Annotated in this window: 382 protein-coding genes, 6 tRNA genes, 14 pseudogenes and 3 riboswitches (2 of these 405 cut by a window edge); of the genes and pseudogenes, 264 read left to right on the top strand and 138 right to left on the bottom strand. The window is 72.3% G+C overall.

Annotated elements, in window-relative coordinates; genetic code table 11:
• On the bottom strand, positions 1 to 852 hold the 5' portion of the coding sequence (locus tag DDW44_RS12950) for a helix-turn-helix domain-containing protein (RefSeq protein ID WP_108906519.1). 18 nt of this gene lie to the left of the window's left edge; only the first 852 of its 870 coding nucleotides appear in the window; it begins with the start codon at positions 850 to 852; its stop codon lies beyond the left edge, outside the window.
• Between the two features lie 135 nt (positions 853 to 987).
• Between DDW44_RS12950 and DDW44_RS12945 the strand changes: the two genes are divergently transcribed.
• From DDW44_RS12945 to DDW44_RS12935, 3 genes are all read left to right on the top strand, one after another.
• The gene (locus tag DDW44_RS12945) at positions 988 to 1,488 is read left to right on the top strand and encodes an ATP-binding protein (protein WP_108906518.1); all 501 of its coding nucleotides are present in this window, start codon (positions 988 to 990) and stop codon (positions 1,486 to 1,488) included.
• Positions 1,489 to 1,628: 140 nt separating this feature from the next.
• Positions 1,629 to 1,862 carry a hypothetical protein gene (locus DDW44_RS31655; RefSeq protein WP_146207013.1) on the top strand — a complete coding sequence of 78 codons (234 nt, stop codon included), beginning with the start codon at positions 1,629 to 1,631 and terminating at the stop codon, positions 1,860 to 1,862.
• A gap of 300 nt (positions 1,863 to 2,162) precedes the next feature.
• Entirely contained in the window at positions 2,163 to 2,642 is a 480-nt protein-coding gene (locus tag DDW44_RS12935) for a hypothetical protein (RefSeq protein WP_108906516.1), read from the top strand.
• A gap of 81 nt (positions 2,643 to 2,723) precedes the next feature.
• Here DDW44_RS12935 and DDW44_RS12930 read toward each other — a convergent pair whose 3' ends face one another.
• From DDW44_RS12930 to DDW44_RS12910, 5 genes are all read right to left on the bottom strand, one after another.
• Positions 2,724 to 3,170 carry a hypothetical protein gene (locus DDW44_RS12930; RefSeq protein WP_146207012.1) on the bottom strand — a complete coding sequence of 149 codons (447 nt, stop codon included), beginning with the start codon at positions 3,168 to 3,170 and terminating at the stop codon, positions 2,724 to 2,726.
• Positions 3,171 to 3,307: 137 nt separating this feature from the next.
• Complete coding sequence (locus tag DDW44_RS12925) at positions 3,308 to 3,748, bottom strand: hypothetical protein (protein ID WP_244224020.1); 441 nt, start codon at positions 3,746 to 3,748, stop codon at positions 3,308 to 3,310.
• Positions 3,749 to 3,754: 6 nt separating this feature from the next.
• A complete protein-coding gene (locus DDW44_RS12920; RefSeq protein ID WP_108906514.1) occupies positions 3,755 to 8,494 on the bottom strand; it encodes a putative T7SS-secreted protein in 4,740 nt (1,579 codons plus the stop codon).
• The gene (locus DDW44_RS12915) at positions 8,494 to 9,141 is read right to left on the bottom strand and encodes a hypothetical protein (RefSeq protein WP_108906513.1); all 648 of its coding nucleotides are present in this window, start codon (positions 9,139 to 9,141) and stop codon (positions 8,494 to 8,496) included. Before DDW44_RS12915 ends, DDW44_RS12920 begins: the two co-directional genes overlap by 1 nt.
• A complete protein-coding gene (locus DDW44_RS12910) occupies positions 9,138 to 9,542 on the bottom strand; it encodes an SseB family protein (protein ID WP_240800610.1) in 405 nt (134 codons plus the stop codon). The genes DDW44_RS12915 and DDW44_RS12910 overlap by 4 nt, the downstream gene beginning before the upstream one ends.
• 630 nt (positions 9,543 to 10,172) lie before the next feature.
• On the opposite strand from DDW44_RS12910, the gene DDW44_RS12900 reads away from it, so the two are divergent.
• The 4 genes from DDW44_RS12900 (at position 10,173) to DDW44_RS12885 (ending at position 17,928) form a co-directional block, all read left to right on the top strand.
• Entirely contained in the window at positions 10,173 to 12,782 is a 2,610-nt protein-coding gene (locus DDW44_RS12900) for a bifunctional FO biosynthesis protein CofGH (RefSeq protein ID WP_108906510.1), read from the top strand.
• Between the two features lie 562 nt (positions 12,783 to 13,344).
• Entirely contained in the window at positions 13,345 to 14,460 is a 1,116-nt protein-coding gene (locus tag DDW44_RS12895) for an ADP-ribosylglycohydrolase family protein (protein ID WP_108906509.1), read from the top strand.
• A gap of 646 nt (positions 14,461 to 15,106) precedes the next feature.
• The gene (locus tag DDW44_RS12890) at positions 15,107 to 15,520 is read left to right on the top strand and encodes a hypothetical protein (protein ID WP_167455494.1); all 414 of its coding nucleotides are present in this window, start codon (positions 15,107 to 15,109) and stop codon (positions 15,518 to 15,520) included.
• A 56-nt stretch (positions 15,521 to 15,576) separates the two neighbouring features.
• On the top strand, positions 15,577 to 17,928 hold the full coding sequence (locus tag DDW44_RS12885) for a tetratricopeptide repeat protein (protein WP_244224019.1): 2,352 nt from the start codon (positions 15,577 to 15,579) through the stop codon (positions 17,926 to 17,928).
• Between the two features lie 40 nt (positions 17,929 to 17,968).
• On the opposite strand, the gene DDW44_RS12880 is transcribed toward DDW44_RS12885, so the two are convergent.
• The 3 genes from DDW44_RS12880 to DDW44_RS12870 all read right to left on the bottom strand — a co-directional run bounded on the left by DDW44_RS12880 (position 17,969) and on the right by DDW44_RS12870 (position 20,573).
• Complete coding sequence (locus DDW44_RS12880) at positions 17,969 to 18,169, bottom strand: DUF397 domain-containing protein (RefSeq protein WP_108906506.1); 201 nt, start codon at positions 18,167 to 18,169, stop codon at positions 17,969 to 17,971.
• A 180-nt stretch (positions 18,170 to 18,349) separates the two neighbouring features.
• On the bottom strand, positions 18,350 to 19,207 hold the full coding sequence (locus DDW44_RS12875) for a helix-turn-helix domain-containing protein (protein ID WP_108906505.1): 858 nt from the start codon (positions 19,205 to 19,207) through the stop codon (positions 18,350 to 18,352).
• A gap of 646 nt (positions 19,208 to 19,853) precedes the next feature.
• Entirely contained in the window at positions 19,854 to 20,573 is a 720-nt protein-coding gene (locus tag DDW44_RS12870) for a GOLPH3/VPS74 family protein (protein ID WP_017945636.1), read from the bottom strand.
• Between the two features lie 530 nt (positions 20,574 to 21,103).
• Between DDW44_RS12870 and DDW44_RS12865 the strand changes: the two genes are divergently transcribed.
• The 5 genes from DDW44_RS12865 to DDW44_RS12845 all read left to right on the top strand — a co-directional run bounded on the left by DDW44_RS12865 (position 21,104) and on the right by DDW44_RS12845 (position 29,473).
• On the top strand, positions 21,104 to 23,698 hold the full coding sequence (locus DDW44_RS12865; protein WP_244224018.1) for a D-alanyl-D-alanine carboxypeptidase: 2,595 nt from the start codon (positions 21,104 to 21,106) through the stop codon (positions 23,696 to 23,698).
• A 687-nt stretch (positions 23,699 to 24,385) separates the two neighbouring features.
• The gene (locus DDW44_RS12860; RefSeq protein WP_108908822.1) at positions 24,386 to 26,140 is read left to right on the top strand and encodes a hypothetical protein; all 1,755 of its coding nucleotides are present in this window, start codon (positions 24,386 to 24,388) and stop codon (positions 26,138 to 26,140) included.
• A gap of 180 nt (positions 26,141 to 26,320) precedes the next feature.
• Positions 26,321 to 27,097 carry an adhesin gene (locus tag DDW44_RS12855; RefSeq protein WP_108906503.1) on the top strand — a complete coding sequence of 259 codons (777 nt, stop codon included), beginning with the start codon at positions 26,321 to 26,323 and terminating at the stop codon, positions 27,095 to 27,097.
• 420 nt (positions 27,098 to 27,517) lie between these two features.
• On the top strand, positions 27,518 to 28,792 hold the full coding sequence (locus DDW44_RS12850) for a hypothetical protein (RefSeq protein ID WP_108906502.1): 1,275 nt from the start codon (positions 27,518 to 27,520) through the stop codon (positions 28,790 to 28,792).
• 48 nt (positions 28,793 to 28,840) lie between these two features.
• Entirely contained in the window at positions 28,841 to 29,473 is a 633-nt protein-coding gene (locus DDW44_RS12845) for a MarC family protein (RefSeq protein WP_017945641.1), read from the top strand.
• A gap of 121 nt (positions 29,474 to 29,594) precedes the next feature.
• Here DDW44_RS12845 and DDW44_RS12840 read toward each other — a convergent pair whose 3' ends face one another.
• The 4 genes and pseudogenes from DDW44_RS12840 to DDW44_RS12830 all read right to left on the bottom strand — a co-directional run bounded on the left by DDW44_RS12840 (position 29,595) and on the right by DDW44_RS12830 (position 33,275).
• The gene (locus DDW44_RS12840) at positions 29,595 to 30,557 is read right to left on the bottom strand and encodes an electron transfer flavoprotein subunit alpha/FixB family protein (protein WP_108906501.1); all 963 of its coding nucleotides are present in this window, start codon (positions 30,555 to 30,557) and stop codon (positions 29,595 to 29,597) included.
• A gap of 235 nt (positions 30,558 to 30,792) precedes the next feature.
• A pseudogene (locus tag DDW44_RS12835) lies at positions 30,793 to 31,416 on the bottom strand (electron transfer flavoprotein subunit beta/FixA family protein); the annotation flags it as partial.
• Positions 31,417 to 31,511: 95 nt separating this feature from the next.
• Positions 31,512 to 31,665, bottom strand: a pseudogene (locus tag DDW44_RS33535) (electron transfer flavoprotein subunit beta); the annotation flags it as partial.
• On the bottom strand, positions 31,662 to 33,275 hold the full coding sequence (locus DDW44_RS12830) for a 3-hydroxyacyl-CoA dehydrogenase NAD-binding domain-containing protein (RefSeq protein WP_108906499.1): 1,614 nt from the start codon (positions 33,273 to 33,275) through the stop codon (positions 31,662 to 31,664). The pseudogene DDW44_RS33535 and the gene DDW44_RS12830, both read right to left, overlap by 4 nt.
• Positions 33,276 to 33,690: 415 nt before the next feature.
• On the opposite strand from DDW44_RS12830, the gene DDW44_RS12825 reads away from it, so the two are divergent.
• The 17 genes from DDW44_RS12825 to DDW44_RS12745 all read left to right on the top strand — a co-directional run bounded on the left by DDW44_RS12825 (position 33,691) and on the right by DDW44_RS12745 (position 52,092).
• A complete protein-coding gene (locus DDW44_RS12825) occupies positions 33,691 to 34,638 on the top strand; it encodes a LysR family transcriptional regulator (RefSeq protein WP_108906498.1) in 948 nt (315 codons plus the stop codon).
• Between the two features lie 118 nt (positions 34,639 to 34,756).
• Entirely contained in the window at positions 34,757 to 35,983 is a 1,227-nt protein-coding gene (locus DDW44_RS12820; protein WP_017945646.1) for an acetyl-CoA C-acetyltransferase, read from the top strand.
• A 178-nt stretch (positions 35,984 to 36,161) separates the two neighbouring features.
• Positions 36,162 to 36,626 (top strand): MaoC family dehydratase, encoded by a 465-nt coding sequence (locus DDW44_RS12815; RefSeq protein WP_027732135.1) that lies wholly within the window; start codon positions 36,162 to 36,164, stop codon positions 36,624 to 36,626.
• A 770-nt stretch (positions 36,627 to 37,396) separates the two neighbouring features.
• Complete coding sequence (locus DDW44_RS12810) at positions 37,397 to 39,070, top strand: ABC transporter substrate-binding protein (protein ID WP_108906497.1); 1,674 nt, start codon at positions 37,397 to 37,399, stop codon at positions 39,068 to 39,070.
• Entirely contained in the window at positions 39,067 to 40,002 is a 936-nt protein-coding gene (locus tag DDW44_RS12805; RefSeq protein ID WP_108906496.1) for an ABC transporter permease, read from the top strand. The genes DDW44_RS12810 and DDW44_RS12805 overlap by 4 nt, the downstream gene beginning before the upstream one ends.
• Positions 39,987 to 41,063 carry an ABC transporter permease gene (locus DDW44_RS12800; protein ID WP_244224016.1) on the top strand — a complete coding sequence of 359 codons (1,077 nt, stop codon included), beginning with the start codon at positions 39,987 to 39,989 and terminating at the stop codon, positions 41,061 to 41,063. The genes DDW44_RS12805 and DDW44_RS12800 overlap by 16 nt, the downstream gene beginning before the upstream one ends.
• Positions 41,060 to 42,184 (top strand): ABC transporter ATP-binding protein, encoded by a 1,125-nt coding sequence (locus tag DDW44_RS12795; protein WP_108906495.1) that lies wholly within the window; start codon positions 41,060 to 41,062, stop codon positions 42,182 to 42,184. Before DDW44_RS12800 ends, DDW44_RS12795 begins: the two co-directional genes overlap by 4 nt.
• A complete protein-coding gene (locus DDW44_RS12790; protein ID WP_108906494.1) occupies positions 42,184 to 43,227 on the top strand; it encodes an ATP-binding cassette domain-containing protein in 1,044 nt (347 codons plus the stop codon). The genes DDW44_RS12795 and DDW44_RS12790 overlap by 1 nt, the downstream gene beginning before the upstream one ends.
• Before the next feature lie 88 nt (positions 43,228 to 43,315).
• Positions 43,316 to 44,428, top strand: a complete 1,113-nt coding sequence (locus DDW44_RS12785; protein WP_018889703.1) for an acyl-CoA dehydrogenase family protein — start codon at positions 43,316 to 43,318, stop codon at positions 44,426 to 44,428.
• Positions 44,419 to 45,861 (top strand): CaiB/BaiF CoA transferase family protein, encoded by a 1,443-nt coding sequence (locus tag DDW44_RS12780; RefSeq protein WP_108906493.1) that lies wholly within the window; start codon positions 44,419 to 44,421, stop codon positions 45,859 to 45,861. Before DDW44_RS12785 ends, DDW44_RS12780 begins: the two co-directional genes overlap by 10 nt.
• On the top strand, positions 45,858 to 46,664 hold the full coding sequence (locus tag DDW44_RS12775; protein WP_108906492.1) for an acyl-CoA dehydrogenase family protein: 807 nt from the start codon (positions 45,858 to 45,860) through the stop codon (positions 46,662 to 46,664). Before DDW44_RS12780 ends, DDW44_RS12775 begins: the two co-directional genes overlap by 4 nt.
• On the top strand, positions 46,661 to 47,446 hold the full coding sequence (locus DDW44_RS12770; protein ID WP_108906491.1) for an SDR family oxidoreductase: 786 nt from the start codon (positions 46,661 to 46,663) through the stop codon (positions 47,444 to 47,446). Before DDW44_RS12775 ends, DDW44_RS12770 begins: the two co-directional genes overlap by 4 nt.
• Positions 47,446 to 48,891 (top strand): aldehyde dehydrogenase family protein, encoded by a 1,446-nt coding sequence (locus tag DDW44_RS12765; protein ID WP_108906490.1) that lies wholly within the window; start codon positions 47,446 to 47,448, stop codon positions 48,889 to 48,891. Before DDW44_RS12770 ends, DDW44_RS12765 begins: the two co-directional genes overlap by 1 nt.
• Positions 48,888 to 49,898, top strand: a complete 1,011-nt coding sequence (locus DDW44_RS12760; protein WP_017945659.1) for an NAD(P)/FAD-dependent oxidoreductase — start codon at positions 48,888 to 48,890, stop codon at positions 49,896 to 49,898. Before DDW44_RS12765 ends, DDW44_RS12760 begins: the two co-directional genes overlap by 4 nt.
• Positions 49,895 to 50,212: an indolepyruvate ferredoxin oxidoreductase subunit alpha gene (locus tag DDW44_RS12755; protein WP_018889708.1), complete on the top strand. Its 318-nt coding sequence runs from the start codon at positions 49,895 to 49,897 to the stop codon at positions 50,210 to 50,212. The genes DDW44_RS12760 and DDW44_RS12755 overlap by 4 nt, the downstream gene beginning before the upstream one ends.
• 11 nt (positions 50,213 to 50,223) lie before the next feature.
• Positions 50,224 to 51,336, top strand: a complete 1,113-nt coding sequence (locus tag DDW44_RS12750) for an aromatic ring-hydroxylating oxygenase subunit alpha (RefSeq protein ID WP_017945661.1) — start codon at positions 50,224 to 50,226, stop codon at positions 51,334 to 51,336.
• Between the two features lie 3 nt (positions 51,337 to 51,339).
• Positions 51,340 to 52,092, top strand: coding sequence for an IclR family transcriptional regulator (locus DDW44_RS12745; protein WP_078543741.1), 753 nt, complete (start codon positions 51,340 to 51,342; stop codon positions 52,090 to 52,092).
• A 234-nt stretch (positions 52,093 to 52,326) separates the two neighbouring features.
• Here DDW44_RS12745 and DDW44_RS12740 read toward each other — a convergent pair whose 3' ends face one another.
• Complete coding sequence (locus tag DDW44_RS12740) at positions 52,327 to 52,551, bottom strand: cold-shock protein (RefSeq protein WP_108906489.1); 225 nt, start codon at positions 52,549 to 52,551, stop codon at positions 52,327 to 52,329.
• Positions 52,552 to 52,939: 388 nt separating this feature from the next.
• A riboswitch (cobalamin riboswitch) is annotated at positions 52,940 to 53,121 on the top strand.
• A 44-nt stretch (positions 53,122 to 53,165) separates the two neighbouring features.
• Here DDW44_RS12740 and DDW44_RS12735 point away from each other — a divergent pair.
• The 4 genes from DDW44_RS12735 (at position 53,166) to DDW44_RS12720 (ending at position 56,884) form a co-directional block, all read left to right on the top strand.
• Positions 53,166 to 53,555 (top strand): hypothetical protein, encoded by a 390-nt coding sequence (locus tag DDW44_RS12735; protein WP_017945665.1) that lies wholly within the window; start codon positions 53,166 to 53,168, stop codon positions 53,553 to 53,555.
• Positions 53,556 to 53,817: 262 nt separating this feature from the next.
• Positions 53,818 to 54,810 (top strand): ABC transporter substrate-binding protein, encoded by a 993-nt coding sequence (locus DDW44_RS12730; RefSeq protein ID WP_108906488.1) that lies wholly within the window; start codon positions 53,818 to 53,820, stop codon positions 54,808 to 54,810.
• A 185-nt stretch (positions 54,811 to 54,995) separates the two neighbouring features.
• Positions 54,996 to 56,009 (top strand): FecCD family ABC transporter permease, encoded by a 1,014-nt coding sequence (locus DDW44_RS12725; RefSeq protein WP_026281642.1) that lies wholly within the window; start codon positions 54,996 to 54,998, stop codon positions 56,007 to 56,009.
• A gap of 68 nt (positions 56,010 to 56,077) precedes the next feature.
• Positions 56,078 to 56,884: a heme ABC transporter ATP-binding protein gene (locus DDW44_RS12720; RefSeq protein ID WP_108906487.1), complete on the top strand. Its 807-nt coding sequence runs from the start codon at positions 56,078 to 56,080 to the stop codon at positions 56,882 to 56,884.
• A gap of 264 nt (positions 56,885 to 57,148) precedes the next feature.
• Here DDW44_RS12720 and DDW44_RS12715 read toward each other — a convergent pair whose 3' ends face one another.
• Positions 57,149 to 58,504 (bottom strand): AfsR/SARP family transcriptional regulator, encoded by a 1,356-nt coding sequence (locus DDW44_RS12715; RefSeq protein ID WP_108906486.1) that lies wholly within the window; start codon positions 58,502 to 58,504, stop codon positions 57,149 to 57,151.
• Between the two features lie 292 nt (positions 58,505 to 58,796).
• Between DDW44_RS12715 and DDW44_RS12710 the strand changes: the two genes are divergently transcribed.
• Positions 58,797 to 59,654, top strand: a complete 858-nt coding sequence (locus DDW44_RS12710) for a macro domain-containing protein (protein ID WP_018889718.1) — start codon at positions 58,797 to 58,799, stop codon at positions 59,652 to 59,654.
• A 214-nt stretch (positions 59,655 to 59,868) separates the two neighbouring features.
• Here the strand turns inward: DDW44_RS12710 and DDW44_RS12705 are convergent, their stop codons facing one another.
• From DDW44_RS12705 to DDW44_RS33185, 3 genes are read right to left on the bottom strand one after another with little or no spacing between them, the layout of a single operon-like run.
• Positions 59,869 to 60,561, bottom strand: a complete 693-nt coding sequence (locus DDW44_RS12705) for a TIR domain-containing protein (protein WP_108908821.1) — start codon at positions 60,559 to 60,561, stop codon at positions 59,869 to 59,871.
• Positions 60,562 to 60,584: 23 nt separating this feature from the next.
• Positions 60,585 to 62,174, bottom strand: a complete 1,590-nt coding sequence (locus DDW44_RS12700) for a hypothetical protein (protein ID WP_244224015.1) — start codon at positions 62,172 to 62,174, stop codon at positions 60,585 to 60,587.
• A gap of 54 nt (positions 62,175 to 62,228) precedes the next feature.
• The gene (locus DDW44_RS33185) at positions 62,229 to 62,363 is read right to left on the bottom strand and encodes a hypothetical protein (protein ID WP_279634805.1); all 135 of its coding nucleotides are present in this window, start codon (positions 62,361 to 62,363) and stop codon (positions 62,229 to 62,231) included.
• A 1,063-nt stretch (positions 62,364 to 63,426) separates the two neighbouring features.
• Between DDW44_RS33185 and DDW44_RS12685 the strand changes: the two genes are divergently transcribed.
• A complete protein-coding gene (locus DDW44_RS12685; protein WP_108906483.1) occupies positions 63,427 to 64,233 on the top strand; it encodes a nucleotidyltransferase family protein in 807 nt (268 codons plus the stop codon).
• Positions 64,234 to 64,615: 382 nt separating this feature from the next.
• Here the strand turns inward: DDW44_RS12685 and DDW44_RS32055 are convergent.
• Positions 64,616 to 64,716 (bottom strand) — tRNA-OTHER (locus DDW44_RS32055).
• Positions 64,681 to 65,459, bottom strand: a pseudogene (locus tag DDW44_RS12680) (IS5 family transposase); the annotation flags it as partial. The gene DDW44_RS32055 and the pseudogene DDW44_RS12680, both read right to left, overlap by 36 nt.
• Positions 65,460 to 65,553: 94 nt before the next feature.
• Here DDW44_RS12680 and DDW44_RS12675 point away from each other — a divergent pair.
• The gene (locus DDW44_RS12675) at positions 65,554 to 66,171 is read left to right on the top strand and encodes a hypothetical protein (RefSeq protein WP_018892865.1); all 618 of its coding nucleotides are present in this window, start codon (positions 65,554 to 65,556) and stop codon (positions 66,169 to 66,171) included.
• Positions 66,172 to 66,207: 36 nt separating this feature from the next.
• On the opposite strand, the gene DDW44_RS12670 is transcribed toward DDW44_RS12675, so the two are convergent.
• Positions 66,208 to 67,016, bottom strand: a protein-coding gene (locus DDW44_RS12670; protein ID WP_108906482.1) for an IS5 family transposase whose coding sequence is annotated in 2 segments (ribosomal slippage) — positions 66,208 to 66,666 and positions 66,669 to 67,016 — 807 coding nt in all. Because the reading frame shifts where the segments join, the coding sequence is not laid out codon by codon here.
• Between the two features lie 176 nt (positions 67,017 to 67,192).
• Between DDW44_RS12670 and DDW44_RS32715 the strand changes: the two genes are divergently transcribed.
• Positions 67,193 to 67,420, top strand: coding sequence for a hypothetical protein (locus tag DDW44_RS32715; RefSeq protein WP_244224014.1), 228 nt, complete (start codon positions 67,193 to 67,195; stop codon positions 67,418 to 67,420).
• 252 nt (positions 67,421 to 67,672) lie between these two features.
• Here the strand turns inward: DDW44_RS32715 and DDW44_RS12660 are convergent, their stop codons facing one another.
• Positions 67,673 to 68,095: a DUF6578 domain-containing protein gene (locus DDW44_RS12660; protein WP_108906481.1), complete on the bottom strand. Its 423-nt coding sequence runs from the start codon at positions 68,093 to 68,095 to the stop codon at positions 67,673 to 67,675.
• 50 nt (positions 68,096 to 68,145) lie between these two features.
• On the opposite strand from DDW44_RS12660, the gene DDW44_RS12655 reads away from it, so the two are divergent.
• From DDW44_RS12655 to DDW44_RS32710, 4 genes are all read left to right on the top strand, one after another.
• Positions 68,146 to 68,433, top strand: coding sequence for a hypothetical protein (locus DDW44_RS12655; protein ID WP_206307318.1), 288 nt, complete (start codon positions 68,146 to 68,148; stop codon positions 68,431 to 68,433).
• A 676-nt stretch (positions 68,434 to 69,109) separates the two neighbouring features.
• Complete coding sequence (locus tag DDW44_RS12650; RefSeq protein WP_108906480.1) at positions 69,110 to 69,607, top strand: aminoacyl-tRNA deacylase; 498 nt, start codon at positions 69,110 to 69,112, stop codon at positions 69,605 to 69,607.
• 501 nt (positions 69,608 to 70,108) lie between these two features.
• Positions 70,109 to 70,948, top strand: a complete 840-nt coding sequence (locus DDW44_RS12645) for a transposase (protein ID WP_167455493.1) — start codon at positions 70,109 to 70,111, stop codon at positions 70,946 to 70,948.
• 138 nt (positions 70,949 to 71,086) lie between these two features.
• Complete coding sequence (locus tag DDW44_RS32710; protein ID WP_240800628.1) at positions 71,087 to 71,314, top strand: hypothetical protein; 228 nt, start codon at positions 71,087 to 71,089, stop codon at positions 71,312 to 71,314.
• A gap of 183 nt (positions 71,315 to 71,497) precedes the next feature.
• On the opposite strand, the gene secD (DDW44_RS12635) is transcribed toward DDW44_RS32710, so the two are convergent.
• From secD (DDW44_RS12635) to DDW44_RS12625, 3 genes are all read right to left on the bottom strand, one after another.
• Entirely contained in the window at positions 71,498 to 73,765 is a 2,268-nt protein-coding gene (secD, locus tag DDW44_RS12635) for a protein translocase subunit SecD (protein ID WP_166802820.1), read from the bottom strand.
• 601 nt (positions 73,766 to 74,366) lie between these two features.
• Positions 74,367 to 75,032 carry a response regulator transcription factor gene (locus DDW44_RS12630; protein ID WP_108906477.1) on the bottom strand — a complete coding sequence of 222 codons (666 nt, stop codon included), beginning with the start codon at positions 75,030 to 75,032 and terminating at the stop codon, positions 74,367 to 74,369.
• On the bottom strand, positions 75,029 to 75,979 hold the full coding sequence (locus DDW44_RS12625) for a HAMP domain-containing sensor histidine kinase (protein ID WP_108906476.1): 951 nt from the start codon (positions 75,977 to 75,979) through the stop codon (positions 75,029 to 75,031). Before DDW44_RS12625 ends, DDW44_RS12630 begins: the two co-directional genes overlap by 4 nt.
• Before the next feature lie 358 nt (positions 75,980 to 76,337).
• Here DDW44_RS12625 and DDW44_RS12620 point away from each other — a divergent pair, with 358 nt between their 5' ends.
• From DDW44_RS12620 to DDW44_RS32385, 4 genes and pseudogenes are all read left to right on the top strand, one after another.
• A complete protein-coding gene (locus DDW44_RS12620; protein ID WP_108906475.1) occupies positions 76,338 to 76,664 on the top strand; it encodes a TraR/DksA C4-type zinc finger protein in 327 nt (108 codons plus the stop codon).
• Between the two features lie 50 nt (positions 76,665 to 76,714).
• Positions 76,715 to 77,086, top strand: a complete 372-nt coding sequence (locus DDW44_RS12615; protein WP_170812249.1) for a TraR/DksA family transcriptional regulator — start codon at positions 76,715 to 76,717, stop codon at positions 77,084 to 77,086.
• The gene (locus tag DDW44_RS12610; protein ID WP_108906473.1) at positions 77,083 to 77,907 is read left to right on the top strand and encodes a rod shape-determining protein; all 825 of its coding nucleotides are present in this window, start codon (positions 77,083 to 77,085) and stop codon (positions 77,905 to 77,907) included. Before DDW44_RS12615 ends, DDW44_RS12610 begins: the two co-directional genes overlap by 4 nt.
• 226 nt (positions 77,908 to 78,133) lie before the next feature.
• Positions 78,134 to 78,720: pseudogene (locus tag DDW44_RS32385) on the top strand (tyrosine-type recombinase/integrase); the annotation flags it as partial.
• 66 nt (positions 78,721 to 78,786) lie between these two features.
• On the opposite strand, the gene DDW44_RS12600 reads toward DDW44_RS32385, so the two are convergent.
• Both DDW44_RS12600 and DDW44_RS12595 read right to left on the bottom strand, forming a co-directional pair.
• Positions 78,787 to 78,862: transfer RNA gene (locus tag DDW44_RS12600), tRNA-Arg, on the bottom strand.
• A gap of 449 nt (positions 78,863 to 79,311) precedes the next feature.
• Positions 79,312 to 80,580: a M6 family metalloprotease domain-containing protein gene (locus DDW44_RS12595; RefSeq protein ID WP_108908818.1), complete on the bottom strand. Its 1,269-nt coding sequence runs from the start codon at positions 80,578 to 80,580 to the stop codon at positions 79,312 to 79,314.
• 303 nt (positions 80,581 to 80,883) lie between these two features.
• Here DDW44_RS12595 and DDW44_RS12590 point away from each other — a divergent pair, with 303 nt between their 5' ends.
• Both DDW44_RS12590 and DDW44_RS12580 read left to right on the top strand, forming a co-directional pair.
• On the top strand, positions 80,884 to 81,534 hold the full coding sequence (locus DDW44_RS12590) for a TetR/AcrR family transcriptional regulator (RefSeq protein WP_108906472.1): 651 nt from the start codon (positions 80,884 to 80,886) through the stop codon (positions 81,532 to 81,534).
• Positions 81,535 to 81,949: 415 nt separating this feature from the next.
• Positions 81,950 to 83,587: an MFS transporter gene (locus DDW44_RS12580; protein ID WP_208647958.1), complete on the top strand. Its 1,638-nt coding sequence runs from the start codon at positions 81,950 to 81,952 to the stop codon at positions 83,585 to 83,587.
• Between the two features lie 518 nt (positions 83,588 to 84,105).
• On the opposite strand, the gene DDW44_RS12575 is transcribed toward DDW44_RS12580, so the two are convergent.
• The gene (locus DDW44_RS12575) at positions 84,106 to 84,612 is read right to left on the bottom strand and encodes a MarR family winged helix-turn-helix transcriptional regulator (protein ID WP_108906470.1); all 507 of its coding nucleotides are present in this window, start codon (positions 84,610 to 84,612) and stop codon (positions 84,106 to 84,108) included.
• 159 nt (positions 84,613 to 84,771) lie between these two features.
• Between DDW44_RS12575 and DDW44_RS12570 the strand changes: the two genes are divergently transcribed.
• The gene (locus tag DDW44_RS12570; protein ID WP_108908816.1) at positions 84,772 to 85,527 is read left to right on the top strand and encodes a dioxygenase family protein; all 756 of its coding nucleotides are present in this window, start codon (positions 84,772 to 84,774) and stop codon (positions 85,525 to 85,527) included.
• Positions 85,528 to 85,974: 447 nt separating this feature from the next.
• Positions 85,975 to 86,976 carry a sigma-70 family RNA polymerase sigma factor gene (locus tag DDW44_RS12565; protein ID WP_026281646.1) on the top strand — a complete coding sequence of 334 codons (1,002 nt, stop codon included), beginning with the start codon at positions 85,975 to 85,977 and terminating at the stop codon, positions 86,974 to 86,976.
• A gap of 234 nt (positions 86,977 to 87,210) precedes the next feature.
• On the opposite strand, the gene DDW44_RS12560 is transcribed toward DDW44_RS12565, so the two are convergent.
• Entirely contained in the window at positions 87,211 to 88,173 is a 963-nt protein-coding gene (locus tag DDW44_RS12560; protein WP_108906469.1) for a helix-turn-helix transcriptional regulator, read from the bottom strand.
• Between the two features lie 63 nt (positions 88,174 to 88,236).
• Between DDW44_RS12560 and DDW44_RS12555 the strand changes: the two genes are divergently transcribed.
• The 4 genes from DDW44_RS12555 (at position 88,237) to DDW44_RS12540 (ending at position 94,165) form a co-directional block, all read left to right on the top strand.
• On the top strand, positions 88,237 to 89,922 hold the full coding sequence (locus tag DDW44_RS12555; RefSeq protein WP_108906468.1) for an MFS transporter: 1,686 nt from the start codon (positions 88,237 to 88,239) through the stop codon (positions 89,920 to 89,922).
• Positions 89,923 to 90,120: 198 nt separating this feature from the next.
• The gene (locus tag DDW44_RS12550; protein WP_108906467.1) at positions 90,121 to 90,882 is read left to right on the top strand and encodes a DeoR/GlpR family DNA-binding transcription regulator; all 762 of its coding nucleotides are present in this window, start codon (positions 90,121 to 90,123) and stop codon (positions 90,880 to 90,882) included.
• The gene (pfkB, locus tag DDW44_RS12545; RefSeq protein ID WP_108906466.1) at positions 90,879 to 91,832 is read left to right on the top strand and encodes a 1-phosphofructokinase; all 954 of its coding nucleotides are present in this window, start codon (positions 90,879 to 90,881) and stop codon (positions 91,830 to 91,832) included. The genes DDW44_RS12550 and pfkB overlap by 4 nt, the downstream gene beginning before the upstream one ends.
• Positions 91,829 to 94,165, top strand: coding sequence for a PTS fructose transporter subunit IIABC (locus tag DDW44_RS12540; protein ID WP_108906465.1), 2,337 nt, complete (start codon positions 91,829 to 91,831; stop codon positions 94,163 to 94,165). Before pfkB ends, DDW44_RS12540 begins: the two co-directional genes overlap by 4 nt.
• 225 nt (positions 94,166 to 94,390) lie before the next feature.
• Here the strand turns inward: DDW44_RS12540 and DDW44_RS12535 are convergent, their stop codons facing one another.
• The 3 genes and pseudogenes from DDW44_RS12535 to DDW44_RS12525 all read right to left on the bottom strand — a co-directional run.
• Positions 94,391 to 95,251: a DUF6227 family protein gene (locus tag DDW44_RS12535; protein WP_108906464.1), complete on the bottom strand. Its 861-nt coding sequence runs from the start codon at positions 95,249 to 95,251 to the stop codon at positions 94,391 to 94,393.
• A gap of 162 nt (positions 95,252 to 95,413) precedes the next feature.
• Positions 95,414 to 96,502, bottom strand: coding sequence for a P1 family peptidase (locus DDW44_RS12530; RefSeq protein ID WP_108906463.1), 1,089 nt, complete (start codon positions 96,500 to 96,502; stop codon positions 95,414 to 95,416).
• A gap of 139 nt (positions 96,503 to 96,641) precedes the next feature.
• Positions 96,642 to 97,709 (bottom strand): annotated as a pseudogene (locus DDW44_RS12525) (low temperature requirement protein A); the annotation flags it as partial.
• Between DDW44_RS12525 and DDW44_RS12520 the strand changes: the two are divergent.
• The 9 genes from DDW44_RS12520 to DDW44_RS33650 all read left to right on the top strand — a co-directional run bounded on the left by DDW44_RS12520 (position 97,641) and on the right by DDW44_RS33650 (position 104,331).
• Positions 97,641 to 99,305 (top strand): recombinase family protein, encoded by a 1,665-nt coding sequence (locus DDW44_RS12520; RefSeq protein WP_108906462.1) that lies wholly within the window; start codon positions 97,641 to 97,643, stop codon positions 99,303 to 99,305. The pseudogene DDW44_RS12525 and the gene DDW44_RS12520 overlap by 69 nt on opposite strands.
• A 548-nt stretch (positions 99,306 to 99,853) precedes the next feature.
• Entirely contained in the window at positions 99,854 to 100,015 is a 162-nt protein-coding gene (locus DDW44_RS32045) for a hypothetical protein (protein ID WP_167455491.1), read from the top strand.
• Positions 100,016 to 100,049: 34 nt separating this feature from the next.
• The gene (locus tag DDW44_RS12515; protein ID WP_146207011.1) at positions 100,050 to 101,171 is read left to right on the top strand and encodes an AAA family ATPase; all 1,122 of its coding nucleotides are present in this window, start codon (positions 100,050 to 100,052) and stop codon (positions 101,169 to 101,171) included.
• Between the two features lie 364 nt (positions 101,172 to 101,535).
• Positions 101,536 to 101,754, top strand: a complete 219-nt coding sequence (locus DDW44_RS31645) for a hypothetical protein (protein ID WP_146207010.1) — start codon at positions 101,536 to 101,538, stop codon at positions 101,752 to 101,754.
• Positions 101,741 to 101,968: a hypothetical protein gene (locus DDW44_RS31640; RefSeq protein ID WP_146207009.1), complete on the top strand. Its 228-nt coding sequence runs from the start codon at positions 101,741 to 101,743 to the stop codon at positions 101,966 to 101,968. The genes DDW44_RS31645 and DDW44_RS31640 overlap by 14 nt, the downstream gene beginning before the upstream one ends.
• Positions 101,969 to 102,021: 53 nt before the next feature.
• Positions 102,022 to 102,258: a hypothetical protein gene (locus tag DDW44_RS12510; protein WP_146207008.1), complete on the top strand. Its 237-nt coding sequence runs from the start codon at positions 102,022 to 102,024 to the stop codon at positions 102,256 to 102,258.
• 2 nt (positions 102,259 to 102,260) lie between these two features.
• The gene (locus tag DDW44_RS12505) at positions 102,261 to 102,989 is read left to right on the top strand and encodes a hypothetical protein (RefSeq protein ID WP_108906459.1); all 729 of its coding nucleotides are present in this window, start codon (positions 102,261 to 102,263) and stop codon (positions 102,987 to 102,989) included.
• A gap of 82 nt (positions 102,990 to 103,071) precedes the next feature.
• On the top strand, positions 103,072 to 103,218 hold the full coding sequence (locus DDW44_RS32040; RefSeq protein WP_167455490.1) for a hypothetical protein: 147 nt from the start codon (positions 103,072 to 103,074) through the stop codon (positions 103,216 to 103,218).
• 849 nt (positions 103,219 to 104,067) lie between these two features.
• Positions 104,068 to 104,331 carry a plasmid mobilization protein gene (locus tag DDW44_RS33650; RefSeq protein WP_483027308.1) on the top strand — a complete coding sequence of 88 codons (264 nt, stop codon included), beginning with the start codon at positions 104,068 to 104,070 and terminating at the stop codon, positions 104,329 to 104,331.
• Positions 104,332 to 105,037: 706 nt separating this feature from the next.
• Here the strand turns inward: DDW44_RS33650 and DDW44_RS12500 are convergent.
• Positions 105,038 to 106,144 (bottom strand): helix-turn-helix domain-containing protein, encoded by a 1,107-nt coding sequence (locus DDW44_RS12500; RefSeq protein WP_108906458.1) that lies wholly within the window; start codon positions 106,142 to 106,144, stop codon positions 105,038 to 105,040.
• A gap of 318 nt (positions 106,145 to 106,462) precedes the next feature.
• Here DDW44_RS12500 and DDW44_RS12490 point away from each other — a divergent pair, with 318 nt between their 5' ends.
• Entirely contained in the window at positions 106,463 to 106,687 is a 225-nt protein-coding gene (locus DDW44_RS12490; RefSeq protein ID WP_108906456.1) for a DUF7848 domain-containing protein, read from the top strand.
• 143 nt (positions 106,688 to 106,830) lie between these two features.
• On the opposite strand, the pseudogene DDW44_RS12485 reads toward DDW44_RS12490, so the two are convergent.
• Positions 106,831 to 107,085 (bottom strand): annotated as a pseudogene (locus DDW44_RS12485) (low temperature requirement protein A); the annotation flags it as partial.
• Between the two features lie 308 nt (positions 107,086 to 107,393).
• Here DDW44_RS12485 and DDW44_RS12480 point away from each other — a divergent pair.
• Positions 107,394 to 107,603: a hypothetical protein gene (locus tag DDW44_RS12480; RefSeq protein ID WP_017945690.1), complete on the top strand. Its 210-nt coding sequence runs from the start codon at positions 107,394 to 107,396 to the stop codon at positions 107,601 to 107,603.
• A gap of 142 nt (positions 107,604 to 107,745) precedes the next feature.
• Here the strand turns inward: DDW44_RS12480 and DDW44_RS33340 are convergent, their stop codons facing one another.
• From DDW44_RS33340 to DDW44_RS12440, 7 genes and pseudogenes are all read right to left on the bottom strand, one after another.
• Positions 107,746 to 108,048 (bottom strand): hypothetical protein, encoded by a 303-nt coding sequence (locus DDW44_RS33340; protein WP_108906455.1) that lies wholly within the window; start codon positions 108,046 to 108,048, stop codon positions 107,746 to 107,748.
• A gap of 792 nt (positions 108,049 to 108,840) precedes the next feature.
• A complete protein-coding gene (locus DDW44_RS12470; RefSeq protein WP_026281648.1) occupies positions 108,841 to 109,692 on the bottom strand; it encodes an S-methyl-5'-thioadenosine phosphorylase in 852 nt (283 codons plus the stop codon).
• A 272-nt stretch (positions 109,693 to 109,964) separates the two neighbouring features.
• Positions 109,965 to 110,327: an FmdB family zinc ribbon protein gene (locus DDW44_RS12465; RefSeq protein ID WP_108906454.1), complete on the bottom strand. Its 363-nt coding sequence runs from the start codon at positions 110,325 to 110,327 to the stop codon at positions 109,965 to 109,967.
• A gap of 68 nt (positions 110,328 to 110,395) precedes the next feature.
• On the bottom strand, positions 110,396 to 111,556 hold the full coding sequence (locus DDW44_RS12460; protein ID WP_108906453.1) for an MFS transporter: 1,161 nt from the start codon (positions 111,554 to 111,556) through the stop codon (positions 110,396 to 110,398).
• 823 nt (positions 111,557 to 112,379) lie between these two features.
• Entirely contained in the window at positions 112,380 to 112,679 is a 300-nt protein-coding gene (locus tag DDW44_RS31635) for a hypothetical protein (RefSeq protein ID WP_146207007.1), read from the bottom strand.
• A gap of 50 nt (positions 112,680 to 112,729) precedes the next feature.
• Positions 112,730 to 113,603 (bottom strand): annotated as a pseudogene (locus tag DDW44_RS12445) (IS5 family transposase).
• 44 nt (positions 113,604 to 113,647) lie between these two features.
• The gene (locus DDW44_RS12440) at positions 113,648 to 115,192 is read right to left on the bottom strand and encodes a potassium/proton antiporter (RefSeq protein ID WP_018889747.1); all 1,545 of its coding nucleotides are present in this window, start codon (positions 115,190 to 115,192) and stop codon (positions 113,648 to 113,650) included.
• A gap of 188 nt (positions 115,193 to 115,380) precedes the next feature.
• On the opposite strand from DDW44_RS12440, the gene DDW44_RS12435 reads away from it, so the two are divergent.
• The gene (locus DDW44_RS12435) at positions 115,381 to 118,197 is read left to right on the top strand and encodes a penicillin acylase family protein (protein ID WP_108906451.1); all 2,817 of its coding nucleotides are present in this window, start codon (positions 115,381 to 115,383) and stop codon (positions 118,195 to 118,197) included.
• Here the strand turns inward: DDW44_RS12435 and DDW44_RS12430 are convergent.
• Positions 118,187 to 118,765 (bottom strand): 5-formyltetrahydrofolate cyclo-ligase, encoded by a 579-nt coding sequence (locus DDW44_RS12430; protein WP_240800522.1) that lies wholly within the window; start codon positions 118,763 to 118,765, stop codon positions 118,187 to 118,189. The genes DDW44_RS12435 and DDW44_RS12430 overlap by 11 nt on opposite strands.
• A gap of 121 nt (positions 118,766 to 118,886) precedes the next feature.
• Between DDW44_RS12430 and galU the strand changes: the two genes are divergently transcribed.
• The 7 genes from galU to DDW44_RS12395 all read left to right on the top strand — a co-directional run bounded on the left by galU (position 118,887) and on the right by DDW44_RS12395 (position 124,366).
• Complete coding sequence (gene galU / locus DDW44_RS12425) at positions 118,887 to 119,789, top strand: UTP--glucose-1-phosphate uridylyltransferase GalU (RefSeq protein WP_018889750.1); 903 nt, start codon at positions 118,887 to 118,889, stop codon at positions 119,787 to 119,789.
• A 96-nt stretch (positions 119,790 to 119,885) separates the two neighbouring features.
• Complete coding sequence (gene glp, locus DDW44_RS12420; protein WP_208648041.1) at positions 119,886 to 121,175, top strand: molybdotransferase-like divisome protein Glp; 1,290 nt, start codon at positions 119,886 to 119,888, stop codon at positions 121,173 to 121,175.
• 55 nt (positions 121,176 to 121,230) lie between these two features.
• Positions 121,231 to 121,722 (top strand): cyclic pyranopterin monophosphate synthase MoaC, encoded by a 492-nt coding sequence (gene moaC / locus DDW44_RS12415; protein ID WP_026164927.1) that lies wholly within the window; start codon positions 121,231 to 121,233, stop codon positions 121,720 to 121,722.
• The gene (locus tag DDW44_RS12410) at positions 121,719 to 122,327 is read left to right on the top strand and encodes a MogA/MoaB family molybdenum cofactor biosynthesis protein (RefSeq protein ID WP_108906448.1); all 609 of its coding nucleotides are present in this window, start codon (positions 121,719 to 121,721) and stop codon (positions 122,325 to 122,327) included. Before moaC ends, DDW44_RS12410 begins: the two co-directional genes overlap by 4 nt.
• Before the next feature lie 17 nt (positions 122,328 to 122,344).
• Complete coding sequence (locus tag DDW44_RS12405) at positions 122,345 to 122,950, top strand: GNAT family N-acetyltransferase (RefSeq protein WP_018889753.1); 606 nt, start codon at positions 122,345 to 122,347, stop codon at positions 122,948 to 122,950.
• 142 nt (positions 122,951 to 123,092) lie between these two features.
• Entirely contained in the window at positions 123,093 to 124,160 is a 1,068-nt protein-coding gene (gene sepX, locus DDW44_RS12400) for a divisome protein SepX/GlpR (RefSeq protein WP_108906447.1), read from the top strand.
• Between the two features lie 132 nt (positions 124,161 to 124,292).
• Positions 124,293 to 124,366, top strand: a tRNA-Ala gene (locus DDW44_RS12395).
• 313 nt (positions 124,367 to 124,679) lie between these two features.
• Here DDW44_RS12395 and DDW44_RS32035 read toward each other — a convergent pair.
• Entirely contained in the window at positions 124,680 to 124,913 is a 234-nt protein-coding gene (locus DDW44_RS32035; protein ID WP_166802780.1) for a DUF7683 domain-containing protein, read from the bottom strand.
• A 33-nt stretch (positions 124,914 to 124,946) separates the two neighbouring features.
• On the opposite strand from DDW44_RS32035, the gene DDW44_RS33180 reads away from it, so the two are divergent.
• Positions 124,947 to 125,081 carry a hypothetical protein gene (locus tag DDW44_RS33180; protein WP_279634804.1) on the top strand — a complete coding sequence of 45 codons (135 nt, stop codon included), beginning with the start codon at positions 124,947 to 124,949 and terminating at the stop codon, positions 125,079 to 125,081.
• Between the two features lie 71 nt (positions 125,082 to 125,152).
• Here the strand turns inward: DDW44_RS33180 and DDW44_RS12385 are convergent, their stop codons facing one another.
• On the bottom strand, positions 125,153 to 125,809 hold the full coding sequence (locus DDW44_RS12385) for a Fic family protein (protein WP_244224012.1): 657 nt from the start codon (positions 125,807 to 125,809) through the stop codon (positions 125,153 to 125,155).
• Entirely contained in the window at positions 125,806 to 126,330 is a 525-nt protein-coding gene (locus tag DDW44_RS12380) for a hypothetical protein (RefSeq protein ID WP_244224011.1), read from the bottom strand. The genes DDW44_RS12385 and DDW44_RS12380 overlap by 4 nt, the downstream gene beginning before the upstream one ends.
• A gap of 434 nt (positions 126,331 to 126,764) precedes the next feature.
• Here DDW44_RS12380 and DDW44_RS12370 point away from each other — a divergent pair, with 434 nt between their 5' ends.
• Positions 126,765 to 127,667 carry a hypothetical protein gene (locus tag DDW44_RS12370; RefSeq protein ID WP_244224010.1) on the top strand — a complete coding sequence of 301 codons (903 nt, stop codon included), beginning with the start codon at positions 126,765 to 126,767 and terminating at the stop codon, positions 127,665 to 127,667.
• Positions 127,668 to 127,838: 171 nt separating this feature from the next.
• On the opposite strand, the gene DDW44_RS12365 is transcribed toward DDW44_RS12370, so the two are convergent.
• On the bottom strand, positions 127,839 to 128,264 hold the full coding sequence (locus tag DDW44_RS12365; protein WP_108906446.1) for a BrxA/BrxB family bacilliredoxin: 426 nt from the start codon (positions 128,262 to 128,264) through the stop codon (positions 127,839 to 127,841).
• Between the two features lie 355 nt (positions 128,265 to 128,619).
• Between DDW44_RS12365 and DDW44_RS12360 the strand changes: the two genes are divergently transcribed.
• Positions 128,620 to 129,528, top strand: a complete 909-nt coding sequence (locus tag DDW44_RS12360; RefSeq protein WP_108908812.1) for an aldo/keto reductase — start codon at positions 128,620 to 128,622, stop codon at positions 129,526 to 129,528.
• Between the two features lie 98 nt (positions 129,529 to 129,626).
• On the opposite strand, the gene DDW44_RS12355 is transcribed toward DDW44_RS12360, so the two are convergent.
• Both DDW44_RS12355 and DDW44_RS12350 read right to left on the bottom strand, forming a co-directional pair.
• On the bottom strand, positions 129,627 to 130,598 hold the full coding sequence (locus tag DDW44_RS12355; protein WP_108906445.1) for a trypsin-like serine peptidase: 972 nt from the start codon (positions 130,596 to 130,598) through the stop codon (positions 129,627 to 129,629).
• 309 nt (positions 130,599 to 130,907) lie between these two features.
• On the bottom strand, positions 130,908 to 131,393 hold the full coding sequence (locus tag DDW44_RS12350) for a GNAT family N-acetyltransferase (protein ID WP_017945713.1): 486 nt from the start codon (positions 131,391 to 131,393) through the stop codon (positions 130,908 to 130,910).
• A gap of 51 nt (positions 131,394 to 131,444) precedes the next feature.
• Here DDW44_RS12350 and DDW44_RS12345 point away from each other — a divergent pair, with 51 nt between their 5' ends.
• Positions 131,445 to 132,254, top strand: a complete 810-nt coding sequence (locus tag DDW44_RS12345; protein WP_063830094.1) for an exodeoxyribonuclease III — start codon at positions 131,445 to 131,447, stop codon at positions 132,252 to 132,254.
• 231 nt (positions 132,255 to 132,485) lie between these two features.
• On the opposite strand, the gene DDW44_RS12340 is transcribed toward DDW44_RS12345, so the two are convergent.
• Complete coding sequence (locus tag DDW44_RS12340) at positions 132,486 to 133,103, bottom strand: MerR family transcriptional regulator (protein ID WP_108908811.1); 618 nt, start codon at positions 133,101 to 133,103, stop codon at positions 132,486 to 132,488.
• A gap of 189 nt (positions 133,104 to 133,292) precedes the next feature.
• On the opposite strand from DDW44_RS12340, the gene DDW44_RS12335 reads away from it, so the two are divergent.
• From DDW44_RS12335 to DDW44_RS12320, 4 genes are all read left to right on the top strand, one after another.
• Positions 133,293 to 134,837, top strand: a complete 1,545-nt coding sequence (locus DDW44_RS12335) for a flavin-containing monooxygenase (RefSeq protein WP_027733393.1) — start codon at positions 133,293 to 133,295, stop codon at positions 134,835 to 134,837.
• Positions 134,834 to 136,009 carry an alpha/beta fold hydrolase gene (locus tag DDW44_RS12330; protein ID WP_108906444.1) on the top strand — a complete coding sequence of 392 codons (1,176 nt, stop codon included), beginning with the start codon at positions 134,834 to 134,836 and terminating at the stop codon, positions 136,007 to 136,009. Before DDW44_RS12335 ends, DDW44_RS12330 begins: the two co-directional genes overlap by 4 nt.
• Positions 136,006 to 136,887 (top strand): SDR family oxidoreductase, encoded by an 882-nt coding sequence (locus DDW44_RS12325; RefSeq protein ID WP_017945718.1) that lies wholly within the window; start codon positions 136,006 to 136,008, stop codon positions 136,885 to 136,887. Before DDW44_RS12330 ends, DDW44_RS12325 begins: the two co-directional genes overlap by 4 nt.
• 98 nt (positions 136,888 to 136,985) lie before the next feature.
• Positions 136,986 to 137,225, top strand: a complete 240-nt coding sequence (locus DDW44_RS12320) for a hypothetical protein (RefSeq protein ID WP_108906443.1) — start codon at positions 136,986 to 136,988, stop codon at positions 137,223 to 137,225.
• 126 nt (positions 137,226 to 137,351) lie between these two features.
• Here the strand turns inward: DDW44_RS12320 and DDW44_RS12315 are convergent, their stop codons facing one another.
• Positions 137,352 to 140,876, bottom strand: coding sequence for a S41 family peptidase (locus DDW44_RS12315; RefSeq protein ID WP_108906442.1), 3,525 nt, complete (start codon positions 140,874 to 140,876; stop codon positions 137,352 to 137,354).
• A 161-nt stretch (positions 140,877 to 141,037) separates the two neighbouring features.
• Between DDW44_RS12315 and DDW44_RS12310 the strand changes: the two genes are divergently transcribed.
• Together DDW44_RS12310 and DDW44_RS12305 are read left to right on the top strand one after the other, a co-directional pair.
• Entirely contained in the window at positions 141,038 to 141,625 is a 588-nt protein-coding gene (locus tag DDW44_RS12310; protein WP_017945721.1) for a TetR/AcrR family transcriptional regulator, read from the top strand.
• 229 nt (positions 141,626 to 141,854) lie between these two features.
• Entirely contained in the window at positions 141,855 to 144,020 is a 2,166-nt protein-coding gene (locus DDW44_RS12305) for an MMPL family transporter (RefSeq protein WP_108906441.1), read from the top strand.
• A 307-nt stretch (positions 144,021 to 144,327) separates the two neighbouring features.
• Here DDW44_RS12305 and DDW44_RS12300 read toward each other — a convergent pair whose 3' ends face one another.
• Positions 144,328 to 144,693 carry an SsgA family sporulation/cell division regulator gene (locus DDW44_RS12300; RefSeq protein WP_017945723.1) on the bottom strand — a complete coding sequence of 122 codons (366 nt, stop codon included), beginning with the start codon at positions 144,691 to 144,693 and terminating at the stop codon, positions 144,328 to 144,330.
• A 184-nt stretch (positions 144,694 to 144,877) separates the two neighbouring features.
• Between DDW44_RS12300 and DDW44_RS12295 the strand changes: the two genes are divergently transcribed.
• From DDW44_RS12295 to DDW44_RS12280, 4 genes are all read left to right on the top strand, one after another.
• Positions 144,878 to 145,954: an energy-coupling factor ABC transporter permease gene (locus DDW44_RS12295; RefSeq protein ID WP_108906440.1), complete on the top strand. Its 1,077-nt coding sequence runs from the start codon at positions 144,878 to 144,880 to the stop codon at positions 145,952 to 145,954.
• 14 nt (positions 145,955 to 145,968) lie between these two features.
• A complete protein-coding gene (gene cbiQ, locus DDW44_RS12290) occupies positions 145,969 to 146,730 on the top strand; it encodes a cobalt ECF transporter T component CbiQ (RefSeq protein ID WP_017945725.1) in 762 nt (253 codons plus the stop codon).
• The gene (locus tag DDW44_RS12285) at positions 146,727 to 147,503 is read left to right on the top strand and encodes an energy-coupling factor ABC transporter ATP-binding protein (protein ID WP_017945726.1); all 777 of its coding nucleotides are present in this window, start codon (positions 146,727 to 146,729) and stop codon (positions 147,501 to 147,503) included. The genes cbiQ and DDW44_RS12285 overlap by 4 nt, the downstream gene beginning before the upstream one ends.
• Before the next feature lie 120 nt (positions 147,504 to 147,623).
• On the top strand, positions 147,624 to 148,784 hold the full coding sequence (locus DDW44_RS12280) for a serine hydrolase domain-containing protein (protein ID WP_167455575.1): 1,161 nt from the start codon (positions 147,624 to 147,626) through the stop codon (positions 148,782 to 148,784).
• 138 nt (positions 148,785 to 148,922) lie between these two features.
• Here the strand turns inward: DDW44_RS12280 and DDW44_RS12275 are convergent, their stop codons facing one another.
• Together DDW44_RS12275 and DDW44_RS12270 are read right to left on the bottom strand one after the other, a co-directional pair.
• Positions 148,923 to 149,441 (bottom strand): YbaK/EbsC family protein, encoded by a 519-nt coding sequence (locus DDW44_RS12275; RefSeq protein WP_108906438.1) that lies wholly within the window; start codon positions 149,439 to 149,441, stop codon positions 148,923 to 148,925.
• A 293-nt stretch (positions 149,442 to 149,734) separates the two neighbouring features.
• On the bottom strand, positions 149,735 to 151,363 hold the full coding sequence (locus DDW44_RS12270; RefSeq protein WP_108906437.1) for a penicillin-binding transpeptidase domain-containing protein: 1,629 nt from the start codon (positions 151,361 to 151,363) through the stop codon (positions 149,735 to 149,737).
• A gap of 262 nt (positions 151,364 to 151,625) precedes the next feature.
• Here DDW44_RS12270 and DDW44_RS12265 point away from each other — a divergent pair, with 262 nt between their 5' ends.
• Entirely contained in the window at positions 151,626 to 152,297 is a 672-nt protein-coding gene (locus tag DDW44_RS12265) for a histone deacetylase (protein WP_108906436.1), read from the top strand.
• Between the two features lie 92 nt (positions 152,298 to 152,389).
• Here the strand turns inward: DDW44_RS12265 and DDW44_RS12260 are convergent, their stop codons facing one another.
• Both DDW44_RS12260 and DDW44_RS12255 read right to left on the bottom strand, forming a co-directional pair.
• Positions 152,390 to 152,728: a hypothetical protein gene (locus tag DDW44_RS12260; RefSeq protein WP_108906435.1), complete on the bottom strand. Its 339-nt coding sequence runs from the start codon at positions 152,726 to 152,728 to the stop codon at positions 152,390 to 152,392.
• 45 nt (positions 152,729 to 152,773) lie between these two features.
• The gene (locus DDW44_RS12255) at positions 152,774 to 156,148 is read right to left on the bottom strand and encodes an FG-GAP-like repeat-containing protein (protein ID WP_244224008.1); all 3,375 of its coding nucleotides are present in this window, start codon (positions 156,146 to 156,148) and stop codon (positions 152,774 to 152,776) included.
• A 505-nt stretch (positions 156,149 to 156,653) separates the two neighbouring features.
• Here DDW44_RS12255 and DDW44_RS12250 point away from each other — a divergent pair.
• Complete coding sequence (locus DDW44_RS12250) at positions 156,654 to 164,630, top strand: RHS repeat-associated core domain-containing protein (RefSeq protein WP_146207005.1); 7,977 nt, start codon at positions 156,654 to 156,656, stop codon at positions 164,628 to 164,630.
• 118 nt (positions 164,631 to 164,748) lie between these two features.
• Here DDW44_RS12250 and DDW44_RS12245 read toward each other — a convergent pair whose 3' ends face one another.
• Complete coding sequence (locus DDW44_RS12245; protein WP_108908810.1) at positions 164,749 to 165,201, bottom strand: DUF5959 family protein; 453 nt, start codon at positions 165,199 to 165,201, stop codon at positions 164,749 to 164,751.
• Between the two features lie 712 nt (positions 165,202 to 165,913).
• Between DDW44_RS12245 and DDW44_RS12240 the strand changes: the two are divergent.
• The 4 genes and pseudogenes from DDW44_RS12240 to DDW44_RS12225 form a co-directional block, all read left to right on the top strand.
• Positions 165,914 to 166,441: pseudogene (locus tag DDW44_RS12240) on the top strand (IS110 family transposase); the annotation flags it as partial.
• A 548-nt stretch (positions 166,442 to 166,989) separates the two neighbouring features.
• Positions 166,990 to 167,352, top strand: a complete 363-nt coding sequence (locus DDW44_RS12235) for a hypothetical protein (protein ID WP_108906432.1) — start codon at positions 166,990 to 166,992, stop codon at positions 167,350 to 167,352.
• A gap of 49 nt (positions 167,353 to 167,401) precedes the next feature.
• A complete protein-coding gene (locus DDW44_RS12230) occupies positions 167,402 to 167,707 on the top strand; it encodes a helix-turn-helix domain-containing protein (protein WP_108906431.1) in 306 nt (101 codons plus the stop codon).
• A gap of 45 nt (positions 167,708 to 167,752) precedes the next feature.
• Positions 167,753 to 167,926, top strand: coding sequence for a helix-turn-helix domain-containing protein (locus tag DDW44_RS12225; protein ID WP_108906430.1), 174 nt, complete (start codon positions 167,753 to 167,755; stop codon positions 167,924 to 167,926).
• Positions 167,927 to 167,990: 64 nt separating this feature from the next.
• Here the strand turns inward: DDW44_RS12225 and DDW44_RS32030 are convergent, their stop codons facing one another.
• From DDW44_RS32030 to DDW44_RS12210, 4 genes are all read right to left on the bottom strand, one after another.
• Positions 167,991 to 168,146, bottom strand: a complete 156-nt coding sequence (locus tag DDW44_RS32030; RefSeq protein WP_017945731.1) for a DUF6131 family protein — start codon at positions 168,144 to 168,146, stop codon at positions 167,991 to 167,993.
• Between the two features lie 336 nt (positions 168,147 to 168,482).
• The gene (locus DDW44_RS12220; protein WP_108906429.1) at positions 168,483 to 169,457 is read right to left on the bottom strand and encodes a hypothetical protein; all 975 of its coding nucleotides are present in this window, start codon (positions 169,455 to 169,457) and stop codon (positions 168,483 to 168,485) included.
• Positions 169,458 to 169,461: 4 nt separating this feature from the next.
• Positions 169,462 to 170,007 carry a hypothetical protein gene (locus DDW44_RS12215; RefSeq protein WP_206307278.1) on the bottom strand — a complete coding sequence of 182 codons (546 nt, stop codon included), beginning with the start codon at positions 170,005 to 170,007 and terminating at the stop codon, positions 169,462 to 169,464.
• A 49-nt stretch (positions 170,008 to 170,056) separates the two neighbouring features.
• On the bottom strand, positions 170,057 to 170,599 hold the full coding sequence (locus DDW44_RS12210; protein WP_208647957.1) for a hypothetical protein: 543 nt from the start codon (positions 170,597 to 170,599) through the stop codon (positions 170,057 to 170,059).
• A 145-nt stretch (positions 170,600 to 170,744) separates the two neighbouring features.
• Between DDW44_RS12210 and DDW44_RS12205 the strand changes: the two genes are divergently transcribed.
• Positions 170,745 to 172,799: a S8 family serine peptidase gene (locus tag DDW44_RS12205; protein ID WP_108906426.1), complete on the top strand. Its 2,055-nt coding sequence runs from the start codon at positions 170,745 to 170,747 to the stop codon at positions 172,797 to 172,799.
• A gap of 150 nt (positions 172,800 to 172,949) precedes the next feature.
• On the opposite strand, the gene DDW44_RS12200 is transcribed toward DDW44_RS12205, so the two are convergent.
• Entirely contained in the window at positions 172,950 to 174,713 is a 1,764-nt protein-coding gene (locus DDW44_RS12200) for a dolichyl-phosphate-mannose--protein mannosyltransferase (RefSeq protein ID WP_108906425.1), read from the bottom strand.
• A 74-nt stretch (positions 174,714 to 174,787) separates the two neighbouring features.
• Here DDW44_RS12200 and rsmI point away from each other — a divergent pair, with 74 nt between their 5' ends.
• From rsmI to DDW44_RS12165, 7 genes are all read left to right on the top strand, one after another.
• Positions 174,788 to 175,690, top strand: coding sequence for a 16S rRNA (cytidine(1402)-2'-O)-methyltransferase (gene rsmI / locus DDW44_RS12195; protein ID WP_108906424.1), 903 nt, complete (start codon positions 174,788 to 174,790; stop codon positions 175,688 to 175,690).
• 173 nt (positions 175,691 to 175,863) lie between these two features.
• The gene (locus tag DDW44_RS12190; RefSeq protein WP_108906423.1) at positions 175,864 to 176,466 is read left to right on the top strand and encodes a hypothetical protein; all 603 of its coding nucleotides are present in this window, start codon (positions 175,864 to 175,866) and stop codon (positions 176,464 to 176,466) included.
• Positions 176,467 to 176,613: 147 nt separating this feature from the next.
• Entirely contained in the window at positions 176,614 to 177,543 is a 930-nt protein-coding gene (locus DDW44_RS12185; protein ID WP_108906422.1) for a TatD family hydrolase, read from the top strand.
• Positions 177,544 to 178,048: 505 nt separating this feature from the next.
• Positions 178,049 to 179,413, top strand: a complete 1,365-nt coding sequence (locus tag DDW44_RS12180; protein ID WP_483027307.1) for a ubiquitin-like domain-containing protein — start codon at positions 178,049 to 178,051, stop codon at positions 179,411 to 179,413.
• The gene (gene rsmA / locus DDW44_RS12175; RefSeq protein ID WP_108906420.1) at positions 179,410 to 180,312 is read left to right on the top strand and encodes a 16S rRNA (adenine(1518)-N(6)/adenine(1519)-N(6))-dimethyltransferase RsmA; all 903 of its coding nucleotides are present in this window, start codon (positions 179,410 to 179,412) and stop codon (positions 180,310 to 180,312) included. The genes DDW44_RS12180 and rsmA overlap by 4 nt, the downstream gene beginning before the upstream one ends.
• Positions 180,309 to 181,202 (top strand): 4-(cytidine 5'-diphospho)-2-C-methyl-D-erythritol kinase, encoded by an 894-nt coding sequence (locus DDW44_RS12170; RefSeq protein WP_108906419.1) that lies wholly within the window; start codon positions 180,309 to 180,311, stop codon positions 181,200 to 181,202. Before rsmA ends, DDW44_RS12170 begins: the two co-directional genes overlap by 4 nt.
• Before the next feature lie 173 nt (positions 181,203 to 181,375).
• Entirely contained in the window at positions 181,376 to 182,701 is a 1,326-nt protein-coding gene (locus tag DDW44_RS12165) for an acyltransferase family protein (protein WP_108906418.1), read from the top strand.
• Here DDW44_RS12165 and DDW44_RS12160 read toward each other — a convergent pair.
• From DDW44_RS12160 to DDW44_RS32025, 3 genes are read right to left on the bottom strand one after another with little or no spacing between them, the layout of a single operon-like run.
• The gene (locus tag DDW44_RS12160) at positions 182,669 to 182,914 is read right to left on the bottom strand and encodes a DUF397 domain-containing protein (protein WP_108906417.1); all 246 of its coding nucleotides are present in this window, start codon (positions 182,912 to 182,914) and stop codon (positions 182,669 to 182,671) included. The genes DDW44_RS12165 and DDW44_RS12160 overlap by 33 nt on opposite strands.
• Entirely contained in the window at positions 182,911 to 183,726 is an 816-nt protein-coding gene (locus DDW44_RS12155; protein ID WP_108906416.1) for a helix-turn-helix domain-containing protein, read from the bottom strand. Before DDW44_RS12155 ends, DDW44_RS12160 begins: the two co-directional genes overlap by 4 nt.
• A gap of 49 nt (positions 183,727 to 183,775) precedes the next feature.
• Positions 183,776 to 183,928: a hypothetical protein gene (locus DDW44_RS32025; RefSeq protein ID WP_167455489.1), complete on the bottom strand. Its 153-nt coding sequence runs from the start codon at positions 183,926 to 183,928 to the stop codon at positions 183,776 to 183,778.
• A 95-nt stretch (positions 183,929 to 184,023) separates the two neighbouring features.
• Between DDW44_RS32025 and DDW44_RS12150 the strand changes: the two genes are divergently transcribed.
• From DDW44_RS12150 to DDW44_RS12120, 7 genes and pseudogenes are all read left to right on the top strand, one after another.
• Entirely contained in the window at positions 184,024 to 185,829 is a 1,806-nt protein-coding gene (locus DDW44_RS12150; protein WP_108906415.1) for an ABC-F family ATP-binding cassette domain-containing protein, read from the top strand.
• 431 nt (positions 185,830 to 186,260) lie between these two features.
• Positions 186,261 to 187,904 carry an outer membrane protein assembly factor BamB family protein gene (locus tag DDW44_RS12145; protein ID WP_108906414.1) on the top strand — a complete coding sequence of 548 codons (1,644 nt, stop codon included), beginning with the start codon at positions 186,261 to 186,263 and terminating at the stop codon, positions 187,902 to 187,904.
• Between the two features lie 79 nt (positions 187,905 to 187,983).
• Complete coding sequence (locus DDW44_RS12140; protein WP_240800528.1) at positions 187,984 to 189,879, top strand: outer membrane protein assembly factor BamB family protein; 1,896 nt, start codon at positions 187,984 to 187,986, stop codon at positions 189,877 to 189,879.
• A 241-nt stretch (positions 189,880 to 190,120) separates the two neighbouring features.
• The gene (locus DDW44_RS12135; protein ID WP_017945748.1) at positions 190,121 to 190,822 is read left to right on the top strand and encodes a helix-turn-helix transcriptional regulator; all 702 of its coding nucleotides are present in this window, start codon (positions 190,121 to 190,123) and stop codon (positions 190,820 to 190,822) included.
• A 485-nt stretch (positions 190,823 to 191,307) separates the two neighbouring features.
• Positions 191,308 to 191,609, top strand: a pseudogene (locus DDW44_RS32700) (galactose-1-phosphate uridylyltransferase); the annotation flags it as partial.
• Complete coding sequence (gene galE / locus DDW44_RS12125) at positions 191,606 to 192,571, top strand: UDP-glucose 4-epimerase GalE (protein ID WP_108906412.1); 966 nt, start codon at positions 191,606 to 191,608, stop codon at positions 192,569 to 192,571. The pseudogene DDW44_RS32700 and the gene galE, both read left to right, overlap by 4 nt.
• Before the next feature lie 624 nt (positions 192,572 to 193,195).
• Positions 193,196 to 194,437: an IS110 family RNA-guided transposase gene (locus DDW44_RS12120; RefSeq protein WP_108906411.1), complete on the top strand. Its 1,242-nt coding sequence runs from the start codon at positions 193,196 to 193,198 to the stop codon at positions 194,435 to 194,437.
• A 36-nt stretch (positions 194,438 to 194,473) separates the two neighbouring features.
• On the opposite strand, the gene DDW44_RS12115 is transcribed toward DDW44_RS12120, so the two are convergent.
• Complete coding sequence (locus tag DDW44_RS12115; RefSeq protein WP_017945750.1) at positions 194,474 to 194,920, bottom strand: GNAT family N-acetyltransferase; 447 nt, start codon at positions 194,918 to 194,920, stop codon at positions 194,474 to 194,476.
• Positions 194,921 to 195,169: 249 nt separating this feature from the next.
• On the opposite strand from DDW44_RS12115, the gene DDW44_RS12110 reads away from it, so the two are divergent.
• Positions 195,170 to 195,949 carry a LuxR C-terminal-related transcriptional regulator gene (locus DDW44_RS12110; protein WP_017945751.1) on the top strand — a complete coding sequence of 260 codons (780 nt, stop codon included), beginning with the start codon at positions 195,170 to 195,172 and terminating at the stop codon, positions 195,947 to 195,949.
• Here the strand turns inward: DDW44_RS12110 and DDW44_RS12105 are convergent.
• Positions 195,908 to 196,405: a MarR family winged helix-turn-helix transcriptional regulator gene (locus DDW44_RS12105; RefSeq protein ID WP_108906410.1), complete on the bottom strand. Its 498-nt coding sequence runs from the start codon at positions 196,403 to 196,405 to the stop codon at positions 195,908 to 195,910. The genes DDW44_RS12110 and DDW44_RS12105 overlap by 42 nt on opposite strands.
• Positions 196,406 to 196,536: 131 nt before the next feature.
• On the opposite strand from DDW44_RS12105, the gene DDW44_RS12100 reads away from it, so the two are divergent.
• Together DDW44_RS12100 and DDW44_RS12095 are read left to right on the top strand one after the other, a co-directional pair.
• Positions 196,537 to 197,358 carry a trans-aconitate 2-methyltransferase gene (locus DDW44_RS12100; protein ID WP_018889797.1) on the top strand — a complete coding sequence of 274 codons (822 nt, stop codon included), beginning with the start codon at positions 196,537 to 196,539 and terminating at the stop codon, positions 197,356 to 197,358.
• Positions 197,359 to 197,383: 25 nt separating this feature from the next.
• A complete protein-coding gene (locus DDW44_RS12095; RefSeq protein ID WP_108906409.1) occupies positions 197,384 to 197,746 on the top strand; it encodes a VOC family protein in 363 nt (120 codons plus the stop codon).
• Between the two features lie 307 nt (positions 197,747 to 198,053).
• Here DDW44_RS12095 and DDW44_RS12090 read toward each other — a convergent pair whose 3' ends face one another.
• A complete protein-coding gene (locus DDW44_RS12090; protein WP_018889799.1) occupies positions 198,054 to 198,728 on the bottom strand; it encodes a TetR/AcrR family transcriptional regulator in 675 nt (224 codons plus the stop codon).
• On the bottom strand, positions 198,725 to 199,705 hold the full coding sequence (locus DDW44_RS12085; protein WP_026281655.1) for an acyl-CoA desaturase: 981 nt from the start codon (positions 199,703 to 199,705) through the stop codon (positions 198,725 to 198,727). The genes DDW44_RS12090 and DDW44_RS12085 overlap by 4 nt, the downstream gene beginning before the upstream one ends.
• 218 nt (positions 199,706 to 199,923) lie before the next feature.
• Between DDW44_RS12085 and ppc the strand changes: the two genes are divergently transcribed.
• Entirely contained in the window at positions 199,924 to 202,653 is a 2,730-nt protein-coding gene (gene ppc, locus DDW44_RS12080) for a phosphoenolpyruvate carboxylase (RefSeq protein WP_108906408.1), read from the top strand.
• Positions 202,654 to 202,811: 158 nt separating this feature from the next.
• On the opposite strand, the gene DDW44_RS12075 is transcribed toward ppc, so the two are convergent.
• The 7 genes from DDW44_RS12075 to DDW44_RS12045 form a co-directional block, all read right to left on the bottom strand.
• A complete protein-coding gene (locus DDW44_RS12075) occupies positions 202,812 to 203,282 on the bottom strand; it encodes a hypothetical protein (protein ID WP_108906407.1) in 471 nt (156 codons plus the stop codon).
• Positions 203,283 to 203,347: 65 nt separating this feature from the next.
• Positions 203,348 to 203,947, bottom strand: coding sequence for an aminoacyl-tRNA hydrolase (gene pth, locus DDW44_RS12070; protein WP_018889802.1), 600 nt, complete (start codon positions 203,945 to 203,947; stop codon positions 203,348 to 203,350).
• Between the two features lie 168 nt (positions 203,948 to 204,115).
• Entirely contained in the window at positions 204,116 to 204,727 is a 612-nt protein-coding gene (locus DDW44_RS12065; RefSeq protein WP_017945759.1) for a 50S ribosomal protein L25/general stress protein Ctc, read from the bottom strand.
• A 265-nt stretch (positions 204,728 to 204,992) separates the two neighbouring features.
• Positions 204,993 to 205,967 (bottom strand): ribose-phosphate diphosphokinase, encoded by a 975-nt coding sequence (locus DDW44_RS12060; protein WP_017945760.1) that lies wholly within the window; start codon positions 205,965 to 205,967, stop codon positions 204,993 to 204,995.
• Positions 205,968 to 206,085: 118 nt separating this feature from the next.
• On the bottom strand, positions 206,086 to 207,534 hold the full coding sequence (gene glmU / locus DDW44_RS12055; protein WP_017945761.1) for a bifunctional UDP-N-acetylglucosamine diphosphorylase/glucosamine-1-phosphate N-acetyltransferase GlmU: 1,449 nt from the start codon (positions 207,532 to 207,534) through the stop codon (positions 206,086 to 206,088).
• 114 nt (positions 207,535 to 207,648) lie between these two features.
• A tRNA-Gln gene (locus tag DDW44_RS12050) sits at positions 207,649 to 207,719 on the bottom strand.
• A 6-nt stretch (positions 207,720 to 207,725) separates the two neighbouring features.
• Positions 207,726 to 208,598, bottom strand: a complete 873-nt coding sequence (locus tag DDW44_RS12045; RefSeq protein WP_027733358.1) for a hypothetical protein — start codon at positions 208,596 to 208,598, stop codon at positions 207,726 to 207,728.
• Positions 208,599 to 208,966: 368 nt separating this feature from the next.
• Here DDW44_RS12045 and DDW44_RS12040 point away from each other — a divergent pair, with 368 nt between their 5' ends.
• Positions 208,967 to 210,277, top strand: a complete 1,311-nt coding sequence (locus tag DDW44_RS12040) for a sensor histidine kinase (protein ID WP_108908809.1) — start codon at positions 208,967 to 208,969, stop codon at positions 210,275 to 210,277.
• Positions 210,278 to 210,403: 126 nt separating this feature from the next.
• On the opposite strand, the gene DDW44_RS12035 is transcribed toward DDW44_RS12040, so the two are convergent.
• Positions 210,404 to 210,910 carry an SUKH-3 domain-containing protein gene (locus tag DDW44_RS12035; RefSeq protein WP_017945764.1) on the bottom strand — a complete coding sequence of 169 codons (507 nt, stop codon included), beginning with the start codon at positions 210,908 to 210,910 and terminating at the stop codon, positions 210,404 to 210,406.
• Between the two features lie 10 nt (positions 210,911 to 210,920).
• A complete protein-coding gene (locus DDW44_RS12030) occupies positions 210,921 to 211,442 on the bottom strand; it encodes a YwqJ-related putative deaminase (protein WP_108906406.1) in 522 nt (173 codons plus the stop codon).
• Between the two features lie 228 nt (positions 211,443 to 211,670).
• Between DDW44_RS12030 and DDW44_RS12025 the strand changes: the two genes are divergently transcribed.
• From DDW44_RS12025 to DDW44_RS12010, 4 genes are all read left to right on the top strand, one after another.
• A complete protein-coding gene (locus DDW44_RS12025) occupies positions 211,671 to 212,678 on the top strand; it encodes an SMI1/KNR4 family protein (protein WP_108906405.1) in 1,008 nt (335 codons plus the stop codon).
• Between the two features lie 8 nt (positions 212,679 to 212,686).
• Positions 212,687 to 215,353: an SUKH-4 family immunity protein gene (locus DDW44_RS12020; protein WP_108908808.1), complete on the top strand. Its 2,667-nt coding sequence runs from the start codon at positions 212,687 to 212,689 to the stop codon at positions 215,351 to 215,353.
• 455 nt (positions 215,354 to 215,808) lie between these two features.
• Positions 215,809 to 216,696: a hypothetical protein gene (locus tag DDW44_RS12015; protein WP_108906404.1), complete on the top strand. Its 888-nt coding sequence runs from the start codon at positions 215,809 to 215,811 to the stop codon at positions 216,694 to 216,696.
• Between the two features lie 294 nt (positions 216,697 to 216,990).
• Positions 216,991 to 217,668 (top strand): class I SAM-dependent methyltransferase, encoded by a 678-nt coding sequence (locus DDW44_RS12010; protein WP_108906403.1) that lies wholly within the window; start codon positions 216,991 to 216,993, stop codon positions 217,666 to 217,668.
• Between the two features lie 93 nt (positions 217,669 to 217,761).
• On the opposite strand, the gene DDW44_RS12005 is transcribed toward DDW44_RS12010, so the two are convergent.
• The 3 genes from DDW44_RS12005 to DDW44_RS11995 all read right to left on the bottom strand — a co-directional run bounded on the left by DDW44_RS12005 (position 217,762) and on the right by DDW44_RS11995 (position 221,932).
• A complete protein-coding gene (locus DDW44_RS12005; protein WP_108906402.1) occupies positions 217,762 to 219,372 on the bottom strand; it encodes a sodium/solute symporter in 1,611 nt (536 codons plus the stop codon).
• Positions 219,369 to 219,983 carry a DUF485 domain-containing protein gene (locus DDW44_RS12000; RefSeq protein ID WP_108906401.1) on the bottom strand — a complete coding sequence of 205 codons (615 nt, stop codon included), beginning with the start codon at positions 219,981 to 219,983 and terminating at the stop codon, positions 219,369 to 219,371. Before DDW44_RS12000 ends, DDW44_RS12005 begins: the two co-directional genes overlap by 4 nt.
• 254 nt (positions 219,984 to 220,237) lie before the next feature.
• The gene (locus DDW44_RS11995) at positions 220,238 to 221,932 is read right to left on the bottom strand and encodes an MFS transporter (protein WP_108906400.1); all 1,695 of its coding nucleotides are present in this window, start codon (positions 221,930 to 221,932) and stop codon (positions 220,238 to 220,240) included.
• 354 nt (positions 221,933 to 222,286) lie between these two features.
• On the opposite strand from DDW44_RS11995, the gene DDW44_RS11990 reads away from it, so the two are divergent.
• Both DDW44_RS11990 and DDW44_RS11985 read left to right on the top strand, forming a co-directional pair.
• Positions 222,287 to 223,075 carry an ABC transporter ATP-binding protein gene (locus tag DDW44_RS11990; protein ID WP_108906399.1) on the top strand — a complete coding sequence of 263 codons (789 nt, stop codon included), beginning with the start codon at positions 222,287 to 222,289 and terminating at the stop codon, positions 223,073 to 223,075.
• Positions 223,072 to 225,648 (top strand): ABC transporter permease, encoded by a 2,577-nt coding sequence (locus tag DDW44_RS11985; protein WP_108906398.1) that lies wholly within the window; start codon positions 223,072 to 223,074, stop codon positions 225,646 to 225,648. The genes DDW44_RS11990 and DDW44_RS11985 overlap by 4 nt, the downstream gene beginning before the upstream one ends.
• Positions 225,649 to 226,053: 405 nt before the next feature.
• Here the strand turns inward: DDW44_RS11985 and DDW44_RS11980 are convergent, their stop codons facing one another.
• Positions 226,054 to 226,704 (bottom strand): hypothetical protein, encoded by a 651-nt coding sequence (locus DDW44_RS11980; protein WP_108906397.1) that lies wholly within the window; start codon positions 226,702 to 226,704, stop codon positions 226,054 to 226,056.
• Positions 226,697 to 227,221, bottom strand: coding sequence for a SigE family RNA polymerase sigma factor (locus DDW44_RS11975; protein ID WP_108906396.1), 525 nt, complete (start codon positions 227,219 to 227,221; stop codon positions 226,697 to 226,699). The genes DDW44_RS11980 and DDW44_RS11975 overlap by 8 nt, the downstream gene beginning before the upstream one ends.
• A 203-nt stretch (positions 227,222 to 227,424) precedes the next feature.
• On the opposite strand from DDW44_RS11975, the gene mfd reads away from it, so the two are divergent.
• The 5 genes from mfd to DDW44_RS11945 all read left to right on the top strand — a co-directional run bounded on the left by mfd (position 227,425) and on the right by DDW44_RS11945 (position 235,559).
• The gene (gene mfd, locus DDW44_RS11970; RefSeq protein WP_108906395.1) at positions 227,425 to 230,955 is read left to right on the top strand and encodes a transcription-repair coupling factor; all 3,531 of its coding nucleotides are present in this window, start codon (positions 227,425 to 227,427) and stop codon (positions 230,953 to 230,955) included.
• Positions 230,956 to 231,319: 364 nt separating this feature from the next.
• Positions 231,320 to 233,035 (top strand): hypothetical protein, encoded by a 1,716-nt coding sequence (locus DDW44_RS11965; protein WP_146207004.1) that lies wholly within the window; start codon positions 231,320 to 231,322, stop codon positions 233,033 to 233,035.
• 246 nt (positions 233,036 to 233,281) lie between these two features.
• Positions 233,282 to 233,701, top strand: coding sequence for a GNAT family N-acetyltransferase (locus tag DDW44_RS11955; RefSeq protein ID WP_108906392.1), 420 nt, complete (start codon positions 233,282 to 233,284; stop codon positions 233,699 to 233,701).
• A 122-nt stretch (positions 233,702 to 233,823) separates the two neighbouring features.
• Positions 233,824 to 234,693 (top strand): SCO6745 family protein, encoded by an 870-nt coding sequence (locus tag DDW44_RS11950; protein WP_108906391.1) that lies wholly within the window; start codon positions 233,824 to 233,826, stop codon positions 234,691 to 234,693.
• Positions 234,694 to 234,794: 101 nt separating this feature from the next.
• A complete protein-coding gene (locus tag DDW44_RS11945) occupies positions 234,795 to 235,559 on the top strand; it encodes an HNH endonuclease family protein (protein ID WP_108906390.1) in 765 nt (254 codons plus the stop codon).
• 208 nt (positions 235,560 to 235,767) lie between these two features.
• On the opposite strand, the gene DDW44_RS11940 is transcribed toward DDW44_RS11945, so the two are convergent.
• From DDW44_RS11940 to DDW44_RS11930, 3 genes are all read right to left on the bottom strand, one after another.
• On the bottom strand, positions 235,768 to 236,214 hold the full coding sequence (locus tag DDW44_RS11940) for a lamin tail domain-containing protein (RefSeq protein ID WP_017945780.1): 447 nt from the start codon (positions 236,212 to 236,214) through the stop codon (positions 235,768 to 235,770).
• Between the two features lie 291 nt (positions 236,215 to 236,505).
• Positions 236,506 to 237,273 carry a LolA-like protein gene (locus tag DDW44_RS11935; RefSeq protein ID WP_108906389.1) on the bottom strand — a complete coding sequence of 256 codons (768 nt, stop codon included), beginning with the start codon at positions 237,271 to 237,273 and terminating at the stop codon, positions 236,506 to 236,508.
• 82 nt (positions 237,274 to 237,355) lie between these two features.
• Complete coding sequence (locus DDW44_RS11930; protein WP_108906388.1) at positions 237,356 to 238,165, bottom strand: DUF4190 domain-containing protein; 810 nt, start codon at positions 238,163 to 238,165, stop codon at positions 237,356 to 237,358.
• Between the two features lie 436 nt (positions 238,166 to 238,601).
• Here DDW44_RS11930 and DDW44_RS11925 point away from each other — a divergent pair, with 436 nt between their 5' ends.
• From DDW44_RS11925 to DDW44_RS11915, 3 genes are all read left to right on the top strand, one after another.
• A complete protein-coding gene (locus tag DDW44_RS11925; RefSeq protein WP_244224007.1) occupies positions 238,602 to 240,665 on the top strand; it encodes an N-6 DNA methylase in 2,064 nt (687 codons plus the stop codon).
• A gap of 357 nt (positions 240,666 to 241,022) precedes the next feature.
• Positions 241,023 to 241,724: a hypothetical protein gene (locus DDW44_RS11920; protein ID WP_108906387.1), complete on the top strand. Its 702-nt coding sequence runs from the start codon at positions 241,023 to 241,025 to the stop codon at positions 241,722 to 241,724.
• The gene (locus DDW44_RS11915) at positions 241,721 to 243,259 is read left to right on the top strand and encodes a serine/threonine-protein kinase (protein WP_108906386.1); all 1,539 of its coding nucleotides are present in this window, start codon (positions 241,721 to 241,723) and stop codon (positions 243,257 to 243,259) included. The genes DDW44_RS11920 and DDW44_RS11915 overlap by 4 nt, the downstream gene beginning before the upstream one ends.
• Before the next feature lie 129 nt (positions 243,260 to 243,388).
• Here the strand turns inward: DDW44_RS11915 and DDW44_RS11910 are convergent, their stop codons facing one another.
• Complete coding sequence (locus DDW44_RS11910; protein WP_017945787.1) at positions 243,389 to 244,285, bottom strand: class I SAM-dependent methyltransferase; 897 nt, start codon at positions 244,283 to 244,285, stop codon at positions 243,389 to 243,391.
• Positions 244,286 to 244,550: 265 nt separating this feature from the next.
• Positions 244,551 to 245,207: a DUF4230 domain-containing protein gene (locus DDW44_RS11905; protein ID WP_244224006.1), complete on the bottom strand. Its 657-nt coding sequence runs from the start codon at positions 245,205 to 245,207 to the stop codon at positions 244,551 to 244,553.
• A gap of 235 nt (positions 245,208 to 245,442) precedes the next feature.
• On the opposite strand from DDW44_RS11905, the gene DDW44_RS11900 reads away from it, so the two are divergent.
• Positions 245,443 to 246,096, top strand: a complete 654-nt coding sequence (locus tag DDW44_RS11900; protein WP_027733336.1) for a SurA N-terminal domain-containing protein — start codon at positions 245,443 to 245,445, stop codon at positions 246,094 to 246,096.
• Between the two features lie 152 nt (positions 246,097 to 246,248).
• Positions 246,249 to 247,247 carry a nucleoside triphosphate pyrophosphohydrolase gene (locus DDW44_RS11895; protein WP_108906384.1) on the top strand — a complete coding sequence of 333 codons (999 nt, stop codon included), beginning with the start codon at positions 246,249 to 246,251 and terminating at the stop codon, positions 247,245 to 247,247.
• Between the two features lie 130 nt (positions 247,248 to 247,377).
• On the opposite strand, the gene DDW44_RS11890 is transcribed toward DDW44_RS11895, so the two are convergent.
• Positions 247,378 to 248,007 carry a Uma2 family endonuclease gene (locus DDW44_RS11890; RefSeq protein ID WP_026281664.1) on the bottom strand — a complete coding sequence of 210 codons (630 nt, stop codon included), beginning with the start codon at positions 248,005 to 248,007 and terminating at the stop codon, positions 247,378 to 247,380.
• A gap of 108 nt (positions 248,008 to 248,115) precedes the next feature.
• On the opposite strand from DDW44_RS11890, the gene DDW44_RS11885 reads away from it, so the two are divergent.
• From DDW44_RS11885 to DDW44_RS11845, 9 genes are all read left to right on the top strand, one after another.
• Positions 248,116 to 249,411, top strand: coding sequence for a cytochrome P450 family protein (locus tag DDW44_RS11885; RefSeq protein ID WP_108906383.1), 1,296 nt, complete (start codon positions 248,116 to 248,118; stop codon positions 249,409 to 249,411).
• A gap of 163 nt (positions 249,412 to 249,574) precedes the next feature.
• A complete protein-coding gene (locus DDW44_RS11880) occupies positions 249,575 to 250,531 on the top strand; it encodes a transglycosylase family protein (protein WP_108906382.1) in 957 nt (318 codons plus the stop codon).
• 256 nt (positions 250,532 to 250,787) lie between these two features.
• Positions 250,788 to 250,951, top strand: a riboswitch (cyclic di-AMP (ydaO/yuaA leader).
• 3 nt (positions 250,952 to 250,954) lie between these two features.
• On the top strand, positions 250,955 to 251,614 hold the full coding sequence (locus DDW44_RS11875) for a LysM peptidoglycan-binding domain-containing protein (protein WP_017945793.1): 660 nt from the start codon (positions 250,955 to 250,957) through the stop codon (positions 251,612 to 251,614).
• A 374-nt stretch (positions 251,615 to 251,988) separates the two neighbouring features.
• Positions 251,989 to 253,275 (top strand): phosphopyruvate hydratase, encoded by a 1,287-nt coding sequence (gene eno / locus DDW44_RS11870; RefSeq protein WP_017945794.1) that lies wholly within the window; start codon positions 251,989 to 251,991, stop codon positions 253,273 to 253,275.
• A 144-nt stretch (positions 253,276 to 253,419) separates the two neighbouring features.
• Positions 253,420 to 253,884, top strand: coding sequence for an FtsB family cell division protein (locus tag DDW44_RS11865; RefSeq protein WP_017945795.1), 465 nt, complete (start codon positions 253,420 to 253,422; stop codon positions 253,882 to 253,884).
• Positions 253,885 to 253,979: 95 nt separating this feature from the next.
• On the top strand, positions 253,980 to 254,558 hold the full coding sequence (locus DDW44_RS11860; RefSeq protein ID WP_017945796.1) for a DUF501 domain-containing protein: 579 nt from the start codon (positions 253,980 to 253,982) through the stop codon (positions 254,556 to 254,558).
• Positions 254,555 to 255,496, top strand: a complete 942-nt coding sequence (locus tag DDW44_RS11855; protein ID WP_017945797.1) for a Ppx/GppA phosphatase family protein — start codon at positions 254,555 to 254,557, stop codon at positions 255,494 to 255,496. The genes DDW44_RS11860 and DDW44_RS11855 overlap by 4 nt, the downstream gene beginning before the upstream one ends.
• A 411-nt stretch (positions 255,497 to 255,907) precedes the next feature.
• Entirely contained in the window at positions 255,908 to 257,287 is a 1,380-nt protein-coding gene (locus DDW44_RS11850; protein ID WP_051437127.1) for an NAD(P)/FAD-dependent oxidoreductase, read from the top strand.
• Between the two features lie 202 nt (positions 257,288 to 257,489).
• Positions 257,490 to 258,797, top strand: a complete 1,308-nt coding sequence (locus tag DDW44_RS11845) for an SAM-dependent methyltransferase (RefSeq protein ID WP_108906381.1) — start codon at positions 257,490 to 257,492, stop codon at positions 258,795 to 258,797.
• Positions 258,798 to 259,075: 278 nt separating this feature from the next.
• Here DDW44_RS11845 and DDW44_RS11840 read toward each other — a convergent pair whose 3' ends face one another.
• Positions 259,076 to 261,607, bottom strand: a complete 2,532-nt coding sequence (locus DDW44_RS11840) for an ABC transporter permease (protein WP_108906380.1) — start codon at positions 261,605 to 261,607, stop codon at positions 259,076 to 259,078.
• 52 nt (positions 261,608 to 261,659) lie between these two features.
• Positions 261,660 to 262,430 carry an ABC transporter ATP-binding protein gene (locus DDW44_RS11835; protein WP_108906379.1) on the bottom strand — a complete coding sequence of 257 codons (771 nt, stop codon included), beginning with the start codon at positions 262,428 to 262,430 and terminating at the stop codon, positions 261,660 to 261,662.
• A gap of 425 nt (positions 262,431 to 262,855) precedes the next feature.
• On the opposite strand from DDW44_RS11835, the gene DDW44_RS11830 reads away from it, so the two are divergent.
• Together DDW44_RS11830 and DDW44_RS11825 are read left to right on the top strand one after the other, a co-directional pair.
• A tRNA-Leu gene (locus tag DDW44_RS11830) sits at positions 262,856 to 262,937 on the top strand.
• A gap of 392 nt (positions 262,938 to 263,329) precedes the next feature.
• A complete protein-coding gene (locus DDW44_RS11825) occupies positions 263,330 to 264,217 on the top strand; it encodes a Bax inhibitor-1/YccA family protein (RefSeq protein ID WP_018889837.1) in 888 nt (295 codons plus the stop codon).
• A gap of 96 nt (positions 264,218 to 264,313) precedes the next feature.
• Here DDW44_RS11825 and DDW44_RS11820 read toward each other — a convergent pair whose 3' ends face one another.
• Positions 264,314 to 264,544, bottom strand: coding sequence for a DUF4287 domain-containing protein (locus DDW44_RS11820; RefSeq protein ID WP_026164949.1), 231 nt, complete (start codon positions 264,542 to 264,544; stop codon positions 264,314 to 264,316).
• A 99-nt stretch (positions 264,545 to 264,643) separates the two neighbouring features.
• Here DDW44_RS11820 and DDW44_RS11815 point away from each other — a divergent pair, with 99 nt between their 5' ends.
• Positions 264,644 to 264,967, top strand: coding sequence for a hypothetical protein (locus tag DDW44_RS11815; protein ID WP_167455488.1), 324 nt, complete (start codon positions 264,644 to 264,646; stop codon positions 264,965 to 264,967).
• 180 nt (positions 264,968 to 265,147) lie between these two features.
• Here DDW44_RS11815 and DDW44_RS11805 read toward each other — a convergent pair whose 3' ends face one another.
• The 3 genes from DDW44_RS11805 to DDW44_RS11795 all read right to left on the bottom strand — a co-directional run bounded on the left by DDW44_RS11805 (position 265,148) and on the right by DDW44_RS11795 (position 268,991).
• Positions 265,148 to 266,014, bottom strand: a complete 867-nt coding sequence (locus tag DDW44_RS11805; protein WP_108906377.1) for a hypothetical protein — start codon at positions 266,012 to 266,014, stop codon at positions 265,148 to 265,150.
• Between the two features lie 492 nt (positions 266,015 to 266,506).
• The gene (locus tag DDW44_RS11800; RefSeq protein WP_018889840.1) at positions 266,507 to 267,727 is read right to left on the bottom strand and encodes an acetyl-CoA C-acetyltransferase; all 1,221 of its coding nucleotides are present in this window, start codon (positions 267,725 to 267,727) and stop codon (positions 266,507 to 266,509) included.
• A 256-nt stretch (positions 267,728 to 267,983) separates the two neighbouring features.
• The gene (locus DDW44_RS11795; RefSeq protein WP_017945807.1) at positions 267,984 to 268,991 is read right to left on the bottom strand and encodes an SGNH/GDSL hydrolase family protein; all 1,008 of its coding nucleotides are present in this window, start codon (positions 268,989 to 268,991) and stop codon (positions 267,984 to 267,986) included.
• 143 nt (positions 268,992 to 269,134) lie between these two features.
• Between DDW44_RS11795 and DDW44_RS11790 the strand changes: the two genes are divergently transcribed.
• From DDW44_RS11790 to DDW44_RS11780, 3 genes are all read left to right on the top strand, one after another.
• A complete protein-coding gene (locus DDW44_RS11790; protein ID WP_108906376.1) occupies positions 269,135 to 270,520 on the top strand; it encodes a cystathionine beta-synthase in 1,386 nt (461 codons plus the stop codon).
• Positions 270,521 to 271,219: 699 nt separating this feature from the next.
• Positions 271,220 to 272,059 carry a MurR/RpiR family transcriptional regulator gene (locus DDW44_RS11785; RefSeq protein ID WP_018889841.1) on the top strand — a complete coding sequence of 280 codons (840 nt, stop codon included), beginning with the start codon at positions 271,220 to 271,222 and terminating at the stop codon, positions 272,057 to 272,059.
• A 165-nt stretch (positions 272,060 to 272,224) separates the two neighbouring features.
• Positions 272,225 to 272,758 (top strand): hypothetical protein, encoded by a 534-nt coding sequence (locus DDW44_RS11780; RefSeq protein WP_108906375.1) that lies wholly within the window; start codon positions 272,225 to 272,227, stop codon positions 272,756 to 272,758.
• Positions 272,759 to 272,825: 67 nt separating this feature from the next.
• Here the strand turns inward: DDW44_RS11780 and DDW44_RS11775 are convergent, their stop codons facing one another.
• From DDW44_RS11775 to DDW44_RS11745, 7 genes are all read right to left on the bottom strand, one after another.
• Positions 272,826 to 273,200, bottom strand: a complete 375-nt coding sequence (locus DDW44_RS11775) for a hypothetical protein (RefSeq protein ID WP_018889843.1) — start codon at positions 273,198 to 273,200, stop codon at positions 272,826 to 272,828.
• A 121-nt stretch (positions 273,201 to 273,321) separates the two neighbouring features.
• Positions 273,322 to 273,705: a roadblock/LC7 domain-containing protein gene (locus DDW44_RS11770; RefSeq protein WP_017945812.1), complete on the bottom strand. Its 384-nt coding sequence runs from the start codon at positions 273,703 to 273,705 to the stop codon at positions 273,322 to 273,324.
• 38 nt (positions 273,706 to 273,743) lie between these two features.
• Entirely contained in the window at positions 273,744 to 274,493 is a 750-nt protein-coding gene (locus DDW44_RS11765) for a transcriptional regulator (RefSeq protein ID WP_212765845.1), read from the bottom strand.
• 11 nt (positions 274,494 to 274,504) lie between these two features.
• Positions 274,505 to 274,915 carry a hypothetical protein gene (locus DDW44_RS11760; protein ID WP_026164951.1) on the bottom strand — a complete coding sequence of 137 codons (411 nt, stop codon included), beginning with the start codon at positions 274,913 to 274,915 and terminating at the stop codon, positions 274,505 to 274,507.
• A gap of 214 nt (positions 274,916 to 275,129) precedes the next feature.
• Positions 275,130 to 276,506, bottom strand: coding sequence for an APC family permease (locus DDW44_RS11755; protein ID WP_108906374.1), 1,377 nt, complete (start codon positions 276,504 to 276,506; stop codon positions 275,130 to 275,132).
• Positions 276,507 to 276,853: 347 nt separating this feature from the next.
• A complete protein-coding gene (locus tag DDW44_RS11750) occupies positions 276,854 to 277,321 on the bottom strand; it encodes an SRPBCC family protein (protein ID WP_027733315.1) in 468 nt (155 codons plus the stop codon).
• A 36-nt stretch (positions 277,322 to 277,357) separates the two neighbouring features.
• Complete coding sequence (locus DDW44_RS11745; RefSeq protein WP_167455487.1) at positions 277,358 to 278,785, bottom strand: type III PLP-dependent enzyme domain-containing protein; 1,428 nt, start codon at positions 278,783 to 278,785, stop codon at positions 277,358 to 277,360.
• 310 nt (positions 278,786 to 279,095) lie between these two features.
• Here DDW44_RS11745 and hutU point away from each other — a divergent pair, with 310 nt between their 5' ends.
• The 3 genes from hutU (at position 279,096) to DDW44_RS11730 (ending at position 283,464) form a co-directional block, all read left to right on the top strand.
• Complete coding sequence (hutU, locus tag DDW44_RS11740; protein ID WP_026164953.1) at positions 279,096 to 280,760, top strand: urocanate hydratase; 1,665 nt, start codon at positions 279,096 to 279,098, stop codon at positions 280,758 to 280,760.
• A 71-nt stretch (positions 280,761 to 280,831) separates the two neighbouring features.
• Positions 280,832 to 282,121 carry an allantoate amidohydrolase gene (locus tag DDW44_RS11735; protein WP_108908806.1) on the top strand — a complete coding sequence of 430 codons (1,290 nt, stop codon included), beginning with the start codon at positions 280,832 to 280,834 and terminating at the stop codon, positions 282,119 to 282,121.
• The gene (locus DDW44_RS11730; protein ID WP_017945820.1) at positions 282,112 to 283,464 is read left to right on the top strand and encodes a formimidoylglutamate deiminase; all 1,353 of its coding nucleotides are present in this window, start codon (positions 282,112 to 282,114) and stop codon (positions 283,462 to 283,464) included. The genes DDW44_RS11735 and DDW44_RS11730 overlap by 10 nt, the downstream gene beginning before the upstream one ends.
• A 209-nt stretch (positions 283,465 to 283,673) precedes the next feature.
• On the opposite strand, the gene DDW44_RS11725 is transcribed toward DDW44_RS11730, so the two are convergent.
• Both DDW44_RS11725 and DDW44_RS11720 read right to left on the bottom strand, forming a co-directional pair.
• Positions 283,674 to 284,261, bottom strand: coding sequence for a Uma2 family endonuclease (locus tag DDW44_RS11725; RefSeq protein ID WP_027733311.1), 588 nt, complete (start codon positions 284,259 to 284,261; stop codon positions 283,674 to 283,676).
• Between the two features lie 49 nt (positions 284,262 to 284,310).
• Positions 284,311 to 285,345, bottom strand: a complete 1,035-nt coding sequence (locus DDW44_RS11720; RefSeq protein WP_108906372.1) for a hypothetical protein — start codon at positions 285,343 to 285,345, stop codon at positions 284,311 to 284,313.
• A gap of 566 nt (positions 285,346 to 285,911) precedes the next feature.
• Between DDW44_RS11720 and DDW44_RS11715 the strand changes: the two genes are divergently transcribed.
• From DDW44_RS11715 to DDW44_RS11680, 9 genes and pseudogenes are all read left to right on the top strand, one after another.
• Positions 285,912 to 286,343: a PPOX class F420-dependent oxidoreductase gene (locus tag DDW44_RS11715; RefSeq protein WP_027733309.1), complete on the top strand. Its 432-nt coding sequence runs from the start codon at positions 285,912 to 285,914 to the stop codon at positions 286,341 to 286,343.
• A 168-nt stretch (positions 286,344 to 286,511) separates the two neighbouring features.
• The gene (gene hutI, locus DDW44_RS11710; RefSeq protein ID WP_018889851.1) at positions 286,512 to 287,684 is read left to right on the top strand and encodes an imidazolonepropionase; all 1,173 of its coding nucleotides are present in this window, start codon (positions 286,512 to 286,514) and stop codon (positions 287,682 to 287,684) included.
• Between the two features lie 174 nt (positions 287,685 to 287,858).
• Positions 287,859 to 288,134: pseudogene (locus DDW44_RS11705) on the top strand (transposase); the annotation flags it as partial.
• Positions 288,135 to 288,286: 152 nt separating this feature from the next.
• Positions 288,287 to 288,772 carry a hypothetical protein gene (locus DDW44_RS11700; RefSeq protein WP_167455574.1) on the top strand — a complete coding sequence of 162 codons (486 nt, stop codon included), beginning with the start codon at positions 288,287 to 288,289 and terminating at the stop codon, positions 288,770 to 288,772.
• A 46-nt stretch (positions 288,773 to 288,818) separates the two neighbouring features.
• Entirely contained in the window at positions 288,819 to 290,252 is a 1,434-nt protein-coding gene (locus DDW44_RS11695; RefSeq protein WP_244224004.1) for a hypothetical protein, read from the top strand.
• The gene (locus tag DDW44_RS11690; protein WP_018889854.1) at positions 290,249 to 290,788 is read left to right on the top strand and encodes a hypothetical protein; all 540 of its coding nucleotides are present in this window, start codon (positions 290,249 to 290,251) and stop codon (positions 290,786 to 290,788) included. Before DDW44_RS11695 ends, DDW44_RS11690 begins: the two co-directional genes overlap by 4 nt.
• 44 nt (positions 290,789 to 290,832) lie before the next feature.
• Positions 290,833 to 290,943, top strand: coding sequence for a helix-turn-helix transcriptional regulator (locus DDW44_RS33645; protein WP_483027306.1), 111 nt, complete (start codon positions 290,833 to 290,835; stop codon positions 290,941 to 290,943).
• Positions 290,944 to 291,138: 195 nt separating this feature from the next.
• Complete coding sequence (locus DDW44_RS11685) at positions 291,139 to 292,215, top strand: GNAT family N-acetyltransferase (protein ID WP_018889856.1); 1,077 nt, start codon at positions 291,139 to 291,141, stop codon at positions 292,213 to 292,215.
• Between the two features lie 294 nt (positions 292,216 to 292,509).
• The gene (locus tag DDW44_RS11680; protein WP_244224249.1) at positions 292,510 to 292,887 is read left to right on the top strand and encodes a hypothetical protein; all 378 of its coding nucleotides are present in this window, start codon (positions 292,510 to 292,512) and stop codon (positions 292,885 to 292,887) included.
• Here the strand turns inward: DDW44_RS11680 and DDW44_RS33520 are convergent.
• A pseudogene (locus tag DDW44_RS33520) lies at positions 292,850 to 292,957 on the bottom strand (transcriptional repressor LexA); the annotation flags it as partial. The gene DDW44_RS11680 and the pseudogene DDW44_RS33520 overlap by 38 nt on opposite strands.
• Between DDW44_RS33520 and DDW44_RS11675 the strand changes: the two are divergent.
• Positions 292,936 to 293,115 (top strand): annotated as a pseudogene (locus DDW44_RS11675) (ACT domain-containing protein); the annotation flags it as partial. The pseudogenes DDW44_RS33520 and DDW44_RS11675 sit on opposite strands and share 22 nt — an antisense overlap.
• Here the strand turns inward: DDW44_RS11675 and DDW44_RS11670 are convergent.
• Entirely contained in the window at positions 293,054 to 294,787 is a 1,734-nt protein-coding gene (locus tag DDW44_RS11670; RefSeq protein WP_244224003.1) for a hypothetical protein, read from the bottom strand. The pseudogene DDW44_RS11675 and the gene DDW44_RS11670 sit on opposite strands and share 62 nt — an antisense overlap.
• Before the next feature lie 193 nt (positions 294,788 to 294,980).
• Between DDW44_RS11670 and DDW44_RS11665 the strand changes: the two genes are divergently transcribed.
• Positions 294,981 to 295,052, top strand: a tRNA-Val gene (locus DDW44_RS11665).
• Positions 295,053 to 295,424: 372 nt separating this feature from the next.
• Here the strand turns inward: DDW44_RS11665 and DDW44_RS11660 are convergent.
• A complete protein-coding gene (locus DDW44_RS11660) occupies positions 295,425 to 296,153 on the bottom strand; it encodes a 3'-5' exonuclease (protein ID WP_017945532.1) in 729 nt (242 codons plus the stop codon).
• Between the two features lie 175 nt (positions 296,154 to 296,328).
• Here DDW44_RS11660 and DDW44_RS11655 point away from each other — a divergent pair, with 175 nt between their 5' ends.
• The 3 genes from DDW44_RS11655 to thrS all read left to right on the top strand — a co-directional run bounded on the left by DDW44_RS11655 (position 296,329) and on the right by thrS (position 300,415).
• A complete protein-coding gene (locus tag DDW44_RS11655; protein ID WP_108906369.1) occupies positions 296,329 to 296,892 on the top strand; it encodes a DUF4365 domain-containing protein in 564 nt (187 codons plus the stop codon).
• Positions 296,892 to 298,160 carry a hypothetical protein gene (locus tag DDW44_RS11650; protein WP_108906368.1) on the top strand — a complete coding sequence of 423 codons (1,269 nt, stop codon included), beginning with the start codon at positions 296,892 to 296,894 and terminating at the stop codon, positions 298,158 to 298,160. Before DDW44_RS11655 ends, DDW44_RS11650 begins: the two co-directional genes overlap by 1 nt.
• A gap of 278 nt (positions 298,161 to 298,438) precedes the next feature.
• Positions 298,439 to 300,415 (top strand): threonine--tRNA ligase, encoded by a 1,977-nt coding sequence (gene thrS, locus DDW44_RS11645; RefSeq protein WP_108906367.1) that lies wholly within the window; start codon positions 298,439 to 298,441, stop codon positions 300,413 to 300,415.
• 71 nt (positions 300,416 to 300,486) lie between these two features.
• Here the strand turns inward: thrS and DDW44_RS11640 are convergent, their stop codons facing one another.
• On the bottom strand, positions 300,487 to 301,179 hold the full coding sequence (locus DDW44_RS11640) for a potassium channel family protein (protein ID WP_108906366.1): 693 nt from the start codon (positions 301,177 to 301,179) through the stop codon (positions 300,487 to 300,489).
• Between the two features lie 66 nt (positions 301,180 to 301,245).
• Here DDW44_RS11640 and DDW44_RS11635 point away from each other — a divergent pair, with 66 nt between their 5' ends.
• Complete coding sequence (locus DDW44_RS11635) at positions 301,246 to 301,806, top strand: HIT family protein (RefSeq protein ID WP_017945537.1); 561 nt, start codon at positions 301,246 to 301,248, stop codon at positions 301,804 to 301,806.
• 85 nt (positions 301,807 to 301,891) lie between these two features.
• Here DDW44_RS11635 and DDW44_RS11630 read toward each other — a convergent pair whose 3' ends face one another.
• Both DDW44_RS11630 and DDW44_RS11625 read right to left on the bottom strand, forming a co-directional pair.
• A complete protein-coding gene (locus tag DDW44_RS11630; RefSeq protein ID WP_108908805.1) occupies positions 301,892 to 303,547 on the bottom strand; it encodes a hypothetical protein in 1,656 nt (551 codons plus the stop codon).
• A 271-nt stretch (positions 303,548 to 303,818) separates the two neighbouring features.
• Complete coding sequence (locus DDW44_RS11625; protein WP_026164904.1) at positions 303,819 to 306,026, bottom strand: elongation factor G-like protein EF-G2; 2,208 nt, start codon at positions 306,024 to 306,026, stop codon at positions 303,819 to 303,821.
• Between the two features lie 258 nt (positions 306,027 to 306,284).
• Between DDW44_RS11625 and pgsA the strand changes: the two genes are divergently transcribed.
• The 15 genes from pgsA (at position 306,285) to DDW44_RS11550 (ending at position 322,252) form a co-directional block, all read left to right on the top strand.
• Positions 306,285 to 306,992: a phosphatidylinositol phosphate synthase gene (pgsA, locus tag DDW44_RS11620; RefSeq protein WP_017945540.1), complete on the top strand. Its 708-nt coding sequence runs from the start codon at positions 306,285 to 306,287 to the stop codon at positions 306,990 to 306,992.
• On the top strand, positions 306,989 to 307,912 hold the full coding sequence (locus DDW44_RS11615) for a phosphatidylinositol mannoside acyltransferase (protein ID WP_108906365.1): 924 nt from the start codon (positions 306,989 to 306,991) through the stop codon (positions 307,910 to 307,912). The genes pgsA and DDW44_RS11615 overlap by 4 nt, the downstream gene beginning before the upstream one ends.
• Positions 307,909 to 309,099 carry a glycosyltransferase family 4 protein gene (locus DDW44_RS11610; RefSeq protein WP_108906364.1) on the top strand — a complete coding sequence of 397 codons (1,191 nt, stop codon included), beginning with the start codon at positions 307,909 to 307,911 and terminating at the stop codon, positions 309,097 to 309,099. Before DDW44_RS11615 ends, DDW44_RS11610 begins: the two co-directional genes overlap by 4 nt.
• Before the next feature lie 317 nt (positions 309,100 to 309,416).
• Entirely contained in the window at positions 309,417 to 309,956 is a 540-nt protein-coding gene (locus tag DDW44_RS11605; protein WP_018892620.1) for a LemA family protein, read from the top strand.
• Positions 309,957 to 310,199: 243 nt separating this feature from the next.
• On the top strand, positions 310,200 to 311,126 hold the full coding sequence (pdxS, locus tag DDW44_RS11600) for a pyridoxal 5'-phosphate synthase lyase subunit PdxS (protein ID WP_017945544.1): 927 nt from the start codon (positions 310,200 to 310,202) through the stop codon (positions 311,124 to 311,126).
• 6 nt (positions 311,127 to 311,132) lie between these two features.
• Complete coding sequence (gene pdxT, locus DDW44_RS11595) at positions 311,133 to 311,759, top strand: pyridoxal 5'-phosphate synthase glutaminase subunit PdxT (protein WP_027732930.1); 627 nt, start codon at positions 311,133 to 311,135, stop codon at positions 311,757 to 311,759.
• A gap of 383 nt (positions 311,760 to 312,142) precedes the next feature.
• Positions 312,143 to 312,895 carry a YebC/PmpR family DNA-binding transcriptional regulator gene (locus DDW44_RS11590; RefSeq protein ID WP_018892617.1) on the top strand — a complete coding sequence of 251 codons (753 nt, stop codon included), beginning with the start codon at positions 312,143 to 312,145 and terminating at the stop codon, positions 312,893 to 312,895.
• A 160-nt stretch (positions 312,896 to 313,055) separates the two neighbouring features.
• Positions 313,056 to 313,589 carry a crossover junction endodeoxyribonuclease RuvC gene (gene ruvC, locus DDW44_RS11585; protein WP_017945547.1) on the top strand — a complete coding sequence of 178 codons (534 nt, stop codon included), beginning with the start codon at positions 313,056 to 313,058 and terminating at the stop codon, positions 313,587 to 313,589.
• Positions 313,586 to 314,197 (top strand): Holliday junction branch migration protein RuvA, encoded by a 612-nt coding sequence (gene ruvA, locus DDW44_RS11580; protein WP_018892616.1) that lies wholly within the window; start codon positions 313,586 to 313,588, stop codon positions 314,195 to 314,197. Before ruvC ends, ruvA begins: the two co-directional genes overlap by 4 nt.
• An 85-nt stretch (positions 314,198 to 314,282) precedes the next feature.
• Complete coding sequence (ruvB, locus tag DDW44_RS11575; protein WP_018892615.1) at positions 314,283 to 315,359, top strand: Holliday junction branch migration DNA helicase RuvB; 1,077 nt, start codon at positions 314,283 to 314,285, stop codon at positions 315,357 to 315,359.
• A 164-nt stretch (positions 315,360 to 315,523) separates the two neighbouring features.
• A complete protein-coding gene (gene yajC, locus DDW44_RS11570; RefSeq protein WP_108906363.1) occupies positions 315,524 to 316,012 on the top strand; it encodes a preprotein translocase subunit YajC in 489 nt (162 codons plus the stop codon).
• Between the two features lie 147 nt (positions 316,013 to 316,159).
• Complete coding sequence (secD, locus tag DDW44_RS11565) at positions 316,160 to 317,914, top strand: protein translocase subunit SecD (RefSeq protein WP_206307365.1); 1,755 nt, start codon at positions 316,160 to 316,162, stop codon at positions 317,912 to 317,914.
• A gap of 1 nt (position 317,915) precedes the next feature.
• Positions 317,916 to 319,025 carry a protein translocase subunit SecF gene (gene secF / locus DDW44_RS11560; protein ID WP_108906361.1) on the top strand — a complete coding sequence of 370 codons (1,110 nt, stop codon included), beginning with the start codon at positions 317,916 to 317,918 and terminating at the stop codon, positions 319,023 to 319,025.
• The gene (locus tag DDW44_RS11555) at positions 319,022 to 319,564 is read left to right on the top strand and encodes an adenine phosphoribosyltransferase (RefSeq protein ID WP_017945553.1); all 543 of its coding nucleotides are present in this window, start codon (positions 319,022 to 319,024) and stop codon (positions 319,562 to 319,564) included. Before secF ends, DDW44_RS11555 begins: the two co-directional genes overlap by 4 nt.
• A 201-nt stretch (positions 319,565 to 319,765) precedes the next feature.
• Positions 319,766 to 322,252, top strand: coding sequence for a RelA/SpoT family protein (locus DDW44_RS11550; protein ID WP_108906360.1), 2,487 nt, complete (start codon positions 319,766 to 319,768; stop codon positions 322,250 to 322,252).
• 328 nt (positions 322,253 to 322,580) lie between these two features.
• Here DDW44_RS11550 and DDW44_RS11545 read toward each other — a convergent pair whose 3' ends face one another.
• Positions 322,581 to 323,810, bottom strand: coding sequence for a DUF349 domain-containing protein (locus DDW44_RS11545; RefSeq protein WP_017945555.1), 1,230 nt, complete (start codon positions 323,808 to 323,810; stop codon positions 322,581 to 322,583).
• 175 nt (positions 323,811 to 323,985) lie between these two features.
• The gene (locus DDW44_RS11540; protein ID WP_108906359.1) at positions 323,986 to 324,771 is read right to left on the bottom strand and encodes a peptidylprolyl isomerase; all 786 of its coding nucleotides are present in this window, start codon (positions 324,769 to 324,771) and stop codon (positions 323,986 to 323,988) included.
• Between the two features lie 152 nt (positions 324,772 to 324,923).
• On the opposite strand from DDW44_RS11540, the gene DDW44_RS11535 reads away from it, so the two are divergent.
• From DDW44_RS11535 to DDW44_RS11520, 4 genes are all read left to right on the top strand, one after another.
• The gene (locus tag DDW44_RS11535) at positions 324,924 to 325,655 is read left to right on the top strand and encodes an MBL fold metallo-hydrolase (protein ID WP_026164907.1); all 732 of its coding nucleotides are present in this window, start codon (positions 324,924 to 324,926) and stop codon (positions 325,653 to 325,655) included.
• A gap of 11 nt (positions 325,656 to 325,666) precedes the next feature.
• Positions 325,667 to 326,944 (top strand): histidine--tRNA ligase, encoded by a 1,278-nt coding sequence (hisS, locus tag DDW44_RS11530; RefSeq protein ID WP_027732922.1) that lies wholly within the window; start codon positions 325,667 to 325,669, stop codon positions 326,942 to 326,944.
• Between the two features lie 251 nt (positions 326,945 to 327,195).
• Positions 327,196 to 327,843, top strand: coding sequence for a vitamin K epoxide reductase family protein (locus tag DDW44_RS11525; RefSeq protein ID WP_026164908.1), 648 nt, complete (start codon positions 327,196 to 327,198; stop codon positions 327,841 to 327,843).
• Positions 327,844 to 327,954: 111 nt separating this feature from the next.
• Positions 327,955 to 329,319, top strand: coding sequence for a replication-associated recombination protein A (locus DDW44_RS11520; RefSeq protein ID WP_108906358.1), 1,365 nt, complete (start codon positions 327,955 to 327,957; stop codon positions 329,317 to 329,319).
• A 100-nt stretch (positions 329,320 to 329,419) separates the two neighbouring features.
• Here DDW44_RS11520 and DDW44_RS32695 read toward each other — a convergent pair whose 3' ends face one another.
• Positions 329,420 to 330,055 carry a DUF2470 domain-containing protein gene (locus DDW44_RS32695; protein WP_341867065.1) on the bottom strand — a complete coding sequence of 212 codons (636 nt, stop codon included), beginning with the start codon at positions 330,053 to 330,055 and terminating at the stop codon, positions 329,420 to 329,422.
• A gap of 326 nt (positions 330,056 to 330,381) precedes the next feature.
• On the opposite strand from DDW44_RS32695, the gene rpsD reads away from it, so the two are divergent.
• The 15 genes from rpsD to nusB all read left to right on the top strand — a co-directional run bounded on the left by rpsD (position 330,382) and on the right by nusB (position 344,836).
• Positions 330,382 to 330,993 (top strand): 30S ribosomal protein S4, encoded by a 612-nt coding sequence (gene rpsD, locus DDW44_RS11510; protein ID WP_017945562.1) that lies wholly within the window; start codon positions 330,382 to 330,384, stop codon positions 330,991 to 330,993.
• 254 nt (positions 330,994 to 331,247) lie between these two features.
• The gene (locus DDW44_RS11505; RefSeq protein WP_108906356.1) at positions 331,248 to 331,697 is read left to right on the top strand and encodes a DUF948 domain-containing protein; all 450 of its coding nucleotides are present in this window, start codon (positions 331,248 to 331,250) and stop codon (positions 331,695 to 331,697) included.
• A gap of 6 nt (positions 331,698 to 331,703) precedes the next feature.
• Positions 331,704 to 332,051 (top strand): DUF6167 family protein, encoded by a 348-nt coding sequence (locus DDW44_RS11500; protein ID WP_018892606.1) that lies wholly within the window; start codon positions 331,704 to 331,706, stop codon positions 332,049 to 332,051.
• Positions 332,051 to 334,735: an alanine--tRNA ligase gene (gene alaS / locus DDW44_RS11495; RefSeq protein WP_018892605.1), complete on the top strand. Its 2,685-nt coding sequence runs from the start codon at positions 332,051 to 332,053 to the stop codon at positions 334,733 to 334,735. The genes DDW44_RS11500 and alaS overlap by 1 nt, the downstream gene beginning before the upstream one ends.
• A complete protein-coding gene (ruvX, locus tag DDW44_RS11490) occupies positions 334,735 to 335,199 on the top strand; it encodes a Holliday junction resolvase RuvX (RefSeq protein ID WP_018892604.1) in 465 nt (154 codons plus the stop codon). Before alaS ends, ruvX begins: the two co-directional genes overlap by 1 nt.
• Positions 335,200 to 335,302: 103 nt before the next feature.
• Complete coding sequence (mltG, locus tag DDW44_RS11480) at positions 335,303 to 337,087, top strand: endolytic transglycosylase MltG (RefSeq protein WP_167455486.1); 1,785 nt, start codon at positions 335,303 to 335,305, stop codon at positions 337,085 to 337,087.
• The gene (locus DDW44_RS11475; protein WP_108906354.1) at positions 337,065 to 337,907 is read left to right on the top strand and encodes a shikimate dehydrogenase; all 843 of its coding nucleotides are present in this window, start codon (positions 337,065 to 337,067) and stop codon (positions 337,905 to 337,907) included. The genes mltG and DDW44_RS11475 overlap by 23 nt, the downstream gene beginning before the upstream one ends.
• Before the next feature lie 232 nt (positions 337,908 to 338,139).
• Entirely contained in the window at positions 338,140 to 339,324 is a 1,185-nt protein-coding gene (gene aroC / locus DDW44_RS11470) for a chorismate synthase (RefSeq protein WP_108906353.1), read from the top strand.
• A complete protein-coding gene (locus DDW44_RS11465; RefSeq protein ID WP_018892601.1) occupies positions 339,321 to 339,905 on the top strand; it encodes a shikimate kinase in 585 nt (194 codons plus the stop codon). Before aroC ends, DDW44_RS11465 begins: the two co-directional genes overlap by 4 nt.
• On the top strand, positions 339,902 to 340,996 hold the full coding sequence (gene aroB / locus DDW44_RS11460; RefSeq protein ID WP_018892600.1) for a 3-dehydroquinate synthase: 1,095 nt from the start codon (positions 339,902 to 339,904) through the stop codon (positions 340,994 to 340,996). The genes DDW44_RS11465 and aroB overlap by 4 nt, the downstream gene beginning before the upstream one ends.
• Entirely contained in the window at positions 340,993 to 341,433 is a 441-nt protein-coding gene (gene aroQ, locus DDW44_RS11455) for a type II 3-dehydroquinate dehydratase (RefSeq protein ID WP_017945572.1), read from the top strand. Before aroB ends, aroQ begins: the two co-directional genes overlap by 4 nt.
• Positions 341,434 to 341,567: 134 nt before the next feature.
• On the top strand, positions 341,568 to 342,452 hold the full coding sequence (locus DDW44_RS11450) for an AAA family ATPase (protein WP_108906352.1): 885 nt from the start codon (positions 341,568 to 341,570) through the stop codon (positions 342,450 to 342,452).
• Positions 342,453 to 342,651: 199 nt separating this feature from the next.
• The gene (locus tag DDW44_RS11445; protein WP_108906351.1) at positions 342,652 to 343,767 is read left to right on the top strand and encodes an aminopeptidase P family protein; all 1,116 of its coding nucleotides are present in this window, start codon (positions 342,652 to 342,654) and stop codon (positions 343,765 to 343,767) included.
• A 71-nt stretch (positions 343,768 to 343,838) separates the two neighbouring features.
• Positions 343,839 to 344,405 (top strand): elongation factor P, encoded by a 567-nt coding sequence (gene efp / locus DDW44_RS11440; RefSeq protein WP_018892597.1) that lies wholly within the window; start codon positions 343,839 to 343,841, stop codon positions 344,403 to 344,405.
• Between the two features lie 2 nt (positions 344,406 to 344,407).
• Positions 344,408 to 344,836, top strand: a complete 429-nt coding sequence (gene nusB / locus DDW44_RS11435) for a transcription antitermination factor NusB (RefSeq protein ID WP_018892596.1) — start codon at positions 344,408 to 344,410, stop codon at positions 344,834 to 344,836.
• A gap of 374 nt (positions 344,837 to 345,210) precedes the next feature.
• Here the strand turns inward: nusB and bldD are convergent, their stop codons facing one another.
• A complete protein-coding gene (bldD, locus tag DDW44_RS11430) occupies positions 345,211 to 345,711 on the bottom strand; it encodes a transcriptional regulator BldD (protein ID WP_017945577.1) in 501 nt (166 codons plus the stop codon).
• 221 nt (positions 345,712 to 345,932) lie between these two features.
• On the opposite strand from bldD, the gene pyrR reads away from it, so the two are divergent.
• The 14 genes from pyrR to DDW44_RS11360 all read left to right on the top strand — a co-directional run bounded on the left by pyrR (position 345,933) and on the right by DDW44_RS11360 (position 363,299).
• On the top strand, positions 345,933 to 346,547 hold the full coding sequence (gene pyrR / locus DDW44_RS11425) for a bifunctional pyr operon transcriptional regulator/uracil phosphoribosyltransferase PyrR (RefSeq protein ID WP_018892595.1): 615 nt from the start codon (positions 345,933 to 345,935) through the stop codon (positions 346,545 to 346,547).
• 86 nt (positions 346,548 to 346,633) lie between these two features.
• The gene (locus DDW44_RS11420; protein WP_108906350.1) at positions 346,634 to 347,614 is read left to right on the top strand and encodes an aspartate carbamoyltransferase catalytic subunit; all 981 of its coding nucleotides are present in this window, start codon (positions 346,634 to 346,636) and stop codon (positions 347,612 to 347,614) included.
• A gap of 3 nt (positions 347,615 to 347,617) precedes the next feature.
• Complete coding sequence (locus DDW44_RS11415; RefSeq protein WP_108906349.1) at positions 347,618 to 348,913, top strand: dihydroorotase; 1,296 nt, start codon at positions 347,618 to 347,620, stop codon at positions 348,911 to 348,913.
• Positions 348,910 to 349,491, top strand: coding sequence for a PH-like domain-containing protein (locus DDW44_RS11410; RefSeq protein ID WP_108906348.1), 582 nt, complete (start codon positions 348,910 to 348,912; stop codon positions 349,489 to 349,491). The genes DDW44_RS11415 and DDW44_RS11410 overlap by 4 nt, the downstream gene beginning before the upstream one ends.
• Positions 349,488 to 350,654 (top strand): glutamine-hydrolyzing carbamoyl-phosphate synthase small subunit, encoded by a 1,167-nt coding sequence (gene carA, locus DDW44_RS11405; protein ID WP_017945582.1) that lies wholly within the window; start codon positions 349,488 to 349,490, stop codon positions 350,652 to 350,654. Before DDW44_RS11410 ends, carA begins: the two co-directional genes overlap by 4 nt.
• Positions 350,647 to 353,955: a carbamoyl-phosphate synthase large subunit gene (gene carB / locus DDW44_RS11400; RefSeq protein ID WP_018892591.1), complete on the top strand. Its 3,309-nt coding sequence runs from the start codon at positions 350,647 to 350,649 to the stop codon at positions 353,953 to 353,955. The genes carA and carB overlap by 8 nt, the downstream gene beginning before the upstream one ends.
• Before the next feature lie 83 nt (positions 353,956 to 354,038).
• Positions 354,039 to 355,151: a quinone-dependent dihydroorotate dehydrogenase gene (locus tag DDW44_RS11395; RefSeq protein WP_108906347.1), complete on the top strand. Its 1,113-nt coding sequence runs from the start codon at positions 354,039 to 354,041 to the stop codon at positions 355,149 to 355,151.
• Complete coding sequence (pyrF, locus tag DDW44_RS11390) at positions 355,148 to 355,990, top strand: orotidine-5'-phosphate decarboxylase (protein WP_017945585.1); 843 nt, start codon at positions 355,148 to 355,150, stop codon at positions 355,988 to 355,990. Before DDW44_RS11395 ends, pyrF begins: the two co-directional genes overlap by 4 nt.
• Before the next feature lie 533 nt (positions 355,991 to 356,523).
• A complete protein-coding gene (locus tag DDW44_RS11385; RefSeq protein WP_017945586.1) occupies positions 356,524 to 356,847 on the top strand; it encodes an integration host factor in 324 nt (107 codons plus the stop codon).
• 38 nt (positions 356,848 to 356,885) lie between these two features.
• Positions 356,886 to 357,449 (top strand): guanylate kinase, encoded by a 564-nt coding sequence (gene gmk, locus DDW44_RS11380; RefSeq protein WP_017945587.1) that lies wholly within the window; start codon positions 356,886 to 356,888, stop codon positions 357,447 to 357,449.
• Positions 357,450 to 357,490: 41 nt separating this feature from the next.
• Complete coding sequence (gene rpoZ / locus DDW44_RS11375; RefSeq protein WP_003982715.1) at positions 357,491 to 357,763, top strand: DNA-directed RNA polymerase subunit omega; 273 nt, start codon at positions 357,491 to 357,493, stop codon at positions 357,761 to 357,763.
• 138 nt (positions 357,764 to 357,901) lie between these two features.
• Positions 357,902 to 359,104 carry a bifunctional phosphopantothenoylcysteine decarboxylase/phosphopantothenate--cysteine ligase CoaBC gene (gene coaBC, locus DDW44_RS11370; protein WP_108906346.1) on the top strand — a complete coding sequence of 401 codons (1,203 nt, stop codon included), beginning with the start codon at positions 357,902 to 357,904 and terminating at the stop codon, positions 359,102 to 359,104.
• A 396-nt stretch (positions 359,105 to 359,500) separates the two neighbouring features.
• Complete coding sequence (metK, locus tag DDW44_RS11365) at positions 359,501 to 360,709, top strand: methionine adenosyltransferase (RefSeq protein ID WP_108906345.1); 1,209 nt, start codon at positions 359,501 to 359,503, stop codon at positions 360,707 to 360,709.
• Between the two features lie 424 nt (positions 360,710 to 361,133).
• Positions 361,134 to 363,299, top strand: coding sequence for a primosomal protein N' (locus DDW44_RS11360; protein WP_108906344.1), 2,166 nt, complete (start codon positions 361,134 to 361,136; stop codon positions 363,297 to 363,299).
• A 348-nt stretch (positions 363,300 to 363,647) separates the two neighbouring features.
• On the opposite strand, the gene DDW44_RS11355 is transcribed toward DDW44_RS11360, so the two are convergent.
• Positions 363,648 to 364,172 carry a hypothetical protein gene (locus tag DDW44_RS11355; RefSeq protein WP_017949518.1) on the bottom strand — a complete coding sequence of 175 codons (525 nt, stop codon included), beginning with the start codon at positions 364,170 to 364,172 and terminating at the stop codon, positions 363,648 to 363,650.
• Positions 364,173 to 364,450: 278 nt separating this feature from the next.
• Between DDW44_RS11355 and DDW44_RS11350 the strand changes: the two genes are divergently transcribed.
• From DDW44_RS11350 to DDW44_RS11315, 8 genes are all read left to right on the top strand, one after another.
• Positions 364,451 to 365,452, top strand: coding sequence for a zinc ribbon domain-containing protein (locus DDW44_RS11350; protein ID WP_425275632.1), 1,002 nt, complete (start codon positions 364,451 to 364,453; stop codon positions 365,450 to 365,452).
• On the top strand, positions 365,449 to 366,381 hold the full coding sequence (fmt, locus tag DDW44_RS11345; protein WP_018892456.1) for a methionyl-tRNA formyltransferase: 933 nt from the start codon (positions 365,449 to 365,451) through the stop codon (positions 366,379 to 366,381). Before DDW44_RS11350 ends, fmt begins: the two co-directional genes overlap by 4 nt.
• A gap of 200 nt (positions 366,382 to 366,581) precedes the next feature.
• Positions 366,582 to 368,012 carry an RsmB/NOP family class I SAM-dependent RNA methyltransferase gene (locus DDW44_RS11340; RefSeq protein ID WP_108906343.1) on the top strand — a complete coding sequence of 477 codons (1,431 nt, stop codon included), beginning with the start codon at positions 366,582 to 366,584 and terminating at the stop codon, positions 368,010 to 368,012.
• 375 nt (positions 368,013 to 368,387) lie between these two features.
• The gene (rpe, locus tag DDW44_RS11335; protein WP_017949522.1) at positions 368,388 to 369,071 is read left to right on the top strand and encodes a ribulose-phosphate 3-epimerase; all 684 of its coding nucleotides are present in this window, start codon (positions 368,388 to 368,390) and stop codon (positions 369,069 to 369,071) included.
• 75 nt (positions 369,072 to 369,146) lie between these two features.
• Positions 369,147 to 370,193 (top strand): sugar-binding transcriptional regulator, encoded by a 1,047-nt coding sequence (locus DDW44_RS11330; protein WP_108906342.1) that lies wholly within the window; start codon positions 369,147 to 369,149, stop codon positions 370,191 to 370,193.
• A 395-nt stretch (positions 370,194 to 370,588) separates the two neighbouring features.
• Entirely contained in the window at positions 370,589 to 370,990 is a 402-nt protein-coding gene (locus DDW44_RS11325) for a guanyl-specific ribonuclease (protein WP_108906341.1), read from the top strand.
• Positions 370,987 to 371,349, top strand: coding sequence for a barstar family protein (locus tag DDW44_RS11320; RefSeq protein ID WP_018892453.1), 363 nt, complete (start codon positions 370,987 to 370,989; stop codon positions 371,347 to 371,349). Before DDW44_RS11325 ends, DDW44_RS11320 begins: the two co-directional genes overlap by 4 nt.
• Before the next feature lie 105 nt (positions 371,350 to 371,454).
• Positions 371,455 to 372,897 (top strand): GuaB1 family IMP dehydrogenase-related protein, encoded by a 1,443-nt coding sequence (locus DDW44_RS11315; RefSeq protein ID WP_206307211.1) that lies wholly within the window; start codon positions 371,455 to 371,457, stop codon positions 372,895 to 372,897.
• A 262-nt stretch (positions 372,898 to 373,159) separates the two neighbouring features.
• Here DDW44_RS11315 and DDW44_RS11310 read toward each other — a convergent pair whose 3' ends face one another.
• Positions 373,160 to 374,236, bottom strand: coding sequence for a GDSL-type esterase/lipase family protein (locus tag DDW44_RS11310; protein ID WP_108906339.1), 1,077 nt, complete (start codon positions 374,234 to 374,236; stop codon positions 373,160 to 373,162).
• A gap of 430 nt (positions 374,237 to 374,666) precedes the next feature.
• Between DDW44_RS11310 and DDW44_RS11305 the strand changes: the two genes are divergently transcribed.
• From DDW44_RS11305 to DDW44_RS11275, 7 genes are all read left to right on the top strand, one after another.
• Complete coding sequence (locus DDW44_RS11305) at positions 374,667 to 377,240, top strand: sensor histidine kinase (RefSeq protein ID WP_108906338.1); 2,574 nt, start codon at positions 374,667 to 374,669, stop codon at positions 377,238 to 377,240.
• Positions 377,233 to 377,670: a roadblock/LC7 domain-containing protein gene (locus DDW44_RS11300; RefSeq protein ID WP_017949529.1), complete on the top strand. Its 438-nt coding sequence runs from the start codon at positions 377,233 to 377,235 to the stop codon at positions 377,668 to 377,670. The genes DDW44_RS11305 and DDW44_RS11300 overlap by 8 nt, the downstream gene beginning before the upstream one ends.
• 4 nt (positions 377,671 to 377,674) lie before the next feature.
• Positions 377,675 to 378,043 (top strand): DUF742 domain-containing protein, encoded by a 369-nt coding sequence (locus DDW44_RS11295; RefSeq protein WP_108906337.1) that lies wholly within the window; start codon positions 377,675 to 377,677, stop codon positions 378,041 to 378,043.
• A 253-nt stretch (positions 378,044 to 378,296) separates the two neighbouring features.
• Complete coding sequence (locus DDW44_RS11290; RefSeq protein ID WP_108906336.1) at positions 378,297 to 379,769, top strand: amino acid permease; 1,473 nt, start codon at positions 378,297 to 378,299, stop codon at positions 379,767 to 379,769.
• A 10-nt stretch (positions 379,770 to 379,779) separates the two neighbouring features.
• Entirely contained in the window at positions 379,780 to 380,235 is a 456-nt protein-coding gene (locus DDW44_RS11285) for an Lrp/AsnC family transcriptional regulator (RefSeq protein WP_017949532.1), read from the top strand.
• A gap of 248 nt (positions 380,236 to 380,483) precedes the next feature.
• Positions 380,484 to 381,296 (top strand): carbon-nitrogen hydrolase family protein, encoded by an 813-nt coding sequence (locus tag DDW44_RS11280; RefSeq protein WP_017949533.1) that lies wholly within the window; start codon positions 380,484 to 380,486, stop codon positions 381,294 to 381,296.
• 40 nt (positions 381,297 to 381,336) lie between these two features.
• Positions 381,337 to 383,031 carry a flavin monoamine oxidase family protein gene (locus DDW44_RS11275; protein WP_108906335.1) on the top strand — a complete coding sequence of 565 codons (1,695 nt, stop codon included), beginning with the start codon at positions 381,337 to 381,339 and terminating at the stop codon, positions 383,029 to 383,031.
• Between the two features lie 272 nt (positions 383,032 to 383,303).
• Here DDW44_RS11275 and DDW44_RS11270 read toward each other — a convergent pair whose 3' ends face one another.
• Positions 383,304 to 384,008, bottom strand: coding sequence for a DUF5995 family protein (locus DDW44_RS11270; RefSeq protein ID WP_027734316.1), 705 nt, complete (start codon positions 384,006 to 384,008; stop codon positions 383,304 to 383,306).
• 109 nt (positions 384,009 to 384,117) lie between these two features.
• Here DDW44_RS11270 and DDW44_RS11265 point away from each other — a divergent pair, with 109 nt between their 5' ends.
• Entirely contained in the window at positions 384,118 to 385,329 is a 1,212-nt protein-coding gene (locus tag DDW44_RS11265; RefSeq protein WP_108906334.1) for a glycoside hydrolase family 6 protein, read from the top strand.
• On the opposite strand, the gene DDW44_RS11260 is transcribed toward DDW44_RS11265, so the two are convergent.
• Together DDW44_RS11260 and DDW44_RS11255 are read right to left on the bottom strand one after the other, a co-directional pair.
• Entirely contained in the window at positions 385,308 to 386,714 is a 1,407-nt protein-coding gene (locus tag DDW44_RS11260; protein ID WP_108906333.1) for a uracil-xanthine permease family protein, read from the bottom strand. The two genes, DDW44_RS11265 and DDW44_RS11260, sit on opposite strands and share 22 nt — an antisense overlap.
• Positions 386,715 to 386,852: 138 nt before the next feature.
• A complete protein-coding gene (locus DDW44_RS11255; RefSeq protein WP_108906332.1) occupies positions 386,853 to 388,124 on the bottom strand; it encodes an MFS transporter in 1,272 nt (423 codons plus the stop codon).
• 98 nt (positions 388,125 to 388,222) lie between these two features.
• Here DDW44_RS11255 and DDW44_RS11250 point away from each other — a divergent pair, with 98 nt between their 5' ends.
• From DDW44_RS11250 to DDW44_RS11200, 11 genes are all read left to right on the top strand, one after another.
• Positions 388,223 to 389,389 (top strand): ROK family transcriptional regulator, encoded by a 1,167-nt coding sequence (locus DDW44_RS11250; protein ID WP_108906331.1) that lies wholly within the window; start codon positions 388,223 to 388,225, stop codon positions 389,387 to 389,389.
• Positions 389,390 to 389,578: 189 nt separating this feature from the next.
• A riboswitch (FMN riboswitch) is annotated at positions 389,579 to 389,709 on the top strand.
• Between the two features lie 164 nt (positions 389,710 to 389,873).
• Positions 389,874 to 390,950 (top strand): bifunctional diaminohydroxyphosphoribosylaminopyrimidine deaminase/5-amino-6-(5-phosphoribosylamino)uracil reductase RibD, encoded by a 1,077-nt coding sequence (ribD, locus tag DDW44_RS11245; protein WP_108906330.1) that lies wholly within the window; start codon positions 389,874 to 389,876, stop codon positions 390,948 to 390,950.
• Between the two features lie 2 nt (positions 390,951 to 390,952).
• Complete coding sequence (locus tag DDW44_RS11240) at positions 390,953 to 391,570, top strand: riboflavin synthase (protein ID WP_108906329.1); 618 nt, start codon at positions 390,953 to 390,955, stop codon at positions 391,568 to 391,570.
• Positions 391,567 to 392,211 carry a nicotinamide mononucleotide transporter family protein gene (locus DDW44_RS11235; protein ID WP_206307212.1) on the top strand — a complete coding sequence of 215 codons (645 nt, stop codon included), beginning with the start codon at positions 391,567 to 391,569 and terminating at the stop codon, positions 392,209 to 392,211. The genes DDW44_RS11240 and DDW44_RS11235 overlap by 4 nt, the downstream gene beginning before the upstream one ends.
• Positions 392,208 to 393,551, top strand: a complete 1,344-nt coding sequence (locus tag DDW44_RS11230; RefSeq protein WP_017949543.1) for a bifunctional 3,4-dihydroxy-2-butanone-4-phosphate synthase/GTP cyclohydrolase II — start codon at positions 392,208 to 392,210, stop codon at positions 393,549 to 393,551. Before DDW44_RS11235 ends, DDW44_RS11230 begins: the two co-directional genes overlap by 4 nt.
• Before the next feature lie 62 nt (positions 393,552 to 393,613).
• Complete coding sequence (gene ribH / locus DDW44_RS11225) at positions 393,614 to 394,099, top strand: 6,7-dimethyl-8-ribityllumazine synthase (protein WP_017949544.1); 486 nt, start codon at positions 393,614 to 393,616, stop codon at positions 394,097 to 394,099.
• A 33-nt stretch (positions 394,100 to 394,132) separates the two neighbouring features.
• Positions 394,133 to 394,405 carry a phosphoribosyl-ATP diphosphatase gene (locus DDW44_RS11220; RefSeq protein ID WP_017949545.1) on the top strand — a complete coding sequence of 91 codons (273 nt, stop codon included), beginning with the start codon at positions 394,133 to 394,135 and terminating at the stop codon, positions 394,403 to 394,405.
• Positions 394,406 to 394,497: 92 nt separating this feature from the next.
• Positions 394,498 to 395,346: an ATP phosphoribosyltransferase gene (gene hisG / locus DDW44_RS11215; protein WP_017949546.1), complete on the top strand. Its 849-nt coding sequence runs from the start codon at positions 394,498 to 394,500 to the stop codon at positions 395,344 to 395,346.
• 25 nt (positions 395,347 to 395,371) lie between these two features.
• A complete protein-coding gene (locus DDW44_RS11210) occupies positions 395,372 to 395,824 on the top strand; it encodes a PH domain-containing protein (RefSeq protein ID WP_108906328.1) in 453 nt (150 codons plus the stop codon).
• A gap of 186 nt (positions 395,825 to 396,010) precedes the next feature.
• On the top strand, positions 396,011 to 397,354 hold the full coding sequence (locus DDW44_RS11205) for a hemolysin family protein (RefSeq protein ID WP_108906327.1): 1,344 nt from the start codon (positions 396,011 to 396,013) through the stop codon (positions 397,352 to 397,354).
• Entirely contained in the window at positions 397,351 to 398,505 is a 1,155-nt protein-coding gene (locus DDW44_RS11200) for a hemolysin family protein (protein WP_108906326.1), read from the top strand. The genes DDW44_RS11205 and DDW44_RS11200 overlap by 4 nt, the downstream gene beginning before the upstream one ends.
• A 132-nt stretch (positions 398,506 to 398,637) precedes the next feature.
• Here DDW44_RS11200 and DDW44_RS11195 read toward each other — a convergent pair whose 3' ends face one another.
• A complete protein-coding gene (locus DDW44_RS11195; RefSeq protein ID WP_018892437.1) occupies positions 398,638 to 400,560 on the bottom strand; it encodes an AAA family ATPase in 1,923 nt (640 codons plus the stop codon).
• Positions 400,561 to 400,930: 370 nt separating this feature from the next.
• Positions 400,931 to 401,557 carry a uridine kinase family protein gene (locus DDW44_RS11190; RefSeq protein WP_018892436.1) on the bottom strand — a complete coding sequence of 209 codons (627 nt, stop codon included), beginning with the start codon at positions 401,555 to 401,557 and terminating at the stop codon, positions 400,931 to 400,933.
• Positions 401,558 to 401,730: 173 nt separating this feature from the next.
• Between DDW44_RS11190 and DDW44_RS11185 the strand changes: the two genes are divergently transcribed.
• The 3 genes from DDW44_RS11185 to DDW44_RS11175 all read left to right on the top strand — a co-directional run bounded on the left by DDW44_RS11185 (position 401,731) and on the right by DDW44_RS11175 (position 404,896).
• A complete protein-coding gene (locus DDW44_RS11185) occupies positions 401,731 to 403,089 on the top strand; it encodes a peptidase C39 family protein (protein WP_108906325.1) in 1,359 nt (452 codons plus the stop codon).
• A gap of 158 nt (positions 403,090 to 403,247) precedes the next feature.
• A complete protein-coding gene (locus tag DDW44_RS11180; RefSeq protein ID WP_018892434.1) occupies positions 403,248 to 403,439 on the top strand; it encodes an SCO1431 family membrane protein in 192 nt (63 codons plus the stop codon).
• Between the two features lie 284 nt (positions 403,440 to 403,723).
• A complete protein-coding gene (locus DDW44_RS11175; RefSeq protein WP_017949554.1) occupies positions 403,724 to 404,896 on the top strand; it encodes an acyl-CoA dehydrogenase family protein in 1,173 nt (390 codons plus the stop codon).
• Positions 404,897 to 405,471: 575 nt separating this feature from the next.
• Here the strand turns inward: DDW44_RS11175 and DDW44_RS11165 are convergent.
• On the bottom strand, positions 405,472 to 405,876 hold the full coding sequence (locus tag DDW44_RS11165; RefSeq protein ID WP_017949555.1) for a hypothetical protein: 405 nt from the start codon (positions 405,874 to 405,876) through the stop codon (positions 405,472 to 405,474).
• A gap of 204 nt (positions 405,877 to 406,080) precedes the next feature.
• On the opposite strand from DDW44_RS11165, the gene DDW44_RS11160 reads away from it, so the two are divergent.
• The 4 genes from DDW44_RS11160 to fxsA all read left to right on the top strand — a co-directional run bounded on the left by DDW44_RS11160 (position 406,081) and on the right by fxsA (position 410,228).
• Positions 406,081 to 406,521, top strand: coding sequence for an Lrp/AsnC family transcriptional regulator (locus DDW44_RS11160; RefSeq protein ID WP_017949556.1), 441 nt, complete (start codon positions 406,081 to 406,083; stop codon positions 406,519 to 406,521).
• 9 nt (positions 406,522 to 406,530) lie between these two features.
• Positions 406,531 to 408,153, top strand: coding sequence for an amidohydrolase (locus DDW44_RS11155; protein ID WP_017949557.1), 1,623 nt, complete (start codon positions 406,531 to 406,533; stop codon positions 408,151 to 408,153).
• Positions 408,154 to 408,663: 510 nt separating this feature from the next.
• Positions 408,664 to 409,431, top strand: coding sequence for a polyprenol monophosphomannose synthase (locus DDW44_RS11150; protein ID WP_018892433.1), 768 nt, complete (start codon positions 408,664 to 408,666; stop codon positions 409,429 to 409,431).
• Positions 409,432 to 409,655: 224 nt separating this feature from the next.
• Positions 409,656 to 410,228: an FxsA family membrane protein gene (gene fxsA, locus DDW44_RS11145; protein WP_108906324.1), complete on the top strand. Its 573-nt coding sequence runs from the start codon at positions 409,656 to 409,658 to the stop codon at positions 410,226 to 410,228.
• Positions 410,229 to 410,539: 311 nt separating this feature from the next.
• Here fxsA and DDW44_RS11140 read toward each other — a convergent pair whose 3' ends face one another.
• From DDW44_RS11140 to yczE, 4 genes are all read right to left on the bottom strand, one after another.
• Positions 410,540 to 410,914, bottom strand: coding sequence for an RNA polymerase-binding protein RbpA (locus tag DDW44_RS11140; RefSeq protein ID WP_003959706.1), 375 nt, complete (start codon positions 410,912 to 410,914; stop codon positions 410,540 to 410,542).
• A gap of 268 nt (positions 410,915 to 411,182) precedes the next feature.
• Positions 411,183 to 412,550: an MFS transporter gene (locus DDW44_RS11135; RefSeq protein ID WP_108906323.1), complete on the bottom strand. Its 1,368-nt coding sequence runs from the start codon at positions 412,548 to 412,550 to the stop codon at positions 411,183 to 411,185.
• Positions 412,551 to 412,594: 44 nt separating this feature from the next.
• Positions 412,595 to 413,368, bottom strand: coding sequence for a glycerophosphodiester phosphodiesterase family protein (locus DDW44_RS11130; RefSeq protein ID WP_027734332.1), 774 nt, complete (start codon positions 413,366 to 413,368; stop codon positions 412,595 to 412,597).
• The gene (gene yczE / locus DDW44_RS11125; protein ID WP_199782165.1) at positions 413,365 to 414,069 is read right to left on the bottom strand and encodes a membrane protein YczE; all 705 of its coding nucleotides are present in this window, start codon (positions 414,067 to 414,069) and stop codon (positions 413,365 to 413,367) included. Before yczE ends, DDW44_RS11130 begins: the two co-directional genes overlap by 4 nt.
• A gap of 64 nt (positions 414,070 to 414,133) precedes the next feature.
• Between yczE and DDW44_RS11120 the strand changes: the two genes are divergently transcribed.
• On the top strand, positions 414,134 to 415,633 hold the full coding sequence (locus tag DDW44_RS11120; RefSeq protein ID WP_108906322.1) for an SCO1417 family PLP biosynthesis transcription factor: 1,500 nt from the start codon (positions 414,134 to 414,136) through the stop codon (positions 415,631 to 415,633).
• A 317-nt stretch (positions 415,634 to 415,950) separates the two neighbouring features.
• On the opposite strand, the gene DDW44_RS11115 is transcribed toward DDW44_RS11120, so the two are convergent.
• Both DDW44_RS11115 and DDW44_RS11110 read right to left on the bottom strand, forming a co-directional pair.
• A complete protein-coding gene (locus DDW44_RS11115) occupies positions 415,951 to 417,660 on the bottom strand; it encodes a hypothetical protein (protein WP_108906321.1) in 1,710 nt (569 codons plus the stop codon).
• Positions 417,661 to 417,727: 67 nt separating this feature from the next.
• Positions 417,728 to 417,922: a hypothetical protein gene (locus tag DDW44_RS11110; RefSeq protein ID WP_017949565.1), complete on the bottom strand. Its 195-nt coding sequence runs from the start codon at positions 417,920 to 417,922 to the stop codon at positions 417,728 to 417,730.
• 448 nt (positions 417,923 to 418,370) lie between these two features.
• On the opposite strand from DDW44_RS11110, the gene DDW44_RS11105 reads away from it, so the two are divergent.
• The 6 genes from DDW44_RS11105 (at position 418,371) to DDW44_RS11080 (ending at position 427,792) form a co-directional block, all read left to right on the top strand.
• Positions 418,371 to 418,763, top strand: coding sequence for an ankyrin repeat domain-containing protein (locus tag DDW44_RS11105; RefSeq protein ID WP_017949566.1), 393 nt, complete (start codon positions 418,371 to 418,373; stop codon positions 418,761 to 418,763).
• Between the two features lie 220 nt (positions 418,764 to 418,983).
• Entirely contained in the window at positions 418,984 to 420,402 is a 1,419-nt protein-coding gene (locus tag DDW44_RS11100; protein WP_017949567.1) for a hypothetical protein, read from the top strand.
• 256 nt (positions 420,403 to 420,658) lie between these two features.
• On the top strand, positions 420,659 to 421,774 hold the full coding sequence (locus DDW44_RS11095; RefSeq protein WP_108906320.1) for a glycosyltransferase family 4 protein: 1,116 nt from the start codon (positions 420,659 to 420,661) through the stop codon (positions 421,772 to 421,774).
• Positions 421,771 to 423,015 (top strand): glycosyltransferase, encoded by a 1,245-nt coding sequence (locus tag DDW44_RS11090; RefSeq protein ID WP_108906319.1) that lies wholly within the window; start codon positions 421,771 to 421,773, stop codon positions 423,013 to 423,015. The genes DDW44_RS11095 and DDW44_RS11090 overlap by 4 nt, the downstream gene beginning before the upstream one ends.
• Positions 423,012 to 424,193, top strand: a complete 1,182-nt coding sequence (locus DDW44_RS11085; RefSeq protein ID WP_425275631.1) for an SGNH/GDSL hydrolase family protein — start codon at positions 423,012 to 423,014, stop codon at positions 424,191 to 424,193. Before DDW44_RS11090 ends, DDW44_RS11085 begins: the two co-directional genes overlap by 4 nt.
• Positions 424,190 to 427,792 carry a hydantoinase B/oxoprolinase family protein gene (locus tag DDW44_RS11080; protein ID WP_108906318.1) on the top strand — a complete coding sequence of 1,201 codons (3,603 nt, stop codon included), beginning with the start codon at positions 424,190 to 424,192 and terminating at the stop codon, positions 427,790 to 427,792. The genes DDW44_RS11085 and DDW44_RS11080 overlap by 4 nt, the downstream gene beginning before the upstream one ends.
• A 33-nt stretch (positions 427,793 to 427,825) precedes the next feature.
• On the opposite strand, the gene DDW44_RS11075 is transcribed toward DDW44_RS11080, so the two are convergent.
• Genes DDW44_RS11075 through DDW44_RS11060 form a run of 4 tightly spaced genes read right to left on the bottom strand, consistent with a single transcriptional unit; the run spans position 427,826 to position 431,364 of the window.
• The gene (locus DDW44_RS11075) at positions 427,826 to 428,689 is read right to left on the bottom strand and encodes a 5-oxoprolinase subunit C family protein (RefSeq protein WP_108906317.1); all 864 of its coding nucleotides are present in this window, start codon (positions 428,687 to 428,689) and stop codon (positions 427,826 to 427,828) included.
• Positions 428,686 to 429,312, bottom strand: coding sequence for a 5-oxoprolinase subunit B family protein (locus DDW44_RS11070; RefSeq protein WP_108906316.1), 627 nt, complete (start codon positions 429,310 to 429,312; stop codon positions 428,686 to 428,688). The genes DDW44_RS11075 and DDW44_RS11070 overlap by 4 nt, the downstream gene beginning before the upstream one ends.
• Positions 429,309 to 430,073: a LamB/YcsF family protein gene (locus tag DDW44_RS11065; RefSeq protein WP_018892419.1), complete on the bottom strand. Its 765-nt coding sequence runs from the start codon at positions 430,071 to 430,073 to the stop codon at positions 429,309 to 429,311. Before DDW44_RS11065 ends, DDW44_RS11070 begins: the two co-directional genes overlap by 4 nt.
• 13 nt (positions 430,074 to 430,086) lie before the next feature.
• Entirely contained in the window at positions 430,087 to 431,364 is a 1,278-nt protein-coding gene (locus DDW44_RS11060) for an MFS transporter (RefSeq protein ID WP_017949575.1), read from the bottom strand.
• Positions 431,365 to 431,579: 215 nt separating this feature from the next.
• On the opposite strand from DDW44_RS11060, the gene DDW44_RS11055 reads away from it, so the two are divergent.
• The 4 genes from DDW44_RS11055 (at position 431,580) to DDW44_RS11040 (ending at position 440,277) form a co-directional block, all read left to right on the top strand.
• Positions 431,580 to 432,296, top strand: a complete 717-nt coding sequence (locus DDW44_RS11055) for a GntR family transcriptional regulator (protein WP_108906315.1) — start codon at positions 431,580 to 431,582, stop codon at positions 432,294 to 432,296.
• A 161-nt stretch (positions 432,297 to 432,457) separates the two neighbouring features.
• Positions 432,458 to 433,984, top strand: a complete 1,527-nt coding sequence (locus DDW44_RS11050; RefSeq protein WP_017949577.1) for a hypothetical protein — start codon at positions 432,458 to 432,460, stop codon at positions 433,982 to 433,984.
• 235 nt (positions 433,985 to 434,219) lie between these two features.
• Positions 434,220 to 435,164, top strand: a complete 945-nt coding sequence (locus DDW44_RS11045) for a hypothetical protein (protein ID WP_017949578.1) — start codon at positions 434,220 to 434,222, stop codon at positions 435,162 to 435,164.
• Positions 435,165 to 435,324: 160 nt separating this feature from the next.
• Complete coding sequence (locus DDW44_RS11040; RefSeq protein ID WP_108906314.1) at positions 435,325 to 440,277, top strand: hypothetical protein; 4,953 nt, start codon at positions 435,325 to 435,327, stop codon at positions 440,275 to 440,277.
• A 97-nt stretch (positions 440,278 to 440,374) separates the two neighbouring features.
• On the opposite strand, the gene DDW44_RS11035 is transcribed toward DDW44_RS11040, so the two are convergent.
• The gene (locus DDW44_RS11035; protein WP_108906313.1) at positions 440,375 to 440,788 is read right to left on the bottom strand and encodes a hypothetical protein; all 414 of its coding nucleotides are present in this window, start codon (positions 440,786 to 440,788) and stop codon (positions 440,375 to 440,377) included.
• 456 nt (positions 440,789 to 441,244) lie between these two features.
• Here DDW44_RS11035 and DDW44_RS11030 point away from each other — a divergent pair, with 456 nt between their 5' ends.
• The 6 genes and pseudogenes from DDW44_RS11030 (at position 441,245) to DDW44_RS11005 (ending at position 447,909) form a co-directional block, all read left to right on the top strand.
• Positions 441,245 to 444,112, top strand: a complete 2,868-nt coding sequence (locus DDW44_RS11030) for a nitrate- and nitrite sensing domain-containing protein (RefSeq protein WP_108906312.1) — start codon at positions 441,245 to 441,247, stop codon at positions 444,110 to 444,112.
• Positions 444,109 to 444,543, top strand: coding sequence for a roadblock/LC7 domain-containing protein (locus tag DDW44_RS11025; protein WP_017949582.1), 435 nt, complete (start codon positions 444,109 to 444,111; stop codon positions 444,541 to 444,543). Before DDW44_RS11030 ends, DDW44_RS11025 begins: the two co-directional genes overlap by 4 nt.
• Before the next feature lie 11 nt (positions 444,544 to 444,554).
• On the top strand, positions 444,555 to 444,959 hold the full coding sequence (locus tag DDW44_RS11020; protein WP_017949583.1) for a DUF742 domain-containing protein: 405 nt from the start codon (positions 444,555 to 444,557) through the stop codon (positions 444,957 to 444,959).
• Entirely contained in the window at positions 444,940 to 445,545 is a 606-nt protein-coding gene (locus DDW44_RS11015) for a GTP-binding protein (protein WP_108906311.1), read from the top strand. The genes DDW44_RS11020 and DDW44_RS11015 overlap by 20 nt, the downstream gene beginning before the upstream one ends.
• A gap of 132 nt (positions 445,546 to 445,677) precedes the next feature.
• Positions 445,678 to 446,291 (top strand): annotated as a pseudogene (locus DDW44_RS11010) (IS607 family transposase).
• Positions 446,284 to 447,909, top strand: a pseudogene (locus DDW44_RS11005) (IS200/IS605 family accessory protein TnpB-related protein). The pseudogenes DDW44_RS11010 and DDW44_RS11005 overlap by 8 nt, the downstream one beginning before the upstream one ends.
• Positions 447,910 to 447,944: 35 nt before the next feature.
• Here the strand turns inward: DDW44_RS11005 and glpK are convergent.
• The 4 genes from glpK to DDW44_RS10985 all read right to left on the bottom strand — a co-directional run bounded on the left by glpK (position 447,945) and on the right by DDW44_RS10985 (position 452,172).
• Positions 447,945 to 449,465 (bottom strand): glycerol kinase GlpK, encoded by a 1,521-nt coding sequence (gene glpK, locus DDW44_RS11000; protein ID WP_108906310.1) that lies wholly within the window; start codon positions 449,463 to 449,465, stop codon positions 447,945 to 447,947.
• Positions 449,466 to 449,555: 90 nt separating this feature from the next.
• Positions 449,556 to 450,302, bottom strand: coding sequence for an MIP/aquaporin family protein (locus tag DDW44_RS10995; RefSeq protein ID WP_108906309.1), 747 nt, complete (start codon positions 450,300 to 450,302; stop codon positions 449,556 to 449,558).
• 254 nt (positions 450,303 to 450,556) lie between these two features.
• Positions 450,557 to 451,744, bottom strand: coding sequence for a lipid-transfer protein (locus DDW44_RS10990; protein ID WP_166802714.1), 1,188 nt, complete (start codon positions 451,742 to 451,744; stop codon positions 450,557 to 450,559).
• A complete protein-coding gene (locus DDW44_RS10985; RefSeq protein WP_108906308.1) occupies positions 451,741 to 452,172 on the bottom strand; it encodes a Zn-ribbon domain-containing OB-fold protein in 432 nt (143 codons plus the stop codon). The genes DDW44_RS10990 and DDW44_RS10985 overlap by 4 nt, the downstream gene beginning before the upstream one ends.
• Positions 452,173 to 452,458: 286 nt before the next feature.
• Between DDW44_RS10985 and DDW44_RS10980 the strand changes: the two genes are divergently transcribed.
• Positions 452,459 to 453,421 (top strand): M15 family metallopeptidase, encoded by a 963-nt coding sequence (locus DDW44_RS10980; protein ID WP_108906307.1) that lies wholly within the window; start codon positions 452,459 to 452,461, stop codon positions 453,419 to 453,421.
• Between the two features lie 157 nt (positions 453,422 to 453,578).
• The gene (locus DDW44_RS10975) at positions 453,579 to 454,094 is read left to right on the top strand and encodes an NUDIX domain-containing protein (RefSeq protein WP_167455573.1); all 516 of its coding nucleotides are present in this window, start codon (positions 453,579 to 453,581) and stop codon (positions 454,092 to 454,094) included.
• Here DDW44_RS10975 and DDW44_RS10970 read toward each other — a convergent pair.
• Complete coding sequence (locus DDW44_RS10970) at positions 454,085 to 456,475, bottom strand: glycoside hydrolase family 31 protein (RefSeq protein WP_108906305.1); 2,391 nt, start codon at positions 456,473 to 456,475, stop codon at positions 454,085 to 454,087. The two genes, DDW44_RS10975 and DDW44_RS10970, sit on opposite strands and share 10 nt — an antisense overlap.
• Before the next feature lie 312 nt (positions 456,476 to 456,787).
• On the opposite strand from DDW44_RS10970, the gene DDW44_RS10965 reads away from it, so the two are divergent.
• Together DDW44_RS10965 and DDW44_RS10960 are read left to right on the top strand one after the other, a co-directional pair.
• On the top strand, positions 456,788 to 458,776 hold the full coding sequence (locus tag DDW44_RS10965; protein WP_108906304.1) for an acetoacetate--CoA ligase: 1,989 nt from the start codon (positions 456,788 to 456,790) through the stop codon (positions 458,774 to 458,776).
• Between the two features lie 109 nt (positions 458,777 to 458,885).
• The gene (locus DDW44_RS10960) at positions 458,886 to 459,896 is read left to right on the top strand and encodes a hypothetical protein (protein WP_108906303.1); all 1,011 of its coding nucleotides are present in this window, start codon (positions 458,886 to 458,888) and stop codon (positions 459,894 to 459,896) included.
• 152 nt (positions 459,897 to 460,048) lie between these two features.
• Here DDW44_RS10960 and ptsP read toward each other — a convergent pair whose 3' ends face one another.
• Positions 460,049 to 461,373, bottom strand: the 3' portion of a protein-coding gene (gene ptsP / locus DDW44_RS10955; protein WP_108906302.1) for a phosphoenolpyruvate--protein phosphotransferase. 346 nt of this gene lie beyond the right edge of the window; 1,325 of the gene's 1,671 nt are visible here — the last part of the coding sequence; its start codon lies off the right edge, out of view — the gene reads right to left on this strand; its stop codon occupies positions 460,049 to 460,051.

Below are 461,373 nucleotides of genomic sequence, written 5' to 3'. Positions count from 1 at the left end.
CTTCTTCTCGATCAGGGACAGTGAGTCGCGGGGTGTCAAAGCCTGGGCTCGGATGACTCCATAGCGTTCGGCGAAGACGCGGACCTCCTCATGGTCGGTGATCAGGCGGGAGTGCCCGTAGATCTCCGTGTATGCCACCTGGCGCTGTCCCTTGGGCGTCAGCAGGATGAACGCGCCGCCCACGCTGGGATGTTCCTCGCGATCAGTGGTCATCACCTGGAGTTCGACCGTCCGCAGCCGGCCGATGTGGAGCAACTGCCGCAACTGGTGCGCGTGCACGCCCACCCCACCGATGGGTCGCTGGAGCACGGACTCCTCCACCACGAAGCTGAACGTCGGGGCGGGCCAGCGCTCGAAGATCTGCTGGCGGGCCAGTCGGTCGGCCACACGCTTCTCGATGGTTTGCTCGTCGAGCAGGGGCCGCCGTTGGGTGAAGACGGCCCGCGCGTACTCCTCGGTCTGGAGAAGGCCGGGAACCGCCTGATTGCTGTAGTCGTGCACCGCCAGGGCCTCCGCCTCGGCCTTCGCGTAGTCCCGGAACCAGTCCGGATGCCGCGTCCGAGCCTTCGCCAGCGCCCTCTCCACATCCGGGATCGCCGCCCTCAGCACACCCCGCGCCTCCAGCACCTCGTCCGCGAGCAGCAGGAACGCCGGCTGTGGCGTCCGAACTCCGCGCTCCATGGAGGAGACCAGGGCCTCGCCGCAGTGCGTCGCCGCCCCCAGCTCCCGCTGGCTGAGCCCGGCTGCCTCCCGCAGCACCTTGATCTGCTTGCCGAGTGAGTGGAAGAGCAGCGCCGTCCCGTCCTCCTCGACCGGCCGTTCGGGCCGCTCCTCGCCTCCGGTATCCGCCATACCCCGTACCGCCCTCGCCTGCCGCACTGGTCACGGTCGACGACCCGTACAGCGTCCCGGCCGTACCCGCACGGCTACGCTGCGTCGCGTCGTCACTCCTGGTCAGGGTACTCATGACCGGACACTCTCAGTGACATGAAAGCCGAAACCGCCGCTTCCACGGCCGAGTTCATCCAACGCCTCAGCGCCACCCGCCGAGGCGCCCGCCTCGCCCGGCGCCTGGCCGTGCACCGCCTCGACGGCTGGGGCATCCCTTACGGCAGCGAACTCTCCGACGCCGCCAGTCTGATCGTCGCCGAACTCGCGGCGAACGCGGTCACCCACGGGCGTGTCCCCGGCCGCGACTTCGAGCTGCGCCTGCTGCTCACGGCGACCACCCTCCGCATCGAGGTCTCGGATGCGTGCGCCGAACGACACCCGACCGCCGCCGCGAAACCCCCGTCGGTCGACGCCGAGGCGGGCCGCGGACTTCTTGTCGTTTCCGCGCTCGCCACGGCCTGGGGCTCGGCGGACCGCTCCGTCGGTAAGACGGTCTGGGCCGAGCTGAGCTCGGCTCTGGACGCGGGTGACGCGTCCCCCGGTGTCCGGGGCGAACGTCTGGGCGGACGGTGTGGTGGTGCGCAACTGTCACGCTGATGCAGTCGAAAGCGGACAGGTACTCTTCCGCCCGGTTCGATGCGCGCCTTCGAGGCGCTGACATCCACCCTGTCGGGGATGGGGGCGCGGGGTGGAACCTTGCCGAGTTGGAGGACCACCTTCGAACGGAGGGGAGCAAGGTGTCGATGCTGCAGGATCACCTCGACCTGCGGGCCCTGCGCGAGAAAGTGCAGGCATGCACCCGGGCTGATCTCGAGCCAGTCGCTTTGTTCGTGGGTGCATTGGGCCTTCTGGAGAGCCTCATCAAGAAGGCCATCAAGGGCGGCTCAAAGGCGGCCGACAGTCCGTCTTGCAAGGGATCGGGCGCAGTAGTCGCTGCTCGCCCCGACTTCAACAGCCTCATGTCCGCATGAGGGGAGCGCGTGATGGGGTCAAGAGGATCAAACGGGGCAAAATCACAGGTCCACAAAAGAGAAGCCCAACATGCCGGAATCCATCGGTCGAGGTGGTTTCGAGTGCTGCCGTGAATCGGCTCGTTCGTTCATGGCGGGAGCTGGGCCGCAGGGCTCTGTCATGCTTCCTTCGATCTCGGTAGAGTTTTCCGGATCGATCAGGGGGCGGGGTACTTTGGGTTACATGAACGGTTCAGGAACTATCTCGACCTTCTTCAGCCCGCATATGGATCTAATGCAGTACTTTCGGGAGCAGTTCACATGACCGAGCCTGGCGAGCAGACGCTGAGCGCAGCCTTCACTCGGGTAGCCACTGCGGCAGGCTGGCTGTGGTCGGACGACCCGTGGAGATCGTGTGAGGGGTGGCGCAGCTTAGTCGAGGACTGCCTAGAGGGCTACGAGATGGACTACAGCGAGTACCTGCACGATATCTCTGTCCGGGACCTGCTGGATCTAGCTCTGAACGATGAGGCCACTTGGCACGCAGACGAGTTCGAGGACTTCCTGTCTGCGGTTCGACGCAGCGATGACGTGTTCCGAGAACTGATCGCAAGAGGACCGGTGATTAGGCCCGACGAGCCACGGTGGTGGCGTCGTGCCCTACCACCACACGGCGGTGAGGCGTTCGTCAAGGACGTACAGGAAAGGCTGTCGTCTCCGCTTCCGGCGCACGGTAGGGCGCAAGCCAAAGTGGAAGGTGCTTCCCGCCCCTCGAGGATCGGGAAGGATGGTGTGTGGTAATCAATTCAGGTGGGAAAAATAGAGGGCGTGATGACAAGGCGGTCGTGGGCATCATCAAGGATGCTGAGCCGCGTGCGTGGACTACGTGAGGTCCGAGGCAGTGAATGCGATGTACTCGTACTCCTCCTCGAAGACGACGAGCATCGTCTTCCGATCTGCGGACAGAAGAACGAGATCTCGACCGATTGTACGAAGCAAGGACTCCGCCCAAGTCGGCCTTCTGTAGGAATACTTCAGCCATGGAAAGTGCTGCAATCCGGTCTTGCAGAGCGATTCCTCGCCCAGGCTGCTGCCTCTTTCTATTGACTCAATCCAGTCCCCCAGTTCCATCAGGCTCTCGGTCGTGATCGAGAAATCCGGTTGAGATCCCATTCGCCTGAACCTCGAGAGTGACCTGTCGACCCAGTCGGGAGTTGGGAAGTCATTCACGAACCCTCGGAAAATGTCCATGGGGAGCTCTTGCTCAATTTCTTCTTTTCGTTTCAGTTCCTCCGCGAGGAGTAGTCTTTTCCTCAATTCCTCGTTCACGCTGCGGAATCCTATCGGCCTTTATGGTAGATGTGACGCTTGTTCGCCGACCTGCTGGTATCGTTCTCCTGTTGTATCCGCATTGTTGCCGCCCCTTGGGTTGTCCGGCGTGGAAATGCGGATAGGGGACGTCGGCGTCATTCATCCATCGGAAGCGAGACAATCCAATAGTCATACTCCTCCGCGGTTACGCCGCAAACGTGATGACCGCTATGGGAGCGTGCAATGAATTCGATTCTGTCTTGATCGTCCCTGAGTCGAGAAACGTCCGTCTCGGGGGTCAGCTGGACCTCCACCCAGCCAAGATCGCCGCTGCCAGTTGTCACGACCGTGATGAGGAAGGTTTCATTGTCGGAAAAGATCCCTGCATCGCGCGCCAATTGCCGCCAGTGCGTATTTACATGCTCGGCGGTCCGTTCGCCCCTCAATGGCAACGTCACAGATGGTTCAACCGCGAAATTCGCGATCTTGCGCCAAGCTTCATCAACCGTCACGCCAATGCTGTCCTTGACGAGTCCAATGGGCTTGAGGCGGCTTCCCCGGATCTTGTCCAGTAGAGCCTTCTCTTGAATTTTCACAGCGGATTATCCCCCTTCGAAGAAGAAGTGGTGATCACCTCCGGGCTTGTCGATCGCCCGGTAGCGCTCCATTTTACCGTACCCTTCGGCTGTATTGTCCCAGCCGAAATTCACAAAGTTGCGCGTTTGTTCTTCGGTGGTCTTGCCCTTTGGTCCGCCAGCATGGAAATGCGGCCCAGCCGGATCGTGCGTGTGCTCGACTACTACGCGAGAGCCTTTTTCTGTTTCAAATTGACGGAAGTGGCCCCAGTGGGTTTCGTCTTTGGCGTAAACGTGCCCCGGCATATTTCTCATCCGTATGTCGCCCGTGACGACCCATTGTTCATCAGGAACGGTTCCGTATGGCACGCCGGCGGATTCGAAAGCGGCTCGTTCGGCATCCCCACGACTTTCGAAGGGGTTGGAATGCTCCCCCTTCGGTGGGCACGGCGTGAGCCCCAAAGGGTCGGCCCAGGTGAAGGGGTTGTGAATGTAGCTAGCGGGGTTGGGTGCCGCATTGAGCCCCAAAGGGTCCGCCGACAGGTACCGCGCCGTCTCCGGGTCGTAGTGCCGGTGGAAGTTGTAGTGCAGCCCCGTCTCCGGGTCGAAGTACTGCCCCGGGAAGCGCAGCGGTGTGTATGCCGTGCTCGACGTCGTCCACGCCGTCGTCCCCCACAGCGTGCTCCGTGTGCGCCAGGCGATCTCGCCCGACTCGTCGACGAGTTCGCTCGGGGTGCCCACCAGGTCCGTGACGATGGCGAAGAAGCGCTCGTCGACCGCCTCCTGGGGGAGTCGGGAGGTGCCTGGGTCCTGCGATGTGCCCGCCGGGAGGATGCGTTCGGTCTGGGTGAGCGGGTGGAGGCCGTCGTGGTCCCAGGTCAGGGAGACCGGGTGGGGCAGGTCCGCGGACTCGGTGGTCTGTTCGCAGAGGGTCGCGCCGTCCCAGGTGAAGGTGACCTGTTCGAGCACGGTCTCGCCGTCGCCGGCGAGGCGCTGCTTGGCGATGCGGCGCCCCAGCGCGTCGTAGCGGTAGCGCCACACCGTGCCGTCGGGTGTGGTGACCGAGGTGAGCCGGTCCTCGGCGTCCCATGTGTAGTGCCAGGTGTCCGGCTTGCGTGACAGGCGGGTCTTGCGGCGGAGCACGATGCGGCCCTGGGCGTCGTGCTCGTAGCGGACGCCGCCGGCGCGGGTGATGCGGGTGCCCGTGTAGGCGCGGGGGCCGGTGGCCTCGTGGCCCGGGTGGGTGGCGGGCCAGGACGCGTCGGTCTGGTTGCCCGCCGCGTCGTAGGCGTACCGCTCGGTCCAGTTCGCGGCGTGGACGGCGGTGACGCGGCCTTCGGCGTCCAGGTCGAACGTCCGCGTACCGGAGAGCCGGTCGTCGACGCCGACGAGGTAGCCGTCCACGCGGTAGGTGTAGCCGCGCCGCTGGAGGCTGCCGCCCGCGGCCGTGACGTGCTGCTCCGTGAGCCGGCCCAGTAGGTCGAAGGCGTGGTGGAGCGTGACCGTCCCGCCGATGTGGCGGGCGAGTTCCCGGCCTGCGGGGTCGCGGTCGAAGCCGATGGTCCGTCCGGAGGTGGTCAGCTCGGTGCGGCGGCCGGCCGCGTCGTAGGACCAGGTGCTGACCGCCCCGGTGGGCGTCGTCCTTCCGGTCCGCCTGCCCGCCGCGTCGTGGGAGAACGTCGTCTCGCGGCCGTTGACCGACTCCGTCCGGAGGCGGCCGTACCGGTCGCGCAGCCGCTTCAGTGTCGCGTCCGGGTTCGCCGCCACCGCGAGTTCGTCGAAGACGTCGTACTCGTAGGTGGTGACGGAGCCGTCGGCGTCCTTGCGTACGACCTGGCCGAGCGCGTTGTGTTCGAGCCGCACACGCTGGCCGAGGCCGTTCTCCCGGGACACCAGGCGGCCGGCCGCGTCGTACGCGTAGGTGAGGGTGCGGCCGTCGAAGTCCGTCTCCGATATCGGCAGGCCGGTCGGGTCGTACGCGTAGTCCCAGGTCAGCCCCTGAGGGTTGGTCACCCGGGTGAGTCGCAGATTGCAGTCGTGGGTGAACTCGTACCGCACCCCGTCCGGCCCGGTCCGGGCCGCCAGCAGGTCGAAGTCCGTGTACTCGTAGGTGGTGACGCCGCCCATGGCGTCGGTGTGGCTGGTGCAGTTGCCCTCGCCGTCGTACGTCCAGGACCGCACGCCGCCGTCCGCCTCGACGCGCCGCGCGAGCTTCCCCTCGACCGTCCACTCCAGGCGGGTGACCGCGCCGAGTGGGTCGGTGACGGTGACCGGCCGGCCGAAGGCGTCCCGTTCGCAGCGTGTCGTGGCGCCCAGCGGGTCGGTGATCTCCAGCGGCAGCCCCGCCCGGTCGCAGCGCACGCGCGTGGTGTGTCCGAGTGTGTCGGTGACCGACGTCGGGTGGCCGGCCCGGTCGTAGGTGATGCGCGTGGTGGCACCCGAGGCGTCGGTCGCGGAGGTGTGGTTGCCGCGCTCGTCGTACGTACGGCGCACCACCGTTCCGTCTGCGCCGCGTACCCGCACCGGAAGGCCCAGGCCGTCGTACTCGGCCGACAGCACCCGGCCGTCGGGCCGCCGCACGGTCACCGGGCGCCCGCCCTCGTCGTACGTGGTGGCGGTGGTGTGGCCGAGCGGGTCGGTGGTGGCCAGCAGCCGGTTGAACGGGTCGTACGCGAAGCGGGTGACACCGCCGTTCGCGTCGATCTCGGCGACGACCTGCTGCCGCTCGTTGATCAGGTAGCGCTTGGTGTGGCCGAGGCCGTCGGTCATCGAGGTGGTGCGCAGGCCGCTGTCCGGGTCGGTGCCGTCCCAGGTGAAGCGGGACTCGACATGGCCGTTGGTGCCGGACTGGTACACGCACCGGTCGAGGTCGTCGTAGACGTAGTCGTAGTGGCCACCGTTGGTGTCGGTCCACGACGTCATGCGGCCGAGGCCGTCGTAGCCGAACCGCACCGGCCGGCCGGTGGAGTTGACGACCTCCGTCAGATGCCCGTCCGTGTAGCCGTACCGCAGGATCTCCTGGTCCGAGCCGTCCGGGGCGGCGCCCGCGAGGTGCAGGGCGGTCACCCTGCCGTCCGTGGTGGTGATCTTCAGGTGGTAGCCGCCGTGGTGGACGATCGACGTCGGGGCGCCGGACTCGTCGTGGTCGAAGGCGATCCAGCGGCCGTTGCGGTCGTCGATCCGGGCCAGTAGCGCCAGTTCGTCGGTGTGGTGGGTGAAGTGCCACACCCGGCCGGTGCCGGGGTCGGTGACCGTGTAGCCGTCGCCGGTACGGTCCAGCGGCCAGCGCCTGCCGTGCGTGGGCAGCACCGGGACGCCCGGGGCGGGATGCGGATAGGCGAGCAGACTGCCTTCGTCGCAGGCGAGGACCACGCCCTCGGAGTCGATCTCCAGTCGCTGGTCGACGGTGCTGGACCAGGTCGGCCCGAACCAGCGGCCCGCCCGGTACGACGAGTCGAAGGTGCGCCGGAACATCAGCGGCAGCGAGCCCGGGAGGGCGATGTCCGTCTGCGGCAGCAGCACCCGGCCGTTCGCGACGTCGACCGGGTCGCCGTCGCACCGGGTCTCGCCGCACTGCTTGCCCTTGCCGTCGGGATCCCCGCGCTGCCCGTCGCGGGCCTTGGACGGGGTGTCGGGGGCGGCCTTCGCCCCGGCCCTGAGCCCGCCCCGGACCAGACCGGCGCCCTTGGTGCCGACGATCTCCGGGATGAGCCGCCCGATGAACTCGGACGGATCGCCCTTCGCCGCGTCCCAGGCGTTCTTCAGCGCGCGGTCGGGGTTGGCGGCGGTGGAGACGAGCCCGGCCAGGGTCATGTTGAGACCCTTGTAGTACTCGGCCGGGTGGGTCAGGTTGTACGCGTCGATCGGGTTGACCGAACGGACGAAGTTGATCAGGCCCGCCGTCCCCTTGACGGCACCTCCGGCCAGGTGGGTCACCTCCACGCTCTGGCCGAGGACGTAGTCCGTCAGCTCCAGCCTGGCCTTCCCGAGGCCCGTGGGCTCCTTCGGGGCATGGGCCATGGCCGCCGTGACCGCCGTCTTCGCGGTGTCCGCGGCCTCGTTCCGGTGCCGGCGGGCCTCGTTCAGGACCTCCCGCGCCCGCTCCCGCTTGGCCCTGCCCGGGTCGGTGAACGGGCCGGGCCTCGGCGGCGGGCTGTCGCTGTTCCGGGCGGCGTTGTAGGCGTCGACCCTCTTGTTGTACGCGTCGACCGCCGCCCTGGACTCCGCTTCGCCCTCCTTGTGCAGGGCGATGGCCTCCCGCGCCCTGCCCTGGGCGCCGGTGACCGCCTTCGCGTAGGTCTCCAGGGCCTTGGCGGCGGCCTCGAAGGCGTCGGCGGCGTGCAGCCAGTCGGTCGGCAGCGTCTGGAACTTCGCGCGGAAGGTGTCCGCCGCCTCGCCCTTCCAGTGGGCGGAGTCGAGCCTCTTCATCCCGTCGCCGACGAGATCGAACGCCCGCTGGAAGTCGCGGAGGTTCTTCACCGTCGACGCGATCGCCTCCGGGTTGCCGTGGATGAGCTCCTCGGCCTGCTCGGTCTGCCCGAGCTGCTGCTCGCCCACCTCGGCGCCGAGCGACGAGGCGGTCTCGTCGCCCCAGTCCTCGACGCTGTCCGCCCAGCCGTCCGCACCGACCTTCTCCAGGCCGTCGCCGATCCGGTCGGTCGTCCAGTCGATTCCCTCGCCGACCTTCTCCTTGGCCTTGTCGATGCCGTTGTCGACGAGGTCGATGCCCCGGTCGAGGGCCTTGCCCAGATCGCCCAGGTCCGCCATCAGCCGCGCTCCCCCCAACGCGGCTCCTCGGCCTGCGTGATCGTCTCCTGCGACGGGTCCAGCGTCTCGCGCAGGCGGGCGTCCGCCGCCTCACGCGCCTCCGGGTCGATGAGTCCCTGCCGCTCGAACGCGTCCATCTGCGCGTCCGCCACGTCGTAGCCCGTGTTCCGCCAGGTCTGCCCGACCTCCCGGTGGGCCTCGGAGAACGACTCCGCGCTCCAGTCGGGGTCGTCGGTGGCGGACTGGGTGCTGATCTCGTTCCAGCTCATGCCCTTGACCTCGTCCTCGCCGAGGTGCGGGTTGCCGTTCAGCGAGTTGACGCCGATCTTGATCGAGTCCTTGACGTACTGCTCCTGTTCGGCGAACGAACCCGCCGACAGGCCCACGGCCTGTGCGAACCCGTTGCCCTTCAGCGTCAGCGCCCGGACGCCCCACTCCCACCGGTCGCAGAAGGTGCCGAACGCGTCGGCGAGACCGCCGTGGCCGAGTTCCAGCCCCGACAGGGAGAGGTCCGAGAAGCCGCGCCCCGTGGTCGCCTCGCCGATCATGCCGAGGTCCTTGAGCTCGGCATGGGCGAGGTCGATGCCCTGCGCGATGGCGGCGAGCGCCGCGGGCGGCGCCTTGAGATCAGGACTCTCCGCGCTCATTCCGTCCCCCTCGTCTCCCCGAGATCCACTGCCGCCGTGTCGGGCACGATGCCCCTGACCGGCGGGAACAACATGCCGTCGGCGCTGCCCGCGTCCAGGGCCACTCCGCCCGGTCCGGGCAGCGCGGGCACCATCACGTCCAGCAGACGGGCGCCGAGGACCCTCCGGTACCTCCACTCCCGGCGGGTCTCGCCCCGCGCGGCGGCGAAGCGGGCCAGGGCCTGCTCGTGGGAGAACGCGCAGATCCAGCGGACGCCGTTCCGGTCGGCGGTCCACAGGCTGTCGTGCTCGTCGAACGGCACCAGCACGGCGGTACGCCGGAATTCCCCGAGCAACCGCGCAAACTCCCGGCGGGCCGATTCCGGTCCACCGTCCGCGGGCGCGCCCGCCGCTGCCGGTATGCCCGCCGTGCGCGAATCCGGGGGCTCCGATGGCTCTGGTGTCTCCGATGGCTCTGGTCGCTCCGGTACTCCGGGTGCTCCAGGTATTCGCGCTATTGGGGGTGTGTGCGGTGTTCGGGGTGTCCGCGACGGCACCTGCGTTTCCGGCGCATCGAGCACTTCGATCACTTCGAGCACTTTGGGCACTTTGGGCGGTTGGGTCGTTCGGCGTGATTCGGGCGCGTCGGGGTCGGCGGGTGCGCGGGTCGGCGGTTCGGATGGCGCCCCGCTGGCCGACTCCGCCGGCCGGGTCGAGTCCGCCGGCTTCGCCGACTCGGTCAACTCGGTCAACTCGGCCAATCTCGACGTTCGCTCGGGCTTCGCACCGCTGTCCCCGTTGTCGCTCACCCGGGAATGCTGGCATGGGCTCGTTCCCGATCGCAACGCGTAATTCCCGTACGACTCGCAGTGTTTCGGGCCTTCCGGGAACCTCTGTGCGTGCGGTCGAACCCGCCGAGGGCCAGGTTCGGCCGCGCAGCGCCTCACGGGCCCCGCCGGGGGCGCCTCCCCGGCCCTCGTATCCCGGCCGTTTTCGGCGCATACGCCCGTACCCCCCGTTCCGCTGTCGGACCGCGCTCGTATGCTCGCTGCATGACGGATCACCAGGGCGGAGACCGGGCCGGAGACCAGGCGGGGCGTCCGGCCGCCAACGCCATGCGCCGTGCTCTCAGGCGGGCCCGGGACGGTGTCGCGCTCGACGCCGGCGAGGCCGCCGTGCTGCTGCAGGCGCGCGGCGCGGACCTGGAGGACCTGTGCGCGTCCGCGGCACGGGTGCGGGACGCCGGTCTGGAGGCCGCGGGGCGTCCCGGGGTCATCACGTACTCGAAGAGCGTCTTCATCCCGCTCACGCGACTGTGCCGGGACAAGTGCCACTACTGCACCTTCGCCACCGTGCCCGGCAAGCTCCGCCGGGCCGGCCTGGGGCCGTTCATGTCGCCCGACGAGGTGCTGGACATCGCGCGGCGCGGGGCGGAGCTGGGCTGCAAGGAAGCGCTCATCACCCTCGGCGACAAGCCGGAGGACCGCTGGCCCGAGGCGCGCGAGTGGCTCGAGGCGGAGGGGTACGACGACACCATCGCCTATGTACGGGCCATGGCGATCCGCGTCCTGGAGGAGACCGGGCTGCTGCCCCACCTCAACCCCGGCGTGCTGACCTGGACGGACTTCCAGCGGCTCAAGCCCGTCGCGCCCTCCATGGGCATGATGCTGGAGACCACCGCCACCCGGCTCTGGTCCGAGCCCGGCGGCCCGCACCACGGATCGCCCGACAAGGAGCCGGCGGTGCGGCTGCGGGTGCTGGAGGACGCCGGGCGCAGCTCCGTCCCGTTCACCAGCGGGCTGCTCATCGGGATCGGTGAGACGTACGAGGAGCGCGCGGACTCGCTGTTCGCGCTGCGCCGGGTCTCCCGCGCCTACCACGGCATCCAGGAACTGATCATCCAGAACTTCCGCGCCAAGCCCGACACGGCCATGCGCGGCATGCCGGACGCCGAGCTGGACGACCTGGTCGCCACCATCGCCGTCGCCCGGCACGTCATGGGCCCCTCCGGCTGCCTCCAGGCGCCGCCGAACCTGGTGGACGAGGAGTACGGCCGGCTCATCGCCGCCGGTATCGACGACTGGGGCGGGGTGTCCCCGCTGACACCCGACCACGTCAACCCCGAGCGCCCCTGGCCCCAGATCGACGTGCTCGCCGAGCGGTCGGCGGCCGCCGGCTTCCGGCTGCGGGAGCGGCTCGCCGTGTACCCGGAGTTCGTCCGGCGCGGCGAACCCTGGCTGGACCCCCGGCTGCTGCCGCACGTACGGGCCCTGGCCGATCCCGGCACCGGTCTCGCGGACGAGGAGGCGACGCCCGCGGGCCTGCCCTGGCAGGAGCCGGACGAGGGCTTCACCGCGAGCGGACGGACCGATCTGCACCGCACGATCGACACCGACGGGCGGAGCTCGGACCGCCGCGAGGACTTCGACGAGGTGTACGGGGACTGGGGAGCGCTGCGCGAGGCGGCGGCGCCCGGCATGGTGCCGTCGCGGATCGACACCGACGTGCGGCAGGCCCTGGCCACGGCCGCGGACGACCCGGTGAGGCTCACCGACGGCGAGGCCCTCGCCCTGCTGCACGCCGACGGGCCCGCGCTGGACGCGCTCTGCTCGATCGCCGATGACCTGCGCCGTGACGTCGTGGGCGACGACGTCACGTACATCGTCACCCGCAACATCAACTTCACCAACGTCTGCTACACCGGCTGCCGCTTCTGCGCGTTCGCCCAGCGCCGTACCGACGCCGACGCCTACACCCTGTCGCTGGACCAGGTCGCCGACCGGGCCCAGCAGGCGTGGGACGTCGGTGCCGTGGAGGTGTGCATGCAGGGCGGTATCCATCCCGACCTGCCCGGCACCGCGTACTTCGACATCGCCCGCGCCGTGAAGCAGCGCGTGCCCGGCATGCATGTGCACGCGTTCTCCCCGATGGAGATCGTCAACGGCGCGACGCGCACGGGTCTGTCCATCCGCGAGTGGCTGACCGCCGCCAAGGAGGCGGGGCTGGACTCCATCCCCGGTACGGCCGCGGAGATCCTCGACGACGAGGTCCGTTGGGTGCTGACCAAGGGCAAACTCCCCACCGCCACCTGGATCGAGGTCGTCACCACCGCCCACGAACTGGGCATCCGGTCCTCGTCCACGATGATGTACGGCCATGTGGACCAGCCCCGGCACTGGCTGGGCCACTTCCGCACGCTGTCCCGCATCCAGCGGGAGACGGGCGGTTTCACCGAGTTCGTGACGCTGCCCTTCATCCACACCAACGCGCCCGTCTACCTGGCCGGCATCGCCCGGCCCGGGCCCACGGCCAGGGACAACCGGGCCGTCACGGCGATGGCCCGGCTGCTGCTCCACCCGCACATCCCCAACATCCAGACCAGCTGGGTGAAGCTCGGGACGGACGGAGCCGCGCAGATGCTGCGTTCCGGCGCGAACGACCTCGGCGGCACCCTGATGGAGGAGACCATCTCCCGGATGGCCGGGTCGAGTTACGGCTCGTACCGGTCGATCCGCGATCTGACCGCCATCGCCGAGGCCGCCGGACGCCCGTCCCGGCCCCGTACGACGCTGTACGGCGAGGTTCCGGCGGAGCGGCGACGCACCGCGGCGGACTCCGACGGCCACCTCCCGGAGCTGCTGCCGGTGCTGCCCCAGGGCTGAGCGTCCGTGACGGCGTCCGCGAACGGGCTCGTGACGGTGCCTGCTGAGGGCAGGGACGCGGGGCCGGCTCGTGACGGTGCCCGCGGAAGGCGGGCGAGCAGGGGCGGCCCGTGACGGCGCTTGTCGAGGGCCGCCTCGCGGGACCGGCGCGTGAGGGTGCCTGCGGAGAACGGGCTCGTGACGGCGCCTGTGAAGTGCGGGCGCCCTGACGGTGCCTGCCGGAGAGCGGGCGCGCGACGATGCCCGCGAACGGGTCCGCGGAGACGCCGGGGAAGGAGCTCGCGGGACGCCCGCGAAGGGCCGGCCGGTGCCGTGACGCCTGCGAGGACCGGTGTCGCGATGCCCGGGAGGGGCCGTCACGGCGCCGCCCGCGAAGGGGCCCCAGGGGGTGGAAAGGGTGCCTCGCCTCAGGGCCGTCGGGCCACGCGCGTGGGCCGTGGCCGGACCGGGACCGAGGCCGGCCGCCGCATTCCGCTTCACTGGTCGTCGAGGCCGGATTCCGCCCATGAAGCGATCCGTCACGGTCGATTAAAGTGCTGCGCACGAGAAGGGAGGGAGCCGCGTGACAACCGGAGCCGCAGCCGTCTGGGGACGTGCCGAGCAGCAGGACTTCCGCTCCCGGGTGCGCGGCTGCCTGCTCGGCGGGGCAGTCGGCGACGCCCTCGGCGCCGGGGTGGCAACGCTGTCGCTGGACGACATCCGCGCCGCCCACGGCCCCGACGGGGTCGCCGACCTCGCCCCCGCGTACGGCCGCCGCGGCGCCGTCACCGCAGCCACCCAGCTGACCCTCTTCACGGTCGACGGCCTCATACGCGCCCAGGTCCGTCGCGACACCGGCGCCTGGCACCCGCCGACCGACGTGCACCGCGCCCATCTTCGCTGGGCGGCCACGCAGCGGGACTGGGGCCCCGACGAGCGCCGCAAGGACAACGGCTGGCTCGCCCGCGAGGAATGGCTCTACACCCGCCGCGATCCGGCTCCCGCCTGCCTCACCGGTCTCGCCGACGAGACCCTCGGCACCATCGACAGGCCCAAGAACCCCACCGCCCGGGACGCCGGCGCGCTCGTCCGCTCCGCGCCCTTCGGACTGCTCGTGGGCTGGGAACCCCATCTCGTCTGCCAGCTTGCCGTGGAGTGCGCCGCACAGACCCACGGACACCCCACGGCATATCTCTCGGCCGGTGCGTTCGCGGTGATCGTGCACGGGCTGGCCCGCGGTGAGACCGTCGACGGGTCCGTCCAGCGGGCGCTGTCCCTCCTCACGCCCAGGCCGGGCCACCAGCCCGTGAGCGACGCGCTCAAACAGGCCCTGGGAGCCGTACGCCAGGGCATCCCGAGCCCCACCCGTATCGACGCCCTCGGCGACCCCGAGAACGCGGAGGACGCCCTGGCCGTCGCCGTCTACTGCACCCTGGTCAGCGAGGACGTCCGGCACGGGCTCCGTCTCGCGGTCAACCACGACGGCGCCTCACACACCACCGGCACCCTCTGTGGCGCCCTCCTCGGCGCGCTTCACGGCGAGACGGCTCTCCCGCCCGCCTGGCTGGCGGAACTCGAGGGGCGTTCCACCATTCTCGAACTCGCCGACGACTTCGCCATGGAGATGACCCAGGGGCCCGCGCTCCACGGCCCCGCCGTCTCGGCCCCCGGCTGGCTCCAGCGCTACCCGCGCGGCTGACGGCGGTCGGCTCCTGGCGCCACGGCGCCCCCCGATGGTGCCGGGTCTCGACCCGCGCTGTGCAACTGCTGCGCTGTCCGGGAGAAGTCGGCGTTGGCGCAGTCGGTCACCGCAGGCTGCTGAACCACCACCTATTGGATCACCCAAGGGCTTGCAGGAAGCAACACTCTGATTCACCGCAAGGACCCCAAGGGGGCGTTTCGACGACCACGTTCGCTGGACGGTCGGGACCGGCAAGCGACTCGATCGCGGTGGCCGCGTCCACCACGCCCGCCCTCTTGTCGCCGCGTCCCAGGACGATTAGGTGACCCTCTACCGGGACGGTGCCGAGGGTCGTGCGACTACCCTGCGCTCCACTATCCGTTACGTATGCCTGACCGTGGAGGTGACAGATGCGGAGAGTCCGCAGCGGCGGGCGGAGCCACGGGAATGGCTGCGGTCGCGGGAACTGGCGAAGCGACTCTCGCCGGAGGACGACGCCGCCGCCTCCCCTGCGGCGATGGCGACCATGTTCCGGCCCACGCCTCTGCCACGGGTCGGGGCGATGTGCAGGGCACGCAACCACCTGACAGTGATCGCAGTCCCACCTATTGTGGTCGTTCGGACCTGTTTCTGACAGGCGGACGGTTGGGCAAGGGGGACTTGCGTGGAAGCGGAGATGATGGATCTCGCGCGCACCGCCGGCACTGCAGTGGTGACACTTATGGCCACTGATGCGTGGGAGAGAACTCGGGAGGGAGTCGTCGCGCTGTGGCGGCGGGTCAGCCCCTCGCGCGCAGAGGGCGTGGAGGGGGAACTGGAAGCCGCTCGGGACGATCTCCTGCTCGCGCGGGAGAACGGCGACACGCTGGTCGAGCGGGAACTGTGCGAGGAGTGGGCGGGCCGCCTTCGCCGTCTTCTTCGCGACCGGCCGGACGTTGCGGTGGAGCTTCGCCGGATTCTCGCGGACCTTTACCCGGATGAGCAGGTCCAGACGAGGAGCGTTCAGATGAGGGCCGAAGCGTCAGGGAGCGGACGCGTCTATCAAGCCGGCCGCGACCAGCACATTACAGAGAGGTGACCGAGCCGCCACGCGCGCAGTGCGCGGTAAACGGCCGTGCGTCAGGTCAGGGGCGCGTGTATCAGACGACGGGCGACCAGCACATCACGGAACACCATCACTACTACGGGGCCGGCGAGGCCGAATCGCTTTCGGGCTCGTCAGTACCGCGCAGCATCGTTCACGCCGCTACGGACGGGCTGCGAAATGGGCTGGTCGCACCCGATTCCGTGCGGTTGCCGCTCGTCGGAAGGATGCCGCGCCACCTCCGGGATCGTAAGGCCCTCATGGCAGGACTACTTGAGGCTGCTGGTGGCCACGGAGGGATCCACGTGCTTCACGGGACGGGGGGATGCGGTAAGACTGCAGTCGCACAGGCGCTGTTCCATGCGGTGACAAGTCATCTCGACACTGTCGGTCTCTGGGTCAGCGCATCAGAGCGAGCCACGTTGAGGGCGGGCATGCTGGCCGTGGCCGCAGATCGAGGTGCGCAGGCCGTGGAATTGGCTGCGGCCTACGCGGGCCAGCGTGCGGCAGCAGATCTCGTCTGGCACTACCTGGACAGCTCGCCGCAGAGGTGGGTTCTCGTGTTGGACAACGCGGACGATCCCGCAGTGCTGGAAGAGGGTGGGTGGCTGCGGGCCAGTCGCCAGGGGACCGTCGTCGTCACCACGAGACAGGGTACGTCGCCGGTATGGCAGGGGGCGCGGTTGCACCGGGTAGGCACTCTCCCGGTGGACGACGCCGCACTCATCCTTCGTGATCTCGCACCCGACTCCGGCACATTCGAAGAGGCTCGTTCCATGGCTCAGCGGCTGGACTGCCTACCTTTGGCTCTGACGCTGGCAGGGTCGTTCCTGTCTCGGCAACTCTTGGAGAGCTGGTCCATGAGTGACTACCAACGCCATCTTGAGGACGAGTCCACGGAATTGATTGACCGGGGGGCGGATTCCGAAAGGGATGCGAGGCACTTGGTCGGTAGGACGTGGCAGATCTCTCTCGACAGGCTGGAGAGGGCCGGAGTGCCTGAATCGGTCACGCTCATGCGATTGCTGTCGTGCTTCAGTCCAGACCCGCTGCCCCTGGCGTTACTCCATCCACGGAAACTGGCCGCGACCGATCTGGGTCATGCCGCCCCCTCTCTGCAGGGGCACCGGGTGGAGGTCGCCCTGCGAGGCCTCCTGGACCATTCCCTGATCGCGCTCGTGGACATCGAGCGGGGTGGCGCCGGGGTTAGGTGCGTCAGGGCTCACGGGGTACTGCTGGACAGCATCGCCGCCTCGGTACCGGACGACCAGAGGGTACTCCTCACGACGTCGGCGCTTCGCCTTCTTGCCGAGGAATTCCCCGAGACACTCCGTGAGGCTCGGGTGGCCGGTGGAGTTGGGTGGCTGGCGCCTCACGTGGTGAGTCTGCTCCGTCGGGTTCCTGCTTCGGAGGTTGCCCTGCAAGCGGTCGAGCTGGCCGTTCGATTGGCTGGCCTGACGTTCGAGATGGGCGACTATCACGCGTCATCCTCGATGGCCCGTTCTGCAGCCGAGGTAGGCCAGCGGCAGTTGGGTGTGGACCATCGAGTGACGTTGAGGGCTCGTCATCGGTTGGCCCTTGCGCTGTTCCGGCTGGGTCGATTCGAGGAATCCGAGAGATTGCACCGGAATGTTCTCGAGGCTCGGGTTCGCCTTCTTGGCCTGGAGCACGGTGAAACGCTGGCGAGTTTGCAGGACATTCACGAGCCGCTTGGTCAGTTGGGAAGGCTCGAGGATTGCGTGACGTCGCTTCGGGAGACGGAAGCGATCCGAACGAGGATTCTGGGCCCCGATCACCCTGACACTCTGCATGTGCGTGCCCTTCTGGTCGAGTATCTGGCGCATCCTGAAACGAAGGAAGAGTTCGACGAATTCGCGCCCGCTGCGGTCGCGACGTGTGAGGAGCGCCTGGGGGCGGAATCCTTCACAACGGTGACGGCTCGCCACAATTACGCGTACGGACTCTACGCCTTCGGTCGATGGGAGCAAGCGGAGGCAGCGGCTCGTAAGGCGGTATCAGACCGCGAGCGGATCCACGGTGCGGAGCACTACCTCACCCTTTCGGCGACTGTCCTCCTGAGCTGGATTCTGGAGAAGCGCGGGCGCAGTGATGAGGCCATCATCCTTGCGCGACGCGTCGTCGAAGGGCAGGAGAAAGTGCTTGGTGTTGAGCATCCGTACGTGCTGGCCAATCGGGCAGGCCTCGCTGCCTCTCTCGCCGCGAGCGGCCCTGTCGCGGAGGCGGCCGCCCTGGCTGCCCGGAATCTCCCGCTGTGTGAGCGGGTTCTTGGTCACAGTGATCCTGTGACCATCAGGACTCGCGCCGTTGTGAACGACCTGGGCGGGACCGGGGCAGAAGGCAGCCCCCTCGGCCAGGACGGCGGGCCGGTCGAGAGGGCTTGACTGCAGGTTCTGCAGAGACGTGGTCGGCCAGGGTTGCCAGTCAGCCCTTGCGGCTGATCCCGGTGATGAACGCCGACCACGTCTCCGCGGTGAAGCCCAGCGGCGGGCGGTGGTGCGCCTTCGAATCGCGCACGGCAACCAAGCTCTGGTCTTTCAACTTGATCTCCACGCAGTCGCCGTTGACGGCGGAGTACGAGGACTTGGTCCATTCCGTCAGGGACGCAGCTTGCCGGATGTGCATAGTGACTCCGATGGTTGTGCCAGGTGTGCGGGTGCCTCGAGCCGCTGTCCCCAACGGCCCCGAGATCGAAGCTACGCCGCAGCATCCCCTGGGGTGCGGTGCGTTCACCCATCCGGATGGCATTTTTACTCGAAGTCTATTCAGCCTGAGCTCATGAGTGTACGGTGCCTGCCCTCCCGGTCAGCCTCCGTAGGTCTCCGCTACCTGGTGGATGAATTCCATCGACTGCTCGGCGCTGAGCGCCTTGGCCCGAAGGTGTTCGTACATGACTGTGTAGCTTTGTACGTCATTTGGCTTCTCGAGGTAGAGGTCGCTGGTCACGCCCTCGAGGTAGACGACGCTGGCGTCCATGGCATCCTGGAACTCCAGGATGACGAACTTTCCGTACATGCCAGGATGAGCCCCCACGGAATAGGGCAGGACCTGCAACGTCACATGCGGCTGCATGCTCAGCTCCGCGAGATGCTTGAGTTGGTCTGCCATGATCCGGTCATTGCCGACTACGCGGCGCAGCAGAGCCTCGTCGATGACAGCCCAGAACCGGAGTGGGTTGTCGGGATCCGTGAGGCGGTCCTGTCGCTTGAGCCGGATCTGAATGCGTTTGTCGATCTCGCTCTGAGTGGCTTCGGGCCACATCCCCTCGATGACCGCATGGGCGTAATCGCGTGTCTGGAGCAGGCCCGGCACGATCAGCGATTCGTAGACCCGGAGGCTGGCCGCGTCCGTCTCCAGGCCGATGTAGACGCTGTAGGGGATGTCGCCGAAGGCGTGCCACCAGCCCTGCTGGCGGGAGTCCTTGGCCATCTGCATCAGTGAGTCGACGACGCGGTGGTCCTCGACCTCGTACACTCCGCAGAGGTCGCGCACATCACGCTGGCTGATCGACCGCCGGCCGTTCTCCAGTCGGCTGATCTTCGACTGGGAGACGAGCAGGCGATCCGCCACCTCCTCCGCGGTCATGCCCTTGAGCTCGCGGAGGCGGCGCAGCTCCTGGCCCAAACGGCGGCGCCTGACGGTGGGGTTGACGTTGGACGCCACGGGAACTGCACCTCCGGCTGCGGACTGCTTTAGCGGTCCTGTTGCTGTGCGTATCTACGTCTCAGCAGACTGCCACCAAAGGTGGTGCCCGCGCTGGAAAACGACGACACGCGCGCACAATGCGGGGGACAAAGCCTCCGGCCGCCCGCGGGGCGAAAGAGCGACGTCGACATCTGCGCGGAGATTGCGGTGCATTGCGGTACGTTGCGGTGTATCAGGACCATTTGTCCCGGATTGTACGGCGTTGCGCGGATAGGCCGAGGACTCGCCCGACGACTGGCGAAGCTGGTTCCGGCTCGCCGTCGCCTACCACGGCGCACGCTGAATGCCCATGGGTGGCGGGCGGCTTCGCGGGAACGGGTGCGCGTGAGGTCTCGGGTTGACGGTGCGATCGCACGCCACAGCAAGGGCGCGGGGCAGTCGTATGTACGACTGCCCCGCGCCCTCTGCGGCTCCCGTACCGGGCTCGGGGCGACATCGGCGGCCGGGGATCTCCCGGCCGGCACGCGAGCGAGTGCCCGCGTCCACGGCCGCGGGCACCCCACGCGAATCCGTGTCGGTGCGTGCCCGCGCCTGCTTGTGCCTGTCAGTGCCCGTCCGCGTCAGTGCGCGTCAGCGCGCCAGGCCCGTACCCGTACCTGGCGCCCTAGTGGGCGGCGGCGCGGGCCATGCCGCCCCGGCGGGCCGGCATCTGTACGGCCGGTTGCCTGCCGGGGGCTGCCGACCCACGGCGCGGCTGCGCGGCCACACCGTTCTGAACGTCCATCACGGCGTGGGCCACGAGTCCGCCCATGGGGTCGTGCCTGATGAGATCCCGGAGGCGGGAGCGGGAGGACCGCCCCTCGTTGCCGGGATACAGGTGCTTGCCCAGGCCGACCGCGTGCGCCAGAGCGGCGAGCGCAGCCGTCCTCGGGTCCGGCGGTACGCCGGTGCGGATCGCGCTGTCCAGCCGGGACCTGATCTCCCGGCTGATCGCCGTGTCCGTCGCCTGGTAGCGAGTCGTCGGCAGCACCCCGCACATCTGTCCCGCCACGGCATGGACCATGCCGCACCTTTCCAGATGTGAAAGGTAGGTCTGGCGCAACCCCAGCCGGGGCCCGCCGATCCAGTGGACCGCCCGGACCGGACTGCCGCGCCTGCGCAGCAGCTCCAGTGCGGAGTCCAGGGTCGGATCTCCTGTCGGCCGTGGCATCACCACGGCGATACGATCCCCGTCTGGGGCTATCCGTCCTGCCAGGGCCAGCTCCACTAGCTGTGCTCCGGCCAGGCCGAGGTCGAGCGACTGCGGCTGCGCTGTGGTACCCGTGGCCGGGTCCAGAGCGAGCAGCAGAAGCTCCTCCGGAAGTGTTCTGCGGCTCCTGCCCATCCATGCCTCCCCGCGTGGATGAATGACAGGGTGACGCCTCTCACATTGGTCTGTCGAGAGCGCCTGGGTGCTTCGTACGGGAACCGGCAGGTATGTCGTTCTCGTCTAGCACGGGGCCAAGGGGCTCACACAGGACACTGGCAGAAGGTTCGGACAGTGGTGCGGGTGGTACCAGCGTCACGGCGGGTTCAGGTTTGAGGCACGGAGGAGGCACGGTGGCGGGCGAGTCCCCCGACAAGTCGGAGCAGCAGAAGTCGTCGGGGGAGACGACTCCGGGCGAACGTGATCCGCGGCTTGCCGTGGCCCGTTCGGCGGGGGCGCCCACCCAAGGACGTGCCGACCAGCCCACGGCGGTGTTCAGGACGCTGCCGTCGGAGCCGTCGGAGCCGTCGGATCGGTCGGAGTCGTCTCGGCCGGTGTCCTCGGGCACGGACGGGGACAGGGACAGGGACAGGCGAACGGACAGGGACAGGGACAGGGACAGGGACGGGGGCGGGGACGGCGACACGGACGGGGACGCATCCGGGTCCGTGTCGGGTTCCGGCGCCGAGACGGGCTCCGTCGCCTCCGAGGGCCGGCCCTCCGCCGACGACGACGAGCGTGCGCCGGATGACGGCGACCGCCTCCGCGAAGCCGTGACCGCATGGCTCTCCGGCGCGGACGAGGGAGCACAGGACTCCGCGAACGAGACCGCGGAGGCGGAGGCCGGCGACGGCGGGGCCACCGACGAGGGCACTCCTGAAGTCGCCCGCAGCGCACCCGAGGCGGCCGGCGAGGGCGGCAAGAAGCCCACGGCGCCCGCACCCCGCAGGTCGGTCGACGGCGAACCGTCGGCCGGTTCGGACGCGGACGCCGGCGACCCGAGCGACCCGAGCGACCCGAGCGGCCGGGGAGGCCGGGGCGAGGGCGGAGACGAGAATGGTTCCGGGGACGGCGCCGGGGCCAGGACGCCCCGCTGGGCCGCGTCCCGGACGGCCGAGAGGAACGCCGCCGCAGCCTCGGACGCTGCCGCGGAGGGCCCGGCCGACACCGCCCGCGTCGCCGGGGCTGTCGCATCGGCGGGTGCGGCCAGGGCCGGTGAAGGTGAAGAGGGCGACGACGCCGCGGACCGGCCGCCGGTTGCCCGCAAGGCTCCGCCCCGGCCTGCCGTGGACCAGCCGACCACCGCGCTGAAGGTCCCCCCGACACCCGTGGCACCGAGGCAGTCCGCCGAGCCCTCCACGGCTGCCGCGCGGTCGGGTTCCGAGCGCACGGGTTCCGAGAGTGCGGGATCGGAGCGGGAGGCCGAGCGCACCACGGCGCTCAGGGTCACCGCACCCCCGGGCGGGCCGGTGAAGCCCGAGCGGAAGCCCGCCGCGAAGCCGGTGGCGGAACCCGAGGACCGTCCCGGCCCCGCGGGCGCCACCGGTTCCGCGGGCCCGTCCGGCGGGGCGGGAGCGTCCGGGGCCGCCCCGGCCACCGGGGCGGCGTCCGCGTCCACCTCCAAGGCCGTGCCCGAGCCCGCGTCCGCCCCCGAGCCCCCGTCCGGGTCCGCGTCCGGGTCCGCGTCCGGGGCCAAGGCCGCCTCGGCGCCGACCTCCGAGTCCACCTCCGAGCCTGCTTCCGGCCGCACCTCCGGCGGTGCCCCCGAAGGTGCCTCGGAGTCCGCCGCCGAGCGGACCAGCACGTTCGTGCCGCTGCGGCGCGACGACGTACGGCCCGCCGCCTCCGCCCCGAAGCCCGCCGCCTCCGCCGCGAAGCCGGCCCCGCCCGCCGCGAAGCCGGCCGTGCCCGGCGGGTACGCCGCCCCCTCGCCCTCGTCGCTCACCGAGCCCGAGCGCACGCGGCAGCAGCCCCTGCCGCCCAAGCCGCCGCTCGATCTGCTGGCCGAGCTGACCAACACCCCGCCGCCCCCGCAGACTCCGGTCCGCACTCTTCTGCGGCGGGTCAGGATCTGGACGCCCCTGGTCGTGCTGCTCCTGATCGTCTTCGCAGTCGTACAGACCCTGCGTCCGCTCCCGGAGCCCACGCTCTCGCTGACGGCCGAGCCGGCGTACGCCTTCGAGGGCGCCGCCCCGCAGCTGCCCTGGCCCGCCAAGGGCCAGGCGTACATGGCCGCGTCCGGACTCGGCACGCTCGGTTCCTCCGGCGAGCAGAAGCCCGTGCCGATCGCGAGCGTGACCAAGGCGATGACGGCGTACGTGATCCTCAAGAACCACCCGCTCAAGCCGGGCGAGGCGGGGCCCATGATCGAGATCGACGCCAAGGGGGAGTCGGACGGACAGCTCGACAAGACGGACAACGAGTCGACGCTCAACACCGTCAAGAAGGGCGACAAGATCAGCCTGAGGGACGCCCTGGCGGCGATCATGATTCCGTCCGCAAACAACATCGCACGTCAGCTGGCTCGCTGGGACTCCGGCTCGGAGAAGGCGTTCGTCGAGAAGATGAACGCCGCCGCCGAGGAACTCGGCATGAAGAACACGACGTACACGGACCCGTCCGGGCTTGACGCGACGACGGTCAGCACGGCCGAGGACCAGGTCAAGCTGGGGCTGAAGCTGGTCGAGATCAAGGCCCTGATGGACATCACCAAGCTGCCGGAGTGGACGGACCCGTCGGGCAAGACATGGCGGAACTACAACGAACTGCCGCCCTACAACGGCGCCCTCGGCATCAAGACCGGCAGCACCACCAAGGCGGGCGGCAATCTCCTCTTCGCCGCCCACAAGATGGTCGGTGACACGGACCAGCTGATCGTCGGCGCCGTGCTCGCGCAGTACGACACCCCGATCCTCGGCACCGCGATCAACGCGAGCAAGGAGCTGATGCTCGCGACCCAGGACGCCCTGAAGAACGCGACGATCGTCAAGAAGGGCCAGGTCGTCGGCGTGGTCGAGGACGGCCTGGGTGGTTCGGTCCCGGTCGTGGCCACCAAGGACGTGCGGGCGGTCGGCTGGTCCGGTCTCACGGTGAAGCTGGAACTGACGAACGGTGACAAGGTCCTGCCGCACGAGGCCCCGCCCGGCACGGTCGTCGGTTCGCTGACCGTCGGCGAGGGCGCGAGCCAGGTCGCCGTGCCGGTGGCCCTCCAGCAGGAGCTCGCGGAGCCCGGGTTCGGCGCCAGGCTGACCCGCCTGGGCTGACATCGGGCGGCCGGACGGGGCACGGACCTCCGTGCCCCCGTCCGCCGCACCAGCACCGTGCTAGCGTCCCCGGATCGCGGCGTCCCCGGTACGGGGCAACTCGCGAAGCCGGGACGGCGTCCCCGAGCATGGGAAGCGACCACGGGAGCCGCATTGACCACCGTCGAGCCCACCCGCGCGGACGAGAGCAGCGCCGCGAGGGGGCCACGAGCCGCGAAGGACCCGCGAATAGGGGAGGATTCCGGATCCCCCGAGTCCGTCGCGTGCCCTGCCGCCCCCGGGTGCCCCGTGTCCCCCGGCGCCGTCGTGTCCCTCGCGTCCGCCGCGGTCCCGGTGTCGCGTGAGGCCACTGGGCTCTCGGGGGTACCGGGAACACCGGGGATCCCAGCGCCCCATGGGCCTGCCGATTCCTCCGAGATCCCCTCGGCCCTTGGGTCCGTCGGTTCTTGCGAGGCTCCACCGGTCCGTGGGCCTGCCGGTTCTTGCGAGGCCCCACCGGCCCTTAGGTCCGCCGGTTCTTGCGAGGCTCCATCGGTCCGTGGGCCTGCCGGTTCTTCGGAGGCGTCCGCGCCTCATGGTCCGGTCGGGCCCGAGGCTCCCTCGTCCCGCCGGATTCCCACCGCTCCCGGGTCGACGGTCTCGCGCGCCTCGCGGGTCACCGCCTGGCGGACCACTGCCTCGCGTGTCATCGCCTCGCGGGTCAGTGCCGCACGCTTCGCCGTCCGAAGGTTCGCCGGCGCGTCGGCGCGCCGTCCCGTCCTGGCGGCGACCGCGTTGGCGGCCTTCCTGCACCTCGGGTGGTTCTTCCTCTTCGCCAACAGCGGCGGTGACATCGCCGCGCAGGACGCCTGGGCCGAGTTCGTCGGCCGCCACCCCGACTCCGCGTACAACCTCGCCTGGTACGGCGGCATGCACCCGGTCTCGTACAGCGTGGTGTCCCCGTACCTGATGTCCCTCCTCGGCGTGCGCACGACGATGATGGTCGTCGGGACCCTCTCCACCGCGCTGACCGCGCTGATCCTGACCCGGGTGAGGGCGGTCCGGAACCCGCTGGCCTGCGCACTGGCGGGAGTGTTCGCGTTCTTCTGCAACGCGCTGTCGGGGCGGGTCACGTTCGGCCTGGGCATGGTGTTCGCCATCGGCGCGGTCGCGGCGGTGTTCTGCTGGCCGTACCGCTGGCGGCGGAAACGGTGGGCGAAGGCCGCGGTCGCCGCACCGCTGGCCGGACTCGCGACCGCGTCGAGCCCGGTCGCCGGGCTGTTCCTCGGAGTCGTCGCCGCGGCGCTGTTCCTGAACAAGCGCCGTCCGGGCGCCTACGCACTGGGGATCGCCCCGGTGGCGGTCGTGGTCCTGTCGGCGTGGCTGTTCCCGTTCTCCGGCACGCAGCCCATGTCGCTCGGGTCGACGTCGCTGCCGTTCCTCTTCGGGGTGCTGGTCCTGGTCCTCGTACCGCCGGACTGGCGCACCGTCCGGACCGCCGCCGGGGTGTACTCCGCCGGTACGCTGCTGACCTTCCTGGTGGACTCGCAGATCGGCTCGAACGTCTCGCGGCTCGCGATGCTGTTCGCGGGGGTGGTGCTGCTGGCGGCGCTGCCGTACGCCGTGCCGCGCTCACGCAGGTGGTACGCGGTCGTCCTGGCCTTCGCCGGGCTCAACGCGTGGATCGGCTTCAAGAGCGTCGACGACATCGTGCGCACCGCTCCGGCCGCCTCCTGGACGAGGGAACTCGCGCCACTGGTGAACGAACTGCAGGAGGTCGGCGCCGAGAAGGGCCGCGTGGAGGTCGTCCCGGCGAGCAGCCACCGCGAGGCGTCGGCACTGGCGCCGTACGTCAACCTGGCGCGCGGCTGGAACCGGCAGGCGGACATGGAGCGCAATCCCCTCTTCTACGACGACACGCTCGACGCCGTGAACTACCGCGAGTGGCTCCACCGCTGGGCCGTCCACTACGTGGTGCTGCCGACGGGCGAGCCGGACTCGGGCGCCCGGCAGGAGGCGGAGCTGGTCGAGCGCGGCCAGCCCTATCTGAAGCCGGTGTGGTCGGACGCGAACTGGCGGCTCTTCGCCGTCCGCGAGCCCACACCGCTCGCGGACCCGCCGGCGACGGTGGACCGGGCGGGCGCCGGTGAGCTGCGCATCCATGTGCGTGAGGCGGGCCGGGTACTGATCCGGGTTCCGTACTCGCCGTGGCTGGGACTCGTGGACGACCAGGGCCGGAGCGTGGAGCAGCCGCAGGAGACCCAGGCCTCGAAGCTCCGGGAGGACGACGAGCCGAAGGAGTTCGTCAACGTCGCCGGCTGCCTGATGAAGGCGGAGGAGGACACGGCGGGGGACGAGTGGACCGAGCTCCTCGCCCCGCGCCCGGGTGTCTACCGACTGGCGGCGCCCTATCAGCTTCCGCGCGGTACGCCCTGCCCGGAAGAGCTGACCGGGAGGAGCTGACCGGGAGGAGCTGAACGGGCGTGGTGCGCCGGGCCGGCCGGGGAGCGGGACATGGATCGCGGGGGTTCCGGCCCCGTGACGCACGAGGTTCCTGCATAGTTTGCTGGTATGGCGTGCGAACGGTGCGGCAGTGAAAGGCACACGCCTCTGCCCGGTATGAGTTGTCCCGACTGCGGATACGTGGTCCGGGACGAGCGGCGTTCCGGTCCGTCCTGGGTCGCCCGCGAGACGGTCACCGGCCGCATCTCGCTGCTCTCCCGCTTCCGCAAGGGTCTGCTGGCGGCGGGAACCGTGGTGGTGCTGGGCTGCTTCATCGCCGCCGCGGCACTCCTCACCGGCTCCGACGACGACGCCGGAGACGAAGCCCAGGCCGCCGAGACCGACCCCCCGGGACGCGGCATCCCGACGCGGGTGGGCCCGACGGAGCTGCCCGGCGGCGGGCAGTTCGAGGAGTGGGCGGGACCGGGGTGCACGACCGGCGGGTACCGGGAGGTGGGCCGGTTCGAGAACGGCGACGCCGCCTGGTACACGGTTCGCGAGGGCGGCCGCAGCAACCCCGACTGCGACGGCAGCTTCACCGCCGTGCCCATGTCGGGCAGCGCGGCCAAGGACACGCGCGGCACCGCGATCTGGAGCTGGGAGCTGGACGACGACTACCGGACGTGCGCGCTCGCGGTGTTCGTCCCCGGGACGAACCGCGCCTCGGACGCCGCCGGAGACCCCACGTTCTACCGTGTCCTGGCCGACCCGGACGATGTGCGGTCCGGCTACACGGGCTTCGGTGTCCGACAGACCGTCCACCGTGGCGAGCTGGTGTCCGTCAGGAGCTATCCGGTCAAGGGCGACAAGGTCTTCGCGGTGCAACTCCTCGACCGCGGGCGGGACTGGGGCAGCGCGGAGCGCATCGGGGCGCACCATGCGGCAGCGCAGATGAAGCTGACCTGCGGGGCGGCGTAGAACGGGCGCCACGTGGCCGGTACGGCCGCAGCCCGACCCCTGAGGCCGGGCACCGGGGTGGCTGCCGTGGGCCGGTTCGTCCCGCCGGGGCGGTTGCCGTGGGCCGGTCCGTCCCGCCGGGGCGGTTGCCCTGGGCTGGTCCATCGCACCGCGACGGCTGCCGTGGGCCGGTTCATCGCACCGAACCGGCCGACCGGGGCCAGGTCCGCACCACCCGTACGGCCGTCCGGCCAGGCGCGGGCGCACGGATCGCGCCCCGGACCCCCGATGCGTGTGGGCCATTCGATGCGTTCGGTGCCGCCTTGAACGAGATGCGTGGCCGTCGGGGTTACTGTGGCGGCCGCTGTTGTTGTGATCAACGGGGCGCCCCGCCCGCCTCCGGCTCGCGGGGCGACCCGCCACGACCGGACAGGTGCGCCCATGCGTCTCGCATCCCCCCGCTCCCGCCTCCTCCGGGCCGCCGCAGCGGCGTGCGTGCTGTCGGCGCCGCTCGCTCCGGCCGCCGCCGCGGGAACACCCGCCGACGGAGGCGACCGTCACCGGGCCGGTGAGGTCATCACCGTGACGACCGCCGAGGTCGGCGACCCCGGCAACCCCCCGGTGAGCGTCGTCCCCTTCACCGACGCCGTCTACCCCGACTGCGCCGCCGCCCCCGTGGCCCCGAGCGGGTGTCTCACGGTCGGCGGTGTCGGCTACCCGTACGAGATCGGCAAGCTCGAGGTCACCGTCGCCCAGTGGGTGGCGTTCCTGAACACCGCCGACCCCGACGGACGCGACCGCCGCGGCCTCTACGACGAGAACGAGAGCGGCGAGACGTGGCCCAAGTACGGTCAGATCGAGTTCGCCGAGGACGCCCGCCGGGGCCGCCACTACTCGCTCGCCCACCCGGAGTGGGCCGACAAGCCCTACGGCTTCGCGGACTTCCTCGACGCGGCCCGCTTCGTCAACTCCCTCGTCAACGGACGTGTCCTCGCCAAGGACACCAGCACCGAGGGCGGCTTCACCTACCACTCCTACAAGGTGCGGCTCTCACCGCGGACCGAGCGCGGGATGTACGACCTCGACCGCCCGGACACCACCCGCACCGAGGCCTCCGGCTTCGTCGTACCGAGCCAGAACGAGTGGATCAAGGCGGCCTACTACGACCCGAGCGGCGGCGGAACGTACTCGTACTGGAAGTACCCCACCAACGCCGGGGTCTTCGGCGACGGCGTCGCGACCGCCCCCAGCCCCACCGTCCTCGATCCCACGACCGGCGACGTCACCAACGCGTCGACCCAGCCGCTCGCCTCGTACCACCCCTCCGGTGGCACGGCACCCACCTGGTGCCCGGGCCAGGTGCCGCCGAACGAGTGTGCCACCGTCAACCCGTTCGGTCTGGACCCCGCGACCTACGCCGCCCTCTACCAGGGCAGCCTCAGCACCGGCGGCCAGGCCCTCAGCACCTCCCCGTGGGGGACCCTCGACCAGGGCGGCAACGCGGTCGAGTGGACCGACACCATCACCCCGCCGCCTACCGGCCAGGACTTCGGCCGGGTCTGGCGGCGGCTGCACGGTGGCGTGTCGAACGCGCCGGCCTACCAGCTGTGGCCCTCCGCGGTCGGACTCCAGCCGCAGGACAACTTCTTCTACCGGCACACCTATCCGTGGCTGGGCTTCCGGATCGGCGTCATCGGGGATGTGGCACCGAAGTGACGGGCCCCGCGGTGAGAGGTTGGACCCAGGACAGCGGGAGACGACGGAATGAGCACCCTTGAGCTGACCGTTCAGGCGACCATCGCGATGATCCTGCTGGTCGATCCCTTCATCCGAGGCCTCTTCTTCCGTGTGCTGACCGACAACGAGCCGGAGCGGCGGCGGGAGTACGTCGGCCGCATCATGGTGGTCATCGCGATCACCCTGGGCGGCGCAGCCCTGGTCGGCAGGCCGGTGCTCGACCTGGTCGGCATCGACCTGTCCGCGTTCGGTTTCGCCGGTGGTCTGGTGCTCCTGCTGATGGGGTTCGAGATGCTCTTCGGCGGCGAGCCGACCCGCGCGCAGGGCGGCGCCGCGGCGCACGAGGAGCCGGCGCCGAGATCGGCCGAGGACTCGATCGTGGTGCCCTACGCCATCCCCTTCATGGCCGGCCCCGGAGCCATCACCACGGTCATCGGCATCGCCTCGACGGGGCAGGGCTGGTCGGGCACGGTCGCCGCGCTCATCGCCGTCGCCATCACCGTGGCCCTGATCCCGGTGGGGCACCTGCTCCTGGTCAACCGCATGAGGATGTCGGCGCAGACCATCGCCATCGTCACACGGTTCGGCGGACTGTTCGTCGCCACGATCGGCATTCAGCTCATGCTCAACGCGATCAGGACGTACTTCGGCCTCGGCTGAGCCTCTGGGGCCCTCAGCTGTCGGCCTCGTCTGCTGCCTCGTCCGGGGCTTCCTCCGGAGCGTCGTCCGGGGCCTCGTCCGGGGCTTCGTCCGGGGCTTCGTCCGGGGCCTTGCTCACGGGTCAGCTCCTGCGGGACGCGATCTCCTCGGTGAGCTGGGGGACGACCTGGAAGAGGTCGCCGACGACACCGTAGTCGGCGAGTTCGAAGATGGGTGCCTCGCCGTCCTTGTTGACGGCGACGATGGTCCTGGAGGTCTGCATGCCGGCGCGGTGCTGGATGGCACCGGAGATCCCGGCGGCGATGTAGAGCTGCGGGGAGACGCTCTTGCCGGTCTGGCCGACCTGGCTGGTGTGCGGGTACCAGCCCGCGTCCACGGCGGCGCGGGAGGCGCCGACGGCGGCGCCGAGGGAGTCGGCGAGGGCCTCGATCAGGGCGAAGTTCCCCGCGTCGCCGAGGCCCCGGCCGCCGGAGACCACGATCGCCGCCTCGGTCAGCTCGGGGCGGCCGGTGGACTCGCGCGGAGTCCGGGAGACGATCCGGGTGCCCCTGGACGCCTCGCCGACGGTGACGGCGAGCTGCTCGACGGTCCCCACGGCCGGGGCGGCCTCGGGCGCGGCCGAGTTGGGCTTGACGGTGATGACGGGAACGCCCCGGGTGACGCGGGACCGGGTGGTGAACTCCGCGGCGAACACCGACTGGGTGGCCACCGGGCCGTGCTCCCCGGCCTCCACGTCGACGGCGTCGGTGATGAGGCCGGAGCCGATGCGGACCGCGAGCCGCGCGGCCAGCTCCTTGCCGTCGGCGGAGGACGGCACCAGCACGGCGGCCGGGGAGGCGGTGTCGACGGCGGCCCGCAGCGCGTCGACCCTGGGGACCAGGAAGTGGTCGGCGAACTCGGGCAGATCGGCGGCGAGGACCCGCACCGCGCCGTACTCGGCCAGTACGGGGGCGGCGGTGCCGACTCCGGGGCCGAGGAAGACGGCGACCGGCTCGCCGAGGCGCCGGGCGAGGGTCAGCAGCTCCAGGGTCGGCTTCCGGACGGTGCCGTTCACATGATCGACGTAGACGAGGACTTCAGCCATGGGATTGCTCTCCTGCGGGTGCGGGGCGGTGGATCGGGGCCGGGCCTGCCACAACGGTGGGCCGGGACCCGGGTCCGGGGCGGCGGTTGATCGGGGCCGCGGCGGTGGGCCGAAGCCCGGGACCGGGGCCGGAGCCGGATCGCCGCGGCGGTTGATCGGGCCGGGGCCGCGCGGTGGGCCGGGGCGAGGCGAGGCGGAGCGGAGCGGGGCCGTGGGGGCGGTAACGAGGGACGTCTCAGACGAACTTCTGTCCGGCCAGGAACTCGGCCAGCTTCCTGCCGCCGTCTCCCTCGTCCTCGACGATCGTGCCGGCGGTGCGGACGGGGCGCTCGGTGGCCTCGTCGACCGCCGTCCACGCGCCCCGGAGGCCGACCTCCTCCGCCTCGATGCCCAGATCGGACAGGGTGAGCACGGCCATCGGCTTCTTCTTCGCGGCCATGATGCCCTTGAAGGAGGGGTAGCGGGCCTCGCCGGACAGGTCGGTGACGGAGACGACGGCCGGCAGCGCCGTCTCGAGCAGCTCCGTGGCGGTGTCGCCCTCACGGCGGCCGGTGATCCTGCCGTCCTCGACGCGGACCTCGGAGAGCAGGGTGGCCTGGGGGACGCCCAGACGCTCGGCCAGCATCGCCGGGAGCACCCCCATCCCGCCGTCGGTGGAGGCCATTCCGCACACCACGAGGTCGTAGCCGATGTGCTCGGCGGCCCTGGCCAGCACGAGGGAGGTGCCGAGCGCGTCGGTGCCGTGCAGGTCGTCGTCCTCGATGTGCACCGCCTTGTCCGCTCCCATGGACAGCGCCTTGCGCAGGGCGTCCCGGGCGTCCTCGGGCCCCATGGTGAGTACGGTGATCTCCGTCCCGTCCCCTCCGCCCGTGCCGCCGCCGCCTCCACTCGTGCCGACTCCGGTGCTTCCGGCGCCGCCGGTGCCCCCGGTGCTCCCGGTGTCCCCGGTGTTCTCGGCGATCCGCAGGGCCTGCTCGACGGCGTGCTCGTCGAGTTCGGACAGCAGGCCGTCGACCCCCTCCCGGTCGGTGGTCAGCTCTTCGGTGAAGCCCCGGTCGCCCGTCGCGTCGGGCACGTACTTGACACAGACGACTATCCGCAGACTCATGCCGTGTCTCCTTCGTGTTCGTGTGTGGGTTCGGTGGTTCCGCTGCGCGGAGGTGGCGAGGTGGCGCCGAGCGCCACCGGGTCCGGTCCCGGCTCGGTGAGCGGGAGTCCGAGGTGCACGCGCTCGGTGACCCAGCGGGTGGGCCGGTAGCGGGGGTCGCCCGTGCTGCGGTGGAGCCCCGCCTGGAGGGCGAGCATCCGCGCGGCACCGATCCGGTCGCCCCAGGCCAGGGGCCCGGCCGGGTATCCCAGGCCCGCGGTGACGGCCGTGTCCACCGCCGCGGGGGTCGCGATGGAGCGCTCGGCGATGGCGGCCGCCACCGAGACGATGGACGCGAGCAGCCGCTGGGCCACCGAGCCGGCCGTGTCCCGGACGACCGAGACGGCGCGGTGCCCGTCCGTGCCGTCGGGGCGTGCCGGGGCGGCCCTGGCGAGAACGGCCCGCGCGTCACGGACGGCGGCCGGATCGGTGGCCGGGGTGAAGGCGAGCACCCGGCGGCCGGTGGGCAGCGCCAGCGGGTCGACCCCGAGGGTGCGGGACGCGGGCAGCCCGGCGGCGGCGATCCGCTCCGCCACGGTCGTGCCCCAGGTGGGTACCAGCACCACGGCCCGCCCGGTGAGGTCGCGGCCGCTCTCCAGGGCGGCTCCGTCCTCGCGGAGGGCGCGGCGCAGCGCCTCGGCGTCCGGGCCCCGCCCGGCCACTCGTACGGGGCGTCCGGGGTCTCCGGTGATCGGCGGCTCGGGCGGGGTCGCGTCCGCGTCGGCGGTGTGGTCGTAGAAGCCGCGGCCGGTCTTGCGGCCGTGCAGGCCCGCGGCCACGCGGTTGGGGGTGAGGTAGGACGGCCGGAGCCGGTCCGAGTGCCTGAAGCCCCGCCACACGGTGTCGATGACGGTGTCGGTGACATCGAGTCCGGTGAGGTCCATCAGCTCGAACGGACCCATGCGCAGCCCCAGGACGTCGCGGGCGATGCGGTCGATCCCGGCCGGGTCGGACACGGACTCCTCGAGCAGGGCGAGCGCCTCCGTGACGAGTCCGCGGCCCGCGTGGTTGACGAGGAAGCCGGGGGTGTCGGCGACCACCGCCGCCGAGTGGCCGGTGGCCTGGACGAGTTCGACGAGTGCGGGCGGGATGTCGGGCCGGGTCAGGATCCCGGGCACCACCTCGACGATCCTCATCAGCGGTACCGGGTTGAAGAAGTGCAGACCGACCAGCCGGGTCGGGTCCTTCAGCCCCGCCGCGACACGGGTCACCGGGAGGGACGAGGTGTTGGTCGCGAGGACCGTCCGGGCGGGCAGGACGTCCTCCAGCCGCCGGAACAGCTCCGTCTTGGTGGCGAGGTCCTCGCGTACCGCCTCGATGACGAGTTCGACCTCGTCGCCCGGCGCGAAGGCGTCGTCCAGTGGCAGCAGGCGCTCCGAGGCGGCCCGGGACGCCTCGGGAGTCAGCCGCCCCTTGGCCGCGGACCGGTCGAGCATCCGCCGTACGAAGCCGAGGGCGTCGCCGACCGCCTCCTGCCGGGCGTCGCCGAGCTCCACGGTGTGACCGGCGGTCGCCGCCCACTGGGCGATCCCGCGTCCCATGACGCCGGCGCCGACGATCCTGATGCGCACGTGAGACCTCGTTTCTGCGTCCTGCCCCGTCCTGCCGTCGCGGCCCGCGCGGTGGCGGGGCACGTGGGGTGGGGGGTGTTCCCGGCGGCGGGTGCGGCCGTCCGGTGCCGGCCGATGGTGACCGGTGGCGAGTGGTGGCGAGTGATGGTGCCCGGCGCCGGTCGGTGCGACCGATGGTGACCGGCGATGCCCGGTGCGGGCCGATGGTGACCGGCGATGCCCGGTGCCGGTCGGTGGCGACTGGTGGCGCCCCCTCGGTCCGGTCCGGCGAGCCGCCCGGGGAGGAGGTGGCTCACACCGTGCCAACAGCCATTGAGCACTGTCCAATACCGAATTAGGCTCACATTGATATGCCAAGAGGATCAGTCGCCGGGTTCGGCCCGGGGCCGAACCCGGACAGGGCTGGGGGGACGACATGGAGTTGCGCCATCTGACGGCGTTCCTCGCGGTCGCCGAGGAACTGCACTTCGGCCGCGCCGCCAGACGGCTGCAGATGGCGCAGCCGCCGCTCAGCCAGCAGATCCGCCAGCTGGAGAAGGAGCTGGGGGTCCAGCTCTTCGAGCGCAACACCCGCTCGGTACGGCTCACCAGCGCCGGCCAGGCCTTCCTGCGCCCGGTACGGACCGTGCTGGAGGACGTCGGCATCGCCGTCCGGGTGGCCAGAGCGGCCGGACGGGGCGAGTACGGGCGGGTCACCGTCGGCTTCGCCGGGGCCTCCAGCCATGAGGCCCTGCCCCGGCTGACCAGGGCGGTGAGGGCGGCCCACCCGGGCATCGAACTGGTCCTGGAGGGCCAGACGTACGCCAACGCGGCGCTGACCCGGGTCGTGGAGGGCAAGCTGGACGTGGGCTTCGTGCGGCTGCCGGTGACGCACCCGGGGCTGGAGACCCGAGTGATCTACGAGGAGGAACTCCTCTGCGCCCTGCCGTCGGACCACCGGCTGACGCAGCGCACGCGCATCCCGGTGGAAGCCCTGGCCGAGGAGCCGTTCGTGGGGTTCCCCGCCAACGCGGGCTCCTCCCTGCGCGACCTCATGGCGGCCACCTGCGAGAGAGCCGGGTTCACCCCGCGGATGACGCAGGAGGCGCCCGACTCGCACACCATCCTGGCCCTGGTCGCCGCGGGGGTGGGAGTGACGCTGACGCTCACCTCCTGCCAGCACATCCAGCAGACGGGCCTGGTCTACCGGCCGCTGGCGGGCGATCCGATCAGGCTCCGGGCGGCCCTCGCCTGGCGCAGGGACAACCCCTCCGCCGCGCTGCGTGCCGTACTGGCCGTGGCCGAGACCGCGCTGCCGACGCCCGTGCTGAGCCCCTCAGCGTCCTCAGCGTCCTCCGGGCTCGGCGGGCCCTCCGAGCCCTGAGGGCACTGAGGGCACTGAGACGTATCAGGTCTCAATGCCGTAGCGATTGAGTATTGGACCTTCTCGGCGGGTGGTGCGAGGGTCGGCGGGACACCAACCCGCGGCGAAAGGACAAGGGATGTCCGCCGATCCCGCCCCCATCGTCATCTGCGAACCCCTGCGCACACCGATCGGCCGGTTCGGCGGGGCGCTGGCGTCCCAGCGGCCCGCCGCGCTGGCCGCGCATGTGATCTCGCAGGTCGTGGCCCGCAGCGGAGTCGACCCCGGGCGGATCGACGAGGTGATCCTCGGCCACGCCTACCCGACCTCCGACGCGCCCGCGATCGGGCGGGTCGCCGCCCTCGACGCCGGTCTGCCGGAGTCCGTCACGGGCACCCAGGTCGACCGCCGCTGCGGCTCCGGACTCCAGGCCGTGCTGGACGCGGCCATGCAGATCCGCAGTGGCTTCAGCGAGGTCGTGGTCGCCGGGGGCGTCGAGGTCATGAGCGCCGCCCCGTTCTACACCCACGAGGGGCGCCGGGGCATCACCTCGCCCGGACTGCTGCTGCACGACGCGCTGGCACGCGGGCGGGTCACCGCGGGCGGCGTCCACCACCCCGTGCCCGGCGGCATGGTGGAGACCGCCGAGAACCTGCGGCGCGAGTTCACCATCAGCAGGGCGGACCAGGACGCCCTCGCCCTGAGGTCCCAGCAGCGTGCCGCACGTGCCGCGGCGGCCGGGCTGTTCGACGACGAGATCGTTCCCGTCACCGTGACCGGCCGGAAGGGGGAGAGCGTCGTCGCCGCCGACGAGCATCCGCGCCCGGACACCACGGCGGAGCAACTCGCGGCGCTCCGACCCGTCATGCTGGACTCCGACCCGGAGGCCACGGTCACCGCCGGGAACGCCAGCGGCCAGAACGACGGGGCCGCCGCCTGCCTGGTGACCGACCTGGCGACGGCCGAGCGGCTCGGGCTGACCCCCGTGCTCCGGCTGGTGTCCTTCGCCCGCGCGGGCGTCGCCCCCGCGAGGATGGGCCTCGGCCCCGTGCCGGCCACCCGGACCGCGCTCGAACGGGCCGGCCTGGCGCTGTCCGACATGGATCTCATCGAGCTCAACGAGGCGTTCGCCGCCCAGGTGCTGGCCTGCACACGGGCGCTCGACCTGAGCGACGCCGACCACGAGCGGATCAACGTCAACGGCTCCGGGATCTCGCTCGGGCATCCCCTCGGCGCGACGGGTGCGCGCATCCTCGCCCATCTGGCAGGGGAGATGCACCGGCGACAGGCCCGCTACGGGCTGGAGGCCATGTGCATCGGCGGCGGTCAGGGACTGGCCGCGGTCTTCGAACGGGTGGCCTCCTGACACCGGACCGCCGACGCGATTGTGACCGCGACCGCGACCGCGACCGCGACTGCGGCCGCGCCCGTGACCGCGACCACGACCGCGCCCGTCGGCCTGGCCTCAGGCCCGCCATCACGACAACCACGAAGTGAAGGAGCCCCGTGCACCGTCCGCACCCCACGAGAAGGCGCCCCCAGACATGGCACTGACCGTCCACGGTATGGCGGAGATCGCCCAGCTCGCCGGCCGCGACCTGGGACGCTCCCGATGGCGCGAGGTCACCCAGGAATTGGTGGACGCCTTCGCCGACGTCTCCGGCGACTACCAGTGGATCCACACGGACACCGAGCGTGCCGCCCGCGGTCCGTACGGCCGCACCATCGCCCACGGCTACATGATCCTGAGCTGGGGCGTTCCCCTCTTCTCCGAACTCCTCCGGGTCTCCGGGGTGGGGATGGCGCTCAACTACGGCACGGACCGGGTCCGCTTCCCGGCGCCGGTGCCCGTCGGCAGCCGGGTGCGCCTGCACGCCGAGGTCTCCGGCATACGGCAGGTCAGCCGGGGCGGCATCGCGATGACACGGGCCTTCACCTTCGAACTGGAGGGCTCGGAGAAGCCGGCGTGCGTCGCCCAGTCGCTCACCCACTTCTATCCCGCTACCTGAGCCGGTCCATGTGCTGATGTGAGCCGGGGTCATCCGGTGAGGTGAGCCGGTCCGTCCGGTGATCCGATGCGGACGGGGCCGGTCGCCTCGCGGGCCGCCCGCGCCGGCTGACCGGCGGTTCCGGCCCCGGCCGTACCGGGGAAGCCGCCGGGCCGCCGGAGGCCGGCTCACGCTCCGCCGGGCCGTCGTGGGCGTGCCCATGACCCGGCGCGGCCGGGTGCGCTCACCGACATCCCGCGTGCGCGTATCCGCGTACCCCCACACCCCGCGCCCCCCCACCCCCCGCCCCCTTGCCCTGACAGCCCCGTTGCCCGGGCCCTTCGGGGCCGACGTCATCGCGGGCGCGCCGCGGGCATCCGCCGCGCCCCGCGAGGCCCTCGAACGGAGGCCGCACGCGCGCCCCCACGCGGCCGGAGGCGGAGCCTCCCGTACGTTCCCTCCGGGCCCGTGCCCGCCCGTGCCGTACCCGGCCCGTGCCCTACCCGGCCCGCGGGACCTGCCGGTAACACCGCGCACCGCGCACCGCGCACCGCGCGCCACGCACCGGAGGCGGACCCCCTCCCCCCGGCGTTCCCCGCCGCCCCCCGTGCCGTACCCGCGAGCCCGCCGGTCGTACATCGTCCCGTGACCGAACTGTGGCCGAAGACAGCCGTCCGGAAAAGTGCCGCATGTCTTGTGATTCACCCCCCACCCCTTCTACTGTGCGTCCGCATGGTGATTGTGACTTTCGAATATTGGAAGTATTCGATCCTCAGAGACGAGGAGGTGCCATGAAGGAATCTCTCGGACGCCGCACACTGCTGCACGGCTTCGGGCTGGGAGCAGCGGGACTGATGCTCGCCGCATGCACGGACGCGAAGCGCCCGGAGCGGGCCGCGGCCGTCACTCGGACGTCCACCCCGGGCCGCACGGCCCCGGGGCCCCGCACTCCGGGGCCCGTCGCCACCGGCGGACGGGTCGTCACCGGCTGGAGCGAGGAGGCCCAGTCGTACGACCCGGCCGTCGGCTACGACCTGCACGCCTGGGAGGTGTCGACCAGCGTGCTGTTCACCCCGTTGTTCCAGTTCGACGGCCAGTCGGGAGGCCCGGCACCCAGCGCGGCGGCCTGCCTGCCGCAGGTCTCCGAGGACGGCCGCGTCTACACGATCCACCTCCGGCCGGGCGTGCGGTTCCACCACGGCCGCGCCGTGACGGCCGACGACTACATCGCCACCTGGACCCGGGTGCTGGACCCCGAGCTGGCCTCGTGGGCGGCCAGCTACCTCTTCTCCATCGAAGGCGCCGTCGAGGTCAACGCGGGGAAGCGCAAGTCCGTTTCCGGCCTCAGGCGCATCGACGACCACACCCTGGAGGTGCGGCTGCTCGCCCCGGACATCACGTTCGCCGGTGTGCTGTGCCAGCCCTTCACGGCCGCGCTGCCGATGGAGGAGATACGCAGGCTGGGCAAGGACTTCGGCCGCAGGCCGGTCGGCACCGGGCCTTTCGTGATCACTTCGTACGACCGCCGCCGCCAGCGCGCGGTGTTCCGGCGCAATCCCCACTACCTCTGGAAGGGCACGCCGTTCATCGAGCGGCTGGAGTACCGGTGGGGCATCGCGCAGGCGATGCAGCTGCGCCAGCTGATGAGCGGAGAGCTCGACGTCCTGGGGGAGGGCGCCCCCGTGGCCCTCGGCCCGCAGATCAACTCCCAACCGGATCTGCGCGAACGGTACGTGGTGCCCATCCCGCTGCAGGGCACGTCCTGGATCGGCCTCGACACCGGGCACCGGCACCTGCGCGACCGGCGCGTACGGCAGGCCCTGAACCACGCCACCGACACCGAGGTGCTGGGCAGGCTCACCTACGGCAGCCAGGAGCCCTCGTCGCTGCCCTTCCCCAAGCACCTGCCGGACTTCCCGCGGACCGCCCGCCCGTACCGCAGGGACATCGACAGGGCCAGGAGCCTGCTCGCCGAGGCCGGTGCCACCGACCTGCGGCTGCGGTTCGCCCACGACGGCTCCGCCCCGTGGGAGCGGCTCAGCCAGGTGGTGCAGCAGCAGTGGCGGGAGGCCGGGGTGGAGGTCACCATCGACCCGATGTCCAAGTCCGCCCTGGACCAGGCCATGGCCGGCGGGCAGTGCGACATCTTCCCCCGGCACTGGTACATGATCAACCCCAATGCCCTCGACCTGGCCGGCAACTGCTTCGCCTCGGACGGGTCGAGCAACTACGGCGGTTACGCCAACAAGGCCGTGGACGCCCTGCTGGCCGAGGCGCGCCGCAGCCGGACGCTGACCGACTGCAACAGGCTCCTGGCCCAGGCGGAGCAGCTGCTCTCCGAGGACCCCCCGGGTGTCTTCTTCTCCTCCCTCAACTTCCTCGCCGCCCGCAATCCGCGCGTCCGCAACTACCACATGCGGGGCGAGACGGGGTCCTACTACGACCGTCTGTGGGTGAGCCCATGACCGCTTCCCTCCTGCCGCAGCGTCCCGCGGCAGCCTCCGCCCAGAGTTCCTCCGCCCAGAGTCCCACCGCGCAGTGTCCCCCCGCCCGGCGCCTGAGGCGGGCCCGCGCGGTCGTCGCCGCGGGCCTGGGGGTCCTCGCGGCCCTCGTGGCCCTCGCCCTGGCGGCGCCGCTGTTCGGCGATCCGCTGAACATCGACCGGGACGGCATCAGCGAACTCGGCCTGCCGCGCGGCGCCGGGGAACACGGCTACCTCCTCGGGACCGACGTCCTGGGACGGGATCTGCTGGCCCGGACGGCCTACGGACTGCGCACCACGCTGGAGTTCACCGTGCTGGCGAACGTCTGCTCCGTCGGGCTCGGCACCTTGGTCGGCCTGACGGCGGGGTTCTACCGCGGGGTGACCGAGCAGGTCCTGATGCGGACCGTCGACGTCTTCCTGTCCGTCCCCACCGTCATCTCCGGACTGGCCCTGGCCAGCGTGGTCGGCCGCAGCGTCGGCGGCATCGTCGTCGTGGTCGCCGCCCTCTACTGGGCCTGGACGGCCCGCCTCGTACACGGCGAGACGCTGCGGCTGCGCGGCCGGCCGTTCGTCGAGGCGGCGCTGGTGCACGGCGTACGGCCGCGCACGGTCATGGCCCGCCACATCCTGCCCAACATCCGCACCCTGCTGCTCAACATCGCCGCCCTGAACGGCGCGGCCGTCGTGGTCATCGGCTCCGGCCTCTCCTACCTGGGGGCGGGCGTCGTACCCCCCCACCCCGAGCTCGGAAGCCTGCTCAACGAAGGCGCCCAGGCATTGGAGTTCGCCCCGCGCCTCCTTCTCGTCCCGCTCACCCTGGTCGTGGCCCTGGTGCTGTCCTTCGTCCTCGTCAGCGAGGGCGTGAGCCGCATGGTCCCGGAATCGGAGAGGCGCTCATGGCTGAACATCTGAAGACCGGACACCCCGAGTCCGCGCCGCCGCCCGGGGAGGCATCCGAGGCCGTGTCCCCCAAGGCCGTCCCCCCGGCCACCGCGTCCCCGGCGACGGTGTCCCCCAAGTCAGGGCGCTCCGGAGCGGCCTGGTGGGGGACGGCGCGCCAGGTGGGGCTGCGGCTGCTGCTCGGCGCGGTGACCATCGCGGTCGTCGTCACCGCCACCTTCGCCCTGCTGTACGTCGTGCCCGGCGACCCCGCCCGCGGTATCGCCGGCCCCCGCGCCACGCCCGAGCTGCTGGAGCGCATCCGGGAGCAGCTGCACCTGACCGCGCCCCTGTGGGAGCAGTACTGGGAGTACGTCAAGGGGGTGTTCACCGGTGACCTCGGCGAGTCCTACCAGCGGGGCACCTCCGTCGCCACGCTCATCGGCGACCGGCTCCCCTCGACCCTGCTGCTGTGCGCCGCCGCGCTGTTCGTGGAGATCCTGCTCGGCGCCGCCCTCGGTACCTGGGAGGCGCTGCGCGGACGGCGCCTGCTGCCCGTGCTGATGACCAACATCGCGCTGCTGGCGGTCCCCGCCTTCGCCCTGGGCTACCTGTTCCTGCTGGCCTTCGGGTACGGGCTCGGCATCGCCCCGGTGAGCAACGGGGCGGACGCCGCCCACCTGGTGCTGCCGGCGATCGTGCTGGGGCTGACGGGAGTGCCGTACTACGCGAGCGTGGTGCGCGACGGGATGGCCGCGACGCTGGCCTCCCCCCATGTGCGCACCGCCGTCGCCAAGGGGCTGTCGCGGCCCGCCGTGCTGCGCCGGCACGTGCTGCGCTGCACGCTGTCGCCGGTGCTCACCATGGCCGGCATGGACGTCGCGATCTTCGTGTCCAACGTCGTCTTCGTGGAGACCATCTTCGGCTGGCCCGGCATCGGGCGGCTGCAGGTCACGGCGTTCGCCGACCAGGACCGGCCGGTGCTGATGGGAACGGTGGTCGTCGCGGCGGTCCTCGTCGTCCTCGGCAATCTGCTCGCCGACACGCTGCGCTCGGTCGTCGACCCCCGATCCCGTCAGGAGCTGACGACATGAACCAGCCCGCAGAGACCGGCCCGGCCCCGCTCGTGGACCAGCCCGTGGCGGCCGGTCCGGCCCGGCTCGATGTGAACGAGCCCGCGGGGTCCGGCCCGGCCCGGCTCGGCGTGAACGAGCCCCCGGGGAGCGGCCCGACGCGGCTCGGAGTAGGGGTGCGGGTGGAGAACCTCACCGTCGCCTACGGCGAGCGGACCGCGCTGCACGGCGTCAGCCTCGAAGTCCCCGCGGGCGGCGTCCTCGCCCTGGTGGGCGAGTCCGGCTCGGGCAAGTCCACCCTGGCCCACGCCGCGTCCCGGCTGCTGCCGCCGGGCGCACGCGTCACCGGCGGCTCGGTCCACGTCGGCGACGTCGACATGGCCGCGCTCGGCGGCGCGGAGCTGCGCAGGGCGCGCGGCCGCCGGGTTGCCTATCTGCCGCAGGACGCGCTCGCCGCGCTGAACCCGGTGATGACGGCGGGCCGGCAGATCGCCGAGGTGTTCCGGATCGCCGAGGGCCTCGGCCGCCGGGACGCCCGGGCACGGGCCGTGGAGATGCTGGGCCGCGTCGGCATCCGCGACCCCGAGCGGACCGCCGGCCGCTACCCGCACGAGCTGTCCGGCGGGATGCGGCAGCGTGTGATGATCGCCATCGCCCTGGCGCACCGGCCGCAGTTGCTCATCGCGGACGAACCCACCACCGCGCTCGACGTGACGGTCCAGGCCGAGGTGCTGGCCCTGGTCGCCGAACTGCGGCGGGAGTTCGGCATCACGGTCGTCTGGATCACCCACGACCTGTCGGTCACCGCGGAGATCGCCGACACCGTGGCCGTGCTCTACGGCGGGAGGCTGGTGGAACACGCCTCCGCGGCGGAGCTGTTCGCCGACGCGCGCCACCCCTACACGCGCGCACTCGTCGACACCTACCGCGACGCCTACGCGGGCGCGCCCCACACCCGGTACGTCTCCATCCCCGGCGCCCGATCCGACCGTTCCGGGGGCCCCGGCTGCCCCTTCGAGCCGCGCTGTCCCCAGGCGGCCGACAGGTGCCGCACCGAGGCACCCCCGGTGCGCGCCGCCGCGGGCGACCCGGTGCCCGACGGCTCGCCGTCCCACCTTCTCGCCTGCTGGGAGGCCCACTGATGTCCACTCAGGTCCGTACCCCGATCGTCGAGTTGGACGCCGTCAGCAAACGCTTCGGCACCCATCAGGCACTGCACGAGGTCAGCCTCACCGTCGCGTCCGGCAGCACCGTCGGGGTGGTGGGCGAGTCCGGCAGCGGCAAGAGCACACTGGCCCGGATCGTCGCGGGGCTGGAACGGCCCGACAGCGGCATGGTGCTGGTCGGTGGGAAGCCGCTGCCCCGCCGCGGCCGGAGGCTGCGCGAGGCCCGCCGCGGGATCGGGTTCGTCTTCCAGGACCCCTACGCCTCACTGGACCCGCGCTTCACCGTCGAGCAGATCGTCGGCGAGCCGCTGCGCGCCCACGGCCTGTGGCGTGAGGGCGGCCGGGAGCGGGTCCTCGAGCTGCTGGACGCGGTGGGCATGGGGGGCGTCTCCCCGGACGGCTACCCGGGGGAGTTCTCCGGCGGTCAGCGGCAGCGGCTGTGTGTGGCCCGAGCGCTGGCGGCCCGCCCCGACCTGGTGATCTGCGACGAGCCGACCTCGGCGCTGGACGTGTCGGTGCAGGCCCAGATCCTCAACCTGCTCCAGGACCTGCAGGACTCGCTCCAGGTCAGCTATCTGTTCATCACCCACGACCTCAACGTGGTGCGGCGGATCGCGGACGAGGTCGTCGTCGTCCGGGACGGCCGGGTCAGGGAGCACGGATCGGCCCGCCGGGTCATCGGTGAACCGCGGGACCCGTACACCCGGGCGCTCCTCGACGCCATGCCGGGCCGGGCGCTGCTGGACGCGGGCCGGAGCGGCGGTTCGGCGGCGGACGGGCCCGTTCCGGCGCCCAGCGCCTCCCCGGCGGAGCGGCCGGTGGGGAAGCCCGCGGGGACGCCGACGGGGCGGTCCGCGGGCACGCCCACGGGGACGCCGACGGGGCGGTCCGCGGGCACGCCCACGGGGACGCCCACGGGGCAGTCCGCGGGCACGCCCACGGGGACGCCCACGGGGCAGTCCGCGGGCACGCCCACGGGGCGGTCCGCGGAGAAGTCGACGGGAACTGCCGCGCTCTGAGCCTTGACCCCCGCGAGCCGGGATCCCTAACCTGGTTCCACACAATGAAATAACTTTCATTTAATGGAAGTTATGGAGGAGGATTCCCATGGAAGGGATCGCCGCCCAGGCGCACGCCTTCGCCTCCCGCCTCGCGGGGGAGCTGCAGCACGAGGCCCACAACCGCTTCCAGGGCATGCCGTCCGACGCCGACTCCCGGCGCGCCTACGAGGAGTACGGCCGGGCCGGATTCATCGGCCTGCACTGGTCGGCCGAGTTCGGCGGGCGCGGCCTGCACCCGCTGGACACCGACGCCGTGGAGGAGGCGTTCGGCTACCACTGGCTGCCGCTGTCCAGCTATCTGCTGTCGGTCAAGACCATCGGCAACGCCCTGCGCCGGTTCGCCCCGCCCGCGCTGGCCGAGCGGCTGCTCACCCAGGTCGCCCGGGGCGAACTGCGCTTCTGCCAGGGCTTCTCGGAGCCGGAGGCGGGGTCCGACCTCGCCTCCCTGCGCACCCGGGCCGTCAGGAGGGACGGCAGGTTCGTCGTCTCCGGCCGCAAGATCTGGACCTCCAGCGCCGAGTACGCCGACTGGTGCTACCTCGCGGTGCGCACCGACCCCGACCTCCCCCGCCACAAGGGCGTCTCCGTCCTGGTGTGCCCCATGGACACCCCCGGCATCGAGGTCATCACCCATGACACCCTCGGCGGCGGCACGCTCGGCGAACTCGTCCTCGACGACGTCGAGATACCCGAGGAGAACCTCATCGGCGAGCTCCACGGAGGCTGGCGGGTGCTGATGGGCACCCTCGACTACGAGCGCGTCACCAGCGAGAAGGTCGGCATCGCCCGCCGCGTACTGGACGACCTCGAGCCGTACGCCGAAACCCCCGCCCAGCGCCTGGAACTGCTCCGGCTGCGCGGCCGGACGGACGCCGCCGCCGAAATCGGCTCCCGGGCCACCCTCCTGCTCGCCGACGGCGAGGACGCCAGCGCGGCCTCCTCCATGGCCAAGCTCTCCATCGCCTACCTGCTGCAGGGCATCGCGCACAGCGCGGCGGACCTGCTCGGCCCGCACGTGTTCGTCGAGGACGGACCGGACGCCGTCGCGGACGGCCGTATCGCTGCCTTCCACCGGGCCACGGTCGCCACCACCATCGCCGGCGGCGCCTCCGACATCCAGCGCCGCGTCATCGCCCGCAGGGGGCTGGCATGCGCCTAGCCGAACGCCCCCTCGCAGGCGTCCGCGTCCTCGACTACGCCCAGTACGTGGCCGGCCCCTTCGCCACCATGCTGCTCGGCGACCTCGGCGCCGACGTCGTCAAGGTGGAGCCCCCCACGGGCGACGCCTGGCGCCACTACAACCCGCACGCCCCCGGCGAGAGCACCTGGTTCTACGCGCTCAACCGGGGCAAGCGCTCCGTCACCCTGGACCTGAAGACGGAGGAGGGCCGGGCGGCGTCCGCACGGCTCATCGCCGGAGCGGACGCGGTCGTGCACAACATGCCGCCCGAGCGGGCCGCCCGCTTCGGCCTCGACCGCGAGAGCGTACGCGCCGCCAACCCCCGGGCGGTCTGGAACTGCGTCACCGCCTTCGGCACCGAGGGCCCCGACGCCGGCCGGCTCGGCTACGACATCATCGCCCAGGCGCTGTCCGGACTCCTGATGGCCGACGCCCGCCCCGAGGACGCCGTACCCCGGCGGTCCGGGGGGATCGCCATGGCCGATCTGACCGCCGGGCTGCTCACCTGCATCAGCGTGCTGGCCGGAGTGGCCGGGCGGGAGCGCGGGCGGCAGGCACCGGGAGTGGAGGTCTCCCTCCTCGGCGCCGCCCTGGCGGTCCAGGTCCAGCGCTTCGTCCGGATCGGCGACTCGGGGGAGGCCGCGGACAGCGGCCCGCTGACCGCGGCCGAACTCGACCGCACGGCCCGGACCACCGCGGGCGCCGACCGGCTGGAGCCGTACTACCGCTGCTACCGCACCGCCGACTCCTTCCTCGCGCTCGCCTGCCTCAACACCGCCCAGCGCCGCCGGCTGCTCGGGATCCTGGGACTGGACGACCCCTGGGTCGCCGACCCACAGGCGGCGCCGGCGGACGAGGCCGAACGCGCGGCCCGGGCGGCGCTGGTCGACCGCTTCGCCGCGGTCTTCGCCACCCGGCCGCTGGACCACTGGCTGTCCGTGCTCGCCAAGCACGACATCCCCTCGGGCGACGTACGCCTCCTCGGCCGGCTCTTCGACGACCGCCAGGTGACCGTCAACGGTCTGGTGCAGACCGTGCGGCAGCCCGGGGTCGGCCCGGTGCAGCTGCTCGGCAACGTCTTCAAGATCGACGGAACCGCCGCTCCCGCGGCCCGGCCCGCCCCTCGCCTCGGGGAGCACTCGGCCGAACTCCTCGGCGAACTCCACGGGCAGCCCACCGGCGAACCCACCGACCGTCCCACCGGGGAACCCAGCGGGACGCCGGGGCCGACCGGCACACCGGGGCCGACCGCGTCCCCCGGTACGCCCGCGCCCGCCGCGTCCCCCGGTACGCCCGCGCCCTCCGCGCCCGCCGCGTCCCCCGGTACGCCCGCGACCTCCACCCGCGCCGGGCACTCCCCGGCCCCCGGAGTCCGCCAACTCCGCCACACCGCAGAAAGGAACGGGGCATGACCACCACGCTCACGAAGGAGGCCGACGCCTTCGCCGTCACCCTCCGGCAGGTCATCGCCGACCACCCCGTGCCGGACGTCTGGCGCCCCGGCAGCCCGTCGGACGACCGCACCCCCGCCCTCGACGCCGCCCTGGCCTCCGTCGGCTGGGCCGAACTGCTCGAAGACCCCGACGCCTCCGCCTTCATCGGCCCGGCGGCCGTCGAACTCGGCCGCGGCCTGGCCCCGCTGAGCGAGGTGGACCGGCTCCTCGGCGGGTCCCCGCTGCACCAGGGCCTCGCCCGCTACCCGGGCGAGCGGGTCATCGCACGGACCCCGGAGGGGCCGCGCGAGCACCGGGTGCTCGGCGCCCAGCCGGTCCCCTACGGCGACTGCCTCGCCGTCCACGCCGTGCAGACCGAGCCGACGGGTGCCGCCGTGCACCCCGACGCCGAGTCCGCCTGGCTGCGCGCCCAGACCGGATACCTGGCCGGGCTCGCCAGCGGCGCGCTGGACCTCGCGGTCGACCACGTCAAGCAGCGCGCCGCCTTCGGCACCACCCTGTCCGGCCTGGAGGGCGTCCAGTTCCGCCTCGCCGACGCCGCCACCGCGGTCGAGGGGCTGCGCCGCCTCGTCACCCGCGAGGACTGCGGACCCGCCGCCCTCGCCCACGCGGGCCAGGCCGCGGAGACCGTCGTCGCCCAGTGCCACCAGGTGGTCGGCGCCATCGGATTCACCCTGGAGTTCCCCCTGCACCGCTACTCCCGGCGCGCCCGTGTGCTCGCCGCCTGGAACGACGCCTGGCTCGAAGGAGCACTGACGTGAGTACGTACGTGGTCACCGGCGGAAGCGCCGGCATCGGACTCGCCATCGCCCGCCGCCTCGGCCGGGACGGGCACGAGGTCGTCCTGGCCGCCCGCGACCCCGAGCGCCTCGCGGCCGCGGCCGAGTCGCTGCGCGCCGAGCACACCGTCGTCCGCACGGCCGCACTGGACGTCCGCGACCCCGACGCGGTCACCGCGCTGTTCGAGGAACTGCCCGCGGTCGACGGCCTGGTCAACAACGCGGCAGGCAACTTCGCCTGCCCCACCGTCGACCTGTCGCCCGGCGGCTTCAAGGCCGTGGTGGAGATCTCCCTCTACGGCTGCTTCCACGCCTCCCAGGCCCTGGCCCGCCGGCTGATCAAGGAGGGCAGGCCCGGCGCGATCGTCAACATCGTCGCCACCTACGCCTGGACCGGCGCCCCCGGCGTCGCCCACTCCGCGGCGGCCAAGGGCGGCATGCTGGCCTTCACCAAGTCGGTCGCCCGCGAATGGGGACCGTACGGCATCCGGGTCAACGCCCTCGCCCCCGGCTTCGTGCCGACCGAGTCCGCCACCGCCAACATCCTCTCCGACGACGAGGCCCGGCAGCGGATGCTGGACATGATCCCGCTCGGCCGCTTCGCGGAGGCCGACGAGATAGCCGACGCCACCGCCCACCTGCTGGGTGCCCCGTACACCACCGGCACCGTGCTGACCGTCGACGGAGGCCGCTCCCTCGGCGTGTCCATGCACGCACGCGCGGACACCCCGCGGCCGGCGCAGGCGGGAACGGGGGGCCGGTGATGCGCGACCCACGCCACCCCGCGCTCTACCTCGGCGGCCGGTGGAGCGACCGCGCCGCCCGGCTCCCCGTCGACGACCCGGCCACCGGCGAGGTCATCGGCTCGGTCCCTGCCGCCGGGACCGACGACGTGGACGCGGCGGTCGGCACGGCACGCGCGGCGTTCGATCGCTGGGCCGCCACCGACCCGGCCGAACGCGCCGCGGTACTGGACCGGTTCGCCGACGCGATGACCGCCCGCGAGACGGAACTCGCCCACACCGTCACCGCCGAGATGGGGGCACCCCGCGACTTCTCGCTGCGGGTCCAGGTGCGGCTCGCGGTCGACGTCCTGCGCGCCCAGGCGGCGCTGGCCCGCACCTTCCCCTTCGAGGAGGCGATCCCGGACGGGCCGCCGGCCCGCGTCGTCCGCGAGGCCGCGGGCGTCGTCGCCGCCATCACCCCCTGGAACTACCCCCTCTACCAGATCGCGGCCAAGGTGGGCCCGGCGCTCGCCGCCGGCTGCCCGGTCGTGCTCAAGCCCAGCGGCGTCGCCCCGCTCAACGCCTTCCTGTTCGCCGCCTGCGCCGACGACGCCGGACTGCCCCCGGGGCTGCTCAGCGTGGTCTCCGGCACCGGACGCGTCGTCGGCGAGGCCCTGGCCGCCCACCCGGGCGTCGACATGGTCTCGTTCACCGGGTCGACCGGCGCGGGACAGCACGTCATGCGTACCGCCGCGGGCACCGTCAAGCGGGTGGCCCTGGAACTGGGCGGCAAGTCGGCCGCCGTCGCCCTGCCCGACGCCGACCTCGCGGCGGCGGTCGAGGCCACGGTCGCCGCCGCCTTCGCCAACACCGGGCAGACCTGCACCGCGCTCACCCGGCTCCTCGTCCCCGCGGCCCGCTACGACGAGGCGGTGGCCGCCGCCGTACGGGCGGGCGGGCGGTACACCGTCGGCGACCCCGCACAGCCCGGCACCCACCTGGGCCCCTGCGCCTCGGCCGCCCAGCGCGACACCGTCGCCGACTACATCCGGCTGGGCGTCAAGGAGGGCGCCCGGGTCGTCGTCGGCGGGCCCGAGGCCCCGGACGGCATCCCCGCCGGACTGGCCGGCGGCCACTGGGTCCGGCCGACCGTCCTCGCCGACGCCGAACCCGGGATGCGGGTGGTCCGCGAGGAGATCTTCGGCCCGGTGCTCTGCCTGCTCCGCTACGAGGACGAGGAGACGGCGCTGCGGCTGGCGAACGACTCCGACTTCGGCCTCTCCGGAGCCGTCTGGTCGGCCGACCCGGACCGGGCGACCGCCTTCGCCCGCCGGATGCGCACCGGCCGGGTCGAGATCAACGGCGGCGCCTTCAACCTCAACGCCCCCACCGGCGGCTACAAGCAGTCCGGACTCGGCCGGGAACTGGGCCGCTGGGGGCTGGAGGAGTTCTGCGAGACCAAGACCCTGCAAGGAGTGCGGTGAACGAGCCCCTGACCGTTGATCTGCTGGTCGTCGGAGCCGGACCGGCCGGACTCTTCGCCACCTTCTGCGCCGGGTTCCGCGGCCTGTCCGTCGCCGTCATGGACGCCCTGCCCGAACTCGGCGGCCAGGTCGGCGCGATGTACCCGGAGAAGGCCATCCTCGACATCGCCGGCCTGCCCGCCGTCACCGGCCGCGACCTGGTGGAGGGACTGACCGCACAGGCCATGACCGCCCGCCCGCACCTGCTGCTCGGCCACACCGCGCAGACCCTGGCGTACGAGGACGGCACCCCGGTCGTCACCAGCGACCAGGGGTTGACCGTGCGCGCCGCGGCGGTCCTGGTCACCGGGGGCATCGGCGCCTTCACCCCCCGGCCGCTGCCCGGCTGCACCGGCTACGAGGGCCGCGGGCTGTCGTACTTCGTCACCGACCTCGACGACCTCACCGACCGGGACGTGCTGGTGGTGGGTGGCGGCGACAGCGCCTTCGACTGGGCCCTCGCCGCCGCCGGGCGGGCCCGCTCGGTGACACTCGCCCACCGGCGAGACACCTTCCGCGCGCACCGGGCGACGGTCGACAAGGTCCTCGCCTCCGAGGTGCAGGTGTGCACCCGCACCCAGGTCGCCGCCCTCCACTGCGGCCCGGACGGCCACATCGAGTCCGCCGAGCTCAACGGCCCGGACGGCACCCGGCGGATCAAGGCCCAGCGGGTGGTCGCCGCCCTCGGCTTCACCGCCAACCTCGGACCGCTGGAGTCCTGGGGCATGGCACTCGACGGCCGCCACATCGCCGTCGACAGCCATATGGCGACCAGCCTGCCGCGGGTCTTCGCCGCCGGCGACATCACCGCGTACCCCGGCAAGGTCCGGCTGATCGCCGTCGGCTTCGGCGAGGCCGCCACCGCAGTCAACAACGCGGCGACCGTCCTCGACCCGGGGAGCGACCTCTTCCCCGGCCACTCGACCGACCGCCACGGAACCACCACCCGAGAGGAGGGGGACTCATGACCCATGTGATCACCGACGCGTGCGTCGACGAGAAGGACGCCAGCTGCATGGAGGAGTGCCCGGTCGACTGCATCTACGAAGGGGGCAGCAGGATGTACATCCACCCCGGCGAGTGCATCGACTGCGGCCTGTGCGCCGAGGTCTGCCCCAACGGGGCGGCCGTGGCGCTGCGTCTGCTGGACCCGGCCGCCGCCGCGGTCCACGGACCGGCCAACGACGCCTTCTTCACCCAGGTGCTGCCCGGCCGCCAGGCGCCCCTCGGCTCCCCGGGCGGCGCCTCCCGACTCGGCCCGCTCGACGTCGACCCCAGCTGAGGAGAACCGCGATGACCATCCACCACCCGACGACCATCGACGCGGAGGCCTGCGCCGCCGCCCTGGACCGCGGCGAGACCCTGCCCTGGAGCTGGTACGCCGACCCCGCGATCACCGCCCTGGAGCAGGAGCGGATCTTCCGGTCGAGCTGGCAATACGTCGGCCGCACCGACCAGGTCGCCCAGCCGGGCCAGTTCTTCACCTGCGAGGTGGGCGGCGTCCCCATCGTCGTCACCCGCGACCGGTCCGGCGGGCTCAACGCACTGGTGAACGTCTGTCGGCACCGCGGCGCCCAGGTGGTCCGCGAGGACTGCGGCACCCGCAAGAGCCTGCAGTGCTTCTACCACGCCTGGACGTACGGCCTGGACGGCTCGCTGCGCGGGGTGCCGCGCGGCGACCGCGAGGCGGACTTCGACACCTCGCAGCTGGGGCTGCGCCGAGCGTCGGTGGACACCTGGGGCCCGTTCGTCTTCGTCCACCTCGACCCGGACCCCGCCCCGCTCACCGAGACGCTGGGCGAGCTGCCCGAACTCCTCGCCGCCGGCGGCATCGACCTGGAGCGGATGCGCTTCCACCACCGCGTGTACTACACCATCGAGGCCAACTGGAAGATCGCCGTCGAGAACTACCTGGAGTGCTACCACTGCCCGGTGGCGCACCCGGGACTCGCCGACGTCCTCGACGTCAGCCCCGACGCCTACGAGTTGGAGGTGCGGCCCACCTTCGCCACCCACCACGGCATCGTGCGGGACATCCCCCGGGAGGCCGGCTACCCCGTCCAGGGCCCCGTCGTCGAGGGCCAGTACCACCTCGTCTGGCCGAGCCTGAAGGTCAACGTCAACCCCGGGCAGCCGAACCTCTCCTTCGGCCCGGTGTACCCGGCGGGCCCGGAGCGCACGACCGGATACCTCGACTACTTCTTCGGCGAGGAGGTCGACGAGGCGTGGATCAAGGCTATGCTCGCCTTCGACGACCAGGTGGGGGCCGAGGACACCGATCTGGTGGAGTCCGTACAGCGCGGGGCCTCGTCCGGTGGGGTGGAGCGCGGCCGGCTCCTCCTCGGTTCGGAGCACACCATCTCGGCCTTCCAGCGCTTCGTCCTGGGCCGACTTCGGGAGGACTGAGAGATCAGCGAGTCACGTGATGCGGGATCGCGGACCCTCTCCCGGGGGCTCGCGATTCTGCGGCTCTTCGACGACGAACATCCCGAACTCACCCAGAGCGAGATAGCGGAATCCCTCGACCTGCCCCTGCCCACCGTGCACCGGCTGTGCGCGACCCTCGTCGCCGAGGGCTTCCTGGCCCGCCCCGCGGGCACCCGCAGACTCCGGCTGGGCCCGCAGATCGTCCGGATGGTCGGCCCGCTGATCGAGGGCATGGGCATGTCCGAGGCGGCACGCGCGATCCTGCGCAGACTGGCGGAGCAGACCGGGGAGACCGCGAACCTGGCCACCCTGGTCGGGAACGAGGTCGTCTACCTCGACTCCGCCCCCGGCCGCCATCTGCTCAGCCCGCGGGCCGAGCCGGGGCTGCGGGTGCCCGCGCACTGCACCGCGCTGGGCAAGTGCCTGCTCGCCCAACTGCCGGACGAGGAGGTGCTGAAGCTCGTCGGCAAGGGGCCCTACGAGCGGCTGACGGACGCCACCCACACCACCTGGCCGCAGCTGGGCAAGGCCCTGGGCGAAGTCCGCGAGGACGGCATCTCGCGATCGTTCGAGGAGTACGAGGTGGGGCTGGTGTCCTTCGCGGTGGCCCTGCCCGCGGCACCGGACGGCACCCTGTTCGGCATCAGCGTCTCGCTGCCGACGTCCCGGGCGGGGCAGCAGAGCGAGATCGAGCAGCGACTGCGTGCGGCCACCGCGGTGCTGCGCCGCCGCTGACACCCCGGGCCGGCGGCCGCTGCCCCCGGCCGGCGGCGGGGCTTGCCGGTCGCGGGTCGCTCTGGTCGCGGGTCGCTCCGGTTGCGGGTCGTTGCGGTCGCGGGTCGTTGCGGGTCGTTGCGGTCGCGGTCCGTCGCGGCTGCGGTCCGTTGCGCGCAGGGGGCGTTCCAGTCGCCGTCCATTGCGGCCGGGGCGTGGCGGTCAGATGGCGTTGCGGTCAGGGGGTCGTTGCGGTCACGCGGGCCGGGGCACGATGTTCAGCGCGCGGTAGTCGTACCCGTCCTGTGGGAAACCGGGAGCTTCCCACTGGAGATCCACCAACTGCCCCGGTGACAGCGTGCGGAAGCCCGCCATCTGGATGTGGGAGTAGTGGCCCCAGCACCCGCCGGGAGTCTCGTCGGAATCAAGGACACCCCACCCTTCCTCGTCGCGCCACTCACGGACCGTCGCGATCACCATGGGCGTACCCTACGGGCCCGTCGGCGGGTTGCCGCCCCGGCGGCAGGACGCCGCAGGACCGGCCTGCTTCTCCGGCGGGCTGCCGGCACCCGAACGGCACTGCCGCGGCGGGAACCGGGCGGCATCGTCCCGGTCCCGGACACCGGCGCGTACTGCTTTCTCGACGCCGTTCCACCGAGACGCCCGCCCGAACCGGCCGATGCGTCCCCTGTCTCGTGACCATGGAGGCTCTGTCTCGCGACCACGGAGGCCCTGCCTCGCGCCCGCGGAGGGTCCTCTTGTCCAGGGGGTTGCGCGGGCCGTCGGTGTCGCGCGCATCGCCCGCGAGCGCTGGTCGTGTGCTGCGGATGTTCGTGGCCGGTCCGACGCGGGCGTATGACGGGACGCGTCCTTCTGCGATGATGTCCGCGACAAAGGCGACGGCGGAACGAGGAAGCCGGTGTGAATCCGGCGCGGTCCCGCCACTGTGATCGGCGAGCGGATCCCGAACAGACCACTGCCCGTGCGCGGGTGGGAAGGCCGGGACGAGCACTGACCCGAGAGCCAGGAGACTCACGCGGTCGCCTCCTCGATACGACTGGGGCGGATCTCCCCGGAGAGGAGGGCTCGTCGTGATGCCCATGGAGGCGTCGCGCGACGGTTCGGTGCCGTGCCGGGTCGTGGTGTGCCGGGACTGCTGCTGCGGCAGCCCCAAGGTGTCCGGCGTCGATCACGGTGAGCAGACCGCGCGTCTCGCCGAGGACGCCCCGGTCCGGATCACCGACTGTCTCGACGTGTGCGACCAGGCGAACGTGATCGTGGTGCAGCCGTCGTCCGAGGGACGCGCCGCCGGCGGCCGGCCGGTCTGGTTCGGCCTCGTCAACGACCCCGCCGCGACCGAGGACATCGCCGCCTGGGTACGGGCGGGCGGGCCGGGCGTCGCCGCGCTCACGGACATCCTCGACCTGTACGCCTTCACCCCGCCGCGGCGTGCCCGGGCCACGCCGCTCCGTGACACGGGCTGACCCGGCGGCCCCTCAAGCCCCCCGGTCCCTCCGGCCACCTCGCATGACCGGCTGACTTCCCGTGCGCCTTCCGCGACCCGGCACGCCGTCCCGACTCCCGCCGACCCTCCGCGACCCGACCCGACCTGCCTTCCCCGACCCGACCTGCCTTCCCGAACCCCACGCGCCTTCCCGAACCCGACCCGCTTTCCCGAATCCGGCCGTCCTCCGGAGCACTATCCGGACCGTTCCGGTTCCAACCCGCGGTGAGAGGACCCACCAGATGATGCGCAAGCGCCCGATATTCCTGCTGCCGGCCGTGGCCGCAGCGGCCCTGCTGCTCTCCGGTTGCGGTGGCACCGCCGCCCGCGACGACGCCGCGCGGGCGGAGCCCGCCGCCGAGGGCTTCCCGGTCACGGTGTCCAACTGCGGTGTGAAGACGACCTATCAGCGGCCGCCGCAGCGCGCGGTGTCGCTCAACCAGCACGCGACCGAGGTCATGCTGGCGCTGGGACTGCAGAAGTCGATGGTCGGCACGGCCTACCTCGACGACAAGATCCTCCCCCGGTACCAGGGCGCCTACGACGGGATCAAGGTGCTGGCGAAGGAGTACCCCTCCTTCGAGACGCTGCTGACCGCCGAACCGGACTTCGCCTACGGCGGTTTCGCCAGCACCTTCGACGAGAAGGAGGGCCGCAGCCGCGAAGCCCTGTCCAAGGCCGGGATCAACTCCTACCTCAACATCGAGGAGTGCCCGAGAGGGCCTGTGACGATGGCCACGATGGACCAGGAGATCCGGAACGTGGCCAGGATCTTCGGTGTGCCGGAACGAGCCGATCAGGAGCTGAAGAAGCTCCACGGCACGCTGGACGAGGTCGAGGGCAAGCTCGCCGGAGTCACCCCGGCCAAGATCTTCGTGTACGACAGCGGCGACAAGACCGCCTTCACCGCCGGAGGGGCGGGCGTCGGCAACGAGATGATCAAACAGGCGGGTGGGGTGAACCTCTTCGCCGACCTGGACAAGTCGTTCGGTGACGTGTCGTTCGAGCAGGTGGCCGAGCGCATGCCCGAGGTCGTCGTCATCTACGACTACGGCAACCAGCCCGTCGAGGACAAGAAGAAGTTCCTGCTGGCGAACCCGGCGCTGAAGGACGTACCCGCCATCAAGAACAAGCGGTTCGCGGTACTCCCGCTTTCGTCCACGGTGCTCGGCGTCCGGGTGCCGTCCGGCGTGGAGTCCCTGGCCCGCCAGCTGCACCCGGAACGCTTCAAGTGACCGGCACGACCGGCACAGCCGGCACAGCCGGCACAACCGGCACGACCGGCACGAGCGGCACGACCGGCACGAGCGGCGCGACCGGTACGACCGGCACGACGGTGGCGAAGCACGCGGGCACCGGAGCGGAGACGGGAGTCCGCAGAGCGGTCGGCGAGGAGGCCACACTCCCAGGCCGCAAGCGGATGCCCTACCCCCTCGTTCTCCTGCTGCTGGGCGCGCTGGTGGTGGTCTCGGCCACCTTCGGGATCGCGGCCGGATCCATCGCCGTCCCCGCCGACCAGGTCTGGGGCATCCTGCTGCACCGGGTGCACCCGGCACTGGCCGACCCGTCCTGGACACCGGTCCGCGAGACGATCGTCGTCGACGTGCGGCTGCCCCGGGTGCTGCTGGCCGGCGTCGTCGGCGCGGGCCTCGCGGTGTCCGGAATGGCCCTGCAGGCGCTGGTGCGCAACCCCCTCGCGGACCCGATGCTGCTCGGGGTCTCGTCGGGGGCCTCGGTCGGCGCCGTGCTGGTCGTCGTCTGCAACCTCACCCTGTTCGGGCTGTTCTCCCTGCCGGTGGCGGCGTTCCTCGGCGCTCTCGCCGCCCTGGTCGCCGTCTACTTCCTGGCCCGGTCCGGCGGCCGGATGACCACCGTACGGCTGGTGCTGGCGGGCGTGGCGACGGCCGAAGTGCTGTCCGCGCTGGCCGGCTTCCTGATCGTCACCTCCGACGACCCGCACAAGACCCAGTCGGCGCTGCGCTGGATGCTCGGCGGACTGGCCGGCACCACCTGGACGGTGGTGTGGATCCCCGTCGCCGCCGTCCTTCTCGGCACCGCCGTCCTGCTCGGCGTCACCCGTCCGCTCAACCTCCTGCTCGCGGGGGAGGAGGCCGCCGTCGCGCTCGGCCTGGACGTGCACCGCTTCCGCGCCGCGCTGTTCACACTGGTGGCCCTCATGATCGGCACCATCGTCGCCGTCAGCGGCCAGATCGGATTCGTCGGCCTGATCATGCCGCACGTCGTACGGCTGCTCGTCGGCGCCGACCACCGCCGCGCGCTGCCCGCCGCAGCGCTGCTCGGCGCGGCCTTCCTCATCGCCGCCGACCTCGCCGCACGCACCGTCATGACCCCCGAGGAGATCCCCGTGGGCATCCTCACCGCCCTGGTCGGCGGACCCTTCTTCTTGTGGCTCATGCGACGGAGGACGGCATGACACACACGACAGCAGCCACAGCAGCCACAGCAGCCACAACAGCCACGACAGACGCAGCAGACGCCGCGATGACGGCGACAGCGGCACCCGGCACCCTGGCCGTGCAGGACGTCTCGGTCCTCGTCGAAGGACGGGCACTGGTGGACCAGGCCTCCCTCCACGTGGCCCCCGGCGAGGTGGTAGGGCTCGTCGGCCCCAACGGCGCAGGCAAGTCCACCCTGCTGCGCACGGTCTACCGAGCCCTGCGCCCCACCTCGGGACGGGTGCTCCTCGACGGCCAGGACGTCCGGCGGCTGCCCGGCAAGAGCCTGGCACGCCGACTCGCCGCCGTACTCCAGGAGTCCGCCGCCGACTTCGAGCTCTCGGTGTACGACGTCGTGGCCATGGGCCGCACCCCGCACAAGCGCCCCTTCGACGCGGACGACGCCGACGACCGCGCCGTCATCACCGCCGCCCTGGACCAACTCGACGCCGCCCACCTCGCCCAGGCCCCCTTCACCCGCCTGTCGGGCGGCGAGAAGCAGCGCGTGCTCATCGCCCGCGCACTCGCCCAGCGCGCGGGAACGATGGTGCTGGACGAGCCGACCAACCACCTTGACCTGCGCCACCAACTCGACACCCTGCGCCTGGTCCGCCGGCTCGGCGTGACCGCCGTGGTGGCCCTCCACGACCTCAACCTGGCCGCCGCGTTCTGCGACCGGATCTGCGTGATGGACGACGGCCGCGTGGTGACCACCGGGACACCCGCCGACGTCCTCACCACCGAACTGCTCGCCGACGTCTACCGCGTCGACGCCGAGGTGACCGAGCACCCCCGAACCGGCGTCCCACACATCACCCTGCTGGCCGACGGCGATCCCTTCGGAAAGGGGTGATGCACCAGGCCTCGCCGTCCGATGACGGGCCTGTCGCCGTGCCGCCGCACGCACCGCCGCCGGGAGCACTTCGGAACCGGATCGGAAGCGGTCGACGGGTACCGGCGGAAGCGGCCGGCATGGTCTCGTGAACGGCGGTGAGGCCGGGCGCGGCGGCGCGTGGCCCGGACAGCGTGGATGCCGCGAAGGGGGAGCTGGGAGATGCGGAGCAGCCCGCCGGTCCGGGGGACACGTCCGAGACCACGTCCGGCCTCGCCTTCGCCGTCAGTCCGCCGCGCCATGCCCGAGTACAAGGTCCTGGAAGCGCTGCTCCACCGGGGTCAAATCCGTCCGGGCCAGCTCCTGGGGCCGGATGACGAGCCGGAGTTCGGGGGTCAGGGCGGGGTAGCGACGGCAGGCGTCGATGAACGAGTCCACGATCAGGGCGACCAGCTGGCCCCGGTCCAGATCCGTGACGCGGGCCAGCCCGGAACCGATCAGTGGGACCGCGACCGGCTTGAACAGACCGTGAACCGCCACCGAGGCCCACAGATTCTCCAGACTCAGCCGCAGATCGCGGTCGCTGGACCTGGCCACCAGATCGTTGCCGAGCTGCGAATAGGCGATGGCGAACACCCGGCGGCCGTCGACCGGCAGCACCACGGTGGTGCCCACCGGATAGCGCACCCGCCGGCCCAGCGGCTTGGACCGTGCGCTCTCGGTGCCCACCGCCTTCGTCTTGCGCAGCCCCGCCCGCAGCTTGTCGTCCAGCAGGCGCCGTCGCCCGTCGAACAGCCGGTCGACGAGCTGGCTCTGCACGCTCTCACGGCTGATCACGAGATCCTCTTCGGTCTCGGTGTCGAAGGTGTCGGAGAACCCGACGACCAGGTTGCAGTCGGCCTGATCGAACAAGTCGCCCCGCAACAACACCACATCGGCCCGCTGGCCCGGCAACGGCACCCGGTGCCGCAGCAGTTCCGCCCCGTGCCGGGCGCGGAGCTCCGCGCGGAGGGTGTCGAGGACACGCGCGGCCTCGGCGTCGTCGGGGTGGTCGTAGGCGATCAGTTCGGCGACCGGCAGGGCGAGTTCGGGGCGCCCCAGGTCCGTCTGCACACGGACCAGTTCACGCCGGGCCGTCTCCTGAAGAGCGGTCAGGCGGCGTACGAACGGAGCCGCGAACCCTTCTCCGCTCACCTCGGCCAGCGGCCGGCCGCGCACCAGGGACAGCGCCTCGGCCAGCCGGTGTGCGGCGGTCGCCGGCGGCGCGAGCAGGGCGTCGCTGACGATCGCGGTGAACCGTGCGCTGTCCAGTTCCTCGGGCCGCAGCACCAGACGGTAGGCGGTCTCCGGACCCTGGACGGTGACCTGCTGCTCGGTGCGCAGGATGTTCGTACCGGCGCCGTCCTGGCCGGGTGCCAGGGCACGCCGCAGCTCCAGGACCCGCTTCTGGACCTCGTTGCGGTTGCGCTGGTCCAGATGGCGGGGCTCGTCCGCGAGACCCCATACGTCGCGCCGCAGTTGCCGCACCGGGACCGCGTCGCCTCCGGCGGCCACCAGCCGGACCAGCAGCCGTACGGTCAGCGGTGTCAGCCGGACCGGAACCCCGTCGACCTCGAGCTGAACCGGGCCCAGGACCTTCACTCGGACACGTGCTGCCGCACCGGCCATCCCCGTCGCCCCCCGGTGGTCGTACATCACTCTGCGTCAGGCATTGGTGACCGGAAGATTATCACCAGACCCCGGGGTAACCGTGAGTTCGGGTGATTCCGGGGGTCCGGACCCGATGGGCCCGATAAGATCCCCCGGCTTCTCCCGGCCGGACCCCGACTCACGCCCCGACTCACGCCCCGGCCCGCGTTCCCGGCGGCGGCCGTCCCGCCGCCGCCCCCCTCTCTCAGCGTCTTTCTTGTCGCGGCTGTGGCGGTTGCCGCGGTTGCCGCGCGGCACGCGGCGCGCCCGGCAGGTCTTCGTACGCGACACGATGGTGGCGTTCGGCGGGCTGTCCGCCGTGCTGCAGGTCGTGGGTCCGTTCGTGCCGCACATCGGTTCCGGCGCGGCCGTCGGGCTGTCGGTGGGGGCGTGCCTGGGCTGGGGGCTGCTGCGGGCCCGTCCGGCGGCCCGGGTGCAGCAGGTGTTCCGGCGGCCCGACATGACGGTGGTCGTCGAGGCGGGTGACCTGTTCGACCAGTCGGGCCATCTCGTCGTCGGGTTCTGCGACACCTTCGACACGCTGTCGGCCGACGGCCGGGTCATCCACGGCGACAGCCTGCAGGCGCAACTGCTGGACCGCGGATACGGTGGCGACGTGTCCCGTCTGGACGCGGAGCTGAGCGCGGCGCTCGCCTCGGCCGAGCCCGTCGCGCGCGAGGAGCGTGCCGACAAGCCGCTCGGCAAGCTCGACCGCTACCCGATCGGCACGGTGGCGGTACTGGGCGCCCGGCCGCGGCTGGTGTTCGGCGTGGCCTACAGCCGGATCGGGAACGACTACGTGGCGGCCTCCGGCGTGGAGGACCTGTGGCGGGGCCTCGGCGGGCTGTGGGACGCGCTGCGCGCGCACGCCCAACTGGACCGGGTGGCCATGCCGCTGGCCGGTTCCGGGCTGGCGCGGCTCGGCTACCTCGACCGGGACAGCCTGCTCCGGCTGATCCTGATGTCGTTCGTGGCCCGCTCCCGGGAGAGCGCGATCTGCCGTGAACTGCGTGTGGTGATACGGCCCGAGGAACTGGAGAGCGTCAACATGCGCGAGCTGGCGGCGTTCCTGGACGCTCTGGCGTGGGACCCGGACCGGTAGCGCGGTAGCGCGGGAGCCCGGGGACCGGTAGCCCACCGACCGGACGGGCGGCGCGGGCGCGCGGGTCCCCGGCTGCCGCGGGTGAGCGGTCCTCCGGGCGGTGCGGGCGCGCGGCCCTCCGGCTGTCGCGGGGCCTCGGCCGGGCTGCCGCGGGGCCTCCGCCGGCGCCGCACGAGGGGGCGGAACCCGGCGTCCCGCCCCCTCGCACCGCCCGTCAGGCCAGTCGGCGGTAAGCCGCCAGATTCCTGAAGTACGAGATGTCGCGCCAGTCCGGCCGGGTGTCGTCGAGGTCGCACTCGGCCCCCTTGAGCCGTTCGACGATCTTCGAGACGGCGGCCTCGGAGCCGTCGAAGTGGACCACGTTGCGGCCCGCGAGGTCCGCGGCGGGCCGCACCTGGCCGACCTGCACGATGATCGTCCGCTCCGGGTAGGCCATCAGGGCCATGCCGAGTTCGATCAGCACGTTCTGACGGGGCTGGCCGGTCAGCCTGTTCTCGTAGGGCGGCTCGTTGAAACCCTGCAGGTGCGGATGGAGCATGGCGACGTCGTCGGGGGTGAGCAGCACGAGCGCCGCCTGCGCCTGCGACAGCGCCTTCTCGATGACCTCGCCGAGGAACGGCGCGGTGCCCCCGGTGGCCCGGACCAGCCGCTCCCACTCCAGCGGGCGCAGGTCGAGCCGGCGCAGCAGGCCGAACATCGCCGTGCGGACCTCCTCGTCGCGGCCGTGCACGACGAAGACGCTGCGGCTGCGGCCGTAGTCCGCGCGCGCCTGGGCCGCCTGTGCCGCCTCCTGCTCGGCGGACGGCCGCTGCTGCTGCGGGGCGTTGTGGACGTGGTACCCGAAGCCGCTGTTCGTGCCGCCGAACACGTTCTGGTTGTTGTCACCGAAGGTGTGGCCCTGGCCCATGGTCGATTCCCTGTCCGTCATGATCAACGGCCTCCCGACGGCTGGTAGTTGTAGCCGAAGTTGCTGTTCGTGCCGCCGAAGAAGTTCTGGCTGTTGTCGCCCAGCAGGATGTTGGTCTGCGCGCGGTCGTGCTCGGCGAGGTCCACGTCGTGCTCGTCGAGAAACGCGCGGATGTTCTGGAGCAGACGGCGCTCGACGATCTCCATGTACTTGGTCGCGTCGGAGTGCTGGAAGAAGTGGTGGTAGTTCTCGCTGGTGGCGAGTTCCCTGACGCTCACCAGGGCGCCGCGGTTGAGCCACGGGTTGGCGTAACGGCCCAGACCGAACTCGCTGGTGTCCGCCACCTGCTCCTCCTGCAGCACCGCGGCGATGGCCCTCCTGGCCCGCCTGACCTCCCAGGGCCGGATCCAAGGCACCGCCCACGCGGGCAGGAACCGCACCGGGATCAGCCACAGCGGCCACAGCCACAGCGCTGTGGACCAGCGCACCATGGCCTTGAACATGTCCCACGCCACCCGCACCGCCAGACGCGCGTCGATGGCGTGGGGCAACTGGTCCACGAGGTGGAAGTCCTTGACGAGCGGCCCGAGGACATACGTGTAGAACTCGGTGTGCAGCGTGTTGCCCCTGATGTCGAACCCGACGAAGATCGAGGTCACCAGCTCCTCCTCCCACGATCCGACGCGCACGCACAGGTACTCGCGGGCCGCGTCGTAGTCCTCGCGCCAGTGGATGCCGGGCAGGTCGTCCACATCGGGAAGTTCGGTCCAGTCGGCACCGGTGGTTCGGTCGTTGGTGAGGATCGCGGTGGTGTAGCGGCGCTGCTCGACGGTCAGCCCTTCGATCCGCTCGTCGGGCCGGGCCTCGTCCCGCAGATCGGCGGCCATCCGGGCGGCGACCTGGCTGGTGATGTCGTGCACGGTGAACGGGACGACCTGCCTTCGCTCGACGGTGTCGAGGTCGGGCGGCAGGCCGTTCTCGCTCTTGCGGGCCATGATCCGGGTCTTCGGCGCGCCCAGCAGCAACTGCGCGTTGGACCAGTCGCGCAGCGGCAGGCCCGCGCCGACGAAGGGCCGGTAGCCGCCGTAGAAGACCAGTCCGCTGCTGCCGGTCTGCTCCTGGTCGATCTTGTGGGCGAGTTCGGCGGTCAGCTTGTCGTGCGTGGGGCAGGCCCCGCCGAAGCCGCCGTCCGGACCGCTCTCCCGCAGCCGGGTCATCAGGATCTGCAGGGTGACGATCCGGCGCAGATAGGCCGCCGCCCACGGCACCCAGAGCAGCATGACGACGCCGAGCGGCGTGCTGAACGCCCCGGTGCCCATCAGCAGCAGGATCACGGCCGCCGCGCCGGCCGCGGCCGCCCACTGGGTGCGGTGCAGCCGGCGCGCGGCGAGGGCGTGCGCCAGCACCGATACGGCGTCGTAGCCGAAGGAGGGCGCGACGACCCGGAAACGGCTGTCCAGCAGTTCCCGGATGACGGCCCGCCGGTAGCCGGGATCGAGGTAGGTGCCCGCCGACAGCAGCCGGGTGGCTCTGGTGCGCTTGTACGCGCGGTGCTCCGGCGGCATCTGCGGTGGCGGGCCGGGCGGACGGGGTGAGAGTTCGTCTGTGGCCATGGTGGTTCGCGCTCCGCTCGTGAGGGCGCACCCCTGCGGGTACGCCGGTGGGTGTCAGTCGGCCCGGGTGGCCGTGCCGCTGGTGATCACACCGCCGCGGACGGTGTAGGTGGCGTCGTACGACTGCGTCGTGCCGTCGACCTGGAGGGCGTCGATGGTCAGCCGCACCCTGGTGCCTTCCACGGACACGATGCGGATGGTGTCCCGCCGGGTGGTGGCGTAGCCCGAGACGAAGCGGTCGTAGCTGGACTCGAGGTTGCTGCCGCCGAGGGTCCAGGCGGTCCGGTAGTCGCGGGCGTTGATCGCCTCGAAGTAGGCGGTGACGACCTCGCCCGGCCCACCGGTCGCGCTCGCGGCCGGGGTGCCGGCGGCGGCGTCCGTCGGGTAGGCGAACCCGCCGTCGCCGTACCCGTCGGTCGCGGTCGCCTCGGGGATGCTGTACCGGTCCGGTGTACCGGTGCCGTCGTACGGCCATGCGGGTGCCGTCGTCGACGGCGTGTGGCTCGGCCGGCCGGCCGGCCGGGCTTCCGCCGTCCGTGCCGAAGGTGTCCGAACCGAACAAGCCCGACCCGGACGATCCGGACGGCCCGTAGGGCTCGGACGAGGCGGAGTCGTCGGCTGCGCCGCCCAGCAGGACCACCGTCATGGCGAGCAGCAGGGGCGTGGCGATGACCACAAGCCCCCAGGTACGGGCGGGGCCGCTCGGCGGTATCAGGCCCGGGGCACGGTAGGAGGAGGGCGAGCGGTAGGAGGAGGGGGCCCGGTGAGATGACGGGGCGCGGTGGGTGGACGGTGGGTCGGGACGCCCGGCGTACGGTGTCAGCCCTGGGTCGGTCATGGGGTTCTCCAGAGATCACGGCAGTGCGGCGCGCCCGCCCCGGATGCCCTCTGGCGGTACGTGTGTACGCGATGGGCCCGCCACGACAGCGACGGTGGACAGCGGTGCGCGGAACAGCGGTTGACGTCTCCGATGCGACCAGCGCCGCCGCTTCCGTGCCCAGAACCGACCTGCTTCCGATCCGCTTCCGGCCCGCTCAGCAGCCCTTCGGCCCGGCCGGCCCGGCCTCCGTCCTTCGGCCGCAGAAGCTGTTCGTCATCGGGCGGGTGGCCGCGGTCCGCAGGGCCCGGACGTTTCGCAGGGACCCCCGGCCGGCCGAGTAGACCCGCGGCGGCCGGCACTTGAGTGCGCCGCTCCTCCCTCGCATCGGCTCTGCGGCATGCAGCGGCACGCAGCACCAGGCACAGTGTTCCCGTGGATGAACGAGGGCTGGACCGCGACGGAACGATCGCACGCGAAGGCGCACTGGACCGAGTCCCGGCGGCGTTCGTCCCCGTCGTCGATGCCGCCCGCGCCCATATCGCCGCGACGTTCGGCAGAACGCGCCTGCACAGCGCCTACCTCTACGGCAGCGTCCCCCGTGGCACCGCCATTCCCGGCGTCTCCGACCTCGACCTCCAGCTCGCCCTCCACGACGAGCCCACCGAAGCCGACCGCGCCGACGCCGGAACGATCGAGGCCGCACTCGACCGTGCCTTCCCGCAGATCGACGGCGTGGGGATCCTGCTGGCCGGCACACGGGTTCTGCTGAGCGACATCGAGCGTCACGACGGCGGATTCTTCATCGCCTGCCTCTGCACCCCGCTGCTGGGCCCTGACCTCGCGGAAGAACTGCCCCGCTACCGCCCCACAGCCCTACTCGCGCGCGCGACCAACGGCGACCTCGCCCAGGTGCTCCCACGCTGGCGTACCAAGGCAGCCGAAGCCACCGGGGAGGCCGATCGCCGGACCCTCAGCCGCCTCGTCGGCCGTCGCATCGTCCGCACGGGATTCACTCTGATCATGCCCCGATGGGGCGGCTGGACCAGCGACCTCGACCAGTCCGCCGAGCTCTGCGGCCGCTACTACCCCGAGCGCGCCGAGCAGATGCGTGTCGCCGCGGCCGCTGGCCGTGCACCCTCGCCCGATCCGGGGGTGCTCGGGATGCTCATCCATGACCTCGGCCCCTGGCTCGCAGCCGAATACACCGCCGTGCACGGCGAGAAGGCCCCGCGTCCCTGACGGGCAGTGCAGGACCAGGCCGTTCCCGTCCGCCCCGCCGGTGGTCTCTCTATCGGCCAGCACGGTTCGAAGGCGTGACTGTGCAGTGCGCGTAGCGGCCGTCGACCGCGTCGACGCGTACGGTGCCGCCCTCGCTGCGCTTGTCGCTGTCGGCCCACACCTGGCCGACCCGCACGGCGGGCCGGGTCACGCCGCACCTGCCGGGTAGCCGACTGCCCACAGCTCCAGGGACCGCCACCGCTGCCCCGTCTCGATGTCACTGTCCCGATCCATGCGGCTGATGGCTCGCTGGACCGGGTGGCGGCGTCGTGATGGCACGGCCGCGATCACGCGAAAGGGCCAGTTCGAGGAGATCGCTCCGCTGAACCGGCCCTTCGTGTTGTGCCTCCGGCAGGATTCGAACCTGCGACACCCGCTTTAGACGTCGTCTCAGTTGGTGAGGCGGCGGTGGCAGATGACGGCTGCGGCTATGCCGACGAAGGCAAGGAAGTGGTCGGGCTTGCGTTCGTAGCGGCGATGGAGGCGTCGGCAGCCGGCCAGCCAGGACACGGTCCTTTCGACCACCCATCGGTGTCGGCCGAGCCGCTGTGAGGACTCGATGCCCTTGCGAGCGATGCGGTGGCGGATGCCGCGCTCACGGAGCCAGCGGCGCAGGTGGTCGTAGTCGTAGCCCTTGTCGGCATGGAGCTTGCCGGGCCGTCGGCGGCGCGGGCCGCGACGGGAGCGGATGGGCGGGATGCCGCGCACGAGTGGCTCAAGGCCCTGGCTGTCGTGCATGTTGGCGCCGGAGATGCCGAGCGACAGCGGCAGTCCGTTCCGGTCGGTGATCAGATGGATCTTCGACCCCAACTTGCCACGATCGGTCGGATTCGGTGCGGTCAGTGGCCCCCTTTTGCCGCCCGCAGACTCACCGAGTCGATCGCGCACCGCGACCAGTCCAGCTCTCCACGGGCGCCCAGTTCGTCGAGGACCAGGCGGTGCAGTTTGGCCCAAACGCGGGCTTCGGTCCAGTGCGTGAATCGGCGATGGGCGGTCTGCCAAGACACCCCGAACATGGGTGGGAGCTGCCGCCATGTGCAACCAGAGGTGGCAACGAACAGAATCGCGGCCAGGACTCCGCGATCGTCAGCCCTCCGACGTCCACCGCCTTGCGGACGCACAGGCGCCTCGGGCATCACGCGAAGGAAAAGCTCCCACAACCTGTCTGGCACCAGCTGCCGCACCATCTCCATGCCATGACAACGAGGACCCCGGCCAGCCGTCGACAGGAAAGGTGCTCGATGCTGGCACGAACGATCCCGGCAAGCATCTTCGAGAGGCATGACCGCCATGACCGACTACCTGCAGGCCGTCTTCGCGATGCTGGGCCCCGGAGAGGAACGCTACGCCGCCCCTGCGGCCTGGCTCAGCCTGGAGGAGGAACTCGGCAGGACGATTCCGGGGGACTACAAACAGATCGTCGACGCGTATGCACCAGTGCAGATCAACGGACACCTCACCCTGTCTCACCCTGCGTCAAGCTGGTGGAACCTGGGCGAGGAGATCCGCTCGGCATCAGAAGTCTGGGCTGATAGCAAATGGGATTCCTACATCACTGGGCCGGATGACGATCCTCGCGTCTTCTGCCAACTCCCCCAGCTCAGCTTCGGAACCACCGAAGGTCTCATACCCATCGCCGCCACCGATCAAGGAGCTGCGGTCTTCCTAGCCTCGTCGGTCCACGGGTTCTCCGACGGTGTGGTGGTCCAAGGGGCAGAGGGCGACTGGGTCGGACACCCCATGACCTTCGCCGAGTGGTTGTACCGCTACCTCGTCGGCGAGGAGATGACCGGTTGGGACAGCGCAGCCTTCTACCCCGGCCCCGTGTGGCTGGAGTACCCACCTGCAGGACCAGGCCAGCCCACCCGCGAGGCATACGGCCCAGACCGCGGAATGTGATCCCGCACCAACTGAGACGACCTCTTAGACGTTGTTTCAGTTGGTGAGTCGGCGGTAGCTGATGAGGGCTGCGGCTATGCCGACGAAGGCCAGGAAGTGCTCGGCCTTGCGCTCGTAACGGCGGTGCAGACGTCGGCATCCGGCCAGCCAGGAGACCGTCCTCTCGACGACCCAGCGGTGTCGGCCGAGCCGCGTGGACGACTCGATGCCTTTGCGGGCGATGCGGTGGCGGATGCGACGCTTACGAAGCCATTTCCGCAGGTGGTCGTAGTCGTAGCCCTTGTCGGCGTGGAGCTTGGCCGGACGTCGGCGGCGCGGGCCGCGGCGGGAGCGGATGGGCGGGATCCCGCGCACGAGCGGCTCCAGGCCGAGGCTGTCGTGCATGTTGGCGCCGGAGATGCCCAGCGACAGCGGCACGCCGTTTCGGTCGGTGATCAGGTGTATTTTCGATCCCGGCTTGCCGCGGTCGGTCGGATTCGGTCCGGTCAGTGGCCCCCTTTTGCCGCCCGGACGCTGACGGAGTCGATCGCGCACCGCGACCAATCCAGCTCGCCCCGGGCGCCGAGTTCGTCGAGGATGACGCGGTGCAGCCTGGCCCAGACCCGGTCCCGGCTCCACTGGGTGAAGCGGCGGTAGACGGTGGGCCAGGCCGGCCCGAACACTGGTGGCAGCTGCCGCCAGGTGCAGCCCGAGGTGGCCACGAAGATGATCGCCGCCAGGCACTCGCGGTCACCGGCCCTCCGTTTGCCGCCGCCCTGGGGGCGTATGACCTCTGTCGGCGGCACCACCCGCCGAAACAGCGTCCACAGCTCGTCCGGTACCAACCGCTCCACCAGATCCGTCATGCACGGCTCAACGAGCGATCACGCCATCAGAAACGGCGTCTTAGGAGTTCGCTCGGGCGGTGCGGGGCGGCGGAGGGGCACTGCTGACGGCTGCTGCGGCCGGCCGGGTACGCCTGCCCCGTCCACCGTCGTTGATGTCAGCTGTGGATGTCAGACCGCCCTGACATCCTGCGCCCGTGAGAATGACATGGGCCGACTTCTTGGCACTGATAGCCACCCTGAACGGCGAAGCCACCCACGCGAACTGCCGGCGCCTCGCCCAGGAGCTGAGCCGCCGTCCCGTCTCCTACATCATCGGCTTTGCGGAACGCCACGCCGAGGCGCTCTACCGCCTGAACCAGGAGAAGTTCGGCACGCTCCCGGTGATCGACCTGACAGCCCGAGACGGCAGGCCCTTTCCGTAGTCGTCCGACGGTTTCCGGTACGCCCGGTGCGCGGTGGTCGCCGCCGGCCGAGCTGTCTGGAGAGCGTCTTCTCCGACACGGACAAGTTCGTTCCGCACACCTCCACCGAGCGTGACGGCGAATGGCTGCTGTACGTGCCGGATGAGGCGTACGAGCTGGCCACTGGCAAGGAAGTGGGATCGCACGACCCGCTACTGCTTCGAGAGCTACTCCAACCGGGACGGCCGGCCAGACATGCCGGACTGAGGCGAACTAGCGATTGATCGGGACAGCCGCGTCTTCGGCCTCGTCCGAGGCACGTCGTGCGGTCACCAGGTAGCCCGCGAAGCTCACGTCCGGCCGCGCCTTCGCCCACCCGTCCGCCGTCTCGACCGGGACCAGAACGGTCGTGCCCGGAACGGGGTAGTTCACCTTGTCCGTGGCACCCGGGGGCACTCCGTAGCGGCAGTGCACCTCGACGATCGACACCACTTCCACCGAGGTGGGTGGGTGCTCCTCCCCCTGGCCGTGATGCTCCTCGCGGAAGTCGATCTCATCCGCACGCTCGCTACCGACAATGTCGGCGTACTCCTGCGGACCGACCTTCAGCAGCGTCCACGAGACGACATCCCCTGGTGCGAAGCTGTCTCCACAGCACTGCATCTGCCAGCCATCGACCCAGATCGTCAACGTCATGGCGCCATTGTCTGCTGACCCGAGGCCCGTCGTCATCGACGGTAGACCCGGTGGAGCGGTTCGCCACTGAATTGGCGCCCTTCATCGACAACGGTCTGCTTGCCGTGGACGCGGAGTCTCTGCAGGTGACCGACATGGGCGCCCCCTTCGCCGACAGCATTGCCATCAGCCTGGCAAGCCCCGCTGTGGTCTCTCGCGTCCACGCGTCCAATGCCCTCATCACCGATCTGGAGAACGACCCGGTGGACCGGTACGACTTCTCCCCCATTGCTCGGGAATCCTTTGGAGCCGGGGTGTCTCCTGTGGGCAGACTCCGCGCCACCGAAGAGGCAGGTTGAGGACTATGCCGTGGAGAGGCGTGAGCCGGAGTTCGCCCGACGGTACAGCCGAAGAGAGACCAGCGGGCGGACCAAACGGGAGATCACCTTCGACTCCGGTAGTGTCCGAGGAAGGACCTGGTCCGGCAATCTCCGGGACCAGCCCAGCAAACGATCAACGCACCGGCACGTCGGTGGCACGGCCGTGGCGGGCGGGAACTGACGCGGTTCGGGGAGGCCGGTCGTAGGGACTTCCGCCGGAGAACCGGGGGCTGCTGGCTGAGGCGACCTGACGCGCCCCGGTGACATTGCGCCGGTCGACCGCCGCCCGGCAGCCGCGACGACTGCGAGGCGTTGGCGCGGCCCGGAGCCGAGGAGACCGTCGGCTGCAGGAAGATCCGGAGGAACCCCGAGGTCACCGCTCGAAGGGTGACGGCGTCCCTCGTACGAGGGGTGGAATCCCCATCTGCCCTCCTGCGCACCCGGCTGATGAGCGAGCAGAGCGGACAACAGCCGGAAGCATCCGCGAGTCGACTCGCCGACCTCGAAACTCGGTCCCCGACACCAGGGGCGAGAAAAGCCGAAGACGTCCGACTGATAGCACCGTCGAGGGGGCCCTGTTGGGACCGGAAAGGTCTGTGGGGGTGGGCGCTAGGATTCTGCGGCAACACGACCGCAGCACCGAAAGGGAACCCGGATGGAATCTTTGCCAACTACCCCTCACTCGACAGCTCTGAGGCTGCTCGAGGGAGCCGGAGCCGCCTACATCGTGCATCGGCACGAGCCCATCCGTACGGGTGAGGATATTCTCGCTCACACGGCGTTCACCCAGGAGAATGTCGTCCTTTCCGTCAAGACGCTTGCGTTCAGTTCTGGTTCCGATTCCATCGTGTTGGCATCGATCCCCGGCCCTGGCCGCATCCGGTACGGACAGCTCGCTGCCGCTGTCGGTGTCAGGCGGTCGGACGTCCGCCCCGCTTCCCCGGAGATCCTGCAGCGACTCGGCATGGAGCCCGGAGGGGTGACACCGCTGTGTGCGGATCCGCTGGTGACGGTGGTGTTCGACACCGCCGTCACCACGATGGGCCGGGTGTTGTGCGGGAGTGGGAGTTCGGACCACACTCTGGAAGCGGATTTGTCGGACATCATGAAGGCGGTTCCCCAGCGTGTGGTCGCCGACATCGCGTCACTGTAAGCATGCGCGGGTGACGTGGGATCGTCCTTCGGCCTCGTTCCTAAGGGCTGTCCCGCTATAAGGCCGTGAGCTGGGAGATCGGCTGGCGGTACTGTCGGCCGATGGAGTCTGAGAAGTCGAACGGGCGCCCGCTTCATGGGGGTGGGGCGGCTGCACAGAGTCTTGCGGAACGCACTCTCGCGGAGGTCGTCGGATCGCAGCATGTGTATGGCAGCGATGCCCCTGCGGGGCAGCTGGACGTGTGGCTGATCGATGACCGGGGTGCAGTCGTTCACGTCACAACTGGATCGGACGGGTGTCTGATCGTCGAGGAGTCGGAGTCGCACACCGGCTACGACATGGGCGACTCGGGACGCGTCACTGTGCGGTCGATCGGCAACGAGACACCGTTCGCAGATCACATCCGTCGACAACGGCATCAAGTGGCGGGTGATGCCGTCGGACTTCCCGCCCTGGCCACGGGTGTATGCCTTCTTCGCCCGCTGGCGGGATGCGGGACTTGTGGCCGAGCTGCACGACCGGCTGCGTGAGGCGGTCCGCGATGCCGAGGGCCGTGACCGGGAGCCGAGTGCGGCGGTTATCGACTCGCAGTCGGTGAAGGCGGACGCCACCGTCGCCCTCACCTCGCGGGGCTTCGACGCGGGCGAGAAGGTCAACGGGCGCAAGTGGCATCTACTCACCGACACGCTCGGTCTGCTGCTGGCCGTGCTGGTCACGCCGACGTCGACCACCGACCGGGACGCCGCCCGCTCCCTGCTGCCGGTGGCCAGGGGCCGCTTCGGGCAGCTGGCACGGGTCTGGGCCGACGGCGGAGCGGCCGTCTGGCCGGGCGCCGGTCCGGTGCCTTCAGCCGGCCGGCGTCCCGAGCGGGGTGAACACTCCCGGCCGCGTCTGGAGCGCAAAGCCTCCTTCCACCAGTCGTTTCGCCTTCGACCGAAGTCCCTCGACCTTCGCCGGGACCGCCTGAAGCCCCAGGGCCGCAGCCAGCTTCTGGCACCGCATGCCTTCCCGGCCCGCCTCCGACTCCAGTACGGACACGATCCGCTGGTAGTCCGCAGGCAGGGCCGATGCCGTCATCCCCTCGGTCCGTCGCGGCACCACGGCCCCCGCCACCGCGCTCCCCACCGGCTCCACGACCGCACGCGGAGGCTCGGCCAGCACCTCGGCCACCGTCACACGCGCATCCGCAAGACGCGGAAGCGCGCGTTCCGCCTCGCCGAGTGCGGCCTGCACCCGCTCGGCCTCCTCCCGCAACCGCGCGACCTCTTCCCGGACCTTCTTCTCCCGGGCCTCCAGCAGACCGAGCACCGACGGCACCAGCCACCTCCACAAGCGAGATGAACGGACGAACCACGACCATCCCTCCCGCCGCCAGCCGGAGTTCGTGCCCACCCCCCTCGAACCAAACGATCACGTTCGGAAAGCGGAAGGCGTCTGAAGTCGTACCAACGCACGGGGTGTGCTTCCCGGCGCTGGAGGATGTGCCGGAGCAGGTGGTGGTTCGTCCAGCGGCAGGTGGAGCTACCGGAGGGCGCACAGCCGGTGTTCCGGGCGGAGCTGACGGCGAAGCATCACCCGGGGGTGCGCAAGCGGGTTGGTGTGGCGTACGACCAGCCGGAGGCCCGGTGCATCGCCGAGCAGGCGATCCGCAAGGAGGCCGCAGCGATGAACCAGCCGGCGGACCTGATCAACATCGCGCCTTCCTGAACGAGCAGTCAACCGGTTCGGCGAGTAATCCACGCACGAGTTCGGTATCCGGCCCGATGCGTAGGAGACGAAGCTGAATGTGGATTTCAGGCACCCGCGGGCGGAGAACCTGACCGGTGGGGCTTCGGTCAGGCGGCCTGATCACCTGCCCCGTGAGTTGCCGCAGCGGGCGACCGTTCTCTGTCAGGTTCTGCGCGCTGAGTTGGTGGCGGGATGGGGCACGTGTGTGCGGTTGTGGATCTCGATGGCGAGGGGTGTGGCGGTGAACATGGAGGAGTAGGTGCCGACTGCGAGGCCGATGAGGAGGGCGAGGGCGAAGTCGGTGAGGGAGTCGCCGCCGAGGACGGCCAGCGCGGTGAGGATGAACGCCGCGCCCATGCCCGTGTTGACGGTGCGGGGCAGGGTTTGCAGGAGTGCCTGGTTGCTGATGCGGGCCAGGGGCGTCTTGCGGTCGCGACGGCTGAGGTCTCTGATGCGGTCGAAGACGACGACGGAGTCGTTGACGGAGTAGCCGATGACGGTCAGGAGCGCGGCGAGGAAGACGCCGTCGATGGGCTTGCCGAGCCAGGCGAAGATGCCGACGAGGATCACCACGTCGTGGGCGAGAGCGGCGACCGCGGCGGTTCCGAACACCAGGCGGAAGCGTGCCGCGAGGTAGCCGAGCTGGGCTGCGAGGGCGACGGCGAGGGCGATGAGAGCGCCTTGGCGGAGTTCCTTGCCGAGGCTGGGGCCGATGGCTTCGTCGCGCAGCTTGCTCACGTTCTGTGAGAGATCGCTGACGGTGTCGGTGATCTCGGCTGCCTGGGTGTTGCTCAGCTGGTGGGTGCGTACGGTGAATTGGTTGTCGCCGGAGGTCTGGACGATGGCGCGGGGGAATCCGGCGTCGGCGAGGGCGGTGCGGGCCTGTTCGGGGTCGATGGAGGTGGCGGTGGTGTATTCGATGACGCGGCCGCCGGTGAATTCGATGCCGAAGTCGAGGCCGCGCAGCGCGATGCCGGAGACCGCCACGACGAGCGCGGCGATGGAGGCGGCCAGCCAGCGGCGGGGGTGGCGCAGCGGATTGGGGTTTGTGCGGCTGAGGCGGTCGCGGACGGTGCCGGTGTGGGCGATGCCCGTGAGGCGGGGGCGGCGGCGCACCCAGGGGCGTGCGGCGGCGTAGTCGGCGAGCGCGCGGGTGATGACCAGGGCGCTGAGCATGGAGGCGAGGACGCCGATGCCCAGGGTGATGCCGAAGCCGCGGACGGGTCCGGAGGCGAGGAAGAACAGCAGGCCGGCGGCGATGAGGGTGGTGATGTTGGAGTCGGCGATCGCGCTGAAGGCACTGCGGAACCCGGCGGCCAGGGATGAGCGTGGGGTGGGGCGGTGGCGTGCGGCGTACTCTTCGCGGGCGCGTTCGAAGACGAGCACGTTGGCGTCGACTGCCATGCCGATGGCCAGGACGAATCCGGCAAGACCCGGGAGGGTGAGGGTGGCGCCGAGGGCGGCCAGGGCGGCGTAGGAGATGAGGCCGTAGCAGGCCAGGGCCACGGTGGCCAGGGCACCCATGAGCCGGTAGACGGCGATGATGAACAGGGCGGTTAGTGCGGTGCCGATGGCGGCGGCCCAGGCGCTGGCCGTGATGGCCTCTGCTCCGAGGGTGGGGCCGACGGTGCGCTGTTCGACGGTCTCGACCGGCACGGGCAGGGCGCCGCCGTTGATGAGCAGGGCCAGTTCCTTGGCTTCGTCGGCGCTGAAGGACCCCGTGATCTGCGTCGAGCCGCCGCTGATGCCGGAGCCGCAGCGGACCGACGGGTCGACCTGCGGCGAGGAGATGATCTTGTCGTCGAGGACGATGGCGACCCGGCGGGAAGGGTCTCCCGCCGGGTGGCACGCGGCCTGGCCGGTCAGGCGGGCCCACCCGTCACGGCCGGGGCCTTTGAAGTCGACGGTGACGTGCCAGCCGGAACCGCCCTGCTGGTCGAAGCGGGCTGCGGCTTCCTTGACGTGGTTGCCGGTCAGCGAGGCGGCCTCAAGGCGCAGGAGTTGGCCGGACTCATCAGCCAGGACGTGCTGGCGGGGCCATTTGGGCAGTGGTTTGGGGATGTCGTCGGCGCTGTTTGCGGTGCCGAGTACCTGGTGGAAGGTGAGTTGAGCGGTGCGGCCGAGAACGTCGGCGGCCTTGGTCGGGTCCTGGACGCCGGGCAGTTCGACGACGATCCGGTTGTCGCCGGAGCGGGCGATGGTGGGTTCGGCGACGCCGAGCGCGTCGATGCGGCCGCGCAGCACTTCCACGGTGCGGTCGGTGGCCTCGCCGTCGGGTGCGGCGGTGTCGGGCGGTCGGGTTTCCAGCACGATCTGCGTACCGCCGCGCAGATCAAGCCCAAGTTGGATGGGCACGGTGAGCGCGACGTACAGGGACAGGGCAACGACAGCGAGGGCGAGCAGCCCTCGGATGCGCAGGGAACGGTTCACAGCGGGCCTCCGGCAGGCACACCGCGGCCAGGACGGTGGCAGCGGTCGACGGAACAAGGGGTGAGGGTGTTCAGGTGCCTGGAGGTGGAGGTGGTGCCCGCATCGGGTGACAGTCCGCGAGCTGGGTGGAGGCGGGCGGGCGCAGCGCCGGCAGCGGCGGGGCAGCGGACTGAGGCGGATTGTCGGCTGTGGAGCGGGGGGCGAGGGTGACGGGGGCCGGTGGTGAAGGACGCTCGGCGGGGATGTCGCGAGGGCTTCGGGCCGCGGCGCTGTATGCGGCGGGTTGTCCGTCGTCTGCGTGGGGACCGCTGCTTGCCTGTATTGCCGCAGAGGCGAGCGCGGCACCGTCCGGCACGTGGGGGCCTGTGGCGGCGTGTGTGGGCGGGCTGAGCAGCGCGGTGAGGACGGCAAGCAGGACAGTGATCACCGCTGTGGGGCCGAGCCCACCGGTACGAGGGACGGTGTGCCTGGAGCGTGGCATCCCCGGTCCCCCTCTTCGGTGCGTGTGGGTGTGGCTGGATGGCAGGGGGCAGTGGGCAGTGGGGCCTCAAGGTCCCGGCTGGGGAGTGGGCAGCTGGGACCTTGAGGCGGTCAGGAAGAGTCAGGGTTCGATGAGGCCGGCCCGGATGGCGTAGCGGGTGAGCTCCAGGCGGTCGCGCAGGCCGAGTTTGTGCAAGAGGTTCGCCCGGTGGCGGTGGACGGTCTTGATGCTGATGAAGAGCATTTCGGCGATCTCCTTGGAGGAGTGGCCTTCGGCCACGAGTTTGAGGACTTCTTCCTCGCGGGCGGTGAGCACCTGGTCCGGGGGTTCCTCCCCGTGGCGGACGCGGTCGAGGTAGTTGCGGATGAGGGCGGTGACCGCGCCCGGGTAGAGGAAGGGCTCGTCTCGCATGGCCGCCCGGCACGCGGCGACCAGATCGCGGTCGGCCACGGATTTGAGGACGTATCCGCTGGCGCCGGCCTTCAGCGCCTGGAAGAAGTACTGCTCGTTGTCGTGCATGGTCAGCATCAGCACGCGCAGTCCCGGCTTGAGCGCGATGAGTTCCCGCGCGGCCTGCAGACCGGTCATGCGGGGCATGGCGATATCCAGCACGGCCAGGTCGACGTCGTGGGTGCGGGCCAGGTCGATGGCCTCCGCGCCGTCCCCGGCCTCGGCGACGACCTCGAGGTCCGGCTCCCGGTCGAGGATGAGCCGCACACCACGCCGCACCAGCGCATGATCGTCGGCGAGGAGAATGCGGATCGTAGGCGTCTGGGTCATGGTCATGACTTTCTGGGGACGGGCACGGTCAGCCGGACCTGTGTGCCGGCCTTCGGTCGGGATTCGATGTCCAGCGTGGCTCCGATGAGAAGGGCCCGCTCGCGCATCCCGCGGATCCCCGCGCCCTCCCGCGCGACTCCTGTCCCGCGGCCGTCGTCAGTGACGGCCAGGACCACCGTGCCGTCGGTGTGGTGCAGGCTCACCTCGACGCGGGCGGCTTCGGCGTGGCGGGCCGCGTTGGTCAGGGCCTCCTGGGCGACGCGGTACAGCACCAGCTCCGTCTGCTCATCCAGGGTGGGCAGGTCGGGGTCGAAGCGGCGCAGCACGCGCAGTCCGGCGTGGGTGGCGAATTCGGTGGTCAGCGAGGTCAGGGCGCTGATCAGGCCGAGATCGTCCAGCACGCCCGGACGGAGCCGGCGCACCAGGCGGCGTACCTCGTCCAGGCTCTCCCGGGTGATCTCCTGGGCCTGCCGCAGTTCATCGCGCAGGGGTTCGTCCGCCTCGTCGGCCGCCCGCTCCAGGCCGAGCAGGATCGCGGTCATGCTCTGGCCGACCTCGTCGTGGAGCTCCTGGGCGATGCGGCGCCGTTCGCCTTCCTCCGCGAGCAGGACACGGGCGCTGCTGGTGGCCCGTTCGTGCTCCAGCCTCTCGAGCATGGCGTTGAAGGTGCGGATCAGTTCGGCGATCTCGCCGCGGCCGTGCTCCGGCAGCCGCTGCCCGGGGCGCAGCAGATCCACAGTGGTCATCAGCCTCATGAGCCGGTCCAGCGGCCCCAGCCCGATCCGCAACAGGGCCGCGTTGGCGACCAGCATGACCACCAGGCCGGCCACGAGGATGACCGCCTCGGCCAGTACGACCGGTACGGAGACGGTCACCGGCGCCCACAGCAGCAGCGCGGTGGCAGTACCCAGCACCATCGCGTTAAGAGCGAAGATTCGCCAGAACAGGGACACCGGGATGACGCCTTCCTTGTGTGACACGGTTGTGCCTCTACTGTCGGTCACCACGCACCCCGGGCGTGAGCTGCAGCCACTGGTCTTGACCGGACTGCCCTCCAGGCTGCCCACCCCCAGCTGGGCTGTCGATGGGTCCCAGACCCCATTTCCGGGTCCGTGCCCTGCCCACGACCGGATGGGCTCCGGGAGCCGCCACAGATGGGTATCGCGCCCGATGGGTTTCGCGGGGCGCATCGGCCACGGTGGGCATGACACACCGGCCGTGAGCCCCGGCCGACACGCCGAGGGGCCATGGACGGGACTTGCCGTGTCACGCCCTTGCCGTACGTCACCCCTGTTGAGAGAAGGACGCGCCATGTCGCTCGATACGCCCCGGATCGAAGCTCGTCCCGAGCGTCTGACGGCACACGAGGCCCGTCAGCGCCTCGAGCACGAACGCAACTCCCGGCTGACACAACTGCGGGCGGTCGGTGAGGCCGGACAGGGCGCCGAGGAGGTGATGTCGGCGCAGAAGGACACCATCGAGCGTGTCCTCAGGGAGATCGACGCCGCGTTCACCCGGGTCGAGGACGGCAGCTACGGAATCTGCCTGGGCTGCTCGAAGAGCATCCCGGTCGAGCGCCTGGAGATCCTGCCCTACACCCGGTTCTGCGTCCCCTGCCAGCGCGCCACCACGGTCTGACCGCCGCCCTGCCCAGCCTCTGTCTCCCGCCCTGCCCAAGGGGTGAAGTGATGAACCACCAGATCATCGCCGACCGCAACACGATCCTGTCGATCGAGGACCTCGCCGCGCTCCGCGAGAACCTGCACGAGCAGCGACTGTTCCGCCAGGAGCAGCTGCAGCAGATCGCAGGCGCCGCAACGAATCGCTCTCAGGCGCTGCTCGACCGGCGGGCCGCATCCCAGCTCGAGGTCCGCGTCACACTCGCCGCCTCCGCCCGCATGGTCCTCTCAGACGTGGAGGCAGCCCTCACGCGCATGGACCAGGGCCGCTACGGCTCCTGCCACCTGTGCCGCAAGCCCATCGCCCGCGAGCGCTTGATGATCGTGCCGCAAGCCCGCTACTGCGCCCGCTGTCAGCATGTAAGGGAGGCCGGCCGGTGACCACCACACCCCACCCCCGCGCCGTGGCTGGCCCGAACCGGCCCTGGCCCCTGTACCGACAGTGCTCCGGCATCGCCCTCGACCTCGGCAGCGCCCGCACCCGGGCCTGGATATCCGGCCGGAAGGGCGTCCTCGACGCGCCGACGGTGACCTTCCCCGGTGACGGCGCCGTCTACCCCATCCAGCGCGGCTCGATCGTCGACCCTCCCGGAACTGGCCGTATGCTCGACCGCCTGCTCGGGCACCGTCTGCCCCGCTTCGGCCGCCGCCTGATCGTCCTCACCGCTCCAGCCCTGGGCGGAATCGTCTTTCGGACCCAAGCCCGCATCGCCGTTGAGGTTCTGCGGCCGAGTACCGTGCTGACCATCCCCACCGCGCGAGCCGTGGCCATGGCCACCGACGCCGACCTGACCCGTCCCCTGCTCGTCGTGGACATCGGCGCCCACCTCACCGAGGTCACCCTCCTCACCGACGGCGCAGTGACCGACGCCCGCCACACCGCCCTGGGCACCAGCGATCTGGACCGTCTCACCCCACCCACGCGGATCACCGACACCATCGTCGCGATGGTGACCGCGATGCTCGAACAGGACTCCACTTCCGAGACATTTGACGCCCTGCGGGCAGGAGCACTGCTGGCCGGCGGGGGCGCTCTGCGCCCAGATATCACCTACCGCCTCTCCCGACAGCTGCACGCGCCCGTCAGGCCCGTGCCCGCACCCCACACGGCAGCGGTACGCGGAGCCGCCAGACTCATGGAAGCCGCGCGCACCCACCCCTCGACCACCGGGACCCCCGAACCCGCCGCGCACCCCCACTAGCCCGACGCCCCCGTCCCCCACCGTCAGCCCTGGCACAGACTGCCGCCTCAGACGCGGAAGGAGGGAAACCGTGGACCGGAAGGCCCCCGGCACAGCGGCCCCCAGAAGAACTCCCCCGCGTCCCGCTGTGGCAATGGCGCCGCAACCCACTGCGCCGCCGCTCCGACCTTGCGCAGGCATGGATCGCGCTCTCCTTGCCGCTATGGCCGTCCCTCTCATCGGCGCCGCCCTCTCGCGAACCGACCCGTTGTACGCCGCATTCGTGCTGGCCGTTGCCATGGATCTGAGGCGTGGTGAATTGGTGGGGCTGCGCTGGTCGGATGTGGACCTGGACAACCGCGTGCTGCACGTCCGTCAACAGACTCAGCCCCGCAGGGGAACGCTGTGCGACGACGACCCGAAAAGCCGCCGCAACCGTGTGGTGCCGATGCCCGCGCTGTGCATCGCGCCGCTGCGCTGGCACCGGCTGAGGCAGCGCGACTCGTTCACGCGCTCGGGCGTCGTCTGGTCGGAGACCGGCTACGTCTTCGCCACGCGGAACGGGCGACCGGTGAGCCGCGGAGCGTCTACCGGTCTTTCACACTGGTGGCCGCTGATGCGGGGCTGCGGGTGGTCCGGCTGCACGACGCCCGGCACGGCTGCGCCACGCTCCTGACGGCGGCCGGCGTCGCGCCGCGCGTCATCATGGAGATCCTCGGGCACAGCCAGATCAGCATCACCATGGACGTGTACACACACGTCGTGCACGACACTCAGCGGGAGGCGATCAGCCACATGGATCGCCTGCTCAGGCGACGCCGACCGGCCGCCTGAGAGCGACTGCCGTCAAATGGTGCCGTCAAAACGGCCCGGACCTTGATCGGTCCGGGCCGTTTTGGCTGGTGCCCCCGGCAGGATTCGAACCTGCGACACCCGCTTTAGGAGAGCGGTGCTCTATCCCCTGAGCTACGAAGGCGAAGGTGTGGATCTCCGCGAGATCCGGCGTCTAGCCTAGCGGATCCCGGCGACCGCCCGGCAAGATTCATGTTTCGCCTGCTCAGGATGGGTGCGGGCCCGACTGGGGGAGTGGGGCCGGTGGGGTGGGCGCGGCGAGAGGGGTGAGTGCCCGGCTTTGTCTGGGCTGGCCTTCTCCTGGGTGCGGGCGGCCTTCCATGCCGCGACCACCTGTGACACCCGCTCAGCCAGGCCCCGTCCCGGTCGGGCCTTCGCGCCCATGGCCCCACCCCCTCCGTTTGCACGGGGCCGCCACTCCGCCCGGTTCGCCCGCAAGGGTCCGGACGGGCGGCGGTCGGCAGGCCGCCCGGGACGGTCATCGCCGCAGGCGGGTGGAGGCGGACAGGGGTGGGCCGATACGGGCCGCGGGCGGGTGGAGGCGAGCAGAGGTGGGCGGAACCGGTCACGGGGTCAGGAGCGGGTGATCCGCACCCGGTAGGCCCCGTTCGCGTTCTCCGAGAGGACCGTGATCCGGATCTTGTTCTCCTCGTCGGTGAACGTCTCGCCCGGCCGGTGCGGGGCGTCCGACAGCTCCGCGTGCACATTGGGCCGGCGGGTGCAGCCGCCGCTGTTCTTGTCGCTGTCGGCGACGGTGACGGGGCCCTGTCCCGTGTCCACGTCCGTTTTGACGTAGTAGACGAGGACGCCCGGTTTGCAGACGGCCTCGTCGTTGCCGGCCCGGGTGCGGACCTCGACGGCGTAGCCGGTCTCGGAGTCCAGTGGGACGACGACCAGTTTGCGGCCGCCCTTGAGGGCCAGCGGGGTCAGCTCGTACTCGCTGCTGCCGGTCGCGGCGGCGCACTGGATCTGGTCGTTGTCGAGCCAGCCGAGCTTCCACTTGTGCCAGCCCAGAAGATCGTTGTTGGCGCCCCAGTCCTCGGACATGATGTCCCAGTGGCCGACCGCGCCGCCGCCCTCCGCCGTGTAGAGGTCGGGCAGGCCGAAGACATGGCCGTTCTCGTGGGGGAGCACCCGGTAGCCGGTCTCGGAGTAGGTGCCGGAGCCGTCGTCCTGGCGGCTGTAGACGAAGCTGGTGTTGGCGAGGGGGACGCCGTCCGCGTACGGCGCCTCGTGGTTTCCCGAGAACGTCACCGACAGCACGGTGTCCAGGGCCGACGGCCCGGCATTGGGTGTGACCAGCACGTTGACCAGGTCGTACGAGCTGAAGTCCACCTGGTGGTCGGTGGCGGCCACGATGTCCTGCACGAGCTGGCGGTAGCCCGGTTCGTACGGTGACCCGCGGTCGATCCCGTACGCGCTGAAGGCCATGGGCATCCGCAGCCAGCCGGGGAACGGCGTCTCGGGCCGGTAGACGAGCCGTCCGTACGAACTGGTGGCGAACCACTGCTCGGTCTGCGGGAAGAACTCCGCGTACCGGTCCAGCGCGGAGCCGGCGCCTTCGGCGTCCGGGAAGTCGATCATCAGGTTCAGGGCGCGGATCTCGCCCGTGGAGCGCACGTAGCCGGACGGGGTCGGGACACCCTCGGACATCTGTACGCCGGTCGTGGAGGTGAGGCGGCACGGTTCGAGTGCCGACTCCTCGGCCGTGGCGATGGGGCCCGCCGTGGTGCTCGAGCCGCCGGGGAGCAGCGAGCTCGCCGATGTCAGGGTGGCGAGCGTGATGACGGCGACGGCGCCGAGTGCGCCCGGTCTGCGTATCCGTCGGCGGGTCTGCTGCATGCGGTCGTCCGCCTTCGGCTCGGCGGCAGCCGGCCGGGCCCGGACTGCGCTGGTGCGTTCAGCCTGTTCGGAGGTGTGGCGGGGCGCGCGCCGGGAGGGCCGATCGTGGGACACGCCGGAGACTGGATGTGATTCAGGTCACATGAAGTCATTCGGGTGGGGGGAAATAACCGGGGACCGATTCCCCGTTTGTGATGGGTGTCCACGCGAAACGGGGATCTCGTCCCCGGTTCCCGGTGGGCAGCGGGACCCGTCCGCAGCGGCGGAGCCCGTGTCACCCAGCCGACGAGAGGACGTGGAGCCGTGAGCCCCGCCACCGACACCGAGGCGCGCCGTGCCGCCCGGCCGAGGGCCGACGCCCTGCGCAATCGGGAGCGCATCGTGACCGCGGCCCGCGAGATGTTCGTCGAGTTGGGTCCCGAGGTTCCGCTCGACGAGGTCGCCCGGCGCGCAGGCGTCGGCAATGCGACCCTGTACCGGAACTTCCCGGACCGCTCCTCTCTCGTCCACGAGGTGGTTCTGTCGGTTCTCCGGCGCACGGCCGAGCGCGCGGAGGAGGCGGCCGCGTCGGAGGAGGACCCCTTCGCCGCGCTCAGCCGTTTCACCCACGCGGCCGCGGACGAGCGGGTCGCGGCCCTCTGCCCGCTGCTCAGTGGCGACTTCGACAAGGACCATCCCGACCTGGTCGCCCAGCGCGACCGGCTGGAGGGGGCCGTCAAGGCGCTCGTCGACCGCGCTCACGAGACGGGCCGGTTGCGTGCCGATGTCGCGATGGGGGATCTGATGGTGATGCTCTCCCAGCTCACCCGGCCGCTCCCGGGGGTCGCGTGCCTGGACATCGACCGGTTCACGCACCGCCATCTGCAACTGTTCCTCGACGGGCTCGAAGCGCCTGCGCGCTCCGAACTGCCGGGTTCGGCCGTGACCTTGGAGGACCTGAGGCGCTCACCGTGACATGAACGACCATCTCGTGGCCCGTTGACCGCCTGGCCGTATGACTCCGAGGCCGTGTGACTCGGAGGCCGTGTGACTCGGAGGCCGTGCGGCCTCGGGGCCTCGCGGCCCCGTGTCGCGGCGAGCGGCCGGCCGTGGTGCCGCGAACGCTCCCCTCGTGACCGTCCGGCCTCGTTCGCCTCGGGTCCGGGCGGGCTCGCGTCGGCCGGCCGATGTTCGGGTGTTGCCCGCCGTCACCGCGGACGTGAGGCCGGGCCCCGCAGTTCCCCGTGCGCAAGCGCGGACGACCCCGCCGCTGCTCGCCCACGTCGTCCACTCGCTTTCACCCGCTCGTCAACAGTCCCTGTCCTTGTCCTTTGCTCCGGCATTCCCTTCTGCTCCGTCATTCCCATCGCACACCGAGGTGTCCAACCCCATGTCACAAACGCCCAAGACGCGTCTTTCCAGCGGCTCCAGCGGCTCCAGCGGCTCCGGCGGCTCCGGCGGCTCCGGCGCTTCCGACGTTTCCGGCGGCTCCCGCGTCGACGCACTCGACCGCCCTGCCGGCCCCTCCGGGCCGGATCCGAGCCGCTGGAGAGCCCTGGTCTTCATCGCCCTCGCCCAGCTGATGGTGGTGCTCGACGCGACGATCGTGAACATCGCGCTGCCCTCCGCCCAGCAGGATCTGGGCATCTCCGACGGCAACCGGCAATGGGTCATCACCGCCTACGCCCTGGCATTCGGCGGACTGCTGCTCTTCGGTGGCCGCATAGCCGACCTGTGGGGGCGCAAGCGCGCCTTCGTCGTGGGCCTGGTGGGCTTCGCCGCCGCGTCCGCGCTGGGCGGCGCCGCGACCGGGGAGATGATGCTGCTGGGATCGCGGGCCCTGCAGGGCGCCTTCGGCGCGCTGCTCGCCCCGGCCGCCCTGTCGCTGCTCGCCGTGACGTTCACCGACGCCAAGGAGCGCGCCAAGGCCTTCGGCGTCTACGGCGCGATCGCCGGCGGTGGTGGCGCGGTGGGTCTGATCCTCGGCGGCGTCCTCACCGAGTACCTGGACTGGCGCTGGACGTTCTACGTCAACATCCCCTTCGCCGTGGTCGCCGCCGTGGGCGCCTGGCTCGTGGTCCGCGAGCCGGCCGGGGGACGCAACCGCTCGCCGCTCGACGTCCCCGGTGTCCTGCTGTCCACCCTCGGCCTGGTGGCCCTGGTCTACGGATTCACCCGCGCCGAGTCGCACGGCTGGACCGACGCGACGACCCTCGGCATGTTCGTCGCCTCCGTCGTGCTGCTGGCCGCCTTCGTCACGGTCGAGGCCCGGGTGTCGTCCCCGCTGCTGCCGCTGCGCGTGCTGACCGAACGCAACCGCGGCGGGGTGTATCTCTCGCTGGGGCTCGCCATCATCGCGATGTTCGGACTGTTCCTCTTCCTCACCTACTACCTGCAGATCGTGAAGGGCTACTCGCCCGTGCGGACGGGGTTCGCCTTCCTGCCGATGATCGCGGGCATGATCACCGGCTCCACGCAGATCGGCGCCCGCCTGATGCTCCGGGTGCCGCCCAGGCTGCTCATGGGCCCCGGGTTCCTGGTCGCCGCGGCGGGCATGCTGCTGCTCACGCAGTTGGAGGTCGACTCCTCCTACGCGGGGCTCATCCTCCCGGCGCAGTTGCTGCTCGGCCTCGGTATGGGTACCGCCTTCATGCCGGCGATGTCGCTGTCGACATACGGTGTCGAGGCGCGGGACGCCGGTGTCGCCTCCGCGATGGTGAACACCTCGCAGCAGGTGGGCGGCGCGATCGGCACGGCCCTGCTCAACACCGTCGCGGCCTCCGCGACCACCTCGTACCTCGCCGCCCACGCGGCTGGCGCGACGGGACCCGAGGCGCTGCGGCTTCTCCGGCTGGAGGGGATGGTGCACGGTTACGCGAGTGCCATCTGGTGGGCGGTCGGCATCCTGGCGACCTCGGCGGTCGTCGCCCTCACGCTGATCAACTCCGGGCGCCCCGGCGCCTCGACGGCGTCGTCGTCCGGTTCCGCCGCGGAGGAGGAAGCGAGGGTTCCGGTCATCGCGCACTGATGACGTGCGGGAGGCGCGAGCGGCGACGCCCGGGAAGCGTGTGGGCGATGGGTGGCGAGCGGGCCGTGCTTACGAGCGTGCGGTGAGCAGGGGGCGGACAGCGAGGAGGGGTGTGAGGGGAGCGGATAGCGAGGAGGAGCGCGGGCTGGGGAGGGGCGTGCGGTGAGGGGGGAGCGGGTCCCCGCGGGTGTCGTCACGGCGCCGTCGGGGACCCGCGTACGCCCGGGGACCCGCGGCCTGCGGAGGCTTGAACGTACGCGTGACCAGGGTGGGTTCGGGAGCGCCGGTCACCGGGGAGGAATCCGGGTTCGTCCGCGGGCGGCAGGGCGCGCGATCGTGGACCGTCACGAAGAGGGCCGCGATCGTCGAGCAGGCGGAGGGACCGCGAACGCCGACCAGGACGGACGAACCGCGATCATCGCGGTCACCCGGCAGGAATTCGATCGTCCGCATCGGGGAGGGCCCGGGGCGGCGCGGCCGGAGGGGGCGGGTGCGACCCGCACGGGTGGGCTCCGGAGTCAGCGCAGCCAGGGGAGATCGGCGTCGGTGCCGTCCGGCTGGAGGCCCTCGGCCATGATCCGGGTGATCTCGCCGAGCTGCGACACCTGCTCGGGGCTCAGCCGGTCGAAGAGCGCCTGCCGTACGGCCGAGACATGCCCCGGGGCCGCCTTCCTCAGGACCTCGAAGCCCTGGTCCGTCAGGCAGGCGTTCTGCCCTCGTCTGTCGTTCGGGCAGTCCTCGCGGCGCACCCAGCCGTTCTTCTCCAGCCTCGCGATCGCGTGGGACAGCCGTGACCGGGTGATCTTGGCGTCCTTGGCGAGTTCGGTCATGCGCAGACGGCGGCGCGGGGCCTCGGCGAGCTGGACGAGCAGACCGTAGTAGACGTGCGGCATGCCGGCGTCGCGCTGCAGCTGCCGGTCGAGACTGTCCTCGAGGAGGGTGGTGGCATGCAGGTACGAGCGCCACACGCGCTGCTCCTCGGCGGTGAGCCAGCGAAGTTCGCCCGAGTTCGGTGCCGTCGTCATGCATCTATCGTACGGGCAATTCTTGAAACTTCTATTACCTCGGCGTAGGGTGATCGTGGGTGCTTGAAACTTCACGTTCCTCGCCGTCGCCATAAGGGGCTTGCCGTGAACGCTGCCGACCGGGCCGGTGCCGCCGACTCCGCGACTGCCGCGGGGCGGATGCCCGCCCTCTACCTTTCCCACGGCGCACCGCCCCTGGCCGACGACCCGGTCTGGCCCGGCGAACTCGCCGCCTGGTCGGCGGCACTGCCCAGGCCGGCGGCGATCCTTGTGATCTCCGCCCACTGGGAGGAGGCTCCCCTGGCGATCGGCGCGACGCGGACCGTGCCGCTCGTGTACGACTTCTGGGGCTTCCCCGACCACTACTACCGGGTGCGGTACGAGGCGTCCGGCGCGCCGGAGCTCGCTGATTCCGTACGCAAGCTGCTGCGAGCCCCTGGCAGGCCCGTGCAGGACGTCCCGGACCGCGGCCTCGATCACGGGGCCTACGTCCCGCTGGTGGAGATGTTCCCCGGCGCCGACGTCCCGGTGCTCCAGGTCTCCATGCCGACCCTCGACCCGCGGCGCCTCCTCGACATCGGGCGCAGGCTGGCGCCGCTGCGCGACGAGGGTGTCCTGATCGTCGGCAGCGGGTTCTTCACCCACAACCTGGCGGCACTGCGGCAGGCGGGGGTGCCCGGCTGGTCGTCCGAGTTCGACGACTGGGGGCGGCGTGCGCTGGCCGCCGCGGACGTGGACGCCCTGCTGGACTTCGAGCGCAAGGCGCCGGCCGGCGGACTCGCCCATCCGCGAACGGAGCACTTCGCGCCGCTGTTCGTGACCCTGGGCGCATCGGAGAGTGATCTCTCGCGCGGGCGGAGCGTCATCGACGGGTTCTGGATGGGGCTGGCGAAGCGCTCGGTCCAGTTCGGCTGAACGGCCGGGCCGGTTCGGCCGAGCCACCGGGCCAGTTCGGATGCACGGTCGGGGCGGTTCTGCTGCACGACCGGGGCGGGCGCGGCCGAGGAGCCGGTTCCGCGGAATGCCGGCGGGTGAGGCTGGGTGCCGGCGGGTGCGGGGAGCGCGGGGGCCGGCCGGGCGGCGGAATGCTCCGGGCCTTCTGGGTATACGGAGCAACCAGGAGCTCGGCCCGCGTCGTCCTGACGGGTGGGGACGCGGTGACGGGAGAAGCCTCCGACCTGCGCCGCGATATGCGCGTCAGGGTGCCGGCCGCCCAGGTCTGCCCCCGTGGCGGGGGCAGGGTACTGCAAGATCACAAAAATCTATGCACCCGTGGGAATTCTGTCCGGATTCCAGTCGTTGTTTCCGTCGGATGCAGGGCACCCGGAAGGGTGTCGCGACCTACTCAGCAAGGGAGCACGCATGGCAACCCGTGCCGTCGCCCGTCGTAAGTCCGCCAAGGGGACCGGGGCCGATGGAGCAGACAGCGTTCGTTCCACGAGCGGGGAGATCGCAGACCGCGACCTGGTCGGCATGTACCTCGACGAGATCGCGCGCACGCCGCTGCTGGATGCCGCCAAGGAGGTCGAGCTCTCCCAGACGATCGAGGCAGGCGTCTACGCGCGGCAGATCCTCGACGGTGAGGTGGAGAGCGACGCGGCCGGTGCCACACACGAGGAGCTCGAGGCACTCGTCGCCGCGGGCGAGCACGCCAAGGACATCTTCATCAAGTCGAACCTCCGCCTGGTGGTGGCCGTCGCGCGCCGCTATCCGCGCAGTGGTCTGCCGCTGCTCGACCTTATCCAGGAGGGCAACGCGGGCCTGGTGCGCGCGGTGGAGAAGTTCGACTACACCAAGGGCTTCAAGTTCTCCACTTACGCGACGTGGTGGATCCGCCAGGCCATCACCCGCTCGATAGCCGACCAGTCCCGTACGATCCGGCTGCCTGTCCACCTGGTGGAGGAACTGGGCCGGATCCGGCGGGTGCAGCGCGAGTTCAACCGGGAGCGCGGCCGCGAGCCCGAGCCGGCCGAGGTGGCGGAGGAACTGGGTTCGACTCCGGAGCGGGTGACGGACGTGCTGGACTGGGCCCGCGACCCGGTCTCGCTCAACATGTCGGTGGACGACGAGGGTGAGACGCAGTTCGGCGACCTGCTGGAGGACACCTCCGCGGTGTCACCCGAGCAGTCCGTGCTGACGCTGCTGCGCAGCGAGGAACTCGACGATCTCATCGACCGGCTCGATCACCGCACGGCATCGATCATCCGGATGCGGTACGGCATCGAGGACGGCCGTGAGCGCACGCTGACCGAGGTCGGCAAGGAGCACGGCCTCACGCGTGAGCGCATCCGGCAGATCGAGAAGCACGCGCTGCTCGAGCTGAAGCGGATGGCCCGGGACACGGGCTTCGACGCGGCGGCGTGACGACGGCGGGGCCGCGCCCGCCTCCTGAGCGACCCCGGCACCCTTCCCCCCCTGGTGCCGGGGTCTTTGCCGCCCGCCCGTGCCTCCCCCGTGCCTCCCCCGTGCCTCCCCCGTGCCTCCCCCGTGCCTTCCCCGTGCCTCCGGCGGACCGCCTCTCCGAGTCCGCCGCCCGCCCGACTGCGGTCGCCGGCTCGTCTCCGCTGCCGGCTTGCCTCAGCCGCCCCTCAGCCCCTCTCAGCCGCTCGCCCGGGTGAGGCGCGTGCCCAGCCGTTTCAGATGCTCACGGAGCGCGGGCGGGCCGTGGACTGTGAACTCGCAGTCGACCAGGGCCAACCGCAGCGCGATCCATTCCAGCGAGTCCTGGGAGTTGCCCCGCAGCCGGCAACTGTCCGGCCCCGTCGGCTCCGGTCTGCCGAGGTAGCCCGGGAGCCGCGCGGTGACGCGGTCCGCCGGTGCCGCGAAGGTGATGTCCAGCGCCAGTTCGGGCTGGTTGCGGGCCATCGAAGCGGAGACGAACCCGGCCGCGTCGCCCCCTGCCGGAAGCCCGCGCGGGGTGAAACGGGCGCCGGTGGCGAACGGGTCACGGACGCGGTCGACCCGGAACGTCCGCCAGTCCTCGCGCCCGAGGTCGTACGCCACCAGGTACCACCGCCGGCCGGTCGACACCAGCCGGTGCGGTTCCACCAGCCGCTTCGACTCCGCGCCCTCGCCGGACCGGTAGCCGAAGCGCAACCGCTCCCGCCCGGTCACGCTCCCCGCGAGGGCGGTGAGGGTGTGCGGGTCGACGGTGGCTCCATCACCGCGAGTGAGGGGGATCGTCGCGTTCTGGAGGCTGGACACCCGTCGGCGCAGCCGCGCGGGCAGCACCTGCTCCAGCTTGGCCAGGGCTCGTACGGAAGCCTCGTCCACGCCTTCGATGGCGTGGCCGGCACCCGCTCGCAGTCCCACGGCGATGGCGACGGCCTCCTCGTCGTCGAGGAGCAGCGGCGGCATTGCCGCGCCTGCGACAAGCCGGTACCCGCCCTCCGCGCCCTTCGTCGCCTCCACCGGGTAGCCGAGGTCGCGCAGCCGGCCGATGTCCCGGCGGATCGTGCGCGGGCTGACCCGAAGCCGGTCGGCGAGTTCGCTGCCCGGCCACTCGCGCGGCGTCTGCAGCAGGGACAGCAGATTCAGCAGTCGTGCCGGCGTGTCTGTCATGGGAGTCAGCCTCGCAGGCTTCTAGGACGTGTTCTGTCCTATAGGGGCCCTAGCTTCTCCCGCATGAGCTCCCACGCCGCCGTACCGGATACGGCTCCCGACCACGCCGCCGTACCGGGTACGGCTCCCGACCGTGTACCGGATACGGCTCCCGACCACGCCGCCGCCCCCGACCGGCGCCGCTGGACCGCCCTCGCCATCGTGATGACCGCGGCCTTCATGGACCTGGTGGACGTGACCATCGTCAACATCGCGATCCCGTCGATCGAGCACGACCTCGGAGCGTCGTTTGGTGCGATCCAGTGGATCACCGCCGGCTATGCGCTGGCCTTCGCCGCCGGTCTGATCACGGGTGGCCGCCTCGGTGACATCTACGGCCGCAAGAGGCTCTTCCTGATAGGAATCAGCGGCTTCACGATCGCCTCGGCGCTCTGCGGACTGGCCGCCGGACCCGAGATGCTCGTCGCCGCACGGCTCCTGCAGGGCGCGATGGCCGCGATGATGGTGCCCCAGGTCCTCGCGATCGTCCATGTGACCTTCCCCGCCCACGAACGCGGCAAGGTCTTCGGGATGTTCGGCGCGATCGTCGGGCTCGGCGCGGTCTCCGGTCCGCTGCTCGGCGCCCTGCTCACCCAGTGGAACCTCTTCGGGCTGGAATGGCGGCCCATCTTCCTGATCAACCTGCCGGTCGGCGTCGCGGGGCTCGTCCTCGGCCTGAAGTACATCACCGAGTCCCGGGCCGAGAAGGCACTCCGTCTCGACCTGGTCGGCGTGGCGCTCGTGACCACCGGACTGCTCATGCTGGTCTATCCGCTCACCCGCGGCCGCGAGCTCGGCTGGCCGCTGTGGGGCCATCTGTGCATGGCGGCGAGCCCGCTCGTGTTCGCCGCCTTCGTGGCCTACGAGCGCCACAAGACGCGCAGGGACGGTTCACCGCTGGTGGAGTTGTCGCTGTTCCGGGTGAAGAGCTTCGCCGCCGGAGTCGCCGTGCAGCTGGCCTTCGGTGTGGTCATGGGCATCTTCTTCCTGGTCTGGACGCTGTACATGCAGATCGGCCTCGGCTGGAGCCCGATCGAGGCCGGCCTGACCGGTGTGCCGTTCTCCATAGCGGTCTCGCTGGCCGCAGGGATCTCCGTGCAGAAGCTGGTGCCGCGCTTCGGGCGGAAGGTGCTGCAGGCGGGTGCACTGGCCATGATGTCCGGGCTGCTGCTCTACATCTGGGTGTCCGGCCGGTACGGCACGGGCATCGGGCCCTGGCAGATGGCGGCGCCGTTGGTGATCATGGGGCTGGGGATGGGGCTGATCGTGGCGCCCCTGACGGACGCGGTGCTGTCGGACGTACCGCGCGAGCACGCCGGCTCGGCGTCCGGGCTGATCAACACCACCGTTCAGATGGGCAACGCCCTGGGACTCGGGCTGGTCTCGGTCGTCTTCTTCGCGGTGGTCGACAAGACGCCGCCGACCTCGCAGGACGCGGTGGGCCGGGTCTTCGCGGACGCGTTCCGGAACTCGCTGTGGTGGGTCGTGGGGGTGCTCGCCGTGATCCTCCTGATGATGTTCGCGCTGCCCGCGCGCCCCGGACGGCACATCGAAGCCGCGGGTGCGGGTGCGGCGGACGTGGACACGGGAGCGGGCGGCGACACAGGAGCGAACGAGGGCGAGAAGCCGGACGAGGGCGAGAAGCCGGACGAGGGCGAGGGGAAGGACGCCGGGGCACAGGGCGGGCGGCAGCCGGCGCTGTCGCACTGAGTCGCCTCGAGGCCGATGCAGCGGGCTCCCGCGCGCCCTGCGCGGGGGACCGCGTATCGGCAGGCCGTGCTCCACCGGCCTGCTAGGTCCAAGCCCGGCTGTGCCTGTTTCATGCCCGAGTCTGTTTACCTTGTGGCAATCAGGGCGTATTGTGGCGTTGAAACCACAGGTTCGGGCATGGAATGGAAGTAGACCCACATGTACGCTCCGGAGCGCCAGCAGGAGATCCTCCGTCTCGCCCGCGACGGCGGACGGGTCGAGGTGCTCTCGCTCGCCGATGAGTTCCAGGTCACCGCCGAGACCATCCGGCGCGATCTGAAGGCGCTCGACCGGGCGGGGCTGGTGCGCAGGGTGCACGGCGGGGCCATCCCGGCAGGCCGGCTCGACTTCGAGCCCGACCTCGCGGAGCGCGAGTCCACCGCGGCCGACGAGAAGGACCGGATAGCCCGGGCGGCTCTCGCCGAACTCCCCGCGGACGGCAGCGTCGTCCTCGACGCCGGCTCCACCGTGGCGCGCCTGGCCGCAGCGTTCCCGCTGGAGTGCTCGCTCACCGTCGTCACCCACGCCCTGCCCGCCGCGGCCAGGCTCGCCGACCACCCCGGCATCGACCTCCATCTCGTCGGCGGCCGCGTCCGGCACCGCACCCGCGCAGCCGTCGACGCCTGGGCGCTGCGGGCGTACGGCGAGATCCGGGCCGATGTGGTCTTCCTCGGAACCAACGGCTTCTCCACCGCCGGCGGGCTCACCACGCCCGACCTCGCCGAGGCAGCGGTCAAGCGGGCCCTCGTCGCGGCCGCGCGCCGCGTCGTGCTGCTCGCGGACTCCGCGAAGTACGGCGAGGAGCACTTCGCCCGCTTCGCCGACCTCGCCGACGTCGATGTGCTCATCACGGACAGCGGGCTCAGCCCAGAGGACGCCGCGGCCGTCGAAGCCGCGGGCACGGAAGTGGTACGTACATGATTCTCACCGTCACCCCCAACCCCTCGCTGGACCGGACGTACGAGATTCCCAACCTCGAGCGCGGCACCGTGCTACGGGCCACCGGTGAGCGCATGGACCCCGGCGGCAAGGGTGTGAACGTGTCGCGGGCGGTCGCGGCCGCCGGGCACCGTACCGTCGCCGTCCTGCCGCTCGGCGGCGCCCCCGGTGCGCTCGTGGCGGATCTGCTGGCGGGACAGGGCATCGAGACCGCGCCCGTGCAGATCGCGGGAACGACCCGCTCCAACATCGCGCTCGCGGAGTCCGACGGCACTCTGACGAAGATCAACGCTCCCGGCCCGGAGCTCACGCCGGACGAGTCGCGGGCGCTGCTGTCGGCCGTCGCAGCACACGCCCGCACCGCCGACTGGATCGTCTGCAGCGGCAGTCTGCCGCGCGGTCTGACTCCGTCCTGGTACGCCGAACTCGTCACCCGTGCGCACGAGTCGGGAGCCCGGGTCGCACTGGACACCTCCGGGCCGTTCCTGACCGCCGCGCTCTCCGCCCGGCCCGACGTCGTCAAGCCGAACGCCGTCGAACTCGCCGAGGCCGTCGGCCGTCCGCTGGCATCCGTCGGCGACGCGGTGAAGGCTGCGGAGGAACTGCGCGCCCTCGGCGCGGGCGCGGTGCTGGCCAGCCTCGGAGCCGACGGGCAGCTCCTCGTCTCCGAAGCCGGCACCCTCTACGGAGCCGCATCCGTCGCCGCCGTGCGCAGCGACGTCGGGGCCGGCGACGCGTCCCTGGCCGGGTTCCTGGCCGCGGGCGGCGACGGCGAGGACGCCCTGACCGCCGCCGTCGCACACGGCGCGGCCGCCGTCCAGCTTCCGGGCAGTGTGATGCCCACGCCGTCCGACCTCGATCCCGCCGCGGTCCTGGTGACCGCGGACGTCCCCCTGGACCGCGCAATCACCCAGCAAGGGAGCCCGCGATGAGTGACATGATCACCGCGGACCTGGTCGACCTCGACCTGGCCGCCGCCACGAAGGAAGAGGCGGCTCGTTCGCTCGCCCGGCGCATGGTCGCGCTGGGCCGCGTCACCGACCTCGAGGGCTTCCTGGCCGATGTGGCGGCGCGGGAGGCGCAGATGCCCACGGGGCTGGACGGCGGCATCGGTATCCCGCACTGCCGCAGTGCGCATGTCAGCGAGCCCACCCTGGCGTTCGGGCGGGCCCCCGGCGGCATCGACTTCGGCGCGCCGGACGGCCCGGCGGACCTCGTCTTCCTCATAGCCGCCCCGTCCGGTGCCGACGACGCGCATCTGACCATCCTCTCGGCCCTCGCCCGCCGGTTGACGGACACCGGGTTCACCACCGCTCTCCGCGGTACGGCTTCGGCGACGACCGCGGCCGCGCTGGTCCGCGGAGACGTCGAGCCGTCGGCGGTGCAGGCGACCGGGCCCGCGGATGCGGCGAACGGTGGCCGAGGGGAATCGTCGGGCGGAGAGCCGCCGACGAGCGCGGCACCGGCGGCTCCCGGTGGCGTGGGGGCGGCGATGCCGGCTGGGACGGCCGGACTTGAGCCCGCAGTGTCGGAACCCGCCGTTTCCGCGACGAGCGAGGCCGTGGCGACCGGGGCGGAGACGAGCACCACGGTGAAGAGCAGCCACCAGAAGGGCGGCGACGAGAAGAGCAGGGCTGCGGAGAGCGAACTCGCGAGGGCCGAAGCCGCACAGGCCGAGACCCCGGAGAACGAAGCCGAAGCTCCAAGGGCCGGGACCGCGGAGAACGAAGCTGTGAAGAACGAGGCCGCGGAGGGCGGGGACGGGCCGGGTGCCGGAGAGCCCTCGGCCAGGCCCTTCCGGATCGTCGCCGTCACCTCCTGCCCCACCGGTATCGCGCACACCTATATGGCCGCCGAAGCCATCGAGCGGGCCGGGCAGGAGGCGGGGGTCGAGGTCGCCGTGGAGACGCAGGGATCCGCCGGGTTCACCCGGCTGGACCCGGGCGTCGTCGCCGCGGCCGACGCCGTGATCTTCGCCCATGACATCCCCGTACGGGACAAGGAGCGCTTCGTCGGCAAGCCCGTCGTGGACGTCGGGGTGAAGGCCGGGATCAACCGGGCCGCCGAGCTGATCGCCGAGGCCCGGGACAAGGCCGCCCGGGGCGAGGTGACGGCCGCGGCCCGGCCGACCCCCGTCGAGGGAGCGGGTGAGCCCGGCGAGGGCTACGGAACCAGGCTCCGGAAGTGGCTGATGTCCGGCGTCAGTTACATGATTCCGTTCGTTGCCGCCGGTGGACTGCTCATCGCACTCGGGTTCGCCGTCGGCGGCTACGAGATCACCGGTGCGAAGTCCGTCGCCGAGGTCTTCGTCTGGAGCGACCAGTCCAGCTGGGCCGCGCTCCTCTTCCAGATCGGCGGGCTGGCGTTCAGCTTCCTGATCCCCGTCCTCGCCGGATACATCGCCTACGGTATGGCCGACCGCCCCGGGCTCGTCCCGGGCTTCGTCGGCGGCGCGATCGCCATCACCATCAAGGCCGGTTTCCTCGGCGGCCTGGTCGCCGGACTCCTCGCCGGCGCCGTGGTGCTCGCCATCCAGAAGGTCAGGGTGCCCGCCGTGCTGCGCGGCATCATGCCCGTCGTCGTGATCCCCCTGATCTCCTCGGCGGTCGTCGGCTTCCTGATGTTCCTGGTGATCGGGAAGCCGCTCGCCTCGCTCCAGCAGGCCCTTACCGACTGGCTGAACGGCCTCAGCGGTGCGAACGCGGTCATCCTGGGCGCCGTCCTCGGCCTGATGATGTGCTTCGACCTGGGCGGCCCGCTGAACAAGGTCGCGTACACGTTCGCGGTCGGCGGCCTCGCCAGCCCCACGGAGGGTTCGCTGAAGGTGATGGCGGCCGTGATGGCGGCGGGCATGGTGCCCCCGCTCGCGATGGCACTGGCCACGACGGTACGCGGCCGGCTGTTCAGCAAGGCCGAGCGTGAGAACGGCAAGGCGGCCTGGGTGCTGGGCGCCTCGTTCATCACCGAGGGCGCGATTCCGTTCGCCGCGGCCGATCCGCTGCGGGTGATTCCGTCGGTGATGGCCGGCGGCGCTGTCACCGGCGCCCTGTCGATGGCTTTCGAGTGCACACTGCGGGCGCCGCACGGCGGCATCTTCGTCGTGCCGCTGATCGGCAACGCGTTCCTCTACCTCCTCGCCATCGCGGCCGGCACGGTGATCAGCGCGGCCCTGGTCATCCTGCTGAAGGGGCTGCGGAGGACCTCCGGGGCATCGGCGGCGACCGCGGCCGCGCCCGACGAGCCCAAGGTCGTCGCAGCGGTCTGAGTCCGGACCGGGTGTCCCGGCCTCGGGCCCTGTCCGCCCGAACCGGTGCCGCGGCGAACCCGGCCGGCGCCGCGGAGAACCCGGCGCCGCGGCAGGCGCGTGCCGCCGGTGCAGCCGGACCGCCGCGTCCGACCAACCCGGGATGGTGGCCCGCGCCCGTGTCCACCGGGGATGGTGGCCCGCGCCCGCGTCGCCGTTGCGGGCCGACCGGACGGCCCGGACCGGTCAGCGCACCCGGGCGCGGAGCTCCATGGCCTCGCGGGCGGTGCGCTCGTCCTCGTAGACCTCGCACATATGGCGTCCGTCGGGTGTGGCCGTGTGCTCCACCTCCCACAGACTGAGCTCGGTGCCGTCGAACAGCAGGAACGCGTGCTCGTAGAGCGTGAAGGCGGCGTCCCGCGCGTCGACCGGGCAGTGCCGTCCGAAGGCCTGGCCGATGTGGTGTGCGAACGCCGCCCGCAGCAGCCCGGCCGTCTCCTCGCCCGGCCGGTCCGGGTTCTCGGCCCGGCGCAGCAGCCGCCGGGCGTGGTCCGCGGAGTCGTCGGGGACATACGTGCGGACGGGGGAGACCGGCGGGACTGCCAGCAGCCGGCCCAGCAACTCCAGGTCGGCGTCGAGGTCGTCGCCCAGCCCGGCTTCCGGGCTGTCGAAGCCGGCGTCATCGAGCGCCGCGCCGAACACCGCAGCGAGCCCGCCCACCGGTTCGCCGTCCGTGCGACCCGCCGCGTCCGCGCACCCCGCGCCGTCGGTACCGGCCGGATGCGCTCCGCGTGCCGAACGCAGCCGGGACGCCGCCAGCCGGGCCTCCGCCTCGTCCGTGTACAGCTCGTGCCTCCGGGCGCCGTCGCGACCCGTGTTGTGCACCAGCTCCCACAGGGTGAGGGAGGAGCCGTCGGCCAGCAGGTACGCGTGCCGGTAGGTCGAACGGTGCAGGGCCGCACTGTGGTGTGAGGAGTGCAGCGAGCTGTCATGGGCCAGCGCCGAGTCGAGCCGCTCCACCACGTCGTCGGGAAGGTCGAAGGAATTGAGAGCCCGACCCAGGAGTCGCTCGAGGTGCGTCTCGGTTGTCTCGTACGGATCGTTCAAGGTGGATCTCCCGGATCTCCAGGCCGTCGCCACACGTCACTTGATGACTGCTTAACGTAGTCCCTGGGGCTGACATCGCGTCCCGCGTTCGGGAAAACGAACGGTGCACACGGCGAAGTTCCGCTACACCCGCGCGCCCCCTCAACTCGGTTGCGCCGGGCGTCAGTCCCCGCTCCCGGCAGCCGGCCCGGGGCCTTCCCGCCCCTCGTACCGATCCCCGGACCGATCCCCGTACAACTCGGTGTACGAGGGGAAGTCGCCGCCCCGACCACGCACGCTCCCGGCGGCCAGCACCGCCCGGACGATCGCGCGGGTGACGACGTCCGCCCCGGCCGCGAGCACCGCGTTGAGGGCGAGCGGATGCCCGTCGAGCGGACGAGCACCGGTGGCGAGCGCAAAGACGGTGTCCCCGTCGTTGAGGAGATGGACGGGCCGCACGGCGCGCGCGATTCCGTCGTGCGCGGTGCCGGCGAGCTTGTGTGCCTGGGAACGGGTGAGCCCGGCGTCGGTGGCGACGACGGCGAGGGTGGTGTTCATCGTTGGTGCCCCGTTGCGGTCGGACGCCTCGGCCAGCCGGTCCAGTGCCGCCGCGTGCACGTCGGGCGGCGGTGGCACCGGCGCCGTGCCGAAGAAGTGCCGCCCGTAGAGCACACCGGTGTCCGGGTCGAGCGCGGAGCCCGCCGCATTGGCCACGACCAGCGCGGCGACCGTCGTCCCGTCCCGCAGCACCGTGCTCGCGGTACCCACGCCCCCCTTCACCCCGCCCACCACCGCGCCGGTGCCCGCCCCGACCGAGCCCTCCTCGACCGGCGCGCCGGCCTCCGTGCGCGCGGCCGCCTCAACCGCCGCGTGCCCCGTCGATGCGTCCGGCCTCGCCCGCCAGTCCCCGCCACGGCCGAGGTCGAAGACGCATGCCGCCGGAACGACCGGCACGACCTGCCCGGGTTCCCGGCCCGCCGGCACACCGCGGCCCTGCTGCTCCAGCCACGCCATCACACCTGATGCCGAGTCCAGGCCGAAGGCGCTGCCTCCGGTCAGGACGACCGCATCGATGCGCTGGACAAGATTGCGGGGGTCGAGGGCATCGGTCTCACGGGTGCCTGGGCCACCGCCCCGGACGTCCACCGCGGCCACGACTCCGCCCTCCGGCGCGAGGACGACCGTGGTACCGCTCAGCGCGCCCTCTCCGCTGAGGCGGGCGTGGCCGACCCGGATGCCGCGCACATCGGTCAATGCGTCATTGAGTGACATGACTTCTGCGTATCACGAGGCGGCCGCCGGTGAGCACGGTCTCCTCACCACCGGGTTGTCACGCGGCCGGCACCGGGGTCGCCACGGCCCTGGCACCCGGGTCGTCACGCCCGTGGCATCGCGGCCCGGCCGGGGGCCGTCAGACGGCCGGGGGTCGCGCACCCGGGGCTCGCGCCTCTCCGGCGCCGCGGCTCGCCATGAAGACGCCCAGAGCGACGGTGGCCGCCGTCACCAGCCCCGCCGCGAGAACGGCGAAGCGGCCGGCGAAGGTGCACAGGAGGACCACGGGGACGGCGACCGGCAGGACCAGTTGCTGTGCCGTGGTCGCCTTGAAGTGCCGTGCGTGCAGCAACCACACCGTGCCCAGGTAGATCGCCACGGGCACGGTCACGGCGGCCGAGGCGGTCAGCGTCGGAATCGGCGCCTTGCCGACGGACTGCTCGACCGCCACCTCCAGGCCCGCCCCGATCGCGGCGGCGGAGGCGAAGATCAGGTAGTGGCCGTAGCCCCATGGCAGGGACTCCCGGTTGCTTCTGAGGCGTTGGTGGGCGGGCACGGCGAAGTAGATCCACCAGGCGGAGAAGATGATCAGGATGCCGCCGGCCGTGATGAGCGCCAACTCGGAGAACTCCTCGGCGTCGCTCAGTGCCGACTGGACCGCCACCGTGGTCGCGAACATCGTCTCGCCGAGCACGATGATGGTGAACAGCCCGTACCGCTCTGAGATATGGCGCGGATGCCAGGTGGTCTGGTGGTGACGCTCGGCGATGACCGGCACCAGCAACTCGGCCAATACGAGGACCAGGAACAGCCAGCGCCGTGAGCCCGCGGGCGCGAAGAGCAGGGCGATCCAGCCGAGCTGGCACAGCACCAGGCCGGAGGCATAGACGAGAGCCGTTCTGCGCGCGGGCCCCCTGCCCTCTGACGCGGCCGCTCGCAGCCACTGCGCGGTCAGGGCGATGCGCATGACGACGTAGCCGATGACGGAGATGGTCCAGTCGTTGTCGGCGAACGCCCGGGGAACGCCCGCCGCGTAGATCAGGACCCCGCAGATCTGCAGCATCGTCGCGATCCGGTAGGGCACGTCGTCGCAGTCGTAGGCGGAGGCGAACCAGGTGAAGTTCATCCAGGCCCACCCATGGCTTATCGTTCCAACACTGACTTGACCTGGGAGAACCGCGTGAGAGACGACCTGCCCACCCTGCGCGCGCTGGGCTTCACCGATGATGAGCTGTCCGCGCTAGGACTCTGGGAGCCTGCGACCGGCGACCCGGCCAGCCTCGCTGACGCCTACATCCGCCGAAGCAAGCGCAGCGATGATCTCGCGACCCTGCGCGCCCATGTCCGGGACGTCGTCCGGGCAGCCAAGTCAGACGGCGTAGCCATTCGGCATGTGCACTTTGAGCAGCGCAGCGCGAGCAAGGCCCACGTTCGCCGCGAGCAGTTCGATAACGCCGTATCCGCTGTGCTCGATGGTAAGTCACGGACGCTCTACGTCTGGAAAACGGACCGCCTTTCCCGCCGGGGTATGGGGCAGGTCGGTCTCATGCTGGACGACTTCGAAAAGCGCGGGGCTCGGCTCGTCAGTGTGACGGAGGGGCTCGACTCATCGCGCGGTAGTCGCATGGTGTTCGCCATTCTCAGCGAGCGGGCCCGCGAGGAAGCGCGAGATATCGCCATGCGCACAAAGACCGGCGGGGATGCGCACAAGGCTGAGGGACGCTGGCCCGGCGGAGTCGTGCCGTTCGGTCTGTGCTGCCCCAAGGGAAGCGGAAAGCTGGAGCACGACCCAGCGGAGTACACGATTGCGCGCCGCATCGCTGAGTCGCTACTCGACGGCCAAACGCCAGCGGCTATTGCCAACGAGCTGAACGCCGAACGTGTTCCTACCCGTAGGGGCAAGCAATGGCGTGCTCAGACGGTTATCCACCTTGCTCAGTCCCCGAGCTGGGCAGGGCTCATTCCAGACCGCGAGAGGGCCCGTGACGACTTCGGACAGCCTCTCGACAAGTGGCACCGAGGCGGAGATCCGCTGATGGGCCCGGACGGGCATCCCGTATCCGCCGGGCAGGGTGTTGTCACCTACGCCGAATGGGTCCGTATCGGCGAAGCCATCAGCGGGCGGAGCCGAGCAGCGAGCGGGAGTTCCGTAGGCGACCGGCGGCGGGGTGTCCGGAAAGCGGCGACGATCCTTACCGGCATTCTTCGCTGTCCGCATTGCGGGGGACCCATGGGGAACGGCGGACGGAACTATCGTTGTCTGGCCCGGATCAATCAGGGCGAGACTGTGTGTAAAGGTGCAGCCACCCTGCGAGAGCGGGCCGACGAAGCGATTGCGATCATGTGGATAAACCACATCCTTTCGCTGTCGCCCGACTCACCGACCATTCATGCCATTGCTCGCCGGTGGCTCAGCTACCAGGACCCAGCGCAGGAAGCGCGCAAGCACGCCGTAACGGCCGCCCTGGATAGTGCTGCCTCTCGTGAGCTGCGGCTGCAAAAAGAGTTCTTCATTGGCGGCGGCATGAGCGAGGACGTATTCACCGCGCTGCGTGCTGAGCTGTCCGCGCAAATTGCCGGTCTCAAAGCCGAGTTGGCCGAACTGTCGCAGGGTGCCGACTTGTCGCCGCTGAGTGACCCCGAAGCCGTCATTGATCTGTGGAATGCGGAAGGCATCGACGGCCAGCGGGTGCTACTGCGAGCAGCGATGCGGAGCGTGGCGTTGATGCCGTCAGCAGGGAAGGGCGATCGTACGCCGATCCTGGAGAGGCTGGAGCCTGACTGGTACGACGCTGGCGAGTAGCAGCCGCTAGGCACGCCCCTGAGTCGATCTGAGGTCCCTGTCTGGAGAGATCCGGACAGGGGCCTTTCTCATGCCCGCAGACGGCCGTACAGCGGATGAGTCCTGACGAACTGACGAACTAGGTATCTGATCTAGAACACCTAAAGAAACTCCTAGGGATTGGAGAACTACAACCCACATCGTCAGTTCGTCATCCTCAGTGGTAATCCAGACGCTCTCTTTTAGATAGCAGGTCGAGCTAACCGAACCGCTCTCTTTACTGCGAGGGCAACACGCCCATGCGGCTCTTTCGAAGCTACGCTGATAACCCGGGCATGGTGCGGGCAGCGCAGGCAGAGCACAGCGCGAAAGCGCACACCGGCAGGCCATCAACCATGCGCCGGTAATCAGAACCAGTCCCAGCCCATCGGGGACTCTAAAGATGCGTGGACCCCGAACCAGCCCCCAGGGCCGGTAGTGGTCAGACAAGGCGTGATGGCCTCTTGTCTGACCGCTCCCGGACCCTGGGGGCCTTTTGCGTTTCCAGACCTCATCGAGAGAAGGTCGCCATGCGACTAACCGAGCAGGAGCGCCAGCGCGCCGAGGACGTACTACACCGGAACGTCACCAACTGGCATCCCGCTGGTTCGCTGCTGATTCTTGACCGGCTAGACCGACTGGTTGGGCTGGCCGAAAAGCTACTAGAGCAGCACGGCACCGACATTGAGTGACCACGTTCTAAACCCTGAAGTCACGGCCCTGGTCGTGCGCAGCCTCGCAGCGAACGGAATGGACGTTGCTTCACTGCTCGCCCCTGCTGAGTCCACCGATGACGACCACTGGGCACCGGTCGACCTTGAAGCCGTCCTAAGCGGGATAGACACGTCGCCAGACCCTGCGTTTCTCCGCCGAAATGATGGCGCTGCGCTGCTGTATCCGGGACTGATCCACATGTTCTACGGAGAAAGCGAGTCGGGTAAATCCTGGGTCGCTCTCCACGCTGTAGCCTCGGTCCTGGTCGATGGCGGCAGTGCCGTATATGTGGATCTCGAATCAGACGCTTCCACGGTCGTTGGCCGCCTATTCGCCCTGAACGTCCCTGCCGACGCTCTGCGGGCCCGTTTCACGTACGTGCGGCCGGATACCTCGCCTGACCGTTCACCGGCCTTTCAGCGGCTGCTCAGCACGTCCTACGACCTTGCTGTAATCGACGGCAGTTCAGACGCCTACGCGCTGTTCGGGCTGAACCAGAATGACGCCGTTGATGTGTCGCTGTTCATGCGCAGGTTGCCCCGTCCACTCGCTGAACGTTGCGGCGCTGCCGTGGTGTTGATTGACCACGTGCCCAAGACGACGGCCGGTAGCCGTTTCGCACAGGGCAGTCAGAACAAGCTCAGTGCAGTAACCGGCGCCGCCTACCTGGTCGAGCCCCTGGATGCGCTAGGCGCCGGCAAGCGGGGAGTTCTCGCTGTCCGGGTAACCAAGGATCGGCCGGGAAAGGTTCGGGCCGTTTCGGGGCTGTACAGAAAGTCTGACCGTACGCAGGTTGCTGCGAGCATCGTCATTGACTCATCCGGCGACGGCACGGTGTTTGACGTACTGGCACCGAAGGAGTCCGAGGAGGTTTCTCGTTCCGACGAGTTCGAGAACCTGCAAAACGCGATCATTCGGTACCTAGACGTCTACCCCGGGGCGTCGACTACAGCGATTCGCGACAACGTCAGAGGCTCAGCCGCAAAGGTCGGTTCTGCCCTTACTGCGCTGGCCGAGGTTGGCCGTGTCCGGGTTGAGGCGAAGAAGGGAAAGGGCGGCGGGTTCCGGCACTTTGTCGCTGACCCGGGTGACCCTGCGCTGTCTGACGGCCCCGGCATCTTCGCTGACGAGTAGCCCACAGTTCTTGTCTTTCGGTTCTCGTTCTTCGTTCCCCTTCTAAAGAAGGGGGGAAACGAGAACTAAAACGAACCTCTCTCCAAGAACGAGAGAAGGAGAAGGAGACCCACCATGCCCCATTGGCTCACCACTGCCGAGTACCTAGCTGAGACCCGTCACACGGCCCTAACCGTCGACCTGCCAGACGCAATGGCTTCCGGTGACATTGAGGCCGGCAAGGCCGCTATGCGCACTGCCGCTGATGCGGATTCCTGGTTTGAGGCTGAGGACGTCGTCTCTTACTGGTAGCAGGCACACCAACCAAACACATGGGACCCCGGTAGCCACTCGTTACCGGGGCCCTTCCAATGGAGTAACCACCATGTCTAACCCTCGCTCCCACACTGAGCGCACCAACATCAGCCACGTAATCACCCGCGCTGCCCGTGCGATTCTCGATGCCGACAAGGTCGATTTCGACAACGTCGCTGATCTTGCCTCGCTGGTCGACGCTCATGCGCGACTTATCAGCGCCCGCACCACGGCCTACCGAACGTCTCGCTTCGCCGCTTCCGAGGAGGGACCCAGTGACCAAGGCTGAGTTTCACCGCGCGCTCGCTTTTGTCCTCGTTCCAGAGCCCGGGGCCCATACTCCACTGTCGGATATCCGTTCCGCTGCCCTGGCGCATATGGGCCTGAACTACGGCGTTAGCTATCGAATGATCAAGGATGCCCTCCGGGCCGTAGGCGTGACTTACCACAAACGCGAGAGTGAGGGTTTCTACTTCGTCGAGAACATAGGAATTGCCCGATGAGCGTCCAACGTCTACCCCGAATGATGCCTGAGTCGCCGGACTTAGAACCCGTCATGCGCGAGATATTCCATGAGGTCGCCCGCGCTGAGCCTTTGGGTCTGGAACCAACGGGTCTCATCTGCTGGGTGTTCGCGCAGGCTGCCAGGCGCCGGGGCGTGTATCTGTCCTATGGCGACATAACCCGCTGGGTCGCTGTCAATGGCTTCCCGCGAAAGCACTACCGCAACCCGCGTGGGCATTGGTTCACCGGCATTGCCCTGCGCGACGATTTCAACACTGAGGAGAATTGACCATGTTCGCTGACATCACCGTTTACAACTACCCGCCCGCCGATGCGCTACCCGCCGACGTAGCAGATGCCGTCAAGGCACGTGATACCGCCTACGACGCGCTTATGGACTTCGAAGAGGAGTGGGCGGACCTCCTTACGCACAACTGGCGTGATATCGCTGAGGCCAAGGATATTCGCCTAGCGGTCGACGCTACCCGCGCTGGCAAGGATGCATTTAAGGGTGTGTCCGCCGTTGCTGCTGCCCGCGAAAACCGCCCCCGCGTGGTCGGCATTCATCAAGTCCTCGCCGAAAACCTGCGAAGCGCTGAGACTGCCGCTAGGCGCGCGTTCAAGGGAATTGCCCACACGTTCGAGGCTGATGCTGTGACCGGGCTCCAGAACGCCGCTCAGGCCGCTGAGGATGCCTACCGGGCCTACCTCGCTGCGAGGGACACATTCGGCGGAGCAGCCAACCGTGTTCGCTGGGTCCGCAATTGGCAGAGCGACCACCCGTCCGACTACAGCGAGGATGGCTCAACCCCTGCGCTGGCCAACGGACTTTCCTCGAATGAGCGTGAGCCGATCGCAGAGATCCGGGACGTGCTGCGTTCCTACGATGCGCCGTTCATCGCTGACCCACTTGTGAGCGTGCGCACTCCCAGCGGGCAGGTGATCGAGCTTCGCAAGTCGCAGGCTGCTGCGCTGGTCGGTTCCGTGAACGCTCCCGGCGTCGAGATCATCAGCGCGTAGCGCACACATCCCATTTTTCGTAGGTGGGGGTCCCATCCCGGGCCCCTGCCTGCGTGTCACAGACCGAAAGGAAACCCGCCCGATGACTGACTACCCGCCGCCCGGCATTACGCAGATGGAGTGGGCCGAGATGAGCACCAGCGAAAGAGCGGCAGCGCTGTACAACGGTGAGCCCATCTCGTGGGAAGACGACTGGGATATGAAGTGGCGGCGCTGGCTTAGCGAGTAGCACATCGTAGGTGGTCGGCTCGACATTTCACTGAGGCGACCCCTTACTTCCGCCATGACATCACATTGAGTGACAAGGGGGGAGGGGGTGGACCCCTACTGACCAGGGGACCCCGAACGCGGGGGAGGGCTCTGCCAGGTGCTCTCGGGGGAAAATACGGAGCGTATTCAAAACCCGTTTCCGCAATCATTCTGTAACCAATGGAGGTAACATACCGTGGCCAATATCGAGAACCTACGCAGGGGCCGTTCTATCCCTGGCCAGCGCCGGACAACCCTACCCGCTGAATGCACTCTGCCCGTACCCATGCCGCCCGCCCGCGCGGAATCCTGGTCTGATGACATGCTCTCTCGCTGGTCGTCGCTATGGCGGGGTCCCAGCGCGACGCTATGGGATGACGCCTGTATTGGCATGGTCGCTCTACTGGTCGAGCTTGAATCACTGGGAACGAATGTCAACGCTGCTCAGCTAACTGAGGTTCGCCGCATTTCCGAGACCCTTCTACTGACTCCTGGTTCGCTGTCTGCCGCCGGTTATGCGCTGTCCGGGTGGCCTGTGTGAGTCAGAGTCGACGCAGAGCAGCAGCACGCAAGGCGGATATTCCGCAGGAGCAGAACCCACACGCCGAACGTGTCACTGATCTACGGTCCCGAATCCTTGCCATGAATCACTTCTATGAGGACGAGAACGGTGTGATTCACAATGGCACGCCGCTAAGGCGGGTGGACCAGTGAGGCAAGTTACTGTGAGGCTCGATGACGACCAGGCCGCACGCCTAGAGAGTCTTATGGCGTCCGGTGAGTCGGCGAATGCGATTCTCCGCGCTGCCCTGACTCACTACTACGGCGCATGCAACCAGGCGCGATCACTGCGCGATGCTGGCCACCCCGGCGGAATGATTCAGACACAAGTCGAGATAGGCCCGGAGGGAATCACCCTGGTGCCTCTACCCCCGCTGATCGGAGTCCGAGCATGAAGCGAATCAGAGTCAGAGTCCATGACGACCAGTTCGCCGAGATTCAGCAGGCAGCGCGAGAGGCTGGCCAGACAATCGCTGAGTGGATACGCGAGGCAGCCCGCAGGCGCTCGTCTGCTGCCTCTAAGAGCGCTTAGCGCAACAAGAGCCGCCAGTTCGACCCGCCCCGGGAAACCAGCGACGGCGCTGGCAGGAGCACCCAGCCCAAAGACCCTGATGTGACGCTGCAACATGAGGAACAAATTAGCGTGACGCGGTTCGAGTGGTCGGGGATTCAATTACTCTCTGCCGGACACCTCGGCGTGCCAGCCACGGACGCGTTCGCTAGGATAGCTATGTGAGGCAGTTCTGCCTGAACCCACCATCATCGTTCGGTCATGGAGGGACTATGTCCAGGCTCCTCAAATCCGCCCTTGGCGTGGTTATATCTGCACTACTTGCAGTCGGCGGTAGTGCAGTCACGGCGAGTGCATCGCCCGTTGAAATTGGCGACGCTATTACTCCCACTCAGCAATGCCCTAAAGGGTACAAGTGGATGAAAGGTAAGTGCGTCTATAAGCTCCATGTTCCGAAGAAGAAGCCGCAAAAGGAACCTTCAGCATGGCGCGTTTACTGCGAAGGTTTCTTGAACACTTGGTACACCCTGTCCGATCCCGAGAGGACCCCTGACCTACAAAAGACAGCTGATTTCTGTAAGCGCCACGTAAAATTCTAGGCGCGTGCTTCGAGAAGTCAGCTGCCATGCCCCTTGTAACGGCACAGTGACAGCTGCCGACAACTGAAGTCCCGTTTAGGGCTTGGTAAGCGCTCCAGGTTCTAAACGGGACTTCTGTATTCAGGTGGCTAGGACTGGTCCACCTCTGCCATGAGGAGCCGCAGAGTCAGCGAGTGTTTCTCCGGGGGTAGAGCGTCAAGAGCAGCCCGTGCGTAGGCCGTGCCGCCTTGCTTGTCACCGGAGCGGGCAAGCATTAGCCCTCGGTGCATTTCAAGGTGAGTCGCGAATCTCGGCAGCGAGTCGGGTAGTTCGCGCCGTGCCGCCTCTTGCGCTGTCACTGCCGTTGTCTCGTCCCCAAGTCGTGCGGCCAGTAGCGAAATGAAGACATTCATGCGCCACCAGGGGACGGCATAGTCCGAGTTCTGCTCATGCGATCCGGCGCTGTCGAAGATCCGGCGCCCGTCATCCATCAGCCGGCACGCTGTCTTCAAATCTCCCCGAATCGCTGCTGCGTGAGCCTTACCCATCACGGCATTCAAGAGCCCCAAGGATGGTTTGTCGCTGATGGCCATGGCCTGATCGGCGAACATGTCCGCAACACCGAGCGATGCTCCCTCGTATCCCAGCGCGATAGCCGCTCGACCACGGACCCACACGCGTGCCTGATCGTCGCCGGATTGGTCGGCGGACTCAGCGGCGAGTCGGTACCAATTCACAGCCTTGGCACCATCGGAGCCGGGAAACGTCTTTGCGTAAAGGGTCATGAGTCGCGCAGCCACGGACCATAGCCGGGGCTCTTCGAGTTGCTGCTGTACTACGACCAGTTCGCCGGACACTCTGCGCTGAATGTCGGCAGCGCCAAGGCTCATGTACTCCGTGCCGTAGTTGGCTAGTTTCCCTTCCCAGTCCTCGACGGACGGGCCACCGCGCAGCCTGGCAGCGAATCCGGCGCTGATCAGATCGGAGGCGACCACGGGCGCTATGGCGGTCGCGGCCACATCGGACAGGAACGTACGTCGCTTCACTTCACCCTCTAGAACCGCTAGGGGCACGTCTAGGACGGCCGAGAGACACCGGAGGTAGAAGTTCCCCGGTGCCACCTTGGAACGCTCCCAGCGGCTCACGTACTCCCGGTTGAGCCCCGTCCCGAATGCAGCGTTGATCTCGTCTGCTAGTCGCCCCTGCGACCAGCCTTGTGCCTCGCGTAGATCTTTGATCAGAGCACCGATGGCCATGGGTCCATCTTGCCCCTAGCGCTGCCCCTTGACAGCAACTGGCGGCCGTGTGCTGTGACTTGCCCCTATCGCTGCCCCTAGTGAGCGTCCGTCTCAGGGCCGACGATCAGCGCAAGCGATTCGAGGGGACGGCGAACCGATGGCCACCAATGACACTGACGCGACCCAATGTGAGTACGTGACGTATGCCCCCGCTGGCCAGACGTGCCCTGCGTGCAATCGGCCGATCAACGAATTGGAGCCGTGCCGCCGAGGTGCCGTCGAGAGAGCGTCCGGCGCGCCCGTAGTCGTGTACCGGCACGCTGAGAGGTGCCCGGCATGAGTACCGTTCTTCGGTTCGTTGCGCACACCATTCGGCACGTGCCGGAAGGTGGGGTGATCTTCGAAGCGTTCTGCACAGCACCAGGCTGCGCCGAGCAATCCGGCCCGCAGGATCGGCAGGAGGCAGCGCAGGACTGGTGTCTGGGCCACACCGGCAGGACCGGTCACAACGTCTTCCGCAGAGTCGTGACCGACCATGCACGCGTGACCCGCGCCGAGTAGCCCCGACCCGCTGAGCGACGGCGAGTAGGACAGTTCAGCGAGTCGGACCGGCCCCGTCCGTCTGCCATCCCCCGGGCAGGCTGGCGGGGCCCTTTGTTGCGTTCATCCGTGCTGGTCAGAGATCCGCGCTAACATGTTGCTCCGTTAGGCCATGCGCACCAGATGCCGAAGAAGACGTACAGATACCCGACGACGCCGTCGGCGACGTGGTTCTCCGCGATCGCGTGCACCAACTGCACCCCGGCCTGCCCCACCGCGACGACGAAGCACAGGTCGAAGAAGAGCTCCAGCGGAGTGGCCGAGCGATGTGGCTCGTCCCGGCGCCGGGCGCGCATCTGCCGCAGGGCCCGGAAGCCGGCATGCCCATGGGAGGCGGACGAGGGGGTCGAGGAGGTCATGAACCCAGCACAGCAGAAGGCACCGGATCCGCATCCCGCACGGCATCGTGGCGGGAGTGCCGGATGGACCGGCGTCTTTGAACCGGCCCGCCCGAACACCGCCGTCTCGCCCGACGGCCGGCGGAGCCGGCCTTCGCGGGGGCCGAGCGCATCTCCCCGCCGCCCGTCCGGCCCGTCCGACCCGTTCGACCCTTCCGGCCCGTCCGTCCGAGAGCCGGGTCCTGTCCGCCGGTCGCTCCTGCCGCTCCTCCGGGGAGGCCCGGACCGGGCCACCGAGGCGCCTGTGGGCCCCGGCGTACGCTTGCTCCATGAGCACCGCCCCCACCACCGGACCGCGCGATGCGGAGGAGCCCCGGCAGCAGCCCCTTCCGAAGCCCGGGTTGATCTTCGACGATCCGCTGGACCAGCAGTCCGCGGACGATACGGACCGCGGGTGGGGCGAGCGGCCTCCGGCGAGCGGTGACAGCGCCGCGGACCTCGCCCGCTTCCTCGACGAGAAACCCCCGCACCACCTCTGACGGTGGCCCCGTGCCGGGAGCTGACGGGACGACCGGGGTGGACCGGTGCGGTCCAGGAACGCTTGGGGCGGACCGGCGCGGCTCATGAGTACGCCCGGTGGACCGGTGTGGCTCGGTGGTGATCCGGGCGGACCGGTGCGGCTCAGCACAGGGTCACCGCCAGACGTGAGGTGGCTCCTGCTCCGGCCAGCGCCGTGGCGACGGGGCGCGGCACGGCCAGGACGATCAGCGCGCCGCCGTCCTGGAACCCCTCGGCGGCCCGTGGCACCTCCACCACGCGGGCGCCCGTCACGACGATCCGTGCGTCGGGCCCCGTGCGCGACCGGACGCCGGGGCCCGTACCTGGACCGGAAGCCTCGCCCGACGACGCCCCGGGAGCCGCGATCACATCCACGCGGTCGCCCGGCTCCAGCAAGCGGACCGTCTCGGCGTCCGCGATGCGCACCGGAGCGGAAACGATCTCCGCACGCCGCTCCGAGGCGCTGCCCGCGGAATGGTCCCCCGCCGATGCGCTTCCCGCTGAGACGTCTTCCCGCGAGACACCGCTCGACGGGTCCGCCGGTGCCGAGGCCTGATGTGGCGGGCCCTGGGAGGGCGCAGCGTGCTGCGGCAGCGCGGCCGGGACGCGTGGCGAGTCCGGCCCCGGTTGCACTCGCGGCAACCAGGCCGCCAGCGCGGCGGCGGTGACGGCCAGCCCCGCCGCGAGTGCCCGCCGTCTCCGCCGCAGCACCCTTCTGAACCGCGTCCGCGGCCATCGCCGTCCGTCCGGCAGCAGCAGCGGAGCAAAGGTGGGTACCCCGCACGGCTCCGGCACCGGCGCCGGGGGCAGACCCTGACGCCAGGTCTCCGAAGGGCTGCCGGTGTCTGGGGGCCGAGGAGGCCTCCAGGAGCCCGAGAACCCGGAGGATGCATGTCCAGGGGAAGAGAGAGTGGAGAGCAGCGCCATGGTGGTGACCGCCTGTCCTGTGCGCGGCAACGTGGAGCGGGCGACGTGCGCCCGACGCCCCTCACGATCCCCGTTCTCGCGGCGGCCCGCTCCGGCCTGTGGACGGCTTGAGGACTGTGGAAAAGCTCCTCACTCGCACGGGTGACAGGGGCAGGGAGCGCCCTCGATCAGGCATGGGGGCGACCTCGATCGGGCAGGGCGGGACTGAGATCAAGCAGGGCGGGACCGAGATCAAGCAGGGGCCGGACCCCGATCACACCTCTCTCGTCGTACGGCGCGGCCCGCCCGGCGCTACGGCAGTGTTATGCCGGTCTTCAAGCCGTTCAGCGCGTTCCTGCAGGGGCAGCCGCGTTCCTCGCCCGCCGGCAACCCCGCCACCGCGTCGAACAGCACGTCCCTCAGCCTGTCCACGTTCGCGGCGAAGACCGTCAGTACCTCCTCGTGCGAGACGCCCTCGCCGCTCTCCGCCCCGGCGTCGAGATCCGTCACCAGGTTCATGGACGTGTAGCAGAGCTCAAGCTCACGGGCGAGCGCGGCCTCGGGGTGCCCGGTCATGCCCACCACCGACCAGCCCATGGCGGCATGCCAGCGGGACTCGGCGCGGGTGCCGAAGCGCGGACCCTCGACCACCACGAGAGTTCCGCCGTCGACCGGCTCCCAGTCGCGTCCGCGCGCCGCGGCCAGTGCGGCCGCCCGCCCCGCCGGGCAGTAGGGGTCGGCGAGGGACACATGGACGACGTTCGGCACTTGGCCGTTCGTCAGCGGTTCGCCGTCGAAGTAGGTGTCGGCCCGGGACTTGGTCCGGTCCACCAACTGGTCGGGAACGAGCAGGGTTCCGGGGCCGTACTCCGGCCGCAGGCCGCCGACCGCACACGGCCCGAGCACCTGGCGTACGCCCACCGACCGCAGGGCCCACAGGTTGGCGCGGTAGTTGATGCGGTGTGGCGGGAGGCGGTGGCTGCGGCCGTGCCGGGGGAGGAAGGCGACCTTCCGTCCCGCGATCTCGCCGAAGAACAGGGAATCACTCGGGCTGCCGTACGGCGTGGTGATCTCGGCCTCGGTCACGTTCTCCAGGAAGGAGTAGAACCCCGAGCCGCCGATGACGCCGATCTCCGCGCGCTGCGCGCTCTCTGCGTTGGCCATGGCGGTCACAGTAGCCGCGCTCGAACACGGGCCGGTATCCCGCCCGCAGGCCGCCCGTTACCGCCCGTTACCGCCCGTTACCGCCCGTTACCGCCCGGTATCCCGCCCATGGGCCGCCCGTAACCGTCCGGTGTCCCCTCCGGGACCGCGGGTGCGCCCCAATGTGCGCGCGCCCATGCGGGTACGCGCGAACACGTGACGGCGGGACGGCGGTCATGCGAAAGGTCCCCGCCGCCCGGAGGCTGCGGGGACCCTGCGAGAGTTCCGGGGATTCAGGCGGCCGTCGTACTGCCGGACGCGGCAGACGAGGAGCTGGAGGATCCCGCCGAGGACTTCGAGTCCGACGACCCCGACGCCGCAGGCGACCCGGACGAGGAGGAAGAGGAAGCAGAGGAAGCAGAGGAGGAGGACGCCGAGGACTTCGCCGACGAGGCCGACGGCGTGCTGCCCGAGGAGGAGCCGCGGCTGTCGTTGCGGTAGAAGCCGGAGCCCTTGAAGACGATGCCGACGGCCGAGAACACCTTCTTGAGGCGTCCGTGGCAGCCGGGGCACTCGGTCAGGGCGTCGTCGGTGAACTTCTGCACCGCCTCGAGGCCCTCGCCGCACTCGGTGCACTGGTACTGGTACGTCGGCACGTGTCTTCCTCCTGGCACTCTCACTCGATGAGTGCTAACGATGGTCCATATTGACGCATTCCCTCGTCTCAGTCCACCGCCGCGGGCACTCGGTGACCGACACCACGTGCGACCGTACGGCTGTGCGGGCGCGGAACGAGGCGCGAACGCAGCACCACCAGGGTGACCAGGGCGAGCACGGTGCCGGCCAGCGGTACCAGGAAGCCGGCGGTCGAGCCGTGGGTGTCGGCGAGCCGGCCGGCGACCGTCACCGAGGCCGCCTGGCCGAGCGCCACGGATCCGGTCAGCCAGGTGAAGGCCTCCGTCCGGGCCGACGCCGGCACCAGCGGCTCGACAAGCGTGAAACCGCTGATCAGCGCGGGTGCGATAAACATTCCGACGACCAGTCCCAGCCCGCCGAGCAGTACCGCGGAGTGCGCCGTCCAGAGCAGTGACGCGGCGATTGCCAGGCCCGCGTAGCCCGCCACCATGCGCCGCCGCGGTCCGGACTTCCACGCGATCGCGCCGACGGCGATGCCCGCGAGCATGTTGCCGGCGGCGAAGAGCCCGTAGAGCAGACCGTTCATGCCGGGCTGGCCGATCTCCTGGGTGAACGCGGTGAGCGAGACCTGCATGCCGCCGAAGACGGAACCGATGCCGAGAAAGGCGACGGCGAGGACCCGGACGCCTGGCACCGACAGCGCCGACGCGCGCGTGCCGCGCCCACCGGTCCCGGGGCCGCCGAAGGCCGGCTGCGTGCGGCGCTGTGCGGCGAACAGCAGACCGCCGGCCAGGGTCAGTCCGGCCTCGGCGATCAGTCCGGCGGCCGGGTGGACGCCGGTGCACAGGGCCGTGGCCAGCACCGGTCCGACCACGAAGGTGAACTCGTCGGTAACGGACTCGAACGCCGCGGCCGTCGGCATGAGCCGGGACCCGCCGAGCCGCGCCGCCCAGCGGGCCCGCACCATCGGGCCGACCTGCGGCACCGAGGCACCGGTCGGCACCGCGGCCGCGAAGAGCACCCACAGGGGAGCGCCCGCGAGCGCCAGCGCGGTCAGCGCACCGACGGCAGCGGTGTGCACCAGCACACCGGGGATCAGCACGGCGCGCTGCCCGAAGCGGTCGGCGAGCCGGCCGCTCTGCGGGGCGAACAGCGCCATGGAGACGCCGGTGACGGCGGCGACGGCGCCGGCGTCACCGTACGAACCGGTGGTGTGCTGTACGAGGAGGACGATGCCGATCGTCAGCATCGCGAACGGCTGCCGGGCGGCGAACCCGGGGAGCAGGAACGTCCACGCGCCGGGAGTGCGCAGCAGCTGCCCGTAGCCGGGGCGCCGGGCGCCGGATGATGCGTCCGAGGGTGAGGGGGTACGCGATGCCGAGGAGGTACGCGAGGACGTGCGCCTCGGCGACGATGTGCGCGTCGGCGACGACGCGCCCGTGGACCGGGGCGTATTCGTGGACTGGGACGTACCCGTGGACTGGGACGTACCCGTGGACCGGGTTGCACCTGCGGTCGGCGACGCATCTGCCGAGGAGGCGGACGTGCCGGTGGACCACCGGTTGGCGGACGACGTGCCGAAGGATGAGGCCCTGTCCGAGGACGGCGCCGGGGGATTGCTCGAAGACGTGCCGGTAGACGTGCCAGGAGCGACCGTGGACTCCACGGCCCTTGCCTTTCTGCCGCCTGGTAGCGCTTTCCCGGGGTGCCGGGGTTCGCCGAGAGCTGTCCTCTTGCGCGGAACTGCGGTAGATACCGGGCCCCTCTGCGGGGGATCACTCGGCCGCCATACGGTCGCGCCAGCTCTGCGTCAGGCAGAGTTGGTCGATCAGTGCGCCTTCATGTTACAGGGGTCGCCGGCATGCCGCCTCGGATTGCGTTGAGACGACGTATGGTCACCTGGGATTGGTCGGCGGTACACATCCAGGGCCCGCCGCGGGCCCGCGTCACGCCACGGGGGTCGCCTCGGTCAGCCCGACCGCGTCACACCGCGCGTTCCACCGCGCGTCGCCCCGGTCGCCCCTAGCCAGTCGCCCCGGTCGCCCCTAGGGCCTGTTGTGAAAGTGGCGCCGTCAGTCGCCGTTGAAGACGAGATACCGGTGAGCCTTGCGCTCGACTTGAGCAGTCAGCACAAGGATTTCGTGCACCGCCTCGGCTTCTTCGGCGGCTGAGCCGTTCGCCAAGGCCCGGAGTTCCGGGATGAGGACTCTGAGCTGCGATCGGTTGAACACGGTGTCGTCGCAGGGATCGACGCATCCGAGCATGGGCAGGTTCTGACTCTCCGCCCGTCTGCACAGGTCAGCGATGGATGGATGCACGCACGTGGCTTCGACGGCGCCTGTGAATGTCCGAACCTGAACGCTGATCTGCATGGGGGCACGCTACTGCCCGACAGTTGGTGCCACCGAAGCATTTACGGAGCTCAGAGCCATTCGTTGATGGCTGCGATCAGCACGGTCGCTTCATAGCGGACGGCGAGTTTGTCGTACCGTGTGGCGACGGCCCGGTGGCGCTTGAGCCGGTTGATCCCGCACTCGACCGCGTGCCGCTGCTTGTAGTCGTCCTTGTCAAACGTCGGCGGCCGGCCGCCACGCGATCCACGCTTGAGGCGGTTGCGGACCCGGTCCCCCGGAACCGGGATGGTGGCCTTGATCCCGCGTCTGCGCAGGTAAGAGCGATTGCGGCGGGAGTCGTACGCCTTGTCGGCCCGGACTCGATCCGGGCGCTTGCGTGGCCTGCCGAGACCCAGCCGGGGAACCCGGATGGCTTCCAGGACCGGCTCGAACTGCGGGGAGTCGCCCCGCTGCCCGGCGTGATCACCACGGACAAGGGCTTCTGCCCCTGCTCGACCGCGAGGTGAATCTTGCTGGTCAGTCCGCCGCGGGAGCGTCCGAGGCCGTGGTCGGCCGGCTCGATGAAGATCCCGCCAGGCGGTTCCTTCTGGAGATCCCCCTTTTCGCCGCTCCGGCGGCGTGCTGATGGGCTCGGCAGACGGTGGAGTCGACGTTCACGTCCCAGGTGATCAGACCCTTCGCGTCGGCCTCGGCCTGGAGCTGGGTCAGGATGCGGGCCCAGGTGCCATCCCGCTGCCAGCGTCGGAACAGGTCATAGACCCGGTCCCATGGCCCATAACGCGCGGGCACATCCCGCCAGGGAGCACCGGTCCGGGTCCGCCACCGTATGCCGTCTATCAACTGCCGCCGCGTCCACACCTGCGGCCGACCCGGCTTGATGCCCCGCGGCAGCAGCGGCTCAAGCCGGGCCCACTGGCCGTTCGTCAGATCCCCACGCCTCACAGCAGGTGATCATCAACGAACAAGATCCACTTTCGCAACAGACCCTAGCCACGGGTACCCAGCCAGCCGGCCAGCTTTCCGCCCTGCCCCACCGCCCGCAGCCGTGCCTCGGCCGCGTCCCGTACCGGATCGGTCGCCACCACCAGCAGTTCGTCGCCGCGGCGCAGCACCGTCGTCGGACTGGGGACGAAGCTCTTGCTCTCGCGGACGACGAGCGTGACGGCGGCGCCCGCGGGCAGCCGCAGTTCGCCGACCTCCACGCCGTGCATGCGGGACTTCTCCGGGATCGCGACCGACAGCAGATGGCCGCGCAGCCGTTCCAGCGGTGCCGACTCGATGCCCAGGTCGGCGGCCTCCGAGCCGTTCCCCAGCTTCAGCGCCCTCGCCATCCACGGCAGGGTCGGCCCCTGGATCAGGGTGTAGACGACGACCAGCACGAAGACGATGTTGAAGATCCGTTCGCTGCCCTCGATCCCGGAGACCAGCGGAATGGTCGCCAGAATGATGGGCACGGCGCCGCGCAGACCGGCCCACGACATCAGGGTCTTCTCGCGCCACGGGATGCGGAACGGCAGCAGGCTGATGACGACGGACAGCGGCCGGGCCGCCATCGTCAGCACCAGTCCGATGACCACCGCGGGCCAGAAGTCGCGCACCAGCTCGTGCGGGGTGACGAGCAGTCCGAGCAGGACGAACATCCCGATCTGGGCGATCCAGCCGAGTCCGTCGGCGAATCCGCGGGTGGCCGGCCAGTGGGGCAGCTTCGAGTTCCCGAGCACCATCGCCGCGAGGTAGACGGCGAGGAAGCCGCTGCCGTGGGCGAGGGCGCCGACGGCGTAGGCCGTCACCGCGATGGCCATCACGGCGATCGGGTACAGGCCGGACGCGGGCAGGGCGACGTGGCGCAGCCCGAGCGCGCCGAGCCAGCCGACGGCGAGGCCGATCGCGGCGCCGATCGCCAGCTCCAGCAGAATCGTTCCGATGAGGACGTACCAGGCCTCGACGGGTTCCGTGGTGGACAGCGCGATGACGAGGATGACGACGGGGGCGTCGTTGAAGCCGGACTCCGCCTCGAGGACTCCCGTGGTGCGGGCGGGGAGGGGAACCCTCCGCAGCACCGAGAAGACCGCGGCGGCGTCCGTCGAGGAGACGACCGCTCCGATGATCAGTGCCTGCCGCCATTCCAGCCCGACCAGGTAGTGGGCTCCGGCGGCCGTGACGCCCACGCTCACGGCGATGCCGACGGTCGACAGCATCGCCGCCGCGGGCAGGGCCGGTCTGATCTCCTTCCACTTCGTGCCCAGGCCGCCCTCGGCCAGGATCACCACGAGAGCGGCATAGCCGATCACCTGCGTGAGCCCGGCGTTGTCGAACTCGACGGCGAAGATGCCGTCCTGCCCGATCGCGACTCCGATACCCAGATACAGGAGCAGGCTGGGGAGCCCGCTCCGGGAGGAGATGCGCACCGCCGCGACGGCGATGAGCAGGACGAGCGAGCAGATGAGCAGGAGTGCATTGAGCTGGTGGACAGTCAGCGGCCGATCCTTCCCCTCGTGCGCCCGCCGGATCGTGCCTCCGGCAAGCGACACTTCGTTACCTTACCTAATCTTTAACGCAATCTTGACGCTCCCATGACCGACTCCCCTTGTTAATCGTCAGTAAGTTCGAATGCCGTGGTGGTGATGTCGCGTTACTGATACCGCGTCCGGGCCCGTCGATCGCTGCGCCTATGGTTGCTCCTGCACTCCCAGGACCACCCTGCCCTCGAAGGACAGCGATGCCCTCCAACACAACCGCCTCCTCCGCCGAGAAGCCAGCCAGGAGGAGGGGCCGCCGCGCCCGTCTGATCGTGCTCGCCCTGGCCCTGGCGCTGGTCGCGGGTGTCGGCTGCGGTGCTTACTGGGGCGTCGACACCGTGCGTGCGTCCTTCCCGCAGACCACCGGGACGATCAGGGTGGACGGCCTGTCGGCGCCGGTGGACGTCAAGCGCGACGCGAACGGGATTCCGCAGCTCTACGCGAGCACCGACGAGGACCTGTTCCGTGCCCAGGGCTTCGTGCACGCGCAGGACCGCTTCTGGGAGATGGACGTGCGCCGCCACGTCACCGCGGGCCGGCTGTCCGAGATGTTCGGCGCGGGGCAGGTCGAGACGGACGCCTTCCTGCGCACCCTCGGCTGGCACCGGGTGGCTCAGCAGGAGTTCGACGAGAAGCTGTCGCCCGAGACCAAGAAGTACCTCCGGGCCTACGCCGACGGGGTCAACGCCTACCTGGCGGACCGCGACGGCGCCGACCTCTCGCTCGAGTACGCGGCCCTGGGGCTCATCGGCGACTACCGGCCGGAGGAGTGGACGCCGGTCGACTCGGTCGCCTGGCTGAAGGCGATGGCCTGGGACCTGCGCGGCAACATGCAGGACGAGATCGACCGCTCGCTGATGACCAGCCGGCTGACCGAGCAGCAGATCGAGCAGCTGTACCCGGCGTACCCGTACGACCTGCACCAGCCGGTCGTCACGGCCGGTGCCGTGGACGACGGTACCGGGAAGTGGGACCCGGAGGCGGAACCCTCCTCGGGCTCTTCGGGCTCCTCGGACCCGTCGGGCTCCTCGGGCTCCGGTGCGTCGTCCCAGGACGGCGGGACCGCCGGCAGCGGCGCGGACGCCGGCGCGGGCAGCGGTTCGGGCGCCGGTCAGGGTGCGCAGACGCAGCTCTCCGGCCTCTCCGACGTGCTCGACGGGATCCCGGCCCTGCTCGGCCCGAACGGCAACGGCATCGGATCCAACTCGTGGGTCGTCTCCGGCAGGTACACGACGACCGGCAAGCCCCTGCTGGCGAACGACCCGCACCTCGCGCCGCAGCTGCCGTCGCTGTGGGCCCAGATGGGCCTGCACTGCCGCGCCGTCTCGGACAAGTGCTCCTTCGACGTCGCCGGGTACACCTTCTCCGGCATGCCGGGCGTGGTCATCGGCCACAACCAGGACATCGCCTGGGGCTTCACCAACCTCGGGGCGGACGTCACCGACCTCTACCTGGAGAAGGTCTCCCAGACGGGCTGGACGTCCGGCAGCCGGATCAAGCCGTTCAAGGTCCGCGAGGAGACCATCAGGATCGCCGGCGGCGGCAGCAAGAAGATCACCGTCCGGGAGACCGACCACGGCCCGCTGATCTCCGACCGCAGCTCCGAGCTGGAGCGCGTCGGCGAGCGGGCGCCGGTGACGACCCCGGCCCCCGACCGCGGCAACGGCTTCGGTGTGGCGCTGCGCTGGACCGCGCTGGATCCTGGCAACTCCATGGACGCGGTGTTCAAGCTCAACCGGGCGAAGGACTTCGAGGGCTTCCGCGCCGCGGCGAAGGACTTCGAGGTCCCCTCGCAGAACCTGATCTACGCGGACGCCAAGGGCAACATCGGCTACCAGGCGCCCGGGAAGATCCCGGTCCGCCCCGAGGGCTTCGACGGTTCGATGCCCACCCCGGGCTGGAACCCGACCTCCGGCTGGAAGGGGTACATCCCCTTCGACGAGCTGCCGTACGAGTACAACCCCAAGCGCGGCTACATCGTCACCGCCAACCAGGCCGTCGTGGACGCCGAGAAGTACCCGTACCTGATCACCAAGGACTACGGGTACGGCTCCCGCAGCCAGCGGATACACGACCTGATCGAGTTGAAGATCAAGGACGGCGGGAAGATCTCGACCGACGACATGCGCACCATGCAGACGGACAACCAGAGCGAGATCGCCAAGCTGCTGACACCGCATCTGCTGAAGATCGACGTGTCCGACCCGTATGTGCGGGAGGCGCAGAAGCTGCTGGAGGGCTGGGACTACACCCAGGAGCCGGACTCCGGGGCCGCCGCCTACTTCAACGCCGTCTGGCGCCATGTGCTCAGGCTGGCCTTCGGCAACAAGCTGCCCAAGGAGCTGCGGGTCCGGGGCGAGTGCCTCAACGTCCGCCCGGCCGACAGCACCGGGCCGGTCGACGACCTGAACTCGCTGGTCCGCGAGTGCGGTCAGCGCGACTCGGACTCGGCCCAGCCGGACGGCGGCGACCGCTGGTACGAGGTGGTCCGCGGGCTGATCGACGTCGAGGACAGCGAGTGGTGGCAGGCGCCGAGGACCCGTAAGGACGCGGCCACGACCACCCGTGACGAGTTGTTCGCCCGGGCCATGAAGGATGCCCGCTGGGAGCTGACGGCGAAGCTCGGCAAGGACGTCGGCAGCTGGAGCTGGGGCAGGCTGCACCAGCTGACGCTGAAGAACCAGACGCTCGGCACGTCCGGCCCCGGCGTACTGCGCTGGATGCTCAACCGCGGCCCGTGGAGCCTCGGCGGCGGCGAGGCGGCGGTCAACGCGACCGGCTGGAACGCGGCCGGCGGCTACGACGTGGTCTGGGTCCCGTCGATGCGGATGGTCGTCAACGTGGGCGACTGGGACAAGTCCCGCTGGATCAACCTGACGGGCGCCTCCGGCCACGCCTACAGCAAGCACTACACCGACCAGACCGACAAGTGGGCCAAGGGCGAGCTGCTCGACTGGGCCTACACCGACAAGGCGGTCGAGGCGGCGACGGAGGACACGCTGGCGCTCAGGCCGTAGGCCGGGCCGCGAAGCGGCGGACGCCCTCCGGGGTCACCACGGCGTGTACGGGGTGGTCGTGCGGTTCCTCCGGGACCCGGGCGACCACCTCGTTCGCGTACAGCAGTACGACGAGGGCGGGCCGGGCCCCGGCCGCCTCCAGCCGGGCGAGGACCCGGTCGTACGAGCCGCCGCCCCGGCCGAGCCGCATGCCCCGCTCGTCCACCGCGAGTCCCGGCAGCAGGACCGTGTCCGCCTCCAGCACGGCCTTGTGGCCCAGCAGCCGCCCGGCCGGCTCCGTCAGGCCGCGGCGGGCCGGTACCAGCCGGTCCGGTCCCTCGTACACCGCCCACTCGAGATCGTTGTCGTCCAGCAGCACCGGCAGGAGCACCCGCACGCCCCGCGCGCGCAGCGCGTCGAGCAGCGCGCGCGTGCCGGGTTCGCGCCCCACGGAGACATAGGCGGCCACGGTGCGGGCGGTGGCCAGCTCCGGGAGCTCCAGTGCGTGGCGGGCGAGAACCAGCGAGGCCTCGCGGACGTCTTCAGGGGACAGCAGGCGTCGTGTGTCGAGCAGTTCACGTCGAACCATGCTCTTTCCGGACATCTCGGAGCCCACGGCAACCTCGCAATCCACTGTCAATATGACTGTATGGGGAGAAAGTTAACCGGAGGCTAATCTTCCTCCCATAGTCACCGGATATGGTGCCCGCATGAGCGAGTCGCACCCCAGGATCAGCAAGGCTGTCATCCCCGCCGCAGGCCTCGGCACCCGGTTCCTGCCGGCCACGAAGGCCACTCCCAAGGAGATGCTGCCCGTCGTCGACAAGCCGGCGATCCAGTACGTGGTCGAGGAGGCCGTCGGCGCCGGCCTCTCGGATGTTCTCATGGTCACCGGACGCAACAAGCGCCCCCTCGAGGACCACTTCGACCGCAACTACGAACTGGAGGAGGCGCTGTCCCGCAAGGGCGACGCCGGGCGCCTCGCCAAGGTCCAGGAGTCCAGCGACCTCGCCACCATGCACTATGTGCGCCAGGGCGACCCCAAGGGCCTCGGTCACGCCGTCCTGTGCGCCGCGCCCCACGTCGGCGAGCAGCCCTTCGCCGTGCTCCTCGGCGACGACCTGATCGACCCCCGCGACCCGCTGCTGTCCCGGATGGTCGACGTCCAGGCGCGCGAGGGCGGCAGCGTCGTCGCCCTGATGGAGGTCGAGCCGTCCCAGGTCCACCTGTACGGCTGCGCCGCCGTGCAGGCCACCGGCGAGGACGGCGTCGTCCGGGTCACCGGCCTGGTCGAGAAGCCCGACCCGGCCGAGGCGCCCAGCAACTACGCGATCATCGGCCGCTACGTCCTGGACCCGGCGGTCTTCGAGATACTCCGCAAGACCGAGCCGGGCCGCGGGGGCGAGATCCAGCTCACCGACGCCCTGCAGATGCTCGCCGCCGACGAGAGGATCGGCGGGCCCGTGCACGGCGTCGTCTTCAAGGGACGCCGTTACGACACCGGCGACCGGGGCGACTATCTGCGTGCCATTGTCAGACTCGCGTGCGAACGTGAAGACCTGGGCCCGGACTTCCGAGCCTGGCTTCGCCGTTACGTCACCGAGGAGATGTAGCACGTGAGCAGCACGGCAACACCCGGCACGGGCTCCGGCCCCGCCACCCCGGCCGGGGCCGGCCCGGCCGGGGAAGCCCCCGGCGGCCGGCAGGGCCTGTGGTCGGTGGACGACCATCTGGAGGACGTCCTCGGCGCCATCCACCCGCTGGACCCGATCGACCTGCCGCTGCCCGACGCCCAGGGCTGTGTGCTGGTCGAGGACGTCACGGTCGCCGTGGCACTGCCGCCCTTCGACAACAGCTCGATGGACGGCTACGCGGTCCGGGTCGCCGACGTCGCCGGCGCGAGCGAGGCCTTCCCCTCCGTGCTCACCGTCATCGGGGACGTCGCCGCGGGCGGTGACGCGACACGCACCGTCGGCCCCGGGCAGGCCGCCCGGATCATGACCGGCGCCCCGCTGCCGCCCGGCGCCGAGGCCGTCGTGCCCGTCGAGTGGACCGACGGCGGCACGGGCGGCGGAGCCGCCACGGCCATGCGCCCGGCCGGCGCCGCCCCCGAGGGAGCGACCGGCGAGGTGCGGGTGCACCGGCCCGTGGAGCCCCGCGCCCATGTGCGCGAGCGCGGCAGCGACGTCCGGGCGGGCGACCTCGCCCTGCCCGAGGGCACGGTCCTCGGCCCGCCGCAGATCGGCCTGCTCGCCGCGATCGGCCGCGGCACGGTGCGGGTGCGCCCGCGGCCGCGGGTCGTCGTCCTGTCCACCGGAAGCGAACTCGTCCAGCCCGGAGAGGAATTGGGCGAGGGCAGGATCTACGACTCCAACAGCTTCGCGCTCACCGCCGCCGCCCGCGATGCCGGGGCGATCGCCTACCGGGTCGGCGCGGTCACCGACGACGCCGACGAGCTGCGCGCCACCATCGAGGACCAGCTCATCCGCGCCGATCTGCTCGTCACCACCGGCGGAGTCAGCGTCGGCGCCTACGACGTGGTCAAGGAGGCGCTGTCGTCCGTGGGCGACGAGGACGAGCCGGGCAGCGGGGTCGACTTCCGCAGGCTCGCCATGCAGCCGGGCAAGCCCCAGGGCTTCGGCACCATCGGGCCCGACCACACGCCGCTGCTCGCCCTGCCGGGCAATCCCGTCTCCTCCTATGTGTCGTTCGAGCTGTTCGTCCGTCCGGCGATCCGCACCCTGATGGGCCTGAAGGACGTGCGGCGGCCCCGGGTGCGCGCGGAGCTCCGCACGGACGAGGCGCTGACCTCGCCCGAGGGGAAGCGGCAGTTCCTGCGCGGTGCCTACGATGCGGAGAAGGGAACCGTCACCCCCGTAGGCGGCAGCGGGTCGCACCTGGTCGCGGCCCTCGCCCAGGCGAACGCGCTCATCGTCGTCCCCGAGGGCACGACCACCGTCGAGCCGGGCACGGAGACGGAGGTGGTCCTGCTCGGATGAGCGCGAGGCCGTGGCGGTAGCGTGTCCCACCACACAGTGACCGGGAGCCACAGCCATGAGTGCGCAGCAAGGACTCACACATATCGACGAGGCGGGCGCGGCCCGTATGGTCGACGTCTCGGAGAAGGACGTCACCGCGCGCACCGCACGGGCGAGCGGCCGGGTCCTCGTCTCACCGCGCGTCGTCGAGCTGCTGCGGGGCGAGGGCGTCCCGAAGGGTGACGCCCTCGCCACCGCCCGGATCGCTGGAATCATGGGTGCCAAGCGCACACCGGACCTGATTCCGCTGTGCCACCCGCTGGCGGTCTCCGGGGTGAAGCTGGACCTCTCCGTGGCCGACGACGCCGTCGAGATCCTCGCCACCGTGCGGACGACCGACCGCACGGGAGTCGAGATGGAGGCCCTGACCGCGGTGTCCGTGGCCGCGCTGACGGTCGTCGACATGGTCAAGGCGGTCGACAAGGCCGCCGTGATCACCGACGTCCGGGTCGAGGAGAAGACCGGCGGGAAGTCCGGCGACTGGTCCCGTGAGGAGGCCGGGCGATGACCCCGCGGGCGGGCGAGGTCCACGGCCACGCCCCCGGCGGCCCGCCGGGCTCCGGTCCGCGGGCCGGAGAGCCGGGGCGCCCGCAGCGCCGGGCGCTCGTCGTGACCGCGTCCAACCGGGCCTCGGCGGGCGTGTACGAGGACCGCGGCGGCCCCCTGCTCGCCGAGGGGCTCGCGCAGCTGGGCTTCCAGGTCGACGGCCCCCGTGTGGTCCCCGACGGGGACCCGGTCGAGGCGGCGCTGCGCGACGGCGTGGCAGCGGCGTACGACGTCATCCTCACCACCGGCGGCACCGGGATCTCGCCCACCGACCGCACCCCGGACGCCACCGCCCGGGTCCTCGACTACGAGATCCCCGGCATTCCCGAGGCGATCCGCGCCCACGGTCTCGCCAAGGTGCCCACCGCGGCGCTGTCCCGGGGCCTCGCCGGGGTCGCCGAGCGCACCCTGATCGTCAATCTCCCCGGCTCCTCGGGCGGCGTGCGCGACGGGCTGGCCGTGCTGTCCCGGATGCTGCCGCACGCCGTGGATCAGCTGCACGGCGGCGACCACCCGCGGCCCGCCGAGCCCGCCGGGCCGTCGGGTTCCGCAGGGAGCTCCCGCTGAGCACCCACTCCTGGCCCGTGGTCCTGGCGGACGGAGATGTCACCCTCCGCCCGATAAAGCTGCGTGACCAGCGGGCATGGCGCGAGGTGAACCGGCGCAACAGGGACTGGCTGCGCCCCTGGGAGGCGACCATCCCGCCGCCGGCCCCCGGCGGCCCGGTCGCGCAGCGCCCCACGTACCGGCAGATGGTGCGCCATCTGCGGGCCGAGGCGCACGCCGGGCGGATGCTGCCGTTCGTGGTCGAGTACCGGGGCAGCCTCGTCGGCCAGCTCACCGTCGCGGGTATCACCTGGGGCTCCATGTGCTCGGGCCACGTCGGCTACTGGGTCGACCGCGAGGTCGCCGGCCGCGGGGTGATGCCCACGGCTGTGGCGCTGGCCGTCGACCACTGCTTCCAGAACGTCGGCCTGCACCGCGTGGAAGTCTGCATTCGCCCGGAGAACGGGCCGAGCCGCAGGGTCGTGGAGAAACTCGGATTCCGCGAGGAGGGACTTCGCCCGCGCTATCTCCACATCGACGGCGCCTGGCGTGACCATCTGGTGTTCGCGCTCACGGCGGAGGAGGTCCCCGGAGGACTTCTGCGCCGCTGGCACCATGCGCGAGCGGCCCGACACGAGAAATGAAATAACTGTTCGAATTCTGTCGCCACTCGGTCGCCCGGTGATCTGAAGAATCACAAAAAAAGTCAGTGGGATCAGCCAGATCGTGCGACACACCGTGCCGATTGGCCGATGCCCTCGTGCGAATCCCTCTACGGTGTGATGCGTGAGCAGCAGCGGCCTCATCTACGCAGTCATCGTCGGGGCCTGGGCCGCCTACTTGGTGCCGATGTGGCTCCGCAGGCAGGACGAGCTCAACGAAGCCCGTCCGACCGAACGCTTCAGCACCGCCATCCGGCTGCTGTCCGGACGGGCGGGAATGGAGCGCCGGTACGCCAAGGAGCTGCGCGAACGCACCACCGAGGACGACCCCGCCACCGACACCGACCCGGCATCGGAGACGGAATCCGAGAGAGACTGGCAGAGTTCCGTCGACGTCCGGGAGTTCGCCGCGCCCCCGGCCAGGACCGAGGCGCGGGTGGCCATGCCGCCCGCCCCGGCCCGGGCGCGCAGGGAGCGCGCACACCAGCCGAACGGCGCCGCGGCCTCGGAACGCGCCCGGCGCTCCAAGGTGCTCGCCCGCCGTCGGCGCACCACCGTGCTCCTCTTCCTGGCCTTCACCCTCGGCGCGATCATCGCGGCCGTCGGCGGACTCGGCTTCCTCTGGGCGCCCGCGGTCCCCGCCGTCCTCCTCAGCGTCTACATCGCCTATCTGCGGACCCAGGAGCGGCGCCGCTTCGTGTACGTGATGGATCGGCGCCACGCCGAGGCGGCCGCGCAGCGGCTGCGCGAGACCCGCTCGCGACGCCGCCCGGCCGTCGCCGGGGACCCGGACGAGGCGGCCCCGGCACGGCCCGAGCCCGAGCCGGTACCCGCGGTCTCGCCGCAGGAGGCGGGCCGCCGCGCCCTGGTCGAGCAGACCGACCACGCGGAGTGGGTGGACCAGCAGCGCGACCCGGGTCCCGGGCGCGGCGACAGCTGGGACCCGGTCCCGGTGCCGCTGCCCACCTACGTCACCGCACCGGTCGCCCCGCGCGCCACGAGCGGCATCGACGTCACCGACCCGGAGACCTGGAGCTCGGCCCGCTCCTCCACGGCCGATCCGGCCGCACCCTCCGCCCCGCAGCCTCCGCGCCAGCGCACCACCCCTCCGCGCCGCACCCGCGAACACGGCCGCACGCCGCTCTTCGACCAGTACGCGGACGAGGACCGGCCCCGCGCCGCCAACGAGTAACGAGCAATGGGCAACGAGTGAGACCGCCGGGCCGGGCGGGCATCCGTGCCTTCGGAAGCCTGCCCGGCCCGACCAGCGAGGAACGGATTTCCAAGCACCCCGATCGGGGTGCTAAGGTTTCACCCGTTGCAAGGGCCTGTGGCGCAGTCCGGTAGCGCACCTCGTTCGCATCGAGGGGGTCAGGGGTTCAAATCCCCTCAGGTCCACAACAGGTCAGAGCCCCTGTCGGAGAGATCCGGCAGGGGCTCTTTCGTGCGGTACAGCAGCGAAGTACAGCAACTACTTCCGAACCGGCCCGTCCAGCGGCCGACCGAGCTTCCGCAGAGCCTTGCGCTTGCCTCGGACGGAATGTGTGTGGAAATCTCCAGGCCCACCGCGATCCGGCTGTGCCGGAGAATCCGCATCGCCATGCGGGGGCGTACATCGGGGGCCGCCGGCAGCGAGCCGGGGCACTCGAGCAGGGCCACGCGCGTCACCAGCGACAGCGCCGGGCCCTGGTGAGCCGGGCAACCGCTCGGATCAGTCGGCGGTCGGCTCCAGGTAGTACTCGCAGGTTTCGAGGTCGAAGGTGAGTCCGGTGAGCGGTGCGAGCGTGGCGGCCTGCTCCTCCGTCAACCGGTAGGTGTCACCGAGGTGGTCGGGGTGCGTGATGGGGAATACCTCTGCCAGGGTCCGCTCGCCGAGGTGGGTCACGTCCCACCGGTCATCGGTGAAGTCTCCGTCCCTGCGGTACTGGGCGATCCTGTAGATCACTTCTCCACCTTTCGTGTCGGGAACACCACTTCGGTGCTGGTGCTGGTGCTGGTGCCGGTGCCGTCGCGGTCGGGTTCTCCACGCTGCACCCCGGAACGCCGTGTGGCGTTCGTCGAGAGGCGCGAGACCGGCGATCTCTCCCGGTTGCTCGTCGATCCGGCCGCCTGAGATCAGCACCGTTGGGGTATCCGTCGGGCGCGGCCCCTGCGCGAGCTCGTCGAGCAGGACGTGGCGTTCGTTCACGACTGCCTCCCGTGGGACCGGCGCCGCGCCGCAGCGGTGAGCAGGATTCCGAGCAGCACTGCCAGGTCGGCCGCTCCTTCGGCGTCGTCGGCCCAGCGGGTGGTCTGAAGCGGGTGAACCTGGTCGAGGACGACGCCTTCCCGTGCCAGGACGAACGCCAGCGCCAGGACGGCCGCGCGGCCGTTGGCGTCCTCGAACGGATGGAAGAACAGGGAGTCGAGGTAGATCCGGGCGGCGAGTGAGGGGAGGGGCAGACCCGGTTGAGCGCTCTCGGACAGGCAGCGCTCGAATCGCGCCCGCGTGTCGGGTGCGAGGCCGTAGCGCTCCCGTCCGCTCTTCGCGAAAGCCGGCATCGTGCGGAAACCGGCAAGGCCGTGGCCCAGCACGGTCCGCTGCCACTTCGCCATGAGGGCGAACGTCAGCGGCCTGCCCTGCTCGGCGTCGGCGAAGGCCAGGTCGAGGGCGGTCAGAACGCGCGCGGTGCCCTCGCCGTCCCGTCCGTCTCGCGTTGCCACGAAGAAGTCGCGGAAGCCGTCGCGGGCTGGTGCTTCGGAGGTGAGGCAGGTGCCTCGCCAGGATGGCCAGGAGATCTTCGTCCGGATGCGCAACCAGTCGGCGAGGCTGTCCTTCGGCCGGCCGGGCTCCGGGGTCATTCGATGCCGCCCACGCCTCCGGCGAACCGCGAGCTCACTGCGTCGACCACCGGAACATCAGGTGCGATCCAACTGCCGAACCGGCCGCCGACCGCGTTCCTGACGATGTCCTGGGCCTGGCCCTCGTCAATGCCGTTGCAGGCGAGGAACCATCGGAGGACTTGCTCGCAGTGCCCGTACCAGCCGCTTTCGGCCTGGGTGCGGTCGGCCACGGTGGTGACCAGGCGGGTGCATGCTCGCTCCCAGTACCAGTGGTCCGCCGAAGGTGCCGGGGTGCTCCTCGGCGGGGACAGGTCCGCGAATCGCTCCGCCAGATCCTCCAGCCAGCCACGCCATTCCAGAAGGGAGTCGACAACCAGCGGGGCGGTCGCCTCAGGGGTCGTCACGGAGTCGGATGAACAGCACCACACCTCGACGACGCCTCCGTCGACGTCGCCCTCGCCGACCGACCAGTTCCATCCGCAGGCCCATCGGCCGTACCGGCCCGCCAGGAACTCGGTGACGGGAGCCAGTGAACGCAAGCGATCCTCGCGAGCGGCGTCAGCGTGGGGCAGCAAGGACGCGACAGCGCTCGCCAACTCCTCGGCCGCATCGGCGCCGAGCTCGAACGGATGTCGAGCCGGATCCACGTCTGCCCACGTCAGGGTATGTGCCCACAGTTCACTCACCGTCCCACTCTGCCGTGCGTGGCCGCCCTGGCTCCACCCCTTATCGAGCGGCCGTACCACCAGCGGGAGGCGATCCTCATCGGCTTCTGACCCGTCTGGGCGGGGCTGCTCGGGAACGCCCCGCAGGCGACGGGGCGTTCCCGAGTTCGCTCGGGTTCGGTGCCGCGAAGGCGAAGGCTGCTCAGGAAGGACCCTGTCTCCATGCCGGTGGCGTGTTTGCGAGGATGTCGGTGCTGGCGGCGGTTGCCGGCGGAGCTCCGGACCTGATCACCGATAAGGAACGCATCATGCCCCACCGCATCCGCCCAGTGCCGTTCGACGTGGAGTCGCTGATACCGGAACTCGCCGGTCTCGGGCGGGAGACGACCCTGCTGTATCCGCGAAGTGGAGAACCCGGCGTACACGCCAGCTCCATCGGCGGTCCCCTGCTGTGGCCGGCCGATGAACCGTGGCCGCTGTGTGCCGAGCCAGGGCACTGGAGGCCGCTGAGGACTCCCACCGAGGTGGTCGGACCCGAGCCGGTGGCGATGGTGCCGGTCGTGCAGCTCTATGCACGGGATGTGCCTGAGCTGCCGTTCCCGTGGGCCATGGACGTGCTGCAGGTCGTGTGGTGCCCCTTGATCCACGATGACGAGGTCGGGTCTGCGCTGCCGAAGGTGTACTGGCGCAACGAGCAGACGGTCGCGGCGGGGCGGGTGTTGCCGGAGCCGCCGGTGCCGTACGAGTGCGACGAGGACTTCATGCCCCGGCCCTGCACGGTGACGCCGACACGGGTGGTGGAGTTCCCCCACGGGGACCTTCCGGTAGACCTCGCCCAGGCCTTGAGTCAACGGTTCGATGAGATCGAGGAGGCGCTCGGGTTCTCCTACTACGAGATGGCCACCACCGTCCAGAGCAAGGTCGGAGGCTATCCGGGTTGGCTTCAGGAGCCCGACTGGCCCGACTGCCGCTGCGGCCGGCGCATGGACCACCTTCTCAGCATCACCGCCACGGAGCCGGTCGAAGGGTGCTGGTCGCCGCTCGACGAGCAGGAACCCGGGAGTTCGGACCCCGGCCCGGGTACCACGACCGACCCCACGGTGGTCGACGCCATCGGCCACGGGATGGACATGGGCGACCTCGGCGGCATGTACCTGTTCGTCTGCTCAGCGTGCCCGGACATGCCGTACGCGCACCGCTACGACTGCTGATCGGCCCGTCAACCCGGGAAGCCACCCGTGGGCGGAGGGGAAGCGACCGCCAACGGCTCGGCACACGCATCGGCCGGGTCCGCCTGGGGCAGCCCGCAACGGGGACGCTCCGGAGACGGCTCCGGACCGTTCATACGGAACGTCGAACCGGTCCGCGCGACGGTCGGGCTGTCACTGGCCGAACTCGTTGAAGGCGGCTTCGAGGTCGGCGGCGAGGCTCTGGGCGTCGCGGCCTTCGATGCGGTGGCGGGGGATGAAGTGGACGAGTTCGCCGTCCTTGAAGAGGGCGAAGGAGGGGTGGGACGGGGGGATGTCCGCGAAGTAGGAGCGCAGCTGGGCGGTGGCCTCGATGTCCTGCTCGTCGAAGACGGTGAGCAGCCGGTCGGGACGCTTGGCGTCGCCTGAGAGGGCGAGCCGGGCACCAGGCCGGGCCATGACGGCCGCGCAGCCGGTGACGGAGTTGATGGCCACCAGGGTCATGCCGGTGCGGGCGTCCTTCATGGCACGGTCTACGTCGTCGGCGGACAGCAGCTCGACGAAGCCGATGCTGGTCAGCTCTTCCCGCATGGGCTTGACCAGTAGTGGAGGGTACGGCATGACGAATCCTCACCGAGAACTACGGATGGGTCACTCAGGGTACTGACGCGTGCGTCGCTAGTGCGTCATTTCCGGCATCCCGCCTGGTCGGGGAGTGCACCGCGGCCGGGCCGGACCTCCTGGATCGGGCCTGGCGGAGGGCTCGGCCCGAGGGGCGCCGGCCGGTATCGTCGGCCGGCCGTGGCGCACCGGCCCACCACCCTCCCGAGCGCGGCACCCTCCCGCCACCCGCGCCCGAGCCGTGGCCAGCCGTGGCCAGTAGGGTCGCCGGGTGACGACGAAGACGGACACGGCAGGCGCGACGGAGACGACGGGCAGGGCAGGCACGGCAGGCGATCGGCTGCTGTACGGCTGCATGGGGCTCGGTGGGACGTGGGATACCGCGCCGTACGGCCCCGGGGACATAGCCGCCGCGGAGGCGGCGGTCGAGGCGGCGCTGGAGAACGGCGTCACCAGGTTCGACCACGCCGACATCTACCGGCACGGCAAGGCGGAGGCCGTCTTCGGCGAGGTCCTGGCCCGTGCTCCGGGGTTGCGGGAGCGGATCGTGCTGCAGACCAAGTGCGGTATCCGTCTCGCGGACGGGGAGCGCCCGGGGATCTACGACCTGCGCGGGCGGACCGTCGTGCGGCGGGTCGAGGAGAGTCTGGCGCGGCTGCGTACCGATGTGATCGATGTGCTGCTGCTGCACCGGCCGGACCCGCTGGCCGATCCCGACGACATCGCCGAGGCCCTGAGCTCGCTGCACCGGCAGGGTCTGGTGCGGCGGTTCGGGGTGTCCAACATGGGGGCGGCGCAGATCGCCGCGCTGCGGGCCCGGCTGGACGTGCCGCTCGTCGCGAACCAGCTGGAGATGAGCCTGCAGCGGCGCGACTGGCTTGAGGCCGGGGTGGTCGTGAACACCCCCGCGGCCGCCAAGAACGGCTTCCCCTTCGGCACCCTCGAGTACTGCCGGGACAACGGCATCGAGCTCCAGGCCTGGGGCGCACTGGCGCAGGGCCGGTTCACCGGACGGCAGGAGACGCCGGAGGAGCAGGCCGCGGCGCGGCTGGTCGCCTCCCTCGCCGAGCGGAAGGGCGTGCCGCCGGAGACGGTGCTGCTGTGGTGGCTGCAGCGCCATCCGGCGCGGATCTCCCCGGTGATCGGCACCGCCAGCCCCGAGCGCATCCGCGCCTGCGGGCAGGCCGCGCGGCGGGAGCCGGACCTGGACCACGAGGAGTGGTACGCGCTCTGGCTCGCGGCCCGTGGCGTGCCGCTTCCCTGAGCGGCTCCACCGCGTTCGCGTACTCGCCGCACTCATGTACCCGTCGGGGCCTGGGTGTTCGGCGGCCGGCGGGGGACGGGCCCCGCCGGCGCCTGGGGTCAGGAGGTCTGGGCCCTGTCGTACAGCGCCTTCGCCTCATTGCCGAAGTACGGGCCGAACATCCGGTTCGGCAGGAAGATGTAGCCGAAGCTGTTCACCGAGACCTGCAGGCCCGTGCCCGCCGTCTCGTTGAAGCCGGTGAACCAGGGGCCGCCGCTGGAGCCGCCGGTCATGTTGCAGCCCAGGCTGTGGTCCTGGGTGAACAGCCAGTCCTTGGAGCTGTTTCCGCTGCAGTAGATCAGCTTCGTGCCGTCGTACGGGGACGCGGCCGGGAAACCGAAGGCGTACATCTGCTTGTTGTAGCCGCCGTTGAACTGGATGCCCTGGGCGCCGGTGACCGCGGTCAGCTTCTGGCCGTTCAGCGGGGCGAGCACGGCCGCGCCGATGTCGTGGTTGATGTCCTCGGTCGCCTGCCACTGCGGGGTGGTCAGCGTCTTGGTGGCGCTCCACTGGCCGTACGGGGCCTGGCCGTTGTCGTACGCGGGCACGAAGACGACGTTGGTGTGCCAGCTGCCCTGGTACTTGACGCAGTGTCCGGCCGTCATGACGGTGCTGCCGTTCTGGCTGGTCACGGCGTTCGCCGAACAGGACGAGTTGCGGCCCTGGAAGGTGAAGAAGAGCCGGCCGGAGGTCTTCACGACCGCGCCGCCGCCGGTCCACGGGCCGCCCGCCTGGGGGAAGGCGGTCGGGGCCACGGTCGTCGTCACGGCCCCGGGCTTGGGGGCCTTGAGGGTCTTGAGCGCGTCCGGGCCGAGGTGGAGGTCGAGCGGGGCCGCGGCGCGCATCCGCTCCGCGGTCCAGAAGGCGCGGGCCTTCTGCTGCTCCGCGGCCGTGGCGTGGTGGGCCGCGGCGCTGGGGGCGGGGGAGGGGGCCGGTGCGGCGGCGTGGGCGGTGGTGGTGGCCGTCAGGCCGCCCGTGAGCAGAGCGCCGACTGATAACAGGATCGCTGCGGCTGTGCGATGGCGTCTCACGCATGTCTCCTTCTGCCGGGGCAGGTGGGGGATGAGAACGGTGCGGATCGACGTTCGTGAGGCAGGTTGCCACGCCTGGCCGAACTTGTCAGGAGCGCGTCAGGACTGGAGTGCTCGAGGGGGCTGCCGGGGCCGTTGAGGCAGACGGGACCGCGGAGGTGGGTGGAACCGCGGAGGTGGGTGGAACCGCGGGAGCCGTCAGGGGCGGCGGAGCCGTCGGCGCCGAGGGAGGGCGCCGGCCGGGCGGGACTCTCCCCGCTCGCGGGGTCGAGGGAAGCGTCGGGGCGCCGGGCTCAGCGGGCGCCGGGCTCAGCGCCGGGTGAGCGGCTTGGCGAAGCAGCGGCTGGTCTCGTAGTGGCGGTAGTGGCCGAACTTGGCGCACGGCTCGTAGCCGCTGGAGGTGTACAGCGCGATGGCCTCGGGCTGGGCGGTGCCGGTCTCCAGGACCATGCGGGTGCGGCCGGCCGCGCGGGCGTCCTCCTCCAGTGCCGCCAGCACGCGCCGCGCCAGGCCCAGACCGCGCGCCTCGGGGACGACGTACATCCGCTTCAGTTCGGCGTCGCCGTTCGCGTACCCCTCGGCGTTCTCGTCCTGGGTGCGCCAGCCGCCGGTGGCCACCGGGCGGCCCAGCCCGTCGTAGGCCAGCAGGTAGAGTCCGCGCGGCGGGACGAACATCGAGGGGTCCAGGGGTGTGACATCGCCCTCGTCGCCGTAGCGCGCGGCGTACTCCAGCTGCACCTGGTCGTTGAGTTTGACGGCGTCGGGGTGGTCGAAGCGCATGGGCTGGATGTTCATGCGACATATCGTACATCTATGCACGGTCGGCCTTCCGGCTATTGTTCCGGGGTGCTCACTGTGACCAGCGTGAATGTGAACGGGCTGCGGGCCGCCGCCAGGAAGGGCTTCGTCGAGTGGCTGGCGGGGACCTCCGCCGACGTGGTGTGCCTTCAGGAGGTACGGGCCGAGGCCCACCAGCTCCCCGACGAGGTGCGCAGCCCCGACGGCTGGCACGCGGTGCACGTCCCGGCCGCCGCCAAGGGCCGCGCCGGCGTCTCCGTCCTCACCCGGCGCGAGCCGGACGCGGTGCGCACCGGGTTCGGCAGTGAGGAGTTCGACGGCGCCGGACGCTATGTCGAGGTCGACCTGCCCGCTGTCACGGTCGCCAGCCTCTACCTCCCCTCGGGCGACGTGGGCACCGAGCGCCAGGACGAGAAGTACCGCTTCATGGACGCGTTCCTGCCGTATCTGCGGGATCTGCGGGAACGCGCGGCGGCCGACGGCCGTGACGTGCTGGTGTGCGGTGACTGGAACATCGCCCACCAGGAGGCCGACCTGAGGAACTGGCGCGGCAACAGGAAGAACTCCGGCTTCCTGCCCGAGGAGCGGGAGTGGCTCGGCCGGGTGTACGGCGACGGCGAGACCGGCGCCGGGTACGTGGACGTCGTCCGCGCCATGCACCCCGGGCAGGAGGGCCCGTACTCCTGGTGGTCCTACCGGGGCCGCGCCTTCGACAACGACACGGGGTGGCGCATCGACCTGCTGGTGGCGACCCCGCGCCTCGCGGAGCGGTGCGTGAAGGCGTACGTGGAGCGGGCCGCTAGCCACGCGGAGCGGTGGAGCGACCACGCGCCGGTGACGGCGGTCTTCGAGTCGTAGCCCCGGGCCGGGCCCCAGGCGGCGCGCCGGGCCGCGCGCCGGGCCCGTTCCGGGCCTCCGCGCCTGATGTCCGGGCCGGGCCCGTTCCGGGCCTCCGCGCCTGACGTCCCGGCCGGGCCGCACGCCGGACCTCCGCGCACCGCCACCGTGCAGGGGCCGACCGGCGCGTGGCGGTCGGGCCGGGCCCTGCCGGTCGGTCCGAAGCCTGTCGGCCGGGCCGGGTCCCACCGGTCACGACCCGCGCAGGCGGCGGTCCATCGCCATCGAGAGCTCCGCGTCCACCACGCTCTTCGCCAGCGGGCGCAGCCGCTCCAGGTCCCCCTCGGCCGCGTGGGAGCGCAGCAGTTCGACGAAGAGGGACGCCAGCGCCTCGGCGTGGCCGCGCACCTCGCGGCCCGCCGCGAGGACCGCCGACAGCGGGACGCCCTCCTTCACCAGTGCGGACGAGACGTCGAGCAGCCGGCGGCTGATGTGGACGATCTCGTCTCCGTCGGTCGCCAGATAGCCGAGGTCGAGCGCCGCCGTGAGGTTCTCCGCGGTGGCGTCGCCCTCGAAGTAGTCGGCCAGGTCCTCGGGGGTGAGCCGGGCCGGGGTCTCCTCGGTGGGCTCGCCGAGGCCCAGCACCTCGCCGACGTCGCGGCCGCTGTCGAACGCGGACGCCAGATCGGCGATGCCGCTGAGGGTGTGGCCGCGCTCCAGCAGGGCCGCGATGGTCCGCAGCCGGGCCAGGTGGTGGTCGTCGTACCAGGCGATCCGGCCCTCCCTGCGAGGCGGGGGGATGAGTCCCCGCTCGCGGTAGAAGCGCAGGGTGCGCACCGTGATTCCGGCCTGCTCGGCCAGCTCCTCCATGCGGTACTCGCGGGTCTCGCGGGTCTCGCGATCCGTGCGCAGCTCGTCCGTCACGTCCGCCAGCCTATGTTGTACCGCCGGTAACTTGTTCGGTTCCACCCCTACCGCTCGGTATGCGGAGGCTCTACCCTCCCATCGTGCCAGTGATTGCTGGCGCGGTCCGGTGGGAGTCTGTCTGCGGGAGGCGGCATGAGCCAGCGGTACGAGCACGTGCGGGTGGCGGTGATCGGATCCGGGTTCGGCGGTCTCGGCGCCGCCGTCCGGCTGCGCCGCGAGGGGATCACCGACTTCGTCGTGCTCGAGCGGGCCGAATCGGTCGGCGGGACCTGGCGGGACAACAGCTACCCCGGCTGCGCCTGCGACGTGCCGTCCCATCTCTACTCGTTCTCCTTCGCGCCCAACCCCGACTGGCCCCGGACCTTCTCCGGGCAGGAGCACATCCGGGCGTACCTGGAGCACGTCACCGACACCTTCGGGATCCGCCCGCATCTCCGCTTCGGCCACGACGTGCTGATGATGCGCTGGAACACCGGCGAACTGCACTGGGAGATCGAGACCTCGCGGGGCGCGTTCACCGCCGACGTCGTGGTCTCCGCCACCGGCCCGCTGTCCGACCCCAAGGTCCCCGAGATCCCCGGGCTCGACGGGTTCCCCGGCCGGGTCTTCCACTCGGCGCGCTGGGACCACGACTACGACCTGCGCGGCAAGCGGGTCGCGATGATCGGTACCGGTGCGTCCGCCATCCAGATCGTGCCTGCCATCCAGCCCCTGGTGGCGAAGCTGACGCTGTTCCAGCGCACGCCTCCCTGGGTGCTGCCGCGGATGGACCGGGCCATCGGCGCGGGCGAGCGGCGGCTGCACCGGCTGCTGCCGCTGACCTCGACCGTCCGCCGCGGACTGCTCTGGGGCATCCGGGAGTTGCAGGTCAGCGCGTTCACCAAGCGCCCGAACCAGCTCGGCCTGATCGAGTCGATGGCCAAGGCCAACATGGCCAAGTCCGTCAAGGACCCGGCCCTGCGGGCGAAGCTGACGCCGTCCTACCGCATCGGCTGCAAGCGGATCCTGCTGTCCAGCGACTACTACCCGGCGCTCGCCCGGCCCAATGTCGACGTCGTCGCCTCCGGGCTGACCGAGGTCCGCGGCTCCACGGTGGTCGCGGCCGGAGGCGCGGAGGCCGAGGTCGACGCGATCGTGTTCGGCACCGGCTTCCACGTCACCGACCTGCCGATCGCCGACCGGGTGGTGGGCGCGGACGGCCACACCCTCGCCGAGGCCTGGAAGGACGGCATGGAGTCGCTGCGCGGCGCCACCGCCGCCGGCTTCCCCAACTGGATGACGATCATCGGCCCCAACACGGGCCTCGGGAACAGCTCGATGATCCTGATGATCGAGTCCCAGCTGAACTACCTGGCCGACTACCTGCGCCAGCTGGACGTCCTCGGCGGCCGGGTCGCGCTCGGCGCCCGCCCGTCCGCGGTCCACGCCTGGAACCGGCGGGTCCAGGAGCGGATGAAGCGGACCGTCTGGAACACCGGCTGCTCCAGCTGGTACCTCGACGCGAGCGGCCGCAACACCACCCTCTGGCCCGGTACGACCGGGGAGTTCCGGCGGCAGACCCGCACGGTCGACCTCGCCGAGTACGAGGTGATCCGCGCGCCCCGCACCGCTGCCGCGGACCGGGCGGCCGGGAGCACCGGAGCCGTCCCCGCCGCGGTGGGGGAGGAGGGCGCGTGAGCCGGCTCATGCAGCGGTTCGCGACGGCCCCCGCCCCGCCCGTCGCCGCGCGCGAACTGACCGCCGTCTCGGCCGACGGCTCCCGCCTGCACGTGGAGGTCCACGGCCCCGACGGCGCGCCCGCAGTGGTGCTCGCGCACGGCTGGACCTGCTCCACCCGGTTCTGGGCGGCACAGATCAGGGAGCTGGCCGCCGACCACCGGGTCATCGCCTACGACCAGCGAGGGCACGGTCGCACACCCGCCGTCGGCGAGGCCGGGGCCGGGGCCGGGGCCGTCGCCGGGTACGGGTACGGGTACGGCACCGAGGCCCTCGCCGACGATCTGGAGGCCGTGCTCGCCGCCGCGCTGGCGCCGGGCGAACGGGCCGTCCTCGCCGGGCACTCGATGGGCGGGATGACGCTCATGGCGGCCGCGTCCCGGCCGGGGTTCGCCGAGCACGCCGCGGCCGCGCTGCTGTGCAGCACGGGCAGTTCGCGGCTCGTCGCCGAGTCGCTCGTGGTGCCGATGCGGGCCGGTGCGTTCCGCACCCGGCTCACCCGGGCGATCCTGGGCTCGCGTGCCCCGCTCGGCCCGGTCACGCCGGTCTCCCGGAGGATCCTGCGCTACGCGACGATGGGTCCGGGCACGGCACCGGAGCGGGTCGCCGAGTGCGCCCGGATCGTGCACGCCTGCCCGCGCCGGACCCGGGTGGCCTGGGCGCATGTCCTCGCCGGGCTCGATCTGGACTCCGGCGTACGGGAGATGAGGCTGCCCACGGCGGTCGTCGCGGGTACCGCGGACCGGCTCACCCCGATCGTCCACGCCCGGGCGCTCGCCGCGTCGCTGCCCGAGTGCACGGGGCTCGTCGAACTCGCCGGGACGGGGCACATGACCCCGGTGGAGGCTCCGGAGGCGGTCACGGCGGAGATCAGGAAGCTGGTGGACGCGTACCTGGGGCGGGAGGCCGCTGCCGGGCAGGGGTCCCGTACGGCCCGGGAGGCCGCGGCGCAGCAGGATTCCGGTACGGCCTGGGAGGCCGCGGCGCAGCAGGATTCCGGTACGGCCCGGGGCGCCGCGGCCCGTCCGGATTCCCGTACGGCCCGGGAGATCCCCGCCGCGCGGGAGCCCCGTACGGTGCGGGAGGCCGCCGCCCGTCCGGGCACCCCTACGACGCAGGAGGAGAAGGCATGACCAGGGGCAGCCTCGAAGGGCAGGTGGCCGTGGTGACCGGAGCCGCCCGCGGCGTCGGCGAGTTGCTGGCCCGCAAACTCTCCGCACGCGGGGCCAAGGTCGCCCTCGTCGGACTGGAGCCGGACGAACTCAAGGCGGTCGCCGGGCGGTTGCACGGAGAGTGCGACCACTGGCACGCCGACGTCACCGACCATGTCGCGATGACGCGGGTGGCCCGTGAGGTCAAGGAGCGTTTCGGCAAGGTCGACATCGTCGTCGCCAACGCCGGTGTGGCGTCGGGAGGCCCGTTCGCGGACTCCGACCCGGAGGCGTGGCGGCGGGTCATCGAGGTCAACCTCATCGGGAGCGCGGTCACCTGCCGGGCCTTCCTGCCGGTCCTGGTCGAGTCCCGCGGCTACTTCCTCCAGATCGCCTCGCTCGCCGCGATCACCGCGGCGCCGATGATGACGGCGTACTGCGCCTCCAAGTCGGGGGTCGAGGCCTTCGCCCACAGCCTGCGGGCCGAAGTGGGCCACAAGGGCGTGAAGGTGGGCGTCGGCTATCTGTCCTGGACCGACACGGACATGGTGCGCGGGGCCGACCTGCACGACGTGATGCGGGAACTGCGGCAGCGGCTCCCGTGGCCGTCGAACCGCACCTACCCGCTCGGACCGGCCGTGGACCGGCTCGTCGCCGGGATCGAGCGGCGCTCCGCCCATGTGTACGCGCAGTGGTGGCTGCGCGGGATGCAGTCGGTCCGCGGCGGCCTTCCGAGCCTCATCGGGCTGGTGGGCCGGCGTGAGATGAGGCGTTTCGAGCCGCGGCTCGGCGGGATGCGGACGGGGCTCGTGGGCGCCGGCGGGGCCGCTGACGAGCGGGAACGTACGGAGCGTAACTGATCGAAATGCGCGGAATGTCCGCTCATGCCAGTCTGGTCGAGGCCCCGGGGGCCGGCCCAACGGCCCCCGTACCTCTCACCCTTCCAGGAGTGAACCAGATGGGTATCCAGGATCAGTTCAAGGACAAGGCGGACCAGCTCAAGGAGCAGGGGAAGCAGAAGCCCGGCATGAAGCAGGAGGCTTCGCAGCGCTCGCCGCAGCAGCGGCCGCAGCAGCGCCCCCCGCAGGAGCGCGGCCGGGAGCGGGGTCAGGAGCACGGCCAGGAGCACGGCCAGGAGCGCCGCCGTCCGGAGCGTGAGATGGGCGACGACCCGATGCACCGTCGTCACGACGCCTGACGTCCGGGGCATGCCGAAGGGGCGCACCCAGTGCACGGGGTGCGCCCCTTCTCCGTGGCCGGACGGGCCTTTTCCGTGGCCGGACGGGCCGGGAAGGCGGGCGCGGCCGGCCCCCGCCCTCGTCGTTCAGTGACGCGGCGGCAGCGGGGGGCGGCGCCGGTCGGGGACGTCGTCGTACCCCGGAGGGGTCTTGGCCGGATCCTTCGCGAGCCGGTCCAGCGCGACCTGGACCGCGGTGTCGAGATCGGTGCGCTTGCCCTCGGCCCAGTGCAGCGGCGGCCGTTCGGCGAAGATGTCCGGCTCGACGCCGTGGTTCTCCACCGACCAGCCGTACGCGTCGAACCACGCGGCGTTCATCGGCACCGTGATCACCGTCCCGTCCACGAGCCGGTGCCGGCCGGTCATGCCGACCACACCGCCCCAGGTCCGCTGGCCCACCACGGGGCCCACGCCCAGCAGCTTGAACGCCGCCGTGATCATGTCCCCGTCTGAGGAGGTCGCCTCGTCGGCGAGCGCCACGATCGGTCCGCGCGGGGCGTTCGAGGTGTACGAGACCGGCTGCGCGTTCCGCGTCAGGTCCCAGCCCAGGATCTTGCGCGTCAGCTGCTCCATGACCAGCTCGCTGATGTGGCCGCCCGCGTTGCCGCGCACGTCCACGATCAGCGACGGCCGTGACACCTCCATCCGCAGGTCGCGGTTGAACTGGGCCCAGCCCGACCCGCCGAGATCGGGGATGTGCAGGTAGCCGCACTCGCCGCCGCTCATCTCCCGTACCACCGCACGCCGTTTGGCGACCCAGTCCTGGTAGCGCAGGGGGCGTTCGTCGATCAGCGGCACGATCGCCACCCGCCGCGGCGGGCCCTCGCCCTCGGCGGGCCGGAAGGTCAGCTCCACGGTCGTCCCCCCTGCCGCGGCCAGCAGCGGGTACGGGCCGGTCACCGGGTCCACCGGGCGTCCGTCGACGTGCGTCAGCACGGCGCCCTCGCGGATCCCGGTGCCCGCGAGCGGGGACCGCGCCTTGGAGTCCGAGGAGTCGCCGGGCAGGATCCGGACCACGGTCCAGCCCTCCTCCCTGCGTGCCAGGTTGGTGCCGAGCAGGCCCATCGCCCGCTGGTAGTGGGGAGGTCCCTCGTTGCGGCGCGCGGGCGTGACGTAGGCGTGCGACGTGCCCAGTTCGCCGAGCACCTCACGGAGCAGATCGGCGAACTCGTCGGGGGAGGCGACCCGTTCGAGCAGCGGGCGGTACTGGTCCAGCACGGCGTCCCAGTCGATCCCGCACATGCCCGGGTCCCAGTAGTAGTCGCGGATGAGCCGGCCGGCCTCCTGGTACGCGCCGCGCCACTCCGCGGGCGGGTCCACCTCGTGCAGGATCCGGCGCATGTCGAGATAGACCGTGGAGTCGCTGTCGCCGGACTCGGTCGCCGGTACGGCGCGCAGCTCGCCGTCGTCGAAGACCACCAGCCGGGAACCGTCGCCGCTGACCGCGAACCAGTCGAGGTGCGCGACGAGTTCGGTCCTGCGCGCCTTGGGGATGTCGAAGTACTCCAAAGTCGGCCGGTGCGAGGGGTCGGCGGGGTTGGCGAACGTCTCGCCGAGCGCGCCCGAGATCGGCCATCGCAACCAGACCAGACCGCCGCCCGCGACGGGGTGCAGGGAGGAGTACTTGGAGGCGGCCACGGGGAACGGAGTGACCCGGCTCTCCAGCCCCTCCACCTCCACCATCGCCGCGCCCTCCCCGATGTCGGCCTCGGCGGGGTCGAGCCCGCCGGCCGCCGGCCGTCCGTCGGGCAGCAGCGCGAACGGCGACGGCGTCGCCGACGACAGCGGTACGAGATAGGGGCGGCAGCCCAGCGGGAAGGACAGGTCGCCGGTGTGCACGTCGTACACCGGGTCGAAGCCGCGCCAGGACAGGAACGCCAGGTAGCGGCCGTCGCGGGTGAAGACGGGGGACTCGTCCTCGAAGCGGCCGTTGGTGACGTCGACGACGGTGCGGGGGCCGGGGCCGTCGATGCGGGCCATCTTGATCTGCCGCAGGGAGCGGCCGATGAAGGGGTGCGACCAGGCGAGCCAGTTCCCCCGGGGGGAGAAGGCGAGATCGCGCACGGGGCCGTTCACGGAGCGGATCAGTTCGGTGACGACGCCCTCGCCGGAGCCTGCGCTCCCGTCCGCCGATCCGGAATCCGCACCGCCGGACGCGGCTCCGGACGCGGCTCCGGACGCGTCGGTGGCGGACGCGTCGGTGCCGGATGCATCGGTCGCGGACGGGCCTGCTCCGGACGCCTCGGTGCCGGACGCGCCGGTGCCGGACGGGCCGGCTCCGGACGCCTCGGTCCCGGACGTCTCGGTCCCGGACGCGCCGGCTCCGGACGCCTCGCCCCCCGTCCCCGCCCCCCGTACCGCCTCGGCCCCCTCCTCCTCCGCCACCGTGATCAGCAGCAGCCGCCCGTCGTGCGAGGCGATCGCGAGCCGCTCCCCGGCCGGGTCGGAGACCATCTCCAGCACCCGGCCCAGCCGTCCCGACGCCAGCCGCCGGGGCGGCCGGTGGCCGCTGGCCCGGGGCAGGTACGCGATCTCGACGGCGTCCTCGCCGTCCGCGTCCGTGACGTACGCGACCTGCCCGCCGCCGCTGCCCAGCATCACCGGCAGCCGTACCCGGACGCCCGGGGTGTCGGCGATGGTGCGCGCCGGCCCGTCGCGGTGGGTCAGCCAGTACAGGCTGCCGCGGACGACGACCGCACTGGCACGGCCGGTGGTGTCGACGGAGAGGCCGGCGACGTTGCTGGCGGCGGGGACCTGGTGGCGCCGCCGTCCGGCGCGCGGGCCGCCGAGCCAGACGTCCAGCTTCCGCGGTTGGGAGCCGGGCGCCAGGTCCTCCACGATCCACAGGTCGCCGGCGCACTGGTAGACGATCCGGCTGCCGTCGCTGGAGGCGTGCCGGGCGTAGAAGGCGTCGTGGTCGGTGTGCCGGCGCAGATCCGTGCCGTCGGGCAGGCAGGAGTACAGGTTCCCGACGCCTTCGTGGTCCGAGAGGAACGCGATGCGGCCGCCCACGAACATCGGGCAGTCGAGATGGCCGCCGATGTCCGCGAGCAGCCGTTCGCCGTGCAGATAGAGCCGCCCCATGGCGCCGCCCCGGTAGCGCTTCCACCCGGCCGGCTCGTGCGGTGGCTTCCCGGTGAGCAGCAGGGTGCGGTGCTGCCCGCCGGCGTCGGCGACGGAGATGTCGGACACCGGCCCCCAGGGCAGGCGCTTTCCCGGGTCGCCGTCCGTGGGCAGCTTGTAGGCCCAGGAGAAGTAGGAGAAGGGCTGGCCGTGCGAGGAGACCGCGAGGATGTTGCCGTCCGGGTCCCAGCCGCAGACCCGGGTGTCGGTCGAGCCCCAGTAGCTGAGGCGGCGTGCCGGTCCGCCGCCGACCGGTGCCAGATGGACCTCCGGGTCCAGGCTGCGCCAGGTCGTGTAGGCGATGAGGCTTCCGTCCGGGGAGAAGCGGGGGTGCCCGACCCGTGTCCGGTCGACGGTGACCCGCCAGGCCCGGCCGGGACTCTCGCCCGCCGGGACCAGGGGGGCGATCCAGAGGTCGTCCTCGGCCGCGAAGCAGAGCAAGTCGGCGTGGAGATGCGGGAAGCGGAGATACGCGACGTCGTCACTCACCCCTAAATGCTTTCCGCGTGCGCGGGGCCCGGCAACTTGTGGAGCCGGGCTTTCCCGGGGCGGCGCGACTGTGGCCCAGGACACGTACGAAACGGTTTCGTTTCGCTGGACGGCGGGGTACGGTCTTGGTGTACGAAACCGTTTCGTTCGGAAGGCTGGTCATGGCTCGCAGCAGACTCACGCCCGAGCGCGCGGCCGAGCTGTACGAAGCCGTGCTCGACCTGCTGCGCGAGGTCGGTTACGACGCCCTCACCATGGACGCCGTCGCCGCCCGCACCCGTTCCAGCAAGGCCACCCTCTACCGCCAGTGGGGGAGCAAGCCCGAGCTGGTCGCCATGTCGCTGCGGAACAGCAAACCGGTGGACATCTCCCGGATCGACACCGGCAGTCTGCGCGGCGACTTCCACGAGATGGTGTCCCAGGCCGACGACGGCCAGATGGAGCGGGACAACGCGCTGATGTGCGGCCTCGCCCGGGCGGTCCACGAGAACGAGGACCTGCTGCAGGCGCTGCGCGAGCTGTTCATCGAGCCCGAGATCACCGGGCTCGACGTACTGCTGCAGCGGGCGGTCGCCCGCGGGGAGATCTCCGCGGACAACCCCGCCCTGAAGTACCTGTCGCACATGCTGGTGGGCGCGTTCGTGGCCCATCCGCTGATCAGTGACGAGCCCATGGGGCAGAGCGTCCTGCACGAATACCTGGACGCGGTCGTGCTCCCCGCCCTGGGCGTTCCCGCGGGCGGCGACTGACCTCCCCCCGTCCTTCCCCGTCCCCTCCCCGTCCTCTCCCCGCGTCGCGCGAGACCTCCCCACCCCGCGCGAACCCTCCCGCAACCGAGTGCGACACCCCTCCCCGCAACCCACGCAACACTCTCCCCGCCCCGCAGTTCCGCACCGTCCCACCTGACGCGAACCGCTCACGTCGTCGGGCTGGTCAATCCTGCCCATCACCCCTACGACCTGACCGGGAGATCTCCTCGTGGCCACCTTCCTCTACAAACTCGGGCGGTTCGCCTTCCGGCGCCGACGGCTCGTCGCGCTGCTGTGGGTAGGGCTGTTCGCCCTCGCCGGAGTCGCCGCCTCGTCCGCGCCGACCGCCGCGTCAAGTTCCTTCTCCATACCGGGTACTGAGGCCCAGAAGGCCTTCGACCTGCTCGACGAGCGCTTCCCCGGCACCAGTGCCGACGGTGCGACCGCGCGCGTCGTCTTCAAGGCGCCCGACGGCGAGAAGATGACGGACCCCGCCCACCGGGCCGAGGTCGGGAAGGCCGTCGCCGAGCTCAGGTCCGGATCGGACCAGGTCGCCTCGGTCGTCGACCCCTACCAGGCCAAGGCGGTCAGCCGGGACGGCACCATCGCCTACACCCAGGTCTCCTACAAGGTCAGCGGCATGGAGCTGACCGACAAGGACCGGGAGGCCCTCACCGAGGCCGGGGAGCAGGCCAGGGAGGCGGGGCTGACCGTCGAGATCGGCGGTGACGCCCTGCTGGCCGCCCCGGAGACCGGCGCGTCCGAGGTCATCGGCGTCGGCGTCGCCGCGGTGGTCCTCGTCATCACCTTCGGTTCGCTGGTCGCGGCCGGGCTCCCGCTGCTCACCGCCATCATCGGCGTCGGCATCGGCGTCTCCACCATCACGGCGCTCGCCAGCACCCTCGACCTCGGCTCCACCACGGCCACCCTCGCCACGATGATCGGCCTCGCCGTCGGTATCGACTACGCGCTCTTCATCGTCTCGCGCTACCGGGCCGAGCTCGCCGAGGGACGCGACCACGAGGAGGCCGCGGGACGGGCCACCGGCACGGCCGGCTCCGCCGTCGTCTTCGCCGGACTGACCGTGGTCATCGCGCTCGTCGGCCTCGCCGTCGTCAACATCCCCATGCTCAGCAAGATGGGCTTCGCGGCCGCCGGCACGGTCGCCATCGCCGTCCTCATCGCCCTCACCCTGATCCCGGCCCTGCTCGGCTTCGCCGGCAAGCGGGTGCTGGGCCGCAAGGCCCGGAAGCAGACCGCGCCCGCGGACGACAAGCCCAACATGGGTACCCGCTGGGCCCGGTTCGTGCTGCGCCGCCCGGTCGCCGTGCTGCTCGCCGGTGTCGTGGGCCTCGGTGCCGTGGCCGTGCCGGCCGCGTCGCTGGAGATGGGCCTGCCGGACGACGGCTCCCAGCCCACCAGCACCACCCAGCGCAAGGCGTACGACCTGCTCTCCGAGGGCTTCGGCCCCGGCTTCAACGGTCCGTTGCTCGTCGTCGTCGACGGTGACAAGGCGGCCGCGGACGGCGCGGCGAAGGACATCGCGGGGCTCGACGGCGTCGCGGCCGTCACACCGGCCACGTACAACAAGGCCGGCGACACGGCGATGATCACGGTGATCCCCGAGGACCGGCCCAGTTCCACGGAGACCGAGGACCTCGTCCGCACCATCCGCGACACCACCGGCGACGAGGTGCACGTCACCGGCGCCACCGCGATGAACATCGACTTCTCGCAGCGGATGAACGACGCGCTGGCGCCCTATCTGGCCCTCGTGGTGGGGCTGGCGTTCCTGCTGCTGATGGTGGTCTTCCGGTCCGTCCTGGTGCCCCTGAAGGCGGCGCTCGGATTCCTGCTGTCGGTGGTCGCCGCGCTCGGCGCGGTCGTCGCGGTCTTCCAGTGGGGCTGGCTCGGCTCCCTCTTCGGCGTCGAGCAGACCGGCCCGATCATGTCGATGATGCCGATCTTCATGGTGGGCGTGGTCTTCGGACTCGCCATGGACTACGAGGTGTTCCTGGTGACGCGGATGCGCGAGGCGTTCGTGCACGGCGAGCGGCCGGGTCAGGCGATCGTCACCGGCTTCCGGCACGGGGCCCGGGTGGTCACCGCCGCCGCGGTCATCATGATCGCGGTGTTCGCGGGCTTCATCGGCTCCGGCGAGCAGATGGTGAAGATGATCGGCTTCGGACTCGCGATCGCGGTCTTCTTCGACGCCTTCGTCGTCCGGATGGCGATCGTGCCGGCGGTGCTCGCGCTGCTGGGCGGCAAGGCCTGGTGGCTGCCGCGCTGGCTGGACCGTGTGCTGCCGAGCGTGGACGTCGAGGGCGAGAAGCTGGGCGACGCGGGCGCCCCGGCCGGTGACGGCGGCAAGGAGCGGGAACTCGTCGGCACCTGACCGCGGCCCGGCCCGGGCGGCGCCCGGCTCACGGCCGGCGTGCGGGTGTCCCGCCGGGGCCGGGGCCGGTCCACGTCGGGCGTCCGGCCGGTCCGCAGGCCGGCGTCCGGCCGGTCCGCAGGCGGGTGTCCCGCCCGGGCCGGGGCGCGGCGTCCGTCCGCTCCGGCCCCGGAGAACGCAGGGCGCCCACCGGTCGCATCGACCGGTGGGCGCCCGTCTGCCGGCCGGGCCGGACGCAGACCCGATGGCGGGCCGGACGGCCGGCGCGGGCCGGCCGGGTGGCCCGGTCCGTCGCGCCGTGCCGGCGTCACACCCTCGTTGCCGGCGCGGCCGCTTCCTCGTGCGTGCGGTGCAGGAAGCGCACGAGGGGGTGGGCGTCGAACTGGATCACCGACACCCCGTCCGGCGAATGGAACTCGACGACCACCTGGGCACGCCCGCAGGGCCAGACGGCCACCGGACCCCCGCGGGCCGGTGCGCGCAGCCCCGCCTCCAGGAGCTCGCGGCGGAACGCCCATTCGGTGCCGCTGGGGAAGACGCACCGCACCGCGTCGGGATCCCCGCCGGGCTCGTAGCGGAGGGCCACCGGCACCGACCGGTAGTGGGGGGCGTCGTTGATGATCCGGGCCTTGGCGTGTTCGACAACCGAGGGGCTCTCGACAGTGTGAGACATCGGACGCTCCCCACATTCGCTCGCTTTGTCCTCTAATGTCCCATATTTTCACCCGTAAAACCCAGGCGTGTCGCTTGCATCTATCGCTGCTACGCTCTTGCAATCGATTCGCAACAGGGCGCATCATCGGACCGTCGACCAGCCGGGCCCGACGCGCGGCCTGTCCCCGGAAGCGGAGCCCGCCATGCATGTCCCCGACGGATTCATCGACCTCCCCGTCTCCGCCGCGGCGGGGGTCGCCGCCGCCGGTGCCGTCGCCGTGAGCCTGCGCGGCGCCCGCCGGGAGCTTTCCGGCACCGCCCATTCCGGAGGCCACGGGGGAGAGCGGACCGCGCCGCTCGCGGGGCTCGTCGCCGCGTTCATCTTCGCCGTCCAGATGCTCAACTTCCCCGTGGCGGCCGGGACCAGCGGCCATCTGCTCGGCGGGGCACTCGCGGCGATCCTCGTCGGGCCGTACACCGGGGTGCTGTGCATATCCGTGGTCCTGCTGCTCCAGGGCGTCCTCTTCGCCGACGGCGGCCTGACGGCGCTCGGCGTCAACATCCTGGTCATGGGCGTGGTCACGGCCGTCGTCGCCTACACCCTGTTCCGCGCCCTGGTACGGGTACTGCCCCGGAAGCGCAGGTCGGTGACGGTCGCCACCTTCGTCGCGGCCCTGGTCTCGGTGCCGGCGTCCGCCATCGCCTTCACGCTCCTCTACGCGATCGGCGGCACCACCGACGTGCCCGTCGGCACGGTCCTCGGCGCGATGACCGGCGTCCACCTCCTCATCGGCGTCGGCGAGGCCGTGATCACGGCGCTGACCGTCGGCACCGTCCTCGCCGTGCGGCCCGACCTCGTCCACGGCGCCCGCGGGCTGTCCGCGCCACTCAAGCTGCGTGTGGACGGCGAACTGGTCGACGCCTCGCCCGCCGCCGTGCCCGCACCCGCCGCCTCCCCGCGTCCGGTGCTGTTCGCCGGACTGGTGATCTCCCTGGTCCTGGCCGGATTCGTCTCCTTCTACGCCTCCGCCGACCCCGACGGTCTGGAGCGGGTCGCGGCCGACAAGGGCTTCGACCGGAAGGTGGAGGACCACGGCGCCGCCGGCTCCCCGCTCGCCGACTACGGCGTCAGCGGATTCGACGACGCCCGGGTCTCCGGCGGCCTCGCGGGAGTGATCGGCGTCGGCGCGACGCTGGCGGTGGGCACCGGCGTCTTCCTCGTGGTCCGCCGTCGCCGCCTCGACACCACCGAGGCCGGCAAGGAAACCGTGCGGGCCTGAGAAGCGGAGCCGCAATGAGCACGGGGCACGCGCACAAGCTCTACCGGCACGGGCACTCACCGGTCCACCGGCTGCCGCCGCACTGCAAGATCGCCGCGGCCCTCGGCTTCGTGCTGGTCGTGGTCTCCACCCCCCGCGAGGCGGTCTGGGCCTTCGGCCTGTACGCGCTGCTGCTGGCCGCCGTCGCCGCGGCGGCCCGCGTCCCGGCGGGCTTCGTGCTGCGCCGCATGGTGATCGAGGTCCCGTTCGTTGCCTTCGCGCTGCTGATGCCCTTCCTGGTGCCGGGCGAGCGCACCGAGTGGCTCGGCGTCTCCCTGTCCGTGCCGGGCCTGTGGGGCGCCTGGAACATCCTCGCCAAGGGGACGCTGGGCGTCGCCACCTCCGTCCTCCTCGCCTCGACCACCGAGCTGCGCTCCCTGCTGCTCGGACTGCAGCGGCTGCGGCTGCCGCCGCTGATGGTGCAGATCGCGTCCTTCATGGTCCGCTACGGCGATGTCATCGCCGACGAGATGCGGCGCATGGCCATCGCCCGGCGCTCGCGCGGCTTCGAGGCCCGCGGGGTGCGCCACTGGGGCGTGCTCGCGAAGTCCGCGGGCGCGCTGTTCATCCGCTCCTACGAGCGCGGCGAACGGGTGCACCTGGCGATGCTCAGCCGCGGCTACACCGGCACCATGCCCGTCATCGACGAGGTCGCCGCGTCCCGCGCCCAGTGGGCGTACGCGGCCGCACTCCCCTGCTCGGCACTCGCCGTCTGTCTGCTTGGCTGGACCCTATGACCTCGCCCCCTCCGGCAGCCGCCGTCCCGCCGTCGCTCGACGTACGCGGTCTGGCGTACGCGTACCCCGACGGCCACCAGGCCCTCTTCGGGGTCGACCTCACCGTCGGCCGCGGTGAACGGGTCGCCCTGCTCGGCCCCAACGGCGCCGGGAAGACCACCCTCGTCCTCCACCTCAACGGCATCCTCACCGGCGGCGCCGGCTCGGTCGCCGTCGCCGGGCTGCCGGTCGGCAGGCAGCACATGGCGGAGGTCCGGCGCAAGGTCGGCATCGTCTTCCAGGACCCCGACGACCAGTTGTTCATGCCGACCGTGCGCGAGGACGTCGCCTTCGGCCCGGCGGCCGCCGGGCTCCGCGGGGAGGACCTGGAGAGGCGGGTCCGCACGGCGCTCGACCGGGTGGGGATGGCGGAGTACCGGGACCGGCCGCCGCACCACCTGTCCTTCGGCCAGCGGCGCCGGGTGGCGGTCGCCACCGTCCTCGCCATGGAGCCGGAGATCCTCGTACTCGACGAGCCCTCGTCCAACCTGGACCCGGCCTCCCGGCGCGAACTCGCCGACATCCTGCGCTCCCTGGACGTCACGGTCCTGATGGTCACGCACGACCTGCCGTACGCACTGGAGCTCTGCCCGCGCTCGGTGATCCTCAGCGAGGGCGTCATCGCCGCCGACGGGCGTACCCAGGACCTGCTCGCCGACCCCGGACTCATGCGCGCGCACCGGCTGGAACTGCCTTTCGGCTTCGATCCGCGTGCCGTGACGACGGGCGCGTGACCGGCCCGGTGCGGGCTCCCCTCCGCCGGTGACCGACCCGGAATCCGTTCGCAGCCCGGCACGTTGCACCATGGTGGGGCGAGGGGCAGGGCGGAACGGCAGGGAGAGGTCGGGGTGGACGTGGACGTCCGGGGCACGGTCGCGGAAGGCTTCGAGCCCGTCCGGGACGCGTTCGCCCGCAACTTCGAGGCGCGTGGGGAGCACGGCGCCGCCGTCGCCGTCTACCGGGACGGGGTGAAGGTCGTGGACCTCTGGGGCGGCACCCGGGACGTGGACGGCACCGAACCGTGGGCCGTGGACACCGCGCAGGTCGTGCGCTCGGCCACCAAGGGCGTCGCCGCGGCCGTACCGCTGCTGCTGCACCAGCGCGGGCAGCTCGACCTGGACGCGCCCGTCGGCACGTACTGGCCGGAGTTCAAGGCCGCGGGCAAGGAACGGGCCCTGGTACGGCACCTGCTGTCGCACCGGGCCGGAGTGCCCGCGCTCGACCGGCCGCTCACCCCGGCGGAGGCCGCCGACGGCACGACCGGGGCACGCGCCGTCGCCGCCCAGGCGCCCGCCTGGGAACCCGGCACCGATCACGGCTACCACGCCCACACCTACGGCTGGCTGCTGGCGGAACTCGTCCGCAGGGTCACCGGACGCACCATCGGCCGCTGGACCGCCGAGGAGATGGCCCGCCCGCTCGGCCTGGACTTCTGGATCGGGGCCCCCGGCGACGAGGCCCACCGGATCGGCAGGATCGGCCGGATCGGGGAACCGCCCACGGCATCCGGCGGCGGGCTGAAACTGCGGCCCAAGCGTTCCGTCGCCGAGGCGTACCGCGACCCCGACTCCCTCACCCGCCGGGCCTTCGGCGCGATCGACCCGTTGCCCGACGAGAACGACCCCGGCTACCGCTCCGCGGAGCTCCCGGCCTCCGGCGGCGTCTCCACCGCCCGCGCGCTGGCCCGCTTCTACGCGGCGACGATCGGCCCGGTCGACGGCCACCGGCTCTTCGCCCCCGCCACGCTCACCCTCGCCCGCACCGAGGAGTCCACCGGCCCCGACCGCGTCCTCGTCGTCGGCACCCGCTTCGGCCTGGGCTACATGCTCCACGGCCCGGCCTCCCCCCTGCTGGGCCCCGGCTCGTTCGGCCACCCGGGCCGCGGCGGTTCGCTCGCCTTCGCCGACCCGGAGTCCGGCGTCGCCTTCGGCTACGTCACCAACGGCATGCGCAAGGGCGTCACGGCCGATCCCCGGGCGCAGGCCCTGGTCCGGGCGGTCCGCTCGGCGATATGACCGGGTCGTGCGGCGTGCCGAGGGGGACGGCGGGCCGATCACCGGGCGGGGCGTCGCGGTGCGGCGCAGGGCGGCGCAGGACGGAGCGCGGCGGCTCGGGGCGGAGCGCGGCGAGGACCGCCGGCGCAACCGCGACCGTCACGCCGGGCGCTCGCGCACGTCCACCAGCTTCGCGCCCGCGTGCGCGATCACGGACGCGGGGTCGAGCGGGAACACGGTGTGCGGGGTACCGGCCGCCGCCCACATCACGGCGTGGTCGAGCAGACCCCGGTCGGCGAGCACCCGGGTCGCCGTGCGGTGCCCGAAGGGCGGCACACCGCCGATCGCGTACCCGGTCGTCTCCCGTACCAGGTCGGCGTCGGCCCGCCGGACCGCGGTGGCGCCCAGCTCCCGCCGCACCAGCTCCACGTCGACGCGCGACGAGCCGTCCATCAGCACCAGCACCGGCTCGCCCTCCTGAGGGTCCTCCGCCCCCTGGACCCCCTGGGCGACGAACACCAGGGACTTGACGATCTCGGCCACATCGCAGCCGATCGCGTCCGCGGCCTGGGCGGCCGTCCGCGTGGCGTCCGGGAAGCGGCGTACCTCGACGTCGAGGCCGAGCGTGCGCAGGGCCTCGGCGAAACGGGGGTGGGCGGGGGAGCCGGCAGTGTTCATGGGCGGTCACGCTAGCGGTGGCTGTACCGGCCATGCGACAGCGTTTCGGTCGGCGGTACGCGGATTGGGTGCGGGTGCGGGTGCGGGCTCGGGCGCGGTCCTCGTACCGCGGAGGCGGCGGGTCCGGCCGCCGGCGGGAGGCGGCCGGTCGCCTGTGCGGGGAGTCGCCTGCGCGGGGCGTTCGGCCGCCTGTGCGGGCCGGCCCGGTTCGGCGCGGGTCCCGCCCCGGGGCAGGCTCCGTGCCGGTCCCGCCGCGGGCCGCCCCGGCCCCGGTTCCGGCTCCGCCCCTGCCCTCAGCCGGACTTGAGGACCGACGCCACCAGCGGCCCGGCCGCGTCGCCGCCATGTCCGCCCGCCTGCACCACCGCGGCCGCCGCCAGGTCCCCGGCGAACCCGGCGAACCAGCTGTTCGACGTGGCCTGCCCGTCCACCTCCGCGGACCCCGTCTTCGCGCCCTTGTCGCCGGGCACGCCGGCCATCGCCTCCGCGCCCGAGCCCCACTGGGCGGTGGCCCGCATCATGTCCCGCAGCTGCCCCCACACCGATCCCGACAACCGCCGGTTCGCGGTGGCCAGTTCACGACCGTCCAGCGAGCGCGGCACCACGACGGGCTGCCGGAAGCCGCCGTTCTTGGCCGTGGCGGCTATGGAGGCGACGGTCAGCGCGTTCATCTGGATCGTGCCCTGGCCGATGTACTGCGCGGCCGCCTCCCCGCCGGCGCCCTCCGGTACCGAGCCGTCGAAGGTCGGCACCCCGGTGCTCCATTCGAGACCGATGCCGAACGTGTCCCGCGCCAGCCGCGACAGCGCCGCGTCGTCGCCGACCTTGCGGATCTGCTTGATGAAGGCGGTGTTGCAGGAGCGGGCGAAGCTCTGGGTGAACGTGCCGTCGGGGATGTCGAAGTGGTCCAGGTTGTGGAAGGTCTGCCCCTGGTACATCACGTTCTTCGGGCACTCCACCTTCCGGTCGGCGGCGACCAGCCCCTTGTCCAGCAGCAGCGCCGCGGTCACGATCTTCATCGTCGAACCGGGCGCCTGCTGCCCTCCGAGCGCCGCGTTGAAGCCGTCCGCGCGGTTGTTGGCCACCGCGCGGATCTCTCCCGTGCTCGGCCTGATCGCGACGACCGACGCCTCGCTGTGCCGCTTCACGGCCTGCTCCGCCGCGGCCTGGACATCCGCGTCGAGCGTGGTCACCACCTCGCCCGGCTCGCCCTCGGCCAGCGTCAGCACCGTGCTGTCCGCGCCGTCCGCGCCGTCAGCCGGGCTGATGACCAGCTCCACCCCGGGCTTGCCGCCCGCCTTGTCCCCGTAGCGCTGCCGCAGTTGGTCGAGCACCGGACCGAGCGAGGGGTACTTCTCCTTCGTCAGTTCCCTGCCCCTGCGGTCGACGGCCTTGATCGGCGGCGCGGCCGTGGGCCCCGTCTTCAGCCGCGCCCCCTCGCCGAGTTGCGGGTGGACGACGGACGGAGCCCAGTCGACGAGCGGACGGCCGGTGGTGAGACCGCGGACGACCGTGAGCTCGGAAGCGTACGTCCAGGGCTTGCTCGCGCCCTCGTACGAGACCGTGGCGCTGACCGTGAACGGCACCTTCGGCCCGACCGGCTTCCCCTGCTTCATCGTCACGCCGCTGACGTGGGCACCGTCGCGGAAGGAGCTGAGCAGAGGCTCCGCCTCGGCGGCGTCGTTGGTGAGCTGCGCGGCCCGTGGCGCCTGGCCGGACGCCCAGGCGGCGAGGAAGTCCTTCGCGGTCGTACGGATCTCCTCGGCGCTCGGCGGCCCCGACCTCTTCGTGACGGCGCCGGACTTCGACTCCGTACCCCCGTCGTCACCACCCCCGAGGGCGCTGTGGGCGCCGTACCCCACACCGCCCGCGAACAGCACGAACACACCGCCCACGACGGCGATCTTGGCTCCACTGCGCATACCGCAGTCCCTCCCCCGGGCTCCGCATGGCCTTGAACACGTTCGAAAGTATGTGTGGCACTCTACGTGACAGTAGTGATGCGGTTGACGAGCGTTACCGGACTGTGCCGTCGCCGGACGCGGCCCGAGACCCACCGCGCGCGACCCACCGCCCGCGACTCACCGCCCGCGACCAACCTCCCGAGCCGGGCGGGCGGCCTGTCCCTGCCGCCCGGCCGGGCGGGCGGCCGGACCCTTCGCCGAACCGGGTAGGGCAAAGGCCATGAAGCGCGCGCGCACCATCGACACCACCACGGCACCGTTCGCCGATCACTCGCCTGCCATGGTCTGGTACACGGCCTACGGCTCCAACACCCATCTGGAGCGGCTGTCGCACTACCTCACCGGCGGCCGCCCGCGCGGCGCGGCCCGCACCTATCCAGGTTGCCGCGACCCCCGCCCACCCGCGGCGTCCGTGCCGGTCGAAGTGCCGGGCGCGCTGTACTTCGCCACCCGCTCCCCGGTGTGGCGCGGCGGCCGGGCCTTCTTCGACCCCGCCGCGGCCGGCACGGTCCTGGCCCGCGCGCATCTGGTGACCGCCGCGCAGTTCTCGGACATCGTGGCCCAGGAGATGTACCGCGCGCCGGGGGCCGACCTGGACCTCTCCGAGGCGCTGGCCCGCGGGAGAGCGCAACTCGGCGGCGGGCGCTACGAGACGCTCGTCTGCCCCGGAGCCCTGGACGGACGGCCCGTCCTGACCTTCACGGCCCCCTGGTCGCTCCACGACGTGGAGTGGACCCGGCCGTCCGCCGCCTATCTCCGCCATCTCGTCGCCGGACTGCTGGACGCCGGCGCCTGGCCGGCGTCCGAGATCGCCGCCTATCTCGCGGCCCGTCCCGGCGCGGCGGGGCACTGGACCGCGGACGCCGTCGCGGCCCTCACGGCGGGGCGTTGAGTAGGGGGAAGGGCTGACCGCGGCCAGGTGCCCAGCGCGGGAAGGGCTGGGTGTGGCGGGGTGGGTGTGGCCGGGATGGGTGCGGGGAGACCTCAGTGCCCGGTGGTGCCGGCCACCCGTTCCATCTCCTTCCGGGCCCTGTCCATCTCGTCACCGATGACGGCGTCGGCACTGTCCGTGATGATCTTGTCGCGCTCCTTTCGCGGCAGGCCCTGGCAGTGTGGGGGCAGACCGGGGGCGATCTCCGTGCCGTCGGCGACGGCCGCCTCGATCTCGGCGGTGGCCTCGTCCCGGCACTTGACCGCGTCCGGGCGGTCCGGGCCACCACCGAGGAGGAGCACTGCCAGGGTGACGGCGAGCGCCGCCACGGCGGCGCTCGCCGATGCGGCGAGGACGGTGCGGTTCCGGGCGAGGTCGGTAAGGGTGGGCACGGGAGTTCCTTCCAGCGGTGTCCCTGTGTGGTGGGAGGAGGGGAGTCAGGTCAGGGCGAGGTAGCTGCTCCAGTCGGCGGTCATCACGGTCTTGACCGGCGGGTTGGTATTGGTCTTGCTCGGGTGGTAGACGCGGATGTTGCCGGTGGACGCCTCCCGGGCCCAGAGGTCGGGGATGCCGTCGCCGCTGGTGTCGGGAATGGCGATGATCTGGTCGATGTTGGTGGCGGTCCAGCTGGTTCCGTACGGGGTGTCGACGCCTTCGCGGGACTTGGCGGCGGTGGACAGCGAGACCGGGTCGAGGCCCTTCCCGCCGGCCGCGGGCTTTCCGTGCCGGATGTACATGTTGCCGTTGGAGGGATTGCGCCAGAGCATGTCGGCGGTGCCGTCCAGGTCGACGTCGGCGACGTTGATCAGGTCGCGTCCGGCCCAGGTGCCGTCGGCGAGGAGTTTGACGGCTTCGGCGAAGGCGCCGGCGGTGTAGCCGGAGAGGAACCAGAGCTGTCCGGCATCGGTGATGACCATCAGGTCCGCTTCACCGTCTCCGTTGACGTCGCCGGTGGTGCGCATCTCGTCCCAGGTGGCGGGGGCCGGAGCGTTGTCCGGCAGCAGTACGCGCACGCGTTCGTCGGTGTTGGTGCTGCCGTAGCCGTCCCCCGGGTAGATCCACAGCTTGCCGTCCGGGGTGCGGGCGAGGATGTCGGTGAGTCCGTCGCCGGGGTGGAGGTCGCCCCACTTGGAGATCAGGGCGTGCTTCTTCGTGGTGGCGGTGGCGCCGGCGTCGTACCAGTGGCCGGGGGGCGTCTGCCGGCCGGTGCCGTCGTAGGAGGCGATGAGACCGCCGTAGACCTCGCCGCCCTTCTCGCCGGGGTAGGTGTACAGGCTGCCGTCCCCCCGGATGACGACGAGGTCGGGCTGGGTGTCCCCGGTGACGTCGCCGGGGCCGTCGTCGGTACGGCCGGACGGGATGAACGTCCTGATCTGGCTGCGGACGGAGCGGTTGCCGACGGCGTCGTAGGCATAGGCGTGGATATAGGTCGGGCCTGCGGTGGGCGCCTTGAGGGTGATGGTGACCGGAGCGCCCTTGGCGGCGCGGGTCACCGTCTCGATGAGGTGCCCGGTGACGGGACTGCGGTCGATGCGGAAGGTCTGCCCGCCGGCCGGGTCGTCGAGGTAGATGTGGGTGTAGTCGATGGAGTTGAAGCCGATGGCGTAGCGGGTGGCCGAGGCGCTGGAGTCGAGGACGACGGTGCCGGAGGTGCCGTGCGGGGCCTCGACCGCCCAGTTGCTGCCCTCGGAGTTGGCCTCGGGAAAGTCGGTCGAGGTCAGGGTGGGGGCGGCGGGAGCGGTGTCGTCGACGGTGAAGCGGCAGGGGTCGGAGCCGTCGGGGAAGTAGGTGGAGACGGCGCCTTCGGTGTCCTCGGCGCGGATGTCCCAGGAGTAGGTCTTGCCGTCGGCGAGCTGGGACTCGGGCACGGTGACGGACGCGGTCTGGGTCTTGGACCCACCGCTCCCGGTGACCACCTTGTCGAGGATCTTGGTGCTGGCGCCGTTCTCCCAGAGGCGGAAGCGCAGCCCCTTGAGGTTGGAGTCCAGGTCGGTGGCGGTGGCCGACATGACGACGTCCGTGAGGCCGATGACCTCCTCGCCGATGACGGTGTTGCAGGAGCCGTTGGAGATGTCGCCGTTCACGGGCTGCTGCGGGGGCCGGTTGTAGTGGACGGTCAGCACGGCGCTGCCGGCGTCGAACTTGCGCCAGGAGTACGAGGAGGTCTCCGTGCTGGCCTCGAGGCCCAGGGTCAGGTAGTCCCAGCTGCCGTTCGCCGCTTCCTGGGCGCCGGACTTGACGTCGTATCCGACGTACGCGTCGGGGCAGGAGCTGTTGTAGCCGTGGGCGAAGGACTTGGCGCCGAGTTGCCGCTTCTTGCCGGGCTGGTTGTTCCAGGTGGTCGACGTGGAGATGGAGCCGGTGAGCCAGAGCTCGATCTGCCGGGCCTCGCAGGACCAGGAGTGGACGTTCTTGATCTTCCAGGTGGCGGAGATGACGGTCGAACCGGCGATGCCGCCGCCGAAGTTCATCTTCCAGTACGAGCGGGAGAGCCCGCCGGTGTTGGACTCGTAGCCGACGCGGGCCTCGTCGGTTCCGCCGCTGAAGTTGGTGCCGTTGTAGAAGTTGCTGTTGGGGTACGGCTTGTAGGCCATCGTCCACCCCTTCTCGGTTCGCTCGACCGTGGGGTCGAGGAAGACCGGGAAGCGGACCTCGCCCCGGTCGACGAGGTCACCTGTCAGCAGACCGGTCGCCGCGGCGTCCAGGGTGAGGGTGGCCGACCCGGTGCCGCCGCCGTCGAGCGTGGCGGGCAGGATCGCGGTGGCCGAGCCGGGCTCGGGGCCGGTGAGACCGGTCAGCGCGAAGGTGTTCCTGGCGGTGGTGGTGTCGGTGTACGGCTTCGCCGCCGGGTCCTCGGGGCTCTCGAGGCCGGCCGAGTCCCAGGCGAACGGGGTGGGAATCGCGCCCACGACCTCGTCGCTGTCCTTGTCGGTGATGGCCACGCCGCCGGTTTCGGCGTCGAGCGAGAACGCGGCGGTGTCCGAGCGCAGTCCGTAGGAGACCGTGCGGAGGGCCTTCTGCCGGGCCGCTTCCTCGTCCTTGACGATCAGCAGCTGGCCGAAGCCACCGACCTCCCGTGCCACCAGCAGGAGGTCCACGCCGGGCAGCACCTCGCGGTAGAGCGCGCGGTTGCCGTCGACGGCGGGCTCGGGCAGTTCGCCCGGCCAGGTGTAGGTGACGGTGTGCCCTTCGTAGCTGGTGGAGGCGAGGAACGTCTCGGGAACCGCGGGGTCGGCGGCCGGCTGGCTCCCGGGGCGGGCGGCCGGCTGAACCTGGGACCGCCCGCCGGTGGGACGCCACACGGCGGTGGCGGCGGTCCCGGCGCGATCGACGGCGTTGGACGCCGACCGGCTCGCCTTGCCGCCGCCCGCCGTGCGCGAGGCTCCCGCCGCGAACTCCACCGCGCCCGGCACGTTGACCGGGCGCAGCCGGGTGCCGTCCCCGGTGGGCCGCAGCCGGGCGTCGATGGGCGCCCAGGTGCCGTCGGGGCGCTGGGCGCGCACCGGGACGGCGTGGGTCTCGGTACGCCAGGTACCGTCCGGCAGCGCGAAGGTGCGGGAGGACTCGGTGGTCTCCGTCTCCACCAGCACGTCCCGTTCGGTGGCCCGTGCCTCGCGTGCCGCCTGGGCGGCGGTGACGGGGCCGGCCTCCCCCTCCGGAGCCGGCTTGGCGGCCCGGGGAGTGCCGGAGTTCCAAGGAGCCCAGGCGAGCAGCCCGGCCACCAGTGCGGCGCTGAGCAGCGCGGCCATTACGGCGATACGGGATCGCGGGCCGACCGGGACGAGCGGACGGCTGGGTGATCGGTCGGACACGACGGCAGGCTCCCCGGGAACACGACGGGCACGGCGCCCGAACCCCCGACCCCGGCGGTCGCGGTACTGACCTGGGCGTCTTTGGGCACGGGCCCGCACAAGCTGCCGCAGGGGCGAAGCCGCTGTCGAGTCCCGCCGGGAGACCGGAACGTGATCGATCCGTTGTCGATCACGCGGTGTGATGCCCGGAAAGTCGCATCTGGCCCCCGGGGGCGTCGTGGCGTGTGCCCTGCGTGCCGTGAATGCCCTACTGCGAGCGGAGTGATCACGTAAGTGGATCTTCCCCCGCTGTGTGGCGTTGCTGACGGCCGATCAGTCGCGCAATCCGTGGCCGACTTGTGATCGATCACTGTAGGTGACCTGTACGGATGTGGCGGGAATCGTGAAGGCTCCCCTGCTCAGTGCGTCACGGTGTCCGTGACTCGTGCGCACGTTCACTGCAATGGGCTGGGTTCGTTTGTCGCCGGCACGCCTCTGACGGGGTGTGGGGTGGGGGAGTTACGTGATGCGTCGTCGGGTCGGGATGTCCTGGTCGGGGCGGGGACGGTTGGCCGTGCCGGCCTCGGTGCGTGCCCGGCGCAGGCTGCGGTATGCCGGGCTGGTGGTGCTGCTGTGCACGGTGCTGACGGTCTCTCCGATGACGGGGACGGCCTTCGCGATCCCCGGCGACGGTATGGACCGCACGTCCAACGCGAAGGTGGACCTGCCGGAGCTCGACAAGGCCGTGGCCGTCGATCGCGACACCGACGAGCCCACGGATCTCTCCCGGCCGGCGGACGTACCGGTCGACGAGTACGTGCCCGCGCACGTGACTCCGTGGGCCGCCGCGGCCGACCAGACCGCGGACCTGACGGGTCTCGCCGCCGGGGAGTCGGTCCAGGTCGGCACCACCCCGGTGAAGCTCGGAGTGCCCGACGGGCAGGATCCGGCCGCGCTGGCCGGTACCTGGCAGGTGGACCTCGCGTCCGTGGACGCCTCCACGGCGGCGAACGTGCCCGGTGTGCTGATGGCGGTGACCCCGCCCGCCGGGGTGGACCCGGCAGCCTCGGTGGCCGTCGAGGTCGACCACAGCACGTTCACCGACCTGTTCGGCACCCAGGCCGCCGACCGCTTCCGGCTCACCGTGCTGGAGGGCTGCTCGCTGCCCGACACCGCCACGCTCGACTGCGGCGGCGAGGGCGTGTCCACCATGTCCGTCGCCGGTGACGAGGCATCCGGGCCGGAACTGGTGCCGGTGGAGTCGGAGATCGAGGTGGACCGCACGCGAGCGGTGACCAGCTCCGGTGCGGAGACGAAGGAGACGAAGCGGCGGTTGACCGGTGTCGTCCCGGTCTCCCTGCTCACCGTCCCGGACCCCGCCTCGGACGGGGGCACGCCGATCACCCCGGACGGCGACGGGGCCGGCGCGCCGGAGCCCGGGTCCTCCGGGCCCGGCGACACCGAGCCGCAGGAACTGCGGCCCTCGACGTCCCCGTCGTCGGCCTCACCGTCTTCGGCCTCTCCGTCTTCGGTCTCCCGGTCCTCCTCCGGTGGGGCGAACGCACGGCACGCCGCGTTCGCGGCCGCCGGCCAGGGGACCACGCCCACCGTGATGGGCGCCATGGACCTGGGCGCCTCCGCTTCCGGAGACTTCACCGCCACCCCGCTGTCCTCCTCGGGCGACTGGGCGGCGGGTTCGTCCTCCGGCGCCTTCACCTACTCCTACGGCGTCCAGGTGCCCGAGGTGCCCGGCGGCCTGACCCCCGACGTCGCCTTCACCTACTCCTCCCAGACCGTCGACGGCCGCACCAGCGCCACCAACAACCAGGCGTCGTGGATCGGTGACGGCTGGGACTACCATCCCGGCTCGATCACCCGCCAGTACGTCGACTGCAAGCAGGACGCCAAGGCCCGACCGGGCGGCAACAACGCCCAGCACCCCACCCACGACCTGTGCTACGGCTCGAACAACGCGACGATGACGCTGGGCGGGCAGACCGTCAGCCTGGTGTGGCAGTCCGGCAAGGGCTGGACGACGTCCTCCGGCGACGGCTCCAAGGTCGAGCTGCTCAAGGACACCGGGCTGAACAACGGCGACGGCGACGGCGAGTACTGGCGCGTCACCACGCGCGACGGGGTCCAGTACCACTTCGGACGGAACCGGCTGCAGGGCTGGAAGGACGGCGAGGAGGAGACCGGCTCGGTGTTCACCGTGCCGGTGGCCGGCAACCACGACGGTGAACCCTGCTACAAGGCGGGCGACTTCGCCGGCTCCTTCTGCGACCAGGCATGGCAGTGGAATCTCGACTACGTGGTGGACCCCTCCGGGAACGCCATGAGCCTGTGGTGGACGGCCGAGACCAACCGCTACGCCAAGAACTGGCAGTTCAAGAAGCCGGTCAGCTACGAGCGCGGCGGCTGGCTGCGCCGTATCGACTACGGTCTGCGCGCCGACTCCCTCTACACCACCGAGGCTCCGGCCCGCGTGTGGTTCACCATGGAGGAGCGCTGTTTCGCCGAGGGCTCGCTGGCCTGCACCGAGGCCAACTTCACCGCCAAGGACCCGGGCAAGTACCGGATCTGGTACGACACCCCGGTCTCGCTGCAGTGCAAGGCGACCGGTGACTGCTGGAACGCGGCGCCGTCGTTCTTCACCCGCAAGCGTCTGGACAAGGTCTCCACCAGCGCCCAGCGCAAGGAAGGCTCCGACACCCGCTACACCGTCGACGTCTACCAGCTCAAGCAGTCCTTCCCGACGATGACCACGGGCGCCAACACCGCCCTGTGGCTGGAGTCGATCACCCGCACCGGCTACGGGCCCGGCGGCGCATCCGCCGGCGTGTCCAAGACCCTGAACCCGGTGGCGTTCCAGGCGTCCAGCGAGTACATGCCGAACCGGGTGCTGCGCGGCGCTCAGGACCCGGTACCCGGGTTCGCCCGCCAGCGCATCGGCCGCGTCGTCAACGAGTACGGCGGCGAGACCGTCGTCACGTACTCCACTCCGTCCGGGGCCTGCGCGACCGGTGACGGCTTCCCGGACCAGAAGCAGAACTCCCAGCTCTGCTACCCGGTCGCCTGGCATCCGGACCCGTCCGTCGACAACGAGATCGACTGGTTCCACAAGTACGTCGTCACCCAGGTCGAGGAACTGCCGGCCATCTCCGGCGCGCAGTCCACCTCGACGTCCTACGAGTACGGCACCCCGGCCTGGCAGCTCGCCGAGTCGGAGTTCTCCAAGAAGACCCGGCGCACCTGGGCGAGGTTCGCCGGCTTCGACACCGTCACCACGATCACCGGCAGCGACGACAAGGACACCTCGGCCAAGCGCTCCAAGGGCATGACCCGCTTCTACCGGGGCCTGGGCACCGACGTATCCGTCAAGGACGTCACCGGCGCCGAGATCGGAAAGGACCACAGGGCGTTCGCCGGCCGTATCGCCGAAGAGGTCGACTACCCCTCGGCGACCGCCGACGCGGCGACCGGCTGGACCAGCCGCTCCACCACCGAACTGGCCGCCACCGAACTCGCCCGCCGGGTCCTCGGCGACGACCTGGACGACCTGGTCGCATGGCGCGTCACCGAGACCGGTGAGCACTCCTGGACGAAGTCCTCCGGAGCCGGGGACGACACCCGCACCCTGCGCAAGATCAGTTCCTCCACCCAGTACGACGGCGACGGTCTGCCCACGCGCATCGAGATGCTCGGCGACACCGGCGTGACCGGCGACGAGTCCTGCACGATGACGGAGTACGTCTCCGACACCACCAAGCACCTCATCGGCCTCACCAAGCAGATCCGTACCTCGCCGACGACCTGTGCCGCCGCCGCCTTCGACAATCTGGCGACGCTGACCGAGGCCTCCCGGGTCGCCTACGACGGCGCCTCCTACGGCACCGCACCCACCCGCGGGCTGGCCACCGAGACCTGGACGCTCAAGGGCGACGCCTCCGGCTTCACCTCCAACGGCACCACCGGCTACGACGCGCTCGGCCGCACCGTCAAGGCCACCCAGCCGGGGCAGACCGCCTCCGCCACCATCACCTACCAGCCGTCCGTCGGCCTGCCGCACCGGGTGACCGAGACCAACGAGCTCGGCCACACCAACGTCGAGACCGTCGAGCCGGGCCGCGGCACCACGCTGACCACCACCGACCCCAACGGGCACACCAGCAAGGCCGTCTACGACGCCCTCGGCAGACTCGTGGAGGCCTGGGGCGCGGGACGCGACCCGACCACCCACCAGGTGCCGGACCTTCAGGTCGGCTACGAACTCGCGGCCGGCGAACCCGCCGCGGTGATCGCCCGCACCCGCGGTCACGAGGACCGCGTGGAGACCTCGGTGACGCTGTACGACGGCCTCGGCCGCGTCCGCCAGACGCAGGAGCCCGCCACCGGCGGCGGCAGGCTGATCACCGACACCCTCTACAACGCCTCCGGCGAGGTGTGGAAGACCAACAACGCCTACTTCACCACGGGCGAACCGAACACCACTCTGTTCTTCCCCCAGACCTCGGGCGAGGTCCCCAACGCCACCCGCTACACCTACGACGCCATGGGCCGCGTCCTCACCGAGGTCCCGGTCCTCAACGGCACCGACGCCCCCGACCGGAGCACCGCCTACGCCTACGGCCTGGACCACTCCACGGTGATCAACCCGCCCGGCACGGCCTCGTACCGGACATGGACCGACGGTCTGGGCCGCACCTCCCGCGTCGACACCTTCTCCAACCCCGAGCGCACCGCGTTCGAGTCGATCCGCTTCAGCTACGACCAGCGCGGCCGGCTGTCCCAGGCCAGGCAGGACGACGGCACCGCGTGGAGCTGGAAGTACGACGCCATCGGCCGTGCCGTCGAGTCCACCGACCCCGACACCGGCACCGCCAAGACCACCTACGACGACCTCAACCGCCCCGTCACCAGCACCGATTCACGCGGCAAGACGGTGTGGACGGGCTATGACATCCTCTCCCGCCCCATCCTCACCCGTGAGAACGGCTCGGGCGGGAAGCTGCTCGGCGCCTACTCCTACGACCAGGCCGGCGGCGGCGTCGGCATGCCGTACTCGGCGCTGCGCTACACCGACACCGGCAACGCCGCCCAGACCCTGGTCAGCGGCTACACCAGCGACTACCAGCCGACCGTCGCCTCGACCGCGCTGCCCGAGGACCTGGCCGACCAGTACGGCCTGGAGGACCGCTACACCTACACCCAGACCTACACCGACACCGGACTGCTGCACTCCACGCGGCTGCCCGCCGTCGGCACCCTGCCGGCCGAGGAGGTCATCAACCGGTACGACGAGGAAGGCCTGGCCGACTCCGTCTCCGGCCACGACTGGTACGGAAGCCAGACCGTCTACTCCCCGTACGGGCAGGTCCTGCGCTCCACCCTCGGCTCCAACCCCTACCGGGTGTGGTCCACCGCCTCCTACGACGAGGCCTCCGGCGAGCTGACCGGGCTGGAGACCTGGCGCCAGCAGGCCGGGGAGACCGGCGTGGTCACCGGCAACAAGGTGTCCGCCACCTCCTACACCTACGACGGCGCGGGCAACATCACCTCCGTCCGGCAGGGCGCGGCGGGGATCCGCGAGCGCCAGTGCTTCCGCTACGACCTGGTTGGGCGGCTGAGCGAGGCGTGGACGTCCTCCAACCAGGACGCCTGTACCGCCGGCGGTGCCGGCTCGGCGGCGGACGTGTCGAAGGGCGAGGACGACTCCGGCTACTGGACGGACTACGCCTACGCCGGCCTGTCCGCCGAGCGCACCACGATGGTCGAGCACGACCTCACCGGCGACACCGCGAAGGACACCAGGACCACCTACGGCTACGGAGCCGGCGAGGCCGGTCCGCACGCCCTGACGTCGCTGGTGCGCGAGTACACCACCGAGGCCGGGGCCAAGGTGAAGCAGACCCTGTCCCGCGTCCACGACACGGCGGGCAACACCACGTCGGTCACCAGCGGCAGCGGCGACGCGCAGACGCTGACCTGGACGTACGACGGGCTGCCGGAGACGGTCTCGGGCCAGGGCGCCAACGGCCGCACGGCGTACCGGACGGACGGCGGGATGTGCCTGGACGTCCAGTCCGGCCTGGCCGTCGCCGACCAGCCGCTCCAGATCTACTCCTGCAACCAGAGCCAGGCGCAGAAGTTCGCCTTCGTCCCCGACGCGCCGGACACCGACGCGAACACCGGCAGCCTGCGCGTGTTCGGCGACTGGTGTGCGAACGCCGCGGGCTCCACGGCGGGTTCGGCCGTGAGGATCCGCCCGTGCGCGGGCACGACCGCGCAGAAGCTGACCCGGGACGAGACCGGGGCGCTGAAGCATGCGGCGTCCGGGCTGTGCGTGGCGGTGCCGAGCGGTTCGGCGGGCGCGGGCACCGACCTGGTGCTGGCCGCGTGCAGTGCGTCCGCCACCACCCAGCGGTTCCACGCCCAGGACGAGGCGCGCTATGTGTACGCGCCGGGCGGGGCGCGACTGCTGACCCTGCGGGGCAACGAGGCGACGCTGCACCTGGGCGAGGCCGAGGTGACGAACAACGCCGGCGGATCGATGGTGCAGGTGCAGCGCACCTACGCCGCTCCCGGCGGCAGCGTGATGCGCTACGCCTACGGCTCGTTCACGCCCGGCACCTCGAAACTCGCCGCCCTCACCTACGACCACCAGGGCTCGGTGTACGCGGAGGTGGCGCTGGAAGCGGGGATGGAGACCCGTATCCGCAAGACCGACCCGTTCGGCGCCCCGCGCACGGGCGGCGACACCGCGCAGCGGTTGCAGACCAACCAGGGCTTCCTGGGCGCCTCGCGGGACGACTCCTCCGGCTTCACCATGCTGGGCGCGCGCCTGTACGAGCCGGCCACCGGACGCTTCCTGTCCGCCGACCCGGTCCTCGACCTGGCTGACCCGATGCAGCGCGGGGGCTACGCCTACGCGCACAACAACCCCGTCACCTACAGCGACCCCACCGGCCTGTCGGTGTCCCTGTCCGCCAAGGAGATGTCGCTGGCGCTCGCGGGCGCCGGACTGTCGGCGGCCGAGGTCGCCCAGGCCAAGCGGGACGCCAACCGGTCCATGGCCTCGGTGATCGCCTCCGCGGCCGGCTCGATCCTGCGGGACTTCCTCGGCATCGACGACATCATGGCCTGTATCGGCGGCTCGGCCTGGTCCTGCGCCAGCGTCGTCCTGGACGCCATGCCCTGGACCAAGGCCCTGAAGATGGTCGGCAAGGTCCTCTCCGCGGTGAAGAAGGTCATGGGCGCGGTCAGTGCCTGGCGCAAGGCCAAGGCCGCGGCGAAGAGGGTGCTGTCGACGGCGCGGGCGGCCATCGACAGAGCCAAGGCCGCCAAGAAGAAGCGCATCGAGCAACAGAAGAAGGCCGCCCAGGCACGGAAGAAGAAGGCCGCCGAACAACGCCAGACCACCAGCAACCGGGCATCCCAGGCCGCCCGCAACACGGGCAACGGCAAACAGAAGACGGCCCAGGCGAACGCGGCCCCGAAGGTCTCCGCGGCCCGCTCCTCCGGCGCCGGCGGCGACAAGTCAGGCAAGGGCGGCGGCTCGCGCGGTGGCGGCTCCAGCGGAGCTTCCTCCCGCTCCAACGGCGGCACCAGCGGCGGCGGCAACGACAGCAAGGCCGGCGGATCCTGCGAGACGAACAGCTTCACCACCGGCACCCGGGTGTTGATGGCCGACGGCACCACCAAGCCGATCGAGGAACTCGAGGGCGGCGACACCGTCCTGGCCACCGACCCCGAGACCGGGGAGACCTCCGCCCAGGAGGTCACCGCCGAGATCACCGGCACCGGCGAGAAGCACCTCGTCAAGGTCACCATCGACACCGACGGCGACAGCGGCACCCGGACGGCGACCGTCACCGCCACCGACGGCCACCCCTTCTGGGTCCCCGAACTCGGCGAATGGATCGACGCCACCGACCTGACGGCGGGCGCCTGGCTCCAGACCTCGGCCGGCACCTACGTCCAGATCACCGCGATCCGGCGCTGGACCGCCCAGAACGCCACCGTCCACAACCTCACGGTCGGCAACCAGCACACGTACTATGTGCTGGCGGGGGCTGCGCCGGTCCTGGTGCACAACTGCGGCGGCGAAATCGACTACGGAAGTATCGGCGCTGATGGGCGACGTTCCGGAATAGTCGCAGAAGTTACCCCGCAAATGGTTGGAACTGGAGGTAAGGCGTCGACCAGGATGCGGCCACCAGGGTTCGTAAGCGGGGCCAATGGGGACGCGCGTGGGCATCTCCTTCCGAAGGCTCTTGGCGGGTCAGGAAACACGCCAGAAAACTTCGTCAGGACGACAGCTGCCATCGATAACGGCCCCATGAACGAGTTTGAGCAGGAAATTGCCGATTACGTTTCGAGGGGTAATACCATCATGTACTCGGCGACGCCACACTATCGTCCAGGCAGCAACATTCCATTCGCCGTGTCAATTGAAGCGTTCGATGATGCCGGATGGTTCATGGGCAGGACGTTCATGCAATAGCGGCAACTGATCGGCTGCGATGTTGAACCAATAAACGACGTGCGGGCAGAGCTTGTATCGAAGCTCTGCCCGCATGTTTTTGGCGTAGCTTAAGCTTGCCGAGTTCGAAAAGAGTCGTTCAGCGTCGCCATTCGTAAGCGCCTGGTGACATCTTTAGCACCTCGCTGGGCCAAGTTCGCACCACCCCGCGGAGGTGCTCACGCTGCTCCTCGATCCATCCGTCATCCAGAACGATCGGGATGGTTGCCGATGTGTTGGAGCCGGACGCGTCCTCGATGAACACTACTGGGACGTCGCAATCATCGCTGGGCAATTCGATCCTGATTGCTGGCCCGTTGCCGCTGTCCAGCCATTCGACGTTCTGGCCCACACTGAGGGCATCCAGCGCCAGGGACCACTCCTCTAGATCCGAGAGATAGAAGCAGACATTGAGGCACCCTCTGATAAAGCTGCTCTCCACGATGATCTCCGCATCAAGCAAGTCGTGTACCGGTAGAACCCCAGGTCCTCGCCGGCCCAGAACGTGCATGCGGACGCTGTTGTCAGCGTCCGATAGATTGATCAAATCCATGATGTCATCCCAATGTGCCATAACCGTCTAAAGTTTCGCTTTCGCTATGTAATTATCTGCCGGTGGCGCGTCGGAGGGGAAACTGTCGACTTTCTCGGACGCGTGCCCCGCAGGTTTCTCTGAAAGTGGCTGCACGGAGTTCATTCTGGCAGGGCCGCCGTGGTCTTGTGGACGGTCTGACGGCAGTAGTTGACGGCAACGTCAGCGGACAGGTTCGGCACAAGGCGGTGGGCCGGCTCCGTCCTCAGGCCCGCGCGCGATCCGGCCTGGCGGGGCCGCCGCCCGCTCCTAATGGCGCGGTAAGACGCTGGGTGGTTTTCCGTCCGGGGTCTTTGGGCGGGTCGGCATGTGGTGATCCGTAGCCGCTCCTGAGGCCTGACCTCTTAAGACAGAGCCGGCCTCACGTGCCTGCCCGCCCGGTGAAGCAGCGCCGGGGGTGGTGGGGCCGGTCCGCGCTCATGCCTTCGTCCCGCGCGGACCGGCCCCACCACCCCCGCTCGCACACAATCAGCGGCATCGTGGACTCTCGTGGTCCAAGCCCCCGCCAGGGAACACCTCTCACCGCTCGGCGAACGCCCCAGTTCCGCAGCTGACCGAGACCCCTGACGACCGCTGGGTCGGATGACGGGCCCCGAGCCCTGCCATTAGGGAGACGCGCAACCCCGCCACGGCGACGACCTCACACCACTGCCACCCACCCGAGGACACCCCTATGACCAGCGTGTTCTGCGGTATCGACTGGGCCACCGACCACCACGACATCGCACTGCTCGACGAGGCCGGCACCCTCCTGGACAAGCTCCGCATCGACGACACCCCGGAGGGCCTGGGCCAGCTCCTGCAGCTGCTGGCCCAGCACGGCGACAGCCCAGAGAACCCGATCCCGGTCGCCATCGAAACCTCCCACGGACTCCTGGTCGCCTGCTTACGCGCCACCGGCAGAGCCATCTACGTGATCAACCCGCTCACAGCGGCCCGCTACCGCGACCGCTACGCCCTCAGCCGCAAGAAGTCCGACCACCTCGACGCCAAGGTCCTGGCCCACATCTTGCGCACCGACCCCGCCGAACACCGCCCCCTGCCCGCGGACAGCCACCTCGCCCAGGCCATCACCGTCCTGGCCCGAGCCCACCAGGACGCCGTCTGGGACCGCGTCCAAACCGGTAACCGGCTGCGCTCCCACCTGCGCGAGTACTTCCCCGGCTTCCTACCCGTCTTCCGCCACTTCCGCGAAGGCCTCGTTGGCGGGGGCTGCGCCGGTCCTGGTTCACAACTGCAACACGAACGGCGAAGCCGAGGTCAGGATCCCGGAGTGGGCCAAAGATGAGGAGGTGCAGCAGTTCGCGGACTACATAGCTGCGGCAAATGACGCCATTACGCGGGGGCAGATGTCGCCCATTGGCCGGGTTTCCACCGCAGGGTCCATCAGAAGGGAGGCAGCCCGTGAGGCTGCGAGCGAGCGGTGCCGTGCAGCGGCGGCCGGGACTCTCTACTCTGGTGTTGCTGGGCATGCGCCGGATGCGATGTGGCTCGGCCACGGGAAGCCACCAACCCGGATTGATATGACGAAGCGGTGAATCTGCCCAAGGGCAGCGCTGCCCGGGAGATTTGTGCTGGTGGATGTTAGGGGTAGCGGTGTCTGATTGGTCGGCGCTTTTTGCGGATATGGAAGCAGCTAAGCGCAGGCTGGCGGCGAGTGACCGAGACGGTCTCTGGCGCTATGAGCCACGTCGACCTCCGGCTGATCCGGAGCAGATTGCACAGATTGCTACAGTGACGCACTGTGCTGTGGATCCCGAGTATGCCGATTTCCTACTGCATGCGGATGGTTGGTCAGCTACTTTGCAGGACATCGACCTATTTGGGACGGCGGACTTCAGTGGTGTCGCTTACGCCGAGGCCGAGGAACTCGTGCGTGTGATCGAAGATGAGGTGGAGATTGAGCGAGGCGCTGATTTCACCCGCTTGATTCCCATCGGGGCGTCACGAACGGACATCGACATCATCGTCATGCCGTGCGCGAAGGGGTTGAGTCGATCGGCACCGGTTATCTGGCTTGCAGGTGGGGAAGTTGAAAGATATCGAACCTTCTCGGACTTTTTCCGGGGGATGATTGCCGAGAACCACGCCGAGGCGGACTCTATGGCTTGAACTTCCCAGGAGATTCAATTGCGTCCCGTAAGGCGATATCGCCTCGGCGATGACCACCAGCGCATTACCTACTGGCGCTCCCGGCCGTCGCGTGGTTCTGCTCACCTTGTTCCGCAAGACCAAGATCCGCGAGAAGGCCGGTTACGACCGGGGCACGCAACTCGGGCTGAGTGAGGGCGACCTGGCCGAGCGCCTGCACACCACCATAGACGAGATCGAGCGCATCGAGACCGCCACCGAACTGCCGCCCATCGCTGTCATCATGCGTCTGGCCAGAGCTTTGGACCTCACCGTCGACATGCACATCGCCCCTGGGGTTGAGCCCACCGTCACCATCGTCACTCCGGCCGCCTGACCGGGAGGAGCCGTACGCGATGCCTCCACAACACTTGCCCGCGAGCTGGGCAGACTCGTCCACGACCGGCGCACCGAGCTCGGGCAGTCCCAGGCCGAACTGGCCGAGCGTCGCAGGATGAAGCAGCCGGCGATTTCCCGCAACGAAGCCGGTGGAACGGTGCCCACTTTTCCTATGCTGCGCCGCCTGCCCGTCACTCCGCACGACGAGGCCGCTTGACGTGGATGCGCAAGACACGCTTCCCCCCAGCGGGGGCGGTGGCTCGGGGCCTTACAAGCGGAGATCAGTAGAAGTGCCGTCGACCACCGACCGCGTGGCCCATCGCCCCGAGTACCCAGAGCAGTGCTCCGACCGCGATCAGGATGATCCCTATGGTCCACAGGACGCCGATGCCGGTGACCAGTCCGATGATCAGAAGGATGAGTCCGAGGATGATCATTTGGCCCTCCAAGTAGGGACCCCCACAATCCGAACCTTGCCGCTCCAGGCGGTCGCAAACGACCGGCCCGGTTGATCTTTTCGAACCGCACTCCGGCGAGGGTCGCCCACGGTAGGCGGTGGTACGCCGGCCCGCGCGCGGCACCCGAGGACTCCCGCAGCCATTGCTCGCTCAGCCGTCCATCCCGACGCCGCAGTGCATGGGCGCAAGGCGCCGCCCCCTCCGCGTCACGGTTACGGCGGCGGTGGTGCGTCGGGTGGGGCGTGCCACGTGGTCGCGTCTTCCGTGGCATCGAATCGTCCGGCGTTCCCGCGCTGCCCGGGCTTCGCGGTCCGCTCAGCGGAGACGGTCGCGGCGGCGGTATCCGTACGCGGCGAGCAGCGCCGTCGCGACGGCGGCGACGAGGCCGCCGACGGTGAGTACCGCCATCCGCGTGCTCCCGCTCTGCTGGGGGGCGGACCGGGCCGGGCCGAGAGTGATACGGCCGCTGGTCTCCCGTTGGACGAGTCCGCTGGTCAGGGTCAGTCGTGCGGTCCAGACTCCGTCCGAAAGCCGTGGGTCGAGTGTGGTCCTCGCCGGCATCGAGCGGCCCGGGCCGACGGTGCCCGCCTTGACGTTGAACGGCCCCGCGGACACTCCACCCGGACCGTTCGAGAGGGTGAGCCGGCCCGTGAGGTCGAGGGCCCGTCCGCCGGTGTTCTTCACCTGTGCCGTGACCACCGGTACGCCGTCAGCGCCCCGGGCCCCGGTCAGGCCTCCGATCCGGAAGTCCGACGGCGGTTCCCCGCCGGGCCCGACGGACAGATAGACGCGCACCCCGGCGCGGGCCACCTGGAGCACCTGCTTCGAGGGGTCGCGCCGGGGGGTGATCTCCGCCCAGATGACGCCGTAGTGCTCGCCGCGGGTCGCGTCGTCCGCCACGGTGATCTCGGTCCACACCTTGGCCGTCTCGTCGGGCTCCAGGACGAACTCGCTGTGCTTGAGCCTCACCCAGCTCGTGAGCTCGTTGCCGGTACGGCCGGGGGCGAAGGCGAAGCCGTCCTTCCCGACCATGGCGGCTGCGGGGTAGAGCCGGACGCGCTGGCGTGCGGGTGACAGGTTGGTGACCGCGATCCGTCTGCGAATCCGCTCGGCCGGTCTCAGGTGGTCGACGATGTACCGGTGGGCGCGCTCGTCGTCGCGGCGGCTGACGGGTGCGTCGACGAGCCGGATGCCGACGGCCACCTCGCCGGAGGCATGGCGCGGCGCCCCCGCGGCCACGGGCGCCACTGATCCGAGGAGCAGCGGCAACGCGAGGAGCAGTACGCACACCGGCTCACGAAACCGAATGGGTCACCGTTCCGCTGTAGAGCCCGCCGACGGCGTCCTGCGGGATGGTGATCTCCAGGGTGGGGTTCCAGCTCGCGCTGTTGTTCCCGCTGCCCGAGGTCTTGGAGAACGCGACGCGCGGCTGCTCCAGGCTGCGCCGGTCGGCGCGCGTGGGCTGGCCGGGCACGAAGGTGCCGTTGCCGGTGGTGGCGGTCGCCGGGCCGGACCAGTAGTCCACCAGGTTCGGCAGGATGACCTCGGTCTCCTGGTCCGTGCCGGTGTCGAACTGCGTCGCGACCACTGTCGCCGTCCAGACGGCGTTCGCCGCGGCCCGCTGGTCGACCACCTTCACGGTGCCGAGCTGACCGCTGATCATGTTCCCCGGGAAACCGGATCCCAGAGAGCGCGAGGAGGGCACCTCGATCGTGAGGTTCGAGGTGGACACGGTGAAGGTCACGGTCGTGTCCCCCGACGGCTGGGCGGCCGCGGGCAGCGGTGCCGCGCCCACCACGGCGACGGCGACGAGGGACGAGAACAATGCTCTTTTTCGCACCAAACCACCATAGTTTGGCATGTGCGGAAATCCTTGCTTCCGGCGTGTGTCATGCGACCGAGTGGGTGATCGTGCCGGTGTAGGTGCCTCCCACGGCGTCCGCCGGTACAGCGACGATCAGAGTCGGCTGCCAGGCGGTGGTGCTGTTCCCGTGGCCCGATGTCTTGGAGAACGCCGTGCGCGGCACGCCGAGGCTCTGCGCCTGCGCGCTCGTCGGCTGCCCCGGCACGCGGGTGCCGGGGCCCGTGGTGCTGGTGGCCTGGCCCGACCAGTACGAGAAGCGGCTTCTGGGGATCTGCCGGGCTGCTCCGCCGCCCGGCGTGGTGAAGTCGCTCGCCGCCACCGTCGCGGTCCAGGTGTCGCTCTGTCCGCTGCGTCGGTCCGTCACCACGACCTCGCCCAGCGGCCGGCCGAGTGACGAACCGGGGAAGGTCGAGCCCAGGTTCACCCCGGCCGGAACGGTGATCGACAGGGTGCCGGGAGGCTGGGCGACGGGTCCGGCCGCGTGGCTCGCCACCGGCGCCGCCGCGCCGGGGAGCACCGTCACGACGACCGCCGCCCCGATCCCCATGAGCGTCCACATCATGTGCACGCCGCGACTATAGAGACCTCTGTGGGCGGTTTGGAGGGCCTATCACTCTTTCAGCCGTTTTAGACCTTGCTGCGGCCGGTTAGCGTTCCTCGACCCCTTTCGCCTGCCCGCACCCGTCGGCGGCGGGCCTCCGGCAGGAGCTCCCATGCGCAACTCCGCACGCACAGCGACGTACACCGTCCTCGCCCTGGCCCTCGCCGCCGTCGCCGGCCCCGCCCTGTCCACGCCGGCACACGGCCGCACGGAGCCGACCCGGGCCGCCGGCGCCACCCACGACGGGCCATCCCGAAGCGATCGTCCGAACCGGGAGGCGGCACATCCGGAACCCAGGCTGATCCGCCTGCGCACGCGCACCTTCGACCCCACCACACCGGAGGCGGAGCGCACCCGGCCGCGGGGCCCCCTGCGCTCGGTCAACGGGCAGGCGTACCTGGTCCAGTTCACGACCGTGCTGCTCGACGGCCACCGCGCCGAGCTCGCGGCTCTCGGCGCCCGACTCGGCGCCTACATCCCCGACGCGGCGTACGTGGTGCGCATGGACGCGGCGGCCCGTCAGCGGGTCGCCGCGCTGCCGTACGTGAGGTGGGTCGGTCGGTACGACGCCGGCGACCGGGTCGAAGGCGGGACCGTGCCGTCGGGCACCCGCCGCTATGTCATCACGCTTCTGGAAGGTTCCGCCACCGACCAACGGGAGGTGGTCGAACGGATCACCGCCGTCGGCGGGAGCGTGCATGTCGCGTCGGACAGCCTGCGACTGGTCGAGGCGACCCTGGAACCGGCGCAGGTGCTTGCTGTGGCGCACCTCGACGCGGTGCTCGCACTCGACCTCTGGACGCCACCAGAGGCGGACATGAACAACGCCCGTGCGGCGGGCGGTGCCAACGAGGTGGAGGCCGCGCTGGGCTACCTCGGTCAAGGTGTACGCGGTGAGGTGATGGACACCGGGCTGCGCACCACTCACCAGGAGTTCGCGGCCTTCCCACCGATCATGCATACCGCCAACACCACCAGTACGAGCCACGGCACCTCGACGTACGGGCAGATCTTCGCCTCGGGCGTCAACGCCACCGCCCGCGGCCTGCTTCCCCAGTCGCAGCCCATCTTCGCCGCGTACAGCCTGGTCTCCGACCGGTGGGCGCACACCGCGCAGCTCGTCGACCCCGCGGGCCCGTACCGGGCGGTGTTCCAGTCAAACAGCTGGGGCAGCGCGCTGACGTTCGGTTACAACTCGACGTCGGCGGCCATGGACGACATCGTCTTCGACCACGACATCCTCGTCTGCCAGACCCAGGGCAACACCGGCAACCGCTCCGGCCGGCCACAGGCATGGGCGAAGAACGTGGTGTCCGTGGGCGGTGTCTACCACTACGACACCCTCTCCCGTACGGATGACGCGTGGAACGGCGGGGCGGGCATCGGCCCGGCCGCGGACGGGCGGCTCAAGCCCGACCTGTCGAACTACTACGACGCCGTCCACACCACCGCGAGCGGCGGCGACGCCGCATACACCGGCACATTCAGCGGCACCAGCGCCTCCACCCCGATCACCTGCGGCTACGCGGGCCTCGTCCATCAGATGTGGGCCGACGGGGTCTTCGACGGCAGTCCCGGTCAGGACCGGGACGTCTTCGCGTCCCGGCCGCATGCCGCGACCGCGAAAGCCCTACTGATCAACTCGGCCGACCAGTACGCGTTCACGGGCGAGTCCCACGACCTCGCCCGGGTGAAGCAGGGCTGGGGCACGGCCGGCGTCGCCAACCTGTACCAGCAGGCGCTGGGCAACAACTGGCGCCTGCCGATCCTGGTCGACGAGACCGACGTGCTCACGCAGGGCCAGACCGCGACGTACACGATGACCACCGACGGCAGCCAGCCGCTGAAGGCGACGTTGGTCTACACCGACCCGATGGGCTCGCCTTCGGCGGCACAGGCGCGGGTCAACGATCTGTCCCTGAAGCTCACCGCCCCGGACGGCACCGTCTACTGGGGCAACAACGGACTCGCCGCAGGCAACTGGTCGACGGCGGGGGGCTCGGCGAACACGATCGACACCGTCGAGAACGTGTTCGTCCAGGCTCCGGCCGCCGGCGTCTGGACGATCGAGGTCATCGCCGGCGAGGTCAACGCGGACGGGCACGTGGAGACCCCCGTGACCGACGCCGACTTCGCCCTGGTCGCCACCGGGAAGGTCACCGGCTGACCCTGCGGAGGGCGAGCCGCGGGTCCGCCTCGCCTGCACGAGCGGGGGCCGTCCCGGGCCTTCAAGCGACGGCTCAGGACGACCGGCGATGCCCGTCGACGACCGCGGCGGGCCCGGCACCATCAGGTGCCGGGCCCGCCGTCGTACCTGCTAGACCCAGGTGTCCAGCCACATCCGCGCCCGCCAGTCGTCCATCGGGATCGGATCGCCCGTGAACAGCGGCCAGAAGTAGATGAAGTTCCAGATGACCAGCAGCACCAGTACGCCCGCCGCCACCGCGCCCACGGTCCTGCGGCGTTCACCGGGCGCGAGCCCCGGGTCCGGTGGGGCGGCGGGCGGTCCCGGCCGCTGGGCCGGGCCGATGATCGCGCCGAGGAGCATCGCGACGGCCAGGCACAGGAACGGGACGAAGACGACCGCGTAGAAGAGGAAGATCGTGCGCTCCTGGTACAGGAACCACGGCAGCCAGCCCGCCGCGATGCCGCAGGCGATCGCACCCGCGCGCCAATCGCGGCGGAAGGCCCAGCGCCACAGGACGTAGACGACGGCGAAGCACGCGATCCACCACAGCACGGGGGTCCCGATCGCCAGGACCTCGCGGGCGCACTTGTCGGTGGCGGTGACCGGGCAGCCCGCCGTGCCCGCCGACGGGTCCTCGTAGAAGTAGGAGACCGGGCGGCCCAGGACGATCCAGCTCCACGGGTTGGACTCGTAGGTGTGACCGGACGTCAGATTGACGTGGAAGCTGTAGACCTCGGTCTCGTAGTGCCAGAGGCTGCGCCACCAGTCGGGGAGCACCGCGCTCCAGGGGCTGTCCCTGCCCTCCGTCGCCGCCCAGTCCCGGAAGTAGCCCTTGTCGGTGAGGATCCAGCCGGACCAGGACGCGACGTACGTCGCGACCGCGACCGGCAGACCGACGAGGGCCGGCAGCAGGTCCCGCCTGAGTACCGCCGTGTACGGGCGGACCGCACCGGCCGTCTTCCGCGCGCCCACGTCCCACAGCAGGGTCATCAGGCCGAACGCGGCCAGGAAGTAGAGGCCGTTCCACTTGGTGCCGATCGCCAGGCCCAGCATCACCGCGGCCGCGATCCGCCACGGCCGCAGGCCCAGCCGCAGGGTCGCCGCGATCGCCGGGTCCGGGTGCAGCACGCCCTCCGCGTCGACCGGGAGCGCGTCCGCGAGGCGCCGTCTCGCCCGGTCGCGGTCGACGAGCAGACAGCCGAAGGCCGCCAGCACGAAGAACATCAGCACCTGGTCGAGCAGCGCCGTGCGGCTCATCACGAAGTGCAGCCCGTCCACGGCCATCAGCGCGCCCGCGAGGCACCCGAGGAACGTCGAACGGAACAGCCGTCTGCCGATCCGGCACAGCATCAGCACCGACAGCGTGCCGAGCACGAACACCATGAAGCGCCAGCCGAACGGGGTGAAGCCGAACATCTGCTCGCCCAGCCCGATGATCCACTTGCCCACCGGCGGGTGCACCACATAGCCGGGGTCCGACGGGATCGCGACCGCGTCCGGGTTCGCCAGGATCGCCTTGTCGACGTCCTTCGGCCAGGAGCCCTCGTAGCCCTGGTTGACCAGCGCCCAGGCGTCCTTCGCGTAGTACGTCTCGTCGAATATCACCGCCTTGGGGCTGCCCAGCTGCCAGAACCGCAGCAGCCCGGCCACCAGCGCCACCAGCAGCGGTCCGCCCCACGCCGAGAACCGCTCCACGCGCCGCGCCGCGCCAGGCGGCACGCCCAGGACCGACCACAGCCGGTCGGAGGGCCGGGTGTACGGCGGCACCAGCCGCTCGCGCAGCCCGATGCCGGACCTGGGCACATGGCCGAATCTGCGCAGGCGCTGCTGCCAGGACGGCGGCTGCTCCGCGGCGTCCTGACCGTGCGCGGCCCGTGGGGCGGTACTGGTCACCGCGCCATCGTAGGGAACGCGTCTGTGCGAGGGGCGTGGCCCGCCCTGCGAGGATTGCTCCTGTGACTGGATCGGTGACTGGAACACTCGTACTGGCAGGGACCCCCATCGGCGACGTGGCGGACGCCCCGCCGCGGCTGGCGGCCGAGCTGGAGAACGCCGACGTGGTCGCCGCGGAGGACACCCGCCGGCTGCGCCGCCTCACCCAGGCGCTGGGCGTGCAGACCCGCGGCCGCGTGGTGTCCTACTTCGAGGGCAACGAGTCCGCCCGTACGCCGGAACTGGTGGAGGCGCTGGAGGGCGGGGCCAGGGTGCTGCTTGTCACCGACGCCGGGATGCCGTCGGTGTCCGACCCCGGCTACCGGCTGGTCGCCGCGGCCGTCGAGAAGGACATCAGGGTGACCGCCGTGCCCGGCCCGTCCGCCGTGCTGACCGCGCTCGCCCTGTCGGGGCTGCCGGTGGACCGCTTCTGCTTCGAGGGCTTCCTGCCGCGCAAGGCGGGCGAGCGGCTCGGCAGGTTGCGCGAGGTGGCGGACGAGCGGCGCACCCTCGTCTACTTCGAGGCGCCCCACCGCCTCGACGACACGCTCGTCGCCATGGCCGAGGTGTTCGGCGCCGATCGGCGGGCCGCGGTCTGCCGGGAGCTGACGAAGACGTACGAGGAGGTCAGGCGCGGCGGCCTCGGCGAGCTGGCGGCCTGGGCGGCCGAGGGGGTACGCGGGGAGATCACCGTCGTCGTGGAGGGTGCCCCGCCCCCGGGCCCCTCCGCCCTCGACGCGGAGGGGCTGGTGCGCAGGGTGCGGGTCCGCGAGGAGGCGGGCGAGCGGCGCAAGGAGGCCATCGCGGCGGTCGCCGCCGAGGCGGGCCTGCCCAAGCGCGAGGTGTTCGACGCGGTCGTGGCGGCGAAGAACGCGGCGGGAGCGGGCCGCCGATCGGGCCCGCCGGACGGCGGCGGGGACGGGCCCGTCGAACCGTAAAGGTCTATCGTGAAAGGCAAAGCCCGGACCGTGCGCTCACGCCTTCCGGAAAAGCGCCTGCCAAATCCTCGCCAACAAGTCGGAAGGCCTGATGCCGTCCCTCGGCTGCAGGAGTCCACTGGGATCGGACGCACCCCCGCCGTACCGGGGGCAGTGGATCAGGAGGAGCTGGCATGAGCGACACAGCGGGCACCCCGGGCGGCGCGGGACCTCTCCCGGTCGCCGCACCCGAGACGGTGCAGGAGTCCTACGCCTTCGCCTGTATGCGGTGCGGCTACGGCTGGGAGCAGACCTACGACATCGAGCACCACATCGACGGCGCCGGCCGGCCGTTCTTCACCTACCGCGTGCAGGGTCAGCTCGTACCCTCCCCGCTGAACCGGCTGACCTGCCTCAACTGCGGCGGGCAGAAGGTCCGCATCATGCGCGCGGGGCAGGTGTCCGGCCTTGCCGAGTCGCTGCGCCGCCAGCACTTCGCGCCTCCCAACTTCGCCACCGCCGGGCCGGTTCCGGCGTCCGAGCCGGAGCCCAGGACCCCGAGGCGCCGCCATGCGGAGCGGCACGGGGGCCGCGACGAGGGCCGGGACGGGGGCAGGGACGGGGGCCGGGACGGGGGTCGTGCGGCGGAGGGGGCCGTTTCCGAGGGCGCGGCGGTCGAGGGCGCGGCCGCCGAGGGCGCGGCGGTCGAGGGCGCCGCGGCCGAAGCCTCCGTACCCGAGGGCGCACCGCGCCGGGGCCTGGGCGGGAGGCTTCGCGGCTTCCACCGCCGCAGGTGAGTCCACGCTGTCGCTGTCGCTGTCGCGCGGCTGCCGGCTCCGCCGAGCGCGCCCGCGCGGTGGTTCAGGGCCGCGGACCGCGTGCGCCCCGACTCCTCCGCCGCCCGTGAGTGAGGCCATGGCCACGGTCCTCGTACGATCGTGGTCATGAGTGCCAAGCCCAACGACACCCCTCCGCCGGCGCCCGTGCCGCTGGCCGTTCCGGTCGCCGACTCGCACACCCATCTGGACATGCAGAGCGGCACCGTCGAGGAGGCGCTGGAGAAGGCGGCGAAGGCCGGGGTGACGACCGTCGTCCAGGTGGGCTGCGACATCGACGGCTCGTGCTGGGCGGCCGAAACGGCGGCTCGGTACGAGAACGTCCACGCGGCGGTCGCGCTTCACCCGAACGAGGCGCCGCGCATCGTCCACGGAGTTCCGGTCGAGGGGGCGTCGCAGAGCGAGACGGGCCAGGGCGGTGCCGGGACACCGGCGCGACGGTCCCGGCGGGCCGGGCGGCCGGGCGGCGGGGACGCCGCGCTGGACGAGGCGCTCGCGGAGATCGACCGGCTGGCGGGACTCGAGCAGGTGAGGGCCGTCGGCGAGACCGGGCTCGACCACTTCCGAACGGGGCCGGAGGGCATCGCCGCCCAGGAGCGGTCCTTCCGCGCCCATATCGAGATCGCCAAGCGCCACGGCAAGGCCCTCGTCATCCACGACCGCGACGCCCACGCCGACGTCCTGCGCATCCTGGCCGAGGAGGGCGCCCCGGAGCGCACCGTCTTCCACTGCTACTCGGGCGACGCGGAGATGGCGCGGATCTGCGCCGACGCCGGCTACTTCATGTCCTTCGCGGGCAACGTCACCTTCAAGAACGCCCAGCCGCTGCGGGACGCGCTCGCCGTCGCCCCGCTGGAACTCGTCCTGGTGGAGACGGACGCGCCGTTTCTGACGCCCGCGCCCTACCGCGGCCGGCCCAACGCGCCGTATCTCATTCCGGTCACGGTCCGCGCGATGGCCGCGGTGCGGGGGATCGACGAGGACGCCATGTCGGAGGCGATTGCTTCGAACACGGCTCGCGCATTCGATTACCAATAGGTAACGAATCGTCACATTCTCGAGCCTTTCTGGCATGGCGCGGCGACACCAGGTAACCGACCTGCTTTGGAGAGTGACGATCAGCGGCTAGGGTCCGGGCCTCGTGAGCACTTCGCAGGGCAGTCAGGGCAGTCACCGTGCCGCGCGCGGCGGGCGCCGCGCCGCCCGGCTCAAGGAGCCCCCGCCGCCCGTGCCGCCGCCGCCCGTGCCGTCGGTGCCCGTCAGGGTGCCGCCCCACGGCCTGGCCCGGGCGGTGTCGCCCTATGCGCCGACGGTGCCTGCGGTGTCGCCCTACGCGCCGACGGTGCCTGCGGTGTCGCCCTACGCGCCGACGGTCCCGGCGTTCCGGCCCGGCCCGCCACAGGGCCCGCCCGGCGGCGGACCCGCCCGTGATGGGTTCGCGTCGCCCGCGTCGGAGGCCGCCACGCTCGTCCCGGGTGCTGTCACGCCCGTCCCGGGTGCCGCCACACCCGCCCCGGGGGCCGCCTCGCCCCTCTTCGAGACCGTGAGGCCCGTCCCCGGGACCCCGACGCTCGTCTCGTGGAGCGCGCCCCCCGTCCCGGGGACCCCGACGCTCGTCTCGTGGAGCGCGCCCCCCGTTCCCGGGGCCACGGCGGACGCACCTGACTGCGCCCCCTCCGTCGCCCCCGCCGCTCTCGACGCCTCAACCCCCGCCTCAACCTCCGTCTCCGCCTCCGCCGCCACCCCGGTCGGCGGCCGCGCCGAGGCCCGCCGCGCCGCCCGCCGCCGCAGGCGCGCGTCGGTCCTGCGCGTCGGCCCCGACGGACTGCGCCGCCTCATCCCGCAGGCGCTCGTCGTCGCCTTCCTCGCGGGCGGCACGACCGCCTTCGTCGCCGCCGACAAGGCCGTCCGCCTCAGCGTCGACGGAGTGCCCCGCACCCTGCACACGTTCGCCGACGACGTGGCGGAACTCCTCGACGAGGAGGGACTCACCGTCGGCGAGCACGACCTCGTCGCCCCGGACCCCGGCGCCGAACTCGGCCACGGCGACGAGGTCGTCGTCCGCTTCGGCCGCCCCGTCACCCTCACCGTCGACGGCCGCAGCCGCCGGGTGTGGACGACCGCCCGCACCGTCGAGGAGGCGCTGCAGCAGGTCGGGGTGCGGGCCGGTGGCGCGTACACGTCCGTCTCGCGATCCCGGCCCATCTCCCGCGGCGGCCTCGACGTCGCCGTACGGACCGAGCGGACCGTCACCCTGATGGCCGACGGCCGGGCCCGCACCGTCCGCACCACCGCGGCGACCGCGCTGGAGGCCGTCCAGGAGGCCGGCATCACCCTCGCCGGCCAGGACACCACCTCCGTACCCCCGGACAGCTTCCCCCGCGACGGCCAGACGATCACCGTCATGCGCATCAGGGACACCGAGGAGGTCCGGGAGGAGCCCATCCCCTACGACACCGTGCGGACCGACGACCCGCGGCTGGACCGGGGGACCGAGGTCGTCGCACGGGCGGGCCGCGCGGGTACGCGACGGGTGACCTACGCCGTGCGGACGGTGAACGGCGTCCGGCAGAAGCCCCGGAAGCTCTCCGAGGAGGTCGTCCGGGAGCCGGTCACCCGGCAGGTGAGAGCCGGTACCCGACGGCTGCCGGACTCGGTCCGGGGCGCCGAGGGTCTGAACTGGAAGGCGCTCGCGCAGTGCGAGTCCGGCGGGCGCCCGGACGCCGTGGACCCGTCGGGCACCTACGGCGGGCTCTACCAGTTCGACGCCGCCACCTGGCGGTCGCTCGGCGGTCGCGGCCGCCCGCAGGACGCCTCCCCCGAGGAGCAGACCTACCGGGCCAAGAAGCTCTACGTGCGACGGGGGGCGAGTCCGTGGCCGCACTGCGGCCGTAGGCTGTACCGGTGAGCACCACCGATCCCGATGCCCTCCTCGGCCCCGCCGACGTCCGAGAACTGGCCGCCGCGCTTGGCGTACGCCCCACCAAGCAGCGCGGCCAGAACTTCGTCATCGACGCCAACACCGTCCGCCGGATCGTCCGCACCGCCGAGGTGCGGCCCGACGACGTGGTCGTGGAGGTCGGCCCCGGGCTCGGCTCCCTCACCCTCGCACTGCTGGAGTCCGCGGACCGGGTGACCGCGGTCGAGATCGACGACGTGCTCGCCGCCGCCCTCCCCACGACGATCGCCGCCCGGATGCCGGAGCGGAAGGACCGCTTCGCGCTGGTCCACTCCGACGCGATGCAGGTACGGGAGCTCCCGGGCCCCGCGCCCACCGCGCTCGTCGCGAACCTCCCGTACAACGTGGCCGTGCCGGTCCTGCTGCACATGCTGGACCGCTTCCCGACCATCGAGCGGACGCTGGTCATGGTGCAGGCCGAGGTCGCCGACCGGCTCGCCGCCCGCCCCGGGAACAAGGTGTACGGCGTGCCGTCCGTGAAGGCGAACTGGTACGCCGAGGTCAAGCGGGCCGGGGCGATCGGCCGGAACGTCTTCTGGCCCGCGCCCAACGTCGACTCCGGGCTCGTCTCCCTGGTCCGGCGTTTCGAGCCGCCGAAGACCACCGCCACCAAGGCCGAGGTGTTCGCCGTCGTCGACGCGGCCTTCGCGCAGCGCCGCAAGACGTTGCGGGCCGCCCTCGCCGGCTGGGCGGGCTCCCCGGCGGCCGCGGAGGCGGCGCTGGTCGCGGCCGGGATCTCGCCGCAGGCGCGGGGCGAGTCGCTGACGGTGGAAGAATTCGCGCGGATCGCGGAGCACAAGGGAGCCGGGGGCGCCGGGGGCGCCGAGGGAGCCGAGGGAGCCAAGTGAGCGTCACCGTACGGGTACCGGCCAAGGTCAACGTGCAGCTGGCCGTCGGCGGGGTCCGCGACGACGGGTACCACGACCTGGCCAACGTGTTCCTGGCCGTCGGGCTGTACGACGAGATCACCGTCACCCCCGCCGAGTCGCTGACCGTGAGCTGCTCGGGCCCCGGCGCGGACCAGGTGCCACTGGACCGGACGAACCTCGCCGCGCGCGCCGCGGAACTGCTCGCCGCCCGGTACGGGATCGACCCGGCCGTGCACATCCACATCGACAAGGACATCCCCGTCGCCGGCGGAATGGCGGGCGGCAGCGCCGACGGCGCGGGCGCGCTCCTCGCCTGCGACGCCCTCTGGTCAACCGGCGCCCCCCGAGAGGACCTCCTCGACATCTGCGCCGACCTCGGCAGCGATGTGCCGTTCAGCCTGGTCGGGGGCGCCGCCCTCGGCACCGGCCGCGGCGAGCGGCTCACCGGGCTGCCCGTCGGCGGGGCGTTCCACTGGGTCTTCGCCGTCGCCGACGGAGGGCTGTCCACCCCCGCGGTCTACCGGGAGTTCGACCGGCTCAACGACGGCGCCGACGTCCCCGCGCCGGTGGCGTCCCCGCTGCTGCTGGACGCCCTGCGCACCGGCGACGCGGGCGCGCTGGCCGCCGCACTCGTCAACGACCTCCAGCCCGCGGCCCTCTCGCTGCGCCCGTCGCTCGCGGCCACGCTGCGCACCGGCACCGACGCGGGGGCGCTGGCCGCGCTGGTCTCGGGCTCGGGACCGACGACGGCGTTTCTCGCCAAGGACGCGGACGCGGCGAGGCAGATCGCCGAGACGCTGCTCGCGTCGGGGACCTGCCGCACGGCGCGTGTCGCCGAGGCCCCGGCCCCGGGGGCGACGATTCTGTAGCCGTTGGCCGTTGGCCGTTGGCCGTTGGCAGCCGTCAGCCGTCAGCCGTCGGCGGCAGCCCTCCGAGCCCAGCCCAGCCCAGCCGAGCACGGCGAGGCTTCTCGCGCATACTCAGGCACCGGTTGAGTACGAACACCCTCCCGTCCATGCGCCCCGGGCGGGACCGTGGGCGCATGGGATCACGTGTACGAGCGCTCGCCGAGGCGACACCGGACACCCGGGACCGCTATGTCGACCTGCTGAGGGTCGTCTCGCTGGGGACCGTCGTGGTGGGGCACTGGCTGATGGCCGCCGTCACCGCCGACGGCGTCGGCAATCTGCTCGCCGTCGTGCCGGAGCTCCAACTCCTCACCTGGGCACTGCAGATCATGCCGGTGTTCTTCTTCGTCGGAGGCTTCTCGCACGCCCTCTCCTACCGCTCCCTGCGCCGCAGGCACCCCGCGGGCGACGGCGCCTCGCCGTACGCGGCGTTCCTGCGGGCGCGGCTGCGGCGACTGCTGCGGCCCACCATGGTCTTCGTGCTCGTCTGGGGCGCGGCCGCGCTGCTGGTGCAACTGCTCGGCGGTGGCGCCGGGTTGACCGGTGTCTCGCTGCGGCTCGTCACCCAGCCGCTGTGGTTCATCGGGATCTACCTGGCGATGGTCGCCTTCACCCCGCCGCTGCTGAAGCTGCACGAGCGGTACGGCTGGGGCGCGTTCGGGGCGCTCGTCGCCGGCGCGGTCCTGGTGGACGTGCTCCGCTTCACGCTCGGTGTCCCCTTCGTGGAGTTCCTGAACTTCGCCTTCGTCTGGCTGGCCGTGCACCAGCTCGGCTTCCTGCGGGCCGACGGACGCCTCCGGCTGCCCTCGGCGCTGGCGGCGACGGGGCTGGCCGGGGCCGCGCTGCTGGTGGCGGCCGGGCCGTACCCGCTGTCCATGGTCGGCATGCCGGGGGAGAAGGTCTCCAACATGGCCCCGCCCACGCTGGCGCTGCTCTGCCACGGCCTGTGGCTGGTCGGCGCGGTGGAGCTGCTGCGCGGACCCGGCGCCCGGCTGGTGGCCCGGCCCCGGCTCTGGCGCGGCGTCGTCGCCGCGAACGGCGTCGCCATGACCGCGTTCCTGTGGCATCTGACCGCGATGCTCGGCGTCTACGGCGCGCTGCTCGCCGCGGGCGTCACGCTGCCCGAACCGGCCTCGGCCGCCTGGTGGGCGCAGACCCCGCTACGGATAGCCGCGGCTGCGCTCCTCACGGCGCTGCTGGTCGCCGCGTTCCGCGGCTTCGAACAGCCCTCACCCGCACCGGTCCGGCCCGGCTCGGGCCCGCTCGCCGCGCTCGGCATCACCCTCTGCCTGTTCGGAGTGCTCGGCCTGTCCATGGTCGGCTTCGCCGGTCTGCTCGAAGGCCGCACGGCCACCCTGATCGCGGTGCCGGTCAGCGCCCCGGCCGCGGTCGGGATGGCGCTGGCGGGCTGGTGGCTGGTGGAACGGTCAGGCTTCGCCGTACGCCGAGACGAACGCTGACCAGACGGCGGCGGGGACGGCGAGCTGAGGGCCGTCGGGGACCTTGGAGTCGCGGACGTGGACGGTACCGGGGCAGGCGGCGACCTCGACGCAGTCATCACCCTGGGCGCTGCTGTAGCTGGACTTGTGCCAGTCCAGGGCGACTTCGACACAGCTGTCGCCCTGGGCGCTGCTGTAGCTGGACTTGAACCAGGCGAGTTCTGCGGTGCTCATAGCGCTCCTCGGATTCGCTCCAGCAGACCCCGTGACTCGCTGGGGGTGAGGGCCTGTGAGCGCAGTGTGTCATACGCCTGTTGGAGCGGGACCACCTCTTTCGGGTCGCTGATCAGACGGCCGTTCCTCTGCCCCTCCGAGTAGGCGTACCGCTTCCCGTCCGGCCCTTCCAGGAGCTGCAACATTCCCGCGAGACAGGCGTGGAACTCGCAGGCGGTCGGCATGATCTGAAGCGTCACGTTCCGCGGGGCGCTACTCGCCAGCACATGGTCGAGCATCTGCCGGGTGATCTCCGTACCACCGAGCCGCTGCCGGAAGACCGCCTCCGTGACGATGAAGCTGAAGGGCACGTTGGGCCGTTCACGCAGGAGCCGCTGCCGTTCCAGCCGGGCGGCGATCTGGCTCTCCACCTGTTCGTCGGACAGAGGCGGCACCTCGTTCTCGTACAGGGCCCGCAGGTACCCCTCCGACTGCAGCAGCCCCGGCACCATCCGGCACTCGTAGGTGCACAGGCTCACCGCCGTCCGTTCCCGCCGCGCCCACTCGCGGAACCACGACGCCAGTCCCGGCTGCCGCGTCAGATGCCCGAACGCCCGCCGCAGCGCGCCCGTGTTGCCCAGCGCCACCTCCGCCAGCTCCACGAACTGCGTGTCCGGCATCCGGCGGCCCAGCTCGATCGAGGCCACCGTGTGCCGGGAGAAGCCCACCATCGGCGCGAAGGCCTCCCGTGTCAGCCCCGCGTGCTCCCGCAGTCCCTGTACGAACGCCCCGAAGGTCTTCAGGCTGTCCGACGGCACGGGCTCGTCGTCCACTGCGGCCACTTCCGCCACCTCCAGGTGCGTCCGGGTGCGTCGAGGGGCGTCACAGTGCGCCCCCGCTGCCGATGACGTCGACGAGGCCGATGACGCCGCCGATGGCGCCGACGCCGACGAGGCCCATGACGCCGACGCGGCCGGGCGACGTCCACTCGCTCGACTCACCCAGCGTCAGGGAACGGACACGTACCGTCCACACTTCGCGGGTGTACGGTCGCGCACCGTACGCGCGGACCGGGCGCGGTGCGCCCCGACTACCCTGGTAGGTCGATCGATCCCCCTGTCAGGAGAGAAATGGCCGTCAACCTGGTCAATGTCGAGGCAGTCAGCAAGGTGTACGGCACCCGCGCCCTGCTCGACGGCGTGTCGCTCGGCGTCTCCGAGGGGGACCGCATCGGAGTCGTGGGCCGCAACGGAGACGGCAAGACGACCCTGATCCGGATGCTCGCCGGGCTGGAGGAGCCGGACACCGGCCGGGTCACCCACAGCGGCGGGTTGCACATCGGGGTGCTCACCCAGCACGACTCGCTCGACCCCGCCGCCACCATCCGCCACGAGGTCATCGGCGATCTCGCCGACCACGAGTGGGCCGGCAACGCCAAGATCCGCGATGTGCTCACCGGCCTGTTCGGCGGGCTCGACCTGCCGGGCTTCCCGCAGGGCCTGGACACCGTGATCGCGCCGCTCTCCGGCGGCGAGCGGCGCCGGATCGCGCTCGCCAAGCTGCTGATCGCCGAGCAGGACCTGATCGTCCTCGACGAGCCCACCAACCACCTGGACGTCGAGGGCATCGCCTGGCTCGCCAAACACCTCCAGGCGCGCCGCTCGGCACTGGTCTGCGTCACCCACGACCGCTGGTTCCTCGACCAGGTCTGCACCCGGATGTGGGACGTCCAGCGCGGCACGGTATACGAGTACGAGGGCGGCTACTCCGACTACGTCTTCGCCCGCGCCGAGCGGGAGCGCATCGCCGCCACCGAGGAGACCAAGCGGCAGAACCTCGTCCGCAAGGAACTCGCCTGGCTGCGCCGGGGAGCCCCGGCGCGGACGTCCAAGCCCCGCTTCCGCGTCGAGGCCGCCAACGAGCTGATCAAGGACGTGCCGCCGCCGCGCGACACCTCCGAGCTGATGAAGTTCGCCACCTCGCGGCTCGGCAAGACCGTCTTCGACCTGGAGGACGTCACCGTCCAGGCCGGGCCGAAGGTCCTTCTGAAGCATCTGACCTGGCAGCTCGGCCCCGGCGACCGGATCGGCCTGGTCGGCGTGAACGGCGCGGGCAAGACCTCCCTGCTCCGCGCCATGGCCGAGGCGGCGGGCAGCGACGGCGAACGGCAGCCCACCGCCGGGCGGATCGTCACCGGGAAGACCGTGCGGCTGGCCTACCTCTCCCAGGACGTCACCGAACTCGACCCGAACCTGCGGGTCCTGGAGGCGGTCCAGCAGATCCGCGACCGCGTCGACCTCGGCAAGGGCCGGGAGATGACCGCGGGTCAGCTCTGCGAGCAGTTCGGCTTCTCGAAGGAGAAGCAGTGGATCCCGGTCGGCGACCTGTCCGGCGGTGAGCGGCGCCGGCTCCAGTTGCTGCGGCTGCTGATGGACGAGCCGAACGTCCTCTTCCTCGACGAGCCCACCAACGACCTCGACATCGAGACCCTGACGCAGCTGGAGGACCTCCTCGACGGCTGGCCGGGCTCGATGGTCGTGATCTCCCACGACCGCTTCTTCGTCGAGCGCACCACCGACCGGGTGCTGGCGCTCCTCGGCGACGCGACCCTGCGGATGCTCCCGCGCGGCATCGACGAGTACCTGGAGCGCCGGGCGAAGGTGCTGCAGGCCGCGGCCCCCGCGCCGGCCGCTCCCGCGAAGCCCGCCGGAACCGAGAAGTCCGCGGCGGACCAGCGGGCCGCGAAGAAGGAGCTGCAGAAGATCGAGCGGCAGCTCGACAAGGTCTCCGAAAAGGAGTCCGTGCTGCATTCGCAGATCGCCGAAAACGCCACCGATTTCGAGAAAGTGGCGGAACTCGACACGCGGCTCCGTGAACTCTCCGCCGAGCGCGCAGAGTTGGAAATGCGCTGGCTCGAACTGGCCGAGGACGCGTAGGCGGCGTCGCGCGGCGGCCGCGTAACAGCGGCATCACGGGCCGGTCCTCCCTTGGGTACAGGGGCGGACCGGCCCGCTTCTTGACATGCTCCGGGTGATAGAAAGAAACCCCGCTCGAACGACGTGACGTTGCGGAATCCATGTCCGATTCGCTCCATTTCCCAAGGTGTATACCCGAAGGAATCGCGGGGGAGGCCGGTCGGGCAGCGGGCCGCACAAAGGGGGAAGAGCCGATGACTCAGCCACCCGGCCAGCAACCGCCGCAGGAGGGCTCCGAATCTCCGCAGACCCCTCGGCAGGACGGTCCTCCGCAGCCCGCGCAGCCGCCGCCCACGCCGCCGCAGGCTCCCGGTCAGCCCGGTCAACCCGGCTCGTACGGTCAGCCCGAGCCATACGGTCAGCCCGGCCCGTACGGTCGGCCCGAGCCGTACATGCAGCCCCTTCCGTATGCCCAGCAGCCCGGTCCGTACGGTCAGCCAGGGCCGTACACCCAGCCCGGCCCCTACGCGCAGCCCGGTCCGTACGGTCAGCAGCCCGGTCCGTACCCGCAGCCCGGTCCGTACGGCCCACACCCCACCCAGCCGCAGTACCCGGGCGCGCCCTTCCCGCCCCCTCCCGGCGGCGGCAGCCGCACCTTCTTCAGGGGCAAGCCCGCCGCGATCATCGGCGCGGCCCTGGCGGCGGTCCTCGTCATCGGCGGCGGCGCCTGGCTCGCGCTCGGCGGCGGTGAGGACGACCCCAGGCCGGACGCCAAGCGGTCCGGCGGCCCGCAGCCGACCGGTTCGGAGCCGGTCGACCAGGGCGGCGGCAACGGCACCGGGCGGAAGGAGGTGGACGACCTCAACGCGGGCCGGAAGGACGGCGAGTCCAAGGTGCTCTGGCTGGCCAAGAACGACGTCGACCTGCCGCGCAACGGCGCGACGGTGTACGGCCCGTGGTTCGCCGGCGACATCGTCGTCAAGGGCATGTACAAGGAGCTCGCCGGCTACTCCGCCGACGACGGCGGCAAGAAGTGGAGCCTGCCGCTGCCCGCCGAGCTGTGCGCGGCCCCGGTCCGCGGCACCGACGACGGCAAGATCGTCATTGCCTACAAGGACGGCACGGGCGGCAAGGCCGACTGCACTCGGCTGCAGCTCGTCGACCTCCGCACCGGCAAGACGGGCTGGCAGAAGACGATCACCAAGAAGGGCGCCTTCGACCTGCTGTCCAGCGTCACCCTGGCGATCAGCGGCAACACCGTGACCGCCGCCCGCACGGGCAACGGCGAGGCATTCCGGATCAGCGACGGCGCCCCGCTCTTCGGCAAGCTGCCGGGCAACTGCCAGCCGCAGGCGTTCGCCGGCGGCCCGAAGCTGATCGCCGCGGAGACCTGCCGCACCGGCGACTACGGCAAGACCCAGGAGCAGCTCCAGGAGCTGGACCCGGCCACCGGCAAGGCCAGATGGACGTACAAGCTCCCGGTCGACTGGCAGGTCGACAAGGTCTATTCGGTCAGCCCCCTGGTCGTCTCGCTGTCGCAGCCCGACCGCAAGAAGTGGAGCGTCATCGCGCTCAACGCGAACGGGACGCTGCGTTCGCAGATCGACGGCGGCACCGACCGCTACCGGCCGCGCTGCGGTGGCGGCTTCGTCGTCTTCGGCGAGATCCTTGAGGGCTGCGTCGGCGTGGCGGCCGACGCCGACACCTTCTACATGGCGACGGAGCCCCGGACGGGTGGTGCGGCCCGTACCAACTCCGTGGTGGCGTTCGACCTCGACACCGGCAAACGCAAGTGGCGCGCGGACGCTCCCGCCGAGCAGACGATGATCCCTCTCCGGATGGAAGGCCCGAACGTCCTGCTGTACGTGGAGCCGAAGTACGACGCGGGCGGCGCGGTGGCGACGCTGGCGCCGACCGGCGGCAAGCCCACCGTACTGCTGCGCAACCCCGCGTCGACGTCCTCCATCGAGCGAACCTTCTGGGACCCCAGGTTGGCCTACCACGACGGCCGCTTCGTCATCACCAGCGGCCGGGTCAGCGCGAGCAACGACGAGGAGGAGAAGGAGACCAAGACGATGATGGCCTTCGGGCAGTGACCGTGCCCGGCCGGACGCCCCGATCCGGACGGCCGGGACGAGTCGTTTCCTTCTCGCAACCCCTCAGAGGTACGCAGGCATGACACAACCACCCCAGCCTCCCAACCAGCCCAACCAGCCGCCGCGTGAGCCGGATCAGCCGCCCAGCCAGCAGCAGCAGTCGCAGCGACACCCGCAGCAGCAGCCGCAGCAGCCGGGCGGGCAGTCGGACCAGGCGCCGCAGCAACCCGCCCCGCCCCGGCAGCAGCCCGGGCCGCCCCCGCAGGGCGGCTTCGGTGCGCCCATCCCGCCTCCGCAGCAGCCCGGTTACGGCCATCCGCAGGCCCCGCCGGGTTACGGCTTCCCGCAGGCAGCGGGCCCGTCGACTCAGCCGGTGGGGCAGCAGCCTCACGGCTACGGATACGGCTACCCGACACAGCCGGTGGGGCAGCAGCCGTACGGCTACGGCTATCCGACGCAGCCGACGCATCCGCAGTACGGTCCGCAGTACGGCAAGCAGTACGGCGCGCCGAACGGCACGCGGCCGGGCGGTGGCAGGAGGCTGAGCACCCAGGCCCGGATCATCCTCGCCGCGGTCGTCGCCGTGGTGCTGATCATCGGCGCGGGCGTCTGGTTCGCCGCCACCGACGGGGACGACCGCGCAGGCCAGGCCAAGGGCTCCGGCCAGGGAGCGGACGGCGGCGAGGACAAGGGCGTCGAGGGCGGTGGCGAGGAGAAGGTACCGTCCAACACCACGGCCAGGGTGGCCTTCCGGCTGCCGCAGCCGAAGGTCACCGATGTCACCGATGTGGGCGGTTCGTGGGTCACCGACGAGCTGTACGTCAAGACCGGTATCAACTCCGTCGTCGGCTACGACCTCACCACGGGCGCGGTGAAGTGGACCCTCCCGCTTCCCGGCCAGGTGTGCGCGGCGTCGCGTCATGCCACCGAGGACCGCAAGACGGCCATCGCCTTCGAGCCCGCCAAGCGCAAGCCCCCGCGCAACTACGAGAAGTGCAGTGAAGTGGGCGCGATCGACCTCGCCACCGGCAAGCTGCTGTGGAGCGGGTCGGTGAAGGGAACGGGCGACCAGAAGGCCCGGTTCACCGAGGTCACCCTCGGCGGCGGCACGGTCGCCGCGGGCGGCACCGACGGGGGCGCGGCCTTCGACCTCGCCACCGGCGCGGTCCGCTGGAAGCCCCAGGCCAACGCGGAGAACTGCTACGACATGGGCTACGGCGGCGGCCCGGCCCTGGTGGCGGTCCGCAAGTGCGGCGCCCACGGGAGCCGGTACGTCGTCGTCCAGTCCCTGAACCCGCGGACCGGCGCGCCGCTGTCCTCGTTCAGGATGCCCGCGGGCGTCGAGTACGCGAGCGTCGTGTCCACCAGGCCGCTCGTGGTCGCCGCCGACGTCGGCGACACGGCCGGGGACGGCAGCGGCATCTCGGACTTCTTCGTCGTCGACGAGAAGACCGGAAAGCTGACGGCCAAGATCTCGGCGGACGCGGACCGGTTCGCCGCGCGCTGCGGTTCCACCGAGGTCGAGAGCTGCCGGCACATCGCAGTCGGCAACAACCGCCTCTACCTGCCGACCGAGGAGCACGAGGGCAGCGGCGAGTACGGCGACACCAACGAGATCGTGTCGTTCGACCTGGCCACCGGCAAGCCGACCGCCGACAAGGCGGAGGCCGGAGACCGGTACACGCTCTCTCCGCTGCGCATGGACGGCGGCGACATCATCGCCTACAAGCGGCCCCCCTACGACAAGGGCGGCCAGATCGTCAGCATCGACGGAGGCACCTTCGAGCAGACGCTGCTGCTGGAGATCCCCTCCGACGACGCCGTCCGCAAGGCCGAGTCCGGTTTCGGCGTGGACTACTCCGAGATCCTCTACAGCGGCGGACGGCTCTTCCTGGCCGAGACCATGCTCAGCAAACCGAGCGGATCGGTCTCGCGCGACGAGGAGTATCTGGTGCTCGCCCTGAGTACCGGCTGAACCGGCGGGACATGGACCTGAGTACCAGCGGCTGAGCCGGCGGGACACGAGTGACGGGGTCCCCCGCCCATGCGGGCGGGGGGACCCCGCGCTTCGCCGACTTGCCCCGAACGGCACGCATTTCGCCGATCCGGGGGACTTCTGCCGGGTAGGGCAGCGCGACGTCGAACAAGCGTGTAGCTTGCCGGGTCAGTAGTGCTGGGGGCGGGGGGCCGGCTCCAGGGGTATGGGGGGTAGCTCGATGGGTGTGCGGCTCATGGTGGTCGACGACCACCGGTTGCTGGCTGAGGCGCTGGCCTCCGCGCTGAAGCTGCGCGGGCACCGGGTGCTCGCGGCGGCGGCGCCGTCGGCCGGGGCGGCCGAACTGGTGGTGAGCAGGGCGCCCGAGGTGTGCCTGCTGGGGACGGCGGCACCGGCGGAGCCGGGTGCGTTCGATCCCGTCGTGCGGATCAAACGGGACCGGCCGCAGGTCGCCGTGGTGGTCCTCGGACCCGTGCCGTCGCCGCGCGGGATAGCGGCGGCCTTCGCGGCCGGCGCTTCTGGCTATGTGCGGCACGACGAGCGCATAGAGGGCGTCGAGCGGGCCATGGTCAAGGCGCGGGCGGGCGAGGCGGCGGTGGCGCCGCAACTGCTGCAGGGAGCGTTCACCGACCTGCTCAACCCGGCGGCCCAGCCGGACGACGAGGGGCGGCGGCTGCTGCGCATGCTGACCCCCCGCGAGGTGGAAGTGCTCGTCCGCGTCGCGGAGGGGGAGGACACCCGGCTCATCGCGGCGGGCATGGGCATAGCCCCGAGCACGGCCCGCACACACGTCCAGCGGGTGCTGATGAAACTGGGCGTCGGCTCCCGCCTGGAGGCCGCGGCCCTCGCGGCCCGTACCGGGCTCCTCGACCACGCCGCGAACCAGCCGCCGCTCACGGCACCGGACTTCGACGCCGGCTGAGGGCGCCCGGGGCTCGCGCCGCACGCCGCTGTTGCGCGGCGGTCCGGGGGCCGTGAGGCCAGGTCGCGGACCGTGCGGGGCGCGGCCGGAGGCCGTGCGCGGTGGTGCGCCCGGGGATGCGGCCGTGGGGGGCCGACACGCACCTGCCCCGGCATGTCACGCCCGACGGGGCGGCTTCCGGGCGCATGGCGGCTGCACGCACATGCGGGCAGGCAGCCACACGGCACATGCGGGCAGGCAGCCACACGGCACATGCGGTCAGCCACACGGCACGTGGGGGCGGTCGCACGGCACATGCGGGCGGCTGCACGGCACATACAGGCCGTCGTACGGCACATGCCGATCCGGTGAAGTCGCTGCGCTGCGGCCACTACCCGCGCAGGAGTGTTCGATCATGGGTTATCGTGTGCGTTCATGTTGGTTCCTGGTTGGAGGGTCGGGGGGTGCTCCGCGTGAACAAGACGGTCACCGGGTTCGGCCAGTGCGACGGAGCGGCGCGCACAGCGTCCCCACAGGCCCGCCTGGGACTCTTGCGACGCTCCGACCGGATCATCGGCACCGACCGGCCGCCGTCGCGGTACGGCTCCGCCCGGCTCCGGGCCCCGTTCGGCGGCGGCGCCTGCGGCGGGCGCGACGGCTGGCGCCTCACCGCGAGCTTTTCACCGGCCGCCGCCCTCCCGGCAAGCCGAAGTTCCTCGCCGGTTCCGAGTCCGGCATGAGCGTGTTCATCGACGACGTGCCGCCGAAGGCGGCGGCGCGGCGACTGCGAGAGGTGGCGAGCGAGTGAGCAAGTACCTGGTGACGGGCGGTGCCGGCTATGTCGGCAGCGTGGTGACCGCACACCTGCTGGAGGCGGGGCACGAGGTCACCGTCCTCGACGATCTGTCCACCGGCTTCCGCGAGGCCGTCCCCGACGGCGCCGACTTCGTCGAGGGGCGGGTCCAGGACGCCGCCCGCCACATCGGACCCTCGTACGACGGCGTTCTGCACTTCGCCGCGTTCTCCCAGGTCGGCGAATCGGTCGCACACCCCGGCAGGTACTGGGAGAACAACGTGGGCGGGACGATGGCGCTGCTCGCCGCGATGCGCTCTGCCGGTGTCCGCAAGCTGGTCTTCTCCTCCACGGCGGCCACCTACGGCGAGCCGGCCTCCACCCCGATCACCGAGTCCGCCCCGACCGCGCCGACCAGCCCGTACGGCGCCTCCAAACTCGCCGTCGACCACATGATCAGCGGCGAGTGCACCGCGCACGGCCTGGCGGCGGCGTCCCTGCGGTACTTCAACGTCGCCGGCGCGTACGGCGACCGCGGTGAGCGCCACGACCCCGAGTCGCACCTCATCCCGCTGGTGCTCCAGGTCGCGCTGGGCACCCGCGAGGCGATCTCCGTGTTCGGCGACGACTACCCGACACCGGACGGCACCTGTGTGCGGGACTACATCCATGTCGCCGACCTCGCCGAGGCCCATCTGCTCGCCATGGGCGCGATCTCCCCCGGGGAGCACCTGATCTGCAACCTGGGCAACGGCAGCGGCTTCTCCGTCCGCGAGGTCGTCGAGACCGTCCGCAAGGTCACCGGCCACCCGGTCCCGGAGACCGCCGCCCCCCGCCGCGCCGGAGACCCGGCTGTGCTCGTCGCCTCCTCCGCGACCGCGCGGGAACGGCTCGGCTGGACCCCGTCGCGGGCGGACCTCGCCGGGATCGTCGCCGACGCCTGGGACTTCGCCCGCGCCCGGCACGCCGGCGGATGAGCACCGGCCGAAAAGCGCCGGCGGATGAGCACTGCCGAAAAGCGCCGGCGGATGAGCACTGCCGGACGAGCGCCGGCGGATGAGCACTGCCGGACGAGCGCCGGCGGATGAGCACCGCACGGGCGGTTCCGGCAACCGTACGGGTGACCCGCCCCGGAGGGGCGACGAGCCCGGGACGGGTGACAGCCCTGGGATGGGTGACGAGCCCGAGGCGGCGACAGGCCCGAGGCGACCAGCCCGGGGCGGCCGACAGGCCCGTGACGGGTGACTGGCCCGGACCGGGCCCGTCACCCGCCCCGGGCAGGGGCGACCCGACCGGCGGGTGTGCCGACGCCGGAGACCTCGCGGGCGCGGGCGCGGACCCGCGCCCGCGAGGTCTCCGGGTCAGTAGTCCGGTCGCCTGACGGCGACACCCTGTGTGCGTGAAAATCGGTGCGTGGTCGTCCGGCGGACGTCGTCTCGCCTTGGCGCGTTCCGAGCCCGTGGGTCAGTAGGACGCTGGGGGTCCACCGACAGGCACCCGGATGTGTTGCTCCGAGCACGTGAATCAGACTCTTCCGCCTGCCGGACCCCCGCCGGACGGTCGCGTGCTCGCGGCCGACGACTGGAGGGGGTGCCGACGGAATGGAAGTGATCCACGAACGCTGCGCAGGAATCGACATCAGCAAGATCGACGTGAAGGTCTGCATCCGCGTGCCCAGCGGCACCGGCACGAGGCGCCGCAGCGAGGTGCGGACCTTCTCCGCGGTGACCTCCGCTCTGCTGGCGATGCGGGACTGGCTGCTCGCCGAGGGCATCACCGTGGTCGGCATGGAAGCCACCGGCGTGTACTGGAAACCGGTGTTCTACCTGCTGGAACACGACATGGAGTGCTGGCTGCTCAACGCCCGGCACATGAAGTCGGTGCCCGGCCGCAAGACCGACGTCAAGGACTCCGAGTGGATCGCCACGCTTGTCGAACACGGCCTGGTCCGCCCCAGCTTCGTGCCCCCGGAGCCGATCCGGCAGCTGCGGGACGTCACCCGCTACCGCACCGAGATCATCCGCGAACGCACCCGGGAGACCCAGCGGCTGGAGAAACTGCTGGAGGACACCGGCATCAAGCTGTCCGCCACCGTCTCCAACATCCTGGGCGTCTCCGGCCGCGCGATGCTCGAGGCCCTCATCGCCGGCGAGCGCGACCCGCACGACCTCGCCGACCTGGCCAAAGGCAGCATGCGCCGCAAGACCGACGCCCTCGTCGAGGCCCTCACCGGGAACTTCACCGCCCACCACGCCTTCCTGGCCCGGGCGATGCTGGACCGGATCGACGCCTGCACCGCCACCGAGACCAAGCTCAGCGAGCACATCGAGGTGATGCTGCAGCCCTTTCGCCGCCGCATCGAACTCCTCGTGACCATCCCCGGCGTCGACACCCGGGCAGCACAGGTGATCCTCTCCGAGATCGGCGCCGACATCGCCCGTTTCCCCAGTGCGGCCGACCTGGCCTCCTGGGCCGGCGTGTGTCCGGGCAACCACCAGTCCGGCGGCAGGACCGGCAGCGGCAAGACCCGCCACGGCGACCCTTGGCTCAAGGCCGCTCTCGGCCAAGCCGCCGCGTCCGCATCGCGGACCAAGGACACCTACCTCGCCGCCCGCTACCGGCGCATCGTCGCCCGCCGCGGCAAGAAGAGAGCCCTCGTCGCCGTCGAACACTCGATCCTGACCGCCGTCTGGCACATGTTCACCCACGACGCCGAATACGCCGACCTCGGCGGCCACTACTTCATCGAACGCACCGGCCGGGCCAGGCAGACCCGACGCCTGGTGAGCCAGCTCAACCAACTCGGCTACCAAGTCACCCTCCAAACAGAAGGAGCTGCCTGACCAGCAGGTACAGACACGGGACGGTGGATTTTCGAATCAGGCGAGATGCTTGGCCAGGAGGTACTCCGTGACACCCGGCGGGTAGTCGGGCACCCGGCCGACGATCTCGTAGCCGTGCTTCCGGTAGAAGCCGGGCGCCTGGAAGTCCCATGTCTCCAGCCGGGACCAGGAACAGCCGCGCCCGAGACGGGCCTCGCGCTCGGCCGCGGCGAGGAGCTGGGAACCCAGCCCCGCCCCGCGGTGCGGGGCGTCGACCCAGAGGAGGTCGACGTGGAGCCAGCGCGCCCAGGTGCGGCCCGTCAGGCCCGCGGCCAGCTCCCCGGTCGCCTCCTCCACCACCCAGACCTGCAAGGGGACTTCGTCCTTGTGCGGGCTCGCCCCCAGGGCGCGCATCACCGGGGAGCGCTGGGCGTTGGCGGCGTCGAGCCTTTCACCGAGCAGGCTGAGCCGTTCTTTGTCGACTTCTGTCTCAAAACGAAACATGCGGCACACCCTAAACACAGCGTGCAACCAGTTCTGCAAATGCCCTTCCCCTCACGGCCACCGGCCGTACTCTGAGCACATGCACCGGTGGGGGCCGGTGCTGATCAGGGGGCGAATCAGTCGGGTACGACGCCCGGGGCGGGGTAGTGGTCAATTCGCGGCGGCGGCCGTGACGGCCCACCCTCTCCTGCCGGGCGCCGTGCCCGTCGATGCGTGACCTCCGCCGGAAATCGCAGCCAGGGGGTGTCTGTGGTCCGTATCCGGGTTCTCGTCGTGGACGACCACCGGATCTTCGCCGAGTCCCTCTCCGCGGCACTCGCCGCCGAGCCGGACGTCGAGGTCGCCGCCGCGGGCAGTGGCCCGGCCGCGCTGCGCTGCCTCGAGCGCGCGGCAGCCGAGGGGCGCAGATTCGATGTGATGCTGGTCGATGCCGACTTGGGGATCGCGACGGCACCGCAGGTCCCCGTGGTCGCACGTGCCGTCCCCGACAACGGCGACGGCTTCGTCGACGGGATCTCCCTGGTCGCCGCGGTCCGCACGGCCCGGCCCGCCGTTCGCACGGTGGTGCTCGCCGAGAAGGACGATCCGCGGCGGGCCGCTTCGGCGCTCCAGGCCGGCGCCTCGGGCTGGGTGGCCAAGGACTGCTCGCTGCAGCGGCTGCTCACCGTGATCCGGGGTGTGCTGCGGGACGAGACGCATCTGCCTCCCGCGCTGCTCACCGGCGTACTGCGGGAGCTCACCGCGGCGCGCAAGCACCGCACCGAGAGCGAGCGGCTCGTGGAGTCGCTCACCCCGCGGGAGCGGGAGGTACTGCGCTGCATGGTGGCCGGTCTGGGCCGCAAGGCGGTCGCCGAGCGGCTCTTCCTCTCTCCGCACACCGTGCGCACCCATATGCAGAACGTGCTCGGAAAGCTCGGCGTCCACTCGACCCTCGCGGCGGTGGCGCTGGCCCGCCGGGCCGGCGTCGGCCCCGCGGAGCTGGCGTCGTCAGCCGGGGACGTTGTCGAACGGGGCGGTCAACTGGCGTAGCAGTCCGGCGAGTTCGACGCGCTGGGCCCGGGACAGCTCGGCCAGGATGGCGCGCTCCTGGTCGAGGAGGCCGGCGAGTGCCTGATCGGCGCGGTCCCGTCCCTCGGTGGTGAGCCGCACCAGTACACCGCGCCGGTCGCTGGGGTCGGGGAGCCGCCCGACCAGGCCCTTCTTGGCGAGCCGGTCGATGCGGTTGGTCATCGTGCCCGAGGTGACCAGGGTCTGCGTGAGCAGCTGGCCGGGGGAGAGCTGGTACGGTGCGCCCGCGCGCCGCAGCGACGTCAGGACGTCGAACTCCCAGGGTTCAAGATTGTGCTCGGCGAACGCGATCCTGCGCGCGCGGTCCAAGTGGCGCGCCAGTCTGGAGACGCGGCTGAGCACCTCGAGCGGTTCCACGTCGAGGTCGGGGCGCTCGCGGCGCCAGGCAGCGACCAGTCGGTCGACCTCGTCCTCCATGGCGATCAGTGTAAAGGGTCTGTCGACGTGAAGTCTCTTGAGATCAAGATATATTTGGATGGACTATTGGGCATGGTCGGGCCGGAGCTCACTTCCGGTTCCGGCGAACATTCCAGCAAGGGGGATCAGACATGCATTCCGTTCCAACCTGGGATCCACAGCAGTACCTGAGGCACTCCGGCCACCGGGCCCGCCCGTTCCTCGATCTTCTCGGCCGCATACCCGAACTGCCCCACGCGGACCGGCCACCCCGCATCGCCGACCTCGGCTGCGGCCCCGGCAACGTCACCGTGCTCCTCGCCGACCGCTGGCCGGACGCGCGGATCACCGGATTCGACCTCTCACCCGAGATGCTCGCCCGCGCCGAGGCGGAGTACGCCGGCACCACGGCCGGCGGCGGCTGGATCGACTTCCGCCTCGCCGACGCGGCCCACTGGACCCCCGACGAGCCCTACGACCTCATCGTCTCCAACGCCGCTCTCCAGTGGGTGCCCAACCACCCCGAATCCTTCGCCGCCTGGATCGACGGCCTCGCACCCGGCGGCACCTTCGCCTTCCAGGTGCCCGGCAACTTCACCTCGCCCAGCCACGCGCTGCTCGGCGAACTCTGCGACACGCCGCAGTGGCGCGCCCGCCTCGCCGGCCAGGGCCGCCGATTCGTCCACATACTGGACCCGGCCGACTACCTCCTCCGGCTCGCCGACCTCGGCTGCGAGACGGACACCTGGGAGACGACCTACCTCCAGCTGCTCACCGGCGAGGACCCCGTCCTGGACTGGGTGAAGGGCACCGCGCTGCGCCCCGTCCTCACCGTGCTCGACGGGGACGAGGAAGCCACCGACGAGTTCCTCTCCCAGTACCGCGACCTGCTCCGCAAGGCCTATCCGCCCGGGCCGCACGGAACGGTCTTCCCGTTCCGCCGCATCTTCGCCGTCGCCCGCAAACCGCGGTAGGCCCGCCGGGAAAGGACGCGTCACCGTGCCGACCGCCCTCGATCACGTCCGGCTCGCCGTGCCCGCGGGCTCCGAGGAAGCGCTGCGCGCGTACCACGGCGGCGCCCTCGGGATGACGGAGACCACCCAGCCGCCGCCGCTCGCCGTCCGCGGCGGCTGCTGGTTCCGGTCCGGCGACGTTTGGCCGCACCTCGGCGTCGACCCCGGATTCCGCCCCGCGCGCAAGGCCCACCCGGGGCCGCGGGTGACCGGTGTCGAGACGCCCGCCGAGCGCCTGCTCGCCCATGGCGCCCAGGTCGCCCGCGACGAGGATCTCCTCGGGTACCGCCGCTCCTTCCCGAAGGACCCGGTGGGCAACCGGCTGGAGTTCCCGGAACCGGTGCGGTGACCGGCCCGCCGCCCGGCCGGTGTCCCTCCCGCGACGAACGGGGGACCGGACGCCGGCCGGGCGCGGCGCCCGCTCGGTGATCCGCGCGGTGCGGGTGCGCCATGGCGGCGCTTCCCGCCCGGCGCACGCCCCCGACGCCCGGTACACGCCCTCGATGCCCCCGACGCCCGGCGCACGCCCCTACCGCGCCCCGCCCGCGCACGGCTTCTACCGCGCCCGCCCGGCGCACGCCCCCGACGCACCGCGCCCGGCGGCCGCGCGTCGCGCCGCATCCGGTGCATCCGGCCCGCCGCGCGCCGCACCCGGCTCAGCTCTTGCGGTGCCCTATCAGACGCGGCTTCTGCTCCATCCCGTCCAGCCCGTGCCAGGCCAGATTCACCAGATGCGCCGCGACCTCCGCCTTCTTCGGCTTGCGGGCGTCCAGCCACCACTGACCGGTCAGCGCCACCATCCCCACCAGCGCCTGCGCGTACAGCGGCGCCAGCTTCGCGTCGAAGCCCCTGTTCTTGAACTCCATCCCCAAAATGTCCTCGACCTGTGTCGCGATATCGCTGATCAGCGACGCGAACGTGCCCGTGGACTGGGCGACCGGCGAATCACGGACCAGGATGCGGAACCCGTCCGTATACGTCTCGATGTAGTCCAGCAGTGCGAACGCCGCCTGCTCCAGCAGCTCCCTCGGATGCCCCGCGGTCAGCGCCCCGGTCACCATGTCCAGGAGCTGGCGCATCTCCCGGTCGACCACGACCGCGTACAGGCCCTCCTTGCCGCCGAAGTGCTCGTACACCACCGGCTTGGACACCCCGGCCTTCGCCGCGATCTCCTCCACCGACGTGCCCTCGAAGCCCTTCGCCGCGAAGAGCGTGCGACCGATGTCGAGCAGCTGCTGGCGGCGCTCCGCCCCGGTCATCCGGACCCTGCGCCCCCGCCGGGGCTTCTCACTGCTGGTGCTGCTGCCGTCGATCGCCACGCCCTCAATCATGCCGCCTCCGCGGCTTCCTCCCGGCGCCGGGCGGCGATCCGGTCCGCACTCGGCCAGCGCACGTCGTACGCCCAGCCCGCCTTCTCGAACCAGCGGATCAGCCGGGCACTGGAGTCGATCTGCCCGCGCATCACACCGTGCCGCGCGCTCGTCGGGTCGGCGTGGTGCAGGTTGTGCCAGGACTCACCGCACGACAGCACCGCCAGCCACCACACGTTCCCCGAGCGGTCGCGCGACTTGAACGGGCGCTTGCCGACCGCGTGGCAGATCGAGTTGATCGACCACGTCACGTGGTGCAGCAGGGCGACCCGGACCAGCGAGCCCCAGAAGAACGCGGTGAACGCGCCCCACCACGACATCGTCACCAGTCCGCCCACCAGCGGCGGGATCGCCAGCGACACGACCGTCCAGATCGCGAACTGGCGGGAGATCGCCCGGATCGCCGGGTCCTTGATCAGATCCGGCGCGTACTTGTGCTGCGGAGTCTGCTCCTCGTCGAACATCCAGCCGATGTGAGCCCACCAGAGGCCCTTCATCAGCGCCGGGACCGTCTCGCCGAAACGCCACGGCGAATGCGGGTCGCCCTCGGCGTCGGAGAACTTGTGGTGCTTGCGGTGGTCGGCCACCCAGCGCACCAGCGGGCCCTCCACGGCCAGCGACCCCATGACCGCGAGCGCGATCCGCAGCGGCCGCTTCGCCTTGAAGGAACCATGGGTGAAGTAGCGGTGGAAGCCGATCGTGATGCCGTGGCAGCCGATGTAGTACATCGCCACCAGCAGGCCGAGGTCGAGCCAGCTCACCCCCCAGCCCCACGCCAGCGGTACCGCCGCCAGCAGCGCGAGGAAGGGCACCGTGATGAACAGCAGCAGGGCGAGCTGCTCGATCGAGCGCTTGCTGTCGCCGCCCAGCGTGGCGGACGGAAGGTCGGGAGCGGACGACTTCCGGGCGTCGTCGAGCACATCGGGGCTTGTGGTCATGGGGAGTCCCCTGGGGGGTGAGGGTGCAACTGAACCATTCGGCTACGGAACCGTAACCTACGGGCACGTAAGTATGGCAGCGCGAAGCCTCGCGGCAAGAGGCCGGTGGACAACGCCGTGTGAACGGACACCTATCCTTGGAGTCGTCGGACAGCGCGGTCCGCAAAGCCTCCGGAAAAACCTCCAGACGTGCTCAAACACTGCAAGGAGCCGCACCTGTGAGCAGTGCCGACCAGACCTCATCCGCCAGCGCAGAGCTGCGTTCCGACATCCGCCGACTGGGCGATCTGCTGGGCGAGACCCTCGTACGGCAGGAAGGCCCCGAGCTCCTCGACCTCGTCGAGCGCGTACGCGCCCTGACCCGGTCCGACGGCGACGCCGCCGCCGAGCTGCTCGGCGAAACCGACCTGGACACCGCCGCCAAGCTGGTGCGTGCATTTTCCACGTACTTCCATCTTGCCAACGTGAGCGAGCAGGTGCACCGCGGCCGCGAGCTGCGCGAGCGCCGCGCCGCCGAGGGCGGGCTGCTCTCCCGCACCGCCGACATGCTCAAGGAGGCGGACCCCGAGCACCTGCGCGAGACCGTGCGCCACCTCAACGTGCGGCCCGTCTTCACCGCACACCCCACCGAGGCGGCCCGCCGCTCCGTGCTCAACAAGCTCCGGCGGATCGCCGAGCTGCTGGAGACCCCGGTCAACCCCGCCGACCGCCGCCGGCACGACCTGCGGCTCGCCGAGAGCATCGACCTGATCTGGCAGACCGACGAGCTCCGCGTCGTGCGCCCCGAGCCCGCCGACGAGGCCCGCAACGCCATCTACTACCTCGACGAGCTCCACGCGGGCGCCGTCGGGGACGTCCTGGAGGACCTCGCCGCCGAGCTGGAGCGCGCCGGCGTCGAGCTGCCGCCCGGCACCCGGCCCCTCACCTTCGGCACGTGGATCGGCGGCGACCGCGACGGCAACCCCAACGTCACCCCCGAGGTGACCCGCGAGGTCCTGATCCTCCAGCATGAGCACGGCATCACCGACGCCCTCGAGGCCGTCGACTCGCTGCGGGCATTGCTGTCCAACTCGATCCGCTACGCCGGCGCCACCGAGGAACTGCTGGAGTCCCTCCAGACCGACCTGGAGCGCCTCCCGGAGATCAGCCCCCGCTACAAGCGGCTCAACGCCGAGGAGCCCTACCGGCTCAAGGCCACCTGCATCCGGCAGAAGCTCGTCAACACCCGCGAGCGGCTCGCCAAGGGCACCCCCCACGAGCCGGGCCGCGACTACCTCGGCACCGCCGAGCTGCTGCAGGACCTCACCCTCGTCCAGACGTCGCTCCGCGCGCACCGCGGCGGGCTGTTCGCCGACGGCCGCCTCGACCGCACCATCCGCACCCTCGCCGCCTTCGGGCTGCAGCTCGCCACCATGGACGTCCGCGAGCACGCCGACGCCCACCACCACGCCCTCGGCCAGCTCTTCGACCGGCTCGGCGAGGAGACCTGGCGCTACGCCGACATGCCGCGCGAGTACCGGCAGAAGCTGCTCGCCAAGGAGCTCCGCTCCCGGCGGCCGCTCGCCCCCACCCCGGCACCGCTCGACGCGGCCGGCGCCAAGACCCTCGGCGTCTTCCACACCGTGAAGGAAGCCTTCGAGCGCTTCGGACCCGAGGTCATCGAGTCCTACATCATCTCCATGTGCCAGGGCGCGGACGACGTCTTCGCCGCCGCCGTGCTGGCCCGCGAGGCCGGACTGGTCGACCTGCACGCCGGCTGGGCCAGGATCGGCATCGTCCCGCTGCTGGAGACCACCGACGAGCTCCGGGCCGCCGACGTCATCCTCGACGAGATGCTCGCCGACCCGTCCTACCGCAGGCTCGTCGCCCTGCGCGACGACGTCCAGGAGGTCATGCTCGGCTACTCCGACTCCTCCAAGTTCGGCGGCATCACCACCTCGCAGTGGGAGATCCACCGGGCCCAGCGCAGGCTCAGGGACGTCGCCCACCGCTACGGCGTCCGGCTGCGGCTGTTCCACGGCCGAGGCGGCACCGTCGGCCGCGGCGGCGGCCCCACCCACGAGGCGATCCTGGCCCAGCCGTGGGGCACCCTGGAGGGCGAGATCAAGGTGACCGAGCAGGGCGAGGTCATCTCCGACAAGTACCTCATCCCCTCCCTGGCCAGGGAGAACCTGGAGCTGACGGTCGCCGCGACCCTCCAGGCGTCCGCCCTGCACACCGCGCCCCGGCAGAGCGACGAGGCCCTCGCCCGCTGGGACGCCGCGATGGACATCGCCTCCGACGCCGCCCACGCCGCCTACCGCAGACTGGTCGAGGACCCGGACCTGCCGGCGTACTTCTTCGCCTCCACCCCCGTCGACCAGCTCGCCGACCTGCACCTGGGATCCCGGCCCTCCCGCCGTCCCGACAGCGGCGCCGGACTGGACGGGCTGCGCGCCATCCCCTGGGTGTTCGGCTGGACCCAGTCGCGGCAGATCGTGCCCGGCTGGTTCGGCGTCGGCTCCGGACTGCGGGCCCTGCGCGAGGCGGGCCAGGACGCCGTCCTGGAAGAGATGTACGAGAAGTGGCACTTCTTCCGGAACTTCATCTCCAACGTCGAGATGACCCTCGCCAAGACCGACCTGCGGATCGCCCGCCACTACGTGGACACCCTCGTGCCGGAGGAGCTCAAGCACGTCTTCGGCGACATCGAGGCGGAACACGAACTGACCGTCCGGGAGGTGCTGCACGTCACCGGCGGCGAGCAGCTCCTCGACTCCCACCCGGGGCTCCAGCAGACCTTCGGGATCCGGGACGCCTACCTCGACCCGATCTCCTACCTCCAGGTCTCCCTGCTCGCCCGGCAGCGCGCCGCCGCCGAGCGCGGCGAACCGGCCGACCCGCTGCTGTCGCGGGCGCTGCTGCTGACGGTCAACGGCGTCGCGGCCGGACTGCGCAACACGGGCTGACACCCGCCCGTACCGCACCCCGTCGCCGGGGGCCCGGGAGACCTCCCGGGCCCCCGGGCTCGCTCCCGGACCCTCGGGGCTCGCTCCCGGGCCCCCGGCGGCAGGTGGGACGGTTCGGCCGGCCGGCAGGCGCCCTCCCCCCGGGCCGGAGCGGAACCTCAGAGCGCGAAGAACGCGCCCACCAGCAGCGCACCGCCCGCGGCGGCCGTCGCCCAGGCGGTCCGCGGCATCCGCAGACCGCCGCCCACCACACACGCCGCGAGCAGCAGCGCACCACCGAGCGGCAGCCAGGCGTGCAGCGCCCCGGGCCAGCCGGAGCGGACGACCTCGTCCGTCCCCGGCTTCACCACCACGTCCAGCCGCGCGCCCTCGGACACCGCCACCGACCGCTCGATGGCCATGCCCGTACGCGCACCGCCCGGGCCCTCGGGATCGAACAGGCCCGTGCACACCGTCTCACCGCAGTCGGCGACGGTGAGCCTCCCGTGCTCACGGCCCTTGGACAGCAGCACGTGCTGGGCCGTGCCCCAGGACGACCAGAAGCCGGCGACGAGCAGCAGCAGTGCCACCGCGGCCATGGACACACGTCGGCCGTGGTCGAGTATCCGGCCGGAGGAGTTCCGCTTCATGGGGCCGGATCCTTCGGCACCCGACCGCGCCCGGTCAACTTCCGACCGCTGCTATGGGGCGCTTGTCAGGAGTTGTACGCACTCTGCGCCCGCTCCAGCCCCTCCGTCACCAGACACTCCACCGAATCCGCCCCGCGGTCCACGAAGTAGTCCAGCTCCTTGCGCTCCGCACCGGAGAAGTCCTTCAGCACGAAGTCGGCCACCTGCATCCGCCCCGGCGGACGCCCGATCCCGAACCGCACCCGGTGGTAGTCCGAACCCATCGCCTTCGTCATCGACTTCAGACCGTTGTGCCCGTTGTCACCACCCCCCAGCTTCAGCCGCAGCACCCCGAAGTCGATGTCCAGCTCGTCGTGCACCGCAACCACCTGCGCCGTCGGAACCTTGTAGAAGTCCCGCAGCGCCACCACCGGACCACCCGAAAGATTCATGTACGACATCGGCTTCGCCAGGACCACCCGCCGGCTCCCCGGACCGACGGGACCGATCCGGCCCTCCACCACCTGCGCCTGCGCCTTGGCCGCGCGCTTGAACTTCCCGCCCATCCGCTCCGCGAGCAGGTCCACGACCATGAACCCCACGTTGTGGCGGTTCCCGGCATAGCCCGGCCCCGGATTCCCCAGCCCCACCACCAGCCAGGGCGCGCCGGTGTCGTCCGCCGTCATGACCGTCTCCTCATGGCCGTCTCCTCATGACCGTCTCCACGCGACGGTCTCCACGCGACGGTCTTCTCATGACCGCCTTCTCGAGTCCGCACAGAGTCCCAGAACAGAGAACAGAGAACGGGGTGGCGGGCCGCGCGGCCCGCCACCCCGTCAAGCAGAGCGTACGGCTCAGGCCTCGGCGCCCTCGGCGGCCGGGGCCTCGCCCTCCTCGCCCTCCTCGGCCTCGGCAGCCGGCTCCTCGGCCTGCGCGGCCAGGACCTGCAGCACGACCGCGTCCTCGTCCACCGCCAGGGTCACGCCCTTCGGCAGCTCGACGTCCTTGGCGTGGACGGAGGCACCGGCCTCCAGGCCCTCGACGGACACCGTGAAGGACTCGGGGATGTGGGTGGCCTCGGCCTCGACCGGCAGCGCGTTCAGCACGTGCTCCAGCAGATTGCCACCGGGCGCCAGCTCACCCTCGGCCTGCACCGGAACCTCGACCGTGACCTTCTCGCCGCGCTTCACCAGCAGCAGGTCCACGTGCTCCAGGAAGCCCTTCAGCGGGTCGCGCTGCGCCGCCTTCGGGATCGCCAGCTCCTTCTTGCCCTCGATGTCCAGCGCGAGCAGGACGTTCGGGGTACGCAGCGCCAGCAGCAGCTCGTGGCCCGGCAGCGTCAGGTGGATCGGGTCGGAGCCGTGACCGTACAGAACGCCGGGGACCTTGTCCTCGCGACGGATGCGCCGAGCGGCGCCCTTGCCGAACTCGCTGCGGAGCTCCGCGGAGATCTTCACCTCGGACATGTGCACTCCTCGTATGTGGTGACGAACATGAACAGTCACCCGGCCACGACCGGCCTGCTACGAAGAGCGCGTCGATAACGGACCGCCGTACGCGAAACGGTACGGCCTCCCTCGCCGAGCAACCCGGTGAGTCTACCCGGAGGGAGGCCGCAGCCTAAATCGATCAACGGTCACCGATCGGCGCCCGGCGACCAGCGACCGCCGATCAACGGTCGGGCGGGACCGCGTGACCGCGGTCCTCCCGCTCCGTCCTACTGCTCCCGTCCTACTGCTCCTCGAACAGGCTCGTCACCGAGCCGTCCTCGAAGACCTCGCGCACGGCGCGCGCGATGGTCGGAGCGATCGACAGGACGGTGATCTTGTCCAGTTCCAGATTGCCCGGGTCCGGGAGCGTGTCGGTGAAGACGAACTCGCTCACCTTCGAGTTCTTCAGGCGGTCCGCCGCCGGACCCGACAGCACACCGTGCGTGGCCGTCACGATCACGTCCTCGGCGCCGTGGGAGAACAGCGCCTCCGCGGCCGCGCAGATCGTGCCACCGGTGTCGATCATGTCGTCGACGAGGACGCAGACCCGGCCCTCGACATTGCCCACGACCTCGTGGACCGTCACCTGGTTCGCCACGTCCTTGTCGCGGCGCTTGTGCACGATCGCCAGCGGCGCGTCCAGACGGTCGCACCAGCGGTCCGCGACCCGCACCCGGCCGGCGTCCGGGGACACCACCGTCAGCTTCGAGCGGTCGACCTTCGCGCCGACGTAGTCCGCCAGCAGCGGCAGTGCGAACAGATGGTCCACCGGGCCGTCGAAGAAGCCCTGGATCTGGTCGGTGTGCAGATCCACCGTGAGGATCCGGTCCGCACCGGCCGTCTTCATCAGGTCCGCGATCAGCCGCGCCGAGATCGGCTCGCGCCCGCGGTGCTTCTTGTCCTGACGCGCGTATCCGTAGAAGGGCAGGATCACCGTGACGCTCCGCGCGGAAGCCCGCTTCAGAGCATCGATCATGATCAACTGCTCCATGATCCACTTGTTGATGGGGGCCGTGTGGCTCTGCATCAGGAAGCAGTCCGCGCCACGCGCCGACTCCTGGAAGCGGACATAGATCTCACCGTTGGCGAAATCGAACGCCTTGGTCGGCACCAGGCCGACCCCCAGCTGGTGGGCGACCTCCTCGGCCAGCTCGGGGTGGGCGCGGCCGGAGAAGAGCATCAGCTTCTTCTCGCCGGTCGTCTTGATCCCGGTCACAGCAACTGTCTCCTCAGACGTGTCTCTCCGCTGCCGATCCGCCCGTGCCCTGTGCGGCGAGCCAGCCGAATCATGTGCACGTATCACGGTACGCCGAGATCGGCGCACCCGTTTTCGGTCAGCCCTCGCGCTCGACGGCCTCGGCCGCGGCCTGAGCCGCCTGCGCCGCCGCGCTGCCCGGACGCTTCCGCGCCACCCAACCCTCGATATTCCGCTGCTGGCCGCGGGCCACGGCCAGCGAACCCGCGGGCACATCCTTGGTGATCACCGAACCCGCCGCGGTGTACGCACCGTCCCCGACTGTGACAGGAGCAACAAACATGTTGTCCGAGCCCGTCTTGCAGTGGGAGCCGATCGTCGTGTGGTGCTTCGCCTCGCCGTCGTAGTTCACGAACACCGAGGCCGCACCGATGTTGGTGTGATCGCCGATCGTCGCGTCGCCCACATACGACAGGTGCGGCACCTTGGTGCCCTCGCCGATCGTCGCGTTCTTCATCTCCACGTACGTACCGGCCTTGGCACTCGTGCCCAGCCGCGTACCCGGACGCAGATACGCGTACGGACCCACCGACGCCGACTCGCCGATCACCGCGCGGTCCGCCACCGTGTTGTCCACCCGCGCACCCCGGTGCACCACCGTGTCCCGCAGCCGCGTGTTCGGGCCCACCTCGGCGTCCTCCGCCACATGCGTCGCACCCAGCAACTGCGTACCGGGGTGGATCACCGCGTCCCGCTCGAACGTCACCGTCACGTCCACCAGCACCGACGCCGGGTCCACCACCGTCACACCGGCGGTCATCGCCCGCTCCAGCAGCCGCCGGTTCAGCAGCCGGCGCGCCTCGGCCAGCTGGACCCGGTTGTTGATCCCCAGGATCTCCCGGTGGTCCCCGGCCATCGACGCACCCACCCGGTGCCCCGCCTCACGCAGGATCCCGAGCACGTCCGTCAGATACTCCTCGCCCTGGCTGTTGTCCGTACGGACCTTGCCGAGCGCGTCCGCCAGCAGCCGGCCGTCGAACGCGAAGACACCCGAATTGATCTCCCTGATCGCCCGTTCGGCGTCGGAGGCGTCCTTGTGCTCCACGATCGCGGTCACCGCACCCGTGGCGGCGTCCCGCACGATCCGGCCGTACCCCGTCGAGTCCGGGACCTCGGCGGTCAGCACCGTCACCGCGTTGCCGTCCGCGGCGTGCGCGGCCACGAGCGCCGACAGCGTGGCACCGGAAAGGAGGGGGGTGTCGCCGCAGACCACCACGACGGTGCCGTCCGGCGCCTGGCCCAGCTCCTCCAGCGCCATCCGCACGGCGTGCCCCGTGCCGTTCTGCTCCGCCTGGAACGCCGTGCGCGTCCCCTCGTAGTGCGCCGCGAGGTGCCCCTCGACCTGCTCGCTCGCGTGTCCCACGACCACGACGAGCTGCTCGGGCTCAAGCTCGCGGGCCGCGGACACGACATGCCCGACGAGCGAGCGTCCGGCGATCTCGTGCAGGACCTTGGGGGTCTTCGACTTCATGCGGGTGCCCTCACCCGCGGCGAGGACGACGACGGCGGCCGGGCGGTTGGCGCTCACGGGAATGCCCTTCGGCTTTCGGGTGGTGGACACCCGAAGGATACCGGGGGCATACAGGCGTGAAATAAGTGCGGGTCCTGACCGTGGGGTCAGGACCCGAACTGAGCAGGCTTGCTCCCGGGGGAGGACTCGAACCCCCATGATCAGAACCAAAATCTGACGTCTTGCCCTTAGACGACCCGGGATTGCCGCTATGTCCGATTTGGTGGATCGGCTGCGGACGCAGCCCCTACTATGCCGTACCACCAGCCTTCGATGCGACGGTACAGCTCGGCGCTCCGCCGGACCGCGATCACGAGGCAACCCCGGTAGTGCGTGTCCACGTTCTTGCGGACGGTCTTCGGGTTGTGGCGCTTGAGCGTGGTCTTGCCGAAGGTCGACACGTCCGCTTCCACCAGGTCGGCCCAGTACCGCTCGGCGGCACGCACATCGGCGGACTCATGGATCATCACGTGGTACCGCAGGTGGACCCGCTCCACTCCGACCAGGTCGAGCCACGCCAGGAACAGCGCGATCACTCCGGGGTCGCTGTTGACGAAGATGACCCGCTCCCGGCGAGCGTGCGGCTTGTCCTTGGTGCCTTCGGCCCAGTACAGCCCCACCCCGACGAGGAACAACTCCCGCTCGGTCAGCGTGCCGATCTCCCGCCGGGCGGTGTCCTTGGTCGCCTGACGCGCCGCCTCCCGCCTCGGGCCCTCGTGCTCCCACCGCTTCCGGGCGGCCAGACTCGCCTGCTCCGACGGCGTGCGCGGAACCGGCTTCGGCAGGTCCCGTACCCAGAGGGAGATCGAGCTCTTCGAGCAGCCCAGTTCGACCTGGATCCGGTCGTAGGTCATCCCCTGGCTGCGGAGCTCGCGCGCCTTCGCCCGGAGGTCGTCCTTGGCGTTGGGGCGCCTGGTCCAGTCGGGCGGGGGCTCGCCCTTCACCAGGCGGTTGAGGACGTCGTTGTTGCCGATGTGGAGCCGGTCGCGGATCTGGCGCAGGCTGAGGCCCTCGCGGCGGAGTGCGATCGCCCGTCTGCGGAGGTCTTCGAAGTCGGCGTGTCCGCCGGTCGTGGAGGTCATGTGCCCAGGCTCGTCCGGAATGCGGACGTCCGGGTCGGCCATGTGGTCGATTCGCCGGTTCGGGCGATCGTCGCGGTTCACGGCCCCTTTCGCTCACGTTTCGTGCTGTGGAAGCCGCCGGAAATCCGCTCGACCGCTTTCGTACGCTGTCAGACATGACCACAACGGGGGCACACCGGGACTCTGCGGACGGCAGACGGGACGGCAGACGGGACGGCGCACCGGCTGGCACGCCGGGCGGCAGCTTGGACGGCAGGCCGGATGGCGGGCCGGGCGGCAGGCGGCGTGGCGGGTCCGATGGCGAGCCGGGCCGCGGTCCGGGGGGCGGTCCGGGGGCCGCGTCGCCGCGGAGGCCGTCGTGGAGGTCGCTGTGGTGGGGGCGGCGGCGGAGCGCGGTGCTGGACGTGGGGCTCGCTCTCCTCTCCGCGGCGGAGTGCGCGCTGGAGGGGGTGCGGTTCTCGGAGACGGTCGCGCTGCCCGTGCCGGTGGGGGTGGTCTTCGGGCTGCTCGCCGGGTCGGTGCTGGTGCTGCGCCGGCGCTGGCCGGTCGCCGTGGTGCTGGTGTCGATCGCGATCACACCGGCCGAGATGGGCTTTCTGATGGCGATCGTGGGGCTGTACACGCTCGCCGCCTCGGAGGCGCCGCGGCGGGTGATCGCGGCGCTGGCGGGGATGTCGCTGCTGGGGACGCTGATCGTCACGTTCGTGAGGACGCGGCAGGACGTGGCGGCGGCCGACTTCGACCCGGGGTCCTGGTATGTGCCGGTGGTGTCGGTCGTGATGTCGATCGGGCTGACCGCCCCGCCGCTGCTGCTGGGGCTGTACGTGGGGGCGCGGCGGCGGCTGATGGAGAGTCTGCGGGAGCGTGCGGTCAGTCTGGAGCAGGAGCTGTCGCTGCTGGCGGACCGTGCGGAGCAGCAGGCGCAGTGGGCGCGTACGGAGGAGCGGACGCGGATCGCGCGGGAGATGCACGACGTGGTGGCGCACCGGGTGAGTCTGATGGTGGTGCACGCGGCGGCGTTGCAGGCGGTGGCGTTGAAGGATCCGCAGAAGGCGGTGCGGAACGCGGCGCTGGTGGGGGACATGGGCCGGCAGGCGTTGACGGAGTTGCGGGAGATGCTGGGGGTGTTGCGGTCGGGCGAGGAGGTCGTGGCGCGGGCGGCGGCGGAGCCGGTGCCGTTGGCGGCGGTGGGTGCGGCGGCCGCGGCCGCGGCGGAGGCCGCCGAGGCCGCCGAGGCCGCAGCCGCGGGGGAGGGGCCGTCGTTGGCGGATCTCGGTTCGCTGGTGGAGCAGTCGCGGGTGGCGGGGATGGTGGTGGAGCTCTCGGTGCAGGGCGAGTCGCGCACGTACCGGCCGGAGGTGGAGCAGACGGCGTTCCGGGTGGTGCAGGAGGCGTTGACGAACGTCCACAAGCATGCGGCGGGTGCGAAGGCGTGGGTGCGGGTCGCTCATCGTGAGGCGGAGATCGCGATGCAGGTGGAGAACGGCCCGTCGCGGCGGGGTGCGGCGGATGCGGGTCTGCCGAGCGGGGGGAACGGCCTGGTGGGTATGCGGGAGCGGGTGTCGGCGCTGGGTGGGGTGTTCGTGTCGGGGCCGACGGACGCGGGTGGTTTCCGGGTGTCGGCGGTGTTGCCGATGGAGTCCCCGGTGGGGTCGCAGGCGGAGTCGCCGGTGGTGTGAGGCCCGGTGGCCGGGGGTGGTGACGGTCCGGCCGAGGGGCCCGCGTCCCCGGCCGGACCCGTTTCGCCGGTGGGCCGCCGCTCGCGTGCACGGGTCGCGCTTCGGTGGTGCGCCGGTGGTGGCGGCTCAGGGCATGGTGAGGCGTGCCGGCTGGTTGCCGTTGACGAGGGTGATGAGCGCCTGGTCGAGGTCGGGGCCGAGGTACCAGTCGCCGGTGTGGTCGACGCTGTAGACGCGGCCTCGGGCGTCGACGGCGAGGACGGCTTGTGCGTCGCCTTCTTCTCCGAGTTCTTCTCCGAGGGGCGCGATCTCGGTGTCGAGTGCGCGGCCGAGATCGCCGAGGGTGCGGGCGAGGTGGAGTCCGGCGAGGGGGTCGAGGCGGAGGGCCGCGGGTGCCGTCTGGCGGCCGGGTCCGGGCGGGGTGATGTGGAGGGCGCCGAACTCGGCCCAGGCTTCGACGGCGGCCGGGAAGACGGTGTGCCGGTGGCCGCCGGGGGAGACGTGGGCGCGGAGGGTGTCGGCCCAGTGCTCGGCGAGTTTGATGTCCCAGCGGCCCGGCTGCCATCCCGCGTCGCGCAGGGCCGCGTCGACGGCGACGGGGAATCGGGTGGTGCTGAGGGGGTGGTCGGGCATGTGCGTGCGTTCAGCCGTTCTCGGTCTGGGCGGGTTCGACGGTGCGTACGCCGAAGTGGGCGAGCATCGCCGCGCAGGAGCGGCAGGGGGCGGCGTAGCTGCCGTGGAGGGGGTCGCCGTCCTCCCGGATGCGCCGGGTGGTGAGTTTGGCGTGCTTGAGGGAGCGGCGGGCTTCGCCGGGGGTGAGTGGTTTCCGCCGGGCGCGTTTGGATCGTGCGGCGTCGGTGGCGCCGATGTGGCGGGAGAGCAGGATGGCTTCGGGGCATCGGCCGGTGAAGCGCTCGCGCTGGCCGCTGGTGAGGGTGTCGAGGAAGTCCTGTACGAGCGGGTGGAGGTCGGGCGTCTGGTCTCCTCTGGCCGCGGTGCAGGTGAGGGTCGTGCCGCGGACGGAGAGCGCGGCGGCGACGGTGGGCAGGATTCCGTCGCGGCGGAAGCGGAGTGCGGGCGGGCGGACTGCGGACTCCGCGCTGCTCCAGCTGAGCCTGGGGTCGCCTGTTGTGGCTGCCGGCGACGGTTGCGGTGCCGTGTGCATGGTGCTGTTGTCCCTCCCTGCAATCCCCCGAGTTGCTGGGACAGCCTGCCAAATGGGGCGGGCGGTGTGGAAGCGGGGTGGCTGAAAGGTGTGGCTGTGTCGTCCTGTCCTGGTCGGAGGGTTACGCGGAGATGATGGCCGGTTACGGGAACGGAGCGGCGGTGGCCGCTGTTGCCCCACCGCATAGGCTGTGGTGAACCAGCAGGACGCAGCAGGGGGCATACCGCCATGACGACAGGTCGGATGGGGCTGGGGGCACCTCCCGGCCCCCAGGGCCGGGGGAACGCAGCGCCGCCGAACGCGGCCTACGCCGGACAGGTCGTTCACTTCCCGGACCCGGTGAGGGCTGCTCGGCATTCTATGGGCGTTCGGGTGGACGAGCACGGTTTTCCGGATTTCTCGCCGTATGCGCGGGCGGTGGCGGAGGTCGCGGAGCCCCCGGAGGGCTTCGGTGTCGACGAACTGCGGCTGACGGACTACGTGTCGGCGAACACGGCGCAGGCCGCGGCCGGTCATGAGCTGTGGGACACGATTCCCCCGGTGGCGACGCCGCACGGCTGGACATGGCATCACGTGGCGGGGAGCCGTCGGCTGGAGCTGGTGCCGGTCGAGGTGAAGGCGCTGCTGCGGCATCACGGCGGGGTGGCGACGGCCGTGGTGGACCACGGCAAGCGTGGCACCCGTCCGCTGCGGGAGACGCGGCCGGTGCACTTCGGTCTGCCGAAGGGTGCGGTGTCGGTGTCGGAGCAGCAACTGCTGGGAGTGGAGGAGGACTTGGGGTATCGCCTGCCGGGTGCGTACCGCTCCTTCCTGAAGGCGGCCGGGGGGTGCGCGCCGGTGGGCGTGGCGCTCGACGCGGAGCTGGGGATGCTGGTGGACCAGCCGTTCTTCACGGTGCGGGAGGAGGCGGCGGTCAACGACCTGGTGTACGTGAACAAGTGCCTGCGGGACCATCTGACGAAGGACTACCTCGGGGTCGGTTTCGTCCAGGGCGGGCTGCTGGCGGTCAAGGTCCGTGGTGCGGACGTGGGTTCGGTGTGGTTCTGCGCGTACGACGACGCCCGGGACCGGGACGGCTGGACGGTGGCGGAACGGGTGGAGAGCCTGCTGCTGCCGTGCGGCGAGGACTTTGACGCGTTCCTGCAGAGGCTGGTGGGGAATCCGCCGGAGTTGGAGACCGTGGCGAACCTGATGGTGGACGGCGGTTTCGCCCGTGCCGTCCCGGTGGGGGAGTGAGCTTCTCGATGGTGACGTTCGCGCAGGCGCAGGAGCGTGCGGAGGAGTGGGTCAACGGCGACGTGCCCGCCTACCAGCACCGTGAGGTGCGGGTACGGGAGTTCGAGCTGGGCTTCGTGGTGTGGGCGGAGGACCGCCCGGAGGGGCCGACGTCGGACGGCGGCCGGCAGCGCATGGTGATCGCCCGGGACAGCGGGGAGGCCACGTTGTGGCCGGGCCTGCCGGTGGGTGAGGTGATCCGCCGCTACGAGGAGGAGTACGGCGCTCCCGCGACGGGTGCGGCTCCGGCCGCGGCGCCGCCGGAGCGGATCGATCTGAACCAGACGTCGTTCCTGCTGAGTCCCCCGGAGTGGTTGCAGGACGCGGCGGACCAGCTGGGCATCGCGGATCAGCGGGCGGCGCGCGGCGACGCCGGTCCGTCTTCGGCGGGCGGGTCTTCGACGGACGGGTCGACGGGCGGGTCTTCGACGGGCGGTTCGGCGGTGGGCGCGCCGGTGGCGGGCGGGTCCGCCGGCCCTGGTGGGAGTTCCGGCTCGGCGCGGCCGGCGCGGGATGCCGACGCCCCCCGGGACGGGACCGGTGGCGGTGTGACGAGCGGCCGTGGTTCGCATGTGGGGGGAAGCGCGTGGCCGGGTACGGCGGCGGCCTCGGCCGCCGGTGCGTCGGGGACGCCTGCCGCGGGTGTGGCCGGGGTGTCGGGGACGCCCGCCGCGGGGGTGGCGGGTGCGGCCGCGTCCGCCCCGGTCGGCGCCCGTCCCGGTGCCGGTGAGTACGAGCCGACCGCTCCCGACGGGGTGCCGGCCGCGCCGGTGGGCGCGACGCCGTGGGCGGGGACGGACACCAACGCCGGCCTGGACGACGGCTCCGTACCGCTGCCCGCGACGGTGTTCGCGCCGCCGCTGGTGGGTGCCGACGACGAGGACGACGAGCCGCCGTCGGCGGGCGCGGACGCTCCGACGGCGCTCATGGCGGGCGGGAGCCGGTTGCCGCGTACGGCGGTGGCGCCCGCCCTCGACCCCGAGCAACAGGGTGCCGGTGCCGGTGCCGGTGGTGGTGGTGCTGGAGCTGGAGTTGGTGCCACGCCGCCTGCGGGCATGCCCGGGCCGCGTTCGGCGGGGGATCTGGCGGACGCCGCGACCAGTAGGGCCACGGTGCCGCCGCGCGGTGCGCGCGGCACCGGCCCGGCGACTCCTCCGCCGCCGGGCCGCCCGCCCGGCGCTCCGGGCGGCCGACCCGGTGTGACGCCGCCTGAGTCGGGGCCGGGCACATCGGGTGGTCCGGCGGGCGGGTACGTACCTACGCAGCTGGTCTCGCGGCCCGGTCCCGCGGAGCCGCAGCCTCCGGGCGTGCCGCAGCCTCCTGGTCCGCCGGGGGTTCCGGGTACTCCGCCGGGCGGGGTGCACCATGCGGCGACGGTGCTGGCGAACCCGAGTCCGCTCGCCGGGCCGGGTGCCGGTCCGGCCGGTCCGGGCGCGCCGCAGCCTCCGGGCGTGCCGCAGCCTCCTGGTCCGCCGGGGGTTCCGGGTACTCCGCCGGGCGGGGTGCACCATGCGGCCACGATGCTGGCGAACCCGAGTCCGGTCGGCCCCGGGGCGCCGCAGCCGCCTGGCCCTCCGGGGCCGGTACCGCACGCGCCCCCGTCCGGACCGCAGAACGCGTACGGCTACCCGCAGCAGCAGCAGCATCAGCAGCCGGCCGCTGTGCCGACCGTGGGCCCGGGCTACCAGGCCGTGCTGCGCTACCGCGCGCCCGACGGCACCGAGCAGCAGCTCATCCGTCGCTCGGCGCCGGGCACACCGCACCCGGAGTGGCAGATCTTCCACGAGCTGCGCGCGATGAACGTCCCCAGCGACCAGGTGCTGGAGCTGCACACCGAGCTGGAGTCCTGCGAGCTGCCCGGGGGCTACTGCGCCCGGATGATCCGGGAGACATGGCCGCAGGCCCGGATCACGAGCATCGCCCCGTACGGCAGGGACCACGCCGGCAGACAGGACGGGATGCGGCAGCTGCTGACCCACCAGGGCGAGTTGCACCAGGTCGCGGACGGCCCGGCGCGTCCCGCTCCGGTGCGCGCTCCGCTGCCGCAGGTGCAGCCGGCTCCGCCCGTTCCGCCGGAGGGGGTGGCACACGAGCTGGTGGGGTCGTTCGGGCCGCAGGGCATCTGCCGGTTCGACCAGCGGGCCGTTTCCCGCCAGGGCGTACCGGAGATCGTCGCGCGGACGCTGGTGTGGGCGGGCCTCCCGGCGGACTTCGGGCCGTTCTTCTGGGCGCAGCCGGCGAACCCGGTGGTGCCGACGCTGGCCGAGCTGGCCGCGCAGCGGCAGGTGCAGCCCGCTTCGGACGCGAATGCGTACCTGGTCGTGGGCAGTGACTTCGGCCGGGCGATCTGTGTCCAGTACGGGACCGCGCACATCGTGGCGGTGCCCGTGGAGGGCGGTCCGGGCGGGCAGTCGATCGCGCCTCAGTTCGTGAACAGCGGTCTGCCGGAGTTCACCCGCTCGTTGGCGCTGCTCGGCCGGATGTGGCGGCTGCGGTTCGGGCTCAACCCGGAGCAGGCGGGCCGATGGACCGTCGACTTCCAGGCGCAGCTCGCCACGCTGGACCCGGCGGCGCTGTCGTCGCGGGACAGCTGGTGGTCGGTGCTGCTGGAGCAGATGTGGGACGGGCTGATCTGACCCGCTGACGGCGGTCCCGGGCGGCGGAGCCGCTTCGCCGCTGACGGCCCGGGCACGGCCCCGGGGCTGACAGGGCTCCGACGACAACGGCTGCTGACGGCTCCCGACGGCTCCCGACGGCCCCCGGCGGCCCCCGGCGGCCGCCGTCGGCCCCCGGCGGTGGTGTCGCCGTTCGTGCCGCGGGCGGTCGGCCGGTGGCCGCCCGCTTCAGGCGAGCCGCCGAGCGCCGAGCCGGGTGCCGAGCTGTCGAGCGCCGAGCCGGTGCCGGGGTGCCGAGCCGCCGAGCCGGGTGCGGGGTGCGGCGCATCCGCGCGCCGGAGCGCGCGCCGTGTGGGCGCCCGCTCCGTCGTCCGGGTCGGCGGCTCGCTTCAGCGCGGCGGAGTGTCGCGTTTTGGGTGCTTCGCCGCGATCGAGCACGATGTTCCCGCGTCGACCGCTCCGAGAGGAGTCCAGGGATGAATGCGGGATCGGCTCATGGAGGGTTCGTCACCGTACGCGGCCGCGGCTACCGGCTGGATCAGGTCGACCGGTATGTCTCCGCGCTGGCGCGTGAGCGGGACGAGGCATGGCGGCGGGCAGCGCGGCTGACACGGGTGGTGGAGGAGCTGGCGGCGGAGGCGGTGTCGCTGCGGCAGTTCGCCGAGGCGCTGGGGCCGCCGACGTACGAGCCGCTCGGTCCGCGCGCCCAGGAGGTCCTCGACCTGGCGGAGAAGGAGGCGGCCGTGGTGCTGTCCGCCGCACGGGAGGAGGCGCGGGCCGTGTGCGAGGCGGCGGAGGCCGAGGCGCGCCGGCTGCGGGAGCTGGCGAGGGTGGGGGCGGGGCAGACCTGTGAGGAGGCGGACGCGCGGGCGCGGCGGATGCTGCTGTCGGCGCGGGCCACGGCGGAGGAACTCCGCGACGCGGCACGGGTGGAGGCCGCGGCGGAACGCGGTGAGGCGATGGCCGTTCTGGAGGCGGCCAGGTGCCGGGCGGCCGGGATGCTCAAGGAGCTCGACCGGATGCGGGTGTCCCGCCGTTACGAGGCGGAGCGGGAACTGTCCGCGCGGGACGCGGAGACGGCGGAGCGGTACGGGGCCCTCACCGCGCGGGCGCGGGCCCGGCTGTCGGAGGCGCTGTGCGCGTTCGCCGAGGCCGAGGAGTCGGCCCGCCGTGGCCAGGAGGAGGCTCAGCTGGCGGCGGCGCGTCTGATGGAGGAAGCCGGTGTGCGGGCGGCGCGTGTCTCCCGGGAGACGGACCGGGTGCTGCGTGACCACGTGCGCCGGGCCGAGGAGATCCACGCGCAGCTGGACCACGTCCGGGAGGCTCTGACGGGTCTCACGGAACAGCCGCCGTCACCGGACTGACCCGCTCCGTGGTTCCCGAAACGGGAGTGCGCCGCGCCGTGGTTCTTGCCGCCGGACTGGCCCGGCCCCACGGTCCTTGTCGGGGAACCGGCCCGACCCTCACGGCCCCTGTCGCGGTACCGACCCCGCTCCGGTCCCTGCCGCGGCCGACCCGTCCGGTGCCCGCCGTCGACCGGGCCGACCTCACCGCGCAGACCCCACCTCCGGCCGTGTGCGGCCGCTTTCACGCCCCCTGCGAGCCGCCGCGTTCCGGACGCCGGCCCGTCCCGTGCCGGCCGGCACTAGATTCGCGGCATGACCGATCCCTCCTACCTGGCCGCGGTACGGGAGTCGTACGACACCGTGGCCGACGACTACGCCGCGCTCGTCAAACCTCCGTCCGCGCTGGACCCCCTGTCACGGTCGATGCTGTCCGCGTTCGCCGAACTCGTGCGGGCGGCCGACCGGGGACCGGTCGCGGACGTGGGCTGTGGACCCGGCAAGGTGACGGCACACCTGGCCGGGCTCGGAGTGTCCGCCTTCGGTATCGATGTGTCCCCGAAGATGGTCGAGTTGGCTCGCACCGCCTATCCGGAGCTGCGCTTCTCCGTGGGTTCCATGACCGCGCTGGAGATCGAGGACGACGCGCTCGGCGGCATCCTGGCCTACTACTCCACCCACCACACGCCTCCGGAGTCGCTGCCGGTGGTGTTCTCCGAGTTCCACCGCACCCTGGCGCCGGGCGGACACCTTCTCCTCGTCGGTCATGTGGGCGCCGGTGAGCACCGCCGTCCGGGACGGGCCTACGGCGGCCACTCGGTGTCCTTCGCCTCCTATCGCCTGCCCGTAGAGCAGCTCGCACGGCTGCTGAAGCACGCCGGGTTCAGCATCGACGCCCAACTGGCTCAGGAGCCCGGCGAAGACCTGCGGTGGAAGCTCGCCCACTTCCTCACCCACAAGCCGACCGCCGAGGAGTCCGGGGTGGCTCCCTGATTCCGTGACTCCCCGGCTCCCCGGCTCCCCGGCTCCCCGGCTCCCCGAGGTGTCTCGGAGGGACCCGCGGACGGCCCCGCCCCGTACCGCGGTTCAGGCGCCGTCGCGGCCCGTCGTCGCGCCGGCGAGGATTGCGGGCTCGATCTCGGCGTACCGCTCGCGCTGGGCGGACGCCTCGCGCGGCGCGCGGATGCTGCCGTACCAGCCGGCGAGGAATCCCGCGGGCACCGACACCAGACCCGAGGTGGTGTACGGGAACCAGTTGAAGTCGTGGTCGGGGAACACGGACTGCGGCGAGCCGGAGACCAGGTTGCTGCCGGTCATCAGCAGGATCGCGGTCCCGGCGCCCACGATCAGGGTCCACATCAGGCCCTGGCTGGTGTAGCGGCGCCAGAACATGCTGAAGACGAGCGCGGGGGCGACCGCGGACGCGCCGATGCAGAAGGACAGCGTCACCAGTGCCTGGAGGTTCCAGTGCTGGACGAAGGCCGCGAGTGCGATGGTGAGGAGGCCGATGCCCGCCGCGGCGCCGCGGGCGACGGCCATCTCGGTGGTGTGCGGGATGGCGGCCCGCCGTAGTCCGTGGGCGATGAGGTCGTGCGCAAGGGTGTTGGCGCAGGCGAGGGTGATGCCGGCGACCGAGGCCAGCAGGGTCAGGAAGATCGCCGTCGCCACGGTGGTGAAGACGAGGGACTCCAGCGTGTTGGCGTCCGCGCCGAGCACGGCCTGACTGACCAGCAGGAACGCGGTCTTGCCCTGGGGGTCGGCGAGGACGAGGTTCTTGTGGCCGACGATCGCGGCGGCGCCGAAGCCGATGACGACGAGCAGCAGGCAGGTCACGACCACGGTGGACACGGCCCAGGACATCGAGCGCCGCACGGCGGTGGCGCTGCGCGCGGTGAACATGCGCATGGTGATGTGCGGCAGCACCGCCGCGCCGAGCACGACCGTGAGCTGGGCGCTGATCATGTCGATCTCGTCGCCGCCGAACTGGAGCCCGGAGGTGAGGTAGAGGTCGCCCGCGCCGCTGCCCTTCTTGGCCGCGTCGAGCAGCCCGGGCAGGCTGAAGTCGAAGCGGTCCAGCACGAGTACGGCGATGATCGTGGCGGAGCCGAGCAGTACCAGGGTCTTGACGATCTGGATGAAGGCGGTGCCCTTCATTCCGCCGATCGCCGCGTACGAGATCATCAGCACGCCGAGGAACACGATCGCGCCCGTCTTGAACCCTTCGGCGTCGAAGCCGAGGACAAAGGCGAGCAGATCGCCGGCGCCCGCGAGTTGGAAGACGACCAGCGGCAGCAGCGCCGCGAGGGTGACCGCGCAGGCGGCGATGCGCACGGCGGGGCCGGGGGTGCGGCGGGTGAGGATGTCGCCCATGGTGAACCGGCCCGCGTTTCGCAGCGGTTCGGCGAGCAGGAACATCATCAGTACCAGGGAGAGCACGGTGCTCAGGGCGAGCGTGAGGCCGTCGTAGCCCACGAGGGCGATGACGCCGATGGTGGCGAGCACGGTCGAGGCGGAGATGTAGTCGCCTGCGATCGCGAGGCCGCTCTGCATGGGGGACAGGGAGCGGTAGCCGGTGTAGAACTCGTCCAGGTCGTCGCGGTCGGGGCCGGTCATCACGCACAGCAGCAGCGTCACGGTGACGACGGCGATGAACGCCACGAAGGACATGGTCTGGGCGTCGGAGTTGAAGCCGCTCATATGCGCATGCCTCCCGTGGGACGGTCCCAGGCGGAGCCGCCGGGCAGGTTCGGGCCGCCGTGCGGGTCCCCGGTCGTCGCGGCGGGCCGCCCCTCGTGGGCGGCCCTGATGGCGGCCGCGAGCGGGTCGACCCGGTGGTGGGCGATGCGTTCGTAGACCGTGATGGCGACCAGTGCCACGGGCAGGGTGAGGAGGCCGAGCAGCACTCCGGTGGTGAGGCCGCCGTTGATCCGTCCGGTCATCAGGTCGGGTGCGTAGGCGGACATCAGGAGGAAGAGCACGAAGTAGCCGAGTGCGGTGAGGGTCGCCACGCGGCGGAGCCTGCGGTAGCCGGCGCGGAGCCGGGGCAGTTCGTCGTCCGGGGCGGTGCCGGACGGCCCGCTGTACGGAGTGTGGCCGGACGGCCCGCTGTACGGGGTGCGGCCGGGCGGCTCGGTGTACGGGTCCGGGTGGGGCGCGGCGGGCGGCCAGGCGGCCGGGTCGCCGAACGGATCTCCGTACTCCCTGCCGGGCGGGGGATCTCCGTATCCCCGGCCGGGCGGCGGTTGCGGCGCGTACCGGGGCTGCCTCGCCGGGCCGGGGGGATCGGGGAAGTAGGGGTCGTACGACATGGTGCTGCTCCTTGCGGCGGCCCTCGGAAGGCCGGGCTCCCCCCGGGCACGCGGGGGCGGGAGCGGTACGCGTGCTCCGAGGGACAGAGGAACGCCCGTGCGCGCGGGGGCGCCGGGCGGTGTGGTGCGGGTGGTGCGGTGTGGTGCGCGTACGTTACTTGCCGGTAGAGGGCTGGCGTAAGGGGGTTACCGACTGGAAGGTATGTAGTTTTGGCAACGGTCGTGTCACGCCCCGCACACGACGGCGCCCCAGGTCAGACGTCCGGCTGCCGCTCCGCGAGGACCGCGAACCTGCGCGGTGCGAACAGCAGCGCGAGCAGCGCGAGCGCGGCGGCCGCCGCGGCGCCGGCGAAGACGACGTCGACCGCCGCCGCCACCGCGCGCCGCAGCGGGTCGTGCGCGGACCCGTCCGCGAGCGCGTGGGACACCGCGTCCAGATCGCCCGCACCGCCCATGCGGGCGGCCAGCACCGCGTTGGCCAGCGCCCCGAACAGCGCGGCGCCGACGCTCTGCCCGACCTGGCGGCAGAACAGCACGGACGCCGTCGCCGTCCCGCGCTCGGCCCAGGGCACGGTCGACTGCACGCCGACGAGCAGCGGGAGCTGGAAGAAGCCGAGGGCCGCCCCCAGCAGCAGCATGATCAGTGCCGGCTGCCACGCCTCGCCCGGGTACGGCAGCAGCGGGAACGCCAGCAGGACCAGCAGCGCGGCGCCCATCCCGGTGAGAGCCGTGTCCCGGAACCCGATGCGGTTGTAGACGCGATTGGCGTACGCCGCGGTGACCGGCCAGCTGAGGGTCATCGCGGACAGCACGAACCCGGCCGCTATCGGCCCGAGCCCGAGCACCGACTGGGCGTACGTCGGCAGGAACACCGTCGGCGCGACCATCAGCAGCCCCAGCGCGCCCATGGCCACGTTCACGGAGGCGATGGTGCGCCGCCGCCACACCCAGCCGGGGATGACGGGCTCCGCCGCCCGCCGCTCGACGACGACGGTCACGGCGGCGCAGACCGCGCTCGCGCCGAGGAGCCCGAACGAGGGGGCGGAGATCCAGGGCCAGGCCACTCCGCCCTGGACCAGCGCGGTGAGCAACAGCGTCCCGGTGACGAACACGGCGAGCGCGCCGGGCCAGTCGACCCGGGGGCGGGGTCCCCGCTCCCGGGCCGGCTCCACGAGGTGACGGGCGATCAGCCAGAGCGCGACCCCGCCGACGGGGAGGTTGATCAGGAAGATCCAGCGCCAGTCGGCGTAGGCGGCGAGCAGGCCGCCCACCGCCGGGCCGGCGACCGAGGAGACCGCCCACACCGTGGACAGCCTGGCCACGATGCGGGGCCGCTCCTCCAGCGGGTACAGATCGGCGGCGATGGTCTGGATCGTGCCCTGCAGCGCTCCTCCGCCGAGTCCCTGGACGACGCGGAAGGCGATGAGCGAGGCCATGCTCCAGGCCGCCGCGCACAGCAGCGAACCGGCCAGGAACAGCACGATGCCCGCGACCAGCACGGGCTTGCGGCCGAAGGTGTCGCAGAGCTTGCCGTAGACGGGGAGGGTGACGGTGACGGCGAGCAGATAGCCGGAGAACAGCCAGGAGAAGACGGAGAAGCCGCCCAGGTCGCCGACGATCTGGGGGACCGCGGTCGACACGACCGTGCCGTCGAGGGCGGCGAGTGCCATACCGAGCATCAGCGCGGCGACCACCGGCCCGCGCCGGCGCGCGGCGCTGACGGCGGGCCGCCCGCCCCCGCCCGGTCCGGTCCCGTCGCGTAACGGCTTCCCGGCGGCCCGTGTGTCCGCCTCCGTGCTGCCGCTGCCGCTGCCGTCGTCGCCGCTGCCGCCCGCTCCCGCGCCCGCTCCCGCGTCCGCGTCCGCGTCCGTTCCGGTGCCGGTGCCGTCAGCGTGCGCGTCCGTTCCGGTGCCGTCCGCTCCCGTGTCCCCGCCCCCGCCCCCGCCCATCGAGATCCCTTCCCTATGCATCTATCTCTGCCGGGCACAGCCTCTCATCCCGCGCGCCGCCAGGGGAGAGGCCCGCGTTCAGCGGCGGGCGCCGTACCGAAGCCGCGAGCCCCTAGGGGGATCTCCCTACTTCCGTCCAGGGCCCGTTCGTCCCCCTGGAGGACGAGCCGGCCGCAAGACCTTCCCTACCGTGGACTCACGTCGGCGGCACGGCCCCCCGGGCCGCCGCGAGGGGGGAGGACCTCGGCCGGGAACTCGGCCCCGCGCCGGCGCGCCGGGGCCGTTCCGCCATGCACACCCGTACCGCGAGTGGCGCGCTCGGGGCTGACCGTTCACCGAGATCGGAGACTTACCGTGACAACGGCTGTGACCATTCCCGGGCACGGGGATACCGGAGGGCGTACGGCCGTCGCGGCCCGGGCGCGCCAGGTGGTGAAGGCGTACGGCTCCGGCGAGACGCGGGTCGTCGCGCTCGACCACGTCGACGTGGACATCATGCGGGGGCAGTTCACCGCGATCATGGGCCCGTCGGGCTCCGGCAAGTCCACGCTGATGCACTGCCTCGCCGGACTCGACACCGTCACCTCGGGCGAGATCCACCTCGACGAGACCGAGATCACCCGGCTGAAGGACGGGAAGCTCACCCGGCTCCGCCGCGACCGGATCGGCTTCATCTTCCAGGCGTTCAACCTGCTGCCCACACTGAACGCCCTGGAGAACATCACGCTCCCCATGGACATCGCGGGCCGGACGCCGGACACCGCCTGGCTGAACCGGGTGGTGGAGACCGTCGGGCTCGCCGACCGGCTGAAGCACCGCCCCAGCCAGCTGTCGGGCGGCCAGCAGCAGCGCGTCGCCGTGGCCCGCGCCCTCGCCGCCCGGCCCGACATCATCTTCGGCGACGAGCCGACCGGGAACCTGGACTCCCGCTCCGGCGCCGAGGTCCTGGGCTTCCTGCGCCGGTCCGTCGACGAGCTCGCCCAGACCATCGTCATGGTCACCCACGACCCCGTCGCCGCCTCCTACGCCGACCGCGTCCTGTACCTGGCCGACGGCCGGATCGTCGACGAGATGCTCGACCCGACCGCCGAGCAGGTCCTCGACCGCATGAAGGACTTCGACGCCCGGGGACGGACCTCGTGACGGTGCTGAGAACCTCGCTGCGCAACCTCCTCGCGCACAAGGGACGCATGGCGCTGTCCGCCGTCGCCGTCCTGCTGTCCGTGGCGTTCGTGTCCGGCACCCTGGTGTTCAGCGACACGATGAACACCACGTTCGACAAGCTGTTCGCGGTCACCGCCGCCGATGTCACCGTCACCCCCGAGAAGACCGGGACCGACGACGCGACCCCGGAAAGCGGCCGCCCCGAGACCCTGCCCGCCTCGCTCCTGCCGGCCGTGGAGAAGGCCGAGGGCGTGAAGTCCGCCGAGGGCGCCGTCGTCTCCCTGAGCGTCACCGTCGTCGACGCCCGCAACAAGAACATGGGCTCCAGCAACGGAGCCCCCACGATCGCCGGCAACTGGACGCGCGGCGACCTGCGCTCGATGGAGATCACCTCCGGCCGCGCCCCTCGCGGGCCCACCGACGTCATGGTCGACGCCGACACCGCCGCGAAGCACAGCCTGAAGATCGGCGACAGGCTGCGCACCATCGCCGTCACCGGCGACTTCACGGCGACGATCTCCGGCATAGCCTCCTTCAAGGTCACCAACCCCGGAGCTGCCGTCGTCTACTTCGACACCGCCACCGCCCAGCGCGAACTCCTCGGCGGGACGGGGCGGTTCACCCATATCGCGGTCACCGCCGAACCCGGGGTGAGCCACGAGCGGCTGAAGGAGAACGTCGCCGCCGCCGCCGAGGGCCCGTACACGTTCCAGACACAGGCCGAGGCGGCGGACGCGGGCCGGGAGGAAGTCAGCGGCTTCCTCGACATCATGAAGTACGCGATGCTCGGCTTCGCCGGAGTCGCCGTCCTGGTCGGCGTCTTCCTCATCGTCAACACCTTCTCGATGCTGGTCGCCCAGCGCACCCGCGAGATCGGCCTGATGCGCGCCATCGGTGCGAGCCGCCGCCAGGTCAACCGGTCGGTCCTCGTCGAGGCGCTGCTCCTCGGCGTCGTCGGCTCGGCCGCCGGCGTCGGCGCCGGGGTGGGGCTCGCCGTCGGCCTGATGGAACTCATGTCCTCGATGGGCATGAACCTCTCCACCTCTGATCTGACGGTGAAGTGGACGACCCCCGCCGTCGGTCTCGCGCTCGGCGTCGTCGTCACGGTCCTCGCCGCCTACATCCCGGCCAGGCGGGCCGGGAAGGTCTCCCCGATGGCCGCCCTCCGCGACGCCGGCACCCCCGCCGACGGCCGGGCCGGACTCGTCCGGGGCGTCGTCGGCCTGGTCCTCACCGGTGTCGGCGGCGCGGCCCTGTGGGCGGCGACACGAGCCGACGAGGCCGCCGGGGGCTCGATCTGGCTCGGCGCCGGCGTCGTCCTCAGCCTCGTCGGCTTCATCGTCGTCGGACCGCTGCTGGCGGGTGGCGTCGTGCGGGTCCTCGGCGCGGTCCTGCTGCGGGTCTTCGGGCCGGTGGGGAAGATGGCCGAGCGCAACGCCCTGCGCAACCCGCGCCGCACCGGTGCCACCGGCGCCGCCCTGATGATCGGCCTCGCGCTCGTCGCCTGCCTGTCCGTGGTCGGCTCGTCGATGGTCGCCTCGGCGACGGAGGAGCTCGACAAGTCCGTCGGCGCCGACTTCATCGTCCAGTCCGCCAACGGCGGCCCGATCGTGCCGCAGGCGCAGCGGGCCCTGGAGAAGTCGCCCGGCATCGCCCACGTCACCGAGTACCGGGCCGTCGGCGCGACCGTCACCGCCCCCGACGGGACGTCCAGCGACGACGAGTGGCTGGTCGCCGCCGACCCGACGTACGCACAGGACCTGCGCCGCGAGACCGTCGCCGGTGACCTCGCCGCCGCGTACGGGGAGGACGCCATGTCCGTCGGCGAGACCTACGCCGAGCAGCACGGGGTGAAGGTCGGCGACACGATGACGGTGGCGTTCCGGGGCGGCGAGACCGCGAAGCTGACGGTCGCGGCCGTCACCTCCGACGACACCAACGTCGACAAGGGCGCGATGTACATGGCGCTCGGCACCGCCGAGCGGTACTTCACACCCGAGCGGATGCCGAAGAACACGATGATGTTCGCCGAGGCCGAGGAGGGCATGGAGAAGGAGGCCTACCAGGGCCTCAAGGACGCCCTCGCCGCCTACCCGCAGTACCGGGTGCTGGACCAGACCGACTTCAAGCAGGACCTGAAGGACCAGGTCGGCCAGCTGCTGAACATCGTGTACGGCCTGCTCGCGCTCGCCGTCATCGTGGCCGTCCTGGGGGTCGTCAACACCCTGGCCCTGTCGGTGGTCGAGCGGACGCGGGAGATCGGCCTGATGCGGGCCATCGGCCTCTCCCGCCGCCAGCTGCGCCGGATGATCCGTCTGGAGTCGGTCGTCATCGCGCTCTTCGGCGCCCTGCTCGGCCTCGGCCTGGGCATGGGCTGGGGCACCGCGGCGCAGAAGCTGCTCGCGCTGGAGGGGCTGGGCGTCCTCGACATCCCCTGGCCGACGATCCTGTACGTCTTCGCCGGGTCGGCGTTCGTGGGACTGATCGCCGCGCTGGTGCCGGCGTTCCGCGCCGGCCGGATGAACGTGCTGAACGCGATCGCCGCCGAGTAGCGGCGGCGGTGCGCGCACGAGGGCCCGGCCCGGTGAGCGTGCAGGACGCCCACCGGGCCGGAGCCGTCGCCGCGCCCTGCGGCCCGTCGTCCGGCGTCCGGCCCTGCCGGCAGCCCGTCGCGCGGCCCTGCCGGCCGTACCCGGCGTCTGCCGTCTGGAATCTGGCGCAATGGCATAGCCGTCCGCCCGTCGCCCGGCGGGGCTCACGGCCCCCGTCGCCCGGCGGGGTCCCCGTCGGTGCCGCGGCGGGGCATTCGCCGTCCCGCTCCCGCTGCCGTGACGTGCCCGGCCGCCGCGTCGCTGAGCCGGCGGCCGCGTCCATCGGCGGGCGGCGGGGCCTGCCGTTCGCGCTCGGCGGGTCCGCGGCCGAGCCCGGACGCCGGCGTTCCGATCCGCCGGTGCCGGTCAGCGGCCCCCGGCCCAGCGGCCCCCGGCCCAGAGGCCCCCGGTCCAGCAACCCCCGGTCCAGCGGCCGCCGGTCAGCGGCCCCCGGCGGGCGGGCTGCCGGAGCCCGCGCCCCCGAGCGGCCCGCCCGGAGGCACGGACGGCGACGCCGGGCCGGGCGCGGGGCTGCCGGTGGCCGAGGGGGACGCGTACGGTGTGGGATCCCCGGCCGGACCGGTCGGAGGGAAGGACGGCGACGCCGAGCCGGGTGCGGCCGGGGCCACCGACGGGGCCACCGACGGGGGCACGGACGGCGACGCCGAGCCGGGTGCGGTCGGCGTCCCGGTCGGTGCCGACGCCGCGGGCGCGGGCGCGGATCCGCCGGGGGCCGGCGGGGCCGGCGTCGCGGAGGCGCCGTTCCCCGAGTCCACGGGCGTCGGCGGCGCGGCCGGCGCGGTGGAGCCCCGAGGGGTCAGCTGCACCGCGGCCACGGTCGCGCCGCCCGCGAGGACGCACACCGCGCAGGCCGCGGCTATCGCCGCCCGCGCGCCGGCGCCGGGCGCCCAGTGCCGCCCGGCCGGGCGGCGCGGGCGCGGTCAGCGCCCCGCCCGTCGCCGCCGCCCGCTTGAGCGCCCGGGCCAGCGGGGCTTCCTGCTCGTCGAAGTCAGACACCGTGCTCCTTCGGCATGGCCGCGCCGACCCGGTCGGCCGCGTCGTCGAGATGGGGGGCGAGTGCGGCCCGGGCGCGGAACAGATGCGACTTCACGGTCCCGGGGGCCAAACCGGTCTCCGCCGCCACCTGGTCCACGGACAGATCGCACACGTAGTGCAGGACGGCCACCCGCCGCTGCCGCTCGGACAGCCGCCGCAGCGCCGCGACCAGCGCGACCGTGCCGGGGTCCGGTGCCGCCGCGGCCGGTGCCCGGTCCTCCCGGTGGTGCCGCCGCCAGGCCGCGGCGGCCCGCACCCCGCGCCGCCACCGGCTGACCGCGAGGCGCCGGGCGACCGTCCGTATCCAGGCCTCCGGACCGGCGTCCGCCCGCAGATCCGACCGCCGTCCCCAGGCGCGCACGAACGCCTCCTGGACGACGTCCTGGGCCTCGTGGAGATCGCCGGTCATCAGGTACACCTGGCCCACCAGCCGCGTCACGGAGCGCGCGTAGAACTCCTCGAACTCGTCGTCGGTCACATGCGGCTCCGTCGGTGCTGGTCGGGTGGTGAGATCTCGCGCCGTATACGCACCGGAGGCGGGCCCCGGTTTACCCGTCCCGCGAGATTTCCGGCGGGCGTACTCTGGAGATCCCCGGCCCGGCCCTGGATCACAGGGACCTCAGACGTGTCGGGCTGTTCGCGTTGCCCACCCTCTTACGGACCCCGGACGGATAACCCTTCATGAGCCTGCACGGTCTGCTCGACGCCGTCGTCAAGGACCCCGCCCTCGTCGAAGCGGTGAAAGCCGCGGGCGACGGTCACCGGCCCCACGTCGATCTGGTCGGACCGCCGGCCGCCCGGCCCTTCGTCGTGGCGGGCCTCGCCCGCGAGGCCGCCCGGCCCGTGCTGGCCGTGACCGCGACCGGCCGCGAGGCCGAGGACCTGGCCGCCGCGCTGCGGTCGCTGCTCGACCCCGACACGGTCGTGGACTACCCCTCCTGGGAGACCCTGCCGCACGAGCGGCTGTCCCCCCGCTCCGACACCGTCGGCCGGCGGCTCGCGGTGCTGCGGCGGCTCGCGCACCCCAGCGCGGACGACCCGGCCGCCGGGCCCGTGAGCGTCGTCGTCGCCCCCGTACGGTCGGTGCTCCAGCCCCAGGTCAAGGGCCTCGGCGACCTGGAACCGGTGGCCCTGCGCACCGGGCGGACCGCCGACCTGGAGGACGTCGTCGCGGGGCTCGCCGCCGCGGCGTACTCGCGGGTGGAGCTGGTGGAGAAGCGCGGGGAGTTCGCCGTGCGCGGCGGCATCCTCGACGTCTTCCCGCCGACCGAGGAGCATCCGCTTCGGATCGAGTTCTGGGGCGACGACGTCGAGGAGATCCGCTACTTCAAGGTCGCCGACCAGCGTTCGCTGGAGGTCGCCGAGCACGGGCTGTGGGCGCCGCCGTGCCGCGAGCTGCTGCTCACCGACGAGGTCCGGCAGCGGGCCGCGGCCCTCGCCGAAGCGCACCCGGAGCTCGGCGAACTGCTCGGGAAGATCGCCGAGGGGATCGCCGTCGAGGGCATGGAGTCCCTCGCCCCCGTCCTGGTGGACGACATGGAGCTGCTGCTCGACGTCATGCCGGCGGGCTCGATGGCCGTGGTGTGCGACCCCGAGCGGGTCCGTACCCGGGCCGCCGACCTGGTGGCCACCTCGCAGGAGTTCCTGCAGGCGTCGTGGGCCGCCTCGGCCGGCGGCGGCCAGGCGCCGATCGACCTCGGCGCCGCCTCCCTGCGGGGGATCGCGGACGTGCGGGACCGGGCGCGCGAGCTCGGCATGATGTGGTGGTCCGTTTCGCCGTTCGCGGCGGACGAGGAGCTGACCGACGACACCCTGACGCTCGGGATGCACGCCCCGGAGACCTACCGGGGGGACACCGCCCGCGCCCTCGCCGACACCAAGGGCTGGCTCGCCGACGGCTGGCGCACGGTCTACGTGACCGAGGGCCACGGCACGGCGTCCCGCACCGTCGAGGTGCTCGGTGGCGAGGGCATCGCCGCCCGCCTGGACGCGGACCTGGGTGAGATCTCCCCGTCCGTCGTCCATGTCGCCTGCGGTTCGATCGACTACGGCCTGATCGACCCGGGTCTGAAGCTGGCGGTGCTGACGGAGACCGATCTGTCCGGGCAGAAGGCCGCGGGCAGGGACGGCGCGCGGATGCCGACGCGCCGCCGCAAGCAGATCGACCCGCTCACCCTGGAGGCGGGCGACTACATCGTCCACGAGCAGCACGGCGTCGGCCGCTACCTGGAGATGGTGCAGCGCACCGTCCAGGGCGCCACCCGCGAGTACCTGCTGGTCGAGTACGCCCCCGCCAAGCGCGGCCAGCCCGGTGACCGCCTCTACATCCCCACCGACCAGCTGGAGCAGGTCACCAAGTACGTCGGCGGTGAGGCGCCCACCCTGCACCGGCTCGGCGGCGCGGACTGGACGAAGACGAAGGCGCGGGCGAAGAAGGCGGTCAAGGAGATCGCCGCAGACCTGATCAAGCTCTACAGCGCCCGGATGGCCGCGCCCGGTCACACCTTCGGCCCGGACACGCCCTGGCAGCGGGAGCTGGAGGACGCGTTCCCCTACGCGGAGACGCCCGACCAGCTGACCACCATCGCCGAGGTCAAGGAGGACATGGAGAAGTCGGTTCCGATGGACCGGCTGATCTGCGGCGACGTCGGCTACGGCAAGACGGAGATCGCCGTGCGGGCCGCCTTCAAGGCCGTCCAGGACGGCAAGCAGGTGGCGGTGCTCGTCCCGACGACGCTGCTGGTGCAGCAGCACTTCGGGACGTTCTCCGAGCGGTACTCCCAGTTCCCGGTCGTCACCCGGGCGCTGTCCCGCTTCCAGTCCGACGCCGAGGCGAAGACGACCCTGGAGGGGCTGCGGGACGGCTCCGTCGACATCGTCATCGGCACCCACCGGCTGTTCTCGTCCGAGACCAGGTTCAAGGACCTGGGTCTGGTCATCGTGGACGAGGAGCAGCGGTTCGGCGTCGAGCACAAGGAGCAGCTGAAGAAGCTCCGCGCCAACGTCGACGTGCTGACGATGTCCGCGACGCCGATCCCCCGGACGCTGGAGATGGCGGTCACCGGCATCCGCGAGATGTCGACGATCACCACTCCGCCGGAGGAGCGCCACCCGGTCCTGACCTTCGTCGGCCCCTACGAGGAGAAGCAGATCGGCGCGGCCATCCGCCGGGAGCTGCTCCGCGAGGGCCAGGTGTTCTACATCCACAACCGGGTCGAGTCGATCGACCGGGCGGCGGCGCGGCTGCGGGAGATCGTCCCGGAGGCGCGGATCGCGACCGCCCACGGCCAGATGGGCGAGAGCGCGCTGGAGCAGGTCGTCGTCGACTTCTGGGAGAAGAAGTTCGACGTGCTCGTCTCCACGACGATCGTCGAGTCCGGCATCGACATCTCCAACGCCAACACCCTCATCGTCGAGCGCGGCGACAACTTCGGCCTGTCCCAGCTGCACCAGCTGCGCGGCCGGGTCGGCCGCGGCCGGGAGCGCGGCTACGCGTACTTCCTCTACCCGCCGGAGAAGCCGCTGACCGAGACCGCGCACGAGCGGCTGGCGACCATCGCCCAGCACACCGAGATGGGCGCGGGCATGTACGTCGCGATGAAGGACCTGGAGATCCGCGGCGCGGGCAACCTCCTCGGCGGTGAGCAGTCCGGCCACATCGCGGGCGTCGGCTTCGACCTGTACGTCCGCATGGTGGGTGAGGCGGTCGCCGACTACCGGGCCTCGCTGGAGGGCGGCGCGGAGGAGGAGCCGCCGCTGGAGGTCAAGATCGAACTGCCGGTCGACGCGCATGTCCCGCACGACTACGCGCCGGGCGAGCGGCTGCGCCTCCAGGCGTACCGGGCCATCGCCGCGGCGAACACGGAGGAGGACGTCAAGGCGGTCCGCGAGGAACTCGTCGACCGCTACGGGAAGCTGCCCGAGCCGGTGGAGAACCTGCTGCTGGTCGCCGGGCTGCGGATGCTCGCCCGGGCCTGCGGCGTCGGCGAGATCGTGCTCCAGGGCCCGAACATCCGCTTCGCACCGGTGGAGCTGCGCGAGTCGCAGGAGCTGCGGCTGAAGCGGCTGTATCCGCGGACCGTGATCAAACCGGCGGTGCGGCAGATCCTGGTGCCCCGGCCGACGACGGGCAAGATCGGCGGCAAGCCGGTGGTCGGACGGGAACTGCTGGCGTGGACGGGCGAGTTCCTGACCTCGATCCTCGGTTCCTAGGGCCGCGTCGGGCGACGTTCTCCCGGTCGCGAACGCCCGAACCCCGCCGCCGGACCCCGGGCCCGGGTGGGCGGCCAGCGGCCGGGATGCGCTCCGCCAAAGGCGCCCTCTCGGCTCCCTCTCGGCACCCTGGGATCGACGTACCGTCAGAACCCGCCTCGGGGGAGGCCGTCGGGAGGCGGCGGCACGCGGCGCAGGCCGGCCCGCGGCACCCCGCGGCGGCGGAGGTGTGGTCCGTACGGGGCACGGCTCGCCCGGACGGACCAGGCCGGGGCGACGGCGGGAACGGGACGTGTTCGGCTTGGCTCGCCAGGGCTTTGCCCCGCGGCGCCGGCCGTACCGCCCCAGCATTGAGGAGCCTTTGATGTCTCGTCAGCACGTTCCGGCCGTCATCGGTCTGGTGGCGGGCGCACTGGTCACGGTCCCCGTCACCGCCGTGGGGGCGGCGCCGTCGCCTCCGCCGCAGCAGCCGCCCCCGGCGTCCGCGCCGTCCGCCCCACCGGTCCCGGCAGCGCCGTCCGCCCCGGCCGTCCCCGGCCCGGGCACCGCCCCGCAGGTTCCCGCGGCCCCTCCGCCGCAGGCCCCGCCACCCCAGGCTCCGCTTCCCCCGGCGCCGCCGGCCGCCACGCCGGCCCCCGCGGCGTCCGGAGGCACGGGCCCGGGAGCGGGGCCGAAGCCGCCGGGCCCCGCCAAGCCCGTCGCTCCGGCCAAGCCCGCAACGCCCGCCAAGCCCGCAACGCCCGCCGCTCCCGCCAAGCCCGCCGCGCCGCCGAAGCAGCCCGCGGCCCCCGGCGTAGTGGACGTACCGTGCTCGGTCCCGCATCTCGTCAGCGCGATCCGCGCGACCAACGGCACGGCCGCCCCGGAGACCCTGCGGCTGGCGCCGGGCTGCGCCTACCGGCTCACGGCCGGGGCCAACCCCTTCCACCCCGTCAACGGTCTTCCGGTGGTCACCGGCACCCTGGCCATCCAGGGGCAGGGTGCGACGATCACCCGCGTCGCGACCGCGCCGAGGTTCCGCATCCTGCTCGTCGGCAGGACGGGGCGGCTGACGCTGCACGACACCACGATCAGCGGCGGCAGCGCGACCGACTGCCCGGCCTACCCGGACGTGCCCGGCATGGTCTGCGGCGGCGGGATCGCCAACCTGGGCCAGATGTTCCTGAACCGCAGCCGGGTGACCGGCAACCGGGCGGAGTCGAAGCTGTACGCGCAGGGCGCCGGCATCGACAACCCCGGCAACGCGACCGTCCGCAGCTCGGTCGTCAGCGGCAACACCGTCGCCTACACCGGGGACGAGCGCGACGGCGCGGCCGCGGGCGGCGGTATCGCGAACGACGGGCCGCTGACGGTCGAGGGCGCCCAGGTGATCAACAACCTCGCCTGGGTCAGGGAGGCCACCGGAAGCTTCGCGTTCGGCTCCGGCCTCGCCGGCATGGCGCAGAGCACGGTCAAGAACTCCGTGATCAGGAACAACCGCGCGTTCGCGCCGGGCGGGTTCGCCCGGGCCGCGGTCACCAACAGCGCATCCGCCCCGTCCGCCCGGATGACCGTCACCGGCAGCTTCGTCCGCGGCAATGCCGCCGACGCCCCGGACGGCACGGCCCAGGGTGGCGGCATCACCAACTCCGCCCGGATGACCGTCGACAACACGCACGTCAGCGGCAACACTGTGACGGCACGGGGCGGCACGGCACGCGGCGGCGGTCTCCGGCTCGGGCCGGGGAGCGAGCTGACACTGCTGCGCAGCTCCGTCGTCGGCAATGTCGTCGACGCGGCCGAGGGCGTGGCCGAGGGCGGCGGACTGGACAACCCGGAGGGCGGCACGCTGGCGACCACACGGTCGCGGATCGTGGACAACCGTGTCACCGCGCGCGAGGGTACGGCGCTGGGCGGCGGCCTGTACCACGCGGGCGGCACGTCCACGCTGGACCGGACCGTCATCAGCGGCACCCGCGCCATCGACGGCGGCGGCATCTTCCGGAGGTCGGGGACCGTCCGGCTGCTCGGTTCCCAGGTCGTGTTCAACACCCCGAACAACTGCAGGCCGACCGACTCGGTGCGGGGCTGCGTCGGCTGACGGTGTGAGCGGTCAATGGGTGATGCGTGATCGGTGACAGTGGCCGGTGCCGGTGCCGGTGCCGGTGCCGGTGCCGGTGCCGGTGGCGGTGGCCGGTCCGCCGCACACGCGGTCGGCCCGCCCGGGGCTGCCGGCGCGATCCCGCGCGGCCAAAACCACTTGAGTGGGGCGGGGAGCCTGCCTGGCGTCCACGAGGTGGAGACACATACCTGCATCAGGCGCTATCAGCCATCCGACGAGACCGCAGTGGTGGATCTGTGGTCGCGGGCCGCGAAGCTCGCGCATCCGTTCATCGAAGGCGAGGGCGAAGGGGAGCGGGCCCGCAAGCTCCGGGAGGTCTACCTCCGCGTGGCCGAGAACTGGGTCGCGGAGGTCGACGGACACGTGGTCGCCCTGCTGGGCCTGCTCGAGAACGAGATCGGCGGCCTGTTCGTGGACCCCCGGGCGCAGGGGCGCGGTGTGGGGCGTGAGCTGGTGCAGCACGCCGCGGCGCTACTCGGCGCCGAGTTGCGGCTCGAGGTGTTCGAGGCCAACGCCCGGGCTCGCGGCTTCTACGAGCGCATGGGCTTCAAGGAACGGGAACGCCGGCTGGACGAGGAGAGCGGTCGCCAGCTGATCGTCATGGTCCGTCCGCCGCGTCCCGGGCTCTCCCCCGCGGCACGGTAGGCGGTGAACGGAGACGGCCGGGCTCTCATCTAGTCATTGACAAGTTCTGCTCGCCGGTCGCAGTCTGGACGGCGTCGGGATGCGCCCGATGGCGGTAGCGATAGCGAGTACGGGGAGACCCCATGGCCGACGAGTACGGACGCACACGGCAGATGTGGCACCTGCTGGAGCCGCTGCACGCGGTCCTGTACTACGCGCCCGAGGTCCTCGCGGAGGCGGGCGCGTTGGGCTACGACGTCTCCGAGCGGTGGCCCGGCTACTTCGCCTGGCGCGCCGCGCCCCTCGGCGCGCCGGATGCCGCCGAGGTGGCCGGCGCGTTCCACAGCTTCAGCCCGCGTATGGTCGCCGAGCACATCCCGGCGGTCTGGGACGTGGCCGCTCCGGACCGGCTGCTGGAGGCGCGCACCCGGGGGATCGGCGAGGCGTACCGCGCCGTCCTGGGGAGCGAGACGGTGAGCGGGCCCGCTCTCGCCGAGGCCGCCGCCCTGGCCCGGCGGGCCGCGGAGGCCGCCGACACCGCGGGCCGCCCGCTCGCCGCGGCCAACGCCGCCCTGCCCTGGCCGGAGGAGCCGCACCGCGCGCTGTGGCACGCGGCGACGGTCCTGCGCGAACACCGGGGCGACGGGCATGTGTCCGCGCTCGCCGACGCCGGCCTCGACCCGGTCGAGTCCCTCGTGTCGTTCGCCGCGATCGGCGCGGCACCGGTGGAGGTGTTCTCCAGCCGCGGCTGGAGCGACGCCGAGTGGGCCGCGGCCCGGGAACGGCTCGCGGTGCGCGGGCTGGTCGGCCCCGACGGCACGGCGACGGAGGAGGGTCGCGCGCTGCGCGCCCGGGTGGAGCGCCGTACCGACGAACTGGCTGCCGCGCCATGGCGCGCGCTGGGGGAGTCCCACACCGACCGGCTCGCCGGACTCCTCGGTCCGCTCTGGGTGGAGGTCCTCGCTTCCGGGCTGCTCCCGCGCGAGAACACCCTGGGCATCGGCAAGGTCTGAGGGGGGCCGGTCCGGCGCCGCGCCTGGGACTCTGCCCGGGTCCTGCGAGGGATCCGGCCCTCGTGCCCTCGTGGGTGGCCGTTGTTCCCTAGGATCCCTGCGTGCCCGACTCCCTGTGCAAGACCCGCCCGGCGCTGCACGCCGTCGTCCTGTCCGCCGCCGTCCTCGTGGGCTGTGTCCCCGGTGCCGGTACTTCCGGGGGAGCGGAATCCGCCCCCGGCCCGCAGGCGGGGCGCGCGGCCGTTCCGCTCGACAACCCGGACGGGACGAAGCCGGGTCTCGCGCCTCTGACCTCGGACGCGGAACGCGCGGCGGCGCGCAGGGTCGTGGAGGGACTGACGGTCAAGGGCCGCGGGCCCAGGACGGGGTACGACCGCGACGAGTTCGGTTATGCCTGGATGGACACGGCGGACGGTGTGCCACTGGCCCGCAACGGCTGTGACACGCGGAACGACCTGCTGAAACTGCACGGGCAGAACGTCCGGTTCCGCGCCGGTTCCGACTGCGTGGTCGTCTCCATGACCCTGCACGACCCGTACACGGGGAAGGCCGTCGAGTGGCGCAAGCAAGATGCCGCCGAGGTGCAGATCGACCATGTGGTGCCGCTGTCGTACAGCTGGCAGATGGGCTCGTCCCGATGGCCGGAGAGCCGGCGCCGACAGTTCGCCAACGACGCGCTCAACCTCCTGCCCGTCGAGGGTCGCGCCAACTCGGCCAAGGGGGATTCGGGTCCGGCCTCCTGGCTTCCCCCGGACCGCGGGATACGGTGCGCGTACGCGGTCCGGTTCGCCCAGGTGGCGCTCAAGTACGAACTGCCGGTGACGACGGCGGACAAGCGGATGATGCTGCGTCAGTGCGGGGGCTGACGCACCGCGGGGCCTGAGCCCGGACCCGGGGGCTGACGCACCGCGGGCCTGAGCCCGGACCCGGGGGCTGACGCACCGCGGGCCTGAGCCCGGACCCGCGTGCCGCCCGTGGGATGCGGGCGGCTACGGCGCGAGGGCCGCGTCGGCAGTCACCGCCCGGTGGCACCCGACCGGGGAGCTGCTCCGCGGCCCCCGTCCGCGGTACCGCTCAGCAGTACTTCGATGAGCCGGTCGAGCCCCACTTACAGGAGTCGACGAGCGTGCCCGTGGACGTGCGCAGGTAGGCCGTGTCCCCGGTGTTGTTCCAGACGTACCAGGCGCGCCCCCAGTACCGGTATCCGGCCGTGTTGGAGCCCTTGCCGGTGTGCACCTTGACGTAGGACTTCGGGCCGATCTTGCCGCTGAACGTGTAGGTGTAGCCGGTGACGTCACGCAGCGTCCAGCCCTGGACGGAGCGGGCGGACGAGCTCGAGTTGTAGAGCTGGACCCACTCGCCGTTCAGCGAGGTGTTGGAACCGGTGTCGGAACCGGGCGAGTTGTAGTACACGCGGTGGATGCTCACCCCTCCGGCGGCCTGGGCCGGGGTGGCGGTCAGCAGACCGGCGGCGGTGGTGGCGGCGACGACGGCGGCCGAGGCGGCGTGACGGAGCTTCAAGGAACCTCCCCGAGTCGGTGCAGCGCTCGAACGGCAGAGCTCGAGCTTTCGGAGAGACTACCTCCGGCTGTGAAGGGAATGTGACGGAAATCCGAAGATTGTGAAGGCCGTTGGTCGTGTCTCCGTCCCGGAGGGCAGGCGCCGGGAAGGCCGGGAAAGTCGAGCAGGCCGGGAAAGTCGAGCAGGCCGAGAAATCGAGCAGGCCGAGAAATCGAGCAGGCCGGAGAAGCCGGGAAGGCCGCCCCCTCCGCGGCCCTCCCGGCTCCACCCCCCCGCTCCTCGCGGACCCGCTCAGTCGAGGTCCACGATGTCCTTCGCGGCCGGCTTCTTCACGGGCACCGGCTCGTCGAACTCCGAGAAGGTCATGTCGATCGGCTCGGCGCCGCCGGTCACCTGGAGCCGGAGCAGGTGCGGCGTGCCCTTCGCGGCCACCTGGGCGGTGGCCTTCTCGCCCTGGTGGGACTCCGTGAGGACGACCGTCGGCGTACCGCCGACCGTCGATTCGCCGGCCCGCTTCGCCACGGTGTCGTTGGCCTGGAAGCCTTCGAGATAGCTGTCGAGGTCGCAGAACTCAGCGAAGTCCTTGGCGTCCGCCGCGTCGGCCTTCTCGCGGACCCACTTGCCCAGCAGCAGGTCCAGGGCGGCCTGGGTCTCCTCCTCGCCGTCCGCCTGCGAGCGCAGCATCTTCTCGTCGAAGCGCATGTAGACCGTGTCGCCGGTCTTGACCAGCTCCACCCCGCCCTCCGCGCCCATCTGCAGGGTTCCCGCGCAGTCCCCCTTGGTGTCGACCGAGAGGTCTCCTCGGACGGGACCGTCCGCCGTCTCCGTGGTGACCCGGAGCCTGAGCGAGGTCGCCGCCTTGGTCGCGGTGATGGCCTTGTTGAGTATCTCGGACCCCGAGAGACCGGGGTACGGGCCGGACGGGGAACTCGGAGCGCTCGGAGTGCTCTTCTCCGCCGCCTGGCCAAGGGGGCCGCACGCGGTCAGGGCGAGGGCGGAAGCGGCGCACGCGGAGGCGAGGACGAGGCGCTTGAGGCGAGTCGGGGGGACGGCGGGCATGGCGGTTTCTCCGTTGGGGTGGCGGGGATGTACGGGGCTTGCCGGGGCGGGCCGGCGGGCCGGCGGGGCGGGGGCCGGAGTGTCAGAGCTTCAGGTCCCAGATGCCGGCGTTGTAGTCGAAGCCGGGGCTGACCTCGACGGTCAGGCTTCCGGCGTCGGCGGGGGTGTCGAAGGCCCAGACGGCGGTGACCTTCTTGCCGGGCAGGATCGTACCGGTGAACGGCTCGCCGACCTTGCCGTCGTAGATCTGCTCGGCCTGCACGCCCTCCTTGCCCGCGCGGGCCTCGGCGGTCACGAGCGCGGAATCGAACTTCTCCTTGCCGGCGTTCTCGATGACGACGGTGACCTTGTAGGCCTTGTTGCCCTCGGTGTGGCCGATGGCGTACTCGCCCGGTGTCCAGGCCTCCGGCTCGGACACGGTGACGGTGAGGTCGTCGTCGTACACGGCGGAGTCGCCCGCGGCGAGCGCCTCGCCGGTCGCGCCCTCGCCGTCCTTCGCCTTCTCCAGCGGCTTGTCGCTCCCGGCGGGCTTCTTGGCGGCGGAGGACCCGGACGTGGCCTTGTTGATCTCGTCGACCGCGTCCCCCACGGCCTTGTACGTGATGACCGCGCCGACCACCGAGAGGGCCAGGGACACCAGGCCGAGTACGACACCGGCGACGGCGGCTCCCTTGTTCGTGGCCTCGCCGCGCTTGACCCGGCCCTTCGCCGAGAGGCCGAGGATCAGCCCGATCAGGCCGAGGATGCCGGCCAGCCAGAAGAGGAACGGGATCAGGCCGGACAGGGCGCCGACGATCCCCAGGATCAGCGCCGCGGTGCCGAGGCCGTTGCGGGCCGGTGCGGGCGGCATGGGCGCCTGCGGGAACTGGGGCGGCTGCGTGTACTGGGACATGGGTGTCCTCCAGGGGACGTGTCGGGCGCCGCGCTGCAGGCGTCAACGAGGCGCCGCGTGGTCGGGACCGTTCGACGATCCAGCGGTGCGACGGGTTAATGAGAGCATGCTTTGTGAACCGAGTCAACGCGGTTCACATGGATCGGATTCATGCACACTGTGAAGTGGTCCTGCTTGCGGTCGTCGCTATGCTCGGTGTCACATCGGCGCTCGCCGGCCGCTGACGGGGACCGGTTGCCCGGCGGAGACCGGTTGCCCGGCAGGGACCGGTTGCCCGGCGGACACCTGCCCCGACGGACGCGTGCGGTCGGCGCAGAACCGGTCGTCGAGGGGTTCGCCGACGGGTTCGCCGAGAGGGTCGCCGACGGGGACGGGGACGGGGGACGGGGGACGGGGGACGGGAACATCGAGACGCCGACGGAGAACAGGAGCAACCGTGCCGGAGAACGCAGCAGAGGTGACCGCTGCCGGAATCGCCCGCCTGGCGGGCGTCGGGCGCGCCGCGGTCAGCAACTGGCGGCGCCGGCACGCCGACTTCCCCAGGCCCGTCGGCGGCACCGAGACCAGCCCGTCCTTCGCGCTCCACGAGGTCGAGCGGTGGCTGCGCGCCCAGGGCAAGCTCGCCGAGGTCCCGCTGCGGGAAAGGGTCTGGCAGCAGCTCTCCGGCCACCCGGCGGGCGCCGTCACGGCGTTGGGGCATGCGGGCTGCCTGCTCCTGCTGGTACGTGACCGCCCCACCGCCTGGCTGGAGCTGGCCGCGGTGTCGGACAAGCGGCTGCTCACCATGCTCCCCGCCGCACTCGACACGGTGCTCACGGCCCGGTTCGGGGACCGGCGCTCTGCCGTGCCGACCCCCTCCGCCGCCGAGCTGGAAGGATCCGTGCCGCTCATGAGGGGCTCGGCCGAGCTCGCCGCCGAGACCGGGGCCCGCCAGGCGTTCGAGTTCCTGCTCGGCCGCCACCTGGACGCCAACCCCCGCCAGTACACGCTCACTCCGGCAGGTCCGGCCGAGTTGATGGCCGCCCTGGCCGGGGCGGACATCCCTGGCAGGACCGTGCTCGACCCCGCCTCCGGCACGGGCGGACTGCTGCGCGCCGTACGGCAGCCCGCCGCTCTCTACGCACAGGACACGGACCCCGAGCTGGCGTCGCTCACGGCGGTGCGCCTCGCCCTGCACGGCGACGCCGACATCCGGGCGGCCGCCGGCGACGCCCTCCGCGCCGACGCCTTCCCCGGGCTCGCCGCCGACGCGGTGCTCTGCCACCCGCCGTTCAACGAACGCAACTGGGGCCACGAAGAACTCGCGTACGACCCCCGCTGGGAGTACGGCTTCCCGGCCCGCACCGAGTCCGAACTGGCCTGGGTGCAGCACGCGCTCGCCCGGCTGCGCCCGGGCGCCACCGCGGTGCTGCTGATGCCGCCGGCCGTCGCGTCGCGCAAGTCGGGCCGCCGGATCAGGGCGGACCTGCTGCGGCGCGGGGCGCTGCGTGCCGTCGTCTCCCTGCCGGCGGGGGCGGCACCGCCCTACGGCATTCCGCTCCACCTCTGGGTACTGCGCCGCCCGGTCGCCGGTGACCGCCCGGGGCAGGAGGTGCTCCTGGTCGACACCGCCGAACTCGCGGAGCCGGGCGGCGGCCGCGGCAAACTCGACTGGCAGGGGGTGCACCGCGCCGTCCTCGAGGCCTGGCAGCCGTTCGACCGCGACGGCGGTGTGCCGGAGCGGCCCGGCAGGAGCCGTGCCGTGCCCGTCATCGAACTCCTCGACGACGACGTGGACCTGGCTCCGGCCCGTCATCTGCCTCCGCCCGCGGCCGGTGGGGGCGCGGCCGAACTCACCGGCGTGCGCGAGCGGCTGACCGAGACGCTGAGGCTCGTCCGCGACCTCACGCCGGAGGTCGCAGCGCCGGCGGCGGCAGGGGCGTCGCTGCGCCCCGGCACCACCGTCGGCGAACTGGTCCGTGCGGGAGCACTCGAACTCCGGTCCGGCGGCACCGGGACCGGCACCGGGACCGTGCCCGTCCTCACCGAGCACGACGTCCACGAGGGCACCGCACCCTCGGGGGCCCTCCCCGAAGGGCGGGCACCCGGCGAGGACCCGGTGGAACCGGTCCTGCTCCGGGCCGGAGACGTCGTCGTGCCCGTCCTCGGCGCCGGCCCGTCGGCCCGCGTCGTCGACGAGGCGACCGCCGGAGCCGCGCTCGGCCGCAACCTCCAGCTGCTGCGCCCCGATCCCGCGGCACTGGACCCCTGGTTCCTCGCCGGCTTCCTGCGCGGCACCGCGAACAACCGGCAGGCGAGCAGCTACGCCTCCACCGCCACCCGGCTCGATGTGCGCCGTCTCCAGCTGCCCCGCCTGCCGCTCGCCGAACAGCGGCGCTACGGGGACCGCTTCCGGGCACTCGCCGAGTTCGAGTCCGCGCTGCGCAGCGTGGGGCGGCTGGGCGAGCAGCTGGTGCAGGGGCTGTACGACGGACTGACCGACGGCACGGTCGAGGCCTGAGCGAGGGCTGAGCGAGGCCTGAGCGAGGGCTGGACGAGGGCTGGACGAGGTCCGAACGAGGTCTGGGGGTAGCCCGGGGCGGCGCCTGAGCGGAACCGGGGCGGAACCGGGCGGCGCCTGAGCGGGGCCGGGCCAAGGCCGGGGCGCGGCCGGGCGCAGGCCGGCGGGCGGGCCGGCCGCCGCGTGATCGGTTCAACAACGGTTCGGTACAACCCACGGCCGTACGCCGGTGTCGATGTATACGCTCGGACCTCGTGAACTCGTGGCCTCGTCCGATGAGCCGTCGTCGCAGGACGAGCAGTCCGTGAACTCACGCCAGTGAACGCACCAGTGAACGCACCAGTCCCAGGAGCAGCCATGCAGGGCCACGGCCACGGCCACGGCTACCCGCCTCGACCCGCCGGGCGCCCCGCCGAGGGCACGCTGATCGCCCTGCGCGTGCTCTTCATCGCGATGGCCGTGATGAGCTGCAGCCTGCTCGCCTGGGTGCCGATGCTGCGGCTGGCGATCGTCACCCGCAAGCCGGTCGACTGGTTCCTCTTCTGCGCCACCGTCGCGGCCAACGTGGGCATGCTGGTCTTCGCGGGCCTCTCCGCCCCCGGGGACGAGGAGATCTCCGACCCCGTGGGCTACACCATCCTCGGCTGGATCACGGTGGTGATGGTCGGGACGATCACGTACTACGTGATGGCGGAGACCCGGCACTACGAGCGGCTCAAGTCCGGCGGGGGCCCGGCGGGCGGCTACGGCCTGCCGCCGCAGCCGCCCGTGGCGGGGTACGGCTATCCGCCGGCCGGGCCCACCGGGGCGGCGGCGAACCCGTACGCCCGGCCGGCGCAGCAGCCTCCCGTACCGCGGCAGCCGCCCTCGCAGTCCGGCCCGCTGCCGCAGCCGCAGCCGCCCTCGCAGTCCGGCCCGCAGCCGTCCGCCGCGGGCCCCGCCCCCGGACCGGCAGCGGGGCATGAGCCGAACCGCCGCATCGACCAGGTCCGTGCCGAACTCGACGAACTCAGCGACCTCCTGCGCAGGGAGCCCCGCCCCGACGGCGGTGACCGGTGAACGGACGCGTCATCGCCGGGCGCTACGAACTCTCCACCGTCATAGGCCAGGGCGGCATGGGCCAGGTCTGGACGGGCTACGACCAGCGGCTCGACCGCCGCGTGGCGGTGAAGCTGCTCCGCCCCGACCACATGGCACCCGCCACGGCCGCGGAGGAGATGCGGCGCCGCTTCGTCCGGGAGTGCCGCGTCACCGCCCAGGTGACCCACCCGGGCCTGGTCACCGTGCACGACGCGGGCAGCGACGGTGACGACCTGTACCTCGTCATGCAGTACGTCGAGGGCGCCGACCTCGCCGACCACCTCGCCGAGCACGACCCGTACCCCTGGGAGTGGGCCGTCTCCGTCGCCGCCCAGCTGTGCTCCGTCCTCGGCGCCGTGCACGCCGTCCCGATCGTCCACCGGGACCTCAAGCCGAGGAACGTGATGGTGAAGCCGGACGGCACGGTCACCGTCCTCGACCTCGGTGTGGCGTCGGTCATCGACACGGACACCACCCGGCTCACCCACACCGGGTCGCCGATCGGCAGCCCGGCGTACATGGCGCCCGAGCAGGCCATGGGCGGCGCCGTCGGGCCCTACACGGACCTGTACGCCCTCGGCGTGCTGCTCCACGAACTGCTCAGCGGCAATGTGCCCTTCGCGGGTTCCACCGCCCTGGGCGTGCTCCACCGCCACCTCTACGAGCCGCCGCTGCCGGTCCGTCAGCTCCGGCCCGAGGTCCCCGAGCGGCTGGAGGCGCTGGTGCTGCGGATGCTCGCCAAGGACCCGCAGCGCCGTCCCTCGGGCGCCCAGGAGGTGTACGAGGCGCTGGCGCCGCTGCTGCCCGCGCGGCAGGCCGCGCCCGGCGGGCCGCTCGACCCCACGCGCCCCTTCCTGCGCCCGCACGCGCCCTGGCCGGACCGGGCGACGGCCCCGCCGCCACCCGACCCGCGCGTGGTGGCGGCCGCGGCCCCGGTGGCCGACCGCCCCGATGTCGCCGCAGCGGTCGACGAGGTCAAGCGCCTGCTGGGCGAGGGCAGCATCACCCGCGCCGTGGACATCCTCGGCGGCATCCTCCCGGCCGCCGCCGCGGAGCACGGGGAGCGGTCCCCGGTCGTCCGGATCCTGCGCAAGCAGTACGCGACGACGCTTATGGACGACGGCCAGTACCGCCGGGCCCTGCCCGAGCTGCGCCGCCTCGCCGACGACCGGGCCGCGGAGGCGGGCCCGGGCGACCCGCAGACGCTGCAGTTCCGCTACGACGCGGCACAGTGCCTGGAGCAACTCGGGGAGACGGCCGCGGCGCTGGCCGAGTACCGCGCGGTACTCCCCTACTACGAGAACCACCACGGGACCGGGGGAGACCCCTCCCGGGCCTTCGACATCCGGAACCGGATGGGGCATCTGCTGCTGGCGATGGGCGACCACACCGCGGGGCATCAGCAGCTGCGGAACCTGCTGTTCGACACGGAACGCGTGTACGGCCCCGGCCATCCGCTCGCCGTCGAGCTGCGCCGGTCGCTGGAACGCCAGCGCCGGTTCCGCACCGGCTGAGCGGGCCGGGGCACGGCCGCTTCCGGACCGGGCGGCTCGCGGCCCGTGGGCGTCACCGGCGCGGCCCGGCGGCTGTCACCCGGCTCGGACACTGCCACTGCGTCCGGCCACCACCCCGCCGGGCGGGCCTCACTCGGCCCGCAGGAACGCCGTTCCCGCGACGACGCCCAGGATCCTCAGCCGGGAGCCGTCGGCAACGCGCTTGGCGAGGGCCTCGCCGACGCCGGGGCGCGTGTCGTCGCCGTGTCCGTCGAGGACGACGACGGCGCCTTCGGCGGCGAGTTCCTCCGCGAGGCGGAGATCCGCGAGTACCCCCGCCACGGAGGGATCACCGGCCAGGACGACCACGCCGTAGCGCCGGTCGGACACCTCCGCACGGACACCGGTGTCGCCGGACTCACCCCGGAGGAGCCGGGCCTGGGCGCCCGAACGACTCCCGCACAGCGCCAGGTTGGCGCGCACGACGTCCTCCCTGACCGGGGCGGGCGCGGTGCCCGACGGCACGAGGGCGCCGGCCAGCGGGTCGACGACCGTCAGCCGCGGCTCGACACCCGCGCGGTGCAGCATGCGCAGCAGGGCGGCCGCGAACAGCCCGTGCTGGGTGCCGATCTCCAGCACCTCCTCGTTCGGCGGGGCCAGCAGCGGCACGGTCGCCAGCTTCCCGCAGATGTCCGAGGTCGAGCCCGCCATCCGGCCGACGCCCAGCGCCTCGAGGGCCACCACCGTGCGGTACGCCACCGTCAGATCGCGGCGCGCGTGCTCGCCGGACGCGCCGGTCACGGTGGTCACCTCCCGGACCAGCGTGTCCAGTTGGGTGGCGGTGGCCATCCGGTGGCCGTCCCGTCCGGCGTGGTCGAGCAGTAGCCCGAGCCCGTAGCTCTGCCGCCGCAGGTCGGCCACTTCGTGGTGGAGCGCGTCGAGGTCTGCCTGGAGTGCGGTGGTCGCACGCTCAAGGCGCTGTTCCACCAGTGAGAAGGCCGGTCGCAGCATCCGCTTCGCCAGCCGGTTGCTCAGGAGGGAAGGCATGGCCGGGAGGTTACGCCGCGATTTCCGCTCAAGAGGCCACCAAGGGGGGCCATTCGGGTGAAGTCTTGGTGTCCTTCCGTTGACTCGCCCGTACAGCGGGTAGCGGGCCGGACCTCGTCCCGGGCCGGCCGGGCCCGCCACGGGGCCCGCCACCGGGCCCGACCCGCGCCCTGGGCCGACGGCCCGCACGGCCCGCGCACCGCAGACCGCGCCCGCGCACCGGCGCCCGCGCGCCCAGCCGGGCGACCGGGCGGCCGGACGGCTCTCACGTCCCGTAGACCACCGTCACCTTGCTGAACCCGAGCGAGCGCAGCAGCCCCTCCAGCATCCGTGTCGTGTTCCGCTCCGCCTGTGCCGTGAGACGGCTCTCCTTCGCGGCGGTGGCGATGTGCCGCACCGCGAGCTGCTGGACCGCCTGCTCGCTGTTGGGGTTGTCGGAGAGGAGGTCGCCGAGCCGGTCGAGCAGCCCGCGCTGCTTGGAGACCGCGTAGGAGCGGTCGGGGTCGAGCGCCGGCCGCTCCAGGACGGCGTGCGGGAGCCGGATCGTCGCGGCGGTGCGCTCCTCGTTCACGACGACGTCCTTCTCCCCGAGCGCCCCCATGTCGACGTACGCGTCCACGCTGCCCGCCCCGACGTACAGGACCCTGGTCCCCCGCAGCACGTCCGGTACGTACTTGGTGTCCTTCTCCAGGTCCACCACCACCTGGAAGTTCCCCGTGGCCGCCTGGTAGCGGCTCAGGTCCTGGACCGACTCCAGGACGGCCGGCCCGGAGCGGTCCCGCGTCTGCTCACCGAACAGGGCGCCGAACCCCGGCAGCCCCGGCAGCCCCCGCAGCTGCGCCCCCGCCACCAGCAGCGCGGCCACCAGCAGGATGCCGACCGGTACCTTCACCCACCACGACACAGACCTCACCGCACCCATAGCCCGGCCCTCCCTCGCCCTACGGATGCCCCGGCCGCCGCCGATCAGGCGTGCCCGTGCGGAACCGGTACGCGGCACCGCACCCCGAGCGGTCCCGGATCGTTGACCGAATCAGTGGCGGCGAAGTGGTGGCCTGCACCACGCCGACTGCCTACCATCGATCACCGCAAGGTCTTTGTGCACCGCGTCACAAACGCTCCGCGTCACGATCACCACCGCACGCCGGGAGGCCCCTTTGCACCGCCGCCGTCGCACCGCGCTCGCCCTCTCCGCCGCGCTCGTCTCGGCGGCGCCCCTGCTCGCCGCCTGCGGGAACGACGCGCACCCGGGCGCCGCGGCCGTCGTCGGGGGCGACCGCATCGAGGTGTCCGCGCTCCAGGCCGAGGTGCGGGACGTGCGGGCGGCCCAGGAGACGTCGCCCGAGGCCGCTCAGCTGATCAAGAACACCGGGCAGCTCAACCGGGCCAAGCTGCACGGGATGATCTTCGACCGCATCCTGGAGCACGCGGCGGAGGAGAGTGGCGTCACCGCCTCCCGCAAGCAGGTCCAGGACGCCCGGGCGGCCGCGGCCCGGCAGTCCGGCGGCGAGGAGCAGCTCGCCGCGATGCTGCTCCAGCAGCGCGGGGTCGCCCCGGACCAGATCGACCAGGCGGTGCGCGAGGAGGTCCTGCTGACCGGGCTGGCCCGGGCGCTGGACGCCGACCTCGGCACTCCGGAGGGCCAGCAGAAGGTCGGTGCCGCGCTGACGGCCGCGTCCAAGGAGCTCGCGATCGACGTGAACCCGCGGTACGGCACCTGGGACGACGCGAAGATCCAGCTCGGCGACTACAAGGCCCCGTGGATCACCCAGGTCACCAGGCCGCAGGAGGGCATCCAGGCCGGGGCGTAGCCGGGCCGCCCGGGGCGCGGCGCAGCCTCCCGGGCTTCTCCGCGTGGTGAGGCGGCCCGGCCGCGGCCCTGCCGGAGGGCAGCGGTGAGGTGCCCTCACCGGACCTCAGGGCCCGGCCCCGGTGCCCGTCCGCCCCGGCGTAAGGTCGAGGGGTGAACGCTGAAGCGCCCGTCGAGCCCGGCCGAATCGTCCTGCTCACCGCCAGCCACCGCGTCGCGCCCGGACTGCTGTCCTGGCCGGCGTGGCGGACCCTGCGTGCCGCCGACCGCGTGCTGTGCGCCGACGCGGAGCACCCGCAACTTCCGTACCTGAGGGAGGCGGGCGTCGACGTGGAGATCGCCGCGCCCACCGCGCAGGAGCTGGTGGACGGTTGCGCGGGAGGCCGGACCGCGGTGGTCCTCGCGGCCGGTGAGGGCGACCGGGCGCTCACCGACGGCCTGGCCCGCATGGCCGGCTCGGGCCGGGTGTCCATGCCGGAGCTGGAACTGCTGCCCGGCTCCTACGACCTCCCGGGCGCCCGGCTGCTCGATCTCGTCCAGGTCATGGACCGGATCCGCCGCGAGTGCCCGTGGTCCTCGCAGCAGACCCACAAGGGCCTCGCCAAGTACGGCATCGAGGAGGCGTACGAACTCGTCGAGGCCATCGAGGACGGGGACCGCGACGAGCTGCGGGAGGAGCTCGGCGACGTGCTTCTCCAGGTCGTCTTCCACGCGCGCATCGCCCAGGAGGCGAGCGGTGCGGAGGGGGACGAGGCGTTCTCGATCGACGACGTCGCCGGGACGATCGTCGACAAGCTCATCCACCGCCACCCGCACGTCTTCGGTGACGCCCGTGCCGAGACCCCGGAGGACGTCAAGGAGCACTGGCTGCGCACCAAGGCGGTCGAGAAGCAGCGGGAGTCGGTGACCGACGGCATCCCGCTCGGTCAGCCGGGACTCGCTCTCGCCGCGAAGCTGGCGGGCCGGGTGCGGACCGCCGGGCTGGACGTGGAACTGCCCACGGAGGACGGCGACCGCGCCGTCGGGTACCAGCTGCTCGCCATGGCCGTACGTGCGGAGGCCGAGGGCTACGACCCGGAGGCCGCCCTCCGTGCCGCGGCCCGCGCCTACCGTGACGCGATCCGCACCGCGGAGGCCGCCGCCCGGCAGTGAGGCCCCGGGCCGGGACCGGAGCAGCCGGACCGCAGCCGGGACCGAGACGACCGCGACCCCGGCCCGGGACCGAAACGGGCCGACGCCGACGCCGACGCCGACGCGGAGGTCGTCCGGGCGGGCGGGCGCGTCAGTCCCGTGTTCCGCGCCGCCGCTCCACGGCGGTGAGATCGATCTCGACGGGGCAGGGGACGTCGACCTTGAGCCGGTTGTGGTGGATGCCCGTGACGGCGTAGGAGCGCGTCGCGGGATCGAGTTCGTAGACGTAGACCACGGGCAGGCCGTCGTTCTTCTCGACCCGCCAGAAGTGCCGGATGCCGGCCGCCGCGTACTTGCGGGGCTTGAGTTCGCGGTCGCGCTGGACTGACTCGTCGGAGACGATCTCGACCGCGAGCAGGATGTCGTCCGGGGCGTACCAGGTCTGCTCCGGCCCCGTGCGGGCCCGCCACGGAACCACCATGAGATCGGGCTCCGGTCGGTCGCGCTCGCCCAGCTTGGTGGTCATCTCCCGGACGACGTAGAGGTCGTCCGGTGCCTGCCGCACCAGTTCGTTCTCCAGCAGCCTCAGCGCGGCCATGTGGAAATCGGTCTGCGGAGTCACGAAGAACAGTCCCCCGTCGATCAGCTCGGTGTGCGGCGGGAGACCCTTGATCCGGTCGAGGTCGTCCGCCGTCCACCCACCGGGGGGCGGGACCGGGAAGGCATACTGCTCCTCCCGGTCGTCCCGGTCGTCCCTCCGGTCCTCGGCTGCGGCACTCATCAGCGCTCCCATGTGACGGAGTCTCGCGGGTACGGTCAGCGTACCCACGGGGAACGGCGAGAGGTCAGCCGAACGGATGACCGACCCCTCCCGGGTTAACGTCGACCCATGCACGACCAGCCGTCCCGCGTCCCCGGCGTCCCCGGCGTCCCCACCGTTCCCACCGTTCCCGGCGTCCCCGCCGCCCCCGAGCTCTTCACCTGGGAGTTCGCCACCGACCCCTACCCCGCCTACGCCTGGCTCAGGGAGCACGCGCCGGTGCACCGGACCCGGCTGCCCAGCGGGGTGGAGGCGTGGCTGGTGACCCGGTACGCGGACGCCCGGCAGGCCCTCGCGGACCAGCGGCTCAGCAAGAACCCGGCGCACCACGACGAGCCCGCGCACGCGAAGGGGAAGACGGGGATCCCGGGGGAGCGCAAGGCGGAGCTGATGACGCATCTGCTGAACATCGACCCGCCGGACCACACCCGCCTGCGGCGGCTGGTGTCCAAGGCGTTCACCCCGCGCCGGGTGGCCGAGTTCGCCCCGCGGGTGCAGGAGCTGACGGACGGGCTGATCGACGGTTTCGCGCAGCGGGGGCACGCGGACCTCATCCACGAGTTCGCCTTTCCGCTCCCCATCTACGCCATCTGCGACATGCTCGGCGTCCCCCGCGAGGACCAGGACGACTTCCGCGACTGGGCCGGAATGATGATCCGTCACGGCGGCGGGCCGCGCGGCGGTGTCGCCCGGTCGGTGAAGAGGATGCGCGGCTATCTGGCCGAGCTGATCCACCGCAAGCGGGAGGCGCCCGGCGACGACCTGATCTCGGGACTCATCAAGGCGTCCGACCACGGCGAGCACCTCACCGAGAACGAGGCCGCGGCCATGGCCTTCATCCTTCTCTTCGCCGGGTTCGAGACGACGGTGAACCTGATCGGGAACGGTATGTACGCGCTGCTGCGCGATCCGGGGCAGCGGCGGCGGCTCCAGGACTCGCTGGCCGCGGGCGAGACCGGCCTGCTGGCGACCGGTGTGGAGGAGCTGCTGCGCTTCGACGGGCCGGTGGAGCTCGCCACCTGGCGCTTCGCGACCGAGCCGCTGACCCTCGGCGGGCGGGAGATCTCCGCCGGCGACCCGGTCCTCGTGGTGCTGGCCGCCGCGGACCGGGACCCGGAGCGGTTCGCGGAGCCCGACACCCTCGATCTCGGCCGGCGGGACAACCCGCACCTCGGGTACGGGCACGGCATCCACTACTGCCTGGGGGCGCCGCTCGCACGGCTGGAGGGGCGGACCGCGCTGGCGGCTCTCCTCGGCAGGCTGCCCGACTTGCGGCTTGCGGTCGATCCGTCGGAATTGCGGTGGCGTGGGGGACTCATCATGCGCGGATTGCGCACTCTGCCCGTTGAATTCACCCCCCGCTGAATCTGACGGTACGTCAAGGCTGTGACTTTTGCGTGATCTCCGCTGCATCGACTTGTGACTGAGGCGGGAAGGCGGCTACGTTCACCCCGACTCCGGGCCATCGAGGTTTCAACCGCCTCGACGGTCCCGGGAGTTTTCTGTAGTCACACGGAAGGCACACCGCATGCTGTCCGGGAACGGCCGCCACCGCCGACCTCGTCAGGCCCCCGCCCTCATCGTCGCGGCAGGGGTGACCGGATCGGCCATCGCCATCCCGCTGCTCGGTGCGGGTACCGCCTCCGCCGCCGACACCGCCACCTGGAACCGGGTCGCCGACTGCGAGAGCGGCGGCGACTGGGGCGCCAACCTCGGCAACGGCTACTACGGCGGCCTCCAGATGTCCCAGGAGACCTGGGAGGCCTACGGCGGCACCGCCTACGCGCCGCGCGCCGACCTCGCCAGCCCCGCCGAGCAGATCTCCGTCGCCGAGATGGTGCTCGCCGCCCAGGGTGCCTCCGCATGGCAGAGCTGCGGTGTGATCACGGGTCTGGCCGCGGGCTCCCAGCCGGCCGGCACCCCGTCCACCGACCCGCTGGGCGGCCTGGTGAAGGCGCCCTCGTTCGGCGACGGTGCGGCCGCCGCGCCCGAGCCGCAGGCCGGGGCCCCCTCGGCCGCCGGCGCCGAGCCGGGCGCGGGCGTGTCCTCGCCCGAGCCGTCCGCCCCGCCCTCCGGGTCCCCGGAGGGCGCTCTGCCTGCCGAGCCCACGGGGGAGTCCTCGGAGCCCGCCGGGAACGGCGAGAGCCCGCAGGAGCCGGCCGACGCCGCCGACGGGGGCACGGGCAAGCACCGGGGTATCCCCGCCACCGAGGCGGGAGAGTCGGGCAATTCGGGCGATGAGCGTGATTCAGGGCGTCATGCCTCGCGAGGTGACGAATCCGCACGAGAGGGCGCAGCGGCGGGAGATGGGTACGTCGTCCGCAGCGGCGACAGCCTCTCGTCGATCGCCGACGCCAACGCGGTGCCCGGCGGCTGGCCCGCCCTCTACGAGACGAACCGGGATGTCGTCGGCGCCGACGCCGACCTCATCCTGCCTGGCCAGAGCCTCGATCTCGGCCTGGAGAAGGGCGAGTTGCCCCAGTAGTTCGGGCGCTTATGTCCCGTTCTGTTCGAGTGAGACAAGAGTCTCTTCCGGTCAACTGGCGCCGCAGGGCGGTCAACTCCGGTCATCAAGGCTCTCATCTGCGAAAACGGACATGTTGCTCCATCAGATATGGGCGATTTCTCCCCGATGTTCGTCTTTGAACATCGGGGAGACGTGTGTCTACGGTCTGAACCGCTCGCAACGCGGGCCCCGTCGACCGCACGCCGAATCCTGCCGGCGGCCGTCGGGAACAGTCGTCGCGCAAGCGCCGAAGGCAGGAGCGGGGGACCCAAGGTAAGTGCCGGACCGGCCCGAGCAGGGCTGCCCGGCTAGGGGTGGAGCCGTGCGCTCGTCGCGCGGCCGGGCACCACATCGGCCCGAACCCGACAGCTCACCTCGCAGGCGTCGGTGAGGAGAACTTCGATGCTGCTTTCCGGCAAGGGCAAGCACCGTCGCCCGACGGTCTTCCAGCGGTCCACCCGTGTCGTCACGCTCGCCGGTGTCGCCGGCGCCGCCATCGCCGCCCCGCTGATGGCCTCGGGTACGGCGTCCGCCGCCACCGCCTCCGAGTGGGACGCCGTCGCCCAGTGCGAGTCCGGCGGCAACTGGTCGATCAACACCGGCAACGGCTACTACGGCGGGCTGCAGTTCTCGGCCTCCACCTGGGCCGCCTACGGGGGTACCGCGTTCGCCTCCACCGCCGACAAGGCGAGCAAGGCGCAGCAGATCCAGATCGCCGAGAAGGTCCTGGCGGGCCAGGGCAAGGGTGCCTGGCCGCACTGCGGCACCGGCCTGTCGAACGCCGCGTACGACGGCGCCGCTCCGGCCGCCCCCAAGGCCGCCGCGCCGAAGGCCGAGCCCGCCCCGAAGCGGGCCGAGGCCCCGACCACCCGCTCCGAGCGTGCGGCCGCCCCGGTGAAGAAGGGCGACGGCGAGTACACGGTCAAGGCCGGCGACACCCTCAGCAAGATCGCCGAGGACCGGAAGGTCAAGGGCGGCTGGCAGAAGCTGTTCGAGCTGAACAAGGACATCGTGGACGACGCGAACGTCATCCACCCCGGCCAGAAGCTCCACCTGAGCTGACACCCCGGGCCCTCGGCCCCCGGACCAGGTCCCGCGCCGTCCGGACCGACGTCGGGCGGCGCGGGACCGGTCGGCCCCGTCCGGCGGTGCCGCCGGGGCCGACCCTCCGCTCCGGTGGGCCCGGCGGACCACCGGACCGTGCGCACCCCCGCCCCGGCCGCACGCGGCCTCCCCTTACACCCCGCGGTCGCGCGGGCACGGGAGTCTCGCAGCGGCCGGGGCATTTGCCGGTTCGGTCCGCTTTTTCGTCCCACGGGGCGGGCATCTGCCGACCGATGCCCGCCAGGCGGTTAGGCTCTTGCCGCAAGGCCAAAGGGACCCTGCACCGACACGGCTCCGCCTGTGTCACCTCACGCGTCACATCCCAGAAGGAGATGCTCGTGCCGTCCATCGACGTCGTCGTAGCCCGGGAAATCCTGGACTCCCGAGGCAACCCCACGGTCGAGGTCGAGGTCGGCCTCGACGACGGCAGCACCGGCCGTGCTGCCGTTCCGTCCGGCGCGTCCACCGGCGCCTTCGAGGCCCTCGAGCTCCGCGACGGCGACCCGAACCGCTACCTGGGCAAGGGTGTCGAGAAGGCCGTCCTGGCCGTGATCGAGCAGATCGGCCCCGAGCTGGTCGGATACGACGCCACCGAGCAGCGCCTGATCGACCAGGCGATGTTCGACCTCGACGCCACCCCGGACAAGTCCTCCCTCGGCGCCAACGCGATCCTCGGTGTCTCCCTCGCCGTCGCGCACGCCGCCTCCGAGGCATCCGACCTGCCGCTGTTCCGCTACCTCGGCGGCCCGAACGCGCACCTGCTGCCCGTTCCGATGATGAACATCCTCAACGGCGGCTCGCACGCCGACTCCAACGTGGACATCCAGGAGTTCATGATCGCCCCGATCGGGGCGGAGTCCTTCTCCGAGGCCCTGCGCTGGGGCACCGAGGTCTACCACACCCTGAAGAAGGTCCTGAAGGAGAAGGGGCTCTCCACCGGCCTCGGCGACGAGGGCGGCTTCGCCCCCAACCTGGGCTCCAACCGCGAGGCCCTCGACCTCATCCTCGAGGCGATCAAGAAGGCCGGGTACGCGCCCGGCAAGGACATCGCGCTCGCGCTCGACGTCGCCGCCTCCGAGTTCTACAAGGACGGCGCCTACGAGTTCGAGGGCAAGGCCCGCTCGGCCGCCGAGATGACCGAGTACTACGAGGAGCTCGTCTCCGCCTACCCGCTGGTCTCGATCGAGGACCCGCTGTTCGAGGACGACTGGGACGGCTGGAAGACGATCACCGAGCGGCTCGGCGCCAAGGTCCAGCTGGTCGGCGACGACCTGTTCGTGACCAACCCCGAGCGCCTGGCCCGCGGCATCGACGAGGCCGCCGCCAACGCCCTCCTGGTCAAGGTCAACCAGATCGGCTCGCTGACCGAGACCCTCGACGCCGTCGAGCTGGCCCAGCGCAGCGGCTTCAAGTGCATGATGTCCCACCGCTCCGGCGAGACCGAGGACGTCACCATCGCCGACCTGGCCGTCGCCACCAACTGCGGTCAGATCAAGACCGGCGCCCCGGCCCGTTCCGAGCGCGTCGCCAAGTACAACCAGCTGCTGCGCATCGAGGAGATCCTCGACGACGCCGCGGTGTACGCCGGCCGCAGCGCGTTCCCCCGCTTCAAGGGCTGAGCCGGGCCCCCGCTTCGAGGGCCGTGCCCGGCGCCGGGCACGGACGGCTCCGCCCGGACCCGGCGGAAGGCTGGTTGCGTACGTCCCCGCACACGGTCCCGTACCGTGTGCGGGGACGTACGCACGTGAAGGGGAGGCGCACAGATGGCCCGGGACCGGTTCTCCACCGCGACCAGGCTGCGGCTGCTCGGTGAGCAGACCGCCGCCCGCGTCTACCGTTCGCAGACCCGCCGCCAGGCCCGGCGCTCCCGGCTCACCGGCCGGGCGGCCTTCCTCGCCCTCGTCGTATGCTCGATGATCGTCGCGCTCGCGTATCCGATGCGGGCGTACGTGTCGCAGCGGAACGAGATCGCCGAGCAGCGGCGGCTGGCCGCCCAGGCCCGCGAGCGCGTCGAGCGGCTGCGCGACGAGAAGGCCCGCCTCCGGGACGACGCGTACGTCATGCGGCTGGCCCGGGAGCACCTGCACATGGTCCTGCCCGGCGAGACCGGGTACATCATGGCCGACCCGCGGGCCGACCGGATGCCCCGCGCCGAGGAGCAGGGCCGCGGCCGGCCCTGGTACTCGAACGTCTGGGACGGCGTCGACCGGGCCGACGCGCGACGCTAGCCGGGACGGCGAACCGCGCTCGACCGGGCCGGCGCGCGACGCCGGGGACAGCCCTCAGCCCATTCACCGAACCGACGAAGAGACATACACATCCCATGGACACGCCCCCGCCGAGCACCGCGCCCACCCCGCCCACCGCGGAGGACATCGCCGCGTTCAAGGAGCAGCTCGGCCGCCCGCCGCGCGGTCTGCGGGCCATCGCCCACCGCTGCCCCTGCGGGCGGCCCGACGTGGTCGAGACGGCACCGCGGCTGGAGGACGGCACCCCCTTCCCGACGCTGTACTACCTGACCTGCCCGCGTGCGGCCTCGGCCATCGGCACGCTGGAGGCGAACGGCGTGATGAAGGAGATGACCGAGCGCCTGGAGAACGACCCCGACCTGGCGGCGGCGTACCGGGCGGCGCACGAGGACTACGTCCGGCGCCGGGACGAGATCGAGGAGCTGAAGGGCTTCCCGAGCGCCGGCGGCATGCCGGACCGGGTGAAGTGCCTGCACGTCCTGGTCGCCCACTCGCTCGCGGCCGGTCCCGGGGTGAACCCGCTGGGCGACGAGGCCATCGCGATGCTCCCCGAGTGGTGGGCCAAGGGCCCGTGCGTGGCCGCGGGTGCGGGGGACTGCGCGGACGCCGGCGCGGACGGCGGCGCATCCACCGGAACGGAGGACCCCGCATGACCCGCGTCGCCGCCGTCGACTGCGGCACCAACTCGATCCGCCTGCTCGTCGCCGACGTGGACCCCTCGACGGGTGGACTCGTGGAGCTGGACCGGCGAATGACCATCGTCCGGCTCGGCCAGGGTGTCGACCGCACCGGCCGGCTGGCCCCCGAGGCGTTGGAACGCACCTTCGCGGCCTGCCGGGAGTACGCGGGAATCATCAAGGAGTACGGCGTCGAGGCGCCCTCCGCCGGGGGCGGCGGGGGGAGGATCCGCTTCGTGGCCACCTCCGCCTCCCGGGACGCGGAGAACCGCGACGAGTTCGTGAACGGCGTGGCCGGCATCCTCGGGGTCGAGCCCGAGGTGATCAGCGGCGACCAGGAGGCCGAGTTCTCCTTCACCGGAGCCACCAAGGGGCTGCCGGGCCACGAGGAGCGGCTGGTCGTGGACATCGGCGGCGGTTCGACCGAGTTCGTCATCGGCCGCGGGCGGGTCGAGGCGGCCCGCTCGGTCGACATCGGCTGCGTCCGGCTGACCGAGCGTCATGTACGCAGCGACCCTCCGGCGCCGGAGGAGATCGCCGCGGTGCGGGCGGACATCGAGGCGGCGCTGGACCTGGCCGGGCGGACCGTGCCGATCCGCGAGGCGAGCACCCTGGTGGGCCTGGCCGGCTCGGTCACCACCGTCGCCGGTATCGCGCTGGGCCTGGACGCGTACGACTCGGAGGCGATCCACCACGCGCGGATCTCCCGCGACCGGGTCGCGGAGATCACCGAGCGGCTGGTCCGCTCCACCCACGACGAGCGGGCCGCGATCCCGGTGATGCACCCCGGGCGGGTCGACGTGATCGTCGCGGGTGCCCTGGTGCTGCTCGCGATCATGGATCGTGCCGGGGTGCCGGAGGTCGTCGTCTCGGAGCACGACATCCTCGACGGCATCGCGCTCTCCCTCGTCTGAGCCGGGGCGGAGCCGGTCCGGGCAGGGGCCCCGACGGCTGTTTTCCGGCCGCCGGAGCGCTGTCCGCGAGAAAGTTCGTGAAGTTCTTCACAAGGAAAAGGGTCCAGCCGGCCGTCGAAAGTGCCCCTGGAGGGCCCGCTGGGCCTGTTTTTGTGCCCAACTCGGCCCGTTCTACCGCGCTCCGGCAGGTGACTGCCGTGCTGCGTACCCATGGAAACCGGCCCCTGTCCGCCTTCCGCGGAGGGCGTGGGGCCAGCTCAGCGGCCCTGAGCAACGTCCGCCGCCGTACCGGTGTTCCCGACGAGTGCCATGACCTGGATCACGTGGGCGGCGGAGTGTAGCAGAGGGTCCCCCCATGCTTGTGAAGGGGCTCACGAGCACCCCCTCCAAGGGGGGTGGATACTCGATGGCATGAGCACCACGGAGCGTCCCAGGATCCTCGTAGTAGGCGGTGGGTACGTAGGCCTGTACGCAGCTCGTCGCATTCTGAAGAAGATGCGGTACGGGGAGGCGACCGTCACGGTCGTCGACCCGCGGTCGTACATGACGTACCAGCCCTTCCTCCCCGAAGCCGCCGCCGGCAGCATCTCGCCGCGGCACGTCGTCGTCCCGCTGCGACGCGTGCTGCCCAAGGCCGAGGTACTCACCGGCCGGGTCACCACCATCGACCAGGACCGCAAGGTGGCCACGATCGCGCCGCTCGTCGGCGAGGCCTACGAGCTCCCCTTCGACTACCTGGTCATCGCGCTCGGCGCGGTCTCCCGCACCTTCCCGATCCCCGGCCTCGCCGAGCAGGGCATCGGCATGAAGGGCATCGAGGAGGCCATCGGCCTGCGCAACCACGTCCTGGAGCAGCTGGACAAGGCCGACTCCACCACCGACGAGGAGGTCCGCCGCAAGGCGCTGACCTTCGTCTTCGTCGGCGGCGGCTTCGCCGGTGCCGAGACGATAGGCGAGGTCGAGGACCTGGCCCGCGACGCGGTCAAGTACTACAAGAGCGTCAAGCGCGAGGACATGCGCTTCGTCCTCGTCGACGCCGCCGACAAGATCCTTCCCGAGGTCGGGCCCAAGCTCGGCACGTACGGCAAGGAGCACCTCGAGTCCCGCGGCATCGAGATCTACCTCAACACCTCCATGGACTCCTGCGTGGACGGCCACGTGGTGCTGAAGAACGGCCTTGAGGTCGACTCCAACACCGTCGTGTGGACCGCCGGCGTCAAGCCGAACCCGGCCCTGGCCCGCTTCGGCCTGCCGCTCGGCCCGCGCGGCCACGTCGACACCAAGCCGACGCTCCAGGTGCAGGGCACCGACTACATCTGGGCCGCGGGCGACAACGCCCAGGTCCCGGACCTCGCCGCCCGCAAGGCCGGTGTCGAGAACGCCTGGTGCCCGCCGAACGCCCAGCACGCGCTGCGTCAGGCGAAGGTCCTCGGCGACAACGTGATCTCCGGTATGCGGGGCTTCCCGCAGAAGGAGTACAGCCACGCCAACAAGGGTGCGGTCGCCGGTCTCGGCCTGCACAAGGGCGTCGCGATGATCGTCATGGGCAAGGTCAAGATCAAGCTCAAGGGCCGGCTGGCCTGGTACATGCACCGCAGCTATCACGGCCTGGCGATGCCGACCTGGAACCGCAAGATCCGCGTCTTCGCCGACTGGACGCTCGCGATGTTCCTCAAGCGCGAGGTCGTCTCGCTCGGCGCGATCGAGTCGCCGCGCGAGGAGTTCTACGAGGCGGCCAGGCCCGCCCCGGCGGCGGCCCGTCCCGCCCCGGAGAAGGCCAAGGCCTCCTGACCTCCCCGCCGTAGTACCCCCGAAGGGGCCGTCCGCCATCCGTGGTGCGGACGGCCCCTTCGGCGTACTTTGGGCACGCTGCGTACGGGGAAGTTGTCTGTTTTGCCGTCCATTTGCCCATCAGGGGGACTGCGTCCGCGCGCCGACGGCGTTTACGTGGTGTTGGGCATTTCCGTCAAACAGCGTCACGGAGGTGTGCGCCATGGCCGATGCCGCTTCGCGGCTCACCGCTCTCGCCGAGGAACTACTGGGAGAACCACCCCCGATCCGCATCCGCGCCTGGGACGGAAGCGAGTCCGGTCCCGCCGACGGCCCGGTCCTCGTCATCCGGCACCGGCGGGCCCTGCGCCGGCTGCTGTGGAAGCCGGGCGAACTGGGCCTGGCCCGGGGCTGGGTGGCCGGTGAGATCGATGTCGAGGGCGATCTGTACGAGGCCCTGGGGCGGCTCGCCGGGGCGATCTGGGAGCGCTCCGAGCCCGGCCCCGGGCTGCGCTCGCTGGGCGACCCGCGGTTCCGCTCGGCCGTCCGGGAGCTGACCGCCCTCGCCGGGCCCCGCTGCTGGCTGCCGGTGCCGCCGCCCGCGGAGGAGATCGCCGGGCGCCGCGGCCCGCTGCACACCAAGGCGCGCGACCGGCAGGCGATCAGCCACCACTACGACGTCGGCAACGCCTTCTACGAGCAGGTGCTCGGACCGTCGATGGTGTACTCCTGCGCCTACTGGCGGGACGGGGGCACCCTCGAGGACGCCCAGCGCGACAAACTCGACCTGGTCTGCCGCAAGCTCGCCCTGCGCGAGGGCGACCGGCTGCTGGACGTCGGCTGCGGCTGGGGCTCGATGGCGCTGCACGCGGCGGCGGAGTACGGCGCCCGGGTCACCGGCGTCACCCTGTCCAGGGAGCAGGCCGCGTACGCCCGCAAGCGGATCGCCGAGGAGGGGCTGACCGACCGCGTCGAGATCCGGGTCCAGGACTACCGGGACGTCAAGGACGGCCCGTACGACGCGATTTCGTCCATCGGTATGGCCGAGCACGTCGGGTCCGTCCGCTACCGGGAGTACGCCGATGTGCTCCACGGGCTGCTGAGGCCCGGGGGGAGGCTGCTCAACCACCAGATCGCGCGCCGCCCCGAGCAGGACGAAGCGGCCTATCACGTGGACGACTTCATCGACGCCTACGTCTTCCCCGACGGGGAGCTGGCACCGCTCGGCAGGACCCTGTCCATCCTGGAGGAGGCCGGCTTCGAGGCCCGCGACGTCGAGTCGCTGCGCGAGCACTACGCCCTCACGCTGCGGGCCTGGGTGGCGAACCTGGAGGCCGACCGGGAGCGGGCGGTACGGCACTCCTCGCCCGGCCGTGCGCGGATCTGGCGCCTCTACATGGCCGCGTCGGCCGTGTCCTTCGAGCGCAACAGGATCGGGGTCAACCAGATCCTCGCGGTGCGGTGCCGGGACGGCGGCGGCTCGGGCCTGCCGCTCAGAGCACGCGGCTGGACCGAGACCGGGGCGGGCTGACCTCCCGGGGGCGGGCGCGGTGAGCCGGCACCTCCGCGCCTGCCCGGGCCGGGCCCCGCGCCTTCCCGAAACGGGGCGGGCCGGCCTCCCGGGCCGGGACCCGCAGGCACCCGGGCCTTCCCGGGCCGGGACCCGCAGGCACCCGCGCCTTCCCGGGCCGGGGCCCGCACCTTGCCGGGCTGGGGAGGGCCGGCCTCGCGGACCGGGACCCGCAGGCACCCGGGCCGGGCCCCTTCGCGGGGCCCGGCCCGGGCGGCCGTGATGCGTCCTCGGTACGGCTACTCGGTCTTGATCGCGGTGAGCATGTTCAGCCGTGCGGCGCTGCGGGCCGGCCACATCGCGGCGAGCACGCCCACCAGTCCGGCGAGCACCAGGAAGAGGCCGATCCGGTCCCATGGCAGGACCAGGGCGTAGCCCGGGACCTTGTCCCGGAAGGTCTCGCCGATCGCCCAGCCGAGGAAGGTGCCGAGGCCGATGCCGACGACCGCGCCGTACACGGAGATGACGACGGCCTCCAGCCGGACCATCCGCTTCACCCGGCGCCGGTCCAGGCCGATCGCGCGCAGCATGCCGATCTCCTGCTGCCGCTCGAAGACGGACATCGCCAGGGTGTTGACCACCCCGAGCACCGCGATGATCAGGGCCATCGCGAGCAGGCCGTACATGATGTTCAGCAGGGTGTTGATGATGCCGCCGAACTGGTCGCGGATGTCCTGCCGGTCCATCACCGCGATGGCGGGGTTGTCGCCCAGCGCGTCGATCAGGGCCTTCTCGTTCGCCTCGCTCTGGCCGCCGTCCGTCTTGACGAAGATCTCCGGGATGTGCGGCTTCACCTCGTGCGGGTCGGCGACCTCGGTGCTCACCAGGACCGGCGACAGGAACTCGCTGTCCTTGAAGACCGCGCCGACCTCCAGGGTCCCCTTCTTCTTGTCGCTGAAGGTGACGGGGAGCCTGTCGCCGACCTTCCAGCCCTTGCTCGCTGCCGTCTTCTCGGCGACGGCGACGCCCCCCTTCGCGAGGGTGTCCAGGCTGCCCTTCACGACCTCGACGTTCAGGACCTTCTCGACGTCGCCCGGGGTGACCGCCGAAGCGGCCGCGAAGTCGCCCTTCACCTCGAAGTACACGGCCTGCTGCGGGGAGACCGCCGAGACGCCCGGGGCCTTCTCCAGCGCGGCCAGCGCGGACCGGTCCAGGCCTCCGCCGTTGGCCATCGTGACCATGTAGTCGGCCCTGATGTTGTCCGTCGTCATCTTGTCGACGGCCCGGCCGACGGTGACGCCGAGGACGGAGAGACCCGTGACCAGGGTCAGTCCGATCGCGAGTGCGGAGGCCGTGGCACCGGTGCGCCGGGGGTTTCGGACGGCGTTCCGCCCGGCGAGCTTGCCGGCCACCGAGAAGACGCCGACGAGCAGCGGCCGTACGAGGGCGATCACGGGCCGCGAGAGCTGCGGGATCAGCACGATCACGCCGATCAGCGCGAGGAACGCGCCCGCCGCGATCAGCATCCGCCCGGTGCCGCCGGCTGCGGCGGCACCCCAGACGATGCCGCCCGCGCCGAGGCCGGTCAGGACGCCCCCGACGGAGTTGCGCAGCACCAGCGACTTGGCGCCGGGCGCCGCGTGGACGCTGCCCATGGCGGCGACCGGCGGGATCTTCGCGGCCCGGCGTCCGGGCAGCCACGCGGCGAACATCGTGACGAGCACACCGACGGCGAAGGCGGCGACCACCGGCGTCGCGGAGATCACGAGCGGGCCGTCCGGCACCTTCATGCCGAAGGCGGCCATCCCCGCGCGCAGCCCGACCGTCAGCCCGATGCCGAGGGCGAAGCCGACGGCCGAGGCCACGGCGCCGACGATCGCGGCCTCGACGAGCACCGAGCGGGTGATCTGGCGGCGGGAGGCGCCGACGGCCCGCATCAGGGCGAGCTCCCTGGTGCGCTGCGCGACCAGCATCGTGAAGGTGTTGGAGATCAGGAAGACGCCGACGAAGAGCGCGATCCCGGCGAAGCCGAGCAGGATCTGCTTGAGGGTGCCGAGCCCCTTCTCGATGTCCGCGGCCTGCTTCTCGGCGAGGGCCTTCCCGGTCTGCGCCTCGGCGTTCTCCGGCAGCAGCGGCTCCACCGCGTCGAGGATCCTCGCGGCGTCGGCAGCGGGGGCGGCGGCGACGGTGACGTCCCGGTAGTAGCCCGGCTTCAGATAGAGCTTCTGGGCCACCTCGGTGTCGAAGAGGACCAGGCTGCCACCGGCGTTCACGGCACCGTCCTTGGTGGTGAAGACACCGCTGAGGGTGTACTCCGCCACCGGCCCGTTGGTGGCGACGCGGACCCGGTCGCCCACCGTGTACCCGCCCTTGGCGGCGCTGTCCGCGTCCAGGGCGATCTGGTCGGCCTTCGCGGGGCCGCCGCCGTCGGTGAAGGTGTAGGCGGGGTCCTTGCCGTCCTTGCCGGGGGAGAAGTTGGAGCCCTTGTTCGACCAGCCGACGCCGATGAGCCTGCCGTCGGGGTCGGCGACCCCGGCGAAGCCGTCGACGCGGCCGTGGGCGGCGGCGACGCCGTCCAGCGCGGCGACCTTGCCGAGGGTCTGCTCGGAGATGCCGGGCTCCTGCCCGGGGTCCTTCTCGTCGGCGTACGAGGTGACGGCGACGGCGACGTCGTCGTAGCTCTTGGCCGACTGGTTGCGGAAGGCGTTTGAGAGGGTGTCGGCGAAGACCAGGGTGCCGGAGACGAACGCCACGCCGAGCATCACGGCGAGCACGGTCATCAGCAGCCTGGCCTTGTGCGCGAGCACATTGCGCAGGGCGGTACGGAACATGGTGTGGGTCAGTCCTGGGGTGGGGTCCGGAAGTCTGCGGTGGAGGCGTGGGTCAGCTGGTCCGGCCCTTGGCGTCGAACTCCTTCATGCGGTCGAGCACGCCGTCGGCGGTCGGCGCGGTCATCTCGTCCACGATCCGGCCGTCCGCCAGGAAGACGACACGGTCCGCGTACGACGCGGCCGCCGGGTCGTGTGTGACCATCACGACGGTCTGGCCCAGCTCCCGTACCGAGTTGCGCAGGAAGCCCAGGACCTCGGCGCCGGAGCGGGAGTCGAGGTTCCCGGTCGGCTCGTCGCCGAAGACGATCTCGGGCCGGGAGGCGAGCGCGCGGGCCACGGCGACGCGCTGCTGCTGGCCGCCGGACAGCTGGGCGGGCCGGTGTCCGAGCCGGTTGGAGAGCCCGACCATGTCGATGACGAGCCGCAGCCACTCCTGGTCGGGCTTGCGTCCGGCGATGTCCATCGGCAGGGTGATGTTCTCCAGCGCGGTGAGCGTCGGCAGCAGGTTGAAGGCCTGGAAGATGAAGCCGATCTTGTCGCGGCGCAGCTGGGTCAGCTGCTTGTCCTTGAGCGAACCGAGTTCGGTCTCGCCGATGCGTACCGAGCCGCTGCTGAAGCCGTCGAGTCCCGCGACACAGTGCATCAGCGTCGACTTGCCGGAACCGGACGGGCCCATGATCGCGGTGAACTCGCCCTGGCGGAAGTCCACGGTGACCCGGTCGAGGGCGACCACCCGGGTCTCGCCCTCCCCGTACACCTTGGACAGATCCGTGGCGCGGGCGGCCACCGCGGTGACGCGGGCGGTGGTGGATGTGGTGGTCACGAGTGGGCTCTCCTGTCGCGGCGTTCCGTGCGGACCGCACCATCGTGCTGCCCGGGCCCCCGCCGGATCGTCCGTCCCGGTGCCCGTTCCCGGGGCCTTCTCCGGTCTGACGGGGCGGCACCCCCGTCCTCCTTTGGTATGACGGCGGCCCCTGGGGCGCCTCCGGGGCGGGCACGCCTCGCCGGGGCGCCGCCGTCCGGTTCCCGGGGTGTGCCGGGGCGGCGACTTTCCGTCATTCCCACGGGTGGCGCCGGGTGCGGCGGGAGCCCGCCTCGGCAGGTGCAAACCGCCGGTCGCAAGGGCTGACGACCCCTCAGTCGTCAATAAAATAAGACAACTTAGGCACGTTGTTCCGCTGTTGGGGTGAGCCGTGCGGATAGGCTCGTGTGCGAACGCAGAGCCGCGTACGCAGGACCGCGTAACCAGCCCGGATGGTGGAATGCAGACACGGCGAGCTTAAACCTCGCTGGCCTTCGGGCCGTGCCGGTTCGAGTCCGGCTCCGGGCACGTTCATGCGTCCGCGGCGCGAGCGGTACCCGTTGAATTCTTGAACGCTTGCCCGTGCCCGCGCGGCCGCCGCCGTCGCCGGTACGCAGCCGGCCCGAAGCCACCCGGACGCCGGACCCGGTCCCCCGGAACGCCTGCCCGGCCCGCGCCCGCGTACGCCGGGCCCCTCACCCTCCGGCGGCCTTCCGGCACCGCCTCCGGAGTGAACCCCGCAGACCCGGGAATGAGTGACTCCGTTCACCGGCTGTAGTGTGAGGAGAGAGTGCACGGCGGGTGCAGGGCGACAGGTCAGTCACGATCGAGGAAAGATCCTCCTTCAGCACTAGGCCGAGGTCTTTGCCCCCGCATTACTCTTGTGTCAAGGCCGCGCAGGGCGGCCATGGAGGAGTGAGATGAGGAGCAGCAACCCGGTCTTCTCGCGACGGGGGTTCAGCCGCGACAACGGCTACGCGGGCTTCAACACCGCGCCGCAGGCCGGGGGCCCCGCAGTCGGCGGCAACCCGTACGCCCAGGGCGCCGGCAACCCGTACGCCACCAACCCCTACGCGCCGGCGGACGCCCAGCTCGGTGCCCCGCCGCAGGCACCCGCCCCGACCAATGTGATGACGATGGACGACGTCGTGGCGCGCACCGCCATGACGCTCGGCACCGTCGTGCTCACGGCGATCCTGTCGTGGGTGCTTCTGCCCGTCGACCCTGCCAACATCGGCAAGTCGTACGGCATCGCCATCGGCGCCGCACTGGTGGCCATGGTGCTGGCGCTCGTCCAGTCCTTCAAGCGCAAGCCGTCGCCCGCGCTGATCCTCGCCTACGCGGCGTTCGAGGGTGTCTTCCTCGGTGTGATCTCCAGCGCGGTGTCCACCTACATCGCGGACGGCGTGGTCGCCCAGGCCGTGCTCGGCACCATGGCCGTCTTCGGCGGTGTGCTGTTCGCCTACAAGATGGGCTGGATCCGCGTCACCCGCCGCTTCTACGGCTTCGTGATGGCGGCCGCGATGGGCTTCCTGCTGCTGATGGCGGTCAACCTGCTGTTCGCCGTCTTCGGCGGCGGTGACGGCCTCGGCTTCCGCAGCGGTGGTCTCGGCATCCTCTTCGGTGTCATCGGCATCATCCTCGGTGCCTGCTTCCTCGCCCTGGACTTCAAGCAGGTCGAGGACGGCGTCAACTACGGCGCTCCCCGCGAGGAGTCCTGGCTGGCCGCCTTCGGCCTCACCCTGACCCTGGTGTGGATCTACCTGGAGATGCTGCGTCTGCTGTCGATCCTGCAAGGCGACGACTGACGCACGGGCGGCCCGCACGGCCGCCCGGCGAACCGACGATGGGCCCGCTCCGGCATCCGCCGGGCGGGCCCATCGCTCGTCCTCGAGCCGGTTCGGCTAGAGCAGCTTGCGGGCCGCCCTCCTCAGGTCGTACTCGTGGATGATCGCCTTCGCATGGCCGTACGCGAGATCGTGTTCGCTCCGGAGCCAGCTGACCTTCTCCTCGAAACGGAACAGGGATGGTCCTTCTTCGACGGTGCGCAGCCAGTCGGCGATCTCACGACCGGTGCAGTGGGGGATACGGGAGAGCAGGTTGCGATGGGTCTCTTCGGAGAAGACGTGGGACATCGGCGCCTCCGGACGCATTGCGCGTGTGGTCCTTCAGGTCACCGTGCCTCAGTGTCCGCGTATTGGCAACAGTCCCGTACCGGCGCATAGGGTCGCTCCGTGCTTGATACGACACCTCTGACGGCGGCCGTGGAACGCTTCGCCGACCGGCTGCGGGCGGCCCCGCAGAGCCGGCTCCAGCGCGGGGCGGCGGCCGAAGGGCTGGCACTGGCCAGGGAGTTGGCGGTGCGCGCCCAGCGCATCGAGACCCCCGGGCGGCAGCCGCGGATCATGCCCGACGCGGGCGTCTTCGCGGTCGCGGACCAATTGGTGGTCGCGGGGACGGATTTGGCCGAAGCTGTACGCACGGGGACGGCCTCGTCGGGGGAGCTGGACGAGGCCGTGGAACTGGTCGAGGCGGCGGCGCGGCGGGCAGGGCTCTGAGGGGCGCACCCGGGAGGCCCTGGGGGCGGGGTCCCGGCGGAGCCGGGCGGGCCTGGTGGTTCCGGCGGTTCCGGCGGTTCCGGCGGGCCTCGGTCCCGTCGGTCCCGGCCGTCCCGTCGGTCCCGTTGGTTCGGGCGGTCCTGGCCGTCCGGGCGGTCCTGGCAGGTCCCGTGGCCGGGCTCAGAGCGAGGCGATGACGCGGTCCGCGAGGACGTAGACGTTCTCCCCGCTGCCGCAGGAGAACGTCAGGGAGTACGCGCCGGAGACGCCCGAGCCGCCGAGCAGGACCGGAGTCCGCCCGGCGCGCAGCGCCTCCCCGAGCCGCTCCGCGGTCTCGCGGTGCCCCGGGGTCATGCAGAGGGTCGTGCCGTCGGCGAACACGTACACGTCGAGGGTGCCCAGCGGACCCGGCCGTACGTCGGTGAGGGCGGTCGCGGTGTCCGCGAGCTCCTCCAGCCGGGCCACGGTGCGCTCGTGGTCGGTCACGACCGGGGTCTGCACCGGTACGAAGTCGGGGTGCGAGGGGTGCCGGCGGCGGGCCGCGGCGAGCTCGGGGGAGTCCTCCGCGAACTCGGCGGGATACTCGGCGAGCTCCGGCTCGGCGAGTTCGTCGAGGGCCTCCGCCGCCTCCAGGTCCAGTGCCTCCAGCCCGGCGAAGTCGGCCTGCCTGGGCACGTACACCGGGGCGTCCTCGCCGAGGTCCGCCAGCCCGCCGAGCATCGTCAGCGGGGACTCGCCGGCGAAGCGCGGTGCGTCGGCCGCCTCGCGGGCCTCCTGCGCGGCCCAGAAGGCGCGCGCCTCGGCCAGCTCGCGCTCGCGTTCCTCGGCCAGGGCCTCGGCGACGGCGGCGCGTATCTCGACGGCGGGAGCCGTGCGGGCCTGCGGCACGGAGCCGAAGGGGCCGCTGCCGTGACGGCTCGCGGCGGCCAGCTCCGCACGCAGGGCGGTGACCTGCTTGCGCAGCCCGAGAGTGGTGTGCAGGGCAGCGGCGCCCACAGCCGTGGCGGCGGCGGTGGTCAGCAGCAGGGCGAGGGACAAGGCGCTCACTGACGTACTCCCGGTTCGAGGACTTCCCGACTTACTACATCAGCTTGTCGTGGGCCCACACCTGGTGTCAGTGCAATACGTCACGAACGTCATGAAAGAGACAGGCCTCTGAGCCGGAAGTCTCTCAACGGGGCGCATGTGACCTGGGCAAACGCCAGCCGCAGGGAGACAGGTCACATCCTGGGGGCTTTTAGGTCACGGCTGGGAGACGGCGGGGTTGGGCGAGCGGCCGCGGAGGGATGGGGAGGGGTCTCGCGATACGCGGCCGCGGACCGGGCACGGTGCGCACCGGCGCGGTTCGGGCCTGCGCGCGGGGCCGGCGCGGTTCGGGCCCGTTCGCCCTACCGGCACGGTCGGGGTCCGGCCGCCGTGGCGGCTTCGGGCCCGGTCGCCGTGCCGGCGGGGCGTCGGGCGCCCCCCGCCGGCAGGGCGGGGTGTCGCGCACGGGCACGACACCCCGCCCGGAACGGCACGTTCCCCTGCCTCGGCGTCTCAGCTGAGCCGCTCGACGACCATCGCCATTCCCTGGCCGCCGCCCACGCACATGGTCTCCAGGCCGAACTGCTTGTCGTGGAACTGGAGCGAGTTGATCAGCGTGCCGGTGATGCGCGCGCCGGTCATGCCGAAGGGGTGGCCGACCGCGATCGCGCCGCCGTTGACGTTCAGCTTCTCGAGCGGGATGCCCAGGTCCCGGTAGGAGGGGATGACCTGCGCCGCGAACGCCTCGTTGATCTCGACCAGGTCGATGTCGTCCACGGTGAGCCCGGCCCGCCGCAGCGCCTGCCTGCTCGCCTCGACCGGGCCGTAGCCCATGATCTCGGGAGAGAGGCCGGAGACCCCGGTGGAGACGATCCGGGCCAGCGGGGTCAGGCCCAGCTCCCGCGCCTTGGTGTCCGACATGATCACCAGCGCGGCCGCGCCGTCGTTGAGCGGGCAGCAGTTGCCCGCGGTGACCAGGCCGTCCGGGCGGAACACCGGCTTCAGGCCCTGCACGCCCTCCAGCGTGACGCCGGCACGCGGGCCGTCGTCCTTGCTGACGACCGTGCCGTCCGGCAGCGTCACGGGCGTGATCTCGCGCTCCCAGAAGCCGTTCTTGATCGCTTCCTCGGCGAGGTTCTGGGACCGCACGCCGAACTCGTCCATCTCCTGGCGGGTGACGCCCTTGAGGCGGGCCAGGTTCTCCGCGGTCTGCCCCATCGCGATGTACGCGTCCGGGACCAGGCCGTCCTCGCGCGGGTCGTGCCAGCTCGCGCCCTCGCTGGCGGCGACGGCCGCGGTCCGGGCCTCCGCCTCGGCGAAGAGCGGGTTGTGGGTGTCGGGGAGGCCGTCGGAGGTGCCCTTCACGGAGCGGGAGACCATCTCGACGCCGGCCGATATGAAGACGTCGCCCTCGCCGGCCTTGATGGCGTGCAGCGCCATCCGGGACGTCTGCAGCGAGGACGAGCAGTAGCGGGTGACGGTGCAGCCGGGGAGGTGGTCCATCCCCATCTGCACGGCCACGATCCGGCCCAGGTTGTGGCCCTGCTCGCCGCCGGGCAGGCCGCAGCCGAGCATCAGGTCGTCGATGTCCTTGGGGTCCAGTTCGGGGACCTTGGCCAGTGCGGCCTGGACGATCGTCGCGGTCAGGTCGTCCGGCCGCAGCTCCTTCAGTGAGCCCTTGAAGGCCCGTCCGATGGGCGAGCGGGCGGCAGAGACGATCACGGCTTCGGGCATCACGGCTCCAGTGGGGTGCTCGGGGGCGACAGTCTGGAAGTTACCCCTACGTATAGCGCGGGTCACGGTACGGGCCGTGTGATGCGGACCTCTTTTCTAAGCGCTCGCTTACGGGTGGGGTCCCGTCGGCCGGAGGCCGCGGCGGCCGCGGCGGTCCGGGCGGGAGGGGTGGCGACCGCGGTGGATCCGGTCCGGGCCGGTCCGGGCCGGGAGGCTGCCCGGTGGGGGCGCCGCCGTCCGGGCGCGGGCCGCGTGTTCACTCCGTCCCCCGCCCGCGGACCTCGGCGGCCCGGGGCTCGGAAGGCGCGGGCTCCGCCGGGACCGGCAGACGGCGGCGCCTGCGGTGCTTGAGCAGGGCCCACGGGGCGCGGGCGCCGGTGACCTCGGTACCGGCCTCGCTCGCCGCCTCCGCCGCGGCCTTGGCGACCGGCAGCATGCCCTCGCGGCGGTCGGCGTCCAGCCGGTCCGTCTCCGGCCAGAGGCCCAGCGCCGCGCACAGGGTCGGCAGCACCGCCATCGCCGCCGTGGCGTACCCCTCGGCCGAGGGGTGGTAGTTGTCGGGTCCGAACAACTCGCGGGGGTTCGCCGCGAACTCCGGACCCAGCAGGTCGCCCAGCGAGACCGTACGGCCGCCCTGCTCCACCACGCCGATCGTCTGCGCGGCCGCGAGCTGCCGGGAGACCCGCCGGGCGAGCCACCGCAGCGGCTGGTACACGGGTTCGATGGTGCCGAGATCCGGGCAGGTGCCCACCACCACCTCCGCACCGGCCGTCCGCAGCCGGCGCACCGCCGCGGAGAGGTGGCGCACCGACTGGGTCGGGGGCATCCGGTGCGTCACGTCGTTCGCCCCGATCATGATCACGCAGACGTCCGGGATCCGGGCGGGGTCCCGCAGGGCGAGGCCCACCTGCCGTTCGAGGTCGTCGGAGCGCGCACCGGGCTGGGCCACGTTGAACAGCTCCACCGGGCGCTCCGCCACCGCCGCGAGACCCGAGGCCAGCAGCGCGCCCGGGGTCTGCCCCGCCCGGCGCACGCCCTGACCGGCGGCCGTCGAGTCGCCGAGCAGGACCAGCCGCAGCGGACCGGACAGCCCGAAGGCCGTGCCGTAGACGCCGTCCGCCCCGGGCGGGAAGGGAGCCGTACCGCCCCCCACCGATCTCTTCGCCAACTGCACCTCGGCCAGCAGAAGAGTCACCGCCGCGGCTCCGAGCAGACCGATCCCGCCGCCGCCGTAAGCCGCGCCCGCCGCGATGCGCCGCGCCACCCTCGCCCTCGACACAGTCCCAGCCACCTCCTCGTAGCCGTGCAGTCGTCCAAGAGCTAACTGCCCCGCAACGGCCGTAGCCCAATCTCGAGCCGAATGCGCATACGCTGACGGAACCACTACGGAGATCCCGGAGACTTACGGTGCGATTCCACGACTCGATGATCAGTCTGGTTGGCAATACCCCGCTGCTGAAGCTGAACAGCGTGACCGCGGGCATTCAGGCGACGGTCCTCGCCAAGGTCGAGTACTTCAACCCCGGCGGCTCGGTGAAGGACCGCATCGCCCTGCGCATGATCGAGGCGGCCGAGCAGAGCGGGGAGCTCAAGCCGGGCGGCACGATCGTCGAGCCGACGAGCGGCAACACCGGCGTCGGGCTGGCCATCGTGGCCCAGCAGAAGGGCTACAAGTGCATCTTCGTCTGCCCGGACAAGGTGTCCACGGACAAGATCAATGTGCTCCGCGCGTACGGCGCGGAGGTCGTCGTCTGCCCGACGGCGGTCGATCCGGAGCACCCGGACTCGTACTACAACGTCTCGGACCGGCTGGTGCGCGAGACGCCGGGTGCCTGGAAGCCGGACCAGTACTCCAACCCGAACAACCCGCGTTCGCACTACGAGACGACCGGTCCCGAACTGTGGGAACAGACTGAGGGGAAAATCACCCATTTCGTGGCCGGTATCGGCACCGGCGGCACCATCTCCGGCACCGGCAACTACCTCAAGGAGATCAGCGGCGGCGCGGTGCGCGTCGTCGGCGCCGACCCGGAGGGCTCCGTCTACTCCGGCGGCTCCGGCCGGCCGTACCTGGTCGAGGGCGTCGGTGAGGACTTCTGGCCCACCGCCTACGACCCGAACGTCACGGACGAGATCATCGCCGTGTCCGACAAGGACTCGTTCCAGATGACCCGCCGCCTCGCCAAGGAGGAGGGCCTGCTGGTCGGCGGGTCCTGCGGGATGGCGGTCGTCGCCGCGCTGCGCGTGGCCGAGGGCCTCGGCCCGGACGACGTGGTGGTCGTGCTGCTCCCGGACAGCGGACGCGGCTATCTGTCGAAGATCTTCAACGACGAGTGGATGAACGACTACGGCTTCCTCGAGCAGGCCGGCGACCAGCCGCGGGTCGGCGACGTGCTGAAGCACAAGGAGGGCGCCCTGCCGTCCCTGGTGCACATGCACCCCGAGGAGACCGTGGGCCAGGCCATCGAGGTGCTGCGCGAGTACGGCGTCTCCCAGATGCCGATCGTGAAGCCGGGCGCCGGGCACCCGGACGTCATGGCCGCCGAGGTCATCGGCTCCGTGGTGGAGCGGGAACTGCTGGACGCGCTGTTCACGCAGCGCGCCTCGCTGAACGACCCGCTGGAGAAGCACATGAGCGAGTCGCTTCCCCAGGTCGGTTCGGGCGAGCCGGTCGGCGACCTGATGTCCGTGCTCGGGACCGCCGACGCGGCGATCGTGCTGGTCGAGGGCAAGCCCACCGGTGTCGTGAGCCGTCAGGACCTGCTGTCGTTCCTGGCAATGTCCGGGAAGTAGCCGGCACGGGGCGGGGGTGCGGCGGTCTCCCGGAGCAGGGATGCGCGGGGACCGCCGCACCCCCGTGACCGGGGGGCGGGACGACGGCGGTCCCCGCGGGGGACGCGGTCCGGGTCAGGGCCGGCCTCACGTCCGGGCGTCCATGGAGGTCCGGGAGCCGCTCCGGAGGTCCTTGACGCCGACAACCCCCAATGTGCCGGACGCGTGTTAAGCGAGTGCTGCGCCGACGTGTCGCGCCAGTACCACTTGCGCGAAGCTCCGTGCACGGCAAGGCCGGTGACGCGGCGTGGACGGCCGCGAGGCCCCTCCTCGGGATCGGCGCCGGGTCCGCTCCCCCGTCGGCGCCCGGCGCGTTCCTCCGCGTCGGACCCGCCTGTTCGCGCCGGTCGGACCCGGTCCGTTCGCTGCCGGTCGGACCTGGTCCGTTCCTCCGGGCCGGACCCGGGGCCGCCGACCGCCCCGGCGGCCGAACGGGCCCGCCCCGAGCGGCCCGCCCGGTGTCGGCGCGGCGCCGCTTGCCCGGTCTGTATATGGTCATGCAGAGTTAAAGGTGACTGAATAGCCGGTGGGCCGGGGTTCCCGGTGATCTCCGTGTCCGTTCCACCTCCCCGCGCCGCGCACTCGCGGTACTGTCCCGGGCGACGGGGAACGGGCAGGCACCTCCGGCGCCGGGCGAGACGAACTGGGGGACCGGACGGTATGAACGACACCAGCCCCGCCGGACGGCTCCAGCGGCTCTTCGAAGGCCACCGGCTCACCCCCACCCAGCGCCGCATCGCCCACTGCATGGTGCGCAGGGCCGCCGACGTGCCGTTCCTGTCCAGCGTCGAACTGGCCGAGCTCGCCGGGGTCAGCCAGCCCTCCGTCACCCGCTTCGCCGTCGCGCTCGGATTCGACGGCTATCCGGCGCTGCGCAGGCACCTGCGTGAGGTGGCCCCCGCCGAACCGGCCCAGGAAGGGCAGGAGTTCACCGAGTACCAGCAGGCCGTGCACGCCGAGATCGAGAACCTGCGGCATCTCGCCGAACTGCTCGCCGACCCCGGCCCCGTGGAACGGGCCGCCCGGCTGCTCGCCGCCTCCCGCCCGCTGCCGGTCCTCGGGCTGCGCGCGGCCTCCTCGCAGGCCCGTGGCTTCGCCTACTTCGCCGCCAAGGTCCACCCGGACATCCGGCTGCTCGACGAGGGCGGCTCGATGCTGGCCGACCGCATCGACGCCGCACGGCGGGCGGGTGCGACCGCGCTCCTCTGCTTCGCCCTGCCCCGCCATCCCCGGGAGGTCGTGGAGGCGCTCGGGTACGCCCGCGAGGGCGGGCTGACCGTCGTCACGGTCGCGGACTCGGCGTTCGCGCCCGTCGCCGCCCACAGCGATGTGCTGATCCCGGCCGCCGTCGGCACCGGCCTCGCCTTCGACACGGCGTGCGCGCCGATGCTGCTGGGCCGGGTGCTGCTGGAGGCGATGTGCGACGGACTGCCGGACGCGCAGGCGCGGCTGGAGGAGTTCGACGTCCGGGCCGCGGAGCGCGGACTCTTCGCGGACTGACACGCCGCCGCCCGCCGTACCTCTCCGGGCGTTCCCGCGTTCCCGTGTCCCCGCGTTCCCTCTCAGGCGTTCCTCAGGAAAACCGGCTAGCCTCCACGCCCGGACGGCATGACGGCTGAAGGGAGCGGTGCAGTGGGTCGGGGCGGAGGTCACGCACTGGCGCGCGTGGCGGTGGTCGTACGGGCCGGAGCGGCCCCGATGCTGTGGCTCGGCGGGCTCGCCGCGGCCGTCGGGCTGGTACCGGAGGGGCTCACCGGCCGCAGCATCGGACTGTACGGCGGCGCCGCGGTGTTCCTGGTCACGGCGGCCGTCGTGGCATCCGTCCGCACGGGCCGGTACCGGGAACTGGAGCGCGCGGCCACCCGGGCCGCCCGGGGCGACATCCTCCAGGACCGGGCCGTGACCGTACGCAACTGGCGCCGCAGGCACCGCTGGTGGCTGCTCGCGGCGTTCGCCGCCGCGGTCGGCAGTGCCTTCGCCGTACCGGCGGCGGGCGGGCTGCTGCTCGCGGGTGCCGGTACCGGGCTCTGGCTCAAAGCGCGTGCCCTGGGGCGGCGGGAGAGCGCCGCCGAGAAGCTGCTGTGGGTGCGCACCGACTGGGTCGAGGACGGCCGGCCCACCGGGACCCGGGTGAAGGGCTACCGCACCACCGGCCCCGCCGCCGGCGACGCCGCCCCGGGCGGGGCCCGGCGTCGCTGAACGGTCGGCGGGGCACCGGCGGGGCACCGGCGGGGCGCCGGTGATGCGTCAGACCTCCGGTGAAGCGTCAGACCTCCAGCTCGGCCTCGATCTTGCGCAGCTGGTGGCGGGCCATCGCCAGATTGGCGCGCTTGTTGTCCAGCGCGAGGTACAGGAACAGACCGTTGCCGCCGCGTGCCTTGAGCAGCCGGATCAGGTGGTACTGCCCGCCCAGGGTGATGAGGATGTCCTCGATCTCGTCCTGGAGACCCAGCATCTCCATCGCACGCAGCTTGGCCCGCACCACGTCGGTGTTGCCCGCCGCCGCGACGTTCAGGTCGAGGTGCTTCCCGCCGCCGATGGTGCCCAGGGCCATGCCGCTGGTGTAGTCGACGAGTGCGACGCCGACCGCGCCGTCGATCACGGCCATCGCTTCCTTGAGGGCGGTCTCGGTGTTCGCCATGCTCTCTCCTTGTTGTGGAACTGTTCGGTTCTGGTGGTGCGTTCGCCCGTCGGGGGCGGGAGGCCGCCGGCCTCCGGTCCGGGGGCGTCCGGCCGGTGCCCGGCCGACGGTGCCGGTCGGTTCAGGGGCGTTCGAGTGCTCCGTCCACGAGTTCGCCGATGCGCGCCCCGGCCTTGCGGGCCTCGAGGTGCAACCGGCCGACGTTGACCCGGGGTTCGGCGGTCACGGTGATCACGGCGGCGGTGCCCGCCGCGTACGTCGCCACATAGCCGCTCTCGCCGCGCACGAGCAGTTCGCGGAAGCGGCCCTGGCCGGTCGCCTCGGTGAGGCGCACGGCCACGCCGAGTGCGGCGGCGGTCAGTGCGGCGACGGTCTCCGCCTCCGCCTCCGGGGTGTCCCTGGCCAGCACGAGGCCGTCCACGCTGGCCGCGAGGGCGCCGGTGAGCTGCGGTAGCCGGGTCCTCAACCGGTGCAGTTCGTCGAGGACTCCGGTGCTCGCGGTCATCAGCTGTCTCCTCTCGGCGCGCTGCCTCATCGCGCGCATCACAGCGTTGCCTCCAGGGCGTCACGGAGCCGGCGGAGCAGGGCGACGTCCGGATCGGCGGACATCGCCATCAGGCGGGCGACATCGGGTGGCGGGGTGGGCGCGGTGGCGGGGGCCGGGCGCGGGGTCTCGACGAGCCCGGCCGCGGCCAGCCTGCGTACGTCGACGAGGGTGTGGAACGCGGGACGGCCCAGAGCGCGGGCGATGTCGGCGGGCGTACGCACCCCGTCGGCGAGGTCGAGGACGGCGCGCTGCCGCGGGGCGGTCCGCAGACGGGCGGTCCGGGGGGCGGGCACCACCGGCGCGGTGTCCGTCTCCGGATGCGCCCAGAGACGGTCCAGCAGGGCCCGGCGCCGCACGGTCTCGCGCTCGACCGCCTCGGCGGCCACCGGCCGAACCGGGCCTATCCAGTGGGCCACGCCGTAGCGGAAGCGGGTGGGGCCGCTGCTGGGGGCGAGGGCGAAGAAGGCCGCGTCGAAGAGCGCGCCGAGATGGCAGATCTCCAGTTCGCCGCCGGACACCAGGCCGCTGTCGACGAGGTAGCGGCCGACCGCGCCGTCCGCCCCGGCCTCGCGAAGGGCCTCCGTCCAGCCGTCGGCGCGCAGCCGTCCGGTGGCGGAGAGCATGACGTCGATACCCGGCGCGGCGGGGCTCTCGGCGTGCACGACCTGGCCCTCGACGAGGTACAGCGTCCCCCGGTCCCGTAAGAGGGCGCCGGTGGCCCGCTCGGAGGCGAGCCGCAGCAGCATCGGTGAGACGGTCACTCCAGTACCAGCCGCTCCGTCAGATCGCGCATTCGGAGCCGGGCGAGGGCGAGGTTGCCGTCCGCGCGGTCGAGCCAGAGATGGAGCAGGACGCTGCTGTCGAAGCTGGTCTCGACGAAGCGCAGAACGTGGTAGCACGTGCGGGTGGTGACGACGAGGTCCTCCACCGGAGGGTTCTTGCCGTGGCCCGCCTCCGGGCCCCCGGCGGTGTCCACCGGGGTGAAGGTGGGATGCTCCGCGGCCATGCGGGCCAGTTCCGCGGTCTCCGCCGCCGCCGTCTCGTGGTCGTCGCCGGCGGCGTCCCCGACCGTGCCGAGCGCGAGTCCGCTGGTCCAGTCGACGAGGGCGGCGCCGCGCACGCCGGGCAGCCGCATGGCGTGCAGTAGACACTCGTCGATTCCGGGCACGCGAAAATCCCCCCAGCACATGTGCTTACGGCTCGGACGTATGTCCGTAGCCGTAAGGTTACGCAACGGAGTGGCGGCAGGTGGAAGTTCTGGCAATTTCCATCGGAACATGCGCCCGGACCGCTAGGATTCGCCCACCCGGTCGGTCGGCGTACCGCGCGGCGTACCGGCGTACCGGTACAGCGGCGGCGCACCGCGCGGCCTACCGGCGTACTCAGCCCGCGGAGCCCCAGGTCGCGGTCTCCTCGTGCCGCATCCTCATCCACAGCCTGTTGACGCCCCAGAGCGCGATGCCGACGGCCACCAGCACGCCGGCCCTGATGTACACGTCCGAACCCCGCTCCGAGAGCGGGCTCGCCAGGACGACCGACGTGATCGCGCCCAGCACCGGCAGGGCCGTCGGGGTGCGGAAGTGGGCGTGCCCGACGCGGTCCTTGCGCAGTACCAGCACCGCCACGTTGACCACCGCGAAGACGCACAGCAGCAGGAACGCGGTGGTGTCGCCGAGCCCCTCGATCTCACCGGTCGAGACGAGGGCGACGGCGATCACGGTGACGAAGAGGATTCCGGTGACGGGCGTACGGCGGTGCGGGAGCAGCCGGGCCATGCCGCGCGGCAGCACCTTCTCGTTGGCGAGCCCGTAGCAGAGCCGCGAGGCCATCATGATGTTGATGAGCGCGGAGTTGGTGACCGCGAAGAGTGCGATGGCCGCGAACAGTTTCGGCGGGAAGGCGACCCCGCCGACCTTCACCACCTCCAGCAGCGGGCCGTCCGACTGGGCCAGCGTCCGGTAGTCGACCAGCAGCGACGACACCAGGGCCACGAGGACGTAGATGGTGCCGGTCACCCCGACGCCGATGAAGATGGCGCGGGGGAACGTCCGGACCGGATCCTTCGTCTCCTCCGCCATGTTGACGGAGTCCTCGAAGCCGACGAAGGCGAAGAACCCCAGCGCGGTGGCGCCGAGCACGCTCGTCAGCAGGGCGTAACCGGTGCCGCTGGACTGGAACTCGCCCAGCCGGGAGGGCTCCCCGACGCCGTTCAGCACGGCGTACGCCCCGATCACCAGGACCACCGCCAGCCCCGACAGCTCGACCAGCGTCAGCACCATGTTCGTCCGCACCGACTCCGCGACACCCCGCAGCGCGATCGCGGCCAGGCCGAGGATGAAGGCGATCGCGATCGCAGTCGGCGGGATCGCGTCGGTGAACTCCTGGAAGTACTGGCCGCTGAACGCGCGGGCCGCCGCGCTCGCCGAGGACAGCCCCGAGCACATGACCATGAAGGCGACGATGAAGGTCAGGAAGGGGAGCCGGAACGCCTTCTGGGTGTAGAGCGCGGCGCCCGCCGCCTTCGGGTACTTGCCGACGAGCTCGACGTACGAGGCCGCCGTCAGCAGCGCGACGGCGAAGCCGATCAGGAACGGCAGCCACAGCGCCCCGCCGACCTTCCCCGCGACCTTTCCGGTCGTGGCGTAGATGCCGGTGCCGAGGATGTCGCCGATGACGAAGAGGATCATCAGCTTCGGGCCGATGGCGCGCTTCAGCGACGACTCGTGCTCCTGCGGACCCGTGGACGTGGATGTGGCCATGCACCCTCTCCCGCTTCCGTTGACGGCTGGGAAAGTCTCTGCCCGACCACTGGTCCTTGATGCCTGCGGCGCGCCGGGAGGCTGGTCCGTTCACGGGAGGCTGGTCCGTCCGGGGTGCGGGGCCGTCCGGTCCGTACGGTGCCCCGAACCGGCCTGTTCGCACGGGGTGCGGGGCGGCGCGCGGGCCGGCGGCGCGGGGCCGCGGGCGGGTGACGGCGGTCGGCACCTTCGGGCGCGGGCGGACGCCGCGCCCCGCGTCGTTACGGAGGGCGCCGCGCGAGGGCGCCCCGCCCCACGTCAGGGCCGCGCTTGTCAGGGGCCGCGCTTGTCGGGTGCCCCGCCCGGGGTCAGGCGCCGCGCTGCCCCTCCACCGCGGCCGCGACGTCGGCGAGGTCCTTCGCGACGGCCTTGGCCACGGCCCGCTCGCCGATCGGGCCCAGCACCTTGGCGAGCAGGCCCGCGACGCCTCCGGGGGTGCTGCCGGAGAACGTCATCCGGACCGTCGTGGTCTCCGGGCCGTCCGCGCGCAGCACGAACTCCGACACGTAGTGCGTGCCGTGGCTGTCGGCCTCCACGACGAAGCGCCGGGGCGGTTCGCTCGCGGTCACCCGCATCTCCTCGGTGGCCTCCTTGCCGAACATCCGCCGGGTCTCGCGCCAGCGGGTGCCGACGCCGAAGGCCCCCTCGGTGAGTTTCTCGACACGCTCCACGCCGCTCAGCACGTGCTGGGAACCCTCGACATCGGTCAGCGCGTCCCAGACGCGGTCCACGGATGCGGCGATACGCCGCTCGACGACGACACTTCTGCTGGTCATGGCTCCATGGAACCATCGGGGTACGACAGTCGCCCGCTACAGCAGCGCGTCCGGCCGGTCCCCGCCCGACTCGGCCACGATCTGCTCGACCGTCTGCGGGGCCCGCACCGTCGTGAAGCGGACCCCGGCGGCATCCGCCCGGAAGCCGTGGACGCCCGGCCGGGCAAGGCTGTTGTAGGCGTAGTGGCTGCTGAAGTAGTACGCGCCGGTGTCCAGCGCGGCGACCACGTCGCCCGGCTCCAGCAGGGGCAGCTCCCGGGCCTCCGCCAGCAGGTCGCCCGCGAAGCAGGCCGGCCCCGCGACGTCCTGGACCACGGCGTCACCGGCCTTGGGGGCGCCCTTGGCGTCGTACGCGGCGATCCGCAGCGGCCAGGCGGCCGGGTCGTAGACGGTGCGGGTGGCGACCTGGACCCCCGCATGGGTGACGGCGATGGGCCGGGCGCCCGTGGTCTTGGTGTATTCGACGCGGGCGAGGACCGTGCCGTGCTTGGCGAGCAGCGAGCGGCCGAACTCGGTGACCAGCCCGTAGCGGCCGTCGAACAGCCCGGGGACCGCGTCCCGCAGCGCCCGTGCGTAGTCGGCGAAGGTGGGCGTCTCCTCGTCGGAGGCGAAGTTGACCGGCAGCCCGCCGCCGATGTCGACGGTGTCGATCTGCTGCCGGCCGGCGGCCGCGTTGATCTCCTCGGCCAGCTCGTACACGGCCAGGACGCCCTGGGTCATGAGCTCAAGCCCCAGCCCCTGAGAGCCGGAGTGGGTGTGCAGCCGGGTCAGCCACGGCCGGTCGAGGCAGGCGCGCACGATGCGTTCGCGGGCGCCCTCGTCGCGCAGGGCGACGCCGAACTTCGAGGTGGCGGTGGCCGTGGACAGCGCGCCGATGGCGCCGGCGCCGATCTGGGCGTTGACGCGCAACCCGAGCCGCGAACGCCCGGGTCCGGGATCGGAACCGGGCCCGAAACCGGAGCCGGGGCCGGAGTCGGTACCGCGCCCGGTACCAGAGCCGGTGCCGGTACCTGAACGGGTCCCGGTATCTGAACCGGTGCCGGTACCGGCCAGCGCGTCGATGCGGTCGAGCTCCTGGAAGTTGTCGGCGTTGACGGCGATTCCCCGCCGGAGCGCCTCGGCCAGCTCGGCCCGGGTCTTGGCGGGGGAGTCCAGCACGATCCGCTCCGGCCGCACACCGGCGGCGAGCGCCAGCGCCAGCTCACCCGGGCTCGCGACCTCCGCGCCGATGCCCTCGGCGTCCAGCAGCCGCAGTACCGGCACCAGCGGTGCGGCCTTCACGGCGAAGGCGTGCAGGACGGGGGCGCCGGTCAGCTCCTCGAAGGCGCTCCGGAGCGCGGCGGCCGAGGCCCGCACGCCGGCGATGTCGACGAGTGCGACGACGGGTTCGGTTTCGCTGAGCAGGCCCTGCTCCACGGCTGCTCGTACGGCCTGGTCGCGACGGTCTGAAGCCAGATGAGCCATGGTCTCCAGTCAATCATCCGTGCCCGCGCGTGCCCACGGGTGCCTGCCCGTGCCCGCCCGCCCCTGCCCATCCGTGTTCGTCCCTGTCGTCCCTGCCCGTGCATGCCCGTCCCTGCCCGTGCAAGCCCGCCCCTGCCCGCCCCTGCCCGTGCGTGCCCGTCCGGCCGGGGCGGGGGCCACCCGCACCGGGGCCCGCGACGTCGCGGAGGTCCGCCCGCGCGCCGCAGGCGGGGCCATCGCCCTGTTGACTGGAAATATTCAGGGCATCAGGATGTGAATAGACGAACCAACGTCGCGAGGAGGCATCGGCATGTCTGGACCCCGCCCGGTACGGGCACCGCGTGGTACGGAACTGAGCGCCCTTGGGTGGCAGCAGGAAGCCGCGCTGCGCATGCTCCAGAACAACCTCGACCCGGAGGTGGCCGAGCACCCGGACAAGCTCGTCGTGTACGGCGGCACGGGCAAGGCCGCGCGCGACTGGCGCTCCTTCGACGCGATGGTCCGCACGCTCAGGACGCTGAAGCAGGACGAGACGATGCTCGTGCAGTCCGGCCGCCCGGTCGGCGTGATGCAGACCCACGAGTGGGCGCCCCGCGTGCTGATCGCCAACTCCAACCTCGTCGGCGACTGGGCGAACTGGGAGGAGTTCCGGCGCCTGGAGGCCCTCGGGCTCACCATGTACGGGCAGATGACCGCGGGCTCCTGGATCTACATCGGCACCCAGGGCATCCTCCAGGGCACGTACGAGACCTTCGCCGCCGTGGCGGCCAAGAAGTTCGGCGGCACACTGGCCGGGACGATCACGCTGACCGCCGGGCTCGGCGGGATGGGCGGTGCCCAGCCGCTCGCGGTCACCATGAACGACGGCGTCGCCATCTGCGTCGACTGCGACCCCCGGGCCATCGAGCGGCGCATCGAGCACCGCTACCTCGACGTGAGGGCCGACAGCCTCGAGCATGCGCTCCGGCTGGCCACCGAGGCCCGCGACGCCCGCAGGCCGCTCTCCATCGGCGTGCTCGGCAACGCGGCCGAGCTGGTGCCGCAGCTGCTCGCGATGAACGCGCCGATCGACATCGTCACCGACCAGACCTCCGCGCACGACCCGCTGGCCTACCTGCCCACCGGTGTCGACTTCGGCGACATGGCCTCGTACGCGGCGAAGGACCCGGCCGGGTTCACCACCCGCGCCCGCGAGTCCATGGCCCGGCACGTCGAGGCCATGGTCGGCTTCATGGACGCCGGCGCCGAGGTCTTCGACTACGGCAACTCGATCCGCGGCGAGGCCCGGCTGGCCGGCTACGACCGGGCGTTCGCGTTCCCCGGCTTCGTCCCCGCCTACATCCGGCCCCTCTTCTGCGAGGGCAAGGGCCCGTTCCGCTGGGCCGCGCTGTCCGGCGACCCCGCCGACATCGCCCGGACCGACAAGGCGATCCTGGAACTCTTCCCGGAGAACGAGTCCCTGGCCCGCTGGATCAGGATGGCCGGCGAGCGGGTCCACTTCCAGGGCCTCCCGGCCCGCATCTGCTGGCTCGGCTACGGCGAGCGGGACCGCGCGGGCGAGCGGTTCAACGACATGGTCGCGAGCGGCGAACTCCGGGCCCCGCTGGCCATCGGCCGCGACCACCTCGACTGCGGCTCGGTGGCCTCCCCGTACCGCGAGACCGAGGCGATGCTCGACGGCTCGGACGCCATCGCCGACTGGCCGCTGCTGAACGCCATGGTCAACGTCGCCTCCGGCGCCTCCTGGGTGTCGATCCACCACGGCGGCGGCGTCGGCATGGGGCGCTCCATCCACGCCGGCCAGGTCACCGTCGCGGACGGCACCGAGCTGGGCGCCGAGAAGATCCGCCGGGTGCTGACGAACGACCCGGGGATGGGCGTGATCCGGCACGTCGACGCCGGCTACGACCTCGCGGAGTCCGTCTCCGACGCGAAGGGCGTGCGCGTCCCGATGCGGGAGGGCGACCCCCGGTGAGCGCCCACGGACCCGCGACCGGCGGCTCCGGCGCGGGCAGGTCGGCGGCACACGCCCCCTCGTTCCAGGAGATGTGGGCCGAGCTGCGGCGCATCGGCCGGGACGCGGACAGCGGCGGCTACCGGCGCCACGCCTGGACCGGTGCCGACGCCGACTGCCGCAACTGGTTCCAGGAGCAGGCCGAGGCCCGCGGACTCGCCTACGAGACCGACCGCAACGGCAACCAGTGGGCCTGGCTCGGCGGCCCTCCCCCCGCCTCCGGCGCGAGCGCCGCAAGCACCGGAGGTGCCTCAAGCACCTCAAGTTCCGCAAGCACGGGAGGCACCGCAAGCGCCTGGAGCGACTCCGCCGCCGGTGACGCCGTCGTCACCGGCTCACACCTGGACTCCGTCCCCGACGGCGGCGCCTTCGACGGCCCCCTCGGCGTCGTCTCCGCCTTCGCCGCGCTCGACGAACTCCGCCGCAGGGGAGCGGAGTTCACCCGACCCTTCGCGATCACCAACTTCGCCGACGAGGAGGGCGCGCGCTTCGGCCTGGCCTGCGTCGGCTCCCGCCTCGCGGCCGGGCAGCTGACCCGGGAGCAGGCGTACGCGCTGCGGGACGCCGACGGAGTGAGCCTGCCCGAGGCCATGGAGGCGGCCGGCCACGACCCGGGGACCATCGGCGCGGACCCCGAACGCCTGGCCCGCGTCGGCGCCTTCGTGGAGCTCCATGTCGAGCAGGGCCGGGCCCTGGACGTCTCGGGCCACTCCGTCGGAATCGCCAGCGCCATCTGGCCGCACGGCCGCTGGCGCTTCGACTTCCGCGGCGAGGCGAACCACGCGGGCACCACCCGCCTCGCCGACCGCCGCGACCCGATGCTGACGTACGCGGAGACCGTCCTGGCCGCCCGCCGCGAGGCCGAACTGGCGGGCGCGCTCGCCACCTTCGGCAAGGTCTCCGTCGAGCCGAACGGCGTCAACGCCATCCCGTCCCTCGTCCGCGGCTGGCTCGACTCGCGCGCCGCCGACCAGGCCACGCTCGACACGGTCGTCTCCGCGATCGAGCAGGCCGCGAAGGACCGCGCCCAGCGCGACGGCCTCGACCTCGCGGTCGTCCGGGAGTCGTTCACCCCGGTCGTCGAGTTCGGCCACACCCTGCGCGACGAGATCGGCCGGCTGCTGGGCGGACGGGCTCCGCTGCTCGGCACCGGCGCGGGACACGACGCCGGAATCCTCTCCGCGGCCGTGCCGACCGCCATGCTGTTCGTACGGAACCCGACCGGCGTCTCCCACTCCCCGGCCGAGTACGCGGCCGAGGACGACTGCGTCGCCGGGGTCCTCGCACTCGCCGACGTACTGGAGGGCCTCGCGTGCAGGTGACGACGTACTGGCTGGAGCACGCCTGGCTCGGCGCACACGTCGAGCCGGGGGTCGCCCTCGACGTCGCGGACGGCCGGATCACGGCCGTCCGCACCGGGGCGGAGGCCCCGGAACCGGGCGCCGAGGTGCTGCGCGGCCTGACGCTGCCCGGACTGGCCAACGCCCACTCGCACGCCTTCCACCGGGCGCTGCGCGGCCTGGTGCAGGTGGGCTCCGGGACCTTCTGGACCTGGCGCGACGTCATGTACCGGGTGGCCTCCCGGCTGACCCCGGACAACTACCACGCACTGGCGCGCGCCGTGTACGCGGAGATGGCGCTGGCGGGGATCACGGTCGTCGGCGAGTTCCACTACGTGCACCACGCGCCAGGCGGCCGCCCGTACGCCGACCCCAACGCGATGGGCGAGGCGATGATCGCCGCGGCGGCGGACGCGGGCATCCGCATCACCCTGCTCGACACGGCGTACCTGTCCTCGGCCATCGGGGACAAGCACGGCGGGGAGCCCCCGAACCGGCACCAGCTCCGCTTCTCCGACGGCACCGCCGAGGCGTGGGCCGAGCGGGTGTCCCTGCTCAAGGGCGGGGAGCTGGCCAGAATCGGCGCCGCGATCCACTCCGTACGCGCGGTCCCGGCGGCCCAGCTGCCCGTGGTGGCCGGCTGGGCGGCGGAGCACGCAGCGCCCCTGCACGTCCATCTCTCCGAGCAGACCGCCGAGAACGACGCCTGCCTCGCGGCCCACGGGCGCACGCCCACGCAGCTCCTCGCCGACCACGGCGTGCTCGGCCGGCGCACCACGGGCGTCCACAACACCCATCTGACGGACGGGGACATCCGCCTCCTCGGCGGCAGCGGGACCGGCACCTGCATGTGCCCGACCACCGAACGGGACCTCGCCGACGGCATCGGCCCCGCGAAGGCCCTCCAGGAAGCGGGCTCACCGCTGTCGCTCGGCAGCGACAGCCACGCGGTGATCGACCTCCTCGAGGAGGCCCGCGCGATGGAGATGGACGAGCGGCTGCGTACCCGCACCCGCGGCCACTGGACGGCCGCGGCCCTGCTGCGCGCCGCCACGGCCGAGGGCCACGCGGCTCTCGGATGGGACGACGCGGGACTGCTGGAGCCGGGCGCGCTCGCCGACTTCACCACAGTGGCGCTGGACTCGGTGCGCACGGCGGGCCCGCTGCCGCGGCTGGGCGCGGAGACCGCGGTCTTCGCCGCCACCTCCGCGGACATCCGGCACACGGTCGTCGCCGGGCGCCATGTCGTGCGCGACGGCGTCCACACCCTGGTGCCGGACGTGCCGTCGGCCCTGTCGGAGGCGATCGGGACGCTGCGCGGCTGAGCGGGGCGGATACGGGGCGACTCGGCGGGGGAGGGTGCCTGCCGCCGTCCGCGCGGCGCGCGCCCGCGCCGGTGCGTGGTGGGCCGCTCGTGCGGGGTCCCTCCGCGCGTGGCCCCCCGTTGCGCTCCCCTCATTGCGCTCCCTCTCGTGGGGTCCTCGGCAGCCGCGCCCCGCGCACCGGTCCTGCGGCGTCCGGGACGGGGCCGGGGTCACTCGTAACGCGGCAGATCCCCGGTGGGGATGGTCCAGTCGGCGATCGTGACGTCCTCGCCGTACTGGAAGTCCTTGCGCGTCGCGTAGCGAGGCCCGTCGGGGGTGTGGTGGATGTCGGAGAGGACCGCGCCGGACCCGGTACGGGGATCGAAGAGCGCGTACACGGGAATCCCGAGCAGAGGATAGTCGCGCATCTTGCCGACCCAGTCGTTGTCGGGGTTGGAGCGGGAGACGACCTCGATCGCGGCGATGAGCGTGCGCGGGTCGAACGGCCCGTCGCCCTCCATGTCCGCTTCGGCGATCACCATCACATCGGGGTGACGCACGATGTGCTCGGCGACGTCCTCCACATCGGGCTCGCCCGTGTGTGCGACCAGTTCCTCCGGCATGACCTTCTCGAGGCGCTTCCGGACGCGCAGCACGGTCAGCTCGTGAGGTCTGACGGGCGACATCATGTCGTGGACGATTCCTTCTTTGGAGATCTCGAACCTGCCGGGCAGTGTGTCGTCCATGGACCGCACGAAGTCCCGCATCGCCTGGTACCGGGAGGCGTCCTGCCGTGCGTCGTCCGGGGCGATGGCCATCGCGCGTGCTCCTCGTCTGTGCCCTGGGGCCCGAGTTCTCACGTTCATGCTAGGCGTCCTCCGCCGGGGCCGGGGTGTCGTGCGAACGGGCACATTCGCCGCAGAGGCCCGGCTCCGGAGCGCGGAAGGCCCGGTCGCAGCGGTCGCAGTTCTGCAGAGGGTCGACGGGGGAGCGGGCCGGGGTGGCGGGCAGCGGCGGAGGGAGCAGCGCGATGAGCCGGTGGGCCAGGAATCCGGCCGGGTGATGCAGCGGCTCGGGCGGCAGACCGTCGCTGAGGGCGTGCCGTAAGGCGTCCGGGCGGACGCCCCGCTCCAGCCAGGCGGCCACCGCGGGCGTGAGCCGCCGGACGTCCCGCTCGGGCAGCGTCAGCCGCGGTTCCCGGCCCCGCAGGCCCGTCAGCAGATCGGCGGCCGCGCGAAGGAGCGCGGGGGCGTGCACGGAGGGCGCCGGCAGGGGAGGCCGTGCCGGGGCGGCTGACACGACCGGGTTCTTCAGCGGGCGGCCCGCCGGTACGGCAGGCGTCCTCGACGGCGTCTGAGGCGGCGTCTGAGGTGGGGTCCGAGGTGGGGTCCGGCGCTCGGGCGGCGGTGTCCGGAGCCGCGGCGGCGGTGGCGCGGCCACCGGTTTCGGTGCGGGTGCGGGTGTGGACGCGGGTGTGGATGCGGGTGCCGGTCGGGGTCCGGGGGCCGGTCTTGGTGCCGGTTCCGGGGCCGGTTTCGGGGCAGGTCTTGGTGCCGGTTCCGGGCAGGCGGCAGCGGCCGCGTCGGCCGCCGCCTCACGGGCGTGCCGGGCGGCGGTGGCGGCCGGGTTGTTGTACGCGTACGTGACGGTGGTCCAGGTGCCGTCGGCGAGCCGTTCCCGGCGGCGTTCCAGGTAGCCGTGCTTCTCCAGTTCGAGGAGCGCGGCGGCGAAGCGGTCGCGGCCCTCGGGGAACCGCTCGGTGAGCGAGCGGATGTCCACCGCCGAGCCGTCGCGTAGCGACTGGATGTGCACGGCGAGTCCGATCGCCATGCAGGAGAGGCCCCGGTGCTGGGCGAGGTGGTTGCCGACGACCGTGAATCCGGACGTGTGTGCCTCGGTCACCTGATGGACGCCGCGGCGTGATCGGTGAACCGGCTTCCGGTCGTGCCGGGGCGCGTTAAGCTGCGTGACAGCCATCGGGAAAGCTTCCGTTTCCTGGGTGGTGAGGCCCTCGTTCGGGATGCCCGTCCCGGCCGGGGGCCGTCGCATGTGCCGTGGCATATGCGGGAGTTGTCGTGCCGACCTTGCCCTGAGCGCTTCGTCGGAATCCAGCGCTCCGGCGCAGGATCACTCGCGCGAGTGACCCGTGGACGGATGTTGCCGCGGTGGGGTGGGTTGGGTCTTTTCTCCCTGGTCATAGGGTGGTTGAGCGCCGGAGCCACCGGCATCCGGACGCCCGCTCCCCGGGTCTCCGGGGTACGGGTTTCCGGGCTTCGGGCGCGGGTCCGCCGCCGGTCGTGGTGGTGGCCGGAGGCCGGCCGGGGCGGGGTCGGGATGCCGGCTGCGCGGCGAGGCCGCAACGGGTCGGGCGGAGGCGCACACGGAGTCTGCGGCGCCGCAGTGGTGTGCGGCGGCGGGGCGCCGGGCTTCCCGGGAATGTCCCGGGCCGGTCCCGTGTTGCGCGAGACATGAACGGTGACGAGTTCGACCCGCGCACACTCCTCTCGGAGAGCCGCATCGGCGTCCTGGCCACCATCAAGTCGGACGGGCGCCCACAGCTCTCGCCGGTCATGCCGTACTACGACCGGGAGGCCGACGTCATCTTCGTATCGGTGACCGAAGGGCGGGCCAAGACGGCGAACCTGCGCCGGGACCCACGCGCCGCGCTGGAGGTGACCAGCCCCGACGGCTGGTCCTGGGCGACCGCCGAGGGCACGGTGACGCTCACCGGTCCGGGGACCGACCCGCACGGACCGGAGGTGGAGGCGCTGGTGACGTACTACCGCCAGGCCGCCGGTGAGCATCCGGACTGGGACGAGTACCGCTCCGTGATGGTGTCCGACCGCAGGGTGCTCATGACGATGCCGGTCGAGCACGTGTACGGCTCGCGGATCCGCTGACGGGCCCGCTCGGCTTCCGTGCACGGCCGGAGCACCCCGGCCCCCGTCCTCTCGAACGGCCCCGGCCCCGGGGCCGCCGGGCGAGGGCCGGAGGCGCCTGTGGAAGCATGGGGGAGCGACACGGTGTGCCCCTCTCCGCAGGGGGACGAAAGGCCACGGAGAGGAACCATGGGCAGCACCCTCATCACCCGCATCGGCACCCTCGTCACCAACGACCCCACCCTCGGCGACGGCGGCCCGCTCGGCCGGATCGAGGACGCCGCCCTGGTCCTCGACGGCGGCACCGTCGCCTGGGCCGGCCGCGCGGCCGACGCGCCCGCGGCCGACGAGGTGTACGACGCCGAGGGCCGCGCCGTCGTACCCGGCTTCGTCGACTCGCACTCACACCTCGTCTTCGCCGGCGACCGCACGGCCGAGTTCAACGCCCGTATGTCGGGCCGCGCCTACTCGGCGGGCGGGATCAGGACCACCGTCGCCGCGACCCGCGCCGCCTCCGACGAGGCTCTGGAGGCAAACCTCACGCACTACCTGGACGAGGCGCTGCGCCAGGGGACCACCACGTTCGAGACCAAGTCGGGGTACGGGCTCACCGTGGCGGACGAAGCGCGTGCCCTGCGCATCGCCGCCCGGCACACCGAGGAGGTGACCTACCTCGGCGCCCACATCGTGTCCCCCGACTACGCCGACGACCCCGCCGGCTACGTCGCACTCGTGACCGGTGAGATGCTCGACGCCTGCGCCCCGCACGCCCGTTGGGTCGACGTGTTCTGCGAGAAGGGCGCGTTCGACGGGGACCAGGCCCGGGCGGTCCTCACCGCGGGCATGGCCAGGGGGCTCGTTCCCCGCGTGCACGCCAACCAGCTCACCCACGGCCCAGGCGTGCAACTCGCCGTCGAGCTGGACGCGGCGTCCGCCGACCACTGCACCCACCTCACCCAGGCGGACGTCGACGCCCTGGCGAGCGGCAACACGGTCGCGACCCTGCTCCCGGGCGCCGAGTTCTCCACCCGCGCCGAGTGGCCCGACGCCCGGCGGCTGCTCGACGCGGGGGCGACCGTCGCGCTGTCGACCGACTGCAACCCGGGCTCGTCGTTCACCTCCTCCATGCCGTTCTGCATCGCCCTGGCGGTACGCGACATGGGGATGACACCGGACGAGGCCGTCTGGTCCGCCACGGCCGGCGGCGCCGCCGCACTGCGCCGCACCGACATCGGGCGCCTCTCGCCCGGCGCCCGCGCCGACCTGGCCGTCCTGGACGCGCCGAGCCATGTCCACCTGGCCTACCGCCCGGGCGTTCCGCTGGTCCGCGGGGTGTGGCGCCGGGGGACGCGAGCGGTCTGAAGGGCCCCGCTCCCCGTCGCGCACGCCTCCGCGGGAACCGGGAGTGTCTAATCAACGGCGGATCTGATGATCAAGGAGACGCCAAAGATGACCGACACCGTCGTTGAGCACGAGCCCGCTGAGCAGCCGGTCCAGACGCCGTCGAGTGGGGCGACGGACGAGCAGTTGATCGCGATGCTGGTGGACCGCGCCCGTTCGGACGGGCTGCAGCTGACCGGTGAGGGCGGGCTGCTGCAGCAGCTCACCAAGCGGGCGCTGGAGTCCGCGCTGGAGGGCGAGATCACTGACCACCTCGGCTACGAGAAGCACGACGTGGACGGCCGGAACAGCGGGAACAGCCGCAACGGCACCCGGGCCAAGACCGTGCTGACCGACGTCGGCACCGTCGAGGTCAGGGCGCCCCGGGATGTGGCCGGCAGCTTCGAGCCGCAGATCGTCAGGAAGCGGCAAGGCAACCCCTCAACGCCTTCCAGATCGCCTTCGAGGGCCGCCTTACCCCGAGCAACAACTGACCACTCAACCACCAAGATCAACCGTCAACTTGACGCACCCTTGTTGCTAACGTTGCCCGGGAGCCGGTGATCGCGACGGGGGAGACGACGATGACGTTCGGCGAGGAGTGGGCGCAACTGGTCGCACAGGCCAGGCAGCGGCAGTCCGCGGGGATGCGGCTCAATCAGCTGGAGCCGGGATCAGGCGGTACAGCCGGCCAGGCTGGCACCGGTCTGGTGGTCAGGCAGGACGATCTCGGGGCGGTGGGACAGGAGGCTTTCCTGCTTCACGGCGAACTGCGCGAGAAGGCGGACATCGTGGGTGCGGGCGCCGACAAGAACGGAGAGGGCTCCACCGCGCGGGCGGCCAAGGAATTCGCGGACCGCAACCTGGCCATGGGCGGCGAGCTCTACACGACGTTGTCGGTGTGGGACTCTCAGGTGAAGACCGTCCTGCAGATGTGCGCACACATCTCGAACCACCTGGACTACTCGAAGAGGCTGCACGCCCATGACGACGGGGCGATCGCTGCCGCCCTTCGTGGCCGGGACGGGACCGCCATGCCGGTTTCCGAGATCTCCAAGTACGTGCGCTGACGGGGAGGGCGGCAGATCGATGGGCACGTTCACCTATTCCGACCTCATGGCACTGGATCTCGGCAGGCTGGGCACCGCCGTCACGGACTGGGAGACGATGGCGGGGAAGCTCGCGAGGCTTCAGACCGATGCCAGGGACGGTCTGCTGAAGAAGTCCGAAGCGGCCCGTTGGCAGGGTGTCAACGCGACCGTGACCAGGGACTTCGTGCGCAAGGCTGTCAAGGAGTTCAGTGATCTGCACAAGGAGGCGCAGAGCATTCACGCCGTGCTCGCCGACGCCCACGGCGAACTCTCGCAGATCCAGAAGAAGGCGAAGTCGCTGACCGACGAGGCGCGCAAAGGTGACCCGGACCGATCCCCCGACCCCGACAACGGCCTGCTCGTAACGGACGGCGGGAACGGGACGGTGAAGGTGATCGAGGCGGTCTGCGACGCGAAGGGAACATCCCAGCGCACCAGGGACAGGATGCAGTGGTACGCCGATACCCTCACCGGCCTGGTCGCCCACGCCGCGGAGATAGACGCAGCGGTCACCCGGGCCCTGCGCAAGTCCCACGGCGGTGACCCGCACAACGCCGGCCATGCCTCGTACACCTCGCTCGACGAGGACCAGTTGCCGCGCGCGATGAAGCTCGCCTCGCTCGGTGAGGACGCGAACGACAGTCAGCGGGCCGAGCTGCGACGGCTGTGGCAGTCGCTGAGCCCCGAGGCACGCGGGGAGATGTGGGCGAAGCACAAGGACGAACTCCTCTCCGCCGGGATTCTCTCGCCCCGTTCGAAGCGCGTGGCCGCGGACCCGGGGGCGGGCGGATACGGCGTCGAGTCCCCCGGCGCGCACGACCAGTGGATCCAGGCGCAGGCTGTCGCGATGTCCACCGCGGGTGACTTCGTCGGGAACACCGATGCCGCGTACCACATGGACCACTACCTGCGCGGGCTCGGTAGCCCGGTGGATCTGGACGTGGACCGGATGCTCACGGACGACGCGGTACTCCGGCAGACCGCCGAGTACGCCATCCAGGACGAGCAGGAAAGATGGCGCGAGCAGGCTCTGGCCGCGTTCGAGGAGTCGGGCGGCAAACCCGTGGCCATCCCGGTCGAGACCGCTCCGCAGAGCTACACCCACACCGACCGCAACTGGTACCTGGCCGTCGGCAGCGGCATGACGAACACGACGGGTACCGTCACGGTGGTGCCGGGCGAGAACGGCGAGCCCAAGGTCAGTCTCGACTACCAGGTGAACGTCTGGGACCGATACAACTGGGACCCAGGTAAGACGACCCCCATCGGTCCGACCGAGGTGACCGACGCCGACATGGCCCGGCTGCACACCACGGGTCTGGCCAGAGAGTTCGACATGCGAGGCAGCGGATCGGTGCAGCACCACGACCTGAGTTCGAGCGGCGGTCTTCCCGCCCCCGAGGACCCGGGGCGCGAGGGGACGCGCACCGATCCGGGACGGAACGGGGACGCTCGATGACGCGGACACTTCACCACTCCCGAGCGAAGCGCGTTCTCCTCGCCGCCGGCGCGGTGGCCGCGCTCTGTCTGACCGGCCCGTTCCTCTCCGCCTGCTCCGGCGCAACCGAGTCCGGTGCGGCGGACAGGACCAGTGAAGTACCCGGATGGGACGAGACGGCCACCCCTGCGACGGTCAGCCGGCAGATGAACATCGACCTTCCGCCCAAGGCCGCCGACATACGTGCGGCACGTCAGAACGGATTCCAGGACGACGGACTGCTGCTGGCCTTCACCCTCCCCACTTCCGGGGTGAACGCCTTCGTGGAGCAGCTCCGGCCCGAGAGGGAACTGAGACAGCGCGACGAGCCCCGCAAGAGTGTCGCCAAGCCCATGACCCCCTTCTCCCACCTCGATCTCCCCGAACCCGAGTCATTGCCGGACGTACGGGAAGGGCAGGTCTGCGCCCCCTGCGGCGGAGACCTGAACTCCCTGGCGATCGCGGTGCACAGGCTGGGCGACAGCGAGAGCCGGGTCTACCTCAGGGCAGTCGACTGACAGTGAGGATGTGTCGTGGTGACGCTGCGGGTGGGTCTGACTCTTTGACTCTCACGGAGCTGGCCGCGGCGACGGGGGTGTCCGCCAGGACCCTCCACGACGGATTCCGCCACTTCCACGACACGACCCCGATGGGCTACCTGCGCCGGGTATGACTGGAACGCTCTCTGGCAGCGCTTCAGTGTGCCCCCCGTGATTCGCCCCGTTGGCACCGCCTTTCACAGGACTTCACCCCTCTTCCCCGGGCGGTCACCGTGCGCCCCTCACTCCCTGTCGCGGGACGATTTCGGCCGGTACCGTCCTGTCCCGGGGAAGCGCAAGGGGGAGACCGGGGGGTCGAGTTGAGCGGTGTGCGCATTCGTGTCGTCAGGCCCGGGGAGCTGGACGACGGGGAGGCCGATTCCTGGCGTGAGCTGCGGGCCAAGTCCGGCGCGCCCGCCAGTCCCTTCATGGAGCCGGAGTTCACCCTGGCCGTCGCCGGCGTGCGGCAGGACGCCAGGGTCGCGGTCGTCGAGGACGAGGGGGTTCCGGCCGGATTCTTCCCGTACCAGAAGGGTCCGTTCGGACACGGCCGGGCCATCGGTCTCGGCGTCTCCGACTGCCAGGGGGCCGTGCTGCGGCCGGGATTGCGCCTCTCCGCCCGCGAGCTGCTGCGGGCCTGTTCGCTCTCCGTGTGGGAGTTCGACAACCTGGAGGCGGGACAGGACCTTTTCGGGCCGGGCAGCGCCGAGGAGTTCGTCTCGCCGGTGATCGACGTGGGCGAGGGGTACGCCGCCTACGAGCGACGGCTGCGCGAGCAGTCGCCCAAGTTCCTCAGGACCACCATGGCCAAGGAGCGCAGGCTGGGCCGGCAGGCGGGCGAGGTGCGGTTCGTCTTCGACGAGCGGGACCCCTCGGCGCTGCGCACCCTCATGGCCTGGAAGTCCGCCCAGTACCGCAGGACCGGCCGCCGTGACCGGTTCGCCCGGGAGTGGATCAGCGCGCTCGTGCGGCGGTTGCACGACACGCGGGCGCCGGGCTGCTCGGGCGTGCTGTCCGTGCTGTACGCGGCGGAGCGCCCCGTCGCCGCGCATTTCGGACTGCGCTCGCGCACGGTGCTGGCCTGCTGGTTCCCGTCCTACGACACCGCGTACGCCAGGTACTCGCCGGGGCTGATCCTGCATCTGCGGATGGCCGAGGCCGCCGCGGCCGCGGGCATCGGGATGCTCGACCTCGGCCGCGGCGCCGCCGAGTACAAGGACGCCCTCAAGACCGGTGAACTGCGCGTCCACGAGGGCTCGTCCACCCGGCCCGGCCCCGGCGCGGCGCTCCACCGGCTGAGCCGCGAACCGGGGCGCCGCGCCCACAGCTTCGTCCGCCGCCGACCCCGCCTCGCCGGGTACGCGCAGCGGACGCTCGGCCGGATCGGGCGGCTGAGGGGCGACTGACGGGCGACTGACGGGCGGGTGAGCGGGGCTGAGCGGGCCGAGAGGCGACCGGCCCGCCGGGCGGCCGTTGCACCCGTCCGATCCGTCGCACTCCCGGCCCCCACGGGCTGCCGCACCTGCTGCGCACCTCCACGCCCCGATCGCCCCGAAGGCCCGGATCGCGCCCATCGCACCGGCGCCCCGAGGGCCCGGGTCGCACCGGACCACACCGAAGGCCCGGACCGCACCGGGTCGCACCGGCCGGCACCCGGACGGCACCCGGACGGCACCGACGACACCACTCGGGAGACCTGCATGCCGCACACTCCGCCCGCCCCGCCGCGACCGAGCCCCATGCAGGTCGCCGAGCTGGACCTCGACACGCTCGATCCGCCGCCGTGCGCGCGACCCCGCCCGGCCGGGAGTGTCCCCGCCCGCGGCGTGCTCGCCCTGCGCCCGGCGCCGGGTGGGGCCCGGGTGGGGCCGGGGGAGGTGTTCGTGCTCGTACGGCACCGGGGCCGCCCCGTCGGCACGCTCACCGCGACCGTGCCGGATGGCGCCGACCCGGCCGGATTCCTGGCTGCCGTGGCCCGGGTCCGCCTGGCCGGAACCGCCGCCGTCCCGGGCCGCCCGGCCGAGGGCGCCGCGGACCGTACGGCACGCGGCGACGGGCCCCGCCACCGCGCGGGATGACCTCGATGACCCTGCGCTGGCGGTCCGTGAGTCCGGAGCTGTCGGCGCGGACGCATCCTGGGTGAGGCGGGGCTCAACATCGCCGGCATGCAGGTCTCGCGTCAGGAGGAGGGCGGTGAGGCGCTGGTCGTGCTCACCGTCGACGACACCGTGCCGCCGAACGTGCTCAGCGAGATCGCCGAGGAGATCGGTGCCACGTCGGCCCGTTCGGTGAACCTCGACACCTGAGGCCGGTTCCCCCGCGCTTCCCGCACCCGTCTGCCGCACGCCCGTCCCGCACGGGCGTGCAGGGAGGCGGGTGCGTCGCGTTCACCGGGTGCCCCGGGTCCGTGGCGGGGCGGGCCGGGTGCGGTGCCGCACCGGCGGGGGCCGTCGGGGCGTGTGGCGGTGCTCCGGCCTCGGGGGCGGCGGTGGTCCCGTCCGCCGCGCGACCGGCGGTCCGTGCCGTTCCGGGGGCCGCCCGCCCGGTGGGCGGGAGTACGGCGGCGGGCGACGGGCGGGCCGCCAGGGCCACGGTCGCGGCCGTCGCCGACAGCAGCCCGGCCAGCGCCGGGCCGAGCGGGAGCGCCAGGGCCACCGGGGCGGCGACGGCCGCCGACCACGCCAGGGCCAGTGCGCAGCAGTCCCCGGCAGGGCGCGGCAGCGGTACGGCGGGAAGAAGCCGGGGTGCCGCCCACAGCGCCACCGCCACGGCCGCGAGGACCACCGGGGCGGTGGCCGCGCCGGGCGGGGCGGCGTCCGGTACCGGTGGGCCGCCCCAGACCTCCCCGAGTACGGCGGCCGGTCGCGTCAGCCCCAGCAGAACGATGGGCGCGGCCCACAGCACCGAGCCCAGGTGGACCAGACCGGAGGCGGCGGCGAGCCCGGTGAGCACGCCCCGTGGCGCACGGAGCCGTACGGCCGTGAGCAGCGCCGCCGCGCACAGCAGATACGCGGGGACGGCCCAGCCCGACGGCACCGCCGCGCGCAGCACCCCGCCCGCGGCCGCGACCACCGCGAGACCGCCGAGGGCCGCGGTCGCCACCGCTGCCGCCGGCGCCCGCCACGCGGCCGCCAGGGCCAGGGCCGCCGCCGCCAGGAGCAGCATCGCCGGTTCCGCCGAGTCGGCCGGGGAGGCCGCGGACACCGACAGCCAGAGTCCGGTCAGCAGGGACCATCCGCCCGTCGTCACGGCGCAGACGACCGCCGGCACCCGCACGGCCCTCCGCCGGGCCGTGAACGCGACCACGACATCGAGGCTGGCGGTCGCCAGCGTCGCCCACGCGGCGGCCTCCGGGCCGCCGCCCGCGGACAGCGCCCACAGCGGCAGCGGGAGCTGCCCCGCCACCACGGCGCCGGGCAGCGGCAGGCGCAGCCCGCGGGCCGCGCGCGCGTACCCCGCCCAGACCGCGGCGAGCACACCGGCGGCCACGGCCGTGTAGGCCAGGGCGTCCGTCCCGGGCAGCACCGCACGCCTGAGCGCGTAGGCGTCGAGGACGGTGAGGACGAGACCGAGCGCCGCCACCGACTCCGCGGTCGAGACGAGCTTGTGGCGCAGCAGCAGCAGCGGTGTCCCGAGGGCCGTGACGGTCACCGCGCCCAGGACGAGCGCACGGCCGCCGATGCCCATGTGCCCCCAGCTGACCACGGTGAAGGCGACGGCGGCGATCGTCAGCAGGATCCCGCCGAGGGCGAGCAGGACGTTCTGCGCGCTCGGCGGGGACGCCTCGGCGGCCGTCCCCTGGGAGCGGGCGGGGCCCGGGGCGGGTCCCGCGGCCCGCAGGGCCGTCAGCAGCCAGGCCCTGCGGGCCAGCAACCGGGCCCGGTGGGCGTCGAGTTGGACCAGTTCGCGATCGATGAGCCGGAGCTCCTCGGCCGGCGGCAGCGCGTTCTCCATGACGGCGAGTGTGGTGCGGGACACAGGGCGACCGGATGGGCGCGGATACTCAGATCCGCGGTGAGTACCCGTGCGCCCGGTGCCGGTGCCGGTGCCGGTGCCGGTGCCGGTGCCGGTGCCGGTGCCGGACCCGGCCCCGGGTCGCGGTGGGGGTCCCGGCCCGCCGAACGGAGTTTGAAGGGAACCCGCCGGTACCTGTATGGTTCAGTGCGTTCCCGGGCGATTAGCTCAGCGGGAGAGCGCTTCGTTCACACCGAAGAGGTCACTGGTTCGATCCCAGTATCGCCCACCGGCAGAGGCCGGTCCGTCATCCGACGGACCGGCCTTGTGCGTTCCCGGCCCACCCGTGCTGACCCGCCGCCACCGTGGCGGCGACGGGCAGGAGTTGCCGGGGCTTTGCGCGTTCGCCTTGACGCGATCCCGGTCATTGGCTTGAATGCGCGGGGAGAGGTCCAGACCAATCGCCCGCCACGGTGAGGAGCCGCTCTCCCGCCGCGCCCCAGCGGCGCCGGCGCACCGGCGGCAGGCGGGGGAGACCCGGCCGGGTGCGGACCGGCGGCCGGTACGGCCCCACGGAGCGTACGGGTGTCCCGAAGCGGCGGGGCACCCGTACCCGTCTCCGGCGTGCCGCACGCGCCGCGCGGCCGTCACGCCGCGGCGGTCATGCCGCCCGGGCGGGGATCTCGGGGCGCAGCGGCCATGCCGGATCCACCGACTCCTCCGAGCCGTTCCGGGCGAACCACGCCTGCAGCCCCCGTGCCTGCGCCGCGTGCCACACCGCCTGCAGCGTGTGCAGCTCCGCCGCGGACAGACGCTCCAGGCGCGCGGCGTAACGGCGGCCGACCGCCCGGACCACGTCCAGGGCCGCGGTCGCGTCCGCCGCCGCGTCATGGGCCCCGTCCAGCGTCACCCCGTACTGCCCGCACAGGTCGGTGAGCGTGCGGCGGCCCTTGCGGTAGCGGTCCAGATGCTTGTCCAGCACCCGGGGATCCAGTACGCACATCGGGACGTTCTCGAGGTAGCGCGCCAGCGACGAGGCGCGGTGGCGGCGCAGTTCACGGTCCAGCAGGGTCAGGTCGAACGGCGCGTTCATCACCACGAGCGGGCGGCCCGCGGCGCACTGCTCGGCCAGCGACCGGCCTATCTCCTCCATCACCGGGGCGGGCCAGCGGCCGTGGTGCTGCAGGTGTTCCTCGGTGAGGCCGTGCACGGCCGTCGCCTCGGCCGGTACCGGCACACCCGGATTGACCAGCCAGCCGGTGACGCGGGTGCGTCCTCCCGGCGAGTCCTGGACGACGAGCGCGGCGGACACGATCCGGTCCCGCTCGACGTCAACTCCCGTTGTCTCGGTGTCGAATGCGGCCAGGGGCCCCTCGTACCAGCGCGTCATCCCCGAACTCCTCGCCCATGCCTGGCAGATGGTGATATCCCCTGCCCGATTCGGTGATACCCGGACCGTTTGCGCACTACGCAGGCGGGTGACAACACAGATGACGGGGCGCACTGCTGACGGTCCGTCGTGACGACCAACCACCATCGGCACAGCCCGGAAGGCAGACGCAGCCATGGCGCTCGCGCAGCCCGAACCGGGTGCGCTGCCCGAGCGGACCGCACCGCTGCGCGGAGCACTCGCCACCACCGCCTGTATGGAGACCCTCCAGGTGGGGTACCTCCACGCGGTCGCGGCGGCCGCCGGCTGCTCGCTGTCCCAGCCGTTCCCCGACAACGGGATCGACTGGCACGTCAGCCACAGCGCTCCCGGACACACCGTCGACGACGAGGTCACCATCAAGGTGCAGTTGAAAGCCACGTACCAGCTCGCGCCCCGTCCACCCGGCCCCGCGTTCTCCTTCACCCTCGACAACGAGCACCTGGCGAAACTGGCCCGCACTCCCGTGTCGGTGCACAAGATCCTCGTCGTCATGATCGTGCCGCGGACCCGGGACGAGTGGCTGCGGGCCGGCCACGACCGGCTCGACCTGAGGCACTGCTGCTACTGGACGAACCTGGCCGGCCACCCGGTGACGGGCCGGCGGCGGACCACCGTGCGGATCCCGACCTCTCGCATCTTCGACGACCGGGCGCTCTGCGAGATCATGACGCGGGTCGGGACGGGAGGGAGACCCTGATGCACCGTCCGACCGACGAAGGCGCCCCGCGGCCCGCCGGCTCCCCCGCGGTGCCGTTCGCCCGCCCCGAGCCCCTGCCGTTCCCCGACGGCGTGCCCGCCCCCTGGTGCGGCAGCGGCGTGCCCGACCCCGCCCTGGTGGACCCCCTGGTGCTGGGGGCGCTGCTGCACCGGCACGGGTGGCGCAGACGGGGCGGCGCGGCCGGCCGGTACGCCCGCTGGACCCCGCCGGGGCCCGGCACCGGCTCCACGAGCCTGCTGGTGCCCGAGAGCCGGGAGTTCCCCGACTGCGAGGACCTGCTGGGCGAGGCGCTGACCGCCCTGGCGGGATCGGCCGCGCCCTCGGCCCGCGAGGTGCTGGTGGGGCTCGCCGTGCCGAGCGACGAGGTCCGCTGGTGGCGCGACGTGCCGCAGGGCCCGTCGGGCGCGGCGTCCTGGACCGTGCAGGAGCAGTTGCGGTCCGCGGCCCGGCAGTTCCTGCTCGCGGGCGCACTCGCCGTACGCGGGCGCGCCGGCTACCACGGCGCGCGGCACCGGCGGCAGGCGCGGGCGGTACTGGAGGGCGTCCTGGTCGGGCCGGCGCCGGGTGGGCGCGGGCTCACCGCCTTCCTGCCCGTGGACACCGGCCGGTCCGTCGCCGTCCGGCTGCACCACGCCCTGCACGCCGCTCGCGAGGCCGTCGACTACCAGCGCGCCACGGGCGGGATGGACGCCTTCGACACGGCGGTCGCGGCGGGGGTCAGCCGTGAGCTGACCGAGGCCCTCGTGGCCCTGGTGCGGGGTGCCGAGGGCGCGCGGATCGCGGTGGCGTGGTCGCCCTCGGCGGGGGTACCGGAGGGCTGCGCTGCCCGGCCCGAGCCGGTGGAGTTCTCCCCCGGAGACCTGCCCGCGCTCCGTGCCGCCGGTGCCCGGTATCTGCGCGAGGAGCCGTCCGTGCCCGTCCGCGTCACCGGCACGGTGGTCCGGATGCGGCGCTCCGGCACGCGCGGTGAGGGGACGGTGCGGCTGCGCGTCCTCGCCGGGGCCGAGGTCCCGTACGTGCGCGCCGTCCTGGACGAGGAGTCGTACCGGACCGCGGGCCACGCCCACCTCGTGGGGCTCCCCATCCGCGTCGTCGGCCGCCTGGAGAGCCGCGGCGGCTTCCGGCGGCTCAGCGACGCCGGCGAGGTGGTCCCGATGCAGGTCGACGAGGCGGAGCGGGACAGACTGATGAAGGCGCTGCACGAGAATCTCGACTTCTTCGAGGAGGCGTGCGGAGGGGAGGACTGAGCGGCCGGCGGCCGGCGCCGTGCTCCGGGCGGGCGCCGCGCCTGCTCCTCTGCTCCTGTTCGCCTCCGCTCCCGTTCTCCCCGGCCCGGCCGCCCCGCACCGCCGCGGCCCCGGCGGGGGCGGCACGCCGGGCCGGGCCGGCCGACCCGCGCGGCGCCCACCGCTCGCGGGCGCGGTGCCCGCGCTGCGCGTTTCGCGGCGGCGATCCGTCGCTCGGTAGCATGACGAGTGCACGCGCGACACCCCTGCGCGTGCTTCCCTTCAGACAGGAGAGACCGGTGTCAGACGTCCGTGTGATCATCCAACGCGATTCCGAGCGGGAAGAGCGCGTGGTGACCACGGGCACCACGGCGGCCGATCTCTTCGGCGGCGAGCGCACCGTGATCGCCGCGCGGGTCGGCGGGGAGCTGAAGGACCTGGCGTACGAGGTGGGCGACGGCGAGACCGTCGAGCCCGTCGAAATCTCGTCGGAGGACGGGCTGAACATCCTGCGCCACTCCACCGCGCACGTCATGGCGCAGGCGGTGCAGGAGCTGTTCCCGGAGGCCAAGCTCGGTATCGGCCCGCCGGTCCGGGACGGCTTCTACTACGACTTCGACGTGGAGAAGCCCTTCACCCCCGAGGATCTCAAGGCCATCGAGAAGAAGATGCAGGAGATCCAGAAGCGCGGGCAGCGCTTCTCGCGCCGCGTCGTCACCGACGAGGCCGCGCGTGCGGAGCTGGCGGACGAGCCGTACAAGCTGGAGCTCATCGGCATCAAGGGCGCCGCCTCGCACGACGACGGCGCGGACGTCGAGGTGGGCGGCGGCGAGCTGTCCATCTACGACAACCTGGACGCCAAGACCGGCGAGCTGTGCTGGAAGGACCTCTGCCGGGGCCCCCACCTGCCCACCACCCGCAACATCCCGGCGTTCAAGCTGATGCGCAATGCGGCGGCCTACTGGCGCGGCAGCGAGAAGAACCCGATGCTGCAGCGCATCTACGGCACCGCCTGGCCGTCGAAGGAGGAGCTGAAGGCGCACCTGGACTTCCTGGCCGAGGCCGAGAAGCGCGACCACCGCAAGCTCGGCAACGAGCTGGACCTGTTCTCGTTCCCCGACGAGGTCGGCTCCGGGCTCGCCGTCTTCCACCCCAAGGGCGGGGTGATCCGCCGGGTCATGGAGGACTACTCGCGCAAGCGCCACGAGGAGCACGGCTACGAGTTCGTGTACTCGCCGCACGCGACCAAGGGCAAGCTGTTCGAGAAGTCGGGCCACCTGGACTGGTACGCCGAGGGCATGTACCCGCCCATGCAGCTCGACGAGGGCGTGGACTACTACCTCAAGCCCATGAACTGCCCGATGCACAACCTGATCTTCGACGCGCGCGGCCGCTCGTACCGTGAACTGCCGCTGCGCCTCTTCGAGTTCGGCACGGTGTACCGGTACGAGAAGTCGGGCGTGGTGCACGGTCTGACCCGGGCCCGCGGCTTCACCCAGGACGACGCGCACATCTACTGCACCCGCGAGCAGATGGCGGAGGAGCTGGACACCACCCTCACCTTCGTCCTGGACCTGCTCCGCGACTACGGTCTGACCGACTTCTACCTGGAGCTGTCCACCAAGGACCCGGAGAAGTTCGTGGGGTCCGACGAGGCCTGGGAGGAGGCCACCGAGGTGCTGCGGCAGGTGGCCGAGAAGCAGGGCCTTCCGCTCACCCCCGACCCGGGCGGCGCGGCCTTCTACGGCCCGAAGATCTCCGTCCAGGCGAAGGACGCGATCGGCCGCACCTGGCAGATGTCGACGGTCCAGCTCGACTTCAACCTCCCGGAGCGCTTCGACCTGGAGTACACCGGCCCGGACGGCACCAAGCAGCGTCCCGTCATGATCCACCGGGCGCTGTTCGGGTCCATCGAGCGCTTCTTCGCGGTGCTGCTGGAGCACTACGCCGGTGCCTTCCCGGCCTGGCTCGCGCCCGTCCAGGCCCTCGGCATCCCGATCGGCGACGCCCACGTCCCGTACCTTCAGGAGTTCGCCGCCAAGGCGAGGAGGCAGGGGCTGCGCGTCGAGGTGGACGCCTCCTCGGACCGGATGCAGAAGAAGATCCGCAACGCCCAGAAGCAGAAGGTGCCGTTCATGGTCATCGCGGGTGACGAGGACATGGAGCACGGCGCGGTGTCGTTCCGCTACCGCGACGGTTCGCAGGAGAACGGCATCCCGGTCGACGAGGCCATCGCCAAGATCGTGAAGGTCGTCGAGGAGCGCACCCAGATCTGAACCGGCCGGTAGGGCCGAACCGGCCGGTACACCCGGGCCGGCCGGTGGCGCCCGGCCCGGCACGCACCCGGTCAGGAGGAGGCCCCCGGGGGACGAGCGTCCCCCGGGGGCCTCCGCTCGTCCTCCCGGGCGAAGACCTGGATCAGCCAGGACGAGAAGGACCCGGTTACCGCGCCGAGCAGCGCCAGCCCGCAGATCATCAGCCCGACCGCGACGGTCCGCCCCCAGGCGGTCACCGGCGTCACGTCGCCGTACCCGACGGTCGTCAGCGTCGCGCACACCCACCACACGGCGTCGCCGAAGGTGAGGATCGTCGCCCCGGGGGCGGTCCGCTCCTGGTGGTAGACCGCGAGCGCCCCGGCCCAGCCCAGCAGCACGGCGCTGAGACCCGCGTAGACGATCACCCGTACGTACAGGTCGAGCACCGGCTGGTCCCGCCGGCGCTGGAGCGTCGTGTACAGCTTGACCAGCCGCAGCGGGCGCAGCAGCGGCAGCAGCAGCACCACGGCGTCCAGCCAGCGCGTCCGCAGGAAGCGGGGCAGCCGCTGACCGCTGAGCCGCAGGCGCACCGCGAAGTCGGCCGCGAAGACGAACCACATCAGCAGCATCGTCGCGAGGGCGATCTCCCGCCAGACCACGTCCACGTCGTGCGCCAGGATCCGCACCGAGTACGCGGCCAGGAAGACCAGTGAGGCGTAGAAGAGCGGCAGCTCGACCCGCTGCTCCCAGCGGTCGAGCGGGGTGTCTCCCTCGTCGACGTCCATCCGGCCAGCATCGCGGGGAGCCGCCCGGGTCCGCCCCGGCGACACGCTCCGTACGGGCGAAGTCATATGCTGCACCACATGACGAGTGAGCCGGAGCAGCAGATCGGGGTCGGCATCCAGGACGCCTTCCAGCGGCTGTGGACGCCGCACCGGATGGCGTACATCCAGGGCGAGAACAAGCCCACCGGCCCGGGGGCCGGCGACGGCTGCCCCTTCTGCTCCATCCCCGCCCAGTCCGACGAGGACGGACTCGTCATCGCGCGCGGCGAGAGCGTGTACGCGGTGCTCAACCTGTACCCGTACAACGGCGGCCACCTGATGGTGGTGCCGTACCGGCACGTGGCCGACTACACCGGTCTCGACGCCGCCGAGACCGCTGAACTCGGCGAGTTCACCAAGCGGGCGATGACCTGCCTGCGGACGGCCTCCGGGGCGCACGGCTTCAACATCGGCATGAACCAGGGGACGGTGGCCGGCGCCGGTATCGCCGCGCATCTGCACCAGCACGTGGTGCCGCGCTGGGGCGGCGACACCAACTTCATGCCGGTCATCGGCCACACCAAGGTGCTGCCGCAACTCCTCGCGGACACCCGGAAGATGCTCGCCGAGACCTGGCCCGCCGGGTAGTCCGCGACACCGGCCCCGGGGCGCCGCACCGGGGGCGCCGACACTTTCCCCGGGGCGCCCCCGCGGACGCACCGGGGCCACCGCGTCACACGTCGTACACGTCCGCCTTGCCCGGCATCGGGTCCTGCACCCCCGCGCCGAGGAACGACGAGCGGGTCCCGAAGCGCTCCGTGTCGACGCCGTTCTCCTCGAGGACCCGCATCGCGGCGGAGTGGGCCACCCGCAGTACCGGCGTCGCCGCCCGCATCGCGTCGTCCGCCATGAAGCGGTGCCGCCAGGGCTGCTCGGCCCAGGCGTGCCGCAGCCCGAACGGCTCGGGGAGGACCAGCTTCCCGCCCAGGAAGTCCAGCAGCGGCGGGTACCAGGTGAACGGCGCCCGGACCATCTGACGTACCACCTCCGCGGTCTCCACCAGCGGCAGCTTGCGCTCCACGGTCTCCCAGAACCGGACGGTCTTGGCGACCTCGACGGTCTTGGCCGCGGGCTTGCTGGTGAAGAGGGAGTGCACCGGGCCGAGAGCGTGCCCGGTCACCTCGATGCGCAGGGTCTCGAAGAGAACCGTCACCGTGATCATCATGGTGATCACCAGCTGGCCGTCCCACAGGGTGAACTGGACGCCCAGATAGTGCCGGTTGCCGCTCCCGAACTGCTGGTGGTCGCAGATCCGCTGTATCTCGTGGCGCTTCACCTGGAAGGTGTCCACGTCCTGCCCCTCCGGCCGGGCCACCTCCGCCGCGCCCTCCCCGACCGGGACCACGATCCAGTGCTTCACCGACGGCTTGGGGAAACCGCCCGTGTTCAGCGGGCCGCGCTGGAGCAGCGTCAGCCGGTCGTGGATGACCTTGATGACGTCCCAGCTGCGGAACTGGTGGAACTCCTTGCCGGGCTCCTTCGACACCAGCTCCTCGGCGAGCTGCCAGCTCCCCCAGCGGGTGCCCATGCCGAGTATCCCCTTGGGGCCGGCGTAGAAGACCGTGTTGGACTGCTGCTCGGCGGTGAGCTTCTCCAGGCCCTGGCGCAGTTCCTCGGCGGCCGTCTCGTTCGGGTTGCCCGGCACGGCCTCCGGGACCTTCGCCCCGATGCCCCCGCCGGAGAGGAGGCCGTCCCAGCGGGCCCGCAGGTCCGTCGCCGTGTTCTCGCAGATCCGCTTGGCGAACAGCCAGCCGATCACCGGGGCGACGATCATGGCCCGCAGGTAGTACGCCCAGAACCCGCCGAACGGCAGCGCGATCAGGAACAGCACCGCGAGGACGCCCACGGCGGCCAGCAGCGCCGACCCGACGGCGCCGGTCTTCCTGCCCTGGGAGCCCGCGAGGGTGCGGCGCAGCTGGAACACGCCGATCCACAGCAGCGCGCCGGGCAGGAACAACAGCCCGAACACCGCCATGACCGCGGTGAGCCGGGCGTCCCGCTGCTTGCGGATCCGGCTCGCCGCCAGCGCGTGCTCCACCACGGCCTGCGGTTCGGCGCCGAACGACTGGATCAGCGGTTTGCGGGCCCCGCCGAGCATCCGCACCTGGACCGCCCGCGCGAAGGCCTCGCCGAGATTCGGCTCGAAGAGCGAGAACCTGCCCTTCTTCACGGTGGACTTGTGCCACTCGTTGTCGGCCTTGAGTATCTCCTCCAGCGGACTGTCCCGGTAGGCGGCCGAGGCGAGGGCGTGCGTCGCCGCCGTCTGGCCGGCCGCCCCCTGCACCGGGATCTGGGCCCCGGGGGAGAAATCGAATGCCTGGTCCGCCACTACCGCCCCCATCGCCGCACCGTCCGCACTGCGGCCTTCCCGACTGCCGCGCCCCGTACACCTGCTGAGCTGCGCAACACAGCGTAGCGGGGGCGTGGCCCACGCGTCAGCACCGTCTTCCGGCCCCCGGGGCGCGCGCCCGTCACGCAAGTGCCGCCCGCCGGAAGCGAGTTCGGGGGCGGCACTTCCGGTCCGCACGGGCTCCGCGGCGCGGGACCGCGGTCCTGCCCGCGGGCGGGCGCGCGGGGCCGCGGTGTCTTCCCGGCGGGCCCTACGCGGCGGCCGTCGTCTCCTCCCTGACCTTGGCCGCCATCTGGGGCGGCATCGCCTCGTGCCGCGCGTACGTCCGGTCGAAGCGGCCGGTCCCGTGCGAGATGGACCGCAGGTCCACCGCGTACCGCCCGATCTCGATCTCCGGCACCTCGGCGCGTACGACCGTCCTGCCGGTGCCCGCCTGCTCGGTGCCGACCACGCGGCCGCGGCGGCCCGACAGATCGCTCATGACGGCGCCCACGTACTCGTCCGGCACCATCACCTGCACCTCGGCCACCGGCTCCAGCAGGTCGATCCGGGCCTGCGCCGCCGCCTCGCGCAGCGCCAGCGCGCCAGCCGTCTGGAACGCCGCGTCGGAGGAGTCCACCGAGTGCGCCTTGCCGTCCAGCAGCGTCACGCGCACGTCGACGAGCGGGTGGCCGGCCGCGAGGCCCTTCGCCGCCTGCGCCCGTACGCCCTTCTCCACCGAGGGGATGAACTGGCGGGGGACGGCGCCGCCCACCACCTTGTCGACGAACTCGATCCCCGAGCCCGGCGGCAGCGGCTCCACCTCTATCTCGCAGATCGCGTACTGGCCGTGCCCGCCGGACTGCTTCACATGGCGGCCCCGCCCGGCGGACGGCCCGGCGAACGTCTCCCGCAGCGACACCTTGTGCGGCACCACGTCCACCTGGACCCCATACCTGCTGCGCAGCCGCTCCAGCGCCACGTCCACATGGGCCTCGCCCAGGCACCACAGCACCACCTGCCGGGTGTCCTGGTTCTGCTCCAGCCGCATCGTCGGGTCCTCCGCGACCAGCCGGGCCAGCCCCTGGGACAGCCGGTCCTCGTCGGCCTTGCTGTGCGCCCGGATGGCCACCGGCAGCAGCGGGTCGGGCATCGCCCACGGCTCCATGAGCAGCGGGTCGGCCGTCGAGGAGATCGTGTCGCCGGTCTCGGCCCGCCCGAGTTTGGCCACGCAGGCGAGATCGCCCGCGATGCAGCTGCCGACGGTGCGCTGCTGCTTGCCGAACGGCGAGGAGAGCGTGCCGACGCGCTCGTCGACGTCGTGGTCCTCGTGCCCGCGGTCGGCCAGCCCGTGCCCCGACACGTGCACCGTCTCGTCGGGGCGGAGCGTCCCGGAGAACACCCGGACCAGGGACAGCCGGCCGACGTACGGGTCGGAGGCGGTCCTGACCACCTCGGCGACCAGCGGACCGTCCGGGTCGCAGCCGACTGCGGGCCGCGGCCGGCCGTCCGGGGTGGTGACCGCGGGTGCCTCGCGTTCCAGCGGGGTCGGGAAGCCGCCGGTGATCAGTTCCAGCAGCTCCACCGTCCCCAGGCCCTGCCTCGCTCCGTTCACCGCCGGCGCGGCGGCCAGCACGGGATGGAACACGCCACGCGCGACGGCCTTCTCCAGGTCGTCGATGAGCGTCTTGAGATCGACCTCCTCGCCGCCCAGATAGCGCTCCATGAGCGTCTCGTCCTCGCTCTCGGCGATGATCCCCTCGATCAGGCGGTTCCGGGCCCCCGCCAGCAGCGCCTCCTGCTCGGGGCCGGGCGCCTTCTCGACGCGCTCGCCCGCGGAGTAGTCGTACAGCTTCCGCGACAGCAGCCCCACCAGTCCCGTGACCGGAGCGTGCCCGTCGGCGGCCTCCGGGCCGTACTGCGGCAGATAGAGCGGCAGCACCGCGTCCGGGTCGTCACCGCCGAACAGCCGCCCGCAGACCTCGATCAGCTCGTCGAACCCGGTCCGGGCCGTCTCCAGATGGGTGACCACGATCGCCCGGGGCATCCCGACCGCCGCGCACTCCTCCCACACCATGCGGGTCGAGGCGGGCACGGCGTCGGCCTCCTGGGCCGCCGAGACAACGAAGAGGGCCGCGTCCGCGGCTCGCAGACCGGCCCTGAGCTCCCCCACGAAGTCGGCGTACCCGGGGGTGTCCAACAGATTGATCTTGTATCCGCCCCATTCGACCGGGACGAGACTCAGCTGTACCGAACGCTGCTGGCGGTGCTCGATCTCGTCGTAGTCCGAGACCGTCCCGCCGTCCTCGACGCGTCCCGCCCGGTTGACCGCCCCCGCCGTCAGGGCCAGCGCCTCCACCAGGGTCGTCTTCCCTGATCCGCTGTGGCCGACCAGCACCACATTCCTCACGGATGTCGGCCGGTCGGCCGTCGTAGCCCTGCCGGCGGCTCCGGATTGCGCATTCGCCTTGTCGCCCATGATTCGTTCCTCCCGACTCATCTGCACGGTGAGGTGAGGGCGCGGACCCGGGGGCGCGCTGTGGGAGGCCCCGGGCAGGTGCCCGGGGGGATGCGCCGGCGAAGCCCGCGGTTGTCCTTCGAGCTTTCCACTCCCTTCACGGTGCGTCCATACGTCGTACCCGACCGGGCCAGGCCGCTGGGCCGCCGTGCGCGTGGCTACGATGGGCCCGCCGGTGGCCGAAGGGGCCGCGCGGCACACCGACCTTTCGGGAAGGCCATGCTGAACAAGTACGCGCGTGCGTTCTTCACGCGTGTCCTCACACCGTTCGCCGCGTTTCTGCTACGCCGCGGAGTGAGCCCCGACGCGGTGACCCTCGTCGGCACGGCCGGAGTGGTCGCGGGCGCGCTGGTCTTCTTCCCCCGAGGAGAGTTCTTCTGGGGGACGATCGTCATCACCCTCTTCGTCTTCTCCGACCTCGTCGACGGGAACATGGCCCGTCAGGCCGGGGTCTCCAGCCGCTGGGGGGCCTTCCTGGACTCCACGCTGGACCGGGTCGCGGACAGCGCGATCTTCGGCGGCTTCGCCCTCTGGTACGCGGGCAAGGGCGACGACAACGTGCTGTGCGCGGTGGCCATCTTCTGCCTCGCCAGCGGCCAGGTCGTCTCGTACACCAAGGCACGGGGCGAGTCGATCGGGCTGCCGGTCGCCGTGAACGGGCTGGTGGAGCGGGCCGAGCGGTTGGTGATCTCGCTGGTCGCCGCCGGACTCGCCGGACTGCACGCCTTCGGCGTCCCCGGTGTCGACGTCCTGCTGCCCATCGCGCTCTGGGTGGTGGCCGCCGGCTCCGTGGTGACCCTGGCCCAGCGCGTGGTCACGGTGCGCCGCGAGGCGGCGGAGGCGGATGCCGGGACGGCCGGGGACGGGCCCGCGCAGGGGCCCTCGCACGGGAGCCCCCGGGGCACCTCGCAGGGGAGTGAGGCATGAGCGGTATCCAGGACCGGCTGACCGACACGCTGTACGGGCTGGGCTGGGGGACGGTCAAGAAGCTCCCGGACCCCGTCGCCGCCCGGCTCGGACGCACCATCGCCGACACCGCGTGGAAGCGGCGCGGCAGGGGCGTACTGCGGCTGGAGACCAACCTGGTCAGGGTGGTGCCGGACGCCGGCCCGGAGCGGCTCGCCGAACTGTCCAGGGCCGGGATGCGCTCCTACATGCGCTACTGGATGGAGTCCTTCCGGCTGCCGGCCTGGGACGAGGAGCGCGTGCGCCGGAGCGTGGAGATCGAGAACATCCGGCGTCTGCACGACGGCATGGCCCGCGGCAAGGGCGTCGTCCTCGCGCTGCCGCACCTGGCGAACTGGGACCTGGCGGGGGTCTGGGCCACCCGCGCGCTCGGCATCCCGTTCACCACCGTCGCGGAGCGGCTGAAGCCGGAGACGCTGTACGACCGGTTCGTGGCCTACCGCGAGTCCCTCGGGATGGAGGTGCTGCCGCACACCGGCGGCTCCGCCTTCGGCACGCTGGCCCGCCGGCTGCGCGACGGCGGCCTGGTCTGCCTGGTGGCGGACCGCGACCTGTCCGCCTCGGGCATCGAGGTGAAGTTCTTCGGCGAGACCGCCAGGATGCCCGCGGGACCCGCGCTGCTCGCCCAGCAGACCGGCGCGCTGCTGCTGCCGGTCACCCTCTGGTACGACGACACGCCCGTCATGAAGGGCCGGGTGCACCCGCCCGTCGACGTGCCCGAGACGGGCACCCGGGCCGAGAAGACGTCCGTGATGACACAGGCGCTGGCCGACGCCTTCGCCACCGGCATCGCCGACCACCCGGAGGACTGGCACATGCTGCAGCGGCTGTGGCTCCCGGACGTGGCGGACCGCGGCGACACGGGGGAGGCCCGGACATGAGGATCGGGATCGTCTGCCCCTACTCGTGGGACGTGCCCGGCGGCGTCCAGTTCCACATCCGCGACCTGGCGGAGCACCTGACCGGACTGGGGCACGAGGTGTCCGTCCTCGCCCCGGCCGACGACGACACCCCGCTGCCGCCGTACGTCGTGTCGGCGGGCCGCGCCGTGCCCGTGCCGTACAACGGCTCGGTCGCCCGGCTCAACTTCGGCTTCCTCTCCGCGGCCCGGGTACGGCGCTGGCTGCACGACGGCGGGTTCGACGTGATCCACATCCACGAGCCGGCGTCGCCGTCGCTGGGGCTGCTGTCCTGCTGGGCGGCGCAGGGGCCGATCGTGGCGACCTTCCACACCTCCAACCCGCGCTCGCGGGCGATGATCGCGGCCTACCCGATCCTCCAGCCCGCGCTGGAGAAGATCAGCGCACGGATCGCGGTCAGCGAGTACGCCCGGCGCACGCTCGTCGAGCACCTGGGCGGCGACGCGGTCGTCATCCCGAACGGCGTCGACGTGGACTTCTTCGCCAAGGCCGAACCCAAGGCGGAGTGGCAGGGCGGGGGCACCACCGGCGAAGCCGGGGGGCACACGCTCGGGTTCATCGGGCGCATCGACGAGCCCCGCAAGGGCCTGCCCGTGCTGATGAAGGCCCTGCCGCGGATCCTGGAGGCGCGTCCGGACACCCGGCTGCTGGTGGCGGGGCGCGGGGACGAGGAGGAGGCCGTCGAGTCCCTGCCCGAGTCGATGCGGGCGCGCGTCGAGTTCCTGGGGATGGTCAGCGACGAGGACAAGGCCCGGCTGCTGCGCAGCGTCGACGTGTACGTCGCGCCCAACACCGGGGGCGAGAGCTTCGGCATCATCCTGGTCGAGGCGATGTCGGCGGGCGCACCGGTCCTGGCCTCGGACCTGGACGCCTTCGTCCAGGTGCTGGACCAGGGCGCGGCGGGCGAGCTCTTCGCCAACGAGGACGCGGGCGCCCTGGCCGACGCCGCGATCCGGCTGCTCGGCTCGCCGTCCCGGCGCGCCGAGCTCAGCGCACGGGGGAGCGCCCATGTGCGGCGCTTCGACTGGTCCACGGTGGGCGCGGACATCCTGGCGGTGTACGAGACGGTGACGGACGGCGCGGCCTCGGTGGCGGCGGACGAACGCCCCGGCGGCCTGAGGGCCCGCTTCGGCCTGGCTCGCGACTGAGGCGCCGGACGGGGCGGCGGCGGGCGGAGGTCCGCTCCGGGCCACGCCTGGCCGGCCGCCGGCACGGGCCCCGGGCGCGGAGACGGGACTGGGCGCCGAACCGTGTCCCGGGCGCGGAGACGGCCCCGGGCCGAATCGGTCCACTTCCCGGCGCGAAGGCGGGACTGGGCGCTGCATCGGGCCCCCGCGCAGAAGCGGATCCGGGGCCGAATCGGTTCACTCGGCGCGGAGGCGGGCGTCAGGCCGAATCGGTCCACCTCCCGGCGCGGAGGCGGGCCCCGGTGCACCCGGAGGACGCACCGGTAGATTGACCCGGCGTGACCGCAACCCTGATCTGGATTCTCGTCGCGCTCGTCGCCATCGGCCTCTACCTCAGCTGGACCGCCGGCCGGCTCGACCGCCTGCACGCCCGGATCGACGCCGCCCGCGCGGCGCTCGACGCCCAGCTCCTGCGCCGCGCCTCGGTCACCCAGGAGCTCGCCACCTCGGGCGTGCTGGACCCCGCCGCCTCGATCGTGCTCTACGAGGCCGCGCACGCGGCCCGTCAGGCGGACGAGGAGCGCCGCGAGGTCGCCGAGAGCGAGCTGAGCCAGGCGCTGCGGGCCGTGTTCGGCGAGCCGGAGCAGGTGGAGGCCGTACGGGAGGCCCCCGGGGGAGAGGACGCCGCCGGCGAGCTCGCCGCGGCCGTCCGCCGCGTGCCGATGGCGCGACGGTTCCACAACGACGCCGTGCGGGCGGCGCGGGCACTGCGGCGGCACCGCACGGTCCGCTGGTTCCGCCTCGCCGGCCACGCCCCGTTCCCACTGGCCTTCGAGATGGACGACGAGCCCCCGGTGGCCCTGGCGGACCGGCCGTAGCGGACGCCTCCCCCGGGGGGCCGTACGCGGCACGGCTCCGGCGGCCGCACCCGGAACGGCGGTCCGCCCGCGGCCGTCCCGGTCCGCCCGCGCGCCCGGCTTCGGCGGTCCGGGTCCGGCGTACTGCGCAGCCTCGCGGCCCCGTCCCGGCGCCGCCAAAACGAGCCACCGGGTGACCATTGGCCCTTGCATTGGCCTGGCACCCGACTGTTTCCTCGTCGGAGCACCATTTGTCGTCACCGAATGAGGTCGATCGTGTCCAGCACGTTCTCCAACTCCCCGCAGGCTCCCGAGACCGGCACCGCGCGCGTCAAGCGCGGCATGGCCGAGCAGCTCAAGGGCGGCGTGATCATGGACGTCGTCACTCCGGAGCAGGCGAAGATCGCCGAGGACGCGGGCGCCGTGGCCGTCATGGCCCTGGAGCGCGTCCCCGCCGACATCCGCAAGGACGGCGGTGTGGCCCGGATGTCCGACCCGGACATGATCGAGGGCATCATCGAGGCGGTCTCCATCCCGGTGATGGCGAAGTCCCGCATCGGCCACTTCGTCGAGGCCCAGGTCCTGCAGTCGCTCGGCGTGGACTACATCGACGAGTCCGAGGTGCTCACCCCGGCCGACGAGGTCAACCACTCCGACAAGTGGGCCTTCACGACCCCCTTCGTCTGCGGTGCCACCAACCTGGGCGAGGCCCTGCGCCGGATCGCCGAGGGCGCGGCCATGATCCGTTCCAAGGGCGAGGCCGGCACCGGCAACGTCGTCGAGGCCGTGCGCCACCTGCGCCAGATCAAGAACGAGATCGCCCGCCTGCGCGGCTTCGACAACAACGAGCTGTACGCCGCCGCCAAGGAGCTGCGCGCCCCGTACGAGCTCGTCGCCGAGGTCGCCCAGCTCGGCAAGCTGCCCGTCGTGCTCTTCTCCGCCGGTGGCGTCGCCACCCCCGCCGACGCCGCGCTGATGCGCCAGCTCGGCGCCGAGGGCGTCTTCGTCGGCTCCGGCATCTTCAAGTCGGGCGACCCGGCCAAGCGCGCCGCGGCGATCGTGAAGGCCACCACCTTCTACGACGACCCGAAGATCATCGCGGACGCCTCCCGCAACCTGGGCGAGGCCATGGTCGGCATCAACTGCGACACCCTGCCCGAGGCCGAGCGCTACGCGAACCGCGGCTGGTAACCACCCATGAGCACACCCGGCACCCCTGTCATCGGAGTACTGGCTCTGCAGGGCGACGTACGGGAGCACCTGATCGCCCTGGCCGCGGCTGATGCCGTGGCCAGGCCGGTCCGGCGTCCCGAGGAACTCGCCGAGGTGGACGGCCTCGTCATCCCGGGCGGCGAGTCCACCACCATCTCCAAACTGGCCCATCTCTTCGGGCTGATGGAGCCGCTGCGCGAGCGGGTGCGCGCGGGGATGCCGGTCTACGGCACCTGCGCGGGCCTGATCATGCTCGCCGAGAAGATCCTCGACCCGCGTTCGGGTCAGGAGACCGTCGGCGGCATCGACATGATCGTGCGCCGCAACGCGTTCGGCCGCCAGAACGAGTCCTTCGAGGCCGCGGTCGCGGTCGCGGGCGTCGGGGGAGGCCCCGTGGAGGGCGTCTTCATCCGCGCCCCCTGGGTCGAGTCCGTCGGTGCCGAGGTGGAGGTGCTCGCCGAGCACGAGGGCCACATCGTCGCCGTCCGCCAGGGCAACGCGCTGGCCACGTCGTTCCACCCGGAGCTGACCGGGGACCACCGAGTGCACGCCCTGTTCGTCGACATGGTGCGCACCGCGGGACCGGAAGGTACGCGCGCCGGCGCTCCGTGAGGGGCCGGGCGGCGTTCGGTAGGCGCGCTCCTCGGCGCTCCGTGAGGGGTGGTGGTCGGGCGACGATCAGGAGGGGTGCGCCTGGCGCTCCGTGAGGGGTGGTGGTCGGGCGACGATCAGGAGGGGTGCGCCTGGCGCTCCGTGAGGGGTGGTGGTCGGGCGACGATCAGGAGGGGTGCGCCTGGCGCTCCGTGAGGGGTGGTGGTCGGGCGACGATCAGGAGGGGTGCGCCTGGCGCTCCGTGAGGGGTGGTGGTCGGGCGACGATCAGGAGGGGTGCGCCTGGCGCTCCGTGAGGGGTGGTGGTCGGGCGACGGGCGGGCCGGTCCCGGTAGGATCTCAGGGGAACGGAGCAGGGATTGGTTACGCGAAGGAGACAGGCAGATGTCCGGCCACTCTAAATGGGCCACGACGAAGCACAAGAAGGCCGTGATCGACGCCAAGCGCGGCAAGCTCTTCGCGAAGCTGATCAAGAACATCGAGGTCGCCGCCCGCACCGGCGGTGCGGACCCGGACGGCAACCCGACCCTCTTCGACGCCATTCAGAAGGCGAAGAAGCAGTCGGTGCCGAACAAGAACATCGACTCCGCGGTCAAGCGCGGTGCCGGTCTCGAGGCCGGCGGCGCCGACTACGAGACGATCATGTACGAGGGCTACGGCCCGAACGGGGTCGCGGTGCTCATCGAGTGCCTCACCGACAACCGCAACCGTGCCGCGTCCGACGTGCGTGTCGCCATGACCCGCAACGGCGGCTCGATGGCCGACCCCGGCTCGGTGTCCTACCTGTTCAACCGCAAGGGCGTCGTCGTGCTCCCTAAGGGCGAGCTGTCCGAGGACGACGTGCTCGGCGCGGTGCTGGACGCCGGCGCCGAAGAGGTCAACGACCTCGGTGAGAACTTCGAGGTCATCAGTGAGGCCACCGACCTGGTGGCGGTGCGCACCGCGCTCCAGGACGCCGGCATCGACTACGACTCCGCCGAGGCCAACTTCGTCCCGACCATGCAGGTCGAGCTGGACGAGGAGGGCGCTCGCAAGATCTTCAAGCTGATCGACGCGCTGGAGGACAGCGACGACGTGCAGAACGTCTTCGCCAACTTCGACGTCTCGGACGACGTCATGGAGAAGGTCGACGCCTGATCCCGCCTCGTACGACGGGCCGATGGGGATACCGCCCCGTCGGCCCGTCGCGTTTCGGGCCGCCCGGTTGTCGGCGGTTGTCAGAGGGAGCCGATAGCCTGCACAAACGCCGGGACACGACCCGGCGGTGGCCGGGGGACGGCGAAGAAGGGGTGGGCGTGTGCGCGTGCTGGGGGTGGACCCGGGGCTGACGCGGTGCGGCATCGGCGTCGTCGAGGGCGTCGCGGGCCGTCCGCTGACCATGCTCGGTGTCGGAGTGGTCCGCACCGCGGCGGACGCGGAGCTCGGCGACCGCCTCGTCGCCGTGGAGCGCGGCATCGAGGAGTGGCTGGACACCCACCGGCCCGAACTGGTCGCCGTGGAACGGGTCTTCAGCCAGCACAACGTGCGCACGGTCATGGGCACGGCGCAGGCGAGCGCCGTCGCCGTGCTGTGCGCGGCCCGTCGCGGACTGCCCGTCGCCCTGCACACCCCGAGTGAGGTCAAGGCGGCCGTCACCGGCAGCGGCCGCGCCGACAAGGCGCAGGTGGGCGCGATGGTCACCCGGTTGCTGCGGCTGGACGCCCCGCCGAAGCCGGCCGACGCCGCCGACGCCCTCGCCCTGGCCATCTGCCACATCTGGCGCGCGCCCGCGCAGAACCGCCTGCAGCGGGCGGTCGCCGCCCATCACGCGACGAAAGGCCGTAGCGCATGATCGCCTTTGTGAGCGGCGCGGTCGCCGCCCTCGCCCCGACCACCGCGGTGATCGAGGTCGGCGGTGTCGGGATGTCCGTCCAGTGCACACCGGACACCCTCTCCGGGCTGAGAGTGGGTCAGCAGGCCAGGCTGGCCACGTCGTTGGTGGTCCGGGAGGACTCGCTGACGCTGTACGGCTTCGCCGACGACGACGAGCGGCAGGTCTTCGAGCTGCTCCAGACCGCGAGCGGGGTCGGACCCCGGCTGGCGCAGGCCATGCTCGCGGTGCACAGCCCGGACGCGCTGCGGCGGGCGGTGGCCACCGCCGACGAGAAGGCGCTCACCGCCGTGCCCGGCATCGGGAAGAAGGGGGCCCAGAAGCTGCTGCTGGAGCTGAGGGACCGCCTCGGCGAGCCGGTCGGGTCACCGGGCGGCGCCGTCGGAGCCGCCGTCACCCAGTCCTGGCGGGACCAGCTGCACGCCGCGCTGATCGGACTCGGCTACGCCACCCGTGAGGCCGACGAGGCGGTCGCCGCGGTGACCCCGCAGGCGGAGGCGGCGGCCGGTGAGCCCCAGGTCGGCCCGCTGCTCAGGGCCGCCCTCCGGACGCTGAACCGCACCCGCTGACCCCGAGCCGCACTCCGCCGGAACGGACCTGACCGCACCCCGCCTGACCGAACCGGACCCGCCCACCCACGCGAGGCAATCCACTGTGAACTGGGACGACACCGCACCGACGACCGACGACGCCGACGACAGGCTCGTCGGTGCCTCCGCCGACGGCGAGGACCAGGCCGTGGAGGCGGCCCTGCGGCCGAAGTCGCTGGACGAGTTCGTCGGCCAGGAGCGCGTACGCGAACAGCTCGACCTGGTCCTGAAGGCGGCCCTGGCGCGCGGCGCCACCGCCGACCACGTCCTGCTGTCCGGGTCGCCCGGGCTCGGCAAGACCACCCTCTCCATGATCATCGCGGCTGAGATGGGCGCCCCGATCAGGATCACCAGCGGCCCGGCCATCCAGCACGCGGGCGACCTCGCCGCCATCCTGTCCTCCCTCCAGGAGGGCGAGGTGCTGTTCCTCGACGAGATCCACCGGATGTCGCGGCCCGCCGAGGAGATGCTCTACATGGCGATGGAGGACTTCCGCGTCGACGTGATCGTCGGCAAGGGGCCCGGCGCCACCGCCATCCCGCTGGAGCTGCCGCCGTTCACCCTGGTCGGCGCCACCACCCGGGCCGGGCTGCTGCCGCCGCCGCTGCGCGACCGCTTCGGCTTCACCGCGCACATGGAGTTCTACGCACCGTCCGAACTCGAGCGCGTCATCCACCGCTCCGCGCAGCTCCTCGACGTGGCGATCGACACGGACGGGGCCGCGGAGATCGCGGGCCGCTCCCGCGGCACGCCCCGCATCGCCAACCGGCTGCTGCGCCGCGTCCGCGACTACGCCCAGGTCAAGGCGGACGGCCGAATCACCCGGGAGATCGCGGCGACGGCCCTCGGCGTGTACGAGGTGGACGGCCGCGGCCTCGACCGGCTCGACCGCGCCGTGCTCCAGGCCCTCCTCAAGCTGTTCGCCGGCGGCCCGGTCGGCCTGTCGACGCTGGCCGTGGCCGTGGGGGAGGAGCGGGAGACCGTCGAGGAGGTCGCCGAGCCGTTCCTGGTCCGGGAGGGGCTGCTGGCCCGTACCCCCAGAGGGCGGGTGGCGACACCGGCGGCATGGGCGCATCTCGGCCTGGTGCCGCCCGGGCAGGGCCCCGGCGGCGGCGGACAACAGGGTCTGTTCGGGACGTGACGGCGCGGACGGTCGCCCGCGCGGGAACCGGGGTGCGATGCTGGGCGTTGTTCCATCGACGCGGACTCGCTTAGACTCCGCCGATGCCGCCCGTGATGGTCGGCGTACCCACCCCCGTAGACCAGGCCGCTCCTCACCGCGGTCGTGCGAAGGAATTCCGTCCCGTGGATATCGTGACCCTCCTCCCGTTCATCGTCCTCATCGGGGCCATGTTCCTGATGACCCGCTCCGCCAAGAAGAAGCAGCAGGCGGCGGTGAACATGCGGAACCAGATGCAGCCCGGTACCGGCGTCCGGACGATCGGCGGCCTCTACGCCACCGTCAAGGAGGTCAACGACGACACGGTGCTCCTCGAGGCCGCGCCCGGCGTCCACCTCGTGTTCGCCAAGAACGCCATCGGGGCCGTCCTGGAGGACTCCGAGTACAACCGGATCGTCCACGGCGACGAGGACACCGACCTCAAGGGCGACACGCCGATCGTGCCGGACGACGCCTCCTCGCTGACCGAGCCGGCTGCCGCCGCCGACCCCGCCGACCCCGCTGACGATGCCAAGATCGACCTTGGCAAGAAGGACGAGGCGGGCGACGCCGAGCCGGGGGCCCAGGGCGCCAAGAGCGACGAGAAGAGCGGCGGCGACACCGACGCGAAGTAGCCGCGACCGGGGACCGCGGCGCGCCGGCCGGCGCTCGCGGTCCCCGGCGTGTGCCCACTTCTTCCGCGGGGGCAGGTCCCCACAACACATCGTGGCCGCCCCGTCGCACACCCGGCGCGGGGCGGTTGGACAGGGAGAAACGACAAGGTGGCAGCACCGAAGAAGGGCCGAAAGGCGCCGGGGGGTCAGGGGAAGCCGGGGCGTACCCTCGCGCTGATGCTGATCGTCATGGCCGCTCTCGTCGGCGGGATGTTCTGGTCGGGGGAGACCACGCCGCGACTCGGTATCGACCTCGCGGGCGGCACGACGATCACGCTCAAGGCCGAGGCGGAGCCCGGCAAGGAGAGCGCGGTCAACGAGACCAACATGAACACCGCGGTCGGCATCATCGAGCGCCGGGTCAACGGTCTGGGTGTCTCCGAGGCCGAGGTCCAGACCCAGGGCAAAGAGAACATCATCGTCAACATCCCCAAGGGGACGAACTCGGAGCAGGCCCAGAAGCAGGTGGGTACGACCGCCCGGTTGTACTTCCGTCCCGTGCTCAACGTGCTGCCCGCCGGCCCGGCGACTCCCGAGCCCTCCGGGAGCCCGAGCGCCTCGCCGTCCGGTGAGCCCGGCGACAAGGCCACCGACGGCAAGGACAAGGCCACCGCACCGAGCAGCAGCCCGACCACGCAGGGCCGGGCCCTCACCGAAGCGCTGAAGGCGCCCTCTCCCTCGCCGAGCGGTGCCGCCTCCGGTCAGCCGGAGAACGCCCAGAGCCCGGCCCCGGCGCCCACGCCGAGCGGTGCCGCGGCCGGTTCCGCGCTGGAGAAGCAGTTCGCCGCCCTGAACTGCCTCGACCCCAAGGCGCGCGCCAACGCCGGCAAGGACGCCCAGCCCGGGCAGCCCACCGTCGCCTGCGGCAAGAACAGCATCGGCGGGTGGGAGAAGTACCTGCTCGGCCCGGCCGAGGTCGACGGCAGGGACGTCGACGACGCCAAGGGCGTGCTGGACCCGCAGCGCGGCATCTGGATCGTCCAGATGGACTTCACCAGCGCCGGCGCGAAGAAGTTCGCGAAGATCACCGGCAAGCTGTCGCAGCAGCCGTCGCCGATGAACCAGTTCGCGATCGTGCTGGACGGCGAGGTGGTCTCCGCTCCGCAGGTCAACCAGACCCTCAGTGCCAACGCCGAGATCTCCGGCAGCTTCGACCAGCAGTCGGCGCAGGACCTCGGCAACATCCTGTCCTACGGTGCGCTGCCGCTGAGCTTCAACGTCGAGACCGTCACCACCGTCACGCCCGCGCTCGGCGGCGAGCAGCTCAAGGCCGGTCTCATCGCGGGCGCCATCGGCCTCGCACTCGTCGTGATCTACCTGGTGGTCTACTACCGCGGACTGTCGGTCGTCGCCCTGCTCAGCCTGCTGGTGTCGGGAATCCTGACGTACAGCCTGATGTCCCTGCTCGGCCCGGCCATCGGCTTCGCGCTGAACCTGCCGGCCGTCTGCGGCGCCATCGTCGCCATCGGCATCACCGCCGACTCGTTCATCGTGTACTTCGAGCGCATCCGGGACGAGATCCGCGAGGGCCGCACGCTGCGCCCCGCCGTCGAGCGCGCCTGGCCGCGTGCCCGCCGCACAATCCTGGTCTCCGACTTCGTGTCGTTCCTGGCCGCCGCGGTGCTGTTCGTCGTCACCGTCGGCAAGGTCCAGGGCTTCGCGTTCACGCTGGGCCTGACCACGCTGCTCGACGTCGTCGTGGTGTTCTTCTTCACCAAGCCGCTGATGACCCTCCTCGCCCGCACGAAGTTCTTCGCGAGCGGACACCCCTGGTCCGGGCTGGACCCGAAGCGCCTCGGCGCCAAGCCGCCGCTGCGCCGCTCGCGCCGTGTCTCCGCCCCCGTCGACCCGAAGGAGGCGTGAGATGTCGCGTCTCGGCAACCTTGGCGCCAGGCTCTACCGCGGTGAGGTCGGCTACGACTTCGTCGGCAAGCGGAAGCTCTGGTACGGAATCTCGATCCTGATCACCATCACGGCCATCGTCGGCCTGGCGGTGCGGGGTCTGAACATGGGCATCGAGTTCAAGGGCGGTGCCGTCTTCACCACCCCGAAGACGAGCGTGTCCGTCTCGCAGGCCCAGGAGTACGCGCAGGAGGCCACCGGCCACCCGGCGATCGTCCAGAAGCTCGGCAACGACACCCTGCGCATCCAGGTCAGCGAGCTGGACACCGCGCAGGCCAACCAGGTGGGCAAGCAGCTCGCCGAGGACATGGACATCCCGGCGGGCAAGATCAACGCCGAGCTGGTCGGCCCGAGCTGGGGCGCGCAGATCGCCAACAAGGCGTGGACCGGTCTCGGCGTGTTCATGTTCCTCGTGGTGATCTACCTCGCCATCGCCTTCGAGTGGCGCATGGCGGTGGCCGCCCTCGTGGCGCTGATCCACGACATCACGATCACGGTCGGCGTCTACGCGCTCGTCGGCTTCGAGGTCACTCCGGGCACGGTGATCGGCCTGCTCACCATCCTCGGCTACTCGCTGTACGACACGGTGGTGGTCTTCGACAGCCTCAAGGAGGGCTCGAAGGACATCACCAAGCAGACCCGCTGGACGTACGGCGAGATCGCCAACCGGTCGATCAACAGCACCCTGGTCCGCTCCATCAACACCACGGTCGTGGCGCTGCTGCCGGTCGCCGGCCTGCTGTTCATCGGCGGCGGCTTCCTGGGCGCGGGCATGCTCAACGACATCTCGCTGTCGCTGTTCGTCGGTCTCGCCGCCGGTGCCTACTCGTCGATCTTCATCGCCACTCCGCTGGTCGCCGACCTGAAGGAGCGCGAGCCCGCGATGAAGGCGCTGAAGAAGCGGGTGCTGGCCAAGCGCGAGGCAGCCGCCGCCAGGGGCGAGTCGTCCGAGGACGGCGACCTGGAGCACCACGGCGAGCCGGGGGACGAACCGCACGGCGAGGCGACGGCGGCCGGGGCGGTCGTCGGCCAGCGCGGCCGCGGCCGGCCCTCCTCGGGCAGGCGCCGATGACCGCGAACGTCCGGGAGCTCCTGCTCAGCCGCATCCGGGACGTCTCCGACTACCCGAAGCCGGGTGTGATGTTCAAGGACATCACCCCGCTGCTCGCGGACCCGGCGGCCTTCACGGCGCTCACCGACGCTCTCGCGGGCCTGTGCGTGGAGCACGGCGCGACGAAGGTCGTCGGCCTGGAGGCGCGGGGCTTCATCCTCGCCGCCCCGGTCGCGGTCCGCGCCGGCCTCGGCTTCATCCCCGTGCGCAAGGCGGGCAAGCTCCCCGGAGCGACGCTGTCGCAGGCGTACGAGCTGGAGTACGGCACGGCCGAGGTCGAGATCCACGCCGAGGACCTCGACCGCGGCGACCGGGTCATGGTGATCGACGACGTCCTCGCCACCGGCGGCACCGCCGAGGCCTCGCTGGGGCTGATCCGCCGTGCCGGAGCCGAGGTGGCGGGCCTCGCGATCCTGATGGAGCTGGGCTTCCTCGGCGGGCGGGCCCGTCTGGAGCCCGCGCTGGACGGCGCCCCGCTGGAGGCGCTGCTCACGGTCTGACCCGCCCCGGCACCGCCGTACGGGCACCGGAAGGGCACGGGAAAGGCACGGCGACGGCCACGCGAACGGGCATCCGGGAACACCGGGTGCCCGTTCCGCGTTGTGGACAGTCCCCGTCCCGGGGGGAGGCGAACGCCGGGGGTCGATACCATGGCCTTTCCGGGCCTGACCGGGGGACCCGGATCCGCACGAGGAGCGCTCTTGCCAGACGAGGCCCGTCCCGCCACCGCGCAGCCCGACCAGCAGGCCGACAAGGCTGCGGCGGCCGCCGCCGCGCCCGAGAAGGCGCCCGTGGAGCGGACCGCGGCCGCTCAGGGGAAGGCGGGCGGCCCGGCCCCCGTGCCCGTCACGGCCCCCAAGCCCGCGCCGCCCGCCTCCGCGCGCTCCGGCGGTTCCTCCAACCGGGTCCGCGCCCGGCTGGCCCGGCTCGGCGTCCAGCGCTCCAGCCCGTACAACCCGGTGCTCGAACCGCTGCTGCGGATCGTCCGCGGCAACGACCCGAAGACCGAGACCGCGACGCTGCGCCAGATCGAGCGCGCCTACCAGGTCGCCGAGCGCTGGCACCGGGGCCAGAAGCGCAAGAGCGGCGACCCGTACATCACGCACCCGCTCGCCGTCACCACGATCCTCGCCGAGCTCGGCATGGACCCCGCCACGCTGATGGCCGGGCTGCTGCACGACACCGTGGAGGACACCGAGTACGGGCTGGACACCCTGCGCCGGGACTTCGGCGACCAGGTCGCCCTGCTCGTCGACGGCGTCACCAAGCTGGACAAGGTCAAGTTCGGCGAGGCGGCCCAGGCCGAGACCGTGCGCAAGATGGTCGTCGCCATGGCCAAGGACCCGCGCGTCCTGGTCATCAAGCTCGCCGACCGCCTGCACAACATGCGCACGATGCGCTACCTCAAGCGGGAGAAGCAGGAGAAGAAGGCCCGCGAGACCCTGGAGATCTACGCCCCGCTGGCCCACCGGCTGGGCATGAACACCATCAAGTGGGAGCTCGAGGACCTCGCCTTCGCGATCCTCTACCCGAAGATGTACGACGAGATCGTCCGGCTCGTCGCCGAGCGCGCGCCCAAGCGCGACGAGTACCTGGCGATAGTGACGGACGAGGTGCAGTCCGACCTGCGCGCCGCCCGCATCAAGGCCACCGTCACCGGCCGGCCGAAGCACTACTACAGCGTCTACCAGAAGATGATCGTCCGCGGCCGGGACTTCGCGGAGATCTACGACCTGGTCGGCATCCGCGTCCTGGTCGACACCGTCCGCGACTGCTACGCCGCGCTCGGCACGGTCCACGCCCGCTGGAACCCCGTTCCGGGGCGGTTCAAGGACTACATCGCGATGCCGAAGTTCAACATGTACCAGTCGCTGCACACGACGGTCATCGGACCCAGCGGCAAGCCGGTCGAACTCCAGATCCGCACGTTCGACATGCACCGCCGGGCCGAGTACGGCATCGCCGCGCACTGGAAGTACAAGCAGGAGGCCGTCGCCGGCGCGTCCAAGATCCGCACCGATGTCCCCAAGGGCTCGGGCAAGGACAAGGACGCCGTCAACGACATGGCGTGGCTGCGGCAGCTGCTGGACTGGCAGAAGGAGACCGAGGACCCGGGCGAGTTCCTGGAGTCGCTGCGCTTCGACCTCTCGCGCAACGAGGTCTTCGTCTTCACGCCGAAGGGCGACGTGATAGCGCTCCCCGCGGGCGCCACCCCGGTCGACTTCGCGTACGCCGTCCACACCGAGGTCGGCCACCGCACGATAGGCGCGCGCGTCAACGGCCGGCTGGTACCGCTGGAGTCGACGCTGGACAACGGCGACCTGGTCGAGGTCTTCACGTCCAAGGCGACCGGCGCGGGCCCCTCGCGTGACTGGCTGGGCTTCGTCAAGTCTCCCCGCGCACGGAACAAGATCCGCGCCTGGTTCTCCAAGGAACGCCGTGACGAGGCGATCGAGCAGGGCAAGGACGCCATCGTGCGGGCGATGCGCAAGCAGAACCTGCCGATCCAGCGCATCCTCACCGGCGACTCCCTGGTCACGCTCGCACACGAGATGCGCTACCCCGACATCTCGTCGCTGTACGCGGCGATCGGCGAGGGGCACGTCGCCGCGCAGGGCGTCGTGCAGAAGCTCGTCCAGGCGCTCGGCGGCGAGGAGGCGGCCAGTGAGGACATCGCCGAGTCCGCGCCGCCGTCCCGCAGCCGCGGCCGCAAGCGCCGCGCCAACGCCGACCCGGGTGTGGTCGTCAAGGGCGTCGACGACGTCTGGGTGAAGCTCGCCCGCTGCTGCACGCCCGTGCCGGGAGACCCGATCATCGGGTTCGTCACCCGCGGCAGCGGCGTGTCGGTGCACCGGGCGGACTGCGTCAACGTGGACTCGCTGTCGCAACAACCCGAACGCATGCTCGATGTGGAGTGGGCGCCGACGCAGTCCTCGGTGTTCCTCGTCGCCATCCAGGTCGAGGCGCTGGACCGGTCCCGGCTGCTGTCGGACGTCACCCGCGTCCTGTCCGACCAGCACGTGAACATCCTGTCGGCAGCCGTCCAGACGTCCCGTGACCGGGTCGCCACCTCGCGCTTCACGTTCGAGATGGGCGACCCCAAGCACCTGGGCCATGTGCTGAAGGCGGTCCGCGGAGTCGAGGGCGTCTACGACGTGTACCGGGTGACGTCGGCACGGCGTCCGTAGCGACCGGTTGCGCGCGATCGACCGGTCGCTCGCGCCCCCCGGGTGCCGCGCCGAGGTGCGCGGGGCCGGTGTTCTCGTGGGGCCGGTGTTCTCGCGGGGCCGTCACCGATGCCGGGAAGCACCGGCCGCGCGCGTACCGCCGAGGTGGCGGCCCCTGTGCCGCGTCCACGGAGCATAGGGCGCCCGGCTGCCGCCGTGCGCCCTCGCAGCGGCCCCGGCGGAACCCCCCGACCGGCGGTCCGCGCACGTCAGCACACGTCAGCACATGAAGCGGGCCCGGCGGCAGCTGCCGCCGGGCCCGCCCGGTGTGCGTGTCCGTCTCCGGTGGTCAGCCGCCGAACTCCTCCAGGCCCTTGAGCGCCTGGTCGAGCAGCGCCTGCCGCCCCTCGAGCTCACGCGAGAGCTTGTCGGCCTTCGCGTTGTTGCCGGCCGCACGGGCCGCGTCGATCTGCGACCGCAGCTTGTCCACCGCCGCCTGCAGCTGACCCGTCAGGCCCTCGGCACGCGCCCGCGCCTCCGGGTTGGTGCGGCGCCACTCGGCCTCCTCGGCCTCCTGGATCGCCCGCTCCACCGCGTGCATCCGGCCCTCGACCTTCGGCCGGGCGTCACGCGGGACGTGACCGATCGCCTCCCAGCGCTCATTGATGGAGCGGAAGGCCGCACGCGCGCCCTTGAGATCCGTCACCGGCACCAGCTTCTCCGCCTCGACCGCCAGCTCCTCCTTGAGCTTCAGGTTCTCGGACTGCTCGGCGTCCCGCTCCGCGAACACCCCGCTGCGGGCGGCGAAGAAGATGTCCTGCGCGCCGCGGAAGCGGTTCCACAGGTCCTCCTCGTGCTCGCGCTGCGCGCGGCCCGCGGCCTTCCACTCCGCCATCAGCTCGCGGTAGCGCGCGGCCGTGGGGCCCCAGTCGGTCGAACCGGACAGCGCCTCGGCCTCGGCGACCAGCCGCTCCTTCGTCTGCCGGGCCACCTCGCGCTGCGCGTCCAGCGCGGCGAAGTGCGCCTTGCGGCGCTTGGAGAACGCCGATCGCGCGTGCGAGAAGCGGTGCCACAGCTCGTCGTCGGACTTCCGGTCGAGCCGCGGCAGGCCCTTCCAGGTGTCCACCAGTGCCCGCAGCCGCTCGCCGGCCGCCCGCCACTGCTCGCTCTGCGCCAGCTCCTCGGCCTCGGCGACCAGCGCCTCCTTGGCGTGCCGGGCCTCGTCGGTCTGCTTCGCCTTCTGGGCCTTGCGCTCCTCGCGGCGCGCCTCGACCGAGGCCACGAGCGCGTCCAGCCGCTTGCTCAGCGCCTCGAGGTCGCCGACCGCGTGGTGCTCGTCGATCTGCCCGCGGATGTGGTCGATCGCCGCCGTCGCGTCCTTCGCCGACAGGTCGGTGGTCTTCACCCGCTTCTCGAGGAGGCCGATCTCGACAACCAAGCCCTCGTACTTGCGCTCGAAGTAGGCCAGTGCCTCCTCGGGAGATCCCGCCTGCCACGATCCGACGACCTTCTCGCCCTCGGAAGTCCGCACGTACACGGTGCCCGTCTCGTCGACGCGGCCCCACGGGTCGCTGCTCACAGCGCCTCCTCCACATGATGCCCCCGAGGGGCTCGGGCCCCCGGGCATCGTCCACAGTTTCCTGGACGGGCATCGCCCGCCCTCCCGCAACGCGGACCCGGTCCGCGCTGCACAACGCCAATCTAAGCGACCGGCCGCCCGGCTGTCCGCACTCGGCGTCGCCGAATTCGCCCGGTCACCCCTTGCTGACCGCCGCCTTCTTCACCGAGACGGCCTTCACCGGGGCGCCGTCCCCGGCCCCGCCCGCGACACCGGCCGCCCCGACGGCCTTGACCACGGACAGGCCCGCCTCGTCGATCGTGCCGAACGGCGTGTACGCCGGCGGCAGCTTGCTGTCCTTGTAGACCAGGAAGAACTGGCTGCCGCCGCTGTTCGGCTGGCCCGTGTTCGCCATGGCCACCGTGCCCGCCGGATACGTGACCTTGCCGTCCGCCGCCGGCTTGCCGAGCGCCGTGAGGTTCTCGTCCGGGATCGTGTACCCCGGGCCGCCCATGCCGTCGCCCTGGGGGTCCCCGCACTGCAGCACGAAGATGCCCTGCGTGGTCAGCCGGTGGCATGTGGTGCCGTCGAAGAAGCCCTTGTCGGCGAGGTGCTTGAAGGAGTTGACCGTGCGCGGCGTCTTCGCGGCGTCCATGGTGAACGCGATGGCGCCCTGGCTGGTGTCCAGCGACATCCGGTACGTGCCCTCGGCGTCGATGGCCATCTTCGGCTCGGGCGAGCTGCTCTCGCTCTCCGACGGCGCGGGCGTCGGGTCCGTCCGCGACGCGTCGTCCCGTGAGGCGCCGTCGGCCAGCCCCACCGAGAGGTACGCGGCGCCGCCCGCCGCGACCACGACGGCGAGAACGGCCGCGATGACGGCGTTGCGGCGCCTGGCCTTCCTGCGGGCCTGCTCGCGGCGCTGCTGCTGCCGCTCGAACTTCTGCCTGGCGAGCTGGCGCCGTCGCTGATCGCTGGTGACCACCGGGTCTTCTCCTTGGCGATGGTGTGATCCATGGGGCACGGGTGTGCCCGTACCGTATACGGGTTGGCTGTGAAATGAGCAGCGCCGGTAGGCTCTGACCTGTTGCAATCCGTGACGCAATATCCCCGTCGGACGACACACCGAGGACGATCGTGCTTATTGCCGGGTTCCCCGCAGGGGCCTGGGGGACCAACTGCTATCTGGTCGCCCCGGCCGCAGGCGAGGAGTGCGTGATCATCGACCCGGGCCACCAGGCCGCCCAGGGAGTCGAGGAGACACTCAGGAAGCATCGGCTCAAGCCCGTCGCCGTGGTGCTCACCCACGGCCACATCGACCACGTCGCCTCGGTCGTCCCGGTGTGCGGAGCCCATGACGTGCCGGCGTGGATCCACCCCGCCGACCGGTACATGATGAGCGACCCGGAGAAGGCCCTCGGCCGCTCCATCGGGATGCCGCTGATGGGCGAGCTGACCGTGGGGGAGCCGGACGACGTCCACGAGCTCCACGACGGCGCCGCGCTGAAGCTGGCGGGGCTGGAGCTGACCGTGCGGCACGCGCCCGGCCATACCAAGGGGTCGGTGACGTTCGGTCTGCCCGAGGCCGCGGCCAACTCACACGATGAGGGGCGGCCGCCGGTCTTCTTCTCGGGCGACCTGCTCTTCGCCGGCTCCATCGGACGCACCGACCTGCCCGGCGGTGACATGGCCGAGATGCTCGAGTCGCTGGCCCGCGTGTGCCTGCCGCTCGACGACTCGACCGTGGTGCTGTCCGGCCACGGCCCCCAGACGACCATCGGCCGCGAGCGCGCCGCCAACCCGTATCTGCGGGAGGTGGCCGCCGGCCAGGGAGACGGCGGCACCGCCGCTCCCCGACGAGGAATGTGACGAGACCCTCCGTGACCACCTTCCAGGCCCCCAAGGGCACGTACGACCTGATCCCGCCGGACTCCGCGAAGTACCTGGCCGTGCGGGAGGCGATCGCCGCGCCGCTGCGCAACTCGGGCTACGGCTACGTCGAGACGCCCGGCTTCGAGAACGTGGAGCTGTTCGCCCGCGGTGTCGGCGAGTCCACCGACATCGTGACCAAGGAGATGTACGCCTTCGAGACCAAGGGCGGCGACCGGCTGGCCCTGCGGCCCGAGGGCACCGCGTCCGTGCTGCGCGCGGCGCTGGAGGCCAACCTGCACAAGTCCGGCAACCTGCCGGTCAAGCTCTGGTACTCCGGCTCCTACTACCGCTACGAGCGTCCGCAGAAGGGCCGCTACCGGCACTTCTCCCAGGTCGGCGCCGAGGCGATCGGCGCCGAGGACCCGGCGCTCGACGCCGAGCTGATCATCCTGGCCGACCAGGCGTACCGCTCGCTGGGCCTGCGCGACTTCCGGATCCTGCTGAACTCGCTCGGCGACAAGGAGTGCCGTCCCGTCTACCGGGAGGCGCTGCAGGGTTTCCTTCGCGGCCTCGACCTGGACGAGGACACCCGCCGCCGGGTCGACATCAACCCGCTGCGGGTCCTGGACGACAAGCGCGAGTCGGTGCAGAAGCAGCTCGTGGGCGCACCGCTGCTGCGCGACCACCTGTGCGACGCGTGCAAGGCGTACCACGAGGAGGTGCGCGAACTGCTCACGGCCGCCGGGGTGGCCTTCGAGGACGACGAGAAGCTGGTGCGCGGGCTCGACTACTACACGCGCACGACCTTCGAGTTCGTCCACGGCGGACTCGGCTCGCAGTCCGCGGTGGGCGGGGGAGGCCGCTACGACGGGCTGTCCGAGATGATCGGCGGCCCGGCGCTGCCGTCGGTCGGCTGGGCGCTCGGCGTGGACCGCACGGTCCTGGCGCTGGAGGCCGAGGGCATCGAACTCGAACTGCCCGCGTCCACCAGCGTGTTCGCGGTGCCGCTCGGCGAGGAGGCGCGCCGTGTGCTCTTCGGCGTGGTCACCGGGCTGCGCCGGGCGGGGGTCGCCGCCGACTTCTCGTACGGCGGCAAGGGCCTCAAGGGAGCCATGAAGAGCGCCAACCGCAGCGGCGCCCGCTATGCGCTGGTGGCCGGTGAGCGGGATCTCGCGGACGGCGTGGTCCAGCTGAAGGACATGGAGTCCGGCGAGCAGACAGCGGTCGCCCTCGACTCGGTGGTGGAGGAGATCCGGGCGAAGCTCGTCCGGCCGGGACGCGCGTAGCCGGTACACGTCTCCGTGCGGGACGCGTGTCCGACCGGGACGCGTGTCCCATCGGCACACGCGTCCGGCCGGTACCCGCGTCCCGAGGCCCGGCCCGCTGGGGCCGGGCCTTCGCGTTCCACCCCGGGCCTTCGCGTTCCCGCCCCGGGCCGGCCGGAACCGGCTCCCGGATGTCCATCGAACGGTGGGCAGGGGCCCGAGTGCGGCAGAATGACCATGCCAGAGCAGCGACCGAGCGAGGGAACGGTGATATGACGACTGCAGCGGTGGACGGCGTGTCCTCCGGCCAGGAAGCGGAGCGCGCGGGCGGCGCCGTCGGGGGCAGCCGCGCGTTCGCATGGCTGCTGGTGATCACCGGCGCGGCCGGCCTGCTGGCCTCGTGGATCATCACGATCGACAAGTTCAAGATCCTCGAGGCCGAGGTCGCCGGGACGACGTTCACCCCCGGCTGCAGCCTGAACCCGATCGTCTCCTGCGGCAGCGTGATGGAGAGCGAGCAGGCCTCGGCGTTCGGGTTCCCCAACCCGATGCTCGGCCTCGCCGCCTACGCCGTGGTGATCGGCGTCGGCATGAGCCTGCTCGCCGGCGCCCGCTTCCGCCGCTGGTACTGGCTGACGTTCAACGCGGGGACGCTCTTCGGCGTCGCGTTCTGCACCTGGCTCCAGTACCAGTCGCTGTACAGCATCAACGCCCTGTGCCTGTGGTGCTGCCTGGCCTGGGTCGCCACGATCTTCATGTTCTGGTACGTGACCTCGCACAACGTCCGCAACGGGCTGCTGCCCGCCCCGGCCTGGGTGAAGGGCTTCCTCGCCGAGTTCACCTGGGTCCTTCCGGTGCTGCACACCGGCGTCATCGGCATGCTGATCCTCACGCGCTGGTGGGACTTCTGGCTCGGCTGATCCCGGGGCCGGCGGACGGCCGGTCCGCCGGCCGGACGGTGCACGGCCCCATCTCCCCGCCGCCCGGCACCCCGGCGGGGACTGTCGGTGCCCTCACATAGGCTTCGTCACGTGGAGCCCGATCTTTTCACCGCCGCAGCCGAGGAACGCCAGGAGAAGGACCCGTCCGCGAGCCCGCTGGCGGTCCGCATGCGCCCGCGCACCCTCGACGAGGTCGTGGGCCAGCGGCACCTGCTCAAGCCCGGGTCCCCGCTGCGCCGGCTGGTCGGCGAGGGCTCCGGCGGGCCCGCCGGAGCCTCCTCGGTGATCCTCTGGGGCCCGCCCGGCACCGGCAAGACGACCCTGGCGTACGTCGTCTCCAAGGCCACCAACAAGCGCTTCGTGGAGCTGTCGGCGATCACCGCGGGAGTCAAGGAGGTCCGGGCCGTCATCGACGGGGCCCGCCGGGCCGCGGGCGGCTTCGGCAAGGAGACGGTCCTCTTCCTCGACGAGATCCACCGCTTCAGCAAGGCCCAGCAGGACTCCCTGCTCCCCGCCGTCGAGAACCGCTGGGTGACGCTGATCGCCGCCACCACCGAGAACCCGTACTTCTCGGTGATCTCCCCGCTGCTCTCCCGCTCCCTGCTGCTCACGCTGGAGCCGCTCACCGACGACGACGTGCGCGGTCTGCTGCGCCGGGCCCTGACCGAGGAGCGCGGCCTCGGCGGCGCCGTGACGCTGCCGGGCGACTCCGAGGACCATCTGCTGCGGATCGCCGGGGGAGACGCCCGACGAGCGCTGACCGCGCTGGAGGCCGCGGCGGGGGCCGCCCTCGCCAAGGACGAGACGGCGATCCTCCTCCAGACCGTGGAGGAGACGGTCGACCGGGCGGCGGTGAAGTACGACCGCGACGGCGACCAGCACTACGACGTGGCGAGCGCCCTCATCAAGTCCATCCGCGGCTCCGACGTGGACGCGGCGCTGCACTACCTGGCGCGGATGATCGAGGCGGGGGAGGACCCGCGGTTCATCGCCCGGCGGCTGATGATCTCGGCCAGTGAGGACATCGGGCTCGCCGATCCGGCGGCGCTGCCGACCGCCGTCGCGGCCGCCCAGGCCGTGGCGATGATCGGTTTCCCGGAGGCCGCGCTCACCCTGAGCCACGCCACCATCGCGCTGGCCCTGGCGCCGAAGTCCAACGCCGCCACGACGGCGATCGGCGCGGCCCTGGCGGACGTACGGGGCGGACTGGCCGGACCGGTCCCGCGCCATCTGCGCGACGGCCACTACAAGGGCGCGGCGAAGCTGGGCCACGCCCAGGGCTATGTGTATCCGCACGACGTCCCGGGCGCGATCGCCCCGCAGCAGTACGCGCCGGACGCCGTCCACGGCAAGCGCTACTACGAGCCGACCCGGTACGGCGCGGAGGCGCGCTACGCGGACGTGGTGGAGAGGGTCCGCGAGCGGCTGCGCGGCGAGACACCGCCGGGTTCCTGACCCGTCCCGCCCCCCGACGGGCCCTCGCCGGGTGGGCGGCCCCGTCGGCCCGGCGCGTCGCCCGGCCCCCGCCCCGTGGCCGCGGTGCGGAGGGCGCCGGTCATCCCGCGGCCGCGGCGAAGAGGGTGTGCATCGCGTACCGCAGCTCCCCGGTGCCGTTCACGGGCTCGGGGAAGTCGAAACGGACGTCGAACGTACGGCCTCCCCCGGCGGTGCAGCAGCGCAGCCGAAGCCCGAAGCGGTCGAGGGCCAGCGGCACCACCTCCCGCACCACTTCCCGTACCGCGGGACCCGCTGCGGCGCCGCGCTCCCCGAGGAGGTCCGCCAGCCCGCGCACCTGGTCGCCGTGCGCCGTGTGCAGATGCTGCAGCAGCTCCGCCTCGTGCCGTGCGACGGGGTCCGGCTCCGCCGCCCCGACGGCAGCGGGCGCGGCACGGCCCGCACCCCACAGGTCGTCCACCGAGACCTCATCGGTCTCCAGCCGGACGAGCATCCAGGCGGGAGGGTCCGCCTCCGCGTACGCGGGGGAGTGCCCGGGGTGCCGCTCGGCGAGCAGCCGTTCGTACCGCGCACGCTCGTCGTCGAGCACGGCGGTGAGCCGCCCGGCCAGCCGGGCCCGGCCCCGGATCCGCTGCCGCACCGCGACGGGGGCGACATCGGTGATCTCCATCACGCAGGACGGGCCGTCGTCCTGGGCGCAGGCGGCCGCCCGGGCCGTGGGAGAATCCCATGGCACAAGGAGAACGACGTCCCCCTCGGGGGTGACGGTGCGTGCGGCGGGTTCCCAGTAGCCGGGACCGTGGTCGCGAGCACCCGGCAGCGTGAGGGATACTGAGGCGTTGTTCTCAACGAGGGTTCGTACGCGCTCGGCTTCGGTGGGCTGCCGGGCGCCTTCCCTGGGACGCGGCTGACCTTGTTCATCGTCGTCGCAAGCGGACATCGATTCCGTCGAGTCGTCCGAACTGCGATGCGCACTGGGCAGGGGGATCCCATGCGGTCGAGACATTACGTCCTCCTCGAATAAGGTAAGGCTCACCTAACTTACATGGAGGTAGGTTCCCCGTGAACCAGTCGCGACCCAAGGTCAAGAAGTCGCGTGCACTCGGCATCGCCCTGACGCCGAAGGCCGTCAAGTACTTCGAGGCTCGCCCCTACCCGCCGGGTGAGCACGGCCGCGGCCGCAAGCAGAACTCGGACTACAAGGTCCGTCTGCTCGAGAAGCAGCGCCTTCGCGCGCAGTACGACGTCTCCGAGCGCCAGCTGGTCCGCGCCTACGACCGCGCCAGCAAGGTGCAGGGCAAGACCGGTGAGGCGCTGATCATCGAGCTCGAGCGCCGTCTCGACGCCCTGGTGCTCCGCTCCGGCATCGCCCGGACGATCTACCAGGCCCGTCAGATGGTCGTCCACGGCCACATCGAGGTCAACGGCCACAAGGTCGACAAGCCCTCGTTCCGTGTCCGCCCGGACGACGTCGTCACGGTCCGCGAGCGCTCGCGCGACAAGCACCCGTTCCAGGTCGCCCGCGAGGGTGGCTACGCGCCCGACGGTGAGACCCCGCGCTACCTGCAGGTCAACCTCAAGGCGCTCGCCTTCCGCCTGGACCGGGAGCCGAACCGCAAGGAGATCCCGGTGATCTGCGACGAGCAGCTCGTCGTCGAGTACTACGCCCGCTGACCCAGCGGCAGTACCACCGGCCTTCGCGCCCCGGCCCGCCGCCCTCCCGCCCTCACGGGTGGGGGAGCGGCGGGCTCTCGCGTTCAGCGCCCCCGCCGCCGTGGCCACGGAGCGTGCGCGGACGGGTGCGGCCCGTAGAATCCCCGCAACTCCCCTTCCGCGGTCACCGATCCATGACGGGGGCCGACCCCGGGCGCGATAGGGTCGGACGAGGACTTTCGAAGTGACCCCCGACGAGCAGGGAGCGGTGCAGCGTGACCGGTGGAGAGGTTGCCGGGATCCTGGTGGCCGTCTTCTGGGCGATCCTGGTCTCCTTCCTCGCCGTGGTGCTGGTGAGGCTGGCCCAGACGCTCAGGGCGACCACCCGGCTGATGGCGGAGGTGACCGAGCAGGCCGTGCCGCTGCTGGCCGACGCCTCGGCCACGGTCCGCTCCGCGCAGACCCAGCTCGACCGGGTCGAGGCCATCGCCTCCGACGTCCAGGAGGTCACCTCCAACGCGTCGGCGCTCTCCACCACCGTCGCCTCGACGTTCGGCGGCCCGCTCGTGAAGGTCGCGGCGTTCGGCTACGGCGTGCGCCGCGCGATGAGCCGCGAAGGCCGCGACGGCCGCGACCGTGCCGGCGCGCCGCCCGCGCAGTCGAGGCGCACGATCGTCGTCGGCCGCACCGTACCGGCCGCCAGGCGCCGGAAGCAGAAGGACTGAGACCCGATGTTCCGTCGTGCGTTCTGGTTCACCGCCGGCGCCGCCGCCGGCGTGTGGGCCACCACCAAGGTCAACCGCAAGCTCAGGCAGCTCACCCCGGAGAGCCTCGCCGCCCAGGCGGCGAACAAGGCGATCGAGACCGGGTACCGCCTCAAGGACTTCGCCCTCGACGTCCGGGCCGGGATGGCCCAGCGCGAGGCCGAGCTCGGTGAGGCGCTGGGTATCGACTCCCCCGACGGCCGGGCACTGCCCGCGCAGCGCCGCCGGGCCGCCCTGGAAAACCACAAGCACCACAAGAAGCACTACGGGATGCTTGACGAGAAGCGCCCGTACGACCGGAATGAGGACCACTGATGGAGTCGGCTGAAATCCGCCGCCGCTGGCTGAGCTTCTTCGAGGAGCGCGGGCACACCGTCGTGCCTTCGGCGTCGCTCATCGCGGACGACCCGACTCTGCTGCTGGTCAACGCCGGCATGGTCCCCTTCAAGCCGTACTTCCTGGGCGAGACCAAGCCCCCCGCCCCGCGCGCCACCAGCGTGCAGAAGTGCGTGCGCACCCCCGACATCGAAGAGGTCGGCAAGACCACCCGCCACGGCACGTTCTTCCAGATGTGCGGCAACTTCTCCTTCGGCGACTACTTCAAGGAAGGGGCCATCAAGTACGCCTGGGAGCTGCTGACCTCGCCGCAGGACAAGGGCGGCTACGGCCTGGAGCCCGAGAAGCTCTGGATCACGGTCTACCTCGACGACGACGAGGCCGAGCGCATCTGGCGCGACGTCGTGGGCGTCCCCGCCGAGCGCATCCAGCGCCTGGGCAAGAAGGACAATTTCTGGTCCATGGGCGTCCCCGGGCCGTGCGGCCCCTGCTCGGAGATCAACTACGACCGCGGCCCGGAGTTCGGCCCCGAGGGCGGCCCGGCCGTCAACGACGAGCGCTATGTGGAGATCTGGAACCTGGTCTTCATGCAGTACGAGCGCGGCGAGGGCTCCGGCAAGGAGGACTTCGAGATCGTCGGCGACCTGCCGAGCAAGAACATCGACACCGGACTCGGCCTCGAACGCCTCGCCATGATCCTGCAGGGCGTGCGGAACATGTACGAGACGGACACCCTGCGCGTCGTCATCGACAAGGCCACGGAGCTCACCGGCGTCCGCTACGGCGACAGCCACGAGTCGGACGTGTCGCTCCGCGTGGTCGCCGACCACATCCGCACGTCCGTGATGCTCATCGGCGACGGCGTCACACCCGGCAACGAGGGCCGCGGCTATGTGCTGCGCCGCATCATGCGCCGCGCCATCCGCAACATGCGGCTCCTCGGCGCCACCGGCCCCGTCGTCGCCGCGCTGGTCGACGTGGTGATCAAGACCATGGGGCAGCAGTACCCGGAGCTGGAGACCGACCGCAAGCGCGTCGAGACCGTCGCGCTCGCCGAGGAGGCCCGCTTCCTCAAGACGCTGAACGCCGGCACCAACGTGCTGGACGGCGCCGTCACCGAGGCCCGCGACGCCGGCTCGACCGTCCTCTCCGGCGACAAGGCCTTCCTGCTCCACGACACCTGGGGCTTCCCGATCGACCTCACCCTCGAGATGGCCGCCGAACAGGGCCTGACCGTGGACGAGGACGGCTTCCGCCGGCTGATGAAGGAGCAGCGGGAGCGGGCCAAGGCCGACGCCAAGGCCAAGAAGACCGGCCACGCCGACCTGTCCTCGTACCGCGAGGTCGCCGACGCCTCCGGTGCGACCGAGTTCACCGGCTACACGCACACCGAGGGCGAGTCGACCGTCGTCGGCCTGCTCGTCGACGGAGTGCCCTCGCCCGCCGCCTCCGAGGGCGACGAGGTCGAGGTCGTCCTCGACCGCACCCCGTTCTACGCCGAGGGCGGCGGCCAGCTCGCCGACCAGGGCCGGATCAGGCTCGACAGCGGCGCGGTCATCGAGGTCCGCGATGTGCAGCAGCCGGTTCCGGGCGTCTCCGTGCACAAGGGGTCGGTGCAGGTGGGCGAGGTGACCGTGGGCGCCTCCGCCCACGCCGCCATCGACGTCCGGCGCCGCCGCGCCATCGCCCGCGCCCACAGCGCCACCCACCTCACTCACCAGGCCCTCCGGGACGCCCTCGGCCCGACGGCCGCCCAGGCCGGCTCCGAGAACTCCCCGGGCCGGTTCCGCTTCGACTTCGGTTCGCCGTCCGCCGTCCCCGGCACCGTGCTGACCGACGTCGAGCAGCGGATCAACGAGGTGCTGGCCCGTGAGCTCGACGTCCAGGCCGAGGTCATGGGCATCGACGAGGCCAGGAAGCAGGGCGCCATCGCCGAGTTCGGCGAGAAGTACGGCGAGCGGGTCCGGGTCGTCACCATCGGCGACTTCTCCAAGGAGCTGTGCGGTGGCACGCACGTCCACAACACCTCGCAGCTGGGCCTGGTGAAGCTGCTCGGCGAGTCGTCGATCGGTTCCGGTGTGCGCCGTATCGAGGCCCTCGTCGGCGTCGACGCCTACCACTTCCTCGCCAGGGAGCACACGGTCGTCGCCCAGCTCCAGGAGCTGGTCAAGGGACGTCCGGAGGAGCTCCCGGAGAAGATCGCCGGCATGCTCGGCAAGCTGAAGGACGCCGAGAAGGAGATCGAGAAGTTCCGCGCCGAGAAGGTGCTCCAGGCCGCCGCCGGTCTGGCCGAGGGCGCCAGGGACGTCCGCGGCACCGCGCTGGTCACCGGCCGGGTCCCGGACGGCACCTCCGCCGACGACCTGCGCAAGCTGGTCCTCGACGTCCGCGGCCGGCTGCAGCAACTGCCGGGGGCCGGCGACCGCCCCGCGGTCGTGGCGCTGTTCACCACGGCCAACGGCCGCCCGCTGACCGTCATCGCCACCAACGAGGCCGCCCGCGAGCGCGGGCTCAAGGCCGGTGAGCTGGTCCGTGCCGCCGCCAAGACTCTCGGCGGCGGTGGCGGCGGCAAGCCGGACGTCGCCCAGGGCGGCGGACAGAACCCGGAGGCGATCGGCGACGCCATCGACGCCGTCGAGCGCCTGGTCGCCGAGACGGCCTGATGCGCAGAGGACGCCGTCTCTCGATCGACGTCGGGGACGCCCGGATCGGGGTCGCCTCGTGCGACCCCGACGGGGTCCTCGCCACCCCCGTCGAGACCGTGCCGGGGCGGGACGTCCCGGCCGCCCACCGGCGGCTGCGGCAACTGGTCGAGGAGTACGAGCCGATCGAGGTGGTCGTGGGCCTGCCCCGCTCGCTGAGCGGTGGCGAAGGCCCCGCCGCGGCCAAGGTCCGCGCCTTCGCCCAGGCCCTCGCCCACGGCATCCATCCGGTACCGGTGCGACTGGTCGACGAGAGGATGACCACGGTCACGGCCGGCCAGGGGCTCCGGGCCTCGGGCGTGAAGTCCAGAAAGGGCCGGTCCGTCATCGACCAGGCAGCGGCGGTCGTCATCCTTCAGAACGCCCTGGAGTCCGAACGGACCTCGGGGCGTCCCCCGGGCGAGGGCGTCGAAGTGGTCATCTGATCGCGATACGGTAACGTTCCGCGCGATGCGGCGGTGTTCGAACAGCCGCCGCACAACGTAGAGGCGGAGCGTCCGGCGCCCGTCTCGCGGCTCTAGGGGATCGATGACTGGATATGGCCGGAGCCCCGGCTCCGAACCGTGGCACCCCGAGGATCCCTTGTACGGGGACCAGGGGTGGAGAGGGCAGCAGGGCGGCGCCGGCCCCGCGTCCTACGGCGGCCGGCCGCAGCAGCAGTACCCGCAGCAGCCGCAGGACCAGGCCCACCAGGAGGGCGACCAGTATCGGACCGGTCATCAGCAGCACTACGGCCAGGACCAGTACGGCCAGGACCAGTACGGCCAGGACCAGTACGGCCAGGACCAGTACGGTCAAGGCGGGTACGGCCAGGAGCAGCACGGCCAGGGGCAGTACGAGCCGCAGCAATACCAGCAGCAGTACGGCACCGGCCAGTACGCAACCGGCCAGTACGGCGCCCAGGACTACGCCGGCCGACCGTACGACCCCGCCTGGGACGCCGGCGGGCAGCCCGTGATGCCGTACGACCCGGGGCCCGCCCCCTACGGCGACGGCGCCGACCACTACGGCACCCCCGACGCCTACCCGCCGCCCCAGCCCCCCGGGCACCGCACCGAGCCGCAGCCACCGGAAGCGCGGCCCTCCCCGGCGGACGGCGACCGCCCGTCGGAGCGGCAGGAGGAGGACCACCCGTTCTTCACGGGGGACGACCGCGACGCCGACGAGCCCGGCGGCACACCGGGCGGGACGCCCCGGCGTGGCGGGGACGGGCGCGGCGCGGCCAAGAAGAAGAAGGGCCGCAACGGCTTCGCCTGCCTCTTCGTCGCCTTGGTCCTGGTCGGTGGTGCCGGCGGCGCGACCTACGTCGGCTACCAGTTCTGGCAGGGGCAGTTCGGTGAGGCCCCCGACTTCGACGGCCCCGGCAGCGGAAGCGTGCAGGTCGAGATCGCCCTGGGCGCGAGCGGTACGGACATCGGCAGCGCGCTGAAGAAGGCCGGGGTCGTGAAGAGCGTCGACGCCTTCGTCTCCGCCCAGAACGACAACCCACGCGGCACCAAGATCCAGGACGGCGTCTACACCCTCAAGAAGGGGATGTCGGCCGAGGAAGCCGTCAAGGCGATGCTCGACCCGAACAACCGCAACGCCCTCAGCATCGCCGAGGGTGCGCGGAACGCGGCGATCTACGCGCTGATCGACAAACGTCTCGAGCTCGACGCCGGCACGACGCAGTCCGTCGCCCGCAAGGAGGCCGGGAACCTCGGACTCCCCGTGTGGGCCCGGAACCACGAGAACGTCAAGGACCCGCTGGAAGGATTCCTCTACCCGGCCACCTACCCGGTCGCGCCGGGCTCCAGGCCGGAGACCATCCTCAAGGCCATGGTCGCCCGGGCCAACCAGGAGTACGGGAAGATCGACCTCGAGGCCAAGGCGAAGCAGCTCAAGCTGAAGAACGCCTGGGAACTGATCACGGTGGCCAGCCTGGTGCAGGCCGAGGGCAAGAACGAGGACGACTACCGGAAGATGGCCGAGGTCGTCTACAACCGTCTGAAGCCCACCAACACCGAGACCAACCAGCTGCTGCAGTTCGACTCGGCCTTCAACTACCTCAAGGGCCAAAGCAAGATCGACATCAGTGAGCGGGAGATCAACAGCAACCAGGACCCGTACAACACGTACACCCAGAAGGGGCTGCCGCCCGGTCCCATCGGCAACCCCGACCTGACGGCGCTGAACGCCTCGATCACCCCGACCTCGGACGGCTGGCTGTACTTCGTGGCGACGGACGGCAAGGAGAAGACCGAGTACGCCAGGACGCACGCGGACTTCGAGAAGCTCAAGGAGAAGTTCAATGGAACGCGCGGCGGCAACTGAACCGCGCCGGGCCGCGGTCCTGGGTTCCCCCATCGCCCACTCGCTCTCCCCCGTGCTCCACCGCGCCGCCTACGCGGCACTCGGCCTGACCGGCTGGTCCTACGACCGGGTCGAGGTGACCGAGGCGGACCTGGAGGGCTTCCTCCAGGGACTGGACGCGAGCTGGGCCGGGCTGTCGCTGACCATGCCGCTGAAGCGCGCGGTCATCCCGCTGCTCGACGGGATCAGCGACACCGCCGCCGCCGTCGAGGCCGTCAACACGGTCGTCATCGCCGAGGACGGCCGGCGCACCGGCGACAACACCGACATCCCCGGGATGCTCGCCGCACTGAACGAGCGCGGGGTGCGGAAGGTCGACCACGCGGCCGTCCTCGGCGCCGGCGCCACCGCCTCCTCGGCGCTCGCCGCGCTCGGCCGGATCTGCACCGGACCCGTCACCGCGTACGTGCGCAGCCGGGCCCGAGCCGAGGAGATGCGGGGCTGGGGCGAACGGCTCGGCGTGGAGGTGCACACCGCCGACTGGGCGGAGGCGGCGCACGCCTTCGACGCTCCGCTGGTCGTCTCCACCACCCCGGCGGGGGCGACGGACATCCTGGTCCCCTACGTCCCGGAGCGCCCCGGCACCCTGTTCGACGTGCTCTACGACCCGTGGCCCACACCGCTGGCCGCGGCCTGGGCCGAACAGGGCGGCTCCGTCGTCGGCGGCCTCGACCTGCTGGTGCACCAGGCCGTCTTCCAGGTGGAGCTGATGACCGGACGTTCCCCGGCCCCGCTGGCCGCGATGCGCGCCGCCGGTGAGGAGGCCCTCGCCGGGCGCTGATCCCGGGGCCCGCCACGCCCCCGGACCCCCTCCCGGGCCCCGCCCCGCCGTCCGCCTGCTGGACCACTGGCCTGATCCACGGCACGGACGTGGGAGGATCGGGGTAGGGCGGCCCGGGCCGCACCGCTCCCGGCTCAGGCGTCCCGTCACCGGGCGGGAGCGACTCCGGCAGTCGGAGAAGTGCCCCGAGGTCGCGCCGTCGCAGTTCCAGGCGCGAGCATGAGGAGCACCGTTGAGCAGGTTGCGTTGGCTGACCGCGGGGGAGTCGCACGGACCCGCACTGGTGGCGACGCTGGAGGGTCTTCCCGCCGGCGTCCCGGTCAGCACGGAGATGGTGGCGGACCACCTGGCACGGCGGCGCCTGGGGTACGGACGCGGCGCGCGGATGAAGTTCGAGCGCGACGAGGTCACCTTCCTCGGCGGTGTCCGCCACGGACTCACCATGGGCTCCCCGGTCGCGATCATGGTGGGCAACACCGAGTGGCCCAAGTGGGAGAAGGTCATGGCCGCCGACCCGGTGGACCCGGCCGAGCTCGCCGAACTCGCCCGCAACGCCCCGCTGACCCGGCCCCGGCCGGGCCACGCCGACCTCGCCGGAATGCAGAAGTACGGCTTCGACGAGGCCCGCCCGATCCTGGAGCGCGCGAGTGCCCGGGAGACCGCGGCCCGGGTCGCCCTCGGCGCCGTCGCCCGCTCCTACCTCAAGGAGACCGCGGGCATCGAGATCGTCTCGCATGTGACCGAACTCGCCGCCGCCAGGGCCCCGCACGGGGTCTACCCGACCCCGGCCGACGTCGAGCGGCTCGACGCCGACCCGGTGCGCTGCCTGGACGCCGACGCGTCCAAGGCGATGGTCGCGGAGATCGACCAGGCCCACAAGGACGGCGACACCCTCGGCGGCGTCGTCGAGGTGCTCGCCTACGGGGTCCCCGTCGGCCTCGGCTCGCACGTCCACTGGGACCGCCGCCTCGACGCCCGGCTCGCGGGCGCGCTGATGGGCATCCAGGCGATCAAGGGCGTCGAGGTCGGCGACGGCTTCGAACTGGCCCGGGTGCCCGGCTCCAAGGCCCATGACGAGATCGTCCGCACCGAGGACGGCATCCGCCGCTCCTCCGGCCGCTCCGGCGGCACCGAGGGCGGTCTGACCACGGGCGAGCTGCTGCGGGTGCGCGCCGCGATGAAGCCGATCGCGACCGTGCCGCGCGCGCTGATGACCGTCGACGTCAGCACCGGCGAGACCGCCGCCGCTCACCACCAGCGCTCCGACGTGTGCGCCGTACCGGCCGCCGGCATCGTCGCCGAGGCGATGGTGGCGCTGGTGCTGGCGGACGCGGTCGCCGAGAAGTTCGGCGGTGACAGCGTCCCCGAGACCCGCCGCAACGTGCGGTCGTACCTCGAGAACCTGGCCATCCGGTGAGTGACGCACCCGAGCCCGCGCCCCCGCGGTCCGCGGCGGACTCCCGCCGGGCCGGCGGCCGCGCTCCGGGCGGGCCGAAGGTCGTGCTGATCGGGCCGATGGGCGTCGGCAAGTCCACGGTCGGCGCCCTGCTGGCCGAGCGCCTCGGCACCGGCTACCGCGACACCGACGCCGACATCGTGGCGGCCGAGGGCCGGGAGATCTCGGACATCTTCATCGAGGACGGCGAACCGCGCTTCCGTGAGCTGGAGCGCGCGGCCGTTCGCGCCGCCGTCGCCGAGCACACGGGAGTACTCGCCCTGGGCGGCGGCGCGATCCTCGACCCGGGCACCCGCGGGCTGCTGTCCGGGCTGCCCGTCGTCTATCTCTCGATGGACGTCGAGGAGGCCGTCCGCCGGGTCGGGCTGAACACCGCCCGCCCGCTGCTGGCCGTCAATCCCCGCCGCCAGTGGCGCGAGCTGATGGAGGCCCGCCGGCACCTCTACACCGAAGCCGCCCGGGTCGTCGTCGCCACCGACGGCCGCACGCCCGAAGAGGTCGCCCAGGCGGTCCTCGACGCACTCGAATGGAAGGACGCATGACCGAGCAGGCAGTCACCCGCATCCAGGTCGGCGGCACCGCGGGCACCGACCCGTACGAGGTGCTCGTCGGCCGCAGTCTGCTGGGCGAGCTCCCCGGACTGATCGGGCCCAGGGCCAAGCGCGTCGCCGTCGTCCACCCCGAGGCCCTCGCCGAGACCGGCGACGAGATCCGGCGGGACCTCGCCGGGCAGGGCTACGAGGCCGTCGCCATCCAGGTGCCCAACGCCGAGGAGGCCAAGACCGCCGAGGTCGCGGCGTACTGCTGGAAGGCCCTCGGCCAGACCGGCTTCACCCGCAGCGACGTCATCGTCGGCGTCGGCGGCGGCGCCACGACCGACCTCGCCGGGTTCGTCGCCGCGACCTGGCTGCGCGGGGTGCGCTGGATCGCGGTGCCCACCACGGTCCTGGCCATGGTGGACGCCGCCGTGGGCGGCAAGACCGGCATCAACACCGCCGAGGGCAAGAACCTCGTCGGCGCCTTCCACCCGCCCGCCGGAGTGATCTGCGACCTCGGTGCGCTGGACTCGCTGCCCGTGCACGACTACGTCAGCGGCCTGGCCGAGATCATCAAGGCCGGCTTCATCGCGGACCCGGCCATCCTCGAGCTGATCGAGGCGGACCCGCAGGGCGCCCGCACCCCCGCCGGACCGCACACGGCGGAGCTGGTGGAGCGCTCGATCCGGGTCAAGGCGGACGTCGTCTCCAGCGACCTCAAGGAGTCCGGCCTGCGGGAGATCCTCAACTACGGGCACACGCTGGCGCACGCCATCGAGAAGAACGAGCGCTACAAGTGGCGGCACGGCGCCGCCGTCTCCGTCGGGATGGTCTTCGCCGCCGAACTCGGCCGTCTCGCGGGACGGCTCGACGACGCGACCGCGGACCGGCACCGCGCCGTGCTGGAGTCGGTCGGGCTGCCGCTCACCTACCGCGGTGACCAGTGGCCCCGGCTGCTGGAGACCATGCGGGTCGACAAGAAGTCCCGGGGCGACCTGCTGCGCTTCATCGTGCTCGACGGCCTGGCCAAGCCCACCGTGCTGGAGGGCCCGGACCCGGCCGTGCTGCTCGCCGCGTTCGGCGAGGTGTCCGCGTGAGCCGCCGGGTGCTCGTGCTGAACGGCCCCAACCTCGGGCGCCTCGGCTCCCGCGAGCCGGACGTCTACGGCTCCACCTCCTACCCCGGGCTGGTCGACGCCTGCCGCACGCTGGGCAAGGAACTCGGTTTCGACGTCGACGTCCGGGAGACCAACGACGAGGGCGAGATGATCCGCTGGCTGCACGAGGCCGCCGACGGATCTATCCCGGTCGTCATCAACCCCGGCGCGTTCACGCACTACTCGTACGGCATGCGTGACGCGGCGGCCCAGCGGACCGCCCCGCTCATCGAGGTGCACATCTCGAACCCGTACGCGCGCGAGGAGTTCCGCCACACCTCGGTGATCGCGGCGGTCGCGTCCGGAACCGTCGCCGGTTTCGGTATCGGCTCCTACCGGCTGGCCCTGCGCGCGCTGGCCGGGGAACTCGGCGGCTGACACCGGTCCGTCCGGGGCACTGCGCACCGGCCCCGGCCGTTCCCACCCGAGCGGCCGGGGAGGGTACCGTTCGGTACGGACGGGCCAACTCCCGTCCGACCAGCGTGAAGTCGTGACGGACGGAGTGGCGCCGGATGCAGCACACAGCGGGAGCCCCGCTGCCTCCCCACGGTCCGGAAAGGGTCCCGGGCCCCGGGCCCGACCCGGCGGCCGGATGGGAACGGCAGCCCACCGGCCCTGCCCCGTCTCAGAGCGCTTCGCCCCCGCAGGGACCGCCCGTCCGGGGACGGAGCGGGCCGGTACCGCAGCAGGCTCCGCCGCCCTCCCCGGACAACGCGGGGCACTTCCCCCTCCCGGCGGGCGGACCGGTTCCGGCACCCTCGCCCTCTCCGTCACCGTCACCGTCACCGTCCCCGGTCCCGGTCCCGTCCCCGTTCGCCGAGAACGGCACCGGCACCGGCACCGCCACGCTCGCGGTCCTGCTGATCGGCCCGGCGGGCGCGGGCAAGACGACCGTCGCCCGCCACTGGGCGCAGCACCGCCGCGTACCCACCGCGCACATCAGCCTCGACGACGTCCGGGAATGGGTCTGCTCCGGCTTCGCCGACCCCCAGACCGGCTGGAACGACCAGTCGGAGGCCCAGTACCGCCTGGCCCGCCGCACCTGCGGCTTCGCCGCCCGCAACTTCCTGGCCAACGGGATCTCCTGCATCCTCGACGACGCCGTCTTCCCCGACCGCCCCGTCGTCGGGCTCGGCGGATGGAAGCGCCACGTGGGGCCCGGGCTGCTGCCGGTGGTGCTCCTGCCCGGCCTGGAGGTCGTCCTGGAGCGCAACGCCGAGCGCAGCGGCAACCGCCGCCTCTCGGACGAGGAGGTCGCGGGCATCCACGGCCGCATGGCCGGCTGGTACGGCTCCGGCCTCCCGATCATCGACAACTCCCGGTGCGACGTCGAGACCACCGCGCGCATCCTGGACGACGTGCTGGCACGCGCGCTGAAGAGCCCCCCGGCCTGGTAGGCGCGTGCGCGGTGCGGGCGCCGCGCACCGCGCTCCGGGCCTGCCCGGGCAGGGCTCTCCGCGCCGGTGACCGCCCCGGGCGCGCGCGCCGGCGGTGAGGCCCCGAGGCGCCGCCCCTCGGGGCGGCGCACCCCCGGAAGGACCCCCGCACGGACGCTCTCAACCGGCCGGATCGGCTCCGCCCTCTTAGGCTCGTCCCATGTCCGAGGTGTTCGCCGTCCGCCGCAGCCGGCTGCGCGACCGTTGTGTCGCGGCCGGGAGCGCCGCGGCCCTGATCTCCCGGCCTGCCAATGTCCGCTACCTCGCAGGCGGCGCCCCACCCGGCGCCGTGCTGCTGCTGGCCCCGGCGGGCGACTCCGCCGACGAACTGCTGTGCCCCACCGCGCCCACCGGTGACCCGGTCGACGGGCGCCTGGACGAGCAGCTGCGGCTGACCGTCCTGCCGGTCCACGGAGACGACCCCGCCGTCGCCGCCGCCGAGAGCGCCGCGGGATCGGGGGCCGACGCGCTCGCCGTCGAGGAGAACCACCTCACCGTCGCCCGCCACCGGGCGCTGCGCACCGTCGCCCCCGGTCTGCGGCTGACCGACCTGGACGGCGCCGTCGAGCAGCAGCGGATGGTGAAGGACGAGGACGAGATCGCCTGTCTGCGGATCGCTGCCGAGATCACCGACCAGGCCCTCGGTGAACTGCTGGAGTCCATCCTCGTCGGCCGCACCGAGCGCCATCTCGCCCTCGAGCTCGAACGCCGGCTCGTCGACCACGGCGCCGACGGCCCGGCCTTCCCCACCTCCGTCGCCACCGGCCCGAACGCCGGGCGCCGCCGGCACCGGCCGTCCGACCGGCGCGTCGAGGAAGGGGACTTCCTGTCCGTCTGCCTCGGTGCCAACTACCGCGGCTACCGCTGCGAGATCGGCCGTACGTTCGTCATCGGCACCACTCCCGCGGACTGGCAGATCGATCTGTACGACCTCGTCTTCGCCGCTCAGCGGGCCGCCCGGGAGGCTCTGCTGCCCGGCGCCGGGTACCGGGACGTCGACCGCGCGGCCCGCCACCTCCTCGACTCGGCGGGCTACGGCGAGGGACTCGCGCCGCTCACCGGTCACGGTGTAGGACTGGAAATCGACGAGGACCCGCAGCTGGCACCTGCCGCCATGGGTAAACTGGACGCTTGTGTGCCGGTCACCGTCGAACCGGGGGTCCACCTCCCGGGCCGGGGCGGAGTCCGGATCGATGACACGCTCGTCGTGCGCCAGGAGGCGGACGGCGGACCCGAGCTACTCACCATCACGACCAAGGAGCTGCTCGCGCTCTAGCTCCGCTCGCAGCGCGCACCTTCGCTTCTCCCCGGTCGTCCACCAGCGTCAGTCCAGGAGATTCCGCAACCGTGGCCACCACGAACGACCTCAAGAACGGCATGGTGCTCAAGCTCGACAACGACCAGCTCTGGTCCGTCGTCGAGTTCCAGCACGTCAAGCCCGGCAAGGGCCCGGCCTTCGTGCGCACCAAGCTCAAGAACGTGCTCTCCGGCAAGATCGTCGACAAGACCTTCAACGCCGGCGTGAAGGTCGAGACGGCCACCGTCGACCGCCGCGACATGCAGTTCTCGTACATGGACGGCGAGTACTTCGTCTTCATGGACATGCAGACGTACGACCAGCTGCACGTCGCCCGCAACGCCGTCGGCGACGCCGCCAACTTCCTCATCGAGGGCTTCACCGCCACCGTGGCGACGCACGAGGGCGAGGTGCTCTACGTCGAGCTGCCGGCCGCCGTCGAGCTCGTCATCCAGGAGACCGAGCCGGGCGTGCAGGGCGACCGCTCCACGGGCGGCACCAAGCCCGCCACCCTGGAGACCGGCTACACCATCCAGGTCCCGCTCTTCATCACCACCGGTGAGAAGATCAAGGTCGACACCCGTTCCGGTGACTACCTCGGCCGGGTGAACAGCTAACCGTGGCTGCCCGCAACAAGGCCCGCAAGCGTGCTTTCCAGATCCTCTTCGAGGCCGACCAGCGCGGTGCCTCCGTGCAGGAGGTCCTCGCGGACTGGATCCGGCACTCGCGGTCCGACGACCGTCAGCCGCCGGTCAGCGAGTACACGATGGAGCTGGTCGAGGGCTACGCGGAGCACGCGGACCGGATCGACGAGCTGATCGCCACCCACGCCGTCGGCTGGACGCTCGACCGGATGCCCGTCGTGGACCGCAACATCGTGCGGCTCGGCACGTACGAACTGGTCTGGGTGGACGGCACCCCGGACGCCGTCGTGATCGACGAGGCGGTGCAGCTCGCCAAGGAGTTCTCCACCGACGACTCGCCGTCCTTCGTGAACGGCCTGCTGGCACGTTTCAAGGACCTCAAGCCGACCCTGCGCGACGCGTAGCGAGCGGCTGAGCCGGGCCTGAGCCCGGTGGGCCCGCGGCACCCGGCACGGTGCCGCGGGCCCTTCGGCGTTCCCGGACGTGCCGGCACATTCCGGAACCGAGACGGCGTACGCCGAGTCCCCGGCGAGCCGGCAGCCCGGCTGCCGCTGTCGCCGCGGCTCAAGCCGCCGGACGCGCCGCGGGGCGACGGGCGTTCCTCACGGGCGTTTTTCGCGGGACGATCAGGAGCCCTGCGCGGGGGAGGTCTCCCGGCGGCGCCCCCTGCGGCCGGCCGGCGGCAGGGGTACCGGCAGCGCAGCGCCGGGCCGCGGGAGGAAGCCCCTCCCACGACCCGGCGGCAACGTTTCTGCTGGTGGTGACTGGTGGTCTCGCCTCAGCCCTCTTCGTGGGCCACGGCGCGGCGCGCGTCCGCGTCCAGTACGCCCCAGCTGATCAGCTGCTCGGTGAGCACCGACGGCGACTGGTCGTAGATGACGGCGAGCGTGCGCAGGTCGTCCTGCCGGATCGAGAGCACCTTGCCGTTGTAGTCACCGCGCTGGCTCTGGATGGTCGCCGCGTAGCGCTGCAGCGGCCCGGCCTTCTCGGCGGGGACGTGGGCGAGGCGCTCGAGGTCGAGAACGAGCTTCGGCGGCGGCTCGGCGGCACCGCCCGGCGTGGTGCCGGGAAGGAGCTCCTGCACCGGTACACCGTAGAAGTCCGCCAGCTCGGCGAGGCGCTGCACGGTCACGGCGCGGTCTCCGCGCTCGTACGACCCGACGACGACGGCCTTCCAGCGGCCCTGGGACTTCTCCTCCACCCCGTGGAGCGAGAGCCCCTGCTGGGTACGGATGGCGCGGAGCTTGGCCCCGAGCTGTTTTGCGTATTCGCTGGACATATAGCTCCCCGGACGCTGGTCACGTGCGGCTCGGCCGCGCGGTTGGTCACTCACTGTGAAGGTTACGCAGCGTTACTTGGGTGCGTCAAGCCGAATGGTCCGTACGCCCCTCCCCCCAGGGGTGGTCCGAAGGCTCCCGCCGGCCCTGGTACGGTGGACGGCGCAAGATCCGACGTCCTTTAAGGTCCGTCCCGTGAGGCGGAGAAGGAGGTCCGTTTCGTATGGACGCAGAAGTTTCCGATGCCGCGCGCCCCGTTCTCGAGGGCCCCGACATCGCGCGGGTACTGACCCGCATCGCCCATGAGATCGTCGAGCGCGCCAAGGGCGCCGACGACGTGGTGCTCCTCGGCATCCCGACCCGCGGGGTCTTCCTGGCCGACCGGCTCGCCGCCAAGCTCGCCGCGATCACCGGCCGCACCATCCCCGTCGGCTCGCTCGACATCACCATGTACCGCGACGACCTGCGGCTCCGTCCCGCCCGCGCCCTCGCGCGCACGGACATCCCGGCCGACGGGATCGACGGCCGCCTGGTCGTCCTCGTCGACGACGTGCTCTTCTCCGGGCGCACCATCCGCGCCGCCCTCGACGCGCTGAACGACATCGGCCGGCCGCGCGCCGTCCAGCTCGCGGTCCTGGTGGACCGCGGCCACCGCGAGCTGCCCATCCGCGCCGACTACGTCGGCAAGAACCTCCCGACGTCGCTGCGGGAGACGGTCAAGGTCCAGCTCGACGAGGAGGACGGCCGCGACGCCGTGCTGCTCGGCGAGCGGCGAGAGGCGGGCGTTCCCGCGGCCGAGGGCCGCCGGAACGAGACCGCCCGGTCCGGCGAGCGATAGCGGCCCCGTACGGCCCCGACCCGCCCTACGGGCAGCGCCCGCGCGCCCGCATGCCCGCACATCTCCCCACCCCGGAGCACACCCAGATGAAGCGTCACCTCATCTCGGCCGCCGACCTCACCCGCGACGACGCCGTCCTGATCCTCGACACCGCCGAGGAGATGGCCAGGGTCGCCGACCGGCCGATCAAGAAGCTGCCCACCCTGCGCGGCCGGACCGTCGTCAACCTCTTCTTCGAGGACTCGACCAGGACCCGCATCTCCTTCGAGGCCGCCGAGAAGCGGCTGTCCGCGGACGTCATCAACTTCGCCGCGAAGGGCTCGTCCGTCTCCAAGGGCGAGTCGCTCAAGGACACCGCGCAGACCCTGGAGGCGATGGGCGTCGACGCCGTCGTCATCCGGCACGGTGCCTCCGGCGCCCCCTACCGCCTCGCCACCTCGGGCTGGATCGACGCCGCGGTCGTCAACGCCGGCGACGGCACCCACCAGCACCCGACCCAGGCGCTGCTCGACGCCTTCACCATGCGCCGCCGCCTGGTCGGGCGGGACGCCGGACTGGGGCAGGACCTGGCGGGCAGGCGGATCACGATCGTCGGGGACATCCTGCACAGCCGCGTCGCCCGGTCGAACGTGGACCTGCTGCACACCCTCGGCGCCGACGTCACCCTGGTCGCGCCGCCCACCCTGCTGCCCGTCGGCGTGGGGCACTGGCCCTGCGAGGTCTCGTACGACCTCGACGCCGCGCTGCCCAAGAGCGACGCGGTGATGTTGCTGCGGGTGCAGCGCGAGCGCATGAACGCGGCCTTCTTCCCGACCGAGCGCGAGTACTCGCGACGGTACGGCCTCGACGGCGACCGCATGGCGAAGATGCCCGAGCACGCCATCGTGATGCACCCGGGCCCGATGGTGCGCGGCATGGAGATCACCGCCGAGGTCGCCGACTCCGGCCGCTGCACCGCCATCGAACAGGTCGCCAACGGCGTGCACACCCGGATGGCGGTCCTCTACCTGCTTCTCGGCGGCAACGAGCCCGCCGTCACCCACGCTCGTACCGAGGAGACGAAGTAACCCATGAGCGAGCCGAAGAAGACCCTGATCCGCGGCGCCAAGGTGCTCGGCGGCGAGGTGCGGGACGTACTGATCGACGGCGAGACCATCGCCGAGGTCGGCACCGGGATCGAGGCCGGCGGCGCCGCCGTCGTCGAGGCCGCGGGCAGCATCCTGCTGCCCGGTCTGGTCGACCTGCACACCCACCTCCGGGAGCCCGGCCGTGAGGACTCCGAGACCGTCCTCACCGGCACCCGCGCGGCGGCGAGCGGCGGCTACACCGCCGTGTTCGCCATGGCCAACACCTTCCCCGTGGCCGACACCGCCGGCGTCGTCGAGCAGGTGTGGCGCCTCGGCAGGGAGCACGGCTACTGCGACGTCCAGCCCATCGGCGCGGTCACCGTCGGCCTGGAGGGCAGGAAGCTCGCCGAACTCGGCGCCATGCACGACTCCGCCGCCGCCGTCACCGTCTTCTCCGACGACGGCAAGTGCGTCGACGACGCCGTGATCATGCGCCGGGCGCTGGAGTACGTGAAGGCCTTCGGCGGCGTCGTCGCGCAGCACGCACAGGAGCCCCGGCTCACCGAGGGCGCCCAGATGAACGAGGGCGTCGTCTCCGCCGAACTGGGCCTCGGCGGCTGGCCCGCCGTCGCCGAGGAGTCGATCATCGCCCGGGACGTGCTGCTGGCCGAGCACGTCGGCTCCCGCGTCCACATCTGCCATCTGTCGACCGCCGGCTCCGTCGCGATCGTCCGCTGGGCCAAGTCCCGCGGTATCGACGTCACCGCCGAGGTCACCCCGCACCACCTGCTCCTCACCGACGAGCTGGTCCGCACGTACAACCCGGTCTACAAGGTGAACCCGCCGCTGCGCACCGAGCGCGACGTGCTGGCGCTGCGCGAGGCCCTGGCCGACGGCACGATCGACATCGTCGCCACCGACCACGCCCCGCACCCGCACGAGGACAAGGACTGCGAGTGGGCCGCGGCCGCGATGGGCATGGTCGGCCTGGAGACGGCGCTGTCCGTCGTCCAGCACACGATGGTCGACACCGGGCTGCTGACCTGGGAGGGCGTCGCCGACCGGATGTCGTTCGCACCGGCCCGGATCGGCCGCGCCGAGGGCCACGGCCGGCCCGTCTCGGCAGGTGAGCCCGCCAACCTCACCCTGCTCGATCCGGCATACCGTGGAACCGTGGACCCCGCGGGCTTCGCCTCCCGCAGCCGCAACACCCCCTACGAGGGCCGCGAGCTGCCGGGGCGCGTCACCCACACGTTCCTGCGGGGCCGCGCGACGCTCATGGACGGGAAGCTGGCGTGACGACACCACTGATCATTCAGGCGGCCGAAGAGGCCGAGCGGAAGTCGGCGGAGGTGACCGACTGGGCCGCCCGGCTCGGCTGGGTCGCCGGACTGCTGCTCTTCATCGCCCTCGTCTACTGGCTGATGCGCCAGGGCTGGAAGTGGCGGGGCGAACTCCAGTCCGGGCTGCCCGAGCTTCCCGTGGCCCCCGAGGACACCGGTGAGGCGAGGCTCCGGCTCAGCGGCCGCTACCACGGCTCCACGACCGCCGGGCAGTGGCTGGACCGGATCGTCGCCCGGGGCCTGGGCAACCGCAGCCGCACCGAGCTGACGCTCACCGGGGCCGGGATCGACGTCGTACGTCCCGGGGCCGCCGACTTCTTCATCCCGGCCGGGGCCCTGCGCGGGGCCCGCCTCGACAAGGGCATCGCCGGGAAGGTCCTCACCGAGGGCGGTCTGCTGATCGTCACCTGGGAGCACGGCGGCCGGCTGATCGACTCCGGTTTCCGCTCCGACCGGGCGGCCGAGCACACCGCCTGGGTCGAGGCCGTCGACTCCATGACCAAGAACGACACGACGGAAGGCGCCGCACGATGACGACCTCCACCAGGGGAACCCGCGTTCCCGCCGTACTCGTCCTGGAGGACGGCCGGACCTTCCGCGGCCGTGCCTACGGGGCCGTGGGGCAGACCTTCGGCGAGGCCGTGTTCTCCACCGGGATGACCGGCTACCAGGAGACCCTCACCGACCCCTCGTACCACCGCCAGGTCGTGGTGATGACCGCCCCGCACGTCGGCAACACCGGCGTCAACGACGAGGACCCCGAGTCGCGGCGCATCTGGGTGTCCGGCTACGTCGTGCGCGACCCGGCCAGGATTCCCTCCAACTGGCGCTCCCGCCGCTCCCTCGACGAGGAACTCGCGGCCCAGGGCGTCGTCGGCATCAGCGGTGTCGACACCCGCGCCCTCACCCGCCATCTGCGCGAGCGCGGCGCGATGCGCGTCGGGATCTTCTCCGGCAACGCGCTGCCCGACGAGGGCACGATGCTCGCCGAGGTCCGCCAGGCGCCCGAGATGAAGGGCGCCGACCTGTCCGCCGAGGTGGCCACCAAGGAGGCGTACGTCGTCCCCGCGATCGGCCCCGACGGTGCTGCCGTACCGCTCGGCACGGCGAGGTTCACCGTCGCCGCCGTCGACCTGGGCATCAAGGGGATGACCCCGCACCGCATGGCCGAGCGGGGCATCGAGGTGCACGTCCTGCCCGCCACGGCGACGGTCGACGAGGTGTACGCCGTCGGCCCCGACGGCGTGTTCTTCTCCAACGGCCCGGGCGACCCGGCCACCGCCGACCACGCCGTCGCGGTGATGCGGGGCGTGCTGGAGCGCGGCACGCCGCTGTTCGGCATCTGCTTCGGCAACCAGATCCTGGGCCGGGCGCTGGGCTTCGGCACCTACAAGCTCAAGTACGGCCACCGGGGCATCAACCAGCCCGTGCAGGACCGTACGACCGGCAAGGTCGAGGTCACCGCGCACAACCACGGCTTCGCCGTGGACGCCCCGCTCGACAGGGTCTCCGACACCCCCTACGGCCGGGCGGAGGTCTCCCACGTCTGCCTCAACGACGACGTGGTGGAGGGCCTCCGGCTGCTCGACCGGCCGGCCTTCAGCGTCCAGTACCACCCCGAGGCGGCCGCGGGCCCGCACGACGCCGCGTACCTGTTCGACCGCTTCGTCTCCCTGATGGAGGGCCAGCGTGCCTAAGCGCACCGATATCCAGTCCGTCCTGGTCATCGGCTCCGGCCCGATCGTCATCGGTCAGGCAGCCGAGTTCGACTACTCCGGCACCCAGGCCTGCCGGGTCCTCAAGTCCGAGGGCCTGCGCGTCGTCCTGGTGAACTCCAACCCGGCGACGATCATGACCGACCCGGAGATCGCCGACGCCACGTACGTGGAGCCGATCACCCCCGAGTACGTCGAGAAGATCATCGCCAAGGAGCGCCCCGACGCGCTCCTGCCCACCCTCGGCGGCCAGACCGCGCTCAACACGGCGATCTCCCTGCACGAGGCGGGGACGCTGGAGAAGTACGGCGTCGAGCTGATCGGCGCCAATGTCGAGGCGATCAACAAGGGCGAGGACCGCGACCTGTTCAAGGAGGTCGTGGAGGAGGTCCGCAAGAAGATCGGCCACGGCGAGTCCGCCCGCTCGGTGATCTGCCACTCGATGGACGACGTCCTCCAGGGCGTCGAGACCCTCGGCGGCTACCCCGTGGTCGTCCGCCCCTCCTTCACCATGGGCGGCGCCGGCTCCGGCTTCGCGCACGACGAGGACGAGCTGCGGCGCATCGCGGGCCAGGGCCTGACCCTGTCGCCCACCACCGAGGTGCTGCTGGAGGAGTCCATCCTCGGCTGGAAGGAGTACGAGCTGGAGCTGATGCGCGACAAGAACGACAACGTCGTGGTCGTCTGCTCCATCGAGAACTTCGACCCCATGGGCGTGCACACCGGCGACTCGATCACGGTCGCGCCCGCGATGACGCTGACCGACCGCGAGTACCAGGTCCTGCGCGACATCGGCATCGCCGTCATCCGCGAGGTGGGCGTCGACACCGGCGGCTGCAACATCCAGTTCGCCGTCAACCCCGAGGACGGCCGGGTCATCGTCATCGAGATGAACCCGCGGGTGTCCCGCTCCTCCGCGCTGGCCTCCAAGGCCACCGGATTCCCGATCGCGAAGATCGCGGCACGGCTCGCCGTGGGCTACACCCTCGATGAGATCCCCAACGACATCACGGAGCAGACGCCGGCGTCCTTCGAGCCGACGCTTGACTATGTGGTCGTCAAGGCCCCGCGCTTCGCGTTCGAGAAGTTCCCCTCCGCGGACAGCACGCTCACCACGACCATGAAGTCGGTGGGCGAGGCCATGGCCATCGGCCGCAACTTCACCGAGGCCCTGCAGAAGGCGCTGCGCTCGCTGGAGAAGAAGGGCAGCCAGTTCGACTTCACCGGCGAGCCCGGCGACAAGGACGCACTGCTGCGCGAGGCGGGCCGTCCGACCGACGGCCGGATCAACACCGTGATGGCGGCCATCCGCGCCGGAGCCACCCAGAGCGAGGTCTTCGAGGCGTCGAGGATCGACCCATGGTTCGTCGACCAGCTCTTCCTGATCAAGGAGATCGCCGACGACCTGGCCGCCGCTGAGGAGCTCGACCCCGGCCTGCTGGCCGAAGCCAAGCGCCACGGCTTCTCGGACGCCCAGATCGCCGGCATCCGCGGCCTGCGCGAGGACGTCGTCCGCGAGGTGCGCCACGCCCTGGGCATCCGCCCGGTCTACAAGACGGTCGACACCTGCGCCGCCGAGTTCGCCGCGAGGACCCCGTACTTCTACTCGTCCTACGACGAGGAGTCCGAGGTCGCCCCGCGGGAGAAGCCCGCGGTGATCATCCTGGGCTCCGGCCCGAACCGCATCGGCCAGGGCATCGAGTTCGACTACTCCTGCGTCCACGCGTCCTTCGCGCTGAGCGCCGCCGGCTACGAGACCGTCATGGTCAACTGCAACCCCGAGACGGTCTCCACCGACTACGACACCTCCGACCGGCTGTACTTCGAGCCGCTCACCCTGGAGGACGTCCTGGAGATCGTGCACGCCGAGCAGCAGGCCGGCCCGGTCGCCGGGGTCGTCGTCCAGCTCGGCGGGCAGACCCCGCTCGGCCTCTCGCAGGCGCTCAAGGACAACGGCGTCCCGATCGTCGGCACGTCACCCGAGGCCATCCACGCCGCCGAGGACCGCGGCGCCTTCGGCCGGGTGCTCGCCGACGCCGGGCTCCCGGCGCCCAAGCACGGCACCGCGACCACCTTCGCCGAGGCCAAGGCGATCGCCGACGAGATCGGCTACCCGGTGCTCGTCCGCCCCTCGTACGTGCTCGGCGGCCGCGGTATGGAGATCGTCTACGACGAGACCCGGCTCCAGGCGTACATCGCGGAGTCCACCGAGATCGGCCCCGACCGGCCGGTCCTGGTCGACCGCTTCCTCGACGACGCCATCGAGATCGACGTGGACGCCCTCTACGACGGCTCCGAGCTCTACCTCGGCGGCGTCATGGAGCACATCGAGGAGGCCGGTATCCACTCCGGCGACTCGGCCTGCGCCCTGCCCCCGATCACCCTCGGCGGCTTCGACGTCAAGCGGCTGCGGACGTCGACCGAGGCCATCGCCCGCGGCGTCGGGGTACGCGGACTGATCAACATCCAGTTCGCCATGGCCGGCGACATCCTGTACGTGCTGGAGGCCAACCCGCGCGCCTCCCGCACCGTGCCGTTCACCTCCAAGGCGACCGCCGTGCCGCTGGCCAAGGCCGCCGCCCGGATCTCGCTCGGCGCCACCATCGCCGAACTGCGCGAGGAGGGCCTGCTGCCGGCCCGGGGCGACGGGGGCACCCTCCCGCTGGACGCCCCGATCTCCGTCAAGGAGGCCGTGATGCCGTGGAGCCGCTTCCGCGACATCCACGGACGCGGCGTCGACACCGTCCTCGGCCCGGAGATGCGCTCCACCGGCGAGGTCATGGGCATCGACAGCGTCTTCGGCACGGCGTACGCCAAGTCGCAGGCCGGGGCCTACGGTCCGCTGCCCACCAAGGGCCGCGCGTTCATCTCCGTCGCCAACCGCGACAAGCGCTCGATGATCTTCCCGGCCCGGGAGCTGGTCGCGCACGGCTTCGAACTGCTCGCCACCTCCGGCACCGCCGAGGTGCTCAAGCGCAACGGCATCCACGCCACCGTCGTGCGCAAGCAGTCCGAGGGCGAGGGCCCCGGCGGCGAGAAGACCATCGTCCAGCTCATCCACGACGGCCAGGTCGACCTCATCGTCAACACGCCCTACGGCACGGGCGGCCGCCTCGACGGCTACGACATCCGCACCGCGGCGGTGGCCCGCGGTGTGCCCTGCCTGACCACGGTCCAGGCGCTCGCCGCCGCGGTCCAGGGCATCGACGCGCTCAACCTCGGCGGAGTGGGCGTGCGTTCGCTCCAGGAACACGCGGAACAGCTGATCGCGGCCCGCGACTAGCAGCCCACGAGGGGGACACCGAACCGGTGTCCCCCTCTTCGTGAGGACACCCGTCCTCGTGAGGACAACAGGACACCACTGAGATGTACAAGCTCTTCTTCAACCTGGTCTTCCGGCGGATGGACCCGGAGGAGGCCCACCACCTCGCCTTCCGGTGGATCCGCCTGGCGGTCCGCGTCCCGGTGCTGCGTACCTTCGCCGCCGCCGCGCTCGCGCCCCGCTACGGGGAACTGCGCACCGAGGCGCTCGGCCTGCGGATGCACGGACCCTTCGGGCTCGCCGCCGGCTTCGACAAGAACGCCGTCGCCATCGACGGCATGTCCATGCTCGGGTTCGACCATGTGGAGATCGGCACCGTCACAGCGCAGCCCCAGCCTGGGAACCCCCGCAAGAGGCTCTTCCGACTGGTGCCGGACCGGGCGCTGATCAACCGCATGGGCTTCAACAACGACGGCTCCGCCGCCGTCGCCGCCCGGCTCGCCGCCCGCCGAGAGATCTTCCGCACGGTCGTCGGCGTCAACATCGGCAAGACCAAGGCCGTCCCCGAGGAGGACGCCGTCGCCGACTACGTGACCTCCACCGAGCGGCTCGCCGCCCACGCGGACTACCTCGTGGTCAACGTCAGCTCGCCGAACACCCCGGGCCTGCGGAACCTCCAGGCCACCCAGGCGCTGCACCCCCTGCTCCGCGCGGTGCGCGAGGCCGCCGACCGCACGGTCACCGGCCGCCGCGTCCCGCTCCTGGTCAAGATCGCCCCGGACCTCGCCGACGAGGACGTGGACGCCGTCGCCGACCTCGCCGTCGAACTGGGACTGGACGGCATCATCGCCACCAACACCACCATCGCCCGCGACGGCCTCGGCCTGAAGTCCGACCCGGAGCTGGTGAAGGAGACCGGCGGGCTGTCCGGCGCACCCGTCAAGGAACGCTCCCTGGAGGTGCTCCGCCGCCTGTACGCCCGCGTCGGCGACCGCATCACGCTGGTGGGCGTCGGCGGCATCGAGAACGCCGAGGACGCCTGGCAGCGCATCCTGGCCGGCGCCACCCTCGTCCAGGGCTACAGCGCCTTCGTCTACGAGGGCCCGTTCTACGCCCGTGCCGTCCACAAGGGCCTGGCCGCCCGGCTCGCCGCGAGCCCCTACGCCACCCTCGCCGAGGCCGTCGGCGCCGAGACCCGAAAGGCAGCCACCGCATGAGTTCCCCGGAACCCTTCGGCACCCGACTGCGCCAGGCCATGGACGCCCGCGGCCCGCTCTGCGTCGGGATCGACCCGCACGCGTCGCTGCTGGCCGCCTGGGGGCTGGACGACGACGTCAACGGCCTGGAGCGGTTCACCCGCACCGTGGTCGAGGCGCTCGCCGACCGGGTCGCCGTCCTCAAGCCGCAGTCCGCGTTCTTCGAGCGCTTCGGCTCGCGCGGCATCGCGGTGCTGGAGCAGGCCGTGGCGGAGGCCCGGGCCGCCGGGGCGCTGGTCCTGATGGACGCCAAGCGCGGCGACATCGGCTCCACCATGGGCGCCTACGCGGAGGCGTTCCTCCGGAAGGACTCGCCGCTGTTCTCCGACGCCGTGACGGTCTCGCCGTACCTCGGCTTCGGGTCACTGCGCCCGGCGCTCGACCAGGCCGTCCTCAGCGGCTGCGGGGTCTTCGTCCTCGCCCTCACCTCCAACCCGGAGGGCGCCGAGGTCCAGCGCGCCACGGCGTCCGGCGGCGGCTCGCTCGCCCAGCTCATGCTGAACCACATGGCCGACGAGAACGCCGGGGCGGACCCCATGGGCCCGGTCGGCGCGGTGGTCGGCGCCACGCTCGGCGTCGCGGGCGTGGACCTGGACATCAACGGCCCGCTCCTCGCGCCGGGCATCGGCGCCCAGGGCGCGACGCCGGCCGACCTGCCGGGCGTCTTCGGCGACGCCGTGCGCAACGTCGTGCCGAGTGTGAGCCGAGGCGTCCTGCGCCACGGCCCGGACGCGGCCGCCCTGCGTGCGGCGGCCGAGCGCTTCGCCGAGGAGATCCGCGTGGCGGTCGGCGGAGCGTAGCCCCCGCGGGGCGCGCCCGGGGCCGCTCCCGGGTCTTCGCGGGTTCCGTTCCGGGGTCCGCCGCGGGGTCTGCCGCGGGTTCCGTTCCCGGGTCTTCGCGGGGTTCCGCCGCGAGATCCCTGCCGGGCCCGTTCCGGGTCCGTTCGCGGGTCCGTCCTGAGTCCGCCCCGGGTCCGTTCGCGGGTCCGTCCCGGGGTCCGCTGGTGGTCCGCGTCGGCGCTCCGGTGGGGCCGCAGGGGCGGAGCCCGGCCTTCCGAGGGCCCTGCCGGGTCGCTCGGCAGGGCGCTCATCTGCGCCTTCGACCGATGTTTTCTTGACAGATGGCGGGTCGGTATGTCTGGAATATCCGAGTCGGCCGATGCTGACCAGGACTTTTCCGCTGTTCTCGCTGACTGGAGCGGTCCAGGCCGCTAGTCTCCGTCGAGAGTCAGCGATGCAACGGCCACTGCGTTGTTCGTTGCTCGCCTGGTGTGGGCCGACTAGGTTCCTCACCGGTCCGTATCCGACAGTTCGACATCCGAGGTGACGTAGGCGTGGCTCTTCCGCCCCTTACCCCTGAACAGCGCGCAGCCGCGCTCGAAAAGGCCGCCGCGGCTCGCCGGGAGCGGGCCGAGGTCAAGAATCGACTCAAGCACTCCGGCGCCTCCCTCCACGAGGTCATCAAGCAGGGCCAGGAGAACAACGTCATCGGCAAGATGAAGGTCTCCGCCCTGCTCGAGTCGCTCCCCGGCGTCGGCAAGGTCCGCGCCAAGCAGATCATGGAGCGACTGGGCATCTCCGAGAGCCGCCGTGTGCGGGGTCTCGGCTCGAACCAGATCGCCTCCCTCGAACGCGAGTTCGGCGGCGGTCCCGCCTGACGTTCCCGGGCACTCCCGGGAACCTGGATAATCGCTGCATGGCAGCAGAGGTACGTCCGCGGCTGACCGTGCTCTCCGGCCCCTCCGGGGTCGGCAAGAGCACGGTCGTCGCCCATATGCGCAAGGTCCACCCCGAGGTCTGGCTCTCGGTGTCGGCCACCACCCGGAAGCCGCGCCCCGGAGAGCGTCACGGTGTCCAGTACTTCTTCGTCGGCGACGAGGAGTTCGACAAGCTGGTCGCCAACGGCGAGCTGCTGGAATGGGCGGAGTTCGCGGGCAACCGCTACGGCACTCCGCGCCGGGCGGTCCAGGAGCGCCTGGAGGCCGGGGAGCCGGTGCTCCTGGAGATCGACCTCCAGGGGGCGCGCCAGGTCAGGGAGTCCATGCCGGACTCCCAGCTGGTCTTCCTGGCCCCGCCGAGCTGGGACGAACTGGTCCGCCGCCTCACCGGCCGCGGCACCGAGGCCCCCGACGTCATCGAGCGGCGGCTGGCGGCCGCGAAGGTCGAGCTGGCGGCGGAGCCGGAGTTCGACACCACCCTGGTGAACACCTCCGTCGAGGACGTCGCGCGTGAGCTGCTAGCCTTGATGGAAGTTGTCTGATCTTTCTGATCTCCCCCGTAGTTTCTTCGGAAGGCTAGAGCGTGTCCTCTTCCATCACCGCGCCCGAGGGCATCATCAACCCGCCGATCGACGAGCTGCTCGAGGCGACCGACTCGAAGTACAGCCTGGTGATCTACGCCGCCAAGCGCGCGCGCCAGATCAACGCGTACTACTCGCAGCTCGGTGAGGGGCTCCTCGAGTACGTCGGTCCGCTGGTGGACACCCACGTGCACGAGAAGCCGCTGTCGATCGCCCTGCGCGAGATCAACGCGGGCCTGCTGACCTCCGAGGCCGTCGAGGGCCCGGCTCAGTAGTACCGCCCCGGGGCGGGCCGCGACCGGTCCCGGGCAGCACGAGGCACTGTCACCACAGGCCCGGCGGAGCACCCGCCGGGCCTGTGGTGTGTCATAGAGGCGATACGTGTCGTGATCGGTGGGGTGGCGGGAGAGGCAGTGGACAAGCCGAGGGTCGTTCTGGGTGTCAGCGGCGGAATCGCCGCCTACAAGGCGTGCGAGCTGCTGCGCCGGCTGACCGAGTCCGGACACGACGTCCGGGTCGTCCCCACCGCCTCCGCGCTCCGGTTCGTCGGTGCCGCGACCTGGTCCGCCCTGTCCGGGCACCCGGTCTCCAGCGAGGTCTGGACGGACGTCCACGAGGTTCCGCACGTGCGGATCGGGCAGGACGCCGACCTCGTCGTGGTCGCCCCCGCCACCGCCGACACGCTCGCCAGGGCCGCCCACGGCCTCGCCGACGACCTGCTGACCAACACCCTGCTCACCGCCCGCTGCCCGGTCGTCTTCGCGCCCGCGATGCACACCGAGATGTGGGAGCACCCGGCCACCCGGGAGAACGTGGCGACGCTGCGCCGCCGCGGCGCCGTCGTCATCGACCCCGCCGTCGGCCGGCTCACCGGCGCCGACACCGGAAAGGGCCGGCTGCCGGAGCCCGGCGAGATCTTCGAGGTCTGCCGCCGGGTGCTGGCCCGTGGAGTGCAGGCCCCCGACCTCGCCGGCCGCCATGTCGTGGTCAGCGCCGGCGGAACCCGTGAACCCCTCGACCCGGTCCGCTACCTGGGGAACCGTTCCTCCGGCAAGCAGGGCTACGCGCTGGCACGTACCGCCGCCGCCCGCGGGGCCCGGGTGACGCTGATCGAGGCCAACACCGGCATGGCCGACCCGGCCGGCGTCGACGTCGTCCACGTCTCCACCGCGGTGCAACTGCGTGAGGCCGTGCTCAAGGCCGCCCCCGACGCCGACGTGGTGGTGATGGCCGCCGCGGTGGCCGACTTCCGCCCGGCGGTGTACGCCGAGGGGAAGATCAAGAAGCGGGACGGGCAGGAGCCGGCGCCGATCGCCCTCGTCCGCAACCCGGACATCCTCGCCGAGATCTCCGCGGCACGGGCCCACCCGGGGCAGCTGGTGGTCGGTTTCGCCGCCGAGACCGACGACGTGCTCGCCAACGGGCGCGAGAAGCTCCGCCGCAAGGGCTGCGACCTGCTGGTCGTCAACGAGGTGGGGGAACGCAGGACGTTCGGCTCCGAGGAGAACGAGGCCGTGGTCCTGGCCGCGGACGGCACGGAGACGCCGGTCCCCTACGGCCCCAAGGAAGGACTGGCGGACACGGTCTGGGACCTGGTCGCGGCCCGGCTGGGGTGACGAGTCCGGTGTCCGGGCCTGGTCGCGGTCCGGCTGGGTGACGGGTCCGGTGTGACGCCGCTGCCGGCGCCCGCCGCCCGGGGCGGGATGTGACGCGCTGCCCACCCGTAGGCACGGGCGGTGGACACGCCGGACCGGGGTGAATCGGGGATGAATTTCCCCCACCTCGCGAAGGCCGCGCCAAAACCGGGCAAACCGGACCTTCCGGCTGTGCCTCGCCGTCGTGGGCGGCCCCGTGGCGGGTGATTCGGCCCACGGTTCGCCGACCGGGGAGCGAGACGCTGGTCCGGTCAAGGGGAGTGCCCGATAAACTGTGCCCCGGAACGACGTGGGGCGCAGCCCCCCGGCCGGTCCGCCAATGATCAGCCAGCAGCCGCTGCAACCCCAGGGAGCGTTGTGTCCCGTCGCCTGTTCACCTCGGAGTCCGTGACCGAGGGCCACCCCGACAAGATCGCTGACCAGATCAGCGACACCATCCTCGATGCGTTGCTGCGGGAGGATCCGTCCTCCCGGGTCGCGGTCGAGACGCTGATCACCACCGGCCTGGTGCACGTCGCAGGCGAGGTGACGACCAAGGCGTGGGCGGACATTCCCACGCTGGTGCGCAACAGGATCCTCGAGATCGGCTACGACTCCTCGAAGAAGGGCTTCGACGGGGCTTCGTGCGGTGTCTCGGTGTCCATCGGTTCGCAGTCGCCGGACATCGCGCAGGGTGTGGACACGGCGTACGAGAACCGTGTCGAGGGCGATGACGACGAGCTGGACCGGCAGGGCGCGGGTGACCAGGGGTTGATGTTCGGGTACGCGTGCGACGAGACGCCCGAGTTGATGCCGCTGCCGATCCACTTGGCGCACCGGCTGTCCCGGCGGTTGTCGGAGGTGCGCAAGAACGGGACCATCCCGTATCTGCGTCCGGACGGCAAGACCCAGGTCACCATCGAGTACGACGGTGACAAGGCCGTCCGTCTGGACACGGTGGTGGTGTCCTCGCAGCATGCGTCGGACATCGATCTGGACTCGCTGCTGGCGCCGGATGTTCGCGAGTTCGTGGTGGAGCATGTGCTCGGGCAGCTCGTGGAGGACGGTATCAAGCTGGACACCGAGGGCTATCGGCTGCTGGTGAATCCGACCGGCCGGTTCGAGATCGGGGGTCCGATGGGTGATGCGGGCCTGACCGGCCGGAAGATCATCATCGATACCTATGGCGGGATGGCGCGCCATGGCGGTGGGGCGTTCTCGGGGAAGGATCCGTCGAAGGTGGACCGTTCGGCGGCGTATGCGATGCGCTGGGTCGCCAAGAACGTGGTGGCCGCGGGGCTGGCCTCGCGGTGCGAGGTCCAGGTCGCGTACGCGATCGGCAAGGCCGAGCCGGTGGGCCTGTTCGTCGAGACCTTCGGCACCGCCGCGGTCGACGTGGAGAGGATCGAGAACGCCATCGGCGAGGTCTTCGACCTCCGCCCGGCGGCGATCATCCGCGATCTCGACCTGCTCCGCCCGATCTACGCCCGGACCGCCGCCTACGGCCACTTCGGCCGCGAGCTCCCCGACTTCACCTGGGAGCGCACCGACCGCGTCGACGCCCTGCGCGCCGCGGCGGGCCTCTGACGGGATCCGTCCGGTACGAGGGCCGCGGCCGCCCGGGGGCGGCTTCCCGGCGTCGGCGTACCACGCGGTCGCCGTACCACGCGGTCGTGTCGATCAGGCCGTGAGCAGACGGTGCAGGCGCCCGGCTGGGTTTCCCAGCCGGGCGCCTTGCGTGAGCGGGTGCTGAGCCGAGGGCGGGCCCCGGGCCGTGAGCAGGTCCGGGAGCCTTCCCCACCGGCCGCCCGCCGGTCCGCGTGGGCCGCCCGCCGGTCGGCGTCCGCAGGCCGAGCCGTTCGCCGGCCCCCGTTCGCCGGCCGCTCGGCGGTCGCGGTGGGCTGTTCGCCGCTCGCGGTGCGCGCCGTCCCGCGTCCCCGGCCGCGCCGGTGCCGGGACGGCGGTTCGCGGGCCCGCGGCACTGTCCGTGCCGTCTGGTAGGAATGTGGCTGTGAGCAGCGCCGACGAAGCCTCCGAGCGGCCCGGGGACGGTTCGCCGGAGCAGCTTGCGCTGATCCGGGAGACCGTGCGCAAGGCCGCGAAGCCGCGGGCCAAGCCGCGCACCTGGCGGGGAGCGGCCCTCGCCGGGGAACGGCCGGTGGCCCGGGTGGTGGTGAACAAGGGCGTACTCCACCTCGACCAGTACTTCGACTACGCGGTGCCCGAGGAACTGGACGAGGACGCGCAGCCCGGGGTGCGGGTCCGGGTGCGCTTCGGCGCCGGGTCCCACCAGGTGCGGGAGGGCCGCCGCGAAGGCGGCCGGCTGATCGACGGGTTCATCGTCGAGCGGCGGGCCGACTCCGACTACTCGGGCCCGCTCGCCGCCCTCGCGGGCGTGGTCTCGCCCGAGCCCGTGCTCAGCCCCGGACTGCTCGGTCTGGCCAGAGCGGTCGCCGACCGGTACGCGGGCAGTCTCGCCGACGTGCTCCAGCTCGCCGTGCCGCCCAGGAGCGCACGCGCCGAGTCCCGGCCGTCGCCCCCTCCGCTGCCGTCCCCGGCGGCGCCGGAGCCGGGCACCTGGACCCGGTACGAGCAGGGTCCCGCCTTTCTGAACGCGCTGGCGGGCGGGGGCGTGCCGAGGGCCGTGTGGACGGCACTGCCGGGACCGCAGTGGGCCGGTGAGCTGGCGGTGGCCGTCGCGGCGACCCTCGCGTCCGGCCGGGGTGCGCTGGTGGTCCTCCCGGACGGGCGGGCCGTGGCCCGGGTGGACGCGGCCCTGACCGAACTGCTCGGCGCCGGACGCCATGCCGTCCTCACCGCGGAGGCCGGCCCCGAGAAGCGGTACGGGCAGTGGCTCTCCGTGCGGCGCGGCTCGGTACGGGCGGTGGTCGGGACGCGCGCGGCGATGTTCGCGCCGGTCCGGGACCTCGGGCTGGTCGCGATATGGGACGACGGGGACTCCAGCCACAGCGAGCAGCACGCGCCGCTGCCGCACGCCCGGGAGGTGCTGCTGCTGCGTGCGGCGCACGAGCACTGCGGATTCCTGCTGGGCGGCGTGAGCTGCACGGTGGAGGCCGCCCAGCTCGTCGAGACCGGCTGGGCGCGGCCGCTGGCCGCGGACCGTGGACAGGTGCGCCGTGCCGCGCCGCTGATCCGCACGGTCGGCGACGGCGATCTCGCCCGCGACGAGGCGGCACGGGCCGCCCGGCTGCCGACGCTGGCGTGGCAGACCGTACGGGAGGGGCTGCGCTCGGGTCCGGTGCTGGTCCAGGTGCCCCGCCGCGGCTACGTGCCGAAGCTGGCCTGCGAGCGCTGCCGGGCGCCCGCGCGCTGCGGCCACTGCGCGGGACCGCTGGAGGCCCCGCGGGAGCAGGACCTCCGGTGCGGCTGGTGCGGACGGGACGCCGCCGGCTGGCACTGCGCCGAGTGCGGCGGAGCGCGGCTGCGCGCCCGGATCGTGGGGGCCCGGCGCACGGCGGAGGAACTGGGGCGGGCGTTTCCCGCGGTGCCCGTGCGGACGTCGGGGCGGGACCACGTGCTGGACTCCGTACCCGGCCGACCCGCGCTGGTGGTCAGCACGCCGGGCGCCGAGCCGGTGGCCGAGGGCGGCTACGCGGCGGCGCTGCTGCTCGACGGCTGGGCCATGCTCGGGCGGCCCGACCTGCGGGCGGGGGAGGAGGCGCTCCGGCGCTGGACGGGGGCCGCCGCACTGGTGCGGAGCCAGACGGAGGGCGGCACGGTCGTGGTGGTCGCCGAGCCCACGCTGCGTCCGGTCCAGGCCCTGGTGCGGTGGGATCCGGCCGGTCATGCCCGGCGCGAGCTGGCGGAGCGCGCCGAGCTGGGATTCCCGCCGGTGTCGCGGATGGCCTCGGTGACCGGGCGGGCGGAGGCGGTGGCGGACTTCCTGGCCGGAGTGTCCCTTCCCGGCGACGCCGAGGTGCTCGGGCCGGTGCCCCTCCCGCCGCCCCCTCCGGGGCGGCCGCGCCGCCCCGGCGACCCTCCGCAGGCCCCTCGGGGGGGACGCGGGCCGGGGGAGCAGTGGGAGCGCGCCCTGCTGCGCGTACCGCCCGGCAGCGGCGCCGCACTCGCCGCCGCGCTGAAGTCGGCCCAGGCCGCGAGGCTCGCACGGGGCGGCGAGCCGGTACGGATCCGGGTGGACCCGCCGGACATCGGCTGACGTGTGGCCCGTGCGGTACGCGCCGCTCGGGCGGTCACCCTCGGGGTGTTTCCCGGTGCCGGTGCGGGTGCCGGTGCTGCGGGTCCGTTCCGCGAGGGATTGCGCCGGGCCCGGCGGGGCCGCGGGGCGTGCGGTGCGGGCCCGCGGCCCCGTCCGCCCGTCGCCGGATGTGACCGCCTGCGTTCGCGGCGGCGCCGTACCGGCTCGGCTCGGCATGACACACCGCACCGCCGGGGCCCCGCCCCCCGCACCGCCTCGGTACGGCAGAGCACGGCACTGCAGGGCACGGGAGGGTCCGCCCCGGTGCACCGCGAGGGTGTGCCGGGGCGGACCGGGGGAGGGGCCGGGTCAGCCGTTGCGCGGGCCGGGGAACGCGCTGTGGTGGCGGACCTCGTCGCGCAGCGGATGGCCGCCGGGGCCCGGCTGCGGCGGCATGGAGCGTGCGGCCGGCACAGCGGGGGCGACCGGCATGGTGCGGGTCGCCCCCGGTTCCGGTTCCGCGGGCAGGGCGGTGGGCTGCGGCGCCGCCCGCCGTGATCCGTAACGGCGGTGCACCGCCTGCTTGGTGACGCCCAGAGCCGACCCCACCGCATCCCACGAGAAGCCCAGCGAGCGGTCGAAGTCGACCGCGGCGGTCACCAACGTCTCGACGCTGTCCCGCAGTTCCTGGGCGAGACGGACGGTCGGGGCGGGCGCCCGGCCGTAGACGACGAAGCCCGTGGACGGGCCCGAGCGACGTGGACGGTAGACGTTCCCCAACTGGGCCGTGAGCGTGCGCAGAGCGTCCACCTGCCGGCGGACCCGCTCGATGTCGCGCACCAGCAGGTGCAGACTTGCCCGGGCTTGGGCGTCGTGGGTTGCGTGGTCGGCCATCAGTTCTCCTAGCAAGGGGACCACCGGCTTTGCCGGTGCGGGAGTTGCTTCTCGGCGCTGCTCCGGCCTCGGCTGTGTGCACAGGTCCGCAGCGCATCGCGAAGTGGTGGCATCGTGGTAGTGGCGAGAGGTGATCGCCGGGAGTCGCTGAACCGACGCGTCTCACGGGACCCGAAGCGGCAGGCCGAGGCATACGCCGAGCGGTTGGGCATCTCGAACGGCGCCGCCGCCTGCGTCCTTCTCGCCGAAGGGCTCCGCGCCGGGCGGTGGCGTGAGCGGTGATCCGCGCACACACCGTCCTCCCGCGACCCACGGCCCGCCGGACGGCTGCGCTGGGCGAGACGCCGCGCGATCACCGCTCCCGGCACAACGGCGTGCTGCGGGAGCGCCGGGACGCCCGGCGGCACACCTCGAAGACGAGCATCACGTACGGGGACCGGTCCGCGCAGCTCAGGGAGATCCGCGCGGTCGACCCGGAGCGGCGGGGCCGCGTCAGGACGATCAGCGTCAAGCGCGAAGGCAACCGCTGGTACGTCGTCCTCGCCTGCGACGAGGTGCTCGCCGAGGAGCTGCCGCCCACCGGGGGAATCCACCCCGGGACCGCCCGCGCGCTCGTCGGCGACCACGACGTGATCGCGCACGAGCGGCTGGACACGGCGGGTGTGACCAAGAGCCCCGTACCCACGGCCGACCCCGAGCGGCCCGGCGGCTTCCTCCCGGACGGTGCTGCCGCGAACGCCGGGCTCAACCGCGCAACCCTCGACGCGGGTTGGGCGCAGTTCCTCGCAATCCCGGCGAACAGGGCTGAGAGTGCCGGTCGCCTGGTGGTCCCGGTGGCCGCGCGCGACACCTCCCGCACGTGCTCCCACTGCGGGCACGTCGCGACGGAGAACCGCGTGACCCGGGAAAGGTTGCCGTGCACGGCGTGCGGGTTCGCGGCGAACGGGGACCACGTCGGCGCGACGAACGTCCTCGACAGGGCCGGGCTGGTCCTCTGCGCGGCGGCTCGGCCACCGACGCAGGAAGCCCGCGCGTCTACGCGTGGGTGGAGTCACGAACAAGCCTCTCGAACCGGAGTTGAAAGGGGGTCGGGCCGCACCGGCAGCCCGCTTCGGTCAATCTCCCTTGACAACGCGCCACCAGGTGATCTGGTCACGCTCCGCAGGTGCGAGCGCACATGCGCGGGGCGCACGTCAGTCCGCGCGCCCCCTGTCGGCCCGCCCCATAGACTGGTGCGTCGCGCGATCACCCCGGTACACAGAGCGAGGTATTACCAGTGAAACTTGTCTTCGCAGGCACCCCCGAGGTCGCCGTACCCGCCCTGGACGCCCTGATCGCCTCCGACCGGCACGAGGTGGTGGCGGTCGTCACCCGTCCGGACGCCCCCGCGGGCCGCGGCCGCCGCCTGGTGGCCAGCCCGGTCGCCCAGCGGGCGCACGAGGCCGGGATCGAGGTACTGAAGCCCGCGAGGCCGAGGGACGAGGACTTCCTCGCCCGGCTGCGCGAACTCGCGCCGGACTGCTGCCCCGTGGTCGCCTACGGGGCCCTCCTCCCCAAGGAGGCGCTGGACATCCCCGCCCGGGGCTGGGTCAATCTGCACTTCTCGCTGCTGCCCGCCTGGCGCGGCGCGGCCCCGGTGCAGCACGCGATCCTCGCGGGTGACGAGATGACCGGCGCCTCCACGTTCCGGATCGAGGAGGGGCTGGACTCGGGCCCGGTGTACGGCGTGGTCACCGAGCACGTGCGGCCGACGGACACCAGCGGCGACCTGCTCACCCGGCTCGCCTTCGCGGGAGCCGGGCTGCTGTCCGCGACCATGGACGGCATCGAGGACGGGTCCCTGGAAGCCGTGCCCCAGCCGGCCGACGGGGTCACCCTGGCGCCGAAGATCACCGTCGAGGACGCCCACGTGGACTGGCACACGCCGGCCCTCCGCATCGACCGCCTCGTCCGCGGCTGCACTCCCGCACCCGGCGCCTGGACGCTGTTCCGCGGTGAGCGCCTGAAGCTGATCAACGTGAGGCCGCTGCCGGACCGTGCGGAGCTGTCACCCGGGGAGCTCTCGGTGGGCAAGAACCACGTACTCGCCGGCACCGGTTCGCACGCCGTCGAACTGCACTGGGTCCAGCCGCAGGGCAAGAAGCCGATGCGCGCCGCCGACTGGGCCCGCGGCGTGCGGATCGCCCCGGGGGAGACGCTCGGCTCCTGAGCGCGGGCCGCACGATCAGGACCCGAGACGCTCGGCTCCCGAGCGCGGGCGCCGGCCCCGGGACCGACGGGAACGGTCGGGAAGGGCCGAGAAGGGCCGGGAAGGGCCGGGAAGGGTCGGGAAGGGCGGGGACGGGGCGGGGCGCCCGGCCGGCCGTCGTAGGCTGAAGGGGTTCGACCTTTCCGGAACGCGGAGCACCTTTGAGCCAGCAGAGCCGTCGCCGTCCCTCCCAGCCCTACCGTCCCCCGAAGAAGGACCCCGTACGGATCCTCGCCTTCGACGCGCTGCGGGCCGTGGACGAGCGCGACGCCTACGCCAACCTCGTCCTGCCCCCGCTGCTGCGCAGGGCCCGTGAGCAGGACGGCTTCGACAGCCGGGACGCGGCTCTCGCCACGGAGCTGGTGTACGGCACGCTCCGCCGGCAGGGCACCTACGACGCGATCATCGCCGAGTGCGTGGACCGGCCGCTCCGCGAGGTCGACCCGCCGGTCCTCGACGTACTGTCGCTGGGCGCGCACCAGTTGCTGGGCACGCGCATCCCGACCCACGCCGCGGTGTCCGCGAGCGTCGAGCTGGCCCGGGTGGTCCTCGGCGACGGCCGGGCCAAGTTCGTGAACGCCGTACTGCGCCGGATCTCGCGGCACGACCTCGACGGCTGGCTGGAGCTGGTCGCACCGCCCTACGACGAGGACCCCGAGGACCACCTCGCCGTCGTCCACTCGCACCCCCGCTGGGTCGTCTCGGCCCTGTGGGACGCCCTGGGCGGCGGCCGGGCCGGCATCGAGGACCTGCTGGCGGCCGACAACGAGCGGCCCGAGGTGACGCTGGTCGCCAGGCCGGGCCGGTCGACCGCGGGCGAGCTGCTCTCCCTGCTCGGTGAGGACGGCGGGCTGCCCGGACGCTGGTCGCCGTACGCCGTACGGCTCGCCGAGGGCGGTGAGCCGGGCGCCCTCGGCCCGGTGCGGGAAGGACGGGCAGGGGTGCAGGACGAGGGCAGCCAACTCGTGGCGCTCGCCCTCGCCGGAGCGCCGCTGGACGGCCCGGACGAGAGCTGGCTGGACGGGTGCGCGGGGCCGGGCGGCAAGGCGGCCCTGCTGGGCGCGCTGGCCGCCGAGCGCGGTGCCGCCCTGGTCGCGGCCGAGAAGCAGCCGCACCGGGCCCGTCTCGTCGAGCGGGCGCTGGCGGGCAATCCCGGCCCGTACCAGGTGGTGACCGCGGACGGCACCCGCCCTGCCTGGCGGCCGGGGGCCTTCGACCGGGTCCTCGTCGACGTGCCCTGCACGGGTCTGGGCGCGCTCCGCCGCCGTCCCGAGGCCCGCTGGCGGCGCCGCCCCGAGGACCTGGACGGATTCGCCCCGCTCCAGCGGGCCCTGCTCCGCGAGGCGCTGCAGTCGGTCCGGGTCGGCGGAGTGGTCGGATACGCCACGTGCTCGCCGCATCCCGCCGAGACCCGCGCGGTCGTCGACGACGTGCTCGGGGAGCAGGGCGGCCCGATCCGGGCCGAGTGGATCGACGCCCGCCCCCTGATGCCGGGTGTACCGGCCCTGGGCGACGGCCCGGACGTCCAGCTGTGGCCGCACCTCCACGGCACGGACGCCATGTACCTGGCACTGCTGCGCCGCACGGCCTGACGGCGCTGCGCCGCCCGGGCCTCGTACCCGGACGGCGTGTGCCGCCCGGGGTCCCGGACCGGGGCGGCGTGTGCCGACTGGGGCCCGAGACCGGGGCGGCGTGTGCCGACTGGGGCCCGAGACCGGGGCGGCGTGTGCCTGCCGGGTGAGCGGACCGGGTGACCCTCGGCCGGGATCGGCCGGGATCGGCCGGGCGGCAGGCCCGGCGGGGCCCGGCGGGAACAGTCCGGCGGACCGGGCGGGTACCACCGGTCCGGTGCGAGATGCCGGATTCATGGTGATTGCGCTGCCCCTGGAGCGGGCGATGCCGCGGAAAGGGCGGCTTCCTCCGGATCCGGGGCCGAGAAGTGCCCGGGAGCATGGCAGTCTTGGCACATGGCCCAGATCAACCCCAGCATCCTGTCCGCCGACTTCGCCCGACTCGCCGAGGAGGCGCAGGCGGTCGAGGGCGCCGACTGGCTCCACGTCGATGTCATGGACAACCACTTCGTGCCCAATCTGACGCTGGGCGTTCCGGTCGTCGAGTCGCTGAGCCGGGCGACGGACACCCCGCTGGACTGCCATCTCATGATCGAGAACCCGGACCGCTGGGCACCGCAGTACGTGGAGGCCGGAGCCGGCTCCGTCACCTTCCACGCGGAGGCCGCCGCGGCCCCGGTGCGGCTGGCCAGGGAGATCCGGGCCAAGGGCGCGCGCGCCGCCATGGCGCTCAAGCCCGCCACCCCCATCGAGCCGTACGAGGACCTGCTCCCCGAGCTCGACATGCTGCTGGTCATGACCGTGGAGCCCGGTTTCGGCGGCCAGGCGTTCCTCGACATCATGCTCCCCAAGATCCGCCGCACCAGGGAGCTCATCAACAAGCACGGTCTGGAGCTGTGGCTCCAGGTCGACGGCGGGGTCTCCGCGTCCACGATCGAGCGATGCGCCGAGGCGGGCGCCGACGTGTTCGTGGCCGGATCCGCGGTCTACGGAGCCGAGGACCCGGCGCAGGCCGTCCGGACCCTGCGCGAGCAGGCCGACCGGACCATCGCGTCGGCGCCCTGGGCGTGCGACCACTGAGCCACGGCTCGGTGAACGGGGCCCTACCGGGCTGATCAACAACACCCGGATCTGTCAGGATGGCGGTTCCGGAGTGTGAACAGCAGTGAGGAGAGCGCGGTGTCTGCTATGTCGGCGGGACGGTCGGCCCTGCGGATGGGACCCGCGGAGCTGGTGCAGGCGGCGGCCATGGCCCGACGCTTCTATCTCGAGGGCAAGTCCAAGATCCAGATCGCCGAGGAGTTCGGCGTCAGCCGCTTCAAGGTGGCCCGGGTCCTGGAGACCGCGCTCGAACGCGACCTCGTACGGATCGAGATCCGCGTCCCAGCCGAGCTGGACGCGGAGCGCTCCGACGCGCTCCGCGCCCGCTACGGACTGCGGCACGCGGTGGTCGTGGAGTCCCCGTCCGACGGCGCGGACGAGTCGCCCGACCCGGAGAACCTCGGAGAGGTCGCGGCGGATCTCCTCGGTGAGCTCGTCACCGAGGGGGATGTGCTGGGTCTGGCCTGGGGCCGCTCCACGATCCACATGGCGGCCGCGCTCGACCGGCTGCCGCCCTGCACGGTCGTCCAGCTCACGGGGGTGTACGACGCCGGGACCGCGGAGCGCGGCTCGGTGGAGGCGGTGCGGCGCGCCGCGCAGGTGTCCGGCGGTGAGGCGCACCCGATCTACGCGCCGATGCTGCTGCCGGACCCGGCGACGGCGGCCGCGCTGCGCAACCAGACGGGCATCGCCCGCGCCTTCGAGTACTTCGACAAGGTCACGGTCGCCTGTGTCTCGATCGGCTCGTGGGAGCCCGGCATCTCGACGGTGCACGACATGCTCAGCGACGAGGAGCGGGCGCACTACGCCTCGCTCGGTGTCGCGGCCGAGATGTCCGCCCACCTGTTCGACGCCGACGGCAGACGCGTCGGCCGTGACCTCGGCGAACGCTGCATCACCGTCGAGGCCGACCGGCTGCGCCGCATTCCCGAGGTGGTCGCCATCGCCGGAGGCCAGCGCAAGGCGGCGGCGATCGGGGCGGTGCTGCGGTCCGGTCTGGTGACCAGCCTGGTGACGGACACGGCGGCGGCGGACTACCTCCTCACGGAGTCCCGCCCCGCGCCGCGCCCGGCGCTGGAGCGGGCCGACCCGGACCACTGACCGCGGGCGCTGATCCGGTCCGCCCGCCGTGCGCGGTCACGGCGGGGCGAGGCGGGGCGCCGGGGACGCGCCGGGTGCCGGGCGGGGTGCCGGGGACGCGCCGTCGCGGGGCGGGGTGCCGGGGACGTGTCGTCGCGGGGCGGGGTGCCGGGGACGTGTCGTCGCCGGGCCGTCCGGCGGCGTGCGCGGATCGGGCCGCAGGCGCCGGGATGCCGGGCCGCCGGGAGACCGGTGGCACGCGCCCGGCGGCGTACCGGCCGCTCGTGACGCTTCCGTCACCCCGAGCGCGGGCCTCGTCATCTGCTGCATCTGTTGCACCTGCTGCACGGGCGTTCCCGCCCCGCGCCGGGCGCTCCTCACCGCCTTCGCCGCCCCTGCGTGACAGCATCGGCGGCATGCCGAACCGGTCCTCGCCGCTCGTCCTCGTGCTGCTCACGGCCCTCACCGCCCTGCTGCTGACGGGCTGCCCGGGCGGCGGCGCCGGCACCGGGCACAGCCCCGCCGCCACGGCGCCCGCCGCCCTCGCCACCGTCCGCACCTTCGACCTGCCGCAGGAGGCCCGCGAGACCCTGCGGCTGATCGACGACGGCGGCCCCTTCCCGTACCGGAAGGACGGCAGCACCTTCGGCAACCTCGAGGGGATGCTGCCCGAGCGCGAGCGGGGCTACTACCGGGAGTACACCGTGCCCACGCCGGGCGAGCGCGACCGCGGCGCACGCCGCATCGTCACGGGACGGGAGGGGGAGGTCTACTACACCGACGACCACTACCAGACGTTCAGGGTGGTACTCCGATGAGAAACGGTCCCCTCGCCGCACTGTTCGGCGCCACCCCGGGCCGCAACATCACCGTGCTCGACCTCCACGGCGTCACCGACAAGAAGACCTTCATGGACCGCTGCGCCGCCGACCTCGGGCTCCCGGCCTGGTTCGGCCGGAACTGGGACGCCCTCGCCGACTGCCTCACCGACCTCCCCGGTGAGGAGGGCACCCTCGTACTCGTCCGCCGCTGGCAGGAGTACGCCGCCGCCCGGCCCGGGGAATGGCGGGTCGCCCAGGACGTCTTCGGCCACGCCGTCGACACCATGCCCGGGCAGCTCGCCGTACTGCTCGCCCTTGGAGGATCCGACGAGAGGGCATCCCGCGGTCCTGGATGATCGGCCCGCCCGGTTCACGGCCCCGCTCATGGGAGAATGAAGTACGTGCGTTTTCTCCCGGGCAAGTGCCCGGGACCCCTCCGAATCGACTGGGATGTTCTGCACGTGCGCTTCCTCAACGACATCAAGCCGCCGTACGACCTGACGTACGACGACGTGTTCATGGTGCCGAGCCGCTCGGCCGTGGGCTCCCGACAGGGCGTCGACCTCGCCTCCCCCGACGGCACGGGCACCACCATCCCGCTGGTCGTCGCCAATATGACCGCCATCGCGGGCCGCCGGATGGCCGAGACCGTCGCCCGCCGCGGCGGCCTGGTCGTCATCCCGCAGGACATCCCGATCGACGTCGTCACCGACGTCATCACCTGGGTGAAGACACGCCACCTCGTGCTCGACACGCCCATCGTGCTCACCCCGCACCAGACCGTCGCAGACGCGCTGTCGCTGCTGCACAAGCGCGCGCACGGGGCGGGCGTCGTCGTCGACGAGGAGCAGCGCCCCGTCGGCGTCGTCACCGAGCACGACCTGTCCGGCGTGGACCGCTTCACCCAGCTCGCCGAGGTGATGTCGAAGGACCTGCTGCTCGTCGACGCGGACATCGACCCGCGCGAGGCGTTCACCAGGCTCGACGGCGCCAACCGCAAGCTCGCCCCCGCCGTGGACGAGGACGGCCGGCTCGCCGGCATCCTGACCCGCAAGGGCGCGCTGCGCGCCACGCTGTACACGCCGGCCACCGACGCCGACGGCAGGCTGCGTATCGCCGCCGCCGTCGGGATCAACGGCGATGTGGCGGGCAAGGCCAAGCAGCTCCTCGACGCGGGCGTGGACACGCTCGTCGTCGACACGGCGCACGGCCACCAGGAGTCGATGATCGCGGCGATCAAGGCGGTCCGCGCGCTCGACCCGCGGGTGCCGATCGCCGCGGGCAACATCGTGGCCGCCGAGGGCGTCCGGGACCTCGTCGAGGCCGGCGCGGACATCGTCAAGGTGGGAGTGGGCCCCGGCGCCATGTGCACCACCCGCATGATGACCGGCGTGGGCAGGCCGCAGTTCTCCGCGGTCCTGGAGTGCGCCGCGGAGGCGAAGAAGTACGGCAAGCACGTGTGGGCCGACGGCGGTGTACGCCACCCGCGCGACGTCGCCATGGCGCTCGCCGCCGGCGCCTCCAACGTGATGGTCGGGTCCTGGTTCGCCGGTACCTACGAGTCCCCGGGCGATCTGCAGCAGACCGCCGACGGCCGGCTCTACAAGGAGTCCTTCGGCATGGCCTCCGCGCGTGCCGTCCGCAACCGGACGAGCGAGGAGTCGGCGTACGACAGGGCCCGCAAGGCGCTGTTCGAGGAGGGCATCTCCACCTCGCGCATGTTCCTCGACCCGACCCGCCCCGGCGTGGAGGACCTGATCGACTCGATCATCGCGGGCGTCCGCTCCTCCTGCACCTACGCGGGCGCGGGCTCCCTGGAGGAGTTCGCCGAAAGGGCGATCGTCGGCATCCAGAGCGCCGCCGGTTACGCGGAGGGCAAGCCGCTGCACGCCAGCTGGAACTGACGCACGCGGTAGGCGGCCGGCCGGAGCCGGTCGCCTCGCGCACCGGCGGCCGCGGCCCCGGGGGACGTCCCCCGGGGCCGCGGCCGGTCTCGTCTTCGAACGGTTCGGCCTCGTTGGCTCGGGGACGGCTCGTGGGCTCGGGGACGGCCGGTCGTCTCGGCGGGCGGTTCGGCTCCGTGGCCGCCGGGGTGGCCGGTCGTCTCGGCTGTCGGGCCAGGCCCCGGGCGCCGGGAGGCCCGTCCCGGGTCCGGCCGCGCGTCGCTCACCGAGAGGGCCGCGCGGGAGCCCGGCCGGCGGGGTCCGGGTGGACGCCCAGCGCGCCCGTCCGGGCGGGATCGGCGGCGCCACCGAACCTGCCCACGGCCCCGGTCACCGCCGCGGCGATCCGGGCGTGCCCCCGGTCGTTCGGATGCAGACCGTCCGCCAGGTCGTCCGCCGTGAGCAGACCCGCACCGGGCAGCAGCGCCAGCCGGGCGTCACCGGCGGCGACCAGGTCCCGGACCGCCTCCTCGATCGCCGTTCGCAGGTCCCGGAGCGTCGCGCCCAGCGCGTTGCGCGTCGTCTCGGCGTCCGGGCGCAGGAGGGGCGAGACCACCAGCAGCGGCACGGCCGGGTGCCCCTGCCGGACGAGGGAGACGAAGGCACGGGTCGTCTCGTACATCAGGGGAGCGGAGCAGGGGACGCCCGACCAGCAGTTGGTGCCGAAGGCCAGGGTCAGCAGGTCGGCGGGGAGCGAGGCGAGCTGCTGGGCGGTCGCGAGCTCGCCGCGGGCCGAGCCGGCGTACCCGAGGTTGACGCAGTCCAGGCCGAGGGCCCGTCCGGCGGCCGAAGGCCAGGCGTGCGCGGGCCGGGTGGACCACCAGCCCTCGGTGATCGAGTCGCCGTGGACCACCCAGCGGGGCCGTCGTGGCGCCGGGGCCAGCCTGCCGCCCAGCCCGCGCACCCCGAGGACCACCGGCGCCTGGGACTCCGGAGGATGGACGGTGAACGGCCCCGGCGCGGCCGGAAGGGGGATGGTGACCGCCGCCTCCTCCGCGGGCTCGGTGAACGACTCGGCCACGCAGCGGTCGCCGTGCCACAGCGCGAAGCAGTGGGCCAGATCGCGCAGTGCCTCGGTCGGGCCCGGCACCCGGGCCCGGTAGCGCACCTCGACGGCCCGGGCGCCGTCGGGGGCCGTGAACTCCAGCCGCACGCCGATGGGGAGCGCGGCCCGCTCCCTGGTGTCCCACGGCAGCCGGGCCAGATCGCCGGGATCGGCCCGCACCGGACGGCCGCGGTCGAGCCAGGCCACGCCGCGGAGGAACGGTTCGGGGTCGAGCCAGTGCGGGTCCGGCGTCATGCGGGCCTCCGTCCGGTCGGGTACGGGATCGACTGCGGGACCCGACTCCTACCCGCGCGGGGCGACGGGTGTGCGTCGGGGTACTGCGGGATCGGGCGCGGGGCCGGACTCCTACCCGCGCGGGGCGAAGGGTGCGTGCCGTGCGGTCGCCGCCCCGGGGTGGTCCGCGTCCGCCGGGTGCCTGCGAACGCGCCCGCCCCCGCCCCCGCCCCCGCCCCCGACGCACCCCGCCGCTCGCCGCCGGCCGGGGGGCCGTGGCGGTCGGCCGTCGAACGCCCCAAGCCGGCGGCCGGCCGCCGGCATGGGGCGTTACCGGCGGGCAGCATTGCGCCGCCGGACGCCGATCGCGTAGTTTCTGCCCCTACCCGGCGGTAGCACCCCCGCTGGCCGTATGTCCCGAGCGTCCAGGGGGGAGCCCATGCGCCGGCGAATGCGCCCTCCCACGATCCGCGGCAGGATCGTGGCCCTCACCGTCGTGCCCGCCGTGGCCCTGCTGGCGCTGTGGAGCTTCGCCATGGTGTCCGTGACGGGGGACCTGCGGGCGCTGATCCGCCTCCAGAGCGTGTACGAGACGTTCGGCACCCCGGTCGACACGGCCGTCGGCCAGATCCAGATCGAACGCCGGCTCGCGGCCGCGTATCTGGGCGCCGGCCGCCGCGACGCCGGGGCGGCCGACGCCGCCCCGCTGCTGGCCCAGCAGCGTTCGACCGACCGGGCCGTGCAGGCCATGCTCGACGCCGTCGGCGACCGGGACCGGCGCGAGGACCTCACCGACCGGCAGCGGGAGTCCCTGGACACGATGGCCCGGGCCGCCTCGCGGCTCGACGCCCTGCGGGACCGGGTGGTCGAGCGCCGGCTGTCCTGGAGCGAGGCGGTGGAGGCCTATACGGTGATCGTCGAGCCGACCTTCGACGTCCAGTCCCAGCTCACCGCGCTGCAGGCCGGGCAGCTCGCCCGCGAGGCGCAGGTGGTGGTGGAACTGGTGCGGGTGCGGGAGTTCGTCTCCCGCGAGGACGCCCTCGTCGCCGGCGCGCGGGCCGCCGGGGCCGTCACCGACACCCAGTACGACGCGCTCACCGCGGCCATCGAGGACCGGCGCGTCTTCCACCGCACCTACGTCCCCGATCTGCCGGCCGACTCCCGGAAGCTCTTCACGGACTTCCAGCGGAGCGCCGAGTACCGGGCGCTGACCGCGGGAGAGGACGCGCTGCTGAGGGCCGGTGCGGCGAACGCGGGCCAGGCGGTGGCGGACGCGTCGTGGCGGACCACCACGGACCGCGCGGTGAAGCGGTACATGCTGCTGTGCACCCGGTCGGCCCTGAACGCGGCCGAACGCGGGCGTGCCTTCGCCTACCGCGAGATGGTCGAGGCGGCCGTCGTCGGATTCGCCGGTCTCGCCGCGGCCGGTTTCTCCGTGTGGCTGTCGGTGAGTGCCGGCCGGCGGATCGCCGGACGGCTGGAGGAGCTGCGGGACGCCGCGGACGTCCTCGCCACCCGGCGGCTGCCCGAGGTGATGGAACGGCTCGGTGCGGGGGAGGACGTCGACCCGGCCGCCGCGGCGCCGCCGCTCGACTTCGCCGACGGGGACGGTGAACCCGACGAGATCGCGCAGGTGGGAACGGCCCTCAACGCGGCACGCCGGGCGGCCGTCGAGGCGGCGGTGAAGCAGGCGACCCTGCGCCGCGGCGTCTTCGCCGTGTTGCTGAACATCGCGCGGCGCAACCAGGCGCTGGTGCACCGGCAGGCGAAGCTCGTCGACACCCTGGAGCGGCGGACCACGGACCCCGACACGCTCGAGGAGCTCTTCCGGATCGATCATCTGACGACCCGGATGCGGCGCCACGCCGAGGGCCTGATCATCCTGTCGGGAGCGGCTCCCGGACGGCGGTGGCGCAAGCCGGTGCCGCTCGTGGACGTGGTGGGGGCGGCGGTCGGCGAGATCGAGGACTACCCGCGGGTCGTGGTGCCCCCGATGCCCGCGGTGCGCGTCGGTGCCGACGCCGTGGCGGACGTGGTGCATCTCGTCGCGGAGCTGGTCGAGAACGCCGCGGCCTTCTCCCCGCCGCACACCCGGGTGACGATGCGCACGAGCGAGGCCCGCAACGGCTTCGTCCTGGAGATCGACGACCGCGGCCTCGGCATGGACGGCGACGAGCTCGCCCAGGCCCATCGCACCCTGGCCCGGCCGGGCGACTTCGACCCGGTACAGGACGAGCGCCTCGGCCTGTACATCGTGGGCCGTCTGGCTGCCCGGCACGGCATCACCGTCACCCTCACCCGCTCCCCTTACGGGGGGACCACCGCGGTGGTGCTGCTGCCGAACGCGATCATCACCCCGGCGGATCCGGCGGACGCGGCGGACCCGGACGCGGACCCCGAGGCGGCCCGGATCCCGGTCCGGTCCTCCGCGCCGGACGGGCGGCACGGGGCGGCCGCCGCAGGCGTGGCGGTGCTCGCCGGGACGCCCGGGACGCCCGGGACGCCCGGGACGCCCGGGACGGAGGAGCGCAGGACCGGCCGCGGGACCGCCCCCGGAGCGGACCGCGGTCCCGCCGGCCCCGCACCGCTCTCCGGCCCGCTGCCGGACGGCGACCCGGCGCAGCCCGGGACCGGGACCGGCCCCGCACCCCGGGCCGGTGGCGGAGCGCAGCTTCCGCACGCCGCGGCGCCCCGGCCCCTGCCCACCCGGATCCGGCAGGCGTCGCTCGCCGCCCCGCTGCGCGAGGGACCTCCCGGAGCGGGGCAGGACCCGCCCGGAGCCGAGGACCGGGAGGTCAGCGCGGAGGAGATGCGGGCCGTCTTCGGGGCCTTCCAGCGAGGGCTCGAGCGCGGGCGGAGCGGCGAGCCGGCCGGTAGCGGTCGGGCGGAGAGCGAACGGCGTACGGACGGTCGGGCCGAGGGCGAACGGCGTGGGAGCGGTCGGGCCGAGAGCGATCCGCCCGGGAGCGCGCCGGGGGACCGGCCGGGGACCAGGAACGACGAAAGGACGGGCGACGATGGCTGAGCCGTACGACGGAGAGACAGGGCGGACCGACGCGAGCGGACTCGGCTGGCTGCTCGACGACCTGCTGGAGCGGACCGACCACGTTCGTCAGGCCGTGCTGCTCACCGCGGACGGCCTGGTCAGCTGCGCATCCCGGGGCATGCCGCAGAGTGACGTGGAGCATCTCTCCGCCGTGTGCGCGGGCTTCCACAGCCTCGCCAGTGAGACCGGTTCCCGATTCGCGGCCGGGAAGGTACGCCAGACGATGGTCATGCTGGACGGCGGCTACCTCTTCATCACCCCGGCCGGCGACGGCAGCCGGCTCGCGGTGCTCAGCGGCGCCGAGACGGAGGTCGGACAGCTCGCCCACGAAATGGCGCTGCTGGTGAAGCGCGTCGGCCGGCACATGACCGTTCCCGCGAGGTCGGCGGACGAGGCCCCCGACGCGTAGTCCCGTGAACGATCACTGGTACGAGGACGAGACCGGCCCGTTGGTGCGGCCGTACACCGTCACCCACGGTCGGACCCGTCCCGCCACGGACCACCACATCGACCTGATGTCGCAGGTCAAGGCCGTCGAATGGGACAAGCCGGACCCTCGGCTCGACCACCCCCGCACCGCGCTGCTGGAGCTGGTGCGCCGGGCGCCCCGGCCGGTCGCCGAGGTCGCGGCGGACGCCGACATGCCTCTCGCGGTCGTCCGGGTCCTGCTCGCCGACCTCGTCGAGGCGGGCCTGGTGCGGGTCTTCGAGCCGCCCGCCGGCCGGGGTGCGCACGACCCGTCCCTGCTGAGGGAGATAGCCGACCGGCTCCGGGAAATCTGAACACCTTTGCGCGGCCGTGCAACGTTCCTCCGCGGTCGCCGCCAGCACGCAACGATCATTCGCGAGTGCGCAAAGCTCATGCATTACGGTCGGGAACGTCAACCTCGTAGGGTCCTGCCTGTACGTGGAGTGGCGGGGACCGTCTGCTCGGCGATTCCCCCGCTTCGGGCTGTCCTCAGCCATGCCCGCGCCGGGCCGCCGTGGTCGCCGCCTCACCGCTAGCAGCGATAGGCAGCGATAAGGAGCCTCCCCAGTGTTGGACCACGGCGCAGCGCCCCCCGTCACTCCCCAGAGGGGTCCCGGTGGCCCGGCCCAGGGCCTCGGCAGCCGTCTGATGCGGCGCAAGCCCGTCGAGCAGCTCGTCGCCGAGGGCGGCCAGGGCGAGGGCGGCACGCTCCGCCGCTCGCTCACCATGTGGCAGCTGACCATGATCAGCATTGGTGCCACCCTCGGCACCGGCATCTTCGTCGTGCTCGGCGAGGCCACGCCGCTGGCCGGCCCGGCCGTGGCGATCTCCTTCGTCGTCGCCGGTCTGACCGCCCTGTTCTCGGCACTGTCGTACGCCGAGCTGGCCGGCTCCGTGCCGGTGTCCGGCTCGTCGTACTCCTACTCGTACGCCACGATGGGCGAACTGATCGCCTGGGTCTGCGGCTGGTGCCTGGTGCTGGAGTACGGCGTCTCCGTCGCGGCCGTCGCCGTGGGCTGGGGCGAGTACCTCAACGAACTGCTCCACGGCACGATCGGGGTGACGATCCCGAGCGCGGTCGGCGCGCCGGTCGGCGAGGGCGGGTTCATCAACCTCCCCGCGCTGGTCGTGGTGCTGCTCGCCATGGTCTTCCTGATGGGCGGCGCCAAGGAGAGCGCACGGGTCAACACGGTCATGGTCGTCATCAAGATCGTGACGCTACTGCTCTTCATCGGCATCGGCTTCATGGGCATCAAGGCCGGCAACTACGCCCCGCTCGCCCCGCTCGGCGTCACCGGCATCAGCGCCGCCGCGGCCACGCTCTTCTTCTCGTACATCGGCTTCGACGCCGCCTCCACCGCCGGTGAGGAGGCGAAGAACCCGAAGAGGGACCTCCCGCGGGCGATCATGCTGTCGCTGCTGATCGTCACCGTGCTCTACTGCCTGGTCGCCCTGGTCGCCGTCGGCGCCATGCCGTGGCAGGACTTCGAGGGCACCGAGGCGGCGCTCGCCCAGATCATGAAGGACGTCACGGGCCAGAGCTTCTGGGGCGTGGTGCTCGCCGCCGGCGCGGTCGTCGCCATCGCCAGCGTCGTCTTCGCCGTGCTGTACGGCCAGACCCGCATCCTGTTCGCGATGTCCCGCGACGGCCTGGTCCCCAAGGTCTTCGCCAAGGTCAACGAGAAGACCGGCGCCCCGCGTGCCAACACCGTGATCGTCTCGCTGTTCTGCGGTGTCCTGGCGGCCTTCATCCCGCTCGGCGAACTGGCGAACGCCACCAGCATCGGCACCCTCTTCGCCTTCGCGCTGGTCAACGTCGCCGTGGTCATCCTCCGGTGGAAGCGCCCGGACATGAACCGCACCTTCAAGGTGATGCTCTTCCCGGTCACCCCGATCCTGGGCTTCCTGTTCTGCGCCTACATGATGCTCAGCCTGCCGGGCGTCACCTGGGTGTGGTTCGCTGGCTGGATGGCGGCCGGGCTCGTGTTCTACTTCCTGTACGGCCTTCGCCGCTCCCGGTTGGCAACAGCAGAGAAGTGATCCACCCCCCGTGCGACTGAACGATCTCGACGAACGCATCGTCCACGCCCTCGCCGAGGACGCCCGCCGTTCCTACGCCGACATCGGTTCGCTCGTCGGCCTGTCCGCGCCCGCCGTCAAGCGGCGCGTGGACAGGCTCCGGGCGGACGGGGTCATCACCGGCTTCACGGTCCGCGTCGACCCGGGCGCGATGGGCTGGGAGACCGAGGGCTTCATCGAGATCCACGCACGCAGCAACACCTCGCCCGAGACCATCAAGCGCGGCCTCGAGCGGTACCCGGAAGTCGCGTCCGCCTCCACCGTCACCGGTGAGGCGGACGCGATCGTCCAGGTCTTCGCCTCCGACATGCGCCACTTCGAGCGCGTCCTGGAACGGATCGCCGGCGAACCCTTCGTGGAGCGGACCAAGTCGGTCCTGGTGCTGTCGCCCCTGCTCAGGCGGTTCTCCTCGGGGGCACCGGCCTGATCCTGGGGCACCGGCCCGACCCTCGGAGGCCCGCCGGGACACGGCGGGACCCGGCGGGAAACGCCGGGGCCGCCGGGCAGCACCGGGGCGCCGAGCGCCCGCGTGCAACGAATCGCCGATGCCCCCCCGATCCACGCAACGGATCGAGACTCTGAACGCAACGGTCCCACCTTGTCCCGGCGGTTGGCCGGAACGTACGGTTTTTGACGTCTCCCCGACACCCCGCCCACTCCTTCCGAGGTAGGTCCATGCCGCCGCTGCGCACAGCCCTGCTCCAGAGCTCCGGGACCCCCGGCGACATCGCGAAGAACCTCGAGATCCTGGACACCCACGCGGCCCGGGCCGCCGCCGAGGGGGCCGGTCTGCTCGTCGCGCCGGAGATGTTCCTGACCGGGTACGCGATCGGCGCCGACGTGCACCGCCTCGCCGAGACCGCCGACGGCGCCGGTGCCCGGGCGGTCGCCGCGATCGCCGCCCGCCACGGGATCGCCGTCGTCTACGGCTACCCGGAGCGCGGCACCGGTGACGAAGCGGAGGCGGTGTTCAACGCGGCGCAGCTGATCGGTCCCGGCGGCGAGCGCCTCGCGAACTACCGCAAGACCCATCTCTTCGGCGGCTTCGAGAAGGAGTGGTTCACCCCCGGCGACGAGTCGGTCGTCCAGGCCGAGCTCGGCGGCCTCCGGGTCGGCCTGCTGATCTGCTACGACGTCGAGTTCCCGGAGAACGTGCGGGCCCAGGCCCTGGCGGGAACGGACCTGCTGGTGGTGCCGACCGCGCTGATGAACCCCTTCCGGTTCGTCGCGGAGAAGCTCCTCCCGGTCCGCGCCTTCGAGAGCCAGATGTATGTGGCGTACGCCAACCGCACCGGCCCCGAGGGCGAGTTCGACTTCGCCGGGCTGAGCTGCCTCGCCGGCCCCGACGGCATCGTCCGGGCCCGGGCCGGCCTCGGAGAGGACCTGGTGACGGGCGACGCCGACCCGGACCTGCTGGCGGCCTCCCGCGCCGACAACCCCTATCTGCGCGACCGCCGCCCCGGCCTGTACGGGCCGCTCGCCCGCTGAGAACTCCCGTCCCGCCCCGCCACACCAGGAGCAACACCCCATGACGTCCACGGTGCCCACCTCCGTCCCGCACTCCGACGCGCAGCCGCCGATCACCATGTTCGGGCCGGACTTCCCGTACGCCTACGACGACTTCCTCGCGCACCCGGCGGGCCTGGGCCAGATACCCGCGACCGAGCACGGCACCGAGGTCGCGGTCATCGGCGGTGGCCTCTCCGGCATCGTCGCCGCGTACGAGCTGATGAAGATGGGCCTCAAGCCGGTCGTCTACGAGGCGGACCGGATCGGCGGCCGGCTGCGCACGGTGGGATTCGAGGGCTGCGACCCGTCGCTCACCGCCGAGATGGGCGCCATGCGCTTCCCGCCCTCCTCGACGGCGCTCCAGCACTACATCGACCTGGTGGGGCTGGAGACCCAGCCGTTCCCCAACCCGCTCGCCGAGGCCACCCCCTCGACCGTCGTCGACCTCAAGGGCGAGTCGCACTACGCGCGGACCATCGACGACCTGCCGCAGGTGTACCGCGACGTCGCGAAGGCCTGGAACGACTGCCTGGAGGAGGGCGCGGACTTCTCCGACATGAACCGCGCCATGCGCGAGCGCGACGTGCCGCGGATCCGCGAGATCTGGGCGAAGCTCGTGGAGAAGCTCGACAACCAGACCTTCTACGGCTTCCTCTGCGAGTCCGAGGCCTTCAAGTCCTTCCGGCACCGCGAGATCTTCGGGCAGGTCGGCTTCGGCACCGGCGGCTGGGACACCGACTTCCCCAACTCCATCCTGGAGATCCTCCGCGTCGTCTACACCGAGGCCGACGACCACCACCGCGGCATCGTCGGCGGTTCCCAGCAGCTGCCGCTGCGGCTCTGGGAGCGCACGCCGGAGAAGATCACGCACTGGACGTACGGCACCTCGCTGGCCATGCTGCACGCGGACGGCGAGCCCCGCCCCGCCGTGACCCGGCTGCACCGCACCGCGGGCAACCGCATCACCGTCACGGACGCCTCCGGCGACATCCGCACCTACCAGGCGGCGATCTTCACCGCGCAGTCCTGGATGCTGCTCTCCAAGATCGCCTGCGATGACTCGCTGTTCCCCATCGACCACTGGACGGCGATGGAGCGCACGCACTACATGGAGTCGTCCAAGCTGTTCGTGCCGGTGGACCGGCCGTTCTGGCTGGACAAGGACGAGCAGACCGGCCGCGACGTCATGTCGATGACGCTCACCGACCGGATGACCCGCGGCACCTACCTGCTGGACGACGGCCCGGACAAGCCCGCCGTCATCTGCCTCTCCTACACCTGGTGCGACGACAGCCTGAAGTGGCTTCCGCTGTCGGCGAGCGAGCGCATGGAGGTCATGCTCAAGTCGCTCGGCGAGATCTATCCGAAGGTCGACATCCGCAAGCACATCATCGGCAACCCGGTGACCGTGTCCTGGGAGGACGAGCCCTACTTCATGGGCGCGTTCAAGGCCAACCTGCCGGGCCACTACCGCTACCAGCGGCGGCTGTTCACCCACTTCATGCAGGACCGGCTGCCCGACGACAAGCGCGGCATCTTCCTCGCCGGCGACGACATCTCGTGGACGGCCGGCTGGGCCGAGGGCGCGGTGCAGACGGCGCTCAACGCCGTGTGGGGCGTGATGCACCACCTCGGCGGTACCACCGACGCCACCAACCCGGGCCCGGGTGACGTCTTCGACGACATCGCCCCGGTGGAGCTCCCGGAAGACTGAGGGCTCCGCGACCTTCGCCTCGTCCCGGTCCGGGACCCGCGCCCGAGGGTCCCCCGTGAACGCACCCCCGCCGCCGACCGCGATCCGGCCGGCCCCGGGAGGTCACCTCAGCCGCCGCCGGCCGGGAATCCCGGCCGGCGGCGGCTCCGTCCGTACTCCGGGGCAGGTGTCCCCGGCCGGTGGCGGCTCCGTCCGTACCCCGGGGCAGGTGTCGCCGGCCGATGGCGGCTCCGTCCGTACGCCCGGGAAGGCAGCCCCGGTCAGGACCTCCGTCAGCGCAGCGGAGTGAGCAGGCAGCGCCCGACCAGGCCCACCCCGGCGTCCAGTCGTTCGGTGAACTCCGCTGCGAGCGCCGGGAGTTCGCGCAGCCCCCAGAGCAGCCGAGCCGCCGACCAGGCGCCGTCGCGGGCCCGCTCAAGGCTCCACGAGCCGAGCAGATGGGTCAGCGGATCGGCGATCTCCAGAAGATCGGGGCCGGGCATCAGATCCTCGCGGATGCGCTCCTCCAGCATCGTGAGGATCTCACCCACGCGGTCGAAGTCCCCCTCCAGGTCCGGCGGTCGGCAGTCGAGCGTACGGCAGGTGTCCACGACCGCCAGCCCGAGGTCGTGCCCGATGTGCGCATTGATCCCGGCCAGCGCGAACTGCAGCGGGCGTACACCGGGATGACGGCGCAGCTGGAACAGCGGGCGCCAGCAGGCCGGTGCCCGGCCGCCCGCGGTCACCGTGTCCGCCGCCGCCAGATAGCGCTCCGCGAAGAGAACCTGCAGGGTGACGGCCGACCTGCGGTCGGGGAACTCGCCCCGGTCGATGCGGCGGCCGAGTTCCTCCGTGACGGCCAGGTAGACACGGTTGAACACCGCGATCCCGTCGTCCACCGGCCAGCCGGAGCGGAACGCCCGCATCCGGGCCAGCACCGTGTCGACCGGCGCACGGTGTGCCTCGCCGCCGGCCGCGTACTGTGCGATCTTCGCCATGGGGGCAGCGTCCCAGGCATAGGCTCGGCCAGGCGCCGCCCGGCGGCAGGTGTCCCCGGAACGGGGGAACGCCACGGGCGCCGCGGCCAGGGGGAGGGGAGCACAGCGCATGTCAGGCGTACCCGATCGGCGCCGGGAGGAACGGAACGGGCGGCGCCTCGCGGCCGGCCGCGGCGTGATGACCACGGCGGCCTCCGCGGTGGTGGCACTGGGAGCCGTCGCCGGGCTGATGTCGGCCGCCGATCGCGGCGGCGAGGACGACACGGCACGGCCCGAGGTGAGGAGTTCGCCCGTGACCGTCCCGCTGCCCGCCCGCCCGAGCCACCCGCCGCCCGCGCCCGCGGAACCGTCGGGACCGGCGGAACCATCCGGGCCGCCGCCCTCGCCCGGGCGGTCGGCGGCTCCCGCGCCCGCCTCGCCGGCGAGCCGCCCGGCACCGCGCACCGGGCCGGAGGCCGCCGCCGGCCCGCTCCACCGCCATCCCCGGTCCCAGGTCCTGGACTGGGTGCGGAAGCACCGTGACGACCCCCGCAGGCCGCTGATCGAGTCGCGGATCGCCGCGCACCCCGCCGCGGTGTGGTTCCCGGAGCACGATCCCGGCCGGATCGCGGGCCAGGTGCGGGCGGTGACCGCCGGCGCCGCCGCGGCGGGCCGGGTGCCGGTACTGGTGCCGTACGCGATCCCGGACCGGGACTGCGGTGGCGCCTCCCAGGGCGGCGCGCCGGACCTGGCCGCGTACGACGCCTGGACCGGGGAGTTCGCCGCCGGTCTCGGCGACGGACCGGTCATCGTGATCCTCGAGCCCGACTCGATCGCGCTCTCGGGCTGTCTGTCCGACGGCGTTCGGGCGGCCCGCTACGCCTCGCTGGCCCGGGCGGCGCGCACCATGAAGGCCGCCAACCCCCGGGCGAGGGTGTACTTCGACGCCGGTCACTCGGGGTGGCACCCGGCGGCGAGGCAGGCGGCCGAGCTGCGCGCCGCGGGCGCCGCCACCAGCGGCGACGGCATCTTCACCAACGTCTCCAACTTCCACCGCACCGGCGACGAGGTGCGCTACGCGCGCCGGGTGCTGGAGGCCCTCGGCGGGCCCCCGGGACTGGGCGCCGTCATCGACACCAGCCGCAACGGCAACGGCGCGCCGGAGCAGGGCGCCTGGTGCGATCCGCCCGGCCGCGCCCTGGGCCGGACCCCGACCACCGGGACGGGGGAGGCCCGGATCGACGCCTACCTGTGGGTGAAGCTGCCCGGGGAGTCGGACGGGTGCAGGGGCGCCGCGGGCACCTTCACCCCGGACTACGCCTATGAGCTGGCGACCGGCTGACCGCCGCCGCCGTCGCCCTCGTCGTACGCGGAGGTGCCCGCGTCCAGCAGCGGCTCCTGCGGCTTCATATGGGCGGGGGCGAAGGCGCGCAGTACGTGGTAGCCGGTGATGACGACGATGGTGCCGAGGGCGATACCGCCGAGTTCGAAGTTCTCGCCGAACTTCAGGCTGACGCCGCCGACGCCGATGATGATGCCCGCGGCGGCCGGGACGAGGTTCAGCGGATTGCGCAGGTCCACCTTGGCGTTGATCCAGATCTGCGCGCCGAGCAGGCCGATCATTCCGTACAGGATGACCGTGATGCCGCCGAGCACACCGCCCGGGATGGCGGCGACGACCGCACCGAACTTCGGGCAGAGGCCGAAGAGCAGCGCGAAGAGCGCGGCCGCCCAGTAGGCGGCCGTCGAGTACACGCGGGTGGCGGCCATGACGCCGATGTTCTCCGAGTACGTGGTGTTCGGCGGGCCGCCCACCGCGCTCGAGAGCATCGACGCGGCGCCGTCGGCGGCGATGGCGGTGCCCAGCTTGTCGTCGAGCGGGTCCCCGATCATTTCGCCGACGGCCTTCACATGACCGGCGTTCTCCGCGATCAGGGCGATGACCACGGGCAGCGCGACGAGGATCGCCGACCACTCGAACGCGGGTGCGTGGAAGGCGGGGAGGCCGATCCACTCGGCCTCCCCGACGCCCGACAGGTCGAGCCGCCAGTGGTCGACGGCCTCCGCGCCGCCCACCGGGGAGTGGATCTTCCCGAGGATCCGGTCGAGGAGCCAGGAGACGCCGTACCCGAAGAGCAGCCCCAGGAAGATCGCGACACGTGACCAGAAGCCGCGCAGGCACACCACGGCCAGGCCGGTGAACAGCATGGTGAGCAGCGCGGTCCACTGGTCCTGCGGCCAGTACGTCGCGGCCGTGACCGGTGCCAGGTTGAAGCCGATGAGCATGACCACGGCGCCGGTGACGATCGGCGGCATCGCGGTGTGGATGATCCGGGCGCCGAAGCGCCGCACGGCGAGGCCCGCGAGGAAGAGCACCGCGCCGACCACGAGGATCGCGCCGGTGATGGTGGCGCTGTCGCCGCCGGTGGCCCGGATGGTCGCGGCCACGCCGACGAACGACAGCGAGCAGCCCAGATAGCTGGGGATCCGGCCGCGGGTCGCGAGCAGGAAGATCATCGTCGCGATGCCGGACATCATGATGGCCAGGTTGGGGTCCAGCCCCATCAGCACCGGTGCCACGAACGAGGCCCCGAACATGGCCACCACGTGCTGGGCGCCGAGACCTGCCGTACGCGGCCACGAAAGGCGCTCGTCGGGCCGTACGACCGCGCCCGGAGCGGGGGTCCGTCCGTCGCCGTGCAGGCTCCAGCGCACGCCGAGGTTCATGCGGGCTCCAGGTGAGAGGGGGGTGGTGATCGGCGCCCATCGTACGAGGAACGCGAAGCCCCGCTTCCTCCCGCCGGGGCGGTCCGGGGAGGTCCGGGGCGCGCTCCGGGCGCCGCGGCCCGCGGCAGGGCCCCCGCGCTACGCCCGGAGGTCCGGCGCCGTCCCGGGCGCCGGACGCTGCCCACCGGCCGCCCCGAGGGACCCGGGCGCCCCGGGCGACGCGGGCACCCCGGACGCCCCCGCTGCCGCGCCCCGGCCGCTGCCCCGCAGCACCCCCGCCCCCAGCACCAGCCCGGACGCGAGCACCGTCACCAGCCCGAACGACACCACCAGCGAGGTCAGATCGGCGATCCCGCCGATCGCGGAAGGGGCGATCAGCCCCGACGTGTAGGTGATCGTCGCCACTCCCGCGATGGACAGGCTCGGGTTCGTCCCGCTGCGCCCGGCCGCCGCGAACGCCAGCGGCACCACCACGGCGACACCGAGGCCGATGCAGCCGAACCCCGCCATCGCGGCCGCCGGGTGGGGCGCCAGGACCACCAGCACTCCTCCGGCGGTCGCCAGCACCCCGCCGACGCGGACCGTGCGGACCGGGCCGAACCGGTCCACGACACGGTCGCCGGCCAGCCGTGCCACCGCCATGGTCAGCGCGAACGCCGTGGTGGACGCGGCGGCGAGGCCGGCGGAGGCGCCCAGTGCGTCCCGCAGGTACACCGCCGACCAGTCCAGACTCGCGCCCTCGGCGAACACCCCGCAGAAGCCGATCGCGCCGATGACCACCGCGGACTTCGGCGGCAGCGCGAACCGCGGCGGCTTCTCGCCCGCCGAGCCGCGCAGGTCGAGGACCCCCTGGCAGGCCAGCAGCCCGGCCGCCGTCAGCACGGCGGACGCGAGCAGATGGTGGAGCCGCGCGTCGGTGCCGAGGTGCGCGGCGACCGTGCCCGCCGCCGAGCCGAGGAGTGCGCCCGCACTCCACATCCCGTGCAGGCCGGACATGATCGAGCGGTCCAGCCGGTTCTCCACCTCGACCCCGAGGGCGTTCATGGCGACGTCGGACATCCCGGCGGTGGCGCCGTACACGAACAGCGCGGCGCACAGGGCGTACACGTCGGGGGCGAGTGCCGGGAGGACCAGGGACAGCGTCCACAGCGACAGCAGCCCGCGCAGCGCGGTGCGTGCCCCGTACCGATGGCTGACAGCTCCGGCGAGGGGCATCGCGAGGGACGCGCCGACGGCGGGGAAGGCGAGGGCCAGTCCCAGCTGCCCCGCACCAACGCCCGCGTGGTCCTGGATCCAGGGGATGCGGGTGGCGAAGCTGCCGGTCACCGCGCCGTGCACACAGAAGACGGCGGCGACGGACCAGCGCGCCCGGGTCAGCCGTCGCCTGTCGCAGGCCGTCTCCGTCGGCATCGAGCCGCCCTCCCCGTCGGTCGTGGTGTCCGCGTAAACTATCAGGAACCCTGCCTGATAAATAGCGCCGGGCGGAGGGGATCTGGAAGGATTCCGGCATGCCCGCATCCCCCAGCACCGCCCGGGCCATCAACGACCGCCTCGCGCTCCGACTGCTGCAGCAGGAGGGCCCGTTGACGGCAGGCCAGCTGAAGACGCTCACCGGACTCTCCCGGCCCTCCGTCGCGGACCTGGTGGAACGGCTCCAGGAGTCCGGTCTGGTCCGGGTCGTCGGAGAGGCCGGCGAGCAGCGGCGCGGACCCAACGCCCGGCTGTACGGGATCGCCGCCGACCGCGCCCATCTGGCGGCCCTCGACGTCCGCACCCAGGGCCTCACCGTGGTGGTCGCCGATCTGGTGGGCGCGACCCTGGCCGAGGCGACGCTGCCCATCGGCAGCGACACGGGCACGGAGCCGGCCGTCGAGCAGGCCGTGGCCCTGCTGGAGGGCACCGCCCGGGAGGCCGGCGTCACGCGCCTGCACCGCGTCGGCATAGGCGCGCCCGGGCTGATCGATCCGGTCACCGGGGAGCTGCGCGACTCCACCGAGCTGCCCGCCTGGCACCGCAGCCTCGTCGCCGCCCTCCAGCAACGCCTCCCGGGGACCGTGCTCGTGGAGAACGAGACCAATCTGGCCGCCGTCGCCGAGCAGCGCCTCGGCGCCGCCCGCGGCCTGGACGACTTCGTGCTGCTCTGGCTCGGCCAGGGGGTCGGCGCCGCCGTCGTCCTCGGCGGTGCGCTGCGGCGGGGCGCCTCGGGCGGCGCCGGGGAGATCGGATTCCTGCCGGTGCCGGGAACCGGCGGGCTGCCGTCCGCGACCCGCTGCGACGCCGGTTTCCACGCGCTGGCGGGTGCGGCGGCGGTCCGGCGGCTGGCCTTGCTCCACGGCGTCGGAGGCGAGGCCGAGGAAGCGGTACGGGCCGCGGCGGTGGGGGAGCGCCCGGGCGGGCGGGGCGACGCCTTCCTCGACGCCCTCGCCGGGCAGCTGGCCGTGGGTGCGGCCGCGGTCGCCGCCGTGCTGGACCCCGGCTGCGTGGTGCTCGGCGGGGAGATCGGGTACGCCGGCGGTGCGGCGCTCGCCGCCCGGGTGGAGGCGCGACTGGCGGCCCTGTCGCCGCTGCGCACGGGGATCCGGCCGACGGAGCTGGGCGGCGAGGCGGTGCTGAGGGGCGCGCTGCTCGCGGCGCGGGACGCGGCGCAGGCCGAGCTCTTCGCGCCCGCGCCCTGACGCGGCGCCGGTTCCGCACGGCCGCGCCGTGCCCCCGGGCCACCGGCGGCGGGTGGGGCCGTCCGGCACCACGGGGCGCCCGCCGCGCGCGGGCCCGCCGGCTCGCCGCCGGGTCGCTGTGAGCCAGCACACAGGAGTTCACCCGTATGGCCCGGTGGTGCTCATGGCACACTGGCCCTGTATCAGCAGCAGCGCACTCCGGGGTCGGTGCAATTCCGAACCGGCGGTTACAGTCCGCGACCCGTCCGCAGCCAGCGGCCGGTTGACCAGGTGAAACTCCTGGACCGACGGTGAAAGTCCGGATGGGAGGCAGTGCGCGGCGGGCGGCCCTCGCGGTCCGCCGGCCGTAGCGGCTGGTCGTTCTCGAGAGGTGTTCCCGAGGACGACCGGAACCGTGGACGCCGGTGTTTCCCGAGGTGTTGCTCCGCTTCTCTGTCGACATCGACAGCCCCGGAGTCCGTGCCCGAAGAGGCAGGAGGACCCGGTGGCCACCGCAGCCGACACGCACGCCATGCGCCGAGCCGTCGCGCTCGCCGCCCGCGGTCTCGGCTCCACCAGCCCCAACCCGGTCGTCGGGTGCGTCATCACCGACGCGTCCGGGCGCCGTGTCGGCGAGGGCTTCCACCAGCGGGCCGGCGGACCCCACGCGGAGATCCACGCCCTCCGGGAAGCGGGCGGGCACGCCCGCGGCGGCACCGCGTACGTCACCCTCGAACCCTGCAACCACACCGGTCGCACCGGCCCCTGCGCCCAGGCCCTGACCGAGGCCGGGATCGCCCGGGTCGTGTACGCGGTCGCCGACCCCAACCCGCAGGCCACCGGTGGTGCCGACACCCTGCGCGCGGCCGGTGTCCAGGTCGAGCGGGGTCTTCTGGAGGAGGAGGCGGAAGCGGGCAACACCGCCTGGCTCACCTCCGTGCGCCTCGGCCGCCCCTACGTCGTCTGGAAGTACGCCGCCACCCTCGACGGCCGGGTCGCCGCCGCCGACGGGACCAGCCGCTGGATCAGCTCCCCCGAGTCCCGGGCCGACGTCCACCGGCTGCGCGCCGAGGCCGACGCGGTGGTCGTCGGCTCCGGTACCGCCCGCGCCGACGACCCCCATCTCGCGGTCCGCGGCATCGACGGCGCCACCCAGCCGCTGCGGGTGGTGCTCGACACCGAAGCCCGGGCCGTGCGGCCGGGCGCGCGCGTCCTGGACGACGCCGCTCCCACCCTCGTCGCCGTCGCCGAGGACGCCGAGACCGGCCTCCCCGGCGTTCTCCGGCTGCCCCGGACCGGCCGCGGGCTGTCCGTGCCCGCCCTCCTCGAAGCGCTGTACGCGCGCGGAGTCCGGTCCGTGCTCCTCGAGGGCGGCCCCACCCTCGCCGGGTCCTTCGTCGCCGCGGGCGCCGTCGACCGGGTTGTCGGCTACCTCGCCCCCGTACTGCTCGGCGCGGGCCCCACGGCCCTCGCCGAGGCCGGAATCACCACCATCACCGAGGCGTTGCGGCTCGACGTGGCTGAGTCGGTGCGTCTCGGCCCCGATCTGCGCATCACCGCCACCGTCCCCAAGGGAGCCTGACAGTGTTCACCGGAATCGTCGAAGAGCTGGGGGAGGTCACCGCTGTGGAGAACCTCGGCGACGGCTCCCGCTTCCGACTGCGCGGCCCCGTCGTCACCGAGGGGGCCAAGCACGGCGACTCCATCGCCGTCAACGGCGTCTGCCTCACCGTCGTGGAGACCGCCGGCGGCGAGTTCACCGCCGACGTCATGGCCGAGACCCTGAAGCGCTCCAGCCTGGGCGCGCTCGCCCCCGGCTCCCCGGTCAACCTGGAGCGGCCGATGGTCGCCGACGGGCGCTTCGGAGGGCACATCGTCCAGGGGCACGTCGACGGCACGGGCGTGATCGTCGAGCGGACCCCCTCCGAGCACTGGGAGGTCGTCAAGGTCTCCCTCCCGGCGGAACTCTCCCGGTACGTCGTGGAGAAGGGCTCCATCACCGTCGACGGAGTCAGCCTCACCGTCGTCGACGCCGCCCGCGACCACTTCACCGTCAGCCTGATCCCGACCACCCTCGCGCTGACCACGCTCGGCTCCAAGCAGCCCGGCGACCCGGTCAACCTGGAGGTCGACATCATCGCCAAGTACGTCGAGCGGATGCTCGGCGAGGGCTCCGGCCGTGCGGGGGAGACCGCCGAGTGAGCGCCGTCGACTGGCTGAACTCCGTGGCGTTCACCGCCGTCGGCCAGCCCATCAAGTGGTCCGACATGATCGGCAACGTGATCGGGCTGACCGCCCTCGCCCTCGGCTGGCGCCGTTCCCTGTGGACCTGGCCCGCCCAGTTCCTCTCCGGCCTCGTCCTCTTCGCCGCGTTCGCCCCCCATCTGACCGGCAGCGCTGGCAAGCAGGTGGTCGTGATGGCCGTGGCCGCCTGGGGCTGGTGGCAGTGGAGCCGGGGCCGCGATCAGGCCCAGGACGGCTCCATCGCCGTCCGCTTCGCCACCTGGCCCGAGCGCGGCCTGATGCTCGCCGTGGCCGCGCTCGGCACCGTCGCCGTCGCACTGCTCTTCACGGCCTACCCCACGCTGTCGTGGGACCCCTGGCCGGACGCGTACATCTTCGTCGGCACCCTCGTCGCCATGTACGCCCAGGCCCGCGGCATGGTCGAGTTCTGGTTCGCCTGGCTCCTGGTCGACATCGTCGGCGTGCCGCTGAACTTCGCCAACGGCTACGCGTTCTCCGGATTCGTCTACGTCATCTACGGCGCGCTCGTCCTGTGGGGCATGCGCGACTGGTGGCTCCGGTCCCGTACGACCCCTGCTCTGGAAGGAGCGGCAGCATGAGCGCCCGTACGTCTCCCACGACCGTCCTGCCGGACCCGGCCGGTCCGCTGGCCCCGCCGCCCTGGCTCCCGGCCGCCGCCGGCGGCGAGGAGGACCTCCGCCTCGATCCCGTCGAGCAGGCCGTCCGCGACATCGCCGCGGGCCGGCCCGTCGTGGTCGTCGACGACGAGGACCGCGAGAACGAGGGCGACCTCGTCATCGCCGCCGAGAAGGCGACGCCCGAGATCGTCGCGTTCATGATGAGCGAGTGCCGCGGGCTGATCTGCGCGCCCATGGAGGGCGAGGAGCTGGACCGCCTCGAGCTGCCCCAGATGGTGGCGCACAACACCGAGTCGATGAGCACGGCCTTCACCGTGTCCGTCGACGCCGGGCCCGCGCACGGCGTGACCACCGGCATCTCGGCCGCCGACCGCGCCGCCACCCTGCGGCTGCTCGCGGACGGCACCGCGGACGCGGCCGACTTCGTCCGCCCCGGCCATGTCTTCCCGCTGCGCGCACGGCCCGGCGGCGTCCTGGTGCGCCCCGGCCACACCGAGGCCGCTGTGGACCTCGCCCGGCTCGCCGGACTGCGCCCCGCCGGGGCGATCGTCGAGATCGCCGGCGAGGACGGCGTCATGCTGCGGCTGCCCGAACTGGTCCCGTTCGCCCGCAAGCACGGGCTCACGATCATCTCCATCGAGGACCTGATCGCCTACCGCCGCAGCGCCGAGCCGGCCGTCCGCCGCGAGGCCGAGGTCGTCCTGCCCACCGCGCACGGCGTGTTCACGGCCTACGGCTACCGCTCCACCGTGGACGGCGTCGAGCACGTCGCGCTCGTCCACGGCGAGATCGGCGACGGCGAGGACGTCCTGGTCCGCGTCCACTCCGAGTGCCTGACCGGCGACATCTTCCACTCGCTGCGCTGCGACTGCGGCCCCCAGCTTCGGGAGTCCATGGAGCGCGTCACCGAGGAGGGCCGCGGCGTCGTCGTCTACCTCCGCGGCCACGAGGGCCGGGGCATCGGACTGCTCTCCAAGCTCCGCGCGTACGAGCTGCAGGAACGCGGCCGTGACACGCTGGACGCCAACCTCGAGCTGGGGCTCCCCGCCGACGCCCGGGACTACGCCGCGGGTGCCCGCATCCTGCACGACCTCGGGGTGCGCAGCCTCCGGCTGATGACCAACAACCCCGACAAGACCGCCGCCCTGGTGCGGCACGGCCTGAAGGTCCTCGACCGGGTGGCCATGCCCGTGCAGGCCGGCGAGCACAACCTGACGTATCTGCGCACCAAGCGCGACCGCATGGGGCACGACCTGCCCTGGCTCGACCCCGTGCCGGCGTCGACCTGCGGCAACCAGTAAGCAGCTGAAACCGGCAAGTACAGGCCTGCGGCAACCAGCAGGAACCAGGAACGAGGAGACACGTGAGCGGCAAGGGCGCACCCGAACTGTCCGTACGCAACTGCGGAGACCTCCGCGTGGCCGTCATCGCGGCCCAGTGGCACGAGAAGATCATGGACGGGCTCGTCGACGGCGCCCTGCGCGCCCTGCACGAGCTGGGCATCGACGAGCCGACCCTGCTGCGGGTCCCCGGCAGCTTCGAGCTCCCCGTGGTCGCCAAGGTGCTGGCCGGACGCGGCTACGACGCCGTGGTGGCGCTCGGCGTCGTCATCCGCGGCGGCACGCCCCACTTCGACTACGTCTGCCAGGGCGTCACCCAGGGCCTGACCCAGGTCTCCGTCGACACCGGCGTCCCCGTCGGCTTCGGCGTGCTCACCTGCGACACCGAGGAGCAGGCGCTCGACCGGGCCGGTCTGGAGGGTTCGAGCGAGGACAAGGGGCACGAGGCGGTCACCGCCGCGGTGGCCACGGCGGCGACGCTGCGTTCAGTATCCGAACCCTGGCGCTGAGGAGGGCCCACTTCCGCGTAGGGTGGGACCACCATGTCCAAGAAGACGTTCGAGGAGCTCTTCGCCGAGCTCCAGCACAAGGCCGCCAACGGCGACCCCGCGACCTCCCGCACCGCCGAGCTGGTGGACAAGGGCGTCCACGCCATCGGCAAGAAGATCGTCGAGGAGGCGGCCGAGGTGTGGATGGCCGCCGAGTACGAGGGCGAGCAAGCCGCCGCCGAGGAGATCTCGCAGCTGCTGTACCACGTCCAGGTGATGATGGTCGCACGCGGGATCAGCCTCGACGACGTCTACGCCCATCTCTGAGCACACTCGTCCCGTACCACCCGCAGAACCCGCACCCGCCCGACCCGAACACCCCCACGCAAGCACCCACGCACCCGAAGGAAGCCCGTCTCATGCTGCGCATCGCCGTCCCCAACAAGGGTTCACTCTCCGGACCTGCGGGGGAGATGCTCCATGAGGCGGGCTATCTCCAGCGCAAGGACTCCAAGGAGCTCGTGCTGGTCGACCCCGAGAACGAGGTCGAGTTCTTCTACCTGCGCCCCCGCGACATCGCGATCTACGTCAGCTCGGGCCGCCTCGACATCGGCATCACCGGACGGGACCTGCTTCTGGACTCCGGCGCCAGCGCCGAGGAGATCCTCCAGCTCGGCTTCGCCCGCTCCACGTTCCGCTACGCCACCAAGCCCGGCACGGCCTCCGGTGTCGAGGAGTTCGGCGGGCTCACCATCGCCACCTCGTACGAGGGCATCGTCGCCAAGCACCTCGCGGACAAGGGCATCGACGCCTCCGTCGTCCACCTCGACGGGGCCGTGGAGACCGCGATCGAACTGGGCGTCGCCCAGGTCATCGCCGATGTCGTGGAGACCGGCACCAGCCTGCGCAACGCCGGCCTCGGCGTCGTCGGCGAGCCGATCATCACCTCCGAGGCCGTCGTCATCCGCCGTACCGGGGCCGACCCGGACGACCCCAAGGTGCAGCGGTTCCTCCGCCGACTCCAGGGCGTCCTGGTGGCCCGCTCCTACGTGATGATGGACTACGACTGCCGGGTCGAGCACCTGGAGCAGGCCGTCGCCCTCACCCCGGGCCTGGAGTCCCCGACCGTCTCCCCGCTGCACCACGAGGGCTGGGTCGCCGTCCGGGCGATGGTCCCGGCCAAGGAGGCGCAGCGGATCATGGACGACCTCTACCACCTCGGCGCCCGCGCGATCCTGACGACGGCGATCCACGCCTGCCGCCTCTGAGATCGGGACGGCACGGAGCATGTACATGGACCAGCAGGAGCCGCCCGCGCTCCCGGTGACCTTCAGGCCCACCCGCACCCGGGCGGTCCTGCTGTCCGTCGGGACCGTGATGTTCGCGGTGATCACCGCGGTCGCCGTCGCGCTGGAGCGGCTCAGCCCGGGGGAGCGGGTCAGCTTCGTCCTCACCGCGGTGCTGTTCTTCGCGGTGCTGGCGCTGCTCAGCCGCCCCAAGATCGTCGCCGACGAACGGGGCGTCACGGTCGTCAACCTGACCCGGACGCGGCGGCTGGAGTGGGCGGAGATCGTCCGCGTCAACCTCCGTCCGGGTGACCCCTGGGTGTTCCTCGATCTGAGTGACGGCACCAGCCTTCCGGCGCTCGGTATCCAGCCCGGAATCGCCCGCCACCACGCCATCCGCGACGCCCGCGCCCTGCGCCGGCTCGCCGAATCGCGAGGCACCGGCACCGGCGACCGCTGAGTCCCCCGCCCCTCGGGGCGTACTCGTGATTACTCTTGCCCCGGAGGCGCCCGGTGCGCCTCCGCCTCACACCGGTGGGCCGGCCACGGCCCGTGAGGCACCCCTGCGACCCGAGGAGTGACCCTCTCCGGCAATGGACGGATCGTCCGGTAGTACCTGCGCCGCCCCCTCCCAGGAGGCGGCGGCATGATCATCCCGCTACTGCTGCTGTGTGCGGCATTCCTGCTCATCCTCGCCAACGGATTCTTCGTGGCCGCCGAGTTCGGCCTGGTCACCGTGGAGCGCGCGGACGCCGAACGCGCGGCCGCCGAGGGCGACCGCCGCGCCGGGACCGTCGTCCGGGCCCTGCGCGAACTGTCGTTCCAGCTCTCCGGCACCCAGCTCGGCATCACCCTCACCTCCCTCGTCGTCGGCATGCTGGCCGAGCCCGCCCTCGCAGCACTGCTCGGCGGGCCGCTGACCGCCGCCGGGATTCCCTCCGCGGCCGTCCCGGGCGTCGCCGTCGTGATCGGCATGCTGCTCGCCTCCGCCGTCCAGATGGTGGTCGGCGAACTCGTGCCGAAGAACTGGGCCGTGTCGCGGCCGCTGCAGGTCGCCCGGTTCGTGGCCGGTCCGCAGTACCGCTTCTCGGCGGTGTTCCGGCCCGTGATCGCCCTCCTCAACGCCGTGGCCAACCATCTCGTCCGCGCGTTCGGCGTGGAGCCCACCGAGGAGCTGGCGTCCGCCCGCACCCCCGGGGAACTGGTCTCCCTGGCCCGGCACTCGGCCCGGGCCGGCGCCCTGGAGGAGGACACCGCGGACCTGTTCGTCAGGACCCTGTCGCTCGGCGGGCTCACCGCCCAGCATGTGATGACCCCCCGGGTGAAGATGAGCGCCCTGCACTCCGACGCGACCGCGGCGGACGTCCTCAACCTCACCCGCGGCACCGGTCTCTCCCGTTTCCCGGTCTACCGGGACCGCATCGACGAGATCGTCGGAATGGTCCACCTGAAGAACGCGCTGGCCGTGCCGGCCCACGAGCGGCCGCGTACGCCGGTCGGCCGGATCGCCGTGCCCCCGCTGCTGGTTCCCGAGACCCTGCCGGTGCGGCAGCTGCTCCGGCGGCTGCGCAGCGAGCAGCCGATCGCCGTCGTCGTCGACGAGTACGGCGGTACCGCCGGGGTCGTCACCCTGGAGGACATCGTCGAGGAGATCGTCGGCGAGGTCCTCGACGAGCACGACGCCGAGGCCGACGGCCGGCCCGAGCTGGCCCCCGCCCCGCCCGAGGACGGCAGGCCGGCCTGGGAGGCCGACGGCAGCTGCCGCGTCCTCACCCTGCGGCGGATAGGCCTGGACGTGCCCGACGGCCCGTACGAGACCGTCGCCGGTCTCGTCGCCGACCTCCTCGGCCGGATCCCGGCACCCGGCGACCGCGCGGAGCTGCCGGGCTGGCGGCTCTCGGTCCGCCGGGTCGACCGGTACCGCGCCGAACGGGTCAGACTGGTCCGCACGGCGAGCGTCCCCCAGGCCATGGCGGAGGCCGTCCGGTGAGCGTGCTGCAACTGCTGTTCGCGCTGCTCCTGGTGCTCGCCAACGGCTTCTTCGTCGGCGCGGAGTTCGCGCTCGTGTCGGTACGCCGCAGCCAGGTGGAACCACTCGCCGCCCAGGGCTCGTCCCGGGCCCGGCAGGTCCTGCACGGGCTTGAGAACCTGCCGCAGATGATGGCGGCGGCCCAGTTCGGCATCACCGTCTGCTCACTGACCCTGGGGGCAGTCGCCGAACCGACCGTGGCCCACCTGCTGGAGCCGGTGTTCCACGCCCTGAGGGTGCCCGAGACGCTGGTCCACCCGCTCGGTTACGTGATCGCCCTCGCCGCCGTCGTCTTCCTCCACCTCGTCGTCGGCGAGATGCTGCCCAAGAACCTGGCGATGGCCGCCCCGGAGCGGACCGCGCTCTGGCTCAGCCCCGCCCTGGTCGGCTTCGCCCGGCTGTGCCGCCCGGTGACCGCGGCGCTCGGCGCCTGCTCCCGGCTGGTGCTGAAGCTCTTCCGGGTCGAGCCGAAGGACGAGGTCGAGGCCGTCTTCACCAGCGACCAGCTGGGCCGGCTGGTCGAGGACGCCGGCCAGGCCGGACTGCTCGACCCGGAGGAGCAGGAGCGCCTCGAAGACGCCCTGGGGCTGGGCAGCCGTCCCGTGACGGACGTCCTGATCGCACGGTCCTCCCTGGTCACGGTGCCGCCCTCGGTGACACCGAGGGAGATCGAGCAGCTGACCGTCCGCACCGGCTACTCCCGGTTCCCCGTGCGCGGTGCGGGAGGCGACCGCTTCATGGGCTACCTCCACGTCAAGGACGTACTGGAACTCGAGGACGACGGGCGGGCCGTGCCGCAGCACGTCTGGCGCCCCATGGCCACGCTGCGGCCGGAACTGCCGCTCGACGACGCGCTCACCGTGATGCGCCGGGCGGCCGGCCACCTGGCCCAGGTCGCCGACGCGTCGGGGCGGGTTCTCGGGCTCGTCGCCCTGGAGGACGTCCTGGAGATGCTGGTGGGCGAGGTGCGCGACCCGGCTCACCGCCCGGTGCCTGCGGCCGCGTCCCCGCGGGACTCCGCCCGTACGGCTGCCCCGCGGGGCGGTCTGATGACCGATCCGCCGCACCAGCAGGACGTGCGCTCGCACCAGCCGAGCCCGAGCGGAGTCTGAGCCCGCGTCCGCGCACCCGCGGGGCTCACGATTCCCGCCCGGGGCGCGGACCCGTCCGGGGCGGGGACCCGTCCGCCGGGCGGCACCGGCTCGGTCCCGGGCCCGGCCGACCGCGCCCGGGACCGTCGGGGCTCACGGTCCGCCGGGGTCCTGAGGACCGCGGCCCCGCGGACCCCGGCCGGAGAGCACCTCCCCGTACGCCTGCATCAGATCCGGCAGCCGCAGCGTCGCCAGATCCTCCCGCGTCGGCGTGCCCGCGTACCCCGAGAGCCGCAGATCCCGGTAGGCGCAGCTCTTCTCGTACAGCGTGCGCAGGAAGCGGCCGTTGCCCAGCTCGTCGATCCAGCCCTGGTCCACCACATGGCCGCTGATCGACCGCAGCTCGTCGAGCGCCTCCTCGTCCCACAGGTCGCCGTTCGCCGCGGCGAGCACCTCGCCGATCGCGGTCAGCTCCAGCGGCCGGTACGAGGGGAAGTCGACCCGGGTGGTGAACCGCGAGGACAGCCCCGGGTTGGTGGCCAGCAGCCGGTCCATGCCCTCGGGGTAGCCGGCGAGGATGACCACCAGATGGTCGCGGTTGTCCTCGGCCCGCTTCAGCAGCACCTGCAGCGCCTCGTCGCCGTACGCGTCGCCCTTGCTGTAGCCGGTGTTGGAGAGCGCGTACGCCTCGTCCACGAAGAGCACGCCGCCGAGCGCCGAGTCGATCAGCTCATTGGCCTTCACCGCGGTCTGCCCCAGGAACTCCCCGACCAGGTCGGAGCGCTGCGCCTCCACCAGATGGTCGCCGCCCAGCAGCCCGAGCGCGTAGAAGACCCGGCCGAGGATGCGGGCCACGGTCGTCTTGCCGGTGCCGGAGGGGCCGGAGAAGACGAAGTGCCGCTTCGGGGGCTGGACGGGCAGACCCTGCCCGGCCCGCAGCCTGGCCATGTTCAGCTGCGCGGAGAGCGCTTTCACCTGCCGCTTCACCGGCTCCAGGCCCACCATCCGCTCCAGCTCCGCGAGCGCTTCGGCGAGCAGCACCGGATCGGTGGGCCCGGACGGGAACGCGGGTGCGGCGCGGGAGGGGTTACCGGACTTCTCGCGCGCCCGGTCGGCCGGGCCCGCGGCGGCCGGGACCGGCGCCGCGAACGGCGGCTGGGGGTCGCCGGCGTAGCGCGGTTCGGGCACGAAGGGAGGTTCCCCCTCGGCCGGCGGGGGGTCCGCGGCCTCCTGACCCACGCCCGCCCCGGCGCCCGCCAGCGAGACGGCCGCCAGTCCCGCGGCCTCGTCCGCGCCGTCGATGCCGTCGATGCCGTCGTAGTCGTTGATCGCGGCGAGCCGCGCCGAGGTGTCCATGAACGCCGGATCCACCCGGTGCACGGCCCGGTACAGCGGCAGCGCCGCCGCGCTGCGGCCGGTGCCCTCGTGGGCCCGCGCCAGCCAGTAGCGGAGTTCCTTGCGCTGGGGCTGCTCGCTGCGGCAGCGCATCAGCGCCGCGGCCAGCATCGGCTCCGCCTGCCGGTACATCTCCAGCCGGACCCGGGCCATACCTGCGAACAGGCCCGCCTCGATCCCGAGCAGCGGGTCGTCGACGAGCGGTTCGGTGTGCCGCACCAACTGCTCCCAGTCCTTGACCAGGTACGCCCGGCACGCGTGCAGGAACCGGACCTGCGGATCGGCGTCGACCGGCGGCAGTCCGGCGAGCGCCCGGTCCAGCTCCGGCACATGGCGTCCGTCGAGCCAGTGCGAGGCGTGCGCGAGCAGGAGGTCGCGCGGGCTCTCCAGCACGGGCTGCACCCACCAGCCGAGCCAGTACCAGGAGTTCAGCGTGCGGCGGTGCCGGGCCCGCTGCTCGCCGAAGCGCTCCCGGTTGCGGTACATCCGCAGCAGCGCGGTGGTGGTGTCCGCGCGCAGGGCGTGCAGTCCGAGCCAGCCGTCGGCCATCCCGGGGTCGATCCGGACCGCGGCTCGGAACTCCTCCTCGGCCTGCGGGTACGCCCCCACCGTGTAGGCGTCCACGCCGCGCACCCAGGCGAGGTCGGCCGGGGCCGGTGAGCCCTGCGTGCCGATGTCCATCCGGTCCCCCACATACCTGCCCCCGTGCTGTCCGCCGGGCGGATGCCCGGCGGAGCGTGCCGAACCACCGTGTCGTGGACGGGAATTGACCGCACCGGAGTGCATGGTACCCGGGCGCGGGGCGGCTGATTAAGGGCGCGTGGGCATGGGGTGAACGGTGACCCTGGGTGAGCGTGGAGTGCCGGAAGGGTGCCGGGGGGAAGCTGCCGAGGGCAGAACGAAGCCCCCGATCACGGGGGAACAACCGGGGGCTTCGCGTCCGGGCGGCTCCGAAAAGCCGCACATTGAGAACGTAAGACCTGTAAGGGCCCTGGGTCAAGCAGAGTTGGCGCACCCGGCGGGGTGGATTCCCGGCTGCTCGGTACGCCGGTCAGCCGGGGTCACGCTGGGTGAGGAAATGGTTCGCCCCTGCTGTCGCGCCCGGTCCCGGCAGCCACTCGTACCCCTCGGGAGACTCGCGTATCAGGGTGTCGGCGAAAGGCCGCGAGGGGTCGTCCGCGAAGTGGCGGCTCTCGGCCGTGGTCCAGTCGTCCCAGAAGCCCGCGAGCTCCGGCCCGTCCCGGTGCCGGCCGCGTATCCACGACTCCCGGGAGCCCCGCTCCATCCACAGCAGCCCGGCCAGATGGGGCCGCAGCGCCCGGCGGCCCGCGCCCACGCCCTCGACCAGGACGAGCGGCGCGGCGGGCAGGCGGCGCGGAGTCCCGAAGCGGCGCAGATTCCAGTCGTACGGGTGATAGAGCGCGCTGTCCCCCCGGGACCACGGGCCGATCACCTGGTCAAGCAAACGGCCGGTCCAGGAGAACAGTTCGTCGTGGGTCGCGAGGTCGTCGAGGCGGAGCACCGGTGCCCCGCCGAGGGCTTCGGCGAGCACGCCCGCGAAGGTGCTCTTGCCGGAGCCCGCGTGGCCGTCCACGGCGATCAGCCGGACCGGGCCGCAGGACGGCGGCCGTGCGCGCAGTCCGGCGGCGGCGCGATCGAGTGGCAGGGGGCGGCTCATGGAGATCACCCTAACGGGGGTACCGGGACCCGCCGGGGGACCGTGGCAGGCCGTGCCGTCGGCCGGGACCGGTGCCGGTCGCGCCGACGCCCTGCGTGTCGTTGGCGGAAGCCGTCCCGGACCCGGGATAGTCGGCCCGGCGACGCGCCCCCGAGACCGCTTCCGGAGGTCCCATGAGCACCCCTGCCTCGCGCAGAACCGTACTCACCGCGGCACTGGCGGCCGCGGTCGGCGGCAGCGCCCTGCCCTCCGCCGGCCCCGCGGCCGGCGCCGGCGTCCCGGTCCCCGCCGCCCGGCCGGGCCCCCTGGTGGACAACCGCTTCTGGAACTCCGGCGCGGACTGGCGCAGCGGTGCGGGCGAGGGCACCCGCACCGCCGCGGGCGGCCGCCCGGCGCTGGTCGTCGGCGCCCCCGCGGGCCGTACGCGGTACCCGGACCCGCACACCGGCCGCACCACCGTCTGGGAGTACGCGAGGTGGACCTCGCCCGTGCACCGCACCCGGGTGGCCGCGACCGAGGTCATCGCCTCCTGGAACGCCCGCACGCCCGCCGGGACCTGGCTGCAGACCGAGCTGTCCGGCACCTACGACGACGGGGGCACCACCCCGTGGTTCGTCATGGGCCGCTGGGCGGCGGGCGACGCGGACATCCGGCGCACCTCCGTCGACGGTCAGACCGACGGCCGGAGCAGCGTCCGGACCGACACTCTCGCCGTGGACGACCCGGCGAGCGGACTGCGGCTGGTCTCCTACCGGCTCCGCCTGACCCTCCACCGCCGGCCGGGGACCGCGCTCACACCGTCCGTCTGGCGCGTCGGGGCCATGGCCTCGGACATCCCGGACCGCTTCACGGTGCCGGCCTCCACGCCCCGGGCCGCCCGTGAACTGGCGGTGCCGCGCTACTCGCAGAACACCCACATCGGCCGGTACCCCGAGTACGACAACGGCGGCGAGGCCTGGTGCAGCCCCGCCTCCTCGCAGATGGTCCTCGAGTACTGGGGCCGCGGGCCCACGCCCGAGGAACTGGCCTGGGTCGATCCCGACTTCACCGATCCCCAGGTCTGCCACGCGGCCCGCCACACCTACGACCACCAGTACGAGGGCTGCGGGAACTGGCCGTTCAACGCCGCCTACGCGGCCTCGTACCGCGACATGAACGCCGTGGTCACCAGGCTGGAGTCGCTCGACCGGCTGGAGTCGCTCGTCGAGGCGGGCATTCCCGCCGTCACCTCCCAGTCCTTCCTGAAGGGCGAACTGGCCGGCGCGGGCTACGGAACCTCGGGCCACCTGATGACCGTGATCGGCTTCACCCCCGGCGGGGACGTGATCGCGAACGATCCGGCCGCACCCACCAACGAGGCCGTCCGCCGGGTGTACCGGCGGGCGGAGTGGGAGAACATCTGGCTTCGCACCAAGCGCTACGACGCGAGCGGGAGAGTGGCCTCCGGCACAGGCGGGGTCTGCTACCTCTTCTGGCCCGAGCGGCCGACCGCCGCCCAGCGCAAGGCCCTCGCCGCCCTCGGCATCGACTGACGCGCCCCCGCCGCGCCGGGGACCGTGACCGGAGTCACTGACCCTGGGCGGCGCGGCTGGCACTGTGGCCGGGGCAGGTCCCCGCGCACCCCCCGACAGGGCGGGCGGGACCCGCCGGGGGGCGACCGGAAACCACCAGCACGACCCAGCGAGCCGCCATGACCCCCACCGCCGCCACCGCCGCCACTGCCCCCACCGCCCCCTCCGTCGACGGAGTGACCAACGCCGCCGTCGCGCGGGCCCGCACCGGAGGACCCGACGACGACGTCCCCAAGATCGTCGAGCACATCATGGGCTGGGTCCTCGTGGTGGTGCTCGCGATGCTCGTCACCCAGGCGGGGCTGCTCTGACGGCGGCAAGTGTCCGCGTGTGCGCGCACGCCCTCCCGGGCGCCCCCGGTGGGTCCCGCCCCACCCCGGGCCCGGACGTCCGCGGCACGCCCGAACCGGCCGGGGGCGCGCATTCCGCCCGTGACGGACGCCGTCCGATGGGGCATACTCAAGCCGCCACAGCCGCTGGTCAGCCACTTCCGTGATCCGGGAGGGCAGCATCGGCGCACCAGTGACGTCCGGCGGCGCCGCCCGACCCTTCGCGCGCGACCGCCGTAGCGCCCGACAGGGAGGAGAGCGCCGCCATGCCCGACCGCGCCCCGCAGCCGGTGGACCGCACACTGCCCACCGAGGAGGCCAGGGATCTGATCGCCCTGGTCCGTGAGATCGTCCAGCGGGAGATCGCTCCACGCGCGGCCGAGGAGGAGGAAGCCGGCCGTTTCCCGCGCGAACTGTTCTCCCTGCTCTCCGAGTCGGGATTGCTCGGTCTCCCCTACGACTCCGAGTACGGCGGGGGCGACCAGCCCTACGAGGTCTATCTCCAGGTCCTCGAGGAGCTGGCAGGGGCCCGCCTCACCGTGGGCCTGGGCGTCAGCGTCCACTCCCTCGCCTGCCACGCGCTCGCCGGCTACGGGACCAAGGAGCAGCGCGCCGAGCACCTGCCCGCGATGCTCGGCGGGGGACTCCTCGGGGCCTACTGCCTCTCCGAGCCGTCGTCCGGCTCGGACGCGGCCTCCCTGCGCACGAAGGCCGAGCGCGACGGCGACGACTGGGTCATCACCGGAACCAAGGCCTGGATCACCCACGGCGGGGTCGCCGACTTCTACACCGTGCTGGCCCGGACCGGGGGCGAGGGCGCCCGCGGCATCTCGGCGTTCCTGGTGCCGGGCGACGCGGAGGGACTGAGCGCGGCCGCGCCCGAGAAGAAGATGGGCATGAAGGGCTCGCCCACCGCGCAGCTCCACTTCGACGGTGTACGCGTTCCGGACTCCCGCCGGATCGGCGACGAGGGACAGGGCTTCGCGATCGCGCTCTCCGCGCTCGACTCGGGGCGCCTCGGCATCGCCGCCTGCGCGATCGGCGTGGCCCAGGCCGCCCTCGACGAGTCCCTCGGCTACGCCACCGGGAGGCGGCAGTTCGGCCGTCCCATCGCCGACTTCCAGGGACTGCGTTTCATGCTCGCCGACATGGCCACGAAGGTCGAGGCGGGCCGTGCGCTCTACCTCGCCGCCGCGCGGCTGCGCGACCGGGGCCTGCCGTTCTCGAAGGAGGCGGCGATGGCCAAGCTGTTCTGCACGGACACGGCGATGCAGGTGGCCACCGACGCCGTGCAGATCCTCGGCGGCTACGGCTACACCGCGGACTTCCCCGTGGAGCGGCTGATGCGCGAGGCGAAGGTGCTGCAGATCGTCGAGGGCACCAACCAGATCCAGCGCATGGTCATCGCCCGTCACCTCGCCGGGCCGGAGTCCCGCTGACCCAGCCGGTCCCGCCGGTCCACACCGGCGCCGCCGTGAGCCGGTTCCACTCCTGGTCACGGCGGCCCGGCAGGGTCCGTCCCGCACTGGCCCAGCGGTTCAGCAGATCACGGTAGATCGGCGGGTCGGGTGCGTGCGGAACCGATTCTTCCCGACGTGGCGTCATCAGCCGGCGGCGGGCCCGGCCGCCCTCGGAGTGCTGCGCGGTCATGCCCGTCCCAACGGCGCCCGTCCGCGCCGAGTCACCCCCGATCCCGCTCGCGCACCGGTTCGCCCTGTCACCGCGGTGCGGGGCGCAGCCGCGCACCGCGCGCCCGCGGTCCCGCGCCTCGGGCCGTGTGCGTGAAGGGGACGAGCCCGGTGGCGGGCACCCGGAGCACGGGGAGTGCCGCACGGCGGTGACGGGGCCGTCGTGGACCCGCCGGGCGGCCGCGGACGGCGGTCCGGACGGGGGCGACGGCGCACCGCGACAGCCCCGCGGTCGCGCTACGGGGTACCTGCGAGCAGGCTGTCGCGGCACGGGACACCCGCGAGGAGGGCGTCGCGGTACGGGACACCCGCGGGGAGCCGACGGCTCAGGCCGCCCGCCGCATCGGGGGCACCCTCAGGGGCCGTGAGCCCGGGCCGCCGACGTGCGAGAAGGGCTGCGTCCGCCAGTCCAGTCCCTGGGGGAGCGTCAGCAGCAGTGCGGTGTCCTGCTCCTGGACCTCGAGCGTGTCGTCGGCCGGGCGGGCGTCGGCCGCGGCCCGGCCCGTCCCCGCGCAGACCGACAGCACGAACGGGTTCCACGGCGTCGGGCACAGTGCGTGCTCGGGGAGTACGTGCTCGTCCGCGAGCAGCGCGATCGGCTGTGCGCAGTCCGGGCAGACGACCCGGTACATCTCGAAGGTGTCGTAGGAGTCGAGTTCGTCGTCCTCGTGGGCCGCGACGGATTCGACAGGCTCCGGTTCGTTGCGTCCGGTGCGCTTCACACTCTGCATGGAAAATCTCCCCCTCGGGTGGGCCGACCAGGCATATGCGGCCTCGACCACAGCAAGCACTTCCCGTCCGGCCCTCGCGGTAACCGCGCGGCCCCGACGGACACGGTACCGCGGCTGTGGCGTTCGTCACATGCCTGCCGCAGGTGCCCGGCAGGGAGCCGGCCGACTGTGCCGAATGGTTCCGCGGGCAATAGGTTGACCTGCATGGAGGAGCTGGATCGTCAGATCGTCGAGTTGCTCGTCAAGGACGGGCGCATGAGCTACACCGACCTGGGCAGGGCCACGGGCCTGTCCACCTCGGCGGTGCACCAGCGGGTGCGCCGGCTCGAGCAGCGGGGCGTCATCCGGGGGTACGCCGCCGTCGTCGACCCCGAGGAGGTCGGACTGCCCCTGACCGCGTTCATCTCGGTGAAACCCTTCGACCCGAGCGCCCCCGACGACATCGCCGAGCGGCTGGCGGGCGTGCCCGAGATCGAGGCCTGCCACAGCGTCGCCGGAGACGAGAACTACATCCTCAAGGTCCGCGTCGGAACCCCGCTGGAGCTGGAGGAACTGCTCGGCCAGATCCGGTCGCTGGCCGGCGTCTCCACCCGCACGACCGTGGTGCTCTCCACCCCGTACGAGGCACGGCCGCCGCGAATCTAGGCTGTTCACATGAGTGAGAGCGCGACCCAGGCCGAACACCGCACCGTGCTGCTGCGCGGTGGGGAAGTCCACAGCCCCGCCGACCCCTTCGCCACCGCGATGGTCGTCGAGCGCGGGCACGTCGCCTGGGTGGGTTCCGAGGGTGCCGCGGACGCCTTCGCCTCGGGTGTGGACGAGGTGGTCGACCTCGAGGGCGCCCTGGTCACCCCGGCCTTCGTGGACGCGCACGTCCACACCACCGCGACCGGCCTCGCGCTCACCGGGCTCGACCTCTCCGCCGCCGCCTCGCTCGCCGAGGCGGCGGAGCTCATCCGGGCGTACGCCGGGGCACGGCCCGCCGACCGCGTCCTGATCGGGCACGGCTGGGACGCCTCGCGCTGGCCCGAGCGGCGGCCGCTCGGCAGGGAGGAGCTGGACCGGCTCACCGGAGGCCGCCCGCTCTACCTCACCCGCATCGACGTCCACTCCGCGCTGGTCACCACCGCGATGCTCGACCTCGTGCCGGCGGTCCGCGGCATGACCGGATTCCGCGACGGCGAGCCGCTCACCGGCGCGGCGCACCACGCCGTGCGCTCCGCCGCGTACGCCTCGGTCTCGCCCGGGCAGCGGGCCGACGCCCAGCGGGCCGCGCTGCGGCACGCCGCGTCCCTCGGTATCGGGACCGTCCACGAGTGCGGCGGTCCCGACATCTCCTCCGAGGACGACTTCACCGGACTGCTCAAGGCGGCGGCGGACGGACCGGGGCCGCGGGTCGTGGGGTACTGGGCCGACACGGACGTGGAGCGGGCCCGCGCCCTCGGGGCCGCCGGCGCGGCGGGAGACCTGTTCGCCGACGGCTCGCTGGGCTCGCACACCGCCTGCCTCCACGAGCCGTACGCCGACGCCCCGCACGCCGGTGTCGCCCACCTCGACGCGGCCGACGTCGCCGCGCATGTCACCGCGTGCACCGAGGCCGGGCTCCAGGCCGGCTTCCACGCCATCGGCGACCATGCGATCAGCAACGTCGTGTCGGGCCTGGAGGCCGCCGCGAAGGCGCTCGGCCTCGCCCGGATCCGGGCCGCCCGCCACCGGGTGGAGCACGCCGAGATGCTCACCCCGGAAACGGTCGCCGCGTTCGCCGAGTTCGGTCTGACCGCCTCGGTGCAGCCCGCGTTCGACGCGGCCTGGGGCGGCGACACCGGCATGTACGCGCAGCGCCTGGGCATCGAACGGGCCCGCACCCTCAACCCGTACGCGGCCCTGCTGCGCGCCGGGGTCCCGCTCGCCTTCGGCTCGGACAGCCCGGTCACCCCCGTGGACCCGTGGGGCACCGTCCGGGCCGCCGCCTTCCACCGCACCCCCGAGCACCGGATCTCCGTACGCGCCGCCTTCACCGCGCACACCCGTGGGGGCTGGCGTGCCGTCGGCCGCGACGACGGGGGCGCTCTGGTGCCCGGAGCGCCCGCGGACTACGCGGTCTGGCGCACCGGCGGCCTGGTGGTCCAGGCGCCGGACGACCGGGTCGCCCGCTGGTCCACCGACCCCCGCTCCGGCACCCCCGGCCTGCCCGATCTCACTCCCGGAAACCCCCTCCCCGAGTGCCTGCGGACCGTGGTCCTCGGACAAACGGTCTACGTACGGCCGGGCGAGTGACTTCGGCACGGAGCGCGCCGGGGTCCACTGCCGTGCGGGTTCCTCCACGACCTGCGGATCTTCGTTACCGAACGGTCGAAGCGGTCAATCGCCGCAGATCGCACGACTGTTGACAGACAGCGCCCGTCGGCGGGTAGGTTCGGCCGGGTCCACCGAAGGACCACCGACCGGCCGGCCTCCACGCAGTCGTCGAACGCCGCTGGGCCAGGGGTGGGGCGCCGCACCGGCACTCCACGCTGGGAGCCAGGTCCAGCGCCCGAGCCTCGGGGCGAGGGACGGTCACGGCCGGTCAGGGTCCCCCCTGCTCCCGACGGAGCCCGGGGGAGGGTGCGACCCGGGTGGGGCCCGGCGTTCAGTAGACAACGGCTCTCGGCCGACCCGCAGCCAGCGGTTCCCGGGCCGGCCCGAAGGACGCCGGGCCCGACCCTCAGGCCTCGCAACCGTTCCGTCGGCGTCGCCTCCGCGGTGCTCGCTATGGTGGGTCCCTGCGTACGAACGTGAAGGGGCAGCATGAACGACGGCGGTCAGCGGCGATACGGCCGGCTCGGCAAAGCCTTGGTGATCATCCCGACCTACAACGAGGCGGAGAACATCGAGCCGATCGTCTCCCGGGTGCGTGCCGCCGTGCCGGAGGCCGACGTCCTGGTCGCCGACGACAACAGCCCCGACGGGACGGGGAAGATCGCCGACGAGCTCTCGGCCCAGGACGGCCAGGTCCACGTCCTGCACCGCAAGGGCAAGGAGGGCCTCGGAGCCGCCTACCTCGCGGGCTTCCGCTGGGGAATCGACAACGGCTACGGCGTCCTGGTCGAGATGGACGCCGACGGCTCCCACCAGCCGGAGGAACTGCCCAGGCTCCTCACCGCGCTCAAGGGCGCCGACCTCGTGCTCGGCTCCCGGTGGGTGCCGGGCGGGCGCGTGGTGAACTGGCCCAAGTCCCGCGAGTTCCTCTCGCGCGGCGGCAGCACGTACTCGCGACTGCTGCTCGGCGTGCCGATCCGGGACGTCACGGGCGGCTTCCGCGCCTTCCGCAAGGAGACCCTCGAAGGGCTGGGGCTGGACGGCGTGGCGTCGCAGGGCTACTGCTTCCAGGTGGACCTCGCCCGGCGGGCCGTGGAGGCCGGTTTCCACGTGGTGGAGGTCCCTATCACCTTCGTGGAGCGCGAGCTGGGCGACTCCAAGATGAGCCGGGACATCGTCGTGGAGGCCCTGTGGCGGGTCACGGCCTGGGGTGTCGGTGCCCGGGCGGGCAAGATCATCGGACGCAGGCCGCTCTGACAGCGGGGGCGGTCCCGCGCCCCGCCCCGCCCCGGACCGTGCACCGCCGCCGGGGTGAGCGCGTCCGCCGGGGCGGGGGCCGGACCGGTCCCCGGTGCGACCCGGCCGCCCCGGTGCGACCCGGCCGGCCGGGCCGAGGCCCGGGTCCCGTCACGACCCCTTTCCGGCCCGGCGACGATCCGGCGCTCACTCCGCTCCGGCCGGAGACCCGGCACACTGGGAGCATGACGACCGGCGCAACGACACCGACCGCCCCGAGGCGCTCCCGCGCCCGCACCTTCGTTCCCCTCGGCATCGCCGCCTGGCTGGTGCTGGAGATCTGGCTGCTCACCGTCGTCGCAGGTGCCGCAGGCGGGTTCACCGTCTTCGCGCTGCTCGTGGCAGGCGGGCTGCTCGGCGCCGTGGTGATCAAGCGGGCCGGCCGCCGCGCCTTCCGCAGTCTGTCGGAGACCCTTCAGCGGCAGCAGTCCGGCACCGCGCCGGCCGAGGACCGATCGGGCACGGGCAACGGCTTCCTGATGCTCGGCGGACTGCTCCTCATGCTGCCGGGCCTGATCTCCGACGCGGCGGGACTGCTGCTGCTGGTCCCACCGGTCCGTACCGCTCTCGGCCGGAGGGCGGAGCGGTCGCTGGAGCGCCGTATGCGGCAGGCGACCCCCGGTTCCCTCGGCGACGCCTTCCAGCAGGCCCGTATTCACCGTCCGGACGGAAAGGTCGTGCAGGGTGAGGTCGTCCGCGAGGACGCACCCGCGCGGTCCCACCCCGAGCAGGGCCCGCGTCCGCCGCTGACCTCCTAGCCAGGGCGTGCTGCACGTCCCGGTCGCCCGCGGCTCCTCCCGGGTCCTCCGATCCGGTGGTCCGCCACACGCTCCCGGCACCGTATGACCGGGTGCGCCCGCGCGGTGGTGCGGCGGTTCCCGCGGGGCCGGGCGCGTACCGTCCGGTGCCTGCCTGCCTGCCTGCCTGCCTGCCCTGCCCGCACCCGCCCGGCGGTCGCGACCGCCGGGCGCGGCGTACGTGAGTGCACACGCAGGAGCCGTGGGTTGCGGCACACGGTATGTGCCGCAACCCACGGCTCCTGCGCTCTGTGCGAGTCGGTGGTGCGTCCCTACGCGGACTTCCGGCTGTCGCGCGGGTGCACCGCGATGTTCATGGCCCCGGAGCGGAGGACGGCCAGCCGCTCGGCCAGCACCTCCTCGAGCTCCTCACGCGTGCGCCGCTCCATGAGCATGTCCCAGTGCGTACGCGCGGGCTTCCCCTTCTTCTCCTCGGGGCCGTCCCCGTCCACCAGGAGCGCCTGGGCGCCGCACGCCTTGCACTCCCACTCCGGCGGAATCTCCGCCTCGACCGAGAACGGCATCTCGAAACGATGTCCGTTCTGGCATGCGTACTCCACCGCCTGGCGCGGGGCCAGATCGATGCCGCGGTCGGTCTCGTAGCTGGTCACCACGAGGCGCGTGCCGCGAAGAGCTCGCTCACTCATGAATCGTGCCTCCCGGGCTTGTCGCCCACAGGACAGGTGTCGCTGTCGTCGTCATCCGGTCAACGTCCGGTCGGCGGTGAAGATTCCCGTTGCCGGTCATGCGTCGTCGCCCGTCGTGCCGCTGCTTTTCCAGGGTTTGGGTACCCACCAGTGCCCGGTTTGTCACATCTGGCAGAAAGTGTCACCCAGCGTTTGGAGCTTTTCAGCACGCAGTAACGGTCCGCCTGGCAGGCCAAAGGCGTACACTACCGGCCCTTCGCTTCAACGTCTAAATCCGTTTCGGGACCGGGTTCCCCGCCTCGGCGATCGCACGCCTCACCGGAACGCGGGCCAGGAGCACGAACCCCAGTGCGAAGAAGATCACCAAAGAGATGATGGCGGCCCGGTAGCTGCCCGTGATCTGGAACGCCAGACCGAACACGAGCGGTCCCAGCCAGCTCAGCCCCCGGTCGCTCATCTCGTACGCGGAGAAGTACTCCGCCTCCTTGCCCCGCGGGACCAGGTGGGAGTACAGCGAGCGGGACAGCGCCTGGCTGCCGCCCAGCACCAGGCCGATCGCCGCGGCCAGCGCGTAGAACCACAGCGGCGTCCGCGGCGGCAGGAGGTAGCCGGCGGCGAGGATCAGCGTCCACACGGCGAGCGAGCCGAGGATGGTGCGCTTGGCCCCGTGCGAGCGGGCCAGCCGGCCCATGCCCAGCGCGCCCGCCACCGCCAGCACCTGGACCAGCAGTACCGCCGTGATCAGGGTGGTCTGGTCGAGGCCCAGCTCCTCGGAGCCGTACACCGACGCCTGGGAGATCACCGTCTGCACCCCGTCGTTGTAGACCAGGTAGGCCAGCAGGAAGGACAGCGTCAGCGGATGGCGCCGCATGTCCTTCAGGGTCGCCCTCAACTGGCGCCACCCCGCCCCGACCGCGCCCGCGCCCGGAGCGGGCGGCGCGTCCCCGGCGGTACGCCGGTCCCGCAGCCGGCGCAGCGGTACGAGCGCGAAGGCCCCCCACCAAACGCCCGCCGAGGCGAGGCAGACGCGGACCGCCTCCGACTCGGAGAGGCCGAGGGACCCGTGGCCGGTGTAGAGCACCAGGTTGAGCACGAGGACCAGCGCCCCCGAGGTGTAGCCGAAGGCCCAGCCGCGCGAGGAGACCGTGTCCCGTTCCTCCGGCCCGGCGATCTGCGGCAGGTACGCGTTGTAGAGGACCATCGAGACCGACAGCGAGGCGTTGGCGACGATCAGCAGGAAGGCACCGAGCAGATAGCGGTCACCGTCGAGGAAGAACATGCCCGCCGTCGCCGTGGCCCCCAGATAGGCGGCGGCGGCCAGCAGCGGCTTCTTGCGGCCCGTGCGGTCGGCGATCGCGCCCACCATGGGCATCGCCAGCACCGCCACCACCACCGAGACCGACACCGCGTACGGGAACACGGAGCCGGCGCGGACCGGGATGCCGAGCGGGTGGACGAAACCGGCGGGGTCCGCGGCGGACTTCGCCACCACGGTGAGATAGGGGCCGAGGAAGACCGTCAGCACGCTCGTGGAGTAGACGGAGCACGCGAAGTCGTAGAAGTACCAGCCGCGCTGCTCGCGCCGGCGGGCGGCGTCGTCCGTCCCGGTGGTCCCGTCCGCGGTGCCGGCGGCCATGGTCCGCCCCCCTCACTCGTCCCCGTGGCGGAGACGCGCGCCGCTCAGACCCAGGCTCCCCGGTCGGTCATCACCGTACGCAGCATCTCCAGATGATCGGTCATGATGCCATCCACTCCCAGGTCCAGGAGAGCGGCCGTACGGTCCGGATCGTTCACGGTCCACACGTGCACCTGGAGCCCGCGCGCGTGGGCCTCTCGGACGAACCGGCGGTCCACCACCCGCACCCCGCCCTGCGACCGGGGCACCTGCGCGCACACCGCCCCCCGGCGGACCGCGGCGGGGATGCCGAGCGAGCGCAGCCGCAGGCCGATCACCCCGCGCACGCCGTACGACGTCGCGAGCCTGGGGCCGGCGAGCCGGTACGCACGGGAGACCCGGCCCTCCGAGAACGAGCCGACGCACACCCGGTCCCAGGCGTTCCTCCGCCGCACGAGGTCGACGAGCGGCTCCAGTGCGCCCTCCGCCTTGATGTCGACGTTCCAGCGGGACGCCGGGAACTCCTCCAGGAGGTCCTCGAAGAGCGGGAGGGGCTCCTTCCCGGCCACCCGGGCCCGTGCGACCTCGGCCCACGGCAGCCGGTCGATCCGGCCGCGCGCGTCGGTCACCCGGTCCAGGGTCGGGTCGTGGAACGCGACGAGCCTGCCGTCCGCGGTGGTGTGCACGTCCGTCTCGAAGTAGCGGTAGCCGAGCGCCGCCGCGCGCCGGAACGCCGCCGCCGTGTTCTCCAGGCCGCCGGCCGTGCCGCCGCGGTGGGCGAACGGGATGGGGGCGGGGTGGTCGAGATAGGGATGCCTCGGGCGCGCTGCGGAAGTCACGAACGCAGTATCACCCGTTCGGGTGAAGATCCGGCGACGACCGTGCTTCCTGACCCGGCCGGCGGGATGGCGAACACCCGCAGGAACAGCTGCGCCAGCGGGCCGATGGACAGCGCGTACACGACCGTGCCCGCTCCCACCGTGCCGCCGAGGGCGAACCCGGTCGCCACGACCGCCACCTCGATCGCCGTGCGGACCAGCCGGACGGACCGGCCGGTCAGCCGGTGCAGCCCGGTCATCAGCCCGTCGCGCGGACCGGGTCCGAAGCGGGCCGAGATGTAGAGGCCGGTGGCCATTCCGTTGAGCACGATTCCCGCCACCGTCAGCGGGATCTGCGCGGCCGGCCCGTGGACGCCGGGCACCGCGGCGAGGGTGCCGTCCATCGCGATGCCGATCACGAAGACATTGGAGACCGTGCCCAGTCCGGGCCGCTGGCGCAGCGGCACCCACAGCAGCAGCACCGCGGCGCCGACGATGATCGAGACGACGCCGATGGTGAGGCCCGTCCGCTCGGCCAGGCCCTGGTGCAGCACACCCCAGGGCTCCAGGCCGAGGCCCCCGCGGACCAGCAGGGCGGAGCTCGCCCCGTAGAGCGCCAGACCGATGTAGAGCTGCAGCAGTCTGCGGGGCAGGCGCCTGCCCCGCAGACCGGACGTGATGGACAAGATTCTGCCCCCGCTGGTGGAAGTGGACTGATGCATGACACCCTGTGGCAGGGGCATGCGTGCCAACCATGGCCAATCAAGGGAAGGTGGACTGACTTTCATGGCTCAGTGGACTTCGGCGGTGGGGGCGCCCGCGCTGGCCAGGCAACTGCAGGCGCAGCAGCCGCGTCCGGCGGGCCCCGGCACCCGCAGGCCGCCCGCCTACCGTGCCCTCGCGGACGGCATCCGGCTGCTCGTCCTGGAGGGCCGGGTCCCCGTCGCCGCCCGGCTGCCCGCCGAGCGCGAACTGGCGATGGCCCTGGCCGTCAGCCGGACGACGGTGGCCGCCGCGTACGAGGCCCTGCGCAACGAGGGCTTCCTGGAGTCCCGCCGAGGGGCGGGCAGCTGGACGGCCGTGCCCGCGGGCAATCCGCTGCCCGCACGCGGCCTCGAACCGCTGCCCCCGGAATCCCTCGGCTCCATGATCGACCTCGGCTGCGCCGCGCTCCCGGCGCCCGAGCCCTGGCTGACCCGGGGCATCCAGGGCGCGCTGGAGGAGCTGCCGCCTTACGCGCACACCCACGGCGACTACCCGGCCGGCCTGCCCGCACTGCGCCAGATGCTCGCCGACCGGTACACCCGGCGCGGCATCCCCACCATGCCCGAACAGATCATGGTGACCACCGGTGCCATGGGCGCCATGGACGCGATCTGCCACCTCTTCGCGGGGCGGGGGGAGCGCGTCGCCGTGGAGTCGCCCTCCTACGCCAACATCCTCCAGCTGATGCGCGAGGCCGGTGCCCGGCTGGTGCCGGTCGCCATGGCCGAGGGGCTGCGGGGCTGGGATCTGCCCCGCTGGCGACAGGTGCTGCGCGACGCCGCACCCCGGCTCGCCTATGTCGTCGCCGACTTCCACAACCCCACCGGGGCGCTCGCGGACGAGGACCAGAGGCGGCAGCTCGTCGACGCCGCCCGCTCGGCGGGCACCGTGCTCGTGGTGGACGAGACGATGTCCGAGCTGCGCCTCGACGACGGAACCGCCATGCCCCGGCCCGTCTGCGCCTTCGACCCCGCCGGCTCGACGGTCCTCACCGTCGGCTCGGCCAGCAAGGCGTTCTGGGCGGGCATGCGGATCGGCTGGGTCCGGGCCGCCCCGGACGTGATCCGCTCCCTGGTCGCCGCGCGTGCCTACGCCGACCTGGGCACCCCGGTCCTGGAACAGCTGGGTGTCGACTGGCTGATGCGGACCGGCGGCTGGGACGAGGCGGTCGCCCTGCGGCGTGAGCAGGCCCGGCGGAACCGCGACGACATGGTGGCGGCGCTCCACCGGGAGCTGCCGGACTGGGAGTTCGAGATCCCGCACGGCGGTCTGACGCTGTGGGTCCGCGCGGGCGGCCTGTCCGGATCCCGGCTCGCGGAGGTCGGCGAACGCGTGGGCGTACGCGTCCCATCCGGGCCGCGGTTCGGTGTGGACGGCGCGTTCGAGGGGTACGTCCGGCTGCCCTTCACCGTCGGCGGACCGGTCGCCGAGGAGGCCGCCGCCCGGCTGGCTGCGGCGGCCCGGCTGGTCAGGACGGGCGTGACCACGGGCACGGAGGCGCCGAGGACGTTCGTGGCGTGAGGACGTTCGCGGCGTGAGGACGTTCGCGGCGTGAGGACCGGGGAGTCCTGGCGGCCCGGCGCGAAGGCCGCACGTCCTGCCGCCCCCCGGGAGGAGCGCTGCGGCGCGGGACGGCGCCCGGCTGAGCGGCCGGCGCGACGAGACGGTTCGGCTCCGGTCGGCTCCCCGCCGGTGCCGGTGCCGGTGCCGGCGCGGGTTCCGGTGCGGGTTCCGGTGCCGGTGTGGTGCCCGGCCCAAGGCGGTGTGCGGGCCGGTCTTCCGCCGGTGCGGGTATCCGGTACCGGTGCGGATGCCGAGGCGGTGCGTGCCCGTCGGGGTCAGCCTTCCGCCGGTACCGGGGCCGAGGCGGTCCGGGCGGCCGGGCCCGACGCCGGCTCCGGCACGGGCCCGGTGGCCGTCCCGCGCGCCGGACCGGCCGGAACCTCCGTATGGGGCCCGGTGAGCGCCGTGCCGCCGGAGCCCGCGGAACCGGCCTCCGGCTCCCCGGCCCGACGGTCCCGCGGCACCTCCGGCTCCCCGGTGCCGTACCGCTCCGGGAGCAGACCCAGCACGGCCTGGCGGTGCGCCTCGCTCGCGGCCTCGTCGTACGGGTCGGGCGTCGCGGGAACCTGGAGCCTGAGCACCGCTCCGGTCCCCATCCGGACGTAGCCCCGGCCGGGCGGCACGTCGGCGGTGGGGGTCGTGTGCGGGGGCGCGCCGAGCACGCCTTTCACCTGCTCCGGGGTCGCCGGACCGAGTACGAGGCGGGCACGGGTGTGCGTGCGCACCGTCTCGTCCAGGAACTCGAGGCTGTCGAACTGGTCGGCCACGGCCACGGTCACGTGCGCGGCCCGGCCGTGCCTGAGCGGGATCTGCAGCAGCTGCTGGGGGTCGGGCCTGCCGTCCGCGGCCGCCACATGGCTGAGCACGCTGGGTTTGTCCACCAGGATGCACAGCGGGCGCCGGACGTCCTCGGGGGCGGGGTGCCCCGACTGCCGGGCCCGGTTGGCGGCGATGAGCCGGCGCTCCGTCTCATGGGCCGCCCACTCCAGGCCGGCCAGCGCCCCGGCGAGTCCGCACTCGACGGCGAGTACACCGGCACGGCCCGTCAGGCAGGCGTACTCGCCGGTGCCGCTGCCCTCCACGATCAGGACGTCCCCGTACGGCAGCGCCTGCAGGGCCAGGGAGCGCAGCAGGGACGTCGTGCCGCTGCCGGGGTGGCCGACGGCCAGCAGATGCGGCTCCGTCGAGCGCGGTCCGGTGCGCCACACCACGGGCGGCGCGTCCCTCGTCGCGTCGCCGTCGAGGACCGGCATGGTCCGCCGGACGGCGTCCGGGTCGGTGAAGCCGAGGACCAGTTCGCCGGGAGCGGTCACGAAGCGCTGGGCGGCGATGGTGACCGGGAGCGCGGGCAGGACGCTCATCAGCAGCTGGTTGGCCTCCTCGTCCCAGACGAACAGGTACTCGCGGCCGCGGCCCGACTTGGCGTGCAGCAGATGCTCGATCCGGGCGCGGGCCTCGGCCTCGCCGTCGGGGAAGTACGGCGGGTACTTCACCCGCAGCCGGGTCAGCCGCCCGTCCGCGTCGAACTCGTGGTCGCTGAACGCCTTGGCCCACTCCCCGCCGTGGGCGAAGAGCGGACTCGGATCCTCCGGGACGGAGAAGTACGGCACCAGCGCGTCGTGGAGCGCCTGCAGCCGCGCGACCTGCGACTCCTCGGGGCCGGTGCGCACCGGCGTGCGCTCCCGTCCCTTCCAGGCGGCCACTCCCATCAGGCCGATCAGCCCCAGCAGTGGCCCGTAGGGGGCGAGCGCGACCGCCAGGACGCAGACCGCCGCCAGGAACAGCCCGGGGCCACGCCGGTCCTTGGGCGTGTCGGACCACTTGCGCAGTCCGGCGGCGGCCAGCAGCCTCAGCCCGCGGCTGATCGTGATGAGCGGATGGAGGACGTCGGTGGCGTTGTCGGCGGCCGTCCGCGCGAGCTCGCGGCTGCGAGCGATCCGGTCGTTGCCGCTGATCGGAATGCGGGGGAGTGGTCGCCGGGCCACGTGCTTCTCCTGCTCCTCGAGTGGTGGGGAGGGGGACGGGGAGTTGGACGGGGAGGGATACGGGAGGTCAGAACTTGATCCCGCCCAGGAGACTGGCCAGGCTCGCTCCTCCTGCGGTGATGCTCGGGGCGATGGCCGTGCCCGCCAGGTAGAAGCCGAAGAGTGCGCAGACCAGCGCGTGCGAGGCCTTCAGCCCGTCCTTCTTGAAGAACAGGAAGACGATGATGCCCAGCAGCACGACGCCTGAGATGGACAGAATCATGAGCGGTTCTCCTGGTTGAGGGGACAGTCACCATGAGTCCTTCCATCCTCACAGGAGGTATCTATACGACAAAAGGTGCATTCGAGTGAAAGATCGCTCTATTCGCCGGAACGGCGGATGGCGGATCGTTGCCGATCGGGTGTCGATCTTCGCTCTGCCGCCCATCGCGGATCCCGGCGCCGCCCCCGGTGCGGGCGTGGGTGCGGACCCGGGTGCGGTCCTCGGCGCGGCTTGGGAGCGGCCCTCGCCGCGGTCCCGGCGGCACTCGCTGCGGGGTCCCTCGATTCTGGCCGCCGGGACGCGGAGTGTGCCCCTCCGCAGGCCGCAGTACCCTGTCGGTTCGCTCGTGCGATTCCGCACCGCCTACCGAAGCGGCAGGTCAAGCCGCTGCCGGGGGCCCGGGACGCACCGGGCGCCGTTCGTCGTCGCAAAGAGAGGAAGTCCTCGTATGAGTGATGCCCCGGACCCCGAGGTGGTCGAGCTGGCCTCCAGGGTCTTCGACCTGGCGCGGCGGGGAGACGCCGAGGCGCTCGCCGCCTATGTCGACGCCGGTGTCCCGGCGAACCTCACCAACGACAACGGCGACTCGCTCGTCATGCTCGCCGCCTACCACGGCCACGCCGGCGCGGTGACCGCCCTGCTCGCCCGCGGGGCCGACGCGGACCGCCCCAACGACCGCGGCCAGACCCCCCTCGCCGGCGCCGTCTTCAAGGGCGAGGACGAGGTGATCCGGGCCCTGCTGGACGGCGGAGCCGACCCGGCGGCGGGAACCCCGTCCGCGGTGGATACCGCGCGGATGTTCGGGAAGGCGGACCTCCTGGAGCTGTTCGGCGCCCGGTGAACGGGAGTTGAACGCAAGGGGGGAGCAGTCGCCCGAAATGTGGTCGCGGCGACGAAATGGCTGGGTCATCATGACGTCGGGCCCGCTGGGGCCACCGACGAGAGGCAGAGGAAGATGGTTTACAACAAGCGGAAGACCACGGGCAGCCGATCATGTTGCCGCGCGGCCTAGGCGAACACACCCCCGGTTGCGTCGACAGCTTGATGTGAGGCACTTTCCCATGTTCGAACCTGTCATAGCGCCGAGCGGCACCCTGCTCGGCCTGCTGCAGAGGGGCCGCGGCGACGGCACGCTGCACGCGCTCGCCGCGCCGCGCGCCGACGCGCTCGAGGCCCTCAACCAGTGTGTGCTCCACGACCCCCGCCACGACTGGCAGGTGGAGAACCGCTCCCTCTACTACGCCCGCCTCTTCCTGGACCTCGGCGGCGGTCTCGAGGCCGTCGAGTCCCACCTCTTCGGCCCCGGGGACGCTCTCGACACCGAGGACACCCGGACCGGACTCGCGCTCTCCGTACTGGGGCACCTGGCCTCGTACGGGCGCGACGACGCCCTCGTGCTGCTCCGCAGGTACGCGGCGACCGGTGCCAACTGGGCCTGGGCCCTCGACGAGCTCGCCCTGCGCGACGACGACGCGGGGCTCCGCTCACTCGCCGGCGCCGTGCTCGGCCGTTTCCCGGCCACCCCGGAGGGCGACGCCGAACTGGTCGCCGCCGTACGCGACGCCTTCGAGCCGAGGCCGTGGCGGCTCTGGGCCGAGGACCGCCGGGAGTCGGTCGGCGCCCGGGTGCGTGCCGCACGCGACGGCGGCTCCTTCGACCGCTGGCAGCGCCAAATGCGGCCCACCGGGCCACGCCCCGGCTGGAGCGTCCAGTCCGTCTTCGACTGGGCCCGGCAGGGAGCGGAACGCGGCAGCGCCCTGCACGTGCCCGCGGCGCGCTGCCTCGGCGCCGTCGCCGGGCCCGACGACCGGCCGCTGATCGTCGAGACCGCACGCAGCGGGCCCGACGGCGCACGCTGCGCGGCCCTGCACTACCTGGCGGAGGCACGGGACCCCGCCGTCCTCGATCTCATCGAGGCCGCGGCGGCCGACCCGTCCCGTACCGTCGCCGACGCCGCCGTCGCCGCGTTCGAGCGGATGTGCGGCGAGGCCGCCGTCGACCGGGCACGCGGCTGGGTCCACCGGCCCGACGCGCTCGGTGCCTCGGCGGCGGGCGTCCTCGCCTGCCGCGGCGGCGGCCAGGACGGCGAGCTCGTCCTCGGCGCACTCCGCGAGACCGTCCGCGCCGACGGACCGGACGCCCCGCTGCTGTGGGCCCTGGTCGACGGTGCCGGCCGACTCGGCATCGGCTGCGCGGCACCCGTACTGCGGCACATCTACCGCGAGACCACCTCCTCCCGGTTGCGCGGCCGTACGGCCCGCGCCCTGGCCGCCACCGACCCCTCCTTCGCCACCGGCTTCGCCGTCGAGTGCCTGTGGGACTGCGAGGAGACGACGAGAGAGGTCGCCGCCCTGCACGCCGAGACGCGAGACGCACGCGTCGCCGAACGCCTCCGCCGGCTCGCCGCCGATCCCGCGGAGGAGGCCGAGGTCCAGACGGCCGTCCGCAGCCGCTTCGCTCCGGAGGCCCCTCCCCTCTGAGACCCGTCCCGGACGCGCTCTCGCCTGGCCGGGTGCCCGGCGGCCCGGGCCCCGGCGCCGTCGGGCACCTCCCGAAGCCCGACCGGGGCCGGGCGGGCCGCATCGCGGTGGCCGTCGGCCGAAACGGGCAGGGTGGGTCGGCGCGGGGCAGGTCCGGTGGGCACACGCCGGGGCGGGGTCAAACGCTCATGGGACGTTCGACGCGCGGAAAGATCCACGTTGGCCGCGCCACCCCCGGCGCGACGAGAACACGAGTATGCGTGTCGTCATCGTCACCGAATCCTTCCCGCCCGACGTCAACGGTGTGGCGCACTGCGCCCTGCAGACCGCCCGGCATCTCGCCGCACGCGGCCACGACCCCCTCGTCATCGCCCCGGCGGTGGCCGGACCCGACGCCGACGCCCCCTGCCCCGTGGTGCGCGTGCCGTCCCTGCCGCTGCCCGGCTACCCCCAGGTGCGGGTGGCCCTGCCCAGCCGGCGGCTGGCCGCGGCGCTCACCGCGCACCGGGCCGATGTCGTCCACCTGGCCAGCCCGTTCGTCCTCGGCGTGCGGGGCATGGGCGTCGCGGCGAAGCTCGGGCTGCCCGCCGTCGCCGTCTACCAGACCGACCTCGCCGGATACGCCCGCACCTACATGGGCGCCGGGGAGAGTACGGCCTGGCGGCGCATCCGCACCGTGCACACCGCCGCCGACCGCACCCTCGCGCCGTCCAGCGCCGCGGTCCGCGACCTGGAGCGGCACGGCGTTCCGCGGGTGCGGCTGTGGCCGCGCGGGGTGGACACCGAACGGTTCCGGCCCGGGCTGAGGGACGAGTCGCTGCGGCGCACCCTCGCCCCGGACGGCGAGGCGCTCGTCGGCTACGTCGGGCGGCTCGCGCCCGAGAAGTGCGTCGAGCTGCTCTCCGGGGTCTGCGCGCTGCCGGGCGTCAAGGTCGTCGTGGTGGGCGACGGGCCCAGCGGCGCCACGCTGCGGAGCTCCCTGCCGGGCGCGGTGTTCCTCGGCCGGCGCACCGGCGACGACCTGGCCAGGATCTTCGCGTCGCTCGACGTGTTCGCCCACACCGGACCGTACGAGACGTTCTGCCAGACCGTGCAGGAGGCGATGGCCAGCGGTCTGCCGGTCGTCGCGCCCGCGGCCGGCGGCCCGCTCGACCTCGTCGACCACGGCCGGACCGGGCTGCTCGTGCCGCCACACGACGCGGGCGAGGTGCGGGACGCGGTGGCGGCCCTGGTGGCCGACCCGGCGCGCCGGCAGGCGTACGGCCGGGCCGCCCGGGCCACCGTGCAGGACAGGACCTGGTCCGCCGTCGGCGACCGGCTCCTGGACCACTACGCGGAGGTGCTCCGGGAGCGCACGGCGGTGGCGGCATGAACGGGGAGGGCGGAGGGAGCGGGGCGTACCCGGTGGCCCGTGCCGGGGACCCGCAGTACGGGCGGAGGGCCCAGCGCGCGGGCGGCGCGGGCGGGCTGCGGATCGTGCGGCTCGCCAACTTCGTGACACCGTCCTCCGGCGGGCTGCGCACCGCGCTGCGCGAGCTGGGACGCGGCTATCTGGCCGCAGGCCACGAGCCGGTGCTCGTCGTCCCCGGCGACACCGAGAGCGACGAACACACCGATCAGGGACGGGTCGTCACCGTACCCGGGCCCGAACTGCCGGGCACCGGGGGATACCGGGTTCTCACCGGCCGGCCCCGGCTGCGCGGGCTGCTCGAGGAACTCGCCCCCGACCGGCTGGAGGTCTCCGACCGCACCACGCTGCGCTGGACCGGGGAGTGGGCGCGGCGCCGTCGCGTCCCCTCGGTCATGGTGTCCCACGAGACCGCCGACGGAGTGCTGCGCACCTGGGGCGTTCCCGGCGCGCTCGCCGAACGCGCCGCGGACCGGCTGAACAGGCGCACCGCCTGGTCGTACTCGCGGATCGTGTGCACCACGGAGTGGGCGGAGCGCGAGTTCGTCCGGATCGGCGCCCGGAACGTGGTGCGCGCACCCCTCGGCGTGGAACTCGACCGCTGCCGGCCGGGCCGCCGCAGCCGGGTCCTGCGGGCCCGCTACGCGCAGGGCGCCGACGTCCTGCTGGTGCTCTGCTCGCGGCTCTCCGTGGAGAAGCGCCCGGGCATGGCCCTGGACGCCCTCGCCGGGCTGCGCGGGAGCGGGGTGCGGGCGGCCCTCGTGGTGGCGGGGGAGGGCCCGCTGCGCGCGGGGCTGGTCCGGCGGGCGCGCGCCGAGCGGCTGCCGGTGCACTTCCTCGGCCACGTCGTCGACCGCGAGGCCCTGGCGGATCTCCAGGCCGCGGCGGACATCTGCCTGGCGCCCGGTCCCGCCGAAACGTTTGGGCTCTCCGCGCTGGAGGCGCTCGCCTGCGGCACACCGGTGGTGGCCAGCGCGTCCTCGGCCCTGCCCGAGATCGTCGGCGACGCGGGGGCCGCCGCGCACGACAGACCGGAAGCCTTCGCGGACGCGGTCCGGGAACTCCTGGCCCGCCCGGAGGGCCCGCGCCGCGCCGCCGCCCGCGCCCGAGCCGAACTCTTCGGCTGGGACCGCGCGGTCGCCGCCTTCCTCACCGCCCACGACGCCCCCGCCCGGATCCCGGGCCGCCCTAAGGCCGTGGCATGACCGTCGGTCCGGTACGGCCGTGCGACGGCGCGGCGACGGGTGCCGCGGGGGAAACGGGCGCCTCCGGCCGGGGAGACGGCGTGCCGGCCGGGGAGGCGGTGGCCGCGGTCCCGCCCCAGCCACTTGCGGCCCGCCGCGCCACCAAGCCCCCCGAGTTGTCCGAGCCGTCCGAGCCGTCCGAGCTGCCCGTTCCGCCCGAGCCGCCCAGGCTGTCCGAGCTGCCCGAGCCGTCCGAGGTGCCCGAGCTGCCCAGGCTGCCCGAGCCCTCTGAGCCGTCTGAGCCGTCCGGGCCGCCGTGGCCCACGGGCACGGCAGCCCTGCGCGTCCCCCGCTTCGCCGCCCTCGGGGACTCGCTCACCGAAGGCGTCGGCGACCCCGTCGAGGGGGTGTGGCGCGGCTGGGCCGCGCTGCTGGCACCGGGGCTCGGGACGACCCGGCAGCCCGCGGAGTTCCGCAACTTCGCGGTCAGCGGCGCGCTCGCCCGCGACGTGCACGAGTCCCAGACCCCCGCCGCGCTGGCGTACGCGCCGGACCTCGCCTCCGTGATCGTCGGTGTGAACGACACCCTCCGGCACGGCTTCGACATCCGGGACCTCGCCGTCCGCCTCGACAAGGTCTGCGCCGCGCTCAGCGCGAGCGGCAGCAGACTGCTGACGGCCTGCCTGCCGGACCCGGGCAGGATGCTCGCGCTGCCCGCACCGCTGGCCCGGCCGCTCGCGCGTCGGCAGCGCGCCGTGAACGCCGTCGTCCACGCGCTCTCCGAGCGGTACGCCGCCGTCCATCTGCATCTCGCCGACGACTGCTGGGTCGAGGACCGCACCCTGTGGAGCGCCGACCGGCTCCACCCCGGCGAACGGGGCCACCGGGCGATGGCCCGCCGGTTCCACGCACTGCTGGCCGCCGAGGGGCTCGCCCACGGCGCCGCGCCCGGCGGCGAGCCCGAGCAGCCCGTGCCCGGCCGCACGGCCAGGGCCGTGTGGCTGGCCACGGCCGGCACCGCCTGGGTGGCCCGCCGGTGCACCGATCTGCTGCCCCAGCTGCTGGGTCTGGCCGGCGCCGAGGTGCGGCACTGGGCCCGGGGCACCAGCGCCCGCCTCGACCACCTCGCCGAAAACTCCCTCTCCACCGCGCTCGCCTCGCTGTCCCCCGCCCCGCCGCTTGCCAGAATGGGGGAATGAGCGGGCGCTGGGAGTTCTGGATCGACCGTGGCGGGACGTTCACCGACATCGTGGGGAGACGCCCCGACGGCCGGCTCGTCACCCGCAAACTGCTGTCCCACAACCCCGAGCACTACGCCGACGCGGCCGTCGCCGGTATCCGGCTGCTGCTCGGCCTCGGCCCGGGGGAGCCCGTGCCCGCGGACCGTGTCGACGTCGTGAAGATGGGCACGACCGTGGCCACCAACGCGCTGCTGGAGCGCCGGGGCGAACCGACCGTCCTGCTGGTCACGGAGGGCTTCCGGGACGCGCTGCGCATCGCGTACCAGAACCGCCCCCGGCTGTTCGACCGCCACATCGTGCTGCCCGAGGCCGTCTACGACCGTGTCGTCGAGGTTCCCGAACGGGTCGGCGCCCGCGGCGAGGTGGTCCGGCCGCTGGACCTCGCGCCGGTGCGGGAGGAGCTGCGGCGGGCCCGCCGGGACGGATTCACGAGTGCGGCGGTCGTGTTCATGCACGGCTACCGCCACCCGGAGCACGAGTCGGCCGTCGCCGGCGCGGCGCGTGAGCTGGGTTTCACCCAGGTGAGCTGCTCGCACGAGGTCAGCCCGCTCATCAAGCTCGTACCCCGCGGCGACACCACCGTCGTGGACGCGTACCTCTCGCCGATCCTGCGCCGCTACGTCGACGAGGTCGCGAAGGAACTCCGGGCCGTCCGCCTGATGTTCATGCAGTCCAACGGCGGGCTGCGCGAGGCCGCCCACTTCCGGGGGAAGGACGCCGTGCTGTCCGGGCCCGCCGGAGGCGTCGTCGGCATGGCCCGCACCTCCGAGCAGGCCGGCTTCCGGCGGGTCATCGGCTTCGACATGGGCGGGACGTCGACCGATGTGTCCCACTACGCGGGGGAGTTCGAACGGGAGCTGGGCACCCAGGTCGCCGGTGTGCGGATGCGCGCGCCGATGATGAACATCCACACCGTCGCCGCCGGCGGCGGCTCGATCCTCCACTTCGACGGCCGGCGCTACCGTGTGGGCCCCGACTCGGCGGGCGCCGTGCCGGGCCCCGCCTGCTACCGGCGCGGCGGACCGCTCACCGTCACCGACGCCAATGTGATGCTCGGCAGGATCCAGCCGCGGCACTTCCCCGCCGTCTTCGGCCCCGACGGCGACCAGCCGCTCGACGCCGGTGCCGTACGGGACGGGTTCGGCCGGCTGGCCGAGGAGGTGCGCGAGGCCACGGGCACCGCACGCAGCCCGGAGGAGGTCGCGGCGGGCTTCCTCGAGATCGCGGTCCGCAACATGGCCAACGCCGTCCGGAAGATCTCCGTCCAGCGGGGGCACGACGTGACCCGCTACGCCCTGACCTGCTTCGGCGGCGCCGGCGGCCAGCACGCCTGCGCGGTCGCCGACGCGCTTGGCATCGACACCGTGATCGTGCCCCCGCTCGCCGGAGTGCTCTCCGCCTACGGCATCGGGCTGGCCGACGCCACCGCCATGCGCGAGCAGTCGGTGGAGGCGGAGCTGGGCGAGGGCACCATGAGCCGGGTGCGGGAGCTCTGCGGCGAACTGGCCGCGCGCACCCGTGCGGAGCTGCGGGAGGACGCCGTCCCCGACGCGTCGATCGCGACCCGCGCCCGGGTGCTCGTCCGCTACGCCGGCACGGACTCCTCGATGCCGGTGCCCCTCGGCACGGAGGCCGCCATCCGGGAGGCGTTCACCGCGGCCCACCGCGCACGGTACGCCTTCACCATGGACAAGCCGCTGGTCGTGGAGGCGGTGTCGGTGGAGGCCGTGGGTACGGCCGGGCCGCACGGGACCGTCGTCGTCGACGAGGCGACCGGCGGCGCGGTACCGCGGCGGGGAGAGACCGTGGGGATGTTCCTGGACGGCCGGCGCGTCGACGCCCCGCTGCTGAACCGCGAGGACCTCGCACCGGGCGACACCGTCGAAGGGCCCGCGATCGTCGCCGAGGCCGACGCCACCACCGTGGTCGACCCCGGCTGGCGGGCCGCCGTCGGCGAGGGAGGGCATCTGCTGCTCACCCGGGTGCGGCCGCGGCCCGGCCGTACCGCCGCGGGCACGGACGTCGACCCCGTGCTGCTGGAGGTCTTCAACAACCTCTTCATGGCGATCGCCGAGCAGATGGGCCTGCGGCTGGAGAACACCGCCCACTCGGTCAACATCAAGGAGCGGCTCGACTTCTCCTGCGCCCTCTTCGATGCCGACGGCAACCTCATCGCCAACGCGCCCCACATCCCGGTGCACCTGGGCTCGATGGGCGAGTCCATCAAGGAGGTGCTGCGCCGCAACGCGGGCGACCTGCGGCCCGGCGACGTGTACGCCATCAACGACCCGTACCACGGGGGCACCCACCTGCCCGACGTCACGGTCGTCACGCCGGTCTTCGACGAGGACGGCCGCCGGCTGCGCTTCCTCGTGGCCTCGCGGGGGCACCACGCCGAGATCGGCGGGATCACCCCGGGCTCGATGCCCGCGTTCAGCCGCACCATCGACGAGGAGGGGGTGCTGTTCGACAACTGGCTGCTCGTCAGGGACGGGCGGCTGCGCGAGGCCGAGACCCGGGAACTGCTCACCGGCGCCCGCCACCCGTCCCGCGACCCCGACACCAACCTCGCCGACCTGCGGGCGCAGATCGCCGCCAACGAGAAGGGGATCAGCGAACTGGGCCGGATGGTCGAGGAGTTCGGGCTCGACGTGGTGCAGGCCTACATGGGCCATGTGCGTGACAACGCCGAGGAGTCGGTGCGCCGCATCGTCGCCGCGCTCGGCGACGGCTCCTACCGCTACGAGACCGACGGCGGCGCCGTCATCGAGGTGACGCTGACGGTGGACCGTGAGGCCCGGGGGGCCGTCATCGACTTCACCGGCACGTCCGGGCAGCAGCCGGGCAACTTCAACGCCCCCAGGTCGGTGGTGCAGGCCGCCGTGCTGTACGTCTTCCGCACGCTGGTCGCCGACGACATCCCGCTCAACAGCGGCTGCCTGGAGCCGCTGGACGTACGCGTCCCGGACGGCTCGATGCTCGCCCCGGCCTACCCCGCGGCGACGGTGGCCGGGAACGTCGAGACCTCGCAGGCGGTGACCGGGGCCCTGTACGCGGCGCTCGGGGTGCAGGCGGAGGGCTCCGGCACCATGAACAACGTCACCTTCGGCAACGACCGCGTCCAGTACTACGAGACCGTGGCGAGCGGATCCGGCGCGGGCGACGGATTCCACGGCGCCGATGCCGTGCAGACCCACATGACCAACTCACGGCTCACCGACCCCGAGGTGCTGGAGTGGCGCTTCCCGGTACGGGTGGACGCCTTCTCGGTACGCGACGGAAGCGGTGGGGCGGGTTGCTGGCGGGGCGGATGCGGCGTCGTGCGCCGCATCCGCTTCCTGGAGCCGATGACCGTCGCCCTGCTGACCGGGCACCGGCGGGTGAGGCCCTACGGGATGGCCGGCGGCGAGCCCGGGGCGCCGGGGGCGAACGCCGTGGAGCGCGCCGACGGGACGGTCGAGCGACTGCGCGGGGTGGACTCGGTGGAGGTCGGTCCCGGAGACGTCCTGGTCGTACGCACACCGGGTGGCGGCGGCTACGGGCGCCCGGGCGGCTGACCCCGCACGGGGCCGGGACGCAACCCCCGGCGCTCACCGGATGGGAACGAACCGCACCGGTGTGCCCGGGACCGCCTGGGCCGCCGCGGCGAGGTCGCTCTCGCGGACGACGGCCACCACCGGATAGCCGCCGGTGGTGGGGTGGTCGGCGAGGAACACCACGGGCCTGCCGTCCGGGGGGACCTGCACGGCGCCCAGCACCATGCCCTCGCTGGGCAGTTCGCCGTGCACGGCCCGCTCCAGCTCCGGCCCCTCCGTCCGCAGTCCGATGCGGTTGCCGGCCGCCGACACCCGGTAGCCGCCGGTGGCCAGGGTCCGGCGGGCGGCCTCGGTGAACCAGTCGTGACGCGGGCCGAACCGCACCCGCAGCACCAGCTCGGACGGCGGAGCGGGCCAGGGTGCCCCGTCCACCCGGGCGGCCTCACCGGCGGGCCGGCCCAGCGGGAGGACGTCGCCGCCGGAGAGCGGTGCGGGCCCCAGACCGGAGAGCAGATCCGTCGAGCGGCTGCCCAGTACCGGCTCGGGCACGAGGCCCCCGGCGAATCCCAGATAGCTCCGCACACCGCGGACCGCCGCGCCCACCTCAAGCAGCTCCCCGGCCCCGACCCGTACCGGCGCACCCCAGGCCACGGGCCGTCCTCCGGCCCGCAGCGGGCAGGGTGCGCCACCCACCGCCACGGTGACGTCACGGCTCGGCCGTACCGCGCAGCCGGTGAGCGTGGTCTCCAGCGCCGCCGCGTCCTCGTCGTTGCCGACGAGCCGGTTGACCAGCCGCAGCGCGGACGGGTCCAGCGCGCCGGAGCGCGGCACGCCGAGGTGCGCGTACCCGGGGCGGCCGAGGTCCTGAACGGTCGTCAGCGCCCCGGCCCGCACCACGAGCAGGGCCGGATCGGTCACCGTCCGGCCTCCGCTCGGGGCACGAACCGGACCCGGGCCCCGGGGGCGAGGAGCGCCGCCGGCTCCCTCGCGGCGTTCCACAGGACCGCGTCGGTGGTTCCGATCAGCTGCCAGCCGCCGGGCGAGGTACGCGGATAGACGCCCGTGTACGTCCCCGCCAGGGCGACGGCCCCGGCGGGCACCGCCGTCCGCGGTGTGGCCCGCCGCGGCACCGCGAACTCCGCGCCGAGCCCGGTGAGATAGGCGAAGCCCGGGGCGAAGCCGCAGAAGGCGACGCGGAACTCGGTGGCGGAGTGCACGGCCGCGACCTCGGCGGGCGGGACGCCCCACCGGTCGGCGACCTCGGCGAGGTCCGGGCCGTCGTAGCGCACGGGTATCTCGGTCACCGTAGCGCTGCCCGCGGTGAGCGGCGGGACGGCCCACCGGGGGAGCTCGACGGCCAGCCGATCCGGTTCCTCGACGCCGTCGAGGAGGACGGTGCACGCCGCCGGGACGATCTCCCGCACCGGGGGCAGCGTGCCCGCGGCGCGGCGGCGCAGCAGCTCGGCGTGGAGCGCCCCGGCCTCCTCGGCGCCGGCGAGTTCCACCAGCAGCGCCCGCTCGCCGACGGGCAGCAGCCTCATACGAAGGCCTCCACCCGGATCCCCGACTCCTCCAGCCGTCCTCGCACCCGCCGGGCGAGCTCGACCGCTCCCGCGGTGTCGCCGTGCAGGCAGAGCGAGCGCGCCCGGACCCCGACCGGCCGGCCGCAGTGCGAGGTGACGACCCCGAACCGGGCCATGGCCACCGAGCGTTCGACCACCGCGTCCGGGTCGGTGAGCACGGAGCCCTCCCGTCCCCGTGGCACCAGGGTGCCGTCCTGCTCGTACGCCCGGTCCGCGAACGCCTCGGCGACGACCGGCAGTCCGGCCTGCCCGGCCGCCGCGTGGAGCGCCGAGCCGGGAAGTCCCAGCAGCGGCAGCCGCTCGCCGGTCAGCAGCACCCCCTCGACCACGGCCTCGGCCTGCCGCTCGTCGTGGACGACGCGGTTGTAGAGCGCCCCGTGCGGTTTGACGTACGACACCCGGGTACCGGCGGCACGTGCGAAGACCTCCAGTGCGCCGATCTGGTAGGCCACTTCGGCGGCCAGCTCGTCGGCGGGGACGTCCATGGAGCGCCGGCCGAAGCCGGCCAGGTCGCGGTAGGACACCTGGGCGCCGATCCGCACCCCCCGCTCGGCCGCCAGGGCGCACACCCGGCGCATGGTCACCGCGTCGCCGGCGTGGAACCCGCAGGCCACATTGGCGCTGGTGACCACGGAGAGCAGCTCCTCGTCGTCGGTCAGGCGCCACCGGCCGAAGCCCTCGCCGAGGTCGGCGTTGAGGTCGATCGAGGCCCGGGTCATCGGGCGGCTCCTCTCATACGAGCTCCCGGCCGCGGGTCTCCGGCAGTCCCAGCAGCGCCACGACGGCCAGTCCGTAGCCCAGCGCGCCGAAGACCAGGGCGCCGCCGACGCCCCAGCTCCCGGCCAGGAACCCGACCAGGGTGGGGAAGAACGCCCCCACCGCACGGCCGGTGTTGTACGTGAAGCCCTGGCCGGTGCCGCGCACCGCCGTCGGGTACAGCTCGGCCAGGAACGAGCCGAAGCCGCTGAAGATGGCCGACATGCAGAACCCGAGCGGGAACCCCAGCACGAGCAGCATCCCGTCGGCCCCCGGGGGGATGTTCGTGTACGCCAGGATGCAGCCCGCGGAGAGCGCGGCGAACAGGGCGATGTTCCTCTTCCGGCCGAGTACGTCCGTGAGGTACCCGCCGGTCAGATAGCCGATGAAGGCGCCGGATATGAGGAGCGCGAGATAGCCGCCGGTGCCGACGACCGTGAGGCCCCGCTCCGACTTGAGGTACGTCGGCACCCAGGTCGCCAGCGTGTAGTAGCCGCCCTGGACGCCCGTGGACAGCAGTACCGCGAAGACCGTCGTACGGCACAGGCCCTTGCGGAATATCGCGGTGAACGATCCCCGGTCGCGGCTCGCCCTGCGCTGCTCCGCGGCCTCGGGGGCGTCCGTCACGTTCCGGCGGACGTACACGACGAGCAGGGCCGGCAGCGCGCCCGTCCAGAACATGACACGCCACGCCGTGTCGGGGTCGAGGAACTGGAAGACCAGCGTGTAGACGATCACGGCCAGGGCCCAGCCGACGGCCCATGCGCTCTGGATCGCGCCCAGCGTGCGGCCCCGGTTCGCGGCCGTGGCGTACTCGGCGACGAGGATCGCGCCGACGGCCCACTCGCCGCCGAAACCGAGGCCCTGGAGTGCCCGGAACACCAGCAGCGTCTCGTAGTTGGGCGCGAAGCCGCACAGCACGGTGAACAGGGCGTAGGTGACCACGGTGATCATCAGGGCCCGGACCCGGCCTATGCGGTCGGCGAGGATCCCGGCGAGCGCTCCGCCCACCGCGGAGACGACCAGCGTGACGGTGGTGAGCAGGCCGGTCCGGCCGCTGTCCAGGCCGAAGTAGGCGGCGATGGCCACCATGCCGAGCGGCAGCGTGAAGAAGTCGTAGGAGTCCAGCGCATAGCCGCCGAACGCGCCGCCGAAGGCCCGGCGGCCCCGTGGCCCCAGGGCGCGCAGCCAGCCGAACGCTCCTCCTTCCTGCGGCAGTTCGCCCTTCTCGGGCTGGGTTTCGGTGGTACTCATCGGCACCTCGCAGAGGGGGGAGGGGACGCGGCCGGGTGGTGATGCCGGGTGACGTGCTGATCCTGCGGCGTGACGCCCGGCACACCGTAGGGGATTGTTCAACGATCCGACAAGAGTCTTGTCGTCCCGGCCGGAGTGGACTGTGCTTCTACGATGGGCGCCGGACGCCGACGGGGCGGCCGGGGACAGCGCGGAGCGGACAGGGGGCGGGTGCGGTGGGTGCGACGGGGTCCGGGCTCGGTGAACTGGCCGGTGACCGGGGGCTGCTGGGGCGTACGAGCACGGCGGAGCGGGTCGCGGACATCCTGCGTACCCGGATCGCGGACGGCTTCTTCCGGCCGGGGGCACGGCTCTCGGAGGACGGCATCGGCGGGGCGCTCGGCGTCTCCCGCAACACGCTGCGCGAGGCCTTCCGGCTGCTGACGCACGAGCGGCTGCTGGTGCACGAGCTCAACCGCGGGGTGTTCGTCCGGTTCCTCACGGTGGACGACGTGGAGGACATCTACCGCACCCGCCGGCTGGTCGAGTGCGCCGTCGTCCGCGGGCTCGGCGCACCGCCGTTCGCGCTCGACGGGCTGCTCACCGCGGTGCTCGGCGGTGAGCGGTCGGCCCGGGACCGGCACTGGCCGGGCGTGGCCACCGCCAACATCCACTTCCACCGCGAACTGGTCGCGCTCGCCCGCAGTGCCCGCACCGACGAGCTGATGCGCGGCGTCCTCGCCGAGCTCCGCCTGGTGTTCCACGTGGTGGACGACCCCCGCGGCCTCCATGAGCCGTACCTCATACGAAACCGGGAGATTCTGGAGGCGCTCGAGGCGGGCAGGTGCGGCACGGCGGAGCGGCTCCTCGCCGACTACCTCGACGACTCCCGCGCCCGGCTCGTCGAGGTGTACGGAGGGCTGGTGCCGGACCGGGGAGCGGCCGGGCGCTGAGCGCCGGTGTGTCCGCGTGGAGCGCTGGGCCGCGAGCGCCGCGTACCGGGGGCCGCGTCAAGCGCCGGTGTGTCCGCGTCGAGGACCGGTGCGCCCGCGCCGAGCGCGGGGTTTCTGCGCCGTTTCGACCGGTGTCGGTGCGAGGACCTAGTCTGTGCACCGTGACTTCGCCCGCCTCGACGGACACCGTTCCGCCCCAGCTCAGCGCGGGGCCGCGCCCCGCACAGGGCCCGGCCGCCGACGAAGGGCTCGCGCGGCGGCTCCGCGCGCTCGCGTGCACCGCGCCGCTGCACGACCTGGACGCCCGCAAGGCCAACCTCGCGGGCGAGTACTCGGTCTACGCGATGGCCGAGGTCGCCCTCGCCGCCATCGACCTCGTCACGCTCAACATGGACTTCGACACCGGCGCCGACCACGAGCAGATAGTGGCCAGGCTGCTGCCGCGCATCGCGGCCCAGGCACCGCGGCGCCCCGCCGCCGAGCACGAGCGAGTGGCGCGCTGGGTGCTGGAGAACCTGATCAACGTCGGCAGCGTCGACCGCGGCTTCCGCGCGGTGTACGGCACTTTCGGCCCGGACGGCGCATATGTCCGGCGGGACTACGACTTCAAACTCATCGAAGAGGTCCCCGGCTACGGCGGGAGCGTCTATCTGCGCACCACGGACGAGGCGGTGAACGTCCTCGTCGGCGCCCTCGACACGGACGTCACCAGCGCGCAGATCGCCGCGGAGGTGAAGCTGGAGGTGCTGATCAGCCGCGGCCGGCTCGCCGACGCCCAGCTCGCGGCCGAGCAGGCCCGCTACCGGACCGTGCAGTACGCGGAGACGCTGCGCAGAACGCTCGAGGCCACCCGGCGCGATGTGCGCGCCGTCGACTGGCTCAACTCCGTGCCCGACATGATCACCGAGGCGCTCGACCACGTCGCCGACCGCTACCGCCACGAGAACGCGATCCTCACCAACATCCGCAAGGCGCGGGACGAGGCCGAGGACCCGGAGCACAAGCGCCGCGCGGCCGAGCTCGTCGACATCGTCAAGGACTGCATCCGCCGCCACACCCAGCTGCAGTCCAGGCTGCTGGAGGCCGGCCCGCTCTTCCGCGCCGAGCAGGACCGTCAGGCGTTCGCGGCGCCCGCCGCCCGCTCCGGCGTCGATCTGTACGGCCAGCTCGTCGCACCGCTGCTGCCCCTGCCCGTCGAACAGGCCATCCACGTCACCGACGCGTACTTCTCACGCGGCACGGGACTGCGCACCCCCGCGTCGGTCCGCGTCGCGGACCTCGTCGACATGCTGCTCAGCCCGCCCGTGGAGCGCGAGCACCTGGGCGCCGAGCTGCCCGAGCCCGATCTGATCGCGACCCCCGACGACAGCCGCTTCAGCGAGGAGCAACTGGCGCACGCCATGGAGCTGCTGGACCTGGAGCACGACGCACCGCGCCGGCTCTCCGGTCTTCTCGCCGACGCCCGCCGTCTCGATCCGGACCTGCCGTACCTCGTCGCCCTCCTCGCCGTCCACGCGGCCAGCCCCCCGGTCGGCACGGCCTACCGCCAGGGCGAGGAGCGGCTGCTCTTCGCCGTCGACGACGGCACCGAGCTGGACGATCCCGAGTTCGGCGGCGCCGACCTGATCGTGGGCACCGCCCTGCTGGACGCGGCGGGCATGGCCGCCGACCGCACGGAGGCGGCGTGACGCCGCGGCCGGGGCCCGCCCCCGGTGCGCCGGCGGTGCCTTGCCCGCACGTTCGGCGGCCACGGCGGTCACGGCCGGCAGCCGCCCGGACCGCCCGCACGGCGTGCCCCGCAGCGCACGAGAGCGCCCGCCCCCGCACGGAAGTGCCGTACGCCCGGACGGAAGTGCCGTACCCCCGCAGGGAAGTGCCCTGCCGCACGGAACCGCCGCACCCCCGCACAGAGGAGCACCACCCGTGAGCGACCAGCACGCAGAGCACGCCGGGCCCCGGCGTGAGGCGGACGTGCCGCTCGGGCCGCCGCCCGGGCCGGTCTCAGGGCCGTTCCCAGGGCCGGTGTCCGCGTCCACCGGCCCCACCCCCGCCGACGCTGCCGACGCCGCGCGACTCGTCTCCTTCGGGCTGCAGCCCAAACTGCCGCCCTCGCGCGACACCGAGTACGCCGAGCTGCTGCGCCGCTACCGCGAGGAGCCCGCCTTCGCCCGCCTCGCCGACGCCGTCGCCACCGGGCTCGGCCTGATCGTCCTCGAGGTGTCGCCCCGTGCCGGCATGGCCGTGGCCGCCGCCGAGGACTCGGTCTTCGCCGTCCGCATGGGCGACTACGCCCGGCGGGCCTCCGCCGACTCGGCCGACCGGTTCCTCCACGGCCTCGCCCATCTCGCCGTCGCGGCGCTGGCGTTCCCCCGGCCCGAGGACCTCGCCGACGACGGCTACATCGGCCGGATCACCGTCAACGGCGTCGACGCCTTCGTGCGGCAGGCCTGCCGCCGCCTGGAGGAGCGCGCCGAGGAGCAGGGGGAGAACACCGACCCGGCCTCCGAGTCGCCCGGCCTCGAAGCCGCATGGCGCGTCTACGCGCGGCGCAGTGCCACCGGAGCCACCAAGGACGCCCGCCGTCTCGCCGGCTCCACCACCGGGATCATCGCCAAGGCGGTCGCCTTCCTCACCGACTCCGGATTCCTGCAGCGCACCGGCGACGACTCCGGCGGCGCGTACCGGACGACCGCCCGCTACCAGCTGCAGGTCCGCGACATGGCGGGCAGCGCCGCCCTGGCGGAGCTGCTGGAACTCGGCGTCGTCCCGGTCACCGACGGATCCGCCACGCTGGTGCCCGCGCCCGACGCCGACGCCCTGGAGCCGCCGGCCGGCGCCGGACTTCCCTTCCACTCCTTGCACTCCTGACCCCGCGGGCAGCGACCCCCGCCCGCGGGCCCTCTCCCCCCGTCCCACCCGTCCCCCCGTCCCCTGTCTCCCCCGTCCCCCGCCCCCGCCCCCAGCGTCCACCCCGCCCCCACCGTCCACCCCGCCTCACCTACGCCGAGAACGACGAGAGTCCGCCGCCATGTACGAGCTGTCCCGGGTACGCCTCTACTCCATCGGGCCCGCCGGTGCGCGCTACGCCGACACCGTGCTGGACCTGCGCGGAGTCGGCGCGCCCGTGCCCGACCCGGCCCCGAAGCAGGCCGAGTTCTTCGAGGAGGAGCCGGCCGGTCCGCCCCGCCGGCCGGCCCCCGCGGGCGTGCTCTTCCTGGAGAACGGCGGCGGCAAGTCCGTCCTCCTCAAACTGATCTTCTCGGTGATGCTGCCCGGCCACCGGAACACCCTCGGCGGCGCCAGCTCCGGCGTACTGCGCAAGTTCCTCCTCGCCGACGACTGCGGCCATGTCGCCCTGGAGTGGCAGCACACCCTCACCGGTGAGCTGGTGGTGGTCGGCAAGGCCAGCGAGTGGCGCGGCCGCCAGGTCTCCAGCGACCCCCGGAAGTTCGCCGAGGCCTGGTACTCCTTCCGGCCCGGGCCCGGCCTCAGCCTGGACTCGCTGCCGGTGGCCGAGTCCACCCCCGTCCGGCCGCCCGCCGAGGGCGCCTCCGGCGCCCGGGGCCGCCGTCGCACCATGAAGGGGTTCCGCGACGCCATCACCGAGGCGGGCAAGGCGTACCCGCATCTCGAGGTGTACTGGGAGGAGATCCACGACCGCTGGAACGAGCACCTCGGCGACCTGGGCCTCGATCCCGAACTCTTCCGGTACCAGCGGGAGATGAACGCGGACGAGGGAGAAGCCGCCGGCCTGTTCGCGGTCAAGAAGGACTCCGACTTCACGGACCTGCTGCTGCGCGCCGTCACCGACACCCGCGACACCGACGGGCTCGCCGACCTCGTCAGCGGCTTCGGCAACAAGCTGGGCCGCCGCGCCGAACTCATCGCCGAACGGGACTTCACCGCCGGCTCGGCCGACCTCCTCGGCCGCATCGTGGCGGCCGCGGACGCCCGGACCAGGGCGCGCGACATCCATCTCGGAGCCGAGCGCCGCACCCGTACGCTCGCGCGCCGGCTCTCCGCCAGGGCGGCCGAGGAGCGCGCCCGGGCCGCCGAACTCGCCCAGCAGGTCACCGCCGCCGCGCACACCGTCACCGAGGCGGAGCGGTCCCGCGGCCACAGCTCCCTCGTGGCTGCCGAACTGGCCTACCGGCACGCCTCCCTGGCCCTCACCGCCGCTGAGCGGGCCGCCGCCGCCCAGCGGCGCGAACTGACCGACGCACGCACCCTCTACTCGGCCTGGCAGGCCGCCGAGGCGGTGCTCCGCCACCGCGCCGCGGCGGACCGCTCCGCGCGTGTGGCCGCCGCCATCCGCGACGCCGAGCGGGACGCCGCGCCGGCGCTCGCGGCCCGCGCGAGGGCCGCCGCCGACCTCGTGCGCGCCCTCCACTCCGCCGCCGACGACGGCGAGCGCCTGGCCAACCAGGAGGAGGAGCGTTCCGCCGCTCTCCAGGAGGCCGGCGAGGCCGCCCACCGCGACGCCACCGCCGCCGCCACCGACGCACAGCGGGCGCGCAGCGAGGCGGACCATCTGCGCCAGCGCCTCGCCGAGGTCGAAGAGGAGACCGCGGAGGCCGTCCGCGCCGGCTGGCTCGACGACACCGCGCCCGACGCCGATCCCGCGCGGGCCGCCCTCGCCGCCAGCGACGCCGAGAAGGCCGCCGTCGCCGCCTGGGACGCGGCACGCGAGACGGCCCGCTCGGCCGCGGAGCGCGCCCGGGAGACCGGGGCCGCCGAGACCCGGGCCGAACTGGCCGCGGCCCGTGCCGCGGACGCCGCCCAGGCGGCAGCCCGCGCCCACGAGGCCGAGCGGCTCGCCGCGGCCTCCATCGCCGAGTCCGACCGCCTCGCCGCACTGCTCAGCCTGCCGGCGCCCGCCGGCCGGCCGGGAGTCCCGGTACCCCGGCGCGAGCCGTCCGCCGAAGCAGCCGCACCCGGCCCGGCGGGCACCCGGACGGCAATCCCGGCCCAGGCGGCCGGCTCCGGCGGCGGCCCGGCGGGGACCGGGAGCGGCGGCCCGGCCGAGACCGGGGGCGGCGGCCCGGCGGACACCGCATCCGCGCGGACAGCGGGGGCCGAGCGCCAGGGCGGCGTGCGGCCCGAGCACGACGCCGAAGACCCCCTCACCGCGGAGGAGTTCGACCGCTGCGCCGACGAACTGCGCGAGCTGCTCGACCAGGGCGTCACGGCCGCCGAACGCCAGCTGTTCGACCTGAGGACCGCGGCCGCGGACGACTCCCGCATCCTCGGAGCTCTCGGCGACGGCGGTCTGCTGCCCCCCGGCCCCGACGTCCTCGCGACCGTCGAGTTCCTCGGCGAGCACGGCATCCCCGCGCTCCCCGGCTGGCGCTACCTCGCCCAGGCCGTCGCCCCGGCCGACCACGCCGCCGTGCTCGCCGCACGGCCGGAGCTCGTCGACGGTGTCGTCATCACCGACCCCGTGTCCTACGCCCGCGCCCGCGAGGTGCTGACCGGGGCGGCCCTGCTGCCGCGTTCCGCCGTCGCCGTCGGCACCGCGGCCGCCCTGCTCGCCCCCGTACCGGACCCGGCAGGCGGCACGGACACCGGCGTGTTCCTCGTGCCGCCGAACCCGGCCATGCACGACGAGCACGCCGCGGACGCGGAGCGCCAGGAGCTGCGGACCCGGGCCGCGGCGCGGGACGAGGACATCAGGACCCTCGCGGCCCGGCTGGCGGGTGACCGCGCCCTCGCCGCCCGTATCGGATCCTGGCGCGCCGACTGCCCACCCGGCATGCTCGCCGAGCTCGCCCGGGCCGCGCACACCGCCCGGGAGGCGGCCGAGGCGGCCGAGGCGGTCCTCGCCGAGGCCCGCACCGCCCGGGCCGAGGCCGAGGAGGCCGCCGCCGACAGCGCCCGGGTGCGCGACGAGCGGCAGGACGCGGCCCAGCGGGCCCGCCGCGCCGCCGACGCGCTCGCCGGGCTGGCCTTCCGGCTCCGCGAGCGCGCCGGCTGGCAGGCGAAACTGCGTGAACTCGCCGACGAGGCCGCCGAGTCCGACGCCCGCGCCGCCTCGTGTCTGGAACGCGCGAGAGCCGCGGACCAGGACCGCCGGGCCGCCCAGCGCGCCGCGGACGACGCCCGGCGCACCGCACGCGCCCTCCGAGCGGAGCGTGCCGAGATCGCGGGCGCCCCCGAGCGGCTGCCCGAACCCGACGAGACCCCCGGCACCCCGCGACCCTCGCTGCCGGCCCTGCGGGAGGCGTACCGCGCCGCGTCCCAGCTGTACGAGAAGGTCGGCGTCGGCGCCGACCTCCGCGCCGAACAGGCCCGCGCCGAGAGCGACGAGAGCGCCGCACTCGCCGAGCTCGACCGGCTCACCAACAAGGTCCGCACCCGCGCCGCCCAGTTGCTGGAGGGCACCGACGGCGCGGACGGCCCCTCCCGTCAGGCCGCCGCGGCCCGCGCCGAGGCACAGGTGCAGATGCTGGAGACCCGCGCCTCCGAGGCCAGCGAGAAGCTCGGCCGGCTGCGCGGCGAGGCCGAGCGCCTCGCACCCGTCGACGGCGACGCGCACACCGGACTTCCCGGGGAGCTGGAGCCCTCGGACGCCCAGCACGCCCAGGCGCTGCTGCGAACCGCCACCGGCGAACTGGCGGCCCTTACCGAGGAGCTGGACGCCGCCCGGGCGAGACACGCCGAACTGCTGCGCGCGCACCGCGCCGCCGAGGACGCGGTGAGCGGCTTCGGCGAGACGGCGGCCCTCCTGCGCGACCTGCTCAGGGACCACGCCGAAGAGGACCAGGAGGAGCCCGAGCCGTACCCGGGGGACCTCGAGGAGGCCAGGCACTCCGCGGCCGAGGCCCGTCGCTCCCTGCGCGGCTGCGCGGCCGATCTGTCCGCCGCCGAGGCGGCCGTGCGCGAGGCGAGCGACGTGCTCGTGCGGCACGCCAACTCCACCCGCTACGAGGCGGTGCGCACGCCGGCCCGCCTGCAGATCCGCGAACTGCCGGCGTCCGCCCTGCCGGAGCACGCGGCGCGCTGGGCCGAGGCGTTCGCGCCCCGGCTGCGCGTCCTCACCGACGAACTGGCCCAACTGGAGCGCAACCGCGACTCCATCGTGGACCGCCTGCGCGGACTGGTGGAGTCCGCCCTCACCACGCTCCGCTCCGCGCAGCGGCTCTCCCGGCTGCCCGAGGGCCTGGGGGAGTGGTCGGGGCAGGAGTTCCTGCGGATCCGCTTCGAGGAGCCCGACCAGGCGACGCTGGTCGAGCGGCTCGGCGAGGTCGTCGACGAGGCCACCCGCGCCGCGGTGCGGAAGAACTCGGACCTGAGCCGGGACGGCATGTCGCTGCTGCTGCGCGCCGTCCGGGCGGCCCTCGAACCGAAGGGCGTGGCCGTCGAGATCCTCAAGCCGGACGCGGTGCTGCGCGCCGAGCGGGTACCGGTCGGTCAGATGGGCGACGTCTTCTCCGGCGGCCAGCTGCTCACCGCGGCGATCGCGCTCTACTGCACCATGGCCGCGCTCCGCAGCAACGACCGGGGCCGGGACAAGCACCGGCATGCCGGGACGCTGTTCCTGGACAACCCCATCGGCCGGGCCAACGCCACCTACCTGCTGGAGCTGCAGCGCGCCGTGTCGGACGCCCTGGGAGTGCAGCTGCTCTACACCACGGGCCTGTTCGACACCACCGCCCTCGCGGAGTTCCCGCTGGTCATCAGGCTCCGCAACGACGCGGACCTGAGGGCGGGCCTGAAGTACATCAGCGTCGAGGAGCATCTGCGCCCGGGTCTGCCCCAGCAGCGCACCGACGGCGAGACCGTGCACGGGGAGATCAGCGCGACGCGGATGTTCCGGCGGGCCACCGACGAGCCGGCACCGGCTCCGGCACCCGTCGGGACCGGGGCCACGCCCCTCCGGAACCGGGCCACATCCACCGAGCCCGGGAACGGGTCCACCCGGACGGGGCCCGGGCAGGGGACGGAGCAGGAGGTCGAGACGGACGCCGAGACGGACACCTAGTCGGATACCGAGACGGACACCGACACCCACACTCACACCGGGACAGGGAGGGCGGCGGGGACCCGCTCACCGAGACGGCCTCAGGACTGAGACAACCTCAGGCCTGGGACAGCCTCCCCGAACCCCTTCGCCCTATCCGCGCGGACTCGCGCGCCTCGGCGCGGGCGGTCCGCCGGGCCTGCCGCCGCTCACGCCGCAGCCGGCGCGCCGTGCTGCTCGGCACCGACACCACACCGTTCCGCTGGTTCCACACCTGGCGCGTCACCCACACGTCCAGCACGGCCCAGGTCGCGCCGACCGTGCTCGCCACGCTGCTCAGCACCATGGGGAACGCCAGCCACGATCCCGTCACGGTGAAGAAGAAGGCCATCAACGCCTGGGTCATCGTCACCGCCGTCACGATCACGGCACGCACGGCCGCCGTGCGCACCGGGTCGGGCAGCCGCCGTCGCCCCACCGGCTCCTCGACCCAGAGTCCCCGTGGCACTTCCGTCCGGTCCGCCGTCTCCATGGTCTGTGCTCCGTCCCCGCGAATGTCCGCCTGCAGGGTTGGCTACCCGCTTCCGGTACGCGCACGCCGGCGCGCCCGTAGGCCGATTCCCCCGCAACTCCTGTTCCCCGTACACAGGGACGAACGGACGTCGCGGAAGATTCCCCCTGGAGCAGGGATTTCCGGTCATACGTCCGGGAAGGGTTTGCGGCGTCCCGCCGGTGTCGTCGGCCACAGTCCCGAGTGCCAAGTCCGCGAATACCGGGACAACTCCTGATCAACGGCTCGACGCGCGGCCGAAAAACGTCCGGACGAGTCTTCGAGTTGTCACTCCGTCAGTAGTAGGCTCGCGCCGTTTGCTGACGCAGGGAGACAAGACCTGGGGCAACTCGGCACCTCTCACGCCAGACAGCGGCACCACGCACCAAGCGGACATCACCACCCGCGCCGTCCGCGCGGGTCGAGCTGGGGGAGGCCATGCGCTTTCGCGGGAAGTCCATCCGCCGGAAGATCGTGGCGTTGCTGCTCGTGCCGCTCGTCTCCCTGACCGCGCTGTGGGGGTTCGCGACCGCACTGACCGGCCGTGAGGCGAAGCAACTGCTGGACGCCGGCTACATCTTCGAGAAGGTCGGCCTCCCTCTCGAGGACACCGTCCGGGTGATCCAGAAGGAACGCCGCCAGACCCTGGTGTACCTGGCCGACCCCCGCGCCGCCGACTCCCTGGTCGCCCTGCAAGGCCAGCGCTCCCAGACCGACCGGGCAGTGGCCGAAATCCGGTCCAGCGCACAGGACTCCGAGGTCAGGAGCTCCCTCAGCCCGGACGCGTCGCGGCGCCTCGACCGGCTCCTCGACGCGCTCGACGGGCTGGGCTCCCTGCGCCGCAACGTCGAGCAGAGCGCCATCACCCGTGCCCAGGCACTGGAGTTCTACAACCGTCTCGTCGACCCCTGCTACGGCTTCCTCGCCTCTCTGAACGGTTTGGAGAGCGTCGAACTCGAGAGGCAGGGGCGGGCCCTGGTGGGTGTGGTGCGCGCCCGCGAACTGCTGTCCCGCGAGGACGCCCTCGTGACCTCGGCGCTGGTCGCGGGCAAGGTCACCGCGCAGGAGATCCGCGCCGTGACCGACCTCGTCGCCAACCGCAAGCTCCTGTACGAGGTCAACCTCGAGGTGCTGCCCGCGTCCGAGCGCGAGATCGTCGAGCGGTACTGGGGCAGTCACGACACCCAGCCCCTCCGCGAGGCCGAGGAGCGGCTGCTCGTCCAGGGCGCCACGGACGAGCCGCGTGTCGTGGGCGCCGACCGGTGGCAGCAGCTGGCCGGGCCGGTCCTGGAGGATCTGGCCCGCCAGTCCAGCGAGGCCGGCGACCGCTACCAGGACCGGGTGAAGCCCGCCGCGTACGCCGTTCTCGTCAAGGCGGGCATCGCCGGAGTCCTCGGCTTCCTGGCCCTTCTCGTCTCCGTCGTCGTCTCCGTGCGCATCGGCCGCGACCTCGCGCGGGCGCTGTCCCGGCTGCGCAAGGAGGCCCACGAGGTCTCCGGTGTCCGCCTCCCCAGCGTGATGCGCCGGCTCGCCGCGGGCGAGAACGTCGACGTGGAGACCGAGGCGCCGCACCTGGAGTACGACAAGGACGAGATCGGCCAGGTCGGCCAGGCGCTCAACACCCTCCAGCGGGCAGCCGTCGAGGCCGCCGTCAAGCAGGCCGACATGCGCCGTGGGGTCTCCGAGGTCTTCGTGAACCTCGCCCGCCGCAACCAGGTCCTGCTCCACCGCCAGCTCACCCTCCTCGACACGATGGAGCGCCGCACCGAGGACGCGGAGGAACTGGCGGACCTGTTCCGGCTGGACCACCTCACCACCCGGATGCGCCGGCACGCGGAGGGCCTGGTGATCCTCTCCGGCTCCGCCCCCTCCCGGCAGTGGCGCAAGCCGATCCAGCTCATGGACGTCGTACGGGCCGCCGTCGCCGAGGTCGAGGACTACGAGCGGATCGAGGTCCGGCGGCTGGCGCGGGTGGGCGTGGCCGGTCCCGCGGTCTCCGACCTCACCCATCTCATCGCCGAACTGCTGGAGAACGCCACGGTGTTCTCGCCCCCGCACACCGGTGTGCAGGTGCACGGCGAGCGGGTCGCCAACGGCTTCACCCTGGAGATCCACGACCGGGGCCTCGGGATGGCCCCCGAGGCACTGCTCGACGCCAACCTCCGGCTGGCGGAGACACCCGAGTTCGAGCTCTCCGACACCGACAGGCTCGGTCTCTTCGTCGTCAGCCGCCTCGCACAACGGCAGAACGTGCGGGTCTCCCTGCAGCAGTCGCCGTACGGGGGGACCACCGCGGTGGTCTTCGTCCCGGCGGCGCTGCTCACCGACGCCCCCGACTCCGAGGGCACCGGTTTCCGGCTTGACCGCAAGCGCTCCCCGGGCGCCCGCGACGGCTCCCGCCGCCACTCCGAGGGAGGCCGGCTGGAGGCCCTCTCGCAGATCCCCGCGGCCTACACGGGTCCGGCGGTGCTCGACGGCCCCGTCGAACTCGAGGCGCCCGTCGGCAGTCTGGGGTTCGAGGACCGGCCGGCGCTGGGCGGCCGGAACGACCGTATCGACACGGCCGAACCGATCGGCGACGCTGCGGCGGGCATCGAGGACACCGAGGGCGGGCGCGGCGGGCCGTTCCGGGCCCGGGACTTCCTGCGCACCCCGGACGTGCAGCACCAGCAGGCCTCCGACCTGGCGCCGGAACGTTCCGGGAAGAACGGGCGGCCCTCGTCCGGGCGTCCGGTTCCCCTGCCGCGCCGCAAGCCGCCGACGCTGGTCGCGGACAACGGCCGCCGGGTCGACGGACGGGGCCGCGCGCACCCCCTGCCCGGACCTCCCGGTGACGAGCCGGATCCTCCCGGCACGAGCCCGGACTGCACCGACGCGGCCCCCGCGGCGGGCCCGTCCTCCGGTCCGGTGCGGCTCCCGCTGCGGGGCAAACCCGCCCGCCGGACCGGCGGTCCCGGGCGGAGCGGCGGCACGACCCGGCAGGCGGACGACGCGGGGGACGGCGGCGTGGCGAGCACCGCGCGACCGGCCCGCGGCCCCTCGGGACCGACGGTCGGCGGACTGCCCCGGCGGGTCCGCCAGGCCAGCCTCGCACCGCAGTTGCGCGAGGCCGCCGACGCCCGGGCCGCCGGCCGGGGCACCGCGGCGGAGGACGCCGCGGACTTCGAACGTGACGCGGAACAGGTCCGCGACCGCATGGCCTCGCTGCAGCGTGGCTGGCAGCGCGGGCGCCGCCAGAACGCAGCCGACGCAGGCGACGCAGGCGAGACAGCACCAGGAACGACACCGGAGGGGGACGGTCGATGACCGCACCGAACGCCGCAGCAACCGACAGGGCCAAGGACGGAGAGCTCAACTGGCTCCTCGACGAACTGGTCGAGCGCGTCGGTTCCATCCGCAAGGCCCTCGTCCTCTCCGGCGACGGCCTGGCCACCGGCGCTTCCAAGGACCTCACCCGTGAGGACGGGGAACACCTCGCCGCCGTGGCGTCCGGGTTCCACAGCCTCGCCAAGGGCGTGGGCCGCCACTTCGACGCGGGCCGGGTACGCCAGACCGTCGTCGAGCTCGAGGACGCCTTCCTCTTCGTCACCGCCGCGGGCGACGGCAGCTGCCTGGCCGTGCTGTCCGACGCCGACTCGGACGTCGGGCTGGTCGCCTACGAGATGACGCTGATGGTCAAGCGCGTCGGCGCCCACCTCGCGACGGCACCCCGGGCCGGGCTCGCCGCCGGAGGGTGAGTGGACGGGCCATGACTGACGGCAGACAGCAGGTCCGGCAAGCCCCCCGGTGGTTCGACGACGAAGCCGGTCCGGTCGTCCGTCCCTACGCGATGACCCGCGGCCGGACCAGCAGTACCACGGAGCACCGGCTCGACCTGATCGCGCTCGTCGTGCCGGAACCGGCCGCCCACGACCCAGGCCGGGACCGGACGCTCTCCCCGGAGCACGTGGAGATCGTCGAACGCTGCGGCACCACCCCCCAGTCGATCGCCGAGCTCGCCGCCGGCCTGGACCTCCCCGTCGGGGTGATCCGGGTACTCGTGGGCGATCTCGTCGACGACGCCCTGGTCCATGTGACCCGTCCCGTTCCGCCGGCAGAGCTGCCGGACGTCAGCATTCTCCGCGAGGTGATCAATGGTCTTCGGGCGCTCTAGCCGACGGGAGACGCCGGTGGAGCCGGTGACACTGAAGATCCTTGTGGCCGGCGGCTTCGGGGTCGGCAAGACCACCCTCGTGGGCGCGGTCAGCGAGATCAAGCCGCTGCGCACCGAGGAGACCCTCAGCGAGGCGGGCCGGCCCGTGGACGACCTCGAAGGGGTGGAGTCCAAGAGCACGACGACGGTCGCGATGGACTTCGGCCGGATCACCCTGCGCGAGGATCTGGTCCTGTACCTCTTCGGCACCCCCGGTCAGGACCGGTTCTGGTTCCTCTGGGACGAGCTGGCCCAGGGGGCGCTCGGCGCGGTCGTGCTCGCCGACACCCGCCGCCTGGAGGACTCCTTCGCCGCCGTCGACTACTTCGAGCGGCGCGGCATCCCGTTCACCGTGGGGGTCAACCGCTTCGATGGCGCGGAGGAGTACCCCGAGGAGACCGTGCGGGCGGCCCTCGACCTCGACCCCGAGGTACCGCTCCTGATGTGCGACGCCCGTGAGCGGGAGTCGGTCAAGTCGGTGCTGGTGGCGGTCGTGGAGCACGCCCTGGTGCGGTCCACCAGGGAGCGGGAGCCCGCGGCGACCTGAGCCGTGCCGGCCGGCACCCGCCCCTCGGGCACGGCACGGCCCGTACCTCCGCCGGCGGGGGTCTCCACCTGCTGGTCCTCGAAGTCGGGTGAGTGGGCGTATCCATGTATGAGTGAGTGTCGTTGTCAGAGCGTGAATCTGACGGAATGGGCGAGGACGCAGGGTGTGCATCCGCAGACCGCGTATCGCTGGTTCCGTGAGGGGACGTTGCCGGTACCGGCAATGGGGTCTCCCCTGCTCGAACGAAGTTGAGAGCTTGGGGAAGGGTCGGGCCACGCACGATCCTGGTGAACATCGAGGCGAACACCACGCCCGAGGCCATCGGCGGTCTGGGCCTGTATGCCCGCGTGTCCTCGCACGATCAGAGGACCGATCTGGAACGCCAGGTCGCTCGGCTGTCGGCGTGGGTGGCGAAGGCCGGTCACCGAGTCGTTCGTGTTGAGGCGGAGACCGCTTCCGGGATGGACGGCTGCCGTTCCAAGGCCCGGCGTCTGCTGGCCGACCCGAACGTGACCTGCGTGGTGGTGGAGCACAAGGACCGGCTCGGCCGGATGAACGTCGGGCTTGTCGAGGCCGCCTTGTCCGCGACGGGCCGTCGCCTGCTGGTGCTGGACGACGGCGAGGTCGAAGACGACCTGGTGCGGGACATGGTGGAGGTGCTGACGTCGTTGTGCGTCCGCCTGTACGGGCGCAGGTCAGCGAAGAACCGCGCCCGCAAGGCATTGGAGGCCGCCGCACATGGCTGACCTCCGCCCGATCGCCGCGCCGTTCGTCGCTCTCGGCCCGTCCGGCGTAGCGATCCGCACCCGGTTCAAGGGCCTGACTGCCGAGGATGACAAGGTGCTGCGGGCCGTGGGCGTGCACCTCGGCTCGCTGGCGTCGAAGGATCTCAAGCGCAGGTGTGCTGACGGACTGGAGCACTCCACCGAGACGTGGGCGGCCCGTAAGCGGGAGCTGACTGAGGATTCCTCCTCGCGCTGGGCGGGGAGCATCACGAAGGCCACGCACGATCAGTGGGCGCTGTCCCGCAGGGCCCAGCTGGCGCACATCCAGGGCCTGGAGGCCGGTATCCGCACGGTCGCGCGCCGCCTGTCACTGCCGGTCGGGGAGAGGGGCACGAAACGGGCGCCGGGCGGATACCGCACGAAACAGGAGTGGTTCGTCAAGACACGGCGCCTGCACCTGCTGGAAGACCGGCTGGAGGGTGAGCAGGCCGACCGTGAAACGGGGCGTGTCCGCGTCATACGCGGCGGGAAGAAGCTGGCCCTGGGCCGGCATAACCTCGACGCCGCGCGGCTCACCGAGGATGCGTGGCGGCAGCGCTGGGAAGCCGAACGCTGGTTCCTCGCCGCTGACGGCGAGTCGGGCAAACGCTTCGGCAACGAAACGATCCGCGTCACCCCGGACGGCCAGGTCGGCATCAAGCTGCCGACGCCGCTCGCGCACCTGGCCAACGCCAGGCACGGCCGGTACGTCCCCATCGGCACCGTGCGGTTCCATCACCGGGGCGATCAGTGGGCTGACCGCGTGGCCGCGAACCGTGCCGTCGCCTACCGCATCCACCTGGACGTGGAGCGCGGACGCTGGTACCTGACCGCGTCGTGGACGATCCCGCCAGTCCAGACCGTGCCCCTCACCCAGGCCCGCACCGGGGGCCTGATCGGCGTCGACACGAACGCCGATCACCTCGCCGCGTGACGGCTCGACGCCCACGGCAACCCGTGCGGCGAGCCCCGCCGCTTCTCCTACGACCTGTCCGGCAACACCCGGCACCGGGACGCCCAGGTCCGGCACGCCCTCACCCGCCTGTTGCACTGGGCCAAGCGGTACGGCCTGTCGATCGCGGTAGAAGACCTCGACTTCGGCTCGGAGAAGACCCGGGAGAAGCACGGACGGCGTAAGCGGTTCCGCAGGCTCATCTCCGGCATGCCCGTGGCCAGGCTGCGAGCCCGGCTCGTGTCCATGGCGGCCGAACTCGCCATCCCCCTCGTCGCCGTGGACCCGGCGTACACCTCCCGCTGGGGCGCTGAGCACTGGCAGAAGCCCCTGGCCTCGAAGAACCGCAGGACCAGCCGACACGACGCGGCAAGCGTCGCGATCGGACGACGCGCCCTTGGACACCGTATCCGGCGACGGACGGCACCGCCCCACGACGACCAGAGCGATCGTCGTGGGCATCGGACCGCCCAGGCCGGACACCGTGACCGAGGGCGTGAGGAAACCCGCCCCCGCATTCCCGGACCACGCACACGATGCGTGCCACCGGACGCGGAGCGAACGCGGGCGACCAGGACACCCAAGACCGTTCGGGATGTCCGCAGTGACCAGGTCTGGGTCCAAGACTCACTCCTGCCCACTGAATAGGAACGGTACGAGCCGTGGCCCGAGGTGGCGGGCGGCTACCCGGCGTCGTCCCGCTGCCAGCCGAAACTCCGCTCCACGGCCCGGCGCCAGTTGCCGTACTCCCGGTCCCGCACCTCCGGGGACATCCGCGGCGACCACTCGGCGTCGCGCCGCCAGTGCTCCTTCAGCTCGTCCAGCCCGCCCCACACCCCGGTGGCGAGGCCCGCGGCGTACGCCGCACCCAGGCAGGTCGTCTCGGACACCCTGGGACGGATCACCGGCACGTCCAGTACGTCGGCCTGATGCTGCATCAGCAGCCCGTTCGCGGTCATCCCGCCGTCCACCTTGAGTGTGCTGATCGGCACCCCCGAGTCCTGGTACATCGCGTCCACCACCTCACGCGTCTGCCAGCTCGTCGCCTCCAGCACGGCCCGGGCCAGATGCGCCCTGGTGACGTACCGGGTGAGGCCGGTGATCACCCCGCGGGCGTCGGAGCGCCAGTACGGTGCGTACAGCCCGGAGAAGGCCGGCACGATGTACGCCCCTCCGTTGTCCTCGACGCTCGCGGCCAGGGGCTCGATCTCGTCCGCGCTGCCGATGATCCCGAGCTGGTCCCGGAACCACTGCACCAGCGCACCCGTGATCGCGATGGAGCCCTCGAGGCAGTAGACCGGGTCGGAGTCACCGATCTTGTAGCCGAGCGTCGTGATCAGGCCGTGCTTGGAGGGCACCGGCCGGTTGCCGGTGTTGAGCAGCAGGAAGCTGCCCGTGCCGTATGTGTTCTTCGCCGTTCCCGGGTCGTAGCAGGCCTGGCCGAAGACGGCGGCCTGCTGGTCGCCGAGCGCGGAGGCGACCGGTACGCCCTCCAGCGGGCCCACGGCGGTCCCGTAGACCTCCGCCGAGGAGCGGATCTGCGGGAGGACCGCCTCCGGCACGTTCATCGCGGCGAGGACGGAGGCGTCCCACTGGAGCGTCTCCAGGTTCATCAGCATGGTGCGGGAGGCGTTGGTGACGTCCGTGACGTGGACGCCGCCGTCGGTACCGCCGGTCAGGTTCCAGATCAGCCAGGAGTCGATGGTGCCGAAGGCGATCTCCCCCCGCTCGGCCCGCTCGCGGAGTCCGGGCACGTGGTCCAGCAGCCAGGCGGCCTTCGGGCCCGAGAAGTAGCTGGCGAGCGGAAGGCCGGTGGCGTCGCGGAACCGGTCCTGCCCGTCCGCGCCGCCGAGTTCGGTGCACAGCGCGGAGGTGCGGGTGTCCTGCCAGACGATGGCGTTGTGCACCGGCCTGCCCGTCGACCTGTCCCAGAGAACCGTGGTCTCGCGCTGGTTGGTGATGCCGAGGGCGCTGAGCTGCCCGGCCCGCAGCCCGGCCCTGGCGAGCGCTCCGGCGACCACGGCCTGCACCGTGGACCAGATCTCGCCGGCGTCGTGCTCCACCCAGCCGGGCTTGGGGAAGATCTGACGGTGCTCCCGCTGGTCGGCGGCGACGATCGCCCCGTTCCGGTCGAAGATGATGCAGCGGCTTGACGTGGTGCCCTGGTCGATGGCGGCGACGAGCTTCTGGGAGGTGTCCGTCATGACGTCCTCTTGTCGGATGGCGCTGCCCTGGGGCTGCGGTGGGAACGGGTGCCGACCGGGCGGTGCACCCGGAGGGTCCGGTGTGGCGGTTCAGAACACGATGTTGAAGATCACGCCCGAGAGCAGCCCGCCGAGGAGCGGCCCGGCCACCGGGATCCAGGCGTAACCCCAGTCGGATGTGCCCTTGCCGGGGATGGGCAGCAGCGCGTGCGCCAGCCGCGGGCCCAGGTCGCGGGCGGGGTTGACGGCGTAGCCGGTCGGCCCGCCGAGTGACAGTCCGATGCCGACGACGAGCAGCGACACCAGCAGCACCGAGATCCCGGAGCCGTAGATCCCCGCGGCTTCGCCCGGGACCTGGCCGATACCGATGCCTGCGTTGCGCCCGAAGGCCAGCAGCGGCAGCACCAGTCCGACCGTGGCGACGGTCTCGGTGAGCAGATTGGCCGTGGGGCTGCGGATCTCCGGGGCGGTCGAGAAGACTCCCAGCGTGGGCCGGGTGTTCGCCCGGAACTGCGCGTAGTAGGCCAGCCAGGCCAGTACGGCCCCGAGGAACGCCCCGGTCAGCTGGGCCACCATGTACAGCGGGACCTTGCCCCATTCGCCGGTGTCGACGGCGATGCCCACGGTCACGGCCGGGTTGAGGTGACCGCCGGACAGGGGCGCCGCGGTGTACGCGCCCGCCAGCACGCCGAATCCCCAGCCGAAGGCGATGACGACCCAGCCCGCCGCCTTGGCCTTGGAGTGGTCGAGGGTGACGGCGGCGCAGACCCCCGCGCCGAAGAGGACCAGTATCGCGGTGCCGATGACCTCGCCGAGGAAGATGTCTGCGTTGCTCATGGCGGCTCCAGGCTGGGTGCGGATTCCCATGGCTACGGAGCGCGGAGGCAGGGCGGAGGGCCGGGGCCGTGCCGTACGCGGTCTCCGTGACGAGCGTGGTGAGCGCGCCGGAACGCCGCGCTGCTTGGGGCGGCGCCGACGAAGAGGCAGTTTTCCCCCGGGTCACCGGCCCGTCAAGGTCGCCTCTCCCGCGCGCGCTGCACGGGCGCCGGCGGGCCCCGGTACCGCGCGGGCACGTGGCGGACCGGGATCGCTCAGCTGACCGCGACGACTGCCGATCCGTGACCGAACAGCCCCTGGTTCGCGGTCATTCCGGCGCGCGCCCCCGTCACCTGGCGTTCGCCCGCGGTTCCTCGAAGCTGCCAGGTCAGTTCGCACACCTGGGCGATGGCCTGGGCCGGTACGGCCTCCCCGAACGAGGCCAGCCCGCCGCTGGCGTTGACCGGGATCCGGCCGCCCAGGGCGGTCGCCCCGTCGCGGAGCAGCCCGGCGCCCTCACCCTCCGGGCACAGCCCCAGGTCCTCGTACCACTGCAACTCCAGTGCGGTGGACAGGTCGTACACCTCCGCGAGCGACAGGTCCTCCGGCCCCAGCGCGGCCTCCTCGTACGCGGCGCGGGCGATCGACTCCCGGAATCCCGGGGCCGGTGGACCGGCGGCGACCGCCGAGTCGGTGGCGATGTCCGGGAGGCCGGGCTCGGTCCTGGGGTAGACGGGGGTGACCGTCGAGACCGCGCGGATGCGGACCGGATCGCCGGCGCCGTGCCGGCGGGCGTACTCCATGCTCGACAGCACCAGTGCGGCGCCGCCGTCGGACGTGGCGCAGACGTCGAGCAGCCGCAGCGGGTCGGCGACGACGGGGGAGGCCGCGACCTGCCCGGCGCTCACCGCCGTGCGGTACCGGGCGTACGGGTTGAGCGCCCCGGCCGCCGCGTTCTTGACCTTGACCCGGGCGAAGTCGTCCGGGGTGTCGCCGTGGAGGGCCATGCGGCGGCGCGCGTACAGGGCGAAGTAGGCCGGGTTGGTGGCGCCGAGCAGCCGGAAGCGCAGCCAGTCGGGGTCGTCGGGCCGGTCGCCGCCGGCGGGTGCGAAGAACCCCTTCGGCGCGGAGTCGGCGCCGACGACCAGCACCACCTCGGCGATGCCCGACAGGATCTGGGCCCGTGCGGTGTCGATGGCCTGTGCCCCCGAGGCACAGGCCGCGTACACGCTGGTGACGCGGGTCCCCTGCCAGCCCAGGGCCTGGGCGAAGGCCGCTCCCGCGACATGGCCGGGGTATCCGCAGCGGATCGTGCCGGCGCCGACCACCGACCGGACGTCGGCCCAGCCGATCCCCGCGTCCGCGAGCGCGGCACGGGCTGCGGCCGTCCCGTACTCGATGAAGCTCCGGCCCCACTTGCCCCACGGGTGCATGCCCGCGCCGAGCACCGCGACCTCGTTCACCGCTCCTCCTCGACCGGGCGCCACTGCCAGGTCGTCCACACCGTGTCCGCGTCCTCGGAGAGGATCCCGGGCACCACCTCGACCTCCGTGCCGACGCTCAGGTCCGCGACCGTCACCCCCGGGACCGCCTGCCCGAGCACCACCATCCGCTCGGCCGCCAGCTCGACGGCGAGGAGGGTGTACGGCTGCCACCCGGACTCCGGGTCGGAGACGTACGGCGCCGGCGGACGGTAGCGGCCGTCCGTGTACGACCACACGCGCCCCCGCTTCGACAGCGCCACCTCCGTGAGCACGCCGCCCGCGCAGGCGGGGTTGCGGCAGAGCGCGTCCTCACGTGGGAAGAACACCGCCGAGCAGGCGCCGCAGCGGGTGCCCAGCAGCCGGAACCCCTCCTCGTCGTCCGACTTGGTGAACCAGCCCGCCACCACCGGTCTGCGTACCCGCGTCAAGGCCCCTCCCGGACGTCCGCATCACAGAACTGACGATTCGTCAGAACTCTGGCCAGTGTGCCATGCGCGGGGCACGGGCACGACCCGGCGGGGCGCCCGGTCGCGGCCACCGCGGGAGGCCCGCCCGCCGGCGTGCCGAACGGCGCCCACGGCCGGGCCTGTTCGATGTCCGCTGCACCACGCCTGCTCGGTGTCCGGCACGGGAGAAGGGGCGGCCCGCATCCCCGGGTTGGTCCCGGCCACCGGTTGCTGATAGACGGTGCGCATGACGCGCATAAGAGGACCCGCCACCGCACTCACCGCACGCCGCGCACTTGCCGCACGCCGCGCACTCGCGGCACGCCGCGCACTCGCGGCACGCCGCGCACTCGCGGCACGCCGCGCACTCGCGGCACGCCGCGTCCTCACCGCCCTCACCGCCCTGCTCGCCCTCACCGCCCTGACGGCCCCGGCCGTCGTGACCGCCGCCGCGCCGGGCGCCTCCGCCGCACCGCCCCGCGCCGTCTCCGAACCGACGGCCCCCCGGGGATTCGTCACGCTGGGCTCCGTCGATCCGACGATCCTCCAGGACATCCGCTACACCACGGCGCACAACTTCGTCGGGGAACCGATCGACGGCTACCGCCAACCGGTCTGCATCCTCACCCGCCCCGCCGCCCGGGCGCTCCGCACGGCCCAGCGCACCCTGCTGCGCAAGGGCTACTCGCTCAAGGTCTACGACTGCTACCGGCCGCAGCGCGCCGTGGACCACTTCGTGCGCTGGGCCCGAAACCTCACCGACGAGCGGATGAAGCAGGAGTTCTATCCACGCGTCGACAAGCCGAGACTCCTCGCGGACGGCTACATCGCCGAGAAGTCCGGTCACAGCCGCGGCAGCACCGTCGACCTCACCGTCGTCCCCCTCCCGGCCGCGAAGACCCGCCCGTACGTGCCCGGCGAGCCCCTCGTCCCCTGCTACGCACCGCGGCCGGAGCGCTTTCCGGACAACTCCGCCGACATGGGCACCGGGTACGACTGCTTCGACACGCTCTCGCACACCGGCGACCCGCGCGTCCAGGGCGCCCGGCGCGCCAACCGGCAGCTGCTCGAGAGCGCCCTCGCCCGCGTCGGCTTCGTCAACCTGCCCCAGGAGTGGTGGCACTTCACCCATCGGCCGGAACTCTTCCCCGGCACATACTTCGACTTCCCCGTGTCCCGGCGGTCCCTCCACGGTGCCCCGGGGGACTGATCCGGCGCCGGGATCGCGGAAGCACCCGGCCCCGGCCCTGCCCCTGGCCCCGGCTCCAGTGGCGCGGACCGCGGGGTCCGCCGTCGCGTAGAGTCGGCATGTGACCGAGCCCCGCGAAACCACACCCGGTACCGGCGCCGCAACGGCCCGCACGCCCGTGCACCGGACGCCGGTCCGGGACTCCCACTGCTCCAGCTGCGGGGCTCCGTACCACGGTCCCGCGGGCTGGCCCAGGAGCTGTGCCGACTGCGGTGACATCGCCTACCGCAACCCCCTCCCCGTGGCCGTCGCCCTGCTCCCCGTCACCGGCCCGCGCACCACCGGACTCGTCGTGATCACCCGCACCATCGAACCCCAGCGCGGCCGGGTCGCCCTGCCCGGCGGGTTCATCGACCACAGCGAGGACTGGAGGCAAGCCGTCGTCCGCGAGCTGAAGGAGGAGACCGGCATCGACGCCGCGCAGCAGGACGTCCGTCTCGCCGACGCCCTCAGCTCGCCCGGCGGGCACCTGCTGCTCTTCGGCCTGCTCCCGCACCGTCCCGCGGACGAACTCCCGCCCTCGGCCCCGACCGACGAGACGGAGGGGTGGCACGTCCTGCACGAGCCGGCCGAACTCGCCTTCCCCCTGCACACCGCGGCGGTACGGAACTGGTTCGCCGGCCGCTACGGCTGAGCCGGGCCGGGCGGGCGTGCCGACGGCCCGCCGCGCACCCGCACCGGACGCTCCGGCGGCACCGATCCGGCGCCGGACACCGCGTCGGACACCCGCTCCACCACGGTCCGGCCGTCCACCAGCCGTGCGGCGTACCGCTCCACCACGGGCCGCGCCCCCGGAGGGCCGTCCTCCACCACCGCCCCGCCGCCGCTGCGCCCCGGCGCCGGGGCCCACACCTCCAGTCCGGTCCGGCCGCCCTCGGCACGTACCGGAATCACCGAACCCGCCCGCGCGAGCACCGGGATCCGCGACAGCGGGGCGTCCAGCAGGACCTGCCCCGGGCCCTCGTACGAGCCGCCGGACACCGTGTCGTACCAGAGCCCCCGCGGCAGCCGCACCGCACGCCGGTCCGCCCCCCGCTCCAGCACCGGCGCCACCAGCAGCGCGTCACCCAGCAGGAAGGCGTCCCCGCAGTCCCGCAGCGCCCGGTCGCGCGGCGCCTCCCACCACAACGGCCGCACATACGGAGCCCCGGTCTGCCGTGCCTGATGCGCCAGGGTCACGAAGTAGGGGCGCAGCCGCTCCCGTTCGAGCAGTGCCGCCCTGGCGTGCCCGAGGACCTGCGGGCCGAACTCCCACGGCTCCCGGCGCCCCGCGCCGATCGCCGCGTGCGTACGGAACAGCGGCAGATACGCGGCGAGCTCGAACCAGCGCAGGAACAGCTCGGGCGACGGGCTCCCGTCGAACCCGCCCACGTCGGGACCCGAGTAGGGCACCCCGCACAGCCCCAGTCCCAGCACCAGCGACAGTGAGGCCCGCAGCCCCGGCCAGCCCGTCGCCACATCACCGGACCAGGTCCCGCCGTACCGCTGCATGCCCACCCAGCCGGAGCGGGAGAACAGGAACGGCCGCTCCCGCGGACGCAGCCTCCGCAAGCCCTCGTAGCCCGCCCGCGCCATCGCCAGGCCGTACACGTTGTGGGCCTCACGGTGGTCGCCGCCCCGGCCCTCCAGGCAGTGCCGGGCCGAGCGGGGCAGCGTCATGTCGCCGAACGGGGTGAACGACACCGGCTCGTTCATGTCGTGCCACACCCCGGAGAAGCCCTGCGCCAGACGCTCCTCGTACAGCCCACCCCACCAGGCGCGGACCCGCGGATCGGTGAAGTCCGGATACACGCACTCGCCGGGCCACACTTCGCCGCGCACCTCGCGCCCCCGCCCGTCCCGGACGAACGCGCCGGCCGCGGCGCCCGTGTCGTACACCTCGTTGCCGGGCTCGGCCTTCACCGCCGGATCCACGATCGAGACCAGCCGCACCCCCTCCGCCCGGAGATCCTCCGCCAGCCGGGGCAGGTCGGGAAAGCGCTCCGTGTCCACGGTGAAGACCCGGTGGCCGTCGTAGTGGTCGATGTCCAGGTGCAGCGCCGACAGCGGCAGACCCCGCCCCCGGTAGCCCGCCACCACCCGGCGCACCTCGCGCTCGCTGCCGAAGCCCCAGCGCGCGTGCTGCGGCCCCAGCGCCCACGACGGCGGCGGCACGGGCGCCCCGGTGAGCCCCGTCCACCCCCGCAGCACCCGGGCCGGCGTGCCCACGACCACCCAGCAGCGCAGCGGCCCACCCGCCATCCGGACCTCGCTGGTACCCGGGCGGTCGTGCCCCGACCCCGCGCCCTCCGCGCCCTCGCGCAGGGTGACCCGCCCCTCCCAGGAGTTGTCCAGGAACGCCAGATGCGTACCCGCGTCCGCGACCACCCACTGCACCGGCATCGTGATGTACAGCGGATCGTCGTCCGGACCGAAGCTCCCGCGCGGATCGGTGTTCCACAGCCGGTACGTGCCGTCCCTGAGGCGGGGACCCGACGCGCGGCCGCCGAGGCCGAAGAACCGGGCGTCGGCGGGTACCTCACTGCGCTGCAGCCAGCGGGCGGGGCCGCCGCCGACCGGTTCCCACCAGCGCGGGGGCAGATCCCTGCGCAAAACCACCCCGCCGGGTGTCCGGATCTCGACCCCGCCGTGCCGGGACACCGCCACCGTGACCCGCTCCGAGACGATCCGCCAGCCGCCCGCCTTGTCCGGCTCCAGCTCCGCCCGCGGATCGGGCCGCGGAGGCGCGCCGTCCAGCGCGTACGACGGCTCGGGCCCGGCACCGTCCCAGCCCCAGAACACGACTCCCGCGGCCGCCACGGTCACCCGGAGCTCCGAACGGGCGAAGCGGACGAGCCCGCCGCCCGGCGACGGCTCGGCCCCGGTCACGGTGCCCGGCACCCGCGCCCGCTCCGCGCCCCGCGGGGGCAGCCCCCACGCGTCCGTACGCCTGCGGCGCCACGCCGAACGCGCCGCGCGCAGCCCCCGCACCGTCCCGAACACCCTCACCGAGCGCGCCAGATCACGACCGTCCATGCCGCTCACCCTGCCATCCGCCGAGGCCGGGGCGGGGTCCGTTCAGCTGTCGTTCACCCGCGGCGGGAGTCCCCGCCGATCGCGGTACCGGAAGCCGACCGTCGCGATGCGAGGCGCCACCACCCGTGGTCAGAGCACACAATCAGCCACTGCGGCATGGGTGGGGAACCCTGGTGCGGAAGACGATCACGTGGCATCGTCCCTGTCATCCGTGCGAGGCCACACCCTCGCCCCGCCCGGACACACACGTGACCACGTGCCGACCGCGTGCCGACCACGCACAGAGCCGCACAGCCGCCCGGGAGCCGCCCCATGACCTCAAGCGCGAACCCTGCCCCCCTCTGGCAGCCCGACGCCGACCGCATCGCGGCGGCCCGGATCACCCGCTTCCAGGCATGGGCCGCCGACCGCTACGGTGCGCCCGCCGAAGGCGGCTACCCGGCCCTGCACCGCTGGTCCGTCGACCGGCTCGAGACCTTCTGGCAGGCGGTCGCCGACTGGTTCGACGTACGGTTCTCCACCCCCGGCGAGCGCGTCCTCGCCGACCGCGGCATGCCCGGCGCCCGGTGGTTCCCCGGCGCCACCCTCAACTACGCCGAACACGCCCTGCGCACCGCCGAGGATCCCGCCCGCGCCCATGAGCCGGCCCTCGTCCATCTGGACGAGACACACACCCCGGCTTCCGTCAGCTGGGCCGAACTGCGCCGCCAGGTCGGATCCCTCGCCGCCGAACTCCGCGCCCTCGGGGTACGGCCCGGCGACCGCGTCAGCGGCTATCTGCCCAACATCCCGCAGGCCGTGACCGCCCTCCTCGCCACCGCCGCCGTCGGCGCCACCTGGACCTCGTGCGCGCCCGACTTCGGCGCCCGCAGCGTCCTCGACCGCTTCCAGCAGGTCGAGCCGGTCGTCCTCTTCACCGTGGACGGCTACCGCTACGGCGGCAAGGAGCACGACCGCGCCGACGTGGTCGCCGAGCTCCGCCGCGAACTGCCCACCCTGCGCGCCGTCGTCCACATCCCCCTGCTCGGCTCCCCGGCCCCCGAAGGCGCCCTGGAGTGGTCCGCGCTCACCGCCGGCGACGTCGAACCCGACTTCGAGCAGGTCCCCTTCGAGCACCCGCTGTGGGTGCTCTACTCCTCCGGCACCACCGGGCTGCCCAAGGCGATCGTCCAGTCCCAGGGCGGCATCCTGCTGGAGCACTTCAAGCAACTCGGACTGCACTGCGACCTCGGTCCCGGCGACCGCTTCTTCTGGTACACGTCCACCGGCTGGATGATGTGGAACTTCCTCGTCTCCGGGCTGCTCACCGGCACCACCGTGGTGCTGTACGACGGCAGCCCCGGCCACCCCGACACCGGCGCCCAGTGGGCCATCGCCGAGCGCACCGGGACGACCCTCTTCGGCACCTCCGCCGCCTACGTCATGGCCTGCCGAAAGGCCGGCGTGCACCCCGCGCGCGACCACGACCTGACCACCGTCCGCTGCGTCGCCACCACCGGCTCCCCCCTGCCGCCCGACGGCTTCCGCTGGCTGCACGACGAGGTCCGCGAGGACCTGTGGATCGCGTCCGTCAGCGGCGGCACGGACGTCTGCAGCTGCTTCGCGGGCGCCGTGCCGACCCTGCCCGTCCACATCGGCGAACTCCAGGCCGCCTGCCTCGGCACCGACCTGCAGTCCTGGGACCCGCACGGCAAGCCCCTCGTCGGCGAGGTCGGCGAGCTCGTCGTCACCAACCCCATGCCGTCCATGCCGATCCGCTTCTGGAACGACCCCGACGGCAGCCGCTACCGCGACAGCTACTTCGAGATGTTCCCGGGCGTCTGGCGGCACGGAGACTGGATCACGATCACCGACCACGGCTCCGTCGTCATCCACGGACGGTCGGACTCCACCCTCAACCGCCAGGGCGTCCGGATGGGCTCCGCCGACATCTACGAAGTGGTGGAACGACTCCCCGAGATCAGGGAATCCCTGGTCATCGGCCTCGAGGAACCCGACGGCGGCTACTGGATGCCGCTCTTCGTCCACCTCGCACCGGGCGCCGCGCTCGACGACGACCTGCGCTCCCGGATCAAGCGGGCCATCCGTGAGCAGCTCTCGCCGCGCCATGTCCCGGACGAGATCATCGAGGTTCCCGGCGTCCCGCACACCCTCACCGGCAAGCGCATCGAGGTCCCGGTCAAGCGCCTGCTCCAGGGAACCGCCCTCACCAAGGTGGTGAACCCCGGATCGGTGGACGACCTCGAACTGCTGCGCTTCTACGAGCACCTGGCGCGCGAGCGCGCCGCCGGGCGCGGCTGAACCGGCGCCCCCCGGCGTCCCCCTCCCTGCGGCGGAACCACGTTGTCAGTGCCCGCGGTTACGGTGAGTGAGCACTGGGCAACACCGCCCGAACGGCCAGGGGGACTCCATGCAGCACGGCAAGCAGCAGGCGAACACCCGCACCACGACCCACGGCAAGGACGGCGCACACCGCGCACCGGACGGCCCGGACCACACCGCGGCGCCCACCCACCCCGGGCGGCACGACCACGCGCGCGGACGCGGCCGGGCCGGGGGCGACCGGCGAGCGCGCCACCGGGCCCTGCGCCGCGACGTACCCGCCGTCGTCGGGCTCCTCGTCGACGACGAGGACTTCGCCGCCATGCGCCGGTACCCGACCTTCGCCTTCGACGACCATCCCGACTATCTGCGCCACGCGGAAGGCCTGCTCAAAGCACTCTCCACCCAGGGCGGGCACACCACCGTCGCCCTCTTCGACCCGGAGGAGTTCGCCCACTACTGCCGGGAGGCCGGGCTCGATCCCGACTCCTCCGCGAGCCGCAGCCGCTACACCGCCGAGGTCGCCGCCACCGGCGCGACCGTCGCGTACACCGGCCAGCCGCTGGACGAACTCGTCCCACTGCTCCTCAACCGCGCGGTCCGGCACGCCACATGGGAGTACGCCACCTCCCTCCTGGCCGGCACCGGCCCGGAGCGCGGGGACGACGCGGGCCGCACCGCGTTCGAGCGCGCGTCACGGCTCCTCGCCGAACTGCTCGACGGCGCCGGCCCGGGGACCCACCACCTCGTCTGCAGCGTCCCGGCCGACCAGGGGGAGCAGCTCCTGGCGGTCCTCCACACCACACGCCCCGACGACGGGCCGGGAGCCCTCGACTCCTCCGAGGCCGCCGAGTTCGCGACGGTCCTGGCGGTCGGCGTCGCCCTCGAAAGCCCCGGCGGAGTCGTCCTCAGAACCTCGCTGCCCGGCGCTCCCGACCGGCTCCACGGCTGGCGGCTCCACGCCGGCCGGCTGGTCGCGCTCACCGAGGCCGAGGTCTTCTGCGCCTACTGCACGGACGCGGACACCGGGGACCCCCTGTCCCCGGAGCCGGGCGTCGAGTACCGGGCGGGCTTCGACGTGGGCGGCTCACACCCGTGAGCGCGCACGAGCCCCGAAGCCAAGGAGGAGGGCGACACGCTCAGCGTGTCCGGGGACGCAGGCGGTGCTCCGGCGGCGCCCCCTCGGCGCTCCGGACGGAAAGGGGGCTCCCCGCCGCACGGCGGGAAGCCCCTCCCAACGCCGGCCGCCGGTCACTCCCCGGACAGCACCGCCTGCGCGGCACGCCGCGCCTCGTCGGCGGAGTCCGCCGCCCGCGCCGCGGCGGCGGCCCGCTCGCACTGGGCCAGCGTGTACTTCGCCAGCGTCGCCCGTACATACGGGATCGACGCCGCACCCATCGAAAGGGAGGTGACACCCAGGCCCGTCAGCACACACGCGAGCAGCGGGTCCGACGCGGCCTCACCGCACACGCCGCAACTCTTGCCCTCGGCCGCGGCAGCCTCGGCGGACAACGCCACCAGGTCGAGCAGAGCGGGCTGCCACGGGTCCTGGAGCCGGGACACCGCACCCACCTGGCGGTCGGCGGCGAAGGCGTACTGCGCCAGGTCGTTCGTGCCCAGCGACAGGAACTCGACCTCCTGCAGCACCGACCGCGCCCGCAGGGCCGCGGACGGGATCTCGACCATCGCGCCGAACTTCGCGTTCAGCCCGGCCTCGCGGCACGCTTCGGCGAACGCCCTGGCATCGGCGCGGTCCGCCACCATCGGCGCCATGACCTCCAGGTACACGGGCAGACCCTCGGCGGCCTTCGACAGCGCGGTGAGCTGTGTGCGCAGCACCTCGGGGTGGTCCAGCAGCGTCCGCAGCCCCCGCACGCCCAGAGCCGGGTTCGGCTCGTCGGCCGGGGTCAGGAAGTCGAGCGGCTTGTCCGCGCCGGCGTCCAGCACCCGCACGACCACCCGTCCCTCGGGGAACGCCTCCAGCACCGTCCGGTACGCCTCGACCTGCTTGGCCTCCGAAGGCGCCTGCCTGCTGTCGTCGAGGAAGAGGAACTCGGTGCGGAACAGACCGACGCCCTCGGCACCGGCCTCCACCGCGGCGGGTACGTCTCCGGGGCCTCCGATGTTCGCCAGCAGCGGCACCTTGTGCCCGTCCGAGGTCGCACCCGGTCCGGTGGACGCCGCCAGCGCGGCCTTCCGCTCGGCCGCCGCCTCGGTGAGCAGCTCACGCCGCTCGTCGCTCGGCTCCACGAACACCTCGCCGGTGCTGCCGTCCACGGCGACCACCGTGCCCTCGCCCAGTTCGCACGCGCCCGGGAGCGCCACCACGGCCGGCACCCCCAGTGCCCGGGCCAGGATCGCACTGTGGCTGGTCGGGCCGCCCTCCTCGGTGATGAACCCGAGCACCAGCGCCGGGTCGAGCAGCGCCGTGTCCGCGGGAGCGAGGTCCCGGGCGATCAGTACATAGGGCTCGTCACTGTCCGGCACGCCCGGCATCGGCACCCCGAGCAGCCGCGCCACGATGCGGTTCCGCACGTCGTCGAGGTCGGCCACCCGGCCGGCCAGGTACTCGCCGG

Origin of the sequence: Streptomyces tirandamycinicus, assembly GCF_003097515.1 — a bacterium.
In the GTDB taxonomy this organism is placed as follows: Bacteria; Actinomycetota; Actinomycetes; order Streptomycetales; family Streptomycetaceae; genus Streptomyces; species Streptomyces tirandamycinicus.
Note: the sequence above shows the minus strand (reverse complement) of the source record. Positions and strands in the feature narration are given on the sequence as shown.

Coding starts and splice junctions, on each gene's coding strand:
- mltG (WP_167455486.1), top strand. CDS start 335,303: ATGACTGGATATGGCCGGAGCCCCGGCTCCGAACCGTGGCACCCCGAG.
- DDW44_RS12410 (WP_108906448.1), top strand. CDS start 121,719: ATGACCCCGCGGGCGGGCGAGGTCCACGGCCACGCCCCCGGCGGCCCG.
- DDW44_RS11355 (WP_017949518.1), bottom strand. CDS start 364,172: ATGGCCGACCACGCAACCCACGACGCCCAAGCCCGGGCAAGTCTGCAC.
- DDW44_RS12310 (WP_017945721.1), top strand. CDS start 141,038: ATGGCTCGCAGCAGACTCACGCCCGAGCGCGCGGCCGAGCTGTACGAA.
- DDW44_RS12580 (WP_208647958.1), top strand. CDS start 81,950: ATGTCACAAACGCCCAAGACGCGTCTTTCCAGCGGCTCCAGCGGCTCC.
- DDW44_RS32040 (WP_167455490.1), top strand. CDS start 103,072: ATGACTGACTACCCGCCGCCCGGCATTACGCAGATGGAGTGGGCCGAG.
- DDW44_RS12520 (WP_108906462.1), top strand. CDS start 97,641: ATGGCTTATCGTTCCAACACTGACTTGACCTGGGAGAACCGCGTGAGA.
- DDW44_RS12725 (WP_026281642.1), top strand. CDS start 54,996: ATGCCCTACCCCCTCGTTCTCCTGCTGCTGGGCGCGCTGGTGGTGGTC.
- DDW44_RS12850 (WP_108906502.1), top strand. CDS start 27,518: ATGCGTCTCGCATCCCCCCGCTCCCGCCTCCTCCGGGCCGCCGCAGCG.
- DDW44_RS12295 (WP_108906440.1), top strand. CDS start 144,878: ATGCATGTCCCCGACGGATTCATCGACCTCCCCGTCTCCGCCGCGGCG.
- DDW44_RS12505 (WP_108906459.1), top strand. CDS start 102,261: ATGTTCGCTGACATCACCGTTTACAACTACCCGCCCGCCGATGCGCTA.
- DDW44_RS12730 (WP_108906488.1), top strand. CDS start 53,818: ATGATGCGCAAGCGCCCGATATTCCTGCTGCCGGCCGTGGCCGCAGCG.
- DDW44_RS12350 (WP_017945713.1), bottom strand. CDS start 131,393: ATGAACATCCAGCCCATGCGCTTCGACCACCCCGACGCCGTCAAACTC.
- DDW44_RS11165 (WP_017949555.1), bottom strand. CDS start 405,876: ATGCAGAGTGTGAAGCGCACCGGACGCAACGAACCGGAGCCTGTCGAA.
- DDW44_RS12500 (WP_108906458.1), bottom strand. CDS start 106,144: ATGGCCATCGGTGCTCTGATCAAAGATCTACGCGAGGCACAAGGCTGG.
- DDW44_RS12765 (WP_108906490.1), top strand. CDS start 47,446: ATGCGCGACCCACGCCACCCCGCGCTCTACCTCGGCGGCCGGTGGAGC.
- DDW44_RS11750 (WP_027733315.1), bottom strand. CDS start 277,321: ATGACCAGCAGAAGTGTCGTCGTCGAGCGGCGTATCGCCGCATCCGTG.
- DDW44_RS11610 (WP_108906364.1), top strand. CDS start 307,909: ATGAGGATCGGGATCGTCTGCCCCTACTCGTGGGACGTGCCCGGCGGC.
- DDW44_RS12285 (WP_017945726.1), top strand. CDS start 146,727: ATGACCTCGCCCCCTCCGGCAGCCGCCGTCCCGCCGTCGCTCGACGTA.
- DDW44_RS11175 (WP_017949554.1), top strand. CDS start 403,724: ATGCCCGACCGCGCCCCGCAGCCGGTGGACCGCACACTGCCCACCGAG.
- DDW44_RS11025 (WP_017949582.1), top strand. CDS start 444,109: ATGACCGCACCGAACGCCGCAGCAACCGACAGGGCCAAGGACGGAGAG.
- DDW44_RS12900 (WP_108906510.1), top strand. CDS start 10,173: ATGACGGATCACCAGGGCGGAGACCGGGCCGGAGACCAGGCGGGGCGT.
- DDW44_RS11275 (WP_108906335.1), top strand. CDS start 381,337: ATGACGTCCACGGTGCCCACCTCCGTCCCGCACTCCGACGCGCAGCCG.
- DDW44_RS11100 (WP_017949567.1), top strand. CDS start 418,984: ATGTTCGAACCTGTCATAGCGCCGAGCGGCACCCTGCTCGGCCTGCTG.
- DDW44_RS12740 (WP_108906489.1), bottom strand. CDS start 52,551: ATGGTGATCGCGACGGTCCGTGAGTGGCGCGACGAGGAAGGGTGGGGT.
- DDW44_RS11230 (WP_017949543.1), top strand. CDS start 392,208: ATGAGCGCCCGTACGTCTCCCACGACCGTCCTGCCGGACCCGGCCGGT.
- DDW44_RS11070 (WP_108906316.1), bottom strand. CDS start 429,312: ATGAGGCTGCTGCCCGTCGGCGAGCGGGCGCTGCTGGTGGAACTCGCC.
- DDW44_RS10980 (WP_108906307.1), top strand. CDS start 452,459: ATGACGCGCATAAGAGGACCCGCCACCGCACTCACCGCACGCCGCGCA.
- DDW44_RS31645 (WP_146207010.1), top strand. CDS start 101,536: ATGTCTAACCCTCGCTCCCACACTGAGCGCACCAACATCAGCCACGTA.
- DDW44_RS12805 (WP_108906496.1), top strand. CDS start 39,067: ATGACCGCTTCCCTCCTGCCGCAGCGTCCCGCGGCAGCCTCCGCCCAG.
- DDW44_RS11450 (WP_108906352.1), top strand. CDS start 341,568: ATGCAGCACACAGCGGGAGCCCCGCTGCCTCCCCACGGTCCGGAAAGG.
- eno (WP_017945794.1), top strand. CDS start 251,989: ATGCTCGTGCCGTCCATCGACGTCGTCGTAGCCCGGGAAATCCTGGAC.
- DDW44_RS12595 (WP_108908818.1), bottom strand. CDS start 80,580: ATGCAGCAGACCCGCCGACGGATACGCAGACCGGGCGCACTCGGCGCC.
- glpK (WP_108906310.1), bottom strand. CDS start 449,465: ATGACGGACACCTCCCAGAAGCTCGTCGCCGCCATCGACCAGGGCACC.
- DDW44_RS11190 (WP_018892436.1), bottom strand. CDS start 401,557: ATGAGCCGCCCCCTGCCACTCGATCGCGCCGCCGCCGGACTGCGCGCA.
- cbiQ (WP_017945725.1), top strand. CDS start 145,969: ATGAGCACGGGGCACGCGCACAAGCTCTACCGGCACGGGCACTCACCG.
- carA (WP_017945582.1), top strand. CDS start 349,488: ATGACGACCTCCACCAGGGGAACCCGCGTTCCCGCCGTACTCGTCCTG.
- DDW44_RS11420 (WP_108906350.1), top strand. CDS start 346,634: ATGAAGCGTCACCTCATCTCGGCCGCCGACCTCACCCGCGACGACGCC.
- DDW44_RS11725 (WP_027733311.1), bottom strand. CDS start 284,261: ATGGCCATCGCCCCGGACGACGCACGGCAGGACGCCTCCCGGTACCAG.
- DDW44_RS12540 (WP_108906465.1), top strand. CDS start 91,829: ATGAGTGACATGATCACCGCGGACCTGGTCGACCTCGACCTGGCCGCC.
- DDW44_RS11500 (WP_018892606.1), top strand. CDS start 331,704: ATGTTCCGTCGTGCGTTCTGGTTCACCGCCGGCGCCGCCGCCGGCGTG.
- DDW44_RS11280 (WP_017949533.1), top strand. CDS start 380,484: ATGCCGCCGCTGCGCACAGCCCTGCTCCAGAGCTCCGGGACCCCCGGC.
- DDW44_RS12000 (WP_108906401.1), bottom strand. CDS start 219,983: ATGTCGTACGACCCCTACTTCCCCGATCCCCCCGGCCCGGCGAGGCAG.
- DDW44_RS11820 (WP_026164949.1), bottom strand. CDS start 264,544: ATGTCCCACGTCTTCTCCGAAGAGACCCATCGCAACCTGCTCTCCCGT.
- DDW44_RS11325 (WP_108906341.1), top strand. CDS start 370,589: ATGCCGAACCGGTCCTCGCCGCTCGTCCTCGTGCTGCTCACGGCCCTC.
- DDW44_RS12115 (WP_017945750.1), bottom strand. CDS start 194,920: ATGTTTCGTTTTGAGACAGAAGTCGACAAAGAACGGCTCAGCCTGCTC.
- DDW44_RS11185 (WP_108906325.1), top strand. CDS start 401,731: ATGAGCACCCCTGCCTCGCGCAGAACCGTACTCACCGCGGCACTGGCG.
- DDW44_RS11655 (WP_108906369.1), top strand. CDS start 296,329: ATGGCGCTCGCGCAGCCCGAACCGGGTGCGCTGCCCGAGCGGACCGCA.
- DDW44_RS10960 (WP_108906303.1), top strand. CDS start 458,886: ATGCAGCACGGCAAGCAGCAGGCGAACACCCGCACCACGACCCACGGC.
- DDW44_RS11095 (WP_108906320.1), top strand. CDS start 420,659: ATGCGTGTCGTCATCGTCACCGAATCCTTCCCGCCCGACGTCAACGGT.
- DDW44_RS11735 (WP_108908806.1), top strand. CDS start 280,832: ATGTGGGCCGAGCTGCGGCGCATCGGCCGGGACGCGGACAGCGGCGGC.
- DDW44_RS11845 (WP_108906381.1), top strand. CDS start 257,490: ATGGCCGATGCCGCTTCGCGGCTCACCGCTCTCGCCGAGGAACTACTG.
- hutI (WP_018889851.1), top strand. CDS start 286,512: ATGGGCAGCACCCTCATCACCCGCATCGGCACCCTCGTCACCAACGAC.
- DDW44_RS12385 (WP_244224012.1), bottom strand. CDS start 125,809: ATGACCCCGGAGCCCGGCCGGCCGAAGGACAGCCTCGCCGACTGGTTG.
- DDW44_RS11885 (WP_108906383.1), top strand. CDS start 248,116: ATGCACGACCAGCCGTCCCGCGTCCCCGGCGTCCCCGGCGTCCCCACC.
- DDW44_RS11320 (WP_018892453.1), top strand. CDS start 370,987: ATGAGAAACGGTCCCCTCGCCGCACTGTTCGGCGCCACCCCGGGCCGC.
- DDW44_RS11080 (WP_108906318.1), top strand. CDS start 424,190: ATGAGCGGGCGCTGGGAGTTCTGGATCGACCGTGGCGGGACGTTCACC.
- pyrR (WP_018892595.1), top strand. CDS start 345,933: ATGGACGCAGAAGTTTCCGATGCCGCGCGCCCCGTTCTCGAGGGCCCC.
- DDW44_RS12065 (WP_017945759.1), bottom strand. CDS start 204,727: ATGTCCGAGGTGAAGATCTCCGCGGAGCTCCGCAGCGAGTTCGGCAAG.
- DDW44_RS12075 (WP_108906407.1), bottom strand. CDS start 203,282: ATGAAGCGGAACTCCTCCGGCCGGATACTCGACCACGGCCGACGTGTG.
- DDW44_RS11690 (WP_018889854.1), top strand. CDS start 290,249: ATGACGCGGACACTTCACCACTCCCGAGCGAAGCGCGTTCTCCTCGCC.
- DDW44_RS12490 (WP_108906456.1), top strand. CDS start 106,463: ATGAGTACCGTTCTTCGGTTCGTTGCGCACACCATTCGGCACGTGCCG.
- DDW44_RS11755 (WP_108906374.1), bottom strand. CDS start 276,506: ATGGCCACATCCACGTCCACGGGTCCGCAGGAGCACGAGTCGTCGCTG.
- DDW44_RS12010 (WP_108906403.1), top strand. CDS start 216,991: ATGACCGATCCCTCCTACCTGGCCGCGGTACGGGAGTCGTACGACACC.
- DDW44_RS11525 (WP_026164908.1), top strand. CDS start 327,196: ATGACGACTGCAGCGGTGGACGGCGTGTCCTCCGGCCAGGAAGCGGAG.
- DDW44_RS11930 (WP_108906388.1), bottom strand. CDS start 238,165: ATGTCCCAGTACACGCAGCCGCCCCAGTTCCCGCAGGCGCCCATGCCG.
- DDW44_RS12250 (WP_146207005.1), top strand. CDS start 156,654: ATGCGTCGTCGGGTCGGGATGTCCTGGTCGGGGCGGGGACGGTTGGCC.
- DDW44_RS12365 (WP_108906446.1), bottom strand. CDS start 128,264: ATGCCGTACCCTCCACTACTGGTCAAGCCCATGCGGGAAGAGCTGACC.
- DDW44_RS12140 (WP_240800528.1), top strand. CDS start 187,984: ATGACACAACCACCCCAGCCTCCCAACCAGCCCAACCAGCCGCCGCGT.
- DDW44_RS12430 (WP_240800522.1), bottom strand. CDS start 118,765: ATGGTTCGACGTGAACTGCTCGACACACGACGCCTGCTGTCCCCTGAA.
- DDW44_RS11445 (WP_108906351.1), top strand. CDS start 342,652: ATGTCCGAGGTGTTCGCCGTCCGCCGCAGCCGGCTGCGCGACCGTTGT.
- DDW44_RS12320 (WP_108906443.1), top strand. CDS start 136,986: ATGGGTATCCAGGATCAGTTCAAGGACAAGGCGGACCAGCTCAAGGAG.
- DDW44_RS32030 (WP_017945731.1), bottom strand. CDS start 168,146: ATGATCATCCTCGGACTCATCCTTCTGATCATCGGACTGGTCACCGGC.
- bldD (WP_017945577.1), bottom strand. CDS start 345,711: ATGTCCAGCGAATACGCAAAACAGCTCGGGGCCAAGCTCCGCGCCATC.
- DDW44_RS11160 (WP_017949556.1), top strand. CDS start 406,081: ATGGAGGAGCTGGATCGTCAGATCGTCGAGTTGCTCGTCAAGGACGGG.
- DDW44_RS12880 (WP_108906506.1), bottom strand. CDS start 18,169: ATGCACATCCGGCAAGCTGCGTCCCTGACGGAATGGACCAAGTCCTCG.
- DDW44_RS12025 (WP_108906405.1), top strand. CDS start 211,671: ATGACGACAGGTCGGATGGGGCTGGGGGCACCTCCCGGCCCCCAGGGC.
- DDW44_RS12120 (WP_108906411.1), top strand. CDS start 193,196: ATGGAAGTGATCCACGAACGCTGCGCAGGAATCGACATCAGCAAGATC.
- DDW44_RS11785 (WP_018889841.1), top strand. CDS start 271,220: ATGAACGACACCAGCCCCGCCGGACGGCTCCAGCGGCTCTTCGAAGGC.
- DDW44_RS11220 (WP_017949545.1), top strand. CDS start 394,133: ATGTCCAAGAAGACGTTCGAGGAGCTCTTCGCCGAGCTCCAGCACAAG.
- DDW44_RS11140 (WP_003959706.1), bottom strand. CDS start 410,914: ATGAGTGAGCGAGCTCTTCGCGGCACGCGCCTCGTGGTGACCAGCTAC.
- DDW44_RS12575 (WP_108906470.1), bottom strand. CDS start 84,612: ATGACGACGGCACCGAACTCGGGCGAACTTCGCTGGCTCACCGCCGAG.
- DDW44_RS12790 (WP_108906494.1), top strand. CDS start 42,184: ATGTCCACTCAGGTCCGTACCCCGATCGTCGAGTTGGACGCCGTCAGC.
- DDW44_RS11700 (WP_167455574.1), top strand. CDS start 288,287: ATGACGTTCGGCGAGGAGTGGGCGCAACTGGTCGCACAGGCCAGGCAG.
- DDW44_RS12090 (WP_018889799.1), bottom strand. CDS start 198,728: ATGATTGAGGGCGTGGCGATCGACGGCAGCAGCACCAGCAGTGAGAAG.
- DDW44_RS11250 (WP_108906331.1), top strand. CDS start 388,223: ATGCCCGCATCCCCCAGCACCGCCCGGGCCATCAACGACCGCCTCGCG.
- DDW44_RS12650 (WP_108906480.1), top strand. CDS start 69,110: ATGGAATCTTTGCCAACTACCCCTCACTCGACAGCTCTGAGGCTGCTC.
- DDW44_RS11030 (WP_108906312.1), top strand. CDS start 441,245: ATGCGCTTTCGCGGGAAGTCCATCCGCCGGAAGATCGTGGCGTTGCTG.
- DDW44_RS12510 (WP_146207008.1), top strand. CDS start 102,022: ATGCGCGAGATATTCCATGAGGTCGCCCGCGCTGAGCCTTTGGGTCTG.
- DDW44_RS12945 (WP_108906518.1), top strand. CDS start 988: ATGAAAGCCGAAACCGCCGCTTCCACGGCCGAGTTCATCCAACGCCTC.
- DDW44_RS12230 (WP_108906431.1), top strand. CDS start 167,402: ATGACCACCAGCGCATTACCTACTGGCGCTCCCGGCCGTCGCGTGGTT.
- DDW44_RS12245 (WP_108908810.1), bottom strand. CDS start 165,201: ATGGATTTGATCAATCTATCGGACGCTGACAACAGCGTCCGCATGCAC.
- DDW44_RS11615 (WP_108906365.1), top strand. CDS start 306,989: ATGAGCGGTATCCAGGACCGGCTGACCGACACGCTGTACGGGCTGGGC.
- DDW44_RS11555 (WP_017945553.1), top strand. CDS start 319,022: ATGACCGCGAACGTCCGGGAGCTCCTGCTCAGCCGCATCCGGGACGTC.
- DDW44_RS11260 (WP_108906333.1), bottom strand. CDS start 386,714: ATGAACCTCGGCGTGCGCTGGAGCCTGCACGGCGACGGACGGACCCCC.
- DDW44_RS11875 (WP_017945793.1), top strand. CDS start 250,955: ATGCTGCTTTCCGGCAAGGGCAAGCACCGTCGCCCGACGGTCTTCCAG.
- hisG (WP_017949546.1), top strand. CDS start 394,498: ATGCTGCGCATCGCCGTCCCCAACAAGGGTTCACTCTCCGGACCTGCG.
- DDW44_RS11840 (WP_108906380.1), bottom strand. CDS start 261,607: ATGTTCCGTACCGCCCTGCGCAATGTGCTCGCGCACAAGGCCAGGCTG.
- DDW44_RS12275 (WP_108906438.1), bottom strand. CDS start 149,441: ATGAACACTGCCGGCTCCCCCGCCCACCCCCGTTTCGCCGAGGCCCTG.
- alaS (WP_018892605.1), top strand. CDS start 332,051: ATGGAGTCGGCTGAAATCCGCCGCCGCTGGCTGAGCTTCTTCGAGGAG.
- DDW44_RS11210 (WP_108906328.1), top strand. CDS start 395,372: ATGGACCAGCAGGAGCCGCCCGCGCTCCCGGTGACCTTCAGGCCCACC.
- DDW44_RS11765 (WP_212765845.1), bottom strand. CDS start 274,493: ATGCTGCTGCGGCTCGCCTCCGAGCGGGCCACCGGCGCCCTCTTACGG.
- DDW44_RS11305 (WP_108906338.1), top strand. CDS start 374,667: ATGCGCCCTCCCACGATCCGCGGCAGGATCGTGGCCCTCACCGTCGTG.
- DDW44_RS11950 (WP_108906391.1), top strand. CDS start 233,824: ATGGCCGACGAGTACGGACGCACACGGCAGATGTGGCACCTGCTGGAG.
- DDW44_RS12325 (WP_017945718.1), top strand. CDS start 136,006: ATGACCAGGGGCAGCCTCGAAGGGCAGGTGGCCGTGGTGACCGGAGCC.
- DDW44_RS11935 (WP_108906389.1), bottom strand. CDS start 237,273: ATGCCCGCCGTCCCCCCGACTCGCCTCAAGCGCCTCGTCCTCGCCTCC.
- DDW44_RS11395 (WP_108906347.1), top strand. CDS start 354,039: ATGTACAAGCTCTTCTTCAACCTGGTCTTCCGGCGGATGGACCCGGAG.
- DDW44_RS11110 (WP_017949565.1), bottom strand. CDS start 417,922: ATGATTCTGTCCATCTCAGGCGTCGTGCTGCTGGGCATCATCGTCTTC.
- DDW44_RS12300 (WP_017945723.1), bottom strand. CDS start 144,693: ATGTCTCACACTGTCGAGAGCCCCTCGGTTGTCGAACACGCCAAGGCC.
- DDW44_RS11300 (WP_017949529.1), top strand. CDS start 377,233: ATGGCTGAGCCGTACGACGGAGAGACAGGGCGGACCGACGCGAGCGGA.
- DDW44_RS11270 (WP_027734316.1), bottom strand. CDS start 384,008: ATGGCGAAGATCGCACAGTACGCGGCCGGCGGCGAGGCACACCGTGCG.
- DDW44_RS12795 (WP_108906495.1), top strand. CDS start 41,060: ATGAACCAGCCCGCAGAGACCGGCCCGGCCCCGCTCGTGGACCAGCCC.
- DDW44_RS11860 (WP_017945796.1), top strand. CDS start 253,980: ATGGACACGCCCCCGCCGAGCACCGCGCCCACCCCGCCCACCGCGGAG.
- DDW44_RS11910 (WP_017945787.1), bottom strand. CDS start 244,285: ATGCCTTCCCTCCTGAGCAACCGGCTGGCGAAGCGGATGCTGCGACCG.
- DDW44_RS12735 (WP_017945665.1), top strand. CDS start 53,166: ATGCCCATGGAGGCGTCGCGCGACGGTTCGGTGCCGTGCCGGGTCGTG.
- secF (WP_108906361.1), top strand. CDS start 317,916: ATGTCGCGTCTCGGCAACCTTGGCGCCAGGCTCTACCGCGGTGAGGTC.
- DDW44_RS12675 (WP_018892865.1), top strand. CDS start 65,554: ATGACCGCCATGACCGACTACCTGCAGGCCGTCTTCGCGATGCTGGGC.
- DDW44_RS12845 (WP_017945641.1), top strand. CDS start 28,841: ATGAGCACCCTTGAGCTGACCGTTCAGGCGACCATCGCGATGATCCTG.
- DDW44_RS10970 (WP_108906305.1), bottom strand. CDS start 456,475: ATGGACGGTCGTGATCTGGCGCGCTCGGTGAGGGTGTTCGGGACGGTG.
- DDW44_RS11040 (WP_108906314.1), top strand. CDS start 435,325: ATGTACGAGCTGTCCCGGGTACGCCTCTACTCCATCGGGCCCGCCGGT.
- DDW44_RS11090 (WP_108906319.1), top strand. CDS start 421,771: ATGAACGGGGAGGGCGGAGGGAGCGGGGCGTACCCGGTGGCCCGTGCC.
- DDW44_RS12160 (WP_108906417.1), bottom strand. CDS start 182,914: ATGAGCACCGCAGAACTCGCCTGGTTCAAGTCCAGCTACAGCAGCGCC.
- pfkB (WP_108906466.1), top strand. CDS start 90,879: ATGATTCTCACCGTCACCCCCAACCCCTCGCTGGACCGGACGTACGAG.
- DDW44_RS31635 (WP_146207007.1), bottom strand. CDS start 112,679: ATGCAGATCAGCGTTCAGGTTCGGACATTCACAGGCGCCGTCGAAGCC.
- DDW44_RS32710 (WP_240800628.1), top strand. CDS start 71,087: ATGTGCCGGAGCAGGTGGTGGTTCGTCCAGCGGCAGGTGGAGCTACCG.
- pyrF (WP_017945585.1), top strand. CDS start 355,148: ATGAGTTCCCCGGAACCCTTCGGCACCCGACTGCGCCAGGCCATGGAC.
- DDW44_RS11995 (WP_108906400.1), bottom strand. CDS start 221,932: ATGGGCGGGGGCGGGGGCGGGGACACGGGAGCGGACGGCACCGGAACG.
- DDW44_RS12205 (WP_108906426.1), top strand. CDS start 170,745: ATGCGCAACTCCGCACGCACAGCGACGTACACCGTCCTCGCCCTGGCC.
- DDW44_RS11890 (WP_026281664.1), bottom strand. CDS start 248,007: ATGAGTGCCGCAGCCGAGGACCGGAGGGACGACCGGGACGACCGGGAG.
- DDW44_RS11650 (WP_108906368.1), top strand. CDS start 296,892: ATGCACCGTCCGACCGACGAAGGCGCCCCGCGGCCCGCCGGCTCCCCC.
- aroB (WP_018892600.1), top strand. CDS start 339,902: ATGACCGAGCAGGCAGTCACCCGCATCCAGGTCGGCGGCACCGCGGGC.
- DDW44_RS12815 (WP_027732135.1), top strand. CDS start 36,162: ATGGCACTGACCGTCCACGGTATGGCGGAGATCGCCCAGCTCGCCGGC.
- DDW44_RS12100 (WP_018889797.1), top strand. CDS start 196,537: ATGCATTCCGTTCCAACCTGGGATCCACAGCAGTACCTGAGGCACTCC.
- DDW44_RS12620 (WP_108906475.1), top strand. CDS start 76,338: ATGTCGCTCGATACGCCCCGGATCGAAGCTCGTCCCGAGCGTCTGACG.
- DDW44_RS12020 (WP_108908808.1), top strand. CDS start 212,687: ATGGTGACGTTCGCGCAGGCGCAGGAGCGTGCGGAGGAGTGGGTCAAC.
- DDW44_RS12785 (WP_018889703.1), top strand. CDS start 43,316: ATGGAAGGGATCGCCGCCCAGGCGCACGCCTTCGCCTCCCGCCTCGCG.
- DDW44_RS11415 (WP_108906349.1), top strand. CDS start 347,618: ATGAGCGAGCCGAAGAAGACCCTGATCCGCGGCGCCAAGGTGCTCGGC.
- DDW44_RS11660 (WP_017945532.1), bottom strand. CDS start 296,153: ATGACGCGCTGGTACGAGGGGCCCCTGGCCGCATTCGACACCGAGACA.
- DDW44_RS12720 (WP_108906487.1), top strand. CDS start 56,078: ATGACGGCGACAGCGGCACCCGGCACCCTGGCCGTGCAGGACGTCTCG.
- DDW44_RS12035 (WP_017945764.1), bottom strand. CDS start 210,910: ATGCCCGACCACCCCCTCAGCACCACCCGATTCCCCGTCGCCGTCGAC.
- DDW44_RS11640 (WP_108906366.1), bottom strand. CDS start 301,179: ATGGACGTCGACGAGGGAGACACCCCGCTCGACCGCTGGGAGCAGCGG.
- fxsA (WP_108906324.1), top strand. CDS start 409,656: ATGACGACCGGCGCAACGACACCGACCGCCCCGAGGCGCTCCCGCGCC.
- DDW44_RS12615 (WP_170812249.1), top strand. CDS start 76,715: ATGAACCACCAGATCATCGCCGACCGCAACACGATCCTGTCGATCGAG.
- DDW44_RS11715 (WP_027733309.1), top strand. CDS start 285,912: ATGAACGGTGACGAGTTCGACCCGCGCACACTCCTCTCGGAGAGCCGC.
- DDW44_RS11020 (WP_017949583.1), top strand. CDS start 444,555: ATGACTGACGGCAGACAGCAGGTCCGGCAAGCCCCCCGGTGGTTCGAC.
- DDW44_RS12555 (WP_108906468.1), top strand. CDS start 88,237: ATGAGCTCCCACGCCGCCGTACCGGATACGGCTCCCGACCACGCCGCC.
- DDW44_RS11850 (WP_051437127.1), top strand. CDS start 255,908: ATGAGCACCACGGAGCGTCCCAGGATCCTCGTAGTAGGCGGTGGGTAC.
- DDW44_RS12840 (WP_108906501.1), bottom strand. CDS start 30,557: ATGGCTGAAGTCCTCGTCTACGTCGATCATGTGAACGGCACCGTCCGG.
- DDW44_RS12755 (WP_018889708.1), top strand. CDS start 49,895: ATGACCCATGTGATCACCGACGCGTGCGTCGACGAGAAGGACGCCAGC.
- DDW44_RS11770 (WP_017945812.1), bottom strand. CDS start 273,705: ATGACCGCGAGCACCGGAGTCCTCGACGAACTGCACCGGTTGAGGACC.
- DDW44_RS11965 (WP_146207004.1), top strand. CDS start 231,320: ATGTCTCGTCAGCACGTTCCGGCCGTCATCGGTCTGGTGGCGGGCGCA.
- DDW44_RS12265 (WP_108906436.1), top strand. CDS start 151,626: ATGAAGCGCGCGCGCACCATCGACACCACCACGGCACCGTTCGCCGAT.
- DDW44_RS12660 (WP_108906481.1), bottom strand. CDS start 68,095: ATGACGTTGACGATCTGGGTCGATGGCTGGCAGATGCAGTGCTGTGGA.
- DDW44_RS12700 (WP_244224015.1), bottom strand. CDS start 62,174: ATGGCCACAGACGAACTCTCACCCCGTCCGCCCGGCCCGCCACCGCAG.
- DDW44_RS11635 (WP_017945537.1), top strand. CDS start 301,246: ATGCTGCACCACATGACGAGTGAGCCGGAGCAGCAGATCGGGGTCGGC.
- DDW44_RS11255 (WP_108906332.1), bottom strand. CDS start 388,124: ATGCCGACGGAGACGGCCTGCGACAGGCGACGGCTGACCCGGGCGCGC.
- ruvA (WP_018892616.1), top strand. CDS start 313,586: ATGATCGCCTTTGTGAGCGGCGCGGTCGCCGCCCTCGCCCCGACCACC.
- DDW44_RS12935 (WP_108906516.1), top strand. CDS start 2,163: ATGACCGAGCCTGGCGAGCAGACGCTGAGCGCAGCCTTCACTCGGGTA.
- DDW44_RS11085 (WP_425275631.1), top strand. CDS start 423,012: ATGACCGTCGGTCCGGTACGGCCGTGCGACGGCGCGGCGACGGGTGCC.
- DDW44_RS11310 (WP_108906339.1), bottom strand. CDS start 374,236: ATGACGCCGGACCCGCACTGGCTCGACCCCGAACCGTTCCTCCGCGGC.
- DDW44_RS12550 (WP_108906467.1), top strand. CDS start 90,121: ATGTACGCTCCGGAGCGCCAGCAGGAGATCCTCCGTCTCGCCCGCGAC.
- DDW44_RS11065 (WP_018892419.1), bottom strand. CDS start 430,073: ATGACCCGGGCCTCGATCGACCTCAACGCCGACCTCGGCGAGGGCTTC.
- DDW44_RS10995 (WP_108906309.1), bottom strand. CDS start 450,302: ATGAGCAACGCAGACATCTTCCTCGGCGAGGTCATCGGCACCGCGATA.
- DDW44_RS11015 (WP_108906311.1), top strand. CDS start 444,940: ATGGTCTTCGGGCGCTCTAGCCGACGGGAGACGCCGGTGGAGCCGGTG.
- DDW44_RS11920 (WP_108906387.1), top strand. CDS start 241,023: ATGCAGGGCCACGGCCACGGCCACGGCTACCCGCCTCGACCCGCCGGG.
- pth (WP_018889802.1), bottom strand. CDS start 203,947: ATGACGGCGGACGACACCGGCGCGCCCTGGCTGGTGGTGGGGCTGGGG.
- pdxS (WP_017945544.1), top strand. CDS start 310,200: ATGAGGTCGATCGTGTCCAGCACGTTCTCCAACTCCCCGCAGGCTCCC.
- hutU (WP_026164953.1), top strand. CDS start 279,096: ATGTCTGGACCCCGCCCGGTACGGGCACCGCGTGGTACGGAACTGAGC.
- DDW44_RS11855 (WP_017945797.1), top strand. CDS start 254,555: ATGACCCGCGTCGCCGCCGTCGACTGCGGCACCAACTCGATCCGCCTG.
- yczE (WP_199782165.1), bottom strand. CDS start 414,069: ATGCATCAGTCCACTTCCACCAGCGGGGGCAGAATCTTGTCCATCACG.
- DDW44_RS11205 (WP_108906327.1), top strand. CDS start 396,011: ATGATCATCCCGCTACTGCTGCTGTGTGCGGCATTCCTGCTCATCCTC.
- DDW44_RS12135 (WP_017945748.1), top strand. CDS start 190,121: ATGGGTGTGCGGCTCATGGTGGTCGACGACCACCGGTTGCTGGCTGAG.
- moaC (WP_026164927.1), top strand. CDS start 121,231: ATGAGTGCGCAGCAAGGACTCACACATATCGACGAGGCGGGCGCGGCC.
- DDW44_RS12005 (WP_108906402.1), bottom strand. CDS start 219,372: ATGAGCGGCTTCAACTCCGACGCCCAGACCATGTCCTTCGTGGCGTTC.
- DDW44_RS12810 (WP_108906497.1), top strand. CDS start 37,397: ATGAAGGAATCTCTCGGACGCCGCACACTGCTGCACGGCTTCGGGCTG.
- DDW44_RS11180 (WP_018892434.1), top strand. CDS start 403,248: ATGACCCCCACCGCCGCCACCGCCGCCACTGCCCCCACCGCCCCCTCC.
- DDW44_RS12870 (WP_017945636.1), bottom strand. CDS start 20,573: ATGGGCAGGAGCCGCAGAACACTTCCGGAGGAGCTTCTGCTGCTCGCT.
- DDW44_RS12045 (WP_027733358.1), bottom strand. CDS start 208,598: ATGACCTCCACGACCGGCGGACACGCCGACTTCGAAGACCTCCGCAGA.
- DDW44_RS12150 (WP_108906415.1), top strand. CDS start 184,024: ATGGCCGTCAACCTGGTCAATGTCGAGGCAGTCAGCAAGGTGTACGGC.
- DDW44_RS12370 (WP_244224010.1), top strand. CDS start 126,765: ATGCCCCACCGCATCCGCCCAGTGCCGTTCGACGTGGAGTCGCTGATA.
- pgsA (WP_017945540.1), top strand. CDS start 306,285: ATGCTGAACAAGTACGCGCGTGCGTTCTTCACGCGTGTCCTCACACCG.
- DDW44_RS12435 (WP_108906451.1), top strand. CDS start 115,381: ATGCCCTCCAACACAACCGCCTCCTCCGCCGAGAAGCCAGCCAGGAGG.
- DDW44_RS11625 (WP_026164904.1), bottom strand. CDS start 306,026: ATGGGCGACAAGGCGAATGCGCAATCCGGAGCCGCCGGCAGGGCTACG.
- DDW44_RS12340 (WP_108908811.1), bottom strand. CDS start 133,103: ATGGAGGAGCTGGCCGAGCAGGCCGGAATCACGGTGCGCACCCTGCGC.
- DDW44_RS11590 (WP_018892617.1), top strand. CDS start 312,143: ATGTCCGGCCACTCTAAATGGGCCACGACGAAGCACAAGAAGGCCGTG.
- DDW44_RS11880 (WP_108906382.1), top strand. CDS start 249,575: ATGCTGTCCGGGAACGGCCGCCACCGCCGACCTCGTCAGGCCCCCGCC.
- DDW44_RS11105 (WP_017949566.1), top strand. CDS start 418,371: ATGAGTGATGCCCCGGACCCCGAGGTGGTCGAGCTGGCCTCCAGGGTC.
- DDW44_RS11745 (WP_167455487.1), bottom strand. CDS start 278,785: ATGGCTCATCTGGCTTCAGACCGTCGCGACCAGGCCGTACGAGCAGCC.
- DDW44_RS12920 (WP_108906514.1), bottom strand. CDS start 8,494: ATGGCGGACCTGGGCGATCTGGGCAAGGCCCTCGACCGGGGCATCGAC.
- DDW44_RS11150 (WP_018892433.1), top strand. CDS start 408,664: ATGAACGACGGCGGTCAGCGGCGATACGGCCGGCTCGGCAAAGCCTTG.
- ruvX (WP_018892604.1), top strand. CDS start 334,735: ATGCGCAGAGGACGCCGTCTCTCGATCGACGTCGGGGACGCCCGGATC.
- DDW44_RS12015 (WP_108906404.1), top strand. CDS start 215,809: ATGAATGCGGGATCGGCTCATGGAGGGTTCGTCACCGTACGCGGCCGC.
- DDW44_RS12335 (WP_027733393.1), top strand. CDS start 133,293: ATGAGCCAGCGGTACGAGCACGTGCGGGTGGCGGTGATCGGATCCGGG.
- pdxT (WP_027732930.1), top strand. CDS start 311,133: ATGAGCACACCCGGCACCCCTGTCATCGGAGTACTGGCTCTGCAGGGC.
- DDW44_RS11135 (WP_108906323.1), bottom strand. CDS start 412,550: ATGGCCGCCGGCACCGCGGACGGGACCACCGGGACGGACGACGCCGCC.
- DDW44_RS11775 (WP_018889843.1), bottom strand. CDS start 273,200: ATGGCGAACACCGAGACCGCCCTCAAGGAAGCGATGGCCGTGATCGAC.
- DDW44_RS12915 (WP_108906513.1), bottom strand. CDS start 9,141: ATGAGCGCGGAGAGTCCTGATCTCAAGGCGCCGCCCGCGGCGCTCGCC.
- DDW44_RS12470 (WP_026281648.1), bottom strand. CDS start 109,692: ATGGCCAACGCAGAGAGCGCGCAGCGCGCGGAGATCGGCGTCATCGGC.
- DDW44_RS11905 (WP_244224006.1), bottom strand. CDS start 245,207: ATGGGTGCGGTGAGGTCTGTGTCGTGGTGGGTGAAGGTACCGGTCGGC.
- DDW44_RS11475 (WP_108906354.1), top strand. CDS start 337,065: ATGGAACGCGCGGCGGCAACTGAACCGCGCCGGGCCGCGGTCCTGGGT.
- DDW44_RS12105 (WP_108906410.1), bottom strand. CDS start 196,405: ATGGAGGACGAGGTCGACCGACTGGTCGCTGCCTGGCGCCGCGAGCGC.
- DDW44_RS12480 (WP_017945690.1), top strand. CDS start 107,394: ATGAGCACCGCCCCCACCACCGGACCGCGCGATGCGGAGGAGCCCCGG.
- DDW44_RS12570 (WP_108908816.1), top strand. CDS start 84,772: ATGCCCGCCCTCTACCTTTCCCACGGCGCACCGCCCCTGGCCGACGAC.
- DDW44_RS12800 (WP_244224016.1), top strand. CDS start 39,987: ATGGCTGAACATCTGAAGACCGGACACCCCGAGTCCGCGCCGCCGCCC.
- DDW44_RS12270 (WP_108906437.1), bottom strand. CDS start 151,363: ATGCGCAGTGGAGCCAAGATCGCCGTCGTGGGCGGTGTGTTCGTGCTG.
- DDW44_RS11825 (WP_018889837.1), top strand. CDS start 263,330: ATGAGGAGCAGCAACCCGGTCTTCTCGCGACGGGGGTTCAGCCGCGAC.
- DDW44_RS12185 (WP_108906422.1), top strand. CDS start 176,614: ATGAGTGCCAAGCCCAACGACACCCCTCCGCCGGCGCCCGTGCCGCTG.
- DDW44_RS11035 (WP_108906313.1), bottom strand. CDS start 440,788: ATGGAGACGGCGGACCGGACGGAAGTGCCACGGGGACTCTGGGTCGAG.
- rpe (WP_017949522.1), top strand. CDS start 368,388: ATGGCCCAGATCAACCCCAGCATCCTGTCCGCCGACTTCGCCCGACTC.
- mfd (WP_108906395.1), top strand. CDS start 227,425: ATGAGCCTGCACGGTCTGCTCGACGCCGTCGTCAAGGACCCCGCCCTC.
- DDW44_RS11155 (WP_017949557.1), top strand. CDS start 406,531: ATGAGTGAGAGCGCGACCCAGGCCGAACACCGCACCGTGCTGCTGCGC.
- DDW44_RS12165 (WP_108906418.1), top strand. CDS start 181,376: ATGGGATCACGTGTACGAGCGCTCGCCGAGGCGACACCGGACACCCGG.
- DDW44_RS12750 (WP_017945661.1), top strand. CDS start 50,224: ATGACCATCCACCACCCGACGACCATCGACGCGGAGGCCTGCGCCGCC.
- DDW44_RS12565 (WP_026281646.1), top strand. CDS start 85,975: ATGGCAACCCGTGCCGTCGCCCGTCGTAAGTCCGCCAAGGGGACCGGG.
- gmk (WP_017945587.1), top strand. CDS start 356,886: ATGGCAGCAGAGGTACGTCCGCGGCTGACCGTGCTCTCCGGCCCCTCC.
- DDW44_RS11680 (WP_244224249.1), top strand. CDS start 292,510: ATGCCGCACACTCCGCCCGCCCCGCCGCGACCGAGCCCCATGCAGGTC.
- DDW44_RS11865 (WP_017945795.1), top strand. CDS start 253,420: ATGGCCCGGGACCGGTTCTCCACCGCGACCAGGCTGCGGCTGCTCGGT.
- DDW44_RS12630 (WP_108906477.1), bottom strand. CDS start 75,032: ATGACCATGACCCAGACGCCTACGATCCGCATTCTCCTCGCCGACGAT.
- DDW44_RS12530 (WP_108906463.1), bottom strand. CDS start 96,502: ATGTCACTCAATGACGCATTGACCGATGTGCGCGGCATCCGGGTCGGC.
- DDW44_RS12360 (WP_108908812.1), top strand. CDS start 128,620: ATGGGGCTCGGTGGGACGTGGGATACCGCGCCGTACGGCCCCGGGGAC.
- DDW44_RS11265 (WP_108906334.1), top strand. CDS start 384,118: ATGTCAGGCGTACCCGATCGGCGCCGGGAGGAACGGAACGGGCGGCGC.
- DDW44_RS33650 (WP_483027308.1), top strand. CDS start 104,068: ATGCAACCAGGCGCGATCACTGCGCGATGCTGGCCACCCCGGCGGAAT.
- galU (WP_018889750.1), top strand. CDS start 118,887: ATGAGCGAGTCGCACCCCAGGATCAGCAAGGCTGTCATCCCCGCCGCA.
- DDW44_RS12190 (WP_108906423.1), top strand. CDS start 175,864: ATGAGCGACACAGCGGGCACCCCGGGCGGCGCGGGACCTCTCCCGGTC.
- DDW44_RS12145 (WP_108906414.1), top strand. CDS start 186,261: ATGCAGCCCCTTCCGTATGCCCAGCAGCCCGGTCCGTACGGTCAGCCA.
- DDW44_RS12460 (WP_108906453.1), bottom strand. CDS start 111,556: ATGCTGACGATCGGCATCGTCCTCCTCGTACAGCACACCACCGGTTCG.
- DDW44_RS11195 (WP_018892437.1), bottom strand. CDS start 400,560: ATGGACATCGGCACGCAGGGCTCACCGGCCCCGGCCGACCTCGCCTGG.
- DDW44_RS12560 (WP_108906469.1), bottom strand. CDS start 88,173: ATGACAGACACGCCGGCACGACTGCTGAATCTGCTGTCCCTGCTGCAG.
- DDW44_RS11800 (WP_018889840.1), bottom strand. CDS start 267,727: ATGCCCGAAGCCGTGATCGTCTCTGCCGCCCGCTCGCCCATCGGACGG.
- DDW44_RS11060 (WP_017949575.1), bottom strand. CDS start 431,364: ATGAGTACCACCGAAACCCAGCCCGAGAAGGGCGAACTGCCGCAGGAA.
- DDW44_RS12825 (WP_108906498.1), top strand. CDS start 33,691: ATGGAGTTGCGCCATCTGACGGCGTTCCTCGCGGTCGCCGAGGAACTG.
- DDW44_RS32045 (WP_167455491.1), top strand. CDS start 99,854: ATGCGACTAACCGAGCAGGAGCGCCAGCGCGCCGAGGACGTACTACAC.
- DDW44_RS11120 (WP_108906322.1), top strand. CDS start 414,134: ATGGCTCAGTGGACTTCGGCGGTGGGGGCGCCCGCGCTGGCCAGGCAA.
- DDW44_RS12030 (WP_108906406.1), bottom strand. CDS start 211,442: ATGCACACGGCACCGCAACCGTCGCCGGCAGCCACAACAGGCGACCCC.
- DDW44_RS12775 (WP_108906492.1), top strand. CDS start 45,858: ATGACCACCACGCTCACGAAGGAGGCCGACGCCTTCGCCGTCACCCTC.
- DDW44_RS12820 (WP_017945646.1), top strand. CDS start 34,757: ATGTCCGCCGATCCCGCCCCCATCGTCATCTGCGAACCCCTGCGCACA.
- DDW44_RS12085 (WP_026281655.1), bottom strand. CDS start 199,705: ATGACCACAAGCCCCGATGTGCTCGACGACGCCCGGAAGTCGTCCGCT.
- DDW44_RS12705 (WP_108908821.1), bottom strand. CDS start 60,561: ATGGGCCAGGGCCACACCTTCGGTGACAACAACCAGAACGTGTTCGGC.
- DDW44_RS12780 (WP_108906493.1), top strand. CDS start 44,419: ATGCGCCTAGCCGAACGCCCCCTCGCAGGCGTCCGCGTCCTCGACTAC.
- DDW44_RS11695 (WP_244224004.1), top strand. CDS start 288,819: ATGGCACTGGATCTCGGCAGGCTGGGCACCGCCGTCACGGACTGGGAG.
- DDW44_RS10965 (WP_108906304.1), top strand. CDS start 456,788: ATGACCTCAAGCGCGAACCCTGCCCCCCTCTGGCAGCCCGACGCCGAC.